Raw genomic sequence first — 443,883 nt, forward strand, 5'->3', positions numbered from 1 at the left:
GCGCCACATCCCCCAGGCGGCGCGCATCATCCCCACGGCCAGCCACGCCAGGTACCCGGCGCCGAGGAACTTCACCAGGGTGAACAGCAGCGGGCTGGCCTGGAGCAGCGCCCCGGCGCCCGCCGCGGTCAGCACCATGAGCACGGTGTCCCCGGTGAACACCCCGGAGGCGGCCTTGTAGCCCTCCTTCACCCCGCCGCGGGCGGCGACGGACAGCACGTAGAGCGAGTTCGGCCCCGGCAGCAGAACGATCAGCACCAGGCCGGCGAGATAAGTAGGAAGATCTGTCACACCCAGCATGGGCAGGAGTGTCCCACAAGGACACACCTGTCAGAACCTGGGTTTCACCACGTGGAATCCACCGGGGTGTACGTCCCCCACACCTCCCGCAGCGCCCCGCACACCTCCCCCACCGTGGCCCGCGCCCGCAGCGCCTCCTTCATCGGGTAGAGCACGTTCGCCCCCGTTCCCGCGGCCGCCTCCCGCAGCCGCGCCAGCGCGCCCGCCACCGCCTCCCCGTCCCGCTCCGCCCGCAGCCGGGCCAGCGCAGCGCACTGCCGCGCCTCGATCTCCGGGTCCACGCGCAGCGGCTCGTACGGCTCCTCCCGCTCCAGCGCGAAGCGGTTGACCCCGACCACCACCCGCTCCCCGCCGTCGGTCTCCCGCGCGATGCGGTAGGCGTTCCGCTCGATCTCCGCCTTCTGGAACCCGGCCTCGATCGCGGCCACCGCACCGCCCCTCGCCTCCACCTGCCCCATCAGGTCGAGCGCGGCCGCCTCCAGCTCGTCCGTCATCCGCTCCACCGCGTACGACCCGGCGAAGGGGTCCACGGTGTGCGGCACGTCCGTCTCGTACGCGAGGACCTGCTGGGTGCGCAGGGCGAGGCGGGCCGACTTCTCCGTGGGCAGCGCGATCGCCTCGTCGAAGGAGTTGGTGTGCAGCGACTGCGTGCCGCCCAGTACGGCGGCCAGTGCCTGCACGGCCACCCGTACGAGGTTCAGCTCCGGCTGCTGTGCCGTCAGCTGGACCCCAGCCGTCTGGGTGTGGAAGCGCAGCATCAGCGACTTCGGGTCCCGCGCACCGAACTCCTCGTGCATGACCCGGGCCCAGATCCGCCGGGCCGCGCGGAACTTCGCGACCTCCTCGAGCAGGGTGGTGCGGGCGACGAAGAAGAAGGAGAGCCGGGGCGCGAACTCGTCGACCGCCATCCCGGCCGCGAGGGCCGTACGGACGTACGCGATGCCGTCGGCGAGGGTGAAGGCCACCTCCTGCGCGGGCGAGGCCCCCGCTTCGGCCATGTGGTAGCCGGAGATGGAGATGGTGTTCCACTTGGGGATCTCGGCCCGGCAGTAGCGGAAGGTGTCAGCCGTGAGCCGGAGCGAGGGCCCGGGCGGAAAAATGTACGTTCCGCGCGCGATGTACTCCTTCAGAACATCGTTCTGAATCGTCCCCGTCAGCTGCTCGCCCGAGATGCCCTGTTCCTCCGCGACCAGTTGATAGAGCAGCAGGAGCAGCGCGGCGGGCGCGTTGATGGTCATGGAGGTGGAGACCCGGTCGAGGGGGATCCCGTCGAACAGCGTCCGCATGTCGTCGAGCGAGTCGACGGCCACCCCGACCTTGCCCACCTCGCCGTGCGCGAGGGGTGCGTCGGAGTCGTGGCCCATCTGGGTCGGCAGGTCGAAGGCTACGGACAGCCCGGTCCCGCCGCCCTCGATGAGCTGCCGGTAACGGGCGTTGGACTCGGCGGCCGTGCCGAAGCCGGCGTACTGCCGCATGGTCCACGGCCGACCGGTGTACATCGTCGGATAAATCCCTCTGGTGTAGGGAAAATCCCCCGGCTCCCCCAGCTCGACGCCGGGGTCCCACCCCGTCAGATCGCCGGGTCCGTAGACGGGTTCGATCGGGTTTCCGCTCTCGGTGCGTGCCATGTGACGAAAACCTCCATAGAGCAACCGGGCCCGGGGCTGGTAGAACCGTCCCGCTTCGTAAGGCTGTGGACGGCTCCTGGTCACAATGGCGCAACATCGCGGGACCGAGTGCAACTCTCCACGCGTGCGAGGCATCACCTAGATACACGACGTAGAAAACGGGGGACTGCAATGCACCGCCAGAGAGTCATATTCCGCACGCTCGGGGTGGCCACCGCCGTCGCGCTCGCCGCGACCGCCTGTGGGCCGCAGAAGTCGGAGTCCGCGGGCTCCCCTTCCCCGGTCTCCTCCTCGCCCACGGCGGGCGCCTCCCCCGAGTCCTCACCGTCCACCGACGACAAGCCGGCCTCGCCGTCCCCGTCGGCCTCCGCCTCGGCGTCCCCGTCCGCCTCTCCTTCGCCCACGGTGAAGCAGATCATGGCCAACGGCGACGACAGCGAGCAGGTGCGCGAGCTCCAGGCCCGCCTGAAGCAGCTCAAGCTGATGTCGGTCGCGCCGACCGGCTTCTACGGGACGAAGACCACCGCGGCCGTGAAGTCCTACCAGTCGAAGAACGGGCTGAACCCCACCGGTTCGGTCGACGAAGCCACCTGGAAGAAGATCCAGGGCGCCACGAAGAAGCCCACCGCAGACGAGCTGCGCCCGCCGGCGGTCAACGAGGCGGACGCCCCCGACCCGCGCTGCATGGAGGGCCGGGTCATGTGCATCAGCAAGGAGAGCCGCACCCTCGCCTGGATGATCGACGGCAAGATCATCTCCACCATGGACGTGCGCTTCGGCTCGGAGAACACCCCGACCCGCGAGGGCGTCTTCAAGGTGGACCGCAAGGAGAAGGAGTGGACGTCCACGCTCTACCACACGTCCATGCCGTACTCGATGTTCTTCAGCGGCGGCCAGGCGGTGCACTACTCGGCCGACTTCGCGGCCCGCGGCTACGCCGGCGCCTCGCACGGCTGTGTGAACGTCCGGGACAAGGGAAAGCTTTCGGCGCTCTTCGCCCAGGTCCAGGCCGGCGACAAGGTCGTCGTCTACTGGTGAGGCCCGGGGGGCTGCACGGGCTGCGCGGTCTGGAAGTTAGAGGCGCGGGCAGGGCCGGGGGAACGTGCCCCGCCCGCGCCGGTTGCGCAGAGCCCAGGGGTACGGGGGGAACCCCGGCTCATGCGCGGCCGATGACCAGTCGGCTCGCTATGTACTGCGCCACCGATTCGAAAAGTGTTACAGGCGGGACGGGACCGGGGCCGGACTCGAGGTCGGAGACCTGAAGATCCCGTCGTACGTACCGCCGCCCGCGGGCGTGCCCGGGCTGCTCATGCGCCCGCCGCCGTCGTTGACGACGCCGTCCAGCAGCGCCTCGCAGTAGTACGGAATCCGCGCCAGGCCCTTGGCCAGGCGGGACAGCCGCTCGCGCCGGTCGTCGTTGAGGTGCCCGGCCCGGTAGTCGTTGCACAGGTCCACGGCCCGGCGCTGGTTCTCCCGGTCCTGGTCGCGGTCCCGGCTGGTGCTCCCGTCGCCGGAGCCGTCCGGGGTTCCGTCCGTCCGGAACGTGCCGTCCTGGCCGTCCTTGTGGTCCTTGCCGCCCTGGGTGCTGCCCGTGCCTCCGGTGGTGGACGTGCCGGGCGAGGTCCCGCCGAAGGTGTCACCGCCGGGTGCCGTGTACCCGTCCGTGCCCGGCGGCTGGGAGGTGCCCGCGGAGGCCGCCGGATCCGTACCGTCCCGCAGGGGGGTGGGGCGCAGTTGCGGGCTGAGCGTCGCGGCCCCGCTGTCGTCGCCCGCGGTCGGGTCCCCGTCGGCGCTGACGGACATCGCGGGTCCCGGACCCGCGGTGTCGCGGCCGGAGGGGTCCAGCAGACCGGCGCCCGCCGCCGCGGCGAGTCCGCCGACCGCGACGCTCGCCAGGGCCGCCGCGAGACCGAACCGCACCGCCCGGGCGCGCCGGGGTACGGGCACGCGCAGGCCGGCGGCGCGGCCGAGGTCGACCAGGGGTTCACGGGAGCGGGCCGTCCCGGTCCGCACCGCGGAGGGTGCGGAGGAAGCGGACGCCGCGGTCGTGCCGTGCGCCGCGCGGAAGGCGGCCACCGCCGCGGCCTCGCCGGGCAGTTCCCCGGCGGCCGAAGCGGCCGGGGCGGTCTGCGCGAGGCTGTCGAGGGCGGCTCGCAGCCGGGCGGCTTCGCGCCGGGCCCGCGGATCGGCGGCCGGCCCCACAGGTTCCACCGGTTCACCGCGCAGCAGTTTGTCCGCCGCGGCTCTGTCCAGCCACCTGTCGCGCTCGTCGGCCATCACATGTCCTTCTGCGTCCGCCAACGTGAATGCGTCACACCGGTTTTTTCTACGAGGCCCCCGCCGCGGCCGCGCTGAGCGGGTACGGCGTCGAGATCCCTCCCGCCCCGGCCGCCCAGTGCCTGGCCACCGGCATTATGGCCGACGCGCGCGCCCGGATCCGAGTCGCGGTCCCCGTCGCGGTCCGAGTCCGGCTCGAAGCCGCCCTCCGCGGCCTCCGGGCCGAGCAGCTCGGCCAGCTTCTTCAGACCCCGGTGGGCGGCGGTCCGTACGGCGCCGGGCCGCTTGCCGAGGGTCTCGGCCGCGCTCTTGGCGTCCAGGCCGACCACGACCCGCAGGACGACGGCCTCCGCCTGGTCCTGCGGCAGCTGAGCGATGAGCGCCATGGCCGTTCCGGTGGAGAGGGACTCCATCGCGGCGCCCGCGGTGTCGCAGTCGGCGGCCCAGCCGGTGAGCTCGGTGTCGTCGCCGCCGATGGCGGGGCGGCGGCCGCGCATGCGGATGTGGTCGAGGGCCCGGTTGCGGGCGATCCGGGCGGCCCAGCCGCGGAAGCGGTCGGCGTCGCCGGTGAAGGAGTCGAGGTCGCGGGCGATCTGCAGCCAGGCCTCGGACGTCACGTCCTCCGCGTCGCCGTCACCGACGAGCGTGCGTACGTATCCGAGCAGGCGTGGGTGCACGGCGCGGTACACAGCACGGAACGCGTTCTCTTCGCCGTCCTGTGCCGCGAGCACCGCGGCGGTCAGCTCCGCGTCGTCCCCCAGCAAAGTCCCCAACCCGTTCACTGTCCTGTACGTCTGGCGCAAATCAGCACGTTACGGCTTTCAAGCACCTTCGTCCACGAGTTGTACAACGAGCAACCAATCCTGCGCGGAGCGAGGTGTGACACAAAACGCACTCAGGGCGCTGACAGGGATACGGGCTTGTCGCACGAGCCCGTGACGGATGGTGGCCGGGGCCTCTCCTGTGGGGGGTGGCGGCCTCGGCCGCCCTCCCCTCCCCGGGCCGTCCTCGCCTCCCGGCCCTCTTTCGGTTCGCGTCCATGGTGCCCCCGTCATCCTTTCGGCTCACTTCCGGGTGAATTCCCCGAATGCGTACGACACACCCTGCCCTGCGTCGATAGCGTGGCAGCACACCAGCGCCACGCCCCGAGGAGCCCCCCGCTGTCCAGCCACCTTCCGGCACAGGCCCGCGGTAGCTCCGACCCCTCTCACGACTCAGGGCTGGCGCGGTTCAACGCCCTGTCCCCCGAGACCGCCGAGGCGGTCCTGATGCAGTGCTGCGGCAGCCGGCGCTGGGCACACCGGGTCGCCACGCACCGCCCTTACCCCGATTCCGGGGCTCTGCTCGCCGCCGCGGACGAGGCTTCGTACGACCTGTCGCAGGCCGACCTGGCGGAGGCGCTGGCCGCCGAGTGCTCGGCGGAGCTGGAGCACGGGGCCCCGTACGCCGCCCTGCTGGCCCTCGACGCGGGCCACGCGGAGTACGAGCGCAAGTTCGGGCACGCCTTCGTGATCTGCCTCGACGGGCACCCGCCGGAGGAACAGGCGGACCAGCTGCTGACCGCGATCCGCCGCCGGATGGGACACGAGGTGGACGAGGAGCGATCGATCTCCGCCGACGAGCTGCGCCGCCTCGCGCAGGCCCGACTGTGCGACCTGACACATTGGCTGACGTCGGCCGATGGCCGGCCGGATCGTCTGGCCGATGGTCTGACTGGGGCGGAAATAGGGCTATTCGCCCCTGTCGGATAGTCCGTCCGAGCCTGTTTGATCACACCGATGGCCCCCGCGCGAAGGAACCGACAAAGCGTCGCTACGATGTCCGGGGCCGGAGGACCGTACCCGGCCGGGCCCGACCGACAAAGAAGCCGGCTGGCCCCCGCCCCGCTTCCGGAGGGTTTTCCGTGCCGGCTGGAACGTTGTACCGCGGCCGGGAAGGAATGTGGTCCTGGGTGGCTCATCGAGTCACCGGCGTCCTCATTTTCTTCTTCCTGTTCGTACACGTCCTCGACACCGCACTCGTCCGCGTCTCCCCCGAGGCGTACGACGATGTCGTGGCTACCTACAAGACACCGATCGTCGCGCTGCTGGAGTACGGCCTCGTCGCCGCAATCCTGTTCCACGCGCTCAACGGTCTCCGTGTGATCGCAGTGGACTTCTGGTCCAAGGGTCCGCGCCACCAGAAGACGATGCTCTGGTGGGTCGTGATCATCTGGGCCGTGCTGATGATCGGGGCCATCCTCCCCGTTCTCAGCCACGCCTACCTTGAACTGTTCGGGAAGTGACACGCATGTCTTCTGACACTTCTTCCGCCAAGGCCATCGGTGACGTCGAAGGCGTGAGCCTCTACGACGTCGAGAACCCGGCGCCGTACATCGAGGCGCCGCGCAAGCGCACGGGCAAGACCCCGCGCTCGACCCGCGGCAACTTCGAGATGGTCGCGTGGCTCTTCATGCGCCTCTCGGGCATCGTGCTCGTCGTCCTCGTCATCGGTCACCTGCTGATCCAGCTGGTGCTCGACGGCGGCGTCTCCAAGATCGGCTTCGCCTTCGTGGCGGGCCGGTGGGCTTCCCCGTTCTGGCAGGTCTGGGACCTGCTGATGCTGTGGCTGGCCATGCTGCACGGCGCCAACGGTCTGCGTACCGTCATCAACGACTACGCGGAGCGCGCCAACACGCGGCTGTGGCTGAAGGGCCTGCTCTACACCGCCACGGTGTTCACCATCCTTCTGGGCACGCTGGTGATCTTCACCTTCGACCCGAACATCCGCTAGCCAACGGGGCTGAGGCGAAACCAATGAAGATCCACAAGTACGACACCGTCATCGTCGGCGCAGGTGGCGCAGGCATGCGCGCCGCCATCGAGTCGACGAAGCGCAGCCGCACCGCCGTGCTGACGAAGCTCTACCCCACCCGCTCCCACACAGGCGCCGCGCAGGGCGGCATGGCCGCCGCGCTGGCCAACGTGGAAGAGGACAACTGGGAGTGGCACACCTTCGACACGGTCAAGGGCGGTGACTACCTGGTCGACCAGGACGCCGCCGAGATCCTGGCGAAGGAGGCCATCGACGCCGTCCTCGACCTGGAGAAGATGGGCCTGCCGTTCAACCGCACCCCGGACGGCACCATCGACCAGCGCCGCTTCGGCGGCCACTCGCGCAACCACGGCGAGGCCCCGGTCCGCCGGTCCTGCTACGCCGCGGACCGCACCGGCCACATGATCCTCCAGACGCTGTACCAGAACTGCGTCAAGGAGGGCGTGGAGTTCTTCAACGAGTTCTACGTCCTGGACCAGCTCCTGGTCGAGGAGGACGGCGTCAAGAAGTCGGCCGGTGTGGTCGCGTACGAGCTCGCCACCGGCGAGATCCACGTGTTCCAGGCCAAGGCCGTCATCTACGCCTCCGGCGGCACCGGCAAGTTCTTCAAGGTGACCTCCAACGCGCACACCCTCACGGGTGACGGCCAGGCGGCCTGCTACCGCCGCGGCCTGCCGCTGGAGGACATGGAGTTCTTCCAGTTCCACCCGACGGGCATCTGGCGCATGGGCATCCTGCTGACGGAGGGCGCCCGCGGTGAGGGCGGCATCCTCCGCAACAAGGACGGCGAGCGCTTCATGGAGAAGTACGCGCCGGTCATGAAGGACCTCGCGTCCCGTGACGTCGTCTCGCGCTCCATCTACACCGAGATCCGCGAGGGCCGCGGCTGCGGTCCGGCCGGTGACCACGTGTACCTGGACCTGACGCACCTGCCGCCGGAGCAGCTCGACGCGAAGCTCCCGGACATCACCGAGTTCGCGCGCACGTACCTGGGCATCGAGCCGTACACGGACCCGATCCCGATCCAGCCCACCGCGCACTACGCCATGGGCGGCATCCCGACGAACGTCGAGGGTGAGGTCCTCAGGGACAACACCACCGTCGTCCCGGGCCTGTACGCGGCCGGCGAGGTCGCGTGCGTGTCGGTGCACGGCGCGAACCGCCTGGGCACCAACTCGCTGCTGGACATCAACGTCTTCGGCAAGCGCTCCGGCATCGCCGCGGCGCGGTACTCGCAGGAGAACGACTACGTCGAGCTCCCGGAGAACCCGGCGCAGCAGGTCATCGACCTCGTCGAGCAGCTGCGCAACTCCACGGGCAAGGAGCGGGTCGCCGACCTGCGCCTGGAGCTCCAGGAGACGATGGACGCGTGCGTGATGGTGTTCCGTACGGAGCAGACCATCAAGACGGCGGTCGAGAAGATCGCCGAGCTGCGCGAGCGCTACAAGAACGTGTCCGTCCAGGACAAGGGCAAGCGCTTCAACACGGACCTGCTGGAGGCCATCGAGCTGGGCAACCTGCTCGACCTGGCCGAGGTCATGGCCGTGTCCGCGCTGGCGCGCAAGGAGTCCCGCGGCGGTCACTACCGCGAGGACTACCCGAACCGCGACGACGTCAACTTCATGCGCCACACCATGGCGTACCGCGAGGTCGGCGACGACGGCAAGGACTCCGTCCGGCTGGACTACAAGCCCGTCGTCGTCACCCGCTACCAGCCGATGGAGCGTAAGTACTGATGGCCACCCCCACCCTGTCCAAGACGGACGAGATGGAGGCCGCGGCCGCGGCCTCGCCGTACATCACGGTCACGTTCCGGATCCGCCGCTTCAACCCCGAGATCTCGGACGAGGCGCAGTGGCAGGACTTCCAGATCGAGATCGACCCGAAGGAGCGCGTGCTCGACGGTCTTCACAAGATCAAGTGGGACCTCGACGGCACGCTGACCTTCCGCCGCTCGTGCGCGCACGGCATCTGCGGCTCCGACGCGATGCGGATCAACGGCAAGAACAGGCTCGCCTGCAAGACGCTGATCAAGGACATCAACCCGGAGAAGCCGATCACCGTCGAGGCCATCAAGGGCCTCACGGTGATGAAGGACCTCATCGTCGACATGGAGCCCTTCTTCCAGGCGTACCGGGACGTCATGCCGTTCCTGGTCACCAAGGGCAACGAGCCGACGCGCGAGCGTCTGCAGTCCGCCGAGGACCGCGAGCGCTTCGACGACACCACCAAGTGCATCCTGTGCGCCGCGTGCACGTCCTCGTGCCCGGTGTTCTGGAACGACGGCCAGTACTTCGGCCCGGCGGCGATCGTCAACGCGCACCGCTTCATCTTCGACTCGCGTGACGAGGCCGGCGAGCAGCGGCTGGAGATCCTGAACGACAAGGACGGCGTGTGGCGTTGCCGCACGACGTTCAACTGCACCGACGCGTGCCCGCGCGGCATCGAGGTCACGAAGGCGATCCAGGAAGTCAAGCGTGCGCTGATCACGCGTCGCTTCTGATCCCCCTCGCCTGTGCCTGAGGCCCGCACCCCTTCTCGGGGTGCGGGCCTCAGTCATACTCGGGGACCTCCGGGACGGGCGGCGGCCGACGGATCGTCACCTACCCCTTCCTGCCGGGCGCATCGCGGGGATTCTCGAAGCAGCTCTCTGACCGGGGGTACGGGACAGCAGGCCGCTATGGAAGGATCGGCCGCATGAGCGAGCAGCAGCCGAATCCTTACGCGAGCGACCCCAGCCAGGGCGGCGACTACAGGTGGGGCCCGGGCGAGGCCAGTTACGGCTACCCGCAGCCCTACCCGGGAGCCCCGGCCTACCAGCCCACGATGGGCGCCGGCGTACCGGCCCCCGCCTACCCCGCCGCCGCCCCGGGCGGCGCCAGCTTCTCTGTCGGCGACATCAGCGTCGCCGGCGACCAGATCATCACCCCGTCGGGCTCGATGCCGCTCAGGGGTGCGATGTGGAACGCGACGGACTTCTCGCGCACCGAGGAGAAGATCCCGACCCACGCGATCATCCTGGCCGTCATCTTCTTCCTGTTCTGCCTGCTCGGCCTGCTGTTCCTCCTGATGAAGGAGAAGAAGACCACGGGCTACATCCAGATCACGGTCACCAGCGGCGGCCGCCACCACTCCACGATGCTCCCGGCCACGGACGCGATGTCGTACCAACGAGTGATGGGCCAGATCAACTACGCGCGGTCGCTGAGCATCTGAGGGGCGGGGGCGTAAGCGGGGGGAGCGGGGGCTTCGGGGGCGGGGTCTCAGCGGGGCGGGATCAGGGAGGGTTTGGGGGTTTCCCGTCAGTCCCACTGTCTCCCCGCTGAGACCCCGACCCCCGAAGCCCCCGCCCCGCCGCGCCCCACCGCACCCCCACCGCTCCGAAACACAGTGGCGGAAGGAGCAAGGCCCCGCGAAGATCCGGGAATGAGCGTTTACTTTGAGGTGTCCGGGCCCGCCGATGGGCCCGCCGTCGTCCTGCTGCACTCTTCCGTCTGTGACCGGCGTATGTGGGATCCCCAGTGGGGTCCGCTGGCCGAGGCCGGGTTCCGGGTGGTCCGGCTCGACTTTCGGACCTGTGGGGACTCCCCCGCCGCGCAAGCCACGTACAGCGACGACGGGGACGTCCTCGCGCTGATGGACCGGCTCGGGGTCGAGCGTGCCGCGGTCGTCGGATCCTCGTACGGCGGCCAGGTCGCCCTGCAGATCGCCGCCCTGCACCCGGAGCGGGTGACCCGGCTGGCCCTGCTCTGCGCGGGTCGCCCGGGGTATCGGCCCGACAGCCCGGAGGTGGAGGAGTTCCGCGCCGCCGAGGACGCGTTGACGGAGGCCGGTGATCTGGCCGGCGCGGCGGCGCTGAACGCCCGTACCTGGCTGGGCCCGGACGCCGACGAGGCCGCGCACGCCCTCGTACAAGCCATGCAGCTGGGGAACTTCCAGGGTGCCCTGGCCTCCACCGGGGACCACGAACTCCCCGCGCCGGAGGTCGATCTCGCCGCCATAACCGCCCCGGTCCTCGCCGTCGGAGGCGCCCACGACCTCCCCGACTACCGCCACATCGCCGCCGAACTCCCGGCCCTCGTCCCCGGCGCGCGGCACGTCGAACTCCCCTGGGCCGGCCACCTGCCCTCGATGGAGCGCCCCGCCGAGATCACAGACCTGCTGCTGGAGTTCCTCCACCCGATCCGGTGAAGAGAGTGCTTACGGGACGCGGGCACACGACCGTCCTACGATGATGCTCTCGACCCAGCCCACGGGAGGCCCGGAATGTCCACAGCACCCGTCGAGCACCCTGAGTACGCCGACGAGGAGAGGCCCCTGACTCTCCTCGAGGAGGCCGACCAGCTCATGGAGCGGAACCCCGGCTACCGCGTCGAGATCATCGGAGGCATCCTCACCGTGACCCCGCCCGCGGGCGCCCCTCACTCCAGGGTGCTGAACAAGATCATCCGCCCGTTCCTCGCGGCGGGCCTGGACGACGGCGAGACAGAGGTCCACCAGGGCGTCGGACTCTGGCTGCCCGACGGTTCAGAGGACTACGCGATCCCGGACCTCTGCGTCGTCGACGCTGACATCGATGACCACCTGGTCGAGTTCAACTGCTACGACCCGGTGGTATTCCGCCTGGTCCTGGAAGTGACCTCGTCGAACTACAACAACGACCTGCGCGCCAAGGCCGCCGCCTACGCCCAGGCCCGGATCCCCGTCTACGTCATCGTCAACCGCAAGCACCAGCGGCTGCACGTCCTGACCGAACCCGTCGGCGGGACGTACGAGAGCCACCGCGTCTACGCCGCAGGCGAGCTCGCCACCCTGCCCGACTCCCTCGGTGCCAAGGTCACGCTCGACGTGGACGAGCTCCTGGCGGCGGGGCGGCCGCAGCCCCGTAAGCAGGCCGTCCCGCCGGCGACGGACGAGACCTCCCAGGCCTAGGTCACTGCTTGCGTTCGGCCGCGCTGCGTTCCACGCAGAACTCGTTGCCCTCGGGGTCGGCCAGTGTCACCCAGCCCGTGCCGTCGGGGTTGCGGTGGTCGCCGACCACGGTGGCGCCCAGGGCGAGGATGCGTTCGACCTCCTCGTCGCGCGTACGGTCCTGCGGCTGCAGATCCACGTGCACCCGGTTCTTCACGGCCTTGGCGTCGGGCACCGTCACGAACAGCAGCGCCGAACCGGGCGCCGTGACCAGGGCTTCGGGGTCGCCCGGGAAGTCCTCGTCGGAGATCTTGCCGTCCAGGACGCCGGCCCAGAACTGCCCCAGGGCGTAGGCGTCGGAGCAGTCGAAGGTGAGGTGTCGTACGAGAGAAGTCATGGCCGGACTATCGGCCAGGCCCGCGCTCCCTGTCCACCGAGTTCGAGAGCCGGGCCGGGCGCTGTGATGGACTGGGCGCCATGACCGACTTCGAGACGATCACGGTTCCGGCCCACCTCTGCGGATATCCGGGAGTCGCCTTCGGCGGCTACGTGGCGGGCCTGCTCGCCGCCCGCGCCGCGGCGAAGACCGTACGGGTGGACTTCCGCCGGCCGGTGCCGACCGGGGCGCCGGTGCTGCTCACCGGGAGGGCCGACGGCGGCGCCGAACTCACCTCCGGTGAGCTGCTGTTGGCCGCCGCGACGCCCGCCGAGCTGCATGCCGGCATGACGGACATCCCCGACGCGCCCTCCTGGGCGGCGGCCTCGGCCGCGGCCGAGGCCTACCGGGCGGCCCCGCCGGACGGGTCGGCGGACTGCTTCGGCTGCGGCCTCGACCGCACGCCCGCCACCGGCCTGCGCCAGCACTGCGGACTGGTGCCGGGCACCGCCGGAATGGTTGCCACCGCGTGGACTCCCGCGCCCGAACTCGGCGGCCCGGACGGTCTGTTGCCGCCCGAGCTGGTGTGGGGCTCGCTGGACTGTCCGGGGAACGCGGCCGGGCGCCTGCTCGACGGCCGCCCGGCCGGCGCCGTCACGGCCGCGCTGACCGCGCGGCTGCTGCGGCCGGTTCCGGTCGGCGAGGGCCTCGTCACGTACTCCTGGCTCCTCGGCTCGGAGGGCCGCAAGTACACCGTCGGCACGGCCCTGGCCACGGCGGCGGGCGACCTCTGCGCCTTTGCCGAGGCCCTGTGGGTGCAGCCGCGCCAAACGGCCTGAGGGGTACCGCGCAGGCCCCCTTGGCCGGTTCGCAGCTGCCGTGCATATGATCGAAGCCTGTGAACGGGGAGGCGTGAACATGTCAGATCTCGGACAGGTGGGCATGCGGCTGAACGGGGTGCCGCCGGAACCAGGATCGTCGGCTCCGGGGCCGGTGGGTCCGGGCGGATCCGCGAACTTCGCATCGACGCCGGCGGAGAAGAAAGCTGCGGCGAACACGATCGAGACCGAGCTCGAGCCGAACACCAAGAAGGCCACCGAGCACGCGGACGACGCCACCAGCACCGCCCAGAAGGGCTTCGAAGGCTGGGACACGGCCGCCGGCCTGAAGAAGGTGGCGGACACCTGGGACCAGCAGGTGAAGACCCTGATGGGCCGCCTGGCCTCGGAAAAGTCCGCGCTGCGCGGCGCCTCGGGTCTTTTCGCACGCAACGACCTGAGCCTGAACAACCAGTTCGCGGCGCAGTCGAAGCTGAACGGTCTGTAGGGGGCTTCGGTGCTGACCTATCACGAAGTCATGACCACGGATCTGGGCCTCCTGACGACGGCCGCCGCCAAGTGGGACTCGATGGCGGGTGAGCTGAAGAAGGTCGAGACCCGCTACGGCGACACCGTCCAGAAGATCAGCATGGGCGACGGCTGGTCCGGCGTCAGCGCCGGAACCGCCCACACCAGGTTCGCCGCGACCCGCTACGAGTACGCCGCCGCGCAGAACCAGGCCAAGGCGATCGCGAGCCTCCTGCGGGACGCCCACGAGAAGTTCACCGACCTGAAGAAGAAGCTCGAAAGTGCCCGGGACGACGCGATAGCCGCCGGCATGACCGTCTCCGAAGCGGGACACGTCGCCTTCGACTACTCCAAGCTCACCCCCTCCGAGCGCAGCGCCTACCACCACGACCCCGACGGCCAGACGATCATCCGCGACGCGGTCGCCAAGTGGCAGCAGCACGTCGACGACCGGGTGAAGGCCTTCACCGAAGTCGACCAGAGCGTCAAGACCGCTCTCTCGGCCGCCGTCGTCGACAGCAACAAGGACGCCTTCGGCAAGGGCGCCGACGAGACCCTCACCGGCTTCAACAACTACGCCGAGGGCGATCTGGCGAAGGCCGGCAAGCCCAAGGAAGAGGACGTCCCCACGAAGACGGACGGGGACACCGGCAAGGTCACGGTCACCGGGCCCGATGCCGGCTTCACCGTCAGCGGCACCAAGTACGGCAAGGAGGGGTCGGTCAAGGCGTACGCCGACCTCTTCCACGCGAAGGCGGAAGGCTCGACCACCATGGGCGGCGTGAAGCTCTCCGGTGTCGAGGACTGGTACGGGGGCGCCCGCGCCACCGCGAACTACGGCTTCACCGACAAGGGCCTCGTCGGCAAGGCGGAGACCTCCGCGGGGATCCGGGCCTTGAACGAGGGCCGGATCGAATACGGGCACGTCGGCGGCTACGGGCGCGTCGAGGGATTCGCCGGCGGCGAGGCGGGCGTCAGTGCCGGAGTGGGCCCGGAGGGCCTCAACGCCGGTGCGAAGGCGTTCGCCGGGGCCAAGGGCTCCGTCGCCGGAGGCGGCGAGGTCGCCGGCATCGGCGCCGGCGGGACGGCCGAGGGATGGGCCGGAGTCGGCGCGGAGGCCAAGGTGACCTTCGGCAAGGGCGACGACGGCAAGTTCCACATCGGCGGCAAGGCGGGCGCGGCCCTCGGGTTCGGCGGCTCCGTGGGCGCGGAGTTCACCTTCGACCCGGACAAGTTCACCAATGCCGCGGGCGACGCGGCGGACGCGGTGGGCGATGCGGCGGACGCGGTCGGCGACGCGGCAGGCTCCGTCAAGGACGAAGTCACCAGCTGGTTCGACTGATGTACGTTGCCGAGGAAGGAAGGTCCTAGATGTCCACGACACTGCCCGTGCCGATCGAATTCCGCCTGCCGGAGGGCTGGCTCCCGGCGCCGCCGGACGCGGTCAACGCCCCGGGCGTGGCCTTCGTCGCACTGCATCCGCATCCGGATGCCGGGTTCACGGCCAACATCACCATCGAGGGCGAGTTCCTGTCGGAGGCGGCGACGCTGGAGGGCCTCGCCGACGCGTCGGTGCAGAACCTGCACGAGGTCGCCGAGTCCGTGGTCGTGGCCCACCGCCGGGAGATCGGCTCCGAGGACTCGCCGGGCCTGACGCAGAGGCTGACGTTCTCGGCGGTCGCCGGCGGCGCGCGCCGCGACCTCGTCCAGTCCCACGTCTACCTGGCCATGGTGGATGCCAAGGATCCCCACAAGCGTGCGGTGATCAAGATGGTCCTGACCGCCACCGAGGCCCAGCACGACAGCGTCCTGGGCGACTTCCAGGAATTCCTGCGCACCGTCCGCCCGGACACCGGGACGGAGGAAGGTTGATCCGATGGGCCTTTTCGACAAACTGACCGGCACCCGGCACCCCGGCACCGGAGTCGCACCCCGTTCCGCCGAGGAGGTCCGGGCCGCGCTGTTCGCGCTCAACGCTCCGGACGTGGCGTACGTCGTGCGCAACGCCGCCCCTGCGGAGAAGGCCGACCTGCTGGCGGAGTGGCGGATCCTGGAACCTGCCTGGAACACCTTCTTCCTCCGTACCCAGCTCTCCCGGACCCTCAAGATCCGGATGCGCCTGGTCCCGGAGAAGCACGAGGTGCGCTCCCTCGACGAGCAGTGGGACGTCACGTGGGCGGGGAACACGCCCCGGCTGGCGATCTCGGCGGAGCAGTCCCGCGGGCAGGTGAAGACGGTGTCCAAGCGCTGGTCGGTCGAGCGGGGGGAGGACGGCGAGCTGCACAAGACGGAGATCTTCCACTTCGACACCGCGCAGCTGAAGGACCCGCTGCGGGACGCCGTCCTCGCCGCCGGATGGACCTGGCGCGGAGCGGTGTTCAAGCTCTGATGGGCCGCTTGGTGGACAAGTACATGGGCACCCGGTACCCCGAGAAGGGCGTCGCACCGCTGCCCGCCTCGGAGCTCCGCGACGCGCTGCTCGCGCTCAACGACACGGGCATACGGTTCGTCATACGCCAGGGCACTCCGAAGGAAGGCTGCGACCTGGTGGCGGACTGCCGGGTCCGCGAGCTGCGCCTGACGCTCAAGATCCGCATGCGCCTGGTCGCGGCGACGCGCGAGGTGCGAGCCCTCGACGAGCGGTGGGAGCCGTCGCACGAGTCCTCGCGTGAGCAGTACGGCCGCGGCCCGGCGACCGCGGTGTACAAGCAGTGGGAGTTCAAGAAGGGACCGGACGGCCGCCGGCGCAAGGTCGAGACGCTCCGCTTCGACACCCGGGACGTGAAGAACCCGCTGCGGAACACGGTCCTCAAGGCGGGATGGACCTGGCGCGGCGTGCTGTTCAGACCGTGACGGAAGCGTGGGCCGTGAAGGCGGCCCACGCCGCGGGGGTGACCGTGAGGGCGGCGCGGGCGGTGTCCTTGGAGTCCCGGACGTGGACGGCGGAGGGGCAGGTGGCGACCTCGACGCAGTCCCCGCCATCGCCGCCGCTGTGGCTGCTCTTGTGCCAGGCCAGTTCCATGCTCATCGCTCCCCTAGCAGCCGCTCGATCCGCCGCGCCGACTCCTTAGGGCTCAGCGCCGCCCCTCGAATATTCGCATGACGTTGAACCATCTCGCTGACCGCTTTCCTGTCCGAGATCACCCAGCTCTGCCCCTGCCCTTCGATATAGCCGTCCATCCGATGCTCCGGCGTCTCAGCGACCGTCATCGGGCCCGTCGCGCCGAGGATCTCCTCACACTCCACAGGGATCAGCTGGATCCGTACGTGCGGCAAGCGCCCGCATTCCAGCAGGCGTTGGAGCTGCTCACGCCAGATCTCCTCGCTGCCGACCCGGCGATGGAGGGGCTGAGCCATCAGCCTTGCCCCATGAACGAGAAAATCCCCGACTGGGTCCCCGCCTCCGGCTTCGCGCTGCGGCTCGCCGGCGTCCACTTCGACGCCGTTCGCATCCAGGGGCAGTTGGGCGAGGAGAAGGCCAAGGGGCTCAGCCGGCTCACCGATTACGACCCCGGGCCGATCGTCTACGAGCTCAACGGCTTCCGGTGGATGTACTTCCTGCTCCCGCCCGGCACCGCGCGCGAGCGGAGCTGGCCCTCGTACGCGCAGCGGTACACCTCGCGCACCCGGCCCGCCCTCGCGTTCGTCGGCGTGCCCGCGCTGTACGGGACGACGTGGCCGCTCGCGTGGCGGTCGGTGCCGACGCCGACGGCGCCCTTCGTGGATCCGGGGTTGTTGGAGAAGACATTCGCTTGAACCTGTTCAAAAGAAGCCCTACAGTCATCCCTGTCAGCAGTATTGAACACGTTCAAGGGGGCTGAGGGCTATGGACCTCACCGTGGTCGCGTACGTCATCTACCTGCTCATCAGCATCGGGCTCACCGTCTGGGTCGCCCGTACGCTCAGCCGTAACGGCCGCGTCTTCATCGGCGACGTCCTCGCGGGGAACGAGAAGCTCGCGGACGCCGTCAACCAGCTCCTCGTGGTCGGCTTCTACCTCGTGAACATCGGCTTCGTGACCCTCTACCTCCGCTCGGGCGAGGAGATAGTCGAGGCCCGCCACCTCTTCGAGGCGCTCTCGGTCAAGATCGGTGTCGTCCTGCTGGTCCTCGGTGTCATGCACCTCGGCAACGTCTGGGTCCTCAACAAGATGCGCCGCCGCGGAATCATGGAGCGCCAGCAGACTCCGCCGGTCGCCCCGCAGGGGTGGACCGCTCCGGCCGGGGCCTGAGCCATGGGCGCCCCGGGCTCGGGGGCGGTCCGCAGGGTGACCGTCCTGTACGACGCGAACTGCCCGCTCTGCGTGCACATCCGGCACTGGCTGCTCGCGCAGCGCTGGCTCGTCCCGCTCGTCCTGATCCCCGCCGCGTCGTACGAGGCGCGGCGGCGGTACCCACAGCTCGACCACGAGTCGACGCTGAAGGAGATCACCGTCATCGGGGACTCCGGGCAGGTGTGGACCGGGACCGATGCCTTCATCGTCTGTCTGTGGGCGCTGGTCGAGCACCGGCCGAAGGCCAACTGGCTCGCCACGCCCGCCGGGCGGCCCTTCGCCCGGGCGGCCATGTACACGGCTTCCAAGTGGCGACAGGCCGTACGGACCGAGGGAGGTCCGCAGGGGGCGGACGAAGCGGCCTGTGACGACCAGTGCTCCGTCCCCCGATAGGCTCGTGCACCGTGACTGATCAGAAGGCTCCAAAGAGCGAGCAGACCCGCACGCTCATCCTCGAAACCGCGCTCCGTCTCTTCCAGGAGCGCGGCTTCGACAAGACGACGATGCGGGGTATCGCGAAGGAGGCCGGTGTCTCGGTCGGCAACGCCTATTACTACTTCGAATCGAAGGAACACCTCGTCCAGGGGTTCTACGACCGGATCGGCGCCGCCCACCAGGCGGCGGTCCGGCCCATCCTGGACAGCGAGACCGATCTGCAGAAGCGGCTCGCCGGCGTGCTGACGAGCTGGATGGACATCGCGGCCCCGTACCACGAGTTCGCCTCGCAGTTCTTCAAGAACGCGGCGGACCCTGAAAGTCCGCTCAGCCCCTTCTCGCCGGAGTCGGAGGACGCGCGCCAGGCGGCGATCGACATCCACCGCGAGGTGCTGGCGGGCGCGAAGACCAAGGTGCCGGCCGAGCTGGTCGACGTACTGCCGGAGTTGATGTGGCTCTCGCAGATGGGCCTGGTCCTGTACTGGGTCTTCGACCGGTCGCCGAACAGCGAGAAGACGCGGCGGCTCGCCGAGCGCGGCGCGCAGCTGACGACGCGGGGCATCGTGCTGGCCCGGTTCAAGGTGCTGCGGCCGCTGGTGCGCGAGGTGCACGAGCTGTTCGCGGACTTCCTGCCCGGTATGGCGCAGACGGCCACGGCGGGGGCCCGCAAGCGCGCCCCGGCCGCCGGTCAGGCCTGATATGAGGCGAGTTCTACGACCGTGATGTCGGACGGCGCGCCGACCCGGACCGGGGGTCCCCAGGCGCCGGCTCCGCGGGACACGTAGAGCTGGGTGTCGCCGTAGCGCTCCAGGCCGGCGACGGTGGGGTTGGCGAGCTCGGCGAGGTAGTTGCCGGGCCAGAGCTGACCGCCGTGGGTGTGGCCGGAGAGCTGGAGGTCGACGCCGTGCTTGACGGCGTCGTGGATGACGACGGGCTGGTGGGCGAGGAGTACGGCGGTACGGGCCCGGTCGCGGTCGCCGAGCGCCGCCCCGAAGTCGGGGCCGTGGCCCTCGTTCTCGCCCGCGATGTCGTTCACGCCGGCGAGGTCGAAGTACGGGAGCGGGCGGCGGGCGTTCTCCAGCGGGGTCAGGCCGAGCTCGCGGACGTGGTCGACCCACTGCTGTGCGCCGGAGAAGTACTCGTGGTTCCCGGTCACGAAGAACGCGCCGTGGCGGGCGGTGAGCCCGCGCAGCGGCTCGGCGGCCGGTCCGAGGTCGTGGACGTTGCCGTCGACGAGGTCGCCGACGATGGCGATGAGGTCGGGCTGGGTCCGGTTGACGGTGTCGACGATGCGCTGGGTGTGGGCGCGGCCGAGGATCGGGCCGAGGTGGACGTCGCTGACGACGGCGATCCGGAAGCCGTGCGCGGCGCGCGGCAGCTTGGCGAGGGGCACCTGGACGCGCCGGACGCCGGGCCCGCGCAGGACTCCGTGCGCGCCGTACGCCCCGTTCGCGACGGTCCCGACGGCCACGGCGGCGGCCGCGCCGCCGAGGGTGCGTGCGACGAAGCGACGGCGGGTCAGCTCGTCCGCGGACGGCGTGGCGGGCGTGACGGGCGCGGCGACGGTGGTGGTCGTGGTGGTGCCGTCCTGGCGCGCGCCGGAGGGCGGGTCCGCCACCTCGGAGGGGACCTGGTGGGCCAGTCGGCGGAGCAACAGCGCGCGGATCGGCTCCGCTACCAGCATCGTCAGGGTCAGGTAGAGGAGCACCGCGAGCCAGAGGAACCCCGGCCAGGCCACGGCCTGCTGGAGCGGGAACGGAGCGCCCGCGCGGCCTGCGGTCAGCGCGGCCACGGAGAGGAGGGGCAGGGCGATGGACAAGGTCGTGCCGATGCGGCGGGGCAGGCCGCCGGGAGCCGTGGTGTCGCGGACCAGCCGGATCCACAGCCAGCGGTGGACCAGCACCAGGAGGGCGACGACGGCGAGGGCGATCAGCGCGAAGACGACGATTCTCATGCGTTCTGTCCCTTACGTGATTCACGCCGCAGCGCCCGCACCCCGCGCAACCCGATCACACCGACGGCCGTCCCCAGGAGAAAGGACGTCACCGCAAGTGTCAGGTGCACCCAGAAGTAGGACGTCGGGTCGCCCGCCGCATCGAATGCAAGGCCGCTGCCGTTCTTCCACAGGTTCCGGACGAAAGACACCCAGATGAACCAGCTCCACACTCCGAAGGCGAGCAGGAACCAGGAGGCGGTACGGCTGAGTTTCATGGCCCCAGTATCGGATCGGTCCCCGGAACGGACGCGCCGGGGTGGGCTGTCCCGGCAGTGGTTGTACCGAATTGGCCGGTCAGCGCCGCCGTCCAGCCGATCGGGAGGTACTTTCACCTGCGTGTCTGTAAAGAAGACCGCGCTGACGGTCCTTTCCGCCGCGCTGCTGGTCCCCGCCATGCTCGTGGCCCCCGCGCACGCCTCGCCGACCCCGCCGGTCCCGCCGGCCGACGGGAAGGGGCAGCCGCCGAAGGCCCCGAACGCCAAGGCGGCTCCCGCGCCGCCGGCCTCGATGTCCACGGTCGGCGGAGGCCTGCTCGGCCAGCCGGGGACCCAGGTGAACCTGCTGCCGGGCGCGCCCGCCCTGCCCTCGAACCTGACGGGGCGGTCGTGGATCGTGGCGGACGCCGAGTCCGGCGAGGTGCTGGCCTCGCACAACGCGCACTGGCGGCTCCCCCCGGCCTCGACCATGAAGATGCTCTTCGCGGACACCGTGCTGCCGAGCCTGCCCAAGGAGCAGGTCCACAAGGTCACCGAGCAGGACATGGACGGTGTCGGGCCGGGCAGCAGCCTGGTCGGGGTCAAGGAGGACCACGAGTACAGCGTCCACGACCTGTGGCTCGGGGTGTTCCTGCGGTCGGGGAACGACGCCGTGCACGTGCTGTCGGCCATGAACGGCGGCATCGAGAAGACCGTCAAGGACATGCAGGCACACGCGGAGGAGCTCCAGGCGCTGGACACCCACGTGGTGTCGCCCGACGGGTACGACGCCCCGGAGCAGGTGTCGAGCGCGTACGACCTCACGCTGATCGCCCGTTCCGGGCTGCGGAAGCAGGACTTCCGGGAGTACTGCGGCACGGCCGAGGCCAAGTTCCCGGGCCTGCAGCTGCCCGGGAAGCCCCGGGACTACTTCGAGATCCAGAACACCAACCGGCTGATGACGGGCGCGGGCGGCATCTCCCCGTACAAGGGCATCGCCGGGGTGAAGAACGGCAACACGACGATGGCCGGCGCCACCTTCACCGGCGCGGCGCAGCAGGGCGCGCGGAAGCTGCTGGTCACGGTGATGAACCCGGGCGCGGGCGGCGCCAACTCGGTGTACGAGGAGACCGCCGCGCTCTTCGACTGGGGTTTCGCGGCGGCCGGGAAGGTCAAGCCGGTGGGTGAGCTGGTGCCGCCGAAGAGCGAGGACACCAGCTCGCACGGCTCGCCGGCCCAGTCCCACGAGAACAACCCGTCGGCGGCCGACGGGGGCTCGGGCGGCGTCGGTACCGCGCTCGGCGTCGCGGGCGGCGCGCTGGCCGTGCTGGCGGGCGGCGCCTTCGTGGTCAACCGCCGCTGGCCCCGCGGCCGCCGCAGCCGCGGCGAGGACCTCGTCTAGGGCGCGGCCGGGGCGGGGGCCGGGTTCTCGTCGCCGTTTTCGCCGCCGTTTTCGCCGCCGTTTTCGCCGCCTTCTTCGGCGTCGGCCTCGTCGTCGCGGGTCGCCGTCCAGGACGCGACGAACAGCAGCAGCTTCGCCGTGAAGTTGATCCAGAGCAGCAGGGCGATCGGCACGCCGAAGGCCCCGTACATGCTCTTCGCGGCGACCTCGCGCATGTAGCCGCTCAGCAGGAGCTTCAGCAGCTCGAAGCCCGCCGCGCCGATGAGGGCCGCCTGGATCAGGCGGCCTCGCGGCGGTTCGACGCCGGGGAGCAGGGTCAGGACGTACAGCAGCAGCAGGAACGCGGCCACGACGCCGACGGCGAAGGCGCCTGAGCGCAGCAGCGCCCCGCCCGCGCCCTCGCGCGGGATGCCGAGCCACTCGGCGGACTTCCCGACCGCGCTGGCGCCGAAGACCGAGGCGGCCGCCGAGGCCAGGCCGACCGCGCCGAGGCCGAGGAGCACGAGGGTGTCCTTGCCCTTGCGGGCGAAGGGGTTCCCCTCGTCCTCGTCGTCCTTCTCCCACACCGCGCGCAGGCAGTCCCGCATCGAGCCGATCCACCCGATGCCGGCGAAGAGCAGGATCACGCCGGCGATGAGGCCGACGGTGCCCGCGTTCGCGACGAGCGCGTCGAGGTCGAGCTGGTCGGAGATGCCGGGGACCTGTTCGGCGAGGTTCTTCTGCAGCGTTTTGAGCTGCTCCTCGCTGAGCAGCGCCGCACCCACGGCGGCGGCCACCGTGATCAGCGGGAAGAGGGCGAGGAAGCTGATGAAGGTGATCGCGGCGGCGAGCCGGGTCCAGTGCACGCGGTCAAGACGTTCGTACGAACGCCACGCGTGTGTGCGCATCAGACGGGCCGCCAGCGGACCGATCACCGGGAGTTTCGTCAGCCAGTCCATGAAGTCACCGTAATTGAGCTGCCGGAAATAGCCGGGATTGTCGGTTTCTGGGACTACGGTCGTCGACTGTGACTTTTTCCGAAGCGCGTCCGACGGGTCGCCCGTTCCACGCCCTGGTCCTGCGCAGGCTCAGGTTCCGCACGCACCAGGCCCTGCGGCCGCTCCGTCAGGAAGGTCGTGCGGTCGTCCCGGCCGCTTCGTCGGCAGGTGACCCCTGCTGCGTCGGAACGCCCGTCGGGCCGGTGCCGAACGGGTACTCGCGCAGCTTGCGCCAGACCCCGTCCGAGCCCTGCTCGTAGAGCGCGAAGCCCGCGCAGACCCATTCGGCCGCGTACTCGGCGAGGGTCGTGAACGCCAGGTCCATCGCCTCCTCGGAGATCCCGTGGGCGACCGTGACGTGGGGGTGGTACGGGAAGGCCAGCTCCCGGCTGAGCGGCCCGTCGGGGTCGCGGACCTCGCCCTGGAGGCGGGTGCAGCCCGCGGCGCCCTCGACGACCTGGACGAAGACGACCGGCGAGAGGGGACGGAAGGTTCCCGTCCCGCCCAGCCGCATCCGGAAGGCCCGGAACGCGGCGGCGACCTCGGCCAGGTGGGCGCGGATCTCGGTGAGCCGGTCCGCCTCCACCTCGGTCGGCGGGACGAGGGTGACATGCGTGGGGATGCCGTGCGCGGCAGCGTCCCCGAAGCCGGCGCGCAGCTGCTGGAGCTGGCTGCCGTGCGGCTCCGGGACCGCGATCGAAACGCCGAGCGTTACGGTCCCCACGTATCTCTCCTCCGTCGATTTGGATGGACTTCTGCCGCCAGTGTGAGGCCAGTACCCCCGGTCTCGCCAGGGCCTCTTTTCCTCAGTGCTTGGCGGGCAGGAATCCCAGGCGGTCGTACGTCTGCGCGAGGGTCTCGGCGGCGACCGCCCGGGCCTTCTCCGCGCCCTTGGCCAGGATGGAGTCCAGCGTCTCGGGGTCGTCCAGGTATTCCTGGGTGCGCTGCTTGAAGGGTGTGACGAAATCGACCATCACACCGGCCAGGTCGGTCTTCAGCGCGCCGTAGCCCTTGCCCTCGTACCTCGCCTCCAGGGCGGGGATCGTCTCGCCCGTGAGGGTGGAGTAGATCGTGAGCAGGTTGCTGACGCCGGGCTTCTTCTCGGCGTCGAAGCGGATCTCGGCTTCGGCGTCGGTGACCGCGCTCTTGATCTTCTTCTCGGTGACCTTGGGCTCGTCGAGGAGGTTGACCAGGCCCTTGGGGGACGACGCGGACTTCGACATCTTGATCGCCGGGTCCTGGAGGTCGTAGATCTTCGCGACCTCCTTGACGATGTGCGCGGCGGGCAGCGTGAAGGTCTGGCCGAAGCGCTGGTTGAAGCGCTCGGCCAGGTCGCGGGTCAGCTCGATGTGCTGGCGCTGGTCCTCGCCGACGGGGACCGAGTTCGCCTGGTAGAGCAGGATGTCGGCGACCTGGAGGATCGGGTACGTGAACAGGCCGACGGTGGCGTTGTTGACGCCGCCCTTGGCGGACTTGTCCTTGAACTGGGTCATCCGGCTGGCCTCGCCGAAGCCCGTGATGCAGTTCATGACCCAGCCGAGCTGTGCGTGCTCGGGCACGTGGCTCTGGATGAAGAGCGTGCAGCGCTCGGGGTCCAGGCCGGCGGCTAGCAGCTGCGCGGCGGAGAGGCGGGTGTTCGCGCGGAGATCCTTCGGATCCTGCGGCATGGTGATCGCGTGCAGGTCGACGACCATGTAGAACGCGTCGTGCGTCTCCTGGAGGGCGACGTACTGGCGGATGGCTCCGAGGTAGTTCCCGAGGTGGAACGAACCGGAGGTGGGCTGGATGCCGGAGAGCGCGCGAGGACGATCAGAAGCCATGGCTTCATTCTCTCAGGTGCGGGGGCGGGCTCGGGCCCGCCGCTGGCCGGATCCTTCCGGGTCGCACCGGGCCGCGCCGTGCCGCGCCGGGGTACCGGGCAGTAGCGGCCCGTCCGGATCCCACCCCGGCCGAGCGACCGATTTCCCCGCGCCTCGATCGCCGGGCGGGCTGATTGCCGCGCAGCGGCAAATCCAGCCCCGCCTGGGGGCCCCTCCCGGCGGTAGCTGGGGGAGTTTGAGGCGCGGGGGTCTGGGGGCGGAGCCCCCAGCGGCCGGGCCGCGGGTCAGGACAGGGGGAGGCCCGGGGCCGGGAAGGCCGACATCAGGGCCGTGACCTCGGCGCGGACCACGGCCAGCGCCGACTCGTCGGCCTTGGCGGCGGCGTCGACCGCCCGCGCGATCCAGTCCGCGACCTGCGGCATGTGCTCCGTCGACAGGCCGCGGGACGTCAGCGACGGCGTACCGATCCGGATCCCGGACGGATCGAACGGCTTGCGCGTGTCGAACGGCACCGTGTTGTAGTTCACCACGATCCCCGCCCGGTCCAGCGCCTTCGCCGCGACCTTGCCCGGCACGTCCTTGCCCGTCAGGTCGATCAGGATCAGGTGGTTGTCCGTACCGCCCGACACCAGGTCGAAGCCCCGCTCCAGCAGGGCCTGCGCCAGGGCCTTGGCGTTGGCCACGACCGCGTGCGCGTACGAGACGAACGCCGGCTGCGCCGCCTCGTGCAGCGCCACCGCGATTCCGGCCGTCGTCTGGTTGTGCGGACCGCCCTGGAGACCGGGGAAGACGGCCTTGTCGATGGCCTTCGCGTGCTCCTCGCGGCACATCAGCATCGCGCCGCGCGGCCCGCGCAGCGTCTTGTGCGTGGTCGTCGAGATCACGTCCACGTGACCCGCCGGGGACGGGTGCGCCCCGCCCGCGATCAGGCCCGCGATGTGGGCCACGTCCGCGACCAGGACCGAGCCCGCCTCCTCGGCGATCGAGGCGAAGGCCGCGAAGTCGATCGTGCGCGGCAGCGCCGTGCCACCACAGAAGATGATCTTCGGCCGCTCCGCCAGTGCCTGGTCGCGCACCGCGTCGTAGTCGATCAGGCCGGTGCCGGGCCGGACGCCGTACTGGACGCCCCGGAACCAGGAGCCCGTCGCCGAGACGCCCCAGCCGTGGGTCAGGTGCCCGCCCATCGGCAGCGCCATGCCCATCACCGTGTCGCCCGGCTTGGCGAAGGCCAGGTAGACGGCCAGGTTCGCGGGCGAGCCGGAGTACGGCTGGACGTTGGCGTGCTCCACCCCGAACAGGCCCTTCGCCCGCTCGACGGCGAGGGCCTCGACGCGGTCGATGTTCTGCTGGCCCTCGTAGTAGCGGCGGCCCGGGTAGCCCTCGCTGTACTTGTTCTGGAGCACCGTGCCGGAGGCCTCGAGGACGGCGGCGGACACGTAGTTCTCACTGGGGATCAGGCGCAGGGTCTCGGCCTGCAGGGTTTCCTCCGCCGCGACGAAGGACGCCAGCTCGGGGTCGGTCGCGGACAGGGCGGGATGGCGGCTCGCGGACATGGCGGGCTCCTCCGGGGTCGATGTGATCGGTACCCCGCGAGGCCCAGGCGAGCGGCCCTGTGTGCGGTCCAGCGCGCACGACTCCCCCGGAGTTCGTTCTCCGTACGCCAGTCGCCGTGCGTACCGACCACCTTAGCGGGCGCGCCACGAGAAAGGTTTCTCCGTCCTGTATACGAGCGAGGATGGACAGTGACGCCACCCTCGTCACAGGCCTGACGGACGATCGGAGACCCCGTGTCGAAAACTTCTGATGCAATCCGCTCCGCCGACGCGCACAGCGCGCACAACTATCACCCGCTGCCCGTCGTCGTCGCTTCCGCGGACGGCGCGTGGATGACCGACGTGGAGGGCCGCCGGTACCTGGACATGCTCGCCGGCTACTCGGCGCTCAACTTCGGCCACGGCAACCGCCGTCTGCTCGACGCCGCCCGCGCCCAGCTGGAGCGGGTCACGCTCACCTCGCGGGCCTTCTTCCACGACCGCTTCGCCGACTTCTGCACCGAACTCGCGTCGCTGTGCGGCAAGGAGATGGTGCTGCCCATGAACACGGGCGCGGAGGCCGTGGAGACGGCCGTGAAGACCGCCCGCAAGTGGGGTTACGAGGTCAAGGGCGTCCCGGACGGCCACGCCAAGATCGTGGTCGCCGCCGACAACTTCCACGGCCGGACGACGACCATCGTCTCCTTCTCCACGGACCACGAATCGCGCGACCACTTCGGTCCGTACACGCCGGGCTTCGAGATCGTCCCGTACGGGGACCTCACCGCGCTGGCCCACGCCGTCACCGAGAACACGGTCGCCGTCCTGCTGGAGCCGATCCAGGGCGAGGCGGGGGTGCTGGTGCCGCCCGCCGGGTACCTGAGCGGCGTACGGGAGCTCACGCGCGAGCGGAACGTCCTGTTCATGGCGGACGAGATCCAGTCGGGGCTGGGCCGGACCGGCAAGACCTTCGCGTGCGAGCACGAGGGGGTCGTCCCCGACGTGTACATCCTCGGCAAGGCCCTCGGCGGCGGGGTGGTGCCCGTATCGGCCGTGGTCGCCGACCGGGACGTGCTCGGGGTGTTCCGGCCGGGCGAGCACGGGTCCACCTTCGGCGGGAACCCGCTGGCCTGCGCCGTCGCCCTGGAGGTCATCGCGATGCTGAAGACCGGCGAGTACCAGCAGCGCGCCACCGAGCTCGGCGACCACCTGCACCGGGAGCTGAACCTGCTGGTCGGCGGGGGTGCGGTGACCGCCGTACGGGGGCGGGGGCTGTGGGCGGGCGTGGACATCGACCCGTCGCGCGGGACCGGACGGCAGATCTCCGAGAAGCTGATGGAACTGGGCGTGCTGGTGAAGGACACCCACGGGTCGACGATCCGCATCGCCCCGCCGCTGGTGATCAGCAAGGAGGACCTGGACTGGGGGCTGGACCAGCTCAGGTCTCTCCTGGCCGCCTGATCAGAGGATGCCGTTCCCTACAAGATGACGTGGGGCAGGAAGCGGGCGTACTCGTCCGTGACCGGCCCCGCCGATTCGCGGATGCCGAGCCCCGCCGCCTCGTCCTCGACGACCCACGCGCCGAGCACCACCCGGTTGCCGTCGAAGTCGGGCAGCGGGGCCAGGCCCTGGAAGCAGTACCGCTCGTCGTCCAGCGCCGCGAACGGCTCGCCGCCGGGTTCGTGAAGGGTGACCCCGGCGCCCTCGCGGCCCAGCAGCGGCTTGGCGACGTAACCGCCCTCGTCGGCCAGCTCGCGCGGGCCGTCGAGGTAGGCGGGCAGCAGGTTGGGGTGTTCCGGGAAGAGCTCCCACAGGATCGCGAGCAGCGCCTTGTTGGACAGCAGCATCTTCCACAGCGGCTCGATCCAGCAGGTGGTACCGGAGCCGCCGCCGTGGTCGTAGGTGCCGAGGACCTGGGGGCCGAACTGGTCCGTGGCCAGCCACTCCCAGGGGTAGAGCTTGAAGCAGCTGCGGATGAAGCGGAGCTTCTCGTCAACGAAGCGGCCGGACAGGCTGTCCCACCCGATCTGCTCGACGGAAAGGGCCTGGGTGTCCAGGCCCGCCTGCTCGGCGGTCTCCTGGAGGTAGGCGACCGTCATCAGGTCCTCGCCGAGCTCGTCCGTCTCGGAGTGCGCGAAGTGCAGCGGGCCGGGCGGCAGCAGCTCGGCCTGCCGGCGCCAGGCGTCGACGAGGCGTTCGTGGAGGGAGTTCCACTGGTCGGCGCCGGGGAAGCGCTCCTCCATCCAGAACCACTGCGGACTGGCCGCCTCCACCAGGGAGGTCGGGGTGTCGGCGTTGTACTCCAGCATCTTGGCCGGGCTGCCGGTGCCGTCGTAGCGCAGGTCGAAACGGCCGTAGAGGGAGGGCTGTTCGGCACGGCGGCGCCAGGACTCGGCGATCAGCGCGGCCAGTTTGGGGTCGGTGATGCCGAGGTCGGCGAAGCGGTCGTGCTCGACGATGTGCGCGGCAGCGGCCAGGCACATGGCGTGCAGTTCCTCGACCACGTTCTCCAGCGCCTCCACCTCGGGGAGGGAGAAGGAGTAGTACGCGCTCTCGTCCCAGTAGGGGCGCAGGGAGTCGTCGGGGTAGCGGGTGAGGGGGTAGATCAGCCCCTGTTCCTCGACGGTCTTCTGCCAGTCGGGGCGGGGCTCGATGGTGTGCCGCTTCATGTGCTTCTTGCCTGTTCCTCAGCCGCCGCTGGAGCCGGAGCTGGAGTGGCCGCCGATGCCGCCGCGGGTGACGGCGGACTTGTCGAAGCTGCCGCCGGTGACCTTGCCGGACCGGACGGAGCCGCCGTAGTAGTACGCGCCGGTGCCGCCGCTCTTGCACTCCTTGTTGTTCAGGTGTTCCAGCGTGGAGCGGGACGCGCAGCGCTTGTCCGGCTCGTTGCTGCTGCCGCAGGCCACGAGTGTGGCCGCGAGCAGGCCCATGCCGCCGAGCGCGACGGCGCCCGAGCGCATACGGCGCGTGTTGGTGCTGCTGCTGTCCATGTCTGCTGCTCCCCTAGGCCCTGGCGTGCTCCCGACAGACTAGAGCGGGGCCCCGGGCCGATGGAATCCGGCCGTCGTGAGATCCGTGACCTAGAGTCAGTTCGTGCTCATTGGGATGATTTGCGCGCTCGGTGCGGCGATCTGTTTCGGCACGGCATCCGTTCTGCAGGCGGTGGCGGCGCGGGCCGCGGAGCCGGGGACGGGGTCCGGGGTGGACCCGGCGCTGTTGATGCGGGCGCTGCGGCAATGGCGATATCTCGCCGGTCTGGGCCTGGACGCGGTGGGCTTCGTCCTCCAGATCATCGCGCTGCGCCACATCCCGATCTACGCGGTGGGGGCCGCGCTGGCCGCGAGTCTGGCCGTGACGGCCGTGGTCGCGTCCCGGCTGCTGAAGGTCCGGCTGTCGCGGACGGAGTGGGGCGCGGTGTGGGTGGTGTGCGCGGGGCTGCTGATGCTGGGGCTGGCCTCCGGCGAGGAGGGCTCGGGGACCGGGTCACTCGCGCTGGAGCTGGGGCTGCTGGTGGTGGCGGGGCTGGTGCTGCTGGTCGGGATGGTGGCGGGCCGGCTCCCGGACGGGCCGCGGGCGCTGGTCCTGGGCCTGGCCGCGGGGACGGGCTTCGGGGTGGTGGAGGTCTCGGTGCGGCTCATCGATTCCTTCTGGGACCTGCGGGACCCCGCCCTGTACGCACTGCTGCTGGGCGGCGGCGCGGCCTTCCTGCTGCTCACCTCGGCGCTCCAGCGCGGCTCGGTGACAGCGGCGACGGCCGGGCTGGTGCTGGGCGAGACGATCGGCCCGGCGGTGGTGGGCGTGGTCTGGCTCGGCGACCGCACCCGCGAGGGCCTGGCCTGGCTGGCGATCCTCGGCTTCGTCGTGGCGATCGCCGGATCCCTGGCCCTGGCCCGCTTCGGCGAGCCGCCGGAGGTCGCGGAACCGCTGCCGACGCCGTGACCACGCCTCCTACGGCAACGCCGCGGAGAGGGCCGCCAAGGTCGGCGCCCACGCGCTGTCCGACGGAGTCCCGTAGCCGACGACCAGGGCGTCGCGCGGCGGAAGGTCCGCCTCCGGGTGGCGGAACGCGGGCAGGCCCTCCAGGGACAGGTCCTGCCAGGCCGCCGACTGGAGCAACGAGCGCTCCGTCCCCGCCGGAAGGTCCAGCACCGCGTGCAGCCCCGCCGCGATCCCCGACACCCCGACCCGGTCGCCGACGGCCGCCACCAGCTCGTCCCGGCGGCGCCGGTAGCGCAGGCGCATGCCGCGCACGTGGCGGTCGTACGCCCCCGAGGTGATGAACTCCGCCAGCGTGAGCTGGTCCAGCGCGCTGGAGGTCCGGTCGCTCACGCCCTTGGCGGCCGCGACCTCGTCCAGCAGCCCCGGCGGGACCACCATCCAGCCCATCCGCAGCCCGGGCGCCAGCGACTTGCTGGCCGTGCCCAGGTACACCACCCGGTCCGGATCCAGTCCCTGCAGGGCTCCCACCGGCTGGCGGTCGTAGCGGAACTCCCCGTCGTAGTCGTCCTCCAGGATCAGCCCGCCGGTGGTCCGGGCCCAGTCGACCGCCGCCGCCCGGCGGGCCGGGGTCAGGGCGGAGCCCGTCGGGAACTGGTGCGCCGGGGTCAGCAGGACGGCGCCCGCCCCGGCGCCCAGCTCGTCCGTACGGGCCCCGTCCCCGTCCACCCCCAGCGGCCGGGTCCGCAGGCCCGCCCGCGTGAGCAGGTTCCGGTGGACGTCCAGGCCGTACCCCTCCACCGCCATCTCCCGCACCCGCCGCGCCCGCAGCACCCGGGCCAGCAGGGTCAGCGCGTGCGCGAAGCCGGCGCACAGCACGATCCGCTCCGGGTCCGCGTACACCCCGCGCGCCCGCGCCAGGTAGCCGGTCAGCGCCTCCCGCAGCTCGGGTCGGCCGCGGCCGTCGGCCCCGTACCCGAAGGCCTCGTTCGGCGCGTCGGTCAGTGCCCGCCGGGCCGCCGACAGCCAGGCCGCACGCGGGAAGCCGCTCAGGTCCGGGGAGCCGGGCATCAGGCTGTACGAGAGCCCGCGGCGCGCGGGATGCCGTACGCGGGCGGGCGCCGCGGCCCGGCGCGGCCTCGCCCGCTCCGCGACCCTGGTGCCGGAACCCTGGCGGGCCGTCAGCCAGCCCTCGGCGACGAGTTCGGCGTAGGCCTCCGCGACCGTGTTCCGGGCGATCCCCAGATCGGCGGCCAGCGAACGGGAGGACGGCAGCCGGGTCCCGGCCGCCAGCCGCCCGCTGCGGGCGGCCTCGCGCAGCGCCTCGGTGAGACCGGCCCGCAGCCCGCGGCCGGCCGAGAGGTCGAGATGCAGGTCGGCACCGAAAGTGGCCCACGATTCCGTCATGGATATGGACCATAGCGGCGGGCCGCCTGTCTTCTACGGTGGATCACATGACGACCGCACAGAACGCACAGAACACGCAGAACGCACCCGAGCACACCCCCCGCATGCACATGGCGAAGCTCGCCCCCGAGGTCTACAAGGCCGTCCTGGGCCTGGAGATCGCCGCCAAGAAGGGCCTGGACCCGGCCCTCGTCGAACTCGTCAAGATCCGGGCCTCGCAGGTCAACCACTGCGCGTTCTGCCTGGACATGCACACCAAGGACGCCATCGCGGCCGGTGAGAGCGTAGAGCGGATCGTCCAGCTGGGCGCCTGGGAGGAGTCGCGGCACTTCTACACCGAGAAGGAACTCGCCGCGATCGAACTCACCGAGGCGGTCACGGTCCTCACCGACGGGTTCGTGCCCGACGAGGTGTACGAGCGGGCGGCGAAGCACTTCGAGGAGCGCGAGCTGGCCCAGCTGATCGCCGTCATCGCGACGATCAACGTCTGGAACCGCATCGGCGTCACCACCCGCATGGTGCCGGGGCACTACACGCCGGGCATGTACAAGAGCTGACCCCGGCTCAGTCCGCCCGGAAGGATTCGACGGCCGCCTCAAGGTGCCTGCGCACGAGCGGGACGTCGGTCCTGGGGCCGTAGACCATGAGCACCCAGCGGGTGTCGCCGGCGGCGACGACGAGCCGCACGATGGCGTGGGCGGCCGGATCGGACGAGCCGGGGTCGTCGTACTCGTAGACCTGTTCGCAGCCGTCACCGGCCACGGGCTCGTTGGAGATCTCCCGGTAGCCGGAGCTCTTGCTCAGTTCCGCGGTGGACTCGCGCAGGACCTCGCAGGCGGCCTTGGTGTCCTCGGCGGCCCGGAAGACCTGGAGTCCCGCACTCCGGTCACCTCCCGCGGGGCGGTAGACGGTCCCGTACGCGGTCTCTCCCGGACTGGCCTGCCAGCCCGGGGGAATCGCGACCGAGAAACCGGCCGCCGTGTCGCGCACCTGCGTGTAGTCGGACCGCGCGGGGCCCGAGTCCGGGCCCGGGCCCTTGTGGCCCAGGTACAGCCACCCGGCCACGGCGGCGCCCAGCACGGCCACGCCGAGCGCCACCACCACCAGGGTCCGCCGGCGCCGCGCGGGGGGCGGCGCCGACGGCCCCTCCGGGAGGGGCGGGACGCCCGGCGGGTACGAGTACGGGGACGCGGCCGGGGGCGGAGTCGGGGGCGGGGCATCGGGCGCCGTGGCCGGAGCATCGGGCGCGGCCTGCGCCGGGCCCTGCTCCACCCGCTCCACCCGCTCCCACCGCTGCGACCGCGGATTCCAGCGGACGCCGCCCTCCCCCGGTGCCACGGTCAGCCGCCCAGCGAGGTCAGCAGGGCGGCCAGGGCGGTGGCCGCGCTCACGGAGTCCACCAGCGGCGCCCATCTCTCCAGCGCCGCGCGCAGCCGGGCCGGCAGACCCGCCCGCACCTCCCCGCCCGCCTCCAACTCGCCGGCGACCTCGTCCAGTTCGCCGTCGAGCGCTGCCCGTTCGGGGCTGCGGGGCAGCCGTACGAGGGCCGCGCGCAGCTCCCGTACGGCCTCCAGCAGTTCCTCGGCGCCCGGCGCGCGGTCCCCCGTACCGCCGTGGTGGACGGTGCTGTTGGTGTTGTGGGTGCCGCCGATGCTGAAGCTGCTGCCGTGGATGTCGCCGATCCGTACCGCGGGCCGCTCCGCGCCGCTACCACCGCTCGTTTCCGCCACTTCTCCCCCTGTCCTCGCCCTTGCCCGTGCCCGTGTCCCTGCCCGCCTCCGGGGCCCGGTGGCCGGTGCTGCTGCTGTTGTGACTCACTCCGCCGATGCCGAACGCGCTGTTGTTCACCGATTGGATGAAGACCGCGCCCTCCGCGACGTTGACGGCCCGCTCCGCGAACTCCTTGGTGTGCCAGCCCGCCTCGTGCAGGGCCAGGGCCACCCCGCCGACGATCCGCTCCTGGATCGTCTTCAGGTACCGGTCCAGGTCCGTCAGCTGGAACAGCGAGGCGTCGGTCTGCGAGGCGAGTTCGCGTACGGAGACGGACGGTCCGGCCGGCATCGCCACGCCGTGCCCCTCGGTGGCCAGCCGCCACGGGATGCGGATCGCACGCACCAGGGCGAGCAGCGCCGGCCCGAGCGCGCCCGCGCCGTTCGCGACCGCCCAGGTCACCTTGGCGAAGGCGGTGTTGCGCCGGTGCCGCTGGGCGATGTCGTCGGCCATCTGGAAGTGCGGCCGTACGGGCAGCAGCACGTGCGGCGCCACCTCCAGCATCAGCATCCCGCCCTGCGTGTGGACGCGGATGAAGACGGTGACGACGAGGTTCTCGTCCCAGGCCCCGATCCGCACGCGCAGGAAGTGCCGGCGGCGCTCGCCGCCCTCCTCCACGGCGGTGGCACGGTGCTCGGCGAACGCCCGCTCCGACAGGTCCGGGGAGTCGACGTCGGGCAGCCCGTCGGCCGGCAGGAACACGCACTCGTCGACGACCAGTTCCCGCAGCCGGTCCAGTACGGAGGCCTCCGCCTCCTCGGAGCCGTGCGGCGAGGGCACCCGCAGGGCCTCCAGCAGTGGCCGGATCCGTTCCACGATCTGCGCGTTGTCCAGCTCGTCCGGCTCGCGGTCGCCGCGCGGGCGCAGTTCGACGGACAGCTGCCACGGCAGGTGGGCCTGGCCCGCGCCGCAGAAAGGATTGGCCACGTCGTACATGACCAGGGGTCCGTGCTGGATCCGCTGGATCCGCGCGCGGGCCCGCCCGAAGCGCCGGCCCGTCACCAGCAGGTCGCCCGCCCCGGCGGCGTAGCCCTCGCGGTCGAGCGAGGAGTGCAGGACCCGGGCGAAGTGGCCCCGCTGGAGCCCGGCGACGGTCGTGAGCAGGAGGAAGACGAGGACGGCGACCCACGAGTAGGCCTCCCCGTAGAACCGCCCCATCAGCGGCCACTCCAGGAAGATGCCGAGCGGGTTCCGCATGATCACCTCGCCCAGGTACGGGAGGAACCAGCCGGATTCCGAGAAGCGAATCGGCTGCACGATGTCGTCGGCGAAACCGGCGACCACCCCCCACAGGACGTTGCCGAGCATCCAGACGGCGTATCCGCGCAGGAGGTACTCGACGATCCGGCTGCCGCGGCCGGTCCGGTCGCGGCGCCGCTTGATCTGGCCGGCCCCGCTGAGCAGGAGCGCCGGGACGATCAGGAAGACGATGAAGGTCTGGAGCAGCAGCAGCCCGAGGGCCCAGACCGCCACCACCGCCACCGCCCAGGCCATTTCGATGCGCCGGGCGCGCAGGGCGTGGGCGAGGACGCGGGAGGCGTCGAACCCGTAGGAGGGCGCGGTGAAGCGCTCCTCGTGGACATACAGCTCGTCGATCACCCGGTCCCGGTACGCGGTGTCGAGATAGACGCCGGCGCACAGCAGCCGTCCGGCTTCCGTGTGCGACGGGTGTACGGGTGTTCTGCCGTCCTGGGTGGTGCCGCTCACCGAGTCCCCCCTCAGGTGTGGGAGGAAACCGTACGGGGCGGGGCGGGTCCCGGACAGGGCCGATCACGCCAAAAGGCCCCGGCGCACTGGGCGCCGGGGCCTTTCTCTGGCGGTGGAGCCTCGATCAGATGAGACCGAGCGCGCGGACCGCGTCGCGCTCCTCGACGAGCTCCTGCACGGAGGCGTCGATGCGGGTGCGGGAGAACTCGTTGATGTCCAGGCCCTGGACGATCTCGTACTTGCCGTCCTTGGTGGTGACGGGGAAGGAGGAGATGATGCCCTCCGGGACGCCGTAGGAGCCGTCCGACGGGATGCCCATGGAGGTCCAGTCGCCAGCGGCGGTGCCGTTGACCCAGGTGTGCACGTGGTCGATGGCGGCGTTGGCGGCCGAGGCGGCCGAGGACGCGCCACGGGCCTCGATGATTGCCGCGCCGCGCTTGGCGACGGTCGGGATGAAGGTCTCGGCGAGCCACAGCTCGTCGCTGACGACCTCGGCGGCGTTCTTGCCGGCGATCTCCGCGTGGAAGATGTCCGGGTACTGGGTGGCCGAGTGGTTGCCCCAGATGGTCAGGCGCTTGATGTCGGTGACGTCGGCGCCGGTCTTCTGCGCGAGCTGCGAGATCGCGCGGTTGTGGTCCAGGCGGGTCATCGCGGTGAAGCGCTCGGCCGGTACGTCCGGGGCGGCGGCCTGCGCGATGAGCGCGTTGGTGTTGGCCGGGTTGCCGACGACCAGGACCTTGATGTCGTCCGCGGCGTGGTCGTTGATGGCCTTGCCCTGCGGCTTGAAGATGCCGCCGTTGGCGGAGAGCAGGTCGCCGCGCTCCATGCCCTTGGTGCGCGGGCGGGCGCCGACGAGCAGCGCGACGTTGGCACCCTCGAAGCCCGCGTTCGGGTCGTCGAAGATGTCGATGCCCTTGAGCAGCGGGAAGGCGCAGTCGTCGAGCTCCATGGCGGTGCCCTCAGCGGCCTTCATGCCCTGGGGGATCTCCAGAAGGCGGAGCTTGACCGGCACGTCAGCGCCGAGCAGGTGGCCGGAGGCGATGCGGAAGAGCAGCGCGTAGCCGATCTGGCCGGCGGCGCCGGTGACGGTGACATTCACGGGAGTGCGGGTCATGGCCTTCTCCGTTAGACAGCTGGCGGTGGGGCGTCCCTGCCCCATGTGCTGGAGGACGCCGCTCCCCAGTAAATCTTGACGTGAAGAGACATCCGCGGTCAGGCTATCGGACCCGGGCGCCGCCGGAGCCCCGGGGGGCCATTCGACTCCGGCAGCGCCGCGCGGCGCGGTCAGCGGACGGTGAAGCGGACCGCCGACTCCAGGAACGGGATGTGCAGCAACGGCTTGGGCTCCATCGCCAGCGCGAGCAGCGTGATCGCCACGCCCAGCAGCCCGTACGTGACCATGTCCGTGAAGCGGGAGCGCACCGCGAGCATCCCCACGGAGGGCAGTACGCGCCGCAGCACCGCGGCCGCCAACAGGGCCACGCCGATCACCAGGCAGCCGATCCGCGGATGCCCCATCGCCGTGGCCAGCAGCCCGGCCGCGGTCGCGGTGAGCACGCTGAGCATCGGCCACTGGCGGGCGGGCGTGGACACGGCCCCGGGCACCGCCCGGCCGCTGCCCTCGGGACGGGCCGTGTCCCGGGTGACGGACGGGAAGCGCCGGGACCGGGAAGCGTCGGCCGCGGACACCACGCGATCGTCGTCCCGCTCAGCCTGCACTGGTGCTCCGTTCCGCGGCCTCGACGACGTTGACGAGCAGCTGGGCCCGGGTCATCGGGCCGACGCCGCCCGGGTTCGGGGAGATCCAGGCCGCCACCTCGGCGACCCCGGGGTGCACGTCGCCGACGATCTTCCCGCTCTCGTCGCGGCTGACGCCCACGTCGAGCACGGCCGCGCCCGGCTTCACGTCCTCCGGCTTGACCAGGTGCGGGACGCCCGCCGCGGCGACGATGATGTCCGCCTGGCGCAGCAGCCCCGAGAGGTCGCGCGTACCGGTGTGGCACAGCGTCACGGTGGCGTTCTCGGACTTGCGGGTGAGAAGGAGACCGATCGAGCGGCCGACGGTGATGCCCCGGCCGAGGACGACGACGTGCGCGCCGTTGATGCCGACGCCGTGGTGGCGCAGCAGTTCGACGATCCCGTACGGGGTGCAGGGCAGCGGGCCCGGCTCGTTCAGCACCAGCCGGCCGAGCGACATGGGGTGCAGGCCGTCGGCGTCCTTGAGCGGGTCCATCAGCTCCAGGACCCGGTTGGTGTCGATGCCCTTGGGGAGCGGGAGTTGGACGATGTAGCCCGTGCACTCCGGATTGGCGTTGAGTTCCCGTACGACCGCCTCGATGTCCTCCTGGGAGGCCGTCGCGGGAAGTTCGCGCTGGATGGAGGCGATGCCGACCTCGGCGCAGTCCTTGTGCTTGCCGTTGACGTACCAGCGGCTGCCCGGATCGTCACCGACCAGCAGGGTGCCGAGGCCGGGGGTGATGCCCCGGGCCTTGAGGGCCGCCACACGGGCGGTCAGTTCGGACTTGATCGCGGCCGCGGTGGCCTTGCCATCGAGAATCTGGGCGGTCATGTACCCATCCTCCCGGATGGAGTGCCCCCGGTTCCAGTCAAGGCGCTCAAGCCCCGCGTCGGAGCGCGCGATCCACGGCTCGGTCCCCTTGCGAGGAAGCTCCCGGTCTCAACCGGGGGTGAAGACACATCCCGGGACTCGGAGCCGTTGGCATCGTTCCGTTGCGTGACGCTTTTGCCTGCGCTTGTGTACGGATCGTGACCGACCCTGACGTCCGGGTCGTGGGGATTCCTTCCGTGAAGCGGGCGTAAGACCTCATCGGGAGTCCTCCTCTCGGTCCGGGCGGTCCGTGGTGAAGCAGGAAACCCCACCCGTGAGATGGGACTCCCTTCTCCCGAAGGAGGGAACGAAGTCAATGCACTTGCACAACGATTCCCCGGCTCGGCGTGAACCAACTGGACAAGTCAAGGTCAGTCGGACGACGATGACCGGAAAGAGTGCCGCGGGCAGTGCCGGGGGGCGGACCGTAGAACACAGCTTTCCTCCGCGCGTGCCGTGCGTCCCCGCACTTCCACGGAGGAACACCCCAAGATGAGCTTCGGCGACCCGAACAACCCGTACGGCCAGCAGCCCCCGGCCCCGCAGGGCCAGCCCGGCTACGGCTACCCGCAGCAGGCCCCGCAGGGCGTTCCGCCGCAGGGCGGCTACGCCTACCCGCAGCAGCAGGCCCCCCAGGGCTACCCGGCCTACCCCGGTGGCCCCGGCGGCTACCCGGGCATGCCGATGGAGATGCCGGGTCTGGTGAAGACCGCGCGCGTCCTGCTCTTCGTCGTGGGCGGCCTGCAGATCATCGTCGGCCTCCTCGCGCTGCTCGGCGGCGCCGCACTGTCCAGCACGGACAGCGGCGCCACCGGTGACGTGGTCGGCGGCGTCGTGATCGCCGTCGGCCTCTTCGTCCTCGCCCTCGGGGTGCTGGCCATCGTCCTCGGCGCCAAGTTCGCCAAGGGCGGCAACGGCGTGCGCATCACGACGATCGTCTACGGCGCGCTGTCCATCCTGGGCGGCCTCGCCAACTTCACCAACAGCGCCTCCGAGGGCGGCGGTCCCGCGGCCGGCGTCATCAGCCTGGCCATCGGCGGCCTGATCCTCGCCGCGATGGTCACCGCCCCCGGCGCCGCCTGGTTCAAGCGCCCGCGCTTCTGATCCCCGCGCTACTGAAATCCGTAGCCGAACGGCGAAGGCCGCGACCCGCAGTGCGGGTCGCGGCCTTCGCCGTTCTGACGGTGCCGGACTCAGTGGAAGAAGTGCCGGGTCCCGGTGAAGTACATCGTCACGCCGGCCTTCTTCGCGGCCTCGATGACCTGCTCGTCACGGACCGAACCACCCGGCTGGACCACGGCCTTGATGCCGGCGGCCGTGAGGATCTCCAGCCCGTCCGGGAAGGGGAAGAAGGCGTCGGAGGCGGCGTACGAGCCCTGCGCGCGCTCGGCGCCCGCCCGCTCGACGGCGAGCTTCGCCGAGTCGACGCGGTTGACCTGGCCCATGCCGACGCCGACCGAGGCGCCGTCCTTGGCGAGCAGGATGGCGTTGGACTTGACGGCCCGGCAGGCCTTCCACGCGAAGGCGAGCTCGGCGAGCTCGTCGGCGGAGAGCGCGTCGCCGGTGGCGAGGGTCCAGTTGGCCGGGTCGTCGCCCTCGGCCTGGAAGAGGTCGCTCTGCTGGAGCAGCGCGCCGCCGCTGATGGGCTTGAGGTCGCCCGGCTGGTGCGGGGTGCCGTCCACCTTCAGGACGCGGATGTTCTTCTTCTTGGCGAGGATCTCGACGGCGCCGTCCTCGTAGCCGGGGGCCGCGATGACCTCGGTGAAGATCTCGGCGACCTGCTCGGCGAGCTCGACGGTCACCGGGCGGTTGACGGCGATGACACCGCCGAAGGCCGACAGCGGGTCGCAGGCGTGCGCCTTGCGGTGCGCGGCGGCGACGTCCGTGTCCACGGCGATGCCGCACGGGTTGGCGTGCTTGATGATCGCGACGCAGGGCTCTTCGTGGTCGTAGGCGGCCCGGCGGGCGGCCTCGGTGTCCACGTAGTTGTTGAAGGACATCTCCTTGCCGTGCAGCTGCTCGGCATTGGCGAGCCCGCCCGGCTGACCGTCCGTGTACAGCGCGGCGGCCTGGTGGGGGTTCTCGCCGTAGCGCAGGGTCGACTTGCGCTCCCAGGCGCCGGCCAGGAACTCCGGCAGCACCGCTTCCGGCTCCGGGGCGTACACATTCGTGAACCAGGAGGCCACGGCCACGTCGTAGGCGGCGGTGTGCTGGAAGGCCTCGGCCGCCAGGCGCTTGCGGGCGGTGAGGTCGAAGCCGCCGTTCTTCGCGGCGTCGAGGACGGCCGCGTAGCGCTCGGGGCTGGTCACGACCGCCACCGAGGGGTGGTTCTTGGCCGCGGCGCGGACCATGGAGGGGCCGCCGATGTCGATCTGCTCCACGCACTCGTCCGGGGTGGCACCCGACTGGACGGTCTCGAGGAAGGGGTAGAGGTTGACGACCACCAGGTCGAAGGGCTCTACGCCCAGCTCGGCGAGCTGCCGCTGGTGGTCCTCCAGGCGCAGGTCGGCGAGGATGCCGGCGTGCACGCGCGGGTGCAGGGTCTTGACGCGGCCGTCGAGGCACTCGGGGAAGCCGGTGAGCTCCTCGACCTTGGTGACGGGCACCCCGGCCGCGGCGATCTTCGAGGCCGTGGAGCCGGTGGAGACGAGCGCGACGCCCGCCTCGTGCAGCCCGCGGGCCAGCTCTTCCAGTCCCGTCTTGTCGTAGACACTGACGAGCGCACGCCGGATCGGCCGCTGGGTCGTGGTCGGGTCGTTGCTCTCTACGGCGGTCACTGGATTGTTACCTTTCGTCCCTCAATGCGGTAGCCGTGTCGGGCCAGGCGCCCCACGACATCGACGAGCAGCTGTCGCTCGACTTCCTTGATGCGCTCATGGAGAGCGGCTTCGTCGTCCTCGTCCCCGATCTCGACGACACCCTGGGCGATGATCGGACCGGTGTCCACGCCCGCGTCCACGAAGTGGACGGTGCAGCCGGTGACCTTCGCGCCGTAGGCGAGCGCGTCCCGTACGCCGTGGGCGCCCGGGAAGGCGGGGAGGAGGGCGGGGTGGGTGTTGATGAACCGGCCGCCGAAGCGGTCGATGAACGCCTTGCCCACGATCTTCATGAAACCGGCGGACACCACGAGGTCCGGGGCATGGGCGTCGGTCGCCTCGGTGAGGGCGGTGTCCCACTCCTCCCGGCTGCCGTACGCCTTGACGGGACACACGAAGGTGGGGATCCCGGCCTTCTCGGCACGGTCCAGACCGGCGATGTCCTCGCGGTCGGCTCCCACGGCGACGACTTCGGCGCCGAAGCCCTCGGATCCGCCGGGGTGGGCGTCGATGGCGTCGAGCAGGGCCTGGAGGTTGGTGCCGGAACCGGATACCAGCACGACCAGGCGGGAGGCGGCCATGGGAGGCCCTTTCTCACGGGAATGCGGTGTTCGTCTTTGTGTGGTCATACGAAACTTCGGGGTACCGATATACGGGGAACCATACGAAGCCACCGACCGCCTGCAACGATACCGGCACACGGGACGGCCCCCGAGGGACGGGGGGACGGCCGGGCGGTAGCGTCTGGCCTACAAGCCGCAAACAGGCCTCACCCACCTGGGCCTCCGCCGCGACGTCGCCCTGACGTCCATGACACAGGGGAAGAAACACACCCGATGCCGGACCGCCGTCAGCCCGACTCCCCCACCGACGACAACCCCTTCGCGGCTCCCCCGGAAGGCCGGCCCGACCAGCCGTGGCAGCCGCGCCGCGGCGGCAACGGCGAGGGCGGGGGCGGCGGGCAGGACCCCGAGGGCGGCCGGGGCGGCCCGGCGCGCTGGGACCCGACGGACCCGATCCAGCGCCGCGCCCGCTACGCGCTGCTGGCCGGCATGTGGGGCTTCTTCTTCGGGATCTTCGGGATTCCGTCGGTCGGTCTGCTGCTGGGGGCACTCGCCCTGTACTGGGGCATCAGCGCGCTCCGGGGCAGGCCGGCGACGGCGGAGGCCGGCCAGGGTGGCGCCCAGAGCACCCAGGGCGGACTCGCGGCGCTGGGCGAGGCGGCCCGCCCCCAGCGCACGGCGGCGGTGAGCGGCCTGGTCACGGCCTCGCTGGCGATCCTGCTGGCGATGAGCTCGTACGCCTTGCAGCTGGCCTACAAGGACTTCTACGTCTGCCGCGACGACGCCCTGACGAACGCGGCGGAACTCCAGTGCAACTCGCTCCTGCCGGACAACCTCGTGGGCGACATCCTGAAGGTCCGCCAGTAACGATCGCTCTCCGCCACCCGGCCCACCGGACGAAGCCACGGGGCGCCAACGCCCCGGCCCCCGCCTCCGCCGGGCGGGTCCGCCACGCGCGGCGCCGGCAATTGCAGCCCCGCCTGGGGGCACCTCCCAGCGGTAGCTGGGGGAGTTTGAGGCGCGGGGGGTCCCCACAGCGGTAGCTGGGGGAGGGTCCGGGGGCGGAGCCCCCGCAACGGCGCCGCGCGCGACCGGCTGGTCAGGGGGTTGGTTTGCGGCGGGGGAGCACTCGGGCTCCGACCACCGGCGGGGTCAGCGACTTCGGCGGGAGCAGGTCCAGGCGGAGCCTGGGCACGACGGTCACCTGCCGGGGCGGCCGCGGCGGGGCCGGGGCCGGGGGCTCAGCCGGGGTGATGTCCGGGACCAGCGTGCCCGCCGCACGGCGCAGGGCCGCCCACCGGATCTCCCGTACGCCGCTGTCGTGCCAGCCGTCGTCCATCGCCAGGGCCGGCCGGTTGCGCCACGCGTGCACCGCCACCGCCACCGGCACCGCCGGCAGCAGCGTCCAGACGAAGGCCGCCGCCCCCGTGGCCCACCACACCGGCCCGAACTCGGCCAGCGCCCGCGACCCGAGCGGCCCTGCCGAGGCCGCCGCGAGCCCGGTCATGACCAGCCCGCACACCAGCGCGCCCAGCGCCGCCGTGAGCGCGGTCTCCCCGTACGAGACCTCCCGCGCCCGGCGTACCGCGAACCAGCCCACCGCCAGCCCGGCCACCACCGGCAGCCCCGCGACCGCCCAGGTCAGCGGAGTCCCGGGCCCCTCGGGCGGGAGCGCCGCCAGCAGCGGGAACCGGGGCAGGGCGGCAGAGCCCGTGAACCCGAGCGGGGTGGCGGTCACCCCGGCGCCGAGGGCGAAGCCGGGCCCGAGGGCGTAGGACGCCCCCCAGACCATGGCGTTCGGGATCAGCGCGATCGCGAGCAGCAGCACCGCGAAGCGGCCGGACCACACCCCGGTCAGCGCCAGGAAGGACCCCTGGACCTCCGTACCGTGCCAGGCGAGCGAGCTGCCAACGAGCAGCGCGCCGCCGCCCAGCAGGACGAGGGCCCCGCCCGCACCGGCCCGGAGCGCCAGCGCGTAACGAGGGCGTGCGACTGCCCTCCGTACGCCCCCCGGCACCCAGGACGGCGGCGGCCCGAGCGGCCGGCCGCGTACCGCCCACACCCCGCTCGCGGCGGCGAGCACGGCGACCAGCGGAACGTGCCAGGCCGCGCTCAGCGGATCGGCGGGCATGGGGCCGCCCGCCGCGTACACCGTGGCCAGGGCCCCGACGGCCAGATAGCCGCAGAGCACGGCCGAGAAGACGGCGCCGGCCGGCAGCGTCTCCTCCCCCTCCTCCTCGGAGGCGCTCCCCAGCCGGGCGGCCCGCCGCATGAGCAGTACGGGCAGCGCGACGAGCAGCAGGGGGGTCAGGCCGACGGGCGCGGGCACGCCGGAGAGGGTCTCGTACCGCACCAGCTCCGTCCCGTGGGCGAGCAGCCAGAGCCCGGCGGCGAGATGCAGGGCCCCGCCGGGGCCGCTGTCGGGATAGGGGGAGCTGATCCACAGCACGATGACGAGCACGGCCAGGAAGCCGAGCCCGAGTCCGGCCGCCACGGCGCCGCCCACCACGCATGCGGCGGCCGCCGGGGAGCGGCGCCGTCGGACGGCTCGCGGGGCCACGGACAACGGGGTCCCGCGTTCGGTCACTTGGGTCACCCCGCCATGGTGCCAACGACACGCGCTATGAGCGGGTAACAGGCGAATGTCCGTGGTGTCGCTCAATATACGTTTATGTACTTTTTCGCCCAGGACTGTCGGGTCGCGGGGAGCGTGGCATGACTCAAAGCGTCGAGACGACCTCGGAGCTGAGCCTCCCCTCCCCGGAGGAACGCCGCAGACTGCGCGAAGCGGCGGACCTGACGCATGAGGAGGTCGCGGCCGCGGTGGGCGTCACGCCGGCCACGGTGCGCTCCTGGGAGACGGGCCGTACGGATCCCCGCGGGCGCAAGCGCGAGGCGTACGTGCAGTTCCTGGCCGGCCTCGGGGATCCGTCGGAGGGGGTCCCCGAGGCCGGGGCTGGGGCTGGGGCTGGGGCTGAGCTCGAGGCGGAGGCCGAGGCCGAGGCGGAAGGAGCGGCGGAGGCCGAACCGGAAGCCGGGGCCGAGGCCGCCGGCCCGGCCCCGGAGGCCGTCGAGGAGGCCGTCGAGCACGCCGTCGAGCAGGGCGTCGAGGAGGTACCGCCACTCGCCGCCGCCACAGAGGCGGGCGGGGCGGACGGGGCAGACGAGCCCTCTGTGCTCCCGGAACCCGCCCCCGACGATGCTCCCGTGGCGGCGGCGACTGGCGGAGCCGCAGCGGCGTTCGACGCCCTCTACGCCCTGGCCGCCCCCGCCCTCATCCACCAGACCTACCTGCTCACCGGCCGCCGGGCCCTCGCCCGGGAGGCCGTGGAGCGGGCGTTCCGCCAGGCCTGGCGGCAGTGGCCGGAAGTGGACACCGATCCGGACCCGGTGGGCTGGGTCCGCACGGCCGCGTACGACTGCGCCCTCTCCCCCTGGCACCAGCTGCGCCCGGCACACCGGCATACCGACAAGCCTCCCGCCGAGCCCGCCGACCGGATCCTCCTCGACGCCCTGCTCTCGCTGCCCACCGCCCACCGCCGTACGGTCCTGCTCTACGACGGCGTCGGCCTCGACCTCCCCGACACGGCCGCCGAGACCGAGGCCACCACGCCCACCGCGGGCAGCCGCCTGCTCCACGCGCACGAATACCTCGCCGACCGGGTACCCGAACTGGCCGACGTACCGCCCGGGGAACAGTCCGAGCTGCTGCACGACATGCTCGCGGCGCTGACTCCGGCGGTACGGCTCGAACCGCGCCCCGCGGCCCTCGTCCGCGGCCGCGCGGAGGGGCGTACCCGGCTGTGGACCCGCGCCGCCCTCGGCATGACCTCGGTCATCGCGGTCGCGACGGCGTACACGGCCGCGACCGCGCCCACCCAGTACCAGCCGCCGATCGCCCCCGGTGCGAACGTCTCGGGCGTGCCCCCGCTCAGCGGCCCCCAGCGGCTCACGGAGCAGAGCAGGCTGCTCCACGACAAGCTGCGGGCAGACCCGGACTCCGGGCCCGCCCGCCTCACGCCCGGGATCGAATGAGAAACGGGCGTGGCCCGCACCCGGGAAGGGTGCGGGCCACGCCCGTGCACGCGTACTGCTGTTACTGCGCGGCGTTCAGGATCTCGCGCGCCAGCTTGGCGGTCTCGGTCGGCGTCTTGCCGACCTTCACGCCGGCGGCCTCGAGGGCCTCCTTCTTGGCCTGCGCGGTACCGGAGGAACCGGAGACGATGGCGCCCGCGTGGCCCATGGTCTTGCCCTCGGGGGCGGTGAAGCCCGCGACGTAGCCGACGACCGGCTTGGTGACGTTCTTCGCGATGAAGTCCGCCGCACGCTCCTCGGCGTCGCCGCCGATCTCGCCGATCATGACGATCAGGTCGGTGTCGGGGTCGGCCTCGAACGCCTCGAGGGCGTCGATGTGCGTGGTGCCGATGACCGGGTCGCCACCGATGCCGACGGCCGAGGAGAAGCCGATGTCACGGAGCTCGTACATCATCTGGTAGGTCAGCGTGCCGGACTTGGACACGAGACCGATGCGGCCGGGCTTGGTGATGTCGCCCGGGATGATGCCGGCGTTGGACTGGCCGGGGGTGATCAGACCCGGGCAGTTCGGGCCGATGATCCGGGTCTTGTTGCCCTTGGCGATCGCGTACGCCCAGAAGGCGGCGGAGTCGTGCACCGCGATGCCCTCGGTGATGACGACGGCCAGCGGGATCTCGGCGTCGATCGCCTCGACCACGGCGGCCTTGGCGAAGGCCGGCGGGACGAAGAGGACGGAGACGTTGGCGCCCGTCTTCTCCATCGCCTCGGCGACGGAGCCGAAGACCGGGACCTCGGTGCCGTCGAAGTCGACGGTGGTGCCGGCCTTGCGCGGGTTCACGCCGCCGACGATGTTGGTGCCGTCAGCCAGCATCAGCTTGGTGTGCTTCATGCCCGTGGCACCGGTCATGCCCTGGACGATGACCTTGCTGTCCTTGTTGAGGAAGATAGCCATGTGAGTCTGTGACCTCTGCCCTTACTTCGCAGCCGCGAGCTCGGCGGCCTTGTCGGCCGCGCCGTCCATGGTGTCCACGCGCTGGACCAGCGGGTGGTTGGCGTCCGAGAGGATCTTGCGACCCAGCTCGGCGTTGTTGCCGTCGAGACGGACGACGAGCGGCTTGGTGACCGCCTCGCCCTTCTCCTCCAGCAGGGCCAGCGCCTGGACGATGCCGTTGGCGACCTCGTCGCACGCGGTGATGCCACCGAAGACGTTGACGAAGACGGACTTGACGTCCGGGTCGCCGAGGATGATCTCGAGACCGTTGGCCATGACGGCGGCGGAGGCGCCACCGCCGATGTCCAGGAAGTTGGCGGGCTTGACGCCGCCGTGGTTCTCGCCGGCGTAGGCGACGACGTCGAGGGTGCTCATGACGAGACCCGCGCCGTTGCCGATGATGCCGACCTCGCCCTCGAGCTTCACGTAGTTGAGGTTCTTCGCCTTGGCGGCGGCCTCGAGCGGGTTCGCGGCCGCGTGGTCCACGAACTCCTCGTGACCCGGCTGGCGGAACTCGGCGTTCTCGTCGAGCGAGACCTTGCCGTCGAGCGCGATGACGTCGCCGTTGGCGACCTTCGCGAGCGGGTTGACCTCGACGAGGAGCGCGTCCTCGGCGATGAAGGTCGCCCACAGGGTCACGAGGACCTCGGCGACCTTCTCGGCGACCTCGGCCGGGAACTGCGCCAGCGCGACGATCTCGCGGGCCTTCTCGATGGTCACGCCCTCGTTGGCGTTCACCGGGACCTTGGCGAGCTTCTCCGGGGTCTCCTCGGCGACCTGCTCGATGTCCATGCCGCCCGCGACCGACGCCATGGCGAGGAAGGTGCGGTTGGTGCGGTCGAGGAGGTACGAGACGTAGTACTCCTCGAGGATCTCGGGAGCCGTCTCGGCGATCATCACCTTGTGGACCGTGTGGCCCTTGATGTCCATGCCGAGGATGTCCGTCGCCCGGGCGACAGCCTCGTCCGGGGTGGCGGCCAGCTTCACGCCGCCGGCCTTGCCGCGGCCGCCGACCTTCACCTGCGCCTTGACGACCGACTTGCCGCCCAGCCGCTCGGTGGCCTCGCGAGCCGCCTCAGGCGTGTCGATGACTTCACCGGCCAGCACCGGTACACCGTGCTTGGCGAAGAGGTCCCTCGCCTGGTACTCGAACAGGTCCACGCGCGTCCGTCCCTTGTCTTTTTTAAAGATTCGCAGTGATTCGCGGTTGTCTGCTATCTGCGTGGGCGTGCCGCGGAGGGCAACGTGACGGCGCTGTCACAAGGAAGGCGCACACGGTGACCGTGGACGCGGCATGTCCGTCCCGCAGGTTATCCCCGTGGGCCGTAGGTCCCTAAATCGCAGATCACACCTGAGCGGTGATACCTGTCACAGATCGCCTCACGGTTGAACTGGAAGTTCGTGCGATCGGCCCATTCACAACGGTGAAGGTCACGGAACCGGCAGGGGTCGCTTCTCCAGCGCCGCGGCCATCACCTCCGGGAACAGGTCGGGGGTGCAGGCGAAGGCGGGCGCGCCGAGCGCCGCGAGGGCGGCGGCGTGCTCGCGGTCGTAGGCCGGGGCGCCCTCGTCGGACAGTGCGAGCAGGGTCACGAACTCCACCCCCGAGGCCTTCATCGCGGCGACCCGCTTGAGCATCTCGTTGCGTATGCCGCCCTCGTAGAGATCACTGATCAGGACCACGACGGTGTCGGCGGGCCGGGTGATCTTCGACTGGCAGTAGGCGAGCGCCCGGTTGATGTCGGTGCCGCCGCCGAGCTGGGTGCCGAAGAGGACGTCGACCGGATCGTCGAGCTGGTCCGTGAGGTCGACGACGGCGGTGTCGAAGACGACGAGGCGGGTGGCGATCGAGCGCATGGAGGCGAGGACGGCGCCGAAGACGGAGGCGTAGACGACGGAGGCCGCCATCGAACCCGACTGGTCGATGCAGAGGATCACCTCCTTCTTCACCGATTGCGCCGCCCGGCCGTACCCGATCAGCCGTTCGGGGACCACCGTGCGGTACTCGGGCAGGTAGTTCTTGAGGTTGGCCCGGATCGTGCGGTTCCAGTCGATGTCGTGGTGGCGGGGGCGGCTGATCCGGGCGGAGCGGTCCAGGGCGCCGGTGAGCGTGGCCCGGGTGCGCGTCGCGAGGCGCTTCTCCAGCTGCTCGACGACCTTGCGGACCACGGCCCGGGCCGTCTCCTTCGTGGTGTCGGGCATCGCCTTGTTCAGGGAGAGCAGGGTGCCGACCAGGTGCACGTCAGGCTCGACGGCCTCCAGCATCTCCGGCTCCAGCAGCAGGGCGGACAGGCCGAGCCGCTCGATGGCGTCGCGCTGCATGACCTGGACCACCGAGCTGGGGAAGTACGTACGGATGTCCCCGAGCCAGCGCGCCACATTCGGCGCGGATCCGCCGAGCCCGGCGGAGCGCGGGCCCGACCCCTTGCGCGGGCCGCCCGCGCCGCCCCCGCCGTAGAGGGCGCCGAGCGCGGCGTCCATGTCCGCGTCCCGCCCGGTCAGCGTGCGGCGCGTCCCGTCGGCCTCTCCGCCGCCGAGCACCATCCGCCACCGCCGCAGTCGCTCGTCCGCCGCGTCCATCAGCCCACCCCCGCAAGGTCGTGTCCGTCATGTCCGGCCGGTCCCGGGCCGGCGAGCAGCAGCCGGACCAGGTCCAGCACCGCGTCGGCGCGGGCCGGGTCCAGCTCCGGGCCGAAGCCCTCGGGGGCCGAGCCGGCGCGCGAGGGCGCGGCCGGGCCGCCCGGGCCGCGCCGGACCAGCTCGCCCAGGGTCCGCTTCACCCCCGGCTCGTACGCCCCGAACGTCCGCCGCAGCAGCGGCAGCACGTCGATGAAGGCACGCTCGGGCACTCCCGACAGCCAGGTGTCGATCAGGCCCAGCAGCCGGTCGTCGTGGACCAGCAGGGTCCCGCCGCCCGAACTGCCGCCCGCGAAGCCCTCGATCCAGCCCGCCGCGTCGGCCGGGGATGCCGCAGGGGACAGCGCGAGCCCCATCAGCCGCGCCGTTTCCGCGGCCGGAAGCCGCCCGTCGTCGAGCAGCAGCCGAGCCGCCCGGCCGCGGATCAGGCCCGGCACGGTCTCCCGGCCGGACAGCGCCCGCAGCACCGCGGACCAGCGCTCGCGCAGCCCTCGTCGGCGTCCGCCAGCAGCCCGACCGCCCCGTGCACCCCGTCCATGTGGCCGCGCAGCTCCGCCGCCGCGTCGGCGTCCAGGCCAGCGGCGCAGGCGGGTGGCAGCGCCACGCATATCCGCTCGGCGAGCCCGGCCGCCACCGTGCCGAGGGCCGCCGCGTCGGTGCCGCGGACGTCCCCGTACCGCAGCGAACGGGCCAGCGCGGGCAGCGCCTTGGCGAGCCGCGCCACATCGGTGTCCAGCGCGGCCCGGTCCGCGAGCGCCCGCAGGACGGCGGGCAGCGCCTCGGACAGCCCGGCCAGCAGGCACCGCTCGGCGAGCGCCGTGACCTCGCCCAGCTCCCCGGCCCCGGCCGCGTCCGCCTCCGCCTTGGCGGTGGCCGCCGCGAGCACGGTGGTGCCCCAGATACCGGCCTCCGCGACCCGCACCGACAGCTCCGGCTCCCAGCGCAACCGCCAGGTCTCCCGGAAGGTCCCGGTGCTGCCCCTCGACGCGGCCGGTATGCCCCAGTCGATGCCGAGCAGCCGCAGGCGGTGCAGCAGCAGCGACTTGGCCGCGTCGGTCTCCTTGCGCAGGTCGAGCTCCAGCTCGCGGTCCTGCGCCTCGGGCTTGAGACGCAGCGAGCGCTGCCGGCGGGTCAGGTCGCGCTGGAGCGGTACGACGGGCGCCGTGTCCGGGACCTCGCCGAGCACGTCCCCGACGACGAGCCGGTCCTCGATCAGCGCGAGCGGTACGTCGGATCCGTCGCACATCACCGCCCGGACCGCCTCCAGGGTCTCCGTCAGCCCGGGCAGCGGCCTTCCGCGCATCGCGGCCAGCGTCTCGGCCAGCCGGACCGCCTCGATGACGTGCGCCGAGGAGACCTGCCGGTCCTCCTCGCGGAGCAGCCCCGCGACCTTGGTCAGCCACCGCTCCACGGGCCGGTCCCGGGCCTCGAAGAGGTGCGCGTACCAGCCGGGCGAGGTGATGCCCGCGCCGTACCCGCCGGCCCGGGCCAGCCTGCGGTGGGTCCAGGGCACCCAAGTGGTCTCCACCTTGACCTTCGGCAGGCCGGTGAGCAGCGCCTTGTCGGCGGCCGCGGTGGTCCTGGCCCGCAGCGCCGGGACGTGCCAGGCCCCGCACACCACGGCGTACGCATCGCCGAACTCCCGGCGGGCGGCCCGCATCCGCTGCCGCATGTACGCCTCGCGCACGAGGTCGCGGGAGTGGCCGCCGTCGCCGTACGCCTCGCGCAGGGCGCCCATGGCCTCCCCGAGCGCCTCGAAGGCGGCCAGCGGGTCCCGCACGGCCCCGGTGCCCCGGTGTTCGACCACGTCCTCCCACCAGCGCTCGGGGTCGTCGTACCCGGCGGTCTCGGCCAGCACCGCGAGAGGGTCCACCCGCATGGAATCGGGCTCCCCGCCCCCTTCCTCCCCCTCCTCGCCCTCCTCGCCCTCCTCGCCCTCCTCACGGCGGGCCAGCGAGTGCGCGGCCGGGAGGTCCATGAACCGCACCGGTACGCCCGCCTCCTGCGCCCAGCGGATCGCGATCCACTCCGGGGAGAAGCCGGCCAGCGGCCAGAACGCGGCCCGGCCGGGGTCGTCCGCGGCGTGTGCGAGCAGCGCCACGGGCGGCCGCATCCCGGGATCGGCGGCCAGGGCGAGCAGCGCGTCCCCCTCGGGCGGCCCCTCGATCAGCACGGCCGCCGGCCGGGCCGCGTCGAGGGCGGCGCGCACCGCGCGGGCCGAGCCGGGCCCGTGGTGCCGTACGCCCAGCAGCAGTGGGCTCATACGGTCACCTCCCGGCAGGCGCGGTAGAAGTCCTTCCAGCCGTCCCGCTCGCGGACCACGGCCTCCAGGTACTCCTGCCAGACGACCTTGTCGGCGGCCGGGTCGCGGATGACGGCGCCGAGGATTCCGGCGGCCACGTCGGAGGGGCGCAGCACGCCGTCCCCGAAGTGGGCGGCCAGCGCCAGGCCGCCGGTGACGACGGAGATGGCCTCGGCGGTGGACAGGGTGCCGCTGGGCGACTTCACCTTCGTGCGGCCGTCGCCGGTGACTCCGTCGCGCAGCTCGCGGAAGACGGTGACGACGCGGCGGATCTCCTCCAGGCCCTCGGGCACGGCCGGCAGGTCGAGGGCGCGGCCCATCTGGTCGACGCGGCGGGCGACGATGTCGACCTCGGCGTCGGCGGTGGCGGGCAGCGGCAGGACGACGGTGTTGAAGCGCCGGCGCAGCGCGCTGGAGAGCTCGTTGACCCCGCGGTCGCGGTCGTTGGCGGTGGCGATGAGGTTGAAGCCGCCGACGGCCTGCACCTCTTCGCCGAGCTCCGGTATCGGGAGGGTCTTCTCGGACAGGACGGTGATGAGGGTGTCCTGGACGTCGGCGGGGATGCGGGTGAGCTCCTCGACGCGGGCGGTCATGCCGTCGGCCATGGCCCGCATGACCGGGCTGGGCACGAGGGCCTCGCGGCTGGGGCCGTGGGCGAGCAGCCGGGCGTAGTTCCATCCGTACCGGATGGCCTCCTCCGGGGTTCCGGCGGTGCCCTGGACGAGGAGGGTGGAGTCTCCGCTGACGGCGGCGGCGAGGTGTTCGGAGACCCAGGTCTTCGCGGTGCCGGGGACGCCGAGGAGGAGCAGTGCGCGGTCGGTGGCCAGCGTGGTGACGGCGACTTCGACGATGCGGCGCGGCCCGATGTACTTGGGCGTGATCACCGTGCCGTCGTCGAGGGTGCCGCCGAGCAGGTACGTGGCCACGGCCCACGGGGACAGCTTCCAGCGGGCCGGGCGGGGCCGGTCGTCGGTGGCCGCCAGGGCTTTCAGTTCGTGTGCGAAAGCGTCTTCGGCGTGCGGTCGCAGCGCCTGGGCGCCCTTGTTGTCCTCGGGCATGGTCATGGTCCCCCTCCAATGCTCGGCAGCCGCTCCCGACTGCTGGATCCAAGGTGCACCACGCCACTGACAACGAGGCTTGTTCGAGGCGTTGTTGCAGGTCAGAGCGATTGTCAGTGGCGGTCCGTACGGTGGTTCACATGACTGAGCAGGGGGTCCGCTGGACGGCGGAACAGGTACTGGCTCTGGCTCCTGACGATGCCTCACGCAAGGCGGGAAGCAGACTCGGCGGGGCGGGGCCGTGGTCGCAGATCGGAGGTTCCGCTTCCGGTTCTGTATGGGGGTTGTGCAAGGGCAGCGGCAGCAAGCCGTACCGCACGGTCGTGGACCTGGCGGGACCGGCGTACAAGTGCTCCTGCCCGAGCCGGAAGTTCCCGTGCAAGCACGCGCTGGGCCTGCTGCTGCTCTGGTCCGCGGAGGGGGCGGGCGAGCCGGGAGAGGCACCGGACTGGGCCGCGGAGTGGCTGGCGGAGCGTGCGGCGAAGGCGGCGCGACCGGCCGCCGCGACGGGCAGGCCGGTGGACGAGGAGGGGGCCCGGCGGCGGGCCGAGCGGCGGGCGGCGCGGATCGGCGCGGGCGTCACCGAGCTGGAGCAGCGGCTGGCCGACCTCCTGCGCGGCGGTCTCGCCGGGCAGGAACAGTCGGGTTACGCGGCGTGGGAGGAGACGGCCGCCCGGATGATCGACGCCCAGGCGCCCGGACTGGCCGGACGCGTAAGGGAGTTGGGCACGATACCCAGTTGCGGCCCCGGCTGGCCCGCCAGGATGCTGGAGGAGGCGGCGCTGCTGCACCTGCTGGACCGGGCCTGGCTGGGCGTGTCGGCACTGCCCGAAGAGCTGGCCGCGACCGTGCGCAGCCGGGTGGGACTGCCGGCCTCCGGGGAGGGGGAGGCCGTACGGGACCGCTGGCTGGTGCTGGCTCAGTACGACTCGGTGTCGCCGGACGGCCGGCTCACCACCCGCCGGATATGGCTGCGCGGGCTGGGGGGCGGGCGGCCGGCCCTGGTGCTGGACTTCGGACCGGCGGGGCGGCCGCCGGGGCTGGCACTGCCGGTGGGGCTGGTACTGGAGGCGGAAGTCCGCTTCCGGCCCGGTTCGGCGGGGCTGCGGGCGGATCTCGGGGAAAGGGTCGCCGCGGCCGTGCCGTGCGCGGAGGTTCCGGCCGGGGTGAGCACGGGGGCTGCCCTGGAGGCCTACGGGGCCGCGCTGCGGGAGGACCCGTGGCTGGAGTCCTGGCCGGTGGTGCTCGGCCGAGTGATCCCGATACCGGGAGAGCTCGGCTGGCAACTGGCGGACGCGGAGGGTGACTCCGCCCTGCCGGTGCCCGTCGCCGGGGCGGGCAGCCGCTCCCGCGGGGGCCTGTGGCAGCTGGCCGCGTTGTCGGGCGGGGGCCCGGTGACGGTGTTCGGGGAGTGCGGCCACCGCGGCTTCACACCGCTGACCGCCTGGCAGCCGGGCTCGCCCGAGCCGGTGCCGCTGGCCTGAACAGCGGCCGGATCCAAGGGGAAATCGCAGAGGAATCGGCAGGGGCCTGGGGATACGTGTGCCGTCACGAAGGGGCGCGGAGAGGGGAAGGACGCGGTGGCGCGGGGGCGCCGGCGTGAAGTGACGAGAAGCCGGGGGGCTTGCATGAACGACAACCACGCCAGTTGAGCGCAGTTGACACGGGGCATCGACGGCTCCGGTCCCGCGGAGGGGGCGGGACCGGAGCGCAGGACACGAAGAGGGAGGGGTCCGATGGGCAAGGGCGACGAGGACTACGGGGACTGGGAGGAGCTGGTCGGGGCGGCGCTGCTGGGCACCGACCGGCGCCGGGGCGGGGGCCCCGCCGGCTCGCCGGAGGCCCTGCTGGACGCGGCGGCCGTGCACACCGTGCGGCGCCGGGCCGGGCTGCGGCCGGCCGGGGCGGGCCCGCGCCCGGAGCCGGCGCCCCGGGACCCGCGCCCGGCACCACCGGCCGCGGCCCGGCAGCGGCTCGCGCAGCTGCTGGCCGGCCGGACCGGCGCGGGCAGCGGCGGGCGGCGCGGCGCCGCCCCGGATCTGACGGAGCTGCTGCCGCAGTGGCTGGCCGCCGCCGGCCGGCACGGCTACCGCTCACCGGCCGCGCTCGTGCCCGCGCTGCTGGACGCGGCCCGGGCCCGTACGGACCTGCGGCCGCAGGCACTGGCCCTGGCCGGGGCGCGAGGGCTGTGGCTGGCGCGACTGAATCCGGACTGGCGGTTCGCCCTGCGCGGCGGGGCCGGAGGAGCCGGGGAACTGCCGGACGTGACGGACCTGGCCGGGGTGGAGCGGCTCTGGCAGGAGGGGCTGTTCGCGGAGCGGGTGGCTCTGCTGGGCGCAGTACGGGCGCACGACGCGGCAGCCGCGACGAGGCTGCTGGCGACGACCTGGGCCACCGAGCGGGCCGAGGACCGGCTGATGTTCCTCGATTCGCTGCGGGTGGGGCTGTCGGAGGGGGACGAGCCGTTCCTGGAGGCGGCCCTGGGCGACCGCAGCCGAAATGTCCGCGCGACGGCCGCCGAACTGCTGTCGGCGCTGCCGGACTCGGCACTGGCGGGGCGGATGGCGGAGCGCGCCCTGGCCTGCGTGGGCCCGGAGGGCGTGAATCCGCCGGCCGAGTGCGATGCGGGGATGCTGCGGGACGGGGTGGTCAGGAATCCGCCCGCCGGGCGGGGGGAACGGGCTTGGTGGCTGGGCCAGTTGGTGGAGGCGGCTCCGCTGTCCTGCTGGCGGGAGCGGTTCGGGGGGCTCGGCCCGGCGGAGATCGTGGCCCTGCCGGTGGCCGAGGGCGAGGTCTGGCGGGAGGAACTGCACGCGGCGTGGTGCCGGGCGGCGGTGCGCCAGCGCGACGCGCGGTGGTCGCGGGCCCTGCTGGGCGCGGCGTCCGCGCCGCCCGCGGCGGGCCCGGGGACGGCTTCGCTCGCGGAGCGCGCCAAGCTCCTCGAGACCCTGCCGGACGGGGAACGGGCCGACTGGGTCGCGCAGTTCATACGGGCCCACGGGCTCTCGGAGGCGTTCCAGCTGCTCGGGGTGTGCGTGGTGCCGTGGGCGGGGGCGCTGGGCCGGGCGGTCGTGGACGCGCTGGACTGCGCCCGGGAGGCGGGCAGTTACCCGTGGAGCTTCAGCGGGGTGATGGGGTTGGCGGAGCGCTGCCTCGACCCTGCGGAGGCCGGCCGGCTGGAGATACTGACCGCCGCGGCGGAGGAGCCGGCGGACAGCGCGTCCGGCGCCGCCGCGTACTGGTCCGAGGCCTTCCAGCGGCTGGTGGCCACCCTCCGCCTCCGCGAGGCGATGCTCTCGGAGCTGACCCCGGCCTGACCAACCGGGCTCCGCCCGGGGGGACCCTCACGCCTCAAACGCCGGCGGGGCTGAAATTGCCGCGGCGCGGCAATCCAGCCGCGCCTGGCAGGCTGCACCAGCCAAAATCCAGCCCCGCCGGCGTTTGAGGCGCGGGGTCTGGGGCGGAGCCCCAGCAACGGCGCCGCAGGGGCTACTGGCGGACGTTCGCGCGGACCCAGTCGACGATGGAGGTCGTCGTCGCGCCCGGGGTGAAGATCTCGGCCACGCCCTTCTCCTTGAGAGGGGCGATGTCGTCTTCCGGGATGATGCCGCCGCCGAAGACCTTGATGTCCTCCGCCTCGCGCTCCTTGAGGAGTTCCAGGACGCGCGCGAAGAGCGTGTTGTGGGCGCCGGAGAGGATCGAGAGGCCGATCGCGTCGGCGTCCTCCTGGATGGCGGTGTCCACGATCTGCTCGGGGGTCTGGTGGAGGCCGGTGTAGATGACCTCCATGCCCGCGTCACGCAGCGCCCGCGCGATCACCTTCGCGCCGCGGTCGTGGCCGTCGAGACCCGGCTTGGCCACCACCACACGGATCGGACCGGTCACACCCATCGCACTGCCTCCCGAGTGAACGAACGTTAAGTACAGCATCGCGCACGCCGCCGTTTCACGGTCAACCAGGAGGGGGAAATCACACGTGGGACGGCATTACGCCACCGTGCCGACAGCCGCACGGCACGGTGGCGTAACGGCCGCAGTCCCGAGAGGCTCAGGGGAGGCCGTCAATGGGGCTGTGCATACCCGCGTCGATTCCCACGCTGTCGATACCCACGGTCGGCGCCGCACTGCGGGCCGGCGCGCTCGAGGTGGTCGTGCTCGGCGGACATCTTCTCCTGTATCCCACCGGAGTGTGCCAGGAGAAGGTCGCCGCCGGCCCGCCCGCGACACGCCCTGCCGTCCTCCTCCTCCACGGGTTCACCGACAACCGCTCCGTTTTCGTCCTGCTGCGCCGCGCCCTCGGGGCGGGCGGCCTGCGGCACGTGGAGGCGTACAACTACTCGCCCTTCACCCGCGACCTGCGCGTCACGGCCCGCCATCTCGCCCGGCGCGTCGAGGAGCTGTGCGCGCGCACCGGGCAGGAGCGGGTTGACCTGGTCGGGCACAGCCTGGGCGGACTGGTCGGCCGGTACTACGTCCAGCGCCTGGGCGGCGACGCCCGCATCCGGACCCTCGTCACGCTCGGCACCCCGCATTCCGGCACGCTGGTCGCCCCCTTCATGGACGCGCACCCGCTGGTGCGGCAGATGCGCCCCGACTCCGAGGTGCTGGCCGAGCTGGCCGCGCCCGCGCTCGGCTGCGCCACCCGATGCGTGGCGTTCTGGAGCGAGTTCGACACGCTGATGGTCCCGGTCTCGGCGGCCCGGATCGAGCATCCGGATCTACGCGTGGAGAACGTCCAGGTCACCGGCATCGGGCACCTCGCCCTGCCCGCGCACCCCACCGTGATCGCGGCGATCCGGCGCGTCCTCGACGGGATCGGATCGGCCTCCGCGGAGGCCTCGGAAGCCTCGTCCGTCGCATAGACGCCAACCGACGCGAAGTCGAACGGATTTCGAACTCAAGGCCAAGGCTGCGTCTTTATGCGACCGAAAGACGGCCGAATGCCCGGTTCCGGCGAGGTGGAAACCCTCCGAAGATTGTCGTTGCGAGTAACCGCCGGGTACAGTCACGCCACTGCTCTCCTCCGGTGAACCCCGAGTTCCCCGGCCACCCAGGCCCCCCAATGCCGAGGCGAAAGAGAAGTTGGTGAACGACCGCCCCTCGCCGGGCCAGTACCCGGATCCCGGGTATGACGGCCTTGCCACCACCACTTTCGCTGGTGACTCAACCTACGTTTCCTATGAAACGCAGGGCCAGGGGGTCAACTACGCGGCATACGGCTCTTATGAGACGGGCGCGTACGACACCACGGCATGGACCTCTCAGGACGCGTACCTGACCACGATCCCGTCCCAGGGCATGCCCGCGGACGCGACGGGTCTGGGGGCACCTCCCAGCGGTAGCTGGGGGACGGATGCGAGCGCCTGGAACACGCAGAACACGGACTACTCCGGCTACACCGAGTACCAGCAGCCGGCCTCCTTCGGGTACGACACCTCGGCCGAGCAGACCGGTCACTGGGCGATGCCGGGCTACGGCACCGAGACCGGCGCGTACGACGCCACCGCCTGGAACACCGTCACGGAGACCCAGGCCCAGACGCAGTACGAGTACCAACCCGCTCAGCAGCAGCAGGAGTACACGTACGAGGCGGCCGCGCCCGCTGCGGACTACGCCTACGAGGTCCACATCCCGGCCCAGGACGCCGTCGGCGAGAGCGACGCGTACGGAGACACCTACAGCGAGACCTCCGTCTTCGAGGTCCTCCCCGAGGAAGTCACCGACACGCCCGAGGTGCACGACCTCCCCACCCAGGCGATGCCCGTCACCTCCCCCTCCGTGCCGCGCGCCGCGCGCCGGACCGCGTCCAAGGGCAACGCCAAGGCGGGCGGCGGCAGCAGCCGTCGCCGCACCCCGGCGAAGCGTTCCGCCCTGCTGACCGTGGCCGTCCCCTCCGCCTGCGTGATGGGCGTCGCGGGTGTCGCGGCCGCCTCCGTCGGCGGACTCACCGGCACGGAGAAGCCCGCCGAGGACACCACCACGATGGCCGCGCCCGACCCGGCCTCGGTGAAGCCCGTCGCGGCGAACACCAAGCTCGACACCCAACTGGCGGCGCTCAGCGCCGACGCGGGCGACTTCGCGGACCGCGCGAGCCGCACGCAGGAGCGCATCGACCTGCGCCAGCGCCAGGAGGACGAAAAGAAGAAGAAGGCGGAGGAGGCCGCGGCCAAGGAGGCCGCCCGCCCCAAGTTCGCGATCCCCGTCGAACAGCACGGTCTCAGCGCCAGCTTCGGCCAGGCCGGCGGCATGTGGATGTCCGTGCACACCGGCATCGACTTCCCGGTGGCCTACGGGACCCCGGTCATGGCCGCCACCGACGGCACCGTGCGCACCCAGTACAACAGCGCCTACGGGAACATGGCCATAGTGACCGCGCCCGACGGCACCGAGACCTGGTACTGCCACCTCAGCAGCACCAAGATCCGGGGCGGCAAGGTCAAGGCCGGCGACGTCATCGCGTACTCCGGCAACTCCGGCAACTCCACCGGACCGCACCTCCACTTCGAGGTACGGCCCGGCGGCGGGTCCGCGATCGACCCCCTGCCGTGGCTCCGCAGCCACGGCCTGGACCCGAACTGACCCCCGACAGCCAGAACTACAGCTTCTGCACCGGCGCGTAGCGCAGGAGCAGCCGCTTCGGCTTGTCGTCCCCGAAGTCGATGGTGGCCTGCGCGTCCGCGCCCGCGCCCTTGACCTCCATGACGGTGCCGAGTCCGAACTGGTCGTGCGTCACCCGGTCCCCGACCACCAGGGCGATCACCGGCTTGTCGGCGGCCCGGCGCGTCGCGAACCCGGACGGGCCCGACTTCGTGCGCGAGGAGGACAGGAACGCCTCCGGCGAGGTGCCGAACGACGTCTTCCCGCCGCCCTGGCCCGAGCTCCGGATCGGACCCGCCGGCTTCTGGGCCGCACCCGTGCGCTTCCACTGCAGGTACTCCGCCGGGATCTCCTCGAGGAACCGCGACGGCGGGTTGTACGAGGGCGTCCCCCAGGCGCTGCGCATCGAGGACCGGGTCAGGTACAGCCGCTCGCGCGCACGCGTGATGCCGACGTACGCGAGGCGGCGCTCCTCCTCGAGCTCCTTGGTCTGGCCCAGCGACCGCATGTGCGGGAAGACCCCGTCCTCCATGCCGGTCAGGAAGACCACCGGGAACTCCAGGCCCTTGGCGGTGTGCAGGGTCATGAGCGTGATGACGCCCGTGCCCTCGGTGTCCTCGTCCGGGATCTGGTCGGAGTCGGCCACCAGCGCGACCTGCTCCAGGAACTCGGCCAGCGTGCCGGAACCGGGAGCAGGGGCCCCCGTCTCGGCGGCCTCGGCCGCCGCGGCTTCCCGCGCCTGCTCGAACTCCAGCGCCACCGCTGCCAGTTCCTGGAGGTTCTCGATCCGCGTCTCGTCCTGCGGGTCGGTCGACGCCTGGAGCTCGGCGAGGTAGCCCGTACGCTCCAGCACCGCCTCCAGCACCACCGCGGGGCCCGCGCCCGAGTCGACGATCGTGCGGAGCTCCTCCATCAGCACGTTGAACCGCTTCACCGCGTTCGTCGAGCGCGCGGCCATGCCGAAGGCCTCGTCCACCCGCCGCAGCGCCTGCGGGAAGGTGATCTTCTCGCGCATCGCGAGCGCGTCGATCATCGCCTCGGCGCGCTCGCCGATGCCGCGCTTGGGCACGTTCAGGATCCGGCGGAGCGGGACGTTGTCCTCTGGGTTCGCCAGCACGCGCAGGTACGCGAGGACGTCGCGGACCTCCTTGCGCTCGTAGAAACGGACGCCGCCGACGACCTTGTAGGGCAGCCCGACGCGGATGAAGATCTCCTCGAACACACGCGACTGCGCGTTGGTCCGGTAGAAGATCGCGACGTCCCCCGCCTTGGCGTCCCCGGCATCCGTCAGCCGGTCGATCTCGTCGGCGACGAACTGCGCCTCGTCGTGCTCGGTGTCCGCGACGTAGCCGGTGATAGCCGCGCCCGTACCGGCCTCGGTCCACAGGTTCTTGGCGCGGCGGTTCTCGTTGCGCTCGATGACCGCGTTGGCGGCGGAGAGGATCGTCTGCGTGGAGCGGTAGTTCTGCTCGAGCAGGATCGTCGTCGCGTCCTTGTAGTCCTCCTCGAACTGGAGGATGTTGCGGATCGTCGCACCGCGGAAGGCGTAGATCGACTGGTCTGCGTCACCCACGACGCACAGCTCGGCGGGCGGCAGGTCCGGGTAGCCGGTGCCGACCAGCTCGCGCACGAGCGTGTACTGGGCGTGGTTGGTGTCCTGGTACTCGTCCACCAGCACGTGCCGGAAGCGGCGCCGGTAGTGCTCGGCGACGTCCGGGAACGCCTGGAGCAGGTGGACCGTGGTCATGATGATGTCGTCGAAGTCGAGCGCGTTGGCCTCGCGCAGCCGCCCCTGGTACATCGCGTACGCCTGGGCCAGGGTCTTCTCGAACCCGTCCACCGCCGTGTCGGCGAAGGCTTCCTCGTCGATCAGCTCGTTCTTCAGGTTCGAGATCTTGGCGTTGAAGGCCTTGGGCGGAAACTTCTTCGGGTCCAGGTCCAGGTCGCGGCAGACGAGCGCCATCAGGCGCTTCGAGTCGGCCGCGTCGTAGATCGAGAACGAGGAGGTGAAGCCGAGCCGCTTCGACTCGCGGCGCAGGATGCGGACGCACGCGCTGTGGAAGGTGGAGACCCACATGGCGTTGGCGCGCGGGCCGACCAGGCTTTCGACGCGCTCCTTCATCTCTCCGGCGGCCTTGTTGGTGAAGGTGATCGCCAGGATCTGGCCGGGGTGCACGTTCCGCGCGGACAGCAGGTGTCCGATGCGGTGGGTCAGCACCCGGGTCTTTCCGGAGCCGGCGCCGGCGACGATGAGCAGCGGCGAACCCGCGTGCACCACCGCCGCGCGCTGCTGCTCGTTCAGCCCGTCCAGGAGCGCCGCCGGGTCGATGACGGGCCTGGGGGCACCGTCCCGGTAGTACGCGTCCCCGGACATGGGTACGTCGAACCGGCCCCCGAAGAGATCGTCCGCCTCCGGCTCCGGGGCGGCGTGGTCCTCGGGCGGCGGCGGGACCTCGTCGGAGGGGCTGAGGTCCGCCAGGAAACTGTCGTCAAAGAGGCTGCTCATCGCATTCCGAGTCTAGGGGGCGGGACCGACAGCCGGTCCCGGGCCCGGAAAATCGCCGACGGCCAGGGTCAGCAGTCCCGGGAAGCGCCGCTCCAGGTCCTCGCGGCGCAGGGTCAGGAAGAGTTTGCGGCCCTCGGGCCGCTGGCAGATCACCCCGGCCTCGCGCAGCGTGCGCAGGTGGTGGGTGACGGTGGAGCGCGGGAGCCCGGTGGCCACGGCGCCGCAGAAGACCTCCGTCCCGGAGCCGGCGAGGGTCCGGACGATCTCCAGCCGGACGGGATGGCCGAGGGCCGCCAGGACGTCGACCAGCTCGATCCGGGAGGCGTCGGGGTGGTGGAGCTCGTCGGCGGCCATGGAGCAACTGTACGCAAAACCCGAACGGACACCTCCAGCCCCCGGGGCACCGGCCCTCCGGGCCCCGGCACCCGCCCTCCAGGGCCCGGAAGCCCGCCCGTACGCTCGACGCCATGGACGTACTCATCAATGTCTTCGTCGGCCTGCACATCATCGGGATCGCCTCGCTCCTCGGCGGGTTCCTGACCCAGATGAAGGCGATGAGCGCGGGCACCGCCCGGTTCGTGCCCGCCATGCTGCACGGCGCGCTCACCATGCTCGTCACCGGCGTACTCCTCGTCGGCTTCAACGAGATGGACGGCTCGGCCGTCAACAACGTCAAGATAGGCGTGAAGCTGGCGCTCCTCTTCGTGATCCTCGCCCTCGTCTACGTCAAGCGTGACGAGGAGCGGGTGGAGAAGCCGCTGTTCGGCGTGGTGGGCGGTCTGACCGTGGTCAATATCTTCATCGCGGTCCTCTGGCACTGATCCGCATCGGTCCCCCGCGGCCAACCGCGGTCGCATCAGACCACTTACGATCATCCCGTCATCTGCCCGTTACCTCCGGGTCTAGCGTCCTCCTCCAAGCACCGAGAGAGGAAGGACGTGAGGCCCTCGTGGCCAGTCACCGAAAGCCCAGGCAGCGCCCGCTTTCCGGCGGCACCGTACGGACCGCCGCCACCACCCTCGCCCTCGCGGGCGCTGCCACCGCCACCGCCTTCGAAGGCACCTCCCAGGCCGACCCCCGCCCCACGCCCGCGCAGGTCGAGGCCGATGTGGACCGGCTCTACGAGGAGGCCGAGGCCGCGACCGAGCGGTACAACGGGGCGAAGCAGCAGGCCGACGAGGCCGAGCGGGCGCTGGTGGGCCTGCGCGACGAGACCGCCCGCAAGACCGACCAGCTCAACGCCGCCCGCGGCACGCTCGGTTCGCTCGCGGCCGGCCAGTACCGCAAGGGGTCCCTGGGCACCGCCGTCCAGCTCGCGATGGCGGCCGACCCGCAGGAGTACCTGTCCCAGGCCTCCTTCATCTCCCGCGCCGGGGACCGCAACGCCGCCGGGATCAGCACCGTACGCCGCCGGCTCGAAGAGGTCGGCAAGCTGAAGGAGCAGGCCGCCGGACACCTCGCCGACCTCCGTGCGCAGCGGGACGAACTCGCCGAGCACAAGGCCGAGATCGAGGGCAAGCTGACCACCGCCAAGCAGCTGCTGGCCAAGCTGACCGCCGAGCAGCGTGCCGCGTACGAGGCCCGTTCGGGCGGCGGCGATCCCGCCACCCCCGCCGCCCGCCCGCAGTCCGCGCCCCCGCCGCCGCCGTCGGACGGTTCCCGTGCGGCCCGCGCCGTGGCCTTCGCGCACGGGGCGATCGGGAAGCCGTACGTCTGGGGCGCGACGGGTCCGGGCTCCTTCGACTGCTCGGGCCTGACCCAGGCGGCCTGGCGCGCGGCCGGGGTCTCCCTCCCCCGCACCACCTACACCCAGATCAACGCGGGCCGGCGCGTCTCACGCGACCAGCTGGCCCCCGGCGACCTGGTGTTCTTCTACTCCGGGGTCACGCACGTCGGCATGTACATCGGCAACGGCCAGATGATCCACGCACCGCGTCCGGGGTCGACGGTCCGGGTGGCCCCGATCGACTCGATGCCCTGGGCGGGCGCCTCCCGCCCCGCGTAGCCCCGCGCAGCGCCGCAGCCCGCAGCGGCTACGGCGCCTTGACCGTCTTGCTCAGCCAGTCGAAGGTCTGGGGCAGCTGCTTCGACCACGAGTCGAGGTTGTGCCCGCCGGTCACCTTCTCGGAGTGCACCGCGGTCGGGCTCTTCGCGATGGCCTTGAGGTCCATGCCGGACAGGTAGCCGTCCTGCTCCGCCCCCGACAGCCACAGCGAGACCGCCGGCGGCGTGGGCGCGGTCTGGAGCACGTGCTTCAGGTTGTGGGTGCGGCGCAGCTCCGGATCCTGGGCCACCAGCGAGGAGGGCTCCTGGCCCGGGTCGTTGTAGCCGGACAGGGAGACGGCCGCGCTGTAGCGGTCGGGGTGGTTGATCGCCAGCTTGGCGGCGCAGTACGCCCCGGCCGAGTACCCGGCCACGCCCCAGGTGCGGGCCTCTTCCGAGACCCGGAAGTTGTCGGTGACCATCTTGCGGACGTCGACGCTGAACCAGCTGTCGGCGTTGACCTTGCCGGGGATGTTGGCGCAGCCGGTGTCGGCGTTGCCCAGCAGCATGGCGCGCGGCGAGACCAGGATGAACGGCTGCACCTTGCCGCTCTTCATCAGCGGCTCCAGCACCTCGTGCGCCTTGAGCCCCTGGAACCAGGACTTGCCCGTCCCCGGTATGCCCGGGATCAGCTCGACCACGGGGAACTTCTTGTCCTTGTAGGCCGGGTCGTCGTACTGGGGCGGCAGCCACACCATGACGTCGCCCTTGACCCCGGAGATCTTGCCGTCGAGCTCGGTCTTCTGGACCCGGCCGCCGAGGCCCTCGACGGGCTGGAAGGCCTGCTTCACCTTCGGCGCGGACTCGGCCTTCTTCCCGCCCAGCCCGTCCGGCCCGAGGTCGGGGGCGGCGGTGACGTACTTTCCGGTGCCGAACAGATCGCCCCAGGAGGCGTAGAAGGTCATGTCCCGGTTGACCCCGATGAACACCAGCGCAATGGCGGTGACCTGGGCGAACACCACCATCAGGCCGCGGGACGCGACACGTACGACGGCAGGGCCGCGCACCTTGCTCCACACGGCCAGCGGCAGGACGACGGCGATCACGGTCAGAGCGACCGCCGTCGCGAAGAGGGGGGTCCCCGTCAGGCTCATCACGGGAACGTAGAGGGCCGCACGGCCGTTCCCGGTTGCCCCTCCCCCCTGCGGCATGGATCACATCGGGATCGTCGGATCGTCCTGCGGCTACACCAGCCGGCGGGCCGTCGCCCAGCGGGTCAGCTCGTGCCGGTTGGAGAGCTGGAGCTTCCTGAGCACGGCCGAGACGTGCGACTCCACCGTCTTCACCGAGATGAAGAGCTGCTTGGCGATCTCCTTGTACGCGTACCCGCGCGCGATGAGCCGCAGCACCTCGCGCTCCCGCTGGGTCAGGCGGTCCAGGTCCTCGTCGACCGGCGGGGCGTCCGTGGAGGCGAAGGCGTCGAGCACGAAGCCCGCCAGCCGCGGCGAGAACACCGCGTCCCCGTCCTGCACCCGGAAGATCGAGTTCACCAGGTCGGAGCCGGTGATGGTCTTGGTGACGTAGCCGCGCGCGCCGCCCCGGATGACCCCGATGACGTCCTCCGCCGCGTCCGACACCGACAGGGCCAGGAACCGCACCTGGTTCTCGGACGCCGCCATCAGCGGGGCGCAGCGCCGCAGCACCTCGACCCCGCCGCCGCCGGGCAGGTGCACGTCCAGCAGGACGACCTCGGGCCGGGTGGCGGTGATGACGGTGACGGCCTGGTCCACATCGGCGGCCTCGCCGACGACCTCGACCCCGGTCCGCCCGGTCTCGCCGATCTCGGCCTGTACGCCGGTCCGGAACATCCGGTGGTCGTCTACGAGCACCACCCTGACGCGCCGGGTCTCCTGCACACCGCTGTCCTCGGTCATGCTGCGTTCGCCGCCCTCTCCATCTCCAGCTCGACTTCCGTGCCGCCGTCGGGCGCCGACCGCAGCCGTGCGGTCCCGCCGTTGCGCTGCATCCGGCCGATGATCGATTCTCGTACGCCCATCCGGTCGTCCGGTACCGCGTCGATGTCGAAGCCCGGTCCCCGGTCCCGTACGGACACGAACACCGTCTGCCCCTCCACCTCCGCGTACACCTGCACCGGCCCGCCCTCGCCACCGTACTTGGCGGCGTTGACCATCGCCTCGCGCGCGGCCTGGACCTGTGCGGCCAGCCGCTCGTCGAGCGGGCAGTCGCCGACGACCACGACCTCGATGGGGACGCCGTGGTGGTCCTCCACCTCGGCGGCGGTCTTCTTCACGGCCTCCGCGAGGGTGGCCGGCTCCTCGGCCTCGTCCTTGCCGGTGCCCTCGGGCTTGTACAGCCAGTTCCGCAACTCCCGCTCCTGAGCCCGCGCGAGCCGGCGCACCTCGCCGACGTCCTCCGCGTTGCGCTGGATCAGGGTGAGGGTGTGCAGCACCGAGTCGTGCACGTGGGCGGCGACCTCGGCGCGCTCCTGGGCGCGGATGCGCATCAGGCGCTCCTCGGAGAGGTCCTGGGTCATCCGGATCAGCCAGGGTCCGGCGAGCAGCGCGACGCCGACGAGGACGGCGAGGGTGGCGGTGAGGACGTTGCCGAGCTGGGCCGCGGAGCCGCGCACGACGATGAAGACGGTGAGGCCGACGCCGACCAGGGCGACTCCGGCGAGCGCCCGGGCCGCTTGCAGCAGCCGCCCGTGCCGTCCGGCGGCCTCGGTCCAGTGGGCCCGGCGGGCGTTGTCGGCCTGCCGCCATACGAGGACCACCCCGGCCCCGACCAGCAGCGTCGGCCACACGTACCGGCCGGAGGCGCCGCCGACCTGGACCTGCGAGATGAAGATGCCCGCGCCGATACACAGCGCGATCAGCGCGCTGATCTGCCCCTTGTCGGGTTTGCGCAGGCGGCGCGTGCCGTCGGGCAGGGTCTCGAAGTAGGAACGGTGCCCGCTGCGGCCGCCGACGCCCAGCGGTACGAACACCCAGAACGCGGCGTACAGCAGCACGCCGAGGCCGTCGCCCCACATGAACAGGCCGAGGAAGGCCAGCCGGACCCAGATCACCGGCAGCCCGAGGTGCCCGGCGAGACCCCGCGCGACACCGCCGAGCATCCGGCCGTCGGCGCTGCGGTAGAGCTTGCGCTGCGGCGCTTCGTCCATGTCGGGTGCGAGCGGGGTACGGGGAGCGGCGGCGGCTGCGGGCATGTCACCAAGGGTCACACGCGCGGAGGCGGCCGGGCATCAGGGCTGCCCCCCAATTCCACCCGGGGGATATCAGGGTTGTGCCAGGGTCGGGCCCGATGCCACGGGCCGCCGCGGCCCGTCACCATGGACCCATGACCGAAGTACACGATGCCCCGCCGGCAGGGCCCGGGGCGCCCCAGCCTCCCGACGCCCGGCCTCCCCTGCGCCGCAGCAAGCGCGACAAGGTCCTCGCGGGCGTGTGCGGCGGCCTGGGCCGGTACTTCGACCTGGACCCGGTGATCTTCCGGATCGTGCTGGGGGTCCTCGCGGTCACCGGCGGCGTCGGCCTGATCTTCTACGGCTTCGCGTGGCTGCTGCTCCCCCAGGAGGGCGAGGAGGACAGCGAGGCGAAGAAGATGCTGACCGGCCGGGTCGAGGGCGCCACGCTCGCGGCGGTGTTCGCCGCGCTGGTGGGCTGCGCGCTGTTCCTGTCGATGCTGGACAACGGCGTGCTCGCGGTCTTCTCGGTGCTGGTCATCCTGGCGCTGGGCGGAGCTTCGTACTGGTCGCAGCGGCGGCGGACCGCCAACCCGGTCGAGACCGAGGCCCCCGCCCCGCCGGAGACGAAGGCTCCGCCCACCCCGGGCGGCCCGTCCTGGTGGCGGGACCCGCTGGTCAAGGACGGCACCACCGGCCCGGTCGGCGCGACGGGGTACCTGTGGGGCCCCGCCGACTCCGCCCCGGCGGAGCCCGGTGCGACGCCGGCCGTCCCCGCGAAGGCGCCCGCCGCCCCGGCCCGCCCGCGCGGCGGCATCGGCGGCCGGGTCTTCGTCCTGGCGCTGATCGCCGGGATCATCGGAGCGAGCGTCGACTGGCACGGCCGGCCGCTGGGCGAGGCCCTGCAGACGGGACTGGCCGCCGCGCTGGTCGTCTTCGGGCTGGGCCTCGCGGTCAGCTCCCTGCTGGGGCGCACCGGATTCGGCACCGTCGTGCTGGCCGTGCTGACGGCCGGCCTGCTCGCGGGCGCCGCCGTACTGCCCCGGGACATCGGCACGGACTGGCAGGAGGTCGACTGGCGCCCGGCGGCGGTGGCCGACGTACGGCCCGTGTACGAGGCGGGGACCGGGCTCGCCACCTTGGACCTGAGCCGTCTGGACGTGCCGAAGGGCACCACGCTGGCCGTCGGGGCCTCCCTGGACGCGGGGCGGCTGAAGGTGATCGTGCCCCGGGAGGTGACGGCCGAGGCCGATGTCTCGATCCGGCTGGGCGACATCCAGATGCCCGGGGACACGAGCGACGACGTACGGGTCCGCGGCGGCGGCGAACACCGGCAGGCGACCCTGCCGCCCCCCGCCGGCACCGAGGCCGGCGGGACGATCAAGCTGCACCTGAACACGGGTGTGGGACAGGTGGAGGTGGCCCGTGCAGCGTCATGAGTTCCAGCCGGGACGGCTGATCGCCGGGATGGCGCTGCTGGTGGCGGGCGTGCTGTACCTGCTCGACAGCAGCGGCGAGGCCGACGTGCCCTGGTTCCTGGTCATCCCGCTCGCGGTGGGCGGCCTCTCGCTCGCCGCGCTGATCGGGATGGTGACCTACGCCGTACGGCGCGACCACCGCGATCGGATCAGCGAGTCCAGCGACAGGTAGGGCGCCCCGGCGAGGATCAGCGGGGTCCAGGCCATCAGGTAGATCAGGTCGTTGCCGTAGTAGTACGGGGTCACCGCCCACGACACGGTGAGCCACAGGCTGAGCGAGATCAGCGCGCCGCCGACGGCCGCGACACGGGTCAGCAGGCCGGCCAGCGTCCCGAGGCCGACGAGGAGCTCCCCGATGGCCAGGGCGACGGCGAAGCCGACGGGGGCCTCGAGCGCCATGTCCACCATGGCGGGGATCGCGGAGGTGTCGCGCACCCCCCGCATCAGCTCCCCGATGGAGCCGGCGCCGGAGGCGGAGAGGAACGCGGAGTCGGTGAGCTTGTCCAGGCCCGCGTAGACGAAGGTCACGCCGAGGAAGATCCGCAGGGGCAGCAGTGCGTGCCGGCCCGCTTGCTCCCTCAACGAGGGGGCGTTCAGCAGGGGGACACCAGAGACATCAGTTCGGGTCACGCGTCATGTGTACCCCGATCACTCGGCCACGTCGATGATGCATCGGTTGGATTCCACCCCGGCGGCGGTCACCACCTGGATGTCGATCCGCCCCGGTTCCACCTCGGCCGGCACCGGCACCGTCAGCACGGTGTCGGACGGGTTGGTGAACCCGCCCGGCACCGGGACCAGCGGCACGTGCACGTGCACAGCCCCGATCCGCACCACCAGCCGGGCCAGCATCTCCGGCGTCTGCGCCCCGGGCGGCACGAAGCCCACCCCCCGGATCTCGATGTCGTCCCCGGGGCGGACGGCCGCGTCCAGGTCCCCGGGCTCCCGTCTGCGCACCACCGCCAGCACCAGCGGGCGGGTGCCCTCCGCGTACTTGGCCGCCATGTACACCACGGCCGACAGGGCCACCAGCAGGGCCAGGGACCACGGCAGCTGCGGCAGCCGGTCCGGGAACCGCGCCAGCGACACCGCCGCGTAGGCCAGCACCACCGTGGAGACGAGCACGTACTGCGCGTCCGGGAAGCTCCCGCGCCCCGCGTCGTCCGTCAGCAGGTCCACCCCGCGCGGCCGGTCGGCCGGCAGCTTCTGCAGCCGCTGGCCCATGATCCGTACGGTGACCACCCGGCGCACCACGACGGCCACCACCGAGGTCAGCGAGACCACCGCCAGCAGCGGCAGCGCCCGGTCCAGGGCCAGCCCCGCGTACAGGGCCTGCCGCTCGGGGCCCGGCGCCGAGGCCGCGAGCCGCAGCGCTGGCAGCAGTGCGGCGAAGGCCGTCAGCACCACCCAGGCGCTCGGCACCGCCTTGGAGGTGGACAGCCGGTTGTCCTCGCCGACCAGCGGGGCCAGCAGCCCGCCGCGTACCGACTGGGCGCGGGCCGCGACGGTGAGCAGCCCGGCCAGTACGAGGGCCGCCAACAGCCCGGCGGTGCGGGCCGTGGACCAGCCGGTGCCGAGCGCGGTGCCGACCTGGACGAGGAGCAGCATCCCGGCGGCGATCCACACGGCGAGCACGGCCCGCCGCGAGAACAGGTACAGCCAGGAGTTCCCGGCCTCCCGGCCCCGGTCGGCGACGGTGCGGGCCGACAGGGTCAGCTCGTCGGAGACCCACTGCCGGGACGCTCCCAGGGAGTGGGCCACGGCGTCCGGCACCCCCTGTCCGGCAGCGAACTCGTCGCGCTTCTCGAGGAAGGCGACCATGGCGCGGCGGTGTCCTTCCCGTGCGCAGTCGTCGCAGGCGCAGGCTGCGGTGTGAGTACCACGGGACATCTCTTGGACAGCCACGCGCGTGCCGCCTCTCTGAACTACGGTGCAATGCAAGCGAATTGTGCACCACTGCGGCAGTGTTCCGGATTGCGCACGATGTCAGAGCAGGTGATTAACGGTTCATGATGTTGACGCCACCGGCGTGTCACCGTTTTGGCGCAGGGGTTGGTAGTTCACCCAGGCGGCCAGATCGGACCCGAACCGCTCCCGCGTGGCGACCGCGCTGTGGTGGTCGATGGGCACCGGTTTCCCGGCCGCCCGCGCGATCAGCTGCACCTGCGCGGCCCGCTCGGCGGCGATGAACCACCAGACCGCCGCGTCCACCGAGTCCCCGACCGTCAGCAGCCCCCGGTTGCGCAGGATCAGCGCCTTGTACGGGCCCAGCGCGCGCCCGATCCGGCTCGCGTCCTCGGCTCCGGCGAACTCGTCCAGCAGCGCGTGGTCCTCGTAGAAGGCACAGGCCTCCTGGGAGATCGGGGCCAGCAGCTCGCCGAGACTGGCGAGGGCGCGGCCGTACGGTGCCTGCGTGCGTACGACGGCCACCACCCCGGGGCGCTCCCGGTGCACGGCGGCGTGCACGGCGAAGGCCAGCTCGTTGACCCGGCGGTCCCCCTGGAGGACCCGCCCGTCCCCGTCCACCAGCAGCAGGTCGCGGGGGGTCAGCCCGGCGAAGGCCCGCCCGAAGGGGTTCACCCAGTAGCAGTCCTCGAACTCCGGGTCCCGCGCGCTGACGTGCCCGGACACCCCGTCCTCGTACCCGAGCCTCCCCAGCAGCCGCAGCGCCCCGGCCAGCCGCTCCTTGCGGTGGGCGCGCTCGTCGGCCGGATCCGCGTGCGCGGGCGGCATCTCGAAGCCCAGCCGTTCCACGGGTACGGGTACGGGTACGGGCTGATCCGGCATGGGACCTCCTCCGACGGCTCGGGTCGCGGCGCAAGGTACCGGCGGCTTCGCCAAGTGGCCATAGAAACGACGCAGCCGCCGCTCCTTGCGGAACGGCGGCTGCGTCTCGGGTCCGGGTGGGGACCACGCGGGGACTACGCGGGGACTACTCCCACTCGATGGTGCCCGGGGGCTTGCTCGTGCAGTCCAGGACCACGCGGTTCACGTCCGGCACCTCGTTGGTGATGCGGGTGGAGATCCGCGCGAGCACCTCGTACGGCATGCGCGTCCAGTCCGCGGTCATCGCGTCCTCGGAGGAGACGGGGCGCAGCACGATCGGGTGGCCGTAGGTGCGGCCGTCGCCCTGGACGCCGACGCTGCGGACGTCCGCGAGCAGGACGACCGGGCACTGCCAGATCTCGCGGTCCAGGCCGGCCGCGGTGAGCTCGTGGCGGGCGATGGCGTCGGCCTCGCGCAGCAGGTCCAGGCGCTCCTTGGTGACCTCGCCGACGATGCGGATGCCCAGGCCCGGGCCCGGGAAGGGCTGGCGCTGGACGATCTCGTCCGGCAGGCCCAGCTCCTGGCCGACCATCCGGACCTCGTCCTTGAACAGCTGGCGCAGCGGCTCGACGAGCTCGAACTCGATGTCGTCGGGGAGCCCGCCCACGTTGTGGTGGGACTTGATGTTCGCGGTGCCGGTGCCGCCGCCGGACTCCACGACGTCCGGGTACAGGGTGCCCTGGACGAGGAAGGCGACCGCGGGGCCGTCCTCCTGGAGGATCTCCAGCTGCGCCTGCTCGAACACGCGGATGAACTCGCGGCCGATGATCTTGCGCTTGGTCTCCGGGTCGGAGACGCCGGCCAGCGCGTTCAGGAAGCGCTCCTGCGCGTCGACGACCTTCAGCTGCACGCCGGTGGCTGCGACGAAGTCCTTCTCGACCTGCTCGGTCTCGCCCTTGCGCATCAGACCGTGGTCGACGTACACGCAGGTCAGCTGCGAGCCGATGGCCTTCTGCACGAGGGCCGCGGCCACGGCCGAGTCCACGCCGCCGGAGAGGCCGCAGATGGCGCGCTTGTCGCCGACCTGCTCGCGGATCGCCGCGATCTGCTCCTCGACGATGTTGCCGGTGGTCCAGGTCGGGGACAGGCCCGCGCCCCGGTAGAGGAAGTGCTCCAGCACCTGCTGGCCGTGCGTGGAGTGCATCACCTCGGGGTGGTACTGCACGCCGTACAGCTTCTTCTCGTCGTTCTCGAAGGCCGCGACCGGGACGACGTCGGTCGACGCGGTCACGGTGAAGCCCTCGGGGGCGGCGGAGCAGGCGTCACCGTGGGACATCCACACCGACTGGTTCTCGGGGGTGCCCTCGAAGAGGGTGGAGCCGGCCTTGGAGACGGCCAGCGGGGTGCGGCCGTACTCGCGGGCGCCGGTGTTGTCGACCTGGCCGCCGAGGGTGACCGCCATCAGCTGGAAGCCGTAGCACATGCCGAAGACGGGGACGCCTGCCTCGAACAGGGAGCGGTCGAGCTGCGGGGCACCCTCCTCGTACACGGAGGACGGGCCGCCGGAGAGGATGATCGCCTTGGGGTTCTTCGCCAGCATCTCGGCGACGGGCATCGAGCTCGGCACGATCTCGCTGTAGACCCGTGCCTCGCGGACGCGGCGGGCGATGAGCTGGGCGTACTGGGCGCCGAAGTCGACGACGAGAACCGTGTCCGGGGCGCTGTCGTGGGCGGCGGAGGGTGCTTCTGGCACGGGGCGGCCTTCCGGCGGAAGAGGTGGCTGTTTTGTCGATTCTAACGGGGGACCCGTACCCCTCTTCGTCTCACCATCCGAACCGGGTTGGCCCGGAGGGGGACGGAAGGTAATAATCCGTTCCATGCGCAAGCAGCTGAGCTTCCTCTTTACCTATGGCACCGGCCGGTCCGGTCGCCATGGGTCCTCGTGATGCTCGCTTGAGCCACTGAACTTCCCAGAGCGCCCCGGTCCGACAGGACCGGGGCGCTCTGGCGTTTCCGCTCCTGTCGCAACGAACCACAGGAGACGAAGACCATGACCACGATCGCCACCACCCCCGAGCAGCTCATCGCCGGTTCCCGCGAGCGCATCGACGCCCTCGACGACCGGATCATCGGGCTGATCCAGGAGCGGATGGCCGTCTCGACGGTCATCCAGGAGGCCCGGATCTCCTCCGGCGGCCGCCGGGTGCACCTGTCCCGCGAGATGGAGGTGCTCTCGCACTGGAGCGACGCCCTCGGAAAGCCCGGCACCACCCTCGCCATGACCCTGCTGGAGCTGTGCCGGGGCCGCGTCTGACGGGCGTTCGTCACCCGTCCGGACCGTGACCGGCCCCGGGGCCCTTCGTTGGTGAGGTTGACCGCGCCAGCCAGGCGCGGAACCGCACCACCACGCGTGGCTCCGCAGGAGCGATGAGGCGCACACCCCGTGGGGAGTGTGTCGTGGGACCTCGCTCCCTCGCGTGACCGGACGGCAGGGGACAGCAGCCCGGTCACCCCATGAGGACGGCCGGCCAGGGGGACGCCCCGGGCCGGCCGTTCTTCTGTGTTCCGTGCTTACGCCGCTACGCCCGCCCGGTGGCCCGGCGGCGGAACGCCAGGAACACCGCGCCGCCGGCGGCGACCAGTGCCGCGCCGGCGATCAGCAGCGGACCGGCGGTGACGCCGGTGTTCGCCAGGCCGCCCTGCGCCGTGGCGGCGGTGCTCGCGCTGGTGCTCGCGCCGGCGCTCGGCGTGGCCGACGGGGTCGCGGAGCCCGTCGGCGCCGGGGTACCGGTCGTGGTCGGGCCCGGGGTCGGCGTGGTCCCGCCGTCCTTGGCGTTGATCACGAAGGCGGCCTTGTTGTTGGCGTGGCTCGGGTCCCAGTCCTGCGGCTTGGTGCCATCCGCAGTCCACTGGCCGACCGAGATGGAGCCCGTGGCGTCCGCCACGACCTTCTCGATCTTCAGCTCGAACGGGTAGGAGACCTTCTCCGTCTCCCCCACGATGTGGGTGGTTCCGCAGAAGTAGCGCGGGGCGCCCAGCTTCTGCTCGCGGTAGCTGCCGTCGGCGTTGACCCCGGAGCACTGCTCCGGAGCCTTCGTCACCTTCGCGCCCTGCGGGATCACGATGTCCGTCCGGGCGACGTCCTCACCCGAGCGCAGGTAGGCGACCCACGCCGGGCCCTTGTTCTCGAAGCCGAAGTCGGCCTTCACCGTCTCGCCGGCCTTGCCCTTGAGGGACACGGCACGCGCCACGAAGTCGGCGGTGTTCTTCGTCTGGAAGTCGAACTCGTGCTGGTTGTCCGACGGGTCGATGTCCGCGGACAGCGGGCCGGCCTTGGCCTCCCGCTCGACGACGGTCAGCTTCTTGCCCGTGCTCGGCCGCTCCTGCTTCTGCGAGGTCTTCGGCTGGGCGCCGGCCGCGTGCACCGCGTAGGTCATCCCGTCGATGAAGGCGTGCGGCTCCGCCTTGAGGGTCAGCGCGCTCTTCACCTCGTAGACCGTGCCCGGCTTGTACTCGCCGTCGAGGACGCACACCGTGGTGCCCCAGCCCGCGTTCCAGGGCCGGCCCGGGGTGTCGTTCTTGCTGTAGGAGCAGTTGTCGTACTTCTCGACCAGCCCGATGCCGTGGGTGGTGTTCACCTCCAGCGCCACGCCGTTGACGGACTCCGTGCCCGCGTTGGTGAAGACGATCGGCAGCGGCTGCGTCTCGCCCGGGGTCAGCTTCGCCTTGAGGGCGGCCGGCCCCAGCACCAGGTCGGGGCCGCCGACCTTGACCTTGGTGGTGGCCGGCTTGAAGGTGGCGCCGTCCGCCGTGCCGGTCATCGTCAGGTCGGCGACCGTGCCGACCACGCTGTCCTTGGCGGCGGTGAGGTCCAGGGACACCACGTTGCTGCCGTGCGTCCAGATCGCCCAGTCCTTGCAGGTCACCTTCGCGGCGACGAGGGTGCAGTCGCCGCCCCGGTCCTTGGGGAGCGCGACGTCGGCGACGCCCTTGAGCGGGCTCAGGTCGATCGTGAAGGTGCTCAGCCGGTCGAAGACGCTGCCGGTCTCGTTCTCGATGCGGAACTCGGCCGAGGTCTTCTTCGGCTGACCGCTCTGCCCGGGGTGCGGGCGCAGGCCGACCTCCGCCGGGCTGGTGAGCGTGAAGACCGGATCCGCGGCGTTCGCGGGGGCGGCGGCCAGACCGACGGCCGCCAGGCCGGCTGCCGCCAGCAGGGAGATGCGCTTTCTCATGCACCCGTTGACCAGTGGCCCCGCGTCGCGGTTGCACACTTCGCTGTGTGATCGACACCACAGCCCGGGCCGCCGGATTCCGGTACAACCATCCGTGGCGACCGCCTGTCACTCATGTACCGCGGCGGGTACCGCGCTCGGAGGGGGAGCGCGGTACCCGCCCGGTCATCAGGCCTGGTCCACGACCTTCGGCGGGACCTCCGGGACCGCCAGGAACGGCAGCCGCAGCGCGCCGAAGGCCTCCTTCGGAACCGCCGGACGGACCGGTTCCACCGCCGCGACGCGTACGTAGTCCGCGCCCTGCTCCGGCCGCGGGTCCTGCTCGCCCTTGTTCGGCCAGTACGACATCGCCCGCTCGGCCTGCGCCGTGATCGTCAGCGACGGGTTGACGCCGAGGTTCGCGGAGACGGCCGAGCCGTCCACCACCGAGATCCCCGGGTGCCCGTAGAGCCGGTGGTACGGGTCCACCACGCCCTCCTCCGGCGAGGCGCCGATCGGGCAGCCGCCGAGGAAGTGCGCGGTCAGCGGGGTGCCCATCAGTTCGCCGACGTTGCTGCCGGGAAAGCCGTTGATCTCCTCGGCCAGCAGGGTCGCGGCCTGGGTGGCCTCCGCGATCTGGACCGGGTTGGGGGCGCCGTGGCCCTGGCGGGCGGTCAGCAGCCCCTTCCCGATGCCGCCGGGCTTGCGGTAGGTGGTCAGCGAGTTGTCCAGCGACTGCATGACCAGGCCGATGATGGTCCGCTCCGACCAGCGCCGGTTGGAGAGCGAGCGGGCCAGCTGCACGGGGTGCCGGGCGGTACGGGCGAACCAGGCGCGGACCCGGTGCTTGGCGTAGGGCACCTGCAGGACGGTCATGAACCCCATGGCGTTGGAGCCCTTGCCGTAGCGGACGGGCTCGATGTGGGTGTCGGCGTTGGGGTGCACCGAGGAGGTGATCGCCACGCCCCGGGTGAAGTCGGCCCGCTGCGCCTTGCCGGGTCCATCGCCGTGCGCCTTGCGGTAGCGGCGGTCGTCGGTCTGCGCGCCGACCAGGCCCTCGGAGTTGGTCCGGGTCAGGTCGCCGAGCCGCTCCGAGATCTTCGGCAGCTCGCCCCGGTCCTTCATGGTGTGCAGCAGGGTCTGCGTGCCGTACGTACCCGCCGCGACGACCACGTACCGGGCGCGCAGCACCTTCGCCTTGCCCTTGCGGCGCTGGTCGGTGGGAACAGTACGGACCCGGTAGCCGCCCTCGGGGTGTTCGGAGAGCGCGGTGACCGTGGTCATGGGGTGGATGACGGCCCCGGCGCGCTCGGCGAGGTGCAGGTAGTTCTCGCCCAGGGTGTTCTTCGCGCCGTGCCGGCAGCCGGTCATGCACTCGCCGCATTCGGTGCAGGCCTTGCGGGCGGGTCCGGCGCCGCCGAAGTACGGGTCGGCGACCTCGTCCCCGGGCCGGACCTTCGCGTGGCCCTCGGCGTCGGCGCCGTCTCCGAAGAAGACGCCGACCGGGGCCATGTGGAAGGAGTCCGCCACGCCCATCTTCGCGGCGGCCGCCTTGAGGTGGACGTCGGAAGGGGTCATGGTCGGGTTGAGGCGCACGCCGAGCATCCGCTTGGCCTGGTCGTAGTACGAGGCCAGTTCGCCCCGCCAGTCGGTGATGGACGCCCACTGCCGGTCCTCGAAGAAGGCGGTGGGCGGCACGTACAGGGTGTTGGCGTAGTTGAGCGAGCCGCCGCCCACGCCGGCGCCCGCGAGCACCATCACGTTGCCGAGCAGGTGGATCCGCTGGATCCCGTACAGCCCGAGGGCCGGGGCCCACAGGTAGTTCCGCAGGTCCCAGCTGTTCTTGGGCAGGCTCTCGCGGGTGAAGCGGCGTCCTGCCTCCAGGACGCCGACCCGGTAGCCCTTCTCGGTGAGGCGCAGTGCCGAGACCGACCCCCCGAAGCCCGATCCGATGACGATGACGTCGTAGTCGTACGACTCAGACACGGTGCTGCCCCTTAGCGGAGTCTCGTTTAGCGGAATCGGAGTGCCTTCATGGCCTTGAGGCTGCGGGTCATGAACGCCGCGTACTTCTCGTCGTCCATGCCCAGCGAGGGCGCCATCGGGAGCAGCCGCTGGTGGGCGACGGTCTGGGCCTCGGTGTACTTGAGGATGCCCTCGGAGCCGTGGCGGCGGCCGAGGCCGGAGTCCTTCATGCCGCCCATGGGCGCCTGGGCGCTGCCGTAGGCAGGGGCGTAGCCCTCGTTGATGTTGACGGTGCCGGTGCGCAGGCGGGCGGCGACGGCGTGGCCGCGGCGCGCGTCCTTGGTCCAGACGCTGGAGTTGAGGCCGTAGGCGGTGCCGTTGGCCTCGGCGATCGCCTCGTCCTCGTCGGTGAAGCGGTAGATGGAGACGACCGGGCCGAAGGTCTCCTCGCCGCACACCGCCATGGGCGACTCGACGCCGTCGAGGATGGTGGGCTCGTAGAAGAGCGGGCCGATGTCGGGGCGGGCGGCGCCGCCCGCGACGAGGGTGGCGCCCTTGGCGACGGCCTCGTCGACGTGCCGCTGTACGGTCTCCAGCTGGCGCGTCCCCACCAGGGAGCCCATGTCGGCGCCGTAGGCCAGCGAGCTGCCCAGGCGCATGGCCTTGGTGCGGGCGGCGAACCGCTCCACGAAGGCGTCGGCGATCGAGGAGTGGACGTAGAGCCGCTCGATGGAGATGCACAGCTGTCCGGCGGAGGAGAAGCAGGCGCGGACGGCGCCCGCGGCGGCCTTCTCGATGTCGGCGTCGTGCAGGACGAGCATGGCGTTCTTGCCGCCGAGTTCGAGGGAGACGCCGACGAGGCGGTCGGCCGCGCCCCGGGCGACCTCTCGGCCGGTGCGGGTGGAGCCGGTGAAGGAGACGTAGTCGGCGTGCCGGACCACCTCGGGGCCGACGACGGGACCCTCGCCGAGGACGATCTGGAAGACCTCGGCGGGCAGCCCGGCCTCGATGAGCAGGTCGCGGGCCCACAGGGCGGTCAGCGCGGTCTCGGTGTCGGGCTTCATGACGAGCGCGTTGCCGGAGACGAAGGCGGGCAGGGCGTCGCCGACGGAGAGTTCGAGCGGGTAGTTCCAGGGGGCGATCTGGCCGACGACCCCGCGCGGCTGGCGCAGTTCGGTGACCTTGGTGAGGGTGGGCATGGCGCCCGTGTGGCCCTTGGGGCGCAGGTACGAGGGGGCCTTGCGGCCGTAGTGGCGGGCGGCGACGGCTACCGCCTGGACCTCCTCGTGGGCGTGCAGGCGGGCCTTGCCGGTCTCGAGCTGGATGAGGTCGAGGACCTCGGCCTGCCGGGCGAGCACCAGGTCGTGGAAGCGCAGCAGGACCGCCGCGCGCTTGCGCACGGGGACGGCGGCCCAGGCGCTCTGGGCGGCGCGGGCCCGGGCGAACGCCTCGGCCACGTCCTCGGGGGTGGCCTCGGGGAGCTCCGCCAGCCGGTCCCCGGTGAAGGGGGTGTGGTTGGCGGTGCGGCCGGAGCCGATCACCCCGCGGGTGAGGCGGACGACCAGATCGGGGGTCACCACGTCGGCGGCGGTGCGGGCGCCGGCCGGGGCCGGGGCGACCGGGTTGGTGGGTGCCGGTGCGGTGCGGAGGGGGGCCGGGGCCTGCGAGTCCGTCATGCCGGTGAGCGTATTGCGCCGGACAGGCTTTGGGTACCCGCCGGTAACCGGATTTTGCCATTTCCGCCAGTGATCGCTGGCAGAATGCCGGAATCAGGGCTTCACGGGGGGCGGCTCCCAGCCGCTGAGCACGATGTCGAACTGCTGTTGGGTCGTGGCCCAGTCGGCGACCGGGCTCGACATGTAGACGGCGTACTCCGTCTCGTCCGGGGCGATGTACATCTGCTCCCTGGCCCGGCGCGGACCGGGGTGGTTCACCTTCTCCGTCCAGCTGAAGTCCCAGAGCGCGGCCCGGGTGCTGTCCCGGAAGGTGTTCTGGTTCAGCAGCTGCTTCTTGTAGTCGGTCCGCTTCTGCACCTGTCTCTCCAGGTCGAGCAGGTGCGCGTACGGGTCCTTGTAGTCCGGGGTGGAATCGGCGGCGATCCGGATGAGGTGCTTTCCGTTGTCCGGGGTGTAGTCGATCTGGTCGCCGTTCGTCTGGCGCGTCCAGCCCTCCGGGACGAACAGGGTGAATCCGCCGATGGGGTCGGTGACCTTGGTGTATCCGGCCGGCACCGCGTCGTCGGGGGCGCTGACGTTCTTGTCCGAGTCGCCGTCCTTCTCGGTGTCGCTCGTGTACTTGAGCGCCCCGAAGACACCGCCGCCGCCGAGCAGCGCCGCCACCAGGGCGATCACCGCGGCACGTTTGATCCAGCCGTTCGCCGGCGCCTCGGACGCGGCCGCGGGCCCGGGGGGCTCGGGCAGCTGCGCCGTCGGCGTGGCGTCCGGCCGCACGAGGGGCTCTTCGGGCCGGTCCTGCGCCGGGGCCAGTTCCTCCGAGGTCACCGCGCGCGTCGGCACGTACGCCTGGGCGGCCTTCGGCTCCCGGCCCTCCATCGCCTCCAGCAGCATCCGCTCGGTCTCCACGACCGTGGGGCGGTCCGCCGGATCCTTGCGCAGCAGGGCCGTGATGACCGGCCCCAGCGCGCCGGACTGCTTCAGGGCCGGCGGTTCCTCGTTGACCACGGCCTGGAGGCTGGAGATGGGCGAGGTGCGGCGGAACGGCGAACGGGCCTCCACGGCCGTGTACAGGGTGGCGCCCAGCGACCACAGGTCGGAGGCCGTGCCCGGGGTCCCGCCGGTGACGCGCTCGGGGGCCAGGTAGTCGATGGAGCCGACGATCTCGCCGGTGCGCGTGATGGAGGAGTCCCCCTCGATCGCCGCGATCCCGAAGTCCGTGAGCAGCACCCGGCCGTCCTTGGCCAGCAGCACGTTGCCCGGCTTCACGTCTCGGTGCAGTACGCCGACCGCGTGCGCGGCGCGCAGCGCGCCCAGCACGTGCAGCCCGATCCTGGCCGCCTCGCGGGGCTCGATGCGCCCGGCCGCCTTGGCCGCGTCCGCGAGGGAGGGGCCGTCGATGTACTCCATGACGATCCACGGCCGGTCGTCGTGCTCCAGCACGTCGTGGACGGTGACGACCGCCGGATGCTGGATCCGGGCCGCGGCCCGGGCCTCCTTCTGCGTCCGGGCGTGCATGACGTCCCGGTCCGCCTGGGCGACGTACAGACCCGCCGTCAGTTCCTTGACGGCGACGGTCCTGTGGAGCAGCTCGTCATGCGCGCGCCACACCTTGCCCATGCCGCCCCGGCCGATCGGCTCGATGAGCCGGTACCGGCCCGCCAGCACGGCGCCCCCACCTGTCTGCTGTTCCACGAAACCCCGCCGCTCTCTGCACTTCAGGCCAGATTACGGAGCCCACGGGCGCTGTCGGAACCGCCCGGCCGTGGAAAGCCCGCACTGTGACGCAATCGCCGTGTTGACTGCTCGTCAGGCACCGCTCAGCCGCCCGACTTGTAACTCGCCGTGGCCTTCTCGAAGACTTCGGTGACCTTGCCCTGTTCGTCCTCCGGCCCGGTCACCATGACGACGTGGTAGCTGCCGCCGAGCGCGACGACGAAGTTGCGGGCGAAGACGTTGCGGCCGGTGCCGTCGATCCACGTGTAGCGGCCCGTGGCACGCAGTTGCTGGCCGACCTTGGTGGTCTTGACGTCGCCGACGGTGGACCAGGTGGAGGTCCGGTACGGCGTCAGCTCCTGCTCCTTGTCCTTCTGGTACGCCGCCGGGTCCGGGTTGCCCTCGACCTTGTCCCGGCCGGGGACCACGGTCAGGGTGAACTGCCCGCCGGTGTAGCGCACCTGGCCGGCCTCGTTGATGCCGCGGCGCTCCCAGCCGTCGGGGACCACGATCTCGAAGTGCTCCGGGTCCTGCTGGGTGGTGTACCCGGCCGGGGCGGGCGGGGCCGACGCCGTCGGGGGCGGTGTCGTCGTCTGGGGTGCGGGCTTGGACTCGGGGGTACCGGTGGGGACCTGGGACGGGCTCTGCTTGGGCGGGGTCTGCGCGGTGTCGCCCTGGCCCGCCGGGGCGGCGGACCGCGGCATGAACAGCATCGCGTACGCCACGGCCCCGGCGAGCAGGACCAGGATGCCGACCAGCAGGGTCCGGCCCAGCGAGCGGGGCTTGCGGGGGGCCGAGGGATTGCGGTGCCGCCCGTGGAGGTCGCCGCGGCGGCGTACGACGGGCAGCCGCGCGGGATCGGGATCGGGCATCGGGAGCATGGCGAAGCCCGCGTCGGGCTCGGGGGCGGACCGTACGAGCGAGCGCAGCCAGCCCCGGAGCTCCTCGAAGTCCGGGCGCTCGGTCGGGTCCTGACGCAGCAGCGATTCCACGACCGGGCGGAGCGCGCCGCACTCCTCGGCGAAGGCCGGAGGCTCGGCGCAGACCATCTCGACGAGTTCTGCGACGCTCTCCTCGGGGTACGGGGCGTGCCCCTGGACGGACCGGTACAGCAGCGCGCCGAGCGCCCAGAGGTCGGTGGCGGGGCCGACGGGGGCCGCGATCTGCCAGGGCCCGGTCACGGGGCGAGCCTGCTCGGGGGCCCAGCGCTCGGTGACGGCTCCGACGACCGTCATCCGCGTCAGGCGCGCCCGCTCGGCGTCCAGGCCACTGCGCGGGCCTGCCCAGCCGGTGCCGGGGCCCGTGCCGGTTTGCGAGGCTGATCGGGTCGACGGGGCCGGCGCCTGTTCCGGGGCGTCGGCCTGGCGGTAGCCCTGGGGCAGCGCGAGCTGGGCGGGCAGTACGGGCGACTGCGGCGCCTGTGTCACCTGAGGTGCCTGTGCTGTTTGCGGTGTCTGCGGTGTCTGCGGATCGGGCTCCCGGTCGGGCTCCGGCTCGGGCTCCCCGTCGGGCTCCCGCTCGGGAGGCGCGAGGGCCGGGCGGCGGGGGGTCGCGCCGTGCCAGGGCGCGGTGGCGGCGGTCTCGGGGCCGCCGTACGGGTACGAGTACCCCTGCGGGAGGGCCGACCCCTGCGGCCTCGGCTCCGGCACGACGATGGGATCGGCCCGGCGCTGCTCGCCGACCTTGGCGGCGGCCGCCCGCGTCCCGGCCCGGTACGCGGCGATGGCCCCGGCCCGCGCGGCGGCCTTGAGCTCCGGCTGGTCCTCGGGGCGCCCTGGGGTGATGTGGTCGGTGTACCGCGGCCCCGTGTCGTACCCGGGAGCCACCAGCGGCGCGTACCCGGGATCGGGCCGGGGCCCGGGGTCCGGCGACGCGGGCTCCGGGCGCGGGGCGGGAGCCGCGGCCCAGCCCTCGTCGCCGCCCGAGGCCTCGGGGCCGCCCGGGACGGGGTCGTACCCGCACAGGGCCTCCTCGGCCGCGCCGGCAGCCAGGCCGGTCAGCACGACCCGCCCGTCATCGCAGACCAGTACCGTCCGTACGGTGATGTTGCGGTGGGTCCAGCCGTGCGCGTGCAGCACCCGCAGCGCGGTCAGCACGTCCGAGGCCACCTCCGCCGCCCGGTAGGGGCTCAGCGGCTCGTCGGCGATCAGCGCCGCCAGGGGCCTGGCCGGGACCAGTTCGCTCACTATCCACAGCGACCCGCCCTCGGCGAACACGTCGAAGACCTGGTCCAGCCGCGGGTGATCGGGAATGGCCGCGGCGGCCTGCGCCGCCTCGATCGCGCGCCGCACGGCCGGCAGATCGCCCGGGGCGCGGCCCCCGGCCACCGGGACGGCGCGGTGCCCGTCCAGCAGTTCGGCGTCCACGACCTCCGGCAACGGCACCTGCCGGACCAGGACTTCCTGCCCGCTGCGGGTGTCGAAGGCCCGGGTCTCCACCAGCTCGTACTCGTCCGTCGGCGGCAGCGGCAGACGGTAGCGGTGGGCCAGGATCCGGCCCGCGTAGTCCTCCACATCGCCTCCCCCGAGTGCTGGGGGCACCCCCGTGGCCCCGCTGACACGATACGTCTCCGGGGCCGCCCGCGTCCCGAGGTCAGCCGAGCGGCTGGAAGGTCTCGAAGGCGGTGGTGCGCATCTGCGTGCACTCGGGGCCGTCCCATTGGTCGGCCGGGCAGCTGATCATGATGGCGTAGCCGTGCGTCGCGTCCATCTTGAAGCCGCGGTTGAGGACGCGGACCCGGATGCCGTTCTGGTCGCGCTCGAACTCCCAGTCGGCGACGGTGGGGTAGTTCCGGTAGCTCGCCAGGTCGATCCTGAGCAGCTTGTAGTTCGTGCTGCTGGCCGCCGTACCGGGATTCGATTCGATCCAGGCCTTGCGCGCGTCGTCGCCCGGGGTGTCGTTGTAGTCGACCTGGATCCGGGGGAAGCCGCCGTCACGGCTGTATATCCCGCCCGATTTCCTGCCCGCTATGCCCGTCAGGTGGAAGCCCTCGGGCATCGCCATCGTGAAGTGGAATCCAGGGTCCGTCACCAGGGCGTATCCCGCCGGGAGTCCACTGCCGGCACCCCCGGGCTGTGCGCCCTGGCCTTGTCCCTGGCCCTGGCCCTGCCCCTGGTCGGCGCCCGGGCTCTGCTGCCCCTGGCCGCCGGGGGTGGCGTTGCCGCCCCCCGTCCCGGCGCCCGGCTCACCGGACTTGGCCGAGGGCTGGGGGCTCTGCGCGGCGCCGCCCGACGACGGGCCCGCGGACGCGGACGGGTTGGTGCTGCCGCCCTTGCCCTCGTTCTTGCGGCCGTCGTTGTCGTCGCCGCTGATGGCGTAGGCGATGAGCGAGCCGACCGCCGCGAGCACGACCACCACGGCGGCTATCGCGAGCGCGATGGTGCGGCGCGGCATGACGTCGGTGAGCGGGGCCATCACCGGGGCGGTCCTGGTGCTGGGCTTGGGCGCGGACTCGGGCTTGTCCGCCGGCGACTCCGCGGCCGTGGCGGCCGTCGTGGCCGACGCGACCGCCGCCGCCTTGCGGGCCGACTTCAGTGCGGCGCGGGCGCGTTCGCGCTGCTCCCGGTCCCGGCGCTCGCGTTCCTTCTTCGCCGCCTTCTCGGCCGCCTTCTCCGCGGCGGCCTTCTCGGCGGCCGCCTTGGCGTCCGCGAGCGATATCTGCCGGGTCTCCTCGGCGGGCGGGGCCGCCACCGGGACCGGCTCGGGCTCGGGCGCGTTGATGACGGCGTTGAGCATCGCCCGCGCCCGGACGTCGTCCAGGCGGTGGGCCGGGTCCTTGGCGAGCAGACCGTAGATGACGTCGGTCAGCGGGCCGGCGTTCTTGGGCGGGTCCACCGGCTCGGTCATCACCGCGGTGAGGGTGGCGAGGGCGGAGCCCTTGTCGTACGGGGGCACGCCCTCGACGGCGGCGTACAGCAGGCCGCCGAGCGACCACATGTCGGCGGGCGGGCCGGGCTTGTAGCCGCGGGCACGCTCGGGAGAGATGTAGGACGGGGCGCCGACGAGCATGCCGGTGGAGGTGACGGAGGGGTCGCCCTCGACCTGCGCGATGCCGAAGTCGGTGAGGACGACGCGGCCGCTGGCGGCGATGAGCACGTTGGACGGCTTGACGTCCCGGTGCAGGATGCCCTGCCCGTGCGCGGCGCGCAGCACATCGAGCACGGCAAGGCCGACCTCGGCGGCGCGGCGCGGGGTGAGGGCGCCGTTCTCCCGTATGAACTCGGCGAGCGAGGGGCCCTCGATGAGCTCCATGACGATCCACGGCCGGGCATCCTCGTCGACGACGTCGTAGACGGTGACCGCTCCGCCGCTGCGGATCCGGGCGATGGCCTTGGCCTCGCGGAGGGTACGGGTGATGAGGCGCCGCTTCTCGTCCTCGTCCACGCCGCTGCCGAACCGGAGTTCCTTGACGGCGACCGTCCGGCCCAGGGTCTCGTCCTCGGCCCGCCAGACGGTACCCATCCCGCCCTTGCCGAGCACGGCCCCCAGCCGGTACCGCCCGGCCAGCAGCCGCCCCTTGTCCTTCTCGGCGGCGGGCTTCGCGTCCTGGGACGCGGCCGCAGGCGCAGGCTCGGCCTTGGCCTTGACCGGCTTCGCGGCGGCGGGCTTGGCCTTGGTCAACCCCGGCTTCGCGGCCGCAGGCTCCGGCTTCGCGTCCTCGGGCTCGGCCGTCACCGCAGGCGCAGGCTCCGCCTTCGCGACAGGCTCCGGCTTCGCCGCAGGCACGGCCTCGGCGTTGGCCGGCTCGGGCTCCGATTCCGGCTCCACGACAGCGGGCTTCGCATCTTCCGGCTCAGCCGTAGGCGCCCCGGCAGGTGACTCGGTGTGCTCCGGCTTCGACATGCGTCCCCTCTGCGATCGTGCCGCTGCTCCGCCTGCCCCGACGGCCGGCCAACTCGGCGGCCGAGCGACCCGGCGGCCGGGGTCCGCGTAACCCACCCCGGCAGAACCTTCATTGTCCCTCACTCCGCAACGGACGGGCGCCCCGGGTCCGCGGTTCCCCCTTCCGCATCCCGGAGTTACAACGGAACGATGTCGGGCGCCCCCAGCCGCGCCGCGTCCGCCGTCTGGTCGTCAGGCTGGCGCTGCGATTCCCGCTCCGCCTGTACCCGCTTCTCGTAGTGCTCCACTTCTTTCTCGATCTGCTGCTTGTCCCACCCCAGCACCGGCGCCATCAACTCCGCACACTCCCGCGCCGACCGCGTCCCCCGGTCGAAGGTCTCGATCGAGATCCGCGTCCGCCGCGTCAGCACGTCGTCCAGGTGCCGCGCCCCCTCGTGCGAGGCGGCGTACACGATCTCGGCCCGCAGGTAGTCCTCCGCCCCGGTGACCGGCTCACCCAGCCCCGGATCGGCGGCGATCATGTCCAGCAGCTCCTCCGTCAGCGACCCGAACCGGTTCAACAGGTGCTCCACCCGCACCACGTGAAGACCCGTCCGGGCGGCCATCCTCGCCCGCGCGTTCCACAGCGCCCGGTACCCCTCCGCGCCCACCAGCGGCACGTCCTCCGTGACGCACTCCGCCACCCGCTGGTCCAGCCCGTGCACCGCCTCGTCGACCGCGTCCTTGGCCATGACCCGGTACGTCGTGTACTTGCCGCCCGCCACCACCACCAGCCCCGGCACCGGGTGCGCCACCGTGTGCTCGCGCGACAGCTTGCTAGTCGCGTCCGACTCCCCGGCCAGCAGGGGCCGCAGGCCCGCGTACACGCCCTGGACGTCGTCCCGCGTCAGCGGCACCGCCAGCACCGAGTTCACGTGCTCGAGCAGGTAGTCGATGTCCGCACTCGACGCCGCCGGATGCGCCTTGTCCAGGTCCCAGTCGGTGTCCGTGGTCCCCACGATCCAGTGCCGCCCCCACGGGATGACGAACAGCACCGACTTCTCGGTCCGCAGGATCAGCCCGGTGCTCGAATGGATCCGGTCCTTCGGTACGACCAGATGGATGCCCTTCGACGCCCGTACGTGGAACTGCCCGCGCTCCCCGATCAGCGCCTGGGTGTCGTCCGTCCACACTCCGGTCGCGTTCACGACCTGCTTCGCGCGGATCTCGTACTCCCCGCCGCCCTCCACGTCCCGCACCCGCGCGCCGACCACCCGTTCGCCCTCACGGAGGAAGCCGATCACTCTCGCCCGGTTGGCGCATTGCGCCCCGTACGCCGCGGCCGTCCGGACCAGGGTCGCCACGTACCGCGCGTCGTCCATCTGGGCGTCGTAGTACTGCAGGGCGCCCACCAGCGCGTCCTTGCGCAGCGCCGGGGCCACCCGCAGCGCGCGCTTGCGCGAGAGGTGCCGGTGCACCGGCAGCCCCCGGCCGTGCCCGCTGGAGATCGACATCGCGTCGTAGAGCGCCACGCCCGAGCCCGCGTACCACCGCTCCCAGCCCTTGTGCTGCAAGGGGTACAGGAACGGCACCGGCTTCACCAGGTGCGGTGCGAGGCGCTCCAGCAGCAGGCCGCGCTCCTTCAGCGCCTCCCGCACGAGGGCGAAGTCGAGCATCTCCAGATACCGCAGGCCGCCGTGGATGAGCTTGCTCGACCTGCTGGAGGTGCCCGACGCCCAGTCCCGCGCCTCCACCAGGCCGGTCGACAGGCCTCTGGTCGCCGCGTCGAGCGCGGTGCCGGCGCCGACCACGCCCGCGCCCACGACCAGTACGTCCAGCTCCCGCTCGGCCATCCGGGCGAGGGCCTCGGCGCGCTGCGCCGGTCCCAGTGTCGCTGTCCTCACGGCTGCCTCCCGTTGGTGCGGGTGCTCCCCGCGTCGCGCGGGTGATCCCGCTCACATCCCCGTTTCATGATTCTGACCGCCCGCACCCACATCAGCCACCGCCTGTGGACAACACAACGGCGACCACCACCCCAGAATGCGACATATCTGTCATATATACGCCTAGTCTGACATTGCGCCAGCTCCCTCCGGGCTTCCCCCGTCCACAGGACTTGCGCGCGCATCCCCCTCATGTCAGGGAAGGGACGGCACCCCCATGCCCGCAGACCTCGCCGTCATCGGACTCGGCCATCTCGGCCTCCCCCTCGCCCAGGCGGCCGTCGCCGCCCGGATCGAGACGGTCGGCTACGACAGCGGTCCGGTCACGGACTCCACCCTCACCGCCGCCGAGATCCGCCGCATGTCGGCGGCCGGCTTCCGGGTCACCACCAACCCCGCCGAGCTCGGCCGGGTCCGTACCGCCGTCATCTGCGCCCCCACCCAGCTCGGCGCCGACCGCGCACTGGACCTGTCCGCCGTCGGCGAGGCGGGCCAGGCGCTCGCCGCCCGGCTGCGCCCGCACACCACCGTGATCCTCGAATCCGCCGTCCACCCGGGCGTCACCGAGGAGTACCTGCGCCCGATCCTCGAAGCGGGCTCCGGGCTCCGGGCCGGCCGGGACTTCCACCTGGCCTACTCCCCCAGCCGCCACGACCCGGGCAACCGCACGCACGGCATCGCCAACACCCCCAAGGTGATCGGCGGCCTCACCCCCGCCTGCACGGAGAGCGCGCACGCCTTCTACGCCCGCCTCACCGAGAAGGTGGTCCGGGCCCGCGGCCTGCGCGAGGCCGAGACCGTACAGCTCCTGGAGACCAACTACCGGCACGTCAACATCGCCCTGATGAACGAGATGGCGGTGCTCTGCCACGACCTCGGCGTCGACCTGTGGGACGTCATCCGCTGCGCCGAGACCAAGCCGTACGGTTTCCAGGCGTTCCGCCCCGGCCCGGGGGTCGGCGGCCACGGGGTCCCCCTGGACCCGAACTACCTCCCCCACACCACCCGCACCCCCGGCCACCCCCTGCGCATGATCGGCCTGGCCCAGGAGATCAACAACCGGATGCCGCAGTACGTCATCCAGCGGTCCGCCACCCTGCTGAACGAGCACGGCAAATCCGCCCGCGGCGCCCGCGTCCTCCTCCTCGGCGTCACCTACAAGCCCGACCTCGCCGACCAGGAGGGCTCTCCGGCGCGCGAGATCGCCAGCCGCCTCCTCGACCTGGGGGCGCTCGTCAGCTACCACGACCCGTTCATCACGGGCTGGCGGGTCAGGGACCAGCCGGTCCCCCGGGCCGATTCCCTGTACGAGGCCGCCGCCAACGCGGACCTGACGATCCTGCTCCAGCACCACCGCACCTACGACCTGCAAGGCCTCGCGGTGAAGGCCCAGTTGCTCCTGGACACCCGCGGCGCCAGCCCGGCGGGCGCGGCCCACCGGCTCTGAGCCCGGAAATTCCCCCTCACGGATGTGGTTCCCGCCTGCTAGCCTGCGGCGTCACTTATCTCGCACTTACGCCCTCCGGGCGTTCGCATGCCCGAATCCCTGGGGGGGATTTCCCAATGAGCCAGAACTTCCAGCCGCCGGCGCCCGACTCCGTCACCGAGGCCCCGGCCGCCCCGGCCCCGGCCCGCACCGGCAACCTCGGTCTCGGCATCGTCGCCGCCGTCGTCGCGGCCCTGGTCGCGGCCGGCGCCTACGGCGGCATCATGAACGCCATCGACCGCGAGGTCGGCTACGCCGCGGCCGGTGTCGGCCTCCTCGTCGGCCTCGCCGCCGGCAAGGTCGGCGGCCGCAACCCGGTCCTGCCCGTCGTCGCCGCCGTCCTCTCGCTCGGCGCCGTCTACCTCGGCCAGCTCTTCTTCATCGCGCTCGTGCTGGCCGACTACGGCAGCGTCGGCGTGGGCGAGGTCATCAGCGAGGCGGGCATCGGCGGCCTGAACGACCTCTGGAAGGAGAGCATGGACGCGATGTCCTTCCTCTTCCTCGCGATCGGCGGCTTCGTCGCCTTCGGCTCGGCCAAGAAGGTCAGCGACTGACCCGGCGCCACCACGTACGCCGGAGGGCCGGCACCCCACTCGGGGTGCCGGCCCTCCGGCGTTGCCACGGGAACCGTCAGCGGCTGTGCTGCGAGTCCGCGACCGTGACCTCGACCCGCTGGAACTCCTTGAGCTCGCTGTAGCCGGTGGTGGCCATCGAGCGGCGCAGCGCGCCGAAGATGTTCATCGAGCCGTCCGGGGTGTGCGACGGACCGGTGAGGATCTCCTCGGTGGTGCCGACCGTGCCCAGGTCCACCTTCTTGCCGCGCGGCACGTCCTCGTGGACGGCCTCCATGCCCCAGTGGTTGCCCTTGCCGGGCGCGTCGGTGGCGCGGGCCAGCGGGGAGCCCATCATCACGGCGTCGGCGCCGCAGGCGACGGCCTTCGGGATGTCGCCCGACCAGCCCACGCCGCCGTCGGCGATGACGTGCACGTAGCGGCCGCCGGACTCGTCCATGTAGTCGCGGCGGGCCGCGGCCACGTCCGCGACGGCGGTCGCCATCGGGACCTGGATGCCGAGCACGTTGCGCGTGGTGTGCGCGGCGCCGCCGCCGAAGCCGACCAGGACGCCCGCGGCGCCGGTGCGCATCAGGTGCAGGGCCGCCGTGTAGGTGGCGCAGCCGCCCACGATGACCGGGACGTCGAGCTCGTAGATGAACTGCTTGAGGTTCAGCGGCTCGGCGGCGCCGGAGACGTGCTCCGCCGACACGGTGGTGCCGCGGATCACGAAGATGTCCACGCCCGCGTCCACGACGGCCTTGGAGAACTCGGCGGTGCGCTGCGGGGACAGTGCGGCGGCGGTAACGACGCCGGAGTCGCGCACCTCCTTGATCCGCTGCCGGATCAGGTCCGCCTGGATCGGGGCGGAGTAGATCTCCTGGAGACGGCGGGTGGCGGACTGCTCGTCCAGCTCCGTGATCTCGTCGAGCAGCGGCTGCGGGTCCTCGTACCGGGTCCACAGGCCTTCGAGGTTCAGCACGCCGAGGCCGCCGAGCTCGCCGATGCGGATCGCGGTCTGCGGGGAGACGACCGAGTCCATGGGGGCGGCCAGGAAGGGGAGCTCGAAGCGGTACGCGTCGATCTGCCAGGCGATCGAGACCTCCTTCGGGTCCCGGGTACGCCGGCTCGGGACGATGGCGATGTCGTCGAACGCGTACGCCCTGCGGCCGCGCTTGCCGCGCCCGATCTCGATCTCAGTCACGTGTGGTGGCCTTTCCTCTGGGTCTGCCCGTCCAGTATCCCCGAACCCCGGGGGCCCGCGTTCCGGTGACCGCTGTACGGACGACTGCGGCATTTCACGAGGGGCGGGCACGGCGAAGGGGCGGACCCGGACGGGCCCGCCCCTCACGCGGTCATTCTGTTCAGCCCTTGCGGCTGTAGTTCGGTGCTTCCACCGTCATCTGGATGTCGTGCGGGTGGCTCTCCTTGAGGCCCGCCGAGGTGATCCGGACGAAGCGGCCCCGGTCCTGCAGCTCGGGGACGGTGCGGCCGCCGACGTAGAACATCGACTGGCGCAGGCCGCCGACGAGCTGGTGCACGACCGCGGAGAGCGGGCCGCGGTAGGGCACCTGGCCCTCGATGCCCTCGGGGATGAGCTTGTCGTCGCCGCCCACGCCCTCCTGGAAGTAGCGGTCCTTGGAGAAGGAGCGCTGGTCGCCGCGGGACTGCATCGCGCCGAGCGAGCCCATGCCGCGGTACGACTTGAACTGCTTGCCGTTGATGAAGAGCAGCTCGCCCGGGGACTCCTCGCAGCCCGCGAGCAGCGAGCCGAGCATCACCGTGTCGGCGCCCGCGACCAGGGCCTTCGCGATGTCGCCGGAGTACTGCAGGCCGCCGTCGCCGATGACCGGGACGCCCGCGGCCTTGGCGGCCAGCGAGGCCTCGTAGATCGCGGTGACCTGCGGGACGCCGATGCCGGCGACGACGCGGGTGGTGCAGATGGAGCCGGGGCCGACGCCGACCTTGATGCCGTCGCAGCCGGCGTCGATCAGCGCCTGGGCGCCGTCGCGGGTGGCGACGTTGCCGCCGATGACGTCGACGGAGGAGTTCGACTTGATCTTGGCGACCATGTCGCCGACCAGGCGGGAGTGGCCGTGGGCGGTGTCGACGACGATGAAGTCGGCGCCCGCCTCGATCAGCGCCTGGGCGCGGTCGTACGCGTCACCGGCGACGCCGACGGCCGCGCCGACGAGCAGCCGGCCGCCCTTGTCCTTGGCGGCGTTCGGGTACTTCTCGGCCTTGACGAAGTCCTTGACCGTGATGAGGCCCTTGAGGATGCCCGCGTCGTCGACCAGCGGAAGCTTCTCGATCTTGTGGCGGCGCAGCAGCTCCATGGCGTCGACGCCGGAGATGCCGACCTTGCCCGTGACCAGCGGCATCGGGGTCATGACCTCGCGCACCTGGCGGGTGCGGTCCGACTCGAAGGCCATGTCGCGGTTGGTGACGATGCCGAGCAGCTTGCCCGCCGGGTCGGTGACCGGGACGCCGGAGATGCGGAACTTCGCGCACAGCTCGTCGGCCTCGCGCAGCGTCGCGTCCGGGTGCACGGTGATCGGGTCGGTGACCATGCCGGACTCGGAGCGCTTGACCAGGTCGACCTGGTTGGCCTGGTCGGCGATGGAGAGGTTGCGGTGCAGTACGCCGACGCCGCCCTGGCGGGCCATCGCGATGGCCATGCGGGCCTCGGTGACCTTGTCCATGGCGGCGGACAGCAGCGGAACGTTCACCCGGACGTTGCGCGAGATGAGGGAAGAGGTGTCGATCGCATCAGGCGACATGTCCGACGCGCCCGGCAGCAGCAGCACGTCGTCGTAGGTCAGTCCGAGCGTGGCGAATTTGTCGGGCACTCCGTCGGCAGTCATGACACCTTCCCAAATGGTCTTGCTCAGCGCGGATGTCCATGCTAACGGGATCCCGAAGCGTCTCATTCCACGAGCAAGGCCTATCGAAAGTTTCGTCGCTTCCTACGACGAGCCGTCCGGCCGTTCCTACTGCTCGGCCAGCGCGCGCAGCCTGCTGAGGGCACGGTGCTGGGCCACCCGCACCGCCCCGGGGGACATCCCGAGCATCTGCCCGGTCTCCTCCGCGGTCAGCCCGACGGCCACCCGCAGGACGAGGAGCTCGCGCTGGTTCTCCGGCAGATTGGCCAGGAGTTTCTTGGCCCAGGCCGCGTCGCTGCTCAGCAGCGCCCGCTCCTCAGGACCAAGCGAGTCGTCGGGCCGTTCCGGCATCTCGTCGGACGGGACGGCCGTGCTGCCCGGGTGCCTCATGGCGGCCCGCTGCAGGTCGGCGACCTTGTGCGCGGCGATGGCGAAGACGAAGGCCTCGAAGGGCCGCCCGGTGTCCCGGTAGCGCGGCAGGGCCATCAGGACGGCGACGCAGACTTCCTGCGCCAGGTCCTCCACGAAGTGGCGAGCATCACCCGGGAGCCGCGAGAGCCGGGTGCGGCAGTAGCGGATCGCGAGCGGGTGAACGAAGGCGAGCAAGTCGTGCGTGGCCTGCTCGTCGCCCTCCACCGCCCTGCGTACGAGCGCGCTGACGCCCCCGGCACTGCCGCCTTTGGCGGCGCCGGTCGGGCCTGTGGCCGCGGGTGACCCCAGGGCCTCGTCGTCGCGCATCAATCCATGGTGCCTTGACGCCGGAGGTTCCGTGGCACCACGGCCGGTTTCGTGCATCGAAGCGTTATGAGCGGGTGCCCCGGAACTCATGGTCTGCACCCTCCCCTCCCGCTCGGCCGAATGATCCCCAAGGACGGGGACCCCACATTTCCAAGAATGCGGCACACCCTCAAGGATGCGGCATCGCGCACGAAGCGACACGTCCCCCGGATTGTGCCCCGCCAATCCCCGGGTGCGCACCGGGTACGACGGGGCTCACGGTCGTCGGACCGGGCCGTGACCCGTGGGTCAGCGGACCAGGCCCCAGCGGAAGCCGAGCGCCACGGCGTGCGCCCGGTCCGAGGCACCGAGCTTCTTGAACAGCCTGCGGGCGTGCGTCTTGACCGTGTCCTCGGAGAGGAAGAGCTCGCGCCCGATCTCCGCGTTGGACCGGCCGTGGCTCATGCCCTCCAGCACCTGGATCTCGCGCGCGGTGAGCGTGGGCGCGGCGCCCATCTCGGCCGAGCGGAGCCGGCGCGGGGCCAGTCGCCAGGTCGGGTCGGCGAGGGCCTGGGTGACCGTGGCCCGCAGTTCGGCGCGCGAGGCGTCCTTGTGCAGGTAGCCCCGGGCGCCGGCGGCGACCGCGAGGGCCACGCCGTCCAGGTCCTCGGCGACCGTCAGCATGATGATGCGGGCGCCGGGGTCGGCCGAGAGCAGCCGGCGAACCGTCTCCACACCGCCGAGCCCGGGCATCCGTACATCCATCAGAATCAGGTCGGAGCGGTCGGCACCCCAGCGGCGGAGGACTTCCTCGCCGTTGGCAGCCGTCGTCACACGCTCGACGCCGGGCACGGTGGCAACCGCGCGACGGAGCGCCTCTCGGGCAAGCGGGGAGTCGTCGCAGACGAGGACGGATGTCATGACCGCCCTCCGCAGCTGCTGATGCGCGTCACCTTGAGCCTCCAGGCTGGTACGTATCGTCACCTGAGCGGTCGATGCTCCCGGACACCTGTCCGAGAACTTCTTGGTTCAACCGCCTTCGCACTCACAACGATGGTCACTCGAAAGAGTTACGGGTCGGACGGACACCTTCGGCACTCTACGTGAGGAAGCGAACACGACACGGGCGCCACAAGCCAACTGTCCTCCATCTGGAGCTATGCCCTATTTGGCGGCTTTCCTTCCGTTTGGCACGTGTCTGAGGCTAGATTCCCAATGAGTCATATTTACATCTACTACGACAGTAGGTGTGGAGACCCTTGGAGACATGGACCGTATCCGCCTCAGTACCGGCACCAAGAGGACTACCAATGGCAGATTTCTCCCGGCTCCCCGGACCGAACGCCGACCTCTGGGACTGGCAGCTGCTCGCTGCCTGCCGCGGGGTCGACAGCTCCCTCTTCTTCCACCCGGAAGGCGAGCGGGGCGCGGCCAGGAGTGCGCGCGAGGCCTCGGCTAAAGAGGTCTGCATGCGATGCCCGGTCCGCGCGGAATGTGCCGCGCACGCGCTCGCCGTCCGCGAGCCCTACGGAGTGTGGGGAGGTCTGACGGAGGACGAGCGCGAGGAACTGATGGGTCGCGCCCGCCACCGTCTGATCCCCGCGTCCAGTGCGATCGGACCGATCACGCCACACTGATCCGGAGCACAAACGTCCGAAGGAACGTTCCTGCGATATCTGGGAGTTCTCCGACCCGCCGCCACCGCCCGGGCGTGTCGCAGTCCGGAGCGAAACGTCACGCGTTCGGCCGTACGTCCCGCCAGGAAACGTACGGTCAGCGCGTGGCGGCCCGCTCCAGCTGGGCCAGGGTCGCGGCCACGGCCGGCACCCGGGCCAGGTCGGGCAGGGTCAGCGCCACGACCTCGCGCTCGACGGCCGGATCCACGGCCACCGTGCTGACGCCCTTGGCGCGTACGGACTCCACCGCGAGCTGCGGCAGGACCGCGACGCCCAGCCCCGCCCCCACCAGGCCGACGACCGCCGGGTAGTCGTCGGTCGCGAAGTCGATCCGCGGGGTGAAGCCCACGCCCTCGCACACCTCCACCAGATGGCGGCGGCAGCGCGGACAGCCCGCGATCCACGGCTCGTCGGCCAGCTCCGCCATGCCCACGCGCTCGGCCCCGGCCAGCCGGTGGCCTTCGGGGACCAGCCCGACGAGCCGGTCGGTCAGCAGCGGGCGCACCACCAAGTCCTCCCACTCCGCGGCGGATCCGGCCGCACCGCCGTAGCGGAAGGCCAGCGCCAGGTCGCACTCCCCCTCGCGCAGCATCTCCACCGAGCGCGGCGGTTCTGCCTCGACCAGGGAGATGCGGGTCCCCGGGTGCTCGGCGCGCATCGCCGCGAGCGCGGTCGGCACCAGGGTGGAGCTGCCGCTGGGGAAGGACACCAGCCGGACCCGGCCCGCACGCAGCCCGGCGATGGCCGCGACCTCCTCCTCGGCGGCGGTCAGCCCGGCCAGGATCCCCGCGGCGTGCCGGACCAGGGCCTCGCCCGCCTGGGTCAGCCGCATCTCGCGGCCGGTGCGGATGAGCAGCGGGGTGCCGGCCGACTGCTCCAGCGCCTTCATCTGCTGGGAGACGGCGGGCTGGGTGCAGCCGAGCTCGCGGGCGGCGGCGGAAAAGGACCCGGTCCCGGCGACAGCGCGCAGAACCCGGAGATGACGTGCCTCGATCACTCCTCGAGCATAAGCCCCGCTTTGACTGTCGCGCGAATACCCCCGTGACGCTTTGGGGTCGCTCCGCTAGTTTGTTTCCATGGGCCCCATGCATCTGATCTCCGTGAACCTCGGCCGCGCCACGGCAGTCGACTACACCGACGCGGAAGGCGGGGTGACCGGCCACGGCAAGCGCCCGGTCCCCGGACCGGTCCGCGTCTTCGCCCCCGGCCTCAAGGCCACCGGCCTGGGCAGCGGCCTCGAGGGCGACGCGGTCTGCGACCGCCGCCACCACGGCGGTGACCACCAGGCCGTCTACGCGTACGCGCGCGAGGACCTGGACCGGTGGGAGACCGAGCTCGGCCGAGAGCTGCCCGGCGGGATGTTCGGCGAGAACTTCACCACCTCCGGCATCGACCTGAACACCGCGCGCCTGGGCGACCGCTGGCGGGTCGGCGCGGACCTGGTCCTCGAAGTGGCCTCGGCCCGCATTCCGTGCCGGACCTTCCAGGGGGCCGTCGGCGAGAGCGCCTGGGTCAAGCGGTTCACCCAGGAGGCACGGCCGGGCGCGTACCTGCGGGTGATCGAGGAGGGCTCGGTCTCCCCGGGCGACACCATCGAGATCATCCACCGTCCGGACCACGACGTGACGGTGCAGCTGTGGTTCCGCGCCTTCACCACCGAGCGCGCCCTGCTGCCGCGCACCCTGGCGGCGGGCACGGCGATGGAGCCCGAGGCCCATGAGCGGGTGCGCCAGTACGTGGAGAAGTACGGGGCCGGGGCCGGGCCGAAGTAACGCGGTCAGCCCGGGCGGCTAGGTTGCGCCTATGACGATTGCGTTGATTACGGGATCCACGGCGGGCATCGGCGCCGCCTTCGCCCGGCGGCTCGCCGCCCAGGGCCACAACCTGGTGCTGGTGGCGCGTGACACCAAGCGGCTCGGCGAGCAGGCCACCGAGCTGCACGACCGGCACGGCATCGAGGCCGAGGTACTGGCCGCCGACCTCTCCACCGAGGAGGGCATCGCGGCGGTCGAGCGGCGCCTCGGCGACCGCACGCACCCGGTGGACCTGCTGGTCAACAACGCGGGTTTCGGCAACAAGGGCCGCTACCTCGAGGTCTCCATGGCCGACGAGCTCACCATGCTGAAGGTGCACATCGAGGCGGTGCTGCGGCTGACCTCGGCGGCCACGGAGTCGATGCGCTCGCGCGGGCGCGGCGGCGTGATCAACGTGGCCTCGGTGGCCGCTTTCGTACCGCGCGGCACCTACGGGGCGAGCAAGGCCTGGGTCGTGCAGTTCACCCAGGGCGCGGCGCGGGACCTGGCGGGGTCCGGGGTACGGCTGATGGCGCTGTGCCCCGGCTTCGTACGGACGGAGTTCCACGAGCGGGCCGGCATGGGCACGGACAACATCCCCGGCTGGATGTGGCTCGACGCGGACAAGCTGGTGGCCGCGGCCCTGGCGGACCTGGCGCGGGGCAAGACGGTGTCGATCCCGGATCCGCGGTACAAGGCGCTGATGGGCGTCGTGAAGCTGACGCCGCGCGGGCTGCTGGGCGGGGTGTCGTCCCGTACGGGCCGCAAGTACGGGCCGCAGTAACTCGCCGGTAAACCAGCTGAATGGGCGAAATCTACCTAAACTGGACGTGTCCAACCTCCAGCCCGGGAGACGCCATGACATTCGTACAGATAATCGATTACAAGACCAGTCGGCAGGACGACCTCAATCAGCTGCTGGACCGGTACGTCTCGCAGAGCCAGGGCAAGCGCACGGTCACCCACAGCATCATGGGCAAGGACCGCGAGAACGAGAACCACTACGTGGAACTGGTCGAATTCCCCTCGTACGAAGACGCCATGAAGAACTCTCATCTTCCGGAGACGGACAAGATGTTCCAGGAGATGGTGGCCCTCTGCGACGGGATGCCCAGCTTCACCAACCTGGACGTGGTCCGCGACGAGCACCTCAACAAGCTCATGGTGGACAAGATGTTCGACGAGATCGCCATGAAGGGGAATCTCGGCGTCATCGACGAGATCTTCGCGTCTGGCTACATCGACCACGACACGATGAAGGACGAGGAGAGCGTCACCGGCCGCGACGTCATCCGGCAGGACGTCACGATGTGGCGCAACGCGTTCGACTTCACCTTCGACACGAAGGCGCAGCTGGCCGAGGGCGACTACGTCACCACGGTGTGGACCTGGACGGGCACGCACAAGGGCGAGTTCATGGGCATCGCGCCGACCGGCAAGCGCTGCACCATGACCGGCACCACGACCTTCCGATGTCAGGACGGAATGATCGCGGAGGGCTGGTGGCACATGGACGCCATGGGCCTGATGCGCCAACTGGGCGCCCTGTAGCCCCCGCACACGAGCCCTCGCCCACGGGCCCTCACGGACAAGCCCTCACACACGGGAAGGCCCCGTTCCGCAGATGCGGAACGGGGCCTTCTCAGCGCGGTGCTCGATCAGTGGCTGTGGCCGTGACCGTGGCCGTGGCCCGCGTCGCCCTCTTCCTCGGCCGGCTTCTCGACGACCAGGGTCTCGGTCGTGAGCAGCAGGGAGGCGATGGAAGCGGCGTTCTCCAGCGCGGAGCGGGTGACCTTCACCGGGTCGATGACGCCGGCCTTGACCAGGTCGCCGTACTCGCCGGTGGCGGCGTTGAAGCCCTGGCCCTTGTCGAGCTCGGCGACCTTCGCGGTGATGACGTAACCCTCGAGGCCGGCGTTCTCGGCGATCCAGCGCAGCGGCTCGACGGCGGCGCGGCGCACGACCGCGACACCGGTGGCCTCGTCACCGGTCAGGCCGAGGTTGCCCTCGAGGACCTTGACGGCGTGGACGAGCGCGGAGCCACCGCCGGAGACGATGCCCTCCTCGACCGCGGCGCGGGTCGCCGAGATGGCGTCCTCGAGACGGTGCTTCTTCTCCTTGAGCTCCACCTCGGTGGCGGCGCCGACCTTGATGACGCAGACGCCGCCGGCGAGCTTCGCCAGGCGCTCCTGCAGCTTCTCGCGGTCCCAGTCCGAGTCGGTGGACTCGATCTCGGCCTTGATCTGGTTGACGCGGCCGACGACGTCCTCGTGGCTGCCGCCACCGTCGACGATGGTCGTGTCGTCCTTGGAGATCGTGACGCGGCGGGCGGAGCCCAGTACGTCCAGACCGGCCTGGTCGAGCTTGAGGCCGACCTCCTCGGCGATGACGGTGGCACCGGTGAGGGTGGCCATGTCCTGCAGCATCGCCTTGCGACGGTCGCCGAAGCCCGGGGCCTTGACGGCGACCGCGTTGAAGGTGCCGCGGATCTTGTTGACGACGAGGGTGGAGAGCGCCTCGCCCTCGACGTCCTCGGCGATGATCAGCAGCGGCTTCGAGGCGCCGGCCTGGATGACCTTCTCGAGCAGCGGCAGGAGGTCCTGGATGGAGGAGATCTTGCCCTGGTTGATCAGGATGTACGGGTCGTCGAGGACGGCCTCCATACGCTCCTGGTCGGAGACCATGTACGGGGAGAGGTAGCCCTTGTCGAAGGCCATGCCCTCGGTGAACTCCAGCTCCAGGCCGAAGGCGTTGGACTCCTCGACGGTGATGACACCGTCCTTGCCGACCTTGTCCATCGCCTCGGCGATGAGCTCGCCGACCTGCTGGTCCTGCGCGGAGAGCGCGGCCACGGCGGCGATGTCGGACTTGTCCTCGATCGGGCGGGCGGTCGCGAGGAGCTCCTCGGAGACGGCCTTGACCGCGGCGTCGATGCCCTTCTTCAGGGCGGCCGGGGACGCGCCCGCGGCGACGTTGCGCAGACCCTCGCGGACCAGCGCCTGGGCCAGCACGGTGGCGGTGGTGGTGCCGTCACCCGCGATGTCGTTGGTCTTGGTCGCCACCTCCTTCACGAGCTGCGCGCCCAGGTTCTCGTACGGGTCGTCCAGCTCGACCTCGCGGGCGATGGTGACACCGTCGTTGGTGATGGTGGGGGCGCCGAACTTCTTGTCGATGACGACGTTGCGGCCCTTGGGACCGATCGTCACCTTGACCGTGTCGGCAAGCTTGTTGACGCCGCGCTCGAGGGCGCGACGGGCGTCCTCGTCAAACTTAAGAATCTTCGGCATGGGAGCGGTTCAGCCCTCTCGTTGCGATCCCCGGCCGCTCACCGCGACCGCCTAGAACGAACTACGCCCCTCGCCGCCCGGCATCAGCAGGGGTGACCAGGGGCGTAGCTCAAAGCAAAACTGGAGAAGTGACTTACTTCTCGACGATCGCGAGCACGTCGCGGGCCGAGAGGACGAGGTATTCCTCGCCGTTGTACTTCACTTCGGTGCCGCCGTACTTGGAGTACAGGACGACGTCGCCGACGGTGACGTCCAGCGGGAGACGCTGACCGTCCTCGAAGCGGCCCGGGCCCACGGCAAGGACGACGCCCTCCTGGGGCTTCTCCTTCGCGGTGTCCGGGATGACCAGGCCAGAGGCCGTGGTCTGCTCGGCGTCGAGCGGCTGGACCACAATGCGGTCCTCAAGCGGCTTGATGGCAACCTTGGAGCTGGTGGTCGTCACGATCCGACCTCCCCCTTCGGAGATCCGGGGTTAACTGTCTGAGGTGGCGACCAGGTCGATCCGTCGTCGCGGGTGCCGGATCTGCCTGTCGCTGTGTTGGCACTCACCAGGGGCGAGTGCCAGATGCGACACTATTCCGGCGATTAGCACTCGGTCAAGCGGAGTGCCAATTCCCGCCGACGGGCGTTGCGCGGACCGACCCCCGAAACCCGTAAATCCCGGGCGTACGGGCGTTCGATCTCACTACTCTTCGCGTCATGACCAGGACGAACTCCGGTGTGCGGTGGCGGCACGGCATCCCGATCGCGGTCGGCCTCGCGGCCGGGATCTACATGCTGTCGGGCTCCGTGCCGCGGCTGGTGGCGCAGGTGGCCGGGGTGGAGGGCGCCTTCGTCGCCACGCGGTGCGCGGAGGAGCGGGACTCTGACGGGGACCGGCACTGGATGTGCGAGGGCTCCTTCGCCGCCGGCGACGGATCGTTCACCATCCCCCGGGTCGAGGTCGACACCGCTTTCGACACCCGTCCGGACGGACCGCAGACCGCATTCGTCCTCGGGCCGTCCGCCGGCACGGCCGTGCAGCCCGGCGTCTTCGTCTGGCTGGGGCCCGGGGCCGTGGGGGTGCTCTCCCTCGCCTTTCCCGCGTGGGCCGTCGCAGCGGCCTCCCGGGACGCCCTCGCCCGGCGCCGGAGCCGCGGCTCCTCCCTCGCCGGACAAGCCGGGCAGGCCGGGTAGCGCGGGTAGGTACGGGTACTCAGGCGGGGGCGCCGCCGCGTCGGCACACTGGCCGGCATGGCGACGACACGCGACCGCGAGCCCGTGTACTGGGCCGCCGACCTCATCCTGGCCGTCCTCACGCTCGCTGTCCTCGCCGTGGCCCTGTTCGTCGGATGGGTCTACGTCACCTTCGGCGCGTGGGGCGGGACCGAGGCCTTCCCCGACTCCGTCCCGACCGGCGCGCTGGTCTTCGTCGGCGTCCTGAGTTCGGTCGCCGCCGCCGCGTCCTTCGGCTTCTTCCGGCTGCGCGCCGGCATCGCCGGCACCCTGCACGGCGGAGCCTGCATCCTGCTCATCGGACTCCTCGTGGTCCTGGCGGGGGGACCCGGGGAACCGGTACCTGTCCCCACCCGCCAGGCCCCGAACTGCCACAGCGGCGGCGGCCACACCGACTGCCTGGGCGGCTGAACCGAGGCCGAAGGCAGGGCGCATTGCCTGATATGTGAGGCTTGGGCGGTGCGCATCCTCGTGGTCGAAGACGAAGAAGGCCTCGCCGAGTCCCTGCGGCGCGGCCTGTCCGCCGACGGGCACCTGGTCGAAGTCGCGCACGACGGCCACCGCGGCCTGGACCTCGCCCTCGCCGGCGGCCCGTACGACGTGGTCCTCCTCGACCTGATGCTCCCGGGCATGAGCGGCTACGAGATCTGCACCCGGATGCGCGCCCACGGCGACACCACCCCGGTGTTGATGCTCACCGCCCGGGACGGCGAGTACGACGAGGCCGAGGGCCTGGACTCCGGGGCCGACGACTACCTCACCAAGCCGTTCTCCTTCGTGGTCCTCGCCGCCCGCATCCGGGCGCTGGCCCGCCGCGCCGGCGCCCCCGACCGCACCACCCTCCAGGCCGGCGACCTCCTCCTCGACCCGCAGGGCCGCCGCTGCCGCCGCGGCGACCGCGACATCGAGCTCACCGCCCGCGAACTCGGCGTACTGGCCTGCCTGATGGAGCAGCCCGGACGGGCCGTCGCCAAGCAGGACATCCTCGACGAGGTCTGGGACACCCCGCACGGCATCGACCCGAACATCGTCGAGGTGTACGTCTCCTCGCTGCGCAGGAAGATCGACGCGCCGTTCGGCCGCCGCTCGATCCTCACCGTCCACGGGACCGGCTACCGGATGGCCCCCGACGGTGGCTAGTACGGTCCGCGCACGATCGGCGATGGCCGCCGCCCTCGCGATGGCCGCCGTCCTGGCCACCGGCGGGCTGTGGCTGTACACCCTGCTGCGGGCCAACCTGCTGGACAACACCACCGGCCGCACCGAGCTCGCCGCCCGCAAGGTCGCCGCCCAGGTCGACAGCCGGACCCTGCCGCCCGGCGGCCGGCTGCCCGCGCCCGAACGCGGCGTGGACCTGGTCCTCGTACGGGACGTCCAGGGGCGCACGGTGGCGACCAGCGGGGATCCGGCGGACACCCCGGACCTCGGCGAGCTGCGCCCGGGGCCGGGTGGCGGCTCGCGCGGCGGCGCGGGGGACGGATCGGGGGACAGGTCGGGGGACGGGTCGGGGGACGACTCCCGGTCGGCCGTACTGGCTCCCGAGCGCCCCGGCGCGGAGCGGCGCGTGGCGGTCGCGGTCGAGACGGCCGGTCCGCCGGGGGCGCACGCCCCCTACACCGTGTACGCCGTGACCGTGCTCGGCGACGTGGACGACGCGACCGGGGCGGTCGCGGCCGGACTGCTGGCGGGCGCGCCCCCGTTGATCGGCTTCGCCGCGGCCCTGGCCTGGTGGGTGACCGGGCACGCGCTGCGCCCGGTGACCGCCATCCGCAGCGAACTGGCCGCGGTCACCGCGAGCGAGCTGGACCGGCGGGTTCCGGACCCGGGCGGGGCGGACGAGATCGCGCAGCTGGCCCGGACCGTCAACGACACCCTGGACCGGCTGGAGCGCGCCGACGCCCGGCAGCGGCAGTTCACCGCGGACGCCTCGCACGAGCTGCGCAATCCGCTGGCCGCCGTCCGGTCCCGGCTGGAGGTGGCGCTGGCCATGGACCGCCCCGACCGGGAGTCGGTGGCCGCCGCGCTGGCCGACACCGAACGGCTCCAGCGGATCGCGGCGGACCTGCTCTTGCTGGCCCGCCTCGACGGCGGACCGGGGCCGCGGAGCGAGCCGGTGGACCTGGCGCTGCTCGCCGCGGAGGACGTGGCGCGCCGGGGCGGCCCCCGGGTGGCGCTGCGGCTGGACGCGCGGGCGCCCGTACCGGCCGCCGGAGACCCGGCGCGGCTGGAGCGCGCGCTGGCCAATCTGGTGGACAACGCCCTGCGTTACGCCCGCGCGGAGGTCGTGGTGCGGGCGGCGGCGGACACGGCGGCAGGACGGGGCTGGGCGGTGCTGGAGGTCGCGGACGACGGTCCGGGGATCCCGGAGGCGGACCGGGACCGGGTGTTCGAGCGGTTCGTACGCCTGGACGCGGACCGGGGGCGGGCCAGCGGCGGGACGGGGCTGGGCCTGGCCATCGCCCGGGAGATCGCGCGGGCGCACGGGGGCGACGTACGGGCGCTGCCGGCGCCCGGCGGGGGCGCGCGGCTGGTACTGCGCATCCCGCGCCGATAGGCCATCTCCTCAGGACACTGGCACTCAGGATTCCTTCAGCGCCCCTCCCCCACCATCGACAGGCATGAGCGCGCACCGGAGGAAGACGACTGTCCCAGGCCACCGGCTCTCCCGCCAGCGGCGGCTCGGCCGCACCCTGCTGATCACCGGCTGCGCGCTGGTGGTCATGGCGGGCGGCGGCGCCTGGTACCTGTACCAGGACCTGGCCGCCGGCATCGGCAGCTCCAAGGCCCTGGAAGGCGCCGAGAAGTCGGCGTCCGGCGATGTGAACGTCCTGCTCATGGGCCTGGACAGCCGAAAGGACCAGAACGGCCAGGACCTGCCGGACGACGTCCTCGACAAGCTGCACGCCGGCAGTTCGGACATCGGCGGCTACAACGCGAACACCCTGATCCTGCTCCACGTGCCCGGCGACGGCAGCCAGGCGAAGGCCTTCTCGGTACCGCGCGACGACTTCGTCGAGATAGCGGGCCACGGCAAGGACAAGATCAAGAAGGCGTACGGGCTGGCGAAGGAGAAGAGGCAGGAGCAGCTCGCCGCGCGGGGGGTCAACGACAGCCGGCAGCTGGAGCGCGAGGGCCGGGAGGCGGGGCGCAAGGCGCAGATCGAGACGGTGCGGAACTTCCTGGGGGTCCCGATCGATCACTTCGCCGAGCTGAACCTGGCCGGTTTCTACCACCTCGCCGACGCCCTGGGCGGTGTACCGGTGTGCCTGAACAAGGCGGTGAAGGACAAGTACTCCGGCGCCGACTTCCCGGCGGGCCCGCAGACCCTCGACGGACAGCAGTCGCTGGCCTTCGTACGCCAGCGGCACGGCCTGGACATGGGCGACCTGGACCGGACCAAGCGGCAGCAGGCCTTCCTCGCTGGCGCGACGAAGAAGCTGAATTCGGCCGGGACCTTCACCGACCCGGTGAAGCTGATGAGGCTGATCGACGCCGCGAAACAGGACGTGGTGACGGACGAGGGCTGGGATCTGCTGTCGTTCGTGAAGCAGGCGAAGAACCTGTCCGGCGGGAAGGTCCACTTCACGACGCTTCCCGTCGAGCGCTTCGGAAGGAACCATGGGGAGGACATCAACGTCGTAGATGATATGAAGATAAAGCGCCTCATTGCCGAGCAGATCGGGCCGAAGGCCCCTGCGAGCCCGAGCGCACCGGGCGCCGCGTCCTCCTCACCGTCACCGTCCCCCTCACCCGCCCCCACCCCCGCGTCCACATCCACGCCCACGGACGGCGGCGGCATCCCGTGCGTGGACTGAAACCCCTGACGACGGCGGGCTCGCGCCGCCGCACCGAGGCGATGCTCCTGGTCCTGGTCCTCGTGATCGCCGTCTTCGGCCACGCCGCGGCGGGGCTCGCCATGAACGACGAGCTGCCGCCCAACCTCACCGGCTTCACGATCAGCATGACGCTGCTCTCGCTGGTCGGACACCTGGGCATCCGCCGGTTCGCGGCGTACGCGGACCCGCTGGTCTTCCCGCTCGCCATGCTGCTGACCGGGCTGGGGCTGGTGCTGATCCACCGCCTCGACCAGGGCTACATCGAGCGGTACGGCTCGGACGCGAACGCCCCGGGCCAGCTGATGTGGACGGTGGTCGGCGTCGCCGCCTGCATCGCGGTGGTGGCGCTGCTGCGCGACCACCGGCTGCTGCAGCGGTTCATCTACATCACGATGGCCGTCGCGCTGGTTCTGCTGATCGCACCGGCGTTCTCACCCGCGGACACGTACGGCGCCAAGCGGTGGATCATCCTCTTCGGGTTCTCGCTACAGCCCGGCGAGTTCGTGAAGATCATGATTGCGATCTTCTTCGCCGGCTACCTGGTCATCCACCGCGACTCGCTGGCCCTGACGGGCCGGAAGTTCCTCGGCATGCGGCTGCCCCCGATGCGCCAGCTCGGCCCCATCGTCACGGTGTGGATCGTCTCGATGCTGGTGCTGGTCTTCGAGCGCGACCTGGGTACGTCGCTGATCTTCTTCGGCGTCTTCGTGGTGATGCTCTACGTGGCCACCGAGCGCACCAGCTGGATCGTGTGCGGCCTGTTCATGGCGGCGGCGGGCGCGTTCGTGGTGGGCTCGACGGAACCGCACGTCAAGGCACGTGTGGCGGCCTGGCTCGACCCGCTCTCCGTCTACTGGCCGACCCCGCCCCCGGGCATCACCTCGGACCAGTCGGCGCAGGCCCTGTTCAGCTTCGGCACGGGCGGCATCTCGGGGACCGGGCTCGGCATGGGCAACCCGGAGCTGATCAAGTTCGCGGGCCGCAGCGACTTCATCCTGACCACGGTGGGCGAGGAACTCGGCCTGGCCGGGGTCATGGCGGTCCTGATCCTGTACGCGCTCCTCGTACAGCGGGGGCTCCGGATGGCCCTCGCCGCCCGCGACCCCTTCGGCAAGCTCCTGGCGGTGGGCCTCGCCTCGGCGCTGGCCCTCCAGGTCTTCGTGGTCGCGGGCGGCGTCACGGGCCTGATCCCCCTGACGGGCAAGGCCCTCCCCTTCCTGGCCAAGGGCGGCTCGTCCCTCCTGGCCAACTGGATCATGGTCGCCCTGTTGCTCCGCATCAGCGACAGCGCGGAACGCCAACGCGAGGCGGACGCCCGCGGCCCGGTGGAAACGACGATCACCCCAACGGTGTCGGCGGCGTAGCGCGCGGGCTCCGGGGCGCTTCGCCGGGGCGGGGTCTCCGCCCCCCTCTCACCACACAGCGGGGCGGCGGTTGCCCACCCGCCCCCTCGGCGGCGAGACCGAGGCCGGGCATGTTGCCGATCTGCATCAGGGAGGGTTTGGGGGCCCGTCAGTCTGATCGGACGGCTGGGGGCGATGCCTTCAGGAATCAGCGTCCAGGACAGCGTGCGGTACGCCCACCGCAGGTCAGGCGTCGAAGTCGTACTCCAGCACGTAGGACGCGGAGTCGAGAGTCATCTCGTTCACCTCGACGGCCCGCCCTCCCTGGGCGAATGCGGTGCGGACGATCTGGATGACGGGGGTGCCCATCGAGAGCGAGAGTCGCTCGGCCTCGGCTGTCGAAGGCATGCGGGAGCGGACCTCCTCGCGGAAGTGGACCGGCTCGTGGCCCAGTTCGGCCAGGCGTGCGTACGTCCCGCCAGGGCCGGTGTCGACCTGAGTGATCGCGGATTCACCGACGACGTCCGCCGGCAGGTGGGACGTCGCGAACAGCACCGGCTTGCCATCGAGTACGAAGCGGCGGCCACGCGCCCAGACCGGAGTGCCGGGCGGAACGCCGAGGGCGTCGGCGACTCGGTCGCTCGCCCCTTCTTCACGCACATCGATCTGGTCGACGACGAGTTCGCGGTCTTCGGTATCGGCGGACCAGATGGACCGGCCCGAGCCCCACTGCTCCTGTGCCAACCGCTGGACGCCGCGCCGCCGCAAGGGCCTGAAGGCTCGCACGAAAACGCCGGCACCCTTCCGCGCCTCCGCAAGGCCTTCGTTCTGAAGTACGGCGAGGGCCTGGCGTGCGGTCATCCGGGCGACCTCGTAGGTGGCCATGAGGTCGTTCTCACCCGGCAGGCGGTCGCCCGGACCGTACTCGCCCGACTGGATAGCCGTCCTCAGCGCATCCGCGATCCGCTGGTACTTCGGCTGACGGGCACCGCCCTGGCTGGTCATGAACCGATCACTCCTTCGCCTCTCTAGACACCCTAGAGCCAGAGGTGTGCCCCCGCACGCACCAGCGTTGGGACCTATCCACCAGCGATCGGACAGACATCTCTAGAGATGCCTTGACGGATCGAGCCGGATCGGTTGTAGTGGATACATCTCTAGAGATGCTGCCGTGGAGTGGTCTCACGACTAAGGAGTGATCGCCATGCGTCAGATTCGCTGCACCCGCGAGGTGGTCGTCATCAACACCGAAGACACGCCCCCGGCGGGGCCGAACGTGGCGATAGAACCCACCCCTGATCTGCTCGACCGGGCGCTGGTCGGCTGGGAGCGATTCCTCGGCACGTTTGAGGCAGTGCCCGATGAGTGAGCGCTACGAGTACGTCCCGCATCGACTCCTGCGGCACCGCGTCCGCGACATCGCTTCCGGCACCGAGGGCGAGCTGATGGCCGTGATCAACGAGAACGTCTCGGACTCCGCCTTGCGCGAGCACTGGGTGGAGCTGGCCTACATCCGCGGCGCCTCCGGTCGCGAATTCACCACCGCGGTCGGCAACATCGAGCGTGCCGCCGTCCCGCCGGGTGCGCCTCCGGGCTAAGTCGCGTCAGCGTGTGGTTGCCCCGACCCCGAAGTGCCCTCCCGCCATTCGCGTCCGATTCCTCGGATCAGCGCCGGGTACACGCCCAGGTACCGGAAGGGCTTGATGGCCAGCATGTACGCGGCGCCGAGGAGTCCGTTCGGTTTCACCAGGACGGCCATCTGGCCGTGGTAGCCGCCGGAACCGTCCGGGACCCAGCCGATGTGCATCACCCCGTGCACGGTCCTGTTGCCCATCTCCGCCACCCACTCGTCGTGCGTCTGGTAGACGGAGGTGAACGGAACCGCGTTGAGGTCCGGCCCGCGGGGACCCTCGCGCAGGTCCGCCGGCAGGCGGTCCCGCAGCGTCGCCACCCGGCCGCCGACGCCGGCGCCGGCCTTGTCCAGGCCGAGCAGCGCGCCGAGCTTCCAGCGGAGCGCGAAGAGCATGCGCCCCACGGGGGAGGGGGCGGGATCCCCCTTGCCGGACGCGAACTGGTGCACGAGCCGCTCGAGGTCGTCGGGGCCGCCCGGCGTCGGGAGCGCCCAGACGTCCTCGAGCCGGAAGTCGCCGGCGATCTCGTGGATCCGCCAGGGGCGGGAGGTGTGCGCGGTCTTGGGGAGTCTCATGATCAAGCCCCTATCTATACGATGCCGTATAGAAGAAGGCTAGCACCCGTCTATACGGCACCGTATAGACGGGGGAAGACGTGAGCGGAGACACACCATGGGCACGACCCGCACGCCTCGCGGCAAGTGGATCGAGGAGGGGTTGCGGGCGCTCGCCTCCGGCGGCCCGGAGTCCGTCCGCATCGAGTCGCTGGCGCAGGCGCTCGGCGTCAGCAAAGGCGGCTTCTACGGGTACTTCGGCAACCGGGGCGCGCTCCTCACCGAGATGCTCGACACCTGGGAGCGGGAGGTCACCGAGGAGGTGATCGAGCAGGTCGAGAGCGGTGGCGGAGAGGCCAGGGCCAGGCTGGAGCGACTGTTCGCGATCGCCTCGTCCGGCTCCGGCGGGCCGATGACGGGCGTCGCGGCCGAGCTCGCGATCCGCGACTGGGCCCGGCGCGACGAGGACGTCGCCCAGCGCCTCCGGCGCGTCGACAACCGGCGCATGGACTACCTGCGCTCGCTGTTCGGCGAGATCTGCACCGACGCGGACGAGGTCGAGGTCCGCTGCATGGTCACCTTCTCCGTGCGGATCGGCGAGTACTTCATCGCCGCCGACCACGGCAGCCACAGCCGGGCGGACATGATGGAACTGACCAAGAACTGGCTGCTGCGGTAGCCGTAGGCCCGGTGTCCTGCAGCCAGTCCTACAGGTAGCCCTGCCAGGTAGTCCTACAGGTAGTCCTCGAGGCGCCCTATCCGGTAACCCTGTTCCTGGATGCGCTGCAGCATCCGCGTCGTCATCTGGATCTCCGTCGAGCCCTTGAGCTCCGCGGGGCCGCGGAAGTGGGCCAGGATGATGTCGCCCGGTTTGAGGGCGGAGCCCTCGGCGTACTGGAAGTTGTTGATCTGCATCGAGACCCGCCACAGCACCAGGGACGAGACTCCGCACTCCGAGGCGGCCCGGAGGGTGTCGTCGTTGTAGTTCCCGAAGGGCGGGCGGAAGAGCGGCGGTCGCTGACCGAAGCGCTTCTCCAGGCGTTCCTGCTGGCCGCATATCTCGTGCTTCTGCGCCGCGAAGGGCAGGGTCCGCAGGTTCGGGTGCGTCAGCGTGTGGTTGTTTATCGTGCTCGCCGAGCCGTTGTCGCGGAGCTTCTCGAAGTGCCCGTAGTCCGGCGAGGCCACACTGTCCGTCAGGAACATGCTGATCGGCAGCTTCAGATCAGCGGCCAGCTTCAGGAACTCGGGGTCCTTCTCCGCGCCGTCGTCGAAGGTCAGGAAGACGACCTTGTCCCCGGCCGGTACGGGTATTCGGTCGATCACGGGCACCTTGCCCGGGGCGGCCTTCGGTATCTCCGGCTTCCGGTCGGGCTTCGGCGCGTACTCCAGGGGGCCCGTCAGGCCCCACTTGCGGTACGCCTCGTCCGCGGCCCCGCCCGCCGGCGGCGCAGCGGACGGCGACGCAGCGGCCGACGGCGCGGACGGCGAGGCGGAAGGGCCCGATGTCCCTTGCGTCGCCTTCGCCTTGGGCCCCAGCCGCTCGCCGGTGTCCGCGCCGTCCCCGCACCCCGTCAGGGACAGCGCGAGCGCGCCGGCCGCCAGCGTCCCGGCCACCAACCGGCGCGCATGCATCACAGGTAATCCTCCAGGCGAGCCACGGCGTACCCCTTGTCCGTGACGGTCTTCATGACATGACGGATCATGTCAGGCATCGTGCCCTTCCAGTCCTCCTTGCCCCGGAAATGCGTGAGGATGATGTCACCGGGGTGCAGATCGCGGTCCCACTCGCGGTACTCCGTCCGGTTCGGGAAGGCCTCCGCGTTCCACAGCGGCACCGCCTTGATCCCGCAGGACTTCGCCGCGCGCAGCGTGTCCTGGTTGTAGTTGCCGTACGGCGGCCGGAAGAGGGTCGGACGCTTGCCGAACTGCTTCTGGATCGTGTCCTGCTGGCCGCAGATCTCCTCGCGCTGCTTCTCGTACGACAGGCCGGGCATGTAGCGGTGGTTGAGCGTGTGGTTGTTCAGGGTGACGCCGGCGGCCTGCATCTCCTTGAAGTACGGGTAGTTGTCCTTGACGATGTAGTCGCTGAGGAACGCCGTGTACGGGATCTTCAGCTCCTGCATCATCCGCAGGAACTCGGGGTCCTTCTCGGCGCCGTCGTCGACCGTCAGGAAGACGACCTTGTCCTGCGTGTCGATGGTGGTGAAGACCGGCGGGTACTCCTCCTGGTCCTCCACCTCGAAGCCGTCGCGCGTGGTGAGCTCGGGCTTCACCTTCGGCGCCGCCGGAGCGGCGAGCGGGGTCTTGGCCAGCCGCCACTTCTTCGCCGCCGCGATGCGCACCTGCTGGGCCGCCTTGGCCTTCTCGGCGGCGCTGAGCGCGCCCGCCGCGCCCGCCTCCGCGCCCTTGCCCGCCTTGCCCGCCTTGGCCTTCTCGGCCTTGTCCGGCGCTCCGGACCCCCCGGAACCGCACGCCGTGCCGAGGGCGGCTACCAGCAGGGCGGCCACGGCCACCCCGAACCGGCCGCGCGGACCCGCCGCGTACCGGTGACCCTGTTGCGTCTTATCTTCCTTTTGTCGGACTAGCTGCATAGCTGCGCATCCTGGCACCCGACACGCGGGCTCCCCGGAAGACACCGCGAGCGGAGTCCCACCTTCCACCGACTGGCCCACACCCCGCGCGCCCGTGCGTCGCCGACAATGGACCCGTGACCCCCGAAGACTTCGCCGCCCTCCTCACCCCCGAGGGGCGCGCCCTCCTCGACTCGCTCCGCGACTACGACCCCGGCCAGGAGCTGGCCGTCGCCACCCGGCTGCGCCGCGAGCACCCCGCCGCTCTGGTGTCCGCCGCGCTCGGGCAGGCCCGGCTGCGGCAGCGCGCGGTGGCGAAGTTCGGCGCCGAGGACGCCTTCCGGATGTACTTCACGCCCGGCGGCGGCGAGATGGCCACCCGCGCGTCCGTGGCCACGTACCGCGCCGAGCGCCTCGCCGCTCTCGGCGTACGCAGCCTCGCGGACCTGTGCTGCGGCATCGGCGGGGACGCCCTCGCCCTGGCGCGGCTCGGCATCCGGGTGCTCGCCGTCGACCACGACCCGCTGACCGTCGCCGTCGCCCGGGCCAACGCCGAGGCGCTGGGGCTGGCGGACCTGATCGAGGTCCGCGAGGCGGACGTGACGGACGTGGACGTGTCCGCGTACGACGCCGTCTTCATCGACCCGGCCCGGCGCGGGGGCCGCGGCCGGATCTTCGACCCGGAGTCCTACTCGCCGCCGCTGTCCTGGGCCGTCGAGACGGCCCGTACGGCGAAGTACGCCGCCATCAAGATCGCTCCCGGGATCCCGCACGAGGCGGTCCCGGCCGAGGCCGAGGCCGAGTGGATCTCCGACCAGGGGGACGTCAAGGAGGCCGTGCTCTGGTTCGGGACCTCGCCGGGGACCGTACGCGCCACCCTGCTGCCCGGGCCGCGCGCCCTGCACACCGCCGATCCGCTGCCCGACCCGGAGGCGGGGCCCGTCGGCCGCTGGCTCTACGAGCCCGACGGCGCCGTGATCCGCGCGCACCTCGTGGCCGAAGTCGCCGAACAGCTGGACGGCCGGCTGATCGACCCGACCATCGCGTACATCACCGCCGACGAGCTGCGCGCGACGCCGTACGCGACGGCGTACGAGATCACCGACGTGCTGCCCTTCGGGCTGAAGAAGCTGAAGGCCCTGCTGCGCGAGCGCGGGGTCGGCATCCTGACGGTGAAGAAGCGCGGCTCGGCCATCGAGCCCGAGGAGCTCCGCAGGAAGGTGAAGCCGCAGGGGCCGAACTCGGCGACGGTCTTCCTGACCCGGGTCGCGGGCGCCCCGTCGATGCTGATCGGCGCACCGGCGGCGAAGCCCGTACGGGACCAGGCGGCCCAGGCGGCCCAGGCGGACCCCGCGGATCAGTGAGCCTCGGGGCCACTGTCGGACCCGTGTCCTAGCCTCGGTCTCGAAGGACTCCCCCGACCCCTCGGACGGCAGGCACCATGACCCCGGCACCTCAGAAGATCACCACGTTCCTGATGTTCGAAGGCAGGGCCGAGGAGGCGCTGACCTTCTACACCTCGCTGTTCGAGGACGCCGAGGTCATCGACATCGCCCGCTACGACGCCGCCGGACCCGGCCCGGAGGGCTCGGTGAAGCTCGCCACGTTCACGCTCGCCGGGCAGCAGTTCAAGTGCATCGACAGCTACGTCAAGCACGGGTTCGGCTTCACCCCGTCGGTATCGCTCTTCGTGGAGTGCGAGAGCGCGGCCGAACTCGACCGCCTGTACGGGGCCCTCGCCAAGGGTGGCGGGGAGCTGATGCCGGTGGGCTCGTACGGCTTCAGCGAGAGGTTCGGCTGGGTGAACGACCGCTTCGGCGTCTCCTGGCAGCTGAACCTGGCGGCGCGTGACTAGCGGGAACGACTAGCCGCGGAAGACGCGCACCGCCCAGCGGTAGTGCGCGCCCGCCTTGCCCAGGCCGAGCAGTCCGGTGATCCAGAGGATCATGCCGAGGCCCATGTAGTACGCGAGCTCGCCGTACGCCTCGCGGCCCGGGCGGGCCGACAGGGCGACCCCGAAGGTCAGCCACAGCCCCGCCACGCCCAGCCCGAACGAGGTGAGCAGCCAGGTCAGGCTCCGCCCCGGAGCGCGTACCCGGGCGTCGGCGGCCGGATCCCGGCCCGCCTCCGCCCACGCGCACAGCAGCCCGCGCACCTGGCGGTCCAGGCGGGCCCCCCGGGCGAACCAGAACCCGGCCGGGACCAGCACGCCGACGCCGAGCACCACGAAGACGAAGCCGAGGATGAAGGAGATCGGGTCGCCCTCCTCGAAGGCCATCAGGGCCATGGCGACGAAGGTCCAGCCGAGGGCGAAGACGGCCGCGACGGCCCAGAGCAGCAGCAGCCGCCCGATGCCCAGGCTGCGCCGGCCCAACTCGTGCAGGATGCGCGCACGGTCGGCCCGTACGGCGTTCTCGTCCAGCCAGGCCCGCAGGTGCGCGGGAGGCGGCGGAGGCGGCAGGTCACGGCGAGGCATGCACATGACCATAGCCGCCGGGGCCGGCCCGGAACCCGTCAGCCCTAGCCGACCTCCACCGACTCGAACCGCCAGCGGTGCACCGCCCGCGTGATCAAGTCGGCTGCGGGCTCCGGGAGTTCGGGAAGGTCCACCGACACGCCCTCGGGCGCTTCCCACCAGGTGATGACGAGCACCCGGTCCTGCGGGGCCCGGAACACCTCGCGGCGCACCGGCTCTTGGGCCAGCACCTGCGAACGGGCCCACTCCAGCAGTTCGTTGCCCCGGCCGTCGGTGGCCCGGGCCTCCCACATCAGCGCGACGGTGCTCATGAGTACAGGTTGTCCTTGCTCAGCTCGTGCACGTGGTCATGGTCGTGCGAGTGCCCGTGGCCGTGGTCGTGCCCGTGGCCGTGGCCGTCCGACTGCCCGTGCGCGTGCTCGTGGGCCGTCCCCGGCACGTGCGGGTCCGTCACCGGCAGCGAGGAGTCCGCCGACAGGTCCCAGTCCGAGGGCGCACGGTTCCGCTTGACCATCTCCGCGCCCAGCGCCGCCACCATCGCGCCGTTGTCGGTGCACAGCTTCGGCCGCGGCACCCGCAGGATGATCCCCGCGTCGTCGCACCGCTCCTGCGCCAGCGAGCGCAGCCGCGAGTTGGCCGCCACACCGCCGCCGATCATGAGGTGGTCGACGCCCTCGTCCTTGCACGCCCGGATCGCCTTGCGCGTCAGCACGTCCACCACGGCCTCCTGGAAGGACGCCGCGACATCGCGCACCGGCACCTCCTCGCCCGCGTGCCGCTTCGCCTCGATCCAGCGGGCGACGGCCGTCTTCAGCCCGGAGAAGGAGAAGTCGTACGCCGCGTCGCGCGGCCCCGTCAGCCCGCGCGGGAAGTGGATCGCCTTCGGGTCGCCCTCGCGCGCGAGCCGGTCGATGACCGGACCGCCGGGGAAGCCCAGCTGGAGCACGCGCGCGATCTTGTCGAAGGCCTCGCCGGCCGCGTCGTCGATGGTCGCGCCGAGCGGCCGTACGTCGGAGGTGATGTCGGGGGCCAGCAGCAGCGAGGAGTGCCCGCCGGACACCAGCAGCGCCATGGTCGGCTCCGGCAGCGGCCCGTGTTCCAGCTGGTCCACGCAGATGTGCGAGGCCAGGTGGTTCACGCCGTAGAGCGGCTTGCCCAGCGCGTAGGCGTACGCCTTGGCCGCCGAGGTGCCCACCAGCAGCGCCCCCGCCAGGCCGGGACCCGCCGTGACCGCGATGCCGTCGAGGTCGCGGGCGCTGACCCCGGCCTCCTTCAGGGCGCGCTCGATGGTGGGGACCATCGCCTCCAGGTGGGCGCGCGAGGCCACCTCGGGCACGACCCCGCCGAAGCGGGCGTGCTCGTCGACGCTCGACGCGATCGCGTCCGCGAGCAGGGTGGTGCCGCGGACGATGCCGACGCCGGTCTCGTCGCAGGAGGTCTCGATGCCGAGGACGAGAGGTTCGTCAGCCATTGCTCTCACTGCTCTCAGTTCGTGCTTGTGCGGGGTCGGTCAGTCGCATGACGAGCGCGTCGACGTTGCCGGGCTGGTAGTAGCCCCGCCGGAAGCCGATGGGCTCGAAGCCGAAGCGCTCGTAGAGCTTCTGGGCGCGGGCGTTGTCCACCCGCACTTCCAGCAGCACCTCGGCGCACTCGAAGGCGGTGGCGGCGCGCAGCAGGTCGGTCAGGAGCCGGGCGCCGAGCCCGGTCCCCCACTGGTCGCGGGCGGCCGCGATGGTCTGTACGTCGGCCAGGTCGCCGGCGGCGGCCAGCCCGGCGTAGCCCACCAGCCGGCCCGATCCGTCCTCGGCGACGACGTATCTGCGCGTGGCCTGCGGGCCGCGGGCGTGGGCCAGCTCGGACCAGAACATCCCGGCGGACCAGGCGTCATCGGGGAACAGCTCGTGCTCCAGCTCCAGCACCGGCTCGATGTCCCACCAGCGCATCTCGCGGAGTACGACGTCAGGGGCGGCCGTCACTGCGGGGTGACCACCTTGTAGTTCTTGGGCACCTGCGCGTCGGGCCGGCGCAGGTAGAGCGGGGCCGGAGCCACACCGTCGGCGTTTTCGAACGGCTCCCCGGCGGCCAGGCGCTCCGCGGCCAGCGAGACCAGTGCGGCGGCCGACTGGTGCTCGGGCCCGCGCGCGTCGGGGAAGACCTCGGGGTACAGCAGCGCGCCCTGGCCCACCGCGGGCAGGCCCGCGACCTGCTCGGCGATGTCGGCCGGGCGGTCCACGGCGGGTCCGCCGACCCGCGTGCGGGGGTCCTCGTAGCGCGCCCAGTAGACCTCCTTGCGCCGTGCGTCGGTGGCGACGACGAAGGGGCCCTCGATCCCGGCGGTGCCGGCGGCGTGGGCGAGCCCGTCGAGGGTGCACACGCCGTACACGGGCACGCCCAGCACGGAGGCGAAGGTGGAGGCCGTGACGAGGCCGACGCGCAGCCCGGTGTAGGGGCCGGGGCCGACCCCGACGACGATGCCGGTGACGGCGTCGAGCTTCAGTCCGGCCTCGGCGAGCACCTTGTCCACGGAGGGCAGCAGCAGCTCCCCGTGGCGGCGGGCGTCGACCTGGTTCGACTCGGCGAGGACGGACTCGCCGTCGTGCAGGGCGACGGTGACGGCGGGCGTGGCGGTATCTACAGCGAGCAAGAGCACGCGAACAGCCTACGACTCCGGAACCCCCAGGCTTTGCGGCCGGTTGTGGAGCGGGCCTGCTGCTACCTTTCGATCAGGCATCGGACGAGGCAACAGGCAGTGCGGAGAGGTGGAGCAAGGTGGCACGCAGCAGCTCGGGAATCGTGGCCGGGCTCACCGCCGCGGCACTCGCCGCGATCGGCTTCCTCGGCTACCAGGCATCCGCGACGGCTCCCGAGCGTCCCCCGCAGGCCGCCCCGCAGGCGCCGGCCCCGGCCCCCAGCCCGGCCGCGGGCAAGCAGGACCCGGCGAAGCCGGTGCCGCTGCCGGAGGGTTCGGGCACCGGGGTGCGCGTCGTGTACTCCGTGGGCCACAAGCGCGTGTGGCTGGTGGGCGAGGCCGGTCAGGAGCCCAAGTCGTTCACGGTGATGCCGAGCACGGTGCACCCCAAGGCGGGCAGCTACCTGGTGGGCTCGCGCTCGGGCGCGGTCACCGGCTCGGACGGGGTGCCGATCGAGCACGTCGTACGGTTCGCCACCACGGATGGCGTGATCATCGGCTTCAGCGCCCGCGCGGACGGCGCGACGCCGGAGCCCGACCCGAACCGGAAGACCGGCGGCATCCGCATGACGAAGGCCGACGGCGACGCGATGTGGGCCTTCGCGACCATCAACTCGAAGGTCGTCGTCGTTCCCTGACGTCCCGGGGGCAGACCACCCGTACGTGCGACGAACCTAGGCCGCTTCGGATTCCGGAGCGGCCTGTTCGCGTACGCAGCCCTGCGGTTCCCCCTCGCCCGTGACGGGCGCGAGGGCGGGCGGCGTCGAGACGGCGCTGGCGGCCACGCCCGCGGCGAGCAGCGCTCCCATGGACACGGCGGACGGCCGGGGATCGCGCTGCGCTCCTGCTGGTGCCGACATGGCTGCCTCCTGGGACACCGGGACGCTGAACTTAGGCATACCTAAGAAACTCTCGGTACCATGTCATCACGCGTGCCACCGCCTGCGCAATATCTTGCCGACGAGTTGTCGGCACGTTCGCCGCTCCAGTCGTCGCTCCGGCCGTCGCTCCGGTCGCCGGCGCGTTACTCCGAGAGGGCCCCGGCCAGGGCGTCCAGTCCGGCCCCGTCGGCCCAGCGCGCCCCGATCCCGCGCACCGACACCTCCCGTACGTCGTCCAGGACCTCCTCGTGGCCGACGGCCCGGGCGATCACCACGTGCAGCCGGTCGTCGGAGAGCCCCTCCACCTTGCCGTCGCCCCACTCCACGACGACCACGGACTCGGGCAGCGAGACGTCGAGGTCCAGGTCCTCCATCTCGTCCAGCCCGCCCCCCAGCCGGTACGCGTCCACGTGCACCAGCGCGGGCCCGCCGCTCAGCGAGGGGTGTACGCGGGCGATCACGAAGGTCGGCGAGGTCACGGCCCCGCGCACGCCCAGTCCCTCGCCGAGCCCGCGGGTCAGCGTGGTCTTGCCCGCGCCGAGCTCGCCGGTCAGCAGGACGAGGTCGCCCGGGCGCAGCAGGCCGGCGAGCCTGCGGCCCAGATCCCGCATGGAGTCCGGGGAGTCGACGGTGATCCGGGTCTCGGCCGCGACACCGGCCTCAGGTGCCGGTGCCTGGCTGCGCTGTGCTTCCAGCGGTACTTCTTCCATGCCCGCCAACGTTAGTCGCTGCGAGGGCGGGGACCGCGCCGGTGCGCGCCAGCAGCTCGGTCAGCAGTCGCGTCACCGTCTCCGGGCGCTCCAGCATCATCAGGTGCCCGGTGGACTCCAGGATCACCAGCTCGGCGCTCGGCAGCGCCTCCTTCATGGCCACGCTGTGCCCGGGCGGGGTGATCATGTCGTTGTCCCCGGCGACGACGGTGACGGGGATGTCCGCGAACCGCTGGAGGGCCTCGGTCTTGTCGTGGGTCTGGAAGGCCGGGTAGAACTCGGCGACCACGTCGATCGGGGTGGCCTCGATGAGCCGCTCCGCGAAGCGCGCGACGCCCGGGTCCACGTCGCGGGAGCCGAACGAATACATCTTGATCATGCCCGCGAAGAGGTCGGCGGTGGCCCTGCGGCCCTTCTCGACCAGCTCCACCTGCGAGCCGAGCGCCTTGAGCACGCCCGGCAGGATGCGGCGTACGGCACCCAGCCCGACGGAGGGCAGCCCGTACGTCACCTCGTCGAGGCGGCCGCTGGAGGTGCCGACCAGGGTGACGCCGACGACGCGGTCGCGCACGAGGTCGGGGAACTGCTCCGCGAATCCCATGATGGTCATTCCGCCCATCGAGTGACCCACCAGGATCAGCGGGCCCTCGGGGGCGGCGGCGTCGATGACGGCCTTCAGGTCGCGGCCGAGCTGATCGATGGTGACCGGTTCGCCGTCCGCCTGGGCCAGTCCGCGGGCGCTGCGGCCGTGGCTGCGCTGGTCCCAGTAGACGGTGCGGACCACTCCGCGCAGCGCGGCGCGCTGGAAGTGCCAGGAGTCCTGGCCGAGGCAGTAGCCGTGGCAGAAGACGACGGTGGCGCCGGGCGCGGCCTTCCGGCGCAGCCGGGACCGCGGCCGCTTGGTGTCCTCGGGGAGCTCGTCGACCTCGTAGTAGAGCTCGGTGGCGTCCTCGGCCCGGCAGGTCCCCTGGGTCCCGCGCAGGGACCCGTAGTCACCGGCGGCGTCGAGGGCCAGGCGCGCCTTCATGCGCATGCCGCGCCCGACGGTGATCCGTTCGACGGCTACACCGGCCGCCGCACCCGCCGCTATCACGCCGATGGCAGCGCCGGCCCAGCCGGCCTTGCGCCAGTTCTCGCTCACGCCGCCGCCCTCACTCCGACTCAGGCGCCCAGGTACACCCGGGGCACACGCCCTCCGATACGGGTGACGATCTCATACGCGATCGTGTCTGACGCTTGAGCCCAGTCCTCGGCGGTGGGTTCACCGCGCTCCGCGTCCCCGAAGATGACCGCTTCGTCGCCCGCCGTGGCCGTGTCGCCGTCCAGGTCGACCACGAACTGGTCCATGGCCACGCGCCCGGCGACGTGGCGGATCTTGCCGCCGACGAGGACCGGGCCGCGCCCTGAGGCGTGCCGCGGGATGCCGTCGGCGTAACCGGCCGGGATCAGCGCGAGGGTGGTCTCGGCGTCGGTGACGTGGTGGTGCCCGTAGCTCACGCCGTGCCCGGCCGGGACGGTCTTGACCAGCGCGAGGGAGGCCTTGAGGGTCATGGCGGGCCGCAGGCCGAGCTGGGCCGGGGTGCCGAGTTCGGGTGCGGGCGAGACCCCGTAGACGGCCAGCCCGCAGCGCACCAGGTCGAAGTGGGACTCGGGCAGGGTGAGGGTGGCGGGCGAGTTGGCGATGTGCCTGACCTCGGGCTCCACGCCCTCCTTCTCGGCGTACGCGAGCATGTCGCGGAAGGCCGTGAGCTGGAGCTGGATGGACGGATGCCCGGGCTCGTCGGCGCAGGCGAAGTGCGACCAGAGGCCGGTGACCTGGACGGTGCCCTCGGCCTGGGCGGCGACGGCCGCCCCGACCAGTTCCGCCCAGTCGCCGGGCTGGCAGCCGTTGCGGCCGAGTCCGGTGTCGGCCTTGAGCTGGATCCTGGCCGGGCGGCCGGCGGCGCGGGCGGCCTCCCGTACCTCGTCCAGGGCCCACATTCCGCTGACGGAGACGTCGATGCCGGCCTCGACGGCCTCCCGCCAGGGCCCGCCGGGGGTCCACAGCCAGCACATGATCCGGCCTTCGACCCCGGCGGCGCGCAGCGCGAGCGCCTCGTCGGGCGTGGCGGTCCCGATCCAGGTGGCTCCGGCCTCCTGGGCGGCCTTGGCGCAGGCCAGGGCGCCGTGCCCGTAGGCGTTCGCCTTGACGACGGCCATCAGCTCGGCCCGGGGCGCCCGCCCGCGCAGCGCGCGCACGTTCGCCCGTACGGCATCGAGGTCGATCTCGGCGTACACGCGCGTCGGTGTCTCGTTCATCCCCCACAGTCTCTCAGAACCCCCACCTGGACCTGGTCCCCTGGGGCTCCGCGCCCGGTCACGGCCGGCGGACGTCCCGCCACGCCGCCGGGAGGGCCTCGGCCACCTGGTGGGCCAGCAGCGGGCCGCCCGTAAGCCTGGCCGCCAGGCCGTGGAGGTACGCCGCCACCGACCCGGCGTCCGCCCCGGACAGCCCGCCCGCCAGGAGCGAGCCGGCCAGCCCGGACAGCACGTCACCGCTCCCGGCGGTGGCCAGCCACGGCGTCCCCGTCGGATTCACCCGCACCACCCCGCCCGAGGCGACCAGCGTCGTCGAACCCTTCAGCAGCACCGCCGAGCCGTACCGCTCGGCCAGTTCCCGTACGGACTCCAGCCGGCCCGCCTCCACCGACTCCCGCGGAACCCCCAGCAGCGCCGCCGCCTCCCCCGCGTGCGGGGTCAGCAGGGTCGGGGCCGTCCGGGCCCGCAGCACACCGGCGTCCAGCCCCCGCAGCCCGTCCGCGTCGACCAGCACCGGAACGTCCTGCGCCAGCAGCTCCGCGACCTCGCCGCCGCGCCCCTCCCCCAGCCCCGGCCCGACCACCCAGGCCTGCACCCGGCCGCGCCCGATCAGCGTCTCGGGGTACCGCGCGAGCACGGCCTCCGCCGCCGGCCCCACGTACCGCACCGCGCCCGCACCGCCCCGCAGCGCCCCCGCCACGGCCAGTACGGCCGCGCCCGGGTACTGCGGGGACCCGGCCGCGATCCCGACCACGCCCCGCCGGTACTTGTCGCTCGACGCCGTCGGCACCGGCAGCAGGCCCGCCACGTCGGCGTGCTGCATGGCCTCCACGGCGGGGCGGCCGGACAGCTCCAGGCCGATGTCCACCAGGTGCACCACGCCCGCCCGCGAGGCCCCCGGATCGATCAGCAGGCCCGGCTTGTAGGCCCCGAAGGTCACCGTCACATCGGCCGTGACGGCCGGGCCCGCCACCTCCCCGGTGTCCGCGTCCACCCCGCTCGGCAGGTCCACGGCGACCACCGGGACCCCCGGCGGGATCCGCTCCACCAGCGCTGCCGCGGCCGGCCGCAGCCCGCCCCGGCCGCCGATCCCCAGCAGCCCGTCCACCACGAGGTCCGCGCGCTGCGGGACGGCTTCCTCGACGCGCCCTCCGGCGGCCCGCAGCGCGGCGAGCCCGCCCGCGTGCAGCCTCCCAGGGTCCATCGGCACCGCCGTCACCCCGGCCCCGCGCCGGGCGAGCCGCGCCCCGGCGTAGAGCGCGTCGCCCCCGTTGTCGCCGGGCCCGGCCAGCAGCACGATCCGGGACCCGTACACCCGTCCCAGCAGCCCCGCGCATACGGCGGCCAGCCCGGCCGCCGCCCGCTGCATCAGGGCACCCTCGGGCAGCCGGGCCATCAGCTCCCGCTCGGCGGCCCGTACGGTCTCCACGCTGTAAGCAGTACGCATGGCACCACCCTGCCCGACGGAGGCCGCTGCCCCTCGGCTATCTCTCGCCTATCCCTCGGCGATCACCACGGCGGAGGCGACGCCGGCGTCGTGGCTCAGTGAGATGTGCCAGGACTTCACGCCCAGCGCCCTTGCCCGGGCCTCGACCGTCCCGGACACCCGCAGCCGGGGCTGCCCGGTGTCCTCCACGTACACCTCGGCGTCGGTCCACAGCAGCCCGCCGGGCGCGCCGAGCGCCTTGGCCAGGGCCTCCTTGGCCGCGAACCGGGCGGCGAGCGAGGCGATCCCGCGCCGCTCACCGCTCGGCAGCGTCAACTCGGCGTCGAGGAACAGCCGCCCGGCCATGTTCGGCGTCCGCTCCAGCGCCGCGCCGAACCGCTCGATCTCCGCAACGTCAATTCCCACGCCGATAATCACAACGCCTGCCCCACTGCCCGCTACTCACTCCACAGTCACCACTGTGCCCGATTGCCGGCGACCTGCTTCCGTTCGCTTCGCTCACTCCACAGTCACCGACTTCGCGAGGTTACGCGGCTGGTCCACCTCGTTCCCGCGCGCCGTCGCCAGCTCGCACGCGAAGACCTGCAACGGCACCGTCGCCACCAGCGGCTGGAGCAGCGTCGGCGTGGCCGGGATCCGGATCAGGTGGTCGGCGTACGGCACGACCGCCTCGTCGCCCTCTTCCGCGATGACGATGGTCCGCGCCCCGCGTGCCCGGATCTCCTGGATGTTCGACACGATCTTGTCGTGGAGCACCGAACGCCCGCGCGGTGACGGGACGACGACCACCACCGGCAGGTCCTTCTCGATCAGCGCGATCGGCCCGTGCTTGAGCTCGCCCGCCGCGAAGCCCTCGGCGTGCATGTACGCCAGCTCCTTGAGCTTGAGCGCGCCCTCCAGCGCCACCGGGTACCCCACGTGCCGCCCCAGGAACAGCACGGTGTTCTTGTCGGCGAGGGACCGGGCGAGCTCCCGTACGGGCTCCATCGTCTCCAGTACGGTGTCCACCGCCGCGGCGATGTCCGACAGCTCCCGGATCACCGCCCTGATCTCGTCGCCCCACTTGGTGCCCCGTACCTGCCCCAGGTACAGCGCGACCAGGTAGCAGGCCACGAGCTGCGTCAGGAACGCCTTCGTGGAGGCGACCGCCACCTCCGGGCCCGCATGCGTGTAGAGCACCGCATCCGACTCCCGCGGAATGGTCGACCCGTTCGTATTGCAGATGGCCAGCACCCGGGCGCCCTGCTCGCGTGCGTGCCGCAGCGCCATCAGGGTGTCCATGGTCTCGCCGGACTGCGAGATCGCGACCACCAGCGTCCGCTGGTCCAGGATCGGGTCGCGGTAGCGGAACTCGCTCGCCAGCTCCGTCTCGCACGGGATGCGGGTCCAGTGCTCGATGGCCAGCTTCGCGATCATGCCCGCGTGGTACGCCGTACCGCACGCCACGATCACGACCTTGTCGACCTCCCTGAGCACCGAGGCGGGGATGCGCACCTCGTCCAGGGTCAGCGAGCCGCTCGCGTCGATCCTGCCCAGGAGGGTGTCGGCGACAGCCTTCGGCTGCTCCGCGATCTCCTTGAGCATGAAGTAGTCATAACCCCCCTTCTCGGCCGCCGAGGCGTCCCAGTCCACGTGGTACGCCCGCACGGTCGCGGCCGAACCGTCGAAGTTGGTCACCGACACCCCGTCGCGGCGGAGCTCGACGACCTGGTCCTGCCCCAGCTCGATCGCGGACCGGGTGTGGGCGATGAACGCGGCCACGTCCGAGGCGAGGAAGTTCTCTCCCTCTCCAACGCCCACCACCAGGGGCGAGTTCCGGCGCGCGCCGACGACCACGTCCGGCGCGTCGGCGTGCACGGCGACCAGCGTGAAGGCGCCCTCGAGCCGCAGGCACACCCGCCGCATCGCCGCCGCCAGGTCCCCGCCGGCCGCGTACTCCTCGGCGAGCAGGTGCGCCACCACCTCGGTGTCCGTCTCGGACTCCAGCCGGTGTCCGCGCTCGGCGAGTTCGGCGCGCAGCGCGGCGAAGTTCTCGATGATGCCGTTGTGCACGACCGCCACCCGCCCGGAGTTGTCCAGGTGTGGATGGGCGTTGGCGTCGGTCGGCCCGCCATGGGTGGCCCACCGGGTGTGCCCCAGCCCGGTGGACCCGGCCGGCAGCGGGTTGCCGACCAGTTCCTTCTCCAGGTTGACGAGTTTCCCGGCCTTCTTGACCGCGGCCAGTTCCCCCTCGGAGAGCACGGCGATCCCCGCCGAGTCGTAGCCGCGGTACTCCAGTCGCTTGAGTCCGGCGATGACCACATCGAGCGCCGACTGCGCTCCCACGTAACCCACAATTCCGCACATAGGCCGCAGCGTACGCCGAAGTTGAGCTCCTGCCCCGTACCTGAACAAGACGAAAACCCCGCCCCGGCGAATGTGCCGGAGCGGGGTTGACGCATCGCCGGGCAGGCGTCAGCCGAGCTTCTTGACCTGGGTGTCGATCAGCGTCTTCGGGGACTCCGCCGCGCCGAGCAGGCTGATCGAGCTGAAGGAGGCGACCGTGGAGCCCTTGCGCGCCACCACGAGCAGGAGGGTGCCCTTGTCACCGTCCTCCAGGTCCGCCGTGAGGGCGAGGCTCACGGCCTCGTCGCCGCCGGTGACGGCCGGGCCCGGCTTGACGCTCTCGTACTTGGTGGTCTCGCCCTCGGAGGTGGCGCTGAAGCCGCCCGCGCAGGCCGTGCCCGCCGCCTTGAAGGAAGCGACCAGTTCCTCGGCGCCCTTGCCGTCGAAGGAGGACAGGCCGGTCATCGTCGCGGTGGCGCCGAGCGCCTTCTGGATGGCCTCCAGCTTCTCCTCCGGCGAGGCGTTCGCGGCCGCTTCCTTCGGCTTGGCGCTCAGCGCCGTACGGGCGACACCGGTCGGCGTACCGATCTTCTGCAGGGCCTGGGTCTGGACCAGGACCTTGCACTCGGGCTTGTCGGTGGTGACCTGGGTCGAGTCGACCTTGCCGAGCTTGGCGGCCGCCTCGGCGTTGACCACGTAGTCGGGGACCTCGGCCTGGGTGACCAGCAGGGCCGTCAGCTCCGCGTCGGTCTTGCCCTTGGCGGCCGGGGCCGACGAGCTCGCCGGAGCGGACGGCTTGGCGTCCGTCTTGGTGTCGGCCTTGTCGGAGCCGCAGGCGGTGGCCAGCAGGGCCAGGGACACCGCGGACGCGGTCAGGACGGTACGACGGACAAGAGCGGTACGCACGAAGGATCTCCCCCAAAGACAACAACGAGAATCAGCTCAGCAGGAGCGCCACCCGGCATGACGGAGCACGCTCAGAACTGCTGCGTTCCCGCAATGTACTGGTAAGTACGATCACCCGGCCGGGCTTTTGGCCCCCCTCCGGCCGATCGTGATCGGCACGAGACCACAAGGGCCTCGAATCGGTACCGGCCCCGGCCCCGACCGCGTGACCGACCACGTGACCGACCACACCACCCATAACCGAGCCGGAGCGCCGACAATGGCGGTGTGATCACTTCGCCGCCACGAAGCAGCACGCCGGACAACGCAACGGAGCGCACCGGCCCGGACGGGCACCCCACCCGCCCCACCCACCGCCGGAGCCCCGACGCCTCTCCGTACGTCGACCTCACCCGCGCCGAGTGGAGCGCCCTGCGCGAGCGGACCCCGCTGCCGCTCACCGCGGACGAGGTCGAGCGGCTGCGCGGCCTGGGCGACGTCATCGACCTCGACGAGGTCCGCGACGTCTACCTGCCGCTCTCCCGCCTCCTGAACCTGTACGTGGGCGCCACCAGCAATCTCCGCGGCACCCTCAACACCTTCCTCGGCGACGCCGGCAACGGGCACGGCGCCCAGCAGGGCACCCCCTTCGTCATAGGGGTCGCCGGCTCGGTCGCCGTCGGCAAGTCCACCGTGGCCCGTCTGCTCCAGGCCCTGCTCGCGCGCTGGCCCGAGCACCCGCGCGTGGAGCTGGTCACGACCGACGGCTTCCTCTACCCGATGAAGGAGCTCCAGCGGCGCGGGCTCACCTCCCGCAAGGGCTTCCCGGAGTCCTACGACCGCCGCGCGCTCACCCGCTTCGTCGCCGACATCAAGGCCGGCAAGGACGAGGTCCGGGCCCCGGTCTACTCGCACCTGATCTACGACATCGTGCCCGGCGAGGAGCTCGTCGTACGCCGCCCGGACATCCTCATCGTCGAGGGCCTCAACGTGCTCCAGCCGGCCCTCCCCGGGACGGACGGCCGCACCCGCGTCGCCCTGGCCGATTACTTCGACTTCAGCGTCTACGTGGACGCGCGCCCCGAGGACATCGAGCGCTGGTACCTGGGCCGCTTCCGGAAGCTGCGCGAGACCGCCTTCCAGAATCCTTTCTCCTACTTCCGCAAGTACACCCAGGTCTCCGAGGAGGAGGCCATGGAGTACGCGCAGACGATGTGGCGGACCATCAACAAGCCCAACCTGCTGGAGAACGTGGCCCCCACCCGCGGCCGCGCCACCCTGGTCGTCCGCAAGGGACCGGACCACAAGGTGCAGAAGCTGAGCCTGCGCAAGCTCTAGTGGTTAGGGTGCGGGCATGCTGCATCTGCGGATGATCACCCCGCACCACCTCACGGAGCAGGTGGTGGAACTGATCGACCGGACGGTCGGTACCACTCATCTGGTCGTGCTGGACGGCGCCGCCCGCGATCCCCAGGGCGACCTGGTGCTGTGCGACGTCGCGCGCGAGGCGGCCGACGAACTGCTGCAGGAGATGCGCACGCTCGGCATCGGCGAGAGTGGTTCGATCGCCGTGGAGAACATCGACCTGTCGATCTCCAAGCGCGCCGACGACGCGGAGGAGGAGGCGCCGGGCGAGGCCGCCGACGCGGTGGTCTGGGAACAGCTCGCCGAGTCGACGCACGAGGAATCCACCCTCACGATCACCTACAGCGTCTTCATGATCGTGGCGACGATGATCGCGGCCTGCGGTGTGGTCCTGGACAACGCGATCCTGATCGTGGGCGCCATGGCGGTCGGCCCGGAGTTCGGCCCGCTCGCCGGCATCTGCACGGGCCTGGTGCAGCGCAGGCCGAGGCTCGCCGGGCGTTCGCTCTTCGCGCTGGTGGTCGGCTTCACGGCGGCGATCGCGGCCACGACGGTCTTCAGTCTGGCGATGGACGGGCTCGGCCTGTTCCACGAGGGAATGCTCGACAACCCACGGCCGAACACCAGCTTCATCTGGCAGCCCGACCCGTTCTCCTTCGTCGTGGCGCTGCTCGCCGGCGTGGCCGGCATGCTGTCGCTGACCTCGGCGAAAGCGGGTGCACTGGTCGGCGTGGCGATCTCCGTCACCACCGTCCCGGCGGGCGCCAACGCCGCCGTGGCACTCAGCTACGGGGACTTCGCCCAGATGTGGGGCTCGGGCGTCCAGCTGGCGCTCAACCTGGGCGGCATCATCCTCTCGGGCACGCTCACCCTCATCGCCTGGAAACTGCTGTGGCGCACCCAGCAGAGCCGGATGATCCGGAAGCCGGGTGCGCCACGCAGGCCGAGCGGGGCCGTCTAAGACCTGTCTAGCCGAGCGCCGACTTCACGGCGTCCGCGAGCCGGCCGGCGACCGAGCGCGCCTGCTCGATGTCGGCGGCCTCCACCATCACCCGTACGAGCGGCTCGGTACCGGACGGACGGAGCAGCACCCGCCCGGTGGCGCCCAGCTCGCGCTCGGCGTCGGTCACCGCCGCGGCCAGCTCGCCGGAGGTCGCGACACGGGACTTGTCCACGTCGGGAACGTTGATCAGTACCTGCGGCAGCCGCTGCATGACGCCGGCCAGCTCCGCCAGTGACTTGCCGGTGGCCGCGACCCGCGCCGCCAGCAGCAGCCCGGTCAGCGTGCCGTCGCCGGTCGTCGCGTGGTCGAGGATGATCACGTGGCCGGACTGCTCGCCGCCCAGCGCGTAGCCGTGCTCCTTCATCGACTCCAGCACGTACCGGTCGCCGACGCCGGTCTGCACGACGTGGATGCCCTCGCCCTCCATGGCCAGCTTGAAGCCCAGGTTGGACATCACGGTGCCGACCACGGTGTTCTCGCGCAGCTGCCCGGCCTCGCGCATGGCCAGCGCCAGCACCGCGAGGATCTGGTCGCCGTCGACCTCCGCGCCGGTGCCGTCCACGGCCAGGCAGCGGTCCGCGTCACCGTCGTGCGCGATGCCGAAGTCGGCGCCGTGCTCGATCACGGCGGCCTTGAGCAGGCCGAGGTGGGTGGAGCCGCAGCCGTCGTTGATGTTCAGGCCGTCCGGCTCGGCGCCGATCGTGACGATCTCCGCGCCGGCCCGGGCGAAGGCCTCGGGCGACACGTACGCGGCCGCGCCGTGCGCCTCGTCCAGGACGATCTTCAGGCCGTCGAGGCGGTTGGGGAGGACCCCGATCAGGTGGCCGACGTACTTCTCGAAGCCCTCGGTGTAGTCGGAGACGCGGCCGACGCCGGAGCCGGTGGGCCGGTCCCAGGGGGCGCCGGTGCGGTGCTCCTCGTAGACGGACTCGATGCGGTCCTCCAGCTCGTCGGCGAGCTTGTGGCCGCCGCGGGCGAAGAACTTGATGCCGTTGTCCGGCATGGCGTTGTGGCTGGCGGAGAGCATCACGCCGAGGTCGGCACCCAGCGCACCGGTGAGATACGCCACCGCCGGGGTGGGCAGCACACCGACGCGCAGGACGTCCACGCCCGCGCTCGCGAGGCCGGCCACGACCGCCGCCTCGAGGAATTCGCCGGAGGCCCGGGGATCCCGGCCGACCACGGCCGTCGCCCGGTGGCCCGCGAAGGTGCCCGCCTCGGCCAGTACGTGGGCAGCCGCCACGGAGAGGCCGAGCGCGAGCTCCGCCGTCAGATCCGCGTTGGCAACGCCGCGTACACCGTCCGTCCCGAAGAGTCGTCCCACCGTTGTCCTCCCGAGTTTCTGCATCGCTTTGTGACCGCTTGTGACAGGTATTTGCCGCTTGTGGCGGTAAACGAACCGCCCCGGCAGCACGGAGAGTGCTGCCGGGGCGGTCGTTGCAGAACAGCAGGCGCAGATTAACGCTTGCTGTACTGCGGAGCCTTACGGGCCTTCTTGAGACCGGCCTTCTTGCGCTCGACCGCACGGTCGTCGCGGGAGAGGAAGCCGGCCTTCTTCAGCGCCGGGCGGTTGTTGTCCACGTCCGCCTCGTTCAGCGCACGGGCCACACCGAGGCGCAGGGCGCCGGCCTGGCCGGAGACGCCGCCACCCGCGATGCGGGCGATGATGTCGTAGCGGTTGTCCAGCTCGAGGAGCTTGAACGGCTCGTTGACTTCCTGCTGGTGCACCTTGTTGGGGAAGTAGTCCTCAAGGGTGCGACCGTTGATCTTCCACTTGCCGGTGCCCGGAACGATCCGGACGCGGGCGATGGCGTTCTTGCGACGGCCCAGGCCGGCGGCCGGCTGGGGGTCGCCGAAGCGACCGGCAAGGGACTCGGAGGTGTAGTCGCCCTCGACGACGACCTCAGACTCGCTGGTGTACTCCTCGACGTTGCCCTCGAACTCGTCGACGGGGGTCGTCTCGGCGGTGGTCTCGGCCACGATGCTCCTCAGAATTTTCTACGTCTTAGGGGGTGGCCGGAACTACTGCGCGACCTGGGTGATCTCGAACGGCACCGGCTGCTGCGCAGCGTGGGGGTGCTGGTCGCCCGAGTAGACCTTCAGCTTCGAGAGCATCTGACGGCCCAGGGTGTTCTTGGGGAGCATGCCCTTGATGGCCTTCTCGACGGCCTTCTCCGGGTTGTTCGCCAGGAGGTCGTCGTAGCGCACCGAGCGGAGACCGCCCGGGTAGCCGGAGTGGCGGTACGCCATCTTCTGGGTCGCCTTGTTGCCGGACAGGTGAACCTTGTCGGCGTTGACGATGATGACGAAGTCGCCCATGTCCATGTGGGGGGCGTAAGTCGGCTTGTGCTTACCCCGCAGGAGGGCAGCGGCCTGGGTCGCCAGACGGCCGAGGACAACGTCCTGGGCGTCGATGACGAGCCACTGGCGCGAGATGTCGCCGGGCTTGGGGCTGAACGTACGCACGCGTATGCCTTCGCTTCTTCAGTGGTGGTATCCCAAAGGGCGCAAGCCCCACGGGAAGGTCCTGACAGGGTCACCACGGACGATCACGACAGCCCTCAATCACAACGGGGACGCAACCCGTGTGAACTGCTGGTCATCGGTCCGGTGGACCGGCGCAAGGCCCTTTCACGTGAGAATGAGAAAGCCAATACGCATAACAAACCAGCAGGATACCCAAGCAGACCCGAACGGGTCAAAACGCGGTCCGCGATGCCGATTCTGCTGGCGTCGCGGCGCACTCCGGTTTGGTCCTGGGTGGGGACCCCGCAGTTGTTACGGGTCCCAGAGTAACCCGCCCGGAGCGCAGCGCACGACGCGCCAGCAGAATCGCGAGCCCGCACAGGGTGGCGCAGTCCTTGAAGGCGCGCCGTTTGTGGGCCAGCTCCGACGGCCACGGGAGCAGGGCCACCTGGGGCGTCAGTGCCAGCCAGAACCAGGGCGAGCGGGGCATCGAGCCCGGCCGCACCCCCGAGGCCAGCAGCACCGGCAGCACCACCAGCAGGTAGTGGTCGAAGGACGGCCGCGAGACCAGGAATGCGGCGAGCATCACCATGCAGGCCGTCTCCACGAGCCGCAGCTCTCCCCCGTCCGGCTCGCCGTGTTCCCCGCCGCCTTCGGCGGACTCCGGCCGCCGCCACCGCGTCCAGGCCGCCCACAGCCCGGCGCCCGCCCCCGCGAAGGCCACCAGCACCGCCAGCGGCTCCGGCACGCCCAGCCGCGGCAGCACCGCTATCGGCGAGGCGTCCCACGGCAGTGCGTACGCGTCCTGCCCCTGGAGCAGGAACGGCAGGGTCTTGGTGAAGAACAGCGACGGGCTCGGCATCATCAGCGCGCCAGCCAGCGAGAGCCCCAGCGGCACCAGCACGGCCGCGGCCAGCCCGCGCCACCGCCGGGCGATCAGGAAGACCAGCCCGACGGGCACGAGCATCGGCTTGCAGGCGATCGCCAGCCCGACGACCAGGCCGGCCGCCCCCCAGTGGCGCCGGTGCGCGAGCAGCAGCGCGACCGGCAGCGCGGCCGCCGAGATGGCCGTCCAGTTGCCGATGAGCACGAGGTTCACGTACGGCTTGTAGGCCAGGGCCAGCACCGGGAACCCGACGACCGCGAACCGCGAGCGCAGCGGCACCGAGAACAGCCGCAGCGCGGCCAGCCAGCCGATGCCCAGCAGCCCGGACATCCCGACCGGCAGGCACCACCGCAGCGCCGTCTGCGGCAGCAGCGCCTCCGGGACGGCCATGAGCACGGCGCTGGGCAGGTACAGGAATCGCTTGTCCTCGTACGGGGAGCCGCCCGCCAGGAGCGTCTCCGCCGCCTTGACCACGAAGGCGTTGTCCGAGCCCCAGTTCTCCCGCAGGCTCGTGGAGACGCAGACCCCCAGGACCACCGCGAGGGAGACGAGCTGCCAGGGCCGGGACGCGGGCCGCAGCAGCCAGTCGATCAGCCGGTTTCCGGAGCGGTGGTTCTCCCACTTCATGAGCCAGATGCTAGGCCGCAGGCCCACTACGCCTCCCCCTCACTCCGACCGAGGGGGCGGTCTCCCCCTAGCGCTTCCGCTCGACTCTACGTTCGTCCCAGACGGGCTCCTGAGACCCCTCCCCACCGCCGCCCTCGCACCCCTCGGCCCCAGGGGGCCTCAGGGGCTTCGGACGGCTGCGCCGGACTCCGTCCGCCGAACGGGGGCCGACCGCACGTCTCAGCGGCGGCGCTCGACGCGTCGCTCGTCCCAGACGGGCTCCTGAGTCTCCCGCACAACACCGTCCGAACCGAAGACCAGGTAACGGTCAAAAGTGCGCGCGAACCAGCGGTCGTGTGTGACGCACAGCACAGTGCCGTCGTACGCCTCCAGGCCGTCCTGGAGGGCCTCCGCGGACTCCAGGTCCAGGTTGTCCGTCGGCTCGTCCAGCAGCAGCGCCGTGGTCCCCGCCAGCTCCAGCAGCAGGATCTGGAAGCGCGCCTGCTGGCCGCCCGAGAGCTTCTCGAACGGCTGGTCGCCCTGACGCTCCAGCTCGTAGCGGCGCAGTGCGCCCATCGCCTGGCCGAGCGGCTTGGCGGCCTCCGTCCACAGGATGTCGACGAGGGTGCGCCCGAAGAGCTCCGGGTGGGCGTGCGTCTGCGCGAAGTGGCCGGGTACCACGCGGGCGCCCAGCTTCCAGGTGCCGGTGTGCTTGACGTCCTCGCCGGCCATCAGCCGCAGGAAGTGCGATTTGCCGGAGCCGTTCGATCCGAGGACCGCGACCCGCTCCCCGTAGAAGACCTCCAGGGAGAACGGCTTCATCAGCCCGGTCAGTTCGAGGTTCTCGACGGTGAGCGCGCGCACGCCCGTACGCCCGCCCTTGAGCCGCATCTTGATGTCCTGCTCGCGCGGCGGCTCCGGGGGCGGGCCGGCCTCCTCGAACTTCTGGAAGCGGGTCTGCATCGCCCGGTAGCGCGAGGCCATGTCGGGGCTGGACGCGGCCTGGTTGCGCAGTCGCAGCACCAGCGCCCGCAGCCGGGCGTGCTCCTCGTCCCAGCGGCGCTTGAGCTCCTCGAAGCGCGCGAATCGCTCCTTGCGGGCGTCGTGGAAGGTGGCGAAGCCCTCGCCGTGCACCCACACGTCCGAACCGTTCGGGCTCGCCTCCAGGCTGATGATCTTCTCAGCGGCCTGGGTCAGCAGCTCCCGGTCGTGCGAGACGAAGAGCACCGTCTTGCGGGTGGCCGCCAGCTGCTCCTCCAGCCACCGCTTGCCCGGGACGTCCAGGTAGTTGTCGGGCTCGTCGAGCAGCAGCACCTCGTCCGGCCCGCGCAGCAGCGCCTCCAGAACCAGGCGCTTCTGCTCACCGCCGGAGAGCGTGCGCACCTCGCGGAACTGCGCGGTGTCGTACGGGATCGCCAGCGCGGCCATGGTGCAGACGTCCCAGAGCGTCTCGGCCTCGTAGCCCTGTACGTCGGCCCAGTCGCTGAGCGCCTGCGCGTACGCCATCTGGGCGGCCTCGTCGTCCACCGTCAGGATCAGCTGCTCGGCGCGGTCCACGGCCTTCGCGGCTTCCCGGATCCGCGGCTGGGCCACCGAGACCAGCAGGTCCCGTACGGTCGTCTCGTCCCGGACCGAGCCCACGAACTGCGACATCACGCCGAGCCCGCCGCTGACGGTCACGCCGCCGCCGTGCGGCTGCAGCTCGCCGGAGATCATCTTCAGCAGCGTGGTCTTGCCGGCACCGTTCGCCCCGACCAGGGCGACGACCGAACCCTCCCCCACCCGGAAGGAGACGTCGGGGAGCAGTACCCGCCCGTCGGGAAGGTAGTACTCCAGGTGGCTGGCTTCGAGATGTCCCATGCCGCGCATTGTCCAGGTCCGGCCGCGATCCGCCCAAACGAGTTAGCGGCCCGTCAGCAGCAGCCGGCGCCCGGGAGGGTCCGCACGTTCCGCGCTTCCTTGCTGCGGGCGGCCAGCAGCTCGTCGGCCGGGTAGCCGACCTCCTCCAGGGTGAGCCCGTGCGGCTTGACCACGTGCACCGAGGAGTCACGTACGGCCGCCTCCAGCACCTTGCCGGGCCAGTCGGTGGGCCGGTGCCCGTCGCCGACGTGCAGCAGGGCGCCGACCAGCGAGCGGACCATGTTGTGGCAGAAGGCGTCGGCGCGCACGGTCGCGGTGATGATCCCGTCCTCGGCGCGCTCCCAGCTGAGCTGCTGGAGCGTACGGATGGTCGTGGCACCCTCGCGCTTCTTGCAGTACGCGGCGAAGTCGTGCTCGCCGAGCAGCGGGGCGGCGGCCTCGTTCATGGCGTCGACGTCGAGGGGCCACTGGTGCCACAGGACGTGGCCGCGGCGCAGCGGGTCCACCCCGCCCTGGTGGTCGCCCACGCGGTAGGCGTAGCGGCGCCAGATGGCCGAGAAGCGCGCGTTGAAGCCCTGGGGGGCCTCCGCGGCCTTCCACACCCGGATGTCGTGCGGCAGCCGGCCGGCGAGGCGGCGCAGCAGCTTGTCGTGGTGCTCGGCCCACACCTCTTCGGCCAGGTCGAACTGCGCGACCTGGCCGCGGGCGTGCACGCCCGCGTCCGTACGTCCGGCCACGGTCAGCTCGACCGGATCGGACAGCCGCATCACGGTCTGCAGGGCCGATTCCAGCTCGCCCTGGACGGTCCGCAGCACGCGCTGCTTCGCCCAGCCGGAGAAGTCCTTGCCGTCGTAGCTCAGGTCCAGCCGCACCCGGACGTGCCCGGGCTCCACCTCGTCACTCACGTGACAGATCCTCTCAGAAGCTCAGAAATGCAGAACGGGCCCGCCCCCGGAAGGGGCGGGCCCGTTCAAAGCCGATCAAGCAAGCTCGATCCCGAAGCGGGATCAGGCCTCCTTGGTCTCCTCGGCGGGGGTCTCGGTGGCCTCGGCCTTGGCCTCCGCCTCCTTCACCGCGCGCTTGGTGGCGGCCTCGGCCTCACCAGTGGCCTGCTGGGCGACCGTCAGGGCCTCGACCAGCTCGATGACGGCCATCGGGGCGTTGTCGCCACGACGGTTGCCGATCTTGGTGATGCGCGTGTAACCACCGGGGCGGTTCTCGTAGCGCGGGGCGATCTCGGTGAACAGCGTGTGCACGATGCTCTTGTCCGTGATCGTCTGCAGCACCAGGCGACGGTTGTGGATGTCGCCCTTCTTGGCCTTGGTGACCAGACGCTCGGCGTAGGGACGCAGGCGACGGGCCTTGGCCTCGGTGGTGGTGATGCGGCCGTGCTCGAAGAGCGACTTCGCGAGGTTCGCGAGGAGGTGCTTCTCGTGCGCGGCGCTGCCGCCCAGACGGGCACCCTTTGCGGGACGCGGCATGGTGTTACTCCTTCATATCTGCACCGGCCGTGTCAGGTACCGGTGTCAGTTCCCCCGAGGCGGATGCCGCGGGAAAGTCTTCGTACTGCTTAGTACTGCTCGGTCTCGACGAAACCGGCGTCCGCGTCGTCGTCGGCGCCGAAGGCGTCGGCAGCGGCGGTCGGGTCGAATCCGGGCGGGCTGTCCTTGAGGGCCAGGCCCATGCCGGCCAGCTTCGCCTTGACCTCGTCGATCGACTTCGCACCGAAGTTGCGGATGTCGAGCAGGTCGGCCTCGGAGCGGGCGACGAGCTCACCCACGGAGTGGATGCCCTCGCGCTTGAGGCAGTTGTACGACCGAACGGTGAGCTCGAGCTCCTCGATCGGCAGCGCCAGATCGGCGGCCAGGGCGGCGTCCGTGGGGGACGGGCCCATGTCGATGCCCTCGGCGTCGATGTTGAGCTCGCGCGCCAGGCCGAACAGCTCGACCAGGGTCTTGCCGGCGGACGCCATGGCGTCGCGCGGGCGCATGGCCTGCTTGGTCTCGACGTCGACGATCAGCTTGTCGAAGTCGGTGCGCTGCTCGACTCGGGTCGCCTCGACCTTGTAGGTGACCTTGAGGACCGGGCTGTAGATGGAGTCGATCGGGATGCGACCGATCTCCTGGCCCAGCTGCTTGTTCTGGACGGCGGAGACGTAGCCGCGACCGCGCTCGACGGTCAGCTCCATCTCCAGCTTGCCCTTGCCGTTGAGCGTGGCGAGGACCAGGTCCGGGTTGTGCACCTCGACACCGGCCGGGGGCGCGATGTCGGCAGCGGTGACCAGGCCGGGACCCTGCTTGCGCAGGTACATCACGACCGGCTCGTCGTGCTCCGAGGAGACGACCAGCTGCTTGATGTTGAGGATGATGTCGGTGACGTCTTCCTTGACACCCGGCACGGTGGTGAACTCGTGCAGGACGCCGTCCACGCGGATGCTGGTGACAGCGGCACCCGGGATCGAGGACAGGAGCGTACGGCGCAGGGAGTTACCGAGGGTGTAGCCGAAGCCCGGCTCCAGCGGCTCGATCACGAACCGCGAGCGGTACTCGTCGACGACCTCTTCGGTCAGCGAAGGACGCTGAGCGATAAGCATGTCTGTGTTCCTTCATTCGTGGACGCCCACTATTTGACGCCCGACGGGACGCCGTACCGGAGTACGGCTACTGCAAGGGTACGGGCGGCACGGCCCCCGAAGGGGTCGTACCGCCCGGACACTCAAGAACGCACAGGTGCGTCCGCTGCGTCAGACGCGGCGGCGCTTCGGCGGGCGGCAGCCGTTGTGCGGGGTGGGGGTGACGTCCTGGATCGAGCCGACCTCGAGGCCAGTGGCCTGGAGGGAGCGGATCGCGGTCTCGCGGCCGGAGCCCGGACCCTTGACGAAGACGTCAACCTTGCGCATGCCGTGCTCCTGCGCGCGGCGGGCGGCCGACTCGGCGGCCATCTGCGCGGCGAAGGGGGTGGACTTGCGCGAGCCCTTGAAGCCGACGTGGCCGGCGGAGGCCCAGGAGATCACGTTGCCCGAGGGGTCGGTGATCGAAACGATGGTGTTGTTGAACGTGCTCTTGATGTGGGCGTGCCCGTGAGCGACGTTCTTCTTTTCCTTGCGGCGCACCTTCTTGGCAGCGCCCTGACGACCCTTGGGGGGCATCTAAATCTCCTACGGGAGGTGGTCGGTCCTACAGCGCAAGACCGCTGAACAGGACTACTTCTTGCCCGGCTTCTTCTTACCGGCGATCGCGCGACGCGGGCCCTTGCGGGTACGAGCGTTCGTGCTGGTGCGCTGACCGTGCACGGGCAGGCCACGACGGTGGCGAATACCCTGGTAGCACTGGATCTCGATCTTGCGGCGAATGTCGCCCTGGATCTCGCGGCGGAGGTCACCCTCGGTACGGAGGTTGGCGTCCACGTACTCGCGGATCTTGACGAGGTCCTCTTCGGCCAGGTCACGAACGCGGGTGTTCGGGTTCACGCCGGTGGAGGCGAGGATCTCCTTGGACCGGGTGCGCCCGATACCGAAGACGTAGGTGAGTGCGATCTCCACACGCTTTTCGCGCGGGATGTCAACACCGGAAACGCGTGCCATTCAATGGCTCCTGTGTGTTCGGGGGTCTTCCACAGAACCGACCCCGACCGCCGACCAACCCGAAGTGGGTGGTGGTACGCCCGGGTCCCCGGCCCCCGCCGGAGGTGCCGCCGGCCCCGTGAAGGGCTGGGCGGGTTCTGCGTATGTACGTTTTCTTACGTCGCGCGAAGAACTGCGGAAGGCAGGTCGGTCGGCGTGCGTCAGCCCTGGCGCTGCTTGTGGCGCAGGTTGTCGCAGATGACCATGACCCGACCGTGACGGCGGATCACCTTGCACTTGTCGCAGATCTTCTTGACGCTCGGCTTGACCTTCATGTTGGTGAGGTTCTCCGGGTCAGTGCCACCACCCGCGCCGGGACAAGACGCCCAGACGGGAGTGAAGACAAGATCTACTTGTATCGGTAGACGATCCGGCCACGCGTCAGGTCGTACGGAGACAGCTCCACGACAACCCGGTCATCAGGGAGGATGCGGATGTAGTGCATGCGCATCTTGCCGCTGATGTGCGCGAGGACCTTGTGACCGTTCTGGAGTTCCACCTTGAACATCGCGTTCGGGAGGGACTCGATCACGGTGCCCTCGATTTCGATGGCACCTTGCTTCTTGGCCACGCTTCGCCTTTCGAATCGGCTACCTTGATCGGCTTCGCGCTCCATGCAGGCATGGAAGTGCACGAGAGCCGACGAGTCAGTCTACGTCAGGGCACCCAGAAAGACGAATCCGGAAAGTTTGCCCCAGAGTGTAGATCATTACGCCAGAGGGTCCGGAGCCGTGGTGACTCCGTACTCCGCCAGCTTCGCCTTGCCGCAGTCCGGGCTGGTCAGGACGATGGGGCCGGCCTCTGTCAGCGCGATGGAGTGCTCCCAGTGCGAGGACCAGGTGCCGTCCGTGGTGATGACCGTCCAGTCGTCCGCCAGGACCTCGGTCTGGGCGGTGCCCAGGGAGACCATCGGCTCGATGGCCAGGCAGACGCCGGGGACCAGCTTGATCCCCTTGCCCCGCTTGCGCGAGACGTAGTTCAGCAGGTGGGGGTCCATGTGCATCTCGGATCCGATGCCGTGGCCGCCGTAGTCCTCGATGATCCCGAACTTGCCGAGGCTGTGCTCACCGGTGGAAGGGCGCGGCTGGCGCTTGATGTACGTCTCGATCGCCTTCGAGATGTCCACGAGCCGGTTGCCGAGCTTCATGGCGGCGATACCGGCCCACATGGACTCCTCGGTCACCCGGGAGAGCTCCACGAGCTCAGGGGCGTGCCCAGTGCCCACGAAGGCCGTGTACGCCGCGTCCCCGTGCCAGCCGTCGACGATCGCACCGGCGTCGATCGAGATGATGTCGCCGTCCTTGAGGACCGTCTTGTCGTCCGGGATGCCGTGGACGACGACCTCGTTCACCGAGGTGCAGATGGTCGCGGGGAAGCCGCCGTAGCCGAGGAAGTTCGACTTCGCGCCGGCGTCCGCGATGACCTTGCGGGCCACCATGTCCAGATCCCGCGTCGTGGCGCCCGGTACGGCCGCCTCACGGGTCGCCGCGTGGATCGCGGCGACGACCAGCCCTGCCTCGCGCATCTTCGCGATCTGCTCGGGGGTCTTGATCTGGACCATGTGGAACAGCCTTCCAGCTTCGAAACGAGTCTTCTCAACAGTACGGCCGCGATGCCCTGGGGACACCGCGGCCGTACCTGCACAACAGGGGGTGACTACTTCTTCAGCGCATCCATCGCGCGCTTCGTCACGTCCGCGACCTCACCGAGGGCGGGGATCGTCACGAGCAGGCCCTGGGCCTTGTAGTAGTCGATGATCGGCTCGGTCTGCGTGTGGTAGACCTCGAGCCGGTTGCGAACCGTGTCCTCGGAGTCGTCGCCCCGCTGGTACAGCTCGCCGCCGCAGTTGTCACAGACGCCCTCGGCCTTCGGCGGGGCGTACGTGACGTGGAAGACGTGCGCCGAGTCGTTGCGGCAGATCCGCCGACCGGCGATCCGCTTGACGACCTCGTCCTCCTCGACCTCCAGGTCGAGGACGGCGTCGAGCTTCATGCCGGCGGCCTGGAGCATCTCGTCGAGGGCCTCGGCCTGCGACACGTTGCGCGGGAACCCGTCGAGCAGGAAGCCGTTCGCGGCGTCCGCCTGCTCCATGCGGTCCTTGGCCATGGCGATGGTGACCTCGTCGGGCACCAGGTCGCCGGCGTCCATGAACGCCTTGGCCTGCTTGCCGAGCTCGGTGCCCTGGCTGATGTTTGCCCGGAACAGGTCGCCCGTGGAGATGTGCGGGATCGACAGGTTCTTGGCAAGGAACGCGGCCTGCGTTCCCTTGCCCGCACCGGGCGGTCCGACGAGGACGATTCGCATCAGCGGAGGAACCCTTCGTAATTACGCTGCTGGAGCTGGCTCTCGATCTGCTTCACGGTTTCCAGACCCACACCCACGATGATCAGGATGCTCGTCCCGCCGAACGGGAAGTTCTGGTTCGCTCCGAAGCCCGCCAACGCCATCGTCGGCACAAGAGCGATGAGACCCAGGTACAGCGACCCCGGCCAAGTGATCCGGTTGAGCACGTAGCTCAGGTACTCGGCGGTGGGTCGACCGGCACGAATACCCGGGATGAACCCACCATACTTCTTCATGTTGTCTGCAACTTCCTCGGGGTTGAACGAGATCGCCACGTAGAAGAACGCGAAGAAGACGATCAGGAGGAAGTAGGTCGCGATGTAGTACGGGTGGTCGCCCTTGACGAAGTGCTTCTGGATCCAGGTCGCCCAGCCCGCGGTGGAACCGCTGAACTGAACGATCAGCGCCGGGATGTACAGCAGCGACGAGGCGAAGATGACGGGGATCACACCCGCCTGGTTCACCTTGAGCGGGATGTAGGTCGAGGTGCCGCCGTACGCACGGCGGCCGATCATGCGCTTCGCGTACTGGACCGGGATCCGGCGCTGCGCCTGCTCGACGAAGACCACCAGGGCGACCATCGCGAGGCCGACCAGGATGACGACACCGAACTCGACCCAGCCGTCGGCGATCTTGCCCTGGAGCTTGATCTGCCACAGGGCGCCGATGAAGCCGGCGGCGATCGAGATGAACATGAGGATCGACATGCCGTTGCCGATGCCGCGGTCGGTCACGAGCTCACCGAGCCACATGACGACACAGGTACCGGCGGTCATGGTGACCACCATGACGATCGTGGTGAAGATCGACCGGTCCGGGACGATCTGGCTGGCGACCTGGCAACCCTGGAACAGGGCACCAGTGCGGGCAGTGGCCACGAGGCCCGTGCCCTGCAGGATCGCGAGTGCGACCGTCAGATAGCGCGTGTACTGAGTGATCTTCGCCGTGCCGGACTGTCCCTCTTTTTTGAGGTTCTCCAGCTTCGGGATGACCACGGTCAGCAGCTGCAGAATGATGCTCGCCGTGATGTACGGCATGATGCCGAGCGCAAAGATCGTGATCTGCAGCAGCGCACCGCCGCTGAACATGTTGACGAGACCGAACAGCCCGTTGCTGCTGCCTGCCTGGTCGACACAGATCTGAACGTTCTTGTAGCTCACGCCGGGGACCGGGATGTGGGACCCGAGCCTGAACAGCACGATGATGGCGAGCGTGAAGAGCAGCTTCTTGCGCAGGTCGGGCGTCTTGAACGCCCGGGCGAACGCGGTGAGCACGGTGCCTCCTGCGACCCCCGCGCTACTGCGTCAGAGGTGACGGTCTGAGGGATCGACGTATACGACAAAGCAAAGGTGCACGCCACCTTACCGGCGAGTGTGCCTCCCGTGGAACGACCAACCGGGGATGCCCCATATGTGAGGCATCCCCGGTCGGGTTTCGTGCTATTTAGCCACTGGATTCGTCTTAGACGAGCTCGGTGACAGTGCCGCCGGCAGCGGCAATCTTCTCCTTGGCGGAGGCGGAAACGGCGTCAACCGAAACCTGCAGCGCCACGGAGAGCTCGCCCTGGCCCAGGACCTTGACGAGGCTGTTCTTGCGAACCGCGCCCTTGGCGACCAGGTCGGCCACCGTGACTTCTCCACCCTCGGGGTAGAGAGCGCCGAGCTTGTCCAGGTTCACGACCTGGAACTCGGTGCGGAACGGGTTCTTGAAGCCCTTGAGCTTCGGCAGGCGCATGTGGAGGGGCATCTGCCCACCCTCGAAGCGCTGCGGGATCTGGTAACGGGCCTTCTGGCCCTTCGTACCACGACCGGCCGTCTTACCCTTCGACGCCTCACCACGACCGACACGGGTCTTCGCGGTCTTGGCACCGGGGGCGGGACGGAGGTTGTGGGCCTTCAGCGGGCTGTTCTCAGCCATGTTAGTCAACCTCCTCAACCGTCACGAGGTGGCGGACGGTCTGCACCATTCCGCGGAACTCGGGGCGGTCCTCCTTGACGACCACGTCGTTCAGGCGCTTGAGCCCGAGCGAACGCAGAGTGTCGCGGTGGTTCTGCTTGCTGCCGATGTACGACTTCGTCTGCGTGATCTTGAGGCGAGCCATTACGCACCCGCCCCAGCACGTGCACGAAGCAGGGCCGCGGGGGCGACGTCCTCGAGGGGCAGACCACGGCGAGCCGCGATCTCCTCGGGACGCTGCAGGCCCTTGAGGGCCGCCACGGTCGCGTGCACGATGTTGATCGCGTTGGAAGAGCCGAGCGACTTCGACAGGATGTCGTGAACGCCGGCGCACTCCAGAACGGCGCGCACCGGGCCACCGGCGATAACACCGGTACCGGGGGAAGCCGGCTTCAGGAGCACGACGCCCGCGGCACGCTCGCCCGTGATCGGGTGAGGGATGGTGCCCTGGATGCGGGGAACCTTGAAGAAGCTCTTCTTGGCTTCCTCGACACCCTTGGCGATGGCCGCGGGAACTTCCTTGGCCTTGCCGTATCCGACACCTACGGTGCCGTCACCGTCGCCCACCACGACCAGCGCGGTGAAGCTGAAGCGGCGACCACCCTTGACAACCTTGGCGACGCGGTTGATCGCGACAACGCGCTCAACGTAAGCGGTCTTCTCGGCGGCAGGGCCACCGTCGCGACCCTTCCGGTCCCGCCGCTCGCCGCCACCGGCACCGCTTCCGCGGCGCTGGGGTCCAGCCATTGGATTACCTCTCTCTGTTACGTCCGTGAGTCCCGGAACCGGGGCTTAGAACTTCAGCCCGGCTTCGCGGGCGGCGTCAGCCAGAGCGGCAATGCGCCCGGCGTATCGGTTGCCACCGCGGTCAAAGACAACGGTCTCGACGCCGGCAGCCTTCGCACGCTCGGCCACGAGCGCGCCGACGGCCTGGGCCTGGGCGCTCTTGTCGCCTTCGCCACCGCGGATCGAGGTGTCCAGGGTCGACGCGGACGCCAGGGTGTGACCCTGGAGGTCGTCGATGACCTGAGCAACGATGTTGCGGTTGGAACGCGTCACGACGAGGCGCGGACGCTCCGCCGTACCCGACACGTTCTTGCGAATGCGGATGTGGCGGCGAGCCTTGGCAGCGCGCTTGTACGCGTCGCCCTTGGCGATCTTCACACCGTATGCCATGGCTACTTACCAGCCTTTCCGACCTTGCGGCGGATGACTTCGCCGGCGTACTTGACACCCTTGGCCTTGTACGGGTCGGGCTTCCGCAGCTTGCGGATGTTGGCGGCGACCTCGCCGACCTTCTGCTTGTCGATGCCCTCGACCGAGAACTTGGTGGGCGACTCGACCTTGAAGGAGATGCCCTCGGGCGCCTCGATCAGGATCGGGTGGCTGTAGCCAAGCTGGAACTCCAGGTTGGAGCCCTTCGCGGCGACGCGGTAACCGACACCGCTGATCTCGAGAGCCTTGACGTAACCCGTGGTCACGCCGGTGATCATGTTCGCCACCAGCGTGCGGGACAGGCCGTGCAGGGCCTTGTTCTGACGCTCGTCGTTGGGGCGCGTGACGGTGAGGACACCGTCCTCGCCCTTAACGACACCGATGGGCGACGCGACGGTGTGCGAGAGGGAACCCTTGGGGCCCTTCACGGCGACCGTGCTGCCATCGATGGTGACGTCCACACCGGCGGGAACCTGGATGGGGAGCTTGCCGATTCGCGACATTGCTTTTCCTCCGTTCCCGACTACCAGACGTAGGCGAGGACTTCCCCACCTACGCCCTTCTTGCCTGCCTGCTGGCCGGTCAGGAGACCGTGGGACGTGGAGATGATCGCCACGCCCAGGCCGCCGAGGACCTTCGGCAGGTTGGTGGACTTCGCGTACACGCGCAGACCGGGCTTCGAGATCCGCTTGATGCCCGCAATGGAGCGCTCGCGGTTCGGCCCGAACTTCAGCTCGAGGACGAGGTTCTTGCCGACCTCGGCGTCCTCGACCTTCCAGCCGGTGATGAAACCCTCCTGCTTGAGGATCTCTGCGATGTGCGACTTGATCTTGCTGTGCGGCATCACGACGGTGTCGTGGTACGCCGAGTTAGCGTTACGCAGACGCGTGAGCATGTCTGCGATCGGGTCAGTCATGGTCATGAAGTGGCCTTCGGCCTCTCTCGCCGGGGTTTCCTGTATGCGCCATCCCTCTCCCCACTCAGTGGCGGGACGGGTGCGGTGCGGGGACCTACGGCGTAGTAAGTCGTTATGGGCGGCGGACGCCCAACCACACAAGCCTAAGGCATGCGCGGCCGGGCACCCACCGTCCAGATGCTTACCGAGAGTGCCTGGTACCCCCCAAGTCCTTGCGGACTAGGGTGATTTACCAGGAGCTCTTGGTCACGCCCGGCAGCTCGCCACGGTGAGCCATCTCACGAAGGCACACGCGGCACAGGCCGAACTTGCGGTACACGGAGTGGGGACGACCGCAGCGCTGGCAGCGGGTGTACGCACGCACACCGAACTTGGGCTTGCGGGCAGCCTTCGCGATGAGAGCCTTCTTCGCCATCTCGCTTACGCCTCCTTGAAGGGGAAGCCGAGGTGACGAAGGAGCGCGCGGCCCTCAGCGTCGTTGGTCGCCGTGGTGACCACGGTGATGTCCATACCCCGGGTACGGTCGATCTTGTCCTGGTCGATCTCGTGGAACATGACCTGCTCCGTGAGACCGAAGGTGTAGTTGCCACGGCCGTCGAACTGCTTCGGCGACAGACCACGGAAGTCACGGATACGCGGAAGCGCGAGCGACAGCGTACGGTCCAGGAACTCCCACATGCGGTCACCACGGAGGGTGACGTGGCAGCCGATCGGCTGACCCTCGCGCAGCTTGAACTGCGCGATGGACTTGCGGGCCTTCGTGACGGCCGGCTTCTGACCGGTGATCGTCGTCAGGTCGCGGATGGCGCCGTCGATCAGCTTGGAGTCGCGGGCGGCGTCGCCCACACCCATGTTGACCACGATCTTCACGAGGCCGGGGATCTGCATGACGTTCTCGTACGAGAACTCCTCACGCAGCTTGCCCGCGATGTCCTCGCGGTACTTCGTCTTGAGACGCGGAGTGGTAGCCATCAGATGTCCTCACCCGTCCGCTTGGCAACGCGGATCTTGTTGCCCTCGTCGTCGAAGCGGAAACCGACGCGGGTAACGACCTTCTGGCCGTCCTTCTCCACAACCAGCTGAACGTTGCTGACGTGGATCGGCGCCTCGGTGATCACGATGCCACCGGTCTGCGAGCCACCAGCGGTCTGGCCGGCCTTGGTGTGCTTCTTGACCCGGTTGACACCCTCGACGAGGACGCGGTTCTCAGCGGGGAAGGCGACGATGACCTTGCCCTGCTTGCCCTTGTCCTTACCGGTGATGACCTGAACCAGGTCGCCCTTCTTGATCTTCATGCTTACAGCACCTCCGGCGCGAGCGAGATGATCTTCATGAACTTCTTCTCGCGCAGCTCACGGCCCACCGGGCCGAAGATACGGGTGCCGCGAGGGTCGCCGTCGTTCTTCAGAATGACGGCGGCGTTCTCGTCAAAGCGGATGTACGAGCCGTCCTGGCGGCGACGCTCCTTGACGGTGCGAACGATGACCGCCTTGACGACGTCACCCTTCTTCACGTTGCCACCGGGGATCGCGTCCTTGACGGTGGCGACGATGACGTCACCGATGCCCGCGTAGCGGCGACCGGAACCACCGAGAACACGGATGCAAAGGATTTCCTTGGCACCAGTGTTGTCGGCGATACGCAGTCGCGACTCCTGCTGGATCACGTGTATCTCCTGTTTGTCTGCCGGTTCCCGGCGGGGGCTTCACTCCGAGGAGCTGGGCCCCCACCGAGCCTGGCGGAACGAATCCGGGGGAAACCCCCCGGACGAATTACTTGGCCTTCTCGAGGATCTCGACGATGCGCCAGCGCTTGCTCGCCGACAGCGGACGCGTCTCCATGATGAGGACGCGGTCGCCGACGCCGGCAGCGTTCTGCTCGTCGTGAGCCTTGAGCTTGTTCGTACGGCGGATGACCTTGCCGTACAGGGCGTGCTTCACGCGGTCCTCGACGGCGACGACGACGGTCTTGTCCATCTTGTCGCTGACGACCAGACCCTCACGGGTCTTGCGGAAACCGCGCTCGGTCTTCTCAGTCACGTTGTTCTCGCTCATCAGGCGCTCTCCACCGTCTCGATACCGAGCTCACGCTCGTGCATCAGGGTGTAGATGCGAGCGATGTCCTTACGGACGGACTTGAGCCGGCCGTTGTTCTCCAGCTGACCCGTGGCCGCCTGGAAGCGGAGCTTGAACAGCTCCTCCTTGGCCTCGCGCAGCTTGCCAACGAGCTCCTCGTTGCCGAGCTCACGCAGCTCGGACGCCTTGGTTCCCGTCGCCATCACGACTCACCTGCCTCGCGCCGAACAATCCGGCACTTCATCGGAAGCTTGTGAGCAGCGCGGGTGAGCGCCTCACGAGCAATCTTCTCGTTCGGGTAGGACAGCTCGAACATGACCCGGCCCGGGTGCACGTTGGCGATCCACCACTCGGGAGAACCCTTACCGGAACCCATGCGGGTCTCGGCAGGCTTCTTCGTCAGCGGGCGGTCCGGGTAGATGTTGATCCAGACCTTGCCGCCACGCTTGATGTGGCGGGTCATCGCAATACGAGCCGCCTCGATCTGGCGGTTCGTCACGTACGCCGGGGTCAGCGCCTGGATGCCGTACTCACCGAACGTGACCTCAGTACCGCCCTTCGCCATACCACTGCGCTTGGGGTGGTGCTGCTTGCGGTGCTTGACCCTACGAGGGATCAGCATGTCGGTCAGGCCTCCGTTCCGGTGCTCTCGGCCGGAGCGGCGGCGGGAGCGTCGGCCTTGGGGGCCTCGGCACCAGCAGCCTGCTGCGGCTTGCGGCCACCACGGCCGCCGCGCTCGCCACCACGGCCACCACGGCCGGCGGGACGGTCGCCAGCGCCCTGAGCACCACGGGCCGGGCGGTTACCCGCACGGGCCGCAGCGTTCTCGGCGCGAACCTCGGCGATGTTCTTGACGTCGCCCTTGTAGATCCAGACCTTCACACCGATACGGCCGAAGGTGGTCTTGGCCTCGAAGAAGCCGTAGTCCACGTTCGCGCGCAGCGTGTGCAGCGGCACACGACCCTCGCGGTAGAACTCGGAGCGGGACATCTCGGCGCCGCCGAGACGGCCGCCACACTGGATCTTGATGCCCTTGGCGCCGGCCTTCATCGTGCCCTGCATGCTCTTACGCATGGCGCGACGGAAGGAGACGCGGGAGGAGAGCTGCTCGGCAACGGCCTGGGCAACCAGCTGAGCGTCAAGCTCGGGGTTCTTGACCTCGAGGATGTTCAGCTGGACCTGCTTGCCCGTGAGCTTCTCGAGGTCGCCGCGGATGCGGTCGGCCTCGGCGCCACGGCGGCCGATGACGATGCCCGGACGAGCGGTGTGGATGTCCACACGCACGCGGTCACGGGTGCGCTCGATCTCAACCTTCGAGATGCCGGCGCGCTCCATGCCGGACGTCATCATCCTGCGGATGGCGACGTCTTCCTTGACGTAGTCCTTGTACAGCTTGTCGGCGTACCAACGCGACTTGAAGTCGGTGGTGATGCCGAGCCGGAACCCGTGCGGGTTTACCTTCTGGCCCATTACCGGGAACCTTCCTTGCTGCTGACGACCACGGTGATGTGGCTGGTCCGCTTGCGGATCCGGTAGGCACGGCCCTGCGCACGCGGACGGAACCGCTTCAGGGTCGGGCCCTCGTCCACGAACGCCTCGCTGATGACCAGCGTGGAGGCGTCCGGGTGGTTGTAGTTGTGTGCGGCATTGGCAATGGCGCTGTCAAGCACCTTGCCAACCGGCACGCTCGCGGCCTGCGGGGCGAAACGCAGGACCGCCTGAGCCTCCGTGGCATCCATGCCACGGATAAGGTCCACCACTCGGCGGGCCTTCATGGGCGTGACGCGGATGTACCGCGCCTGGGCCCTGGCTTCCATGGTTGTCCCTTCGGTGTAAGTCATAGTCGTAACCACCCCGCCTTTAGCGGCGCTTCGACTTCCGGTCGTCCTTGACGTGGCCGCGGAAGGTGCGAGTCGGCGAGAACTCGCCGAGCTTGTGGCCGACCATCGACTCGGTGACGAACACCGGGACGTGGGTCTTGCCGTTGTGCACCGCGATGGTGTGACCCAGCATGCTGGGGATGATCATCGAGCGACGGGACCAGGTCTTGATGACGTTCTTGGTGCCGGCTTCGTTCTGGACGTCCACCTTCTTTACGAGGTGGTCGTCGACGAAGGGCCCCTTCTTGAGACTGCGCGGCATCTAAACCCGCTCCTAGCGCTTCTTGTTCGTCTTGCGGCGGCGGACGATGTACTTGCTCGAAGCCTTCTTCGGCGAGCGAGTACGACCCTCCTTCTGACCCCACGGGGAGACCGGGTGGCGACCACCACTGGTCTTGCCCTCACCACCACCGTGCGGGTGGTCAACCGGGTTCATCGCGACACCGCGGACGGACGGGCGAACGCCCTTCCAGCGCATGCGGCCGGCCTTGCCCCAGTTGATGTTCGACTGCTCGGCGTTGCCGACCTCGCCGACCGTCGCGCGGCAGCGCGCGTCGACCAGGCGGATCTCACCGGAAGGCATACGAAGGTGGGCCATCGTGCCCTCCTTCGCCAGCAGCTGCACGGAGGCACCCGCGGAACGGGCGAACTTGGCGCCACCACCGGGACGGAGCTCGATCGCGTGGATCGTGGTACCGACCGGGATGTTGCGGAGGGCCAGGTTGTTGCCCGGCTTGATGTCGGCCGTGGGGCCGTTCTCAATCCGGTCGCCCTGCTTCAGAGCCTTCGGCGCGATGATGTAGCGCTTCTCGCCGTCCGCGTAGTGCAGGAGCGCGATGCGCGCGGTGCGGTTGGGGTCGTACTCGATGTGCGCGACCTTGGCCGGCACGCCGTCCTTGTCGTGACGACGGAAGTCGATCACGCGGTAGGCGCGCTTGTGTCCACCACCCTGGTGGCGAACAGTGATCCGACCGGTGTTGTTACGGCCGCCCTTGCTGTGCAGCGGGCGAACCAGCGACTTCTCCGGCGTGGACCGCGTGATCTCGACAAAGTCGGCGACGCTGGAGCCACGACGGCCCGGGGTCGTCGGCTTGTACTTGCGGATACCCATTTCTCAGTCCTCGTCCGATTCCGGACGACTAGACCTCCGTTAGGAGGCCTGGCCGCCGAAGATGTCGATTCGGTCGCCCTCAGCGAGGGTCACGATGGCGCGCTTGGTGTCAGCGCGCTTGCCGAAACCGGTCTTGGTGCGCTTGCGCTTACCCTGACGGTTGATCGTGTTGACCCCGGTGACCTTGACCCCGAAGACCGCTTCCACGGCCTGCTTGATCTGGGTCTTGTTGGAGCCAGGCGCGACGATGAACGTGTACTTGTTCTCGTCCAGCAGCGCGTAGCTCTTCTCCGAGACAACCGGCTTGATCAGCAGGTCGCGCGGGTCAGTGAAGGTCTTGCTGGTAACGGTCGCCTCAGACATCAGGCGTCGCTCCCTTCGGTCTCATCGGCCTTGGGGCCAGACACGAAGGACTCGAAAGCGGCCTGAGTGAAGACCACGTCGTCAGAGACGATCACGTCGTACGTGTTCAGCTGGCCCGGCTCCAGGATGTGAACCTGGGGCAGGTTGCGGGCGGACAGCCACGCGGCCTCGTCGGCGCGCTCGACGACCAGGAGCAGGTTCTTGCGCTCCGAGATCTTGCCGAACAGCGTCTTGGCGGCCTTCGTGGAGGCGGAACCCTCGACCACGCCGGTGACGACGTGGATGCGGGAGTGACGCGCACGGTCCGAGAGGGCACCGCGGAGGGCGGCGGCCTTCATCTTCTTCGGGGTCCGCTGGGAGTAGTCACGCGGCTGCGGGCCGTGGACAACGCCACCGCCGACGAACTGCGGAGCACGGGTCGAACCCTGGCGCGCGCGGCCGGTGCCCTTCTGGCGGTACGGCTTGCGGCCACCACCACGGACTTCGCCACGACGCTTGGTCTTGTGCGTGCCCTGACGGGCAGCAGCCAGCTGAGCGACAACGACCTGGTGGATCAGCGGAACGCTGGTCTTCGCGTCGAAGATCTCCGCGGGGAGCTCGACGGTACCGGCCTTGTCGCCTGCCGGCGAAAGGATGTCAATGGTGCTCATTACCTCAAGCCCCCTTGGCCGCGGTACGGACCAGGACGAGGCCGCCGTTCGGACCGGGGACCGCGCCCTTGATGAGGAGCAGACCCTTCTCCGCGTCAACCGCGTGGATGGTCAGGTTCTGGGTGGTGACACGCTCGTTGCCCATACGACCGGCCATGCGCATGCCCTTGAAGACACGCCCAGGGGTGGCGCAGCCACCGATCGAACCGGGGGAGCGGTGCTTGCGCTGCACACCGTGACCGGCGCCGAGGCCCCGGAAGTTGTGCCGCTTCATGACACCGGCGAAGCCCTTGCCCTTGCTGTTGCCCGTGACGTCAACCTTGACGCCGGACTCGAACACCTCAGCAGTGATCTCCTGGCCGAGCGTGTACTCGCTGGCGTCGGAGGTGCGGAGCTCCACCAGGTGGCGGCGGGGGGTCACGTCGGCCTTGGCGAAGTGGCCCTTGAGGGGCTTGTTCACCTTGCGCGGGTCGATCTCGCCGAAGGCGATCTGGACCGACTCGTAGCCGTCGATGTCGTTCGTACGGACCTGGGTAACGACGCAGGGTCCGGCCTTGACCACGGTCACCGGGACGACACGGTTGTTCTCGTCCCAGACCTGGGTCATGCCGAGCTTCTCGCCCAGGACGCCCTTGATCTGCTTTGCCATCTTCTCGACGCCTCTCAGAGCTTGATCTCGATGTCAACGCCGGCCGGAAGGTCCAGGCGCATCAGCGAGTCAACGGTCTTGGGGGTCGGGTCGAGGATGTCGATCAGGCGCTTGTGCGTGCGCATCTCGAAGTGCTCGCGCGAGTCCTTGTACTTGTGCGGCGACTTGATGACGCAGTACACGTTCTTCTCAGTGGGCAGCGGCACCGGGCCCGCGACCGACGCACCAGTGCGCGTCACCGTCTCGACGATCTTCTTCGCCGAGGAATCGATGACCTCGTGGTCGTAGGCCTTGAGCCGGATGCGGATCTTCTGTCCCGCCATGGCTACTCCGTAGTCCTGTCTGTATGTGGAAACGCTCTGGCTCTCGGTCGGCTGCGGGACGGATCCCGCGGCTTCCCTCCGACCCACGCGGTCGGGCGTGTCGCACTCCCTCTACAGAAAATTCCCATACGGAAATTCCCTCATCCAAGGGGGTGCGGTCCCTGTGACCGCGTTTCGGGGGAGAAACACCCACCGAGTGCCTGGTGGGCACCGTGCTGACACTTCCCAGAAGATTCCCGTACGTCCGCCCCCATTGCTGCCCCGGAAGGCAGATTAAGGACGACGAGTACTGTGGGACTCGCTTCCGGTCCTCCCGGCGGGAGGCGCGCAGCATCGGCACTCAGCCGAGCAACTTGAGTAGTCTGCCATACGAGGCACGTACCTGGCCAATCGGGCGGAAGAGAATACCCCGCCACGCTGAGTGGTCAAACAGCACCACGCAATCGCGTGACGGGGTGACTCCCCCGGTCAGGAGCGGGTGACCGTCCCGCACCCTTCGCCCTCGATGTCCCTGCTGCGGTCGTACGGATCCACGGCGGGCCCGGTGGGCGCCGACCCGGCCGGCGCCGCCCGCGGGAAGTCCGGGTGCAGGAAGCCGTCGGCCGTCTCGCATCCGACGTTCGACCACTCCGAGACGTACTTGCGCAGCTGGAGCCGGTCCCCGGTGGCCGCCCAGCGCGCCGGGTCGAGCAGGCTCAGGGTGATCTGCCGGCGCACGATGGTGCGCTGCACGCTCGTGCCCCCGTTCGTCATGGGGTGGACGAAGGTGTAGTCCGTCACCACGAGCAGTTCCCCGGGCTCCCCCTGCTCCGCGCGCATGCTGCCGCGCACCTTGACGACGTCACCGACCGGCTTGACCTTCGCCTGGTCGAAGCGGGTGAAGAGCAGCACCGGGGTGTTCTCCGCGGTGGGCTTCGTCAGGGACTGCTCCAGCCGCTGCGGGACCTCCGGCTGCCGGGGGTCCAGGATCGCCAGGGCGGCGGCCGGCCGCTCCCCGCGCAGGGTCGCCGGGTCGAGGTTGGCCGCGATCAGGAACTGCCTGGTCTTCTCCAGCGCGTCCGCGACCTGCTGCTTGGACATCCCGCCGACGGCCGTGGCCTCGGGGACCTCGATGCCGGCGGCCCCGTCGGCCCACTGGAGGGCCGGGGAACCGCGGAAAGGTTCCTGCAGAGTCGGCTGGTCCGGGTCCACGGCCGCCGGGGGCGCGGTCGGGCGTCCGGACTCCGCGGGCAGCGGAGCAGCGTTCTTCGCCTCCTGGCGGGCCTCCGTCTTGCCCGTGATCCGGTCGATCACCAGCTCGGGCCGTACGGCGATCAGCGCGAGCCCGGCGACGAGGACGATGGCCGCGAAGGCCTTGAGCCGCCGCTTGCGCCTGCCCCGGCCCCGCATCTCCTGCCACGCCGGGCCGGTGCGCCAGCCCGGGGGCTCCTGGCCCCGGCTGCGCTCCTCGCGCAGTCGCTCGGTCACCATCCGTGCCCGCGCGGACGGCTCCTTCGGAGCGTCCCCCGACCCCGCGGCGGCCTGCTCCAAGAACCGGGCCATCTCCTCGTCGGAGATACCCGCTCTGTCGTCCTCGTTCTTCCCCATGTCCCCTGTTTTCCGTTCCCTGCCCCGACATGCGCGAGGGGCCCCGCACCTTGTGGTGTGGAGCCCCTCACCTGCAAAAAGGCGTGTTCACGCCACTAGCTGAAGTACCCCGTGATGTCCGCGATGAGATCCACGGAACCCGAGTTGTTGTAGAAGCTGACCTTCCCGTCCACCACCGGGACGACCACCAGGTTGGGGATCGTGAGACCGGCCGTGAAGTTCAGGTTCGAGGCGCTCGTACGGGTCGTGCCGCTCGGGAAGACCGCCACGAAGCTCGCCTCGGTCGGGTTCGTCGCCGTCACGTTCAGCACCACGGCCTTCACACCGGTGGCCGGGATGCCGCCGACGCCCGCCACGGGCAGCGTGACCACGCTGCCCCCGGCGACCGGGCCCTGCCGGACGCCCAGGCCCGCACGGGTGTCCATCAGTCGCTTCGGACCGAAGTTCGCGTGCATGGCGCCCGCGTCGCTGTCCGAGAAGTAGCCCGTGATGTCCGCGATCAGGTCGACGGTGCCCTGGTTGTTGTAGAAGCTGACCTTCCCGTCCACCACCGGCACGACCACCAGGTTGGGGATCGTCTGGCCCGGGGTGAAGTTCAGGTTCGAGGCGCTGGAACGGGTCGTACCGCTCGGGTACACCGACACGAAGCTCGGCTGCGTCGGGTTCGTCGCCGTCACGTTCAGCACCACGGCCTTGACGCCGGTGGCCGGGATGCCGTCGACGCCCGCCACGGGCAGCGTGACCACGCCGCCCGAACCGACCGCGCCGGCCGGAACGCCCGTGCCCGTACGCGTGTCCATCAGACGCTTCGGGCCGAAGTTGGTCTGCGTGGCGCCGTCACCGGCCGAGGTGAAGTAGCCGGTGATGTCCGCGATCAGGTCGACGTTGCCCTGGTTGTTGTAGAAGCTGACGGTCCCGTTGATGACCGGCACGACCACCAGGTTCGGGATCGTCTTGCCCGGGGTGAAGTTCAGGTTCGACGCGCTGGAACGGGTCGTACCGCCCGGGTACACCGACACGAAGCTCGGCTCCGTCGGGTTCGTCGCCGTCACGTTCAGCACCACCGCGGTGGGCGTACCGCCGGTGGCGGCCGCCACCGGGAGGGTGACCACGGCGCCCGGACCGACCGGCCCGGCCGCAACGCCCAGGCCCGTACGGGTGTCCATCAGGCGCTTCGGGGCGAGGGGGACGAACTTGGCGCCCTTGACGTCCGCGTCGACGGTGACCGCGAGGCTCGTGGAGACCTTGCCGTTCGCGGCGGTCGCGCGGACCCGGACCTCGTGGCTGCCGTCGGTCAGCGCCGCCGTCGCCTTACGGGCGGAAGCGTCGGTGACCGCGACTGCCTCGCCGTCCACCAGCAGCTCGAACTTGCTCAGCTGGCCGCTCACCGTGCTGGTGGTCCAGTCGACCGTCAGGGCTGCGCCGCTGGGCAGGGTGGCGCCCGGCGTGGCCGCCGCGCCGTTCACCGAGGCGATCTTCAGCTGGGCCGCGGGGCCCGTCTTGCGGAGCGCGTCCAGCTGCGGGTAGAGCGAGTTGCCGGGGCACTGGGTGTTGAAGCCGTCGCGGTGACCCGAGAGCGTCTTGAACGTGTACGTCTGCCCGGCGGTGTAGCTGGTGCCGAAGAAGTTCTTCTGGGTGGCGCCGGCGGTCAGCGTCGTCGTGCCGTTCATGTCGCCGTCGTACTGGCCCAGCTTGTAGGCCGCGACCTTGGAGATGCTTTCGAGAGCGGCGGCCGAGGCACCCGCGTTCGTGTAGTCACCGAGGACGGAGACGCTCGTCGACTCGGAGTTCCAGCCGTAGGTGTGCGCGCCCTGGACGGGCTGGTCCACACCGCCCTGACGGCCTTCGAAGATCGTCCCGCACTTGTCGACGAGGAAGTTGTAGCCGAGGTCGCGCCACTTCTCGACCTCCACGTGGTACTTGTGGATGCTGCGGACGATGGCCGCGGACTCGGAGCACTCGTACGGCGCGGTGGCCGCGGTGTGGTGGACGAAGACCGCCTTGATCTTCGCACCAGGCAGGTAGATCGGGCCCTCGTTGTTCAGGGACTCGTCGGCGCCCCACTGCACGCGCGAGACCACGTCCGGCCGCGGGGCGGTCGACTCCGGTCCCGGCGTCGTCGGCGCGGGGTCCACCGCGGGGAGGGCGAAGGAGGCCGGCCCGAGGCTCAGGCTGCCCTTCTTCTTCGCCTTCGCGCCGGCGGCACCCGGGTCCACCAGGGCCAGCTCCATGCCGGCGGGCAGCTCGGCGTCGCCGCCGCCCACCCGTACCTCGGCTCCGTCGGACGGACCGACCCAGACGGGCTCGGTGGCGCCGCGCAGGCCCGGGCGCTTGCCGTCGAGGCCGGACTCGGCCTGCTCCAGCACCTTCCACTTCGACCACTTGCCGGTGTCGGCGTCCCGGGTGCGGGCCTCGATCTTCCCCTTCACCTCGGCCTCGGGGTCGTTCCAGGAGACGCCGAGGAGCCCGAAGGGCTCGGTGTCCTGCTGGGAGAGGACGGCCTCGCCCTTGCCCTTGGGCTTCAGGGCGTGCTTGTGCAGCTCCCCCTCGACCGGACCCTTCTCGCGGGCGCCGGCGCTGTACGGCGACACGTCGCCGTCCCCGGCGCCGATGCCGTTGGCGACGCCCTGGATGCCGAGAACCGTCACGACACCGAGCGCGGCGGCCAGAGCCGTCCCGCGCACACGACCTAGTTTCAAGTTGTCCCCAACCCCTGTTGTGACTACGCCAGAAGACATGGCTGACCGGCCGGATGCTACTGGCCCCGGGTATCGGCTCGAACAGGGGGGTGGGCATAGAGCATGAGTTCGAATATGCGAGGACCCCCGGTGATCCGCAGCGAACTGCGGGCCGGGGGCCCTCGGTTGGGACGGAGGCTACTCCTGCGCCTTCCTAGTACGGCGCTTTGCGCCCGCAGACGAACGGCCACTCCGACGGCTCGATGCCGGAGCACCAGAAGCCTTTGTCGGGGCGCTCCCGCCAGTCCTTCGTGACGATGTCCGCGCAGTTCTTCTTGTCCGGCGCGAAGCGCGGGCAGGTGCCGTCCGACTTCTTGATGGTGTGGGCCCGCCAGGCGTCGATGCCCATCGACATGGTGTCGGCCTGCGGCATGTACCGGTTGGCCGACCAGGACGCGCCCATCGTGGCGAACAGCGCGATCGCGCACACCATGCCGGCCGCGAGCTGCGCGACCACCCGCCGGGGAACGACCCGGGCGGCGGGTGCGGCGCCGCTCGGCCGCAGCGTGCGCTCGGCCCAGCCGGAGCCCCGGTCGACCACGGCCATCATGCCGAGGACGGCCAGGATCATCAGGCAGTACATGATGATCCAGGTGGTGCGCGGGTAGAGCTGCACGGCCTTGTCGTGCGCCATGTGCGAGGCGAACCAGAAGCGGGCCAGCCAGGCGCCGGCCAGCGTGGCGGCGGCGGTCAGGACCATGATGTTGCGCAGCGCCAGTCCGATGCCCAGGCCCACGGCGAACAGCAGCAGCAGGGCGAAGCCGCTCTGGCCCGCCATCTCGCCGGCCACCGGCCAGGTTTGGTACTCGAGCTTCCCGGACCGGTCGGACACCCAGCCCAGCACGTACGTCGGATCGACGTACGTGGCCAGGAAGGCGTAGCGGTCAGGGGTCTGGGAACCGAGCCGGGCCATCTGGTAGATCAGCGGGGCGCCGACGAAACCGGCCGTCAGCAGGGTGACGGAGATGAACGCGCCAGTCCGTTTGACCACCGTCTTTCCGCCGCGCCAGGGGAAGAGGCACAGCGCGAGCACGAACACCCCGGGCGCGGCCCAGACGTACCAGCCGGAGTACCAGAGGAAGACCAGGCCGAAAACGAGGCCGAGGACCGCGCCGCGCAGCAGGTTCTGGCGCAGCGGACGCTCGCCGGAGCGGCGCATCTCGCGCAAGCAGTAGCCGAGCAGCGGCAGCAGTACGAGCATGCTGCCGTGGCTGTACGGGCGGATCGGGTCCATGAACAGCAGGGCCGAGGGCACCGCGATGAGCAGCGCCCAGAACGGCCGGAGCAGCAGCCGCCAGGCCAGGTACGTCAGCGGGCCCGCGATGGCGGTGAAGAAGATCTGGAAGTCCTTGAGGGCGAACCCGGGTCCGCCGGGCACGTCGTAGCGGATCTTCGCCCAGACGGCCATCAGGCCGGGGAACAGGGGCGGGTAGATGCCCGACATGCTCTCGCCGTGCAGGAACGAGTTGGCCATCTCGATCAGGGCGCTCGGGTCGCCCTCCTGGCCGCCGAGCCCCCAGGGCGTACCGCGCAGGGCGACGACCACGCCGCCCGCCAGCACGCCGGTGGCGAGTCCGGCCAGCGCGGAGCACACCAGGCGCTTCGCGACCTGGTGGCGGTGGAGCGGGCCGCGGTAGGCGGTGTACAGCAGGACCGCGAGCAGCGGCAGGCCGAGGACGGCCGCGTACTGCTGGAGCTTGGCGAGACCGCTGACCTGGCCGATCCGGATGAGCGGGTTCACGCTGATGTGCGTGCTCAGCAGCGTGAACCCGAGGGCTGCCACGAGGCTGACGACGACCTCGGCCAGGGGGAGCACCCAGCGCCGGGAGAGCCACGCCCGGCTCCGTGAGGGGGACAGTCGGCTCTTTCCTTCCGCTGTCGCGGCGGGGCGGGGCGCCGGGGCGCCGGCCCCACCGGCCTCCTCGGGGGCCAGGTGTGTCATCTCAGTCCGTTTCGTGGTGTGCGGTGTCGGCTCAGTTCTGGCCGGAGGTGAAGGCGTGCTTCGCCAGGGTGCGGGCGCCCTCCCGGTGCCCGCGGCGCAGTGCGCCGGGGAGCATGGTGAGCGCGTGCAGGCGGGAGGCGCTGTGGAAGCGCGCCGCGCGGGCGGCCTTGGGCCAGCCCCGGGCGTCCATGCGCGCCGCGACCGCGGCGAAGTACCGCTCGGCCTCGGCGAAGCGGGTGCCTGAGAAGGCCTGCACCGAGGACTCGCTGACCGCGTGCCGGCGGTACTGGAAGACCGTGGTCGAGTTGTCGATCACCATCTCCTCACCGCCCTCCAGCAGGTCGACCACCAGCGCGAGGTCCTGGATCACCGAGTAGTCGTCGCGGAAGTTCACCTTGCGCAGCGCCTCGCCGCGCCAGGCGATGGAGGGGAAGTACAGCCAGTTCCCGCGCAGCACGCTGGCGGCCAGCTCCTCACCGGCCATCAGCCGGCGGCCCTTCACCTGCGGCGCGTACAGCCGCTTCTTGGTGTTGTCCGCCAGGCCCTGGGTGATCCGGCCCTCGCCGTCGATGACCTCGACGCCGGGCTGGACCATGCCGATGCCCGGGTGGGCGCCGATGATCCCGCGGACGGTCTCCAGGTAGTGCGGGTGCAGGAGGTCGTCGCAGCCCATGATGACCACGTAGTCGGCCTCGGAGAGCTCCACGCACTTCTGGAAGTTCTTGGTGATGCCGAGGTTCTGCTCGTTGCGGGTGTAGTGGACCCGCTCGTCGCCGAGCTGCTCGAACCAGCCGGGTACGTCCGGCTCCTTGCCGTCGTCGATGACGACGAGCCGGAAGTCCCGGTCGGTCTGCGCCAGGATGCTGCGCACAGCGTCCTGCATCAGCTGCACGTCCCCGTAGTAGGGGAGCATGAAGTCGAAGGTCGCCATGGAGCGTCAGGCCTTCACGGAGTCGGAGTCGGCGTCGGCCCGGGCGCCGGAGCTCGCGACGATGTCCTGCCCGAGGCGCTCGTCGTTGGCCCGGACGCCCTCGTTGATGGCCACGGTCCGCGCCAGGTCGGTGATCTTCTTCTCCAGCGACCGGAAGCGCAGGAAGGTGTTGAGCGTGAGGAAGCCCATCGCGAGCACCATCACGTAGAGCACCAGGTCGGTGCCTCGGCCGACGCCGAGCTGGTGGGCGAGCCAGGTGACGTCCGTCGGGCGGAGCACCGCGTAGACGTTGACGACCACGAACACCGAGAACGCTATGCGCTTCCAGGCCCGGTTCTTCGCCTGGCTCCAGGTCCGGATGAACATGAGTGCCATGGACACCGAGCCGAGGATCAGGACCAGCTGGATCCAGAAGTACTTCATCGACGCCCACGCTCCCGCAGCGAAATGTCAAAAAGGATGTTGACGCCGTTGATCAGGGACTGACCCTTGGCGCGTGAGTAATCGGTGTAGAGGATGTCCACCGGGACCTCGGTGACCCGCAGGCCGGAGCCGGCCAGGAAGCCGACGAGCTCGGACGCGTGCGCCATGCCGTTCATGGTGATGTTCAGCTGCTCGGCGGCCTCACGGCCCAGGACGCGCAGACCGTTGTGCGAGTCGGTGAGCTTGAGCTTGCGGGCGGTGGGGCTGACCGCGGCGGCCGTGCGCAGCACCACCTGCTTGATCCACGGCACCTGGCCGTTCTGCTCGATGAAGCGGGAGCCGAGTACGACGTCGGCCTCTCCGCTGCGCAGCACCGCCACCATCGTCTCGACGTCCTTGGTCTGGTGCTGACCGTCCGCGTCGAAGGTGGCGAAGTAGCGGGCGCCGGGCTGGGCGAGCGCGTAGGTGAGGCCGGTCTGCAGGGCCGCGCCCTGGCCGAGGTTGACCGGGTGGCGCACCAGGTGCGCGCCGGTGGTGGCGATGTGCCTGGCCGAGTCGTCGGTGCTTCCGTCGTCGACGACGACGATGTTGGGGAACGTCTTGCGGGCCCCCTCGACCACGTCGGCGATCACCTGGCCCTCGTTATAGGCCGGTATGACCAGCCAGACATCGTCGTAATCGGACACGGTAGCTCCAGCGGAACGGGGCACAAACGAGTGCTCGGTGATCGGTGTGACGTCGTGGGCGGGCGTGGTCATTTGCCGACCGCGCCCACGCCCAGGCTGCCTGTGTCGGCCACCTGCCCGGGCTCTTCGGTGGCTACAGCAGCCGCTCCGGGGAAGCTCAGCCTCAGCGCAGCCAGCATAGCGAGCACGGTGGCGAGCGAGCCGAGAGCGTAGGCAACGATCACGCGCACGGCCACATCGCCCGGAATCAGGGTGATGCCCACCAGGACCGCGGTACCGAGGGCCCAGCAGAGCAGTTGCAGGTTGTGTCGCTTGAATACCATGAGCGCCTGTCCGAGGACCATCGCGAACATGTACGCCACGGTGCCCGCGGACATCAGGAAGAAGTCGAAGCGGTCGAGCACCGGCTCCTTGGCGTTGAAGAGCACCTCGATCAGCCAGGGGCCGAGCACGGTGGCGGGTACGCCGCCGAGCAGGCCGAGCGCGCCGACGACCGCTGCGATCCGGCGCAGCATCGCCCAGAACGCGGCCCGGTCGCCGGCCGTGAAGGCGGCGGTGAGGCCGCTGAGCAGCGAGGCCTGGAGCGAGCCGAAGACGAAGAGCGGCACCCGGGCCAGGACCAGCGCGCTGAGCAGGGCGCCGATCAGGGCGCTGTCGGTGGGGGCCAGCAGCTTGGTGCTCATCACCGCGGCGTTGACGACCAGCTGGGACAGCAGGGTCGCGCAGATGAGCAGGCCCAGTCCGCTGTACAGCTCCCGCCAGGCGATCGGTTCACCGGGGCCGACGGCGCGCAGCAGCGTCGGCAGGGTGACCAGCGTGGCGATGACGGGTGCGACGGCCAGGACCAGGCTGAAGGCGAGAGCGGAGTGCAGCCCGAACACGGCGCAGCCGGCCGCGAGCACGATCCGCAGGCCGCCGTCGACGGCGAGCTGGGTGCCGTACGCGCCGAACCGGCCGAGGCCGGCCAGCACGCCGCGGGTGAGGTAGCAGACGGCCATGCCGGCGAAGGCACCACCGAGCGCGGCCACCAGGGCGCGGTCGCCCTCGAACAGCAGGTCGGCGATCGGGCCCGCGCCGAGGCCCAGTACGAGCAGGGTCGCGCCGAGGATCGCCCCGGTCAGCAGGGTGGCCCGGCGCAGGACGGGAGCGGCGCCGTGGCCCAGGACCACCCGCGCGGAGACGATCCGGGTGAGCTCCTGCTCGATGGGGAAGAAGACGCCGATGCCGATGGACATCACGATCGTCCACAGCACGGAGACGTTCGCCAAGGCGTCCTTGGACAGGCTGTGGCCGGCCACGCCCAGGTGGACGTAGGAGGCCGCGCCGAGCACGACGGTGCCGCCGGCCACCGCGACGGTGCCCGGCGGCAGCGCCGCGGTCAGCTTGTTCAGCAGGGTTTTCATCCCGTACGGCCGTCCCGGGCCCGGGCGGCCAGTGCGGAGAAGACCGGGGTGCGGAGGGCCTCGGCGAGCTGCTCCCGCCAGTCGGGCAGCGGGGCCAGGCCGGCCTCGTCCCAGTGGTCGTGCGCGAGCACGCTGAAGGCGGGGCGGACGGCGGGGCGCACGAACGCCTCGGAGGTGGTGGGCCGGATCCGCTCGGGGTCGAGCCCGCTCAGCCGGTAGGTCTCGCGGGCCAGTCCCATCCAGGTGGTCCGGCCGCTCGCGGTGCCGTGGTAGATCCCGCCCATGGCCCAGCCCTTCAGCGCGGCCTGGCCGAGCTCGACCAGGTGGCGGGCCAGCGCGTAGGACCAGGTGGGCTGGCCGTGCTGGTCGTCGACCACGTCGAGGGTGTCCCGCTGGGCGGCCAGCTTCAGCATGGTGGCGACGAAGTTCGGCCCGTGCTCGCCGTACAGCCAGGCGGTGCGGACCACGTAGCCGTCCTGCGGCAGCAGTTCGGCCACGGCCTGCTCGCCGACCAGCTTGGAGCGCCCGTAGGCGTTGACCGGGCCGGTCTCGGCGTCCTCCGGGTACGGCTGCGAGGCGTCGCCGGGCAGCACGTAGTCGGTGGAGACGTGCAGCAGGCGCACGTGGGCGGCGGCGCAGGCCTCGGCGAGGACGCGTACGCCGGTGCCGTTGACGGCGGTGGCGGCTTCCTCGGCGGTCTCGGCGCCGTCCACGTCGGTCCAGGCGGCGCAGTTGACGACCACGGCGGCGCCCTCGACGGCGGCCCGGACGGCTGCCGGGTCGGTGATGTCGAGGTCGCCGCGGCGCAGGCCCACCGCTTCGATCCCGGCGCGCTTCAGGACGGCCAGGACGTCCTGGCCGAGCATCCCGGCGGCACCGGTGACGAGCCAGCGCGTGGGCACGGGGTAGGCGGTCACTTCTGCAGGGCCGCCTTCACCTTGAGGGGCTCCCACCAGGCACGGTTCTCGCGGTACCACTCGATGGTGGCCTTGATGCCGTCCTCGAAGGTGACCTGCGGGGCGTAGCCGAGCTCGGCGCCGATCTTGCTGATGTCGATGGAGTAGCGGAGGTCGTGGCCCTTGCGGTCCTCGACCCGCTCGACCATCTCCCAGCCGAGGCCCGCGGCCTCCAGCAGGACGCCGGTGAGCTCCTTGTTGGTGAGCTCGGTGCCGCCGCCGATGTTGTAGACCTCGCCGGCGCGGCCCTTGCGCATGGCCAGGTCGATGCCGCGGCAGTGGTCGGAGACGTGCAGCCAGTCGCGGACGTTGCCGCCGTTGCCGTACAGCGGGACCTTCTTGCCGTCCATCAGGTTGGAGACGAACAGCGGGATGACCTTCTCCGGGAACTGGTAGTGCCCGTAGTTGTTGGAGCAGCGGGTGACCACCACGTCCATGCCGTGGGTGCGGTGGTAGGCCAGCGCCAGCAGGTCGGACGACGCCTTCGAGGCGGAGTACGGGGAGTTCGGCACCAGCGGCCACTCCTCCGTCCAGGAGCCCTCGCTGATCGAGCCGTAGACCTCGTCCGTGGAGATGTGGACGAAGCGGCCGACGCCGTGCTTGCGGGCGGCGTCCAGCAGGACCTGGGTGCCCACCACGTTGGTCATCACGAAGGGGCCGGCTCCGGCGATGGAGCGGTCCACGTGGGACTCGGCGGCGAAGTGCACGACCACGTCGTGGCCGGCCATCACCTGGTCGACGGCCTCCGCGTCGCAGATGTCGCCCTTGACGAAGGTGTATCCGGGGTGATCCGCGACCGGCGCCAGATTCTCTTCGACTCCGGAATAGGTCAGCTTGTCGAAGACCGTGATCCGGGCCGAGGCATCTGCACCGAGCTGCTGGCGGACGAATTCTGAACCGATGAAGCCGGCGCCGCCGGTCACGAGGATGCGCATAATACGAAGAGTCTAGCCGCCCGCCGAACGTCACATTCCCTGGGCTCGGCTCTCCCACGCCCTCTCGCATAGGGTTCACCCATGCGTGGAATCCTCTTGGCCGGTGGTACCGGATCCCGACTCTGGCCGCTGACACGGGCAGTCTCGAAGCAGTTGCTGCCCGTCTTCGACAAGCCGATGATCTACTACCCCCTTTCCACCCTGGTGATGGCGGGTATCAACGAGATCCTGATCATCACCACTCCGGAAGACCGCGACCAGTTCGAGCGGCTGCTCGGCGACGGTTCGCAGTTCGGCCTGCGGCTGGAGTACGCCGTCCAGGAGCGTCCGGAGGGCATCGCCCAGGCCTTCGTCCTCGGCGCCGACTTCATCGGTGACGAGTCCGTCGCGCTCATCCTCGGCGACAACATCTTCCACGGCAGCGGCCTCGGCACGCGCCTGGCCCAGCACACCGACGCCAAGGGCGGCCGGGTGTTCGCGTACCCGGTGGCGGACCCGACGGCGTACGGCGTGGTGGAGTTCGACGAGAAGGGCCAGGCCATCTCCATCGAGGAGAAGCCGGTCCAGCCCAAGTCCCGCTACGCGGTGCCGGGCCTGTACTTCTACGACAACCAGGTCGTCGAGATCGCCCGCGGCCTGAAGCCCAGCGCCCGCGGCGAACTGGAGATCACCGCCGTCAACGACGCGTACCTCCAGGCCGGTGAGCTGAACGTCACCATCCTCGACCGCGGTACCGCGTGGCTGGACACCGGCACCTTCGTCTCGATGGTGCAGGCCTCCGAGTTCGTCCGGGTGATCGAGGAGCGTCAGGGCTTCAAGATCGGCTGCATCGAGGAGGCGGCCTGGCGGGCCGGCCTGATCGATTCCGCGCAGCTGCGCGCGCTCGCGGAGCCCCTCACCAAGAGCGGTTACGGCACCTACCTGCTGGCCCTGCTCGACGAGGAGGCCGCCCGATGAAGTTCCGCGAACTCTCCATCGAGGGCGTCTTCGAGGTCACCCCGCAGCTGCACGGCGACCCGCGCGGCCTCTTCACCGAGTGGTACCGCTTCGACCGGCTGGCCGAGGTGGTCGGCCACCCGCTGAACCTGGCGCAGGCGAACCTCTCGGTCTCCTCCACGGGCGTGGTCCGCGGCATCCACTTCGCCGACGTACCGCGCGGCCAGGCCAAGTACGTGACCTGCGTGCGCGGCGCCGTGCTCGACGTCATCGTCGACCTCCGGGTCGGCTCCCCCACCTTCGGGAAGTGGGAAGGCGTCCGCCTGGACGACGTGGACCGCCGCGCGGTCTACATCCCCGAGGGCCTCGGCCACGGGTTCTGCGCGCTGAGCGACGACGCGACGCTCTCGTACCTCTGCTCGGAGACGTACAACCCGACCGGCGAGCACTCGGTTCACCCCCTCGACGCCGACCTCGGCATCGAGTGGCCGGCCGACGTCCCGCTGCTGTCCGCCCGCGACGAGGCCGCCCCGTCGCTGGCCGACGCGATCGCGTCCGGGCTGCTGCCCGACTACGCCGCCTGCAAGGAGTTCACCGAGTCGCTCCGCGTGAGCTGACCGGCCTCCGCCCGTACGGAAGAAGAGGGCCGCACCCCTGTCGGGGGTGCGGCCCTCTTCGCGTACCACCGGAGCTCGTACCACCGGAGCTCTTACGACCGGAGCTCGTACCGCCGGAGCGGAACGCCCAACGCCGAAGGGCCCCGCCCCACCGCCGAAGCGGTGGGCCGGGGCCCTTCAGTGCAACTTGGTGCTCGAAGAACGAGCTACCAGGTCAGAGCACGGAACTAGGCCGTGATCTTGGTGACCTGGCCGGCGCCCACGGTACGACCACCCTCACGGATGGCGAACTTCAGGCCCTCCTCCATGGCGACCGGCTGGATCAGCGCGACCGTCATCTCGGTGTTGTCGCCCGGCATGACCATCTCCGTGCCGGCCGGCAGGGTGACGACACCCGTGACGTCCGTGGTACGGAAGTAGAACTGCGGACGGTAGTTGTTGAAGAAGGGGGTGTGACGGCCACCCTCGTCCTTCGACAGGATGTACGCCTGGGCCTCGAACTCCTTGTGGGGAGTGACCGAACCCGGCTTGATGATGACCTGGCCGCGCTCGACGTCCTCGCGCTTGATGCCACGGAGGAGCAGACCGACGTTCTCGCCGGCCTGGCCCTCGTCGAGCAGCTTGCGGAACATCTCGATACCGGTGACCGTGGTGGTGGTCTTCTCTTCCTTGATACCGATGATGTCGACGGTCTCGTTGACCTTCAGGACACCACGCTCGATACGGCCGGTGACGACCGTACCGCGACCGGTGATCGTGAAGACGTCCTCGACGGGCATGAGGAACGGCTTCTCGGTGTCACGCGGCGGGGTCGGGATGGCCTCGTCGACGGCGGACATGAGGCCGAGAAGCTTCTCGCCCCACTCCTTGTCGCCCTCGAGGGCCTTCAGCGCGGAGACGCGGACGACCGGCAGGTCGTCGCCCGGGAAGTCGTACTCGGAGAGCAGCTCACGGACCTCGAGCTCGACGAGCTCCAGGATCTCCTCGTCGTCCACCATGTCGGCCTTGTTCAGGGCGACGACGATGTAGGGGACGCCGACCTGGCGGGCCAGGAGCACGTGCTCCTTGGTCTGCGGCATCGGGCCGTCGGTGGCGGCGACCACGAGGATCGCGCCGTCCATCTGCGCGGCACCGGTGATCATGTTCTTGATGTAGTCAGCGTGACCCGGGCAGTCGACGTGGGCGTAGTGACGCGCCTCGGTCTGGTACTCGACGTGCGCGATGGAGATGGTGATACCGCGCTGGCGCTCCTCAGGAGCCTTGTCGATCTGGTCGAAGGCCGAGGCCTCGTTCAGGTCCGGGTACGCGTCGTGCAGCACCTTGGTAATGGCGGCCGTGAGGGTCGTCTTACCGTGGTCAATGTGACCGATGGTGCCGATGTTGACGTGCGGCTTAGTCCGCTCGAACTTCGCCTTCGCCACGGGGTCCTCCTGGAGAGTGGTTCTGTACGCCTTACTCATCGGCGCCAGGTGATCTTTGCTGGAAAGCCGGTCCTCCGGGGCAAAGGAAGGTTATTCCTGTTGCCCCAGAGGCTCCGGTGACAAGCCTAAAGCGTGTACTCGGAAGAGTTACTCGCCCTTGGCCTTCGCGATGATCTCCTCAGCGACGTTCCGGGGAACCTCGGCGTAGGAGTCGAACTGCATCGAGTAGCTGGCGCGACCCGAGGTCTTGCTGCGGAGGTCTCCGACGTAGCCGAACATCTCCGAAAGCGGCACGAGGCCTTTCACGAGACGAGCGCCGTGACGCTCCTCCATGGCCTGGATCTGGCCACGGCGGGAGTTGATGTCGCCGATCACGTCACCCATGGACTCCTCGGGCGTGGTGACCTCAACGGACATCATCGGCTCGAGCAGTACGGGCGAAGCCTTGCGCGCGGCCTCCTTGAAGGCCTGCGAACCGGCGATCTTGAAGGCGAGCTCGGAGGAGTCGACCTCGTGGTAGCCACCGTCGAGAAGAATGACGCGGACGCCGGTCATCTCGTAGCCGGCCAGGATGCCGAACTGCATGGCTTCCTGCGCACCGGCGTCGACCGAGGGGATGTACTCCCTCGGGATGCGGCCACCGGTGACCTTGTTCACGAACTCGTACGCCGGGCCGTCCGACTCGGTGATCGGCTCGATCGCGATCTGCACCTTGGCGAACTGACCGGTACCACCGGTCTGCTTCTTGTGGGTGTAGTCGTGACGCTCGACGGTCTTGCGGATCGTCTCGCGGTACGCGACCTGCGGCTTGCCGACGTTGGCCTCGACCTTGAACTCGCGCTTCATACGGTCGACCAGCACCTCGAGGTGCAGCTCGCCCATACCGCCGAGGATGGTCTGGCCGGTCTCCTCGTCCGAGTGAACGTGGAAGGAGGGGTCCTCCTCCGCGAGACTCTGGATGGCGACACCCAGCTTCTCCTGGTCACCCTTGGACTTGGGCTCGATGGCGACCTGGATGACCGGAGCCGGGAAGTCCATGGACTCCAGGATCACGGGCTGCTTGTCGTCACACAGCGTCTCACCGGTGGTGGTCTGCTTCAGGCCCATGACGGCGACGATGTCACCGGCGCCCACCGCGGCGATCTCTTCACGCTTGTTGGCGTGCATGCGGTAGATCTTGCCGATGCGCTCCTTCTTGCCCTTGACGGAGTTCAGCACCGCAGTGCCGGCCTCCAGGCGGCCCGAGTAAACCCGGACGAAGGTGAGCTTCCCGAGGTGCGGGTCGCGCATGATCTTGAACGCCAGAGCCGCGAGGGGCTCCTCGTCGGAAGGCTTGCGCTTCACGACAACCTCGGCGTCGCGGACGTCGTGGCCCTCGATGGCCTCGATGTCCAGCGGCGACGGCAGGTAGCGGACGACGGCGTCGAGCAGGGGCTGAACGCCCTTGTTCTTGAACGCCGTGCCACAGAACACCGCGGTGATCGTGGGCTCGCCCTTGCCCTTGCCGGAGCCGAGGATGATGCGACGGACGGCGGCGTGCAGCTGCTCCACGGACGGCTCGTCGCCGTTCAGGAAGAGCTCCATGATCTCGTCGTCGTTCTCGGCGACGGTCTCGACCAGCTTGCCGCGCCACTCTTCAGCAGCCTCGGTGTGCGTGGCCGGGATGTCGACGATGTCGTACATCTCGCCCTTGGTCGCCTCGGCGGACCAGACGAGCGCCTTCATGGTGACCAGGTCGACAACGCCCTGGAAGTCCATCTCGGCACCGATGGGGAGCTGCATGACGATCGGAACCGCACCGAGGCGGTCCTTGATCATGTCGACGCAGCGGTGGAACTCGGCGCCGGTGCGGTCCAGCTTGTTGACGAAGCAGATACGCGGCACGCCGTAGCGGTCCGCCTGACGCCAAACGGTCTCGGACTGCGGCTCCACACCGGCGACACCGTCGAACACGGTGACGGCACCGTCGAGGACGCGGAGCGAACGCTCCACCTCGACGGTGAAGTCCACGTGACCCGGGGTGTCGATGATGTTGATGGTGTGGTCGACGTCCTCGAGCGGCCAGTGACAGGTCGTCGCGGCGGACGTGATCGTGATGCCGCGCTCCTGCTCCTGCTCCATCCAGTCCATCGTGGCAGCGCCGTCGTGGACTTCACCGATCTTGTAAGACACACCGGTGTAGAACAGGATGCGCTCGGTGGTGGTCGTCTTGCCCGCGTCGATGTGAGCCATGATGCCGATGTTGCGCACCTTGGCCAGGTCAAGCGAAGTGGTAGCCATCTCGGCTCAGTCTTCTCTCGGTCTCGATGTGGGTTGGGACTACCAGCGGTAGTGCGCGAAGGCCTTGTTGGACTCGGCCATCTTGTGCGTGTCCTCACGCTTCTTGACGGCAGCGCCAAGACCGTTCGAGGCGTCGAGCAGCTCGTTCATGAGGCGCTCGGTCATGGTCTTCTCGCGGCGGGCGCGGGAGTAACCCACGACCCAGCGCAGCGCGAGGGTGGAGGCGCGACCAGGCTTGACCTCGATCGGCACCTGGTAGGTGGCGCCACCGACACGGCGGGACTTGACCTCGAGCGACGGCTTGACGTTCTCCAGCGCGCGCTTCAGCGTGATGACCGGGTCAGCGCCGGTCTTCTCGCGGAGGCCTTCCATGGCGCCGTAAACGATGCGCTCGGCGGTGGAGCGCTTGCCGTTCAGGAGGAGCTTGTTGATGAGCGACGTCACCAGAGGAGATGCGTAGACCGGGTCGATGATGACCGGGCGCTTCGGGGCGGGGCCCTTACGAGGCATTCTTACTTCTCCTTCTTGGCGCCGTAGCGGCTGCGGGCCTGCTTGCGGTTCTTGACAGCCTGGGTGTCAAGCGCACCGCGGATGATCTTGTAACGAACACCCGGCAGGTCCTTCACACGGCCACCACGCACGAGCACGATCGAGTGCTCCTGCAGGTTGTGTCCCTCACCCGGAATGTAGGCGGTGACCTCGATGCCAGAGGTCAGACGCACACGCGCGACCTTACGCAGCGCCGAGTTCGGCTTCTTCGGGGTGGTCGTGAACACACGCGTGCAGACGCCGCGACGCTGGGGCGAAGCCTCAAGCGCGGGGGTCTTTGTCTTCTCGACCTTGTCCTGCCGGCCCTTACGGACCAGCTGCTGGATCGTAGGCACTACTTCTCCGGTTTCTGTGTGCCGTTAGTGAAGCTAACCTGGAACATTTGCCGACCCACGCGGTCGGGTGTGTCGGATCCGGCGGACCTCCGCGCAAGCACGGAAACGCATGGATCGCGGTGGCCGATACGGGCTCTCCTGCGGTTGATGGACACGCACGGGAGCCCAGGCACACCCCAGGCACAAGGTCTGAGCGTACCTACCGCATCCACTCCGGTCAAAACAAAAGCCCCGGCGCGGGCGCCCGTAGATCGTAACGACCCGTGCGCCGCATGGGCGACACCCCCGTGCGGCCCCACCGACTCGCGGATGTGGTCGGGGCGTGGTAGGGACGGCCAGGTCAGCGCCCGTGCGCCGGCCGGTCCGCCCACCGGTCCCCCACCGTACGAGCGTATGCGCGAGCCCCGGCCCGGGACCCGGCGGGCGGCCCGGCACCGGCCCGGCGAATAAACTGCCGAGCGATTCAGCCCAAACGGCACGACCATCAGGGAGCGGGACATTGGGGACGGTCACCTCGGAGCCGACGACGGCGGACACCCCGCCCCCCGACGGCGGCCACGACCTCTCCTCGCCCCGCCGCCGAGGCCGAGGCCGTCCGCGCCTCGCGCGTCTGTACGGGCCCCTGCTCGCCTTCCTCGTCACCTCGGGCGCCTTCTGCGCGGCCTGGGTGGCCCGCGGCACCTTCCCCTTCGGCAACACCGGCCGGGCCATCAACGACCAGGCCAACCAGTACGTGCCCTTCCACCGCGCGCTGTGGGACCTGGTGCACGGGCAGGCCGCCGGTGACCTGCTCTTCACCTGGCGCGGCGGCTTCGGACAGCAGTTCCTGTCCGACTACCACACGTACCTCGGCAACCCCTTCTCGTGGCTGGTCGTCCTGGTCCCGCGAGCTCACGTCGACCTCGCCGTCTTCGCGATCACCCCGATCACGATGGGCACCGCCGCCGCCCTGATGACGGTGTACCTCGGCAAGCTGCAGCCCGGCCCCTGGTGGCAGCGCGGCGTGCTCGGCGCCTGTTACGGCCTGTGCGGCTGGGCCCTCAGCGACGCCTCGTACATCCCCATGTGGCTGTGGGGCCTGGTCGCCCTCCCGATGCTCGGCATCGCCGTGGAGTGGTGCCTGGAGGGGCGCCGCTGGCCGGGCGCGGCCCTGCTCGTCGCGCTCGCCTGGTACGGGAACTTCTACACCGCGATGATGGCCACGATGGCGGCCTGCGTACTGCTCGCCATCCGCCTGATCACCCGCGACACGACGGACGGGGTCCGGGGGAAGCTGCGCGCGCTGTGGCGGGCCGCGACAGCCGCCGCGACCGGGATACTGCTCACCCTCCCCCTGCTCCTGCCGTCCTTCCTGTCGAGCGGCTCGGCGCAGCCCACCCAGGCCGCCGCCTTCGACCCGGTCCGGATCGAGATCTTCCTCGCGGGCATGCTCCCGGCCACCCACCTGTGGGGCGGCCGCCCGCGCCTCTACGTCGCCTCGCTCGGTCTGATCCTGGCCGGGACCTTCCTCTTCAACACCGCCATCGCGAAGAAGACCCGCCTGGTGTGGGCGGCCGCGACCCTGCTCGTCGTCGTCTCGTTCCAGTTCCCGCCCACGCAGTACGCGTGGCACGGGCTCGCGGTGCCGAACGGCAACCCGTACCGCGAGGCGTTCGTCTTCAGCGGGATGGTGGTCATCGTGGCCTGGCTGGCGCTGGCCCACCGGCCGCGCCCGCTGCACCTGGCCCTGGTCGCGGCGCTGCTGGTGGCGGCCACCTTCGCGCTCCGGCACACGGACGACTTCGGCGGCTGGACCTGGCCGGCCGTGCTCGGCGGCGGGGCCGTCTCCCTGCTGGCCCTGGTCCTGCTCGCGCTGGGCGAGAAGCGGCGCGCGCTCCTTCCCGTGGCGGCCGTCCTGATGGTCGGTGTCGTCTTCGCCGAGTCCACGGTGGCCGCGGCCGGCGCGGACGCCCGCCGGGCCCGCGAGCGCTGGGCGAAGCCGACGGCGACCACCAGCAAGTCGATCAACGAGCACTTCGACGCCGTCCGGGGCGTGGAGGGCTGGCCCGCGTACCGGACCGACTCCGGCGCGCCGCAGACCTCGTACAACGACGCTCTCGCGCTCCGGTCGGAGGGCCCGCAGTACTACAGCAGCTACCTCCCGGAGGCGACGTACCGGGCGCTGGAGCCCCTCGGGTACGGCTTCAAGAACGACGGCCGGACCTTCTTCGGCGCCGACAACCCGGCGCTCGACGCGATCTTCTCGATCGGCGCGCGGGTCCGCCCCGGGACCGCCCCGGGCACCTGGACGGGCTCAAAGTTCCCGGCGCCGCCGCTGGTCACCGTGCGCAGCGGCCCGTACACCTCGCCCAACCCGGCGGGCAGCGTCTACGCCCGCCAGGAGAACGTCCTGGGCGCCACCGTCTACGAGGTCCCGCCGGTCACGCGCGGGGGCGGCGCCGACGAGCAGACCTACGCCGCCACGTGCAGGCCCGGCTCCGAGGCCTACTGGTACTCCCCCGCCCTGTACGGAACCCTCCTGGCCGGGGGTACCGAGCGGCCGCTGGAGGACCAGATGACCGGGGTGGTCCCGCTGGGCCGGGTGCCCGCCTCGGGCCGGGTCGACGTCACCGTGAAGACCCGTACCGAGGGCGCGACCGCCGGGGAGCACCCGCTCGGCTGCCTGGACCGCGCCGCACTCGACCAGACGATCGCCCACCTGAAGGCCACCGGCGCCACCCGGGTCAAGGCCGGCGGCCACACCATCGAGGCCACCCTCCCCCAGGGCGCCACCGGCACCGCGGTCTTCGCGATGACGGACGTTCCCGGCTGGCAGTGCTCCGCCCCGGTGCGCGACTTCCACGGCCTGGTCTCGCTGCCGCTCTCCCCCGGCACGGACAAGGTCTCCTGCACCTTCACGCCCAAGGGGTTCACCCCGGGTCTGGCCGCCGCCACCCTGGCCCTGCTGGCCCTGGCCTCGGTCACGGTGACCGGCCTGCGCCGCCGCAGAGCGGGCTCGTAACGGCACTGTCCGTGACCGTCCGGCATCAATCCCGTGGTTCCGGATCTACGCGCGGCCCCCGGTCAGTACATTGACCGCCCTGATGGATCGGGGGGCCGCATGGCGGGGCAAGACCTCCCGGGCGACGGAGGGCTGGACGACCGCGTCCCCTTCCTGGCCCGGCTGGAGAACGAGGACGGCACGGCGTTACGGGCGCTCGGCCGTGAGCTGGCCTTCGCGCCGCGCGACCGGCTGATCCACCAGCACGAACCCTCGTCGCACATCCTGCTGATCCTGCACGGCTGGACCAAGGTGACGGCCGTCGCCCCCAACGGCTACCAGGCGCTGCTGGCCCTGCGCGGGCCCGGCGACATCCTCGGGGAGTCGGCCGCCCTGACCCGGCGCGTCCGGTCCGCCACGGTGACCGCGCTGGAGCCGGTCCGGGCCGTGGCCGTCGACCACGAGTCCTTCCGCGCGTTCCTCGCCGCCGTCCCCGCGGCCGCCCTCCAGCTGCTCGCCCTCACCTCCGACCGCACCCGGGCCGCCGACCAGCGCCGCCTGGAGTTCGCTTCGTTGAGCGTGCGCGAGCGCCTGGCCGTCCTGCTCCTGGACCTGTCCCGGACCCACGGCCGCCCCGGCCCCACCGGCGTGGAGCTGTCTGTTCCGCTCACCAAGGAAGAGCTCGCCGGAGCCGTCGGGGCCTCCCGCGAAATGGTCCAGCGGGAGCTCAAGGAGCTCCGCGAGCGCGGGGTCGTGATCACCGGCCGCCGCGCCCTGGTGATCGTCCGGCCGGACGTACTGCGGCGGATCGCCCAGGCACAGCCGCCCGTCCAGGGCTGAGCTCGTCCCCAGGGCCCGTCTTCAGTGCACGGCGTCACACTCCGGGTGCGTCATCCGCCCTCACGCCGACGCGCCCGCCTGCCCCACTCTCTTGTCACAGCAGGGATCCACCGGGATCCACCACGAGAGGCGATCATGAACGACCCACTCCCCCGCACGATCCTCCTGGTCGACACCGAGCGGTACAGCGACCGCGACGACGTCCAGCAGGCCTTCCTCCGCCGAATGCTGTACGACGTCGTCGACCGGACCCTGCTGGCCGCCGGCATCGACCAGACGTTACGACTGCGCGCCGACCGCGGCGACGCGATCATGGAGCTGATCGACCCGAACGCCCCGCTCACCACGCTGCTGCGCACCCTGCTGACCGAGGTCCCCGCCCAGCTCCGCGCCGTGAACCGGCTGGCGGCGGCCTCGGCGCAGATCCGGCTGCGGGCCGTCCTCGCGACCGGGTACGTCGCCGTCGACGAGTTCGACGGCTGGGTGGGCTCGGACCTCAACCACGCCTGCCGCCTGCTGGACGGCGAACCGTTGAAGCAGGCCCTGCGCGAGCGTACGGACGACTACGCGCTCTGCGTCTCGGAGCCGGTCTACGCGGGCATCGTGCGGCACCACCACACCGGCATCCCGGCCGAGGAATTCAGCCCGGTCACCATGCCCAGCAAGAACGGCCCGCTGGGCGCGTGGCTGTACGGACCACTGCCGACGGGGGGCCCGGCGCCGGAGCCTGAGGGGGACTCCGGCGCCGGGACCGGGGCCGCTGCGGCCACCCGGTCGGCGAACGTGATCAACGGCGGGCAGTTCGGCGGCGTCAACCACGGCATCGCCGGCGGCACCTTCCACGGCGACATCCGGCTGGGCGGCGGTGACCGCCGATGAGCACGCCGGCCGCGGAGGCACCGGCCGAGGGCGCGGACCAGCCGGAGCCGGCGACCGAGCCGCCGGCCGCGGAGGACGCGCAGCCCCAGAGCGCCTACGACGCGCGGCGGGACCTGTTCCGCGGCATCCCGGACGCCATGCGCGCCGGCGTCGGCGGCGGGGTCTTCGGCGGCGTCAACCACGGCATCAGCGGCGGCACCTTCCACGGCGGCGTCACCGTGAACCACGTGACGGTCGGCGGCGCCGGGCACACCTCCGGCGAGGTCCCGGGAGCCACCCTCCGCCGCCTCGACCAGGTGTTCGTCGAGGACGGCAGCAACTTCCGGGACCTGCTGGAACGACTCCGCAAGGAGCGCGTCCTGGTCCTCACCGGCCCCCGTTTCACGGGCCGGCGTACCGCCGCGTTCATGCTGCTGAGGCACCTGGGCGCCGCTTCGGTCCACCAGCTGGACCGGAGCACGTCACCCGAGAACCTGGCCGAGCGGCTCGGCACCGGGGAGGCGCGCGGGTACGTACTGTGCGACCCGATCACCGCGCGGGACCAGCCGCTGCGCGACACGCACCTGCTGGCCGCCCGGGACAAGCTCGACGACCAGAGCTTCCTGGTGATCACCGCCGGTCCGCACACACATCTGGAGGGCATCGCAGGCCGCCCCTGGCAGCCTCCCGGCACCGCTGCCGTCCTGCGCTCCTCGCTGCGCGCCCTGGTGGACGACGAGGCGGAGTTACGGAGGCTGCTGGCGCTGCCCCCCGTCACCGACTTCCTGAGCCGGCACCACCAGCTCCGCGAGGCCGCACGGTTCGCCGTCCTGCTGGAACGGCACTCCCTCCACGGAGCCGACGCCTCGGAGATCGAGACCTTCTCCCAGGGGGCCCTGGAACAGCAGATCCAGGAGTGGTTCGAGGACGCGGACGGGACCCTCCACCTGCGGGAGAAGGCCTTCCTCGTCGCCCTCGCCGCCTTCCACAAAGGGCCTTACGCCCTCACCGCCGAACTCAGCGACCTCCTGTTCGGCCTCCTCCAGCGCACCGAGGACCCGGCTCTGCCCGCGGCCGTCCCCGTCTTCGGCACCAACCCCGCCAAGCGCCTCCAGCTGGCCCGCGCCATCCGCTACCCGAAGGAGGAGCAGACCGAGTGGGGCCCGGTCACCCAGTCGATGGCCGCCTTCCAGGACGACCGCCTCGCGGCGGTCCTGCTCCGCGAGGTGTGGACCGGCCACCCGTCCGCCCGCCCCGCGCTGGTGGGCTGGCTGCGGCTGCTCGCCGCCGACGGGCGGTCCTTCGTGCGCACCCGGGCAGCGTCCACCGCCGCCGTGCTCGCCCTCCACGACCTGCCCTCCGCGATGGCCCTCGTCATCGAGGACTGGGCTCTGTCCGACCGCCCGTGGCTGCGGATCGGCGCCGTCAACGCCCTCGCCCTCGCGCACATCATCGGCACCCCGAACATCCCGCGGATCATCGACCGCTGGTGCGCCGACGACACCAGCCACCTGCGCCTGCGCTGGGCCGCGATCCGCGTCCACGGGCTGATCGGCCACGAGCGGCCGGCGGAAACCGTGGAAGCACTGCGCGCCGTCAGCCGCACGCTCGACAAGGACCCGGACTCGCAGGCCGAAGTCGCCCAGTCCGTCGAGTTGCTGCTCCTCTCCGACGCGCAGGACGAGGTCCTCGACGAACTGCTGCGCACGCGCGACGACGACCTGGTCGCCGTGCACGTCACGCTCGACGGCTTCCTGCGCGCCTGCCGGCACACCGAGGACGACGCGCCCCACGGCCGCCCGCTGATCCTCGACTGGTACGCCCGCGCCGCCGCGACCAGGCCCGAGTCCGCCCGCGGCATCGCCGCCCTGTGGCGGGGCGCCCTCGACCGCGCCGGCAACCAGGCCGCCCTCGACCTGCTGCACGGCTGGGTGGAGGCCGCCGACCGCGACCGCGACACCGAATGGGCGCTCGCCGCCCTGCTGCCCGCCCTCGTCACCCGCACCGACGAGCGCAACCGGCTGCTCCACCTGCTGACCTTCGGGAACCACGGGGTGCTACCCGCCGTCTCCCAGCGCCTGCTGACCGTACTGCCGACCCACTGAACCGAACCGAACCGAGGAGAAGCCGCGCGATGTCCGATCCCCGCCGCCATCCGGACTGGGAACAGCCCGCCGACCGGCACACCCAGCTGATCGACCCGGTGATCACCGTCCAGCAGCTCGGGCGGTTCGAGGTGTTCCGCAAGCTGCAGACCCGCATCGACCACGCCCTGGTCTTCTCGACCACCAAGGGCGGGTACGTCGCCTTCCTGCCGCCGCACCGGCCCGGCTCCACCCGCGGCTACACGGCGGTGTACGAGGTCGACATGGGAGTCCACCACGTCCGCGCGGACATCGAACTCCCCAGCGACAACGACGCCCACCAGTTCGTGGTGGTCGTGGAGCTCAGCTGGCGGGTGGCGGATCCCGCGCTGTTCGTGGCGAGCGGCCACCGCGACGTGCCCCGGCTGCTGCTCGGCGAGCTGGAACAGACCGCGCGTCCGGTCGCCCGGCGCTTCGCCATCGCCGAGAGCGCGCAGGCCGAGGGGGAACTGCTGCGGGCGCTGCCCGAGGCCGGCCCGCTCGGCCGGGACTGCGGGCTGCACACCTCCTGGACCGTCCGGCTGCGCCGCGACCAGGAGAACATCGACCACCAGCTGCGCATGCAGGCCATCCAGCACGGCACCGCCGAGCAGATCCTCACCGAGGAACTCGGCATGCGGTACGACGTCCAGCTCGACCAGCGGGCCCGCCGGCAGGACGAGCTCACGACGGGGCGGGCGCTGGCCTACGGCGGCCAGCAGCACCAGCTCGCCCTCCAGCAGCAGCAGTGGGAGCACCAGCAGCGCGTGGAGCTCAGCCGCCAGCAGGCGGAGCTCCAGCGCGTCGAGGCCGAGAAGATCGCCTTCTACCAGTGGCACCTGGAGCAGGGCGGGGTGCACGGGTGGGCCCTGCACCTGGCCCAGCACCCCGAGGACTCGGCCCTCGTCATGCGGACCATGCGCGAGGACCAGCTCCAGATGATCCGGGACCAGATGAGCCTGGTCAGCCAGGTACTCAGCGACGGCGGGGCCGAGCGGCACGAGTTGCAGGGACCCAAGCAGCTGGCGCTGCGGGCCATGAACGACATCCTGAACCAGCGCCTCCCGGGCGTCCCGCACGAACCGGCCCCGCCGGCCCCGCCGCAGTACCCGGGCCAGATCGCACCCCAGGGACCGCTGCCGGCGCCGCCCCAGGGACCGCCTCCCGGACCGCCGCCGGCGCAGCCGCCCGCAGCCCCGCCCGGGCAGTACGGACCGCCCCCGACCTTCTCCCAGTGGGAGCCCCCGCCCGGGTACGGGACCGCTCCCGTGCAGCCGCCCCCGGTCCCCGAGAAGCAGGCCGGGACCGGGACCGACGACGGGAGGCCGCAGCCGTGACCGCGCCCCCGACCCCGTCCGCGACCCCGACCCCGACCGGCGGCGAGGCCGCCACCCGGCTGCTCGCCGACCTGCGCGGCGAGATAGCCCGGGCCGACAGCAAGGCCTCGGTGCTGGTCGGCGCCCTCGGGATGACCGCCGGGGTGATCAGCGCCCTGCTCGCCGGGAAGGGCTGGCGGCCGGACTCCCTCTCCACCCCGGGCACGGCCGTCTGGTGGGCGGGGACCACCGCCCTGGCCCTGGCGCTGCCCGCCCTGCTGCTGGCGGTGCTGCCCCGGTACCGCGCGGCCGAGTGGCATCCGGGCACCCCGCTCTCGTACTTCGGTGACATCCACTCGGCGGTCCGCCAGGGCCGTCTCGCCGAGGCGCTCGCCGACACCGACCGTGATCCCCGGGCCTCGCTCATGGCCGCGCTCGCCGAGAACAGCCGGATCGCCGCCCGCAAACACCAGTGGATCAGGGCCGGCCTGTTGGCCTTCTGCACCGCCGCAGTACTGATCCCCGCCGCCCTGCTCATCGGCTGACGTCCCCGAAAACAACGAAGGATCACCGTGAACCAGCCACCCGAGTACCCACAGCCCCCGCAGCAGCAGCCGCCTTACCCCCAGGCCCCCCAGTACCCGCAGAGCCCACCGCCCCCGGCCTACCCGGCGGCGTACCCGCAGCCCCGGCAGCAGCCCCGGCCGCCCGCGTACCCCGCGTACCAGCCGGCTCCGCCCCCGGCCCCGTTACCCGCCCCGGCTCCCCTGGACGACCTGGAGTACCAGATCGCCCCGGGCACCCGCGTCCACATCAAGGCCCAGCAGCGCAGCGCCGACGCCACCGCCTTCGGCCAGCTCGCCCTGCACGTCCCCGGGTTCCTGATGAGCCTGATGGTGGTCCTGCTCGTCGCCACCCTCCTGGAAGTCCTGACCGGCCTGCCCTACTGGCTGCCCACCCTGCTCTGGGCCGCCAGCGGTGCCCTCGTCTTCCACCGGCCCAGCGAGGACTTCTTCGCCCGTCACCTGCTGCGTCTGCAGCGGCCGCTCCCCCACGAGCTCGCCGCCCTCACCCCCGTGTGGCGCGAGGTCACAGCCCGCGCCGGCGTCGACGGCGGCCGCTACGAGCTGTGGATCGAGGACAGCGACCACCTCAACGCCTACGCGGCCGCCGGACACATCGTCGGCGTCACCCGGTACGCCCTGGAGAACCTGCCGAAGTCCCAGCTCGCCGCCGTACTCGCCCACGAGCTCGGCCACCACACCGGCGGCCACGCCTGGTCCGGGCTGCTGGGCTGGTGGTACTCCCTGCCCGGGCGGATCGCCTGGCAGGTCATCCGGGCCGTGACCGTGTTCGTCATCCGGTTCACCAGCTTCTTCTCCTACCTGGCCACCGGATTCGTGATCATCTTCGTCGGCCTGTTCACCCTCGTGACGATCACCGCCACCTACGGGCTCCCGCTGCTGCTGCTCGTGATGCCCTACCTGACGGCCGCGGTGGGCCGGCGCGCCGAGCTGCGGGCCGACGAGCACGCCGCCGTACTCGGCTTCGCGCCGGTGCTCGCGCAGATGCTGCACGGGGTGATGGCCCAGGAGGAGCAGGAGAAGCACGCGGCCCTCGTCCGGACGGGGAAGCCGTTCACCGAGCCCGGCACCCTCGACCGGCTGCTCTCCACCCACCCCGACCACCGGACCCGGCTGCACCACCTCCAGCCGTACCTGACGCCGACCCGGTAGAAACGCCGCAGGGCGGCCACCCTCTCGGGTGACCGCCCTGCGGTTACTGCTCTGGTCCGACTCAGCCGTTGTACGGGCCGTAGTCGTAGTCCTCCAGCGGGACAGCCTGGCCGGAGCCGGTGCCGAAGGGCGAGTAGTCGATGTCGTCGTAGCCGACGGCCGAGTACATCGCGGCCTTGGCCTCCTCGGTGGGCTCCACCCGGATGTTGCGGTAGCGGGCGAGACCCGTACCGGCCGGGATGAGCTTACCGATGATGACGTTCTCCTTGAGGCCGATCAGGGAGTCGGACTTGGCGTTGATCGCCGCGTCCGTCAGAACCCTGGTCGTCTCCTGGAAGGACGCCGCCGACAGCCACGACTCGGTGGCGAGCGAGGCCTTGGTGATACCCATCAGCTGCGGACGGCCGGAGGCGGGGTGACCGCCCTCGGTGACCACACGACGGTTCTCGGTCTCGAACTTCGACCGCTCGACCAGCTCGCCCGGCAGGAGCTCCGCGTCGCCGGACTCGATGATCGTCACACGGCGCAGCATCTGCCGGATGATGATCTCGATGTGCTTGTCGTGGATCGACACGCCCTGCGAGTTGTAGACCTTCTGGACTTCGCCGACCAGGTGGACCTGGACGGCACGCTGGCCGAGGATGCGCAGCACGTCGTGCGGGTTGGTGGCACCCATGGTGAGCTTCTGGCCCACCTCGACGTGGTCACCCTCGGACACGATGACCTTGGCGCGCTTCGAGATCGGGAAGGCCGTCTCGTCGCTGCCGTCGTCCGGAACGATGACGATCTTCTTCGTCTTCTCGGTCTCCTCGATCCGCACGCGGCCGGCGGCCTCGGAGATCGGGGCGACACCCTTCGGGGTACGGGCCTCGAAGAGCTCGACGACACGCGGCAGACCCTGCGTGATGTCGTCACCGGCCACACCACCGGTGTGGAAGGTACGCATCGTCAGCTGGGTACCGGGCTCACCGATGGACTGGGCGGCGATGATGCCGACCGCCTCACCGATGTCGACCAGCTTGCCGGTGGCGAGCGAGCGTCCGTAGCAGAAGGCACAGGTGCCGACCGCGGACTCACAGGTCAGGACCGAGCGGGTCTTGACCTCCTCGACGCCGTTGGCGACCAGGGCGTCGATGAGCACGTCACCGAGGTCGACGTTGGCCGGCGCGATGACCTTGCCGTCGATGACGACGTCCTCGGCCAGCATGCGGGCGTAGATCGAGGTCTCGACGTCGTCGGCCTTGCGCAGCACGCCGTCCTCGCCGCGAACGGCGATCTTCAGCTTCAGGCCGCGCTCGGTGCCGCAGTCCTCCTCGCGGATGATCACGTCCTGCGAGACGTCCACCAGACGACGGGTCAGGTAACCCGAGTCGGCGGTACGCAGGGCGGTGTCCGCCAGACCCTTACGGGCACCGTGCGTGGAGATGAAGTACTCCAGAACGGTGAGGCCCTCACGGAAGGACGCCTTGATCGGACGCGGGATGGTCTCGTTCTTCGCGTTCGACACCAGACCACGCATACCGGCGATCTGTCGCATCTGCATCATGTTTCCTCGGGCACCCGAGTCAACCATCATGAAGATGGGGTTCGTCTTGGGGAAGTTCGCGTTCATCGCCTCGGCAACCTCGTTGGTCGCCTTGGTCCAGATCGCGATGAGCTCCTGCGTGCGCTCGTCCTTGGTGATCAGACCGCGCTCGTACTGCTTCTGGACCTTCTCGTCCAGCGCCTCGTAGCCCGCGACGATGGCCTTCTTGGCCTCGGGCACGACGACGTCGGAGATGGCCACGGTGACGCCCGAACGGGTCGCCCAGTGGAAGCCGGCCGCCTTCAGGTTGTCGAGCGTCGCCGCCACGATGACCTTGGGGTAGCGCTCCGCCAGGTCGTTGACGATCTCGGAGAGCTGCTTCTTGCCCACCGAGTAGTCGACGAACGGGTAGTCCTCGGGCAGCAGCTCGTTGAAGAGCGCGCGGCCCAGGGTGGTGCGCAGCCGGAAGCTGTCGCCCGGCTGGAACTCCTGCTCGCCTTCCTCGGCGACCGGCGGCACCCAGCCACGCGGCGGGATGGTGCCCACCGGGAAGCGGATGTCGACGGACGACTGGAGCGCGAGCTCGCTGTTGTCGAACGCCATGGTCGCCTCGGCGGTGGAGCCGAACGCGCGGCCCTCGCCCTTGACGTCACGGAGCTCACCGTCGGTGGTCAGGAAGAACAGACCGAGGACCATGTCCTGGGTCGGCATCGTGACCGGACGGCCGTCGGCCGGCTTGAGGATGTTGTTCGAGGACAGCATCAGGATGCGGGCCTCGGCCTGCGCCTCCGCGGAGAGCGGCAGGTGCACGGCCATCTGGTCACCGTCGAAGTCCGCGTTGAACGCGGTGCAGACGAGCGGGTGGATCTGGATGGCCTTGCCTTCGACCAGCTGGGGCTCGAAGGCCTGGATGCCGAGGCGGTGCAGCGTGGGCGCACGGTTCAGCAGAACCGGGTGCTCGGCGATGACCTCTTCGAGCACGTCGTAGACGACCGTGCGGCCGCGCTCGACCATGCGCTTCGCCGACTTGATGTTCTGCGCGTGGTTCAGGTCGACCAGGCGCTTCATCACGAACGGCTTGAAGAGCTCCAGCGCCATGGCCTTGGGCAGACCGCACTGGTGCAGCTTCAGCTGGGGACCGACGACGATCACGGAACGCGCGGAGTAGTCCACGCGCTTGCCGAGAAGGTTCTGACGGAATCGACCCTGCTTGCCCTTCAGCATGTCGCTGAGGGACTTCAGGGGACGGTTACCGGGACCGGTCACCGGACGACCACGACGACCGTTGTCGAAGAGGGCGTCCACGGCCTCCTGAAGCATGCGCTTCTCGTTGTTCACGATGATCTCGGGAGCACCGAGGTCCAGAAGACGCTTCAGACGGTTGTTGCGGTTGATCACGCGGCGGTACAGGTCGTTCAGGTCGGAGGTCGCGAAGCGGCCACCGTCCAGCTGCACCATCGGACGCAGGTCCGGCGGGATCACCGGCACGCAGTCCAGAACCATGCCCTTGGGCTTGTTGCTGGTCTGCAGGAACGCGGAGACGACCTTGAGGCGCTTGAGCGCACGGGTCTTCTTCTGGCCCTTGCCGGTACGGATGATCTCGCGGAGGCGCTCGGCCTCCTCCTCGAGGTCGAAGGACTCCAGGCGCTTCTGCAGCGCGGCGGCGCCCATGCAGCCGTCGAAGTACGTGCCGAAGCGGTCACGCAGCTCGCGGTAGAGCAGCTCGTCGCCCTCGAGGTCCTGGACCTTGAGGTTCTTGAAGCGGGCCCACACCTCGTCGAGGCGGTCGATCTCGCGCTGGGCGCGGTCACGGAGCTGCTTCATCTCGCGCTCGGCACCTTCGCGCACCTTGCGGCGTACGTCGGCCTTGGCGCCCTCGGCCTCGAGCTCGGCCAGGTCGGTCTCGAGCTTCTTGGCGCGGCCTTCGAGGTCCGAGTCGCGTCGGTTCTCGATCTGCTGGCGCTCGACGGAGACGTGCGCCTCCAGGGACGGGAGGTCGCGGGTGCGGCGCTCGTCGTCCACGAACGTGATCATGTACGCGGCGAAGTAGATGACCTTCTCGAGGTCCTTCGGCGCGAGGTCCAGCAGGTAGCCGAGGCGCGACGGGACGCCCTTGAAGTACCAGATGTGGGTGACGGGAGCGGCAAGCTCGATGTGGCCCATCCGCTCACGGCGCACCTTGGCGCGCGTGACCTCGACGCCACAACGCTCACAGATGATGCCCTTGAAGCGGACACGCTTGTACTTGCCGCAGTAGCACTCCCAGTCCCGGGTCGGACCGAAGATCTTCTCGCAGAAGAGTCCGTCCTTCTCGGGCTTGAGCGTGCGGTAGTTGATGGTCTCCGGCTTCTTGACCTCGCCGTGGGACCAGGTTCGGATGTCGTCCGCGGTGGCAAGGCCGATCCGCAGCTCGTCGAAGAAGTTGACGTCGAGCACTGTGCGTCAATCCCTCTTTCGGGGTCGAGTCTCAATCATGGTCTGAACGGTCCCGGGGATGACGGGGGGCTCTTGAGCGAGCCCCCCGTCAGGCCCGTCAGACCTCTTCGACGCTGCTCGGCTCGCGCCGGGACAGGTCGATACCGAGCTCCTCCGCCGCGCGGAAGACGTCCTCGTCGGTGTCGCGCATCTCGATGGACATGCCGTCCGAGGACAGCACCTCCACGTTGAGGCAGAGCGACTGCATTTCCTTGATGAGCACCTTGAAGGACTCGGGAATGCCCGGCTCGGGGATGTTCTCGCCCTTGACGATGGCCTCGTAGACCTTCACGCGGCCGGTGACGTCGTCGGACTTGATGGTCAGCAGCTCCTGGAGGGCGTAAGCGGCGCCATAAGCCTCGAGCGCCCACACCTCCATCTCACCGAAGCGCTGGCCACCGAACTGCGCCTTACCACCCAGCGGCTGCTGCGTGATCATCGAGTACGGACCGGTCGACCGAGCGTGGAGCTTGTCGTCGACCAGGTGGTGGAGCTTGAGGATGTACATGTACCCGATCGAAACCGGGTCCGGGAACGGCTCGCCGGAGCGGCCGTCGAACAGACGCGCCTTGCCGGACGGGAGGACCAGGCGGTCACCGTCGCGGTTCGGGATGGTGTGCTCGAACAGGCCCGCGAGCTCGTCCTCACGCGCACCGTCGAACACCGGGGTGGCGACGTTGGTACCCGGCGCGACCTTGTCGGCGCCGATGACCTTCAGCCGCTCGGCCCATTCCTCGCCGAGCCCGGAGACGTCCCAGCCGCGGCTGGCGAGCCAGCCGAGGTGGATCTCCAGGACCTGTCCCGGGTTCATTCGGGACGGGACACCCAGCGGGTTCAGGATGATGTCGACCGGCGTGCCGTCCTCAAGGAAGGGCATGTCCTCGATCGGAAGGATCTTGGAGATGACACCCTTGTTGCCGTGGCGGCCGGCGAGCTTGTCACCGTCGGTGATCTTGCGCTTCTGGGCGACGTAGACGCGGACCAGCTGGTTCACGCCCGGAGGAAGCTCGTCGCCCTCCTCGCGGTCGAAGACGCGGACACCGATGACCTTGCCGATCTCACCGTGAGGAACCTTGAGCGAGGTGTCACGCACCTCGCGGGCCTTCTCACCGAAGATCGCGCGGAGCAGACGCTCCTCCGGGGTCAGCTCGGTCTCACCCTTGGGCGTGACCTTGCCGACCAGGATGTCGCCGGCGACGACGTCCGCACCGATGCGGATGATGCCGCGCTCGTCGAGGTCGGCGAGGACCTCCTCGGAGACGTTCGGGATGTCCCGGGTGATCTCCTCGGGGCCCAGCTTGGTGTCACGGGCGTCGACCTCGTGCTCCTCGATGTGGATCGAGGAGAGGACGTCGTCCTGTACGAGGCGCTGCGACAGGATGATCGCGTCCTCGTAGTTGTGACCTTCCCACGGCATGAACGCGACGAGCAGGTTCTTGCCGAGGGCCATTTCGCCCTCTTCGGTGGCCGGGCCGTCGGCGAGGACCTGGTCCTCGACGATCCGGTCACCCTCGTTGACGATGACCTTCTGGTTGACCGAGGTGCCCTGGTTCGAGCGGGAGAACTTGGAGACGCGGTACGTGGTGTACGTGCCGTCGTCGTTGGCGACGGTGATGTAGTCGGCCGAGACCTCCTGGACGACACCGTCCTTCTCCGCACGGATCGAGTCACCGGCGTCGACCGCACAGCGGTACTCCATGCCGGTGCCGACGAGCGGGGCCTCCGCCTTGATGAGCGGAACGGCCTGGCGCATCATGTTCGCGCCCATGAGGGCACGGTTGGCGTCGTCGTGCTCGAGGAAGGGGATCATCGCGGTCGCGACGGACACCATCTGGCGCGGGGAGACGTCCATGTAGTCGACGTCGTCGCCGGCGATGTAGTCGATCTCGCCGCCACGACGGCGAACCAGGACGCGGTTCTCCGTGAAGCGCATCTCGTCGTTCAGGCGCGCGTTGGCCTGGGCGATGACGAAGCGGTCTTCCTCGTCGGCCGTGAGGTAGTCGACCTCGTCGGTGACGACACCCTCGATGACCTTGCGGTACGGGGTCTCGATGAAGCCGAACGGGTTGATCCGGCCGTAGGAGGCCAGCGAGCCGATCAGACCGATGTTCGGGCCTTCAGGGGTCTCGATGGGGCACATGCGGCCGTAGTGCGACGGGTGAACGTCACGGACCTCGAAGCCGGCCCGCTCACGGGACAGACCACCCGGGCCGAGGGCGTTGAGACGACGCTTGTGCGTCAGACCCGACAGCGGGTTGTTCTGGTCCATGAACTGCGACAGCTGGCTGGTGCCGAAGAACTCCTTGATGGAGGCGACGACCGGCCGGATGTTGATCAGGGTCTGCGGCGTGATCGCCTCGACGTCCTGGGTCGTCATGCGCTCGCGCACGACGCGCTCCATACGGGCGAGACCCGTACGGACCTGGTTCTGGATCAGCTCACCGACGTTACGGATACGACGGTTGCCGAAGTGGTCGATGTCGTCGGTCTCGACGACGATCTCCCGGCCCGACTCGCCGACCGTCTCGGTCTCGCCCGCGTGCAGCTTGACCAGGTACTTGATCGTCGCGATGACGTCGTCGGTGGTGAGCACACCGGCGTCGAGCGGCTCGTCGGCGCCGAGCTTCTTGTTCACCTTGTAGCGGCCGACCTTGGCGAGGTCGTAGCGCTTCGGGTTGAAGTAGAGGTTCTCGAGCAGCGTCTGAGCAGCCTCGCGGGTCGGCGGTTCGCCCGGACGCAGCTTGCGGTAGATGTCGAGCAGCGCGTCGTCCTGACCCTGGGTGTGGTCCTTCTCCAGGGTGGCGCGCATGGACTCGTACTGGCCGAACTCCTCGAGGATCTGCTCGGTGGTCCAGCCGAGAGCCTTCAGGAGGACGGTGACGGACTGCTTGCGCTTGCGGTCGATGCGGACACCGACCATGTCGCGCTTGTCGATCTCCATCTCCAGCCAGGCACCCCGGGACGGGATGATCTTGGCGGAGAAGATGTCCTTGTCGGACGTCTTGTCGATGGAGGAGTCGAAGTAGACACCAGGGGAGCGGACAAGCTGCGACACGACGACACGCTCGGTGCCGTTGATGACGAAGGTGCCCTTGTTGGTCATGAGCGGGAAGTCGCCCATGAAGACCGTCTGAGACTTGATCTCTCCGGTCTCGTTGTTCGTGAACTCGGCCGTGACGAACAGCGGAGCCGCGTACGTGAAGTCGCGCTCCTTGCACTCGTCGACAGAGTTCTTCGCCGGCTCGAAACGGTGGTCGCGGAAGGTCAGCGACATCGACCCGGAGAAGTCCTCGATCGGCGAGATCTCCTCGAAGATCTCTTCCAGACCGGACTTGGTGGGGACGTCCTGTCCACTCTCAAGCGCCGACTCGACGCGAGACTTCCAGGCGGCATTGCCGAGCAGCCAGTCAAAGCTCTCGGTCTGCAGCGCCAGGAGGTTCGGAACCTCGAGGGGCTCCTTGATCTTTGCAAAGGAGATGCGCAGCGGGGCGGTGCTGGCACCGTTGTTCGTATTGGTCGAGGCGTTGCGCGAGGCGGCCAAGAGGGGGTCCTTCCGAGGGCTCGGACTCACTACGCGCGTACCGGTCCCAGCCGACACAGAAGACGGACCCTCCCGATCTGATCCAAAAGACCAGGTCAGGGCGTATCAATCAAGTGTGCTCAAGCGTGGGCATGCCCCTGGCGACGGGCAGGGGGCAGCTAACAGGCAGCGCAAAGGGTCAGTGTAGCCACTTGGCTCACTGATGTCCAGACCAGGTTTCCGGAAACCGGCAACAGGCCTTCCCCACGTCTCTTCAAAACAACAACACTCGGTCCAACGTCGTCGCGTCCCTCGCACACAGAGCGCGTATCAGTACTGCCCTCTTCGTAGCCGATCCATGCCTCGGTTCTCGGATCGAGCTGGTCGAGCTGGTTCGAGCTGGCGACGGGACTGAGAATTGCGCGCCGAGTCCCGTTCGTCAAGGCCCCCTGCTCCGTGCGGATCATCTTCGGACCCAGCTGCGGGGCAACGAAGATCACCCTACTCCCCAACGAGACCAGGGCAAGTCAGGCACTGCGGGTACGCCAAAGGGCGACCACCCTTACGGGTGATCGCCCTTGGTTGGGGCCCTAGAGGGCCCCAGAGGTGTTACTTGACCTCGACGGCCGCACCGGCGCCCTTGAGGGACTCGGCAGCCTTCTCGGCGGCCTCCTTGGTGACCTTCTCGAGGACGGGCTTCGGGGCGCCGTCCACGAGGTCCTTGGCCTCCTTGAGGCCCAGGGAGGTCAGCTCGCGCACGACCTTGATGACCTGGATCTTCTTGTCGCCGGCACCGGTGAGGATGACGTCGAACTCGTCCTGCTCCTCAGCGGCCTCGGGGGCGGCAGCGCCACCGACCGGGGCAGCGGCGACGGCCGCGGCGGCGGTGACGTCGAACTTGTCCTCGAACGCCTTCACGAACTCAGAGAGCTCGATGAGGGTCATCTCCTCGAACTGGGCGAGGAGGTCGTCCTGAGAGAGCTTCGCCATGATGGGCGATCCTTCCACTAATTCGGCAGGTGCCGGATGTATATAGAGGCGGGCGTAACGGCCCGCTACGACCCACGCACTAGGCGGCGTGGATCAGTGCGCGAGCCGAATTACTCGGCACCGCCCTGCTCGGCGAGCTTGACGCGAAGCGCTTCCGCGGTGCGGACGAACTTCGACGGCAGCGCCTGGAAGAGCGAGGCAGCCTGAGACTGCTTGCCCTTGAACGCGCCGGCCAGCTTGCTGAGCAGAACCTCGCGGGACTCGAGGTCCGCAAGCTTCTTGATCTCATCGGCGGTGAGCGCCTTACCATCAAGGACACCCGCCTTGATGATGAGGTTGGGGTTCTCCTTGGCGAAGTCACGCAGGCTCTTCGCCGACTCCACCGGGTCACCGGTGATGAAGGCGACCGCGGTCGGACCAGCGAAGTGCTCGTCCAGCGCGGTGATCCCGGCCTGGTTGGCCGCAATCTTGGTCAGCGTGTTCTTCACCACGGCGTACTGGGCGTTCTCACCGAGCGAACGACGCAGCGTCTTGAGCTGCGCGACGGTGAGACCCCGGTACTCGGTCAGCACGGCGGCGTTCGAGCTCTGGAACTGGTCCGTGAGCTCGGCTACCGCGGCAGCCTTGTCGGGCCTTGCCATAGAGCGTCGGCCTCCTTCCGGGTGATGAGGACCGCTCAGAAGGGGCTGAACAAAACGAAACGCCCCGGCGCAAGCGCACGGGGCGTAAGCTCTACCGAATCACTCCGGGAGCTTCTCCACGAACACCTGCGCAGGACGTCCGCACTCAGCGGATCCTTCGGCCACCGAACCCTTGCGGGCACGGCAACGACCAGCGGTCTTTGGCTTCTCGGGAAGCGTACGTGAAGGGGTCCAGTCGAGGCAAATCGCCTCAGGAGCCACTGCCGCCGAGACCGCCCAGCCCGGCGTCCCTCAGCGTCTGGTCGGCCTCCTTCAGCTTCTGGTCGGTCTCCTTGAGCTTTTCGTCGACGCCCTTCATCACGTCGTCGAAGTCGACGACCTGGTCGGCGGGCGGTGCGGTGACCGGGGTGGCCGTGCCGAAGGCGGAGAACTTCGCCGTGGTCTTGGACGTGCCCTTACCGTCCGTGCTCACGGAGTCGACGCGTACGGGGTAGCCGTCCTTGCCGATCCAGAGGTCCACCTCGAAGGCCGTGATGTGCTTCACGGAATCGTGCAGGTACTGGCGGTTCTTCTCCTCCATGACCTTGGTGGACTCGTCCGCCGCCAGCAGGTCCGCGTTGGTGAGGCTGCCCTTGTAGTGCTGGGCGTCGACGCCGTCGGTCTGCTCGGCCCCGACGAGCGTGAGCTTGGTCTGGCCCAGCAGCATCGCGAGGTACTCGGCCGGGTCCTCGTTCAGCCGGATGCCCGGCTTCCCGTCCTTGGCCAGGTTCATCTTCATCCAGGTCTTGCCCTCGAGGGGCTTGTCCATCTGGGTGTAGACGATGTCGCCGATCATGACCGAGCGTGAGTCGGGCTCCTCGCCCTTCAGCGTCACGTCGTGGCTGGACGGGTACCAGCCCTTCGTGCCGGACTGGCCGCTCGTCTTGCCGTCGCTCCCGACGGTGGAGAGTTCGGCCTTGGCGAACTTGGCCGCCACCGTCTTCAGGTACGACGCCTTCACCGCGTCCACGGGCGTCTGCGCCTTGGCTTCCGCGGCCTTGCCCCCGTCCGCCTTGGCCTTGTCACCCGCGCCGGCCTTGTCGCCCCCGCAGGCCGTGAGACCGCCCACGAGCAGCGCGGCCCCCGCCATCGCGATGCCGGCCCGGGTCCGGACAGCCTTGTTCATCTGGTTCTCCCCCATGAATGATCTTTGTGTTGCCAAAACGGTTACTGCCGAATGCGCGCGGGACGGTCAGGCGCCGGCGCCGGCCTTGCCCAGTTCCTGGAGCATCGCGAAGAGGTCGAGGGTCTCGTTCTCCGGCGGGGTCTGCACGGTGGCCGCCGAGCCGTAGTCCGAGTAGTAGGCGTCCATGTTCATGGTCCCCTGGGGCATGCCCATGCCGACCTTCATGTGGACCGGGTAGCCGTCCTTGTTGACCCAGACGTCCATGTCGTAGCCCTTGATGCCGGCCGTCTTCATGGCGTCGACGAGCTTCTTGCGCTCGGCCTCGGTCAGCGCCTTGGAGGACTCGTTCGCCGCGAGCATCTCGTCGAAGCTCAGCGTGCCCTTGTAGTGCTCGGTGTCCGTGCCCTCGACCTTCTCGGCCCCGAGGTGCTTCACGTTCGGCGAGGTGAGCAGCAGCGCGAGCTGCTTGGCCGGGTCCTGGCTCTGCTCCACGCCGCCCATGCCGCCGAGCTTCTTCAGCGCCTCGGCGTCCCCCGAGGCCGCCGCCGCGGCATTGAGGTCGATCTTCATCCAGCGCTTGCCCTCCATGCCCGCGGACATGGCGGAGCCGCCCGGGATCTCCATGAACATGACGTTGTTCGTCATGATCATGCGTATGGAGTCGACGCTGCCACCCGGGGTGAGCGCGCCCTTCGTGGTGACGTCCATGACGGTCGGGTCCCAGCCCTGGATGCCCGTCATCTCCACGGTGCCGCCGGCGCCGAGCGACGCGGGCATCGTCATCGTCATGCGGAACTTGGCCGACTTCGCCGCCGAGGTCTTCTTGTAGGCCGCGGTGAGCGCCTCGGTGGCCGAACCGCCGGCCACCGGCGCGGCCGGCTCCGCGGAGGCACTGGCGGCGGCCTTGCCGGTGGATTCCTTGGTGCCGTTCTCGCAGGCGGTGGCGCCTCCCACGAGCAGTACGGCGGCCAGCGCGGCGCCGACGGTCTTCTTCCGGTACACGGACATGGAGGTCCCCACCCCTTGAGTGATCGCTGATTCAGGCCGACCTTACGTTCCGCCGCCGGGGTGTGGCGCGTCCTTATGGGGCGCATCGAGGGATATGTGACCCCAAACACGGAAAACGGGCCCCTCGCCACCCCGGTCAAGGGGGGCGAGGGGCCCGTTCAGCCACTCAGTGAGCCGTCAGGCTCAGACAGCAGCCGGGTCTTCCTCGACGAGGAGGTTCCGGGTGCGGTTCTGGTCCAGCAGGATGCCGGGACCCATCGTGGTGCTCAGGGCGGCCTTCTTGATGTAGCGGCCCTTCGCGGCGGACGGCTTCAGACGAAGGATCTCGTCCAGGGCCGCGCCGTAGTTCTCGACCAGCTGCTCATCGGAGAAGGAGACCTTGCCGATGATGAAGTGCAGGTTCGAGTGCTTGTCGACGCGGAACTCGATCTTGCCACCCTTGATCTCGGTGACAGCCTTGGCGACGTCCATCGTGACGGTGCCGGTCTTCGGGTTCGGCATGAGGCCACGGGGACCGAGCACGCGGCCGAGGCGGCCGACCTTGCCCATGAGGTCCGGGGTGGCCACAACGGCGTCGAACTCGTTCAGGCGGTTGCCCTTGGCGATCTCGTTGATCAGCTCGTCATCGCCGACGATGTCGGCGCCGGCGGCTTCCGCGGCCGCAGCACGGTCACCGGTCGCGAAGACCAGGACCCGGGCGGTCTTGCCGGTGCCGTGCGGGAGGTTCACGGTGCCACGGACCATCTGGTCGGCCTTGCGCGGGTCGACACCCAGGCGGAAGGCGACCTCGACGGTGCTGTCGAACTTGGTCGCGGAGGTCTCCTTGGCGAGACGGACGGCCTCGAGCGGGGCGTACAGCTTCTCCCGGTCGACCTTGGCGTCCGCAGCGCGGAGAGTCTTGCTGCGCTTCACTTCTGCTCCTGTATTTCGGCTTCAGGCATGGAGTCGTGGTGCGGACCAGCGCTTGGCCCTACCACTGGTGGTACTGGGGTGGCTGGATCAGCCTTCGACCGTGACGCCCATCGAGCGCGCGGTGCCAGCGATGATCTTCATCGCGGCATCGACGTCGTTGGCGTTCAGGTCGGGCATCTTCAGCTCGGCGATCTCGCGGACCTGGGCGCCGGTGAGCTTGGCGACCTTGGTCTTGTGCGGCTCGCCGGAGCCCTTCTCGATGCCCGCGGCCTTGAGGATCAGGCGCGCGGCCGGCGGAGTCTTGGTGATGAAGGTGAAGGAGCGGTCGTCGTAGACCGTGATCTCCACCGGCACGACCATGCCACGCTGCGACTCGGTCGCGGCGTTGTAGGCCTTGCAGAACTCCATGATGTTGACGCCGTGCTGACCGAGCGCGGGGCCGACCGGCGGAGCCGGGTTGGCCGCGCCGGCCTTGATCTGGAGCTTGATAAGCCCCGTGACCTTCTTCTTCTTGGGAGGCATTGCTCTCTCCGGGTCCTAGTGAGAGTTTTTCGCCGCCGATCCGGTCATCCGGATGGAGGCATACCGCACCACAATAACGGGTATCGGAGCGGGGCTAAAAACCGAGCAGGTCAGACCGCCCTTCACGGGGCGATCTGACCTGTCCGGAAGCTGTCGTTCAGAAGATCAGTTCTTCTGGATCTGGTCGAAGCTGAGCTCGACCGGGGTCTCGCGGCCGAAGATCTCGACGAGGCCCTTGACCTTCTTCGAGTCCGGGTTGATCTCGTTGATCGTCGCCTGGAGCGTGGCGAACGGACCGTCGGTGACGGTGACCGAGTCGCCGACCTCGAAGTCGAGCACCTCGATCGTGCGCTTGACGGCGGGCGCCGGCAGGCCGGCCTCTTCCGCGGCGGCCTTGGCGGCCTTCTCCTGCGCCTCCGGGGCGAGCATCTTGACGATCTCGTCCAGGGTCAGCGGGTACGGGTCGTACGCGTTGCCGACGAAGCCGGTGACGCCAGGCGTGTTGCGGACGACGCCCCAGGACTCGTTCGTCAGATCCATGCGGACGAGAACGTAACCGGGCAGCTTGTTCTGCCGGACGTTCTTGCGCTCGCCGTTCTTGATCTGGACGATCTCTTCCTCGGGCACCTCGGCCTGGTAGATGAACTCCTCGACGTTCAGCGAGACGGCGCGCTGCTCCAGGTTGGCCTTCACGCGCTTCTCGTAGCCGGCGTAGGTGTGGATCACGTACCACTCGCCGGGCAGGAGGCGCAGCTCGTCGCGCAGGGCCTGGACGGGGTCGACCGGCTCGGCGGGCTCGGCCTCGGCGGCCTCTTCGTCGGCGGTCTCGACCTCGGCCTCGGCGGCCTCAACGTCGTCGGCAGCCGCCTCGACCTCGGCGTCGTCCTCGATCTCGGCGTCACCAGCGCTCTCGTCCTCGACGTGCAGCGCGGCCTCTTCGGCGGCGACTCCCGCCTTGGCGTCGGCGTGCTCGGCCTCATCGGGGTCCACGGCGTCTGCAGCCTCGACGATGTCGAGCTGGTCCTCGACGGACTCGACGGAGTCGTGGCTCGCGTTCAGGTTCGGGTCAGACACGGTGGCTGCTTCTTCCTGGATACAAAAGGTGGTGGAACATGCGAAAACGGGCGGCACCCATCAAGGCGCCGCCCTCCGCGGGGATCAGCCGAAGACGAACTTGATGGCTTCCTGGAACCCATAGTCAATCACGGTCACCAGACCGATCATGATGACCACGAAGACAATCACCACGGTGGTGTACGTCGTGAGCTGGTTGCGAGTGGGCCATACAACCTTGCGGAGTTCCGCGACGATCTGACGGTAGAACAGCGCGAGCCGGCCCAGAGGACCCTTCTTGCCGCGCTTACCGCCCTTGCGGGCCTTCTTCTCGCGAGTCTCGTCCTCGGCGTCAGGCATGTCGATGGAGCCCAGGGCGTCCGTCACGTCTCTCACCTGAATCCGGGTCGTGGCCGTACCGCGCCCGGTTGCGCCGCACGGCGTTGCATCGAAGTACGTACCTGCGCACACACATCCGAGAAGGAGTGTGGAGCAGGGCCGGAGGGACTCGAACCCCCAACCGCTGGTTTTGGAGACCAGTGCTCTACCAATTGAGCTACGACCCTTTGCGTCCCCCAACCTACCGCATCCGGGCGAGTGCACGGAGTGCTCACGCTCTGGGGCGTTTGGCGAGGGCCAACGACAGGTGAGTGTACGTGAACCGCGCCCTGACGTCGAACAGAACCCGACGCGGCATCCCGTGGTCCGGTAACTGAAACGTTGTGCGGCAGCTCTTTGCCGTCTGGGACGATTGCTCGCATGACCTCTGCAACGCCTTCTTCCGAGCGCCGGGTGTCCGCCCGTATCGGCGCCATTTCCGAGTCCGCCACCCTCGCCGTGGACGCCAAGGCCAAGGCCCTCAAGGCCGCCGGGCGCCCGGTCATCGGTTTCGGCGCGGGCGAGCCCGACTTCCCGACCCCGGACTACATCGTCGAGGCCGCTGTCGAGGCCTGCCGCAACCCCAAGTACCACCGCTACACGCCGGCCGGCGGTCTGCCCGAGCTCAAGGCCGCGATCGCCGCGAAGACCCTGCGCGACTCCGGCTACGAGGTCGACCCGGCGCAGGTCCTGGTGACCAACGGCGGCAAGCAGGCGATCTACAACGCCTTCGCCGCGATCCTGGACCCGGGCGACGAGGTCATCGTCCCGGCTCCGTACTGGACCACCTACCCGGAGTCCATCCGTCTCGCCGGCGGTGTCCCGGTCGAGGTCGTCGCCGACGAGACCACCGGCTACCGGGTCTCCGTCGAGCAGCTGGAGGCCGCGCGCACCGAGCGCACCAAGGTCGTCCTCTTCGTCTCCCCGTCCAACCCGACGGGCGCCGTCTACAGCGAGGCCGACGCCGAGGCGATCGGCCGCTGGGCCGCCGAGAAGGGCCTGTGGGTCCTGACCGACGAGATCTACGAGCACCTGGTCTACGGCGACGCGAAGTTCGTCTCGCTCCCGGCGATCGTCCCCGAGCTCGCCGACAAGTGCATCGTCGTCAACGGCGTCGCGAAGACGTACGCGATGACCGGCTGGCGGGTGGGCTGGATCATCGGCCCCAAGGACGTGGTCAAGGCCGCGACCAACCTGCAGTCGCACGCCACCTCCAACGTCTCCAACGTGGCCCAGGTCGCGGCGCTGGCCGCCGTCTCCGGCAACCTGGACGCGGTCCACGAGATGCGCACCGCCTTCGACCGCCGCCGCCAGACGATCGTGCGGATGCTGAACGAGATCGACGGCGTCGTCTGCCCGACCCCCGAGGGCGCGTTCTACGTGTACCCCTCGGTCAAGGCGCTCCTCGGCAAGGAGATCCGCGGCAAGCGCCCGCAGACCTCCGTCGAGCTCGCCGCCCTGATCCTGGACGAGGTCGAGGTCGCGGTCGTCCCCGGCGAGGCCTTCGGCACCCCGGGCTACCTGCGACTGTCCTACGCCCTGGGCGACGAGGACCTGGTCGAGGGCGTCTCCCGCGTCCAGAAGCTGCTGGCCGAAGCCAAGGCCTGAGACGAACCGAGCGGCGCCACCCCGAGCCGGGGTGGCGCCGCTCGGGCGTTCGAGCAAGCCCCCGATCGGTAAAACCCCCTCCCGCCCGGCGCAGCGGTACGGCAGGATCACCCAATGGAGCACGTACGCGATCTCACGCTTCTGCCGAAAGCCCACCTCCACCTGCACTTCACCGGGTCGATGCGACCATCGACCCTCCTGGAGCTCGCCGACAAGTACGGCGTGCGCCTCCCGGACGCGCTCACGGCCGGGGAGCCACCCAAGCTGCGCGCCACCGACGAGCGCGGCTGGTTCCGCTTCCAGCGGCTCTACGACGCCGCCCGCTCCTGCCTGCGCGAGCCCGACGACATCCGCCGCCTGGTCCGCGAGGCCGCAGAGGAGGACGTGCGCGACGGCAGCGGCTGGCTGGAGATCCAGGTCGATCCCACCTCGTACGCGCCGCTGCTCGGCGGGATGATCCCGGCCGTCGAGATCATCCTCGACGCCGTGGACACCGCCTCCCGCGAGACCGGCCTCGGGATGCGCGTCCTGATCGCCGCCAACCGCATGAAGCACCCCCTCGACGCCCGGACCCTGGCCCGCCTCGCCGTCCGCTACGCCGACCGCGGCATCGTCGGCTTCGGCCTGTCCAACGACGAGCGCCGCGGCATGGCCCGCGACTTCGACCGGGCCTTCGCCATCGCCCGCGAGGGCGGCCTCCTCGCGGCCCCGCACGGCGGCGAGCTCACCGGCCCGTCCTCGGTCCGCGACTGCCTCGACGATCTGCACGCCTCCCGCATCGGGCACGGCGTACGGGCCGCCGAGGACCCCCGGCTGCTGAAGCGGCTCGCCGACCGGCAGATCACCTGCGAGGTCTGCCCGGCCTCCAACGTCGCCCTAGGGGTCTACGAGCGGCCCGAGGACGTCCCGCTGCGCACCCTCTTCGAGGCCGGGGTGCCGATGGCGCTCGGTGCGGACGACCCGCTGCTGTTCGGATCCCGGCTCGCCGCCCAGTACGAGATCGCCCGCCGCCACCACGGCTTCACCGACGCGGAGCTCGCCGAGCTGGCCCGCCAGTCGGTGCGCGGTTCGGCCGCGCCGGCCGAGGTACAGGAGAAGCTGCTCGCCGGGATCGGCCACTGGCTCACCGGGTGAGCCGCAGGTCCCCCTCGTAGCAGTCGGCCCGCACCCGGTGCCCGTTCTGGAAGCCGATCTCCAGGTGGGTGCGGCCCCGTTCGGGCAGGGCGAACTCGGCGACCGAGGCGACCGTCTCGCCGACGTGCCGCAGGAAGGGGTGGTCGCCGAGGTCCTCGCCGACCTCGATGCGGCCCCACTCCCCCATGTCGTACGGCTCGTGCGGCGCGGCGGACTCGACGATGAGGCACTGGTCGGACCCGGTGGTGATCCGGATGGAGTCGCCCACGCTGTCGATCAGCCAGACGTCGAGGGGAGCCTCGGAGCGCTCACCGTCGCTGATGTGCCAGGACGCGACGACTCTGCTGAGCGTGCGGCCCACGAGGCGGGTGGGGTCCGTACCGGCCCCGTGGAGGGGACAGAGCATGGGCGGCCGGGACTCCTCAGATGCTGACGCCGACCGTCACCGGTTCGTTGACCAGGGTGACGCCGAAGGCCGCGTGGACGCCCGCGACGACCTCGCGGGCCAGGGCGAGGAGGTCCTCGGTGGTCGCCTCGCCGCGGTTGGTGAGGGCCAGCGTGTGCTTGGTGGAGATGCGCGCGGGGCCGGTGCCGTAGCCCTTGGTGAAACCGGCCTTGTCGATCAGCCAGGCCGCGCTGGTCTTCGTACGGCCGTCGCCCGCGGGGTAGGCGGGCGGGGCGGTGTCGGGGCCGAGGCGGTCCTGGGCGCGGGCGAGGAAGGCGGCGTAGGCCTCGTCGGTCAGGATCGGGTTGTGGAAGAAGGAGCCGGCCGACCAGGTGTCGTGGTCGGCGGGGTCGAGGACCATGCCCTTGCCGGCGCGCAGGCGCAGCACGGTCTCGCGGGCGGTGGCGGCGGGGACCCGGTCGCCGGCCTCGACGCCGAGGGCGCGGGCGGTCTCGGGGTACTTGATCGGCGCGGACAGCCCGCCGGCGTCCTCCAGGGCGAAGCGCACGCGCAGGACGACGTACCGCTCGGGCTGGTGCTTGAAGAGGCTGTTGCGGTACGTGAACGCGCACTCGGCGGCGGTCAGCGTGACCGTCTCGCGGCGGGTGCGGTCGTAGGCGACGACCTCGGTGATGGTGTCGCAGACCTCCTGGCCGTACGCACCGACGTTCTGGATCGGGGTGGCGCCCGCGGAGCCGGGAATTCCGGCGAGGCACTCGATTCCGGCGAGGCCCGCCTCGACGGTGCGGGCGACGGCGTCGCTCCAGTTCTCGCCCGCGGCGAGCTCCAGGGTCGTGCCGGTCAGGGTGAAGCCGGTGGTCGCGATGCGCAGGGCAGTGCCGTCGAAACCCTGGTCACCGATGACCAGGTTGCTGCCGCCGCCGATGATCAGGAGCGGGGTTCCGCGCCCGTCCGCGGCACGGACGGCCGCGACCACCTCGGCGTCGGTGGTCGCGGTGACCAGACGGGCGGCGGGACCACCGAGACGGAAGGTGGTCAGCGGGGCGAGGGGGGCGTCGTGGAGTTCCTGCACGTGGACAAGAGTACGGTCCGTGCCCCTCGCGTCCCGGCGGGGCCACGGACCGTGACTCAGTAGGCGGTCCGCTGCTCGGCCAGACGGCGCTCCGCCTCGGCCCAGCCGATGGGGAGCTCGCAGGCCCGTACGGTCCAGAAGGTGAAGGCGGACTCCTTCATGAAGGCGGCGGCCGCCCGGGAGCTGGAGCGGTGCGGCTCGCTGCGGGCGAACCGGTAGAGCGCGTCGCGGTCCTCCCAGGCCGAGAGGGTGAGGAAGGTCCGGCTGAAGACGCGGGCCCGCAGGGCGACGCCGTGCGCGCCGGGGGCCTTGCGGATCTGGCCGATGATGCCGGGGGCCTTGAGGAAGAACCGGACGGCTCCGGCGAGGGTGGCGGTCTCGAAGCGGGAGGCCATGACGTAGACCTCGGCGTCGGGGGCTGCCTGGGTGGGGGTCGACCAGGGGATGTCGGGCATGGCGGGCACTCCTTGGCTCTTGAGGTGGGTGTGGGCGGGGTCAGCGGGCCGCGGGGACCTTCTGCGGCTCCCGTGTCATGACCTCGTCGGCGACGGGAACCCGGGAGGGCTTCGGCCGGCCCGGGAGCAGCAGGGCGAGCGCTGCGGCCAGGGCGACCGCGCCGGCGCCGATCCACAGGGCGGGGACGGTGCCGTCGGTGAAGGCCTGCGGGGACTCGTAGCCGCCCTGGGCGGAGAAGACCGAGGCCAGTACGGCGACACCGAGGGCGCCGCCGACCTCGCGCAGGGCGTTGTTGGTGCCGGAGGCCTTGCCCTGGTCGGCGGGGGCCACCGTGGACATCAGCACGTTGGCGGCGGGGGCGAAGTAGAGGGCCATGCCGATCCCGCTGAGGATCAGCGGCGGCAGCTGGGCCGCGTACGAGACGTCCGTGGTCAGGATCGCCGCGAACCAGCCGAGGCCGAGGGCCTGGAACGCCAGCCCGGCGGCGACGACGGGCCGGCCGCCGATGCGGTCGGAGAGGATGCCCGCGAGGGGGGCGATGAGCATGGGCATGCCGGTCCAGGGGAGCATGCGCAGGCCGGCCTCGGTGGGCGAGTAGCCGGCGACGCCCTGGAGGTACTGGCTGAGCAGGAAGATCGAGCCGAACATGCCCAGGAACATCAGCAGGCTGGCCAGGTTGATCCCCAGGAAGCCCCGGTCGCGGAAGAGCCGCATGGGGAGCATCGGGTTCGCGCTGCGGAAGCCGTGGCGGACGAAGCCGCCGACGAGCGCGGTTCCGGCGATCAGGCCGGTGAGCACGGGGGCGCTGGTCCAGCCCTCGGAGTTGGCGTTGACCAGGGCGTAGACGATGCCGAACAGGCCGCCGCTGATGAGCAGGGTGCCCGGGATGTCGAGGCGGGACCCGGGGGCGGTGGACTCGGCGAGCCGCAGCCGGGCGAGCGGGATCAGGGCCAGGCCTATCGGAACGTTCAGCCAGAAGATCCACTGCCAGGAGATGTGCTCGGTCAGGCTGCCGCCGATGAGGGGGCCGCTGGCGACGGCGAGGCCGGTGACGGCTCCGTAGATGCCGAGGGCCATGCCGCGGCGGGCGGCCGGGACCGCGGCGGTGAGGAGGGTCAGGGTGAGCGGCATCATGATCGCGGCGCCGACGCCCTGGACCGCACGGGCGGCGATGAGCGCGTCGATGCCGGGCGAGAGGGCGGCCGCGGCGGAGGCGCCGGTGAAGATCGCGAGGCCGGCGACGAACAGCCGGCGGCGCCCGAAGCGGTCCCCGAGGGCGGCGCCGAACATGAGGAGGACGGCGAAGGTGAGCGTGTACGCGTTCACCGTCCACTCCAGGTCCTCCAGCCGGCCGCCGAGGTCTTCGCGGATGGCGGGCAGCGCGGTGGTGACGACGAGGTTGTCCAGGGCGGCCATGAAGCTGGCGACGCCGGTCAGGACGAGGGCCCAGATGGCGGGCGCGCGGAGCTTGGTGTCCGCAACGTGGGTGTTCACGATTTCCCCCTGAGGGTTGTTAGTTATTGCTGACTAACTTTCGTGGGCATGAGTGACCCGCCGGACAGGCGGCGCGCCCTCACGCCTCCAGACGGCCCTTGGCGCGGGCCGAGGGGTACAGCCCCTCCCAGACGCGGTGCTCGGGCGGGAAGCCCATGGCGGCGAGGGTGTTGATCAGCATCCCGTACGCCATGAAGGTCGTGGTCTCGTTCACGTCCCCGCCGAACGGCACGTTGACCGTGTCCCAGAGCTCCATCCAGCCCTTGCGGACGAGCTCGCCGAGCTCGTGATCCCCGGCCGCCTCGGCGGCGGCGACGGTGACGTACATCTGGAGCTGCATCTGGAGCTTGTCGGGATCCTCGGCGATGAGCCGGGTATAGGCGTTCGCCATGGCGTGCGTGGCATCCTCACCCTGCAGCCCCTCGGCGGCGACGGCGAAGACCTCGCGGGTGTCCCGCAGACAGCGCTCGGCGGCGGCGAGGAAGATGGCGAGCTTGTTCGGGAAGAGCCGGAAGAGGTACGGCTGCGAGACACCCACCCGCTTGGCGATCGCCTCGGTGGAGGTCCCGTAGTAACCACCGCGGGCGAATTCATGCATCGCCGCCCGAATGACGCTCTCGCGCCGCTCTTCTGCACTCATCCTTGGCATGAGTCCTAAGTTAGTGCTCAATCACTAACTAGGCAAGGGGGCGGGGGCGGGATCAGGGACGGGGGGATGACGGGGATGGGGGATCAGGGCGGTGGGGCGGGGGCTTCGGGGGTCGGGGTGCCGGTTGCTCGGGATCAGGGAGGGTTTGGGGGCTTCCCGACAGTCCTGTCTTTCCGGGGCGGGACGGTCTGTCAAGGGTGGCCGAAGGCCATCGCGAAGCGACGCGACGACGAAGGAGGAGCGCCCTTTACAGGCCGGCCCGCCCCGGGGAGACAGTGGGACTGACGGGAAACCCCCAAACCCTCCCTGATGCCGGTCAGCCGAGACCCCGACCCCCGAAAGCCACCGGGTACACCCCTGATCCCGCCCGAGGCCCGAGCGGCTAGCGCCCCCCGAAGCCCCCCCAGCAGGGGCGCCCCCACCCCCTCAGGCCAGCTCCACCACCGCGCGGGACATGCCCAGCACCTTCTGGCCCGCGCTCATCGCCGTCAGGTCGACCCGGACGCGGTTGTTCTCCAGCTTGGCCGCGACCTTGGCCGTGACCTCGATCAGGCCGCCCTGGTCGTCGTTCGGGACCACCACCGGCTTGGTGAAGCGCACGCCGTACTCGACCACCGCGCCCGGGTCGCCGGCCCAGTCGGTGACCACGCGGATCGCCTCGGCCATGGTGAACATGCCGTGCGCGATCACGTCCGGCAGTCCGACCTCCTTGGCGAACTTCTCGTTCCAGTGGATCGGGTTGAAGTCGCCCGAGGCGCCGGCGTAACGGACCAGCGTGGCACGCGTCACGGGGAAGGACGCCGCCGGCAGCTCGGTGCCGACCTCGACGTCCGCGTACTGGATCTGCGCTGCCATGTCAGGCCTCCTCGGGGGCGCGGGAGACGAGCTTCGTCCACGCCGTCACCACGTGCTCGCCGGTCTCGTCGTGGACCTCGCCGCGGATGTCGATGATGTCGTTGCCCGCGAGGGACTTCACGGCCTCGATGGTCGAGGTCACGGAGAGCCGGTCACCGGCCCGCACGGGACGCGAGTACGCGAACTTCTGGTCGCCGTGCACGACGCGGCTGTAGTCCAGCCCCAGCTGCGGGTCCTCGACGACCTGGCCCGCCGCCGCGAAAGTGATCGCAAACACGAAAGTCGGCGGAGCGATCACATCGGGGTAGCCGTACCCCTTGGCGGCTTCGGGGTCGGTGTACACGGGATTGGTGTCACCCACGGCAACCGCGAATTCGCGGATCTTCTCCCGGCCGACCTCGTACGGATCGGTGGGGGGGTAACTCCGCCCCACGAAGGACTGGTCGAGAGCCATGACTCACTACCTCCTGATGAAGGGACACGAAAGACAGAAAGACAGGTGCGGCGAGAGGCGCCCGCCCGCGAACGCGCGCGGGGCGGAAACGACACAAGGCCGCCCCCCAAAGAAGGGGACGACCTCATGACGGTGCCTGTTATACGAGACTTCGCTGGGGTCAGCGGGTCTCGCGGTGCGCGGTGTGCGAGTTGCAACGCGGGCAGTGCTTCTTCATCTCAAGACGGTCCGGGTCGTTACGCCGGTTCTTCTTGGTGATGTAGTTCCGCTCCTTGCACTCCACGCAGGCCAGCGTGATCTTCGGGCGGACGTCGGTGGCAGCCACGTGAGTGCTCCTTGACGGACTATGGGACGGATGAACGCATAAAAGAGTAGCCGATCGGGAGACCGACCCCGCAATCGGCTACTGTGTGTAGCGGCGACCGGACTTGAACCGGTGACACAGCGATTATGAGCCGCTTGCTCTACCGACTGAGCTACGCCGCTTTGATGTGATCGACTCCCCACCCGAGGGCGGGGAACCTCTCTCACCAGAGCCCCAATGCGGAATCGAACCGCAGACCTTCTCCTTACCATGGAGACGCTCTACCGACTGAGCTATTGGGGCGAGCGATGAAGACATTACACGGTTGCCCGCCGATCGCCCAAATCCTTTGCGGGGACCGGGCTCCGAGGGGGTTGGGCCGCCTTTCTTGATCAGCTCACCGAGGGCTCACAAGCCACTTTGGGCACGCAATGTGTGCGGGCTCACACACCATCACGCTCGTACGGAGGCCGCTTGGGGCCGGTTGACCCCGACGGGGCGCGCGCCCGTGCGCTACGGCGCACGGGCACCACACCGGTACGACTATTGCGCTCTTCCCCGAAGCGGGGTGCGCCGCGCCCTAGGCTCTGAGCACGCTGCGTGATCTTGGGCCGCGGGCCGCGGCCACGGCCCAGGACCGCCCGAGCCACCGCAGGAGCGCGATGTCCGACAGCCAGCCGCAGGAGCCGTTCCACTCCCCGCGCAGCGGCCGCGGCGAGGGCGGAGGACACGGACCCGCACACGGCCCCGCCCAGAGCCCCTCCCGCAGCCGCGGCCACCTCCCCGATCACGATCCCGATCACGGCCACCCCCACGGCCAACACCACGACCAACAGCACGGCCATTCCCTCGCCCACGGCCACGCGGCCGACGCCGAGGCCACCACCCTGCTGCTCGCCGGCGCGCGCCTGACCGACGGCCGGACCGTCGACGTCCGCCTCAGCGGCGGCCGGATCCAGGCCGTCGGCACCGCCGGCAGCCTCCCGGCCCCCGCTCTGTCCCGGGTGGACCTCGGCGGGTACCTGCTGCTGCCCGCCCCCGCCGAGCCCCACGCCCACGGGGACACCGCCCTGACCGCCGACGGCGAGGGGCCCGTCTCGTACACCCCCGACGAGGTCCAGCGCCGGGCCACCGAGGCCGCCCTGCTCCAGCTCGGCCACGGTGCCACCGCCGTGCGCTCACACGTCCGGATCGGCGACGTGCACGGCCTCGGCCCCATGGAGGCCGTGCTCCAGGCCCGCCGTTCCCTGCGCGGGCTCACCGACCTGACCACCGTGGCCGTGCCCCGGCTGCTGACCGGGGTGGCCGGCGCGGACGGGCTCGCGATGCTGCGGGACGCGGTCAAGATGGGCGCGTCCGTGATCGGCGGCTGCCCCGACCTGGACCCCGACCCGACGGGGTTCCTCGAAGCCGTCCTGGAACTCGCCGACGAGCACGGCTGTCCGGTGGACCTGCACACGGACGGTGACGACCCCGGCCGCCTGGCCCGGCTCGCCGCGATGGCCGGCGGGCTTCGCCCCGGGGTGAGCATCGGCCCCTGCGGCGGCCTCTCCCGGCTCCCGCTGGACGTGGCGGCCCGCGCCGCCGACCAGCTGGCCGCGGCCGGGGTGCGCGTGACCTGCCTCCCGCAGGGCGACTGCGCGGCCCTGGAACGCCGCGGCCTGCGCACCGCCCCCGTACGGCTGCTGCGTGCCGCCGGGGTGCGGGTCACGGCCGGCAGCGGGGCCCTGCGGGACGCCGGGAACCCGGTCGGCCGCGGCGACCCCCTCGAGGCCGCGTACCTGCTGGCCTCCCAGGGCGGGCTGCGGCCGGGCGAGGCCTACGAGTCGATCAGCTCCGCCGCCCGGGAGTCCATGGGCCTGCCGGAGGTCCGGGTGGAGGCCGGTTTCCCGGCTGAGCTGCTCGCCGTACGCGGAGACCGGATCGCGAGCGTGCTGTCCCTCGCGTACAGCAGGATCGTGATCCACCGCGGGCGGGTGGTAGCCCGTACGAGTGCCGTACGGGAGTACTGCGACTCGGCCGTCGCCGTGGCCCTGGACCTGCCCCGGCAGGGCCGTACGGAGCCCGGACCCTGAAGGTTCGCCGGGCGTTCGCGGGCGTAGCCGCCCGGCTCGTCGTACGGTCGGGTCATGCGCATCGTCATCGCGGGTGGACACGGTCAGATCGCGCTGCGGCTGGAGCGACTGCTCGCCGCGCGCGGGTACGAGGTCGCGGGGATCATCCGCGACCCGGCACAGGGCGACGACCTCAGGGAGGCCGGCACCGAACCGGTGCTGTGCGATCTGGAGTCGGCCTCGGTGGAGCACGTGGCGGGCATCCTGCATGGCGCGGACGTGGCGGTGTTCGCCGCCGGCGCGGGTCCGGGCAGCGGGGTCGAGCGCAAGGACACCGTGGACCGGGGCGCGGCGGTGCTGTTCGCCGACGCGGCCGAACGGGCCCGTGTACGGCGTTTCCTGATGGTCTCTTCGATGGGCGCGGACGCACACCACGAGGGCGACGAGGTCTTCGACGCCTATCTCCGGGCGAAGGGCGAGGCCGACGAGCACGTCCAGACCCGCCTGGGCCTCGAGTGGACGATCCTGCGGCCCGGCTCGCTGGTCGACGACGCGGGGACGGGCCTGGTCCGCCTGGAGGTACGGACGGGCCGCGGGTCCGTCCCGCGCGACGATGTGGCGGCGGTGCTCGCCGAACTGGTCGAGACGCCGGCGACGGCGGGCCTGACCCTGGAGCTGGTCTCCGGTTCGACGCCGGTCGGGGTTGCGGTCAAGGACGTTGCGGGCAACTGACGCTGAGCGGGCGTCGGCCCGCCCGCGCCAGCCCGCCCGCCCGCCCGCTCAGAATTCGGCGGTCAGCTTGTCGTCGGACCGTCCGACCGAGTCCTGCTGGTACTGGTCCTCGTACGCCTGGCGAATCCGCTCGATGCGCCCGCTGCGCTCGCCGGCCTCCTTCTCCGGGTACAGCAGCACCACTTCGTACGAGGTCTCGCGGACGACCTTGCCGTCCTGGCCCCGCCACTGGCCGTACCCGTCGTGGACCGTCAGCCCCTCGGGGAAGGCGGGGGTGATCTCGCGGTCCAGGAACCGCATGAACTCCCGCTCCCCGACCGGGCTGCCGCCGTCGGAGCGGTCGGTGCCGAAGTACAGCCGGGTCTCCTGGTAGGGCTGCCCCACGTCCGTGTGGAGCGCTGCCCCGACCAGGGCCGGAATCCCGGCGCCGAGCAGGGCGATGAGCACCCCACCGCCTACTTTCCCCCGCATGTCAGTTGTCCATTTCACTCAAGGTGAACGAACAGGAGACCCCGACGATGCGGTCGATGACCGGCCTGGACGTCGAACGGGCGGCAGCCGAATCGGTATCGGCCCTCGGCCCGCACAGTGGCATGGACTGGGGGGTGCCGGCCGGTTCCCTCGATTGGTCCTGCTGGACGACGGCGGCCCACATCGCGCACGACCTGGCGGCGTACGCCGCACAGGTGGCCTCCCGCGCGCCGTCGGACTACCTGCCGCTGGACCTGCGGGTACGCCCGGGCACTCCCCCGGCCGAGGTGCTGACGGTGGTGTCGGCGAGCGCCCGCCTGCTCAGCGCGGCGATCACGGCGGCCGACCCGGCGGACCGGGCCTGGCACTGGGGGCCCTGCGATCCGGGGGGCTTCGCGGCGATGGGGGTGGCGGAGCTGCTGCTCCACACGTACGACATCGCCCAGGGGCTCGCCCTGCCGTGGCTGCCGCCGCCCGGCCTCGCCGCGCCGGTGCTGGCCCGCCTCTTCCCCGACTCCCCGCAGGGTCCGCCCACGGAGGCACTGCTCTGGTCCGCGGGCCGCCTGGCCCTCCCCGGCCGCCCCCGCCGCACCTCCTGGTCCTGGCAGGCGGCCCTCACGGAGACCCCACCCGCCGACGCCACCTAGGAAGTAGGGACCCGCAGGCGGCGCACGGCCTGGACGGTCAGCCACAAGGTGATCACACCCAACACTGCGGGCAGCAGGAACCACCAGGTGAAACCGGTCAGCACCAGGGTGGCCACGGCAGCTGCGGAAGCCAGGGTGAGGGTGCCGAAGGTCGCGACGTTCCATGAGGCCGCGTCGCGGGCGAGAGCGAGCCGCCGGTCCACGATGCGCGCGGCCTCGTCGTGCCAGTCGGCCCTTGCTTCCAGCATGTGTGCGAGGCGTCTGCTCTGGGCTGCGCGCTCGATCTCCTCCGGATCTTCCGAGGACGGGCGCACGGTGGAGCCCTCCGTCTGCTCCATGTGCTCCTGGCGTCCTCGCCGGAAGAAACGCAGCCGCCGGAACACTCCGAAACCGCTCATCAAGGACCGTCCAGCACGAGGGAAGCGGCCAGCACATGGCCCAGCGTAGCCATCAGATCCCGGTGCGGCCTGGTGAAGTCCTCGTACTCGGGTGCATCAACTGTCAGCACGCCGAAGAGCACGTCTCTGGACCGCACCGGAGCGACGATGACCGCCTTGTAGCCCGCCCCCGCCACATCGAGCTTGATGTCGTCACCATCCGCCTCGTTCTCGCGCCAGAACGGCCCGCCGGCCTGGAGTATCGCGAGCATCTTCGCGCCGCACGCGTCGCTCTGCCAGGGGATCTGAGACTTGATCTCCGTGGTCCGGTCGCCGTGTGCGATGCCCTGGCGGCGGAAGACGTTGGCCACCGGATCCCAGGTGTAGAAGGCGCTGCGCGCCCGTGGGAGGTTGGCCGGTGCGGGCGTGGAGGGCGCGGTGAGACTGACGGCGCCGTCCAGCACCACCTGCAGAATCACTGCCCGGTGCGCTGCCTGAGTACCCGACACCGGTGGCGAGGTCTGCTGATTGGCCTTGGCGTACTCGGCCGCGAGGCCCCCGAGTTCCCGGGTCACGGGAAGCAGCGCCTGGTTGTACGTGACCGCCAGATCGGCCACCGCCTTCACCGCCAGCTCGCGGGTCTTGCGCCGGGCGGACTCGGCGCGATGGTTCTCGTACGCGGCCACGGCCACCACGGCGCACGCCACGATCGTGCCGAGCGCCGTCCAGCGCACCTTGTGCACGCCCTCGGCATCGTCCGCGAGGATCGACAGGACGAACACGCCGCCACCGAGCAGCGCGGACAGCAGAAGCAGGCCGATCCGCTTCAACCGGTCGTTCCCGTCGGCCCCCACCCAGCGCCTCCCCCGAAGCCCTCCACAACCGGACCGAGCTTAGCCACGCGACCCGAGCCGGGACCGCCCTTTACCCAAGAACTGCGCCGCACGCACAAAGGACGAAGAAACCCCCCTGCCTGCGTTTCCGCAGATCAGAGGGGCTTCTTTCGCGTGGCGGCGCCAGGGTTCGAACCTGGGTAGGCTGAGCCGGCAGATTTACAGTCTGCTCCCTTTGGCCACTCGGGCACACCGCCAAGATTTGCTGCCATTTTTTCCACCTTACGGCGGCGCTCCCTGGCAACGACGTAAACGATACCTGATGACCGGGGGTGCTTCGCCACCGGATTGATCAGCCCCGCGGGTGGGTGCGGTGGCTAGGCTTTGCCGCGCGGACCGGGGATGTCCGGCCGTGCCCTCAGGGGCCATCACTCCCGACTTCAAGGAGCCACAGCACATGGCCGACTCCAGTTTCGACATCGTCTCGAAGGTCGAGCGGCAGGAGGTCGACAACGCCCTCAACCAGGCCGCCAAGGAACTCTCGCAGCGCTACGACTTCAAGGGCACCGGCGCCACGATCGCCTGGTCCGGCGAGAAGATCCTGATGGAGGCGAACTCCGAGGAGCGCGTCAAGGCCGTCCTCGACGTCTTCGAGACCAAGCTGGTCAAGCGCGGGATCTCGCTCAAGGCGCTGGACGCCGGCGAGCCGCAGCTGTCCGGCAAGGAGTACAAGATCTTCGCCACGATCGAGGAGGGCATCTCCCAGGAGAACGCCAAGAAGGTCGCGAAGATCATCCGGGACGAGGGTCCCAAGGGCGTCAAGGCCCAGGTCCAGGGTGAGGAGCTGCGCGTCAGCTCCAAGAGCCGCGACGACCTCCAGGAGGTCCAGGCGCTACTCAAGGGCAAGGACCTGGACTTCGCGATCCAGTTCGTGAACTACCGCTGAACCAGGTCCCAGACCTGCCCGCACGCCGGCCCGGCGGTCCTCACGGACCGCCGGGCCGCGGCGGTTGCGCGGAGGTGTGTGCGGGGCGTGAGCGGCGCATGCGCCACTGCGGACTCCTGTGGGCACTTGGGCGGCGATGAGTGCGCCCAGCACGCTGGGGCATCACATCACCGCGTGGCAGGGGGTTCTCGCATGCCTGGGGCCGGCACGTTTCGCGATGACTTCGGAGCGTCCGTCGTCGTCGCGCTGGTCGCGTTACCCCTGTGCGTGGGGGTGGCGGTCGCCTCCGGGGTGCCGGCCGAGCTGGGGATCGTCACCGGGGTGGTCGGCGGGCTGGTCACCGGGTGGTTCCGGGGGAGTTCCCTCCAGGTCAGCGGGCCCGCGGCCGGGCTGACCGTGCTGGTCTACGAGGCGGTGCAGGCGTACGGTCTGCCCGCGCTCGGGGTGCTGGTGCTGGCCGCCGGGGTGGTGCAGCTGGGCATGGGGGTGCTGCGGCTCGGGCGGTGGTTCCGGGCGATCTCCGTCGCCGTCGTGCACGGGATGCTGGCCGGGATCGGGCTCGTGCTGATCTCCGGGCAGCTCTACGCGCTGGGCGGGGTGGAGGCTCCGGGGCAGACCCTGGCCAAGCTGGGCGGGGTGCACGGACTCGGCGCCCAGGCCGACTGGGCCGCCGTGGCGCTCGGCGTCGGGACCATCGCCGTCCTGTCGTTCTGGCGCCGCGTGCCGGCGCGGCTGCGCCTGGTACCCGGGGCGCTGGTGGGGGTGGCGGCCGCCACCGCCGCGGCCGCCCTGCTGCGGCTGCCCGTGGAGAAGGTGCGGGTGACGGGGGTACTGGACGCCGTGTCCCCGCCCGCATGGGGCGGCTTCGACGTGCTGGCGTCCGTCGGGGCGGTCGGGACCGTGATCGCCCTGGCGCTGATCGCCTCCGCCGAGACGTTGTTCAGCGCCGCCGCCGTGGACCGGTTGCACGACGGGGCCCGGACCGATTACGACCAGGAACTCGTGGCCCAGGGTGTGGGGAACACCGTGTGCGGGCTGCTCGGGGCGCTGCCGATGACGGCTGTCATCGTGCGCAGCGCCGCGAATGTGGAGGCCGGGGCCCGTACCCGGGCGTCCCGGGTGCTGCACGGCGGCTGGCTGCTGCTCTTCGCCGTGGCCTTCCCCCAGGTGCTGGAGATCGTGCCGCTCGCCGCGCTGGCCGGGGTGCTGCTGCACGCCGGATGGAAGCTGCTCCCGGCCCGGGCGGTGGCCGTGCTGTGGCGGACGCATCGGGGTGAGGCGGTGGTGTTGCTGGTCACCGCCTCCGCGATCGTGGTCACCAATCTCTTCGAGGGAGTGCTGATCGGCCTGGGGCTCGCCATCGCCAAGGCGGCCTGGGAGACCTCACACGTGCACATCGAGGAGGTCTTGGAGGAGGGGGAACTGTGCCTCCGGGTCGTGGGGAACGCCAGCTTCCTGCGGCTGCCCAAGCTGCTCGACGCCCTGGACGCGCTGCCGCACGGGAAGCCGGTACGACTCGACCTCAGCGGGCTGCGCCATCTCGACCACGCCTGTCTGACCGCCCTGGAGGGGTGGGAGCGCCAGCGGACGCCGATGCCCGGCCGGGAAGGCGTCATCTAGCCCGGCTACCCTCCGCCCGTGGACAACGAATTGAAGCGCACGCTGGGGGTTTCCGACGCCGTCGTGGTCGGACTCGGCGCGATGGTCGGCGCCGGTATCTTCGCCGCCCTCGCCCCGGCGGCCCGCGCGGCGGGCGGGGCGCTCCTGGCTGCTCTGGGGCTGGCGGCCCTGGTGGCCTACTGCAACGCGCACTCGTCGGCGCGGCTCGCCGCCCGGTACCCGGCTTCCGGCGGCACGTATGTCTACGGGCGCGAGCGGCTCGGGCCCTTCTGGGGGTATCTGGCCGGCTGGGGGTTCGTGGTCGGCAAGACGGCCTCCTGCGCGGCGATGGCCCTGACGGTCGGCGCGTACGTCTGGCCGGGACAGCAGCGTGCCGTGGCCGTCGCGGCGGTGGTGGCGCTGACCGCCGCGAACTACGGAGGCGTGGAGAAGTCCGCCCGGATCGCCCGGCTGATCGTGGCGGCGGTGCTGGCGGTGCTGGCCGGGGTGGTCGTGGCGTGCCTGTCTTCGGATGTCGCCGACGCCGGGCGGCTCGGCACCGGGGACTGGGGTGCCGTCGGGCTGTTGCAGGGTGCCGGGCTGCTGTTCTTCGCCTTCGCGGGCTACGCCCGGATCACCACCCTGGGCGAGGAGGTGCGCGACCCGGAGCGGACGATCCCGCGGGCGGTGCCGCTCGCGCTCGGGATCGCGCTGCTGGTGTACGCCCTCGTGACGGTGGCGGCTCTGTCCGTGCTCGGCACCGACGGGCTGGCAGGGGCGGCGGCCCCGCTGGCCGACGCGGTCCGGGCGGCCGGCTGGCCCGAACTGACCCCGGTCGTCCGGGTGGGTGCGGCCCTGGCCGCGCTGGGCTCGCTGCTCGCCCTCGTACTCGGGGTCTCGCGGACCATGCTGGCGATGGCCCGGGACGGCCATCTCCCCCGTACGCTGGCCGCCGTGCATCCCCGGCGCAAGGTGCCGCACCATGCGGAGCTGGCCGTGGGTGCGGTGGTGGCGGTGCTCGCGGCCACCACCGATCTGCGGGGCGCGATCGGTTTCTCCTCCTTCGGGGTGCTGGCCTACTACGCGATCGCGAACGCCTCCGCGTGGACTCTCGATTCAGGTGTCAAGGGCCGGGCCGTGGCAGTGGTCGGGCTGTCCGGCTGTGTGGTGCTGGCCTGCGCGCTGCCCCTCGCGTCGGCGGTCGCGGGGGCGGCGGTGCTGGCGCTCGGCGCGCTGGTTTACGGGGTACGCGGGCAGTTCAGATCCGGGATCTGAACTCGTCCCAGGGCGCCAGTTCCAGGTCGGACTCCTCGCCCAGGGCGGACTCCTCGCAGAACCAGGCGGTGCCGTCCAGCCAGCCGCGGAGCCAGCCCGCCAGACTCGGGGTGTCGATGGACCAGGCGAGGTCCGGCTCCCCGGGATTCGGGTCGAACAGCGGGACCTGAGCGGTCTCGGAGCGGCAGTCCACGCAGACGTACATGCCGCAGCCGAAGTCGGCTATCGGCAGCACGCCCTCGGGCCAGCGCCACCCCGACCGGCGCTGCGCCTCGTACGTCCGGACGGTCTGACGCAGCGGCAGCAGGCCGCGTTCGGGGCCGAATCCGCCGTCGCCGATGCGGGTATAGAGCCCGGCGAGCAGCGGCGGCAGGGCGAAGCCGAGTATGCCCTCGGCCCGGGCGATCTCCCCGCTGCCCAGCGGCGCGGGCAGGACCCTTCCGTGCCCGCACGCGGAGTCGCGTACGCGGTCTGCGACTTGCTCCAGCAACTGCTCGGTCTCGTTCATGCGTTCATGGTGACGCACGCCACTGACAGCCCGCTCGGCCTGTGGATAACTCAGTCGAGGACGACGTCGACGCGCCGTTGGCGCAGGAAGGCGAGCAGTTCGGGGAAGGCCGAGGGCCGGGCGGCCAGTGGCTGCACGCCCAGGCAGCGGCGGGCGACCTCGTGGTCGCGCCAGACCAGGATGAAGGGCGCGGTTGTCCCGAAGCCGCCGCACAGGGCGTCCGAGACGCCGGCCAGCGAGCGCCCGAAGTACCCGCCGGGACCGTTGACCGCTTCGCCGAGGGCGCAGCCGAGGAGTTCGTATCTCCTGCGTACGGGGGCCGGCGGGCCGGCGAAGAGGTTCTCCGCCGTCTCGCACAGCGCCCACAGCTGCTCGTCGTCGTGGTTCTCGGCCTCGCCCCACAGGGCGAACGAGGTCAGCGGGAGGCGAACGGGGCGTCCGTCGGGACGATTTCGCGGCCCAGCGGGAGCAGGGAGAGCGGGACCATCTTGAAGTTGGCGATGCCGAACGGGATGCCGATGATCGTGATGCACAGCGCGATGCCGGTGACGATGTGGCCGAGGGCCAGCCACCAGCCCGCCAGGACCAGCCACAGGACGTTGCCCACGCAGGACGGGGCGCCGGCGTCGTGGCGCTCGACCGTGGTGTACCCGAAGGGCCACAGGGCGTAGACCGCGATGCGGAAGGCGGCGATGCCGAAGGGGATGCCGATGATGGTGATGCAGAGCAGGGCACCCGCGAGGACGTAGCCCAGGAACAGCCAGATGCCGCTGAGGATGAGCCAAATGATGTTCAGGATTGTCTTCATTGGCGGCGGCCTGCCATCTGTTCGAGCCGGGCGATGCGCTCGGCCATCGGAGGGTGTGTGGAGAACATCTTAGAAAGCCCTTCGCCCGGGCGGAACGGGTTCGCGATCATCATGTGGCTGGCGGTTTCCAGCCGCGGCTCCGGGGGCAGCGGGAGCTGCTTGGTGCCCGCGTCCAGCTTGCGCAGGGCGCTGGCCAGGGCGAGCGGGTCTCCGGTGAGCTGGGCGCCGGAGGCATCGGCCTCGTACTCGCGCGAGCGGCTGATGGCCAGTTGGATCACGGAGGCGGCCAGCGGGCCCAGGATCATGATCAGGAGCATGCCGAAGAGGCCAGGCCCCTCGTCGTCGCTCGATCGACCGACCGGTATCAGCCAGGCGAAGTTCACCAGGAACATGATCACCGAGGCGAGGGCGCCGGCGACCGACGAGATCAGGATGTCCCGGTTGTAGACGTGGCTGAGCTCGTGGCCGATGACCCCGCGCAGTTCGCGCTCGTCGAGGATGCGCAGGATGCCCTCGGTGCAGCAGACAGCGGCGTTGCGCGGGTTGCGGCCGGTGGCGAAGGCGTTGGGGGCCTCGGTGGGTGAGATGTAGAGGCGGGGCATGGGCTGGCGCGCTGAGGTGGAGAGCTCGCGCACCATGCGGTAGAGCTCGGGGGCTTCGAACTCGCTGACGGGGCGGGCGCGCATCGCGCGTAGAGCCAGCTTGTCGCTGTTCCAGTACGCGTAAGCGTTCGTCCCGAGGGCGATCACGACGGCGACGATCAGGCCGCCCCGGCCGAAGAAGCTTCCGATGACGATGATGAGTGCCGACAGACCTCCGAGGAGTACGGCGGTCTTCAGCCCGTTGTGCCGGCGGTGCACGGTACGCCCTCCTAGTGGTGCGGCAGGGGGACCCGAAGCGAGGGTCTACGGTCCAGTGGACCCTCCCTTCCTGGTCAACGCGAGGTGGGGGCGTCAGGTTCCCAGGGCACGCGGGGGCCGCCACCCCGGGGGCCGGGGCGGCGGGGCGGCGGCGGGCGTTGGTCCGTACGGGTTACGCGTACGGGCTCACTGCGGGAAGAGGCTGCCCGACGCGACGCGCAGGACGAGCTGCGGGGCGCCCGAGAGGACGACCGCTGTGACCGCGGTGACGGCGATGGCCGCCGTGACCGGCCAGGGGGCCTTCGTGCGACCCTCGGCGGCCTCGGTACCTTCGACAGCCTCCGGCGCGCGGAAGAGGAGCGCGGTCCACCGCAGGTAGTAGTAGAGGGCGATGACCACGTTGACGGCCATGATCACGGCCAGCCAGGCCAGGCCCGCGTCGACCGCGGACCGGAAGACGGTGACCTTGGCGAAGAGGCCGATGATGCCCGGCGGCAGACCGGCCAGGCAGAGCAGGAAGAAGGCCAGCGAGAGGGCGGCCGCCGGGCGCTCCGCATAGAGGCCCCGGTAGTCGCTGATCCGGTTGAGCGGCTTCGTACGGGCGACCAGCGCGGCCACGGCGAAGGCGCCCAGGTTCACGACGGCGTACATGAGGGCGTAGGCGACCGTGGCGCCGATCTGGTCGCGGTCGGCGTACGCGGCCGCGGCGATCGGGACCAGCAGGTAGCCGGCCTGGCCGACCGAGGACCAGGCGAGCAGCCGTACGGCGCTGTTCGGGCGGTCCGCGGACTGGCGCAGCGCGGCGGCGTTGCCGAGGGTCATGGTGAGCGCGGCCAGGACGGCCAGTGCCGGGCCCCAGATCTCGGAGTACGCCGGGAAGGCGATCACCGTGACGAGGATCAGGCCGGTGAAACCGACGGCCTTGCCGATCACCGAGAGGTACCCGGCGATCGGCAGGGGGGCGCCGACGTAGGTGTCGGGGACCCAGAAGTGGAAGGGGACGGCCGCGGTCTTGAACGCGAAGCCGACGAGGGTGAGCGCGACGCCGGCCACGGCGAGGGTGTCGAGCTGCCCGGGGACGTCTTCGAGGCGGTCGGCGACCTGGGTGAGGTGCAGGGAGCCGGTGGCCGCGTAGACGAAGCTGACGCCCATCAGCGACACGGCGGTGGCGGTGACGGAGGAGAGGAAGAACTTGAGGGCGGCCTCGGAGGAGAGCCGGTCGCCGCGGCGCATGCCGACGAGGGCGAAGGCGGGCAGCGAGGCCACTTCGAGGGCCACGATCAGCGTGGCGAGGTCGCGGGAGGCGGGCAGCAGGGCCGCGCCGGCGGCGGAGGAGAGCAGCAGGAACCAGTACTCGCCTGCGGGCATGCGCGCGTCGCGGACGGCGGTGACCGACAGCAGGGCGGTGACCAGGGCGCCGGCCAGTACCAGGAACTGGATGACGAGCGTGAAGTGGTCGGCGACGTAGCTGCAGGCGGCCGGGTCGGTGGTGAGGCAGAAGGTGCTGCGGTCACCGGCGCGCAGCGGCAGCAGGGTGGCGGTCGCGGCGGCGAGGCCGGCGACGGAGATCCAGCCGAGGGCGGGCTTGGCACGCTCCGGTACGAAGAGGTCGGCGACGAGGACGATCAGGCCGACGGCGGCGGTGATCACGACGGGCGCGATGGCGAGCCAGTCGACGGCCTGGACCAGGCTGGGGGTCTCGGCGGCGAGGACCGTGAGGGCCGTCATGCGTTGCCTCCTGCGAGGAGCTTCTGGACGGCCGGGTCGGTGAGGCCGAGGAGGAGCGCGGGCCACAGGCCGGCGAGGACGGTGAGGGCGGCGAGCGGGGTCCAGGCGGCGAACTCGTAGTGCTGGATGTCCGCGACGGCGAGCTCCGGGCCGGCCTTGGGGTCGCCCATGCAGACGCGTCGTACGACGATCAGCAGGTAGGCGGCGGTGAGCAGGGTGCCGAACGCGCCGATGGCCGTGTAGGTGAGGAAGGCGGGGCGGGACAGTCCCTCGGCGGGGTCGAACGCGCCGAAGAGGGCCAGCATCTCGCCCCAGAACCCGGCCAGGCCGGGGAGGCCGAGGGAGGCAACGGCGGCGAAGGCGAGGAGGGCGCCGAGGCGGGGGGCGCGGCCGTAGAGGGCGGCGCCGGTGGCCCCGGCGAGGGTGTCGAGGTCGGCGGTGCCGTAGCGGTCCTTGAGGGCGCCGACCAGGAAGAAGAGCAGGCCCGTGATCAGGCTGTGGGCGATGTTGGCGAAGAGCGCGCCGTTGACGCCGGTCGGGGTCATGGACGCGATGCCGAGGAGCACGAAGCCCATGTGGCCGACGGAGGAGTACGCGATGAGGCGCTTGAGGTCGCCCTTGCTCCCCTTGCGGGCCAGCGCGAGGCAGGCGAGGGATCCGTAGACGATGCCGACGGCGGCGAAGGCGCCCAGGTAGGGGGCGAAGGTGGCCATGCCGTCGGGGGTGACGGGGAGCAGGATGCGGACGAACCCGTAGGTGCCCATCTTGAGCAGGACTCCGGCCAGCAGGACGGAGCCGACGGTGGGGGCGGCTGTGTGGGCGTCCGGAAGCCAGCTGTGCAGCGGCCACATCGGGGTCTTCACGGCGAGGCCGAGGCCGATGGCGAGGACGGCCAGGAGCTGGGTGGTGTGGGACAGTTCGCGGCCGTTGTCAGTGGCGAGTGCCACCATGTCGAATGTGCCGCTCTTCACTCCGATCAGCAGCAGACCGAGCAGCATGACCACGGAGCCGAGGAGGGTGTAGAGGATGAACTTCCAGGCGGCTGCCTGCCGCTGAGCACCGCCCCAGCGGGCGATGAGGAAGTACATCGGGATGAGGACCATCTCGAAGGCGAGGAAGAAGAGCAGCAGGTCGAGGACGGCGAAGGTCGCGAGGGTGCCGGACTCGAGGACGAGAAGCAGTGCGACGAAGGCCTTCGGGGAGGGTCCTTCGGGGAACTTGAAGTAGCTGTAGAGCGCGCACAGGAAGAACAGCAGCGCGGTCATCAGGAGGAGGGGGAGCGAGATGCCGTCGACACCGAGGTGGATCCGGACGTCCAGCGCCGGGATCCAGCTGATGTCCGTCGTCGCCTGGAAGCGGGACGGGGCGTCGTGGTCGAAGCCCAGGGTGAGGGCGATCGCCGCGGCGAGGATCACGCCGGTCACGGTCACTCCGTGGCGGAGGACGGCCTGTTCGGGGCTGCGGCCCTTGAGTCCGGGCGGGGGCGGCAGGAGCGCCGCGGCCACGCCGAGGAGCGGTGCGGCCACGATGAACGCCAGAAGGAACTGCATCACGGACGGGCTGATATCAATCACGGCTGACTCACGGCTCACGATCCGGCGTTGACGTTGGCGAGGACGGCGGTGGCGATCGCCAGGACCACGGCGCCGGCGAGCAGGGCGCTCAGGTAGCTCTGCACGTTGCCGGTCTGGGCACGGCGTACGAGGCTGCCGAGCAGCCGGGTGCCGCTGCCGGCACCGCTGACGTACGTGTCCACGACCTCGCGGTCGAGGAAGCGGACCAGGCCGGCGGCCGCGCGGACGGGGCGGACGAACAGCCGGTCGTAGACGGCGTCGAGGTGGAAGCCGTCGGCCGCGTGGCGGTGCAGCGGGCCGAGGAACGCCTTGCCCGGGTCGGGGGCCGAGCCGACCGGGACGGCGGGGTGGTCGTGAGTGACCTCGGCGACCTCGGGGGTCTCGGCGGCGGATTCGGCAGCGGCGGCGGACGCGGACAGGCCGGCTCCGTAACCGGCTGCGACGGCCTTGACCGTGGCGCGCTGCCACAGGGCGTAGGTGAGCAGCGCTCCGACGACGGCGGCGCCGGTGCCGAGGAGCGAGGTGGTCAGGGTCGGGGTGAGTTCCCTGCCGTCGAACCAGTCGGCGAGGGGGCCCGCCGCGAGGCCGAAGCCGATCGTGGGGATCGCGAGCAGCCACAGCACGCCGGTCATGGCGACGGGCTCCTTGCCGTGGTCGGGGGCGGCGGCGCCCCGGCCGCGGAAGGCCATCAGCCACAGCCGGGTGGCGTAGGCGGCGGTGAGCAGGGCGGTCAGCAGGCCGGCGATCAGGACCAGCCAGCCGGCGGCGCTGGGGGCGAACTCCGAGTGGCCGGTGGCGGTGTGCTCGGCGGCGACGAGGACGGCTTCCTTGGAGAAGAAGCCGGCGAAGGGCGGGATCGCGGCGAGCGCGAGCAGCGCGAGCGTCATCGTCCAGAAGGCGTCGGGGATGCGCTTGGCCAGGCCGTCCATACGGGACATGGCGGCCAGGGAGTTCGTACCGGCGGCGTGGATGATCACGCCCGCGCCGAGGAACAGCAGTGCCTTGAAGAAGCCGTGGGACAGGAGGTGGAAGACGGCGGCGCCGCGGTCGCCGACGGCCAGGGCGCCGATCATGTAGCCGAGCTGGCCGACCGTGGAGTAGGCGAGCACCCGCTTGATGTCGTCCTGGGCGAGGGCGGCGAGGCCGGAGCCGATCATCGTGACGGCCGCCATGACGGCCATGACCACCAGCGCGGCGCGGGAGGCCGCGAAGACCGGGAGGAGGCGGGCGACGAAGTAGACACCGGCGGCGACCATCGTCGCGGCGTGGATCAGCGCGGAGACCGGGGTGGGGCCCGCCATGGCGTCGGGGAGCCAGGTGTGCAGCGGGAACTGCGCGGACTTTCCCGCGACTCCGGCGAGCAGGAGCAGCGCGATCAGCGTCGGGTGGTCGAGCCCGCCCGCGGCGACGGTGCCCAGGATCTTGGTGATCTGGAAGGAGCCGGCGTCGGTGGCGAGCGCGAACAGGCCGATCAGGAAGGGGACGTCACCGAGCTTGGTGACGAGGAAGGCCTTCAGGGAGGCGGAGCGGGCCGCCTCGGTCTCCCAGTAGTGGCCGACCAGGAAGTACGAGCAGATGCCCATGACCTCCCAGCCGACCAGCAGCACCATCAGGTCGCCGGAGTAGACGACGAGCAGCATGGCGGAGGTGAACAGTGAGACGAGAGCGGCATACGACGGGTAGCGCGGGTCCTCACGGAGGTACGCCGTCGAGTAGAGCTGTACGCAGGTGGCGACGACCCCGACCAGGATTGCGACGAGCGCGGCGAAGCCGTCGATGTAGAGCGAGAGGTCGATCGGTACCGAGCCGGTCGGGGTGAGCTCGGTCGCGGTGCTGATCGCCGTGCCGCCGCCCTGCCGGATCGCGACGAGCACGGCCAGTACGGCGGCGGCCAGCGTCGGCAGGATCGCGAGCGGCCGGACGAAGCCGGGGGCGGTGCGGCCGAAGAGCAGTCCCGCGACCGCGCCCAGGAAGGGCAGGAGGGGGACCAGGACGGCGAGGGTCGTGGTGCTCACGCGGTGACCTCGCTCTGGTTGTTCGGGGTGGGCTCGTGGCCCTCGGCGGTGTCGCGGAGCCGGTCGACGTCCGAGGTGCCCCGGTTGCGGTAGACCATCAGCACGATCGCGAGGCCGATGCCGATCTCGGCGGCGGCGATGGCGATGGTGAAGAGGGTGAGGGCCTGGCCGGCGTGCAGGGCGTCGCGCAGCCAGGCGTCGAAGGCCACCAGGTTGAGGTTGACGGCGTTGAGCATCAGCTCGACGGACATCAGGACCAGGATGGCGTTGCGGCGGGCGAGCACTCCGTACAGGCCCGTGCAGAAGAGCAGCGCCGCGAGCACGGCGGGGTAGGCGAGGTGCATCAGCGCTGCCCCTTGTCGGTGGAAGCGCCGTCTTCGGCGGAACTGTTCCTGCGTGACAGCACGATGGCGCCGATCAGGGCAGCGAGGAGGAGGACGGAGAGCGCTTCGAAGGGCAGCACCCAGTGCTGGAAGAGGATCTCGCCGGAGACCTTCGTGGAGCCCTGGACCGGGCCGTCGAGGTCGATCCAGGTCGTGCGGAAGGCGTCGACGACGACCCAGACGAGTGAGACGGCCGCGACGACGGCGACGGAGAGCGCAATCCAGCGGTTGCCGGAGTCGGCGTCCGGGGAGCGGCCGATGGGGGCCTTGGTGAGCATCAGGCCGAAGAGGAGGAGGACGACCACGGAGCCGAGGTAGATCAGGACCTGGACCCAGGCGATGAACTCGGCGGTCAGCAGCAGGTACTCGACGGCGATGCCGCCGAGCGCGACGACCAGCCAGAGGGCGGCGTGCACGAGCTGCTTGGTGGTGACCGTGACGAGGGCCGCGCCGAGGGTGGCGAGGCCGACGAGGACGAAGGCGATCTCGACGCCGCTCGGGGAGAGGAAGCCCTGGCCTCCGGCTGCGGCGAGAGTGACGGCGGGGGTCACGCGTCTCCCTCCGGGGTGGTCGGGGGCTGGGTGGCTTCGGCCTCGCCGGCGGCTTCGGCTTCGGCAGCGGCGGCTGCCGCGGCGGCGGCCTCGGCCTTCTCCACGGCCTTGCGGGCGGCGGCGATCTCCTTGGGCTCCTCGGCGGCCGGGTCCAGGGCGGGCGGAGCCGGGACCGTCCACATCCACTCGCGCAGCTTGTCGCGCTCGTGGGTCAGCTCGTGGATGTCGGTCTCCGCGTACTCGAACTCCGGCGACCAGAAGAGGGCGTCGAAGGGGCACACCTCGATGCAGATACCGCAGTACATGCAGAGGGAGAAGTCGATGGCGAAGCGGTCGAGGACGTTGCGGCTGCGCTCGCGGCCACCGGGGGCGGCGGCCGGGACCGTCTCCTTGTGGGAGTCGATGTAGATGCACCAGTCGGGGCACTCACGGGCGCAGAGCATGCAGACCGTGCAGTTCTCCTCGAACAGCCCGATGACCCCGCGGCTGCGCGGCGGGAGCTGGGGCTGGACCTCGGGGTACTGGGCGGTGTGCGACCGCTTCGTCATCGTCCGCAGCGTGACCGCGAGGCCCTTGGCCAGGCCGGATCCGGGGATGGGCATTACTGGATCGCCACCTTCACGATGCCGGTGAGCGCGATCTGGGCGAGCGCGAGCGGGATGAGTGCGGTCCAGGCGAGCTTCTGGAGCTGGTCCTCACGGAGCCGGGGGTAGCTCACGCGGAGCCAGATCACGACGAAGGCGAGGATCGCGGTCTTGAGCAGGGTCCAGACCCAGCCGAGGCCGTCGGCGCCGAAGGGCCCCTGCCAGCCGCCGAGGAAGAGGACGGTGGTGAGGGCGCAGAGGACGACGATGCCGGCGTACTCGGCGAGCAGGAACAGCGCGAAGCGCAGGCCGGTGTACTCGGTGTACGCGCCGAAGATGATCTCGGAGTCGGCGACGGGCATGTCGAAGGGGGGCCGCTGCAGTTCGGCGAGGCCGGCGGTGAAGAAGACGAGCGCGCCGACGATCTGCCAGGGCAGCCACCACCACTGGAAGCTCTCGACGATGCCGGGGAGGGAGACCGTTCCGGCCGCCATCGCCACGGAGGCGGCGGCCAGCAGCATGGGGAGCTCGTAGGCGAGCAGCTGGGCGGCGGTGCGCAGGCCGCCGAGCAGGGAGAACTTGTTCGCGGAGGCCCAGCCGGCCATGAGCGAGCCGAGGACTCCGACGCCCATGACGGCGAGTACGAAGAACAGGCCGGCGTCGATGACCTGGCCGACCGCGCCCTCGCCCGGGCCGATCGGGATCGCGAGGAGGACGAGGAGGTACGGGAGCAGGGCGACGGCGGGGGCGAGCTGGAAGATCCGCCGGTCGGCGTTGGCCGGGACGATGTCTTCCTTCTGCGCGAACTTCACGCCGTCGGCGACGAGCTGGGCCCAGCCGTGGAAGCCGCCGGCGTACATGGGGCCGAGGCGGCCCTGCATGTGCGCCATCACCTTGTGCTCGGTCTGCCCGACCACGAGCGGGAGCACGAGGAAGACGGCGAAGACGACGATGAGTCGCAGCGCGACGTCGAGGACGTCGTTCACGCGTCGCCTCCCTTTTCGTCTGGGGTGGGGTCGGATTCCGGATCCGGGTCCGGCTCCGGCTCCGGGGTCTCGGCCTGGTCCGGGGTGGCCGGCGTGGCCGGGGCGGCCGGTGCGGCCGGGGGCTGCGGTTCCTCGAAGGCCGGCTTCGGGTTGTGCCAGGGGGCGTCCGAGCCGGTTGCCGCCGGGCGGGTGGAGCCGGGTGCGGCTTCGGGCACGGGTGCCTCGGCCTCGGCCGGGGTCTGCGGCGCGGCCGGCGCGGCCTGGCTGGCCGAGCCCTCCGAGACCGAGCGCGTACGGCGGGGCGGGCGGGGCGGGGTCTCGGACGCGGGCCCGGCTGCCGGGGTCTCCGGCGCGGCCGGCGCGGCCTCCGCGGCCTGGGTGGCCGAGCCCTCGGTCACCGAGCGGGTGCGGCGGACCGGGGCGCCCTCGCGCGGGGTGCGCGCGGCGGCACCCGCCGCGCCTGCGGCGCCCGCGGCGCGCGGGGTGCGGGCCGGACGGGCCGGGGCCGGCGGGAGCTGGCCCTTCATCGGGCCCCAGTCGTTGGGGTCCGGGACGCCCGGCGGAAGCATCTGACGGCGCTTCGGTGCGTTCGGATCGTGGGCCTCTCCCGGCTCCTTGGCGCCGGGCCAGGCCTTGGCGACGCGCGCGGCCAGGACGAAGTCCTTGCGCAGCGGGTGCCCTTCGAAGTTCTCCGGAAGGAGGAGGTGGACGAGGTGGGGGTGGTCGGTGAAGACGATCCCGAACATCTCGTACGTCTCGCGCTCGTGCCATTCGGCCCCCGCGTAGACGGCGACGGCCGACGGCAGGGAGGGGGCGGAGTGCGGGACCGTCGTGCGCAGCAGGAGGCGGCGTACGCGGTGGTTCTCCAGCGAGACCACGTGCGCGCAGATGCGGAAGCCGGTGCCCGGCTCGTCCACCGCGCTCAGCCAGTCGAAGTAGGTGCAGCCCAGCTTGTCCCGGGCGATCTCCAGGGAGGAGATCCAGGAGCCGACCGGCACGTCGACCGTCAGGACGTCGTACGAGGACGAGCCCACGGCCTCCTCGCCGAAGACCGTCGCCGCCGCGTCGGGAAGGGAGTCGTAGAGGTTCACGCGCCGCTCCCGGGGGCCGGCGGGGGCGTGACCAGGCCGCTGGTGAGCTGACCCACGGACGGGCCGGCCGCATAGCGGTCCGCGAGGGACTCGCGAGCGATCTTCTCCTGGAGCTTGAGGATTCCCTGGAGCAGCGCCTCCGGGCGCGGCGGGCAGCCGGGTACGTAGACGTCGACCGGGATGATCTGGTCGACGCCCTTCGTCACCGAGTACGAGTCCCAGTACGGGCCGCCGCAGTTGGAGCAGGCGCCGAAGGAGATGACGTACTTCGGCTCCGGCATCTGCTCGTAGAGTCGCTTCACGGCCGGCGCCATCTTGTCCGTGACCGTGCCCGAGACGATCATCAGGTCGGCCTGGCGGGGGCCCGGCGCGAAGGGGATCACACCGAGCCGGATGAAGTCGTGGCGGGCCATCGACGCGGCGATGAACTCGATCGCGCAGCAGGCCAGGCCGAAGTTGAAGACCCACAGGCTGTACCGGCGGCCCCAGTTCAGGACCACCTTCATCGGTTCCGGGGCGAGCCGGGAGAGAACTCCCAGGCGCTTGGGCTCCGGCAGCATCACGGGCTCCGGTGTCACGTCCATTCGAGGACGCCCTTCTTGTACGCATAGAGCAGGCCGACGGCCAGGAAGCCCAGGAAGATGAACATCTCCACCAGCGTCGTGGCGCCGTAACCGGCGGCGGCGAACACCGTCGCCCACGGGAACAGGAAGATCGAGTCGACGGCGAAGATGACGTAGAGGAACGCGTAGACGTAGTAGCGGACCTGGGTGTGCGCCCAGCCCTCGCCGACCGGGTCCACTCCGCATTCGTACGTCAGCAGCTTCTCGGGGGTCGGGACCACGGGGCGCAACAGGCGTCCGGCGCCGAAGGCCACGGCCACGAAGAGCACACCGAGGAGGGCCAGCAGACCGACGACCGAATAACTCCGGAAGTAGTCCGCCGCGAGCACGGTTACGGTCGATACCGTTGGTTCAGGCACGTCCGTTCCTCGCTCCTCGGTCACTGTCGACGATCTGGTACAGGCGGGAGTCTAGGGCCTGCCTCACACAGGGTGGGGTTATCCCCCGTTCACAGCACCCCGGCCACCCCATGGCGTCGGCGGACGGCCCTTGGCAGGCTGTGCCGCATGACCACGACCCATGACCTCCCCGACAACGACCGGCCGCCCCCCGTCCGCGCCGTCTTCAGTGCCGTGACGTGGAAGGAGATCGCCTACCTGGTGAGCAACCTGCCGCTGGCGATGGTCGGATTCCTTTATGCGGTTGTCATGGTTGTGGGAACGGGCGGTCTGTCCGTGACCGCGATCGGACTTCCACTGCTCGCATGTGGTCTCTGGTTGTCTCGGCAGTTGGGACGGCTGGACCGGGCACGGGCCCGGTCGCTCCTGGGCGTACGGGTGGACGAGCCGACGCCGATACCCGGCCCGCGGCGGGCGGGCGGGTTCTTCCCCTGGCTGTGGACGAGCATCAAGGACCCGGTCGGCTGGCGGACGGTGCTGTACCAGCTGGTCCGGCTCCCGTGGGGAGTGCTCACCTTCACGGTAGCTCTGGCCGGGCTGTTCGTGCTGTGGCCGGTGCTGCCGTATCTGGTGCGCATGCTCGCGAACGCGGACCGGGCGATGGTGCGGGGTCTGTTGTCGCCCTCCGACGACCTGGAACGGCGGATCGCGGAGCTGGAGTCGGACCGGGGCGTGGTGGTCGACACCGCGGCGGCCGACCTGCGGCGCATCGAGCGGGATCTGCACGACGGGGCGCAGGCGCGGCTGGTGGCCCTGGCCATGGGGCTGGGCCTGGCGAAGGAGAAGCTGCTGGAGGACCCGGAGGGCGCGGCGGCGATGGTCGACGAGGCCCACGGGGAGGTGAAGCTGGCGCTCCAGGAGCTACGGGACCTCGCGCGCGGGATCCATCCGGCGGTGCTGACCGACCGGGGCCTGGACGCGGCGCTGTCCTCGGTGGCGGCGCGGTGCGTGGTGCCGGTGAAGGTGGCGGTGGATCTGCCGGCGCGGCCGGCGGAGGCGATCGAGGGGATCTCGTACTTCGTCGTGTCGGAGCTGCTGCAGAACGTGAGCAAGCACGCGCAGGCGCGGGGCGCGAGCGTGGAGGTGTGGCGGGCGGGGGAACGGCTGCTGATCCGGGTGTCGGACGACGGGCGCGGTGGCGCGCGGATGTCCGGGGGGACCGGGATGGCGGGGCTCGCGGAGCGGTTGGGGGCGGTGGACGGGGTCTTCGTCGTGGACTCTCCCGAGGGGGCGGGGACGGTGGTGACGGCGGAGCTGCCGTGGCGCGGCCGCGGGTAGTCCGGGGTCGGGGTTGGGATCGGGACTCCCGTCCGGGGTGGGACGGGGGTCCCGGTTGCGTTTCCGGGCGCGGCCCGGCTGCTGGGGCTCCGCCCCAGACCCCGCGCCTCAAACTCCCCCAGACTCCGTCCGGGGGGACCCCCAGGCGGGGCTGGATGGGGCGGCGTAGGGCTGAAGAGAGACCGGGGCTCCGCCCCGAACCCCGCGCCTCAAATGCCGGCCCGGCTGGATTTGGCCGGGGTGGGGTTAACCCCCCGGTGCAGAGGCCGACACGCCGCATGGTTCGGCGGGGTGGGGGGCGACAGGGTGGAGGGGTAGCGCGGAGACGGAAGGGCGGGTCGGGACATGGACGACGGCAAGGGCACGGGCAGTGACAGCGGCAGTGGCTTCGGGGCGGTGGTGCGGGCTCCCGTCGCACGGCGGACCTGGCGCGAGTTCGGGTACCTGCTGATCGGGCTGCCGCTGAGCATCCTGTACTTCTCGCTGGCCCTCGCCGGCCTGAGCTCCGGCGCCGGGCTGCTCGTCACCTTCCTCGGGGTTCCGGTCCTCGCCGGTGTGCTCGCCATGTGCCGCGGGTTCGGCCGTCTGGAGCGGACCCGGGTGCGCGTCCTGCTCGGGACCGACATCGCCGATCCGGCGCCGATCCGGGCCAGGAAGCGCGGGGCCCTTTCCGCGATGGGGGCGCTGCTCAAGAGCGGGAGCGCCTGGCGGCACGTGCTGTACTGCGTGATCCACTTCCCGTGGGCGGTCTTCGGCTTCTGCGTGGCGCTGGTGTTCTGGGCGTCCGGGTGGGCCTACCTGCTGTATCCGCTCTGGTTCTGGGTCTTCCCGGCCTACACCGACCAGCCCGGGCTTCAGCTCTTCCAGAACGGCGACTACTCCTTCTATCTCGACTCCCCCGCCGAGATCGCCCTCACCTGCCTGGTCGGGCTGGCCTTCACCCTCGCGACCCCGTGGGTGATCCGGGCGCTGACCACCGTCGACCGGGTGATGGTCGGCGGGCTCCTCGGGCCGTCCCGGCTGGCCACCCGGGTGACCGAGCTGGAGTCCGACCGCGGGGTGGTCGTGGACACCGCGGCCGCCGACCTGCGGCGCATCGAGCGGGATCTGCACGACGGGGCACAGGCCCGGCTGGTGGCCCTGGCGATGGACCTGGGGCTGGCGAAGGAGAAGGCGACCGAGGATCCGAAGGCCGCCGCCCGGATGGTGGACGAGGCCCACGGAGAGGTGAAGATCGCCCTCCAGGAGCTGCGCGACCTGGCCCGCGGGATCCACCCGGCGGTGCTGACCGACCGGGGCCTGGACGCGGCGCTGTCCTCGGTGGCCTCGCGGTGTGCCGTTCCGGTACGGGTGACCGTGGACCTCCCGGCCCGGCCGACGGCGGCGATCGAGGGGATCGCGTACTTCACGGTCTCGGAGCTGCTGCAGAACATCAGCAAGCACGCGCGGGCACAGGTCGCGAGCGTGGAGATGTGGAAGTCCGGGGAGCGGCTGCTGATCCAGGTCGCCGACGACGGCCGGGGCGGGGCGAGCGTCGGGGAGGGGACCGGGCTGGCGGGGCTGGCCGAGCGGCTGGACGCCGTGGACGGGGTCCTGGTCGTCGACTCCCCCGCCGGTGTGGGGACCACGGTGACCGCCGAGCTCCCCTGGCGGGCGTGAGCGGCTGACGGGCGACCGCGACCGCGACATAGCGGCGTCACGACGCCACGACGCCACGCCGAGGTCCGGGCCGAGCGGCCCGGACCCGTCCGTTTTTCACCGCGTGCGAAAACTCCCCCCGGGCGCCCACCCGTTGTCCCGGCTCTGCCTGGATCCGGCCTCGAGGCTGGGATGCTTGGCTGAGCCAGGGAGTGCGGGATGAGTGGACGCGGGAGCTGCTGAATCGTGGAAGACAGGGTGCGGGTGGTCATCGCCGAGGATTCGGTGCTGCTGCGGGAGGGCCTGACCCGGCTGCTGACCGATCGGGGGCATGACGTCGTGGCGGGCGTCGGGGACGCGGAAGCCCTGATCAAGACCGTGTCGGACCTGGCGGCTCAGGACGAGCTGCCGGATGTGGTGGTGGCCGACGTACGGATGCCGCCGACGCACACCGACGAGGGCGTACGGGCCGCCGTACGGCTGCGCCGCGAATATCCCGGGATCGGGGTGCTCGTGCTGTCGCAGTACGTGGAGGAGCAGTACGCCACCGAACTGCTGGCCGGTTCCACCACCGGGGTGGGGTACCTGCTCAAGGACCGGGTGGCCGAGGTACGAGAGTTCCTGGACGCGGTGGTCCGGGTGGCACGGGGCGGTACCGCCCTGGACCCCGAGGTCGTCGCCCAGCTGCTCGGCCGCAGCCGGAAGCAGGACGTGCTGGCGGGGCTGACGCCGCGCGAGCGCGAGGTACTGGGCCTGATGGCCGAAGGACGCACCAATTCCGCCGTGGCGAAGCAGCTTGTCGTGAGCGACGGAGCGGTGGAGAAGCACGTCAGCAACATCTTCATGAAGCTGGGCCTGTCGCCGAGTGACGGGGATCACCGGCGTGTACTGGCCGTTCTCACCTATCTCAAATCATGATCGACTGACACTCTGTCAGATAAGGCATACCGGTCGGGCTGTCTCGAAGGGCGGTCCAACGGTCCAGAATGTGGCCGCCCCCGGAGAGCTGACCGACGTAGGGTTGGTTCTGGGGGTGCCCACGCCTCGAAGGAGGTCCAGTTCAGTGACCAGCCAGGTCAGTAGCCCGGCCGAGCAGGCCGACGGGGCTGGGGGTGCCGTTGTCGCAGGACAGCGCACCTCTGCGAGTCCGGGCGGCAAGGAAGTCCGCCGGCTTGATCGTGTGATCATCCGGTTCGCGGGTGACTCGGGTGACGGTATGCAACTCACCGGTGACCGGTTCACCTCGGAGACGGCGTCGTTCGGCAACGACCTCTCGACGCTCCCGAACTTCCCCGCCGAGATCCGCGCCCCCGCCGGAACCCTGCCGGGCGTGTCGTCCTTCCAGCTCCACTTCGCGGACCACGACATCCTCACGCCCGGGGACGCCCCGAACGTGCTGGTCGCGATGAACCCGGCCGCCCTGAAGGCGAACATCGGGGACGTGCCGCGCGGCGCGGAGATCATCATCAACACGGATGAGTTCACCAAGCGCCCCATGGCCAAGGTCGGCTACGAGACCTCCCCCCTCGAGGACGGCTCGCTGGCGGCCTACAACCTCCACCCGGTCCCGCTGACCACCCTCACCGTCGAGGCGCTGAAGGACTTCGGGCTCTCCCGCAAGGAGGCCGAGCGCAGCAAGAACATGTTCGCGCTGGGGCTGCTGTCGTGGATGTACCACCGGCCGACGGAGGGTACGGAGAAGTTCCTGCGGCAGAAGTTCGCGAAGAAGCCGCAGATCGCCGAGGCGAACGTGGCCGCGTTCCGCGCGGGCTGGAACTTCGGGGAGACGACGGAGGACTTCGCGGTCTCCTACGAGGTCGCCCCGGCCACCCAGGCCTTCCCGACCGGTACCTACCGCAACATCTCGGGGAACCTGGCCCTGTCCTACGGTCTGATCGCCGCGAGCCGGCAGGCGGATCTGCCGCTCTACCTGGGCTCCTACCCGATCACCCCGGCCTCGGACATCCTGCACGAGCTGAGCAAGCACAAGAACTTCGGCGTGCGGACCTTCCAGGCCGAGGACGAAATCGCGGGCATCGGCGCGGCCCTGGGTGCCGCGTTCGGCGGGGCCCTGGGCGTGACGACCACCTCCGGACCCGGCGTGGCCCTGAAGTCCGAGACGATCGGCCTGGCGGTCTCCCTCGAGCTGCCGCTGCTGATCGTGGACATCCAGCGCGGCGGGCCCTCCACCGGCCTGCCGACGAAGACGGAGCAGGCCGACCTGCTCCAGGCCATGTACGGGCGCAACGGCGAGGCCCCGGTGCCGATCGTCGCCCCGCGCACCCCGGCGGACTGCTTCGACGCGGCGCTGGACGCGGCCCGGATCGCGCTCACCTACCGGACCCCGGTGTTCCTGCTCTCCGACGGCTACCTCGCCAACGGTTCCGAGCCCTGGCGGATCCCCGACATCGCCGACCTGCCCGACCTCAAGGTCCAGTTCGCCTCCGGCCCCAACCACGAGCTGGCGGACGGCACCGAGGTGTTCTGGCCCTACAAGCGCGACCCGGAGACCCTGGCCCGCCCGTGGGCGGTCCCCGGCACGCCCGGTCTCGAGCACCGCATCGGCGGCATCGAGAAGCAGGACGGCACCGGCAACATCTCGTACGACCCCGCCAACCACGACCACATGGTCCGCACCCGCCAGGCCAAGATCGACGGCATCCAGGTCCCCGACCTGGAGGTCGACGACCCCGACCAGGCCCGCACCCTCGTCCTGGGCTGGGGCTCCACCTACGGCCCGGTCACGGCCGCGGTCCGGCGTCTGCGCGCGGCCGGCCACCCGATCGCCCAGGCCCACCTGCGTCACCTCAACCCCTTCCCGAGGAATCTCGGCGAGGCTCTGAGGCGTTACGAGAAGGTAGTGGTGCCGGAGATGAACCTCGGGCAGCTCGCCACCCTGATCCGGGCGAAATACCTGGTGGACGCCCAGTCGTACAACCAGGTCAACGGAATGCCGTTCAAGGCGGAGCAGCTCGCGAAGGTTCTCGAGGAGGCCATCAATGACTGAGGTGACCGACGCCCCGAATCTGCTGTCGCTGGTCCCGAAGGCCGAGGCCGCGCAGTCGGCCAAGGACTTCAAGTCGGACCAGGAGGTCCGCTGGTGCCCCGGTTGCGGTGACTACGCCGTCCTCGCGGCCGTCCAGGGCTTCATGCCCGAGCTCGGCCTCGCGAAGGAGAACATCGCCTTCGTCTCCGGCATCGGCTGCTCCTCCCGCTTCCCGTACTACATGAACACCTACGGGATGCACTCGATCCACGGCCGTGCCCCGGCCATCGCCACGGGTCTGGCCACCTCCCGCCGCGACCTGTCCGTATGGGTCGTCACCGGCGACGGCGACGCGCTCTCCATCGGCGGGAACCACCTCATCCACGCCCTGCGGCGCAACGTCAACCTCAAGATCCTGCTGTTCAACAACCGGATCTACGGTCTGACCAAGGGGCAGTACTCCCCCACCTCCGAGGTCGGCAAGATCACCAAGTCCACCCCGATGGGCTCGCTGGACGCGCCGTTCAACCCGGTGTCCCTGGCCATCGGCGCGGAGGCCTCCTTCGTGGCGCGGACGGTGGACTCCGACCGCAAGCACCTCACCGAGGTGCTGCGCGCGGCCGCCGACCACCAGGGCACGGCGCTGGTGGAGATCTACCAGAACTGCAACATCTTCAACGACGGCGCCTTCGAGGTCCTGAAGGACAAGGACCAGGCGCAGGAAGCCGTGATCCGCCTCGAGCACGGGCAGCCGATCCGGTTCGGCACCGACGGCCACAAGGGCGTCGTCCGCGACCCGGCCACCGGCGACCTCCAGGTCGTCACGGTCACCCCCGGGAACGAGTCGCGGATCCTGGTCCACGACGCGTACGGCGCCAGCCCCACCAACGCCTTCGCGCTCTCCCGCCTGGCCGACCCCGACACCCTCCACCACACCCCCATCGGGGTGTTCCGGAGCGTCGAGCGGCCCGTCTACGACACTCTGATGGCCGAGCAGCTGGACACCGCCGTCGACCGCAGCGGCAAGGGCGACCTCGCCACCCTGCTGGCCGGCAACGACACCTGGACGGTCGTCGGCTGACCCGCACCCCGTAACCCGTACGACGCGTGAAACCGGAGCCCGGATCTCTCAGGAGATCCGGGCTCCGGTGCATGGCGACACTCTCGACCCTGAATGCTTTCTAAAAGTTAGCGCTTACCGTAGGGTGGTGTTATCGCCACCTCACGAGGAGAGCAATCATGAGCATCGTCGTCACCGCCGCCACCGGAGCCCTCGGCCGTCTCGTCGTCGACGAGCTCCTGGAACGGGTCCCGGCCGACCGCGTCGCCGTCGTCGTCCGCGACCGGGAGAAGGCCGCCGACCTGGCCGGACGCGGGGTCGAGGTACGCGTCGCCGACTACGACGACCCGGCCGCCCTGGCCGCCGCCTTCCGGGCCGGCGACCGCGTGCTGCTGATCTCCGGCAACGAGATCGGCCGCCGCGTCGCCCAGCACACCGCCGTACTGAAGGCCGCGCAGGCGGCGGGCGTGGCGCAGCTCGCCTACACCGGCATCCTCGGCGGCCCCGAGGCCGATTTCGACCTCGCGGCCGAGCACACGGCCACCGAGCAGGCCATCCTCGAGTCCGGGATCCCGTACACCTTCCTGCGCAACGGCTGGTACCACGAGAACTACACGCGCGAGCTGCCCACCGTCCTGGAGCACGGCGCCGTCGTCGCCAGCTCTGGCGAGGGCCGGATCGCCTCGGCGGCGCGGGCCGACTACGCGGCCGCCGCGGCCGCGGTGCTCACCGGGGAGGGCCACCTGAACCGGGTCTACGAGCTCTCCGGCGACACCGCCTGGAGCCTGACGGAGTACGCGGCCGAGCTGTCGGCGCAGACCGGCAAGGAGATCGCCTACTCCGGGGTCCCTGCGCACGAGCACCTGGCGATCCTGACCGGCGCCGGAGTGCCCGAGGGCTTCGCCGCGATCATCGTCGACGTGAACGCGGCGATCGCGCGCGGCCGGCTGGCCGGGACCAGCGGGGACCTGGCCCGGCTGATCGGGCGGCCGACGACCCCGGTGTCGGAGGCGATCGCCGCCGCCCTGGCCTGACCGCCGCCGCTGCCCTCCGGGGGTTTCACTCAGATGTCATGAGTATCTCGTGTTGACGGGCATGACATCTGGCCCGTACGGCGCTACCGTCGTGAGGTTGGCTGAAAGTCGTACAGGAGGCCCCGTGAAGGCAGAGACCGACCAGCGCGCGGGTTTGTTCTACGGATTCGGCGCGTATGGAATGTGGGGGCTGGTCCCCCTTTTCTGGCCGCTGCTCCAGCCCTCGGGCGCCATCGAGATCCTGGCCCACCGCATGGTGTGGTCCCTGGCCGTGGTCGGGCTGGCCCTGCTCGCGCTGCGCCGCTGGGGCTGGATACGGGAGCTGCTGCGCGAGCCCCGCAAGCTCGGGCTGACCACGCTCGCCGCCTCGGTGATCACCGTGAACTGGGGCCTGTACATCTGGTCCGTCAACAACGGCCACGTCGTCGAGGCGAGCCTCGGCTACTTCATCAATCCGCTGGTCAGCATCGCGATGGGCGTGCTGGTGCTCGGTGAGCGGCTGCGCCGCGCGCAGTGGGTGGCGGTCGGCATCAGCTTCGCCGCGGTGCTGGTGCTCGCCATCGGCTACGGGCGGCCGCCGTGGATCTCGCTGGTCCTGGCCTGCTCCTTCGCGACGTACGGGCTGATCAAGAAGAAGCTCAACATGGGCGGGCTGGAGTCGCTGACCGCCGAGACGGCCGTACTGTTCCTGCCCGCTCTCGGCTACCTGCTGTGGCTGGGTGCGCAGGGCCAGTCCACCTTCACCTCGCAGGGCACTGGACACTCGCTCCTGCTGGCCTCGACCGGACTCGTCACCGCGATCCCGCTGGTGCTCTTCGGGGCGGCGGCGATCCGGGTCCCGCTGTCCACCCTCGGACTGCTCCAGTACATGGCCCCGGTGTTCCAGTTCGGGCTCGGCGTCCTCTACTTCCACGAGGCGATGCCGCCCGAGCGCTGGGCCGGATTCTCCCTGGTGTGGGCCGCGCTCGCGCTCCTGACCTGGGACGCACTGCGCAGGGCGCGCCGCTCCCGGGCCGCGCTCGCCGTGGCGGCGGCCACCGTCGCGGTGCCGGCCCGCGAGCGCGCGCAGGAGCCCGCGCCGGGCCCGAGCAGGGCCTGAACAGAGCCCGCACCAGCGGGCACCCGACCCCCACGATCCCCGTTACGGAACCCCCGTAGCGGGGATCGTCCGTTTTCCGAACTGCCCTGACCGAATTGTGGTCTTGACGGACTGTCACACTCTCACTGACCATCGGGCTCGCACAGACGCACTATCGCTCACCTGCTCTATCCCCATCGTTCCGTCACATCCCCGCGGAATCCCGGAGCCCCCACATGAGCCTGTCCGTCTCCCGGCGCCTTGCTGCCGTGACCGCTTTCGCGGTCGCCGGCCTGTTCGCCGCCACCACTCCCGCCGCGCTGGCCGCACCGACGGCGGTCGCCGCGGCGCCGACGCCGCCCGACATTCCGCTGGCCAACGTCAAGGCCCACCTCTCGCAGCTCTCGACCATCGCCGCCAACAACGGCGGCAACCGCGCCCACGGCCGGGCCGGCTACAAGGCCTCGATCGACTACGTGAAGGCCAAGCTCGACGCGGCGGGGTTCACGACCACCCTGCAGACCTTCACCTCCAGCGGCGCCACCGGCTACAACCTGATCGCCGACTGGCCGGGCGGTGACCCGAACTCGGTCCTGATGTCCGGCTCGCACCTGGACTCGGTGACCGCGGGCGCCGGCATCAACGACAACGGCTCCGGCAGCGCGGCGGTCCTGGAGACCGCGCTCGCCGTCTCCCGCGCCGGTCTCCAGCCGACGAAGCACCTGCGCTTCGGCTGGTGGGGCGCGGAGGAGCTGGGCCTGATCGGCTCGAAGTACTACGTCAACAACCTGCCGGCCGCCGAGAAGGCGAAGATCTCCGGCTACCTGAACTTCGACATGATCGGCTCGCCGAACCCGGGCTACTTCGTCTACGACGACGACCCGACGATCGAGCAGACCTTCAAGAACTACTACGCCGGCCTCGGCATACCCACCGAGATCGAGACCGAGGGCGACGGCCGCTCCGACCACGCCCCCTTCAAGAGCGCGGGCATCCCGGTCGGCGGCCTGTTCTCCGGCGCCGACTACACCAAGACGGCGGCCCAGGCGCAGAAGTGGGGCGGCACCTCCGGTCAGGCCTTCGACCGCTGCTACCACTCCTCCTGCGACAGCACGGCGAACATCAACGACACCGCCCTGGACCGCAACGCCGACGCCATCGCCTACGCGGTCTGGAACCTCGGGGCGGCCACCCCGGTCCCGCCGGGCCCGTCCTTCGAGAACACGGCGGACGTGAACATCCCGGACTCCCCGGCAGCCGCCGTGAACTCTCCGATCACGGTCTCCGGGGTCACGGGCAACGCGCCGGCCACCACCAAGGTGGACGTGAACATCGTCCACACCTACCGCGGTGACCTGGTGGTCGACCTGGTCGCCCCCGACGGCACCGTCTACAACCTGCACAACCGCAGCGGTGGCAGCGCCGACAACCTCGTCCAGTCCTACACCGTCAACGCCTCCTCCGAGGTGGCCAACGGGATCTGGAAGCTCCAGGTCAAGGACGTGGCCGCGCAGGACGTCGGCTACATCAACAGCTGGAAGATCACCTTCTAGGGCTGCCGGTCCTAGCCGCGCGAGGCGGGCTGCGGGTCCTGTATGCGGGCCCGCAGCTCCTCGGCCACCGCCCCGATGTCCGCGAGGCCCAGCTTCGCCGCCTCGACCAGATCACCCAGGACCTCGGGCGAGGGCAGCTGCTTGGCCCCGGCCACGCGCAGATACGAGCGGGTCGCGGCGGCGGCGTAGAACTCGTTCATCGGGGATTCCAGCGCCGGGCACACCGCGAGGGTGTGCAGAAACGCGGCGGCCCGCCACGCGGTGTCCGGGGCGGGCTGTTCGGGCACCAGGACGAGGTCGTTCTGGTGCCGGGCGACCGCGGCGGCCACCCCGGAGGGGTCCCAGACGGCGGGATCGGACGGGAGATGGTGGGCCAGAGCGGTCCAGGCCCACTCCATGGTGATCTTCAATTGCCGAACCGCTCCTGGAAGTAGCTCCAGTGGTCGGCGAACTCCTCTATGCCGGACAGGAAGTTCTTCCGGTCCTCGTCGAGTTCGCGTTCCGTGACCTCGGTGATCAGCGCGGTGACCGTCGTCCCCAGCGCCGCCGCGCGCGCCTTCAGGCGTTCATGGAACTCTTCGTCCAGGCGGATGGTGACGTGTCTCGACATGCTCAACACCGTACAGCGGCCCTGCTGTACGCAGGACGGGAATGCCGGAAGGGTGGGCAGGGACACAGTCCCCGCCCACCCTTCGGACGTTCGAATTGCCTGGCGGACTACTTGGCGGAGTTCGCCGTCTTCACCAGCTGGTCCTTGGTGACCGCGCCGACGTAGACCTTGCCGTCATCCGTGATCAGGGCGTTGACCAGGCGGGTGGAGAAGAACCGGCCCTCGCCGAACTTCCCGGAGACCTTGTCCCCGAGGGAGCTCAGGAACTGCTTCGCCTCCTTCGGCGCGTTCTTGTCGTTCTCCAGATCCTTCAGGTTCTGGCCCGCCCCGGTGTTGATCTGCGCCACCGTGGCCCAGCCCTCGCCGAGGACCTTCACGTCGCCCTTGCCGTTCGCACCGCCGGTCAGGGCGTCCAGGCCCGGGAAGGACTCCAGCGCCTTGAACTCTTTGCCCTTCTCCCCCTTGTGGGCCCCGTCCGTACCCTCGGTCACCTTGGCGTTCTTGGGCGGGGTGAAGGCGAACGTGTCGGCGGCCGGCTTGGCGAAGTCCACCTTGGTGAAGCCCGCGTCCACGATCGGCTTGCCGCCCTGGGAGGACAGCAGCTGCACGCGCAGCGGCACGCCGTTCTTGGCGTCGACCGCGATCTGGACCGAGCCCACCGTGGAACCGGCCTGCTTGGGCTTGAGCACCAGCTGGTAGGCGTCCCGCCCGGCCACCTGCGCCGTGTCGCCCACACCGACCTCCGTGGTCGGACCAGCGGCCTTCAGGACCTCCTCGGCCAGCTGCTGGGGCGAGGCGCCGAGCCGGTCGGCCGTCTTCTTCTGGTCCCCGGCGCCGGCGTTCTTGTCGTGGAAGACCTCGTTCGACTTGGAGGCGTAGCCCCACACGTCGTTGCCGTTGTGGATGAGGCTGTACTCGTCCTTGCCGTCCAGGAAGGTCAGCCTCTGGCGGTCCGGGCCGTCGGCCGCGACCCGGAAGGTGTGCGTACCGTTCGCCAGCTGCGCGACCTTGTCCTCCGGAGCGGCGGAGCCGGTCGCGACGCCACTGCCGCCGAGCAGGCCGCCGGCGATCTTCGGCAGGCCCAGGTCGGTGCTGATCTTGGCGGTGCCCGACAGCTCCTGTACGTCCGACGCGGCGATCTTCTCGATGAGCTGCTGCGCCGTTACCTTCGGAAGGTCGGGTCCGCCGGCGTTGGCGAAGGCCGGGACCATCGCGACGGTCGCCGCGGCCACACCTGCCACCGCGACCGGTACGGCGTACCGGGCGACCTTGCGAGAAGTCTTCGTGTTCGCTGCCATGTCAGTGCCCTGCCCTCTGTGTCGACGGCGGCGACCCCCGTGTCGCCGCGCTCACCCGATCTGGTGGGGTTTGATGACTCCATCTGACCAAAACGGCCGCCGGGAAGCGTCAGTCCCCGGACGCAACTGCGCGTACGACCGTGGGATGACACGGAACGGGCCCTTCTGCCCCGACCCGTAGGGGTCGACGGGGCGGAAGGGCCCGTTCCGGTATTGCAGGCGCATCGAGGGCGTTAGCCCGCCCGGTGGACCACCGCGTCGCAGAGCTCCTCCAGCGCCGACTTCGCGAAGCACTCCGGCAGCGGCGCGAGCGTGGCCCGCGCGTCCTCCGCGTAGCGGATGGTGTCGCGGCGGGCCTGCTCCAGCGCGGGGTGCGCCCGCAGCCGGGTGAGCACCTCGGCGTGGCGGGCGTCGTCCGTCAGGTCCCCGTCCAGGAGCCGTACGAGTTCCAGGTCGTCCGGGTTGCCGTCGCGGGCGGCCATCTCGCGCAGCCGCAGCACGGGCAGGGTCGGGATGCCCTCGCGCAGGTCGGTGCCCGGGGTCTTGCCGGACTCGTGCGCGTCGGAGGCGATGTCCAGGACGTCGTCGGCGAGCTGGAAGGCGGTGCCGAGCCGCTCGCCGTACTGGGTCAGGATGTCGACGACCGACTCGTCGGCGCCGGACATCAGCGCGCCGAAGCGGCCGGAGACGGCGATCAGCGAGCCGGTCTTGCCCGCGATGACGTCGAGGTAGTGCGCGACCGGGTCACGGCCGTCGCGCGGGCCTGCCGTCTCCAGGATCTGACCCGTCACCAGCCGCTCGAAGGCCTCGGCCTGGATGCGTACGGCCTCCGGCCCGAGGTCGGCCAGGATGTGCGAGGCGCGGGCGAACAGGAAGTCACCCGTCAGGACGGCAACCGAGTTGCCCCAGCGGGTGTTGGCGCTCTCCACCCCACGGCGTACGTCGGCCTCGTCCATGACGTCGTCGTGGTAGAGGGTCGCCAGGTGCGTGAGCTCCACGACCACCGCGGACGGCACGATTCCGGGTGCGTAGGGATCGCCGAACCGGGACGCCAGCATCACGAGCAGCGGGCGGAAACGCTTGCCACCGGCCCGCACCAGATGCTGTGCGGCCTCGGTGATGAAGGGGACTTCGCTCTTGGTGGCTTCCAGCAGACCCGCCTCGACGGCGGCCAGTCCGGCCTGGACATCGGTCTCAAGAGCCTGGTCCCGCACGCTCAGTCCGAACGGCCCGACGACGGTCACGAGGGGTACTCCTGTCTGCTGACGATCACGTTGACGATCACCTGGATTGTCGATGTGTCGCTGCCATCACTCAACCCAGCGTATCGGGTCTGTTTTCGATCACCGAGAGCGCCTGTCCGGTCGCCACCCGCGCAGCGCCCGAAGCACACCGGTATGTTCGTGAGGAGCCGAATCAACCGGAGAATGCGTTTTGTCCAGAACTTCGACCGATATAGAGGAACCCGCGGACCCGGAGGCTGACCAGCCGCCACCCCGCGACGACCACGCCTTCCTCGGACACCCCCGGGGGCTGGCGACGCTGTCCGGACTGGAGGTCTGGGAGCGCTTCTCGTTCCTGGGCATGCAGGCCATCCTCGTCCTCTACTTCGCCGACACGGTGGCGAACGGCGGACTGGGGATGAACCCGGGCACCGCGGCCTCCGTCTCGGCTGCCTACGGGACCATGGTCTACCTCGTCTCCGTCGCCGGCGGATGGCTCGCCGACCGCATCCTCGGTTCGTACCGCGCCGTGCTCTGGGGCGGCATCCTCATCGCCTGCGGCCACTACGCCATGGCCGTGCCGACCGCAGGCATGACCTGGGCGGGCCTCGGCCTGATCAGCGCGGGCACCGGCCTGCTCAAGCCGAACGTGGCCACCATGGTCGGCAAGCTGTACCGGACGGACGACGACCGGCGCGACGCCGGCTTCGCCCTCTACTACATGGCCATCAACATCGGCGCCTTCGCCGGACCGCTGATCACCGGCTGGCTCGGCGAGCACAAGGGCTGGCACTGGGGCTTCTCCGCCGCCGCCATCGGTATGACCGCCGGCCTGATCCAGTACGTCCTGGGCCGCCGCCACCTGGCCGGACGCAAGCATTCCGCCGAATACGAGCTGGCGCCCGACGCGATGCGCTCGGCCGTGACGAAGATCATCTGCGGCTGTCTGGTATTCGCCGCGTGCGCCACCCTTCTGGCCGTCGCCGGATGGCTGACGATGGGCCGCTTCGTCGACCTGCTCACCCTCGTCTCGGTGATCGCCCCGGTCGTCTACTTCGCCGTCATGTTCCGCAGCCCCCGGGTGACGGCCGCGGAGCGCGGGCGGCTGCGCCCGTACGTGGTCCTCTTCCTGGCCTCGGTCGCCTTCAACTTCATCCTCTTCCAGGCCTACTCGACGATGATGCTGCTGGCCTCGACCAACGCCCGCACCACGATCCTCGGCTTCGAGTTCCCCGCGAGCTGGTACGCCTCCGCGCTCGGCGCCTTCGAGGTGGCCCTGGCGCCGGTCGTCGCCGCCCTGTGGGCCCGTATGGGCCACCGCCAGCCGCACGCCTCGAACAAGATCGCCATCGGTGTGATCCTGGGCGGCCTGTCCTTCCTGCTGATGGTCGTCCCGACCTCGGGACACAGCGGGGACACCTACCAGATGGCCGCCTGGTGGATCGTCGGCTCCTACCTGCTGCTCGGGCTCGGCGACGTCCTGCTGGAGACCTCGGGCATGTCGGCCACCAGCAAACTCGCCCCGAAGGCCTTCGGGAGCCAGACCATGGCGCTGTGGTTCCTCTCCCTGGCGCTCGCCAACGGCATCCAGGCACAGGTCGTGAAGCTCTACGGCGAGGTGTCCAACCCCGTGTACTTCGGCGTCAACGGCGGGATCGCGGTGGCCGCGGGCCTGGCCGTGCTGGCGCTCGCGCCCTGGCTGCGGCGCACGATGCACCCCGTCCACTGAGGCCATGTGGGGACTGAGACCTGATGATCATCCGCACCGATTTCCCGTACGAGACCACCCGCGAGGACGTCCGGATCCCGATGGCCGACGGGGTGGAGCTCTACGCCCGGATCTGGCGCCCGGTGACGAAGGAGCCCGTACCGGCGCTGCTGGAGTACCTCCCGTACCGGCTCACCGACTGGACGGCGCCCCGCGACTGGCAGCGCCACCCCTGGTACGCCGGGCACGGCTACGCCTCGGTCCGCGTGGACGTACGCGGCCACGGGTGCAGCGGGGGCCGTCCCGGCGACGAGTACGACGCGCGCGAGCTGGCCGACGGGGTCGCGGTGATCGAGTGGCTGGCGGAGCAGCCGTGGTGCACGGGGTCGGTGGGGATGTTCGGCATCTCCTGGGGCGGCTTCAACTCCCTCCAGATCGCCGCCCTGGCTCCCGAGCCGCTGAAGGCGATCGTCACCGTGTGCTCGTCGGACGACCGGTTCGACAACGACGTGCACTACATGGGCGGCTCCGTGCTGGCCGTGGACATGCACGCGTGGGCGGCCACCATGCTCGCCTTCGCCTCCCGCCCGCCGGACCCGGAGTTCGTCGGCGACGGCTGGCGGGAGCAGTGGCTCTCACGGCTGGAATCCGTGGAACCGCTGATCCACACCTGGCTCTCGCACCAGACCCGCGACGCCTACTGGCGCCACGGCAGCGTCTGCGAGGACTACTCCGCGATCGGCGCGGCGGTCCTCGCGGTGGGCGGCTGGCACGACCCGTACCGGGACACCGTGCTGCGGCTGGTCTCCGCGCTGCCGTCCTCGCGGGTGCGCGGCCTGATCGGCCCGTGGTCCCACCAGTATCCCGACCGCGGGCTGCCGCCGGGCCCGTCCATCGGCTTCCTCCAGGAGACCCTGCGCTGGTGGGACCACTGGCTGCGGGGCGAGGACAACGGCGTGCTGGACGAGCCGCTGCTGCGCTCCTGGATCAGCGGCTCCCATCCGCCCGCGACCTCGTACGGGGAACTCCCGGGCCGCTGGGTCGGGGAGAAGGCCTGGCCCTCGCCGTCGGTGGTCCCGGTCTCGTACGGGTTCCAGGGCGCGCCGGTGGCCGTCGCCTCCCCGCAGCACACCGGGCTGGACGCGGGCCGCTTCTTCCCGTTCGGCAACGACGCCGACCTGCCGCCGGACCAGCGGGAGGAGGACGCGAAGTCGGCGTGCTTCGAGTTCCCGGTGGCGGCCGGGGAGCCGGTGGAGATCCTGGGGCGGCCGTCGGTGACGCTGCGGCTCCGGCTGGACGTCCCGTACGGCCAGGTGGTGGCCCGGCTCTGCGACGTCGCCGCCGACGGCTCCTCGACGCTGGTCACGCGGGGCGCCCTGAACCTGTCCGCCCGTCAGGGCCGGGAGCGGGCCGTGCCGTGGCCGGTGGGCTCGTACGAGGACGTCACCTTCGAGCTGAACGGCATCGGCCACGCCTTCGCGCCGGGGCACCGCATCCGGCTCGCCGTCTCCTCCGCCTACTGGCCGTGGATCTGGCCGCGGGCCGGCTCCGAGGCGGGCTGGACCCTGGACCCGGCGGGCAGCGCGCTGACGCTGCCGGTGCGGGCCGGGTCCTCTGCCTCGTCTCCGGCCGGCTCGTCTCCGGCCGCCTCGGACGAGGGGATCCTCTTCGAGGCGCCGGAGCAGGCGGAGCCGCTGGGGGTCGTGTTTCCGGCCACGCTGGACGAGCCGCGTCCGGAACGGCTGGTCGTACGGGACGTCGCGCGGGGGACCTGGCGGCTGGAGGTGGATCCCCGGTACGGGGGCACGCGGGTGTACCCGGACGGCCTGGAGTTCAGCGAGGACGCGCTGGAGGTGTACGAGATCCAGGACGCGGACCCGCTGTCGGCCCGGACCCGCTCGGACTGGCGGATCCGGCTCCACCGGCCGGAACGGGGCTGGGACGCGCGGGTCGAGACCCGGTCGGAGATCTCGTGCGACGAGGGCGGGTTCCTGACGTCGAACGAGGTCGTGTGCCGGGAGGGTGACGAGGTGGTCTTCCACCGCACGTGGGAACGCCGGCTTCCGCGCGCGGCGGGTTGACCGCCCTGCCTGGCGCCAGGGCGGTTAGCCGAAGAGCCGTTCCAGGACCACCGCGATGCCGTCTGCCTCGTTCGAGAGGGTGATCTCGTCGGCGACGGCGACCAGTTCGCGGTGGGCGTTGGCCATGGCCACCCCGTGGGCCGACCACGCGAACATCGGGACGTCGTTCGGCATGTCACCGAACGCGATCGTCGCCGAGGCGGCCAGGCCGAGGACCTCCGCCGCCCGCGCGAGCCCACTGGCCTTGTCGACGCCCGGCGGCTGGAGCTCCACCGTGTGCTCCCCCGCCATGGTGACGTTGACCAGGTCGCCGACCACCGACCGCGCCACCTGGGTCAGCTCGTCGTCGTCCAGCCGGGGGTGCTGGAGCAGCACCTTGTTGATCGGGGCCGACCACAGGTCCGACCGCCGCGGCACCCGGACCGTCGGGAGGTGCGGATGCCACATCCGGTAGCCCGGCCCTATCAGCATCTCCGCGTCGACGCCCTCCTGGTTGACCGCCGCGTAGACCTCGCCGATCTCCGCCTCGATCTTGCCGAGGGCCACCTCGGCCAGCCCCCGGTCCATGGACACGGAGTGCAGCAGGCGCCCGCGCGCCGCGTCGTACACCTGCGCGCCCTGCCCGCACACCGCGAGCCCCTCGTAGCCGAGGCCGTCCAGGACGTGCCGGACCTGCGGGACGGGGCGGCCGGTGACGATGATGTGCTGGGCGCCCGCGGCGCGCGCCGTCGCGAGCGCCGCGTACGAGCGGGCGGAGACGAAGTCCCCGGCGCACAGCAGAGTCCCGTCCAGGTCAGTGGCGATCAAGGCATAGGGGAGGGCGGAAGTCACGGCGCCAAGGATACGGACCCCGTTGGACAAGTCCTACAAATAGCGCCCCAATCCGGTCTCCCGCAGGCCCCACCGGCCACGTAACGTGTCAACCCATCCCCCGGGACACCCCCGGACCGCGTCGAAAGCGAGGCAGTACCCCATGCCCCAGCAGAGCCCCCTCGATGTTCCCGAGGGCGACCCGTTCGGGCCGCACAACCTCCCCTACGGCGTCTTCTCGACCGCCTCGGAAGGCCGTCGCCGGATCGGTGTGCGGATCGGCGGACACGTGCTCGACGCGGGGGCGGCCGCGGCCGCGCTCGGCTCCCCGTACGCCGGGCTGCTCGGGCAGTCCTCGCTCAACCCGCTGCTGGCCGCCGGGCGCACCACCTGGCGCGACGTGCGCCGCGCGCTGACCGCCTGGGTCACCGACCCCGGCCACCGCCCCACCGTCGAGCCGCACCTCACGCCGCTCGACGCCGTGACGCTGCACCTCCCGTACGAGGTCGCCGACTACGTCGACTTCTACGCGAGCGAGCACCACGCCACCAACGTCGGGAAGATCTTCCGGCCCGACGGGGACGCTCTGACCCCCAACTGGAAGCACCTGCCCATCGGTTACCACGGCCGGTCGGGGACGATCGTCGTCTCGGGCACCGACGTCGTACGGCCCTCCGGGCAGCGCAAGGCCCCCACCGACCCGGCGCCCGTCTTCGGCCCGTCCGTCAAGCTCGACATCGAGGCCGAGGTCGGCTTCGTCGTCGGCACCCCCTCCGAGCTGGGCCGCCCCGTGGCGCTGGGCGAGTTCGAGGACCACGTCTTCGGGCTCTTCCTCCTCAACGACTGGTCGGCGCGGGACATCCAGGCCTGGGAGTACGTGCCGCTCGGCCCCTTCCTCGGCAAGTCCTTCGCCACCTCCGTCTCCGCCTGGGTGACCCCGCTGGAGGCCCTGGACGCGGCCCGTGTCACCCCGCCCGCCCGGGACTTCCCGCTACTGCCCTACCTGGACGACGCCGCCGGCGACCGCCCCGGCGGCTTCGACCTGCGCATCACCGTCTCCATCAACGGGCAGGAGGTGGCGCAGCCGCCGTTCGCGTCGATGTACTGGACCGCCGCCCAGCAGCTCGCGCACATGACCGTCAACGGCGCCTCGCTGCGCACCGGCGACGTGTACGGCTCCGGCACCGTCAGCGGCCCCGAGACCGGCCAGCGCGGCTCGCTGCTGGAGCTGACCTGGAACGGGCGCGACGCGATCGAACTCGCCGACGGCAAGCGCACCTTCCTGGAGGACGGGGACACCGTCACCCTCACCGCCTGGGCGCCCGGCGCCGACGGCACCCGGGTGGGCCTCGGCGAGGTCACCGGCCGCATCGTGGGATCGCGCTAGTCCGGTATTCGGTCGGCGGGGTGGCGGATCTTTCCGCCACCCCGCCGAAACCGCAGGTCACAGCCCCGTAAGTGCTCCGCCCGGTGGCGCAACACTGCGGCAACACCACGCCCGCCGGAGCGCCGGTACGTTCCCTGCCATGCCAGCCGAACGCACCGCCACGCACACCGTCCCGGTCGCCGCCGCGCGCCGCCGGCGCCTGCGCGCGGACCAGGCGCGCCAGCTCGCCGACCTGCTGCGCCACCAGATCCTGGCGGGCGGCTACCCCGGCGGGGTCCTCCCCCTGGAGGACGCCCTCGCCGCCGACTACGGCGCCGGCCGCAACACCGTCCGCCAGGCCCTCGACCTGCTGCGCGGCGAGCAGCTCGTGGAGCGCCGGCCGGGCGTCGGAACCGTCGTCGTGTGCGAGAAGTACCGGCACGGCCTGGACCGCCTCCAGGGCCTGGCCGAAACCCTGCACGAGCACGGCCGGGTGACCAACGAGGTCCGCACGGTCGGCGCCGTGCGCGCCCCCGCCCCCGTCGCCGGCCGCCTCCGCCTGCCCGAGCACGCCGACGTGCTCTACATCGAACGGCTGCGCCGCCTGAACGGGCTGCCGCTCTCCCTCGACCTCACCTACGTCCCGATGGACGTCGGCGCCGGACTGCTGGGCTGCGACCTGGAGAACACGGACGTCTTCCGGCTCCTGGAACAGCTCACCGGACAGCCGCTCGGCCACGCCGAGATCACCCTCGAGGCCGTCAACGCCGACGCGCACTCGGCCGCCGTCCTGCAGGCCCCGCGCGGGGCCGCCGTCCTGATGCTGGAGCGCCTCACCCACCTGGGCGACGGCCGGCCCGTGGACCTGGAGTTCATCCGCTTCCGCGGCGACCGGATCACCATGAGCGGCCTGCTGCGCCGCTCCCTCTGACCCCCTTGCGTACCCACCTTCCTGGAGACAGCCATGCCTCTGGTCCCCCAGCGCGGCGACGTGCCCGTGACCATCGACGAGTCCCTGTGCATCGAAGGCTGCACCCTCTGCGTCGACATGTGTCCGCTCGACTCGCTCGCGATCCGAACGGCCGACGCGCGGCACCTTCCACGCGGGCCGCGGCCACGACTACCGCACCCACGACATCGAGATGCACATCTCGGAGATCGGCCTGTGCGGGGGCCACTCCGCCTCGGGAGTCCGCGTCGACGACCACGCCCGGACCACCGTCCCTCGGCTGTACGCGGCCGGGGACCTGGCCTCGGTGCCGCACAACTACATGATCGGGGCCTTCGTCTTCGGCGACCTGGCGGGTGCGGACGCCTCCCGCCACACCGCCTACGAGGGCGTGTTGCCGGCCGACCAGCTGGCGGCGGCCCACGAGCTGGTCTACCGCCCCCTGCGCAACCCGGACGGGCCGCCGCAGCCTCAGGTGGAGTACAAGCTGCGGCGGTTCGTGAACGACTACGTGGCGCCGCCGAAGACGGGCGCGAAGCTCTCGCTCGCCGTCGAGGCCTTCGACCGGATGACGGGCGAGATCGCGGAGATGGGCGCGACCACGGCGCACGAGCTGATGCGGTGCGCGGAGGTGTCCTTCATCCGGGACTGCGCGGAGATGGCGGCCCGCTCCTCGCTGGCCCGTACGGAGTCCCGCTGGGGCCTCTACCACGAGCGCCTCGATCATCCGGAGCGGGATGACGCGGGCTGGCTGTACCACCTGGACCTGCGCAAATCGGCCACGGGAGCGATGGAGTTCACCGCCCGGCCGGTCGAGCCCTACCTGGTCCCGGTGGACGGGTTCGCCCCGGCCGGCGGTCCCTCGCGGCACCTGGGCGAGGTCGCGCTGACCCCGGTGGCGACGGCGGGCCCGCGCGAGGCGGCTCCGGCGGCCCGCACCCCGGCCCTGCCGGTCCCGGATCCGGCGCTCGCCCCCGGGAGCTCCCCGGGAGCCTCGCCGCGGATCGTGGAACTCCTCGCCCTGGCCGAGGAGTCACCGGACCTGGCCGCCCTGACGCCGTACCTGGCCGACCCCGATCCGTCGGTACGGGCCGCAGCGGTGGCCGCGCTCGGCGAGACCGTCCCCGAGGGGGCCGGGCCCGCGCTGGCCGCCCGCCTCGGCGACACGGCTCCCGCCGTACGGGCGGCCGCCGCGGCTGCGCTGCGCGAGCTGGTGGAGGTCCTGCCGGGCGAGCCGGAGCTGGGGGCCGGGCTGCGCGCCGCCCTCGCGGTGCCCGACCCCGCAGTGCGCTCGGCCGCGCTCGAAGCCCTGCGGGCGCTCCGGCTGGGCGATGCGGAGCTGTACGCCGCCTCGCTGGCCGATGCCGACCCGGAGGTCCGCATCCACGCGGTCCGGGGGCTGGTCGCGGTGGACGCGGTCCCGGCGCTGGCCACGGCCGCGGCGGACCCGGCGCGCGAGGTCCGGGTGGCCGTGGCCAGGGGCCTGGCCGCGGTGCACGCCCCGGCCCCGGCACCCCTGGACCCGCTGCTGGCCGACCCGGACCCGCTGGTGCGCGGCGCCGCCCTGGCCGCGCTGGCCTCGGTCGGCTGCCCTGACGGGTACGCCCGTACCGCGGTGGCGGCCCTGGCCGACGCGGCCTGGCAGGTCCGGGCGGGGGCGGCGGCCGGGCTGTCGGCGGCCGCCACGTCCGCGGCGGTGCCGGCTCTGGCCGAGGCCTTGGCCGACGCCAACGCGGACGTCCGCAAGGCAGCGGTGCTGTCCCTGCTGGCCCACCGGGACACCGCGGAGGCCCGGACCGCGCTCGCCACGGCGGTCACGGACCCGGACGCGGACGTCCGCGCGTACGCGGCCCGCGCCTGAGGGGCGCCGGGGGCCCCGTTCGGAGGCGCGCCGCGTGCGGCGGGCGGTACGGGCCGGGATGGTGGACGGACGAATGGAAGCGGGAACCCGTACCCCGTACCCCCACCGCGAGGAGCCCCCGCCATGTACGTACGCAGTCTGAAGACCGTCCTCGCCTGTGCGGCCGCCGTGTCGCTCGGTCTGGCCGCAGTGGCTCCGGCCCACGCGGTCGAGGGGCCCGCGCCCGACCCGCGCAACCCCAAGGCCATGAGGGACATGGCGACGGCCATCGCGGTGACGGCCAAGTACGTGGACGAGCGGGAGGCCCTCAAGGACGGGTACGTCCCGCACGGCGAAGCGTGCATGACCAACCCGTTCGGGGTGGGCTCCATGGGCTACCACTACGTCAAGCAGGCCAACTGGGGCTCGATGGACCCCGCCAGGCCGACCGCGCTCCTCTACAGCACCGAGAAGGACCGCAACGGCCGTCGCAAGCTGCAGACCGTGGAGTGGATGTACACCGACCGGGACCAGGACCTGAAAACGGCCGACGACCGTCCGAGCATGTTCGGGCTGCCCTTCGACGGGCCGATGCCGGGCCACTGGGCGGGCATGCCCAAGCACTACGACCTGCACATGTGGGCGTACAAGGACAACCCGGCCGGCCGCTTCCACAACTGGAACCCCGCGCTGACCTGCCCCAAGAAGAGCCCGGCCGCGGGGGGAGCCGGGCACGCGCACGGCCGCTAGCGGGTGCCCGCACGACGAAGGGCCCGGCTCCCCCGAAGGGGGCCGGGCCCTGTCCCGTACGACGAACCGGTCAGCGGACGAAGGTGCTCGCCTGGCCCGCCAGGTCCAGGAAGTACTGCGGGGCCACACCCAGGACCAGGGTCACCGCGACGCCCACCGCGATCGTCGTCATCGTCAGCGGCGAGGGGACGGCCACGGTCGGGCCGTCGGCCTTCGGCTCGCTGAAGAACATCAGGACGATCACCCGGATGTAGAAGAACGCGGCGATCGCGGACGAGATGACACCGACCACGACCAGCGCACCCGCACCGCCCTCCGCCGCCGCGCTGAACACGGCGAACTTGCCCGAGAAGCCCGACGTCAGCGGGATACCGGCGAAGGCCAGCAGGAACACCGCGAAGACCGCCGCGGTCAGCGGCGAGCGGCGGCCCAGACCCGCCCACTTGGACAGGTGCGTCGCCTCCCCGCCCGCGTCGCGCACCAGCGTGACCACCGCGAAGGCGCCGATCGTCACGAAGGAGTACGCGGCCAGGTAGAAGAGGACCGCCTGGATGCCCTCCGCCGAGGTGGCGATCACACCGGCCAGGATGAAGCCCGCGTGCGCGATCGAGGAGTACGCCAGCAGCCGCTTGACGTCCGTCTGGGTCACGGCGATCACCGCACCCGCCAGCATCGTGACGATCGCGACGCCCCACATCACCGGCCGCCAGTCCCACCGCAGGCCGGGCAGAACCACGTAGAGCAGACGCAGGAGGGCGCCGAACGCGGCCACCTTCGTCGCCGCCGCCATGAACCCGGTGATCGGGGTCGGAGCGCCCTGGTAGACGTCCGGGGTCCACATGTGGAACGGGACCGCGCCGACCTTGAAGAGCAGGCCCGTCAGGATCAGCGCCCCGCCGATCAGCAGCAGCGCGTCGTTGCCCATGGTGTCGGCCAGCGCCGGGTCGACCTTCACGACCGTGCCGTCCACGACGTCGGCGATCGTCGCGTACGAGACCGAGCCCGCGTACCCGTAGAGCAGCGCGATGCCGAAGAGGAGGAAGGCGGAGGAGAAGGCACCCAGCAGGAAGTACTTGACCGCGGCCTCCTGCGACATCAGCCGCTGGCGGCGGGCGACGGCGCAGAGCAGGTACAGCGGGAGGGAGAAGACCTCCAGCGCGATGAACAGCGTCAGCAGGTCGTTGGCCGCCGGGAAGATCAGCATTCCGGCGATCGCGAACAGTGCCAGCGGGAAGACCTCGGTGGTGGTGAACCCGGCCTTGACGGCGGCCTTCTCGCTCTCGCTGCCCGGTACGGACGCCGCCTGGGCGGCGAAGGAGTCCACCCGGTTGCCGTGCGCGGCCGGGTCGAGGCGCCGCTCGGCGAAGGTGAAGACCGCGACGATCGAGGCCAGCAGGATGGTGCCCTGCAGGAACAGCGCCGGGCCGTCCACGGCGATGGCGCCCATCGCCGCGATGTGCGCCTTGGTGCTCCCGTACCCGCCGGCCGCGAGGCCGACGACCGCCGCGAAGGCCGCGGCCAGCGCGGCGACGGCGAGGAACACCTGCACGTAGTAGCGGGACTTGCGCGGTACGAAGGCCTCGACGAGGATCCCGAGGACCGCCGCGCCCACCACGATCAGCGTGGGCGCGAGCTGCGCGTACTCGATGACCGGTGCCGGGATCCGGTCGACCGGGGCTTCGGCCGCGAGCGGCCACAGGCTGTGGGCGGAAGTCAGTGTGCTCACTTCGCCGCCTCCACTTCAGGTGCGGGGTCCGTCTGCTTCACGTCCGACATGGTGTGCTCCACCGCCGGGTTGACGATGTCGGTGAGCACCTTCGGGTACACGCCCAGCCCGATCAGCAGCGCGATCAGCGGGGCCACCACCAGCACCTCCCGCAGGCGCAGGTCCGGCATGGTTCGGACCTCCTCCTTCACGGGACCGGTCATCGTGCGCTGGTAGAGCACCAGCGTGTAGAGCGCGGCCAGCACGATGCCGATGGTGGCGATGATGCCGACGACCGGGTACCGGGCGAACGTGCCGACCAGGACCAGGAATTCGCTGACGAAGGGCGCGAGCCCTGGCAGCGAGAGGGTGGCGAGGCCGCCGATCAGGAAGGTGCCGGCGAGGACCGGGGCCACCTTCTGCACGCCGCCGTAGTCGGCGATGAGCCGCGAGCCGCGCCGCGAGATCAGGAAGCCGGCCACCAGCATCAGCGCCGCCGTCGACAGTCCGTGGTTGACCATGTAGAGGGTGGCGCCGGACTGGCCCTGGGAGGTCATCGCGAAGATGCCCAGGATGATGAACCCGAAGTGCGAGATCGAGGCGTAGGCGACCAGCCGCTTGATGTCGCGCTGGCCGACCGCGACCAGCGCGCCGTAGACGATGCTGATCAGGGCCAGGACCAGGATCACCGGCGTGGCCCACTTGCTGGCATCGGGGAAGAGGCCGAGGCAGAAGCGGAGCATCGCGAAGGTGCCGACCTTGTCGACGACCGCGGTGATGAGCACGGCGACCGGGGCGGTGGCCTCGCCCATCGCGTTCGGCAGCCAGGTGTGCAGCGGCCACAGCGGGGCCTTCACCGCGAAGGCGAAGAAGAAGCCGAGGAACAGCAGCCGCTCGGTGTTGGTCGCCATGTCGAGCGTGCCCGCGGCGCGGGCGGCGGCGATCTCCTGGAGCGAGAAGTTCCCGGCGACCACGTACAGCCCGATGACGGCGGCCAGCATGATCAGGCCGCCGACCAGGTTGTAGAGGAGGAACTTGACCGCCGCGTACGAGCGCTGCGCGGCCGCGTTCTCGTCCGAGCCTGAGTGCGCCCGGTCCCCGAAGCCGCCGATGAGGAAGTACATCGGGATGAGCATGGCTTCGAAGAAGATGTAGAAGAGGAAGACGTCGGTGGCCTCGAAGGAGATGATCACCATCGCCTCGACCAGCAGGATCAGGGCGAAGAAGCCCTGCGTCGGCCGCCAGCGGGAGCTCTTGGTCTCCAGCGGGTCGGCGTCGTGCCAGCCGGCCGCGATCACGAAGGGGATCAGGAGCGCGGTGAGCCCGATGAGCACCACCCCGATCCCGTCCACCCCCAGCTCGTAGCGGACGCCGAAGTCGGCGATCCAGGACCGGGATTCGGTGAGCTGGTAGCGGGCGCCACCGGGCTCGAAGCGGATCGCGACGAGCACGGCCAGGGCCAGGGTCGCCAGCGAGAAGAGCAGGGCGAGCCACTTGGCGGCGGTCCTGCGGGCGGCCGGGACGGCCGCCGTCAGGATCGCACCGACCGCGGGGACCGCGGCCGTCACCGTCAGAAGCGGGAAACTCATCTCACACCGCCCTCATCAGCAGGGTCGCGGCGATCAGGATCGCCGTGCCCCCGAACATCGAGACCGCGTAGCTGCGGGCGTAGCCGTTCTGCAGCTTGCGCAGCCGGCCCGACAGTCCGCCGACCGAGGCGGCCGTACCGTTGACCACCCCGTCGACCAGGCTGTGGTCGACGTACACGAGCGAGCGGGTCAGGTGCTCCCCGCCGCGCACCAGCACGACGTGGTTGAAGTCGTCCTGGAGGAGGTCCCGCCGGGCCGCCCGGGTGAGGAGCGAGCCGCGCGGGGCGATGACCGGGACGGGCCTGCGGCCGTACATCGACCAGGCGATGACGACGCCGACTACCAGGACCGCCATGGTGGCCAGGGTCACCGTCATGGCGCTGACCGGCGGGTGGCCGTGCGCGTAACCGGTCACCGGCTCCAGCCAGTTCAGGAAGCGGTCGCCGATCTCGAAGAAGGCGCCGGCGAAGACCGACCCGAAGGCCAGGATGACCATCGGGATGGTCATGGACTTCGGGGACTCGTGCGGGTGCGGCTCGTGTCCCTCGGCGTCGGTCTGCCAGCGCTTCTCGCCGAAGAAGGTGAGGAGCATGACGCGGGTCATGTAGAAGGCGGTGATGCCGGCGCCCAGCAGGGTGACCCCGCCGAGGATCCAGCCCTCGGTGCCGCCCTTCGCGAAGGCCGCCTCGATGATCAGGTCCTTGGAGAAGAAGCCGGACAGGCCTGGGAAGCCGATGATGGCCAGGTACCCGAGGCCGAAGGTGACGAAGGTGACGGGCATGAACTTCCGCAGCCCGCCGTACTTGCGCATGTCGACCTCGTCGTTCATCCCGTGCATCACGGAACCGGCGCCGAGGAAGAGGCCCGCCTTGAAGAAGCCGTGCGTCACCAGGTGCATGATCGCGAAGACGTAGCCGATCGGGCCGAGGCCCGCCGCCAGGATCATGTAGCCGATCTGGGACATCGTCGACCCGGCGAGGGCCTTCTTGATGTCGTCCTTCGCGCAACCGACGATCGCACCGAAGAGCAGCGTGACCGCACCCACCATGGTGACCACCAGCTGGGCGTCCGGCGCCGCGTTGAAGACGGCGGCCGAGCGGACGATCAGGTACACGCCCGCCGTCACCATCGTCGCCGCGTGGATCAGGGCCGAGACCGGGGTCGGGCCCTCCATCGCGTCACCGAGCCAGGACTGCAGCGGCACCTGGGCCGACTTGCCGCAGGCGGCCAGCAGCAGCATCAGGCCGATCGCCGTCAGCTTGCCTTCGGACGCCTCGCCCACCGCGCCGAACACCGGCCCGAAGGTGAAGGTCCCGAAGGTGGTGAACATCAGCATGATCGCGATCGACAGGCCCATGTCGCCGACGCGGTTGACCAGGAAGGCCTTCTTCGCGGCCGTGGCCGCGCTGGGCTTGTGCTGCCAGAAGCCGATCAGGAGGTACGAGGCGAGGCCCACGCCCTCCCAGCCGAAGTACAGCAGGAGGTAGTTGTCGGCGAGGACCAGCAGCAGCATGGCCGCGACGAACAGGTTGAGGTAGCCGAAGAAACGGCGGCGGCGCTCGTCGTGCTCCATGTACCCGATCGAGTACACGTGGATGAGCGTGCCCACCCCGGAGATCAGCAGGACGAAGGTCATCGACAGCTGGTCGAGCTGGAAGGCCATGTCCGCCTGGAAGCCCTCGACGGGGATCCAGGTGTACAGGTTCTGGTGCAGGGTCCGGTCATCGGCCCCGCGGCTCAGCATGTCGGCGAACAGTACGGCGCCGATCCCGAAGGAGACGGCCGCGAGCAGGGTGCCGATCCAGTGGCCGGTCTTGTCGAGGCGCCGGCCGCCGCACAGCAGCACCACCGCTCCGAGCAGGGGCGCCGCGATCAGCAGCGCAATCAGGTTCTCCACAGCGACCCCTTACAGCTTCATCAGGCTGGCGTCGTCGACCGAGGCCGAGTGGCGGGTACGGAACAGCGACACGATGATCGCCAGGCCGACCACGACCTCCGCGGCGGCGACGACCATCGTGAAGAACGCGATGATCTGGCCGTCGAGGTTGCCGTGCATCCGCGAGAAGGCGACGAAGGCGAGGTTGCAGGCGTTGAGCATCAGCTCGACGCACATGAACAGCACGATCGCGTTCTTGCGGATCAGCACTCCGGCCGCACCGATGGTGAACAGCAGGGCCGCCAGGTACAGGTAGTTGACCGGATTCACTTCGAGGCCTCCTCACGGCCGAGGCGCTCCGAGGACGCCTGCTCCAGTGCCTTGAGGTCGTCGAGCGCCTCGCTGGAGACGTCCCGGATCTGGCCGCGGGCGCGCAGCGTCTTGCTGACCGTCAGCTCGGACGGGGTGCCGTCCGGCAGCAGGCCCGCGACGTCCACCGCGTTGTGCCGGGCGTAGACGCCGGGCGCGGGCAGCGGCGGGAGCTGCACGCCCTCGCGGACGCGCTTCTCGGCGAGCTCGCGCTGCGTGGCGGCCCGCTCCGTGCGCTCGCGGTGGGTGAGCACCATCGCGCCGACGGCCGCGGTGATCAGCAGCGCGCCGGTGATCTCGAAGGCGAAGACGTACTTGGTGAAGATCAGCTGCGCCAGGCCCTCGACGTGTCCGGCCGAGTTGATCCGGCCGAGCCCGTTGAAGTGGGTGAGGTTGGCGTGGCCGATGCCGGCGATCAGCAGGGTGCCGAAGCCGAGCCCGCACAGGACGGCCAGCCAGCGCTGTCCCTTGATGGTCTCCTTCAGGGAGTCGGCTGCGGTGACGCCGACGAGCATGACCACGAAGAGGAAGAGCATCATGATCGCGCCGGTGTAGACGATGACCTGGACGACGCCCAGGAAGTACGCCCCGTTGGCGAGGTAGAAGACCGCCAGGATGATCATCGTCCCGGCCAGGCTGAGGGCGCTGTGCACGGCCTTCTTCATCAGGATCGTGGCCAGCGCGCCGATGACGGCGACCGTGCCGAGGACCCAGAACTGGACCGCCTCGCCCGTCGAGGTCAGGGTGGCGGCGGCGAGGGCGCTCATGCCTCCACCTCCTCGGCGGTTTCCGCGACTTCACCCTTGGAGACGGCCACCTGCCGGACCGTGCCGGGGGCGGCCCCCGTCACCAGTCCGCGGTAGTAGTCCGTGTCCTCCGTGCCGGGGAACATCGAGTGCGGCGCCTCGACCATGCCCTCGGTGAGCCCGGAGAGCAGCTGCTCCTTGGTGTAGATGAGCGATTCGCGGCTGGAGTCGGCCAGTTCGAACTCGTTCGTCATGGTCAGCGCCCTGGTCGGGCACGCCTCGACGCACAGCCCGCACAGGATGCAGCGGGCGTAGTTGATCTGGTAGACCGCGCCGTACCGCTCGCCCGGGGAGTAGCGCTCCTCCTCCGTGTTGTCCGCGCCCTCCACGTAGATGGCGTCGGCGGGACAGGCCCAGGCGCACAGCTCGCACCCGATGCACTTCTCCAGACCGTCCGGGTGCCGGTTCAGCTGATGCCGTCCGTGGAAGCGCGGGGCGGTGGTCTTCTGCGTCTCCGGGTACTGCTCGGTGAGCCGCTTCTTGAACATGGCCTTGAAGGTCACGCCGAAGCCGGCCACCGGGTTCTGCCACTTCTCGCTCTTGTCGGCGTCAGACATTCTCAGCACCCTCCTCTCGGTCACTGTCAGTATTCGCCCCGCCACTGACAATCAGCTCTCGCTCTGCGCGAGGCCGTCGGCGCGGTACGGGTGCCAGGTGCTGGCCCGGCTTGGGCGGTACGGGGAACCCGCCCGCGAGCGGGTCGAAGGGCTCGGCCGCGGCGGCCTTGCCGGCCTCCTCGGCGGCGGCCTTCTCGCGCTTGTCGCGGAAGAGGTCCGCGACGAAGGAGAGGAGCAGGATCGCCACGACGGCGCCGCCCACGTAGAGGACGATCTCGCTGAAGTCGTACTGCTCGTTGCGCAGCGCCCGGACGGTCGCGACCAGCATCAGCCAGACCACGGAGACCGGGATCAGGACCTTCCAGCCGAGCTTCATCAGCTGGTCGTAGCGCACGCGCGGCAGCGTGCCGCGCAGCCAGATGAAGAAGAACAGCAGCAGCTGGACCTTGATGACGAACCAGAGCATCGGCCACCAGCCGTGGTTCGCGCCCTCCCAGAAGGTGCTGATCGGGTACGGGGCCCGCCAGCCGCCCAGGAAGAGGGTGACCGAGACCGCCGAGACGGTGACCATGTTGACGTACTCGGCGAGCATGAACAGCGCGAACTTGATGGACGAGTACTCGGTGTTGAAGCCGCCGACCAGGTCGCCCTCGGACTCCGGCATGTCGAAGGGGGCGCGGTTCGTCTCGCCGACCATCGTGATGACGTAGATGATGAAGGACACCGGCAGCAGGACGATGTACCAGCGGTCCGCCTGGGCTTCCACGATCGCCGAGGTCGACATCGACCCGGAGTAGAGGAAGACCGAGGCGAAGGCCGCGCCCATCGCGATCTCGTAGGAGATCATCTGCGCGCAGGAGCGCAAGCCCCCGAGGAGCGGGTAGGTCGAGCCGGAGGACCAGCCCGCCAGCACGATGCCGTAGATGCCGACCGAGGCCACCGCGAGGATGTAGAGCATCGCGATGGGCAGGTCGGTCAGCTGCATCGTGGTGCGCTGGCCGAAGATGGAGATCTGGTCGTCCGCGGGCCCGAAGGGGATCACCGCGATGGCCATGAAGGCCGGGATCGCCGCGATGATCGGGGCCAGGACGTAGACCACCTTGTCGGCCCGCTTGACGATGAGGTCTTCCTTGAGCATCAGCTTCACGCCGTCGGCGAGCGACTGGAGCATGCCCCAGGGGCCGTGCCGGTTCGGGCCGATGCGCAGCTGCATCCAGGCGACGACCTTGCGCTCCCACACGATGGAGAACAGCACGGTCACCATCAGGAAGGCGAAGCAGAACACCGCCTTGATGAGGACGAGCCACCAGACGTCCTTGCCGAACAGGCTCAGGTCCTCGGCGGCAAGCTGTACCGCGTTCACGCGCCCACCTCCGCAGTGGTGTCGCCGGTGCCGGCCGGGGTCGCGGGGCCGATCCGGACCAGGGTGCCCGGGCGGGCGCCGGTGTCGGCGAGGACCCCGGAGCCGGTGGAGTTCAGCGGGAGCCAGACCACGCGGTCGGGCATCTCGGTGATCCGGAGCGGGAGTTCCACGGAGCCGGCCGGGCCGGTGACCGCGAGGACGTCCCCGTTCTTGACGCCCGTCTCGGCCGCCGTGGCCGCCGAGAGCCGGGCGCTCGCCTCGTGCCGGGTGCCGGCCAGGGCCTCGTCGCCCTCCTGGAGCCGGCCCTGGTCGAGGAGGAGCCGGTGGCCCGCGAGGACGGCCTCGCCGGTGCCCGGGCGGGGCAGCGGCGCGGTGTCCGCGGACTGCTCGGCGGCGCGCTCCCCGGCCCACGGGCCGAGCCCGTCGAGCTCGCGGCGTACGGCGTGTACGTCGGGCAGCGCGATCGGCCGGTCCGCGGCGTCCGCCAGCATGTGCAGCACGCGGGCGTCGGCCGGGGCGAGCCGGCGGGTCATCTGGTCGGGCTTGAGCGCCGCCTCGAACGGCCGGACCCTGCCCTCCCAGTTGATGAAGGCGCCGGCCTTCTCGACCACCGCGGCCACCGGGAAGACCACGTCCGCGTGCTCGGTGACCTCGCTGGGCCGCAGTTCCAGGGAGACCACGAAGGCCTCCTGGAGGGCGGTCCGCGCGCGGGCCGGGTCCGGCAGGTCCGCGACCTCGACGCCCGCCACCAGCAGGGCGGACAGTTCGCGCGTGGCCGCGGCCTCGACGATCTGGCCGGTGTCGCGGCCGTAGCGGTGCGGGAGTTCGTCCAGGCCCCAGGCCGTGGCCACCTCGTCACGGGCCCGCGGGTCGGTGGCCGGGCGGGCGCCGGGCAGCAACGACGGCAGCGCGCCCGCCTCGACGGCGGCCCGTTCACCGGCCCGGCGCGGGATCCACACCAGCGTGGCCCCGGTCGCGGCGGCGGCCCGTACGGCGGCGGTCAGCGCGCCGGGCACCCCGGCGAGGCGCTCCCCGACGACGATGACCGCACCGGTCTGGCGCAGCGCGTCGGCGGCGGCCGCGCCGCCCGCCTCCAGCCCGGACCGCGAGGCGAGTGCGTCCAGCCACTCGGGCTCGGTGCCGGGGGCGGCGGCCAGCAGGATGCCGCCCGCCTTCTCCAGGCCGCGGGTGGCGAAGGGGGCGAGGGCGAAGGTCCGCTGCTTGTGCTTGCGGTGGGCCTTGCGCAGCCGCAGGAAGACCCCGGGGGCCTCCTCCTCGGACTCGATGCCGACGAGCAGGACGGCGGGCGCGGCCTCCAGCGAGGTGTACGTGACCCCCGCACCGTCGAGGTCCTTGCCGGTGCCGGCCACGGTGGCGGCCAGGAAATCGGCCTCCTCCGCGCTGTGCACCCGGGCCCGGAAGTCGATGTCGTTCGTGTCGAGCACCACCCGCGCGAACTTGGCGTACGCGTAGGCGTCCTCGACGGTGAGCCGCCCGCCGGTCAGCACCCCGGCCCGGCCGCGCGCGGAGGCGAGACCGTTCGCCGCGGCCTCCAGCGCCTCGGGCCAGCTCGCCGGCTCCAGGACACCGGCGGCGCTGCGCACCAGCGGGGTGGTGAGCCGGTCCCGCTGCTGTGCGTAACGGAACCCGAAGCGGCCCTTGTCGCAGATCCACTCCTCGTTGACCTCGGGGTCATCCGCGGCCAGCCGGCGCAGCACCTTGCCGCGGCGGTGGTCGGTCCGGGTCGCGCAGCCGCCCGCGCAGTGCTCGCACACGCTCGGGGAGGAGACGAGGTCGAAGGGGCGGGAGCGGAACCGGTACGCGGCGGAGGTGAGGGCGCCGACGGGGCAGATCTGGATGGTGTTGCCGGAGAAGTACGACTCGAAGGGGTCGCCCTCGCCCGTGCCGACCTGCTGGAGCGCGCCGCGCTCGAGCAGCTCGATCATCGGATCGCCGGCGATCTCGTTGGAGAAGCGGGTGCAGCGCGCGCACAGCACGCACCGCTCGCGGTCCAGCAGCACCTGCGTGGAGATCGGGACCGGCTTCTCGTACGTCCGCTTCTTCCCCTCGAAACGGGACTCCGCGTTGCCGTGCGACATCGCCTGGTTCTGCAGCGGGCACTCGCCGCCCTTGTCGCAGACCGGGCAGTCCAGCGGGTGGTTGATGAGCAGCAGCTCCATCACCCCGCGCTGGGCCTTGTCCGCTACCTCGGAGGTGAGCTGCGTCTTGACGACCATGCCGTCGGTGCAGGTGATGGTGCAGGAGGCCATCGGCTTGCGCTGGCCCTCGACCTCGACGATGCACTGGCGGCAGGCGCCGGCCGGGGAGAGGAGCGGGTGGTCGCAGAACCGGGGGATCTCGACGCCGAGCTGCTCGGCGGCCCGGATGACCAGGGTCCCCTTGGGCACCGACAGTTCGACGCCGTCGATGGTCAGCGACACCAGATTCTCCGCTGGCACCGCAGGCTCCCCGCCACCGGCGGGAGCGTTCGTGGTGACGGTCATGCGTTCACCTCCGTGTCAGCCCAGAGGGTCGACTTCTTGGGGTCGAAGGGGCAGCCCTTGCCCGTGATGTGCTGCTCGTACTCCTCGCGGAAGTACTTGAGCGAGGAGAAGATGGGGCTGGCGGCGCCGTCGCCGAGCGCGCAGAAGGACTTGCCGTTGATGTTGTCGGCGATGTCGTTCAGCTTGTCGAGGTCGGACATGACGCCCTTGCCGGCCTCGATGTCGCGCAGCAACTGGACCAGCCAGTACGTGCCTTCGCGGCAGGGTGTGCACTTGCCGCAGGACTCGTGGGCGTAGAACTCGGTCCACCGGGTCACGGCCCGCACCACGCAGGTGGTCTCGTCGAAGCACTGGAGCGCCTTGGTGCCGAGCATCGAGCCGGCCGCGCCCACTCCCTCGTAGTCGAGCGGGACGTCGAGGTGCTCGTCCGTGAACATGGGGGTGGAGGAGCCGCCCGGGGTCCAGAACTTCAGCCGGTGCCCGGGCCGCATCCCGCCGCTCATGTCGAGCAGCTGGCGCAGGGTGATGCCGAGCGGGGCCTCGTACTGGCCGGGGCCCGCGACGTGCCCGGAGAGCGAATACAGCGTGAAGCCGGGGGACTTCTCGGTCCCCATCGACTTGAACCAGTCCTTGCCCTTGTTCAGGATCGCGGGAACCGAGGCGATGGACTCCACGTTGTTGACGACAGTGGGGCACGCGTAGAGCCCCTCCACGGCAGGGAAGGGAGGACGCAGCCGGGGCTGACCGCGCCGGCCTTCGAGGGAGTCGAGCAGAGCCGTCTCCTCGCCGCAGATGTACGCGCCCGCTCCCGCGTGCACCGTGATGTCGAGATCGAGCCCGCTCCCCAGAATGTCCTTCCCGAGGTATCCGGCCTCGTACGCCTCACGCACCGCCTCGTGCAGGCGCCGCAGGACCGGTACGACCTCGCCGCGCAGGTAGATGAAGGCGTGCTGCGAGCGGATCGCGTAGCAGGCGATGATCATTCCCTCGATGAGGGAGTGCGGGTTGGCGAAGAGGAGGGGGATGTCCTTGCAGGTTCCCGGCTCCGACTCGTCCGCGTTCACGACGAGGTAGTGCGGCTTTCCGTCGCCCTGCGGGATGAACTGCCACTTCATTCCGGTGGGGAAGCCCGCGCCGCCGCGTCCGCGCAGACCCGAGTCCTTCACGTAGGCGATGAGGTCGTCCGGAGTCATCGCGAGGGCCTTGCGCAGGCCCTCGTAGCCCTCGTGACGCCGGTAGGTCTCCAGCGTCCACGAAGCGGGCTCGTCCCAGAAGGCCGACAGGACGGGTGCGAGGAGCTTCTCCGGGCTGGTCCCTCCCCCGGCCTCCGGCCGGGAGGTACCCCCATGACTTTCCTTGGAAGACACGGACATCACTCCCCTCCCTCGGACTTGGTCTCGCCGCGCGTCTCGCCACGGGACTCGCCGCGCGGGTGCACGATCGAGGTGTGCGGGGACTCGCCGCGCGCGATGCGCAGGCCGATCAGGGAGGCGGGGCCGGCGCCGCCGCTCGCCTCGACCGCGCCCTCGCGCTCGTCCGGGAAGCCCGCCAGGATCCGGGCGGTCTCCTTGTACGTGCACAGCGGCGCGCCCCGGGTCGGCAGGACCTCGCGGCCGGCCAGCAGGTCGTCCACCAGGGCCTTGGCGGACTCGGGGGTCTGGTTGTCGAAGAACTCCCAGTTGACCATCACCACGGGGGCGAAATCGCAGGCCGCGTTGCACTCGATGTGCTCGAGGGTGACCTTGCCGTCGGGGGTGGTCTCGTTGTTGCCGACTCCGAGGTGCTGCTTGAGCTCGTCGAAGATGGCGTCGCCGCCCATGACCGCGCACAGGGTGTTCGTACAGACGCCGACCTGGTAGTCGCCGGAGGGCTTGCGCCGGTACATCGTGTAGAAGGTGGCCACGGCGGTGACCTCGGCGGTGGTCAGGCCCAGTACGTCGGCGCAGAAGCGGATGCCGGTGCGCGAGACGTGGCCCTCCTCCGACTGGCAGAGGTGGAGCAGGGGCAGCAGCGCGGAGCGGCTGTCGGGGTAGCGGGCGATGACTTCCTGCGCGTCCGCTTCGAGCCGGGCGCGTACCTCGGCCGGGAAGTCGGGGGCGGGAAGCTGGGGCATCCCCAACTGGATGTCGGTCATCGGTCGACGCCTCCCATCACGGGGTCGATGGAGGCGACGGCGACGATGACGTCGGCGACCTGGCCGCCCTCGCACATCGCTGCCATGGCCTGAAGGTTGGTGAAGGACGGGTCGCGGAAGTGGACCCGGTAGGGACGCGTGCCGCCGTCGGAGACGACGTGCACCCCGAGCTCGCCCTTGGGCGACTCGACGGCCGCGTACACCTGCCCGGCCGGTACCCGGAAGCCCTCGGTCACCAGCTTGAAGTGGTGGATGAGGGCCTCCATGGAGGTGCCCATGATGTTCTTGATGTGGTCGAGCGAGTTGCCGAGCCCGTCGGGGCCCATCGCCAGCTGCGCCGGCCAGGCGATCTTCTTGTCGGCGACCATCACCGGGCCCGGCGCCAGCCGGTCCAGGCACTGCTCGACGATCCGCAGCGACTGGCGCATCTCCTCCAGGCGGATCAGGAAGCGTCCGTAGGAGTCGCAGGTGTCGGTGGTCGGCACGTCGAACTCGTAGTTCTCGTAACCGCAGTACGGCTCCGACTTGCGCAGGTCGTGCGGCAGGCCGGCGGAGCGCAGGATCGGGCCGGTGGCGCCCAGCGCCATGGCGCCGGTGAGGTCGAGGTAGCCGACGTCCTGCATGCGGGCCTTGAAGATGGGGTTGCCGGTGGCGAGCTTGTCGTACTCCGGCAGGTTCTTCTTCATGGTCTTCACGAACTCGCGCAGCTGGTCGACGGCGCCCGGGGGCAGGTCCTGCGCCAGGCCGCCGGGGCGGACGAACGCGTGGTTCATGCGCAGTCCGGTGATCAGCTCGAAGACGTCGAGGATCAGCTCGCGGTCGCGGAAGCCGTAGATCATGATCGTGGTCGCGCCCAGCTCCATGCCGCCGGTGGCGATGCACACCAGGTGGGAGGAGAGCCGGTTGAGCTCCATCAGCAGGACGCGGATGACGGTGGCGCGGTCCGGGATCTGGTCGGTGATGCCGAGCAGCTTCTCGACGCCGAGGCAGTACGCCGTCTCGTTGAAGAACGGCGTCAGGTAGTCCATGCGCGTCACGAAGGTGGTGCCCTGCGTCCAGTTCCGGAATTCGAGGTTCTTCTCGATGCCGGTGTGCAGGTAGCCGATGCCGCAGCGGGCCTCGGTGACCGTCTCGCCGTCGATCTCCAGGATCAGGCGGAGCACGCCATGGGTGGACGGGTGCTGCGGGCCCATGTTGACGACGATCCGCTCGTCGTCCGCCTTGGCCGCCGACTGGACGATCTCGTCCCAGTCGCCGCCGGTCACGGTGTAAACGGTGCCTTCGGTCGTCTCGCGCGCGGAGGCGTGGTCGGCGGAGGCGTGATTCGAAGTGGACATCAGCTGTACGACCTCCGCTGGTCGGGAGCCGGGATCTGGGCGCCCTTGTACTCGATGGCGATGCCGCCGAGCGGGTAGTCCTTGCGCTGCGGGAAGCCCTGCCAGTCGTCCGGCATCATGATCCGGGTGAGGGCCGGGTGCCCGTCGAAGATCAGGCCGAAGAAGTCGTACGTCTCGCGCTCGTGCCAGTCGTTGGTCGGGTAGACCGCAACGAGCGAGGGGACGTGCGGGTCGCTGTCCGGGACGGACACCTCCAGCCGCAGGACGCGGCCGTGGGTGAGCGAGCGCAGGTGGTAGACGGCGTGCAGCTCGCGGCCCTTGTCTCCGGGGTAGTGCACGCCGGAAACGCCGGTGCAGAGCTCGAAGCGCAGGGCCGGGTCGTCGCGCAGGGTGCGCGCGACGCGCACGAGGTGCTCGCGGGCGATGTGGAAGGTGAGCTCGCCCCGGTCGACCACGGTCTTCTCGATGGCGTTCTCGGGGACCAGGTCCTGCTCCTCCAGAGCGCCTTCGAGTTCGTCGGCCACCTCGTCGAAGTAGGAGCCGTAGGGGCGGCTGGTCGCGCCGGGCAGGGCCACGGTGCGGACCAGGCCGCCGTAGCCGCTGGTGTCGCCGCCGTTCGCGGCCCCGAACATGCCCTTGCGGACGCCGATGACCTCGGGGCCGCTCGCGCGCGGGGCGGGGACGTTGTTGCCGTTCTCCGGCTCTCGGGTCTCGCTCACCGGAGCAGCCCCTTCATCTCGATGGTGGGGAGGGCCTTGAGGGCCGCCTCCTCCGCCTCACGGGCCGCCTCTTCCCGGTTCACGCCGAGCTTCGATCCCTGGATCTTCTGGTGGAGCTTGAGGATCGCGTCGATCAGCATCTCGGGGCGCGGCGGGCAGCCGGGCAGGTAGATGTCCACCGGGACGATGTGGTCGACGCCCTGGACGATCGCGTAGTTGTTGAACATTCCACCTGAAGATGCACAAACCCCCATGGAAATGACCCATTTGGGAGCCGGCATCTGGTCGTACACCTGTCGCAGCACCGGCGCCATCTTCTGGCTGACCCGGCCGGCCACGATCATCAGGTCGGCCTGGCGGGGGGAACCCCGGAAGACCTCCATGCCGAAGCGGGCCAGGTCGTACCGGCCCGCTCCGGTGGTCATCATCTCGATGGCGCAGCAGGCCAGGCCGAAGGTCGCAGGGAAGACGGATGACTTGCGCACCCAGCCCGCTGCCTGTTCGACGGTGGTCAGCAGAAAGCCGCTCGGCAGCTTCTCTTCCAGTCCCATGGGAAATTCAGCCCCTCAGTCCCATTCCAGGCCGCCGCGGCGCCACACGTAGGCGTAGGCGACGAAGACGGTGAGCACGAAGAGCAGCATCTCGACGAGCCCGAAGATCCCCAGGGAGTCGAAAGTGACGGCCCAGGGGTAGAGGAAGACAACCTCGATGTCGAAGACGATGAAGAGCATCGCCGTCAGGTAGTACTTGATGGGGAAGCGGCCGCCGCCGGCCGGCACCGGAGTCGGCTCGATGCCGCACTCGTATGCCTCAAGCTTTGCCCGGTTGTACCGTTTTGGGCCGATCAGCGTGGCCATGACCACGGAGAAGATCGCAAACCCTGCGCCGAGGGCGCCGAGCACGAGGATGGGCGCGTACGCATTCACGCTCCTCGCTCCTTCCAGTCGTCCTTGACCGTTGGACCGCCTCCGGCGCCGCGTGCCCCGCCTCGCCAAGATCGCGCTTTGATCGAACGCTTCCATGTGAGGCAGTTCACAAGCCGGACTCGTGCGCATCTTATGCCCGCTCCTCTGTGATCTGCGACACGGGTTGCAACACCGAGTTTGTGATCTCCACCACCTGACGAACGATCATGAAGTCCGATGAGTGGTGATCTTCATACGCGAAGCATCCACATGATCACCAAAGGTGACATCCGACCCCGTTACCGCAGGTAGAAGAGGCGTCGCCCTATCAAATGATGGCCATTGCAGGCAAATTGGCGACGCGGCCGCCGCAGTGATAAAGGGATCGGCGTCGCCCGGTCGGGGGAGCCCACGTGTACGGAGGTGGACGCGGGGCAGACGCGGGTCCTGGGGCACCACCACCGCGTGCATCCGTTCACGAACCCGACGGGGAGTTCACGGCAAGGTCACGGAAGGCCCACAGCGTCCGCACAGCGTGACGCTCCTGTGACCTGCACCACTCCCGTTTCGTGACGAGGAAAGAGGGCTTGGCCATCTGTGCGGAGGGATGGTAGGCCGAGGATCATTCCGGACTTATTGCGGAAACCCCATGATCACAGCCTTGTGAAAGCGTGTCCGTTCTGTCCGTTACGGCGTCAATAAGAAGCGCGGCGCGCCCGGTTAGCGCCTTTCGCGCACAACTGTGGCGCAAGCCACGTTTCTTGAAGGGACCCCGCGCGCCCTGATAGCGGTTGTCCTCATGTCCCACACCGCTCACATACCCAGCCACCGGAAGCCCCGCCGCAGCGCCTCGAAGCTCGCGGTCCGCGCCGGAGTTGCCGGTGGCGTCCTCAGCACCCTCGCCATGGCCGGCACCGCGAGCGCGTCCCCGTCCGAGCCCGTGGCCGAGACGACGCTCGAAATGCCGGTCCTCAACCTGGACCTGGCCGCCGAGGTTTCCTCCGCCGTGGCCACTGCCGCCGAGAACACCCGCGCGGCCGCCATCAAGGGCGAACTGACCGCCCAGGAGGAGAGCGCCCGTACCGGCGCCGCCGCCGAGGCGAAGCAGGCCAAGGAAGAGGCCCAGAAGAAGGCCGACGAGGCCAAGAAGGTCCAGGAGGAGGCCGACCGCAAGGCCGAGGCCGAGCGCGCCAACCGCAGCACGGCCCGCGCCTCCCTGTCGACCAAGTCCTCCGGCTCGACCTCCAGCGACGGCTCCGGCGCCTCCGTGGCCGCCCCGGCGACCGGCTCCGCCGCCGCCATCGTGAACTTCGCCCGCGCGCAGGTCGGCAAGGCGTACGTCATGGGCGGCACCGGCCCGTCCTCGTTCGACTGCTCCGGCCTCGTCCAGGCCGCCTACCGCCAGGCCGGCATCTCCCTGCCGCGGATGTCCCAGGCGCAGTCCTCGGCCGGCACCTCGGTGTCCCTGAGCGCCCTGCAGCCGGGCGACATCCTGTACTGGGGCTCCAAGGGCAACGCGTACCACGTCGCCATCTACGTCGGCGGCGGCAAGTTCGTCGGCGCGCAGAACCCCAGCACGGGCATCGTCGAGCGCAACCTGAGCTACGACAAGCCGACGGGCGCCGTCCGCGTCCTCTGACGCGTCTGAGGCATCCCTGAGGCCTCCGCGTCGCTCTGAGCGGTCCGAAGGGCCGGTACTCCCCCGCTCGGGGGTGGAGTACCGGCCCTTCGGGCTGCGCTGCTTGTGCAGCCCTTCTCGATCGCGGCCGCGCTCGCCCTGCGAAGATGGGGCACGACCATCAGACCGACACCTGGAGGTGGTGGGCGCGTGAACCTGCAGCCGTACGAGAAGCACGGCACCGGCGACCCCACCGCCGGACCGGCCGCGCTCGGGCTCGGCCTGCTCGCCGTCGGCGGCTGGCTGCTGACCACCGCCCGCCCCTGGCACAAGCCCGGGCACGCGCTCGCCCTGGGTCTCGGCTGGACCGCCTCGGGCGCGATGCTGCTGTGCGGGCTGGTCCTGCTGGCCAGGTGCGTGCGTACCGTGCACGCGGAAGCGGACCGGAACGGGGACACCCCGCCCGGCCCGCCGGACAGCGGCCTCAGGCCTTCGGGGCCACCTTCGAGAGGCCGTTGATGATGCGGTCCATCGCGTCGCCGCCCGTCGGGTCGGTGAGGTTGGCCAGCATCTTCAGCGTGAACCTCATCAGCACCGGGTGCGTCAGGCCGCGCTGCGCGGCGACCTTCATGACCTTCGGGTTGCCGATCAGCTTCACGAAGGCGCGGCCCAGCGTGTAGTAACCGCCGTACGTCTCCTTCAGCACCTTCGGGTAGTTGTGCAGGGCCAGTTCGCGCTGCGCCGGGGTGGCCCTGGCGTGCGCCTGCACGATGACGTCGGCCGCGATCTGGCCCGACTCCATGGCGTAGGCGATGCCCTCGCCGTTGAACGGGTTGACGAGACCGCCCGCGTCACCGACCAGCAGCAGCCCCTTGGTGTAGTGCGGCTGCCGGTTGAAGGCCATCGGCAGCGCCGCGCCGCGGATCGGCTGCGTCATGTTCTCCGGGGTGTAGCCCCAGTCCTCCGGCATGGACGCGCACCAGGCCTTGAGGACCTCGCGCCAGTCCAGCTCCTTGAAGGCTGAGGAGGAGTTGAGGATGCCGAGGCCGACGTTGGACGTGCCGTCGCCCATGCCGAAGATCCAGCCGTAGCCGGGCAGCAGCCGGTCCTGCGCACCGCGCCGGTCCCACAGCTCCAGCCAGGACTCCAGGTAGTCGTCGTCGTGCCGGGGCGAGGTGAAGTACGTACGCACCGCGACGCCCATCGGGCGGTCCTCGCGCCGGTGCAGGCCCATCGCCAGGGACAGCCGCGAGGAGTTGCCGTCGGCCGCGACCACCAGCGGGGCGCTGAAGGTGACCGGGGTCTTCTCCTCGCCCAGCTTCGCCTGCACACCGGTGATGTGGCCGGTGCGCGGGTCGCGGACGGGCTCGCCGACGTTGCAGCGCTCGTACAGCCGGGCGCCGGCCTTCTGCGCCTGACGGGCCAGGGTCTCGTCGAAGTCGTCGCGCTTGCGGACGAGCCCGTAGTCCGGGAAGGAGGCGAGTTCCGGCCAGTCCAGCTGGAGCCGCTGCCCGCCGCCGATGATCCGCAGGCCCTTGTTGCGGAGCCAGCCGGCCTCTTCGGAGATGTCGATGCCCATCGCCACCAGCTGCTTGGTGGCGCGCGGGGTCAGTCCGTCGCCGCAGACCTTCTCACGCGGGAACGCGGTCTTCTCCAGCAGCAGGACGTCAAGTCCGGCCTTGGCGAGGTAGTACGCGGTGGTGGAGCCGGCGGGCCCGGCCCCGACGACGATCACGTCCGCGGAGTGTTCGGAGAGGGGCTCGGTCACTGCGGGGTCTCCCGAAGGCTCGATAAAGGGTGCCCAACGGCACCGGACATGTGCAGTCTATGCAGCGAGAGAGATCGCGAACCGAAGGGCTGCCTCCTGTGACCACCTCGCCGACCCGGCCGCTCCCCGTCGTACAGCTGCGCGTGCCCACCCACGAGGACGCCCATGCCTGGCACGGGGTCTTCGACGACCCGGACGTCATGGAGTTCCTCGGCGGACCGGCCGAACTCTCCTCGTACGTGGAGTTCACCGCCCGCCAGCGCATGCACGACGCACAGCTCGGCTACTGCCTGTGGACCCTGCTGGACGGGGAGGGCACCGTGCTCGGCTTCACCGGCGCGCAGCCGTGGCCGGCGGAGAAGGAGTGGGGCCCGGTCGGGGAGATCGAGATCGGCTGGCGGCTGGGGCGTTCCGCGTGGGGTCAGGGGTACGCGTACGCCGCTGCGCTGGCCACGCTGGAGCGGGTCCGCGCGGCCGGTGTCCCCCACGTCGTGGCGATGATCAACGACGAGAACGTCCGCTCGATAGCCGTGGCCGAGCGGCTCGGCATGACCCTGGCGGAACGCTTCCTCCTGCCGAGCGGCACCCGCTACGGCCGCCGCTACGAGCTGGCGCTGCGGGCCGGTTGACCGGGCTGCGCCCGGCCCCGGGGCTCCGCCCCGGACCCCGCGCCTCAAACGCCGGCGAGGCTGAAATTGCGCTGCGCGCAATCCAGCAGCGCCGGTCAGCCGACGCCAGCCAAAATCCAGCGGACGCGCGCGTCAGAAGACGGACAGCCCTGTCAGGGTCGTGAAGCGGTCCAGGGCGGCCACACCCGCAACGGAGTTGCCCTGGGGGTCGAGGCCCGGGCTCCAGACCGCCAGCACGCACTGGCCCGGGACGACCGCCACGATGCCGCCGCCGACGCCGCTCTTGCCCGGCAGCCCGACGCGGTACGCGAACTCGCCCGCCGCGTCGTACGTCCCGCAGGTCAGCATCACCGCGTTGATCTGCTTGGCCTCGCTGCGCGTCAGCAGCCGCGAGCCGTCCGCGCGCAGCCCGTGCCGGGCCAGGAAGCGCCCGGCGCGGGCCAGGTCGGCGCAGCTCATCTCGATGGAGCACTGCCAGAAGTAGTGGTCCAGCAGCGCGGGCACGGGGTTGTCGATGTTCCCGTACGAGGCCATGAAGTGGGCGACGGCGGCGTTGCGGTCGCCGTGCGACTGCTCGGAGGCGGCCACCTCGGCGTCGAAGCCGATGTCCGGATTGCCGCTCTCCTCCCGCAGGAAGCCGAGCAGTTCGCTGCTCGCGTCGCCCGTCAGGGTCTGCAGCCGGTCGGTGACCACCAGGGCGCCCGCGTTGATGAACGGATTGCGCGGGATGCCGTTCTCGTACTCCAGCTGCACGAGCGAGTTGAACGGGTTGCCGGAGGGCTCCCGGCCGACCCGCTCCCACAGGGCGTCGCCGCCCTCCGCCAGGGCCAGCGCCAGCGCGAAGACCTTGGTGATGGACTGGGTGGAGAAGGGGACCTGCCAGTCCCCGACCCCGAAGACGTTGCCCTCGAGGTCGGCGACGGCCATGCCGAACTGCGCGGGCTCCACGGCGGCGAGCGCCGGGATGTACTCGGCGGGGGTGCCGCTGCCCACCGTCGGGGCGATGTCGGCCGCGATCTGCTCCAGCAGTTTCTGGTAGTCCACTGCTTCCTACGCCTTGAAGCCCCGGTGCAGCGCCACGATGCCGCCGCTCAGGTTGCGCCAGGCGACCTTGGACCAGCCGGCCTTCTGCAGCAGGGCGGCGAGCGCGGGCTGGTCGGGCCAGTCGCGGATGGACTCGGCGAGGTACACGTACGCGTCGGGGTTGGACGACACCGCGCGGGCCACCGGCGGCAGGGCGCGCATCAGGTACTCGGTGTACACCGTGCGGAAGGGGGCCCAGGTGGGCTGCGAGAACTCGCAGATGACGACCTGGCCGCCGGGCTTGGTGACCCGGTACAGCTCGCGCAGCGCGGCGTCGGTGTTCTGGACGTTGCGCAGGCCGAAGCTGATCGTCACGGTGTCGAAGACGTCGTCCTTGAACGGCAGCTTCGTCGCGTCGCCCGCGGTCAGCGGCAGCCACGGGTGCTTCTTCTTGCCCTCCCGCAGCATGCCCAGCGAGAAGTCGCAGGGCACGACGTACGCACCGGCCTCGGCGAACGGCAGCGAGGAGGTCGCGGTCCCCGCGGCCAGGTCGAGCACGTGGTGCCCCGGGCGCGCGCCGACCGCCTTGGCGACCTCCTTGCGCCAGAGCCGCGCCTGGCCGAGGGAGAGCACGTCGTTGGTGAGGTCGTAGTTCGCCGCGACGTCGTCGAACATGGAGGCGACTTCGTGCGGCTGCTTGTCCAGGGAAGCCCTTGTCACTGGTGTTCGCCCCTCGGTGTGCGCTGCGGATCGGCGGGTACCGCACCATCCTCTCAGGCCGGGCCCGATCGGCCGGACACGGCCCGGGTCCGGCGGAACCGGACAACTGGCCCGAAGGACAGTTCCGCCCGGGCCCCCGGGCGCGTTGACTGGGGGCCGGTGCGGCCCGGTGAAGGTCACCCAATGGATCATGGGCCCTGAGCAGCGGCCGGATCCGTGGCGGCCGCCACGAGCAAAGGGCTTCACGATGCCGGCAGGCCATTCCACCGGTCGCTCCCGTCTCAGCCCCCGCGCCAAGCGCCGGGCAGAGCGGCGCAAGCGGCTGCGGCGTACGATCATCATCGGTTCGGCGGCCCTCGTCGCGGTCTCGGCGACCGCGTACGCGATGGTCCCGGGCGAGGACGGTGGTACGGCGGACGGACGGCCCACGGCGGCCCGGCCCGACGGGCAGGACGGCGATCCCGCCGAGGGCTCGGACGCGGCCGCGCAGGGCGGCAGACGCTCCCCCAGCCCGGCATCCTCCTCCGGCGCCCCCTCGGCCCAGCCCCCGGCCTCGCCCGCCGCCACCTCCGCAGCGCCCTCCGCACCGGTCCCGGCCTCCGGATCGGGCGCGTTCAAGGCCTCCGCCGCCTCCGGCACGGCACAGGGCAAGGGCACCGTGCGCCGCTGGCGGATCGAGGTCGAGGAGGGCAGCGGGGTCGACCCCGACTCCGCCGCCCGCTCGGTCGAGGCGATCCTCGGGGACCCGCGCGGCTGGACCAAGGACCCGGCGTACGGCTTCCAGCTCGCCGGACCCGGCCAGCCGGTGGACTTCACCGTGAAGATCGCGACGCCGACGACCACCGACCGCCTGTGCGAGGTGGTCACGCCCGAGCTGATCGGCGAGACCAACTGCCGGGCCGGCCACACCGTCGTGGTGAACCTCAAGCGCTGGCAGGAGGGATCACCGCAGTTCAGCGGCCCGGTGGAGGAGTACCGGGCGCTGATCGTCAACCACGAGGTCGGGCACGAGCTCGGCCACGACCACGAGAGCTGCGCGGGCCCGGGCAAGCCCGCGCCCGCGATGATGCAACAGATCAAGGGACTGCTCGGCTGCAAGTCCAACGCCTGGCCGTACGACGCGAGCGGAACTTATCTGTCCGGTCCGCGCGTCCCTTAACGGGGAGAGCCGGCCACCGACTGGGCCGGCCCGGGGGCTAGAGGTGGAAACCGTGCGCGTCGTCAGCTTCAGCGTCCCCGAGTGGTTTCCCTCGTACGACGCGGACGGCTCGGACGGCGCGAACAGCTCGGACGTGCGGCCTCCGGCCCAGCTGACGGACCAGGAGTCCGCGGTGTTCCTGTGCCTGGCCACCGGCGCCTCCAACGCCGAGCTCGCCGCCGAGCTGCAACTGTCCGTCAGCACCGTCAAGTTCCACGTGGGCAACATACGGACGAAGCTGGGCGGGATCAGCCGCCTCCAGGCCTGTCTGCTCGCCGCCCTCGCCCGCGAGGGCAGCCGGCTCAGCGACGGCGGTGCAGCAGCCGGCCCCCGATGACCGTGGCCACACAGGTGGTCGCGCCCTGCGCCAGCAGCGCCTCCGGGTCCGGAACCGCGAAGACCGCGAAGCGGGCCGGGGCGCCCTGCTCCAGGACCCCGTGGAAGGCCTCCTCGGCCGCGTCCCGGCCGGCGAACGGGTCCAGGGCGGGCGTGCCTTCGTACGGGGCCGGCGGCAGGAGCGTGAGCCCCGAGCGGACCACCGCCGTGCGCACCGCCGGGATCGCGAGGCGGCCGGTGACCGCCACCACCCCGCGCGCGAGGAGCTTCTGGGTGCCGCGCCGGGCGCTGTTGCCCCACCGCGCCTCGGTCATCTTCAGCGCCTCGAGCGCGTCCTGCCCGCTGATCGGGTCGGCGCCGAGCTCGGTGGTCTCGTACGGATCGTCCGGGTAGTACGTCCGCTCCAGGAGGGTGTCCGCCCCGCGCACCAGCAGCCCCGGGGTGAGCACCCCGGGCCAACGCCGGGCCCGTGCGTGCGGATAGGCCGCGGCGAGGGCCTCGTACGGTCCCACGCGCGCGATCCGGTCGCCCTCGACGAGGACCGCGCCGCCGGACAGCGGCGCGGAACCGGCCGCGGGGACGAGGAGTTCGGCGGAGTGGAGCGTCAGCATCAGTTCGTGGAGATGAGCTTCAGCTCGGGGTGCGCGGTGCCGCCCTCGATGGCGGTGGAGGAGATGTGCGAGACGACGCGGTCGTCGACCGGGTCGTTCGCCGGGTCGTCGTGCACCAGGAGGTGCTCGTACGTGGTCGCGCGCTGCGCCGGGGTGCGGCCCGCCTTGCGGATCAGGTCGATGATCTCCTGGCGGTTGGAGCGGTGCTTGGCACCGGCCGAGGAGACGACGTTCTCCTCCAGCATGATCGAGCCGAGGTCGTCCGCGCCGTAGTGCAGCGAGAGCTGGCCCGCTTCCTTGCCGACGGTGAGCCAGGAGCCCTGGATGTGGGCGATGTTGTCGAGGAACAGCCGCGCGATCGCGATCATGCGCAGGTACTCGAAGATCGTCGCCTGGGTGCGGCCCTTGAGGTGGTTGTTCTCGGGCTGGTAGGTGTACGGGATGAAGGCGCGGAAGCCGCCCGTACGGTCCTGGGTGTCCCGGATCATCGCGATGTGCTCGATGCGCTCGGCGTTGGTCTCGCCGGTGCCCATCAGCATGGTGGAGGTGGACTCCACGCCCAGAGTGTGGGCGATCTCCATGATCTCCAGCCAGCGCTCGCCGGACTCCTTGAGCGGGGCGATCGCCTTGCGCGGGCGCTCCGGCAGCAGTTCGGCGCCGGCGCCCGCGAACGAGTCGAGACCGGCGGCGTGGATGCGCTTGATGGCCTCCTCCGCCGAGACGCCCGAGATGCGGGCCATGTGGTCGACCTCGGACGCGCCGAGGGAGTGGATGACCAGCTGCGGGAAGGCCTTCTTGATGGCGGAGAAGTGGTGCTCGTAGTACTCGACGCCGTAGTCCGGGTGGTGGCCGCCCTGGAACATGATCTGCGTGCCGCCGAGCTCGACGGTCTCCGCGCAGCGGCGCAGGATGTCGTCGAGGTCGCGGGACCAGCCCTTCTTCGTGTCCTTGGGGGCCGCGTAGAAGGCGCAGAACTTGCACGCCGTGACGCACACGTTCGTGTAGTTGATGTTCCGCTCGATGATGTACGTGGCGATGTGCTCGGTGCCCGCGTAGCGGCGGCGGCGCACCGCGTCGGCGGCCTGGCCGAGCGCGTGCAGCGGCGCGTCCCGGTAGAGGTCGAGCGCCTCTTCCTTGGTGATCCGGCCCCCTGCGGCGGCGCGGTCGAGGACAGACTGGAGAGCGGCCTGGTCGGTCACCGGTGCGTCACCTTTCGGCGGTGTGTCAAGGTCCGGACCGATCCAGCCTACGCCAGGCGTTCCCGCTCCCCTTCACGGGCTGCGAGTCAGGTCGCCCTCGGGGTTTCCGGCCGGGCCGTCGCCCGACTTGTAGTGGAGGGTGCCGTTGGCGTTGAGCGTGAACCGCTCGTCGGCGGAGCCGTTGGAGCAGATCCCGGGAGCCGGGTTGGGGCCGCCCGCGGTGTCCAGGACGAGCGAACGGTCGGTGGCGGAGGCGAGCTTCCAGTCGCCGCTGCAGTCGGTGCCCAGGATGGCCAGGACCGACTTGTCCCGGCCGACGACCTCGCCGACCTTGCCGGCCTTGATGGTGATCTCGAACTCGCTGGAGACGCCCATGCGGGCAGTGGTGATGGTGCCCTTCCAGGTGCCGGTGAACTCCTTGGGGACGTCCTGGCGGGTCCCCTTGGGGGCCTCCGTGGTCGTGCCGGTGGACGGGGTCCCGGCCACGACCGGGGCCGAAGCGGAAGCCGAGGGCGCTGCGGACGCGGAGGTTCGCGGGCCCTCGCCGGACGCCGTGTCCCGGCCCTTGTCGCCCTGTCCGGGCATCAGGCCCATCCCGTACAACCCGCCGGTGAGCCCGGCCAGTACGGCGGCCGCGGCGAGGACGAGCGTGCAGCTGAAGCGCCGCCCGGCCGCGGTCACGCTGACCCGGCGCCCGTCGGAGGTGGTCCGGGGGTGCGGCACGTTCCCTCCGGCACCCCCGACGCCACCCCGGACGCCACTGCCGGCGGCGCCGCCGCCGGCCGTCTCGGTGGGCGAGCCGTAGGGTCCGCCGCCGTTCGCGTACGAAGGGTCCGGCGCCCCGAATCCCGGTCCGCTCGGGTACGAGGGGGTCGTGAAGGGGACCGGGCCCGAGGGGCTCTCCGCCACCGCCGTGTCCAGGTCGAGCAGGGCGACGGCGGCCCGGCTGGCCTCCTCCACCAGGGGCGCGGGCAGCCAGCCCGGGGTCAGCAGGGCCCCGTCCAGGGCCGCCGCGATCGCTTCCGGCGTGGGCCGGTCGGCGGCCGTCTTGGCCAGGCAGGCCTCGATCAGCTCGCGCAGCCGTCCGGCCGGGACCGCGCCGAGCTCGGGCGGCTCGTGGACGACCTTGTAGAGGAGGGTCGCCGAGTTGTCGCCGGTGAAGGGCGGGCGCCCGGTCGCCGCGAAGGCCAGTACCGCGCCCAGCGAGAACACGTCGGCGGCTCCGGTGATCCCCTTGCCGAGGATCTGCTCGGGTGACATGTAGCCCGGCGAGCCGACGGAGACCCCGGTCGAGGTGAGCGAGGCGGTGCCGTCCGTGGCCCGGGCGATCCCGAAGTCGATCAGCCGGGGCCCGTCGAGGGTCAGCATCACGTTGGACGGCTTCACGTCCCGGTGTACGAGGCCCAGCCCGTGCACCGCCACCAGGGCGCGAGCCAGCCCGGCGCCGACGGCGCGTACCGAAGTCTCGGGCAGCGGACCGTGCGCGGCCAGCGCCCGGTCCAGGGAGGGGCCCGCCACGTACCCCGTGGCCACCCACGGCACCGGGGCGTCCGGATCCGCGTCGAGCACGGGCGCGGTCCACTCGCCGCCCACCCGCCGGGCGGCCTCGACCTCGCGGCGGAACCGGGCCCGGAACTCCTCGTCGGCGGCGAAGTGCGGGTGCACGATCTTGACGGCGACGGTCCGGCCGCCAGCGCTGCGCCCCAGGTAGACCCGGCCCATACCGCCCGCGCCAAGCCGGCCCAGCAGCCGGTACGCGCCGATGGTCCGCGGCTCACCGGCTTCGAGCGGCTGCATCGTGTCCCCCTCATCCCCGGGATCCGGGGCCCTCGTGTCGCCCGGCCAAGCAGCACATTAGGGGGTGCGCGGCCGGGACGGGCCGCCTTTCCATTCCCGGCGGGTGACGGGAATGGAAAGGGGAACCGAATTCACCGGAAACGGCATATCCGTCATTCCCGGACCTTAAACCCGATCGGTGTTCCGCTCGGTGTTCCGCTCAGTGTTCCGCGACGGCCGCCGTCAGGAGCTCCAGCGCCACATCCTCGGGATACCCCGTCGTCGGTCCCGTACGGCGTGCGAATTCCCTTACGCCGGCGATCTGTTCCGGTCCGAAGCGGAAGTCGAGCGTGGTGAAGTACCGCTCCAGCAGCTCCGCGTCGAAGGCCTCCCAGCGGGCCGCCTGCTCGGCGACCTTGGTGACCTCCTCCAGGGAGACGTCACGCGAGGCGAGGAAGGCCTCGTGGACCTTCTGTACGACGACGGGCTCGCGGGCGAGGTAGTCCTTGCGGGCGGCCCAGACGGCGAAGACGAACGGCAGCCCGGTCCACTCCTTCCACATCTGCCCCAGGTCGTGCACGGCCAGGCCGAGCCGGGGGGCGTCGTGGAGCGAGGCGCGCAGCGCGGCGTCGCCGATCAGCACGGCCGCGTCGGCCTCCTGCATCATCACCCCCAGGTCGGGCGGGCAGGTGAAGTAGTCGGGCCGGACCCCATACTGCTCGGAAAGCAGCAGCTGGGCGAGGCGTACGGACGTACGGGAGGTCGAGCCCAGAGCGACGCGGGCTCCGTCGAGCTGCTCCAGCGGGACCTGCGAAACGATCACGCAGGACATCACGGGACCGTCGCAGCCGACCGCGAGGTCGGGGAAGGCGACGAGCTGGTCGGCGTTGCGGAGGAACTCCACGAGGGTGATCGGGGCGATGTCGAGCTCGCCCGCGACGAGGCGCTCACTGAGCTTTTCGGGGGTGTCCTTGGTCAGCTCCAGGTCCAGCAGCGTGCCGGTTCTGGCCAGCCCCCAGTAGAGCGGCAGGCAGTTCAGGAACTGGATGTGGCCGACGCGGGGCCGGCTGCGATAGACGTCCACATCGCGAGACTAGCCCCCGGTTCCACGTCAGCCTTCCCACGGGTCTCAAACGTCCGGGTGACGTGATCTTTCCCTCTGGTCTCGGCCGCAGGGTGCGTGCTAGGCTCGTCGCAAGTTGCAGTTTGGTTTCCCTTGCAGTACGAGGCCTGCGGAGAATGTGACCCGCAGGCTTTTGTAGTTTTCAGACTTCTTAGCAGGTTCTGGAGCAGGGCGACCCTTTGGCCCATAGGAGGGCTCATGGCTACCGGAACCGTGAAGTGGTTCAACGCTGAAAAGGGCTTCGGCTTCATCGCCCAGGACGGCGGCGGCCCGGATGTCTTCGTCCACTACTCCGCGATCAACGCCTCTGGCTTCCGCTCCCTCGAGGAGAACCAGACGGTGAACTTCGACGTCACGCAGGGTCCGAAGGGCCCGCAGGCGGAGAACGTCACCCCGGCTTAATCGCCTGGGCCAACCAGTCGCGGTTGGATATGCAGTACCCAAGGAGCCCTGTCACCTCTGCGCGAGCAGAGCGGCAGGGCTCCTGCCTTTGCCCTCCGGAGGTGTCTCCGGGGTGGGCGCCCCGGCACCGTTTCCACGGTGCCGGGGCCGGCCGTCTTGGCGTTACTTGGCGGGGGTGGGGGCCGGAGTGACCGGAGCCGTGATCTTGATGTCCAGGATCAGGGTCACCTTCTGCGGGGTGGTCAGGCGCAACGAGTACGTCCCCGCGGGCAGGTCCGCGTCGGTGAACAGCTCCGGCAGGACGATCTTGCCGTCGGCGCCCGACTTCAGCAGCGGGAGCCTGAAGGTCTTCTTGCCGGCCTCGTCCTTGAAGTAAGGGCTCTTCGCGGTCGCCGGGTCCACCGGGACCCACACGCCGTCCGCGCCCTTCACCACCAGCTCGGCGAAGGTCTCCGTACCCTCCACGGCCTTGCCGGCGGCCGTGGCGAGGACCGTGATGTCCTTGATGCCGGTACCGGCGACGGCCTCCAGCGGCTGAGCGCCGTCCGGGCGGGCCAGCCGGTCGGCGACCGGCTTCGGCGTCACCTTGCCCTCGAAGGACGCCGTGAGCCGGCCCGTCGTGTCGGTGGCCGAGACCCGCAGGGTGAAGGTGCCGTCCTTGGGGCCCGCCGTGAGACCGGGCGCGGACGCGATGCCCTCGGCGTCGGCCACGGCCACCAGCGAGTCGGTCGGGGCCTTCGGGAAGGCGGTGCCGCCGGTGGTGTCGCCCTCGACCGCGAAGACGACCTTCTGGCCGGCGGCGGGCTTGCCGTCGCTGAGGACCACCTTGACCCGCGGGACCTCGGCGAACGCCGCCCCCACCTCGGCCGTGAGACCGGGGCCGCCGAGCACCGACAGCCCGTTCAGGTGCGGGGCCGTCGGCTTCGGCTTCTCCGGGGTCGGAGTCGGAGTCGGCGTGGGGGTCGGGGTGGGGGTCGGGGTGGGCGTCGGCGTCGGCTTCGGCGTGTTCTTGGCCGGCGGCTGATAGCCGGGCTGGGTGCCCGGCGTCTCGGTCGGGTAGTTCCCGGCGGGCGGGTTCGGGACCTCGCCGACGCCGCCGGTCTGGTACTGCCGCATGTAGCCGAGCACGGTGTTCACGTACTCGCGGGAGTTGTTGTAGCTGAGGACCGCCGCGTCGAGCTTGGCCGCGACCGAGAGGTCCCGGTCGCCCGCGCACAGGTAGAGGCCCGCGCCCAGGGCGGCGTCGTAGATGTTGTTCGGGTCCCGCTTGGCGTCGCCGTTGCCGTCGGCGCCCCACGTGGCCCAGGTGGACGGGATGAACTGCATCGGGCCGACGGCCCGGTCGTAGACGGCGTCCGCGTCGAACTCGCCCTTGTCGGTGTCGCGGACCTCCGCGAAGCCGTTGCCGTCGAGGCGGGGGCCGCGGATCGGCTTCTCGGTGTAGCCGTCGGCCTTGAGCCCGTAGCCCGAGGCGTGCACGGACTCGACCCGGCCGATGCCGGCGAGCAGCTGCCAGGGCAGCTTGCAGCCGGGGAGCGCCGCGGCCACGGACACCTCGGCGCGGTGGTAGGCGTCGAGGGCGGTCGCGGGTATCCCGCTGGCCCCCTCCGGCGCGGCCTGCCCGGCGGGCACCTGCGGATCGGCGACCTCCCCGGGCAGGTCCAGCCGGGCGTCACCGCGGTCGGTGGCCTGCGGGCTGTCGGGAGTCGGCTCGGACTCGCCCGCGTCGGCGGTCGACGGGTTGGTCACGACCGCGGCGGTGGTCAGGCTGGCCGCGAGGGCGGCGGTGCACAGGACCTTGCGCGAGGTGTTGACGAGGTGACGGTGAAGCGGCTTCACAGTGCGGCGATCCCCCCAGGAGCCGTCAAGGTATACGACCGGTCGGGCCGTGAATATCCACTGTCTATCAGGTATTCGCAGGAGACTCGCCGTCACCCCGGGAGATGTGACGGACCATTCGTCTCGGCTTCACCGGACTCTCATGACCGAACGAACAGAGGACCTAAGTCCCTGCCCGAATAACCCCAAAGACCCCCGGTTTCACCCTAGTCCGCTGCTTACGCTGGTATTTATGGCGACCAGTACCAAGAAGGACCAGCGCCGCGAGGCCCGCGAGCGGCTCCACGCGGAACGCGAGGCCGCGGCGCGTCGTGCGAAGCTGCGCGGCCGGCTCCTCATCGGCGGCGCGGTGGCCTCCGCACTCGCCCTCGCGACCGTCGTCGGCGTCCTCGCGGCGGACTCCTCCGGCGCGGGCGACGACGAGGCGGCGGGCAAGCCGTTCGTGCGGCCCGCCCAGACCACCGGCAAGGACGGGATCGTGGTCCCGTACGGCAAGCCGGACGCCCAGCACGTCCTGACGATCTGGGTGGACCCCCGCTGCCCGTTCTGCGCGGGAGCCGAACAGGGCCTGGGCCCCACCATCAAGGAACAGGCCGACGCCGGCGCCTACCGGGTCGAGTACCGCTTCGCGACCTTCCTGGACAAGTCCCTCGGCGGCGGCAAGGGCTCCAAGCGCGCCCTCAACGCCCTGGGCGCGGCGGTCAACGAGAGCCCCGAGAAGTTCATGGAGTACGTCCACGTCATCTTCGAGAACCACCCGGAGAACGAGACGGACGACAAGTTCGCCTCCACCGCCGCCCTCCTGGAACTCGCGGACCAGGTCCCGGGCCTGCGGACGCCCGCGTTCAACCAGGCCGTCAAGGAACTCACCTACATGCCCTGGGTGGAGAAGGTCGGCCAGGCCTTCCACGACGAGAGCATCAACGGCACCCCGGCGGTGTTCATCGACGGCAAGAGGATCATCCTCAACTCGGGCAAAGGCATCGAATCCATCACCCCGGACGCCTTCAAGCAGCTGATCACGGACAGCCGGAAGCCGTAACCCGCCGGTTAGGGCATTCAGCCGTCACGAAGAGCGACATTCATCTCACCATATGTAACTTCGCAGTGCCGGAATCCCCACGAGATAGGCACGCGATGAGGCACGTACGTCACACCCGGACCAGGCGCTGGCGGCGGCTCGCCCTCCTGGCCATGGCCCCGCTACTGGCCCTGTCGGCCACCGCCGCGACCGCGCAGGGGGTGTGGGTGACGACCCCGCCCAAGCCCACCGCCGCCTCCGGCGTGGGCGGGGCTGCCGCGGACTGCCCGGACGGGCTCCGCGGCACCTGTGTGTACGCCGTCGGCGGCACCGGCGACGGCAAGCTGGAGGCGTACAGCCCGGCCAGCGGCACCTGGGCCACCCTTCCGTCGCTGAAGAGCCCCCAACGCCTCCTTCCCGCGACCACCACCGCACCGTGCCCCAGCGGGATCAAGGGCGACTGCGTGTACGCCATCGGAGGGTTCTGGACCGGTATCCCCCAGGCCCCGGCAGAGGCCTACAGCACGGAGACGAACGCCTGGCTGACCCTTCCCGCCCCGCCGACCCTCCGGGGCGGGGCAGCAGCCACGGCACCGTGCCCGGACGGGCTGGGGCTGCGCGGTACGTGCGTGTACGTCATCGGCGGCAGCGACGGCGTCAACTCCCTCGCCACGGTGGAGGCCTACAGCCCGGCGACCAACACCTGGGCCACACTGACGCCCCTGCAGACGGCGCGCAGCGGCATCGGCGCCTCGGCCGCGCCCTGCCCCGGCGCTCTGGGCCTCAAGGGCACGTGCGTGTACGCCATCGGCGGCGCGGGCGCCACCGGGAACCTCACGTCGGTGGAGGTGTACAGCCCGGTCCTCAACGCCTGGCAGTTCGTGGCCCCCCTGCCGACCGCGCGCTTCACCCTCTCCGCGGCCACAGCACCCTGCCCCGAGGGCATGAGCGACGGCTGCGTGTACGCCCTGGGCGGGAGCGACAACGGGGTCACCCTGTCGACGGCCGAGGCCTACAGCCCGGTCACCAACGCCTGGGTGACGCTGCCGTCGATTCCCACACCCCGCAGGGAGTTCGGTGCGGCGGCGGCGCCCTGCCCCAAGAACACGAAGAGCGACTGCGTGTACGCCATCGGCGGCTTCATCGACGGCGCGACGTCAACGGCGACGACGGAGGCCTTCGCCATCGAACGCGAGCCGGCGAATCCCAAGCCGAAGCCGTCCACTCAGCCCAGGCCCCCGGCCGACGACCCCTTCCCGGACGAACCGCTCGACGCTCCGAAGGCGGCCCCCAGCCCCGCCTCCTGAGGTACCCGCACCACCCCCTTCGGTCCGGCGCCGTCCTGGCGCCGGACCGAAGACGTGTCCCCGACCTGCGCCCACACCGTCTTGCCGGGACCCCGCGCCACCACCCCCCACTCCCGCGCCACGGCCGCCACCACCATCAGCCCGCGCCCGTCCTCCGCCGACCACGGATCGACGGGTGCGGGCGCGTCCGGCGGTCCCTTGTCGCTCCGGGTGTCGCTGACCATCACGCGCACGTTCCCCCCTCCGTACTCCAGCCGCAGCTCGAAGTCCCGCCCGGCCACCCGCCCGTGCAGTACGGCATTGGCCGCGAGCTCCCCGACGACGAGCCCGACGTCGTCGGAGAGCTCGCAGCCGAACGGCACCCCCCAGAAGGCCAGCTGCGCCTGCGCGAGCCGCCGGGCGAGCCGGGCCCCTCGCGGCGTGGAACTGAACCGCTGTGCCATGTCACTCTTTTCAGTCGTCACCTCACCGAGCGTGGCGACCGCGCTCTACGCTTTCCAGTAGTCGCGGCGTGACGCACATGCGCTGTAGGTACGCCGAGGTCTGCGTGTACGGCTTGTACGGACGAGGGCGGTTCAGCCGATGAACGACATGTCAGACCACGAGGAGCGGCCGGAACGCCCGGTGGAGGCGGACGGCACGGCACACCTGTTCCGCGCCCTGGGCAAACAGATCAAGGCGCTACGGGAGGCGGCCGGCCTCCACCAGAAGGAACTGGCCGCGCTGTTGCATGTGGGCGAGGACCTGATCGGCGCGATCGAGCGGGGCGTACGGACCCCGCAGCCGGACCTGCTGGAACGGGCCGACGGGATCCTCGGGGCGCGGGGCGTCCTGCTGGTGGCGATCCCGGAGGTCGAGGAGGCGCAGAAGCGGGCGCGGACGCGGCATCCGGACTGGTTCCGGAGTTACGCGGCTGCGGAGGCCGCCTCGCAGGCCATCCACGACTACAGCCACCAGGGCGTGATGGGCCTGCTCCAGACCGAGCGCCACGCGCGGGCGGTCTTCGCCAAGCGTCGCCCTCTGCTCGACGAGGAGACCATCGAGAAGCGGGTCATGGACCGCATGGCCCGCCAGCAGCTCTTCCAGCGTTGGCCCTCCCCCACGATCAGCCTCGTCCTCGACCAGAACCTGCTGGAACGCCAGGTTGGCGGGCCTGAGGTTCATCGGGAGCAACTGCAACGCTTCTTGGAGATCGGGCGCTTGCGCACAGTAGAACTCCAGGTAGTGCCGTTCAGTCGGGGTGAACAGGCAGCAATGGACGGCTCGTTCACACTCATCCATCCGAAGGGTCGCCAGCAGGTCGCCTACGCGGAGACCTATGGGCGCCCCCACCTGATCACGGACCCCGAGCAGGTACGCGTCATGGCGGAGCGCTATGGGATCATCCGGGCAGACGCGCTCACGCCCGACGAGTCCCTCGACCTGATCGAGAAGATGCTGGGAGAACGATGAACACCACCGACCTGGCCTGGTTCAAGAGCAGCTACAGCAGCGGCGAGGGCGGCCAGTGCATCGAGGTCGCCTACGCCTGGCGCAAGTCGAGCTACAGCGACGGCGAGGGCGGCAACTGCGTCGAGGTGGCCACCTGCCCCACGACCATCCACGTCCGGGACTCCAAGGTGACCGCCGGTCCCGAGCTGACGGTCGCCCCCGCGACCTGGAGCGCGTTCCTGGGCGGGATCACCGCGCACCGCTGATCCCGCCCGCCGCGCGGCGGGGCCCCGTACCTGGCCATCATGGTGGGGTGAGGCGTACGCGTACGGTGCTGCTCTGCATCGCCGGGCTGGCTGCGGCAACGCTCCCCGCAGGGGCAGCGGCCGCCGCGGCGCGGCACTGCGTCAGGACCCCGGGGCCCGTGCAGGGCCAGGCCCGGGAGATGCTCGACATCGCCGAGCGGGCCAAGCGGGAGCTCGGTCTGAACTCCGTGATCCTGCGGGTCTCCTCCGAGGGCAAGGAGCTCGTCACCGCATCGCTCGGCGAATCCGTGACGGGCGTTCCCGCCGACCCGGCGATGCACTTCCGCTCGGGGTCCGTGGGGATCGCGTACATGACCACCGTCCTGCTCCAGCTGGTCGACGAGGGCAAGGCAGGCCTCGACGACCCGATCGCGCGCTGGCTGCCGGACGCCCCGCACGCCTCGGAGATCACCCTGCGCATGCTTGGCAGTTCCACCTCGGGACTGCACGATTACGTGACGGACCCGAAGTTCCTGGCGGAGCTGGAGGCCGCACCGTTCAAGCAGTGGCCCCCGGCGGAGGTCATAGGCATCGCGGCCGCCCATCCGCTCTGGTACGAGCCGGGCACCAACTTCAGTTACTCGCACGCCAACTTCCAGCTCCTCGGCGCCGCCCTGGAGAAGATCAGCGGTATCCCCCTGGAGCGGCTGTTGAGGGAGCGCGTGATGGACCCGCTGGGGCTCAGCGATACCTCGAGCAGCACCACGCCGGAGATCCCGGTCCCCGTTCAGCACTCCTTCACTTCGGACCGCGGCATCTACGAGGAATCGAGCTACTGGAACCCGTCCTGGACCACCGCTCCGGGGGCGGTCCTCACCAGCGACATCTGTGACCTGGAGCGCTCCGGCCGTGCCATGGGCACCGGGGAGCTGCTGTCCGCGCAGGCGTTCAAGACGCAGCTCGATCCGGGCACGGTGGGCCTGGGACGCCCGACGGCCGGCTGTCCGGCCACCGTCTGCCTGAAGAACACGGCGGCCGAGCACTTCGGGCTCGGGGTCATCGTCGTCAACGGCTGGATCCTGCAGAATCCGTCGTTCTCCGGTTACGCGGCCATGCAGGCCTACCTCCCGGCGGAGCGACTGTCCATCGCGGTCAGCGTGACGAAGGGCTCGGAGACCCCCGAGGGCAACCAGGCCCAGACCGTGGCCGAGCGCATCGCCGCCGCCCTCGCCCCCGACCACTCCCTGAAGCCGGAGCACCATCCTTAGAGGTGCTCACACTGGGACCGCCATTGACCGTGTACCCCCTGCGACTCCAGCACTTCCGGTCAGCGCTGAAAGGGCCGGCATCGACCGATCCCAGCGCCCTGTTCCTTCAGGTGACTCGTTTTCAGGCAGATGGCGAGTTGCCGGGAGGGGCTACCGGAGAGAACGTGGAGAGAGGCGCGAAGCCGGCGACCACCCCGGAGAACGTGATGACGAAAATCAAATTTACGAGTGTGTTCGCCCCGATCATGGCGAGCGACAGTGATCAATTGATCATCCTTCGCGTGGACAACGAGGAGGTATTCGAGGGGTTTATTCACCAAGGAGGAAGCATTGACGTCAACGTGACGATGCCCATCACGACCTTGTTTGTCGAGTTGGGGACGAGAACCTTCGACGCCCTGGGGCATCCCGGCGAATTCCTCAACTTCATGCACCTTGCTGCACATCCACCGCCCGAAGAGGAGCCGGTCTGGAAAGTCACCGTCTTTGACGACGGGGTTTCCTCGACCACTTTCCGGAGCAGAGTCCCGGGCCACGGAGGAAAATTCGAACTCAGCTACGCCTTGCCGAGCCCGTAATTCCGACCGTTGAGGGTCGACACCTCTTGAGGTCGCGACGCCCGACTGGAGAGGGCGTGATGCCAGTGCCTGAATGGTCACGACCGGGACACTCGCTACTTCAGATGCGATTGCCCTGCCTACAAGTCTCCTAGCTCTGGGCACTCATGCTTCTGCTCTCGTGCCACCTGTCGTCATCATTTCGTATCCCACGACATTATCTAATACGCAGGGCGGTGGAACGAGCCAGTCGAAGCCGCGCAGGTCCTCGCGGATCTCCTGGGCCTCGTCCCGCCCCCGGGCGCAGTGCAGCACCTCGAGCTCGATCGCACCGCACAGGGCCAGCAGGCCCGGCAAGGTGCGGGCAGGCGGCCCCGCAGGGCCTGGCTACGACGCCCCCGGCCCCGCCCACAGGCCGTCCTCGGTCAGCCCCAGGAGATCGATCGCGTTGCCGCGCACGATGCGGTCGATCACGTCCGGCGCCAGGTGGCCCATCTGGGCCTCGCCGACCTCGCGGGACTTCGGCCAGGTCGAGTCCGAATGCGGGTAGTCCGTCTCGTAGAGGACGTTGCCGACGCCGATCGAGTCCAGGTTCTTCAGGCCGAACGCGTCGTCGAAGAAGCAGCCGAAGACGTGCCCGGCGAAGAGTTCCGACGGCGGGCGCAGCACCTTGTCCGCGACCCCGCCCCAGCCGCGGTTCTCCTCCCAGACCACGTTCGCGCGCTCCAGGATGTACGGGATCCAGCCGATCTGGCCCTCCGCGTACATGATCCTCAGGTTCGGGAAGCGCTCGAACTTGCCGCTCATCAGCCAGTCGACCATCGAGAAGCAGCAGTTGGCGAAGGTGATGGTGGAGCCGACCGCCGGCGGGGCGTCCGCCGAGGTGGACGGCATCCGGCTCGAGGAGCCGATGTGCATGGCGATGACCGTGCCGGTCTCGTCGCAGGCCTGGAGGAACGGGTCCCAGTAGTCCGTGTGGATGGACGGGAGGCCCAGGTGCGGGGGTATCTCCGAGAACGCGACCGCGCGGACCCCGCGCGCCGCGTTGCGGCGGACCTCCGCGGCCGCCAGGTGCGCGTCCCACAGCGGGATGAGGGTCAGCGGGATGAGCCGGCCACGGGCGTCCGGGCCGCACCATTCCTCCACCATCCAGTCGTTGTACGCCCGTACGCCCAGCAGCCCCAGCTCGCGGTCGGTCGCCTCCGTGAAGGTCTGGCCGCAGAAGCGGGGGAAGGTCGGGAAGCAGAGCGCCGACTGGACGTGGTTGACGTCCATGTCCGCGAGACGCTCGGGAACCGAGAAGGACCCGGGGCGCATCTGCTCGTAGGTGATGACTTCCAGTTTGATCTCGTCGCGGTCGTATCCGACAGCCGTGTCGAGTCGGGTGAGCGGCCGGTGCAGGTCCTCGTACACCCACCAGTCGCCTATCGGGCCGTCGTCGCCCTTGGCCCCCATCACGGGGGCGAACTTGCCGCCGAGGAAGGTCATTTCCTTCAAGGGGGCGCGGACGACCCGGGGACCGGTGTCCTTGTACTTGGACGGGAGCCGGTCCCGCCAGACATGGGGGGGCTCCACCGTGTGGTCGTCCACCGAGATGATCTTCGGGAAGGTCTCCATACCCGATACGGTAGCGCCGATCTGACGAACCGTCAGCTAGTTGGGCACCGATCGGGCCCGGATCAGGCCTGGATCAGGACCGGATCGGGAATGGATCAGTCCGGGACGGGCTGACGTGTACGCGCAAGACAGGGCAGACTGACCCTTACACCGACGGAAGGCAGGGGGACGACAGATGGACGGCGTACCGGCCATCCCACGCCCGCGGAACCACCCCGACGCAGCCCGGGCCACACCCGAACCCCCCACCCCCCACAACTCCCGCTTCGCCGTCCTCGGACCCATCCGCGCCTGGCGCGGCCCCGAGGCACTGCCCTCCGGCACCCCCCAGCAGCGCGCCCTGCTCGCCACGCTCCTGCTGCGCGACGGCCGTACCGCCACCGCGCCCGAGCTGATCGACGCGATCTGGGGCGAGGACCCGCCGCAGCAGGCCCTCGCCACGATCCGTACGTACGCCTCCCGCCTGCGCAAGGTCCTCGACCCCGGGCTGCTCGTCTCCGAGTCCGGCGGCTACGCGATCCGGCTGCGCTCCACCTCCACCCTCGACCTCGGCGTCGCCCGGAGCCTCGTCGCCGACGCCGAGACGGCCCGCGAAGCCGGTGACCGGGCCCTCGCCCGTACGCTGCTGGCCCGCGCCCTGGAACTGTGGGACGGCGAACCCCTCGCCGGGGTCCCCGGCCCCGCGGCCGCCACCGAGCGCACCCGGCTGGAGGAATGGCGGCTCCAGCTGCTGGAGACCCGCCTCGACCTCGACCTGGAGGTCGGCCACCACGCCGAGGCCGTCTCCGAGCTCACCGCCCTCACCGCCGCCCACCCGCTGCGCGAACGCCTGCGCGAGCTGCTCATGCTCGCCCTCTACCGCAGCGGCCGGCAGGCCGAGGCCCTCGCCGTCTACGCCGACACCCGCCGGCTCCTCGCCGGCGAACTCGGCGTCGACCCGCGCCCCGAACTCTCCGCCCTCCAGCAGCGCATCCTGAACGCCGACGCCGACCTGGCCCGCGCCGAGGACCCGGCCCCGGCGGCCGCCGCCGTCCACGTACGGCCCGCCCAGCTGCCCGCGACCGTCCCCGACTTCACCGGCCGCAGCAGCTTCGTCGGCGAACTCGGCGCGATCCTCTCCGGCGGGGCCGAGGGCCAGGTCATGGCCGTCTCCGCGCTCGCCGGGATCGGCGGCGTCGGCAAGACCACCCTCGCCGTGCACGTCGCGCACGCCGCCCGCCCGCACTTCCCGGACGGCCAGCTCTACGTCGACCTCCAGGGCACCGAGGCCCGCCCCGCCGAACCCGAGGCCGTCCTCGGCTCCTTCCTGCGCGCGCTGGGCACCCCCGACACCGCCATCCCCGACTCCCCCGCCGACCGGGCCGCCCTCTACCGCTCCACCCTCGACGGCCGCCGCGTCCTGGTCCTGCTCGACAACGCCCGCGACGCCGCCCAGGTCCGCCCGCTGCTGCCGGGCACCGCGGGCTGCGCCGCCCTGGTCACCAGCCGGGTCCGCATGGCGGGCCTCGCCGGGGCCCATCTCGTCGACCTCGACGTGATGAGCCCCGAGGAGGCCCTCCAGCTCTTCACCCGGATCGTCGGCGAGGAGCGCGTACGCTCCGAACGCCAGGCCGCCCTGAACGTCGTCGGCGCCTGCGGGTTCCTGCCGCTCGCCATCCGCATCGCCGCCTCCCGGCTCGCCGCCCGCCGTACCTGGACCGTCTCCGTCCTCGCCGCCAAGCTGGCCGACGAGCGCCGCCGCCTCGACGAGCTCCAGGCCGGCGACCTCGCCGTCAAGGCCACCTTCGAGCTGGGCTACGGCCAGCTCGAGCCCGCCCAGCAGCGCGCGTTCCGCCTCCTCGGCCTCGCCGACGGCCCCGACATCTCCCTCTCGGCGGCAGCCGCCGTACTGGACCTGCCCGAGCACGACACCGAGGACCTCCTCGAAGCCTTAGTCGACTGCTCCCTCCTCGAATCCGCCGCACCGGGCCGCTACCGCTTCCACGACCTCGTACGCCTCTACGCGCGTGCCTGCGCCGAGCGCGACGAGCAGCCGCCGAGCGGGCGCGACGCCGCCCTGGACCGGCTGCTGGACTTCTACCTGGCCACCGCCTCCGGGGTCTACGCCCTGGAGCGCCCCGGCGACCGGCTGCCCGCGCACCTGTCCGACACCCACTACCCAGGGCTGGTCTTCGGGGAGCCGCGCGCCGCCCTGGACTGGCTGTACGCCGAGGCGGACCCGCTGCTGGCGTGCGTACGGCAGGCCTCCGTACGGGGCGGCGAGACGCTCGTCCTGCGCCGGGCCGTGGACCTGCTGTGGGCGGCGAAGGACCTGGCCGAGTCCGGGGCCAACTCCAAGCAGTACGAATCGGCCGCCGTCGCGCTGCGGGACGCCGCCCAGGCCGCCAAGGATCCGTACGCCGAGGGCCGGGCCCGCACCACGCTCACCAACGTGCACCTGGTCGCGGGCCGGTTCGCCGAGGCCGACGACGAGGCCCGCCAGGCCACGGCGCTGGCCCGCGAGGCCGGCGACCCGCTGCCCAGCTGCTGGGCGCCCAACGACCGCGGGATCATCGCCCTTTACCAGGGCCGGTACGCGGACGGCGAGCGCTACCTGCGGGAGGCCATCGAAAGCTTCCGGGCCGACGCCAACAATGTGGGCGAGGCGAGCGCGCTGTGCAACCTCTCCCGCATCCACGTGGAACTGGGCCGCCTCAGCAGCGCCATAGACCTCGCCCAGCAGGGCATCGCCATCTACGACCGGATGGGTCTGACCCTGCGCCTGGCCAACGGCCGCTACGCGCTGGGCATCGCCCTCACCCAGGCGGGCCGGCTCGGCGAGGCCCTGTCGCAGCTCACCGAGGCGCTGTCGCTGTTCCACGACAACCGCCAGCCGCTGTGGGAGGGCGTGACCCACTTCCGGCTCGCCGAGGCCCATCTGGCGGCGCGCCGGCCCACGTTGGCCGCCTCGCACGCCGAGCAGGCCATCGCGCTGCGCGGGATCGGCGGCGAGTGGCGGCGGGCGACCGTGCTGACGGTGCTGGGCAAGGCGCTGCGGCGGCTGGGGCAGACGGACCGGGCGCGGGCGTGCTGGCGGGACGCGGAGGCCGTGTTCGCGCAGCTCGGTTCGCCCGAACTGGCGGAGGTCCAGGCCCTGCTGGCGTCGGAGATCGCCGCCTGAGCCGGTGGTGGCCAGTGGCGACCTTTGGTGACCTGCGGTGACGTCCGATGAACGAGGCGTTCATCGTTCGTTTATCGCCCCGCGACACTATTGGTTCATCGACCCGGTGCGTCGGGGGGCAACCGGGTCGGTTGGAGGACCACCCGTTCGGCGGTCCGCGGGGGAATCGCCGAACGGGCCCTACCCATCCATCAGGAGATTCGATGACGACGAACGAGAACATCCTGCCGAACGACGGCGACATCAAGCCGCTCGACAACCACGCCTCGGGCGTCGAGATCGAGACTCTGGACAACCACGCTTCGGGAATCGAGATCAAGCCGCTCGACAACCACGCGTCGGGCGAGGAGATCCAGACGCTGGACAACCACGCGTCAGGTCCTCGGCCGTAGGAAAACAGCAAAACGTACGGGGGAATCGTACGGGGGAGCACGGGGGAGCACGGGGGGGACGGCGGTCGCGGTGGCCCGGAGGGGGAGCCACCGCGGCCGCCGCCGCATGCCCGCGTCCGGCCGCTTTCGGCTCAGGGGGTGTCTTGTCGATCAGCCCGGCCTGATCGACAAGACACCCCCTAGGCTGGGAGACGTGTTCACCAGCCATGGGCCGAGCGTCCGGGAACTCGCCGTGCAGGCCCTCTCCTCCGTCGAGCGCGGCTACGACCTGCTCGCGCCGAAGTTCGACCACACGCCCTTCCGCACCCCGGACCGGGTGCTCGACGCCGTCGAGGAGACCCTCGCCCAGCGGGAGGGATCCTTCCGCGCCGGGCTGGACGTCTGCTGCGGCACCGGCGCCGGGATCGGCATGCTGCGCCGGCTCTGCCGGGAGCGCGTGACCGGGGTGGATCTGAGCGCGGGCATGCTGGCCGAGGCCCGGCGGGCGCATCCGGACGAGCGCGTGGACTTCGTACGGGCCGACGCGCGGGCCCTGCCGTCCGCGCTCGGGGACTCCTACGACCTGGCCGTGAGCTTCGGCGCCTTCGGCCACTTCCTCCCGGCCGAGCGGCCCGCCCTCTTCTCAGGGATCCACGCGGCGCTGCGCGAGGGCGGGGTCTTCGCCTTCCCGATCGGCGCGCCGATCCCGCCGAGCCACCCGCTGTGGTGGGCGGTGGCGGGCTTCGACGCGGCGATGCGGGTGCGCAACGCGGTGTGGCGCCCGCCCTTCGTCATGTACTACCGGACCTTCCCGCTGGGCGGGGTCCGCGCCGATCTGCGGGCGGCCGGCTTCGCGGTGGAGACCGTGCCGCTGGAGCACTTCGGGCGTCAGACGGCGTCCGGTGCTCCGCGCTGGCGGCTGGTCCTGGCCCGCAAGACCGCCGCGCCGGCCGAGCCGGCTGCACCGCTCAGCGGGCCCGCAGTTCGCGCTTGAGGACCTTGCCGCTCGCGTTGCGCGGCAGTTCGGCGACGAACTCCACCGCGCGCGGCACCTTGTAGTTGGCCATCTCCCGCCGGGACCAGGCGATCAGGTCGTCGGCGGTGAGGGTGGAGCCGGGGCGCCGGACCGCGTACGCCTTGCCGACCTCGCCGAGCCGCGGGTCCGGGATGCCGACCACCGCGACGTCGGCGACGTCCGGGTGCAGGCCGAGGAGCTGTTCTATCTCGGCGGGGTAGGCGTTGAAGCCGCCGACGATGAACATGTCCTTGATCCGGTCGGTGATGCGCAGGTTGCCGTCCTCGTCCATGAACCCCACGTCGCCGGTGAGCAGCCAGCCGTCCGGGGTGATCGTCTTCGCCGTCTCGTCGGGGTCCTCGAAGTACCCCCGCATGACGTGGTGGCCGCGGACCGCGATCTCGCCCACCCGGCCGGCGGGCTGTGCCTGCCCGTCCGCGTCCCTGATCGTCACCTCCGTGTCCGGGATGGCCCGTCCGGAGGTCTCGGCGATGATCGGCGCCGGGTCGCCGCGGCGGCACATGGTGACGATGCCGCTCGCCTCGGAGAGTCCGTACGCGGTCAGGACGGTGGCGATGCGCAGTTCGCCGCGCAGCCGCTCGACCAGCTGGAGCGGGACGACGGCCGCGCCGGTGACGACCAGCCGCAGGGCGGAGAGGTCGTGGTGGTCGCGCTGGGGGTGGTCGAGGAGGGACTGGTGGAGGGTGGGCGGCCCGGGGAGTACGGATATCCGCTCGGCGGCGATGTTGGCGAGGACGGTGTCCACGTTGAAGACGGGCTGCGGGATCATCGTGGCCCCGCGCATCAGGCAGGCGATGATCCCGGCCTTGTAGCCGAAGGTGTGGAAGAAGGGGTTCACGATCAGGTAGCGGTCGCCCTCGCGCAGTCCGGCGAGCTCGCTCCACACGTCGTAGCAGCGCAGGGACTGGGCGTGGGTGATGACGGCGCCCTTGGGGCTGCCGGTGGTGCCGGAGGTGAAGATGATGTCGGAGGGGGCGTCGGCGGGGATCGCCCCGGCGCGCTCGCGGACGGCGTCGGCCGGTACGGAGTCCCCGCCCGTCAGGAAGTCCTTCCAGGTGCGGAAGGACTCGGGGGCGTCCTCGGCGAGGACGACGACCTGCTCCAGGTGCGGCAGCCCGGGCAGCGGCCCCTCGCCGGGGCCTTCGGCCGCGGCGCGGCGCAAGGAGGCGACGTAGGAGGTCCCGAGGAAGGTGCCGGTGACGAAGAGCAGCCGGGCCCGGCTGCGCCGGAGGACGTACGCGGCTTCCGTGCCCTTGAAACGGGTGTTGAGGGGGACGAGCACCGCGCCCGCGGAGACGGCGCCGAGCGCGGAGACGATCCACTCCAGGGTGTTGGGGGCCCAGACGGCTACCCGGTCGCCCGGTTCGACCCCGGCGGCGATGCAGGCGGCCGCGGCGCGTTCGACGCGTTCGCCGAGCTGCGCGTAGTCGACGCGGACGCGGCCGTCGACGACGGCCTCGCGGTCGGCGTACCGGGCCGCCGCGTCCCTGACCAGTCCCGCGATGCTGCCCCAGCGCAGATCGCCCCGGACGTCCTCGTGCCCGTGCTCGTGCCCGTCTTCGCGCCTGTCTTCGGCCATGGCGTGTCACTCTCCCCCGAACCCAGTAGCTGACTATCCGTCAGATTAGCTGTAGCCTTCGCGGCTGTCAGTACTGGTGCACCCCCGGAGGTGGCGATGGCGGCAACGCTCAAGGACGCGACGGCGATAGTCGGCATCGGCCAGACCGCCTTTGCCAAGCAACTGCCGCAGTCCGAGAAGGAGTTGGCCTGTCGGGCCATTCTGGCAGCCCTCGCCGACGCCGGCATAGAACCTTCCGAGGTCGACGCCTTCTCCTCCTACACCATGGAGGAGACCGACGAGGTCGAGGTCGCCAAGGCCATCGGCGCCGGCGACGTCACCTTCTTCTCCAAGATCGGCTACGGCGGCGGCGGTTCCTGCGCCACCGTCGGCCACCTGGCCTCCGCCGTCGCCACCGGCCAGGCCACCGTCGGCGTCGCCTGGCGCTCGCGCAAACGCGGCTCCGGCCCCCGCCCCTGGAAGAACACCGCCGTCCAGCTGCCCACCCCCGGCCAGTGGACCCGCCCCTTCGGCCTGCTGCGCCCGGCCGACGAGATCGGCATGCTGGCCCGCCGCTACATGCACGAGTACGGCGCAACCCGCGACCACCTCTTCAACGTGGCGATGGCCTGCCGCAACCGGGCCAACGAGAACCCGGCCGCGATGATGTACGAGCGCCCGCTGACCCGCGAGATGTACATGACCTCCCGCATGATCAGCGACCCCCTCTGCCTCTTCGACAACTGCCTGGAGACGGACGGGGCGCTGGCCTGCGTGATCGTCTCCGCCGAGCGGGCCCGGGACTGCCGCCAGAAGCCCGTCTACGTGCACTCCGTCGCCCAGGGCCTGCCCGCCCAGCACCACGGCATGGTCAACTACTGGAACGACGACCCCCTGTCGGGACCGGCCTGGACGGCCGCCCGGCACCTGTGGAAGCAGGCCGACTTCGGGCCGCAGGACGTGGACGTCGCCCAGATCTACGACGCCTTCACCCCGCTGATCCCGCTCTCCCTGGAGGGCTACGGCTTCTGCGGGCGCGGCGAGGGCGCCGCCTTCACCGAGGGCGGGGCGCTGGAGATGGGCGGCCGGCTCCCGATCAACACCGGGGGCGGCGGACTCAGCGAGGCCTACGTGCACGGCTTCAACCTGATCAACGAGGGCGTCAAGCAGCTGCGCGGCATCTCCACCGCCCAGGTGCCGGACGCAGCCACCTGCCTGGTGACGGCGGGCGAGGGTGTCCCGACGTCCGCGATCCTGCTGAGGAGCTGATCATGACCGCCGCCACTGAAGAATCGCTCCTGCTCCCGGTCCCCGACGAGGACGGCGCCCCCTTCTGGGAGTACGCCGCCCGGGGCGAACTCCGCGTCCAGGCCTGCACGGCGTGCGGCAGACTCCGCTTCCCGCCGCGCCCCTGCTGCCCGCACTGCCACTCCTTCGACTCCGAGTGGCGCCTGATGAGCGGCCGCGGCCGCATCTGGTCCTACGTCCAGCCGCATCCGCCGCTGCTGCCCGCGTACGCCGCGCAGGCCCCATACAACGTGATCCTCGTGGAGCTCGCCGACGCCCCGCACATCCGGCTCGCCGGAAACCTGGTGACCTCGGCCGACGCCCCGCTGAACTCGATGGACCCGGCCCGGCTGCGCATCGGGGCGCGGGTGCAGGTGGTGTTCACCGAGACGGGCGGGGTCGCGGTGCCGCGCTGGGTACTGGAGAAGTCATGACGCTGCGGGTGGAGCGGGACAAGGCGACCGGGGTCGCGGTCGTCACCCTGGACCGGGAGCGCAGGCACAACGCCATCGACCTGGAGACGGCGGCCGAACTGGCCGCCGTGTGGCGGGACTTCCGGTTCGAGGACGAGGTGCGGGCGGTGGTGCTGACGGGCGCCGGGACGGCCGCCTTCTGCACGGGCATCGACCGGGGGGTGGAGGTGCCGCAGCCGGGCTCCCCGTACTCGGCCGACGATCCGCTGGTCTCCATCGGCCCGAAGGCGAACGACCTGTGGAAGCCGGTGATCGCCGCCGTCAACGGCATGGCGTGCGGCGGGGCCTTCTACCTGCTGGGCGAGGCCGAGTTCATCGTCTCCTCGTCGACCGCCACCTACTTCGACCCGCACACCGCCTACGGGATGGTCAGCGCCTACGAGGCCGTCTACATGGCGCAGCGGATGCCGTTCGGGGAGGCCGCCCGGATGTCGCTGATGGGCACGGCGGAACGGCTCTCCGCGCGGCGGGCGTACGAGATCGGCCTGGTGTCCGAGCTGGCCGGGCCCGGGGAGCTGCTCGAGGCGGCCCTGCGCGCGGCCGGGACCCTGGCCGGCTTCCCGACGGAGGCCGTGCAGGGCACCGTACGGGCCCTGTGGTCCGCGAAGCAGGCCGCGCTCCAGCAGGCGCTGGCCCAGGCACCGGCGCTGATCGCGCTCGGCAACCTGGCCCCGGAGCGGCAGGCGGAGCTGTTCGCCGGCCGCCGAGAGCAGCCGGAGCCCAGGATCCGCTGACGCCCGTCCCGGCTCCTAGTCGATCCGGCCGACCACGCAGTTCTGCACCTCGGCGGCCTTGTCGACCTGCACCATCGACACCGTGACGGTCCGCGTCTCCTTGCCCTTGAGGGTGATCCGGACGGAGTTGCGGTCGACGGCGCCGTTCGCACCCTGGAAGGTCAGCGGCACGTCCACGGTGCGCTCCGCCGACACGTCGGAGGTGACCTTGAGGACGGCCTCCTTCTTGCCGGGGCCCGCGCAGGTGACGACGACGGCGTGCGCGGGCGGGGAGGTCTTGCTCGGCGACGGAGTGGCGCTGCTGCCGCTGTTGCCGCTGCTGTGGCTCTTCTTCTTGTTCTTGCTCTTGGAGCTGGAGCAGCCGCCTCCGCTGCTGCTCTTGCTCTTGCTCTTTCCGCTGCTGCTCCCGCTGCTCCCGCCACTGGACGAGAACCCGGTCAGTGCGAACACCACGGTCACCAGCACCGCGGTCAATCTGATGTGACGCCCAGCCACCATGACCCGACCCCTCCCCGTTGGACAGACGGCGGGTCACGCTACCAGGCACCGGTTCGGCACAGGCCTGAAACGGCGGCGGCCCCGGCCCCCGGGAGGGGGCGGGGCCGACCGGCCGTACAGGCGGGGTGGTGATCAGGCGGCGTCGACGACGCCCGAGGCCGCGATCTCGACCTTGGCCTTGGGGGCGCCGGACTGGGAGCCCAGGCCCTCGATCTGGTCGACCAGCTCCTTGCCCTCGACGACCTCGCCGAAGACGACGTGCTTGCCGTCGAGCCAGGAGGTGACGACGGTGGTGATGAAGAACTGCGAGCCGTTGGTGTTGCGGCCGGCGTTCGCCATCGACAGCAGGTACGGGCGGTCGTGCTTCAGCTCGAAGTTCTCGTCGGCGAACTTCTCGCCGTAGATGCTCTTGCCACCGGTGCCGTTGTGGTTGGTGAAGTCACCGCCCTGCAGCATGAACTGCGGGATGATGCGGTGGAAGCCGGAGCCCGCGTAGCCGTAGCCGTTCTGGCCGGTGGCCAGCTCGCGGAAGTTCTTCGCGGTGTTCGGGACGACCTTGTCGAACAGCTCGAAGACGATGCGGCCCGCGGGCTTGTCGTTGATGTTGATGTCGAAGTAGACGTTGCTCATGGGGTCCATCCTGTCACTCCCGGTGCGTTCCGCTAGCGGGAGGGGGCCGAGTCGCCTCAGCCACTCGTACGGGTGCCGGTGCCCTTCGCCGCGTCCAGGGCGTATACGCAGCGGTCCTTGCTGCACGCGTAGACCACGCCCGCCTCCGCCACCGGGGCGCCGGTGATCTCGCCGCCTGTAGCCAGCTTCCAGCGCAGCTGGCCGCCGGCCGCGTCCAGCGTGTACAGGCAGTGGTCGGCCGAGCCGAAGTGCACCCGGCCGTCGGCGACCGCCGGGAGGCCGGTGATCTCGCCGCCCGCCGCGAACCGCCACTTCGGGGTGCCGGTGACCGCGTCGAGCGTGTACAGCGCGCTGCCCGCGCCCAGGTGGACGTTGCCGTTCGCGACCAGCACCGGGTCCGCGGACGTGCGCCCCTCGGTCGCGATCCGCCAGCGGTCCTGGCCGGTGGCCGCGTCCAGGGCGTAGACGGTGCCCAGGTAGTCGGCGAGGTAGACCCCGCCGCCGGTGACCGCGGCGCCCGGCGCGAAGGCCGGGGGCGCCAGGAAGACCGCAGGGGCCTCGAAGTGCCAGCGGACCCGGCCCGAGGCCCGGTCCACGGACAGCACGCGGGTGCCGGCCGCGACGTAGACGTTGCCGTCGGGGGCCGGGGTGACCCGTACGGGGACGTTCCCGCAGGAGCCCGCGTCGCCGACCGGGTAGGACCAGGACTCTCGGCCGCTGCGGGCGTCGAGCGCGCGCAGCCGGGCGTCCTGCCACACGTACACCGTGCCGTCGTGGAGGACGGGGGCCGCCTCCGGGGTCTCGAAGTCGGTCTGCGCGCCGGTCAGCTCCCACAGCTTCTGGCCGTTGGACGCCTCCCAGCCCTGTACGCCGCCCCCGCGGGTGGCGGTGACGACCGTGCCGCGGTCCGCGCGCAGGGCATACACCCAGGCGTCGGCGGACACCCGCCACCGCTCGGAGCCGTCGGAGGCGTCGAGCGCGAAGAGGGAGGGGCCGTCGGAGGCGTGGATGCGGCCGTCCGCGACGGCCATGGACCAGGCGACGTCGCGGGTCTTGAACTGGCGGCGGCCACTGGCCACGTCCAGGGCGTGCACCTCGAAGGAGGTGACGTAGAGCAGGTCACCGGCGACGGTGGGGGTGCCCCAGACCTCGTTGGACATGCGGAAGCGCCACGGTCGCCAGCGGCCGCTGTCCGGGGCCGGGCCGGGGGCCGGTACGGACGCCACGGACGCGGGGGCGGCCGCCGAGCCGCCCGGCGGGCGGATCCAGCCGGTCGCCGAGTCGGCGGCGGCGTGCGCGGCGGGCGCCGAGGCGCTCGCGCGCGGGCCGGGCCCGATCGGCACCGGGGAGCCGGCCAGCAGGACGGGCTCGCCCGAGGGCGCCGGGGACATCGGCGGGTGGTGCGGGCGCTGCGGAACGGCCTGTCCGGTGCGCGGGTCCACCCACGACTCGGCGCCGCGCTGGCGGCGGTGCGTGGCGGGGCCGGAGATCGGCCCCTGGATCCGGCTCCGCCGTCCCGGCCGGGGCCGGGCGCGGGCACCGGCACGGCGGCGGGAGGCGTACGGTTGCCCGCCCGCCGGGCCTCGATCATCGCGACGGCCCGCCCGGGCAGCCACGCCGAGGCGGTCCCGCTCTCGTCGTCGCCCTCGAAGAGGTGCGGGGCGAGCTGCGCCTGGAGGTCGGCCGGGGTCGGCCGCAAGGTGGCGTCCATCTGCATGCAGGACTCGATGAGCGGCCGCAGCTCGGCGGGCAGGCCCTCCAGGTTGGGACCCTCGCGCAGCAGCATGAAGACCGTCTCCACGGGGTTGGCCCCGTGGTACGGCGGATGGCCGGTCGCGGCGAAGACGAGCGTGGAGCCGAGCGAGAAGACGTCGCTGGCGCCCTTGACGCTGCGCGAGTCCTTGGCCTGCTCGGGCGACATGTAGGCGGGGGTGCCGACGGCGACGTTCGTCATGGTCAGGCGGGTGTTGGAGACCCCGCTCGCGATGCCGAAGTCGATCACCCGCGGTCCGTCCTCGACGACGAGGACGTTGGAGGGCTTCAGGTCGCGGTGGACCAGGCCGGCGCCGTGGATGGACTGCAGCGCCTCGGCGATGCCGGCCGCGAGCCACCGTACGGCCTGGGCGGGCATGGGCCCGCACTCGTTGACGATCTCCTCCAGGGAGGGCGCCGGCACGTAGGCGGTGGCCAGCCACGGCACGGCGGCGCGCGGATCCGCGTCGACCACGGCCGCGGTGTAGAAGCCGGACACGGCACGCGCCGCCTCCACCTCGCGGGTGAAGCGGACCCGGAACAGCTGGTCCTCGGCGAGCTCGGTGCGCACCGTCTTGATCGCGACCCGCCGTCCGGACGCGGACCGCGCGAGATAGACCAGCCCCATGCCGCCGGCGCCGAGCCGTCCCAGCACCTCGAAGGGGCCGATCCGTCTCGGGTCGTGCTGCGTCAGCTGCTCCACCACTCGCCTCCACACCTCCCCGTACGGGCCCTCGCCGGGCCCGCTCCTACGAACAGCACGCCGGCTGCACGCGCGCGGGTACGGGGCCCTGGTCCTGCCCCGTGCCGTCCCGTGCAGCGTCTCACCCCCGGGCGCGGCCCGGGTCGTGCAACCCCGATTCTGTCAGGCCCGCGCCCGGTCCGGCCCCGGCACGGCGGAGGGCCGCGGCGGGGTCTTGGATCCGTCGTGGATCCTCAGGCCTCCGGCTTGGTCCGGGGCTCCGACAGCAGCCCGAAGACCGCCCCCTGATTGTCGGCGACGACCGCGATCCTTCCGTACGGGGTGTCGAAGGGATCCGCGGTGACCCGGCCGCCGAGCCGCTGCACCATGGCGACGGACTGGTCGCAGTCCGGCACGGCGAAGTAGGCGAGGAAGTGCGCGGGCATGATCTCCGGGAAGGCGTCGGTGATCAGACTGCGGCCCATGACGGCGGTGTCGGTGCCGGGCGCGCTGCCCGGCGGGGACCAGACGCGGTACTCGACGCCCGCGTCGTCCTGGTCCTGCGGGACGTAGCCGAAGACCTTGGCGTAGAAGACGTCCACGGCGTCGCGGGCCCGGGTGTAGACCTCGGTCCAGCAGTACGTGTAAGGCTCCATCTGGGCCTCGAAGCCGTGGTGGGTGCCGGGCTGCCAGAGGCCGAAGACGGCTCCGCCGGGGTCGGCGGCCATCGCGGCGGTCCCGTACGGGCCGACCGGCATCGGGTCCATGACCATCTGGCCGCCGGCGGCGCGGATGCGCTGGGCGCAGGCGTAGGCGTCGGTGGTGTAGAGGTAGATCCCCCATACGGTGGGCATCCGGCCGTCGGGCTTGGGGGCGAGGGCGGCGACGTTGCGGCCGCGGCTGTAGGCCTGGGTGTAGTGGCCGTACTCGGCGCCCGCACTGTCCGCGAAGGTCCACCCGAAGAGCTCACCGTAGAAGCGCTTGCCCGCCTCGACGTCCGGAAGCGAGGCGTCCACCCAGCAGGGTGCGCCTTCCGCGAATGCGGCCATGAGCCCGGTTCCTTCCGTTGTGCGGGGATGTGTACCGTCCCACCTCGCCCACGTCTCCCACCTCTCCCAGCCATGGTCCGCCCGAAAACTTGTCCACAGCCTGTTGATAAGACTATTCGGGGGAAACACTGAGGAAGCGGGCGGCACGCCCGGACGGCACATCCCGGTGGTTCCGGGGCCGGGATTCGGCCGGATTCCGCTCCCGCCGCGGAGCAGGACCCGCTTCCGCCCAGGCCAGGGACCCCGTAACCCCATTTGCAGGCGGCCGAATAGCGCGCCGATCACCCCTCGGTAAGCTGACGGCATGACAGGACAAGTACGCACCGTCGACGGGCGTGTCGCCGGCCGGCGCGGCCAGGCGACGCGGCAGAAGCTGCTCGACTGCCTCAGCGAGATGCTCAGCTCCTCGCCGTACCGCGACGTCAAGGTGATCGACGTCGCGCGCAAGGCCGGCACCTCCCCCGCGACCTTCTACCAGTACTTCCCGGACGTCGAAGGCGCCGTCCTGGAGATCGCCGAGGAAATGGCCACCGAGGGCGCGCAGTTGACGCAGCTCGTCGAGGGCCGCACCTGGGTCGGCAAGTCCGGCTGGACCGCCGCCGAGGAACTCGTCGAAGGCTTCCTGGACTTCTGGCGGCGCAACGACGCGATCCTGCGGGTCGTCGACCTCGGCGCGGCCGAGGGCGACAAGCGGTTCTACAAGATCCGCATGAAGATCCTGAACTCGGTCACCAACTCCCTCACGGAGTCGATGAAGGATCTCCAGGCCAAGGGCAAGGTCGACAAGGACGTCAGCCCCGCGGCGATGGCCGGTTCGCTGGTCGCGATGCTGGCCGCGGTCGCCTCGCACCAGAAGGGGTTCCAGACCTGGGGCGTCAAGCAGGCCGAGCTGAAGCCGAATCTGGCGCTGCTCGTCCACCTCGGCATCACGGGCAAGAAGCCGACCAAGTGACGGCGGGCCCTGGAGAGGGTCCGCCGCCCGGCACCGCCACCGCTACAGCTACAGCTACAGCTACAGCTACAGCTACAGCTACAGCTACAGCTACAGCTACCGAAACCGCTTCCACACGCCTGTGATCAGCGACGCTCCAGGCGGAACAGCCGGATCTCGCGCTCGATGCGCGCCTGGTACGCCGCGTACGGCGGCCAGAACCTCAGCACCGCCTGCCACGCCGCCGCACGCTCCTCCCCCGCCAGCAGCCGGGCCCGCACGGCGATGTCCTTGCCTTTCCAACTCACGGACGCGTCCGGGTGCTTGAGCAGGTTCCCGGTCCATGCCGGGTGCCCGGGCCGGCCGAAGTTGGAACCGATCAGCAGCCAGCTCGCCCCGCCGTCCTCCGGCATGCAGGCGAGCGGGGTGGTGCGCGGTTCGCCGGTCTTGGCGCCCTTGGCGGTGAGGATCACGCCCGGCAGCATCTGGGCGCTGAGCATGACCTTGCCGCGGGTCAGTTTGTGCACCGCCCTGTCCATGGCGGGGATGAAGTGCGGTGCGATCTTGGCGAACAGCATGGTCGAGGAGACCTTCTGCATCAGCTTGACGCCGGGGGCCACGCGAGCCATCAGACGGCCACCTTCTCGGGTGTGGCGGACGGGGTGAACAGGCCCGCGCGGTCCGCGGCGTACGCCCGCAGCCGGTGGACCGGGCCGAACAGCAGCTCGTCGGCCGCCGCCCGCTTGAAGTAGAGGTGCGCGTCGTGCTCCCAGGTGAAGCCGATGCCGCCGTGCAGCTGGATCGCCTCGCCCGCGGTCATCCGCAGGGCCTCCAGGGCCTGGGCGAGGGCGAGGGCGCCCTGCCGCGGGTCCCAGGCGGCGTAGTAGGCCGCCGAGCGGGCCGCCTCCACCTGTACGTACAGGTCGGCGAGGCGGTGCTTGACCGCCTGGAAGGAGCCGATCGCCCGGCCGAACTGCTCGCGCCCGCACACGTACTCCACGGTGCGGGCGAGCGCCTGCCCGGCCGCGCCGACCGCCTCGGCGGCGAGCACGGCGGATGCGGTGCGGCCGGTGGCGGCGAGGGCTTCGAGTACGCCAGGCTTTTCGCCGGCCTCGTCACCGCCCAGCAACTCCGCGGGCACGTCCCTTAGTTGGATCCGGGCCTGGGGCCGCGTCTCGTCCAGGGTGGTCTGCCGTGACCGTACGAGGCCGGGCGCGTCCTCCCTCACGAGGAAGAGGAGCGTACGGCTGCGGGCGAAGCCGCCGGTGTGCGCGGCGACCAGCAGCAGCGAGGCGCTGTGCCCGTCGAGCACCTGGGCGGCCTCCCCGTACAGCCGCCAGCCGCCCTCCGCTCCGGCGCGGGCCTGGACCCCGCCCGCGCGGCCGCCGCCGGACCACGGGCCGGCGGCGTTGTCGCCGGTCAGCGCGAGGGCGGTGGCCAGCGCCGGGCCGGGGACGGCGAGGGCGGCCGTCAGCCCGCCGGCGGCCAGCGGCGGGAGCAGCGCGGAGCGCTGGGCGGCGGTGCCGAGGGCGGTGATCAGCGGCACGCACAGCGCGGCGGTGGCGAGCAGCGGCGAGGGCAGCAGCGCCCGCCCGGTCTCCTCGCAGGCCAGCGCCAGGTCGGCGGAGGTGCAGCCGACGCCGCCGTACTCCTCGGCGACGGCGAGGCCGGGCAGCCCGATCCGCTGGGAGAGCTGCTGCCACAGCTCGCGGTCGTATCCGGCGGCGGTACGGACGGCGGCCTTGACCTCGTCGGGACCGCAGCGTTTGCCCAGGATCTCGCGCAGGGTACGGCGAATCTCGTCCTGCTCCGCGGTGAAGGCGGCATCCATCGTATGGCTCCTCCTGGGGGCACCTCCCAGCGGTGGCCGGGAGGATATCTGACGGGGCGTCATGTTAGGGCGGGCGGCGGCAGATGCACAGGGGGCGGGCGCGTGGGGCTAGAAACTGACGCAGCGTCAGTTGTACCGTCCTTCCATGCCTGGACTCACACCCGGACCCGTCTCCTCACACCCCCGCCGCAGGGTCGCGGTGGTCGGCGTCGCGCTCTCCGACTGCGGCCGGGTCGACGGCCCCACCCCGTACGCGCTGCACGCGCAAGCCGCCCGGCGCGCCCTGGCCGACTCGGGCCTCGACCGCTCCGTCATCGACGGCTTCGCCTCGGCCGGCCTCGGCACGCTCGCGCCGGTCGAGGTGGCCGAGTACCTGGGCCTGCGCCCCACCTGGGTCGACTCCACCTCGGTGGGCGGCTCGACCTGGGAGGTCATGGCGGCCCACGCGGCGGACGCGATCGCGGCCGGGCACGCCAACGCCGTGTTGCTGGTCTACGGATCCACGGCCCGCGCGGACATCAAGGCCCGGCGGCGCACCTCGAACCTGTCCTTCGGGGCGCGGGGGCCGCTGCAGTTCGAGGTCCCGTACGGGCACACGCTGATCTCCAAGTACGCGATGGCCGCCCGCCGCCACATGCACGAGTACGGGACGACCCTGGAGCAGCTCGCCGCGGTGGCCGTGCAGGCGCGGGCGAACGCGGCGACGAACCCGGACGCGATGTTCCGCGACCCGATCACGGTGGACGACGTCCTGTCGGGCGAGATGATCGCGGACCCCTTCACGAAGCTGCACTGCTGCATCCGCTCGGACGGCGGCTGCGCGGTGCTGCTGGCGGCGGAGGACTACGTGCCGGACACGGCGAAGGCCCCCGTCTGGATCCTGGGCACGGGCACCTCGGTGTCGCACACCACCATGTCGGAGTGGGAGGACTTCACGGTGTCCCCGGCGGCGGTCTCGGGCCGCCTCGCCTTCGAGCGGGCGGGCCTGACCCCGGCGGACGTGGACCTGGCCGAGATCTACGACGCCTTCACGTACATGACCCTGGTGACCCTGGAGGACCTCGGCTTCTGCGCGAAGGGCGAGGGCGGCGCCTTCGTGGAGAAGGGCCGGCTGCTGAGGGACGGCGAGCTGCCGGTCAACACGGACGGAGGCGGCCTCTCGGCCTGCCACCCGGGCATGCGGGGCCTGTTCCTCCTGGTCGAAGCGATCCGCCAGCTACGCGGGGAGGCGGGCGCGGGCCAGGTCACCAAACCCGGCGGCCGCCTGCCACAAGTGGCCCTGGCCTCGGGCACGGGCGGCTGGTTCTGCTCGTCGGGCACGGTGATCCTGGGACGGGGCTGAGGGGCGGGCGGGGCCGCTCACCACGCGAGCTCGAATACCCTGACCGGCAGAAGGCCCCCGCCGCTTCGATCGGCAGGGGCCTTCGCCATGCGGCGGACGTCAGTCGTCGGCGCCGGTGTCGTCCGGAACGACCGAGACGATGGCGGCGGCCGACGGCCGCGGCTCGGGCACGAACACGTACGTCACGGACAGCGCGGGCATCGGGCCGCGCTGCTCGATCCGAGTCGTCCAGACCTGGACGCCGCCCGGCCTGACCTGTACCAGGCGTCCCAGGCGCGGTGTCATCGAAAGCTCCGTCTGCAACTCCTCGACCGCAGTCGAGACGTCAGCCCCCAGCTCGGCGACACTCTTGGCGGCAGCGCGGGTGACTTCCACGACGACCGGCTCCCCCTGATTGCTCAACGGGCCTGTTCCTCCTTCAGGGACTGCACCAGCGCGATCCCTTCGGCGACGGCATCCTCGAACCCCGGGTCGCAGCGCGTCAGTACGTGACCCCGGTAGGCAGCGATGATCTCGGACACTTCGCTCAGGTCGGTGTAGTCGACGCGCTCCAGAGTCGCGGCGAGCTCGGCCTCCATGCCCGCCAGATCGCCGGGGAACCCGAGACCGGCCGCGAGGGCAGCGCGGACCTCTCCGAGCGTGCGCATGGGCGGTGGGGCGAGTGGGGCCGTGGGGGAGGCAGGGTGAGTCGTCATAGACGCGGTAGCCAATCGGTCCGGGGCAAGGACAAGGCCCTCACCAGGTGTGAAAACGACGCTACTCCTCGGCCCGGGGTGGTGGTGCGGCTCATGCGCATTTCGGCGGGCGGGCGCGTGGTGTTCCATGGGCGGCATGAGCCGTGAGATCAGCAGCGACGAGTTCCGCGAGGCCCTGCACTCCCTGCGGGTGTGGGACACCCCGCTGCCCGGATTCGATGCCGGGGAGGCGCCCGACGAGCCGTTGGCGCTGTTCCGGGAGTGGTTCGTGCACGCCGCCGAGGCGGGGCAGGTGGAGCCGCACACCATGAGTCTGGCGACCGTGGACGGCGAGGGGCGGCCCGACGTGCGGACGTTGATGCTGCACGACGCCGACGAGCGCGGCTGGCACTTCGCCTCGCACGCCACCAGCGCCAAGGGTGTGCAGCTGGCCGGGCAGGCGGCGGCCGCGCTCGGGTTCTACTGGCCCGCCGTGGGACGCCAGGTGCGCATCCGGGGCCGGGTCGGGGCCTGCGGGCCGCAGGAGAGCCGGGCGGACCTGGCGGTCCGCTCGCGCGGGGCGCTCGCCGCCGCGCTCACGGGCCGCCAGAGCGAGGTGCTCGGCTCCCGGGAGGAGCTCGTACGGGTGTCGGCTGCCGCCTGGGAGCGGGCCGGGGCCGAGCCGGACGCCCCGACCCCGACCTGGACGCGGTACGTGCTGGACCCGGACGAGGTCGAGTTCTTCCAGGGCGATGCCGCACGCAGGCACGTCCGGCTGCGTTACCGGCGCACCCCGGCCGGTGACTGGGTCCGCGAACTGCTCTGGCCCTAGGGCGGGGCGTCCGGAGAGGTGGCTCGCGGAGGCCGTTTGTGATCTCCCTACAAGGCACCGGCGTGATTTCCGGCGCAGGTGCCGCTCGTGAGCGGCTGCGCGTGCCGCTGAAAATGATCATGATCGGCGGTCAGGCCGGTCATGACATCGCTTACGGGGGAAGTACATGCACAGCGGATACTCCGTCTTCGCAGAAACGATGGCCGACCTTACATACCCGCAGGTGGAGGCGGCCGCGGCCGCCGGCGCATGCGTCCTGCTGCCCACCGGTGTCATCGAGCAGCACGGCCCCCATCTGCCGCTGGGCACAGACGCGTACGGCGCCTACCAGCTGTGCCGGATGGTGAAGGACGAGCTCGACCGGCACCAGGTACCGACGCTGATCGCCCCACCTGTTTTCTGGGGCGTGAATCAGGTTTCCGGTGCCTTCGCCGGGACGTTCCGCACACGCCCCGAGACCGCGGCCGCACTGCACTTCGACATCATGGAATCCCTCGCCACAGACGGGTTCCAGCACATCTTCGTGATCAACCACCAGGGCGACATCGCCCACAACCGGATGCTCCTCGACGTCGTGACCCGCCGACACGAGGAGGGCAGCACGGGAGTCGTCCTCATCGAGCCCGACTTCATCGCCGACCGCCTGGGCGAGGCGGCGAAGACACCCGCTCTGGCCACGTTCGCCATGCAGCCGCTGTTCGAGGGCCTGGAACTGACCGGTGAACTCGGCGTCCATGCCGAAGAGATCGAGAGCGCGCTGATGATGCGCTGGTTCCCCGAGCTCGTCGATTACGACGCCATGGCCCGCCTCCGGCCGACAGGCCTCGGGCCGGCGGACCTGGCCGAGTGGCGGAAGGGCGGCGAACACGCCCGCAGCGTGACGCCACAGGGCTACTTCGGCGCACCCAGCCCCGTCGACCCCTTCCTGTGGCGCTTCTACCAGCGCATGGCCCGTGCCATGGCCGATACCGTGACCAGCTCGCTCACCGCTCGACCGGAGGCCGTGCGGGGCGCCGCTCCGGGATCACCTCGCTGACCTCGGCTCGAAGACCGCCACGCTGATGCCGTCCGCCGCCTCGCGGAAGGTGACCGTCAGGGGCATTCCGATGCGGAGGTCCGGTGGGGCGCAGGCGACGATCTCCGTCATCATCCGCGGGCCCTCCGCCAGGTCGACCACCGCCGCCGTGTACGGCACGCGCGTGCCGAACGGCGGGAGGTCGTTGCGGTGGATCACCGACCAGGTGTAGAGGGTCGCGCGACCGCTCGCCGTCTCCCACGTCACCCGGTCCTCGCCGGCCCAGCAGAACGGGCAGAACTCCCGCGGGTAGTGGTGCGCCCGTCCGCAGTCCGCGCAGCGGCGCAGCAGGAGCCGGCCCTCGGCCGCCGCGTCCCAGTAGGGGCGGGTGAACTCGTCCGCCTCCGGGAGGTCGTACCGTACGCCGCTCACAGGAAGAGTCCGATCGCCGCGTCGAGGGACCAGGTCTGCCAGGACATGGCCAGGAGGGCGACCAGCGAGATGAGTGCCATCATCGCGTTCTGGCCCTGCTCGGCCCAGTCGTGGATCATCAGCACCAGGTAGAGCAGGTTCAGCAGCAGCCCGCCCACCAGGGCGATGGGGGTCAGGAAGCCGAGCACCAGGCCCAGTCCGAGGGCGAGTTCGGCGTAGACGACGAGGTACGCCATCACCTTGGGGCGCGGCTTCACGACCAGCTCGAAGCCGCCCTTGACGAAGGTCCAGCGGTGCTTGCCCGCGACGTCGGCGGCCCAGGCGATGCCGGTGCCGCGTTCGAACCAGCCCTTCTTGTCCTTGTGCCGCCAGCTCTCCAGCCACCACAGGCCGAGGCCTATCCGGAGCACGGCGAGCCATTCGGCCCCACTGAGCCAGATGGTCTGCATCGGCGGCCCCCACCCCTCTCGCGATCGACACGCACGATCTGACGAAACGTCAGTTCAGCGGATGCGGGGCGATCACGCAAGGCCGCCGCCGGCTACGGGTTCACGAACAGCCTGCCGTAGCGGGTGATGCCGGCCGTCGGGGCGCCGGCCGCGCGCAGGGCGGACCAGAGGAGGACCTGGTTGGCCGTGAGGACGGGTCGGTCGAGGGTGGTCTCCAGGGCTTCGATCGCGCCGACCGCGCGGAAGCCGTTGCCGCCGACCACGACCGCCTCGGCCTCGTCGGGCACCCGCGGGGCCACCCAGTCATGGAGCGCGTCCGGCCGGATGAGCGCCTGGCCGCTGGGCAGGCCGCACGGGGCGGCGTACGGGACCTCGAATCCGGCGTCCCGGTAGTAGGCGCGGCCCAGCCCGGTCAGGTCCGCGTCGAACCACGGCGGATCGACGAGGCAGAGCCGGGTGACCCCCAGCACGCGCAGCGCCTCCACCGTCGCCGCGCAGGTGGCGACCACAGGCAGACCGTGGGCGCGCTCCCCCAGACGGGCGAGCATCGCCTCCTCGCCGCGCGCGCCGATGACGTACGCCGAGCTGGTGAAGGCGAAGGCGATCACCGCCACCGGGGCCGCGGCCAGCAGCTCGACAGCGTCGTCCACGTACGGCGGCCCGGCGAAGGCCCGTACGGGGGCCAGTGGAATGGTGGGGTCCATCGCACCGCCGGCCGCCATGGCGCCGAACGGCACCCGGGCGGCGTGCAGGCCCACATCGGCCGGGGCCATGGCGCGCAGCTCCGACTCGGGTCCGACGTCGGCGTGCGGGGTGAGGACACCCAGGCGGACGCGTACGTCCCAGCCGTCGGGCTGCCACATCGGCTCCGGCTCCTCTCCCGGCCCCCCGGCGAGCGGTCCCCTTCCAGCCTGCCACCGTCGCGTTCCGTGCGCCCGTGATCGATCCGCAATCGATTCCCCGCTTGACCGAGACCCATCAACTCAGCGTGGCGATACGATCACACCTCATGCCAGGAGTCCCCGCAGTACCCGACATGACCACTCAGCCCCGCCCCGTGTACGTCATCGGCGGCGGTCCCGGCGGGCTCGCCGCCGCCGCAGCGCTGCGCGCCCGCGGGGTCCGCGCCGTGGTCGTCGAGAAGTCCGACGAGGTCGGCGCGTCCTGGCGGCGGCACTACGACCGCCTCCACCTGCACACCACGCGCCGGCTCTCGGCGCTCCCCGGCCTGGCCATGCCGCGCCGCTTCGGCCGGTGGGTCTCGCGCGACGACGTGGTGCGGTACCTGGAGAAGTACGCCGAGTTCCACGAGCTGGAGGTCGTCACCGGTGTCGAGGTGACGCACATCGAAAGCAACGGGAACGACGGGAACGACGGGAACGGCGGCAACGGCGGCTGGACGCTGCACGCCACCGGCGGCCGGGTGCTCACCGCCGCAGCCGTGGTGGTCGCCACCGGGTTCAACCACACGCCCAGGCTCCCCGACTGGCCCGGCCGCGACACGTACACCGGGCAGCTGTCGCACGCCGCCGACTACCGCAACCCCACGCCGTACGCCGGCCTGGACGTCCTGGTCGTCGGCGTCGGCAACACCGGCGCCGAGATAGCCGTCGATCTCGTCGAGGGCGGCGCCGCCCGGGTACGGCTCGCCGTGCGCACCGCCCCGCACATCGTGCGCCGCTCCACCGCCGGCTGGCCGGCCCAGCGCACGGGGATCCTCGTACGCCGGCTGCCCGTGCGCCTCGTGGACCGGCTGGGCGCGCTCGTCGCCCGGGTTTCGGTACCCGACCTGTCGGCGTACGGGCTCCCACGGCCCGGCACCGGCCTGTACAGCAGGGTCGAGGAGGGGGCGATCCCGGTCCAGGACGTCGGCCTGATCGACGCGGTCCGCGCCGGGCGGGTGGAGCCGGTGGCCGCCGTGGAGGCCTTCGACGGCGCGGAGGTGGTGCTCGCGGACGGCTCGCGGATCACCCCGGACGCGGTGGTCGCGGCGACCGGATACCGCCGGGCCCTGGAGGGGCTGGTGGGCGGGCTGGACGGAGTGCTCGACGAGCGCGGGCGGCCCCGTACGCACGGCGCCCACACCCCCGCGCACGCCCCCGGCCTGTACTTCACCGGCTTCTCCAACCCCATCAGCGGGATGTTCCGGGAGATGGCCCGGGACGCCGAGAAGATCGCCAAGGCTGTCGCCCGCCACCTGCGCACCCCGGCCTGAGTCCGGCCGGAACGGCACTCTGGACCGCCGCCGAGCGGATCTGACACCGTTCCACACACCACCTCCACCACCTTTCCTGCGCAGCCCTGTTCCTGACGGCACGTCAGTTCAGTAATCTGACTACACGTCAGTTATTGAGTTCCATCGAGGTTCATCGAGCAGGAGCGGGCGGAACGATGCTTGGATCTACTCACGGCACCCTCACCACCGACTTCCGCGCACGTGTCGAGGCCTGCGGGGAGTCCCCCAGAACGGCCGTCCACTCCTCGGCGGCGCCGTCCGCCGAGGACGCGGTCGCCATGGACGTCAGCGGACGGCCCCTGCACTCCGACGTCCCCGACCTGGACCGGTTCTTCCGGCCCGAGTCGGTCGCCGTCATCGGCGCCTCCGATGCCGAGGGCAGACCGAACGCCGGCATCACCCGCCAGCTCATGGCCTGGGCGCAGCGCGTCGGCGCACGCATCCATCCCGTGCACCCGACCCGCGAGAGCGTCTTCGGCCTGCCGTGCGCGCCCTCGGTCGCGGCGCTGCCCGAGCAGGTGGACCTCGCCGTCCTCCTCGTCGCCGATCCGCTCCCCGTCATCGAGGAACTGGCCGAGACCAAGGTGAAGTTCGCCGTCGCCTTCGCCTCCGGCTTCGCCGAGACCGGGGACGCGGGCGCCGCCGCCCAGGCCCGCCTCACGGCCGCCGTCGGCCGCTCGGGGCTGCGCCTGCTGGGCCCCAACACGAACCTCAACGCCTTCGAGAGGTTCCGCGGCGACCTCACCGGACCGGCCATCGCGCTGATCACCCAGTCCGGCCACCAGGGACGGCCCGTCTACACCCTCCAGGAGCTGGGCATCCGCCTCTCCCACTGGGCGCCGACCGGCAACGAGGCGGACCTGGAGACCTCCGACTTCATCTCCTACTTCGCCGAGCAGCCCGAGGTCGGGGCGATCGCCTGCTACGTGGAAGGGCTCAAGGACGGCCGGTCCTTCCTGCTCGCCGCCGACCGGGCCGCGCGCAACGGGGTCCCGGTCGTCGCCGTCAAGGTCGGCCGCACCGAGACCGGCGCCCGGATGGCCGCCTCCCACACCGGGAAGCTGACCGGCGCGGACACCGTCGTGGACGCCGCCATGCGCCAGTTCGGCGTCATCCGCGTCGACGGCCTGGACGAGCTCCAGGACACCGCCGCCCTGCTCGCCCGGGCCCGCAGGCCCCAAGCCGAGGGGGTCGTCGTCTACTCCATCTCCGGCGGCACCGGCGCCCACTTCTCCGACCTGGCGACGGAGGCCGGACTCAGCCTCCCGACCCTCTCCCGGGCCAAACAGGACGAGCTCCACCAGTGGATCCCGGAGTACCTGAACGTCGCCAACCCCGTCGACAACGGCGGCCACCCGGTCGGCGACTGGCGCGGCCGCAAGATCATCGACGCGATCCTCGCCGACCCCTCGGTGGGCGTGCTGATCTGCCCGATCACCGGGCCCTTCCCGCCCATGAGCGACAAGCTCGCCCAGGACCTGGTGGACGCGGCGGAGGCCTCGGACAAGCTGATCTGCGTGATCTGGGGCTCCCCGGTCGGCACCGAGGAGGCCTACCGCAGCACCCTGCTCGGCTCCTCCCGCGTGGCCACCTTCCGCACCTTCGGCAACTGCATCACCGCCGTCCGCGCCTACCTCGGCCACCACCGGTTCACCACCGGCTATCGCTCCCCCTTCGACGAGGCCCCCCGCACGCCCTCACCCTCGTACCGCAAGGCGCAGGCCCTGATGCGGCCCGGGCAGCAGCTCAGCGAGCACGCGGCGAAGCAGCTGCTGCGGGCGTACGGGATCCGGGTGCCGCGCGAGCAGCTCGTAACGAGCGCGGCGGCCGCCGTCCGCGCGGCCGGCCTGGTCGGCTACCCCGTGGTCATGAAGGCCTCGGGCCCCCAGCTGGGCCACAAGACGGAACTGGGCCTGGTCAAGATCGGCCTGACCTCCGCGAGCCAGATCCGCGACGCCTACCGCGAGCTCACCGACATAGCCCGCTACGAGAACGTCCCGCTGGACGGCATCCTGGTCTGCCAGATGGTCGAACGCGGTGTGGAAATGGTCGTCGGCGTCACCCAGGACGACCTCTTCGGGCCCACCGTCACGGTGGGGCTGGGCGGGGTCCTGGTGGAGGTCCTGCACGACGCGGCGGTCCGCGTGCCGCCCTTCGGGGAGAACCAGGCCCGCGCGATGCTCACCGAACTGCGCGGGCACGCGCTGCTGGAGGGCGTACGGGGAGCACCCCCGGCCGATGTCGACGCCCTGGTGGAGGTCATCCTGCGGATCCAGCGGATGGCGCTGGAGCTGGGTGACGAGCTCTCCGAGCTGGACATCAACCCGCTGATGGTCCTCCCCCGCGGCCAGGGGGCGGTCGCCCTGGACGCCCTCGCCATCTGCCGCTAGGGAGTGTCGTCAAAGTAGCGTCGGCCGCCCGAAGGGCGGGGCTGGCGGGGCCTGGTGCGTGCGATCGCAAGGCGGAGGAGGGAATCGACGCGGAGCGTCGGTGACCGACGACAACGCGGCGAGCGTGCGTGCCAGGCCCCGCCAGCCAGACGGGACTTTGACGACACGACCTAGGGGTCCCCACCATGAACGGGAGTTCACCCATGACCCGCACCCCCGAGGACGAAGTCCTCCACCGCATCGACAACGGCGTCTCCTGGATCACCCTCAACCGGCCCGAGGCCATGAACGCCGTCACCTGGGACCAGCGCGAACGCGTCATCGCGCTGCTCGCCGACGCCTCCGCCGACCCCGGCGTCCGGGCCGTCGTCGTCACCGCCACCGGCAAGGGCTTCTGCGCGGGCGCCGACCTGCGCGGCGCACCGGCCGGCGCCGAACGCGTCGCCGGTGACGTGGCCCGCATGATCCGCCTCGGCGCGCAGCGCCTGATCACCGCGGTCCTCGACTGCGAGAAACCGGTCATCGCCGCCGTCAACGGCACGGCCGCCGGCATCGGCGCCCACCTCGCCCTCGCCTGCGACCTGGTCATCGCCGCCGAAGAGGCCCGTTTCATCGAGGTGTTCGTCCGCCGCGGCCTGGTCCCCGACGGCGGGGGCGCGTACCTGCTCCCCCGCCTGATCGGCCCGCAGAAGGCCAAGGAGCTGATCTTCTTCGGCGACGCCGTCCCCGCGGCCGGGGCCGAGCGCCTCGGCCTGGTCAACAAGGTCGTCCCGGGCGGGGAGCTGGAGGCCGCCGCCCGGGAGTGGGCGGAGCGCCTCGCGCAGGGCCCCACCCGGGCCCTCGCCCTGGCGAAGCAGCTGGTCAACGCGTCCCTGGACAGCGACCGGGCGGCCGCGCTGGCCGCCGAGGCCACCGCACAGGAGATCAACATGGGCACGGCCGACGCGAACGAGGGCGTGGCGAGCTTCGTGGAGCGCCGCACGCCCAAGTACCTCGGCCGCTGAACGCTACATCCGGGGGTCGGGCTTCAGCAGGGCGAACACCGCGCCCGCCGGGTCGGAGGCCCACGCGATCCGGCCGACTCCCGGCACGTCCGCCGCCGGCATCATCACCGCACCGCCGTTGCCCTCGATCGTGGAGACGGTGGCGTCCACGTCGGCCACGTTGAAGTACGGCACCCAGCGCGGGATCATGGCCGACCCGCCGCCCGCTCCCTCGCCCTGGGGTGCGACCCCGCCGAACGAAGTGAGCTGCTTGTCGCCCTCGGCGAGGCTCAGCACCCGGTACGTCATGCCGGGCGCCTCCATCTCCTCGTGCCGCCACCCGAACAGCCCGTGGTAGAAGGAGATGGCCGCGACGGGGTCCGGGACGTGCAGTTCCACCCACACCAGGGTGTTCTCGGCGGAGGCCAGCCCCAGCCCGCCGGTCTTGCCCGGCTGCCAGCTCGCGAACTCAGCACCCTGCGGGTCGGTGAACTGGGCCAGCCAGCCCTCGCCCATGACGTCCATGGGCTCCATCCGCACCGTCCCGCCCCCGGCCTTGACGGCCTCGGCGGTGGCCCGGATGTCGGTGCTCTGGAAGTGGGTCATCCAGGCGGACGTCGCCCCCTCCTCGGTGAGCGGGCCCAGGGCGGCGACGGTCTTCCCGTTCACGTGGAAGAAGCCGTACCCGCCCGCCTCGGGCCCGGCGGAGACGAAGTTCCAGCCGAAGACGGCACCGTAGAAGGCGGCGGCCGCGTCGGTGTCGGGGCTTCCGAGGTCGAGCCAGTTGGGTGATCCGGTACGGAAGTCGGTGCCGAGCATGAAATGCCTCCTACGGGTCCGGCGGTACGAGTCCGCCGGCCACGATGCCGACCCCCCGAGTGCCGGCGGGCGTACGGTCCCCTGGCGGGCCGGGGTTTCACCCGTGCGGAGCAAAGGGGCCGACCGCGGCTTCAGATCCCCACGCGTTCCAGCGCCGGCAGGAACTGGTCGTAGAACCCCACCTTGATCTGGAGGGAGCGCCGCTCCACTTCCCTGAAGGAGCCGGCCGCCCCCTCGCCCCCGCTGCCGAGGAACGCCCACACCCGGGTGGCCAGGCGGTCGGAGTGGCTCGTGGCCAGGAGGTTCGCGGTCGCGAGCGAGGTCCCCTTGGCGTCGTGGGAGTGGTGCGGGTAGTAGAAACGCGACCCGTCCTGCGTGAGCACGGGTTCCATGCGCTCCCACAACCGCCCGTACTCCACGGAGACCAGGATCTCGCCCCAGAAGCGCAGGATCGTCAGCACGCGCAGGTCGGCGTCGTCGTGGGTACCGGCGTCGGCGATCAGGTCGAAGGTGGCGTCGATGGCCCGCTTGGTCGCCGGGGTCGGCCTGGTGTGGACGAGGGCCTCCCTGGAGACGCCGAGCCGGTACATGTCCGCCGTCATGTCCTCGCGGTGGGACCGCATCCCGTGGCTGTCCGGATACTCCTCGCGCAGGATGACCCGGGCGATCCGCAGCCCCTCCTCGTCGCGCAGGAGATCGATCGCCAGGTCGTAGGCCGGGGTGAACGCGAGCGAAAGGAAGCGCCGCTGGAGGAGGATCGCGGTGAAGTCCTCGTCCGAGAGCTGCGCGATGTTCGCCAGTACCGGGTGCTGCGCGTACCGCTCGATCAGTTCGTCCTCGAACCGGTCCAGTTCTTCCACGGCCGTTACCTCTAATTCATGGTGTCGATTGATCTTTGCCAGTCACGGAGATCGACGTCGCGGCCGATGCCCCACAACTTGTCCAGCTCACCCTGGACTTCCCGGCCCATCGCCGTCTCGCACCCGTCGATCTCGAGCTGGGTCGACTGGATGGCGAGCCGGCCGTGCAGGAACGAGCTGACCAGGTAGCGCTCGTCGGCCTTGTACACGGCGATCGACGGCAGGGAGTTGTACACCCGCACCTGGAGCATGTGCCGCAGCTGCGGCGGAACCTCGTCGTAGACGGATTTGAGGATCTGCAGGCTTCCCCTCACGTCCACCCCCCGGCCGGGCTCCCCGACCTGTAACGCCCGGTCGCGCAGGTCCGCCACCAGTGACGAAGGGTGCAGCAACAGGATGCGCACCTCTGTCCGCCGTTCGGCGACGGCCCTCGTCAACTCGCTCTTCAACTGCTCGAGGTTGGGTATCCAGGTCTGCAGGATGGACACCTCCCGCCGAGCGTTCTTCAGCAGCTCGAGGAAGGCCGCCTCGGGGAAGGTCGGGTGCACCCTCGCCACGCCGTCGTAGCGCTCGCGCCGGAGCTGGCCCTCGATGCCGTCGATGTCGAGTCTGGAGATCTGCGCGTTCATGGTGTCGAGCACCTTCAGGCGATCGAACTCCATGAGGAGGAAGAGCGTGACCGTGCTCAGGATGAGCAGCGTGATCTTCGGGAGCGTGCCCCCGGGGGCCATCTTGTCGAGCCACCCGAGGACGTCGGCGAGCAGGACCGCGATGCCCGCCACTGCCATCGCACCCAGTGCGATCCGCTCGGCCCGGTTGCGAAAACCGCTCCCCATGCCCACCCCAGCCCCCGACGTCGCTGTCGTTGGCGACGACTGTACACAGGCACTCCCGCGCGCACGCCGGAAGGCCATGTCTCGTTGATCACAGGGGAGTTGGGAACCGAACCGGGCTATGGAGAAGCAGCCCGGGGCGGACTGCTCCCGCACCACCCTTCCAATCTGACGAACCGTCAGCTTCAATCATGGGTGTGATGGGACACGCAGGGATGGCGGCCACCGTCGTCCGATACCTCAGGTCAGTCGGCTCCCCCGCCTCCGCCTCGCCGGAGCCGGGACCCGTCGACGCTCCCCCAGACTTCGTCCGGGGGTACCCCCAGCCGCGCCCAGATCTGCGTGCCGTCGGCGCGGACGAGCGCGCGCCGGTCTCCCCCGCCGAATTCCGGGCCGTGCTCGGGAACTTCGCCAGCGGGGTCACCGTCATCACCGCGCCGCCCGGCGAGGACGAGGAGGGCCCGGCCGGCTTCGCCTGCCAGTCCTTCGCCTCGCTGTCCCTCGACCCGCCCCTGGTCACCTTCATGGTGGCCCGTACGTCGACCACCTGGCCGCGGATCGCCCGCGCCGGGGTGTTCTGCGTCAACATCCTGGGCGCCGAACAGGGCGAGCTGTGCCGGTCCTTCGCCGTCAGCGGCGCGGACAAGTTCGCCGGGGTCACCCACACCCCGGCCCCCGTCACCGGGTCTCCGCAGCTCGACGCCGTGCCCGCCTGGATCGACTGCCGGATCCACGCCGTCCACACCGGCGGTGACCACCTCATCGTGGTCGGCAAGGTCGTGGCCATGGGCGCGGCGGGCGAGGGCGACCCGCTCCTCTTCCACAAGGGCCGCTTCGGACGCCTGGCCGGCTGACGACTCCGTCAGCCGGCCAGGCGGTCCCGGCACCACCCCGGCTAGAACGTGAGGACCCCGCGCGCCACCCGGCCGTGGTGGGCGTCGTCCGCGGCCTTGGCGAAGTCCTCGACCGGGTAGACCTCCGTCACCAGCTCGTCGAGCAGCAGCCGGCCCTGCCGGTAGAGCTCGGCGTACAGCGCGATGTCGCGCTGCGGGCGCGAGGACCCGTACCGGCAGCCCATGATCGTCTTGTCCAGGTACATGGACGAGACGAGGAACGAGGCCTCCTCCGTGAACCCGGGCACGCCGAGCAGGATCGCCTGCCCGTGCCGGTCGAGGAGGTCGATGGCCTGGCGGATCAGCTTCACGCTGCCCACGCACTCGAAGGCGTGGTCCGCGCCGGTGGGCAGGATCTCCTTCACCGCCGCCGAGGAGTCGGCGACCGCCGAGGCGTCGATGAAGTGAGTGGCCCCGAACTGCCGGGCCACCGCCTCCTTCGCCGGGTTCGCGTCGACCGCCACGATCGTCGTGGCCCCCGCGATCCTGGCCCCCTGGAGCACGTTCAGCCCGATCCCCCCGGTGCCGATCACGACCACCGACTCGCCGCGGTCGACCTTCGCCCGGTTCAGCACCGCGCCCACGCCCGTCAGCACCCCGCAGCCGATCAGGGCCGCCGAGGTCAGCGGGATGTCGTCCGGGATCTTCACCGCCTGCACGGCCTTGACAATCGTCCGCTCCGCGAAGGCCGAGTTGGAGGCGAACTGGAACAGCGGCTTCCCGCCCCGCGAGAACGGCTGCCCGGGCATCCCGATCGCCTTGCGGCACATCGTCGGCCGGCCCCGGTCGCAGTCCGCGCACGCCCCGCAGTTGGCGAGGGTGGACAGCGCCACGTGGTCCCCGGGCGCCACGTGCGTGACCCCCGAGCCGACCGCCTCGACCACCCCCGCGCCCTCGTGCCCGAGCACCACCGGCGGCGGGAACGGAATCGTCCCGTCGATCACCGACAGATCGCTGTGGCACAGCCCGGCCGCCGCTATCGCGACCAGCACCTCCCCCGGCCCCGGGTCGCGGATCTCCAGGTCGTCGACCACCTGGGCCTGCTTGCCGTCGAATACGACGCCTCTCACCGGAACTCCTTCAGGATGCGCCGACCCTCAGGCCGGAGAGAATTCGGGTAACGACACGCACACGCTGCGTGGTAATGTTGTTGATCGCGGAGCGAGAACCAAGCCCGCACAGCAACTCCTTCCACAACTTCATGCGTCCGGGCTGGTTTCAACCCGGCTGGTGTTGATCGCGTAAGACTCGATGGCTCGCTGGGCGACCGAGCAGCGTGAACCAGGAATCCCCCTCGTCTATGACGTGGGGGAGGATTCAACTGGACTCCTTAGGCAGGCCGAGCACGCGCTCGGCGATGATGTTGCGCTGGATCTCGTCCGAGCCGCCGTAGATCGTGTCGGCACGGGTGAACAGGAAGAGCCGCTGCTCCTCGTCGAGCCCGAGCTCGTACGGGAGCCCGGGCGCCCAGGCCTGCGGACCGGCCGAGGCCACCGCACCCCGGACCTCCACCGCCAGCTCGCCCAGCCGCCGGTGCCACCCGCCCCACAGCAGCTTGGCCACGCTCGGCGCGCCCGCGTCACCGGCGGCGCCGAGCGTCCGCAGCGCGTTCCACCGCATCGTGCGCAGCTCGGCCCACTGCCGTACGAGGCGCTCCCGCACGGCCGGATCCGGAGCGCCCGAAGCCGCGTACGCCGCCAGTACGCGCTCCAGCTCCGCCGCGAAGCCGATCTGCTGGACCAGGGTCGAGACCCCCCGCTCCAGGGCGAGGAGTCCCATGGCCACGGTCCAGCCGTCGCCCTCCGCGCCGACGACCTCGTCGGCCACCGCCCCGTCGAAGAACACCTCGTTGAACTCCGAGGTCCCCGACATCTGCCGGATCGGCCGCACGTCGATCCGGCCCGGCTGGTCCATCCGTACGAGCAGGAAGGACAGCCCGCGGTGGCGCCGGGACCCCGGCTCGGTGCGGGCCAGTACGAAGCACCAGTCGGCGTCCTGGGCGAGGGAGGTCCAGATCTTCTGGCCGGTGATCCGGTACGGCCCGGCCGCGCCCCGACCGGGTTCCCGTACCGCCGCCGTACGGATGCCCGCGAGGTCGGAGCCGGCGTCCGGCTCGCTGTACCCCTGGCACCACAGCTCCTCCCCGCGCGCGATGCCGGGCAGGAAGCGGTCCCGCTGCTCCCGGGTCCCGTAGGCGATGAGCGTGGGCGCGAGGAGGTTCTCCCCGATGTGGCCGACCCTGCCGGGCGCGCGCAGCGCCGCGTACTCCTCGGCCCACACCACCTGCCCCGTCAGCGAGAGCCGGCGGTTCCCGTACCCCTCGGCCTCCCAGCCCTGCCCGATCCAGCCGCCCCGGCCCAGCTGGCGCTCCCACGCCCGCCGGGCGCCGACCCCCTCGTGTTCGCTGCCCGGCCCGCCGAGGCCCCGTGCCCGCGCGTACGGGCCCACGAGGTGCTCCACCAGCCACGCGCGGGCGCGACCGCGCAGCTCCTCGTCCTCGGCCCCGAAGCTGAAGTCCATCCGGTCTCCCGCTCCTCTACGCGTTGGGGCGGTCCTTGGCGGCCGCCGCCTTGGCCATGGCCTCGAGCTGCGCGAGCATCGGCATCGGGTCGGTGCCCACCGTCCCGGGCAGGAAGTCGGCGATCTTCTCCGGGGTCCAGGAGCCCTCGGCGTACCCGGCGCGCAGTTCGCGCGGCTGTGCCCAGACGGCGATCTTCGGGCCGGCGATCGTGTAGACCTGCCCGGTGATGTCCTCCACCCTGGCCCGGTCGCTGAGGAGGTAGGTGACGAGTGCCGCGACGTCCTCGGGCTCGCCGATCTCCTTGAGCTCCATGGGGACGTTGGCGGACATGCGGGTGCGGGCGACCGGTGCGACGGCGTTGGCCGTGACCCCGTACTTGGCCAGGCCCAGCGCGGCGGACCGGACGAGGGAGATGATCCCGCCCTTGGCGGCGCTGTAGTTGGCCTGGGCGACGGAGCCCTGGTGGTTGCCGCTGGTGAAGCCGATGAGGGTGCCCGAGCCCTGCCGGCGCATGACGGCCGAGGCGGCGCGGAAGACGGTGAAGGTGCCCTTGAGGTGGGTGGCGACCACCGGGTCCCATTCCTCCTCGGACATGTTGAAGAGCATCCGCTCGCGCAGGATGCCCGCCACGCACACGACGCCGTCGATGCGCCCGTACCGCGCGAGCGCGGTGTCGACGATGCGCTGGCCGCCCGCCATGGTGGAGATGTCGTCGGCGACGGCGACGGCCTCGCCGCCGGCGGCCTGGATCTCCTTCACCACGCCGTCGGCGATCTCGCTCGTCGGCTCGCCGCCCCCGATGCCCACCCCGTAGTCGTTGACGACGACCTTGGCGCCCTCGGCGGCCGCGGCGAGTGCCACGGCCCGCCCGATGCCCCGGCCGGCGCCGGTGACGGCGACGACCTTGCCTGACAAGAAGTTCCCCACGTCCGGCCCCTTCCCGCGTTTTCTGACGGACCGTTAGATTCTATGGGGAGTCAGATGCACCTGCACAAGCCCTCGTTGCCGTTTCCACGCAAGGAGCTGTTGAGGCCCATGTCACTGCCCGCCGAGTTCCACGACATCGCCAAGCGCGTCAACAACTGGGGGCGCTGGGGCGCCGAGGACGAGATCGGCACCCTGAACCTCGTCACCGACCAGGTGGTCCGGGCCGCCGCGGCGGAGATCCGTACCGGCCGCCGAATCCCGCTGGCCCTCCCCCTCAAGGAGGACGGGGTGCAGGCCGGGTTGATCCCCGGCCGGATCAACCCGCTGCACACGATGGTGCAGATCAACCAGGAGCTCTTCGGTCCGGGCACGGTGGCGTGCAGCGACGACGCCGTGACCATGGGACTCCAGGCGGGCACCCACTGGGACGCCCTGACGCACGTCTCCCACTCCGGGAAGATCTACAACGGCCGCCCGGCCTCCTCGATCACCGCGCACGCGCGGTCGGAGTTCAGCGGCATCGACAAGGCCGGGCACATCGTCTCGCGGGGCGTGCTGCTGGACGTGGCGCGCACCAAGGGCCTGGACCGGCTGCCCGGGGGTCACGCGGTGACCCCGGAGGACCTGGCCGAGGCGGAGGAGTTCGGCGGGGTCACGGTCCGCCCGGGAGACATCGTCCTGGTCCGCACGGGCCAGATCCAGGTCTACCTGGCGGGTGACAAGCACGGCTACGGCTTCCCCTCCCCGGGGCTGTCCGTCCGCACCCCGGAGTGGTTCCACGCCCGGGACGTGGCGGCGGTCGCGAACGACACGCTCACGTTCGAGATCTTCCCGCCGGAGATAGAGAATCTCTGGTTGCCGGTGCACGCCCTCGACCTGGTCGAGATGGGCATGCACCAGGGCCAGAACTGGAATCTCGAAAAGTTGTCCACAGCCTGTGCAGAAGATAACCGGTACGCCTTCCTCCTCTCCGCCATGCCGGAACCGTTCGTCGGCGGCACGGGCACCCCGGTGGCTCCCGTGGCCATCCTCTGAGGTCAGGAGGCTGCGACGGCGCGTCGGGCGCCGACGACGATCCGTACGGTCGCCGCGGCGGTGAGCAGGAGGACCGCGCCGAAGGCCGTGAGGGTCGCGGTGTCCGGGTGGATCAGGGACTGGCCGCGGGCGGCCTGCCAGGTGACGACCGCGACCAGGCCGCCGTAGCCGAGCGCGATGCTGCCCACCAGGCGGGCGCGGGCCCGCTCGTCCCGCAGCCAGGCGTGCCGGGCGGAGAGGGCGGTCAGTGCGACGGTGAGCAGGAGCAGTACCTGGATGCCGTGCAGGGCGAAGAAGTGCGGGACCCGGAAGTCGCCCCCGGTCGCGCTCCAGTTGGTGAGGAACATGCCGTGCCCGTCGGGGTCGCCGATGCCGTGGCCCTGGTACATCGGGACGTCGGCGCCGTTGGCGTCGGTGACGGTACGGGGGTGCGTGACGGTCACCATCCAGTAGATCGGGATGAGCATGCCGGCGGTGGCGAGGCCGAGCCCGGCCCGGATCGCCCGGTTCAGGTCCGGTCCGCCCGTGCGCTGGACCAACACCGCTGTCGCGACGATCAGTTGCGCGATGGTGATGACCAGGACGCCGAAGGTGAGGACCGGTACGAGGGCCAGGGTGACCGGGTCGCTCCGGTCGGCGTTGAAGTGGCTGAAGGTGCCGCGTGCCGCCTGCAGGGTGATGGCGCCGACCTCGGCGGCCACGGCCAGCGCGAAGACGGTACCGACCCACCGGGCGAGGCGCCTTCCCTTGTTCAGCTTGGTCAGCAGCCAGGCCAGCGTGCCGGTGTAGAGGGCGAAGGCGAAGCCGAACTTCATCGGCTTGACCCATACCGACTCGCCCAGCAGGATCCGGCTGTCCACGGCCGTTCCGACGGCGCAGACGAGCATGAGGGCCGTCATGAGGACCGCGCAGATCAGCAGCGGGCGGTGCCACGTGCACCAGGCGGCGCGCCAGGCGGTCCCCCGGGGGGAGTTGGCGGGTTCGAGCAGCGATGTCATGGGAGTCCCCTTGCGACGGTCGGCACGGCCAGGGCGGTCGGCGCGGCCGGCGTGTGCGGTTGAGTGAGGCGGTCCGCGCCGGCCCGCTACAGCGGCGCCTCGTCCCCCGCCGGGAACGGCCCGCCGTGACCCGGGACGATCACGTCGGATGCCTCCAGGACACGAAGGCGCGAGGTGCGCAGGACGTCCCGGTCCGGAGCCACCGGGTCCTCGGCCGGACCGTCCGGGCGCCACCAGAGGTCGCCTGCGAAGGCGATCACGCCGTCGGCGGTGCCGGCGAGGAGGGTGATGTCCTCGGGGCTGTGGCCCGGGGTGCGGATCAGGCGCAGGGAGTCGGTGAGTTCATGGCCCTCGGCGTCCCGGTCGGTCCACTGGTCGTTGCGGTACTCCGCCTTGTGGTCGTGGACCCATGCCTGGGGGAACAGGCCCACGTTCATGGTGTTGTCGGGGTGGTGGTGGCTGAGCACGACGTCGGTGATGTCGTCCGGTCCCAGGCCCAGTTCCGCGAGCGGGCCGAGGATGCGGTCGCGGTGGGCCACCATGCCGGGGTCCACGATCACGTGCCGGTCGCCGTCGGTGACGTACGAGACGGTGGCCGCGACCCCGGGGCCGGTGGAGGTGGTGTAGCCGGTGGTCAGGACGGTGTACACGGCGCTGCGGCCGAGGGGCTGGTTCGTCATGGCTCAAGCCTCGCGCCCCGGCCGACTGTCCACGAGTGGCTCTTCTGCCCGTGATCGCGGGTTTCGTGCCACACCGCGTGCCGCGCGGTCATCGGGCGGCGGCGGGGCCGGTCGGCGGAGCGGGATTGTGAGCCGGTCGGCCGGGGCATGTCCCTCCCGTCGAGCGACGACGGGCATGGGGGGACATCATGCGGATACGCGTCTCAATGGCACAGGGCGAAGATTCCGACGAGATCAAGTCGCTGTACCGGTGGCTGTCCAAGGACCCGGACGTCACCGATGCGGCGGAGCTGTCGCTGGTGGGGGACACGGCGGAGCCGGGGTCCATGGGCTGGGACATGGACACCATCAACGTGGTGGTGTCGAACTCCCTGGCCGGGCTGAACGCCGTGATCGCCGCCATCACCCTGTGGCGGCACACCCGCACCACCGGCACCACCGGCACCACCGGGTCCCGCGCTGTCCGCGTCGGCACGGAGGACGCATCGGTCGTACTCGCCGACGACAGCGGGGAGAGCCCCGAAGAGCTCGCGGCGCGGCTCGATCCGACCGGCCGCGACAACTCCGGCGGAGACCCCCGGGGCCGTTGATGGCGGAGATCAGACTGGCCGACCCGTCCACCTCGCGTGCGGTGCTCGCCGGAATCTGGGACTACGAGCACATGGAGCCGCTCCCGGCGGTCGCCCGCAACGTGACCGGCCTGGCCGACGCCCTGGCAGACCCCCGCATCTGGGGTCTGCCTCGGCAGAACATCAGCATCGTCCAACCAGGAGACGTGCGGGACGGGTTCATCCGCACCATCACGAAGGCCGCCGAGGAGGCCACCGACACGCTCCTGGTGTACTTCGCCGGCCACGGGATCAACGACGACTTCTCCGACGAGCTGTACCTCGGCCTGCCCGGCACCCGTGAGAACGAACTGGACACCGCCCTGCGCTACGAGTTCATCAGCCGGCGGCTGCGACCCGGCGCCGCCAAGGCCAAGCACGTCGTCGTCATCCTCGACTGCTGTTTCAGCGGCCTGGCGGTGAAGGCCGGGATGTCGGCGGGGCAGCGTCTGGCCGATCTGGCCGCGATCTCCAGCAGGGCCGTGTTCACCGCGTCCGCCGAGACGAAGCGGGCCATGGCCCCCATCGGCGCCGCGTACACCGCGTTCACGGGTGTGCTCCTCGACCTCCTCGACCATGGCATTCCGGGGGAACCCGAGCTGCTCACCATGCAGACCCTGCATGTCCACGCACACACCCTCCTCAGGAACCAGCGACCCGAGCTGGGTTCCCGCGGCGGGGGCGGTCTCGTCTGCATCGCCAAGAACACGCAGCCCGCCACGACAGCACCGGCATCGCGCACCCCGGTCATCGTGATTCCGGCGCAGCCGCCGGAACTGCCCTCCCGGATGCCCGCGCTGATCAGGCAACTGCTGCTCGGCCGCCACGGGCGCATCAAAGGACTGACGGTGGTCGGGCCCGGTCTGGCGACCCCCGCCTGGCTCACCAAGGAGCGCCCCTGGTTCGGGCTGGCGAAGGACGAGGAACTGATCGGGGTCTGGCGGTGGCCCGCCAAGCCTCTGTTCTTCCCCCGGCGCGGCTGCCGCCTGCTGTTCACCAGCCGCGGGGTCCGCATCCAGCAGGACAGCTCCCGGATGATGTTCCCGTACACCAACTTCAAGGAGACCTGGTTCAGTTCCGCGTCCTCGGCCACCCCCACCCCCATCTGCTCGACGGAAATCAGCAGCCACGTCGTCTACTACGCACAGATGTCGATCCGCGACGCGAGCCAGTCGTGGCACTCACCCGATCTCGATGCCGCCAGTGCGGTCGTGCACGGCCTGGCCGCCGTCCTTGAGGAGATCAAGGCGATCGCCACCGGATCGGCCACCAGAACCACCACCGGCAACGGCTGAACGGGCGGCCGCGGGACGGCCCCGGCCGGGCCGCGCCCCACGGTCATTCGGGCCTCCGCACCGTGGAACCATGAGGTGTCCATGACGCGTCACCGTTCGCGCGTCACATCCCCGGACCCACCACCCTCACCACAGGAGGACCCATGGCCAACCCCTACGCGGTAGCGCCACCGCCGCCGCCCCAGCCCCCCAGGCGCCGGTCGAACGGAGGCATCGCCGGCTTCATTGCCGTCGCCCTGGTCATCGCCGGCATCTACGGCGCCTCCCATTGGCTCGGCAAGGACGACGGCAAGCCCAAGGGGTCCGCCTCCGCGACGACGTCCCCGTCCGCCAAGCCCTCGCCCAACCCCTCGGACTCCGGGAACCCCGAGTCCTCCTCCGACACGTCGAGTTCGTGGAAGGTCGGCGACTGCGGCGGCCCCGACCCGGACAACAAGCCCGACGGCTACCGGCCGCAGAAGTGCACCGCCACCGGTGCCTCCTTCAAGGCGATCGACATCAAGGACGCGAGCATCCTCCCCGGCTCGATCCAGTGCCCGCCCGGCACCGACCTCATGATCGAGGTGAGCATCTCCTACGGCAGCAGCAAGAAGGGCGGCATCCCCACCAACACCGTCTGCGGCCGGAACCTGTCCAACGACCACCCCGGCGACCCGGGCGCGGGCGGCGGCCAGCTGGTGAAGGGCGACTGCGTGACGGACCAGGCCCAGGAAGTCCCCTGCGCGGGCGGCGGTTCGGGCACGTACAAGGTGCTCGGCCTGGTCAAGACGAAGAGCGAGTGCCCGTCGGGCACCAGCGAGCCCATGGAACTGACCATGTCGGTAGGCCGCCCCTACGACGTGATCTGCGCCGACGCATAAAGGCTCCCCGAGGGTCAAAAATGGGGGCCGCTTGACGCGGCCCCCTTTGTTTTCTCCTCTCGGCTCAGCCGAGTAGTGCCCTGACGGCATTGATCACGGGAACTCCGGCTTCTCCGACCAGCGTCGCAATTCCGGAGAACGTTCCGAGCAGTCTCCTGAAACGGTCTTCGGGGGGATTCGAATTGAGCTCCTCGATTGCCGCGTCCACCTCCGCCCGGTCGCCTTCACCCAGGTGCTGCCGCATCGCCCGGACTTCCGCGAGAAGGGTCTCGATGGCCGATTCCCCGGCCTCCGGGCCGCCTACGCGCTTTCCGCCGGCCACGATGTCACCGGAGCCGGTGTGCTCCGCCTTGCCGATGCTCCCGGCCCCGTACTGCGTGTAGCTGTCGCCGCTCATCAGCGGGTCCCGATGTTGCCGGAGCCGCTGTGCTGGGCCTTGCCGATGCTCCCGGCCCCGTACTGCTCGATGTGGTCGCCCATGACGGCGTGCCGCACGTTGTAGACCACCTGGGCGGTGTCCGGGCGGCCGATCGCCTTGGTGATCTCCATGACGAGGGCCTGGATCTCGCTGTGCTCCGTGGACCACACGGCGTCGCGCTGTGTGCCGGAGGTGTTGAGGACCAGGCCGTACAGCGGCGGCTTGCCGATGAGCGCGACGAGCCGCCAGATCAGCAGACCCAGCACGGCGACCAGCAGGATCACCCCGACTTCACCGACCGCGGCCGCCACGATCCCACCGATGACGAGAGTGATGAGAGCGCGGGCGATGAACTTTCTCCAGGCCGCGCCCTTGTCGACTTCCAGCATGCGCTGCCCGACGTGGGAAATATTGCGCAATGGATAGGCCTCACCGTTGACCCACAGCACACCTTCCTGCACTCGGACTTCGACGGTCGATTGGCTAGGCGCCATGTCCCGCCCCCCTTGCCTGATTCCGGTGTTGTCGGCACGAAGTGTAGGGCGAGCTCGATCGACCAAGTAGGGATTGGACAACTTCGACTTAGTGATGATCGATTACTCATTCCGCTTGACACTCGCGCCGCTGAATTCGAGGGCGTGAGGACCTGCGGGTGGCGGCGGTGCGCATGCACGCCCCGAGCGCGGCACGGCAGCCGCCACCCCGCGACCCGCACTCGTCAAGGCCTGCCCTTGGCGTCCCCTCGCGTCGAATCGCTCCACACCAGGGTGATCAAGATGTGACGGATCGTCAACACCTCGTTAGAGGTACACGCGCGGTTCCCGCCCGGGAGTGTGAATTTCCGAGGGGCCGCCGGAGGCCGCGTCCGCGGACTTCTCCGCGCGGTCGATCTCGCACCAGATCCGCTTGCCCGCACCCTCGCGCTGCCAGCCCCAGCGGTCCGCCAGGCCGTCCACCAGCTCCAGGCCGCGCCCGCCCGTGTCGTCACCCGCCGCCTGCCGGCGGTCCGGCGCCCGGTCACTCGCGTCCGCGACCTCGACCCGCACCCCGGGCCCCCCGAACAGCATCCGCAGCACGGCCGGACAGCCCGTGTGCACGACCGCGTTCGTGACCAGCTCGGAGATCAGCAGGATCAGCGTCTCGGCGAGCGGTTCGTCATCCCCTATGCCCGACCCCGCCAGCCGCGACCGGGCCCACCGGCGCGCCCGGCCGACTTCGGCGGGGTCCGGTCCTACCTCCAGCTGAACCTGAAGCACCTGCACCGCTCACACCATCCGAACCGGCGGACACTTCGCCTCGCGACAGGATGGAATCACCCACTGTGATCCCCTTGCGGAGCAGCATGGTTGACATACAGTCACCACAACAAGCGCTTCGGGCATATTCCCGCGCGAAGGAGTGGGCGTGGTGCATACTGTGCGACGCCTGCGCCGCTCAACCGCTCGCATTCGTGGGAGCGTACCGGAGCGACCCCCCGACTCCGGTCCGTAACGAGGGGGGCGAAGGACACAAACCGATATCAACTCTCCGTAATCGGACATGAGTCCCGCGCCTTCCCTCCCGTAACAGACGGCTACGGCGCCGAACCCAGCAGTTCCGCCGCCAGCAGCTCCTCCGCCTCCGCCGCCGTACACCACTGCTGCGCCCGCACCCACGCCCGCTTGAGGTGCAGATGGACGTCCGCCTCCCACGTGAAGCCCATCCCGCCGTGCACCTGGAGGCAGTCCCGGGCATTGCCCACGGCGGCCTCGTCCGCGAGGAGCTTGGCCGCCGCGATCTCCGCGTCTCCCACGGCGCACTCCGCGGTCACCGCCGCCGGCACCGCAGCCGGCACCGCCGCCGTCACGGCCGCCGCGTAGACCGCCGTACGGGCCACCTCCGCCCGCACCAGCATCTGCGCGCACAGGTGCTTGACCGCCTGGAACGCCCCGATCGGCTGCCCGAACTGCTCGCGCTCGCCCGCGTACCGCACCGCCAGCTCCACCGTCCGCAGCGCGCTCCCGACCTGGAGCGCGGCCGTCAGCAGCGCCCCCTCCGAGCGGTACGCGGAGGAGTCCCCGTACGAGACCACCCGGTGCAGCGGGGTCAGCGGGTCCGCCGAGCGCACCGGTGAGCCTGCGGGCATCCCGGAAGCGCCCAGGACCGCCTCCGCCTCCCCCAGGTGCGCGACCAGGCCGTCCCCCAGGTCGAAGGCGGTGACCACCGTGGTCCCGGCCGCCGCCCCCGGGACCACCCCGGCCGCCAGGTGCGTGGCCACCAGCGGCCCCGGCACGAGCGCCCGCCCGGCCTCCTCGAAGACGAGCACCGCCTCCGGCAGCCCGAGCCCGACCCCGCCGTCGGCCTCGGGCAGCCGCAGCGCGAAGAAGCCCGCCTCGCCCAGCTCCCGCCACAGCCCGCGGTCCACGGCGGCACCCGTGTCCACCGACGCCCGCAGGGCCTCGCGCCCGTACCGGCCCGCCAGGAGGTCCCGTACGCCGGTCCGCAGGTCCCGCTGATCCTCGGTCGGCTGGAAGTCCACGCCCCTCACCGGCCCTTCGGGAGGCCGAGGATGCGCTCGGCGACGATGTTCCGCTGGATCTGCGAGGTGCCCGCCGCGATGGTGTAGGAGAGGGAGGAGAGCCGGTCCAGGGTCCATTCCTCCTCCAGGGAGAGGGACGAGGGCCCCAGCACCTCCGCCGCCGCCTCGTACAGCTCCTGGCGCGCGTGCGAGTAGGCGAGCTTGAAGACGGAGCCGCCGATGCCGGGGACCCCGCCGGAGCGCTCCGACTCGCTCACGTTCCACTGCGTGAGCCGCCACAGCGCGCCGAACTCCCCGTACAGCCGCCCCAGCCTGCGCCGCAGCACCGGGTCGTCCCAGCGCCCGTTCGCCTTCGCCGTACGGGCCAGTTCGCCCAGGGTCCGGCGGCAGGCGACGACCTCCCCGACGAAGGCGGTGCCCCGCTCGAAGGACAGGGTGACCATGGTGACCCGCCAGCCGTCGTTCTCCGCTCCGACCCGGTTGGCGACCGGAACCCGTACCTCGTCCAGGAACATCTCCGCGAACTCCGTCGACCCGGCGAGCGTGCGCAGCGGCCGGATCGTCACGCCCGGCGCGTCCATGGGCATGGCCAGCCAGGAGATCCCCCGGTGCTTCGGGGCCTGCGCGTCCGTCCGTACGAGCAGTTCGCACCAGTCGGCGACCTCCGCGTGCGAGGTCCAGATCTTCGATCCGGTGATCACGTACTCGTCGCCGTCGCGGACCGCGCGCGTGCGCAGGGAGGCCAGGTCGGAGCCGGCGTCCGGCTCGCTGAACCCCTGGCACCACACCTCGTCGCCGCGCAGTACGGGCGGCAGCCAGCGCGCCCGCTGCTCCGCCGTTCCCTCGGCGGCGATGGTCGGGCCCGCGTGCAGCAGCCCGACGAAATTGGCCCCGACGTACGGGGCCCCCGCGCGCTCGGTCTCCTCCAGGAAGATCAGGTGCTGGGTCGGGGTGGCCCCGCGGCCGCCCGCGTCGACCGGCCAGTGCAGGCCCGCGTACCCGGCCTCGTACAGCCTGCGCTGCCAGCCCAGGTCGTACGCCCGCCGCCCGGGCCAGTCGTCCGGCGAGGGCTTGGCTGGCAGCTCGGGCAGCGCCTTGCCGAGCCAGCCGCGCAGCCGGGCCCGGAACTCCTGCTCCTCTTCCGTGTAGGTCAGGTCCATCAGCGGCCCTTGACCCGGCCCAGGTCCCGGTCCAGGTCGAGGCCGAGCATGCGGATGGCGTTGCCGCGCATCAGCTTGTAGACCGTCTCGTCGTCCAGGCCCTTCACGTGGTCGAGGGCGACCTCCTTGGTGTGCGGGAAGGTCGAGTCCACGTGCGGGTAGTCGGTCTCGAAGGTGGCGTTGTCGCGGCCCACCACGTCGAGCGAGGCGATGCCGTGCTTGTCGCGGAAGAAGCAGCAGAACATCTGCCGGTAGTAGTACGTGGACGGCGGCTCGGGGATCAGGTCGCGGACCCCGCCCCAGGCGCGGTGCTCCTGCCAGACGTCGTCGGCGCGCTCCAGGGCGTACGGGATCCAGCCCATCTGCCCCTCGCTGTAGGCCAGCTTGAGCGTCGGGAACTTCACCAGCACCCCGCTGAACAGGAAGTCCATCATGGAGGCCATCGCGTTGTTGAAGCTGAGCGAGGCCTGGACGGCGGGCGGCGCGTCGGGGGAGGCGGCGGGCATCTGGGAGCTGGACCCGATGTGCATGTTGACCACCGTGCCGGTCTCCTGGCAGACGGCGAAGAAGGGGTCCCAGTACCCGGAGTGGATGGACGGCAGCCCCAGGTAGGTCGGGATCTCGGAGAAGGTCACCGCGCGCACCCCGCGGGCCGCGTTGCGCCGGATCTCGGCGACCGCTAGGTCGATGTCCCACAGCGGGATGATGCACAGCGGGATCAGTCGGCCGCCGCTGTCGCCGCACCACTCCTCGACCATCCAGTCGTTGTAGGCGCGCACGCAGGCGAGGGCCACCTCCTTGTCGTGGGCCTCGGCGAAGGTCTGCCCGCAGAACCGCGGGAAGGTCGGGAAGCACAGCGAGGCCTCGACGTGGTTGAGGTCCATGTCGGCGAGCCGCGCCCTGGGGTCCCAGCAGCCGCGGCGCATCTCCTCCCGGGTGATCCCCTCCAGCGTCATGTCGTCGCGGTCGAAGCCGACGGCGGCGATGTTGCGCTTGTACGGGAACTTCAGGTCCTCGTAGATCCACCAGTCGGTCGGCGGGCCGTCGGGGTCCATGGAGATCACGTACTTGCCGCCGGTGTACTCCAGCTCGCCGATGCCCGCGGTGAGGGCCTTGGGGCCGCGGTCCCGGTACTTGGCGGGAAGCCAGACGTCGAAGAGGTGCGCGGGCTCGATCACGTGGTCGTCGACGCTGATGATCCGAGGCAGTTCCAGTCCCATGCGGTCTCCCCAATCTGATGGATCGTCAGAAACAAGCTAGCCCCGCCACCCCTGGACCGACAAGCGTCAGCGCTCTACGCTCTCCGCTTGATCTGACTATCCGTCAGCTATGGGGAGGTCTGGGATGAGGGACACGACGACCGGCACCGCGACGGAACTGAGCCGGTCCGCGACCCTGTGGGAACTGATCGCCCGCCGGGCCGCCCTGACCCCGGACGACACCGTCCTCATCGAGGCGGCCGAAACCGCAGAAACCCCCGCCTCCCACAACCCCGCCGACGGCCGCCGCCTGACCTTCGGGGAGCTCCGCGACCGCTCCGAGCGAGCCGCCGCCGGCCTCTACGCCATGGGCGTGCGCCCGGGCACGGTCGTCGCCTGGCAGCTCCCCACCCGCATCGAGACCGTCCTGCTCTCGGCCGCCCTGGCCCGGATCGGCGCCGTCCAGTCCCCCGTCATCCCGTTCTACCGGGACCGGGAGGTCGGCTTCGCGCTCCGCGAGTCCAAGGCCGAGTTCTTCGCCGTCCCGGGCGTGTGGCGGGGCTTCGACTACCCGGCGATGGCCGCACGGCTCGGCGCGCGCGGCGTCTTCGAGGCGTACTCCGCCCTCCCGGACGGCGCCCCCTCCGTACTCCCCCCGCCGCCCGTCTCCGGCACCGACGTCCGGTGGATCTACTGGACTTCCGGCACCACCTCCGACCCCAAGGGCGTCCTGCACACCGACCGCTCCCTGATCGCGGGCGGCTCCTGCCTCGCGCACGCCCTGCGCCTGACCCCGGCCGACGTCGGCTCGATGGCCTTCCCGTACGCGCACATAGGCGGCCCGGACTACCTGGTGATGCTGCTCCTGTACGGCTTCCCCGCGGTGCTCTTCGAGAAGTTCGCGATGCCGGACGCCCTCGACGGTTACCGCCGCCACGGGGTCACCGTGGCCGGCGGCTCCACGGCCTTCTACTCCATGTTCCTCGCGGAACAGCGCAAGGACCCGGGCGTCCCGCTGATCCCCACGCTGCGCCTGCTGGCGGGCGGCGGCGCCCCCAAGCCGCCGGAGATCTACCACGCCGTCGTACGGGAGATGGGCTGCCAGCTGACCCACGGCTACGGCATGACCGAGGTCCCGATGATCACCATGGGCGCCCCCGACGACACGGCGGAACACCTGGCCACCACCGAGGGCCGGCCCCCGGCCGGGATGTCCATCCGCATCACGGACCCGGCGGGCGAGCCGCTCCCGGCGGGGGTCGACGGGGAGGTCCGGCTCCGGGGGGAGGCGGTCTGCCAGGGGTACCTGAACCGGGATCCGTCGGAGTCGGCGGAGGTCTTCGACGCGGACGGCTACCTGATCACCGGCGACCTGGGCCACCTCACGGCGGACGGATACCTGGTGCTGACCGGGCGCAGCAAGGACGTCATCATCCGCAAGGGCGAGAACATCTCGGCGAAGGAGATCGAGGACCTGCTGCACGAGTTGCCCGGGGTTGCCGACGTGGCGGTCATCGGGCTGCCGGATGCGGAGCGGGGGGAGCGTGTCTGTGCCGTGGTCGAGCAGCCGGCGGGGGCGGCGGCGCTGACGCTGGCGCAGGTGACGGCGTACCTGCGGGCCGCGGGCCTGGCCACGCACAAGCTCCCGGAGCAGCTGGAGCTCCTGGACGCGCTCCCGCGCAACGAGGCCCTGCGCAAGGTCCTGAAGTACCGCCTCCGCGAACGGTATTCCTAGCCCGGCGGCGCGGGGCCGCTGCGCGGAGCTGCTCCCCGCCCCGCCCCTTCCCGAAACCGGGCTCCGCCCGGACCCTCCCCCAGACTCCGTCCGGGGGGACCCCCACTCAAACGCCGGCGGGGCTGAAGATCAGCCCCGCCGGCGTTTGAGGCGCGGGGGGTCTGGGGGCTACATCCGGCTCAGGGACGCGGCGGCGAAGAGGACGTCGCGGATGGCCTCGCGGTCACCGTGCTGGCCCGCGGCCGCCTCCTCCGGGGAGATGTGCCCGGCAGCCAGCTGGCAGAACTCGACGCGGTCCAGCGCGATCTCCGCCACCGTCCGCTCGGCCGACGGCACCGCCCCCGGCGAGTCCAGCGCGATGTCCCACCCGCCACCACCCGCACCCTCGATCTCCAGGTGCAGCGTCCGCCCCGGCGCACCCGCCGCGACCAGCCCCTTCGCCGGCGCCGCCAGCCCCGCACGCCGACGCTGCGCGAGCGCGCCCGGCAGCAGCCGCGCCGCCAGGTCGATCATCCGGTGCAGATGCGGCCCGGCCGGCGGCTCGTACGGGTAGTCCACCGCCTCCGCGATGTCCCACGCGTGCACCCAGCACTCGAAGGCCCGCTCCAGGAACGCGTCCCCGAGCGGCAGCGAGAAGTCCCCGTACTCCACCGCCAGTTCCGCCACACCGCGCCCCGCGAAGGAGACCGTGCGCACCAGCGTGTGCCCCTGCTCCCGCCACGGCTCGCGGACCTGCCGCGTGGTCGGGTACGCCGACGCCTGCCAGAAGTGCTCCGTCCGCGCGGACGGGCCGACGCCGGCCGGCGCCTCCTTGCCGAGCGGATCGTCCAGCCCCAGCGCGGTGGCCACCAGGCCGTCCACCGCCAGCAGATGCCCGATCACCCCCGCCACCGTGGTCCGCTGCGTCTTGCGCCGCTCTTCCTCGAACCACTTCAGCCGGACCGGAGTGTGCCACTCCGAGTCCCCGAAGTCCTGGAGCAGCGCGTCGAGCCGCGCCGTCTCGGTGTCGTACGGGTTCGCCCACACCGGCACCGGGATCCGGGCCGGCCGCTTGCCCAGGCAGTCCTCCAGCACCCGCGAGCGCAGCAGCGGCTTGAGGTCGAGGTTCTCCTCCGGGTGCAGCAGGCCCACCGCGTCGCGCAGCCGCAGCGCCTCCTCCGCGCAGGGCGCGCACTCGGTGAGGTGGTCCTCCACCGCCTGCGTCTCCTCGGCGGAGCACGCGGCCAGCGCCCACGCGCCGAGCAGCGACTTCAGCACGGCGTGGGAAGGCGGGGCGGCCGGCAGCGGCTGCAACCGCGCCGCCTGCGGCGCCTGCCGCGGGTCGAGGTCGTCGGCGGCGCCGCGCGGGCCCGGTATCCGGGCCCGGCCGCCGGGGCGCTCGTATCCGTCCTCGGGCCACTCGGCAGGGCCGTTCATCGCGACGTTCCATATCCGGGCTGGGCGGTGTCCTCCAGCGGGAGGGCGTTGGCGGTCGACAGCAGTTGGAGCCCGAGCCGCAGCCGGCGCCGCGCCTCGTCCTCGCTGATCTGGAGGTCCGCGGCGGCCTGCCGGTAGTCGCGCCGTTTGAAGTACGCGAGTTCGAGCGCGGCACGCAGCGGCGCGGGCATGGAGGTGACGATGTAGTCCGCGCGGGCGGCGGCGTTGGCGCTGCGCACCTTCTGCTCGAGCTCCTCGCGCGAGCCGCGGCCCAGTTCGGCCTGGCGCAGCCGGGCCACCGCCTGGCCCTGGGTGATCCGGGCGACCCAGGAGCGCATGGAGCCCTGCTTGGGGTCGTAGGCGTCCGGGTTCTCCCAGATGTAGCCGAAGACCTCGCGGGTGATCCGGTCCGCGGCCTTCTCGTCGCCCAGTACGCGGTGCGCCAGGCTGTGCACGAGCGAGGCGAAGCGGTCGTACAGCTCTCCGAGCGCGGCGGCCTCGCCGCGGGCGAGGCGTTGCTGCATGCGGCGGTCCCAGCGCGGTGGTACGTCCTTAGGCATACTGCCCCCAGCCGTTTGTCGACGCATCGAATGTAATGGGCACCTGGCCGATCGCGCCCGTTTTGGGGAAAGGTCACCCTGGAAGTGAGCCCTGGGTGATAGGGGCGTGGCAGTGTGTGAACCGTGGTACGGGCAGCGACACATGGGTACAGGTGTACGCGCCCCACCGCGCTCCCCGTGCGCGGGTTCGATGCGTTCGCGCCCTTGACCCGTTCGCTTAACGCACAGGCCACCGAGGCCTTACGCTCCTGCCTTGTCTGGATCTGAACACACCGCACACGTGAAGGCGGAACGCCGAACATGGACAGCGCAGAGTACGAGCGCAAGATCGCCGCCCGATTCGCCACCTTCGACCAGGACGGGTCCGGTTATATCGACCGGGAGGACTTCAGCGCGGCCGCGAAGGCCGTCCTGGCCGAATTCGGCACCACAGCCCGGTCGGACAAGGGCCAGGCCGTCTTCGCCGGGGCCGAGGCGTTCTGGCAGGGCATGGCCGGGATCGCGGACGTCGACGGGGACCAGCGGGTGTCCCGCGAGGAGTTCATCACCGGGGCGGCGAAGCGGCTGCGCGACAGCCCGGACCGGTTCGCGGAGATCGCGCGGCCGTTCCTGCGGGCCGTGATCGCGGTGGCGGACGAGGACGGCGCGGGCGCGACCCCGCAGGCCGCCGCCCGGGTCCTGCGCGTCCTGGGCACGGCGCCCGACCTGGCCCCGCAGGTGGCGGCGGCCCTGGACGCGGACGGCGACGGCCGCATCTCGGAGGACGAGATCCTGTCGGCGTTCGCGTCCTACTGCGGCGTGGAGGCCCCCGACGCCTGACGGCCGGGACCGGCCTCATCCAGCCTCGCCTGGGAGTCCCCCCGGACGGAGTCCGGGGGGAGATTGAGGCGTGGGGGTCCCCCCGGACGGAGTCTGGGGGAGGGTCTGGGGCAGAGCCCCGGCAGCCGGCCCGCACGGGCCCTGCCGCGCCTCACCCGCAGACGGCCTAGGCGAAGACCACCGTGCGCGAGCCGTTCAGCAGCACGCGGTGTTCGCTGTGCCACTTCACCGCCCGCGCGAGCGCCTGGCACTCCACGTCCCGCCCGACCGCCACCAGCTGGTCCGGGGTCACCTCGTGGCCCACCCGCTCGACCTCCTGCTCGATGATCGGCCCCTCGTCGAGGTCCGCCGTCACGTAGTGCGCGGTCGCGCCGATCAGCTTCACGCCCCGCGCGTGCGCCTGGTGGTACGGCTTCGCGCCCTTGAAGCTCGGCAGGAACGAGTGGTGGATGTTGATGATCCGCCCGCTCAGCTCCTTGCACAGGGTGTCGGACAGCACCTGCATGTACCGGGCGAGCACGACCAGCTCGACGTTCTCGGAACGCACGAGCTCCAGCAGCTCCGCCTCCGCCGCGTCCTTGGTGGCCTTCGTCACCGGGATGTGCACGAACGGGATGTCGTACGAGCCCACCAGCTCGGCGAAGTCGGTGTGGTTGGAGACAACGGCCGCGATCTCGACCGGCAGTGCCCCGATCCGCGAGCGGAACAACAGGTCGTTCAGGCAGTGGCCGAACTTGGACACCATCAGGATGATCCGCATGCGCTCCTCGGAGCGGTGGATCTGCCAGTCCATCCTGAACGAGTCGCCGATCGCGGCGAAGCTGGCGCGCAGCTTCTCCACCGTCACCGGGGGGTCGGCCTCGAAGTGCACCCGCATGAAGAAGAGTCCGGTCTCCCGGTCTCCGAACTGCTGGCTGTCCACGATGTTGCAGCCGGTCATGAAGAGGTAACTCGACACGGCGTGCACGATGCCCTGCTTGTCGGGGCAGGACACGGTCAGGACGTACTGCGGGGGCTGGGGCTGTGCCTCGGGCTGCGGGTCGCTCATGACCGCATAGCCTTTCACACCGCGCGGGTGAGGATCCTCAACACATCCAGCGACGTGGGCCGGGCGTCCGGGTCGTCCCCGTCCGCCGTGGCCAGCCGTACGTGGGCCTCGCGCGCGGCACGGACCGCCTCGGGCCAGGCGTGGTGTTCCAGGTAGGCGGAGACGGCCGCGTCGGGACCGACCTGGTGCATGATGCGGAGCACCCGCAGCACCGCCAGGTCGACCAGGGCCGCCTCCTGTGAGTCGCGCAGGATCGTGCCGACGTACTTCTCGGCCGACCAGCTGTCGAGCCAGGTGTCCTCGACGAGCCGGTACACGGCATCGGTGACGTCCCCGTAGCCTTCGGCGCCGGCGAGCCAGGTGTCCTCGTGGAAGGCCGGATCGGAGAGCATGTGCAGCGCCGAGCGCACGTTGCTGCGCCAGCGCCACCACGGCATGTCGTTCAGGGGCATGCCGCCCATGGTGGAGGAGCGGCCACCTCGGCGGGAAGAGTTCTTCGAACCTTGGGCGAATGTCACGTCGTCGATCGTACGTTCCCGCCTTCCGCGATCTTCAGGCGCGTGTGAACAACCGGAGGCGAAGATTCCCCCCGGTAATTCACCTGCACGTCACCGGATGTTGTGAACCCCTCACTCTCCAGTTCCCCGTGGGGCGGAATGGTGCATGGACATGACCGATCGGCGACGCACAGCAACTCTCTCCCGCACCCTCCTGGCCACGGCGATGGGTGCGTGTCTCGTCGCCGGGTGCGGGCTGATCCCCGGGGGCTCGGGGGGCTCCGCGGGCACCCTCACCGTCATGACGTTCGCACCCGAGGACACCAAGGCGACCAACATGCCCGGAATGCCCGGCATGGCCAAGGCGTACGAGCGCTGGGTCAATTCCAAGGGCGGCATCAACGGCCACAAGCTGCGCGTACTGACCTGCAACGAGAAGAACACGCCCAGCGGCGCCGCCGACTGCGCCCGCAAGGCCATCAACGAGAAGGCCGTCGCCGTCGTCGGCTCCTACAGCCAGCACGGACGCGCCTTCATGGCCCCGCTGGAGGCCGAGGGCATCCCGTTCATCGGCGGGTACGGAGTCTCCTCCGAAGAATTCCAGTCGACCCTCTCCTACCCCGTCAACGGCGGCCAGCCCGTCCTCCTCGCCGGCGCCGGCCACCAGCTGGGCCGCGCCTGCGCCCAGGTCTCCCTGGTCCGCCCCGACACCCTCGCGGGCGACTCGATGCCGATCCTGCTGAACGCCGGGCTCAAGGCCAACAAGATCCCCGACGCCTCCGACATCCGGGCCGCCGAGGACTCCGCGGACTTCTCGGCGCAGGCCCGCGAGGCCCTCGCCGACACCGCCGCGATCACCGCCGCCGGCAGCAGCAAGGACAAGGAGAAGGAGAAGGAGAAGGCCAAGGGCTGTGTGACCGCCGTCCTCGGCGAGCGCACCGAGACCTTCTTCGACGCCTTCCGCCGCGCCGACTCCCAGAACAGGAAGCCGCAGATCTCCTCGGTCCTCGGCAGCGTCAGCCAGTCCCTGGTGGACCGCACCGGCGGCAAGGAGAGCCCCTTCGAGGGCGCGTACCTGACCAGCTGGTACCCGGTGGCCACCGACCCCCTCTGGGAGCCGATGCGCAAGGTCATCTCCGACTTCGCCTTCGGCGACGACGGCGTCGACCCCGACGACAGCGGAACGCAGACCACCTGGATCGCGTACACCGTGCTGAACGACGTCCTGAAGCGCTTCAAGCCGGACGAGGACATCACCGGCCGCAAGGTCACGCGGGCGCTCAACCAGGCGGAGTCCGTCAACACCGGCGGCCTCACCCCGGATCTGAGCTGGCGCTACCAGGACATGCGCGCCGTCGCCGGCTTCCCCCGCATCGTCAACGGCCGGGTCACCTTCCAGGTCGTCCAGGCGGGCCGGCTCATCGCCCAGGAGGGCGAACAGACGATGGACATGACCGCGACCCTGGAACAGGCCCCCCGGGCGGCCTGACGGCCGTCCGGCTCACAGCTGTGACTTGTCGCGCTTGGTGAGGCTGTACTTGGCCGCGATGTTGTTCCACAGGACCGCGGCCGACTCCTTGGCCTTCGTCGCCTCGCCGCTCGCCTTGTTGCCGGCGCTGGCGTTCTCGGAGTTCTTGGCCTTGCCGTCCTTGCACTTGTCGTCGTCCACGTCGTCCGCCCAGGCCGCGTAGCTGTTGTCGGCGGCCGCCGAGGACTGCCAGGCCTTGGTGAGCGCGGCGGTCAGCTTCGCGTGGTCGGGGAGCTGGTCCACCTTCAGCTCCTGGAGGCGGGTGACGAGCTCCTCGCGCTGGCGGGCCGCGTCGCGCAGGTCGGCGGCCGCCTGGTCGAGGTTGCTGCAGCTCTTGATGTCCTCCACGGCCTTGATCACCGCGGCCCGGCTGTCATTGCTGTCCGCGAGGAGCTTGTCCAGCTGGACGGCCTGCGGGCGGGCCGGGTCGACGGGGGCCTCGCCGCCGGGCGCCGCCGAGCCGCCGCTCGCGGTGGCCGCCGGGGGGACCGCGCCCGGGTCGTTGTTCTGCGGCTTGCCGTCGCCGAGCAGCGAGCCGACGCCGAGCCCGACCACGGCCAGGCCGATGACCACCGCGGCGATGATCGCGGGCGAGACCCGGCGGGGGGCCTCCGGCGGCGGGGGCGGCGCGAACTGCTGCTGCGGGTGCGGCTGGTGGTGCTGCGGCGGCTGGTGGTGCTGCGGCGGTACGGGGCCCTGCCCGCGCGGCGGATACGCGCGCGGCGGGACCGGCGGCAGGTGCTGGGTGTGCCCGGCGGAGTCGTCACCGCGGAACAGCCCGTCGAACGGCTCGAGCCCGCCGGCGGCGGGGACCGGCGGGATGTACTGGGTCGCGGCCTCCTCGTGCGCGGGAGCCGCGGGACCCGCCGGCACCGGCGGGATGTACTGCGTCGCCGCCTCCTCGTGCGCGGGAGCCGCGGGGCCCGCCGGCACGGGCGGGAGGTACTGGGTCGCCGCCTCCTCGTAAGCGGAGGCCGCGGGGGCAGCGGGGCCCGCCGGCACGGGCGGGATGTACTGCGTCGCCGCCTCGGGCAGCGGCGGGTAGCCGTAGCCGTGCGGCTGCCCCGGCCCCTCGTACCCGGGCCCCACCACGTGCCCGGGGGCCTCCTGCGGCTGCTGCTGCGGGTGCTGCGGGTAGCCGTACGCGGGCTCCGGACCCCACGGGGCACCCGGCTGGGGGGCGCTCCCCTGTCCGTTCTCCGTCACCGGGTCTCCTTCTCCGACTCGCCCGAACCTTACGGAACCGTCGGTCACGCTACCCGGTAACGCACCGCTACCGGGAGGCCACCCGGCAACCCGCCCGGCCCGCCGGGCCCCCTCGGGGCCCGTTCGGGGCCTGCCCGGGGCCCGCCCGACACGCCCTAGGCGACCCGCGCCTCCAGCCGCGCGCCGAACTCGCGGACCGCCGCCTCCTCCCCGTACGGCTCCAGGCGGGCCCGGAAGTCGTCCAGGTACTCCGCGCCCCGGTTCGAGCGCAGGCCCGACAGCAGGTCCGCCGCCTGCGTGGCCGTCTGGCAGGCCTGTTCCACCTCCCGCTGCTGGACCTGCGCCGCCGCGAGCAGCAGCAGCCCGATGGCCCGGCGGCGCGCCTTGCCCGCGGGGAGGCCCCGTAGCGCCTCCGCCGCCTGCTTGGCCGCCGCGTCCGCCTGGCCCAGGTCCCGGTGGCAGTGGGCCAGCTCGTCCGCGAGGTACGCCTGGTCGAAGTGCCGGATCCACACCGGGTCGTCGCCCGACTCCGGCTCCGCCCGCTCCAGCGCCGTGACGGCCCGGGACGACAGCACCGCCGTCGCCCGGTTGTCGCCGAGCAGCGCGTGCCCGCGCGCCTCGGCGGCGTAGAACATGGCCTCCACGCGCGGGGTGACCTGCCCCCGCGTCCCCTCCTGCGCGGCCCGGGCCAGCTGGGCGATCTCCCGCGGGTTGCCCAGCTCGGCGGCGAGGTGGCTCATCGACGCCGCGAGCACGTAGCCCCCGTACGCGCGGTCGCCGGCCGCCTGGGCGAGCCGCAGCGCCTGGATGTAGTAGCGCTGGGCCAGGCCGGGCTGGCCCGTGTCCACCGCCATGTAGCCCGCGAGCTCCGTCAGCCGGGCCACCGCCGCGAACAGCGCGCGCCCGACGGGCTCCCGGTACGAGCCGCCGATCAGCCCGGACACCACGGAGTTGAGGTAGTGCACGACCACCGGCCGCACGTGCCCGCTGCCGAAGCGGTGGTCGAGGTCCTTGAGCGCGTCGGTGGTGGCCCGTACCGCCTCCACGTCGGACATGCCGACGCGCGAGCCGCCACTGCGCGCCACTTGCGTGTCGGCGCCGGTGATCAGCCAGTCGCGGCTCGGCTCGACGAGCGCGGAGGCGGCCACGCTGGAGCCCGCCAGGAAGTCGCGGCGGCCCACGTCGCTGCGCCACAGCTCGCAGACCTGCTCGATGGCGCCGATGACGGTCGGGGAGAACTGCAGGCCGACGCCGGAGGCGAGGTTCTTGCCGTTGGCCATGCCGATCTCGTCGATGGTGACGGTCCGGCCGAGTTTGCGTCCGAGCGCCTCGGCGATGATTCCGGGAGCCCGGCCGCGCGGCTGCTGGCCGCGCAGCCAGCGGGCCACGGAGGTCTTGTCGTAGCGGAGATCGAGGCCGTGTTCCGCCCCGCACATGTTGACCCGCCGGGCGAGCCCGGCGTTGGAGCACCCGGCTTCCTGGATGAGCGCCTGCAGCCGTTCGTTCGGCTGGCGGGCAACGAGAGGCCTGGCTGCCATGAAAACCCCCTGAGGCCGCGGGTGATCGTTGGAATGATCACTTCCCGCCTGATGTGCGGAGAATCTTCCGCTCTGCGTCGTGTCGCTACCCAACTCCGGCGCCCCGGGCTCCTACGCGCCCCCGCCCGTGCATCAGTGCGCCCCGTATGCAGGATCGATGCTCCGCCCACCGGCTGGTTTACGCCCGTAACCCCAGGTGACCCGCGGAGTTGTGATGGGCGTGGAAGAGACCATGGCAGTCACGGAGACCGCACCCATCCCCAAGCAGCGCGGCGAGCAGCTGCTGGACCATGCCGTGCGGTACGCGGAAGAACGGCACTGGGATGTCTTCGCCGGCACCTGGCTGGAGGCGGGCGACGGACGGGAGCTGTGCTCCTGCGGGGCGGAGGACTGCGCGACCCCGGGCGCACACCCGGCGGTGAAGGACTGGGCTGCGCAGGCGACCGGCAGCGCGGTGCGGGTCCGGCAGATCTGGGGGAGGCACCCGGGGGCCTCGATCCTGATGCCCACGGGCCGGACGTTCGACGCGCTGGACGTGCCGGACGCCGCCGGGTTCCTGGCCCTGGCACGGCTGGAGCGCATGGAGCGCACGCTCGGGCCGGTCACCCTCACGCCCGACCACCGGATGCTGTTCTTCGTCCTGCCGGGCGCCGGGGCCAAGGTCGCGGACCTCGTCCGCAAGCTGGGCTGGACGCCGTCGGCGCTCGACCTGGTCGCCCGGGGCGAGGGCGAGTACGTGGCCGCCCCGCCCACCCGCTTCGGCGGCCGGGGCTCGGTCCAATGGGCGCGGCGGCCCACGCCGGCGAACCGGTGGCTGCCGGACACAGAGGAACTGATCGACGCGCTGGCGTACGCGTGCGGGAGCGAGGCCGCCGCCGACCGAAAGCGGCGCCAGGCCTGAGGCCCGGGCACCGGAGCCAGGTCCGCCCCCGCCGACCTGGGACATTACTGACCGGAAACTCATGACATAAGTAACTGCTCAAGCCTCTCCCCCTCCTCCTATGGTGAGCGAAGAACGACCAAACGGGGACGTGTGACGAGAGGCAGGCGCATGCCGGACCAGGGTGATGCGACGGGCGGGACGTACGGGACGGGTGGCGCGCGATCCGCGCCGTCCGCCGTGCGGGTGGAAGGTCTGTGGAAGCGCTTCGGCGAGCAGGTGGCCGTCTCCGGGATCGACCTGGAGCTGCCCGCGGGCAAATTCATCGGGCTGGTCGGCCCGAACGGCGCGGGAAAGACGACGACGCTGTCGATGGTGACCGGGCTGCTGCGCCCGGACATGGGACGGGTCTTCGTCGCCGGGCATGACGTGTGGGCGGACCCGGTCGAGGTGAAATCGCGGATCGGCGTGCTGCCGGAGGGGCTGCGGCTCTTCGAGCGGCTTTCGGGGCGCGAACTGCTCGGCTACATGGGCCGGTTGCGGGGGCTGCCGGGCGAGGAGACCGACAAGCGGGCGACGCAGCTGCTGGAGGTCCTGGACCTGGCGGGCTCGCAGCACAAGCTCGTCGTGGACTACTCGACGGGCATGCGCAAGAAGATCGGCCTGGCGGCCGCGCTGCTGCACAACCCCGAGGTGCTGTTCCTGGACGAGCCGTTCGAGGGCGTGGACCCGGTGTCGGCACAGACCATCCGCGGGGTGCTGGAACGTTACACCGCGTCCGGTGCCACGGTCGTCTTCTCCTCCCACGTGATGGAGCTCGTCGAGTCGCTGTGCGACTGGGTGGCCGTCATGGCCGCCGGGCAGATCCGCGCCGCGGGCCCGCTGGCCGACGTACGGGGCTCCGCGCCCTCCCTCCAGGCCGCCTTCCTCGAACTGGTCGGCGCCCACGGGCGCGACGCCGCCGGGGACTCCCTGGACTGGCTGGGCGGCGGCTCCGGGACGGCGGTCGCACGATGACCGCGGTCACCGCATCCACCGCTGCCACCGCTTCCGCTTCCGCTCCTGCCTCCGTGACGGCGGTTTTCGTACGGCTGAAGCTGTCGCTGATGCGCAACGGGCTGAAGGGCTCCTCCAAGCGCAAGGCCGCCTGGATCACCTCGCTGGTCTTCGCGCTGGTGGTCGGCTTCTTCGTCACGCTCGGCCTGGCCGTGCTGCACGGCAACGCCCACGCGGGCACGGTCGTCGTACTGCTGGCCGCGATCCTCGCGCTCGGCTGGGCCTTCATGCCGCTGTTCTTCCCCACCGGGGACGAGACCCTCGACCCGAGCCGGCTGGTCATGCTGCCGCTGCGCCCGCGTCCTCTCGTACGGGCCCTGCTGGCCTCCTCGCTGGTCGGCATCGGGCCGCTGTTCACGCTGTGCCTGGCGGTCGGCTCGGTGATAGCCGTCGCGCGCGGCGCCGCCGGGGTTGCGGCCTCGGTGGTGGCCGTCCCGCTGCTGCTCCTGGGCTGCGTGGCCCTCGCTCGGGCGGTGGCCACGGCCAACGTGCGGCTGCTGACCAGCCGCAAGGGGCGGGACCTGGCGCTGCTCAGCGGCCTGCTGATCGCGGTGGGCGCGCAGCTGGTCAACTTCGCCAGCCAGCGCCTGTTCCAGACGGGCGGACTGTCCCAGCTGGAGCCGGCCGAGGCGGTGGTGCGCTGGCTGCCGCCGGCGACCGCCGTCGGCATGGTGGACTCCGCGAGCAAGGGCTCCTACGGGGTGGCGGCGGCCCAACTGGCCCTCACGGTCGGCGCCCTGGCCCTGCTGCTCTGGTTCTGGGAGCGCAGCCTGACCAAGCTGATGGTCACCCCGGACGGCTCGACCATCGCGGCCGCCAAGCCGGAGAAGGACCGCAGCGGGGGCGGCTTCTGGTCGCTGCTGCCGGCGGGCCGGACGGGCGCGGCGATGCAGCGGACCCTGCGCTACGCGGTCCGCGACCCGAAGACGAAGTCGGCGTGGGTGACGGCGCTGGCGATCGGCCTGATCGTCCCGGTCTTCAACGCCCTCCAGGGCACCGGCTCGCTCTACCTCGCCTGCTTCGGCGCCGGGATGCTCGGCGTCCAGATGTACAACCAGTTCGGGCAGGACACCTCGGCGTTCTGGATGGTCGCGCAGACCATCTCCACCCCGCGCGACGCGTACGTGGAACTGCGCGCGCGGGCCTGTGCGCTGGCCCTGGTCACCGTCCCGTACACGGTCTTCGTGACGGTGGTGACGGCCGCCCTGGTCGGCAACTGGTCCGGCTTCCCGGCGGCGCTGGGGCTGGCCCTGGCCCTGCTGGGCGCGATGCTCTGCACGGGGGCGGTGGCCTCGGCCCGGTACCCGTACTCGATCCCGACGGACGGCGCGTTCAAGAACGTCGCCCCGGGACAGGGCGGCCTGGCCTGGATGGGCATCTTCGGCGGAATGCTCGCGTCGGCGCTGATCGCCGCCCCGGTGATCGCCCTGACGATCTGGCTCAACGTGGCGGACCTGCAGGACGTGTCCTGGCTGGTGCTCCCGCTGGGCGTGGCCTGGGGCACGCTGGCGACCTGGGCCGGCCTGCGCCTGGCGGCCCCGGTGGTGGCACGGAGGCTGCCGGAGATCCTGCTGGCGGTCAGCAAGGGGTGACGTGAGGGGCGGGGCTTCGGGGGCCCCGCCCCCTCAACGTGAAGCGTCTGCCCCGACACCCTCCAGGAAGGGCTCCAGGGCCGCGCGCAAGGCTGCCGGCTGGTCGTAGTGGAGGTAGTGGCCCGCGTCCGGGATTTCGGCGTAGCGGCCCGCCGGGAGGACGCGGACCATCTCCTGGGCTTCGGCGCGGCCCAGTTCGCCGTCCAGGCCGCGGACGACCAGCGTGGGGCAGCGGACCTGGGCCAGCTCCTCCCAGTGGGCGTCGTGGACCCAGGTCTCGCGGGCCGTCAGCATCTGGCGGCGGGAGAAGAGCGGGCGCCAGCCGTCCGGGGCCTCGTGCATGACCTCGGCGAAGAACGCGCCGCGGCCGGGGTCGGGCCGTTCCACCCGGGGGTCGTCCTCGCCGAACCAGCGGCGGGCGGCGTCCTGCGTCGGGAAGGGCACCGGCCAGCGGTGGAACCAGTCCTCCCACTCCTGCTGCGAGGCTTCGCCGAGGGCCGAGGCGCGCATGTCGCAGATGACCACGGCTTCGACCAGGTCCGGGCGGCGGGCCGCGAGCTGCCATGCGGTGAGGGCGCCCATGGAGTGGCCGATCAGGGTCACGGGGGCCAGGCCGAGCTGCTCGACGACGGCCTCCGCGTCGGCCACGAAGGCCTCGCGCCCCAGAGAGGTTCGGACGTCGTGGCCGGCCGGCGGGCGGTCGCTCTGGCCGTGGCCGCGCTGGTCCAGGGCGATGACGCGGCGGTGCTCGCCGAGCCAGCGGGCGGTGCCGGCCCAGTGGAAGGCGCGGCCCATGAGCCCGTGGAGTAAGAGCACCGCGGGGCGGGGGTCCGGCCCGGCCGGCTGCGCCCCGGCCGCAGGATCCGCTTCGCGGAACTCCCAGGCGGCCAGGCGTACGCCGTCGGCCCCTGTCACATCGATGCGCTGTACCACCGCAGATGCACCCCCTTCGCTCCCGGCCAGACTATCGAACCCGTATTCGAAAACAGGCGTCTCGCCGACAACACCGCTCTTTCGAGTGACCTTGCTCAAGGATTGGCCGCCGCTGCCGATGGAGATCCTTTCAACAGGGAGGCGGGCCGCTCGGGGAAGACGGTCCGAAGGGGATGACCTTGAGAGCTCGGGGCTCCAGGTCACAAGGGGAGGACCGGTCCCGGCGCCGCAAGGCGCCGGGACCGCCCACATCACGACCGTCTACGTCCACACCACGAACATCTACATCACTGACCGACCAGGACTACACCACCGACTGACCCGGACGGGTGGGTTCCTGCCGGGATTCAGGCCCAGGTGTCAGTGCTTCAGCTCTGCCTGCCGTGTCAGCGCTTCGCCACGAACACGTGCGAGGCGACCTCCGCGTCCAGCTCGGCGGCCTCGCCGCCGCTGCCGACCAGCACACCGCCCGGGGACTCGGTCACGCTCACCACCGAGCCGGGCTGCACGCCCGCCCGCCGCAGCGTGTACATCAGCTGGGCGTCCGTCTGGATCGGCTCCCCGATCCGGCGCACGACCACGGTCTTGCCGTCGGCGCCCGGGTCCAGCTCGGAGAGGCTGACCATGCCGTCCTCCAGGAACGGGTCCGCCTCGGCCTTCTCCCCCAGCTCCTCCAGACCCGGGATCGGGTTCCCGTACGGCGACTCGGTCGGGTGGCGCAGCAGCTCCAGTACGCGCCGCTCCACCGCCTCGCTCATCACGTGCTCCCAGCGGCAGGCCTCTGCGTGCACCTGCTCCCACTCCAGGCCGATGACGTCGACGAGCAGACACTCGGCGAGCCGGTGCTTGCGCATCACCCGCGTCGCCAGCCGCCGCCCCTCCTCCGTCAGCTCCAGGTGCCGGTCGCTGGCGACGGCCACCAGCCCGTCCCGCTCCATCCGCGCCACCGTCTGGCTCACCGTCGGGCCGCTCTGGTCGAGCCGCTCGGCGATACGGGCGCGCATGGGGACCACACCTTCCTCTTCCAGCTCAAGGATGGTGCGGAGATACATCTCCGTGGTGTCGATCAGTCCGGACATTCGTGCCCCTCGGATTGCGTGCGCTGGCCCTGCCCCCAATTCTGACGCATCGGGCCCACAACCGTCCCGTACCGAGCGTCAAGCCCTCTCCCGGACATCTCCGCGACATCTCGGCGGAGATGTCCCCCCTGGATTGACGTTCGTATTGACACGCCCTTGGTCCAGACCGCACGGTGAGCGGCGGACACGGACGCACCCCACCCCCGGAAGGCCATCGGCGTATGAGCGAGAGCAAGCTGGCCGGTCAGTTCTTCGACGCCGCCATCGGCCTTCTGGAGCGGGTGCGGGACGAGGAGGCCGCGCGGATCGCCGAGGCCGGCTCCCTCGTCGCCGACGCCGTGGCGGCCGGGAAGCGGCTCTTCGCCTTCGGCGCCGGGCACTCCTCGCTGCCCGCCCAGGACGTGGTCTACCGGGCCGGCGGACTGGCCCTGATGAACTTCCTCGCGGTCCCGGGCACCGCCGGCATCGACGTCATGCCCGCGACGCTGGGCAGCGCGCTGGAACGGGTCGACGGCCTCGCCGCCGCCGTCCTGGACAGCAGCCCGGCATCCGAAGGCGACGTCCTGGTGATCATCTCCCTCTCCGGGCGCAACGCGCTGCCGGTCGAGATGGCCATGAACGCCCGCGCCATCGGCCTCAAGGTGATCGGCGTGACCTCGCTGGCGTACGCGACCGAAACCAGGTCGCGGCACGCCTCCGGCACCTTCCTGAAGGACCACTGCGACGTCGTCCTCGACAGCAAGATCGCGGTCGGCGACGCCGAGCTGAGCATCGACGGCATCGACGCGCCCTTCGCCCCCGCCTCCACCGTCGTGACCAGCGCGATCATGCAGGCGGTCATGGCGGCGGCGGCCGGGGAGCTCGCCGCCCGCGGGATCGAGCCCCCGCTGCTGCGCTCGGGCAACGTCGACGGCGGCCACGAGTGGAACGGCCGCGTCATGAAGGAGTACGGCGACCGGATCTTCTTCCGCCACTAGGCACCTCCCGGACAGCCCTTAGGAACGCGTCCCCGCCGCCAGGTCCAGATCGGCGGCGATCCGGCCCGCGACCTCCTCCGCGTACGCCGCGTCCGGTCCCTCGAAGGCGGCCCGCGAGGGTCCGCGTACGAACGTCACGGCTCCCAGGGTCCGCCCCCGGCTGCGCAGCACCGTGCACAGCACGTGCGCCGCGCCCTCGGGCCAGTGGCGGGCCCGCGCCCACTCCGGGTCCACCGCCCCGCGCGGCGCGCTCGTCCGCACCGAGCCGATCCGGTCCAGGGCCTGCAGCGCCGGGTGTCCGGCCTCGTACCGCACGGGGATCGCCCCGGGCCCCGGCAGCGCGGGCGGCGAGACGGCGGAGCGTACGAGCCGCCGCCGCTCGGGACCGGCCGAGGGGTCCAGTACGTCCAGCAGCGCGTGCTCGGCGAAGCCCGCGAGGGCGAAGTCCAGGCGTACGGCCGCCGCCTCGGCCGGATCCTCGCACTCGGCGGCGGCCCGGCCCGCGCGGTGCAGCTGGTGGGAGCGGAACCGCAGCTGCGCGGTGTCCAGCTGGGCCTGCCGGGCCTCGGTGACGTCCTGGAACAGCCAGGCCACCCCGAGCGGCACCGGCTCCTCCGCGAGCGGCGAGGCCAGCCGGAGGAACCCGCATCGCAGGCACCGCCGGCGCGGCCCGTCCGGCGTCCGCACCGACACCCACAGCTCCACCGGGGCGGGCGGCGCGCCCTCGGCGAGCACGTGCTGGAGGGCGCCCTCGAGCTCCTCCACCCCCTGGACGAGCAGCTCCCCGAGGGGACGGCCCAGCAGAGCGGTGCGCCCGGCCCCCAGGGCCCGCGCGGCGTGCGTGTTGACCACGGCGGGCCGCAGGTCGACGTCGACGAGGACGACGCCCCACGCGGCGTCCTCCAGCAGGGCCTCGCTCAGCGCGATGGACCGCTCCAGGTCGATCTGCGCGTGCACCTCGGTGAACGCGCAGTACACCCCGGCCGGTTTCCCGTCCGCGCCCGGCACCCCGGCGGACTGGGTGCGTACGAGGACGCGCCCGCCGTCCTTGGTCAGCAGCGCGAACTCGTGCACCTGCCGGCCCGGCACGTCCTGGGCGGCCATGAGCCTGTCCTGCACGTCCTGTGCGTCGGCGGCCCGCACCGCCCATCCCTCGAAGCCCTTGCGCCCGACGGCCTCGGCGGCGGACCAGCCCAGGATCCGCTCGGCCTCGCGGTTCCAGTGGGTGATCACGCCATCGGAGTCGAACGCGCACAGCGCGGCGTCCATCCCGTCGAGCAGCGCTGCGAGCAGATCGTCGTCGGTGGTCTCGTCACGTCCGGAAGCAGTCACCTGGCACCCCCAGCAGGTGTTCGCGTGTGCGGCACGTCAGATCATTGAACTGGAACGTGACGCAGCCCACACCCCGTTCCTCCGAATACCCCGGAATGATCCGGTTCGGGCGGGGGTGGGGCCGGGATCGGCCGTCTCGAAGACGGGTCCCGAAATTCCCTTGAGCGGCGTCCGCAGGGGTGCCTACAGTGGCAGCACACTGAAAGGAGGTGATCCCGGAAATGTATGACATCCGGACGCGTGAGGTGACTGCGGGCTAAGCGCCCGTCGTCGCACGCACCCAGTGCGGTGCCCGGCGGGATCGCCGAGCGCCAATCCCAAGCAGTCACCCGACCCGCGGGCTCGCCGGCACGTCCGGCCGGCTTCTCTCACTGCAGGAGAGAAACCCGAGCCCGCGGGTCGTCTGCGTTCACGGGCAGAAGCGGTTCACGGCGGAGTCGGTCTACGGGCAGAGACGCTCGACGCGCCACTTCTCGGCATCGCGGACGTACCGCAGGCGGTCGTGGAGGCGGTTCTCGTGGCCCTGCCAGAACTCCACCTCGTCCGGCGTGACGCGCAGGCCGCCCCACTGCGGCGGGACCGGGACCTGTTCGCCCTCCGGGTAGCGGGCGGCGAGCTCCGCGTAGCGGCGGTCCAGTTCCGCGCGGGAGCCGATCACGCTGGACTGCTCGCTCGCCCAGGCGCCCAGCTGCGAGCCGTGCGGGCGGGAGCGGAAGTACGCCGCCGTCTCGTCGCGGCCGATGCGGGCCGCCGTACCGGTGACGACGACCTGGCGGGAGATGGGGTGCCAGGGGAAGAGCAGGGCGATGTGCGGGTTCTCGGCGAGCTCGCGGCCCTTGCGGGACTCGTAGTTGGTGAAGAAGACAAAGCCCCGCTCGTCGAACTGCTTGAGCAGCACCGTACGGGAGCTGGGGCGGCCGTCGGCGGTCGCCGTGGAGACGATCATGGCGTTGGGTTCGAAGATGTGCGAGGCGGCGGCCTGCTGGAACCACCGGTCGAACTGCCGCATCGGGTCCTCGGCGAGGCTGTCCTCCTCCACGATCTCCGAGCGGTACTGCTTGCGCATGATGGCGGGGTCAAGGTCCTGGTGGGTCACGCGGGCCATCCTGCCGCAGCAGGCCCTGTGGAGGTGTGCCGTATGTCACGCTTCCGCAGTCCATCCGGAACGGACAAAATCTTGGGGCCGGTCCGAGGGTCCCCGCGCGGGTGACCATCGGCCGTGCCGGGCATCAACGGGGATGACCGCGCCGGACCGCGAATCACGCCGGGAGCCGCGCGTGTTCGCACTATCTGAGGAGCCGCCTGATGTCCGACTTCGTACCCGGGCTCGAAGGGGTCGTCGCGTTCGAGACGGAGATCGCCGAACCCGATAAGGAAGGCGGTGCGCTCCGCTACCGCGGTGTCGACATCGAAGACCTGGTCGGGCACGTCTCCTTCGGGAACGTGTGGGGCCTGCTGGTCGACGGAGCGTTCAACCCCGGCCTGCCCGCCGCCGAGCCCTTCCCGATCCCCGTCCACTCCGGTGACATCCGTGTCGACGTGCAGTCCGCGCTTGCCATGCTCGCCCCCGTGTGGGGTCTGAAACCGCTCCTGGACATCGACGAGCAGACCGCGCGCGACGATCTCGCGCGCGCGGCCGTCATGGCGCTGTCGTACGTCGCCCAGTCCGCCCGCGGCCAGGGCCTGCCGATGGTCCCGCAGCGGGAGATCGACAAGGCCGAGTCCGTCGTCGAGCGGTTCATGATCCGCTGGCGGGGCGAGCCCGACCCCAAGCACGTCAAGGCCGTCGACGCGTACTGGACCTCGGCCGCCGAGCACGGGATGAACGCCTCCACCTTCACCGCGCGCGTCATCGCCTCCACCGGCGCGGACGTCGCGGCGGCGCTGTCCGGCGCCGTCGGCGCGATGTCCGGGCCGCTGCACGGCGGGGCGCCCTCGCGGGTGCTCGGCATGATCGAGGAGATCGAGCGCACCGGCGACGCCGTGGCGTACGTGAAGAAGGCCCTGGACAAGGGCGAGCGGCTGATGGGCTTCGGGCACCGCGTCTACCGCGCCGAGGACCCGCGCGCCCGTGTGCTGCGGCGTACGGCCAAGGAGCTGGACGCGCCGCGCTACGAGGTGGCCGCCGCGCTGGAGAAGGCCGCGCTGGAGGAGCTGCACGCGCGCCGCCCCGACCGGGTGCTGGCCACCAACGTGGAGTTCTGGGCCGCGATCATGCTGGACTTCGCGGAGGTCCCGGCGCACATGTTCACCTCGATGTTCAGCTGCGCCCGTACCGCCGGCTGGTCGGCGCACATCCTGGAGCAGAAGCGCACGGGCCGCCTGGTGCGTCCGTCGGCGCGCTACATCGGCCCCGGCCGGCGTGACCCGCGGGACATCGGGGGCTACGCCGACATCGCCGACACCGCCTGATCCCTCGCGCAGGCACCGGCGAAGGGCGCCGTACCCCCGTGGCGGGGTGCGGCGCCCTTCGCGTTCCCGCGCGTCAGCCCAGGGCCGCGTCCAGGACGCGGGCCCACTGGGTGACCACGCGATCGCGGCGGGCCGTGTCGTCGGTGAGCACGTTGGCCAGGCCGAGCCCGCGGGCCATGTCGAGCAGGCCCTGCACGGTCTCCCGTACGCCGGGGACGGACTCGTCCGCTCCCAGCAGTTCCACGGCGATGCGGTGGGTCTCCCGGCCGACGCGGGCCTCCAGTTCGGTGACCCGGGGGCGCAGCTGTTCCTCGTTGGAGGCGGCGACCCACAGCTGGAGCGCGGCCCGGAAGAGGGTGCCCGTGTACAGGTCCACGAGCGCCTCGACCACGGCGGGGCGGGCGGCCGGCCCGGCGTGGAAGAGCTCGCGCAGGGCTGTGGAGCGCTCCTCGGCGACGTACTCGACGGCAGCGGTGAACAGGTCCTCGCGCGTGCGGAAGTGGTGCTGGGCCGCGCCCCTGGAGACGCCGGCCCGTTCGGCGACGACGGAGACGGTGGAGCCCGCCCAGCCGTGTTCGGCCAGGCAGGAGACGGCTGCCTCGAGGAGGTGGCGGCGGGTGACGCGGCTGCGCGCCTGCTTGGGGCCGGGCGCGCCGGTCACAGCGACCATGACGGGTCCCGGCGCTCGAAGCGGGCGGTGATGCCCTCGCGGGCCTCGTCCGAGGCGAAGAGCGCGGCGGACAGCTCGGTCAGGCGGGCGCCGTCGCGGTCCAGGGCCTCGCGTACGGCGGCGGCGGTCAGTGCCTTGGTGGCGGCCAGGCCCTGCGGGGAGGCCTTGCGCAGGCCGGCGAGGACGGGCTCGAGGGCCTTGTCCACGTCTTCTTCCGCGTGCAGGGTCAGCAGGCCGATGCGGGCGGCTTCGGCGGCGCCGAAGGGCTCGGCGGTGAGGAAGTAGCGGGCGGCCGCGCGCGGTTCGAGGCGCGGGAGCAGCGGCATGGAGATCACGGCGGGGGCCAGGCCCAGGTGGGTCTCGGTGAAGGCGTACGAGGACTTCGGCCCGGCGGCGGTGATGTCGCAGGCGCCGAGCAGGCCGAGGCCGCCCGCGCGGACGTGGCCGGTGACGCGGGCGAGGACGGGCTTGGGCAGTTGGGCGATCTCGCGGAGCAGGGCCAGGAAGTCGGCCGGGTCGCAGGGGGACTTGAGGTCGGCCCCGGCGCAGAAGGTGGTGCCGGTGTGGGTGAGGAGGACGGCGCGGGCCGCCGGGTCCGCTCCCGCCGCGGCGAGGGCGGCGCGCAGCTCCCCGACGAGGTCCGCGGAGAGTGCGTTGCGGTTGGCCGGGGAGTCCAGGGTGAGGGTGGTGATGCCGGTCGCTTGCGCGGCATGCACGAGTGGAGCCATGTCTCCTCCGGAGCGGGTGTTCGGTCGGGCGGGATCCTCCCGGGGGAGGGTATGCGGGCACTGCGCGCGCCGCCGCTGCCGGGGGCCGGTCCGCGGACCCCCGGCCCCGGCGGTCAGTACGACTTGGGCAGGCCCAGGGTCTGGTGGGAGACGAAGTTGAGGATCATCTCGCGGCTGACCGGGGCGATGCGGGCCACGCGGGAGGCGGTGATGAGGGAGGCCAGGCCGTATTCGCGGGTGAGGCCGTTGCCGCCGAGGGTGTGGACGGACTGGTCCACCGCCCGGACGCAGGCCTCCGCGGCGGCGTACTTGGCCATGTTCGCGGCCTCGCCGGCGCCCATGTCGTCGCCGGCGTCGTAGAGGTGGGCGGCCTTCTGCATCATCAGGCGGGCAAGTTCCAGCTCGATGTGGGCCGCGGCGAGGGGGTGGGCCACGGCCTGGTGGGCGCCGATGGGGTCCTTCCACACTTGGCGGGTCTTGGCGTAGTCGACGGCCTTGGCGAGCGCGTAGCGGCCCATGCCGATGGCGAAGGCGGCGGTCATGATGCGTTCGGGGTTGAGGCCGGCGAAGAGCTGGAGCAGGCCCGCGTCCTCGTCGCCGACCAGCGCCTCGGCAGGCAGCCGGACCTCGTCCAGGGTCAGCTCGAACTGCTTCTCCGCGGCCTGCAGTTCCATGTCGATGACCGAGCGGGAGAAGCCGGGGGCCTCGCGCGGGACGATGAACAGGCAGGGCTTGAGGCGGCCGCTCTTCACGCCTTGATCAGACACGATCTCGGTGCGGCCGACGATGAGGGTGGCGTCGGCGATGTCCACGCCGGAGATGAAGACCTTGCGGCCGTTCAGCACCCACTCGTCGCCGTCGCGCCGGGCGGTGGTGGTGATGCGGTGGGAGTTGGATCCGGCATCGGGTTCGGTGATGCCGAAGGCCATGGTGCGGCTGCCGTCGGCGAGGGCGGGGAGCCAGGCCCGCTTCTGGGCCTCGGTGCCGAAGCGGGAGATGACCGTGCCGCAGATGGCGGGTGAGACGACCATCATCAGGAGGGGACAGCCCGCGGCGCCGAGCTCCTCGAGGACGATGGACAGTTCGGCGATGCCGCCGCCTCCGCCGCCGTACTCCTCGGGCAGGTTGACGCCGAGGTAGCCGAGCTTGGCGGCGTCGGCCCACAGTTCGTCGGGGTGACCGCCCTCGCGGGCGACGCGGGCGAGGTACTCACGGCCGTACTTCTGGCCGAGGGCGGCGACCGCCGTGCGCAGGGCCTTGTGCTCTTGGGTTTCGATGGTGGCGGAGCTCATGACGGCGTTTCCTCCTGGACTACGGCGAGCAGGGCGCCGAACTCGACCTGTTGGCCGGTGGCGGCGTGGAGCGCGGTGAGCGTGCCGGAGGCGGGCGCGAGGATGCGGTGTTCCATCTTCATCGCCTCCAGCCAGAGCAGGGGCTGCCCGGCGGTGACGGCGCTGCCGGGGGCGAGGCCCTCGGCGACGCGGACGACGGTGCCGGGCATGGGGGCGAGCAGGGAGCCCGGTTCGGTGCGGTCCTGGGGGTCCGCGAACCGGGGGACGGGGACGAGGGTGTGGGCGCCGAGCGCCGAATCGACGTAGATCTCCGGCTTGTTCGAATTTTGTTTCACGTGGAACAGCCGTCGGATTCCCTCGACTTCGAGGGTGACGAGGGCGGGTTCGGCGGCCAGGACCCGGACTCCGGGCAGGTCCACCGGGTGGTAGCTCACCGTGTATTCGGTGGCCTCGCTGCCGGCCGCGGTGTAGCGGCGGGTCTGGGGCTGCGAGCGGACGTTGCGCCAGCCGCCCAGGCGCGCGGCCAGGGGGGCGTCCGGGGCCGGGGCCGCTTCGGCGAGGGCCGCGGCCAGGGCGGCCAGGGTGGCGTCCGGGGCGTCCTCGGTGAGGGCGGGGAGGTGGCGCTCGTAGAAGCCGGTGTCGAGCTGTCCGGCGGCGAACTCCGGGTGGCGCAGGGACCGTACGAGGAGCTCGCGGTTGGTGGTGAGTCCGTGGATGCGGGCTCCGGCCAGGGCGTGGGCGAGGACGCGTACGGCCTCGGCGCGGGTCGGGGCGTGGGCGGCGACCTTGGCGAGCATGGGGTCGTAGTGGATGCCGACCGTGTCCCCGTCGGTGAAGCCGGTGTCGACGCGGACCTCCCCGGGCACGGCGAGGGTGTGCAGGACTCCGGTCTGCGGGCGCCAGTCCTGGGCGGGGTCCTCGGCGTAGAGGCGGGCCTCGACGGCGTGGCCGACGGGCGCCGGGGGCGTCAGGGGCAGGGCCGTGCCCTCGGCGACGCGCAGCTGGAGGGCGACGAGGTCGAGGCCGAAGACCGCTTCGGTGACGGGGTGTTCGACCTGGAGGCGGGTGTTCATCTCCAGGAAGTACGGGCGTCCGTCGGCGGTGACGAGGAACTCGACGGTGCCGGCGCCCTGGTAGGAGACGGCGCGGGCGGCGGCGACCGCGGCCTCGTGGAGGCTTTCGCGCAGGCTTTCCGGCAGGCCGGGGGCCGGGGCCTCCTCGATGACCTTCTGGTGGCGCCGCTGGAGGGAGCAGTCGCGGGTGCCCAGCGCCCAGACGGTGCCGTGGGAGTCGGCGAGGATCTGCACCTCGACGTGGCGGCCGCGCTCGACGTAGGGCTCGGCGAAGACCTCGCCGTCGCCGAAGGCCGAGCGGGCCTCGGCGGAGGCGGCCTCCAGCTCCTCCTTGAGCGCGTCGAGTTCGCGGACCACGCGCATCCCGCGGCCACCGCCCCCGGCGGCCGCCTTGAGGAGCAGGGGCAGGTCCGCGGCGGTGGCGGCAGCCGGGTCGACGGGTTCGAGGAGCGGCACCCCGGCGGCGCGCATCAGCTCCTTGGCCCGGGTCTTGGAGGCCATGGCCTCGATGGCCTCGGGGGGCGGGCCGATCCAGGTCAGCCCGGCGGCCCGGACCTCGCGGGCGAAGCCGGCGTTCTCGGAGAGGAAGCCGTAGCCGGGGTGGACGGCATCGGCGCCGGCGGCGAGGGCGGCCTTGATGATCAGGTCGCCGCGCAGGTAGGTGTCGGCGGGCGCCGCGCCGGGCAGCCGTACGGCCGCGTCGGCGTCACGTACGTGCAGGGCGTTCTCGTCGGGGTCGGAGTGGACGGCGACGGTGGCCAGGCCCAGGGCGCGGGCGGTGCGGAAGACGCGGACGGCGATCTCGCCGCGGTTGGCCACGAGGAGGGAGTTGATGGTCATGTGCGGGCTCACATCCGGAAGACGCCGAAGCCGCCGCGGGCGCCCTCGACGGGGGCGTTGTGGACGGCGGACAGGCACAGGCCGAGGACGGTTCGGGTGTCGCGGGGGTCGATGATCCCGTCGTCGTACAGCCGCCCGGACAGGAAGGCCGGCAGGGACTCGGACTCGATCTGTGCCTCCACGAAGGCGCGCATGCCGGCGTCGGCCTCTTCGTCGTACGGCTGTCCCTTGGCGGCGGCGGACTGCCGGGCCACGATCGAGAGCACCCCGGCGAGCTGCTGGGGGCCCATGACGGCGGATTTGGCGCTGGGCCAGGCGAAGAGGAACCGGGGCTCGAAGGCGCGGCCGCACATGCCGTAGTGGCCGGCGCCGTAGGAGGCGCCGATCAGGACGGAGAGGTGCGGGACGCGGGAGTTGGAGACCGCGTTGATCATCATCGAGCCGTGCTTGATGATGCCGCCCTGCTCGTACTCCTTGCCGACCATGTAGCCCGTGGTGTTGTGGAGGAAGAGCAGCGGGATGTCGCGCTGGTTGGCGAGCTGGATGAACTGGGCGGCCTTCTGCGACTCGGCGCTGAACAGCACGCCCTGGGCGTTGGCGAGGATGCCGACCGGGTAGCCGTGCAGGGTGGCCCAGCCGGTGACGAGGCTGGTGCCGTAGAGCGGCTTGAACTCGTCGAAGTCGGAGCCGTCGACGATGCGGGCGATGACCTCGCGGGGGTCGAAGGGGGTCTTCAGGTCCGCCGGGACGATCCCGAGGAGTTCTTCGGGGTCGTACGCCGGCTCCTCGGCCTTCGGGGGCTCCGCGTGCGCCGTGCGGTGGTTCAGGCGGGCGACGACGCGGCGGGCCTGGCGGATCGCGTCGTGCTCGTCGAGGGCGAAGTAGTCGGCGAGGCCGGAGGTGCGGGCGTGCATGTCCGCTCCGCCGAGGGACTCGTCGTCGCTCTCCTCGCCGGTGGCCATCTTGACCAGCGGCGGACCGCCGAGGAACACCTTGGAGCGGTCCTTGATCATGATGGTGTGATCGGACATGCCGGGGACGTACGCGCCTCCGGCGGTGGAGTTGCCGAAGACGACGGCGATGGTCGGGATGCCCTCGGCGGAGAGCCGGGTGAGGTCGCGGAAGATCGCGCCGCCCGGGATGAAGATCTCCTTCTGGGAGGGCAGGTCGGCGCCGCCGGACTCCACGAGGCTGATGCAGGGGAGCCGGTTCTGCCGGGCGATCTCGTTGGCCCGGAGGGCCTTCTTCAGGGTCCAGGGGTTGCTGGCGCCGCCGCGAACGGTGGGGTCGTTGGCGGTGACCAGGCACTGGACGCCCTCGACCGTGCCGATGCCGGTGACCATGGAGGCGCCGACGGGGTAGTCGCTGCCCCAGGCGGCGAGCGGGGACAGCTCCAGGAACGGGGTGTCCGGGTCGAGGAGCAGCTCAATGCGCTCGCGGGCCAGGAGCTTGCCGCGGGCCCGGTGGCGGGCGGTGTACTTCTCGCCGCCGCCGGCGAGCGCCTTGGCGTGCTCGGCGTCGAGCGCGGCCAGGCGTTCCAGGGCGGCGGTACGGGCCTGCGCGTGCTCGGGGGCGTGGGGGTCGACGGTGGTGCCGAGGCGGGTCATGAGCCGGTCCCCTCCGGGGCGGACAGTAGGTGGTTCGGGATGTCGAGGTGGCGGGCGCGGAGCCATTCGCCGAGGGCCTTGGCCTGGGGGTCGAAGCGGTGGCCTGAGGCGACGCCGTCGCCGAGGATGCCGGTGAGGGTGAAGTTCAGGGCCCGGAGGTTCGGGAGCGCGTGACGGGTGACGGGGAGGCCGGCGGTCTCGGGGAGCAGGTCCTGGAGGGTCTCCACCGTGAGGGTGCGGTGCAGCCAGTCCCATGCGGCGTCGGACTCGACCCACACGCCGATGTTGGCGTCGCCGCCCTTGTCTCCGCTGCGGGCCCCGGCCACCGCCCCCAAGGGGGCGCGGGTGGTGGGCCCTGCGGGGCTCTCCCCTACCCGCCCCTTCCCGAAACTGGGGCTCCGCCCCAGACCCCGCTCCTCAAGCTCCCCCAGACTCCGTCCGGGGGGACCCCCAGGAGGGGCTGGATCGTGCGGCGCAGCGGGCATCGGCAGGCGGGTGCCGTCCGGGAGGACCGCGGTGTGGGGGACCTCGTCCGCCGGGATCAGGGCCGAGGTGAAGACCCCGTACGGCTGGGCCTGGCCCGGTGGGGTCGTGACGTGGAAGCCCGGGTAGCTGGCCAGGGCGAGTTCGATCGCCGCCGAGGTCAGCTCGCGGCCCACCCGGTCCGGGGACGGGTCGCGGACCACCAGGCGCAGCAGGGCACTTGCCGTCTCCTCCGTCGGGGCGTCCTCGTGGTCGGTGCGGGCAAGGGTCCAGTCGACGTTGGCCACGCCCTCCAGGGCATCGGACAGCTGGGAGCGGACCAGCCGCGCCTTCGCCTCGATGTCCAGGCCGGTCAGGACGAAGACCACCTCGTTGCGCCAGCCGCCGATGCGGGTGACGCCCACCTTGAGGGAGGACGGCGGCGGTTCGCCGAGCACGCCCGAGACGCGGACGCGGTCGGGGCCGTCCCCGGACAGCCGGACCGTGTCCAGGCGGGCGGTCACGTCCGGGCCGAGGTAGCGGACGCCCTGGGTTTCGTAGAGGAGTTGGGCGGTGACGGTGCCGGCCGAGACCACTCCGCCCGTCCCCGGGTGCTTGGTGATCACCGAGGAGCCGTCCTCGGAGATCTCCGCGAGGGGGAAGCCGGCGCGGCGGACGTCGTGCGCGGTGAAGAAGGAGTAGTTCCCGCCTGTGGCCTGGGTGCCGCATTCCAGGACGTGGCCCGCGACCACCGCCCCCGCCAGCCTGTCGTGGTCGTCCGGCGCCCAGTCGAACCACCAAGCCGCCGGTCCGCTGACCAGCGCCGCGTCCGTGACCCGGCCGGTCACGACCACGTCCGCGCCCGCCCGCAGGCAGGCGGTGATCCCGGCGCCCCCGAGGTAGGCGTTGGCGGTCAGCGCACCCTCGGAGTACGGCATCAGGTCGTCGCCCTCGACGTGCGCGACGGTGACGGGAACACCCGCCTTGGCCGCCAGCGCCCGTACGGCGTCTGCCAGTCCGGCCGGGTTCAGGCCGCCCGCGTTCGCGACGATCCGTACGCCCCGCTCGTGCGCGAGCCCGAGCCCCTCCTCCAGCTGGCGCAGGAAGGTCTTCGCGTAGCCGAGGTCCGGGTTCTTCAGGCGGTCGCGGCCGAGGATGAGCATGGTCAGCTCGGCCAGGTAGTCCCCGGTCACCACGTCCAGCGGGCCGCCGGTCAGCATCTCGCGCAGGGCGTCGAAGCGGTCCCCGTAGAAACCCGAGGCATTGCCGATCAGCAGGGGGCGGCGCGTCATCGGGAGCCCTCCGGCGCGCGGCCGGGGCCCGCCGGGCCCGCGAAGGCCTGCGCGATGTCGAGCCAGCGGTCCGCGTCGGGGCCGGTCGCGGCCAGGGACAGGTCGGCGCGGTGGGCCCGCTGGGTCACCAGGAGGCAGAAGTCGAGCGCCGGGCCCGTGACCCGCTGCGGGGCGTCCGGGGGCCCGTACGTCCACACCCCGGCGCCGTCGGGGGCCGTCAGCTCCACCCGGAACTCCTCGGCGGGCGCGGGCAGTCCGCGTACGGCGTAGGCGTAGTCGCGGGCCCGTACTCCGATCCGGGCCACGTGCCGCAGCCGTGCGGTCGGGGTGCGGCGTACGCCGAGCGCGTCGGCGACGTCCTGGCCGTGCGCCCAGGTCTCCATCAGCCGTGCGCTCGCCATCGAGGCAGCCTTCATCGGGGGCCCGTACCAGGGGAAGCGGGTGTCGGGCGAGGCCGCGGCGAGGGCCGCGTCGAGGCCAGTGCGCCCGGACCGCCAGCGGGCGAGCAGCTCGGCGGGCGGCAGCGCCGCGCCTTCCTCCGCCCCCTCGTCGACGAAGGAGTCGGGGGCCTTGAGGGCCTCCTCGACCATGAGGCCGAAGCCGGCGGCGTCGGTGAGGGAGAGCAGCGCGGCCCGGTCGGTCCAGTGCAGGTGGGCGATCTGGTGGGCGATGCTCCAGCCGGGCGCGGGGGTGGACCGGGCCCAGTCGGGGCCGGACAACTCCCCGACCAGGGCGTCGAGTTCCCGCCCCTCCTCGCGCAGGTCAGCGAAGACGGCTCCGGTGGCATCGACGGCGGACGGATCGGGCACGGCGTGCTCCCCTCTCGGCGTGAGGGGAAGACTGGCAGCCGTCACGAAAACAATCAAGCACGCTTGCATGATTTGTTCGCAGGGTGGCGCGTTCCCGCCACCCACGCCAACCGCCCTCATACGACGGGAAGTTGCGGACCTCCCCTGACGGGCACCGGTCCCGCGGCGGCGCGGTCACCGGACGGGAGGGGGCGATTCAGGCCGTAAGCCGGAAACTCGCGATACGTCACCGGATGTCCCGTCGATACTGGACGTTCCGCTCCGGGCCCGGGCGAGCGCGCAGCACGTTCATGTCACTCGACGCAGACGACGACGAAGAGGATGAACTGACGTGACTCCAGCCGCCCGAACCCCGCAGCCTCCCCAGGGTCCCCAGACCCCCTTCTCCCTCTACCCCGAACTCGACGCGAACGCCCTGAACGCCTACGTCACCGCCCTCGAGAGCGGTGACGTCACCGGCCTCTCCCCCGCCCGCGCCGCCGAGGTCGCCGAGGTCCGGGCCGTCGTCGTCTTCACCCGCGGCAAGGTGACCGGCGCCGACGGGGACCTGCTCGACGCCGCTCTCTGGCGCCACACCGGCGGCCTGCCGCGCCCCCTGATCGTGATGCCCTCGCCGTGGACCAGCCTGGGCTGGCTCGTGTACGCCGTCCAGGCAGGCATCTTCGCGGCCCGCGGCTACAACGTCCTCGCCTACACCACCCGCGGCTTCCCGGGCTCCGAGGGCCAGGTGGAGGTGGCGGGCCCGCTCGACGTCGTCGACGGCAGCCGGGCCCTGGACCACCTCATCGAGCGCACCGCCGGCCCGGTGACGAGGATCGGCTTCCTCGGGGACTCGTACGGCTCGGGCATCAGCCAGCTGGTCGCCGCGCACGACACCCGCGTCGACGCCGTGGTCGCGCTCAGCAGCTGGGGTGACCTCGGGGAGGCGTTCTACGAGAACTCCACCCGCCACGTCGAAGCCGTACGGGCCCTGCTCAAGGCGGCCGAGAAGGCGAGGCTGAGCCCGCAGACGCAGAGCGTCTTCGACAACGTCCTCGCCAACCGCGACGTCCAGGGCACCCTGGCGTGGGCGGAGACGCGCTCGCCCTTCACGCACATCAAGGAGCTCAACCGCCGCCAGGTGCCGGTCCTCTACGCGCACGCCTGGCACGAGACGCTCTTCCCGGCCAACCAGACGCTGAAGATGTTCAACGAACTGACCGGCCCCAAGCGCATGGTCCTGTCCATCGGCGACCACTCCGGCCCCGAGTCCTCGGGCATGTTCGGGCTGCCGAACCGGATCTGGACGGAAGCCCACCGCTGGTTCGACCACCACCTCAAGGAGATCGAGAACGGCATCGGCGACGAGGGCCAGGTACTCAGCGAGGTCATGTGGAACCAGACCCTCGAACCCCGCCCGACCTGGCCCTCCCTCACCGAGCACATCCACCGGCTGCACCTGGCGGGCAGCGGGGAACTGGCCGAGGCGCCGGAGGCCGGCTGGACGGCGACCGTGCTGTGCGGGGTGGACACCCCGGCGACCGTCGCCGACGCGGTCGTCCTGTCCGGCTACGCGGAGATGGCCGGCCGGCCGAAGGTCTACCCGACGGGCGAGATCGACCGCTCCGTCGCCGCCGTGTGGGCGTCGGCCCCGGTGGAGGAGACCACCCGGCTGCGGGGCACGCCGAAACTGCGGGTCACCTACCGGGCGCCCAACCCCGGCTCCGCCTTCGTGGCGTACCTCCTCGACATGGCGCCCGACGGGACGGCGCACATCGTCACGCACGCCCCGTACACCGATCTCGACTCGCCGCCCGACAGCCTGATCAGCGCGGACATCGACCTCCAGGCCACGGCGTACGACGTCCCGCGCGGCAACCGGCTGATGCTGGTGATCGACGCCCGCGACCCCTTCTACGGCGACGCCAACCTGCCGCGCGCGACGCTGGCGTTCACCTCACCGGAGGCGACGCCCTCGTACCTGGACCTGCCGCTCGGCTGACCCGCACGGGAGGGGTCCGTCAGGGGTGGGGAGTCGTCGTCGGCGTCGCCTCCGCTGTGCGTGGTCCCCGTGAACTGGAAGGGTGGCTCGAACGGGCCCATGACCAGCAGCTGTTCCGTCTCGTCCTGGCTGTCGACCAGCCGCTGGTACGAGGCTGCGGGGCTCTTCACGACGGGCGGCGGTACCGTCTCGCGGTCGACGCCCACGAGCGTCACGCGGCCGGCGCTTTCGTCGTGAACGAGGCGGCGGAACTCCTCCAGCCAGTCCTGCCTGGGCCCGTTCCGTCCGAAGGCCTTGAGCATGGCGACAGTGGTCTGTGCCGGAGGGAGGTCCGACAGGTCCGGCTGGAGCATGCGGGCGAGATCCGCGGCCGCCTTGCGGTAGACCGCTTCATCCTCGGTTCTGGACATCGGCTCTCCTCTGTCGGCGTGGCCGCGGTGGCGGCCACGGCGTCCGGGGGGCCTCACTGTGGTGGCTGCGCCGACCTGCGGCGCAGCCACCACGCGGGGCCTCCGGGTCAGGTCAGGACAGGGCCCTGATGAGGGGCGGCAGGCAGTCGGCGGCCACGTTGAGCGCGGCCGAGAGCCAGCTCTTGCGCTCCGCCTCGGACAGGCCCGCAGGAAGCGGCAGGTCGATCTTCCCGCCGTCGTAGGCCGGGTAGTCCTTCTTGAAGTCCTTGCTGAACGCGTCGATGACCAGCGGCAGCCCGACGGACACCAGCGACGCGACGAGGCCGAAGAACTTGTCGTTGCCGCGGAACTCGGACGGGATCTTCTGCGCGATCTGCGCGTGGACGTCACCCTTCGCGGCGCCACCAGTGGGAGCGGCACTCTTGGTGAGCTCGTCGATCACCGCAGGGATGAGAACGCTGGCTGCGTCGAAGATCGCGCCCCAGAACTTCGGGTCGGCGAGGTTCTCCGGGTTCTCCAGCGGCGGGCGGAGCGCCTTGCCCTGTCCGGGAGGCGGCGCCGCCGCGGCGATGGCCGGGGCGAAGAGGGCACTGCACGTCTGCACGTCGGAGTACCAGCCGTCGCCGGAGACGAAGTCCTTGCCGGCGGTCTTGGTGCTCGCCTTCTTCAGTTCGTCGAGGAAGGTGTCGACGGCCTTGTCGACCTTGAGGGTGGTGGTCATCTCGGATGTTCCTTTCGTTGCGCTTCCTTCGGATCCGAAGGAAGCGGAGGGGGACTTCGCTGCTGTGTCCATCGCGAAGGATGCGGACTTGAGGAGGTCTTCGACCTTCCTGATCAGCTCCTTGCTCACCTCGGCCATGGAGATGAGCGTCCGGGCGAGCTGCTCCTCGCGGCCGGACGGGGCAAAGATGCACGGGGTCTGGCTCATGTTGAGCGATGCCAGCCGGTCCGCGGCCCGGGATACCAGGTCCGCGACCGGGATGGCCCCGTCCACTTCGCGCAGGAGGGCGTAGGTGAACGCCGAGAGCCAGTCGGTCGGCGCGCTGCCCGCGGCGGCGGTCTGGTCCGCGCGGCATGCCGTGATCAGGATGCCGTTCAGTTCACCGGTACCGGGCACGACCCCCTTGGGTACGAACGCCTTGCCCGGCGAGTTCGCGAAGTTGAAGAGCAGGGACGACTCGTCGCGCAGCGCCGGCCGGCCGAACGGCTTCACCGCACGACAGGCCGTCAGCGTGTTCGCCTTCGAGAGGGCCTTTTCCGGCGGCGCCGTGAACACCTTGGTCCGTACGAGGCGGGTGGCCTTGTCGAGGAAGAAGGTCTTCTCCATGCCCCCGGAGTGGCAGGCGTCGAGGATCACGGTGAGCACTCCGCGCGGCAACCCCGCTGTACGTCGGACCAGCTCCGTGTCCTCCAGGAACTCGTCGTAGCAGCAGAGGACTTCCGTCATCACGTCACCCTTGAGATAGCGGTATCCGTGGGACGACTGGAAGAAGACCCGGCGATCGCCCGGCTGCGCGCCTTGGCAGAGCCAGTCCAGCCCCTCCCTGGTTCGGTCCAGGGTGGCGTCGGCGTCGTGCAGGACGCGGATCTCCGAATCGGCGAATCCGAGCTTTCCCAGCAGGTCCTTGAAGGCCGCTGTGTCGGCGATACAGCTGTTCAGGCGATTCGCCGGATCCGGGTATTCGTCGATTCCGACGAGTAGTGCCCGATCTGTCATCACTGCCCCTTTCTTCGTCGTGCGGATTGTTTGTCACGGACCCGAAGGAAGAATCGTTTGCTCGTCCCGAGAGAAATGCGGAATCGATTCTCCCGTGCAACCGGACAGCATCTCCTCGCGTCGGTCGGAGACAAAGGCTCTCGATGAGCACAACTTCATGCTTCGACCTATCCGGTTGCCCGGCAACATGGAACGATCGACTACCGCTGACTTAAGAAAGCTGTTGACGGTTGGACAGTTCGAGGGAGGCGACCAGGTGCCACGGGCAGGGCAGTCCCGAAAAGCAGCGGATGACGCACTCACCGATCGCATCTCCGTAGGACTGATCATTCGCACGTTCCCGCCGGAATTGGTGGACGCCGTGGTCGCCTCGTGCGGGCGCACGGAACACCGCCAAAGACTGCTGCCGTCGCGGACCACCGTCTATTTCGTCCTGGCGATATGCCTCTTCACGCAGGAGAGTTACGCACGCGTCGCCGAGCTCCTCACCGACGGGCTGCTCTGGGCCGGAGTGGACCACGCGGCGCGCCGGCTGCCGACGACCGCCGCCATCTCACGCGCGCGGGCCCGCTTGGGACCGGAGCCGCTGGCCGGTCTGTTCGCCGAGGTGACCCGCCCGTCCGGCTCGCGTCCTGCACCCGGAGACCGGTACCGCCACTGGCGGGTGGTGACCGCCGACACCGCGGCCGTCCCGGTCCCGGAGAGCGAGGAGAACCGCTCCTGCTACGGAGGGCGGCCTGCTGCCGTACCCGCCCAGAGGCGGCTCCCGCACTCCCCCCGCGGGGACCTTCCCCGCGTTCATGTGCTCGCCCTGGGCGGGCACATCAGCCACACCATCCGCCACGCAGTCCTGGAACGACCACCCGACCACTCCATCGGGACGCTCGCCCGGGAACTGTGCGGCGCCCTCGGAACCGGCGACCTCCTGCTGGCCGATGACGAATTCGACGATCCGGTCACGCTGGCGGGCGCGCGGGCCACGGGTGCGGATCTGGTCTGGCGGACACGTCCCCGCGCCCCGCTGCAGACCACCGGCCTGCTCCCCGACGGCTCCCGCCTGTGCGAACTGGCCGGCCTCCCCGGCGCCGTCCGCGTGATCGGCGCGGCTCCGACCTCAGGCGCCCCTCTTGCGACCACCGTCCTGGACCACCAGGAGGCCCCCGCCCCGGAGCTGATCGCGCTCCATCGCCGCAGATGGCGCCTGCACGCTTCTCTCGCATCCCTCGGCACCCTGGCGCCCGGCAGGCCGCAAGTCCTGCGCTCCCGCTGGCCCGACGGCGTCGAACAGGAGGTATGGGGCCACCTCCTGGTTCACCACACCATCCGCAGCCTGATGCACCCGACGGAGCCGTGACCGTTCGGCCGTTAAGTCAGCGGTACACCCCGCCTCCCGCGAAGGACTTCGTTCGGGCAGGGACCTGCCCCTTCGTCAACTCCACTGCCCACAAGCGCGGAAGAGACAAAAGGGATAGATCGTGGCATGGTGGTGAGGTGAGGGTGAGGTAGCCCCTCGGTTGGGAGGTCTCCCCGATGGTCCCTTTGGATCTGGTCGGACTTACCTCGCTGATGAAGCTCACGAGCGGCGAGCGCGAGATCGCGATCGGGCTGCTCGACGGACCGGTCGCCATGGATCACCCCGCACTGACCGCCGAGAGCATCCGGCAGCTTCCCGGTGGCGGCCCCTGCTTCCTGCCCGGGAGTTCGGCATGCCGACACGGCACCTTCATCGCCGGCATCCTCGTGGCGCGCCGTGGCGGAGCGGCTCCGGCCATCTGCCCCGGTTGCACCGTGATCGCCCGTCCCGTCTTCGCCGAGACGACGTCTGACGGACAGCGGCTTCCGAGCGTGACGGCTCCGCGGCTGGCCGAGGCGATCTGCGCATGCGTCGATGCGGGTGCGCAGGTGCTGAACCTGAGTGCGGGGATGTCACAGCCCTCCACCAGGCAGGAGCGGGAACTGCACATGGCCCTGAACTACGCGGCCGGGCACGGCGCACTTGTGGTCGTGGCCGCGGGCAATCAGGGGACGCTGGGCAGCAGCGCGCTCACACGCCACCCCTGGGTGATCCCCGTCGTGGGGTACGGCATGGACGCGCAGCCCATGGCGCAGTCGAACCTCGGGAGCTCGATGGGCAAGCGAGGGCTGGGCGCACCGGGCGAGAACGTGACCAGCCTCAGCCCGAACGGAGGGCTGCAGACCCAGGACGGCACCAGCGTCGCGGCCGCGTTCGTGACCGGCGCCATCGCGTTGCTGTGGTCACGGTTCCCGAAGGCGAGCGTCTCGGAGATCAAGAGAGCCGTGACGGGCGGCCATGGGCCTCGGCGCACCAGCGTCGTCCCACCCCTGCTCGACGCCTGGAGGGCACATCAGACGTTGTCGGTCACACAGTCAGCGAGGGACACGCAATGAGCGAGCACGTGGAAACGCCTTCCGAAGAAGGACGCAGGAACCCGCACAAGGTGCGCCTTCCCGGATTCATCAACGACGAAGAGATCGGCCTCGGGGACGTCGTCCGAAGGGCGACGTCAGCCGTGGGGATCAAACCGTGCGGTGGTTGCACCGAGCGCGCCAGGCGGCTCAACGACTGGATGGTCTTCTCCCCCCAAGGTCCGGCCGATTCGTGAAGCAACGGTACGAGGAGGTTCGTCATGGCACAGGCACCAGAGCACGTGAGCACCCCTGACCAGCCCGCACCATCTCCCGCGGAGCCGCCCGCGAACCGATGTCCTTCGGCCGGGTCGGCCGCCGGCCCGCCGGCGCCGCCTTCGTACGTCTACGCGGTCGGCCAGGTGGAGCCACGGTTTCCGGGCCTTGCGGCGGAGAAGGAATTCGCGCAGGCGACGGGCCGGATCGAGACCGCGGGTCAGACCGACCGGCAGGCGCTTCGGTCCGTCCTGCAAGACCGGGGCGGCAGGTACCTCGCCCGCCAGATCTGCTGGGTGTTCACGGTCGAAGGGCTGGAGACCTACCTCCTGGCTCCTCGCGATCCCGCCGATTTCGATCTCCTGGTGGAGGCCGTGCGGCCTGAACCCGGCACACATGACGTGGACGTGGTCGTGGGCATGCGCGGCCCCAACGCCCCGCCGGACAAGTGCAACGGGCTGATGGTTCCCGTCGTGGCGTTCGACCAGCTGTACTCGTTCGATCGCGACGCCCTCATCCGTGAGATCCCACGACCGCAGGATCAACCGGAGGAGAAGTTCCACGCCACCGCTGCCGAGCTCTTCGACAGGATCGGTCAGGTGGCGGACAACGCGGGGGCGACCGACGGGCACCGGGCCCTCAACTACCTGGCGGTTCGCTATCACGCGATCTACACCAGGGCGGCCGAATCCCACGCCGCGGAATCATCTCTCAGTGGGGTGGAGGTCCGGCCCTCGCGCCTGAGTGGCGCACGGAACATAGTGGACGTCATCTTCTCCTACACGCATCGGCGCACCGATACGACCGAGAAGTACTTCGTCCGCGTGGACGTGACCGAGGAATTCCCCTTCCTGGTCACCAAACTCTCGCCGTTCTACGAGCGATGACGCAGGTCCGATCCTCACCTGCAGTGATGGAGGCAAAGATGACGAATCCAGGATTCTCTGCAGTAGCAACGCTCGACCGGAGATCGCCACTTCTCCGCAACCCTCGGCTCGAGGTTCGGTGGGCCGATGGAGAAGGCGGCATCGTTCCGCAGTCGTACCCGGCTCAATGCGCGAGCGCGGCGGGATACAGCAAGGCCGAATGCTATGGCGTGGTCAACGTGTGCGAGGACTGCTGCCAGCGATATGACTTCGGGTCGGGTTATCACGAAGTCTGCGGCACCCCGTACGTCTGCGGAGCGTGCTTCGGCCTCCCCTTCTAGACACCACCAAGGGCTACGCCCAGGAGTACGCCCGCCCCGCCAGTCCCCCGTGGCCGGCGGGGCGGGCGTACGGTCTCAGGGACGACGGGTGAAGTCCATCGTCCAGTTGTGGATCCAGCTGGTGCCCTCGTCCAGCGAGAAGAACTGCTCCCAGCGCGGCGACTCCCCCGCCGCCGTCCCCGACCACACGAACCGCACGCGGACCGTCTTCCCGTCGTGCGTGTCCTTCCCCTGGAAGACCCCGCGCCCGCCGTCGCCGTCGAACCGGCCGACGACGGGCGGGAACAGGACGCCGGTGCGGCGGCTCGACCAGTACAGCGACCACTCCTCGCGCTCACGGTCGAAGAGCCGCAGCGTCAGACCGCCGAACCCCTTCGTCGGGAAGTCGATCTCGTCGAAGCTGGCGCCGCCGTCGAAGTGGCGGGAGGCGTGGGACACGGCCGGGAACTCCTCCCACTCGCTGTCCGCGTCGAGGAAGTCGGCGCGCCAGCGGTTAAGACTCCGTACCTCGAGCAGATCGCCGACGCCGTGTGGCGGGGCCGGGTGAAACGGCTCCTCGCCCCCTGCGGCCTGGCCCTGAAGGCGGGCGGCCGCTGGTACCGGGTCGCGGGCCCGGACGGCGCCGGGACGTTCCGGGCGGGTAGACCAGATCCTGTCGTTGAATCCTCCCCCTCATGAATGAGGGGGATTCCTACCTCACGCTGCCCGACGGACCGACGGTCCGCCAGGTCTTCCACGATCAGCGGTAGCCGGGGTGAAACCAGCCCGGACGAGCATCACACGCGCGGAGTTCTTGTCTCTCGGGGAGACAGCTCCGCACGCGGTGCACGTGTACGTTCGTTCCGACAGCGGGAGTGCGTGCTTGGTTCTCGCTCCGCACCGTCCGCAGTCCATGGTGGTGTGCGCCGGATGCACGAGCCGCAGGTCACGACCGTGCTTGCGCGCCATGTTGATCAGTTCGTGCTTGGTGGTGGAGATCGCCGCGTCCGCCGCCTTGCGGGCCATCGTCGACTTGGCGAGAAACTTGGGGCGGAAGTCCTCCACCGCGAGCCGGTCGAAGTCCGTCACGACCTTCTTGGCCCACCTGCGGGCGGTGTCCTGGCGCTGGCGGGCGATCTTCTTGTGAGCCTTCGCGGCCTGCCGCTTCGCCTTCCGATAGCCCTGCGAAGCAGCCCGCCCACGCTTCGGCTTCCGCCGGGCCATCATCCGCTGGTACCCCGCCAGCTCCCCAGCCGCCTTCCTCCCGTGCCCGGGGTGCGGGAGGTCGTGTTCGTCGCTGGTGGTGGTCGCGGTCTCCCTCACACCCCAGTCGACACCGATCACCGCACCCGTCCCGGGGAGCGGCTGCGATGGACCCTGGACGACGAAGGAAGCGTGCCAGTGCCCAAGACTGTCCCGGTAGACACGCACGCTCGACGGATCGGCTGGCAACTCCCGCGACCACACCACCGACAGGACGATGCCCCCAGCCAGGTGCAGGCGGCCGTGTTTCAGCCGGAACCCACGCCGGGTGTAGTTCAGCGTCGGATCAGCGACAGCCTTCTTCTTGAACCGGGGCATCCCCGCCCGCCGCCGCACCGGCAACCGCGCCTCGACGTCCTTCAACGCCTTGCCACGGGACGTCGCGAAGTCCCGGATGACCTGCTGCTGCGGCACACTCCCACCCGCGCGCAGCCACTCATTCTGACCACGCCATCCGGTCAGCATCCTGTCGAGACCGGCAGGCCCGCACTTCTCCTTGGCCTTGTGCGCCGCCCGCGACGTGGCAACGCACTGGTTCCACACCCACCGGCACCGGTCCCACTCCAACAGCAGAGCCGAACGGGCCGTAGACGACAGACGCAGCCGGTAGGTGTACCGGGCGCGCCCGGCCTCCCCCGCCTCCGCCAATGCCGTCATGACGCCAACGTAGAACCGAAGCCCATTCCACTCACCAGAACGCCGACACGCCACCCGAACGAGCGACCGACCACCCCCGCACAGGCCGCCGACCCCCCAACCTCAGAAACCCTCAACCCGCCGCCACAGACTGCCCCCAACACGCCCGCGACGGACGCCGATCCGCTCGGAGACGCTCAGCTACCCCTACCCCTACCCCGCTACACGGGGAGCCGGATCCCTCCCCAGACTGAAGGCCGGCGCATCCTCCGGTTAACCGGTGACGGATACGACGCAGACCGCGGAACTCCCCCAGGGCTTCGACCTGGCGACGCACTGGCGCCAGACCCAGGCGGACTTCCACGCCCGGCTGTACCCGGAGGAGGCGGAGGTACGCCTCTCCGCGCACGCCGCGGCCCGGCTGACGGGAGCCCAGTCCCGCGCCCTGACCGCCACCGGCCACCCGGACCCGGAGATCCCCGGCTGGACCCGCGCAACCCTCCCGATCGAGTCCCACACCCAGGCGGAATCCCAGTTCCTGGCGCTGGGGACGGAAGCCGAAGTCCTCTCCCCACCGGCCCTGCGCACCCGCATCCAGACCACCCTGGCGTCGATGACGACCCGCTACGCCCCGGACGGCGACGCGCGTCTTGACCTCAGCCCTTGAGGACACCGACGTGGTGGGCCCGGTCCTGCAGGGCTCGTACGGCCCGGACCGTGCCATAGGAGCGGAGCCGTAGGTTCATGACCTCGAAGTGCTCATCACCCCGCGCAGACGAGAGCACCTCGTACTCGTCCAGGAACCGGCCCCACGAATCGCACGCGGCCTCCACGTACCCGATGGACAGTTGACGCTGGGCGAGAAGCCCGTACGCGTGCAGCCGGCCCTGCCGCTCGTTCGCGGGCTGGACCCGGATCGACTCCCGCAGGGTCCGCACCGAACCGGGCACGTCCTTGGTCTCGTTCTGCACGTGAGCGACATGGAACAGATAGGCGGTCCGGTCGTACCCACCGATCGACTCCCGGCGGTCGTCGGCGCGCGCGAGCGCATCCTCCGCTTCCCGGAGCCGGGTGAAGGCCTGCCTCTTGTCCCCCACCATCGCCGCGCCGTGCGCCTGCTGCCCCCGCAGGAAGGCCACGAGCCGCGGCCCGGCCACCGGAGCCGCCTCCGCCGCGGAGTCGGCGAGCTCCAGCGCGCGCCGGCCGTAGCCGAGGTTGGACGCTTGGAGAGACATACCTCGCAAGGTCCGGCAGTAGGTGACGTGCTCCTCCGCCTCCCCGGCCAGCTTCAGCGCGGACAGGTAGTAGTCCTGACCCAGCCGGTGCTGCCGCTCGTACATCGCCATCCACCCCGTGAGATACACGAGGTCGGAGGCCGCAGCCAGCATGCTGCGTCGTACCGGGGCAGCCGCCTCGGCCTTCAGCCAGGGCCCCACCGTGTTCACGAGAAAGGCCGCCGCCATGGGCCGGGCGTGCCCGGCCCCGAGCTCGTCGAGGATGTCCGCGATCCGGTCCGTCATCGCGTGCACCGTGGCAACCTGCGCCTGACCCACCCGCGTTGTCGCCTTCCCGGGCCTCACGGGCTCGGGCCCGTCGGCCCGGGCCAGGCCCGGGAACAGGGGAATGGCAAGCGCAGCGGAGAACACACCTGCGGCGATCACACGCCGCCTGGATGGATCCATGTCGGCCCTCCCGAGGTCTACGAGGTCCCGGACAGCGTCCGCCTCATCGTCACCGCCCGGCGGCGTGAGCCCCGCTTCGGCGTAGGTGACCGGCCGTGCCAGCTTCCGCTCGAACGCCTCGATGATCAGGGCTCTGACCTGCGGCCGAGGCTGGTGACCGGCGATCCACTGGGATACGGCGGGCTGACCGTACTTGAGGGCGAGCCCCGCCTCCGCGCCGACGCGATTGACGATCGACGCGAACTGGCTTCTGGACCATCCGGCCTGCTCAAGGAGCGTCGCCAGACCGGCGTTGGGTGTGCGTGAGCGTTGCGCCATGAGCAACTCCCGACAGGTGCATGGCTTGCATGCTTCTCCGACCCCCCAACGGTACCCGCGGAGAGGTTGCGCGCGGTTACCTCTTCACAACGAGCAGTGATCCACGGCACGTTACGTGCTCTCAGGGAGTGCCCATGTGCAACCGAATCATCCACAGCTGCGCCCACGGCGTGCACGGCATCGACCTCCCGGACACCCCCTGGCCCGAGCCCAGCCAGGAGCTCCTGGAACGCGCGCTCGTCGGCTGGGAGCGCTTCATCTGCACCATCCAGGAGCCGTCCGATGACTGAGCGGTACGAGTACCTGCCTCATCGGCTGCTGCGCCGGCGCGTGCGCGATGTCGCGTCCGGCGTCGAAGGGGAGCTGATGGCCGTGATCCACGAGGACGTCTCGGACTCCGTCCACCGGCACTGGATGGAGCTGGCCTACATCCGAACCGCGTCCGGCCGGGAGTTCGCCACTGCCGTCGGTAACGTCGTACCGGCCGGATGACAGCCGCTCGCCGTGGGCGAGGATGCCTGCATGGGCATGGAAACAGACGAGGTGGGCGAAGCGATCGCGGGCGAGTTGCGCCTGATGGACCCCAGCGTGCGCATGTCCCGGTCGCTGGCCCGGGAGCTCCTCGACCCGGACTTCGTGGAGGTCGGCGCCTCGGGCCGGCGCTGGACGTACGAGGAAATGCTCGCCGCACTGCCCGAGCTCGACGGGGCAGCGGAAGACGGCCCGCGCTATGAGCCTTCGGAGATGGCCGGTGTCCTGCTGGCGCCCGGGCTGGTGCATCTGACCTACGAGACCACCATCGCCGGACGCCGCGCACGACGCAGTTCGCTCTGGCGCAAGCAGAGCGCGGGCTCGACCTGGCAGATGTACTACCACCAGGCCACACCGGTCCCGCCTGGGGCCACGTAGCCGGTCAGCAGACCTTTCCCGGGGCCGCCGAGGCCGTTGCGCGGAGGAGGTCGCGGAGGAGGTCGAAGTCGACCTTGGCCGGGTTGCGGAAGCGGAGGCAGGCCTTGCCCATGTCGTGGGCCGCCAGGCGGTCCGCGAAGGCGTCGCGGACGTCCGTGCGCAGCAGGTAGAAGGAGATGTACTGCTTCTGGTTCGCCCAGGCGATCTCCCCGACCGGCTCGCCCGGCCGGACGTACGCCGGCATCCCGTACGCGATGACCTCCTCGAAGCCCGGCAGTTCCGCCAGGCACAGCTCCCGCAGGCGGGTGAGGGCCTCGCGGCGGGCTTCCGGGACGGCGGCCAGGTAGGTGACGGCGTCCATCAGGCGGCCTGCTTCCGGGTCTGGGAGCGGACCGCTCCGATGCTGGCCGCGATCACCAGCGCGATGGCCAGGGCGTCCATGGCGGACATGGCCTGGTTCAGGACGAGGAACCCGGCGGCGGCCGCGATGGCCGGTTCCAGGCTCATCAGGATCGCGAAGGTCGGGGCCGGGAGCCGCCGCAGGGCCAGCAGTTCCAGGGTGTAGGGCAGCACGGAGGACAGGACCGCCACGCCCAGGCCCAGCGCGAGGGTGCTCGGCTCCAGCAGCTCGGAGCCGGCTTCGACGATGCCCAGCGGCAGCGACAGGACCGCGGCCACCGCCATCGCCAGGGCCAGGCCGTCCGCCTGCGGGAAGCGGCGGCCCGTACGCGCGCTGAACACGATGTACGCCGCCCACATCACTCCGGCGCCGATCGCGTACGCCGCGCCCACCAGGTCGAGACCGCCGAAGCCGCCCCCGCCGTGGCTGGACAGCAGCACGACACCGGCCAGGGCGAGACCCGCCCAGAGCAGGTTCACCAGACGCCGGGAGACGATCACGGAGAGGGCCAGCGGGCCGAGCACCTCCAGGGTGACGGCCGGGCCGAGCGGGATGCGGTCGATGGCCTGGTAGAAGAGGCCGTTCATGCCCGCCATGGTCACGCCGAAGGCGACCACCGTGCCCCAGTCGGCACGGACGTAGCCGCGCACCTTGGGGCGGCACAGGAGCAGCAGCACGATCGCGGCGGCCGCGAGGCGCAGCGTGACCACGCCCGCCGCCCCCACCCGCGGCATGATCATGACCGCGAGGGCGGCACCGAACTGCACCGAGATACCGGCCGAGATCACCAGCGCGAGCGGCCCGAAGCGGGATCCCCCGGCGGGGACCCCGGCGGGGACCGCGGCGGCGGGGGGTGCGGTGGTGGCGCTGGTGGCCGTCGGGGGCGAGGAGGGTGCGGGCATCTGTCCAGATTAGTGGGTCGTAAGGAGTGTTGCCACGTCTCTCGCCTTACACACCGTCATACGCGCCGTTGTCCCGTCTCACCCGCCGTCCAGTCCCTCGGCCAGGAGTTCTGCCAGGTGGCGGGCCCGGACTCCGCCCAGCTGGGCGATCTGGGTGCGGCAGGAGAACCCGTCGGCCTGGACCACGGCGTCCCGCGGAGCCGCGCGCAGCGACGGGAGCAGCTGCTCCTGCGCGCACGCCACCGACACCTCGTGGTGGCCCGGCTCGAAGCCGAAGTTCCCGGCCAGGCCGCAGCAGCCGCCGCTGAGCTCGCCGGTGAGCCCGGCCCGCTCCCGCAGCCGCCGGTCGGCGGCGTCGCCGAGCACCGCGTGCTGATGGCAATGGGTCTGCCCGGTCACCGGCCGGTCGAGGCGGGGCGGCTGCCAGTGCGGCGCGTGCTCCTCCAGGGTCTCGGCGAAGGTGCGGACGGCTGCCGCCAGCTGCCGGGCCCGGGGGTCGCCGGGGAGCAGGGCGGGCAGGTCGGTGCGCAGGGCCGCGGCGCAGCTGGGTTCCAGGACCACGACGGGGCCGTGGACCTCGCCGATGGCGTCCAGGGTGCGGTGGAGGACCTTGCGGGCGCGGTCGAGGCGGCCGGTGGAGACGTAGGTCAGTGCGCAGCACACCTGGCCCGTGGGGACGGTGACGGTGAGGCCTGCGGCCTCCAGGACCCGGACGGCCGCGTGGCCGACTTCCGGGGTCAGGTACTCCGTGAACGTGTCCGGCCAAAGGGTGACGGTGGGCGGCGGGGTGGGGCCCTGCGGGCGGCCTTCCCCACCCCGCCCCTTCCCGAAACTGGAGGCTCCGCCCCCAGACCCCCGCGCCTCAATCTCCCCCAGACTCCGTCCGGGGGGACCCCCAGGCGAGGCTGGAGGGTGCCGGAGCGAGGCCGGAAGGACGCGCGTGAACGGCTCGCGTGCCAGTTCCGGCAAGGCCCGTTCCCTGGCCAGGCCCGGGACGCGGACCAACCGCGCCAGCACGTTCGCCACCCGCGCCCCGCGCAGGCGGGCGATCAGGCGGAGCCAGTCCGGCAGGCCTCCCAGGGCATAGTGCGCGAGCGGGCGGACGCGGCCCGCCCAGTGGTGGTGCAGGAACTCCGCCTTGTAAGAGGCCATGTCCACGCCCACCGGGCAGTCGCTGAGGCACCCCTTGCAGCCCAGGCACAGGTCCAGCGCCTCGGCGACCTCCGCCGAGCGCCAGCCGTCCCGTACGACCTCCCCCGCCAGCATCTCGTGCAGCAGCCGGGCCCGGCCCCGCGTGGAGTGCCGCTCCTCTCCCGTGGCCCGGTACGACGGGCACATCACCCCCGGCCCGCCGGCGTCCGCCGAACGGCACTTCGCGACGCCCACGCACCGGGCCACGTCCCCCGCGAAGGACGTCTGCGGCAGGACCGCGAAGCGGAGGTTCTCGTCGAGGCGCGCCGGCCGGACCAGCATCCCCGGGTTCATCCCGCCCGCCGGGTCCCACACGTCCTTGTACGCGCCGAACAGCCGCACCACCTCGTCCCCGTACATCCTCGGCAGCAGCTCCGCCCGCGCCTGCCCGTCCCCGTGCTCCCCGGACAGCGAGCCCCCGTGCGCCACCACCAGATCCGCCATGTCGGACGAGAAGGCCCGGAAGCGGGCGACGCCTTCCGCCGACACCAGGTCGAAGTCGATCCGTACGTGCACGCAGCCCTCGCCGAAGTGCCCGTACGGGGATCCGCGCAGCCCGTGCGCCGCCAGCAGGGCGCGGAACTCCCGCAGGTACGCCCCCAGCCGGGCCGGCGGCACCGCGCAGTCCTCCCACCCGGGCCAGGCCATGTCCCCTCCCGGCATCCGCGTCGCCGTGCCCGCCGCGTCCTCCCGGATCCGCCACAGCGCCCGCTGCCCCGCCGGGTCGGTGACCAGCACCGCGTCGAGCGCGTCGGCGCCCCGTACGAGCTCCCGCGCCGCGCCCTCGTCCCGCATCTCCACAAACAGCCAGGCCCCGCCCCTCGGCAGTCCCACGGCCCCGCGCACCAGGTCCTGCGCCATCCCCTCCACCGTGAGCGGCCGGTACGGCAGCAGCCCGGCGGCCGCGTCCGCCGCCGCGCTCTCGTCCCCGTACCCCAGGACCACCAGCACCGGCGCGGGCGGCAGTTCCACCAGGCGCACCACCGCCTCGGTGACCACCCCGAGCGTGCCCTCGCTCCCGCAGAACGCCCGCGCGAGCTGCACACCCCGCTCGGGCAGCAGCGCGTCCAGTCCCCCGTAACCGGAGATCCGCCGGGAGAAGCCGCCCGCCATCCCGGTGCGCAGCACCGCCAGGTTCCCCTCGACCAGCTCCCGCAGGCCCCGCGGCGCCCCCGGCCAGCCCGTCCCGATCCGGTGGACCGTGCCCCCGTACGCCGTCACCGCCAGCTCGGCCACGTTGTCCGCGGTGGTCCCCCAGGCCACCGAGTGGGCCCCGCACGCGTTGTTGCCGATCATGCCGCCGAGGGTGCAGCGGGAGTGCGTGGAGGGGTCCGGGCCGAAGGTCAGGCCGTACGGGCGCACCGCCTCCCGCAGCCGGTCCAGGACCAGCCCGGGCTGCACGACGGCGGTGCGCGCGGCCGGGTCCACGGAGACCAGGGCGTTCATGTGCCGGGTGAGGTCGAGCACCACGCCCACCCCCGTGGCCTGGCCGGCGATGGAGGTCCCGCCACCGCGCGGGACGACCGGGACCCCGGCCCCGGCGCACACGCGCAGCGCGGCCGCCACGTCGTCGGCGTCGCGCGGGCTGACCACGCCGACCGGCACGCGCCGGTAGTTCGAGGCGTCCATGGTCACCAGCGCCCGGGCCGCGGCACCGAAGTCCACCTCCCCGCGCAGCTCCGCCCGCAAGGTCCGTTCGAGTTCCCCGGGTGTCGTCACGGCGTCAACCCTGCCACCGTCCCGGTCTCACGGTGCGTCTCATCGGGTGGACGCGCTGCCGAAGCGCGGACCAGGACCGGATACGCTCCGCTCGTGGCTGAGATCCAGATTCCCGCTGACATCAAGCCCGCCGACGGACGCTTCGGCGCGGGCCCCTCCAAGGTGCGGACCGAGGCGCTGGACGCCCTCGCCGCCACCGGTACCTCCCTGCTCGGAACCTCACACCGCCAGGCCCCGGTCAAGAACCTGGTCGGCTCGGTCCGCCAGGGCATCCGGGACCTCTTCTCCCTCCCCGAGGGCTACGAGGTGATCCTGGGCAACGGCGGCTCCACCGCCTTCTGGGACATCGCGACCGCCGGTCTGATCGAGCGGAAGTCCCAGCACCTCACCTTCGGCGAGTTCTCCTCGAAGTTCGCCACGGCCGCGAAGCTCGCGCCGTGGCTGGACGCGCCGTCCGTGATCTCCTCCGAGCCGGGCACGCACCCCGAGCCGGTGGCCGAGGCGGGCGTGGACGTGTACGCGTACACCCACAACGAGACCTCGACGGGTGTCGCGGCGCCCATCAAGCGCGTCGCGGGCGCGGACGCCGGTTCGCTCGTCCTGGTGGACGCGACCTCGGGCGCCGGCGGTCTGCCGGTGGACATCACCGAGACCGACGTCTACTACTTCGCCCCGCAGAAGTCCTTCGCCTCGGACGGCGGCCTGTGGCTGGCCGCGTTCTCCCCCGCCGCCCTGGAGCGCGCCGCGCGCGTGCACGCCTCCGGCAGCCGGCACATCCCGGAGTTCTTCTCCCTGCCGACGGCGATCGACAACTCGCTGAAGAACCAGACGTACAACACCCCGGCGCTGTCCACCCTCTTCCTGCTGAACGAGCAGCTGGAGTGGATGAACAGCCAGGGCGGTCTGGAGTTCACGACCGGGCGTACGGCGGCCAGCGCGCGCAACCTGTACGGCTGGGCCAAGGCCTCGAAGTACGCGAACCCGTTCGTCGTGGACGCCGACAAGCGCTCCGCCGTCATCGGCACGATCGACTTCTCGGACGACATCGACGCTGCGGCCATCGCCAAGGTGCTGCGCGCCAACGGGATCGTGGACACCGAGCCGTACCGCAAGCTCGGCCGCAACCAGCTCCGCATCGCGATGTTCCCGGCGATCGACCCGGCGGACGTGCAGGCGCTGACCGCGTGCATCGACCACGTGATCGAGAAGCTCTAAGAATCGGCCGCGGAGCCCCCGGTGACCTCGTGTCACCGGGGGCTCCTGCGTACGCGGCGGCCCGGGGCGCGGAGGTCAACGGGATGCCGGGGAAACGCCGAGGTGGTGGTGTCCGCCCACCTCACGGGCGAGGAGCAGCCCCGTACGCGGTACCTTCAGGAGTTCTTTGAAGGCAGCACAGCGTGGAGGCAGCGGCGTGAGCGTGCGAGTGACGGCGGCCCAGAGCGGCGTGGACCCCTTCGGCACGGCCCGGCTGCGGCGCGGGGTGCTCGACGCCTGGGGCGCGGGCCCGGCCCGCTTCCGCGAGGACGCCAACGCCGAGGAGGACCTGGCACTCGGCGGCTACCGCGACCGGCTCGTCGTCGAGCTGGCCCAGAACGCCGCCGACGCAGCCGCCCGCGCCCGGGTGCCCGGCCGGCTGCGGCTCACCCTGCACGCGGGCGAGGGCGGGCACGCGGTCCTGGCCGTCGCCAACACCGGTGCCCCGCTCGACGCGACGGGCGTGGAGTCGCTGAGCACCCTGCGCGCCTCCGCCAAGCGCGAATCCGGGACCGGGGCGGGCTCCGGCTCCGGCGACACCGTCGGCCGGTTCGGCGTCGGCTTCGCGGCCGTCCTCGCCGTTTCCGACGAGCCCGCCGTCCTCGGCCGCCACGGGGGCGTCCGCTGGTCCCTCGCCGAGTCCCGCGAACTGGCCCGCGACGCCGCCGTCGGCAGCCCCGGCCTCGGCGACGAGCTGCGCCGCCGCGACGGCCACGTCCCGCTGCTGCGGCTCCCGCTGCCCGCCGAGGGCACCGCCCCCGACGGCTACGACACCGTCGTGGTCCTCCCGCTGCGCGACGCCGCCGCCGAGGGCCTCGTCGAGCGGCTCCTCACCGGCATCGACGACGCCCTGCTGCTCACCCTGCCCGGGCTGCGCGAGGTCGTGGTGGAGACCCCGGCCGGACCCGCCCGGACCCTGTACCGCCGCGACGAGGGCTCGTACACCGTCATCGAGGACTCCCGGTCGGGCACCAGCCGCTGGCGCACCGTCCGCCACGGCGGCCCCATCGAGAAGGCCCTGCTCGCCGACCGGCCCGTCGAGGAACGGCTGCGGCCCTTCTGGTCGGTGTCCTGGGCCGTACCCGTCGACACCGAGGGCGCGCCGCTGCGCCCGGGCACCGCGCCCGTCGTGCACGCGCCGACCCCCACCGACGAACCCCTCGGCATCCCCGCCCTGCTCATCGCGACCCTGCCGCTGGACACCACCCGCCGGCACCCCGCGCCCGGCCCGCTGACCGACTTCCTCGTGGAGCGCGCGGCCGACGCGTACGCCGAACTCCTCGGCGCCTGGGACCCGGTGACCACCGCGCTCGTGGACCTGGTCCCCGGCCCGCTCGGCAAGGGCGAGCTGGACGGGGCCCTGCGCGCCGCCGTGCTCCGGCGGCTGCCCCGTACGGCTTTCCTCGAGCCCGCCGCCCCGCCCGAGCACGCCGAGGAACGGGCCGCGCTGCGCCCCTTCGAGGCCGAGGTCGTGGAGGGCGCGGGCGCCGACACCGTACGGGTCCTCGCCGAGGTCCTGCCGACCCTGCTCCCGGCCGGTCTGGAGCGCCGCCCCGAACTGCGCACGCTGGGCGTGGGCCGGCTCCCGCTCGGGGACGCCATCGAGCGGATCGCCGGCATCGAGCGGACCCCCGACTGGTGGCACCGGCTCTACGACAGCCTCGCCGGGGTCGACCCGGACCGGCTGTCCGGGCTGCCCGTGCCGCTCGCCGACGGCCGCACGACGATCGGGCCGCGCCACGTCCTCCTCCCGTACGCGGACACCCCGGTGGACCTGGCCCGGCTGGGGCTGAAGGTGGCCCACCCGGATGCCGCGCACCCGCTGCTGGAGAAGCTCGGAGCCCTTCCGGCGACCCCGCGGGCCGTCCTGACGACCCCGCAGGTGCGGGCCGCCGTGGCGGGCTCGATGGACGCGGGCGAGATCTGGGACGAGGACGCGCTGGACCCGGAGGAGCTGGCCGACGTGGTCCTGGGCCTGGTCCGGGACGCCGACCTGGCACCGGGCGAGGAGCCCTGGCTGGGTGCGCTGGCCCTCCCGGACGAGGACGGGGAGCTCACCCCGGCCGGTGAACTGCTGCTGCCCGGATCGCCGCTCGCCTCGGTCATCCGCGAGGACGAAGTCCCGTACGTGGACGCCGAACTGGCCTCCCGGTGGGACGCGGACACCCTCACCGCCTGCGGGGTACTGGCCGTCTTCCAGCTGGTCCGCGCCACCGACGTGGTCCTGGACCCGGACGAACTGGAGCCGCGCGACGGGGACTTCGCCGAGCCCGACGACGCGGGCCTGCTCGACGCGGTGGACGTGTGGTGCGAGGACCTGCTGGACCAGCTGCCGGACACCCCGGTGCCGCCGGTGGCGACCGAGCTCGTCGCCGTACGGGACCTCGACCTGGTCGACGACGACTGCTGGCCCCAGGCCCTGGCGATGCTCGCGCAGCCCCCGCTGCGCGACGCGCTGACCCAGCCCGTACGGGTGCTGCTCCCGGACGGCACCACGCAGTCGGTGCGCTCGTACACCGCCTGGTGGCTGCGCGACCACCCGGTGCTCGACGGCCGCCGCCCGGCCGGCCTGCGCGCGGCGGGCGGCGACCCGCTGCTGGCGGGCCTCTACACCTCGGCGGACGCCACCGGGTTCGAGGACGAGCAGGTCCTGCGGGCCCTGGGCGTACGGACGACCGTGCCGGCCCTCCTGGACGAACCCGGCGGCGCGGCCGAGCTGCTGGCCCGTCTCGCGGACCCGGAGCGTGAGGTGACGGGCCGCCAGCTGCACGGCCTGTACTCGGCCCTGGCCGATCTGGACCCCGAGCAGGTCACCCTCCCGGACGAGCTGCGCGCGGTGGTGGACGGCGAGGTCCGGGTGGTGGACGCGGCGGACGCGGTCATCGCGGACGCCCCGGACCTGCTCCCGCTGACGGAGGGCCTGCCGCTGTTGCCGGTCGTCCCCTCCCGGGCGGCGGACCTGGCGGACCTCCTCCAGGTCCGGCGCGTCTCGGAGACGGTCCCGGCGGAGGTGACCACCCCGGGCGAGGAACACGAGGTCCCGGAGCCGGTCCGGGTCCTGCTGGGCCCCTCGACCCCGGCCACGTACGTCGAGCACGAGGAACTGATCGCGGGCGGCATCGAACTGGACTGGCGCCGCACCCCCGACGGCACCCTGCACGCCTCCACCCTGGAGGGCGTCGCCGCGGGCCTGGCCTGGTCGGCGGGCCAATGGCCCCGCCGCTTCGAGGTGGCAGCCCTCCTGGAGGACCCGTCCCGGACCGCCGAGCTGGCCCGGGACAGGTGGTTCGACTAGCCCTGTCCGGGCGGTTCCGTCGCCCGGTCGGTCTGAAGTGCGTGCACCGGTCCCCTGCTCTAGCGTCGGAAGGGCGAGGGTGACCGATGCGTCGAGCCGGTCGCCCCTCAGCGCCTGCTCAGCGCCGCCCCCGCCCGTGGTCCGGCACACACGCGGATCGCGTGACCGACCGAGAGAGCAGGTGCATCCGCATGCGTTCGTCGGCTCGAATCCCCAGCATCCTCGCCGGCCTGGCCCTCGCCGTCGGCGGCGTCGCCTTGGCCGCCCCGGCCGCCCACGCGGATATGAAGGCCTGCGAGCAATACGTCACGCAACACAACGCTCAGGTCACCGACGCGGTCCGGCAGGCGTGCTACCAGGGGCAGATCGGCAACCAGACCAGCTGCTCCGCCAGCCTCGACGCGGCCGGCATCTCCAAGGACGTCGCGGCCGGAGCCTGCCGGGCGGCTCCGCAGTAGTTCTCGTGCCATTCATCGCGATGGGCCATCGTCGACGAGCCGGTCAAGCCGGTCATGCCGGGAACTTTCGGTTCACCCAGTGGAACGTGAACTCGATCAGCGTCGCGGCGGCCGCGGCGACGGCCACCGCGATCCACGGCATGGTCACGCCCACCAGCTTGAGCTGGAAGAAGTCCTGGAGCCACGGCACGACCAGCACGATCAGGAAGGCGCCGCCCATCGCGCCGACCAGGCCGACCCGCCACCACGTGTACGGGCGGGCGATGATCGCCAGGACCCACATCGAGGTCAGGAACAGCGTGAGGGTCGCCGCGCTGGTCTCGGCCTTCAGGGCGTCCGGGCCGGTGTAGTAGTGGCGGGCGATCAGGTACGTCACGAAGGTGGCCGTCGCCGCGATCACGCCGCCCGGGATCGCGTACCGCATCACCCGTTTCACGAAGTGCGGCTTCGCGCGCTCCTTGTTCGGCGCGAGGGCCAGGAAGAAGGCCGGGATGCCGATGGTGAGGGTGGACAGCAGCGTCAGGTGGCGGGGCAGGAAGGGGTACTCGACCTGTGAGCAGACCACGAGGACGGCCAGCAGCACCGAGTAGACCGTCTTGGTGAGGAAGAGGGTCGCCACGCGGGTGATGTTGCCGATGACCCGGCGGCCCTCGGCGACCACCGAGGGGAGGGTCGCGAAGCTGTTGTTGAGGAGGACGATCTGGGCCACGGCCCGGGTGGCCTCCGAGCCGGAGCCCATCGAGACGCCGATGTCGGCGTCCTTGAGCGCGAGCACGTCGTTGACGCCGTCGCCGGTCATGGCGACCGTGTGGCCCTTGGACTGGAGGGCCCCGACCATGTCCCGCTTCTGCTGCGGGGTCACGCGCCCGAAGACGGAGTTGGCGTCGAGGACCTGCGCCATGCCGGCCTGCTCGGTGGGGAGCTTGCGGGCGTCGACGGTGTTCTCGGCGCCCGGCAGGCCCAGCTTGCCGGCGACCGCGCCCACGGAGATGGCGTTGTCGCCGGAGATGACCTTCGCCTTGACGTCCTGGTCCTCGAAGTAGCGCAGCGTGTCGGCGGCGTCGGGCCGCAGCCGCTGCTCGAGGACGACGAGGGCGGTCGGCCTGACCCCGGTGGCCACGGCGGCGTCGTCCAGTTCGCGGGCGGAGCGGGCCAGCAGGAGGACCCGCAGGCCCTGCTCGTTGAGGTCGTTGATCTCGTCGAGGGCGGGGTCCCCGGAGGGGAGCAGGATGTCGGGGGCGCCCAGCAGCCAGGTGTTGTTCTCGCCGTCGCCCTCGCTGAAGCTGGCGCCGCTGTACTTGCGGGCGGAGGAGAAGGGGAGGGACTCGGTGCAGCGCCACTCCGCGCTGTCGGGGTATGCGTCGATGATCGCCTGGAGGCTGGCGTTGGGGCGCGGGTCGGACTCGCCGAGGGCGCCGAGCACCTTCTTGACGTACGCCGGGTCCGCGCCGCCGAGCGGGCGGAGCTCGGTGACGTCCATGCCGCCCTCGGTGAGGGTGCCGGTCTTGTCGAGGCAGACCACGTCGACGCGTGCGAGGCCCTCGATGGCGGGCAGTTCCTGGACCAGGCACTGCTGGCGGCCGAGCCGGATGACGCCGATCGCGAAGGCCACGGAGGTGAGGAGGACGAGGCCCTCGGGGATCATCGGGACGATGCCGCCGACGGTCCGGGCGATGGCGTCGTTGAGGTTGTTCTCCTTGACGACGAGCTGGCTGATGATCAGGCCGATGGAGGTCGGGATCATCATCCAGGTGACGTACTTCAGGATGGTGGAGATGCCGGAGCGCAGCTCGGAGTGGACGAGGGTGAAGCGGGAGGCCTCTTCGGCCAGCTGGGCGGCGTAGGCCTCGCGGCCGACCTTGGTGGCGGTGAACGCGCCGCCGCCGGCCACGACGAAGGAGCCGGACATGACCAGGTCGCCGGGCTTCTTCAGGACGGGGTCGGCCTCGCCGGTGAGCAGGGACTCGTCGATCTCCAGGCCGTCGGCCTCGCCGACGGAGCCGTCGACGACGACCTTGTCGCCGGGGCCGAGTTCGATGACGTCGCCGAGGACGATCTCGGAGGTGGAGATCTCGCCGGTCCTGCCGTCGCGGCGCACGCTGGGTTTGGCCTCGCCGATGACGGCGAGCCCGTCGAGGGTCTTCTTGGCGCGCATTTCCTGGATGATGCCGATGCCCGTGTTCGCGATGATCACGAAGCCGAAGAGGCTGTCCTGGATCGGCGCGACGAACAGCATGATCACCCAGAGCACGCCGATGATCGCGTTGAACCGGGTGAAGACGTTGGCGCGGACGATGTCGACGGTGGAACGGCTGCTGCGGACGGGGACGTCGTTCACGTCCCCGCGCGCCACGCGTTCGGCGACCTCGGCGGTGGTCAGGCCGCCGGGCTTGAACCGGGGCGCGGGCGGCCGCATCGGGTGTACGGGGTCCAGCTCGGCCCCCGCGTCGATGGCGCCGCCGGCCCGCTCCGGCCCGTCCTGATCGATCTTCGCCCGCTGCGTCATGCTTTCGACGGTAAGGGCGGTTCGAACGCTTCACCCGCCGAGAAGTCGGAAGATCCGACTTCGGGATGACCCCAATCCTCCCTTGGTCCCCCCTTGCGCGCCCCGAAGGACACGCGGGGTCTAGGCCTGCGCGGAGGGGTCCGCCTCGGCGGACGACGCTTCCGCGGCGTGGCGCTTGAGGGCGGCGTCGCGGCCGCGGACGTACCAGATGCCGATCAGGCCGAGGAAGCCGCCGGCCGCGCAGGTCCATACCCACCACAGCAGGTCGCGGTCGGCGAACCACCCGTAGAAGGGGAGCTGGACGACGAAGAGGACGAACCAGATGATCGTGCCGCCGGTGATGGTGGCGACGACCGGGCCCTCCAGGGGCTCGGGTGCCTCGTGCTTGGGGGTCCATTTCGCCATGCGTCCAGTCTAGGTGCGCGAATTCAGGGTCTACGCGCGGAGATGGACGCCTCTTCGTTCATGTGTTCATACTGAAACGGTTTGGGCGTGGCCCATTTTCTTCGTATGAACCACCCAATGAGGACCGTATGAGCACCCCGGCCCCCGCCCCCACGGCCACCGCCCCGGAACCCGCCCCCCGTGCGACCTCGGGCCTGGACCGCCACTTCCGGATCTCCGAGCGCGGCTCGACCATCGGCCGCGAGGTCCGCGGCGGCTTCGCGACCTTCTTCGCGATGGCCTACATCATCGTGCTGAACCCGATCATCCTGGGCAGCGCGAAGGACATGTACGGGCACCAGCTCGACGGCGGCCAGCTCGTCACCGCCACCGTCCTGACGGCCGCCTTCACCACGCTCCTCATGGGTGTCATCGGCAACGTCCCGATCGCGCTCGCCGCCGGCCTCGGCGTCAACACCGTCGTCGCCCTCCAGCTCGCGCCCCGCATGAGCTGGGCCGATGCCATGGGCATGGTGGTCCTGGCCGGCTTCGTGGTGATGCTGCTGGTCGCCACCGGCCTGCGCGAGCGCGTCATGAACGCCGTCCCGGTGGGCCTGCGCAAGGGCATCGCCATCGGCATCGGCCTGTTCATCATGCTGATCGGCCTGGTCGACTCGGGCTTCGTCACCCGCATCCCCGACGCCGCGCACACCACCGTCCCGCTCCAGCTCGGCACGGGCGGCCACCTGCACGGCTGGCCCGTACTGATCTTCGTCATCGGCGTGCTGCTCACCCTCGCCCTGCTGATCCGCAAGACGCCGGGCGCGATCCTGATCTCCATCGTGGTGATGACCGTCGCCGCGGTCGCCGTCCAGCTCGTCGCCGGGCTGCCGAGCGAGGCCTGGGGCCTCACCGTCCCCGAGTGGCCGGGCAACCCGGTGGCCGCCCCCGACTTCGGGCTCGTCGGCCAGGTCAGCCTGTTCGGCGGCTTCGGCAAGGTCGGGATGCTGACCGGCGTCCTGTTCGTCTTCACCGTGCTGCTGTCCTGCTTCTTCGACGCCATGGGCACGATCCTGGGCGTCGGCGACGAGGCGAAGCTGATCGACAAGGACGGAAACTTCCCCGGCATCAACCGGGTCCTGCTGATCGACGGCCTGGCGGTCGCCTCGGGCGGAGCCACCTGCTCCTCGGCCACCACCTGCTTCGTGGAGTCCACGGCCGGGGTCGGCGAGGGCGCCCGTACCGGCCTGGCGAACGTCGTGACCGGCGGCCTCTTCACCGTGGCGCTGTTCCTCACCCCGCTCGCCACCATGGTCCCGTCCCAGGCGGCCACCCCCGCCCTGGTGGCGGTCGGCTTCCTGATCCTGGCGGGCTCGGTCAAGGACATCGACTGGAGCGACTTCACCATCGCCGTCCCGGCCTTCCTGGCCATGGTGACGATGCCCTTCACCTACTCGATCACCAACGGCATCGGCATCGGCTTCGTGAGCTTCTGCGCGCTGCGCGCCGCGACCGGCCGGGGCCGCGAGGTCCCGGTGGCCATGTACGTGGTGTCGGCGGTGTTCGTCTTCTACTACGCGATGCCGGCCCTCGGCCTCACGTAAGCCCGTAGAACTTCTCCGTCTCGTCGACAGCCGACTTGAAGCGCTCGTCGAAGTCATCGCGAATGAGCGTCCGGACCACATAGTCCTGGACGCTCATTCCGCGTTTGGCGGCATGAGTCCGGAGCCTGTCGAGGAGCTCCCCGTCTATGCGCATGCTCAGCACATGTGTCCCCATGCCGAAAGAGTCGGGGCAGAGGGTATGGACGCGTGTCACTTTCCGCCGCCGACTCACCCGTATGAGTGACGACCAATAATGGTGTTCCTTAGCTAGAGTAATGAGTTACTCTAAGGACATGCGTGACCTCTCCCATGGCGACGACGCAGCCGCCGTGAACGACCTCCGCTCCGCCGTCATGCGGCTGGGCCGGCGCCTGAAGCACCAGCGCGTCGACGAATCGCTGAGCCCGACCGAGATGTCGGTACTCGGCACCCTCGCCCGCTGCGGCCAGGCCACACCTGGCGAGCTGGCCCGGCGGGAACACGTCCAGCCGCCGTCGATGACACGCATCGTCGCGTTGCTGGAGGCCAAGGGGCTGGTCACGCTGGAACCGCACCCCGACGACCGCCGCCAGAAGGTGGTCCGCCAGACGGAAGAGGCCGAAGCGATGCTCGAAGAGAGCCGCCGCAAGCGCAACGCCTTCCTGGCCGGGCTCGCGGCCGAGCTGACCGAGGACGAATGGGCCAAGCTGCGCGAGGCCGCACCCGTCCTGGAGAAGCTCGCGCACCTGTAGGAACGACGCCAGGAGGCGAACGCTTTTGAGTACGGGAAACGGAGCAGACTCCGCACCCGGCCACATATCCACCCCCGACACAACCCCCGCGAGCAGGAACCCGGGGGCACCTCCCGGCGGTAGCCGGGGGACGTTCAGCTCGCTGAAGATCCGGAACTACCGGCTCTTCGCGACCGGTCAGGTCGTCTCGAACACCGGCACCTGGATGCAGCGGATCGCCCAGGACTGGCTGGTCCTCTCCCTGACCGGCTCGGCCTCCGCCGTCGGCATCACCATCGCCCTGCAGTTCCTGCCGATGCTGATGTTCGGCCTCTACGGAGGCGTACTCGCGGACCGGCTGCCCAAGCGGCCGCTGCTGCTGGCCACCCAGAGCGCGATGGGCCTCACAGGCATCGCACTGGCCGTGCTCACCCTGGCGGGACACGTCCAGGTCTGGCACGTCTACCTCGCCGCGTTCCTGCTCGGCCTGGTCACCGTCGTCGACAACCCGGCCCGGCAGACCTTCGTCCCCGAGATGGTCGGCAAGGACCAGGTCGCCAACGCCGTCAGTCTGAATTCGGCCAACTTCCAGTCCGCGCGGCTGGTCGGCCCGGCGATCGCCGGCGTGCTGATCACCGCAGTCGGCTCCGGCTGGGCCTTCCTGCTGAACGGACTGTCCTTCGCCGCGCCCATCGCCGGCCTGCTGATGATGCGGACGCACGAACTGCACCCGGTCGAGCCCCGGCCCCGCGCCAAGGGGCAGCTCCGCGAAGGCCTGCGCTACGTCGCCGGCCGCCCGGAGCTGATCTGGCCGATCGTCCTCGTCGGCTTCATCGGCACCTTCGGGTTCAACTTCCCGATCTGGCTGTCGGCCTACGTGAGCAACGTGTTCCACGGGGACGCGGGCACCTACGGGCTCTTCAACACCCTGATCGCGGCAGGCTCCCTCGCGGGCGCCCTGCTCGCCGCCCGGCGCGGGCACTCCCGGCTGCGGCTGCTGGTGGCGTCGGCCGTGCTGTTCTCGCTGCTGCTGCTCGTGACCGCCTTCGCGCCCGGCTTCTGGCTGTTCGCCGCGCTGCTCGTGCCGCTCGGGGTCTTCGGCCTGACGGTCAACGTGGTGGCCAACTCCAGCGTGCAGATGGCGACCGACCCCGAGATGCGGGGGCGGGTCATGGCCCTGTTCATGATGGTCTTCACCGGCGGCACCCCGCTGGGTGCGCCGCTGCTGGGCTGGATCACGGACACGTACGGCGCCCGGATCGGCATGGCTGCCGGTGGGCTGGTCTCGCTGCTCGCCTCCGTGGCGATCGCGGTGGTCCTGGCCCGGGTGGGCAACCTGCGGCTGCGGGTCGACCGGCATGGCGTGGCCTTCGTCCCGGCCGTGCGCAGCCGCGAGCTGGTGGCGGCCGCCTGACCCCTGCGGGTCCGCTGCTGGGGCTCCGCCCCAGACCCCGCGCCTCAAACGCCGGCGGGGCTGGTTTTGGCTGATCCCGCCAACGCCAGCCATATCCAGCCCCGCCGGCGTTTGAGGCGCGGGGGTTCGGGGGCAGCGCCCCCGACAACGGCGCCCAGCCCGGGCAGCCCCGCTAGGCTCGCGGCATGAGACTGTTCGCCGCCGTACTGCCGCCTGCGGAAGCCGTCGCCGAGCTGGCCGCGGCCGTGCACGGAGTGCGCGACGACCGGTTGACCTGGACCGCGGAAGCCGGCTGGCACTTCACGCTCGCCTTCATGGGCGAGGTACGGGACGAGGTGCTCCCCGACCTGCACGCCCGGCTCGCGCGCGCCGCCGCGCGGACCGCTCCGTTCGCGGTGCGGCTGCACGGCGTCGGCCACTTCGGCGAACGCGCGCTGTGGGTCGGCGCCGCCGGGGACCTCGAGACGATGCGGCTGCTCGCGGAACGGGCCGACGCCGCCGCCCGGCGGGCCGGGGTGCCCATGGAGCAGCACCGCCGCTACACCCCGCACCTCACCCTGGCCCGGTCCCGCGAAGGCGCCCGCCTGCGGCCCTACCTCGACGCCCTCGCGGACTTCGAGGGCGCCCCCTGGCAGACCGACACCCTGTGTCTGGTGCGCAGCAACCTGCCGGTCAGCGGGGTCCCCGGCGAGCAGCCCCGTTACGAGACCGTCGGGGCCTGGCCGCTGCACGGCTAGACACGCCCAGGGCCTGGTGTTCGGTCCGGGTTCAGCCGTAGGACCCTCGCTCGGAATGCTCCTGTGGAGGACCCGGGGCAACGTCACTCGGGCCACCCCTCGAAGGAGTCCCCGTGCAGATGACCGAGACCGTCACCGCTTCCACCCGCGTGGCCACCCGGCGCCGGCTGCTGATGTGCCGCCCGAGGCACTACGACGTCACGTACTCGATCAACCCGTGGATGAACCCGGAGAAGAGCACCGACACCGGCCTGGCCGTCCTCCAGTGGGAGCGGCTGCGCGACCTCTACCTGGAGCTCGGCCACCTCGTGGAGGAGATCGACCCGATCGACGGGCTCCCCGACATGGTGTTCGCGGCGAACGGCGCCACCGTGGTGGACGGCAAGGTCTACGGCGCCCGGTTCCGGCACGCGCAGCGCACCGCCGAGGGGCCCGCGTACCTCAAGTGGTTCGAGAGCCGGGGCTACCGCGAGCTGCTGTGGCCGGAGTACATCAACGAGGGCGAGGGCGACATCCTCACCGTCGGCCGCCGCCTGCTGGCCGGCACCGGCTTCCGCACCGACCCGCGCTCGCACGCCGAGGCGCAGGAGTTCTTCGGTCTGCCGGTGACCGGCCTGACCCTCGTCGACCCGGAGTTCTACCACCTGGACACGGCGCTCGCCGTGCTCTCGGACGACGAGGTCATGTACTACCCGGCCGCCTTCTCCGAGGGGAGCCGGGCCGTGCTGCGGACCCTGTTTCCCGATGCGATCCTCGCCACGGCCGAGGACGCCGCCGTCTTCGGGCTCAACGCCTTCTCCGACGGCCGCCACGTGCTGCTGCCCGAGGCGGCCACCGGCCTGAAGGCCCAGCTCAGCGCGCGGGGCTTCGAGCCGATCGGGGTCGATCTCTCCGAGCTCCTCAAGGCGGGCGGCAGCGTGAAGTGCTGCACCCTGGAGCTGCGCGGGCTCTGAGTGCGCGTACGCGCGTGCGGGGCAGGGCGACGGCCGCGTTAGGCTCGACGGGTGGATCCCAAGACCAGAAACCGTGTCATGGCCGGTGTGCTCGTGCTGATGTTCGTCGTAGTGGCCGTCGCGGCCGCCGTGGGGCAGTAGCGCCCGCTGCCCCTGGGCGGGCGTCGGGCCCTTGCCTCGAGTGGACTCGAAGCAGTTGGCTTGGGGCCCATGAAGTACACGCAGCTCGGACGCACCGGACTCAAGGTCAGCCGACTCGTTCTCGGCACGATGAACTTCGGTCCGCAGACAGACGAACCCACCAGTCACAGCATCCTGGACGGCGCCCTCGCCGCAGGTCTGAACTTCGTCGACACCGCCAACGTCTACGGGTGGGGTGAGAACAAGGGCCGCACCGAGGAGATCATCGGCACCTGGTTCGCCCAGGGCGGCGGCCGCCGGGACAAGACCGTCCTGGCCACCAAGGTCTACGGGAACATGGCCGGCGAGGGCGACCCGTGGCCCAACCACGACCGGCTGTCGGCACTGAACATCCGACGGGCCGTCGAGGCCAGCCTGAAGCGGCTCCAGACCGACTACATCGACCTCTACCAGTTCCACCACATCGACCGCCGGACCCCCTTCGAGGAGATCTGGCAGGCCGTCGACGTACTGATCCAGCAGGGCAAGATCCTTTACGCGGGCTCGTCGAACTTCCCCGGCTACAAGATCGCCCAGGCGAACGAGACCGCCGCCCGGCGCGGCACGGTCGGGCTGGTCAGCGAGCAGTGCCTCTACAACCTCGCCGAGCGGCGCGCCGAGATGGAGGTCATCCCGGCCGCGCAGGAGTACGGGCTCGGGGTCATCCCGTGGTCCCCGCTGCACGGCGGCCTGCTGGGCGGGGTCATCAAGAAGGAGGTCGAGGGCGGGCGCCGCGCCTCCGGACGGTCGGCGGACTCGCTGGCCAACACCTCGGTACGGGCCCAGGTGCAGGCGTACGAGGACCTGCTCGACAAGCACGGCCTGGAACCCGGCGAGACCGCGCTGGCCTGGCTGCTGACCCGGCCCGGGGTCACCGGCCCGATCGTCGGCCCGCGTACGGCCGGGCAGTTGGAGAGCGCGCTGCGCGCGCTGGAGCTGGAGCTGAGCGAGGAGGTGCTGGCCGCCCTGGACGAGATCTTCCCGGGACCCGGCGCGTCCCCGGAGGCCTTCGCCTGGTAGGTCCCGCTCACACGCCCCGGTAGGGACCGCCGATGCCCCAGGCCTGGTGGAGGACCGCCGCGAACTCGCCCGCCAGGCGGTGTTCGCCCGAGGCGTTGGGGTGGGTCCCGTCGTAGGTGTCGCGGTGGATGTCGTACGCGTACGGGCGCGCGCCCAGCAGGATCGGTGAGGCGGCGGTGGTCAGATCGGCCACCGCCTTCGCCAGGAGCTCGTTGAAGCGGGCCACCTCTGCCGCGAAGGGGGCGTCCTCCTCGGCGCGGATGTTCGGGATCACCGGCAGCAGCACCATCCGGATGCCGGGGCGGGCTTCCCGGGCGGCCGCGACGAAGCGGCGGACGTTGGCGGCGGTGTCCTCGGCGCCGGTGTAGAAGCCGAGGTCGATCAGGCCGAGGGAGACGAGCAGGACGTCGGCCCGGCCGGCCCGGGCGGCGGGGCCTATCAGGGGCGCCATGTGCTGCCAGCCCTCGCCCCAGCCGGCCAGGTGACGGCGGGCGTCCTGCGGGAAGTCCGGGTCGGCGTACGCGTGGCTGGCGGGCGCGTCGGCGGCGGTGTCGTACAGCTCGCTGCGCGGGCCGACGATCTCGTACGGCCCGCCGAGGGTGGAGCCCAGGTGCTGCCACATCCGGTAGCGCCAGGTGTAGTCGCCGGCGCGTCCGATGGTCATGGAGTCGCCGACGAACATGAAACGCATCCGGTCATCATCGCGGATCACCCGACAGGCGCCCCTGTGATGCCGGACACGCCGAGAGACAAGCCCAGCGGGCTGGCAGGCTGGGGGCATGCGCCTGTTGCCGTTGTCGTCCGCCTCCGCCGCCCTCGTGCTCGCCCTGCTGCCGTCGTCGGCCGCCCTCGCGGCCGAGGCTGCCGCGGGTCCCGGGGCGTCCTCCTTCACCATCGCCGATCCGCGGATCAAGGAGTCGAGCGGGCTGGCGGCGAGCCGGATCCACCCGGGCGTGTACTGGACGCACAACGACAGCAACGACGGCCCGTACGTCTACGCGGTGGACTCGGCGACCGGCAAGACGGTGGCCCGGGTCACGCTGACGGGCGTCGGGAAGCCGCGGGACGTCGAGGCGATCTCGCTCGGGCCGGACGGGCAGCTGTACGTCGGTGACATCGGGGACAACAAGAACGGCACCTGGGACCACGTGTGGATCTACCGGTTCCCGGAGCCGAAGCAGCTGGGCGATGTCACGGTCAAGGCCGCGCAGTTCACGGTGCGGTACGCGGACGGGCCGCGGAACGCGGAGGCGCTGATGGTGCATCCGGTGACGGGGCGGGTGTACATCGCGAGCAAGCACGAGAGCACGGGCGGGCTGTACGAGGGGCCGGAGCGGCTGTCCGAGGACGGGCCGAACGTGTTCCGGCGGGTCGCGGACGTGCCGTGGGTGACGGACGGGGCGTTCTCCCCCGACGGGAGCCGGCTGGCCCTGCGGGGGTACTTCACGGCCCGTACGTACCCGTGGAAGGACGGGCGGCCGGAGGGCGAGGGCGAGCGGGTGGACGCGCCGTGGCAGGGGCAGGCGGAGTCGGTGACGTACGCGGCGGACGGCTCGGCGCTGATGTTCGGCGCCGAGGGTGAGGGCAGCCGCGTCATCGCGGTCCCGCTGTCCGCCACGGCCCCGTCGGCGTCCCCGCAGCCGGGGTCGCCGCCGGACGCGGCCCCCGCGCCGGAGCCGGGCGGCTACGGCAAGGGAGCCCTTGTCCTGGCGGGGGCCCTGGCCGTGGTCTTCGCGGCGAAGCGCCTGTTCCGCCGCCGGGACACGAAATAACCTGCGGCGCCGCTGTCGGGGGCGCTGCCCCCGAACCCCCGCGCCTCAAACGCCGGCGGGGCTGGATTTTGGCTGAGCTGCGCTCACAAGTGCCGCCCGGCGCAAACCCAGCCCCGCCGGCGTTTGAGGCGCGGGGTCTGGGGCGGAGCCCCAGCAGCGGACCCGCAGGGGGCTAGTCCTCGCGGATCGGGATGCGCCCGTTCACTTTGGGCTCAGCGCCAGCGGCAGGGGCCATCGACGCCAGCAGCTGGCGGGCCACGCCCAGGCCCGTGCCGCCCATCGTCAGCGCCTTCGCGAACATCTCCGACATGCCCTCCGCCCCGTTCAGCAGGACCATGTGCTCCACGCTCCCGAAGGCACCCGCGCCCGCCTCCACGATCGCCGGCCAGTTCTCGGCCAGCTGCTGTGCGACCACCGCCTCCTGATTCTCCGCCAGGGCCGCCGCCCGCGCCTTGAGGGCTTCCGCCTCGGCGAGACCCCTGGCCTTCGCCGCCTCGGCCTCCGCCAGGCCCCGCGCCTGCGTGGCCGACGCCTCCGCCTCACCCGTGGCCCGCGTCGCCGCCGCCTCCGCGGCCGCCGCCAGCTCCGTCTCCTTCGCCTTGGCCTGCGCCGCCGAGATCCGCGCGTCGCGGTCCGCCTCCGCGCGCGTGCGCGTCTCGTACGCCGCGGCGTCCGCGGGCTTGCGTACGTCCGCCTGCAGCTGCTGCTCGCGCCGGTGTGCCTCCAGCTCCGCGACCCGGGTCTCCTGGACCACGACCTCCTGCCGCGCCGCCGCCTCCGACAGCGGGCCCGCCTGCCGGGCCGTCGCCGCCGCCTTGTCCCGCTCCGCCTGGTAGCCGGCCTGGAGGATCTCGCTGTCCCGGGTGGCCTCCGCCATCCGTGCGGAGGCGGCCTGTTCGGCCTCCGTCGCCAGCCGGTTCGCCTCGGCCTGCGCGATCCGCGCGTCCCGCTGGACGGCGGCCGCGTGCGGCATGGCCAGGTTCTTGATGTAGCCCGTCGGGTCCTCGATCTCGTGGATCTGGAGGGAGTCGACGATCAGGCCCAGCTTCTCCATCTCCGTACCGCAGGCCATCCGGGTCTGCCCGGTCAGCTTCTCGCGGTCCCGGATCATGTCCTCGACCGTCAGGCCGCCCACGATCGACCGCAGATGGCCCGCGAAGACGATGTGCACCCGCTCGGGCATCATCTTCTGCTGGTCCAGGAAGCGGCGCGCCGCGTTGGCGATGGAGATGAGGTCGTCGCCGACCTTGAAGATGACCACGCCCTTGACCCTCAGCGGGATGCCCTGGTGGGTGACGCAATCCACCGACAGCTGGGTCTCGTTGAGGTCCAGGGACAGTTTCCGCACCGCCTGCACGCCCGGCAGTACGAGCGTTCCGCGCCCGGTGACGATCCGGAACCCCATGCCCTCGCCGACACCCTCGGTCTTGTGCGTGGAACCGGAGATGACGAGTGCCTCATTGGGTTCGGCCACCCGCCACATGAGCTTGAACAGGCCGACCGCGGCCCCCAGTGCGGCGAGAACGATTCCCGCCACGACGCCGATAGCCATCGGCAACGCCCCCTTATCGCGGTGCCGTTCGACACCGACGAGGGCGAGTCTGCGCCTGCGCGGGCCCCCCGAGAAGTGGCGCGATCATTCTTGTCGCCATCTTGATACTCAGGAGCCGTAGGCCGCCATGACGTACACCGTGCGCGGCGGCTGGTGCTCGACCACCGTGACCACCGTCCCCACGGCCAGCCGGCCCGTCCCGTGCACCGGATGCGCGAGGAAGTGCTCGGCCCCGCCCCGGATCCGAACGATGACCTCGCCCACCAGGCCGGGCCCGACCGTCCCGGTCACCCGGCCGGTCATTCCCACCATGTCCACGTCGTCCCCCATGGGCCGAGCGTACGCGGCCACGCCCCGCCCGGGACCGGCCCCGGATCACCCGTCCGGGCGCGGCGACGCAGGGCTACGAGTGGCCGAGGTCCGCGGCCGGGAGGTCCGCGGTCGGGACCGAGCCGGTGTCGGGGGACGGCCGGAGGGGGAACTCGTCCGAGGCCATCGAGTCGAGCACCGGCGGAGCGGGCCGCAGCGGGGCCGGCATGACCGCGGCCTCCGAGTGGCCGCCGCACCCGTACGACAGGGAGACCAGCCGGCCGTCGGCCGGGCTGAACTCGTTCGCGCAGACACCGAACGCCTGGCCCAGCGAGCCCCCGATCGCGACCAGGAAGCCGCAGGAGACGCAGGACGCCGGCGCCGCCTGCGCCATTGGGGTCTTCGCGCCGAACGACTCGTCCCAGCGGTCGGCCGCGCCGTGCAGCCCGTAGCGGGAGAGGACGCGGGCCCGGCGCATGCCGAGTTCCTCGGCGACGGACGTGATGGAGCCGCGCACCGGTACCACCGCGCGGTCGGTGACGTCGGCGTCCTCCGCCTCCACCAGTTCGGCCATTTCGGTGGAGACCACCGAGTTCGGCGGCGGGGTGTCCTCGCCCGACCAGCCCGGCTCCAGCCGCAGGTCCTCGGCGTCGGTGGGCAGCAGGTCGCCCGGGCCCATGTCGCCGGGGCGCAGCCGCTCGCTCCACGGCACCCACTCGGGGGCGAGCAGCGCGTCGTCGCCGGGGAGCAGCACCGTTTCGTCGAGGGTGACGTTCTTCGCGCGGGAGGCGCGGGTCACGGTGACGGCCCAGCGCCAGCCGCGGTAGCCCGGCTCCTTGGACTCGAAGAAGTGGGTGACGACCCGGTCGCCCTCCGCCACGGCGGAAACGTGCTCGCCCACCACACCGGGGAAAGCGGCCTCCTCGGCCGCCGCACGGGCGAGCTCTACCGCCTCGACGCACAGGCGGTCGGGGGTACGCGGGGTACGGCTTCGCGTCGTCGCAGCACTCACTGGTCTCGTTCTCTCCTACGCCGTCTCACGAGTGCGCCGTCCGTACTGTCGTCCACAACGACCCGTCGGTCCTGTCCGTACGTGGAGCGGGCGGAGCGGACCAGAGGGCCGCGTCGACGTCCGCACCCGATCGGACTCCGGGCGCACCTTTATGCGATCCATTCTGCGGGATCGCGAAGAGGCGCGCGGCCAAGAGCAACCGCCGGTGGCGCGCTACGCACGCTACCTCCTCCGAAGCCTTGGGCCCACATGCAAGGTCCGATTCGCGGACAAGGCCGCGCGCGGAGAGCGCACGGAGAGCGTGCGCAGAGCGGCCGCGACGCGCCGGGAGGGGTCCGGGAGGGACCTGTGGGGCACTATGGCCAGGTGGCACCCGTACGGTCGTCCCGCGACGGCTCGGGACCGGCCAGGCGGGCCGGCCGGGCCCTGGGGCGTGCCCTGCACCTGCCCTTCACCGGTACGGCCCGCGGCATCCGGCGGGCCACGCACGCGCAGGGGGCCGGTGAATCGGGCCTCGGCAAGCTGATCGAGCTGCACGCCATCAACGGCGCCGGCGACATGATGATCACCGTGGCGCTGGCCTCGACGGTCTTCTTCTCGGTCCCCACGGACGAGGCACGCGGCCGGGTGGCCCTGTACCTGGCCATCACGATGGCCCCCTTCGCCGTGCTGGCCCCGGTGATCGGCCCGCTGCTGGACCGGCTGCCGCACGGCCGCCGGGCGTCGATGGCGGCCGCGATGCTGGCCCGGGCGCTGCTGGCGCTGATGATGTCGGCCGCGGTGGCCACGGGCGGGCTGGAGCTGTATCCGGCGGCGCTCGGTGTCCTGGTCGCGTCCAAGGCGTACGGGGTGGTCCGCAGCGCCGTGGTGCCACGGCTGCTGCCGCCGACGTTCTCACTCGTCAAGGCGAACTCGAGGGTCACGCTCGCCGGGCTGCTGGCCACGGGCGCGGCCGCGCCGGTGGGCGCCGGGCTGCACCAGATCGGGCCGGAGTGGCCGCTGTACGGGGCCTGTGTGATCTTCGCGTTCGGCACCTTCGCGGCGTTCACGCTGCCGCACAAGGTGGACGAGGCCAAGGGCGAGCGCCGGGCGCGGCTGTCCACGCACGAGGCGCACTCGAAGCGGCCGGGGCTGCGGACGGTCAGCCGCTCGGTCCTGTGCGGCCTGCTGGCGAACGCCGCGATGCGCGCACTGTCCGGGTTCCTGATCTTCTTCCTGGCGTTCCTGCTGCGCGAGCACCCGATGGCGGGGCAGAGCGCGGCGGTGTCGCTGGGCATCGTGGGCGTCTCGGCGGGCGTGGGCAACGCCTGCGGGACGGCGGCCGGCGCGTGGCTGCGGGCGCGGGCCCCGGAGGCCATCATCGCGGCGGTGCTGTCCCTGACGCTCGCGGTCGCGGTACTGGCGGCGGCCTTCTTCAGCGGACTGTTCATGGCCGTGCTGGGCGCGACGGCGGGCTTCTCCCAGGCGCTGGCGAAGCTCTCGCTGGACGCGATGATCCAGCGGGACGTCCCGGAAGCGGTCCGCACCTCCGCCTTCGCCCGTTCGGAGACGCTGCTCCAGATGGCGTGGGTACTGGGCGGCGCGATCGGCATCGCCCTGCCGCTGAACGGCGTACTGGGCATGTCCGTCGCGGCGGCCATCGTCGCCATGGGCACGACGATGGCCATCCGCGGCCTCCTCGCCGCCCCCCGCCACCAGCACCAGGGCACGTCCCGCCCCCGGGTGGCTTAGCCGAGGCCGCTCGCGCGGCTGCGCCGCACCCGACACCCCCCGTGCAGCGGCGCAGCCCAGGGGCCCGATAGCCTTCGGCTCATGACCGCACCGCTTTTCTCGGGTAGGGCCCGCCGCAGCGTCGCGGCCCTCGGAGCCGTGTCCGCCGGCCTCCTCCTCCTCTCCGCCTGCGACAAGCCGACGCCGCTGGCGACCGTGACGGTCGGCACCTCGTCGGTGTCCGCCGAAGCCGCCTGCCACGAAGGCACCGAGCCGCTGTCCATGGACAAGGTCCAGGACTGCCTCACCAACCTGAAGGACGCCAAGACCGTCGAGTACGCCCGCGGCGACACCCTGCGCCTGGGCGTCGAGCCGGACGTAGTCGAGGACGGCAAGAAGTGGCAGGCGGTCCTGGACGGGCAGCCCATCACCGAGCCCTCCTCGAACACCTACCGCAGCTTCCCGGGCGCCGACGTCTTCGCGACCGGCGGCCAGGGCGAGGCCCCGGCGTCGAAGAAGCTCGCCTTCGTCCAGGTCGCCGAGGACGGCAAGCCGCTCTCCGTCTGGACCTTCAACCTCAAGCTCAAGTAACCGGGCGGCACCGGTGCGCGCGCTCGTCGTGACCGCGGTGGCGGCGGAGGCAGACTCCGTCCTCACCGGGCTGACCCCTCATCCGGACGCCCCCGGTCCTGAGCCGCGCACCTTGCCCCTGGGGTATCCCCGGACGAAGTCTGGGGAGGGGTACCTCATCACCCGCCGGGACCTCCCGGGCGCCGCCTTCGACGTGCTCGTCGGGGGCGTCGGTCCGGCGGCGGCCGCCGCCGGCACCGCCACCGCCCTGGCCCTCGGCTCGTACACGCTCGTCGTCTCGGCCGGCATCGGCGGCGGGTTCCAGCCCGCCGCCCCGCCCGGCTCCCTCGTCGTCGCGGACGCGATCGTCGCCGCCGACCTGGGGGCCGAGACCCCCGACGGCTTCGTGGACGTACAGGCGCTCGGCTTCGGACACAGCGTGCACCTGCCGCCCGCCGAGCTGGCCGCCCGCGCCGCCGAGGCCACCGGGGCGCTGCTCGCGCCCGTACTGACCGTCTCCACCGTCACCGGGACCGCCGCCCGGGCCGCCGAGCTCGCCGCCCGGCACCCGATGGCCGGGGCCGAGGCCATGGAGGGCTTCGGGGTGGCGGAGGCAGCCGCCGCGCACGGGCTGTCCGTACTGGAGATCCGCGCCGTGTCCAACGCCGTGGGTCCGCGTGACCGTGCCGCCTGGCGGATCGGGGACGCGCTCGCCGCCCTCGCCGACGGCTTCCGCACGCTGGGGCCCGTACTCGCGAACTGGGGAGAACGCCATGACCGGTAAGGCCGGGAACGCCGTGCAGATCGCCTACTCGCCCTGCCCGAACGACACCTTCGTCTTCGACGCCTGGGCGCACGGCCGCGTCCCGGGCGCGCCCGGCCTCGAGGTCACCTTCGCGGACATCGACATCACCAACGGCATGGCCGAGCGCGGCGAGCTGGACGTGCTGAAGGTGTCGTACGCCGTGCTGCCCTGGGTGCTCGAGGAGTATGCGCTCCTGCCCTGCGGCGGGGCCCTGGGCCGCGGCTGCGGCCCACTCGTGCTCACGCGCGAGCCGGGCGTCGAGCTGGCCGGCAAGACGGTCGCCGTGCCGAGCGAACGCTCCACCGCCTACCTGCTGTTCCGGCTGTGGGCGGCGGACGTGCTCCCGGCCGGCGTCGGCAAGGTGGTCGTGCTGCCCTTCAACGAGATCATGCCCGCGGTGCGCGACGGCCGGGTGGACGCCGGACTGGTCATCCACGAGGCCCGGTTCACCTATCAGGACTACGGGCTGCACTGTCTGGCCGACATGGGCGAGCACTGGGAGTCCACGACCGGGCTGCCGATCCCGCTCGGCGCGATCATCGCCAAGCGCTCGCTGGGCGACGCGACCCTGAAGGCCCTGGCCGAGTCCGCCCGTACGTCGGTCCGGATGGCGTGGGACGACCCGGAGGCCTCCCGCCCGTACGTACGGGCCCACGCGCAGGAGCTGGACCCGGCCGTCGCCGACCAGCACATCGGGCTCTACGTCAACGAGTTCACCGCCGACCTCGGCGACGCCGGCTACGCGGCCGTGCGCGGGCTGCTGACCCGGGCGGCGGCCGAGGGGCTGGTACCGGCCATTGCGCCCGGGGCGCTGGCGTTCCCGTAGCCCTCGAAATCCTCGAAGTCCTCGTACGACGGTGCCCCGCCACTCGACAGAGTGGCGGGGCACCGTCGTCGTAGGTACTGCTCAGACGTCGAGCTGGTCGGCCACCGCGCGCAGCAGGCCGGCGATCTTCGTGCCGTGCACCTTGTCGGGGTAGCGGCCGCGCTCCAGCATCGGCGTGATGTTCTCCAGCAGGGTCGTGAGGTCCTGCACGATCGAGGCGAGCTCGTCGGGCTTGCGGCGCTGGGCCGCCGCGACGGACGGCGCCGGGTCCAGGACCGTCACCGAAAGCGCCTGGTCACCGCGCTGACCGGCGACGACACCGAACTCGACGCGCTGGCCGGGCTTGAGGGAGTCGACCCCGGCAGGGAGCACCGACGAGTGGACGAAGACGTCGCCGCCGTCGTCGCGGGAGAGAAAGCCGAAGCCCTTCTCACTGTTGAACCACTTGACCTTGCCGGTAGGCACGTCCGTCCTCTGTCCTTGTGCTCGTCGGGGTCCGAAGTGCCGCGGAACGGCTCCGGATAACAGCGCAGCGGGTCACTGTGACCCGCCACCTCAAGGCTAATGGCCGAGGGCCCGGTGACAAGACGTTCCCCGGTCCTTCGCCGTCGGCCACTCAGGCCATGCAACTACCCTGGTGGGGTGACTGTTACTCCTCATTCCGACGAAGCGCGGCCCGGCGACGCCCTGGTGAAGGCCGGCGGCATCGTGTTCATCGTGGGCGCCGTGGCGACGCTCGCGACGATGGCCCCGCTGTTCCTCGACGTCGACCCGTTCCCGTCGTACGCGTGGGCCGTGTGCATGCTGATGGGCGTCGGCTTCGCGATCTCCGCGGCGGGCGTGCTCCGCTCGGCCGCCGCCCAGCGACGCGCGGCCCGGGCCTCGCAGGCTTAGCCGCGGCTGTAACCGCTCAAAACCGGCCATGGCGGACCGGGCACATATTCGCCACGTCAACCCCCTGCGGGTGTGCGACGATCTCTCGTCGCACACCACCCTGGGGGGTTCATGCCAGTCACATCGGCGTCTGCAAGACGCCCGATTTCCACCGCATTGACGTGCCTGTTCGCCGTCCTCGCCGCACTCCTCCTGCCGGTGGGCGCCGCTCAGGCCGCGCCGGCCGCCGAGGACTGCGTCGCCGTCGCCGAGGGGCGCTACGCGGGTACGTTCGCCACCGCCGGGCAGACGCACTGCCTGGAGCTGCCGAGCCCGAAGGGCGCCCGGATCGCAGCGCTCACCTCGCTCGGCGGCGGCACGGGCCTCACCGTCCAGGTCGAGGTGGTCGACCAGAACGGCACCGCGCAGTGCACCGCCGTTGAACTCGCCCGGGGCGGCTGCGCCCTGACCGGCACGGCACCGTTCCGCGCGCTGGTGCACGCCGATGACTCCGCCGCAACCGGTCCGTACGGCGTCCACTTCGTCCGTACGGACGTGCTCCAGGCGGGCTGTCAGGTCCTGCCCGCGGGGAGCTTCGCCGACGACGCGGCGGCCGTGCGGCTGGAGACCGGCAACGGCGTCTTCTCGCACTGCCTGACCATCCCGGCCGACGCGCATTCCACCGCCGAGCTCCTGCGTATCCGCTACGGGCTCCCGGACGACAACGAGCTGTTCCCGCGCTACACGATCAGCGTGGTCGGCACCGACGGCAACGGGCCCTCCTGCTACGACCACCCCACCCCGGGCCAACAGCTCCGGACGGACGGCCTCACCAGCTGCTCCTTCACCGCCGGCAAGGCGTACACCGTCCTCCTGCAGGGCCAGGACGCCGCGCGCAGCCACGCCCTGGACCGCCGGGACGTCACCGCCACGGCCAAGGGCTGCGCCGCCTCCGCCGCGACGGCGGTCGGCGCCCCGGCCACAACCGGCACGTCCGGCCAGAACGGCACCCTGCGCTGCCACCGGATCACCACGGCCTCCGCCACGGACCGGCTGCTCGTCAACGCCCGGGACGTCCACGACAGCACGCACATGCTGATCATCGACGACACCGGCCGCATCGCCTGCTACCAGAAGACCTCGGTGTGCAGGCCCACCGGCTCCGCCGGTTACCAGGTCGTCACCCAGGTCCCGGAGGGCTGGTCCCTGCCCGCTTCCTACCGCCTCGACGCCTGGCGGATCGGCACCGCAGACGGCCCCGCGCCCGAGTGCACACGGGCGGAGTCGGTCGCGTACGGGTACGGTCCGCTGACCGGCACGCTCTCCGAGGAGCGCACCGGCGTGTGCGCCGTGCTGGAGAGCCACCCGAGTGACCAGTTCAGGGTCGACGTCACCGCCACGGACGGCGGGACGTTCACCCCGGAGCCCGCGCTCTACAACGATCTCTGGATCAACCGCTGCACGGGCAGTTCGTCGCCGTACAACTGTCAGAGCGACGGCCTCAGCACGTTCGTTCTCGCGCTGCCGGACAAGACGGACCGCACGGCGTACCGCGCCGAGCTCGTCTGCACCTACGCACCCTGCGGCTGGGAGAACGTGTCCGTCGGGACGGTCACGCCGAACACCGCGCAGAGCGGTACGGTCGCGACCCTCACCGTGACGGGCACGGCGCTGGGCATGAACACCACGGTCAAGCTGAGCGGCGGCCCGTCGCCGCTGACGGCCACGACCGTCTCGGTCTCCGACGACGCCCGGACGCTGAAGGCGACCGTGGACCTGCGCACGGCCCCCGCCGGCAACTGGAACATCAGCGTCAGCGCGCTCGGCTTCCAGTACCCGCGCGGCACGCTGACGGTGACGCCGCCCGCGGTCTCCGGCCTGGGTACGTACAAGCCGATCACGCCGACCCGGCTGATGGACACCCGAAGCGGACTGGGCGTGCCCCAGGCCAAGGTCGGCCAAGGCGAGACGGTCACCTTGCAGGTCACCGGCACGGCGGGCATTCCGGCGACCGGGGTCAGCGCCGTCGTCCTCAACGTCACGGCCACCGACCCCACCACCAGCAGCCACGTGTCGGTCTACCCCAACGGCACGACCCGCACCAGCGCCTCGAACCTCAACTTCACCGCAGGGCAGACGATCCCGAACCTCGTCGTCGTCCCCGTCGTGAACGGAAAGGTCAGCTTCTACAACAACGCAGGATCCGTCGACCTCATCGCCGACGTCGCCGGCTACTACACCACCGACGGAACGGGCTCCACCTACAAGCCGATCACGCCCACCCGGCTGATGGACACCCGAAGCGGACTGGGCGTGCCCCAGGCCAAGGTGGGACAGGGCGGGACCGTCACCCTGCAGGTCACCGGCACTGCGGGGATCCCCGCGAGCGGGGTCACGGCCGTGGTTCTGAACATCACGGCCACCGACCCCACCACGGGCAGCTACGTGTCCGTCTATCCCAACGGCACGACCCGCACCAGCGCCTCGAACCTCAACTTCACCGCAGGGCAGACGATCCCGAACCTCGTCGTCGTCCCCGTCGTGAACGGAAAGCTCAGCTTCTACAACAACGCAGGATCCGTCGACCTCATCGCCGACGTCGCCGGCTACTACACCACCGACAGAACGGGCTCCGCCTACAAGCCGATCACGCCCACGCGCCTCATGGACACCCGTGAGGGACTGGGCGTGCCGAAGGCGAAGGTGGGACAGGGCGGCACCGTCACCCTGCAGGTCACCGGCACTGCGGGGATCCCCGCGAGCGGGGTCACGGCCGTGGTTCTGAACGTCACGGCCACCGACCCCACCACGGGCAGCTACGTATCCGTCTATCCCAACGGCACGACCCGCACCAGCGCCTCGAACCTCAACTTCACCGCAGGACTGACGATCCCGAACCTCGTCGTCGTCCCCGTCGTGAACGGAAAGCTCAGCTTCTACAACAACGCAGGATCCGTCGACCTCATCGCCGACGTCGCCGGCTACTACACGATGTAACGCCGGAAGCTCCTTCCCTGCGCCCGGCCCTCCGGCCGGGCGCAGGGAAGGAGACAGACAGGCGCTCTAGGCCGGCTGGGCCGCGACGTATTCCGCGAGCCATTGCGGCAGTGCGGTGAGGTCCGCGAGGACCACGTCCGCGCCCGCGGCGCGCAGTTCGGGCTCCGGGCAGGGGCCGGTCGGCACCACCACGGACAGTGCGCCGGCCTTGCGGGCGCCTCGTACGTCGCCCACGTGGTCGCCGACGTAGACCTGCGCGCCGTACTCGCGCAGCGCCCCGGCCTTGGCCTCGGCCCACAGCCAGCCGATGACGGCGTCCGGCTCGATGCCCAGGTGCTTCAGGTGCAGGCGGGCGTTGGGCTCGTGCTTGGCGGTGACGACGATCGCGCGGCCGCCGAGTGCCTGGACGGCCTCGATCGCCTCACGGGCGCCGGGCATCGCGGGGGTCGGCTCGATGGCGTATGTGGGATAGATCTCCCGGTAGCGGTCCGCCACGGCCGGGATCTCGGCCTCCGGGAACCAGTACGCCAGCTCCTCCTCCAGCGGCGGACCGAGCCGCGTGATCGCCGCGTCGGCGTCGATGAACGTGCCCGTCTCGGCCGAGAGCGCCTGGTAGGCGGCCTTGATTCCCGGGCGCGAATCGATGAGGGTCATGTCGAGGTCGAAGCCGACGGTGAGGTTCATACCTGCCATTGTGCCGACGCGGGGCGGCACCCGGGCCGACAGCAGGCCGACAACGGGGGAACGTACACTTAGGCTCGCCTTACCAGATCATGAAATAGGTGACATGTCTGCCCCGCCCGCTCTTCGGCGCGCCCTGACGACCCGTCGTATCGGGTGGACCGCAGCCGCCTTCGCCGCGCTGATATGCGCGGTGGTCCTCTCCCTCTCCGTCGGGGCCCGGCCCGTTCCGCCCTCCGCGGTCTGGGACGCCCTGGTCCACGGGGCGGGCAGCCCCGACGCCGAAGTGGTGCGCAGCCTGCGCGTCCCCCGCACCCTGATCGCCCTGATGGTCGGCGCGGCCCTGGCCCTGGCCGGGACCGCGCTCCAGGGCATCACGCGCAACCCGATAGCCGACCCCGGCATCCTGGGCATCAGCCAGGGTGCCGGGGTCGCGGTCGTCTGCGCCATCGCCTTCGCGGGGGTGCACACGCTGAGCGGGTACGTGTGGTTCGCCTTCGCCGGGGCGGCGGTGGCCTCGGTCGCCGTCTACGCCGTCGCCTCCGGCGGGCGCGGGGGCGCGACCCCGGTGAAACTGGCGCTCGGCGGGGCCGCGATCAACGCGCTGCTGGTGTCGGTCACCACGGGGGTGCTGACGACGAAGGCCTCGGCGCTGGACGAGTTCCGTTTCTGGCAGGTCGGCTCGGTGGCCGGGCGGGACGTCCAGGTGGTCCACCAGATATGGCCGTTCCTGCTGGTGGGGGTGGTGCTGGTGGTGTCCGTGGCCCGGGGCCTGGACGCGCTGGCGCTCGGCGAGGACGTGGCCCGGGGGCTCGGGCAGAACGTGGCCGCCGTACGGATCGTCGGCGGCCTCGGCGCGACCGTGCTGACCGGCGCCGGGGTCGCGGCCGCCGGGCCGATCGCCTTCATCGGGCTCGCCGTCCCGCACATCGCGCGCGCCGTCGTGGGCGGCGACCACCGCTGGGTGCTGCCGATGGCCGCGCTGATCGGCCCGGTGATGCTGCTCGTCGCGGACGTGGTCGGACGGGTCGTGGTGCCGCCGGGCGAGGTCCCGGCCGGGGTGATGACGGCCCTCATCGGGGTGCCGTTCCTGGTCACGCTGGTCCGCCGCAAGGCGGTGGCCGCGTGACCGGATACACCCTGGTGCGTGCCGGGCGCGGGTCCTTCCTGCTGCACCGCCGGGCGGCGGTCGTGGCGCTGGGCCTTGGCGCCCTGCTGGCGGCGGTCTGCGTCGTGTACCTCTCGGTCGGCGAATCCTTCGTCTCCCCCGGCGAGGTGGTGAAGGTGCTGCTCGGCCGGCCGTCCCCGGAGGAGCTGGTCGTCGGCACGCTGCGGCTGCCCCGGATGACGGCCGGGCTGCTCGTCGGCCTGGCCTTCGGGGTCGCCGGTGCGCTGATCCAGACCGTGGCCCGCAATCCGCTGGCCTCCCCCGACATCATCGGCATCAGCCAGGGCGCGAGCGCCGTCACCGTGGCGGCGCTGACCTTCGGCGTGACCTCGTACGCCGTACTGCCGTACCTGTCGGTGCTCGGCGGTGTCGTCGCCGCCGTCCTCGTGTACGCCTTCGCGTGGCGGGGCGGGCTGCACGCGACGCGGTTCGTGCTGATCGGCATCGGCTTCGCCGTCGCACTGCGGTCGGTGACGACGCTGCTGATGACCAAGGGCGACTACCTCGTCGCCCAGCAGGCGCAGATCTGGATGACCGGCTCGCTCAACGGGCGCGGCTGGGACGTCGCCACGCCGCTCGCGTGGGTGCTGCTGGCGCTGCTGCCGGGCGTGCTGTGGGCGGCGCGGGCGCAGCGCACCGTCTCGCTCGACGACGACACCGCCACGGCGCTCGGGGTGCGCCTGGGCCGGGTCCGGCTCGGGCTGATCGCGCTGGGCGTGGTCCTGGCCTCGGTGGCGACGGGCGCGGCCGGGCCGGTGGACTTCGTGGCGCTGCTCGCGCCGCAGATCGCCCGGCGGATGACCAGGACCGCGCAGATCCCGCTGTTGTGCTCGGCGCTGACGGGTGCGGTGATCGTCGTGTCCGGCGATCTCCTCGCCCGCCGGCTGCTGTCCCCGACCGAGCTCCCGGTGGGCGTGCTGACCGCCGCCGTGGGGGCCCCGTACCTGATCTGGCTGATCGTCCGCAGCCGTACTGGAGGCAAGTAGATGAGCCGTCTCTCCGCTGCCGGGCTGACGCTCGCGTACGAGGACCGCGTGGTGGTCGAGGACCTGGACCTCGCCGTCCCCGACGGCAAGGTGACGGTGATCGTCGGCCCGAACGCGTGCGGCAAGTCGACGACCCTGCGGGCGCTCGGGCCGGCTGCTGAAGCCGCGCTCGGGTGCGGTGCTGCTGGACGGGGCCGCGCTGTCGTCGCTGCCCACGCGGCAGATAGCGCAGACCATCGGGCTGCTCCCGCAGCCCCCGGTGGCCCCGGAGGCGATCACGGTCGCCGACCTCGTGGCGCGGGGGCGGCAGCCGCACCAGCACTGGTGGCAGCAGTGGTCGGAGGCGGACGAGCGGGCCGTCGTGGACGCGATGGCCCGTACGTCGGTCTCCGACCTGGCGGACCGTTCGGTGGACGCCCTGTCGGGCGGGCAGCGGCAGCGCGTCTGGATCGCGATGGCGCTGGCGCAGGACACCGATCTGCTGTTGCTGGACGAGCCGACGACGTTCCTGGACATCGCCCACCAGGTGGAGGTCCTCGACCTGGTACGGCGTCTGAACCGGGACCGGGGCCGGACGGTGGTGGCCGTCCTGCACGACCTGAACCAGGCGGCGCGCTACGCGGACCATCTGGTGGCGATGAAGGCGGGCCGCGTCGTGGCCGAGGGCCCGCCGTCGGCGGTGGTCACCGCCGAGCTGGTCCGCGAGGTCTTCGGCCTCGACTCGATCGTCATCCCGGACCCGGTGACGGGCTCCCCGCTGGTGGTCCCGGGCGCGCCCTGGTCCGCTTCCTGACCGTCCCCGGGGACGGTCCACGATCCGTGTTCAACCTTTTCCGTGCGGCCGCACTCAGGACAGGACAGGGGTGAGAGACACGATTTGACTGCTCCCTCGGCTGAAGCCGAGTGATTCCGGCTTCTGTCGGTGGGATTTCTGACTCAAGCTGCCTTCCGGACCGGCGGTCCGTGAGGTCTTCCGCTCTCGGCGTCAGCAGGGCTCAGACCCGCCCTCTTGAGCATGACGTGGGCGGAGTTCTTGTCCCGGGGAGACGAGGTTCCGCACGCAGTACAGGTGTAGGTGCGCATGCCCAGCGGCAGTGCGTGCTTGGCTCTCGCTCCGCAATGCGCGCAGTCCATCGTGGTGTGCGCGGGGTGGACCAGGTGCACGGTGCGGCCGTGCTTGCGGCCCATCTCGATCAATGCCTGCTTGGTTGCGCCGATGGCGGCGTCAGCAGCCTTCTTGGCCATGGTGGACTTCGCGAGGAACTTCGGGCGAAAGTCCTCCACCGCCATGTGGTCGTGGTCGCGGGCGACCTTCTTGGCCCACTTACGGGCCGTGTCCTGCCGCTGCCGGGCGACCTTCTTGTGCAGCTTCGCTGCCTGCCGCTGCGCCCTGCGGTAGCCCTTGGACTGCGACTTGTTCTTCGGGCGTTCGCGGCGTGCCATCTGCCGTTGGTAGTGGGCCAGCCTGGCAGCGGCCTTCCTGCCGTGCTCCGGATGGGGAAGGTCGTGTTCGTCGCTGGTGGTGGTCGCGGTTTCCCTCACGCCCCAGTCGATCCCGATCACCTGGCCGGTGGCAGACAGCGGCTCACCCGCAGTGGGCACGACAAAGGAGGCGTACCAGTGCCCGAGACCGTCCCGATACACACGAACCGACGACGGGTCGGCGGGAAGCTCGCGCGACCACACGATCGTCACAACGATGCCGCCCGCCAGATGCAGCCGGCCGTTCTTGATCCGGAAACCGTGCCGCGTGTAGTTCAGAGTGGGGTCGGCCTTGCGCTTTTTCTTTGGCCGGGGCATCCCCGCCCGTTGCCGCATCGGGAGACGGACCTTGATGTCCTTGAGTGCCTTCGCGCGGGACTTGGCAAAATCCCGGATAATCTGCTGCTGAGGAACACTGCTGCCCACGCGCAGCCATTCCGTCACAGACCTGGCTCCGGTCAGCATCTTGTCGAGCTGCGCCGGGCCGCACGTCAGCCTCTCCGTGCTCTCCGAGCGGTTCCCGTTGGCGGTGTGGACCTGCTTGGACTTGGCCACGCACTCGTTCCACACCCACCGGCACCGGTCCCACTCAGCCAACAAGGCAGCACGAGCGGTAGACGACACCCGCAGCCGGAAGGTGTACCGGGCGCGCCCGCCCTCCCCACACCCCGCCGTTGCCGTCATGACGCCAACCTAGAGCCCAAGCCTGCCTCGCCCCCCGGAACCCCGACACCCCACCCGAACGGGTGACCGATCCCGCACACCGACCGCCATCCCCCCAACACTGGACTGCGCGGTCAGCGGCGGCGGGCCCGCCACACCAGGTAGACGACCGAGGCCAGGGCCGCGGCCCGGAGCAGCCACGGCCACATGCCGTGCAGGGCGCCGCTCAGCTGGTCCTCCGCCAGGGTCTCGCCCCACTTGCCCTTCATCCGGCCCCACAGCCAGACCATCGCCCCCGCCAGGACCACGCCGGGCGGGCCGAAGACGGCCCACTTGCGCTCGGTCGGCCGCAGTACGCGCGAGGCGTACGGCAGCAGCCAGCCCACGACGAGCAGCAGCCAGTACCCGGTGACCATGCCGACGACGAGGACGGCCGCGGCCAGCAGCAGGAAGGCGTTCGGCCGGGGCCGCGCGGCGGCGGCCGCCGCTTCCGGCTCCGCCTCCGCCGCCTCCTTCTTCGCGTCCTTCTTCGCCCGCCGCCGCTCGCGCAGGAACCGTACGAGGCCCCGTACGCGCGACTCCGGCGGCCCGGCCGGGGGCTCCGGCTCCTGCGCCGCCTCCTCCTCCTTGGCCAGGTGGTCCGGGAACTCGATGCCGCCCGCGAAACCCTCGACCTGCGGCCCCGCCCCGAACCCGCCCGGGCTCACCCGCCACCAGTCGGGCTCGGCCCCGCCCGAGGGGCCGAGTTCGTCGAGACCGGCCAGGTGCGGCGGCACGTTCCGCGGCTCCGCCGCCGGCTTCGGGCCGCGCGGTCCCCGCTGGGCGGGCACCGCCGGGGCGGGCGTCACGGGCGCGGACCCCGCACCGGTGACGCCGTGGCCGGCCAGCACCTCCTCCGGCGTGCCGAGCCGCTGGAGGATGCCGCGTACGGCGGCCGGGGTCTCCGGCTCGTACCGGGCGCGCCGACGGTCGATCTCGTCCCGCAGCCCCGACACCAGCCGCATCCGGTCCCCGGAGGACAGCTGCCGCTGCTGCGCCAAGTCCCCGACGCGGCTCAGATATTCGTAGACCAGTTGGTCGCTTTCGATCCCCACGCCCCGGCTCCTCCCGTACCGCCTGTCCCGAAGGTAGCGCGTGCGCCCGTGGAGCGGCCGCGTGCTCAGCGGATACCGTTGGCCGGATGGGGACCGGCCGACTGACCGGCCGACGCGACCAGGAGGCGACGACCGTGCCTGAGGCAAGCACCGCAGGGGGCACCGCGGGAGGTGCCCCGCGCTCCCTCGCCGAGGCGCTGCGCGCCCGCGACGACGCGGCGCTCGCCGCACTGCTGCACGCCCGTCCGGACCTGCTCAGCCCGGTGCCCGGCGACGTGACCCAGCTGGCCACCCGGGCCGGGACCCGCGCCTCGGTGGTGCGGGCGCTGGAGCGGCTGGACCGGTTCGCGCTGCAGACCGCCGAGGCCCTGGCGGTGGCCCCCGACCCCTGCACGTACCCGGTGCTGGAGTCGCTGCTGACCGGCGAGGAGGGCACCACCGGCCAGGACAACGGGGCGCGCGCCGAGCTCCCCCGGGCGCTGGCCACCCTGCGCGACCAGGCCCTGGTGTGGGGTGACGACGACCGGCTGCGCCTGGTGCGCACCGCCCGCGAGCTGCTCGCGCCCTCCGCCCAGCGGCCCTCCCCGACCGGCCTCGGCCCGACCGTCGCCGAGGCCACGTCCGGGATGTCGCCGACCCGGGTCCAGGAGATCGTGTCGGCCGCCGGACTGCCCGGCACCCACGACCCGGTGTCCGCGGTCTCGGCGCTGACCGGGCTGTTCACCGACCCCGAGCGGATGTCGGCGCTGCTGGACGAGGCCCCGGCGGAGGCGCACCAGGTGCTCGGACGGCTCGTGTGGGGGCCTCCGTACGGGGAGGTGACCCCGAACCCGACGGCGCCGGTGCGCTGGCTGCGCGACCGCGGACTGCTGCTGCCCGCCTCCGCGCGGACCGTGGTGCTGCCCCGCGAGGTGGCGCTCCACCTGCGCGGCGGCCTCGCGCACCGGGACACCGCGCCCGTGGCCCCGCCGGTGCCCGCGCACCGCGAGCACCGTCCACAGCTTGTGGACGCGAACGCCGCCGGGCAGGCGCTGGCCGCGCTGTCCACCGTCGAGGAGCTGGTGAAGTCCTGGGAGCACGCCGGTCCGCTGGTGCTGCGCGCGGGCGGGCTCGCCGTACGGGACCTGAAACGGGCCGCGGCCACCCTGGACACCACCGAACCGGCGGCGGCGTTCTGGATCGAACTCGCCTACGCGGCAGGTCTGCTGGCCAGTGACGGGGAGGCGGACGAGCGGTACGCGCCCACCCCCGCCTTCGACGACTGGTGCGAACTGCCGCCCCCCGAAAGGTGGTCGGTCATCGCGGCGGCCTGGCTGCCGGCCACCCGGACGGCCGGGCTGGTCGGCGAGCAGGACGGCAAGGGCCGCACCCTCTCCGCGCTCGGCCCCGAACTCGACCGCTCTGCCGCCCCCGAGGTGCGCCGGCGCGTCCTGGAGCTGCTCGCCGCCCTGCCCGAGGGGGCCTCCCCCGATCCCGACGCCCTGCTGGACCGTCTCGCGTGGGAGCGTCCCGTACGCGGTGCGAGCGATCTGCGCACCCGCCTCGCGCACTGGACGCTGACCGAGGCGGAGGTCCTGGGCGTCACCGGCCGGGGCGCGCTGTCCGGGCCCGGCCGCGCCCTGCTGGAGCATCGCGACCCGGCGCCGCTGCTGGCACCGCTCCTTCCCGAGCCGGTGGACCACGTACTGCTCCAGGCCGACCTGACGGCGGTGGCCCCCGGGCCGCTGCGCCGCCCGCTCGGCGACACCCTGGCGGTGCTCGCGGACGTGGAGTCCAAGGGCGGGGCGACGGTGTACCGCTTCACGCCCGGGTCGGTGCGCCGGGCCCTGGACGCCGGGCACGCCGCCGCCGACCTGCACGCCTTCCTCAAGGAACACAGCCGCACGCCGGTGCCGCAGCCGCTGGCCTACCTGATCGACGACGTCGCCCGGCGGCACGGGCACCTGCGGGTCGGCGCGGCGTCCTCGTACGTGCGCTGCGACGACGACGCGATGCTCGGCGAGATCCTGGCCGACAAGCGTTCGGAGGGGCTGTCGCTGCGCCGCCTCGCGCCGACGGTGCTGGCCGCGCAGGCCGAACCCGCCGCGCTGCTGGAGGGGTTGCGGGCGATGGGGTACGCGCCGGCCGCGGAGTCCCTGACCGGTGACGTGCTGGTGGCCCGGGCCGACGCCCGCCGCACCCCGGCGCGCTCGGCGCCCGTACCCGTGCCGGACGGCCCGCCGGTGCCGGACGACACCCTGCTGGGGGCGGCCGTACGGGCGATCCGCGCGGGCGACCTGGCGGCGACGGCGGTGCGCAAGGAGCCCGCGTCGCCCTCGGTGGTCCCCGGCGAACTGCCGCGCACGAGCGCGGCGGAGACCCTGGCGACGGTGCAGGCGGCCGCGCTGACCGGGTCGGCGGTGTGGATCGGGTACGTGAACGCGGACGGGGCGGCGAGCCAGCGGGTGATCGCCCCGGTCCGCGTGGAGGGCGGCTTCGTCACCGGCTACGACCACACGGCGGACGAGGTGCGGACGTACGCACTGCACCGGATCACGGGGGTCGCGGAACTGGCGGAGGACCAGGTCTAGGAGCGCTGACTGATCCAGCCCCGCCTGGGGGCCCCTCCCAGCGGTAGCTGGGGGAGTTTGAGGCGCGGGGTCTGGGGCAGCGCCCCAGCAACGGCGCCGCACCCCGCCGGGAAATCCGCTGGCGGGCGGGTGCGGCGCCCCGGCAGGCTGGGGCCATGCCCAACCCACCGCCGCGAGCGATCCGCGCGGCCCACACCGACAGCACGATCACCGTCTACCAGGCGTACTCCCCCGCCCTCGGAGGCCCGGCGGCCCGCGACGGCCGGTTCCCGCCCGCCTGGAAGCGGGAGCGGATGACGTGGATCAAGCCGTCGTTCCTGTGGATGATGTACCGCTGCGGCTGGGCCTCGAAGGCCGGCCAGGAGACGGTGCTGGCCATCGACATCACCCGGTCCGGCTTCGACGAGGCGCTCCGCGGGGCCTGCCTGTCCCACTGGAAGCGCGGGGTGCACGCGGACCGCGAGGCCTGGCAGCAGTCGCTGCGCGCGACGTCGGCCCGCGTCCAGTGGGACCCGGAGCGCGACCTCCACCTGAACCCGCTGCCGTACCGCTCGCTCCAGCTGGGCCTGTCCGGGCCCGCCTCACGTGCCTACGCCGAGGAGTGGACGGTCGCCATCCGCGACGTCACCCCGCTGGTCCGGGAGATCCGCTCCCTGCTCCGGACCGGCGACGAGGCGGCGGCGCGCGCCCTGCTGCCCGCGGAAACCCCGTACCCGGCGGGCCCGTTGCCTCACCTGGGCGCGTAGTCGATCAGCCCGGCGTCGAACGGCCAGACCTCACGCATCCAGCGGCTCACGGCCTCGTACAGCGGGACGTCGAGGTGCGCCCGGTCGGCCCGCACCCACGAGCTGACCTGGACCCGCTCGGGCTGCTCCCTGCCGGGGTAGACGTACAGGCACCCGATGACCTCCCCCTCCCCGTCCCCTTCGAGCACGCTGTACGTGAACCCGCGCCGCTCGGCGAAGTCCCGCGCGTGCCCCTCCAGATCGGCCAGGTTGGCATCGGCGGACATGCCCTCCAGCGGCGGCCAGTTCCTGCCGAACCCTGGTGTGGCCCGGATGTGCTCGATGCTCCCGCCCCAGGCGGCGAGGTCCCGCTCGTTGTGCTGCCCGCCCAGGGGCTCCAGCCGGAAGCCCTCGCCGACGAGGCTCGTGGGCGCCTCGAAGCCGGCGGGCACGAAATTCTGCTGATCATCACTCATGCCGGGACCGTATGTGCCTGCGCCGCCGGCGTCAGCAGCTTTTCGACCTGCTCCCGCGCGGCCCGGGGCGCCGGGCCAGAGCGCCTTGTTTCCAGCCCCGGCGCGGTACGGCAGACTGGAGGTTTGACCTGACTGAAACGGGGCGCCGCGCGTGAATGGTCCACTCATCGTCCAGAGCGACAAGACACTCCTTCTCGAGGTCGACCACGAGCTCGCCGGAGCCGCGCGGCGTGCCATCGCTCCCTTTGCCGAGCTGGAGCGGGCTCCCGAGCACATTCACACCTACCGGATCACCCCGCTCGGGCTGTGGAACGCCCGGGCCGCCGGGCATGACGCCGAGCAGGTCGTCGATGCGCTCGTCGAGTTCTCCCGCTACCCCGTCCCGCACGCGCTGCTCGTCGACGTCGCCGAGACCATGGCCCGCTACGGCCGCCTCACCCTCTCCAAGCACCCCGTGCACGGGCTGGTCCTGACCAGCACCGACCGGCCCGTGCTGGAGGAGATCCTGCGCTCCAAGCGGATCGCCCCGCTGGTCGGGGCGCGGCTCGACGCCGACACCGTGGCCGTGCACCCCTCCGAGCGCGGGCAGATCAAGCAGACGCTGCTCAAGCTGGGCTGGCCGGCCGAGGACCTCGCCGGGTACGTGGACGGCGAGGCCCACCAGATCGACCTCGTCGAGGACGGCTGGGCGCTGCGCCCGTACCAGCAGCAGGCCGTCGAGGGGTTCTGGCACGGCGGTTCCGGTGTGGTCGTGCTGCCCTGTGGCGCGGGCAAGACGCTGGTCGGCGCCGGGGCCATGGCGATGGCCAAAGCGACGACGCTGATCCTGGTCACGAACACCGTCTCGGCCCGCCAGTGGAAGCACGAGCTGGTCAAGCGGACCTCGCTGACGGAGGAGGAGATCGGCGAGTACTCCGGCACCCGCAAGGAGATCAGGCCCGTCACGATCGCCACGTACCAGGTCCTCACGACCAAGCGGAAGGGCGTCTACCCGCACCTGGAGCTCTTCGACTCCCGCGACTGGGGCCTGATCCTCTACGACGAGGTGCACCTGCTGCCCGCGCCGGTGTTCAAGTTCACCGCCGATCTCCAGGCCCGTCGGCGCCTCGGCCTGACGGCCACGCTCGTACGGGAGGACGGCCGCGAGTCGGACGTCTTCTCGCTCATCGGGCCGAAGCGGTTCGACGCGCCGTGGAAGGAGATCGAGGCGCAGGGCTACATCGCGCCCGCCGACTGCGTCGAGGTCCGGGTCAACCTGACGGAAACGGAGCGCCTCGCGTACGCGACCGCCGAGACCGAGGAGAAGTACCGCTTCTGCGCGACGACGGCGACGAAGCGGAAGGTCACCGAGGCGCTGGTGCGCAAGCACCAGGGCGAGCAGACCCTGGTCATCGGCCAGTACATCGACCAGCTCGACGAACTGGGCGAGCACCTGGACGCGCCCGTCATCAAGGGCGAGACCTCCAACGCGCAGCGCGAGAAGCTCTTCGACGCCTTCCGGCAGGGCGAGATCAGCGTGCTGGTCGTGTCGAAGGTCGCGAACTTCTCGATCGACCTGCCCGAGGCCACGGTCGCCATCCAGGTGTCGGGTACGTTCGGCTCCCGCCAGGAGGAGGCCCAGCGCCTGGGCCGCGTACTGCGGCCGAAGGCGGACGGCCACGAGGCGCGGTTCTACTCGGTGGTCGCGCGCGACACCATCGACCAGGACTTCGCGGCGCACCGCCAGCGCTTCCTCGCCGAACAGGGCTACGCCTACCGGATCATGGACGCCGACGAGCTGCTGGCGAGCGACTGACGCAGCGCGGCCAGCAGGGCGGCGAGCGGCGGGACCAGCCAGATCCACAGGGCCGGCCAGTCCCGCAGCAGGGCCCGGCCGGTGGCGGGCAGGTGCCGGATCCAGAATTCGGCGGAGGCCTCGGGGAAGGCCACCAGGCCAAGCAGGGCGGTACCGGCCAAGGCGGCCAGTGCCGTCAGTCCGGCCCGGACGCGGCCGGTGAGCAGCAGGTACGGGACGAACGCCGCCGGGGTCAGGTTGATCCCGGCGGCGGTGCCCAGCGCGAAGCCCTTGCCGAGCGAGCCCGCGGGCCGGCCGAGGTCCCACAGGACCAGGCAGGCCAGGGCCAGGTTGACCAGGCCGGGCAGCGGGGCCTGCACCAGCGGCTCCAGCCACAGCCCGGCGATGGTGGCGGCGAGCACGGGCCCGGGTCTGGCCCGCAGCCCCGCGAGGCGGCAGGACAGCAGGATCAGCAGGGCGAGCAGGCCGGCGCTGCCGAGGACGAGGACGGCCTTCAGGAGGCCGGCCGGGAGCCAGGCGGCGGGTGTGAACAGGATCGCCGCGAAGGGCGGGTACGCGGCGGGCGGCTGCCATTCGGTGAGCGAGATGCCCTGGACGAGGGCGTCGGCCATCGGAACGCGCAGGGCGACGCAGAGCACGCCGAGTACGAGGAGCGAGCCTGCCACCAGGGGGCCGGCCAGGGGCGACGCCGAACGGCTGGGGGCGGCGAGGGCGGGACTCCGGGTCACGCGCGTGACCCTAGTGGATCAGTGCCCGGTGACCGCCGTATCCGGCCGGGGCGCTGCGCGACGCCGGATCAGCGGCGGACGGCAACGCCGGGTCAGCGGCGGACGACGCCCGCGTCCTCGGCGTATTCGCCCAGGACGACGACGCTGACGGCGGCCGCCGCGAAGACCTTGGCGGCGCGCAGTACGCCGCCGAGGCCGTAGCGCGGACGCGAATCGGAGAGGGAAGCGGCGCCTCCCCCAGACTTCGTCCGGGAGGTGCCCCCAGGGCGGCCGCCCTGGATCGGGGTGAAGGTTGCGGTGCTCATGTGTCCATGGTGGGTTTTCGCGCCCGCCGGCACATCGCTCTGGGGGCGGAACCCCCGGGCGTCCCGCGTACTACTCACGGCCCATGGCATCCCCTAGTGGTCGCATGAGTGGTCACATGAGTGGTCACATGCCACCCGTACGGAGTCGCTCGAGGGCCCCGGATAATCCGTTCGCGCCGCGCGGGCCCGATGGCTAGAATCTCCGCTCTTGCCGCCTCCCGCCGCACCACCGGGGAGAGCCGCCCACCGGTTGGAACCGGCGGGCCATCTGTTCCGTACCAGCAGCTGGAGGCAGTCCCGTGCCCGCGCACGCCCCCGAGTCCGACCTGGCCGTCAATCCCCTGACCCGCGAACGGGCCCACCTCAGCTCCTCCCGCGCCGCGCTCCGCGCCATGCGCGAGGACGTGGAGGCCCTCGACATCCGCGACGTCACCGCGAACTGGGTCAACGCGATCGTCCTCCAGGCCCAGATCGACGACCGGATCAAGGCCCTCGCCGACCTCGCCCACACCCCCCTCTTCTTCGGCCGCCTGAACTACCTGCACGCGCCGGGCGCGGAGCTCGCCGAGGGCGCGGAGGGCGAGCAGTTCTACATCGGCCGCCGTCACGTCCACGACGCCGACGGCGATCCGATGGTCATCGACTGGCGCGCGCCCGTCTCCCAGCCGTTCTACCGGGCCTCCAAGACCGACCCGCAGGACATCGCGCTGCGCCGCCGCTTCGGCTACACCGGCGGCGAGCTCACGGCGTACGAGGACGAGCACCTCTCCGACCCCGCCGAGGCGGCCGCCGTCAGCAAGCTGCTCCAGCAGGAGATCGAGCGCCCGCGCGTCGGTCCCATGCGGGACATCGTCGCGACGATCCAGCCCGAGCAGGACGAGATCGTCCGCTCCGGCCTGTCCGGCTCCGTGTGCGTGCAGGGCGGCCCGGGCACCGGGAAGACGGCGGTCGGCCTGCACCGGGTGGCGTACCTGCTGTACGCGCACCGCGACCGGCTCGCCCGTACGGGCACCCTCGTCATCGGGCCGAACCGTTCCTTCCTGCACTACATCGAGCAGGTCCTGCCCGCCCTGGGCGAGTTGGAGGTCAAGCAGGCCACCGTCGACGACCTGGTGGCGCGCGGCGGTCTGGAGGTACGCGGCACGGACCCCGCCGAAACCGCCGTGGTCAAGGGCGACGCCCGGATGGCGCAGGTGCTGCGCCGCGCGCTCGCCTCACACGTCGCGCAGCCCACCGAGCCGCTGATGGTGGTGCGCGGTTCGCGCCGCTGGCGGGTGCCCGCGTACGAGATCGCCGAGATGGTCGAGGAGCTGCAGAACCGCGACATCCGCTACGGCGCCGCCCGCGAAGCGCTGCCGCAGCGGATCGCGCACGCGGTGCTCGTACGGATGGAGCAGGCGGGCGAGGCGCCGGACGACCGCGTGCAGGACGCGGTGGCGCGCAACGCCGCCGTGAAGGCGGCGGTCAAGGAGATCTGGCCGCCGGTCGAGCCGGCGAAGCTGGTGCTGCGGCTGCTGTCGGACCCCGAGTTCCTCGCGCTGCACGCGGCGGACGTCCTGACGGCGGACGAGCAGAAGCTGCTGCTGTGGCCGAAGCCGTTCCGGAGCGTGAAGTCGGCGAAGTGGTCGGGAGCGGACCTGGTCCTGATCGACGAGGCCGCCGACCTGGTGGAGCGGACGCATTCGCTGGGCCATGTCGTACTCGACGAGGCGCAGGACCTGTCGCCGATGCAGTACCGGGCGGTGGGGCGGCGCTGCACGACGGGTTCGGCGACGGTGCTCGGCGACCTGGCGCAGGGCACCACCCCGTGGGCCACGCGCAGCTGGGACGAGGCGCTGGCGCACCTCGGGAAGCCGCAGGCGGTGGTGGAGGAGCTGACGGCGGGCTTCCGCGTGCCGCGCGAGGTGATCGCGTACGCCTCGCGGCTGCTGCCGTCCATCTCCCCGGGGCTGGCCCCGGTCTCCTCGGTGCGCGAGACGCCGGGGTCGCTGCGGATCGCGGAGACGGCGGACCTGACACCTGCGGTGATCGAGGCCTGCCGCGCCTCCCTCGCCCACGAGGGGTCGATCGGGCTGATCGCGGCGGACGCGCGGATCCCGGTCCTGGCGGAGGCCCTGGGGGCGGCGGGGCTGGCGTACCTCGCGCCGGGCGAGGAGACGACGGCGGAGTCCCGTCTGACCCTCGTCCCGGCCTCGCTGGCCAAGGGTCTGGAGTACGACTACGTGGTACTGGACGAGCCCGCCGCGATCGTCGACGGCGAGCCGGACGAGCGGACGGGCCTGCGCCGGCTGTACGTCTGCCTCACCCGAGCCGTCTCAGGCCTGACGGCCCTCCACTCGGCCCCACTGCCTCCTGAGCTGTCCTGACCTGCGGGTCCGCTGCTGGGGCTCCGCCCCAGACCCCGCGCCTCAAACGCCGGCGGGGCTGATTTTGGCTGATGTCGTCCGCACGAAAGTGCGCGCAGCGCAATCCTTAGCCCCGAGGGCTGGGTTGCCGCGCAGCGGCAATTCCAGCCCCGCCGGCGTTTGAGGCGCGGGGGTTCGGGGGCAGCGCCCCCGACAACGGCGCCGCGCCGGTCAGCCCAGTTCGGCCCGCCAGTGGGCGACGGCCGCGGCCGAGACCGGGCGGCCCCAGCCGTCGGGACGGGCCGCGCCGCCGATGTGGAAGGCGTCGATGCCGGCCGACCGCAGCACCGGCAGGTGCGACAGGGCCAGGCCCCCGCCGACCAGGATCCGCGCCCCGTACCCCGGCTCCCCCCGCCGCGCGGCCTCGGCCAGCAGCACCGGCATGCCCTCGTCGACCCCGGCCGCCGAGCCCGCCGTCAGGTAGGTGTCCAGACCGGGAAGGTCGGCCAGCGCCTTGCGCAGGCCGTCCCGGTCCGCCGCGCGGTCGATCGCCCGGTGGAAGGTCCAGCGGCAGCCGCCCAGCTCCGCCACCACGGCCTCGACCGCCGCCAGGTCGGGGGTGCCGTCCGGGTTCAGGAACCCGAGTACGAACTCCTCCGCGCCCTCCGCCCGCAGCTCCCGCGCCGCCGCCACCAGACCGGAGACCTCGCCCGCCGCGAAGCCGTCGGACTTGCGGAGCATCACCCGCAGCGGGATCTCGACCGCCGCCCTGATCGCCGCGAAGGTCTCGCGCGGCGGGGTGAGCCCGTCGGCGGCCATGTCGGTGACCAGCTCGAGTCGGTCCGCCCCACCGGCCTGGGCCGCGATCGCGTCCTCCGCGTCGAGGGCGATCACCTCCAGGAGCGCACGGTTGCTCATTCGATCCCATCCTTCGAGAAGCTGCACAAAATAGGTCTAGTCCAATATCCAGGGTACGGGCCTCCGCCCACGCTCCACCAGCAGAATCACGCCACCCCCACAATGTGCGCATGGACACAGGCACCCCGCACACCGACACCACGGCCCTCCGCGCCCGTTGGCAGGCGACCGCCATCGCCGCCGGCGTCCCCGCCGACCGGGATCCCGCCCCCTACGCCGACCGCCTGCTCGCCGCCTGGGCGGAGCCGCAGCGCCGGTACCACACCACCGCGCACCTGGCCGACGTACTGGCGCGGATCGACGTACTGGCGGACCACGCCGCCGACCTCGCGGCCGTCGAGCTGGCCGCCTGGTTCCACGACGCCGTCTACCGCCCCGACCGCTCCGAGAACGAGGAACGCAGCGCCGTCCTGGCCGAGCGCGCCCTCCCCGAGCTCGGCATAGCGCCCGCGCGCACCGCCGAGGTGGCCCGGCTGGTCCGGCTCACCGTCACCCACGACCCCGCCCCCGGCGACACCAACGGCGAGGCGCTCTGCGACGCGGACCTGGCCGTCCTGGCCGGAACGCCCGAGGCGTACGCCGCCTACGCCGCCGCCGTGCGCGCCGAGTACGGGTTCGTGCCGGACGACGCCTTCACCGCGGGCCGCGCCGAGGTGCTCCGGCAGCTGCTCGCCCTGCCGCGGCTCTTCCGCACCCCGTACGGAGCCGCCCACTGGGAGGCCCCGGCGCGCGCCAACCTGGCGGCTGAGCTGGCACGGCTCGCCCCGCGGGGAATTTGATCGCGTTCGCCACGGTTGGTGAGAGTCATGCCCGCTGATGCCGCACGCCGCCCCCGCATGCCCGTAGCCGTCTACGTCCTCGGCCTGTCCGTGTTCGCACTCGGCACCAGCGAGTTCATGCTCTCCGGGCTGCTGCCGCCCATCGCGGAGGACATGGGCGTCACCATTCCGCGGGCGGGCCTGCTCATCTCCGCTTTCGCGATCGGCATGGTCGTCGGGGCGCCGCTGCTGGCCGTGGCCACGCTACGCCTCCCTCGCCGCACCACCCTCGTCTCCCTCATCAGCCTCTTCGGCCTCGGGCAGGTCGCGGGCGCGCTGGCCCCCTCGTACGAGCTCCTCTTCGCCTCACGCGTGGTCTCCGCCCTCGCCTGCGCCGGCTTCTGGGCCGTGGGCGCTGCCGTGGCCATCGCCATGGTCGACAAGGACCAGCGAGCCCGCGCGATGGCCGTCATGATCGGCGGCTTGTCCATCGCGAACGTCCTCGGCGTGCCCGCCGGGGCCTTCCTCGGGGAGCACCTGGGCTGGCGCTCCGCGTTCTGGTCGGTCGGCGCGGCCTCCGCCGTCGCCCTCGCCGGCATCCTGGCGCTGATCCCGAAGATCCCGCTGCCCGCCGAGAAGCCCTCCCTCGGGCGGGAGCTGCGCATCTACCGCGACCGCCAGGTGTGGCTCTCCATCGGCATCACGGCCCTGGCCGCGGGCGGCGTGTTCTGCGCCTTCAGCTACCTGTCGCCGCTGCTCACGGACGTGGCGGGGCTGGACTCCGGCTGGGTTCCGTGGATCCTCGGCCTCTTCGGGGTGGGCGCGCTGGTCGGCACCACCATCGGCGGGCGGGTCGCGGACGCGCACCTGTTCGGCGTGATGATCTGGGGCATCACCGCCTCGACCGTCTTCCTGGCCGCGCTCGCCCTGCTGGCCTCGGCCGCCGCCGCGGCGATCGCCCTGTCGTTCCTGCTCGGCGTCTCGGCCTTCTTCACCGCCCCGGCGCTCAACGCCCGCATGTTCAACGTGGCCGGCGCCGCCCCGACCCTGGCCGGAGCCACCACCACCGCGGCCTTCAACCTCGGCAACACCGGCGGCCCCTGGCTCGGCGGCACCGTCATCGACGCGAACCTCGGCTTCGCCGCCACCGCCTGGGCCGGCGCCGCCATGACCGTCACGGCGATCGCCCTGACCGCACTGGCCCTCCGGCTGCACCGCCGGACCCCGCCCCCGGCCACCCGCCTGGTCGCCTCGGGCGGCACCGCCACCCCGGCCACCGGCCGGCCGCAGGCCGCGGCCCGCGGCTGACCTGCGCGGCACCTACACCGGTCGGCCCTTCGGCCGGCGCAGGCCCGCCGCCGTCAGGCGGCGGACGAGTTCCTTGCTGCCGATCTCCACCGCGCCCGCACCGACCGCGTCCGCGTAACGGTAGGAGGGCACGTCGTAGTGGTCCCGTTCGAAGGCGCGGGGCGGACAGCCGATGGCCGCCGCGAACGCGTGCAGCTCCTCGTACGAGACGTCGCTGACCAGGTGCGACCACATGCGGCCGTGACCCGGCCAGGTCGGCGGGTCGATGTAGACGGTCACGGGTGGAAGACGGGGCCGAGGGCGCCCACCGCCGCCACTCTCACGCCCGCCTCTGAGCACACCCAGTGCGGGTCGGGTCCGAGTTCCGGCTCCACGTCCAGTGCGTGCGGCTCGCCGTGCGCGCAGACCGGGCACAGCGGCCAGCGCCCGTACTTCTCCAGCAGCGCGTCCTGCACGTCCTGGGCCACGAGTCCGGGAAGGTAGCCGACCCCCTCCGGCCACTGCTCCACCCACCACCGGCGGTGCGTGACCGAGTCCTCGACGAGGGATACGACATCGGCGTCGGCGACCTCGCCGGCGGCGAGATCGGCGAGAACAAGTGCACGGGCGACGTGCAGCGCCTGTTCCAGGGGGGTTGCGTGGTCCATCTGCTCATTGTGACCCCGTACGGGCTAAGTGGCGAAGGTCCTTTCCCGGGCATGACCCATGGCTCCTTGACGCCCGGCACCGCCGAAAATAGCTTTCACGCGTGAGCAAGAGAGCGAAAGAAACTTTCAGTGGCGCAAACGGCGGCAACGGAGACGTGGAAAAGCCCGTAGCCCCGGCGCCCGCCGCGCTGCGGGCCCGCGTGCGCGCTCTCGGGCCCTCCATGACCCGCTCCATGCAGACCGTCGCCGAGGCCGTCGCCGCCGACCCCGCCGGCTGCGCCCGGCTCACCGTCTCCGCCCTCGCCGCGCGCACCGGCACCAGCGAGGCCACCGTCGTCCGCACCGCCCGCCTCCTCGGCTACCCCGGCTACCGCGACCTGCGCCTGGCGCTGGCCGCCCTCGCCGCCCAGCAGGAGTCCGGCGCCGCCCCCGCCGTCACCGTCGACATAGCCGTCGACGACCCGCTCGCCGACGTCGTCGCCAAACTCGCCCACGAGGAGGCGCAGACCCTCGCCGACACCGCCGCCGGACTCGACCTGACCCAGCTGGCCGCCGCCGTCACCGCCCTCGCGACCGCCCGCCGGATCGACGTCTACGGCATCGGCGCCTCCGCGCTCGTCGGCCAGGACCTCGCGCAGAAGCTGCTGCGCATCGGGCTCGTCGCGCACGCCCACAGCGACCCCCACCTCGCCGTCACCAACGCCGTCCAGCTGCGCCCCGGCGACGTGGCCGTCGCGATCACCCACTCCGGCTCCACCGGCGACGTGATCGAGCCCCTCCGTACGGCCTTCGAACGCGGCGCCACCACCGTCGCCCTCACCGGCCGCCCGAACGCCCCCGTCGCCCACTACGCCGATCTGGTCCTGGCCACCTCCGCCGCCCGCGAGACCCAGCTGCGCCCGGCCGCCATGTCCAGCCGCACCAGCCAGCTCCTCGTCGTCGACTGCCTCTTCGTCGGCGTGGCGCAGCAGACGTACGAGACCGCCGCCCCCGCCCTCGCCGCCTCGTACGAGGCCCTCGCCCACCGCCACACCGCCCGCTGAACCGCCCGGGAGCCCGGAGCCCGGAGTCAGGAGCCCCGACCATGACCGCGTACGCCGAACTCCGCGCCCAGCTGGAGACGCTGACCACCGAGGCCTTCCGTCCCGAACTGGCAGAGATCGACCGGCTGTCCACCCTCGACATCGCCCGCACGATGAACGCCGAGGACGCCACCGTCCCGGCCGCCGTCGCCGCGCAGCTACCGCCGATCGCCGCCGCGATCGACGCGATCGCCGCCCGCATGGCCCGCGGCGGCCGCCTGGTCTACGCGGGCGCCGGGACGGCCGGCCGGATGGGCGTCCTGGACGCCAGCGAGTGCCCGCCCACCTTCAACACCGCCCCGGCCGATGTCGTCGGCCTCATCGCGGGCGGCCCCTCCGCCGTGGTCAAGTCGGTCGAAGGCGCCGAGGACTCCAAGGAGCTGGCGGCGGAAGACCTCACCGCACTGCGCCTCACCCCCGATGACACGGTGATCGGCGTCTCGGCCTCCGGCCGCACCCCGTACGCGATCGGCGCCGTCGAGTTCGCCCGTACGCGCGGCGCGCTCACCGTCGGTCTGTCCTGCAACGCGGGCTCCGCGCTCGCGGCGGCCGCCGAGCACGGCATCGAGGTCGTCGTCGGCCCCGAACTGCTCACCGGGTCGACCCGCTTGAAGGCCGGCACGGCGCAGAAGCTCGTCCTCAACCTCATCTCGACGATCACGATGATCCGCCTGGGCAAGACCTACGGGAACCTCATGGTCGACATGCGCTCCTCGAACGAGAAGCTGCGCGCCCGGGCCCGGCGCATCGTGGCGCTGGCCACCGGCGCGCCCGACGCGGAGATCGAGGCGGCGCTGACCGCCACCGGCGGCGAGGTCAAGAACGCCATCCTCGTCGTCCTCGGCGGCGTCGACGGCCCGCAGGCCGCCGCCCTGCTGGCCTCCTCCCAGGGCCACCTCCGCGAAGCCCTGGCCGAAGCCCACACCCAGACCCGCTGACGAAGGCGACCCCCACATGTCCACTGACAAGAACCGCGCCACAGCCGCCGCGATCCTTCCTCTGGTCGGCGGCCCGGACAACATCGCTTCCATCGCGCACTGCATGACCCGGCTGCGCATCGGACTGCTGGACCGTTCGCTGGTCGACGACGAGGCCCTGCGGGCCCTGCCCGCGGTCATGGGCGTGGTCGACGACGACACCTACCAGATCGTGCTGGGGCCGGGTACGGTCGCCCGCGTCACCCCGGAGTTCGAGGCGCTGGTCGAGGAGGGCCGGCGCCCGGCCGCTGCCGCCACCGCCCCGCAGCCGGTCACGGCGGACGACCTGGCCGCCCAGGGCGCGGCGCTGAAGGAAGCTCAGAAGACCCGCAACTCGACTCCCCTCAAGCTGTTCCTGCGCCGCATCGCGAACATCTTCGTCCCGCTGATCCCGGCCCTCATCGGCTGCGGCATCATCGCCGGGCTCAACGGCGTACTGACGAACGCGGGCTGGCTGCCCGGCGTCGTCCCGGCCCTGGCCGCCATCGCCTCCGGGTTCATGTCGCTGATCGCCGTCTTCGTCGGCTACAACACGGCCAAGGAGTTCGGCGGTACGCCGATCCTCGGCGGCGCGGTCGCCGCGATCATCGTCTTCCCGGGCATCGCCAAGATCGATGCCTTCGGCCAGCACCTCTCCCCCGGCCAGGGCGGCGTCCTCGGCGCGCTCGCCGCGGCGGTGCTCGCGGTCCACGTCGAGAAGTGGTGCCGCCGGTGGGTCCCCGAGGCCCTGGACGTGCTGGTCACCCCGACCCTCACCGTCCTGATCTCGGGCCTGGTCACCATCTACGGCCTCATGTTCCTCGCCGGCGAGGCCTCCGCCGCCATCGGCACGTTCGCCGACTGGCTGCTCGCCACCGGCGGCGCCTTCGCGGGCCTGGTCCTGGGCGGCCTCTTCCTCCCCCTCGTCATGCTGGGCCTGCACCAGGCCCTGATCCCCATCCACACCACCCTCATCGAACAGTCCGGCTACACGGTCCTGCTGCCGATCCTGGCCATGGCGGGCGCGGGCCAGGTCGGCGCGGCCATCGCGGTCTACTGCCGGCTCCCGCGCAACCGTTCGCTCCGTACGACCATCAAGTCCGCGCTCCCGGCCGGTTTCCTGGGCGTGGGCGAACCCCTGATCTACGGGGTCTCCCTCCCCCTCGGCCGCCCGTTCGTCACCGCCTGCATCGGCGGCGCGGCGGGCGGGGCCTTCGTGGGCCTCTTCAACCAGCTCGGTGTTGCCTTCGGCTCCACCGCCATCGGCCCCTCGGGCTGGGCCCTGTTCCCCCTCCTCAACGGAACCTCGGGCCTGGGCGCCACCCTCGCCATCTACGCGGGCGGCCTGGTGGTGGGCTACCTGGTGGGCTTCCTCGCCACGTACTTCTTCGGCTTCACCCGCCGGATGCTGACCGACCTCAACACCGACGCGCAGCCGGACACTTCGACCACCCCCACCGACCCGGCCAAGCAACCGGCCCTGGCCTGACCCACGAGAGCCCGGCAGAGATACGGCCGGTGCTTCCGCTCAGCGGGCCCGGCGTAGGCTGCCCGGCATGGAGATACCCGCAGTTGTACCGGCCGGACGGATGAGCGCGCTGCCCCAGCCCGTCCTCAGCCTCCCCGGCGGGTGGCTGCTGCGGCCCTGGGAGCCGTACGACGCCCCCGCGTTGGTCGCTTCGGGTGGGGACCCGGACATCCAGCACTGGAACCGCACGGGCCGGTTCACCGAGGCTCGGGCCGGGGAGCGCATCGCCCGCTACCGCGCCAACTGGGAGGCCGAGAAGGCCGCGATCTGGGCCGTCGCCCCCTCCGCCGGCGGCCCGGCCGTCGGGCTGATCGGCCTGGCCGACCTCGATCTCGCGGGCGGCAGCGGCGAGATCCTGTACTGGCTGCTGCCCGCCGGGCGCGGCAGCGGGGTCATGGTGAAGGCCACGGACCGCGTCAGGCGCTGGGCCTTCGAGGACCTGGGCCTGCACCGCCTGCGGATCACCCACTCAGTGGCCAACCCGGCCTCCTGCGCGATAGCCCTGAAGGCCGGATTCCCCCTGGAGGGCACCATGCGCGGCGCCCTCCTCCACGCGGACGGCTGGCACGACGAACACCTCCACGCCCGCCTGCGCACCGACGCCCCGGTGTAGACCGGGTCACGTGGCCGGGCTCGGGACCGGGGTCGGTGTCGGGCTCTCGCCCTTCTGGGTCGAGCCGGCCTTTTCCAGGAGCTCTCGGTAGGGCATCTGCGCCGTGGAGCCGCGCACCTGCGTGAGTCCGTACCGCTCGCTGGCCTCTTCGTTCGCGATGGGGTTTTTGCCGTCGTACGTCATTCGTGCACCCGGTGGCGACACATCCACAACGACGTGCGGCTCCTTGCCTCCCACCCTCCACACTGTTACGCGCTGCGGGCCGCGGGTCACGTTCAGAATTTCACTACTGTTCGAAATGCCGGTCCGGTATCTGTATACCGCATTGAGTGGATCTCCCGGCTGGCAATCATCCTTGAGCTTCTTCCCCTCCACCAAGGAGCGCTCGTAGTCCGCGGTCATCTTCATTCTGTCTTTCCTGATCACGTACACCTCGGTCCGAGCCCTGATCGCTTCATACTTGTGAGGGTCGGCGCCCTTTATTTCAATGACCGCATCCTGGGCGACCTCTTCCCCTGGATTCAGCACGCGGCCGACCGGCGTGACGAACTCGCCATCGTAGATCAGTTCGGTTCTGGCAGGCTTGTCATCAGAAGGCTTGTCATCAGGCCTGCTGATCGCGGGCCCGCCATGGATCCAGTAGATGCTGCCGAGAATGTAGACGGGCACCTGGCCGGCGTTCTTCACGTACAGATGGACCGTCACATACACCTGCTTCGCCCCCTTGTCCATGTTCGGCTCCTTGAACTCGGCCCCACTCTGGATCAGCGGCGTCGTCACATAGGGAACATAGATCTGCGAATACGCAAGGTTGGCGGCGGCGAGAAGGGTGGAAATAATTACCCCGATCGCAATTTTCCTGGGAACATGGAGCCCCTTCCACGCCCCGCATTTGAAAAGCCCGAACAGGGCCACCGAGGACCAGACACCGAGGACTATCCCGACCACGGTGTAGCCCGTGAACCGCTCGCCGACCTGTAGCAGGAGCAGGGTGGCACTACAGAGAAGGGAAATCACGACTCCGATCACGACGACCACTCCGGAGTAACGCCACCGACGCTTGGTCCAGTAGTCGATGGCGGCCAGGGCTGCCAACGCCTCCACCAGGGCCACAGCGAGGATGGTGAGTCCCGCGATCCGTCCGCCGTACGTGAGGGCATCGCCGCTGTCCGACATTCCGATCCGGAAGAGCGGCCATGCCGTCGCGAGGAGGCCGACGGCCATGAGGAAGCAAATGGTTCGCCGCACCCACACCTGGGCCTGGTCCGGCCAGACAGTGTGGTCACCGCCGATCCACTGCCACTGCATCTCGTGCCCCGGTTCCACACCGGCACGATCCAGGATTCTTCGGAGTTCCTTGAGGGACTGAGCCCTGCCCACGCGCTTGCCGTCGACCAAAACCTGCCGCAAGCCGAGGTCTTCAGGCGCCCCCACGGTTACCTGGGGCGTGTTCTCCATGACACCAGCCTGCCGCTCGATCGCGGGCGGCGCCTCTCGTGCGCCCCCTTGTGCGCCCCCACCAGGGTGCGCCCGACGCGCTGCAGAGGGAGGCTGGTGTTGACGCGTTGGTATCGCTCGCCCCCGGAGGAGTTTCCATGCGTACCCGAATTCTCGCGTTCACCGCCGCCCTTGTACTGGCCGCCCTCGGCGCCGCCGTCCCCGTTGCGCAGGCAGCCGTACCGGCTGTCCCCGGACCGACGTGCGAGTCCAAACAGGGAACGGTGGAGTACGACTCCGCCACCGGCCAGTGGAACTGCGTGGGCGGCGAGCACGACGGCGAACGCATCACCAGCTGAATACGGCTCAGCCGGCCGCGGTACGCAGGACCCGCACCAGGTCATCGACGTCGTAGCCGAGCTTCGGCCCGCGCTCCGCGGCCATCAGCAGCAGCTGGCCCACGATCTCCGCGCCCCAGCCGTCCGTACCGTCCGCCGACCACTCCCACAGCTTCTCGATGCCGAGTCCGGTCATGAGCAGCCCGTGCCCGGTACGGATCTCGGCGCACAGGTCCGCGACCGCGTCCAGCAGCCGCACACCCGGCCGCTCGCACCGCAGCCCCAGGCACCCGCCGAAGTCCTCGACCACGCACCCCTGCGGCGGGCTCGCCCTGAGCCGCTCGTAGCCCGGATCGTCGAACCCCGGGTACCCGTCCACCGGACAGTGGACCAGCGTGAACCGCTGCCACCCCGGCGGCGGAGGCGGCTGCGGGCACCCCGCCGCCGAACCGAAGGACACGCGCGGCGCCAGCGCGGTCTCCAGGCCGCGCAGCTTCCAGCCGAGTTCGAAGGCGAACTCCGCCGCGTCGACGGACTCGCTCACGCGCGTGCCCTCTCGTGCAGTACGGCGGCCAGCCGGAGCGCGGTGTCCAGGTTGCAGCGGCCGAGGTCGACCAGGGGCATCCCGTACGTACCGGCCGCGGAGACCCGCTCCACGCCCAGCGACGGGAAGACCACCCCCACCCCGTCCAGCGCGCCCTTCAGCTGCCGCACGGTCTCCTCGGCCGCGAGCATCCGCTCCTTCGCCGTCATCACCATGACATGTCACCTTTCTACTCTGCGTGTTCACGTTCCGCACACAGCGTGGCGACGGGCTGGCTAGCCTTTCAAGGAAGCACCGAGAACAACCCCACCTGTTGGCCCGGGAGTCGCCATGGCAGGTAAGAACCTCGATCCCTCCTCCTCACCCCGCGCCCTGCTCGGCGCCGAGCTGCGCGTGGCGCGCGAGCGCGCCGGACTGAGCCAGGCCGAACTCGGCGAACCGCTCTTCGTCAGCGGCTCGTTCATCGGCCAGCTCGAAGCGGGCACGCGCCGGATGCACATCGAATTCGCGCGACAGATAGACGACATCCTCGACACGAACGGCTTCTTCGCCCGCAACTGCGGCGCGGCGGCCAAGTCCAAGTACCCGGACCACTTCGCGGCGGCGGCCGAGGCGGAGGCCCTGGCGACATCGATCCGGGAGTACGCGCCCCAGCTGATCCCCGGCTTGCTCCAGACGGAGGCGTACGCGCGGGAGGTCTTCCGCGCCTACCAGCCGACGGCGACGGAAGAGACCATCGACGAGCTGGTCGCGAACCGGCTGGCTCGCGCCGCGCTACTCGGGGATCCAACAACCCCACTGTTTTGGTGCGTGCTTGACGAGGGAGTTCTGCGCCGGTCCGGAGACAATCCGGCGATCATGGCCGAGGCGCTGCGACACATTGCGAGCCTGATCCGATCGCACCGGATCATCGTGCAGGTACTCCCGTTCAGTGCGGGCCCGCACGCAGCCATGGAGGGCTCCCTCAAGCTGATGTCCTTTGAGGACGCTCCCCCACTGGCCTACGTACAAGGCATGAGCACAGGCCAGCTGTTCGACGATCCGGCCACCGTTACCCATCACGCCCTGGCCTACGATCTGCTCACGGCCAACGCGCTGTCACCGCGCAAGTCCCTGGCCCTGATCGAGTCGGTGGCGGAGGATTACGAGCATGATCAGCACGCCTGAGTACGACCTGTCGGCGGCCATCTGGCACAAGTCCAGCTACAGCGGCGGAAGCGGCGGCGACTGCCTGGAGATGGCCACCTGGCGGAAGTCCACCCACAGCGACGCCAGCGGCGGCAACTGCCTCGAAGTCGCCGACGGCCACCCCACCCTCGTCCCCGTCCGGGACTCCAAGCAGCCCGAAGGCCCGCACGTGGTGTTCCACGCACGGGCCTGGGCCGAGTTCGTCAGAACCCTCTGACGGTCAGAGACCGCCGGAGTTCAGCAGTACGTTCGGGCTGGTCTTGCTGACGCTCTTCAGGACGTCCTTGGTGGCCTCACTGTCCAGGAACTCGTTGAGCTCCGCCGGGTCCGCGTTCGGGTGTGCCTGCTTGTAGAGGGCGGCCACACCCGCGACGTGCGGGGCGGCCATCGACGTGCCGTCGAGGGCCACGCTGCCGCCGCCGAGCTTCGCGGAGACAATGGCCTGGCCGGGGGCGTAGAGGGAGACGCACGTGCCGTAGTTGGAGAAGTCCGTCTCCTCGTCCCACTCGTTGGATGCGGCGACCGTGATCACGCGGGCGGCGGACGCGGGCGAGACGTTGCACGCGTCCTTCGCGGAGTTGCCCGCCGCGATGACCGGCAGCACGCCCGCGTCGGACAGGGCGGTCGCGGCGTTGTTGACCGCCTCCGACCTGTCCCCGCCCAGGGAGCCGTTCATCACCGCCGGCTGCTTGGCGTTCTTGGCGATCCAGTCCATGCCCGCGATGATCCCCGACCACGTGCCCTTGCCGTCGCAGCCGAGGACGCGGACGCTGACCAGGTTCGCCTTGCGCGCCACGCCGTACGTCCTGCCCGCCACCGTGCCCGCGACGTGCGTGCCGTGGCCCTGGCAGTCCTGGCCGTTGCGGCCGTCACCGATCGCGTCGTAGCCGAAGGTGGCCCGGTCGCCGAACTCGGTGTGCTTGTAGTCGATGCCGGTGTCGAGGATGTACGCGGTCACCCCGGCGCCGTTGCCTTCGGTGGTGAAGCTGTTGTCGAGGGGCAGTTCCTTCTGGTCGATCCGGTCCTGGCCCCAGGAGTTCGACGGGGCCCGCGTGCCCGCCGGCGAGGTCGGCATCGGCAGGGACTGGACCGAGGCGTCCTCCTCCACCTTCTCCACGCCCAGGCTGTTGCGGACGAGCGTCAGCTCGAGCGAGGTCAGCGGTACCGCGAAGCCGCTCATCGCCGTCGTGTAGACGAACGACGGCTTCAGGCCCAGCTTCTTGGCGACCTTCGCCGCGTCCTGACCCTTCTGCAGGGTCACGATGTACTTGCCGGGCACCGGGTTCTCGGCCTTGAGCAGCGGGGCCGGGGTCGGCTCCGGGGCGGCGGCGGAGGCGGAGCCGGCCGCGATCGGAGGCACGGTGAGGAGGGCAGCGGTGGCCAGGCGTGCGAGCAGGCGCATGAAAGGAACTCCCTGACGGAGTGGAACGGTCGGCATGGGTGAGCCGCCCCCGCGGCAACAAGTGCTCTGCGGGTGCGGCCCTCCCTTCCATCGGTGCCACCTCCAACCGGCTTGAACCGCCGCCCCCGCCTGGCCCATCACCCGCCAGTTCCGTCAACACGGCGCGTCCGACAAACTGCAGAAAGGGTGAACCCCTTCTGCCGTCAAGGCCGCGCCCCGGCGCGTACGGTCCCGGCGGCCCCGGCGGCCCCGGCAAGATCACCCGTACGGCTCGCCCCCACACCGGGGAGCGCACGGCCGGTGCGCCGCCCTGTGCCCCCGCCTCACCCCCGGACCTCGTTGACCTGCACCGCAGCGCGTGATGGCCTCCACCCATGCGCAACCGTCTGAGCCGAGCCCTGCCCGTGGCCGTCGCCGTACTGGCCGCCGTCACCGTCGCCCTGCCCGTGTCCGCAGCCGCCGCCACAGCCACCGCCGCCGTACCCGTGTCCCTCACGGCCCCCGCCGACCACGCCACGTACATCGTCACCGTGCACCCGGGCCTCGACCCGGCCGCCGTCGCGGACGCCTACGGGATCACCCCGCTGCACGTCTACCGCGACACCCTGAACGGCTTCGCCGCCCGCCTCTCCCCCGAGCAGGTCGATGCCCTGCGGACGACCGCGGTCGTGAAATCGGTCGAGGAGGACGGCGGCGCGTCCTCGTTCGGCCCCGCAGTCTGACCGTCTGACCGTCCGACCTCGGTTCCCCTGCCCTGCCCGACGCCTCGTTAGGGTGAGGCGGATCAACTCATCGGTTGATCGGGGGAATCGGGGGGAGACCGATGAACAGCGCGACCGAGGTGTTCCAGCCGCTGCGGGCGGACGATCCGCAGACCGTGCCCGGCTACCGCCTCGCGGCCCGGCTCGGCGCGGGCGGCATGGGCCGGGTCTACCTGTCCCACACCCAGGGCGGCCGCCCGGTGGCCATCAAGGTGGTACGGCCGGAACTGGCCGAAGACCCGGCGTTCCGGCGGCGGTTCCGCCGGGAGGTGGAGGCGGCCAGGCGGGTCCGGGGCGCGTACACCGCCGAGCTGATCGACGCCGAGGCGGACGGAACCCCGCCCTGGCTGGCCACCCTGTACGTGCCGGGGCCCTCGCTGTCGGAGGCCGTCGCCCGGCGCGGACCGCTGCCGGTGCCCGCGGTGCTGTGGCTGGTGGCGGGGGTGGCCGAAGCCCTCCAGGCCATCCACGGTGCGGGCATCGTGCACCGGGACCTGAAGCCGTCGAACGTGCTCCTGGCCGCCGACGGGCCCCGTGTCATCGACTTCGGCATCTCGCTGGCCTCCGACACCACTGCGGGCACCGCCACGGGCAGCGCCATCGGCACGCCCCAGTACATGTCCCCCGAGCAGGCGTCGGCGGGCGAGGTCACGGCGGCCAGCGACGTCTTCGCGCTGGGCCAGACCGCCGCGTTCGCCGCGCTGGGCGAGCCGTTGTACGGAGACGGCCCCTCCGTGAGCGTGCTGTTCCGGATCGTGCACTCGGAGCCCGACCTGACCCGGCTGCCGGAGTCACTGCGCCCGCTGATCGCCCGCTGCCTGGCAGCCGATCCGGCGGAACGGGCCACCCCGGCGGAAATCGTGACGTGGTGCAGGCAGCGGCTGGGCAAGGACGCCGACGCGGGCGGCGGACCGGCCGTCTGGCGGGAGGTGACCGGGCCGGAGGTGCTGGTCCCGGCTCCGGTCCCGCATCCCACCGCGGTGCACACGCGGCCGCTGGTCGGGCAGCATCTGCAGCCGCCGGCGCCGATGGTCTGGCAGCCGCCGCCGACGGCTCCGCTCACGCCGGAGGAACGGCGCAAGCGCAGGCGGCGTACCGCTCTGATCGCCACCACGGTGGTGACGGCGTCGGCACTGCTGCTGACCGGCCTGGCCTGGACGGTCATGGACGCGGCGGACCGGGTGCGCGAACGGGAGGCGGCCGCGGCCAAGTCGTCCGGCCCGGCGAGCGGCGGCAAGGCATCCGGGCCGGGAACCTCCGGATCCGCGTCGGGCACGCCGGAGGCGTCGCCCAAGGCGTCCAAGCCGCCCGCGGCCGTCCCCTTCGCCTCCGTCTTCCTGGACGAGAAGAGCTCGATCGGCATCAAGGACCCCGTCAAGCGCCAGGACCGCGCGGGGGACATCCGTCTGGAGTGCGATGACCAGTGCGATCTGGTGAGCGACACGAGCGTGTTCACCCTGTTGTACGCCGACCCCGGCACCGGCAGCTACGACACGTGCCGCCTGCTCACGAAGGCCAGTACGCAGCACACGCTCCCGCTGGCCGCGACGGCGGGCGGCAGCGAGATCTGCGTCAGGCACCCGTCGGGGGACATCGCGCTGCTCGTGCTCCAGACCAAGTCGGTCGCACGGCCGAAGGCCGTGCCGCCCCTGATCACCGCGGACATGACGGTCTGGCGCGCGGGCTAGCGCGGCCGGCCTAGCGCCGGTACACCGCCAACCGCGAGACCTCGTACGCCATTTCCGTCACCCCCGGGCCGGGCGCCGGGTGGTAGCGGCCGGCCGATACGGAGAGGTTCACGATGAGGTACGCCCGCCAGGAGCGGCCCACGCCCTTGTGATCGGCGTACACGCGGGCGCCGTTGACCCACCAGACGACCGAGCTCCTGCCGAACTCGACCTTGAGGTCGACCCAGGCCCCGGGCCGGACCGACGGGTCGCGGTAGTAGCAGTGGGCCTCGCGGACGTGGTTCGAGAGCTCGAGCAGATCCGGGTTGTCGGGGTGGTACTCGAAGACGTCGATCTCCTGGCCGCCGTCCCGCCAGGTCCAGATCGCGGGCCAAGCCCCCACCTCCACGGGGAGTTTCACCCGCGCCTCCAGCACGTCGCCGGTGCGCACCGCGAACTCCTCGTCGCTGCCCTCGGTGGTGAGCAGTCCGGTGTCCCAGTTGCCGTCGGGGCGCGGTGTCGCCCGGAAGACGCCGCCGCGGCTGTAGGCGGGGTCGGCGACGAGGTGGTCGAGCTTGTTGTCCCCGGGGTTGGTCGGGCCGCCGTCGGGATAGGCCCAGGAGCGGCCCGCCACCCACTGGGTGGCGGAGGCGAAGTCGGCGGTGAAGACGGGGGTGCGGCGGGGCGAGGGCAGCATCGGCCCGCGGCCGCCCTCACCGCCCGGAGCGAGGCGGCGCGTCAGGCGCCGCAGCCATGCGAGCGTGTCCGTGACCATGGGGTTTCTCTGCCCCGGGGAGAGCGGGCCACGCCAGAGTTCTCGCAGGGAGTAATCACACAAACACGTTCAGCGAGTGGCGGCCGGGCCGCGTGCCGCCTCGATGAAGGCGCGGATCAGCTCAGGGGACTTCACGCCGCGCGCCCGCTCCACCCCGCTGGACACGTCCACGCCCCAGGCGCCGGTGGCCTCGACGGCCTCCCGGACGGTGGCGGGGGTGAGCCCGCCCGCGAGCAGCCACTGCCCCTCGGGCGGGGTGAACTCGGCGGAGCCCCAGTTCCACGGCTTGCCGGAGCCGGGGTCCGGGGCGTCGAGCAGCAGCAGGTCCTCGCCGTACTCACCGCAGCGCTCCACGTGCTCGGCGGTGGCCCGGATGAGCCTGCGCCCCGGCGCGCGCAGTTCCTCGTAGTACTCCGGGCCCTCGTCCCCGTGGAGCTGTACGGCGCGCACCCCGCTCTCCTCGGTGAGCCGGCGCACCTCCTCGACCGGCTGCCCGCGGAACACCCCGACGGTGAGCACCGAGTCCGGCACCCGCCCGGCCAGCTCCCGCGCGGTGGCGGCATCGACCGTACGCGGACTGCCGGGGGCGAAGACGAACCCGACGGCGTCCGCCCCGGCGCCGACGGCCACGTCGACGTCATGGGCGGTCCGCAGCCCGCAGATCTTGATGAACGGTTCCGTCATACGTCGTAGTCAACCCCAGAACGGCCGGATGGACGACAACGGGGTGGAGATCACCGCAGGCGGTCCGAATGCCGGACTCGACCCGCGCCGCCTGGCACACGCCCTCGACGCCTCGCTGAACATCGCCCTGGGCGACGACCACGAGCAGGTCGTCTTCGTCGCGCGCACAGCCGCCTGAACGCCCGAGGGCGGCACCCCCCGTGGGGAGTGCCGCCCTCGTTCGAGAACAGCCGATCAACCTTCAGGCCGGAGCCAGGGGTCGATCAGAAGTCCATGTCACCGCCCGGCATGCCGCCCGGGGCGCCGGCGCCGGCCTTCTCGGGCTTGTCGGCGATGACGGCCTCGGTGGTGAGGAAGAGGGCCGCGATGGACGCCGCGTTCTGCAGGGCAGAGCGGGTGACCTTCGCCGGGTCGATGATGCCCTCGGCGATCATGTCGACGTACTCGCCGGTCGCGGCGTTCAGGCCCCAGCCAACCGTCAGATTGCGGACCTTCTCCACGACGACGCCACCCTCGAGACCACCGTTGACGGCGATCTGCTTGAGCGGGGCCTCGAGCGCGAGCTTCACGGCGTTGGCGCCGGTCGCCTCGTCACCCGACAGGTCGAGCTTCTCGAAGACCGAGGAGGCCTGGAGCAGGGCCACGCCGCCACCGGCGACGATGCCCTCCTCGACGGCAGCCTTCGCGTTGCGAACGGCGTCCTCGATGCGGTGCTTGCGCTCCTTGAGCTCGACCTCGGTCGCGGCTCCGGCCTTGATGACCGCAACACCGCCGGCGAGCTTCGCCAGGCGCTCCTGCAGCTTCTCGCGGTCGTAGTCCGAGTCGGAGTTCTCGATCTCGGCGCGGATCTGGTTCACGCGACCGGCGACCTGGTCGCTGTCACCCGAACCGTCGACGATGGTGGTCTCGTCCTTGGTGATGACGACCTTGCGGGCGCGGCCGAGCAGGTCGAGACCGGCGTTCTCGAGCTTGAGGCCGACCTCCTCGGAGATGACCGTGCCGCCCGTGAGGATGGCGATGTCGCCGAGCATGGCCTTGCGGCGGTCGCCGAAGCCCGGGGCCTTGACGGCGACGGACTTGAAGGTGCCGCGGATCTTGTTGACGACCAGGGTCGACAGGGCCTCGCCCTCGACGTCCTCGGCGATGATCAGCAGCGGCTTGCCGGACTGCATGACCTTCTCCAGGAGCGGCAGCAGGTCCTTGACCGAGCCGATCTTGGAGTTGACGATCAGGATGTACGGGTCGTCGAGCGACGCCTCCATACGCTCCATGTCGGTGGCGAAGTACGCCGAGATGTAGCCCTTGTCGAAGCGCATGCCCTCGGTGAGCTCGAGCTCCAGACCGAAGGTCTGCGACTCCTCGACGGTGATGACGCCTTCCTTGCCGACCTTGTCCATCGCCTCGGCGATGAGCTCGCCGATCTGGGTGTCAGCGGCGGAGATGGAGGCCGTCGAAGCGATCTGCTCCTTGGTCTCGACATCCTTCGCCTGCTCGAGCAGGGCGCCCGAGACGGCCTCGACGGCCTTCTCGATGCCACGCTTGAGGGCCATCGGGTTGGCGCCGGCGGCCACGTTGCGCAGGCCCTCGCGGACCAGCGCCTGGGCGAGCACGGTGGCCGTGGTCGTACCGTCGCCGGCGACGTCGTCCGTCTTCTTGGCGACTTCCTTGACCAGCTCGGCGCCGATCTTCTCGTACGGGTCCTCGAGCTCGATCTCCTTGGCGATGGAGACACCATCGTTGGTGATCGTGGGGGCGCCCCACTTCTTCTCAAGGACGACGTTGCGACCCTTGGGGCCAAGGGTGACCTTGACGGCGTCGGCGAGCTGGTTCATCCCACGCTCGAGACCGCGCCGGGCCTCCTCGTCGAACGCAATGATCTTGGCCATCTGAAGTGGTCCTCCAGGACTGGGGTTCCCCCTGGGCCGCCAGGCCTGAGGGGACGGTGGATTGCTCCGGACCGCGCCCGCGCCCGCGACGGACGGCCTGCATGCCCGGCGGTTCCTTCCCGCCGGACCCTGCTGGGCCTCACCGACCCGGTCCTCGATTTGGTAGCACTCTCACCTGGAGAGTGCTAACGCCAATGATTAGCACTCGACCCCCACGAGTGCAAGCGGCTTGGGTGAACACCCCCGGGAACGCGCGAGGGGCCCACATCCCGTGTCCAGGATGTGGGCCCCTCACAAGTACGCGTGGGCGGTCGATCGCGCCGGGACTAGCCGAGTGCGAGCTTGACCATGTCCGCCTGCGGACCCTTCTGGCCCTGCGAGATCTCGAACTCGACCCGCTGACCCTCTTCAAGGGTGCGGTACCCGTCCATCTGGATGGCGCTGTAGTGGACGAACACATCCGCACCACCGTCGACCGCGATGAAGCCGTAGCCCTTCTCCGCGTTGAACCACTTGACGGTGCCCTGAGCCATGCCTAACTCCCCTATTACTGGCCCTTGCGCAGGAACGCACTTCGCGGTCCCGGGTCATCACTTGCGTCGGAACGCGTCGACCGAGGCTGAATGTATCCGCGCCGGTGCTGTCTGCAACAGGTCAATCCGACGAGAATTCTGGACACCGCGAAACATTGAAATAGAGTGAAAAGTTGGCATGTTCCAGGGCAACTCGGGCCCCGCATATCTCGCCAAAGCCCCATACCGCACTTGCACATTGACCCGATGTCGACCCTCACGCGACCCGTTCATATGCGGCGGGCAAGAACAGCGGAGGGGACTTCCCCAACTCTACCGCGCCCAATCAAACAGAATTACCCCCTCCGCTTATTAGCGGAGGGGGTAATTACGGTTATGCGTGTCAGTCAGTCAGACGAGCACAGCATCAGCCGCCGGCCACCGCGGGGATGATCGAGACGCCGGCGCCGTCCGGCGTCACCGCCTCGAGCCCGCCTTCGAAGCGCACGTCGTCGTCGTTGACGTAGACGTTCACGAAGCGGCGCAGCTTGCCCTGGTCGTCCAGGACGCGGGCGGCGATGCCCGGGTGGTTCTGCTCCAGCGACGCGATGACCTCGGACAGGGTCGCGCCCTCGGCGGCGACCTCGGCCTGGCCGCCGGTGTAGGTGCGCAGGATGGTGGGGATGCGGACGTTGACGCTCATGGCGCTACTGCCTTTCCGGTAGAGCAGGTGGAGGTGGTCAGGCCAGGCCGGCGGCGCGGAACGCGTCCAGGCTCGGGCGGATGGTGGCGGTCTGGCCGCTGTCCGCGGCCACCGCCTCCAGGGTCTTGAGGCCGTCGCCGGTGTTCAGGACGACGGTGGTCAGCGTCGGGTCGAGCTGCCCGTTCTCGATGAGCTTCTTCGTGACGCCGACGGTCACGCCGCCCGCGGTCTCGGCGAAGATGCCCTCGGTCTGCGCGAGGATCTTGATGGCCTCGACGACCTGCTCGTCGTTGACGTCCTCGACGAAACCGCCGGTGCGCCGCGCGATGTCCAGGACGTACGGGCCGTCCGCCGGGTTGCCGATCGCGAGGGACTTGGCGATGGTGTTCGGCTTCTGCGGGCGGACCACGTCGTGCCCGGCCTTGAAGGCCGTCGACACCGGGGAGCAGCCCTCGGCCTGGGCGCCGAAGATCTTGTACGGCTTGTCCTCGACGAGGCCGAGCTTGATCAGCTCCTGCAGACCCTTGTCGATCTTCGTCAGCTGGGAGCCGGACGCGATCGGGATGACGATCTGGTCGGGCAGCTGCCAGCCGAGCTGCTCGCAGATCTCGTACGCCAGGGTCTTGGAGCCCTCGCCGTAGTACGGGCGCAGGTTGACGTTGACGAAGCCCCAGCCCTCGCCCAGCGGGTCGCCGATGAGCTCGGAGCAGAAGCGGTTCACGTCGTCGTAGTTGCCCTCGATGCCGACGAGGTCGCCACCGTAGACACCGGCCATGACGACCTTGCCCTGCTCCAGGTCGTGCGGGATGAACACGCAGGAGCGGAAACCGGCCCGGGCGGCTGCGGCGCCGACGGCGCCGGCCAGGTTGCCGGTGGAGGAGCAGGACAGGGTGGTGAAGCCGAAGGCGCGGGCGGCCTCGACGGCGATGGCCACGACGCGGTCCTTGAAGGAGTGCGTCGGGTTGCCGGAGTCGTCCTTGACGTAGAGCTTGCCGGTGATGCCGAGCTCCTTGGCCAGGTTGGCCGCGTCCACGAGCTTGGTGAAGCCCGGGTTCAGGCTCGGCTTGGAGGCCACGTCCGCGGGGACCGGCAGCAGCGGCGCGTAACGCCAGATGTTGTTCGGGCCGGCCTCGATCGCGGCGCGCAGCGCCGCGGGGTCACCGGTGGGGAGGTCGTAGGCGACTTCCAGAGGTCCGAAGCACTCGGCGCACGCGAAGATGGGGCCGAGTTCGAATCGGGTACCGCACTCGCGACAGGAAAGGCCGGTGGCGGGTCCGAGATCAACAGAGGTGGGAGCAGTCTGTGCAGCCATGATGGCGAGGCCCTTTCTCCTCATCTTCCCCATGGCGCACTTCGCCATGAGACGGAATTGGCACCTTCCCTAGCCGGGGCCCCGCGGGATGCTTGTCGCATCGCGAGAACCGACTGGAGGGTTGCCGGGGCTTCAACGGGCCGTGTCCCTCTGCCCCTCTGGATGAGCGGTATGGCACCGGCACACGCGCTCTATGGCGCGCCGGTGCGTTTGTACGCGAGGCCCCCCGGCATGCGGCGGTCCTGCGCGTTGTTCAAGACTGTAACCGAAGGGTCGTGCGGTTGAGACAGCCGTCCGAACCGCGAGATGGATCACTTTTCGGTCAATCCGACCAAGCAGCAAGGAGTGCTGAGAGTGCTGGAAGAGGTGGAGCGCTGGCTGGCCGACCGCTCCTGGTCCGCCGCCGACCGACCGCTCGACCAGTTGCTGGACCGGAAACGGGCAGCTGGGACCACGGTCAGCGTGGTGCTGCCGGCGCTCGACGAGGAGGCCACGGTCGGCGCGATCGTCGAGGTGATCCGGCGTGAGCTGATGGAGGGACTGCCGGTCCCCCTGGTGGACGAGCTGATCGTGATCGACTCGGGCTCCAGCGACGCTACGGCGGAAGTGGCGGCGAAGGCCGGTGCCCACGTGGTGCACCGCGACGACATCCTGCCGAGGATCCCGGCACTGCCCGGCAAGGGCGAGGTGCTGTGGCGCTCCCTGCTGGCCGCCACCGGGGACGTCGTCTGCTTCGTCGACGCCGACCTGCGGGACTTCTCGTCGACCTTCGTCTCCGGGATCGTGGGACCGCTCCTGACCGAGCCGGACGTGCAGTTCGTGAAGGCGATGTACGACCGCCCGCTGGGTGACGCCCCGGGCCAGGGCGGCCGGGTCACGGAGCTGGTGGCGCGCCCGCTGCTCAATCTGCACTGGCCGCGGCTGGCCGGCTTCGTCCAGCCGCTCGGCGGCGAGTACGCCGTACGCCGCTCCCTGCTGGAACGTCTGCCCTTCCCCGTCGGGTACGGCGTCGAGCTGGGCCTGCTGGTCGACGCGCTGCACACGGTCGGGCTGGACGCGCTGGCCCAGGTGGACGTGGGCGTACGGCTCCACCGCCATCAGGACGGGCAGGCGCTGGGCCGGATGGCCGCGGCGATCTACCGCACCGCGCAGCTGCGGCTCTCGCGCGGCCACCTCGTACGGCCGGAGCTGACGCAGTTCGAGCGGGGGCCGGACGGGTTCGTACCGCACACGTACCCGGTGGACACCGAAGAGCGACCGCCGATGCTCGGCATCAAGGAGTACGCCCTGCGCCGCGCGGCCTGACGGCTTCGGAAGTTTGCGCGAGGCCGGGCCGGGCTAGGTTCGCGACATGGCTGCATCTCAGGTACTCGTCGCCGCCAACCGCGGCCCGCTCTCGTACTCCCTCGACACCGACGGGACGCTCAGCGCCCGGCGCGGCGGGGGCGGTCTCGTCTCCGGCCTCTCCGCGGCGCTGGCGCAGCAGCCCGACGCGGTGTGGATCTGCGCGGCCCTGTCGGACGCGGACCGGGAGGCGGTCCGCCGGGGCGTCGCCGAACCCGGCGTCCGAATGCTGGACATCGATCCCACGGTGTACGACGGCGCGTACAACGGCATCGCCAACTCGGTGCTGTGGTTCACCCACCACCACCTGTACGACATCCCGCGCGAGCCGGTCTTCGACGCGGCGTTCCGGCGGCACTGGGCCTCGTACACCGCCTACAACCAGGCCTTCGCGGACGCCCTGGCCGAGGAGGCGGCGGAGGGGGCCTGCGTGCTGGTGCAGGACTACCACCTGGCGCTGGTGCCGGGGCAGTTGCGGGAGCTCAGGCCGGATCTGCGGATCGCGCACTTCACGCACACGCCGTGGGCGTCGAAGGAGTTCCTGCACATGCTCCCGGACGACGTCCGGGAGCAGCTGGTCCACGGGATGCTCGGGGCGGACGTGGTGGGCTTCCACACCCGGGCCTGGGCGGACAGCTTCCTGGACGGCGCGGGCCGGGGGAACGTGGCCGTGTTTCCGCTGGGCGTGGACGCGGACGAGCTGCGGGCGCTCGCCCACCGGCCGCAGGTCGACGACAAGCTGGCGCAGCTGCGGGCGGAGGTCGGGGACCTGAAGACGATCGTCCGCGTGGACCGGACGGAGCTGTCGAAGAACATCCTGCGGGGCCTGCTGGCGTACCGGGAGCTGCTGACGGTCCACCCCGAGTGGCGGGGCCGGGTGGTGCACCTGGCCTCCGCCTACCCGTCGCGGCAGGACCTGAAGGTGTACCGGGACTACACGGAGTCGGTGCGGGAGCTGGCGGCGGCCGTGAACGCGGAGTTCGGGACGGCGGACTGGCAGCCGGTGCACGTGTCCGTGAAGGACGACTTCGCGCGCTCGCTGGCGGCGTACCGGATGGCGGACGTGGCGCTGGTCAACCCGGTGCGGGACGGGATGAACCTGGTGGCGAAGGAGATCCCGGTGGTGTCGGAGGCGGGGTGCGTGCTGGTGCTGTCCACCGGGGCGGGGGCGTACGAGGAGCTCCGCCGGGACGCGCTGACCGTGAACCCGTACGACGTCACGGAGACGGCCTCGGCGTTGCACGCGGCGCTGTCCATGCCGGGGGGCGAGCGTGCGGAGCGCACCAAACGCCTGTCGGCGGCCGCCACCGCCCTTCCCCCGGCGGCCTGGTTCACGGCCCAGCTGGCCGCCCTGCGCTCCTGACCTGCGGCCCGGCCTCCTGGGGCTCCGCCCGAGACCCCGCGCCTCAAACGCCGGCGGGGCTGGATTTTGGCCGATGCCGCCTGCCAGGCGCGGCTGGATTGCCCGCAGGGCAATTCCAGCCCGCCCGGCGTTTGAGGGCGTTGCCGCGCAGCGGCAAATCCAGCCCCGCCGGCGTTTGAGGCGCGGGGGTTCGGGGGCAGCGCCCCGACAACGGCGCCGCAGGTCAGGCGCGCAAGGCCTTGGCCAGGTCGGCCAGGAGGGCGACGACCTCGGCCGGGCCGTGGACGACGAGGTCGGCGCGGGCGGCGAGTTCTGGGACCTCGGCCGAGCCGCTGCACACCAGCAGCCCCGGCAGACCGTCGGCCCGCCGCTTCTCGACGGCGGAGTACGCGGCGAGGTCGCCCAGGTCATCGCCCGCGTAGAGCACCGCCTCCGCGTCCCGCTCCGCCAGGAACTCGGTGAGGGCGACGCCCTTGTCCATGCCCGGGGGGCGGAGCTCCAGGACCGCCCGGCCCGGCTCGACCATCAGGCCGTGCCGCGCCGCCAGCTCGGCCAGCGGTTCCCGCAGCGCCGCGAAGGCCGCCTCCGGATCCTCGGCGCGCCTCGTGTGGACGGCCAGCGCCCGGCCCTTCTCCTCGATCCACGTGCCCCGCCAGGCCCCGATCGAGTCGAGGAACCCCGGCAGTTCCGCCCGGACCGCCGCCACCCCCGGATGCTCGGCGGGGGCGTGGACTATCCCGCTGACGGCGTCCCAGCGTTCGGCCCCGTAGTGGCCGAGGACGACCATGTGTTCCAGTCCGGGGACCCCGGCGAAGCCCCCGTAGCGGACGGCGACGCCCGCCGGCCGGCCGGTGATCACGGCGACGGAGGCCACCTCGGGGGCCAGCGCGGCCAGGGCGGGTACGGCGTCGGGGTGGGCCCGCGCCTGGTCCGGGTCCGGGACGATCTCGGCGAGGGTGCCGTCGAAGTCCAGTGCGACCACGGATCGGCGGGGTGCGCGGAGCAGGGCATCGAGTCCCTCGCGTCCGGCTGCGGTGACGGGCATCGGCAGGTCGTGCGGATGGCTCCCCATACGGATGACCCTAACGGCCCAGCCGGGTGACGGCTACGGCTATCGCCGGGCCCGCTGGGCCTCGCGGATGCGGCGCAGGCGGTTCACCGTGCCCGGTGCGTGGGCGAGCGCCCGGGGATCGTCGATCAGGGCGTTGAGCAGCTGGTAGTAGCGGACCGGGGTCATCCCCAGCCCTTCCCGTATCGCCCGCTCCTTGGCCCCGGGCCCGGACCAGGTGCGTCCCTCGTACGCGAGCACCGCGGCCTCCGTGGCCGTCAGCCGCCCGTCGTCCGTCATACCGCCAGATTAACGCCGCCCACCGACACCGGCCCGGCCCGGGTCGGCGCCGGCCAGGGGTCGGCGCCGGCCGGCCCGGGTCAGCGCGGCTCGGCCGCCCGCGCCGACGTCGCGATGTCCTCCAGCACCTTGGCCGGCTGTCCGCCCGGCTGGACCGCCTTGCCGATGTTCTGCTTGATGTCCTCGCTGACGCCCGCCCAGGACTTCTTGCCCACCGGGTAGAGCCGCGAGGACGGCAGTGCCTCCAGGAAGGTCTTGAGCTGCGGCGCGGAGCCGCCCGTACCGGACTGCACGGCCCGGTAGCCGGTGGTGGTGACCGGGAGCAGGTCGTACATGGTGGTGAAGGCGGTCACGTTCTTCGCCTCGTAGAGGTGGTCCAGGAACTTCCCGGACTCCTTGCGGTGGCCGTTCTTGAAGGCCATCACCCAGTCGGCGACGCCCATCGCCGAGTGCTCGGTGCCGTCGATGGTGGGCATGGTCACCATGCCGAATTTGACGCCCTTTCCGGCCGCCTGCTTGAGCAGCGTCGGGTGGCCGTTGAGCATGCCGACCTCGCCCCGCGTGAAGGCGTCGAAGGCGGCCTGCCGGTCCACCTTGCCCGGTTCGACGGATCCGGTCAGGCCCTGGCCGACCATCTTGTCCCGGAGGAACTCCAGCGCCTTGACGTTCTCGGCGGAGTCGATGGAGTACTGCTCTTCGTTGTCGGTGTAGCCGCCGCCGCCCGACAGCATCCACATCATCGTCTCGGCCTGCGCCTCCTCGCGGCCCAGCGGCAGCGCGAAGGGGGTGGGGACGCCGGCGCCCTTGAGCTTCTTCGCGGCCGCTTCCAGCTCCGCCCAGCTCTTGGGCTGCCAGCCGTTCTTGGCGTCCTTCGCGATGACCCCGGCGTCGGTCAGCAGCTTCTCGTTGTAGAAGAGCAGCCGGGTGCTGGCCACGAAGGGCAGCCCGTACTGGATCCGCTTGACCTTGCCCGCGTCGGCGAGCGGCCCGAGGAAGTCGGCCTCGGTCTTGACGGAGAGCAGCTCGTCCGCCGTGTAGAGCTTGCCCGCCTCCGCGTAGTCGGCGTAGGCGCCGATCTGCGCGATGTCGGGGGCCTTGCCCGCCTTGACCATCTCGGCGACCTTGGCGTCGACCTCGGACCAGGAGTAGACGCTGACCTCGACGTTGATGCCGGGGTTGTCCTTCTCGAAGCCCTCGGCGAGCGTCTTCCAGTAGGTGGCCGACGAGTTCTGCGGATTGTCCCCGTACTCGGCCGCCACGACCCGCAGGGTCACCTCGTTGTCCCCGGTGAGCCCGCCGACGGCTCCGCAGCCCGTCAGTGCCACGGCAGTCAGACACAGTGCGGCGCCGGACGCGGCCAGGCGCAGGTATCGGCGGTTCACAGTTCTCTTTCCACCCCTTGTTGTACGTACGATCCACGTAAGGTCTACACCACTTTGGCCGCTGGTCCACATCCTTGGTCCCGAATTTGTATGGCCACTCAACAATCCCCCTCAATGGACTAGACCTTTCCCCGTGAAGCACGCGAGACTGTCCCCTGTGAAACCCGTGAAACACGTCATCGCCCTCGATGTGGGCGGCACCGGGATGAAGGCTGCCCTGGTCGCCGCCGACGGCACCCTGCTCCACGAGGCGCGCCGCGCCACCGGCCGCGAGCGGGGCGCCGACGCCGTCGTCGAGACGATCCAGGACTTCGCCGCCGAACTGCTCGACATCGGCCGGGAGCGCTGCGGACGGGCCGCCTCGGCCGCCGGAGTCGCCGTCCCCGGCATCGTCGACGCCGAGAACGGGATCGCCGTCTACGCGGCGAACCTGGGCTGGCGCGACGTACCGATGCGGGCACTGCTCAGCAGCCGGCTCGGCGGCATCCCGGTGGCCCTCGGCCACGACGTGCGCACGGGCGGCCTCGCCGAAGGCCGCATCGGCGCGGGCCGCGGCGCCGACCGCTTCCTGTTCGTGCCGCTGGGCACCGGCATCGCCGGAGCCATCGGCATCGCCGGCCGCATCGAGGCCGGAGCCCACGGCTACGCGGGCGAGATCGGTCACATCGTGGTCCGCCCCGGCGGCCCCGCCTGCGGCTGCGGCCAGTACGGCTGCCTGGAGACCCTCGCCTCCGCCTCCGCCGTCTCCCGCGCCTGGGCCGCCGCCTGCGGCGAACCCGAGGCCGATGCGGCCGACTGCGCCAAGGCCGTCGAATCCGGCGACGAACGCGCCAGCGAGGTGTGGCTGGCCGCGATCGGCGCCCTCGCGGACGGCCTGGTCACCGCGATCACCCTGCTGGACCCGCGCACGCTGATCATCGGTGGCGGGCTCGCCGAGGCGGGGGAAACCTTGTTCACACCACTGCGGGCGGCCGTCGAGGAGCGCGTGACGTTCCAGCGGCTGCCGCACATCGTTCCGGCGGCCCTCGGGGACACCGCCGGATGCCTGGGCGCAGGGCTGCTCGCCTGGGACCTACTCGCCACGGAGGTACCTGCCTGATGTCCGGAAGCGCGCACAGCACTGTTCTCTCCGGCGCCAGGGTGGTGCTGCCCACCGGAACCGTGGCCAACGGCCGTGTCATCGTCGACGGCGACCGCATCGCCGGCAGCGCCCGCGAGGGCGCGCGGGTCGTGGACCTGGCCGGGCACTGGATCGTCCCCGGCTTCGTCGACATGCACAACCACGGCGGCGGCGGCGCCTCGTTCACCTCCGGCACCGCCGAGGAGGTCCTCAAGGGCGTCCGCACCCACCGCGAGCACGGCACCACCACCCTGGTCGCCTCCACCGTCACCGGGGACCTGGACGAACTGGCCCGCCGCGCCGGGCTGCTCGCCGAACTGACCCAGCAGGGCGAGATCGCGGGCATCCACTTCGAGGGCCCGTTCATCAACGCCTGCCGCAAGGGCGCGCACAAGGAGGACCTGCTCCGCGACCCCGACCCGGCCGAGGTCCGCAAACTCATCGACGCCGCGCACGGCGCCGCCCGCATGTTCACCCTCGCCACCGAACTGCCGGGCGGCCTGGACTCCGTACGGCTGCTGGCCGAGCACGGGGTCATCGCCGCGATCGGGCACACGGACGCCACGTACGAGCAGACGCGCGCCGCCATCGACGCGGGCGCGACCGTGGCCACCCACCTCTTCAACGCGATGCCGGGCCTCGCGCACCGCGAACCCGGCCCGATCGCCGCGCTGCTGGAGGACGAGCGGATCACCGTCGAGCTGATCAACGACGGCACCCACCTGCACCCGGCGGCGCTGGAACTGGCCTTCCACCACGCGGGCGCGCACCGCGTGGCCCTGATCACCGACGCGATGGACGCGGCCGGGTTCGGCGACGGGACCTACCACCTCGGCCCGCTGGAGGTCGAGGTCAAGGAGGGCGTGGCCCGGCTGGTGGAGGGCGGCTCCATCGCCGGTTCGACGCTGACCCTGGACACCGCCTTCAAGCGCTCGGTGACCGTCGACAAGCTGCCCGTGGAGTCGGTGGTCCAGGCGATCTCCGCCAACCCGGCCAAGCTGATCGGCCTGTACGACGAGATCGGCTCGCTGGAGCCGGGCAAGTACGCCGACCTGGTCGTCCTGGACGCCGAGTTCGGTCTCAAGGGCGTCATGCGGCGCGGCGAATGGATCGTCAGCCCGGCCGCGTAGGAGGGCGCCTGACGGCCAACCGGCTGTACACGGCAAGCGGTCGTCCCGGAAGACTGGGCCGACCGCTTTCTCTTTGGCATGATCCCGGCAGCAACAGACCCGGGGGAGCCCAATGATCCTGACCGTCACGCTCAACACCGCGCTCGACGTCACGTACCGCGTGCCGCGGCTGCTGCCGCACGCCTCGCACCGGGTCGCCGCGGTCAGCGAGCGCCCCGGCGGCAAGGGGATCAACGTGGCCCGCGTACTGGCCGCCCTCGGCCACGAGGTGACGGCCACCGGCTTCACGGGCGGCCCGGTCGGCGCCGTCGTACGGGACCTGCTCGCGCAGTCCCCGGGCGTGGTGGACGCCCTGGTGCCCTGCGCCGGCACCACGCGCCGCACGCTGGCCGTGGTCGACGTGGCCTCCGGCGACACCACGCAGTTCAACGAACCGGGCCCGCTGATCTCGGCAGCGGAGTGGTCCGGCTTCCTGGACCGGTACGAGGACCTGCTGGCGGCCGGGGCCCGCGCCGTGGCCCTGTGCGGCAGCCTGCCGCCCGGCGTGCCGGTGGGCGCGTACGCGGTGCTCGTACGGGCCGCCCGCGCGGCCGGGGTCCCGGTCCTGCTGGACACCAGCGGCGAGGCCCTGCGCCGCGGGGTCGCCGCCCGCCCCGAGATCATCAAGCCGAACGCCGCCGAGCTCGCCGAGCTGACCGGATCCCGCGAACCGCTCCCCGCCACCCGCGACGCCCGCCGCCGGGGCGCCCACGCCGTGGTCACCTCGCTCGGCCCGGACGGCCTGCTGGCAGCCACCCCCGAGGGCGCCTGGCGGGCGGCCCCGCCGCGCACCCTGACCGGCAACCCCACCGGCGCCGGCGACTCCGCCGTCGCCGGGCTGCTGTCGGCCCTGACGGAGGGCCTGGACTGGCCGGAGCGGCTGGCCCGCGCGGTCGCCCTCTCGGCGGCCACGGTGCACGCCCCGACGGCGGGAGAGTTCGACCCCCGCACCTACGAGGAGGTACGGGGGTCGGTGAAGGTCACGCAGGCCGACTAGGGCCGCGGCCTCACTCCTTTTCGAGCCACAGCTGGTCGAGGAGGACGTCGCACTGGTTGCCGGCCTCACACGAGATCTTGATCGCGTTCGAGCCCTGCTTGAGCTGCACGATCGAGTACGTGTTGGTCCAGCCCTTCGCCCAGTCGCCCTCGGCGGCCTTGGAGAAGTTCTTCATGTTGATCGGCCGGGACTGGGCCTCACCGTTGATGGTCAGCGTGGTGTTGGCGTCCTTGCCCGGCACCCCGTAGGTCATCTTCAGCTTGTAACCGCCCGCCTTGGGCACGTCGAG

436 protein-coding genes, 4 tRNA genes, 4 pseudogenes and 2 riboswitches (2 of these 446 only partly in view) are annotated in these 443,883 nt (G+C 71.2%); of the genes and pseudogenes, 174 read left to right on the forward strand and 270 right to left on the reverse strand.

From position 1 onward, the window contains the following. Both leuE and OHA89_RS15260 read right to left on the reverse strand, forming a co-directional pair. Positions 1-300, reverse strand: the beginning of a protein-coding gene (gene leuE / locus OHA89_RS15255; protein WP_257554591.1) for a leucine efflux protein LeuE. 351 nt of this gene lie to the left of the window's left edge; only the first 300 of its 651 coding nucleotides appear in the window; it begins with the start codon at positions 298-300; its stop codon lies off the left edge, out of view. A gap of 44 nt (positions 301-344) precedes the next feature. Then, positions 345-1,928: a methylmalonyl-CoA mutase gene (locus tag OHA89_RS15260; protein ID WP_406366377.1), complete on the reverse strand. Its 1,584-nt coding sequence runs from the start codon at positions 1,926-1,928 to the stop codon at positions 345-347. A gap of 171 nt (positions 1,929-2,099) precedes the next feature. Between OHA89_RS15260 and OHA89_RS15265 the strand changes: the two genes are divergently transcribed. After that, entirely contained in the window at positions 2,100-2,966 is an 867-nt protein-coding gene (locus OHA89_RS15265; RefSeq protein WP_257554594.1) for a L,D-transpeptidase family protein, read from the forward strand. Between the two features lie 177 nt (positions 2,967-3,143). On the opposite strand, the gene OHA89_RS15270 is transcribed toward OHA89_RS15265, so the two are convergent. Both OHA89_RS15270 and OHA89_RS15275 read right to left on the reverse strand, forming a co-directional pair. Further along, on the reverse strand, positions 3,144-4,205 hold the full coding sequence (locus tag OHA89_RS15270) for a hypothetical protein (protein ID WP_266607992.1): 1,062 nt from the start codon (positions 4,203-4,205) through the stop codon (positions 3,144-3,146). Next, the gene (locus OHA89_RS15275) at positions 4,205-4,969 is read right to left on the reverse strand and encodes an RNA polymerase sigma factor (protein WP_257559348.1); all 765 of its coding nucleotides are present in this window, start codon (positions 4,967-4,969) and stop codon (positions 4,205-4,207) included. The genes OHA89_RS15270 and OHA89_RS15275 overlap by 1 nt, the downstream gene beginning before the upstream one ends. 357 nt (positions 4,970-5,326) lie before the next feature. Between OHA89_RS15275 and OHA89_RS15280 the strand changes: the two genes are divergently transcribed. The 8 genes from OHA89_RS15280 to OHA89_RS15315 all read left to right on the forward strand — a co-directional run bounded on the left by OHA89_RS15280 (position 5,327) and on the right by OHA89_RS15315 (position 11,951). After that, positions 5,327-5,956 (forward strand): 2-oxo-4-hydroxy-4-carboxy-5-ureidoimidazoline decarboxylase, encoded by a 630-nt coding sequence (locus tag OHA89_RS15280; RefSeq protein WP_406366378.1) that lies wholly within the window; start codon positions 5,327-5,329, stop codon positions 5,954-5,956. 152 nt (positions 5,957-6,108) lie between these two features. After that, on the forward strand, positions 6,109-6,489 hold the full coding sequence (gene sdhC, locus OHA89_RS15285) for a succinate dehydrogenase, cytochrome b556 subunit (protein ID WP_257554598.1): 381 nt from the start codon (positions 6,109-6,111) through the stop codon (positions 6,487-6,489). Positions 6,490-6,494: 5 nt separating this feature from the next. Further along, the gene (locus OHA89_RS15290; RefSeq protein ID WP_215147664.1) at positions 6,495-6,977 is read left to right on the forward strand and encodes a succinate dehydrogenase hydrophobic membrane anchor subunit; all 483 of its coding nucleotides are present in this window, start codon (positions 6,495-6,497) and stop codon (positions 6,975-6,977) included. 23 nt (positions 6,978-7,000) lie between these two features. Beyond that, the gene (gene sdhA / locus OHA89_RS15295) at positions 7,001-8,755 is read left to right on the forward strand and encodes a succinate dehydrogenase flavoprotein subunit (protein ID WP_266607997.1); all 1,755 of its coding nucleotides are present in this window, start codon (positions 7,001-7,003) and stop codon (positions 8,753-8,755) included. Continuing rightward, the gene (locus tag OHA89_RS15300; RefSeq protein ID WP_215147672.1) at positions 8,755-9,522 is read left to right on the forward strand and encodes a succinate dehydrogenase iron-sulfur subunit; all 768 of its coding nucleotides are present in this window, start codon (positions 8,755-8,757) and stop codon (positions 9,520-9,522) included. The genes sdhA and OHA89_RS15300 overlap by 1 nt, the downstream gene beginning before the upstream one ends. Before the next feature lie 194 nt (positions 9,523-9,716). After that, complete coding sequence (locus OHA89_RS15305; protein WP_215147680.1) at positions 9,717-10,235, forward strand: hypothetical protein; 519 nt, start codon at positions 9,717-9,719, stop codon at positions 10,233-10,235. A 210-nt stretch (positions 10,236-10,445) separates the two neighbouring features. Next, positions 10,446-11,210 carry an alpha/beta fold hydrolase gene (locus OHA89_RS15310; RefSeq protein WP_406366380.1) on the forward strand — a complete coding sequence of 255 codons (765 nt, stop codon included), beginning with the start codon at positions 10,446-10,448 and terminating at the stop codon, positions 11,208-11,210. A gap of 75 nt (positions 11,211-11,285) precedes the next feature. After that, on the forward strand, positions 11,286-11,951 hold the full coding sequence (locus OHA89_RS15315; RefSeq protein ID WP_266608005.1) for a Uma2 family endonuclease: 666 nt from the start codon (positions 11,286-11,288) through the stop codon (positions 11,949-11,951). A gap of 1 nt (position 11,952) precedes the next feature. Here the strand turns inward: OHA89_RS15315 and OHA89_RS15320 are convergent, their stop codons facing one another. After that, complete coding sequence (locus tag OHA89_RS15320) at positions 11,953-12,327, reverse strand: VOC family protein (RefSeq protein WP_406366382.1); 375 nt, start codon at positions 12,325-12,327, stop codon at positions 11,953-11,955. 80 nt (positions 12,328-12,407) lie between these two features. Between OHA89_RS15320 and OHA89_RS15325 the strand changes: the two genes are divergently transcribed. From OHA89_RS15325 to OHA89_RS15350, 6 genes are all read left to right on the forward strand, one after another. After that, positions 12,408-13,145: a hotdog fold domain-containing protein gene (locus OHA89_RS15325; RefSeq protein WP_266608008.1), complete on the forward strand. Its 738-nt coding sequence runs from the start codon at positions 12,408-12,410 to the stop codon at positions 13,143-13,145. A gap of 79 nt (positions 13,146-13,224) precedes the next feature. Next, a complete protein-coding gene (locus tag OHA89_RS15330) occupies positions 13,225-13,632 on the forward strand; it encodes a hypothetical protein (protein WP_406366384.1) in 408 nt (135 codons plus the stop codon). 30 nt (positions 13,633-13,662) lie between these two features. After that, positions 13,663-14,994 (forward strand): hypothetical protein, encoded by a 1,332-nt coding sequence (locus OHA89_RS15335; protein ID WP_266608010.1) that lies wholly within the window; start codon positions 13,663-13,665, stop codon positions 14,992-14,994. Between the two features lie 29 nt (positions 14,995-15,023). After that, the gene (locus OHA89_RS15340) at positions 15,024-15,524 is read left to right on the forward strand and encodes a hypothetical protein (protein WP_406366386.1); all 501 of its coding nucleotides are present in this window, start codon (positions 15,024-15,026) and stop codon (positions 15,522-15,524) included. Positions 15,525-15,528: 4 nt separating this feature from the next. Continuing rightward, positions 15,529-16,041 carry a hypothetical protein gene (locus OHA89_RS15345; protein WP_266608013.1) on the forward strand — a complete coding sequence of 171 codons (513 nt, stop codon included), beginning with the start codon at positions 15,529-15,531 and terminating at the stop codon, positions 16,039-16,041. After that, the gene (locus OHA89_RS15350) at positions 16,041-16,505 is read left to right on the forward strand and encodes a hypothetical protein (RefSeq protein WP_266608014.1); all 465 of its coding nucleotides are present in this window, start codon (positions 16,041-16,043) and stop codon (positions 16,503-16,505) included. The genes OHA89_RS15345 and OHA89_RS15350 overlap by 1 nt, the downstream gene beginning before the upstream one ends. Here OHA89_RS15350 and OHA89_RS15355 read toward each other — a convergent pair. Together OHA89_RS15355 and OHA89_RS15360 are read right to left on the reverse strand one after the other, a co-directional pair. Beyond that, positions 16,495-16,680 (reverse strand): DUF397 domain-containing protein, encoded by a 186-nt coding sequence (locus OHA89_RS15355; RefSeq protein ID WP_406366387.1) that lies wholly within the window; start codon positions 16,678-16,680, stop codon positions 16,495-16,497. The genes OHA89_RS15350 and OHA89_RS15355 overlap by 11 nt on opposite strands. Continuing rightward, complete coding sequence (locus tag OHA89_RS15360) at positions 16,677-17,009, reverse strand: Scr1 family TA system antitoxin-like transcriptional regulator (protein ID WP_406366388.1); 333 nt, start codon at positions 17,007-17,009, stop codon at positions 16,677-16,679. The genes OHA89_RS15355 and OHA89_RS15360 overlap by 4 nt, the downstream gene beginning before the upstream one ends. Positions 17,010-17,021: 12 nt before the next feature. Between OHA89_RS15360 and OHA89_RS15365 the strand changes: the two genes are divergently transcribed. From OHA89_RS15365 to OHA89_RS15380, 4 genes are all read left to right on the forward strand, one after another. Continuing rightward, complete coding sequence (locus OHA89_RS15365) at positions 17,022-17,408, forward strand: hypothetical protein (protein ID WP_406366390.1); 387 nt, start codon at positions 17,022-17,024, stop codon at positions 17,406-17,408. A gap of 70 nt (positions 17,409-17,478) precedes the next feature. Continuing rightward, complete coding sequence (locus OHA89_RS15370) at positions 17,479-17,883, forward strand: hypothetical protein (protein ID WP_266608018.1); 405 nt, start codon at positions 17,479-17,481, stop codon at positions 17,881-17,883. A 3-nt stretch (positions 17,884-17,886) separates the two neighbouring features. Then, positions 17,887-18,318 carry a thiol-disulfide oxidoreductase DCC family protein gene (locus OHA89_RS15375; RefSeq protein WP_266608020.1) on the forward strand — a complete coding sequence of 144 codons (432 nt, stop codon included), beginning with the start codon at positions 17,887-17,889 and terminating at the stop codon, positions 18,316-18,318. An 11-nt stretch (positions 18,319-18,329) separates the two neighbouring features. After that, positions 18,330-19,058 (forward strand): TetR/AcrR family transcriptional regulator, encoded by a 729-nt coding sequence (locus OHA89_RS15380; protein ID WP_266608022.1) that lies wholly within the window; start codon positions 18,330-18,332, stop codon positions 19,056-19,058. On the opposite strand, the gene OHA89_RS15385 is transcribed toward OHA89_RS15380, so the two are convergent. Both OHA89_RS15385 and OHA89_RS15390 read right to left on the reverse strand, forming a co-directional pair. After that, positions 19,049-20,314 (reverse strand): metallophosphoesterase, encoded by a 1,266-nt coding sequence (locus OHA89_RS15385; RefSeq protein WP_266608024.1) that lies wholly within the window; start codon positions 20,312-20,314, stop codon positions 19,049-19,051. The genes OHA89_RS15380 and OHA89_RS15385 overlap by 10 nt on opposite strands. Beyond that, entirely contained in the window at positions 20,311-20,571 is a 261-nt protein-coding gene (locus OHA89_RS15390) for an SCO4848 family membrane protein (RefSeq protein ID WP_215147725.1), read from the reverse strand. The genes OHA89_RS15385 and OHA89_RS15390 overlap by 4 nt, the downstream gene beginning before the upstream one ends. Here OHA89_RS15390 and OHA89_RS15395 point away from each other — a divergent pair. After that, complete coding sequence (locus tag OHA89_RS15395; protein WP_406366393.1) at positions 20,510-21,952, forward strand: D-alanyl-D-alanine carboxypeptidase; 1,443 nt, start codon at positions 20,510-20,512, stop codon at positions 21,950-21,952. The genes OHA89_RS15390 and OHA89_RS15395 overlap by 62 nt on opposite strands. Here OHA89_RS15395 and OHA89_RS15400 read toward each other — a convergent pair. The 4 genes from OHA89_RS15400 to glyA all read right to left on the reverse strand — a co-directional run bounded on the left by OHA89_RS15400 (position 21,949) and on the right by glyA (position 26,302). Then, positions 21,949-22,890, reverse strand: coding sequence for a YihY/virulence factor BrkB family protein (locus tag OHA89_RS15400; RefSeq protein WP_266608030.1), 942 nt, complete (start codon positions 22,888-22,890; stop codon positions 21,949-21,951). The two genes, OHA89_RS15395 and OHA89_RS15400, sit on opposite strands and share 4 nt — an antisense overlap. Before the next feature lie 166 nt (positions 22,891-23,056). After that, positions 23,057-23,653 carry a 2'-5' RNA ligase family protein gene (locus OHA89_RS15405; RefSeq protein ID WP_406366395.1) on the reverse strand — a complete coding sequence of 199 codons (597 nt, stop codon included), beginning with the start codon at positions 23,651-23,653 and terminating at the stop codon, positions 23,057-23,059. 82 nt (positions 23,654-23,735) lie between these two features. Then, positions 23,736-24,749 (reverse strand): tryptophan--tRNA ligase, encoded by a 1,014-nt coding sequence (gene trpS, locus OHA89_RS15410; protein WP_257554658.1) that lies wholly within the window; start codon positions 24,747-24,749, stop codon positions 23,736-23,738. Between the two features lie 284 nt (positions 24,750-25,033). Next, a complete protein-coding gene (gene glyA, locus OHA89_RS15415) occupies positions 25,034-26,302 on the reverse strand; it encodes a serine hydroxymethyltransferase (RefSeq protein ID WP_406366397.1) in 1,269 nt (422 codons plus the stop codon). A gap of 34 nt (positions 26,303-26,336) precedes the next feature. Further along, positions 26,337-26,427: riboswitch (ZMP/ZTP riboswitch) on the reverse strand. Between the two features lie 109 nt (positions 26,428-26,536). On the opposite strand from glyA, the gene rocD reads away from it, so the two are divergent. Further along, positions 26,537-27,742 (forward strand): ornithine--oxo-acid transaminase, encoded by a 1,206-nt coding sequence (gene rocD / locus OHA89_RS15420; RefSeq protein WP_215147737.1) that lies wholly within the window; start codon positions 26,537-26,539, stop codon positions 27,740-27,742. A 17-nt stretch (positions 27,743-27,759) separates the two neighbouring features. Here the strand turns inward: rocD and OHA89_RS15425 are convergent, their stop codons facing one another. Together OHA89_RS15425 and OHA89_RS15430 are read right to left on the reverse strand one after the other, a co-directional pair. Beyond that, entirely contained in the window at positions 27,760-28,950 is a 1,191-nt protein-coding gene (locus OHA89_RS15425; protein WP_266608039.1) for a glutathionylspermidine synthase family protein, read from the reverse strand. A gap of 18 nt (positions 28,951-28,968) precedes the next feature. Then, on the reverse strand, positions 28,969-29,271 hold the full coding sequence (locus OHA89_RS15430) for a hypothetical protein (RefSeq protein ID WP_215147741.1): 303 nt from the start codon (positions 29,269-29,271) through the stop codon (positions 28,969-28,971). Positions 29,272-29,386: 115 nt separating this feature from the next. On the opposite strand from OHA89_RS15430, the gene OHA89_RS15435 reads away from it, so the two are divergent. Next, positions 29,387-30,220, forward strand: coding sequence for a hypothetical protein (locus OHA89_RS15435; protein WP_266612271.1), 834 nt, complete (start codon positions 29,387-29,389; stop codon positions 30,218-30,220). Between the two features lie 9 nt (positions 30,221-30,229). Here OHA89_RS15435 and OHA89_RS15440 read toward each other — a convergent pair whose 3' ends face one another. Next, positions 30,230-31,624 (reverse strand): PLP-dependent aminotransferase family protein, encoded by a 1,395-nt coding sequence (locus tag OHA89_RS15440; protein ID WP_406366399.1) that lies wholly within the window; start codon positions 31,622-31,624, stop codon positions 30,230-30,232. Positions 31,625-31,671: 47 nt separating this feature from the next. On the opposite strand from OHA89_RS15440, the gene OHA89_RS15445 reads away from it, so the two are divergent. Continuing rightward, a complete protein-coding gene (locus OHA89_RS15445) occupies positions 31,672-32,181 on the forward strand; it encodes a carboxymuconolactone decarboxylase family protein (RefSeq protein WP_266608043.1) in 510 nt (169 codons plus the stop codon). 7 nt (positions 32,182-32,188) lie between these two features. Here OHA89_RS15445 and OHA89_RS15450 read toward each other — a convergent pair whose 3' ends face one another. From OHA89_RS15450 to OHA89_RS15475, 6 genes are all read right to left on the reverse strand, one after another. Then, complete coding sequence (locus tag OHA89_RS15450; protein ID WP_406366401.1) at positions 32,189-32,962, reverse strand: hypothetical protein; 774 nt, start codon at positions 32,960-32,962, stop codon at positions 32,189-32,191. A 2-nt stretch (positions 32,963-32,964) separates the two neighbouring features. After that, positions 32,965-33,354: a hypothetical protein gene (locus tag OHA89_RS15455; RefSeq protein ID WP_257554679.1), complete on the reverse strand. Its 390-nt coding sequence runs from the start codon at positions 33,352-33,354 to the stop codon at positions 32,965-32,967. Beyond that, on the reverse strand, positions 33,332-35,101 hold the full coding sequence (locus tag OHA89_RS15460) for a hypothetical protein (protein ID WP_406366402.1): 1,770 nt from the start codon (positions 35,099-35,101) through the stop codon (positions 33,332-33,334). Before OHA89_RS15460 ends, OHA89_RS15455 begins: the two co-directional genes overlap by 23 nt. 124 nt (positions 35,102-35,225) lie before the next feature. Further along, on the reverse strand, positions 35,226-36,215 hold the full coding sequence (locus tag OHA89_RS15465) for a malate dehydrogenase (RefSeq protein ID WP_215147753.1): 990 nt from the start codon (positions 36,213-36,215) through the stop codon (positions 35,226-35,228). A 170-nt stretch (positions 36,216-36,385) separates the two neighbouring features. Further along, a complete protein-coding gene (locus OHA89_RS15470; protein ID WP_257554682.1) occupies positions 36,386-36,790 on the reverse strand; it encodes a DUF3017 domain-containing protein in 405 nt (134 codons plus the stop codon). A gap of 19 nt (positions 36,791-36,809) precedes the next feature. Further along, complete coding sequence (locus OHA89_RS15475) at positions 36,810-37,670, reverse strand: bifunctional methylenetetrahydrofolate dehydrogenase/methenyltetrahydrofolate cyclohydrolase (protein ID WP_215147757.1); 861 nt, start codon at positions 37,668-37,670, stop codon at positions 36,810-36,812. Positions 37,671-38,201: 531 nt separating this feature from the next. Between OHA89_RS15475 and OHA89_RS15480 the strand changes: the two genes are divergently transcribed. Continuing rightward, entirely contained in the window at positions 38,202-38,813 is a 612-nt protein-coding gene (locus OHA89_RS15480) for a hypothetical protein (protein ID WP_215147759.1), read from the forward strand. 89 nt (positions 38,814-38,902) lie between these two features. Here OHA89_RS15480 and purH read toward each other — a convergent pair whose 3' ends face one another. Continuing rightward, the gene (gene purH / locus OHA89_RS15485; RefSeq protein WP_215147761.1) at positions 38,903-40,486 is read right to left on the reverse strand and encodes a bifunctional phosphoribosylaminoimidazolecarboxamide formyltransferase/IMP cyclohydrolase; all 1,584 of its coding nucleotides are present in this window, start codon (positions 40,484-40,486) and stop codon (positions 38,903-38,905) included. Continuing rightward, a complete protein-coding gene (gene purN / locus OHA89_RS15490; RefSeq protein WP_215147763.1) occupies positions 40,483-41,106 on the reverse strand; it encodes a phosphoribosylglycinamide formyltransferase in 624 nt (207 codons plus the stop codon). The genes purH and purN overlap by 4 nt, the downstream gene beginning before the upstream one ends. Positions 41,107-41,361: 255 nt before the next feature. On the opposite strand from purN, the gene OHA89_RS15495 reads away from it, so the two are divergent. Next, entirely contained in the window at positions 41,362-41,955 is a 594-nt protein-coding gene (locus OHA89_RS15495; protein ID WP_257554687.1) for a hypothetical protein, read from the forward strand. 232 nt (positions 41,956-42,187) lie between these two features. Here OHA89_RS15495 and OHA89_RS15500 read toward each other — a convergent pair whose 3' ends face one another. Next, positions 42,188-43,684: a DUF6350 family protein gene (locus OHA89_RS15500; RefSeq protein WP_266608052.1), complete on the reverse strand. Its 1,497-nt coding sequence runs from the start codon at positions 43,682-43,684 to the stop codon at positions 42,188-42,190. Positions 43,685-43,803: 119 nt separating this feature from the next. Here OHA89_RS15500 and OHA89_RS15505 point away from each other — a divergent pair, with 119 nt between their 5' ends. Continuing rightward, positions 43,804-45,123, forward strand: coding sequence for a helix-turn-helix domain-containing protein (locus OHA89_RS15505; protein ID WP_406366406.1), 1,320 nt, complete (start codon positions 43,804-43,806; stop codon positions 45,121-45,123). 61 nt (positions 45,124-45,184) lie between these two features. Here the strand turns inward: OHA89_RS15505 and sucD are convergent, their stop codons facing one another. From sucD to OHA89_RS15530, 5 genes and pseudogenes are all read right to left on the reverse strand, one after another. Next, positions 45,185-46,075, reverse strand: coding sequence for a succinate--CoA ligase subunit alpha (gene sucD, locus OHA89_RS15510; protein ID WP_215147771.1), 891 nt, complete (start codon positions 46,073-46,075; stop codon positions 45,185-45,187). A 21-nt stretch (positions 46,076-46,096) separates the two neighbouring features. Next, the gene (sucC, locus tag OHA89_RS15515; RefSeq protein ID WP_215147773.1) at positions 46,097-47,275 is read right to left on the reverse strand and encodes an ADP-forming succinate--CoA ligase subunit beta; all 1,179 of its coding nucleotides are present in this window, start codon (positions 47,273-47,275) and stop codon (positions 46,097-46,099) included. A 270-nt stretch (positions 47,276-47,545) separates the two neighbouring features. Then, positions 47,546-48,694, reverse strand: coding sequence for a VWA domain-containing protein (locus tag OHA89_RS15520; RefSeq protein WP_406366408.1), 1,149 nt, complete (start codon positions 48,692-48,694; stop codon positions 47,546-47,548). After that, positions 48,694-51,014, reverse strand: a pseudogene (locus OHA89_RS15525) (DUF5682 family protein). Before OHA89_RS15525 ends, OHA89_RS15520 begins: the two are co-directional and overlap by 1 nt. Beyond that, complete coding sequence (locus OHA89_RS15530) at positions 51,011-52,117, reverse strand: AAA family ATPase (RefSeq protein WP_215147780.1); 1,107 nt, start codon at positions 52,115-52,117, stop codon at positions 51,011-51,013. Before OHA89_RS15530 ends, OHA89_RS15525 begins: the two are co-directional and overlap by 4 nt. Positions 52,118-52,251: 134 nt before the next feature. Between OHA89_RS15530 and OHA89_RS15535 the strand changes: the two genes are divergently transcribed. Next, positions 52,252-53,595 (forward strand): SWIM zinc finger family protein, encoded by a 1,344-nt coding sequence (locus OHA89_RS15535; RefSeq protein ID WP_266608063.1) that lies wholly within the window; start codon positions 52,252-52,254, stop codon positions 53,593-53,595. Between the two features lie 252 nt (positions 53,596-53,847). Then, positions 53,848-55,428, forward strand: coding sequence for a DUF5691 domain-containing protein (locus OHA89_RS15540; protein WP_266608065.1), 1,581 nt, complete (start codon positions 53,848-53,850; stop codon positions 55,426-55,428). Positions 55,429-55,600: 172 nt separating this feature from the next. Here the strand turns inward: OHA89_RS15540 and OHA89_RS15545 are convergent, their stop codons facing one another. Continuing rightward, positions 55,601-56,002 (reverse strand): cobalamin B12-binding domain-containing protein, encoded by a 402-nt coding sequence (locus tag OHA89_RS15545; protein ID WP_215143866.1) that lies wholly within the window; start codon positions 56,000-56,002, stop codon positions 55,601-55,603. Positions 56,003-56,175: 173 nt separating this feature from the next. On the opposite strand from OHA89_RS15545, the gene OHA89_RS15550 reads away from it, so the two are divergent. Together OHA89_RS15550 and OHA89_RS15555 are read left to right on the forward strand one after the other, a co-directional pair. Continuing rightward, complete coding sequence (locus tag OHA89_RS15550; protein ID WP_406366411.1) at positions 56,176-56,973, forward strand: esterase/lipase family protein; 798 nt, start codon at positions 56,176-56,178, stop codon at positions 56,971-56,973. Between the two features lie 223 nt (positions 56,974-57,196). After that, positions 57,197-58,690 (forward strand): M23 family metallopeptidase, encoded by a 1,494-nt coding sequence (locus OHA89_RS15555; RefSeq protein ID WP_266608074.1) that lies wholly within the window; start codon positions 57,197-57,199, stop codon positions 58,688-58,690. Positions 58,691-58,706: 16 nt separating this feature from the next. Here OHA89_RS15555 and pcrA read toward each other — a convergent pair whose 3' ends face one another. Together pcrA and OHA89_RS15565 are read right to left on the reverse strand one after the other, a co-directional pair. Continuing rightward, entirely contained in the window at positions 58,707-61,214 is a 2,508-nt protein-coding gene (gene pcrA, locus OHA89_RS15560; RefSeq protein ID WP_266608076.1) for a DNA helicase PcrA, read from the reverse strand. A 12-nt stretch (positions 61,215-61,226) separates the two neighbouring features. Then, the gene (locus OHA89_RS15565; RefSeq protein WP_215143871.1) at positions 61,227-61,568 is read right to left on the reverse strand and encodes a helix-turn-helix transcriptional regulator; all 342 of its coding nucleotides are present in this window, start codon (positions 61,566-61,568) and stop codon (positions 61,227-61,229) included. A 113-nt stretch (positions 61,569-61,681) separates the two neighbouring features. Here OHA89_RS15565 and OHA89_RS15570 point away from each other — a divergent pair, with 113 nt between their 5' ends. Both OHA89_RS15570 and OHA89_RS15575 read left to right on the forward strand, forming a co-directional pair. Further along, complete coding sequence (locus tag OHA89_RS15570; RefSeq protein WP_266608079.1) at positions 61,682-62,035, forward strand: hypothetical protein; 354 nt, start codon at positions 61,682-61,684, stop codon at positions 62,033-62,035. Positions 62,036-62,163: 128 nt separating this feature from the next. Beyond that, positions 62,164-63,219 carry a C40 family peptidase gene (locus tag OHA89_RS15575; protein WP_266608081.1) on the forward strand — a complete coding sequence of 352 codons (1,056 nt, stop codon included), beginning with the start codon at positions 62,164-62,166 and terminating at the stop codon, positions 63,217-63,219. Positions 63,220-63,247: 28 nt separating this feature from the next. Here the strand turns inward: OHA89_RS15575 and OHA89_RS15580 are convergent, their stop codons facing one another. The 3 genes from OHA89_RS15580 to OHA89_RS15590 form a co-directional block, all read right to left on the reverse strand. Beyond that, positions 63,248-64,351: an esterase family protein gene (locus OHA89_RS15580; protein ID WP_266608083.1), complete on the reverse strand. Its 1,104-nt coding sequence runs from the start codon at positions 64,349-64,351 to the stop codon at positions 63,248-63,250. Between the two features lie 90 nt (positions 64,352-64,441). Continuing rightward, the gene (locus OHA89_RS15585; protein ID WP_215143877.1) at positions 64,442-65,131 is read right to left on the reverse strand and encodes a response regulator transcription factor; all 690 of its coding nucleotides are present in this window, start codon (positions 65,129-65,131) and stop codon (positions 64,442-64,444) included. Further along, the gene (locus OHA89_RS15590; protein WP_266608085.1) at positions 65,128-66,426 is read right to left on the reverse strand and encodes an ATP-binding protein; all 1,299 of its coding nucleotides are present in this window, start codon (positions 66,424-66,426) and stop codon (positions 65,128-65,130) included. The genes OHA89_RS15585 and OHA89_RS15590 overlap by 4 nt, the downstream gene beginning before the upstream one ends. Before the next feature lie 131 nt (positions 66,427-66,557). Here OHA89_RS15590 and OHA89_RS15595 point away from each other — a divergent pair, with 131 nt between their 5' ends. Then, positions 66,558-67,841 carry a PspC domain-containing protein gene (locus OHA89_RS15595; protein ID WP_266608087.1) on the forward strand — a complete coding sequence of 428 codons (1,284 nt, stop codon included), beginning with the start codon at positions 66,558-66,560 and terminating at the stop codon, positions 67,839-67,841. After that, the gene (locus OHA89_RS15600; protein WP_406366416.1) at positions 67,828-68,052 is read left to right on the forward strand and encodes a hypothetical protein; all 225 of its coding nucleotides are present in this window, start codon (positions 67,828-67,830) and stop codon (positions 68,050-68,052) included. Before OHA89_RS15595 ends, OHA89_RS15600 begins: the two co-directional genes overlap by 14 nt. Here the strand turns inward: OHA89_RS15600 and OHA89_RS15605 are convergent. From OHA89_RS15605 to guaA, 4 genes are all read right to left on the reverse strand, one after another. Next, positions 67,998-68,510, reverse strand: a complete 513-nt coding sequence (locus OHA89_RS15605) for a TQO small subunit DoxD (RefSeq protein ID WP_215143882.1) — start codon at positions 68,508-68,510, stop codon at positions 67,998-68,000. The two genes, OHA89_RS15600 and OHA89_RS15605, sit on opposite strands and share 55 nt — an antisense overlap. A gap of 18 nt (positions 68,511-68,528) precedes the next feature. Further along, a complete protein-coding gene (locus OHA89_RS15610; protein WP_266608091.1) occupies positions 68,529-69,785 on the reverse strand; it encodes a hypothetical protein in 1,257 nt (418 codons plus the stop codon). A gap of 102 nt (positions 69,786-69,887) precedes the next feature. Continuing rightward, positions 69,888-70,667, reverse strand: a complete 780-nt coding sequence (locus tag OHA89_RS15615; RefSeq protein ID WP_406366419.1) for a class II aldolase/adducin family protein — start codon at positions 70,665-70,667, stop codon at positions 69,888-69,890. Positions 70,668-70,812: 145 nt separating this feature from the next. Beyond that, positions 70,813-72,399 carry a glutamine-hydrolyzing GMP synthase gene (gene guaA / locus OHA89_RS15620; RefSeq protein WP_215143889.1) on the reverse strand — a complete coding sequence of 529 codons (1,587 nt, stop codon included), beginning with the start codon at positions 72,397-72,399 and terminating at the stop codon, positions 70,813-70,815. 297 nt (positions 72,400-72,696) lie between these two features. Here guaA and OHA89_RS15625 point away from each other — a divergent pair, with 297 nt between their 5' ends. Next, positions 72,697-72,960, forward strand: coding sequence for a chorismate mutase (locus OHA89_RS15625; protein WP_215143890.1), 264 nt, complete (start codon positions 72,697-72,699; stop codon positions 72,958-72,960). Positions 72,961-73,225: 265 nt separating this feature from the next. On the opposite strand, the gene OHA89_RS15630 is transcribed toward OHA89_RS15625, so the two are convergent. The 7 genes from OHA89_RS15630 to OHA89_RS15660 all read right to left on the reverse strand — a co-directional run bounded on the left by OHA89_RS15630 (position 73,226) and on the right by OHA89_RS15660 (position 86,936). After that, entirely contained in the window at positions 73,226-74,878 is a 1,653-nt protein-coding gene (locus OHA89_RS15630) for a peptidase (RefSeq protein WP_406366422.1), read from the reverse strand. Positions 74,879-75,046: 168 nt separating this feature from the next. Continuing rightward, positions 75,047-76,843 (reverse strand): GMC oxidoreductase, encoded by a 1,797-nt coding sequence (locus OHA89_RS15635; RefSeq protein WP_406366424.1) that lies wholly within the window; start codon positions 76,841-76,843, stop codon positions 75,047-75,049. Between the two features lie 26 nt (positions 76,844-76,869). Then, on the reverse strand, positions 76,870-78,498 hold the full coding sequence (locus tag OHA89_RS15640; RefSeq protein WP_266608096.1) for a succinic semialdehyde dehydrogenase: 1,629 nt from the start codon (positions 78,496-78,498) through the stop codon (positions 76,870-76,872). A gap of 93 nt (positions 78,499-78,591) precedes the next feature. Then, positions 78,592-80,190 (reverse strand): serine/threonine-protein kinase, encoded by a 1,599-nt coding sequence (locus OHA89_RS15645; protein ID WP_266608098.1) that lies wholly within the window; start codon positions 80,188-80,190, stop codon positions 78,592-78,594. 125 nt (positions 80,191-80,315) lie between these two features. After that, a complete protein-coding gene (locus tag OHA89_RS15650; RefSeq protein WP_406366426.1) occupies positions 80,316-82,724 on the reverse strand; it encodes a protein kinase in 2,409 nt (802 codons plus the stop codon). 79 nt (positions 82,725-82,803) lie between these two features. Then, the gene (locus OHA89_RS15655; RefSeq protein WP_406366428.1) at positions 82,804-84,978 is read right to left on the reverse strand and encodes a protein kinase domain-containing protein; all 2,175 of its coding nucleotides are present in this window, start codon (positions 84,976-84,978) and stop codon (positions 82,804-82,806) included. Between the two features lie 251 nt (positions 84,979-85,229). After that, positions 85,230-86,936 carry a glycerol-3-phosphate dehydrogenase/oxidase gene (locus OHA89_RS15660; RefSeq protein ID WP_215143903.1) on the reverse strand — a complete coding sequence of 569 codons (1,707 nt, stop codon included), beginning with the start codon at positions 86,934-86,936 and terminating at the stop codon, positions 85,230-85,232. 256 nt (positions 86,937-87,192) lie between these two features. On the opposite strand from OHA89_RS15660, the gene OHA89_RS15665 reads away from it, so the two are divergent. Both OHA89_RS15665 and OHA89_RS15670 read left to right on the forward strand, forming a co-directional pair. Then, a complete protein-coding gene (locus OHA89_RS15665) occupies positions 87,193-88,422 on the forward strand; it encodes a nucleotide sugar dehydrogenase (protein WP_215143905.1) in 1,230 nt (409 codons plus the stop codon). A 116-nt stretch (positions 88,423-88,538) separates the two neighbouring features. Further along, a complete protein-coding gene (locus OHA89_RS15670; RefSeq protein WP_215143907.1) occupies positions 88,539-89,015 on the forward strand; it encodes a hypothetical protein in 477 nt (158 codons plus the stop codon). Between the two features lie 76 nt (positions 89,016-89,091). Here the strand turns inward: OHA89_RS15670 and OHA89_RS15675 are convergent, their stop codons facing one another. The 4 genes from OHA89_RS15675 to OHA89_RS15690 form a co-directional block, all read right to left on the reverse strand. Then, entirely contained in the window at positions 89,092-90,216 is a 1,125-nt protein-coding gene (locus OHA89_RS15675) for a GuaB3 family IMP dehydrogenase-related protein (protein ID WP_215143909.1), read from the reverse strand. A gap of 160 nt (positions 90,217-90,376) precedes the next feature. Beyond that, positions 90,377-91,876: an IMP dehydrogenase gene (gene guaB / locus OHA89_RS15680; protein ID WP_266608106.1), complete on the reverse strand. Its 1,500-nt coding sequence runs from the start codon at positions 91,874-91,876 to the stop codon at positions 90,377-90,379. A 126-nt stretch (positions 91,877-92,002) separates the two neighbouring features. After that, positions 92,003-92,632, reverse strand: a complete 630-nt coding sequence (locus OHA89_RS15685; RefSeq protein ID WP_030389108.1) for a sigma-70 family RNA polymerase sigma factor — start codon at positions 92,630-92,632, stop codon at positions 92,003-92,005. A gap of 288 nt (positions 92,633-92,920) precedes the next feature. Further along, the gene (locus OHA89_RS15690) at positions 92,921-93,532 is read right to left on the reverse strand and encodes a response regulator transcription factor (protein ID WP_003948568.1); all 612 of its coding nucleotides are present in this window, start codon (positions 93,530-93,532) and stop codon (positions 92,921-92,923) included. 389 nt (positions 93,533-93,921) lie between these two features. Between OHA89_RS15690 and OHA89_RS15695 the strand changes: the two genes are divergently transcribed. Further along, entirely contained in the window at positions 93,922-94,248 is a 327-nt protein-coding gene (locus OHA89_RS15695) for a WhiB family transcriptional regulator (RefSeq protein ID WP_069921560.1), read from the forward strand. Between the two features lie 136 nt (positions 94,249-94,384). Here the strand turns inward: OHA89_RS15695 and OHA89_RS15700 are convergent, their stop codons facing one another. Continuing rightward, the gene (locus tag OHA89_RS15700) at positions 94,385-95,284 is read right to left on the reverse strand and encodes a LysR family transcriptional regulator (RefSeq protein WP_406366432.1); all 900 of its coding nucleotides are present in this window, start codon (positions 95,282-95,284) and stop codon (positions 94,385-94,387) included. Between the two features lie 88 nt (positions 95,285-95,372). Between OHA89_RS15700 and OHA89_RS15705 the strand changes: the two genes are divergently transcribed. From OHA89_RS15705 to OHA89_RS15715, 3 genes are all read left to right on the forward strand, one after another. Further along, positions 95,373-96,059, forward strand: a complete 687-nt coding sequence (locus tag OHA89_RS15705; protein WP_266612273.1) for an MOSC domain-containing protein — start codon at positions 95,373-95,375, stop codon at positions 96,057-96,059. A 31-nt stretch (positions 96,060-96,090) separates the two neighbouring features. Beyond that, entirely contained in the window at positions 96,091-96,864 is a 774-nt protein-coding gene (locus tag OHA89_RS15710) for an SDR family oxidoreductase (protein WP_266608113.1), read from the forward strand. 74 nt (positions 96,865-96,938) lie between these two features. Continuing rightward, positions 96,939-97,631: an ester cyclase gene (locus OHA89_RS15715; RefSeq protein WP_266608115.1), complete on the forward strand. Its 693-nt coding sequence runs from the start codon at positions 96,939-96,941 to the stop codon at positions 97,629-97,631. Positions 97,632-97,738: 107 nt separating this feature from the next. Here OHA89_RS15715 and groL (OHA89_RS15720) read toward each other — a convergent pair whose 3' ends face one another. Further along, a complete protein-coding gene (groL, locus tag OHA89_RS15720; protein ID WP_215143922.1) occupies positions 97,739-99,367 on the reverse strand; it encodes a chaperonin GroEL in 1,629 nt (542 codons plus the stop codon). Between the two features lie 133 nt (positions 99,368-99,500). Continuing rightward, a complete protein-coding gene (gene groES / locus OHA89_RS15725; RefSeq protein ID WP_008739621.1) occupies positions 99,501-99,809 on the reverse strand; it encodes a co-chaperone GroES in 309 nt (102 codons plus the stop codon). A 257-nt stretch (positions 99,810-100,066) separates the two neighbouring features. Here groES and OHA89_RS15730 point away from each other — a divergent pair, with 257 nt between their 5' ends. From OHA89_RS15730 to OHA89_RS15755, 6 genes are all read left to right on the forward strand, one after another. Continuing rightward, positions 100,067-100,543 carry a hypothetical protein gene (locus OHA89_RS15730; RefSeq protein ID WP_266608118.1) on the forward strand — a complete coding sequence of 159 codons (477 nt, stop codon included), beginning with the start codon at positions 100,067-100,069 and terminating at the stop codon, positions 100,541-100,543. A 57-nt stretch (positions 100,544-100,600) separates the two neighbouring features. Continuing rightward, the gene (locus tag OHA89_RS15735; RefSeq protein ID WP_406366434.1) at positions 100,601-100,993 is read left to right on the forward strand and encodes a hypothetical protein; all 393 of its coding nucleotides are present in this window, start codon (positions 100,601-100,603) and stop codon (positions 100,991-100,993) included. Positions 100,994-101,041: 48 nt separating this feature from the next. Then, the gene (locus OHA89_RS15740) at positions 101,042-101,722 is read left to right on the forward strand and encodes a response regulator transcription factor (RefSeq protein ID WP_266608122.1); all 681 of its coding nucleotides are present in this window, start codon (positions 101,042-101,044) and stop codon (positions 101,720-101,722) included. 22 nt (positions 101,723-101,744) lie between these two features. Continuing rightward, positions 101,745-103,136, forward strand: coding sequence for a cell wall metabolism sensor histidine kinase WalK (locus OHA89_RS15745; RefSeq protein ID WP_266608124.1), 1,392 nt, complete (start codon positions 101,745-101,747; stop codon positions 103,134-103,136). A gap of 64 nt (positions 103,137-103,200) precedes the next feature. Continuing rightward, the gene (locus OHA89_RS15750) at positions 103,201-104,397 is read left to right on the forward strand and encodes an LCP family protein (protein ID WP_406366435.1); all 1,197 of its coding nucleotides are present in this window, start codon (positions 103,201-103,203) and stop codon (positions 104,395-104,397) included. Next, positions 104,385-105,782, forward strand: a complete 1,398-nt coding sequence (locus OHA89_RS15755) for an FtsW/RodA/SpoVE family cell cycle protein (protein WP_266608128.1) — start codon at positions 104,385-104,387, stop codon at positions 105,780-105,782. The genes OHA89_RS15750 and OHA89_RS15755 overlap by 13 nt, the downstream gene beginning before the upstream one ends. A gap of 225 nt (positions 105,783-106,007) precedes the next feature. Here the strand turns inward: OHA89_RS15755 and OHA89_RS15760 are convergent, their stop codons facing one another. Beyond that, positions 106,008-106,766: a GntR family transcriptional regulator gene (locus OHA89_RS15760; RefSeq protein ID WP_406366436.1), complete on the reverse strand. Its 759-nt coding sequence runs from the start codon at positions 106,764-106,766 to the stop codon at positions 106,008-106,010. 199 nt (positions 106,767-106,965) lie between these two features. On the opposite strand from OHA89_RS15760, the gene OHA89_RS15765 reads away from it, so the two are divergent. Further along, a complete protein-coding gene (locus tag OHA89_RS15765; RefSeq protein WP_406366437.1) occupies positions 106,966-107,130 on the forward strand; it encodes a hypothetical protein in 165 nt (54 codons plus the stop codon). Further along, positions 107,123-107,359: a hypothetical protein gene (locus OHA89_RS15770; protein WP_406366438.1), complete on the forward strand. Its 237-nt coding sequence runs from the start codon at positions 107,123-107,125 to the stop codon at positions 107,357-107,359. Before OHA89_RS15765 ends, OHA89_RS15770 begins: the two co-directional genes overlap by 8 nt. Here OHA89_RS15770 and OHA89_RS15775 read toward each other — a convergent pair. Further along, a complete protein-coding gene (locus OHA89_RS15775) occupies positions 107,356-107,967 on the reverse strand; it encodes a DUF2867 domain-containing protein (RefSeq protein WP_406366439.1) in 612 nt (203 codons plus the stop codon). The genes OHA89_RS15770 and OHA89_RS15775 overlap by 4 nt on opposite strands. Before the next feature lie 97 nt (positions 107,968-108,064). Here OHA89_RS15775 and OHA89_RS15780 point away from each other — a divergent pair, with 97 nt between their 5' ends. Beyond that, positions 108,065-108,625 carry a TetR/AcrR family transcriptional regulator gene (locus OHA89_RS15780; protein WP_266608136.1) on the forward strand — a complete coding sequence of 187 codons (561 nt, stop codon included), beginning with the start codon at positions 108,065-108,067 and terminating at the stop codon, positions 108,623-108,625. A 53-nt stretch (positions 108,626-108,678) separates the two neighbouring features. On the opposite strand, the gene OHA89_RS15785 is transcribed toward OHA89_RS15780, so the two are convergent. Further along, positions 108,679-109,578 (reverse strand): polysaccharide deacetylase family protein, encoded by a 900-nt coding sequence (locus tag OHA89_RS15785; RefSeq protein WP_251064599.1) that lies wholly within the window; start codon positions 109,576-109,578, stop codon positions 108,679-108,681. After that, positions 109,578-110,537 carry a polysaccharide deacetylase family protein gene (locus OHA89_RS15790; RefSeq protein ID WP_406366440.1) on the reverse strand — a complete coding sequence of 320 codons (960 nt, stop codon included), beginning with the start codon at positions 110,535-110,537 and terminating at the stop codon, positions 109,578-109,580. The genes OHA89_RS15785 and OHA89_RS15790 overlap by 1 nt, the downstream gene beginning before the upstream one ends. 116 nt (positions 110,538-110,653) lie before the next feature. Between OHA89_RS15790 and OHA89_RS15795 the strand changes: the two genes are divergently transcribed. Continuing rightward, complete coding sequence (locus OHA89_RS15795; RefSeq protein WP_266608139.1) at positions 110,654-111,880, forward strand: THUMP-like domain-containing protein; 1,227 nt, start codon at positions 110,654-110,656, stop codon at positions 111,878-111,880. A gap of 77 nt (positions 111,881-111,957) precedes the next feature. Then, positions 111,958-112,371, forward strand: a complete 414-nt coding sequence (locus tag OHA89_RS15800) for a VOC family protein (protein ID WP_406366441.1) — start codon at positions 111,958-111,960, stop codon at positions 112,369-112,371. A gap of 9 nt (positions 112,372-112,380) precedes the next feature. Here the strand turns inward: OHA89_RS15800 and OHA89_RS15805 are convergent, their stop codons facing one another. From OHA89_RS15805 to tsaB, 5 genes are read right to left on the reverse strand one after another with little or no spacing between them, the layout of a single operon-like run. Next, positions 112,381-112,992, reverse strand: a complete 612-nt coding sequence (locus tag OHA89_RS15805; protein ID WP_257554774.1) for a hypothetical protein — start codon at positions 112,990-112,992, stop codon at positions 112,381-112,383. Positions 112,993-113,036: 44 nt separating this feature from the next. Further along, the gene (locus OHA89_RS15810) at positions 113,037-113,303 is read right to left on the reverse strand and encodes a hypothetical protein (protein WP_406366442.1); all 267 of its coding nucleotides are present in this window, start codon (positions 113,301-113,303) and stop codon (positions 113,037-113,039) included. Then, on the reverse strand, positions 113,300-114,463 hold the full coding sequence (gene tsaD, locus OHA89_RS15815) for a tRNA (adenosine(37)-N6)-threonylcarbamoyltransferase complex transferase subunit TsaD (protein ID WP_266608145.1): 1,164 nt from the start codon (positions 114,461-114,463) through the stop codon (positions 113,300-113,302). Before tsaD ends, OHA89_RS15810 begins: the two co-directional genes overlap by 4 nt. Continuing rightward, positions 114,456-114,935 (reverse strand): ribosomal protein S18-alanine N-acetyltransferase, encoded by a 480-nt coding sequence (rimI, locus tag OHA89_RS15820; protein ID WP_215144085.1) that lies wholly within the window; start codon positions 114,933-114,935, stop codon positions 114,456-114,458. The genes tsaD and rimI overlap by 8 nt, the downstream gene beginning before the upstream one ends. A 29-nt stretch (positions 114,936-114,964) precedes the next feature. Then, positions 114,965-115,642 (reverse strand): tRNA (adenosine(37)-N6)-threonylcarbamoyltransferase complex dimerization subunit type 1 TsaB, encoded by a 678-nt coding sequence (gene tsaB, locus OHA89_RS15825; protein ID WP_266608147.1) that lies wholly within the window; start codon positions 115,640-115,642, stop codon positions 114,965-114,967. A 119-nt stretch (positions 115,643-115,761) separates the two neighbouring features. Here tsaB and OHA89_RS15830 point away from each other — a divergent pair, with 119 nt between their 5' ends. Continuing rightward, a complete protein-coding gene (locus OHA89_RS15830; protein WP_266608149.1) occupies positions 115,762-116,319 on the forward strand; it encodes a hypothetical protein in 558 nt (185 codons plus the stop codon). Positions 116,320-116,355: 36 nt separating this feature from the next. Here the strand turns inward: OHA89_RS15830 and OHA89_RS15835 are convergent, their stop codons facing one another. The 8 genes from OHA89_RS15835 to OHA89_RS15870 all read right to left on the reverse strand — a co-directional run bounded on the left by OHA89_RS15835 (position 116,356) and on the right by OHA89_RS15870 (position 124,248). After that, a complete protein-coding gene (locus OHA89_RS15835; RefSeq protein ID WP_257554793.1) occupies positions 116,356-116,541 on the reverse strand; it encodes a hypothetical protein in 186 nt (61 codons plus the stop codon). 164 nt (positions 116,542-116,705) lie between these two features. Then, entirely contained in the window at positions 116,706-117,272 is a 567-nt protein-coding gene (gene tsaE / locus OHA89_RS15840; RefSeq protein WP_323185991.1) for a tRNA (adenosine(37)-N6)-threonylcarbamoyltransferase complex ATPase subunit type 1 TsaE, read from the reverse strand. Continuing rightward, positions 117,223-118,413, reverse strand: coding sequence for an alpha/beta fold hydrolase (locus OHA89_RS15845; protein ID WP_406366443.1), 1,191 nt, complete (start codon positions 118,411-118,413; stop codon positions 117,223-117,225). Before OHA89_RS15845 ends, tsaE begins: the two co-directional genes overlap by 50 nt. 20 nt (positions 118,414-118,433) lie before the next feature. After that, positions 118,434-119,570: an alanine racemase gene (gene alr, locus OHA89_RS15850; protein WP_257554794.1), complete on the reverse strand. Its 1,137-nt coding sequence runs from the start codon at positions 119,568-119,570 to the stop codon at positions 118,434-118,436. A 58-nt stretch (positions 119,571-119,628) separates the two neighbouring features. Beyond that, the gene (locus OHA89_RS15855) at positions 119,629-121,017 is read right to left on the reverse strand and encodes an NAD(P)H-hydrate dehydratase (protein WP_266608154.1); all 1,389 of its coding nucleotides are present in this window, start codon (positions 121,015-121,017) and stop codon (positions 119,629-119,631) included. A gap of 48 nt (positions 121,018-121,065) precedes the next feature. Then, complete coding sequence (locus OHA89_RS15860) at positions 121,066-121,434, reverse strand: holo-ACP synthase (RefSeq protein ID WP_215143958.1); 369 nt, start codon at positions 121,432-121,434, stop codon at positions 121,066-121,068. A gap of 81 nt (positions 121,435-121,515) precedes the next feature. Then, complete coding sequence (gene glmS / locus OHA89_RS15865; protein ID WP_215143960.1) at positions 121,516-123,363, reverse strand: glutamine--fructose-6-phosphate transaminase (isomerizing); 1,848 nt, start codon at positions 123,361-123,363, stop codon at positions 121,516-121,518. A gap of 108 nt (positions 123,364-123,471) precedes the next feature. After that, complete coding sequence (locus tag OHA89_RS15870; protein ID WP_266608157.1) at positions 123,472-124,248, reverse strand: hypothetical protein; 777 nt, start codon at positions 124,246-124,248, stop codon at positions 123,472-123,474. A gap of 267 nt (positions 124,249-124,515) precedes the next feature. Between OHA89_RS15870 and coaA the strand changes: the two genes are divergently transcribed. Together coaA and OHA89_RS15880 are read left to right on the forward strand one after the other, a co-directional pair. Beyond that, positions 124,516-125,565: a type I pantothenate kinase gene (coaA, locus tag OHA89_RS15875; protein ID WP_215143964.1), complete on the forward strand. Its 1,050-nt coding sequence runs from the start codon at positions 124,516-124,518 to the stop codon at positions 125,563-125,565. Between the two features lie 16 nt (positions 125,566-125,581). Continuing rightward, a complete protein-coding gene (locus tag OHA89_RS15880) occupies positions 125,582-126,553 on the forward strand; it encodes a DUF389 domain-containing protein (protein ID WP_215143966.1) in 972 nt (323 codons plus the stop codon). Between the two features lie 7 nt (positions 126,554-126,560). Here the strand turns inward: OHA89_RS15880 and glmM are convergent, their stop codons facing one another. The 45 genes from glmM to rfbB form a co-directional block, all read right to left on the reverse strand. Continuing rightward, positions 126,561-127,919 (reverse strand): phosphoglucosamine mutase, encoded by a 1,359-nt coding sequence (gene glmM / locus OHA89_RS15885; RefSeq protein ID WP_257554797.1) that lies wholly within the window; start codon positions 127,917-127,919, stop codon positions 126,561-126,563. A 134-nt stretch (positions 127,920-128,053) separates the two neighbouring features. Beyond that, positions 128,054-128,575: a 30S ribosomal protein S9 gene (gene rpsI, locus OHA89_RS15890; RefSeq protein ID WP_215143970.1), complete on the reverse strand. Its 522-nt coding sequence runs from the start codon at positions 128,573-128,575 to the stop codon at positions 128,054-128,056. A gap of 42 nt (positions 128,576-128,617) precedes the next feature. Further along, positions 128,618-129,061 carry a 50S ribosomal protein L13 gene (gene rplM / locus OHA89_RS15895; protein WP_073912858.1) on the reverse strand — a complete coding sequence of 148 codons (444 nt, stop codon included), beginning with the start codon at positions 129,059-129,061 and terminating at the stop codon, positions 128,618-128,620. 232 nt (positions 129,062-129,293) lie between these two features. Then, complete coding sequence (locus tag OHA89_RS15900) at positions 129,294-130,574, reverse strand: glycosyltransferase family 87 protein (RefSeq protein ID WP_406366446.1); 1,281 nt, start codon at positions 130,572-130,574, stop codon at positions 129,294-129,296. Positions 130,575-130,793: 219 nt separating this feature from the next. Then, a complete protein-coding gene (locus OHA89_RS15905; protein WP_257554799.1) occupies positions 130,794-132,422 on the reverse strand; it encodes an ATP-binding cassette domain-containing protein in 1,629 nt (542 codons plus the stop codon). A gap of 44 nt (positions 132,423-132,466) precedes the next feature. Then, a complete protein-coding gene (truA, locus tag OHA89_RS15910) occupies positions 132,467-133,318 on the reverse strand; it encodes a tRNA pseudouridine(38-40) synthase TruA (protein ID WP_215143977.1) in 852 nt (283 codons plus the stop codon). A gap of 102 nt (positions 133,319-133,420) precedes the next feature. Further along, positions 133,421-133,894: a 50S ribosomal protein L17 gene (gene rplQ / locus OHA89_RS15915; RefSeq protein ID WP_215143979.1), complete on the reverse strand. Its 474-nt coding sequence runs from the start codon at positions 133,892-133,894 to the stop codon at positions 133,421-133,423. Between the two features lie 89 nt (positions 133,895-133,983). Beyond that, complete coding sequence (locus tag OHA89_RS15920; protein WP_008739666.1) at positions 133,984-135,006, reverse strand: DNA-directed RNA polymerase subunit alpha; 1,023 nt, start codon at positions 135,004-135,006, stop codon at positions 133,984-133,986. A gap of 150 nt (positions 135,007-135,156) precedes the next feature. Then, positions 135,157-135,561, reverse strand: coding sequence for a 30S ribosomal protein S11 (gene rpsK / locus OHA89_RS15925; RefSeq protein WP_003956432.1), 405 nt, complete (start codon positions 135,559-135,561; stop codon positions 135,157-135,159). 54 nt (positions 135,562-135,615) lie between these two features. Then, entirely contained in the window at positions 135,616-135,996 is a 381-nt protein-coding gene (gene rpsM / locus OHA89_RS15930; RefSeq protein WP_007265919.1) for a 30S ribosomal protein S13, read from the reverse strand. Positions 135,997-136,196: 200 nt separating this feature from the next. Further along, complete coding sequence (gene rpmJ, locus OHA89_RS15935) at positions 136,197-136,310, reverse strand: 50S ribosomal protein L36 (protein WP_003956441.1); 114 nt, start codon at positions 136,308-136,310, stop codon at positions 136,197-136,199. 74 nt (positions 136,311-136,384) lie between these two features. Beyond that, a complete protein-coding gene (gene infA / locus OHA89_RS15940) occupies positions 136,385-136,606 on the reverse strand; it encodes a translation initiation factor IF-1 (protein WP_003956442.1) in 222 nt (73 codons plus the stop codon). Positions 136,607-136,744: 138 nt separating this feature from the next. Then, positions 136,745-137,596 carry a type I methionyl aminopeptidase gene (map, locus tag OHA89_RS15945; protein WP_257554802.1) on the reverse strand — a complete coding sequence of 284 codons (852 nt, stop codon included), beginning with the start codon at positions 137,594-137,596 and terminating at the stop codon, positions 136,745-136,747. A 95-nt stretch (positions 137,597-137,691) separates the two neighbouring features. Then, positions 137,692-138,339 (reverse strand): adenylate kinase, encoded by a 648-nt coding sequence (locus OHA89_RS15950; protein WP_215143983.1) that lies wholly within the window; start codon positions 138,337-138,339, stop codon positions 137,692-137,694. Then, a complete protein-coding gene (gene secY / locus OHA89_RS15955; RefSeq protein WP_215143985.1) occupies positions 138,339-139,652 on the reverse strand; it encodes a preprotein translocase subunit SecY in 1,314 nt (437 codons plus the stop codon). Before secY ends, OHA89_RS15950 begins: the two co-directional genes overlap by 1 nt. Before the next feature lie 187 nt (positions 139,653-139,839). Continuing rightward, positions 139,840-140,295 carry a 50S ribosomal protein L15 gene (gene rplO, locus OHA89_RS15960; RefSeq protein WP_008739693.1) on the reverse strand — a complete coding sequence of 152 codons (456 nt, stop codon included), beginning with the start codon at positions 140,293-140,295 and terminating at the stop codon, positions 139,840-139,842. 1 nt (position 140,296) lies between these two features. After that, positions 140,297-140,479, reverse strand: coding sequence for a 50S ribosomal protein L30 (gene rpmD / locus OHA89_RS15965; RefSeq protein WP_053682614.1), 183 nt, complete (start codon positions 140,477-140,479; stop codon positions 140,297-140,299). Then, positions 140,479-141,081, reverse strand: a complete 603-nt coding sequence (rpsE, locus tag OHA89_RS15970) for a 30S ribosomal protein S5 (protein ID WP_073912880.1) — start codon at positions 141,079-141,081, stop codon at positions 140,479-140,481. The genes rpmD and rpsE overlap by 1 nt, the downstream gene beginning before the upstream one ends. Before the next feature lie 45 nt (positions 141,082-141,126). Further along, complete coding sequence (rplR, locus tag OHA89_RS15975; protein WP_008739696.1) at positions 141,127-141,510, reverse strand: 50S ribosomal protein L18; 384 nt, start codon at positions 141,508-141,510, stop codon at positions 141,127-141,129. A gap of 2 nt (positions 141,511-141,512) precedes the next feature. Next, complete coding sequence (rplF, locus tag OHA89_RS15980; RefSeq protein WP_215143987.1) at positions 141,513-142,052, reverse strand: 50S ribosomal protein L6; 540 nt, start codon at positions 142,050-142,052, stop codon at positions 141,513-141,515. Positions 142,053-142,072: 20 nt separating this feature from the next. Beyond that, positions 142,073-142,471, reverse strand: coding sequence for a 30S ribosomal protein S8 (gene rpsH, locus OHA89_RS15985; protein ID WP_007265911.1), 399 nt, complete (start codon positions 142,469-142,471; stop codon positions 142,073-142,075). Between the two features lie 223 nt (positions 142,472-142,694). Next, positions 142,695-142,880, reverse strand: a complete 186-nt coding sequence (locus OHA89_RS15990; RefSeq protein ID WP_003956452.1) for a type Z 30S ribosomal protein S14 — start codon at positions 142,878-142,880, stop codon at positions 142,695-142,697. 5 nt (positions 142,881-142,885) lie between these two features. Continuing rightward, positions 142,886-143,437, reverse strand: coding sequence for a 50S ribosomal protein L5 (gene rplE / locus OHA89_RS15995; protein WP_030154702.1), 552 nt, complete (start codon positions 143,435-143,437; stop codon positions 142,886-142,888). Further along, positions 143,437-143,760 (reverse strand): 50S ribosomal protein L24, encoded by a 324-nt coding sequence (gene rplX / locus OHA89_RS16000; protein WP_073912889.1) that lies wholly within the window; start codon positions 143,758-143,760, stop codon positions 143,437-143,439. Before rplX ends, rplE begins: the two co-directional genes overlap by 1 nt. Positions 143,761-143,762: 2 nt before the next feature. Beyond that, positions 143,763-144,131, reverse strand: coding sequence for a 50S ribosomal protein L14 (rplN, locus tag OHA89_RS16005; RefSeq protein WP_008739701.1), 369 nt, complete (start codon positions 144,129-144,131; stop codon positions 143,763-143,765). 106 nt (positions 144,132-144,237) lie between these two features. Then, the gene (gene rpsQ, locus OHA89_RS16010) at positions 144,238-144,519 is read right to left on the reverse strand and encodes a 30S ribosomal protein S17 (RefSeq protein WP_030008467.1); all 282 of its coding nucleotides are present in this window, start codon (positions 144,517-144,519) and stop codon (positions 144,238-144,240) included. After that, positions 144,519-144,743 carry a 50S ribosomal protein L29 gene (gene rpmC / locus OHA89_RS16015; protein WP_008739703.1) on the reverse strand — a complete coding sequence of 75 codons (225 nt, stop codon included), beginning with the start codon at positions 144,741-144,743 and terminating at the stop codon, positions 144,519-144,521. Before rpmC ends, rpsQ begins: the two co-directional genes overlap by 1 nt. Further along, entirely contained in the window at positions 144,743-145,162 is a 420-nt protein-coding gene (gene rplP / locus OHA89_RS16020; RefSeq protein ID WP_008739704.1) for a 50S ribosomal protein L16, read from the reverse strand. Before rplP ends, rpmC begins: the two co-directional genes overlap by 1 nt. A gap of 5 nt (positions 145,163-145,167) precedes the next feature. Continuing rightward, complete coding sequence (gene rpsC, locus OHA89_RS16025; RefSeq protein ID WP_008739710.1) at positions 145,168-146,010, reverse strand: 30S ribosomal protein S3; 843 nt, start codon at positions 146,008-146,010, stop codon at positions 145,168-145,170. Continuing rightward, positions 146,010-146,357 (reverse strand): 50S ribosomal protein L22, encoded by a 348-nt coding sequence (gene rplV / locus OHA89_RS16030; RefSeq protein ID WP_037792011.1) that lies wholly within the window; start codon positions 146,355-146,357, stop codon positions 146,010-146,012. The genes rpsC and rplV overlap by 1 nt, the downstream gene beginning before the upstream one ends. A gap of 43 nt (positions 146,358-146,400) precedes the next feature. Then, positions 146,401-146,682 (reverse strand): 30S ribosomal protein S19, encoded by a 282-nt coding sequence (gene rpsS, locus OHA89_RS16035; RefSeq protein ID WP_008739713.1) that lies wholly within the window; start codon positions 146,680-146,682, stop codon positions 146,401-146,403. A gap of 12 nt (positions 146,683-146,694) precedes the next feature. Next, entirely contained in the window at positions 146,695-147,531 is an 837-nt protein-coding gene (gene rplB / locus OHA89_RS16040; protein ID WP_008739715.1) for a 50S ribosomal protein L2, read from the reverse strand. A 39-nt stretch (positions 147,532-147,570) separates the two neighbouring features. Next, positions 147,571-147,894 carry a 50S ribosomal protein L23 gene (gene rplW, locus OHA89_RS16045; RefSeq protein WP_030154694.1) on the reverse strand — a complete coding sequence of 108 codons (324 nt, stop codon included), beginning with the start codon at positions 147,892-147,894 and terminating at the stop codon, positions 147,571-147,573. Further along, positions 147,894-148,544 (reverse strand): 50S ribosomal protein L4, encoded by a 651-nt coding sequence (gene rplD, locus OHA89_RS16050; RefSeq protein ID WP_030710344.1) that lies wholly within the window; start codon positions 148,542-148,544, stop codon positions 147,894-147,896. Before rplD ends, rplW begins: the two co-directional genes overlap by 1 nt. Before the next feature lie 4 nt (positions 148,545-148,548). Next, a complete protein-coding gene (gene rplC / locus OHA89_RS16055; protein ID WP_007265899.1) occupies positions 148,549-149,193 on the reverse strand; it encodes a 50S ribosomal protein L3 in 645 nt (214 codons plus the stop codon). Positions 149,194-149,207: 14 nt separating this feature from the next. After that, entirely contained in the window at positions 149,208-149,516 is a 309-nt protein-coding gene (gene rpsJ, locus OHA89_RS16060; RefSeq protein WP_003948644.1) for a 30S ribosomal protein S10, read from the reverse strand. Positions 149,517-149,984: 468 nt separating this feature from the next. Continuing rightward, positions 149,985-151,103 carry a hypothetical protein gene (locus tag OHA89_RS16065; RefSeq protein WP_266608181.1) on the reverse strand — a complete coding sequence of 373 codons (1,119 nt, stop codon included), beginning with the start codon at positions 151,101-151,103 and terminating at the stop codon, positions 149,985-149,987. 95 nt (positions 151,104-151,198) lie between these two features. Next, on the reverse strand, positions 151,199-153,787 hold the full coding sequence (locus OHA89_RS16070; RefSeq protein ID WP_266608183.1) for a peptidoglycan recognition protein: 2,589 nt from the start codon (positions 153,785-153,787) through the stop codon (positions 151,199-151,201). Positions 153,788-153,995: 208 nt separating this feature from the next. Beyond that, positions 153,996-155,783 carry a hypothetical protein gene (locus OHA89_RS16075; protein WP_406366451.1) on the reverse strand — a complete coding sequence of 596 codons (1,788 nt, stop codon included), beginning with the start codon at positions 155,781-155,783 and terminating at the stop codon, positions 153,996-153,998. Between the two features lie 31 nt (positions 155,784-155,814). Beyond that, positions 155,815-156,714, reverse strand: a complete 900-nt coding sequence (locus OHA89_RS16080; protein WP_215143995.1) for a glycosyltransferase — start codon at positions 156,712-156,714, stop codon at positions 155,815-155,817. A gap of 6 nt (positions 156,715-156,720) precedes the next feature. Continuing rightward, positions 156,721-157,137, reverse strand: a complete 417-nt coding sequence (locus OHA89_RS16085) for a DUF2304 domain-containing protein (RefSeq protein WP_215143998.1) — start codon at positions 157,135-157,137, stop codon at positions 156,721-156,723. Continuing rightward, the gene (locus OHA89_RS16090) at positions 157,134-157,823 is read right to left on the reverse strand and encodes a glycosyltransferase family 2 protein (protein ID WP_266608189.1); all 690 of its coding nucleotides are present in this window, start codon (positions 157,821-157,823) and stop codon (positions 157,134-157,136) included. Before OHA89_RS16090 ends, OHA89_RS16085 begins: the two co-directional genes overlap by 4 nt. Before the next feature lie 68 nt (positions 157,824-157,891). Beyond that, positions 157,892-159,226 (reverse strand): lipopolysaccharide biosynthesis protein, encoded by a 1,335-nt coding sequence (locus OHA89_RS16095; RefSeq protein ID WP_266608191.1) that lies wholly within the window; start codon positions 159,224-159,226, stop codon positions 157,892-157,894. After that, the gene (gene rfbD, locus OHA89_RS16100) at positions 159,223-160,092 is read right to left on the reverse strand and encodes a dTDP-4-dehydrorhamnose reductase (RefSeq protein ID WP_406368509.1); all 870 of its coding nucleotides are present in this window, start codon (positions 160,090-160,092) and stop codon (positions 159,223-159,225) included. The genes OHA89_RS16095 and rfbD overlap by 4 nt, the downstream gene beginning before the upstream one ends. Positions 160,093-160,139: 47 nt before the next feature. After that, positions 160,140-161,117, reverse strand: a complete 978-nt coding sequence (gene rfbB, locus OHA89_RS16105) for a dTDP-glucose 4,6-dehydratase (protein WP_257554812.1) — start codon at positions 161,115-161,117, stop codon at positions 160,140-160,142. Between the two features lie 81 nt (positions 161,118-161,198). On the opposite strand from rfbB, the gene rfbA reads away from it, so the two are divergent. Together rfbA and rfbC are read left to right on the forward strand one after the other, a co-directional pair. Continuing rightward, a complete protein-coding gene (gene rfbA / locus OHA89_RS16110) occupies positions 161,199-162,074 on the forward strand; it encodes a glucose-1-phosphate thymidylyltransferase RfbA (RefSeq protein WP_215144007.1) in 876 nt (291 codons plus the stop codon). Further along, positions 162,071-162,670, forward strand: coding sequence for a dTDP-4-dehydrorhamnose 3,5-epimerase (gene rfbC / locus OHA89_RS16115; RefSeq protein ID WP_215144009.1), 600 nt, complete (start codon positions 162,071-162,073; stop codon positions 162,668-162,670). The genes rfbA and rfbC overlap by 4 nt, the downstream gene beginning before the upstream one ends. A 227-nt stretch (positions 162,671-162,897) precedes the next feature. Here the strand turns inward: rfbC and tuf are convergent, their stop codons facing one another. The 4 genes from tuf to rpsL all read right to left on the reverse strand — a co-directional run bounded on the left by tuf (position 162,898) and on the right by rpsL (position 167,255). Further along, complete coding sequence (gene tuf / locus OHA89_RS16120; protein WP_215144011.1) at positions 162,898-164,091, reverse strand: elongation factor Tu; 1,194 nt, start codon at positions 164,089-164,091, stop codon at positions 162,898-162,900. Between the two features lie 147 nt (positions 164,092-164,238). Continuing rightward, positions 164,239-166,371 carry an elongation factor G gene (gene fusA, locus OHA89_RS16125; RefSeq protein ID WP_266608196.1) on the reverse strand — a complete coding sequence of 711 codons (2,133 nt, stop codon included), beginning with the start codon at positions 166,369-166,371 and terminating at the stop codon, positions 164,239-164,241. Between the two features lie 39 nt (positions 166,372-166,410). After that, positions 166,411-166,881 carry a 30S ribosomal protein S7 gene (gene rpsG / locus OHA89_RS16130; protein ID WP_215144016.1) on the reverse strand — a complete coding sequence of 157 codons (471 nt, stop codon included), beginning with the start codon at positions 166,879-166,881 and terminating at the stop codon, positions 166,411-166,413. Between the two features lie 2 nt (positions 166,882-166,883). Then, positions 166,884-167,255, reverse strand: a complete 372-nt coding sequence (rpsL, locus tag OHA89_RS16135) for a 30S ribosomal protein S12 (protein ID WP_007265893.1) — start codon at positions 167,253-167,255, stop codon at positions 166,884-166,886. A gap of 499 nt (positions 167,256-167,754) precedes the next feature. Here rpsL and OHA89_RS16140 point away from each other — a divergent pair, with 499 nt between their 5' ends. From OHA89_RS16140 to OHA89_RS16170, 7 genes are all read left to right on the forward strand, one after another. Beyond that, positions 167,755-170,256 carry a YfhO family protein gene (locus tag OHA89_RS16140; protein ID WP_406366452.1) on the forward strand — a complete coding sequence of 834 codons (2,502 nt, stop codon included), beginning with the start codon at positions 167,755-167,757 and terminating at the stop codon, positions 170,254-170,256. Between the two features lie 99 nt (positions 170,257-170,355). Further along, positions 170,356-171,075, forward strand: coding sequence for a Crp/Fnr family transcriptional regulator (locus OHA89_RS16145; protein ID WP_266608200.1), 720 nt, complete (start codon positions 170,356-170,358; stop codon positions 171,073-171,075). Positions 171,076-171,210: 135 nt separating this feature from the next. Beyond that, positions 171,211-171,954: a hypothetical protein gene (locus OHA89_RS16150; RefSeq protein WP_266608201.1), complete on the forward strand. Its 744-nt coding sequence runs from the start codon at positions 171,211-171,213 to the stop codon at positions 171,952-171,954. Beyond that, positions 171,951-174,038 carry a hypothetical protein gene (locus OHA89_RS16155; protein WP_406366453.1) on the forward strand — a complete coding sequence of 696 codons (2,088 nt, stop codon included), beginning with the start codon at positions 171,951-171,953 and terminating at the stop codon, positions 174,036-174,038. The genes OHA89_RS16150 and OHA89_RS16155 overlap by 4 nt, the downstream gene beginning before the upstream one ends. 29 nt (positions 174,039-174,067) lie before the next feature. Further along, positions 174,068-175,393 (forward strand): hypothetical protein, encoded by a 1,326-nt coding sequence (locus OHA89_RS16160; protein ID WP_406366454.1) that lies wholly within the window; start codon positions 174,068-174,070, stop codon positions 175,391-175,393. Continuing rightward, positions 175,390-175,917 (forward strand): Pycsar system effector family protein, encoded by a 528-nt coding sequence (locus OHA89_RS16165; protein WP_406366455.1) that lies wholly within the window; start codon positions 175,390-175,392, stop codon positions 175,915-175,917. Before OHA89_RS16160 ends, OHA89_RS16165 begins: the two co-directional genes overlap by 4 nt. Positions 175,918-175,944: 27 nt before the next feature. Next, on the forward strand, positions 175,945-177,108 hold the full coding sequence (locus OHA89_RS16170; protein ID WP_406366456.1) for a M48 family metalloprotease: 1,164 nt from the start codon (positions 175,945-175,947) through the stop codon (positions 177,106-177,108). 61 nt (positions 177,109-177,169) lie between these two features. On the opposite strand, the gene OHA89_RS16175 is transcribed toward OHA89_RS16170, so the two are convergent. From OHA89_RS16175 to OHA89_RS16225, 11 genes are all read right to left on the reverse strand, one after another. Further along, entirely contained in the window at positions 177,170-181,069 is a 3,900-nt protein-coding gene (locus OHA89_RS16175) for a DNA-directed RNA polymerase subunit beta' (protein ID WP_215144026.1), read from the reverse strand. A 97-nt stretch (positions 181,070-181,166) separates the two neighbouring features. After that, on the reverse strand, positions 181,167-184,649 hold the full coding sequence (rpoB, locus tag OHA89_RS16180) for a DNA-directed RNA polymerase subunit beta (RefSeq protein ID WP_257554823.1): 3,483 nt from the start codon (positions 184,647-184,649) through the stop codon (positions 181,167-181,169). A 588-nt stretch (positions 184,650-185,237) separates the two neighbouring features. Further along, positions 185,238-185,618, reverse strand: coding sequence for a 50S ribosomal protein L7/L12 (gene rplL / locus OHA89_RS16185; RefSeq protein ID WP_215144028.1), 381 nt, complete (start codon positions 185,616-185,618; stop codon positions 185,238-185,240). A 110-nt stretch (positions 185,619-185,728) separates the two neighbouring features. Then, entirely contained in the window at positions 185,729-186,259 is a 531-nt protein-coding gene (gene rplJ / locus OHA89_RS16190) for a 50S ribosomal protein L10 (RefSeq protein WP_215144029.1), read from the reverse strand. 250 nt (positions 186,260-186,509) lie between these two features. Continuing rightward, complete coding sequence (locus OHA89_RS16195; protein ID WP_266608210.1) at positions 186,510-187,424, reverse strand: hypothetical protein; 915 nt, start codon at positions 187,422-187,424, stop codon at positions 186,510-186,512. A gap of 66 nt (positions 187,425-187,490) precedes the next feature. Then, complete coding sequence (locus OHA89_RS16200; protein ID WP_406366458.1) at positions 187,491-188,432, reverse strand: hypothetical protein; 942 nt, start codon at positions 188,430-188,432, stop codon at positions 187,491-187,493. A gap of 183 nt (positions 188,433-188,615) precedes the next feature. After that, complete coding sequence (rplA, locus tag OHA89_RS16205) at positions 188,616-189,344, reverse strand: 50S ribosomal protein L1 (RefSeq protein ID WP_215144035.1); 729 nt, start codon at positions 189,342-189,344, stop codon at positions 188,616-188,618. A gap of 87 nt (positions 189,345-189,431) precedes the next feature. After that, positions 189,432-189,866: a 50S ribosomal protein L11 gene (rplK, locus tag OHA89_RS16210; RefSeq protein WP_008739735.1), complete on the reverse strand. Its 435-nt coding sequence runs from the start codon at positions 189,864-189,866 to the stop codon at positions 189,432-189,434. A gap of 165 nt (positions 189,867-190,031) precedes the next feature. Next, complete coding sequence (nusG, locus tag OHA89_RS16215; RefSeq protein ID WP_266608215.1) at positions 190,032-190,940, reverse strand: transcription termination/antitermination protein NusG; 909 nt, start codon at positions 190,938-190,940, stop codon at positions 190,032-190,034. Positions 190,941-191,024: 84 nt separating this feature from the next. Beyond that, the gene (gene secE / locus OHA89_RS16220) at positions 191,025-191,306 is read right to left on the reverse strand and encodes a preprotein translocase subunit SecE (RefSeq protein ID WP_030825982.1); all 282 of its coding nucleotides are present in this window, start codon (positions 191,304-191,306) and stop codon (positions 191,025-191,027) included. A gap of 106 nt (positions 191,307-191,412) precedes the next feature. Further along, positions 191,413-191,485: transfer RNA gene (locus OHA89_RS16225), tRNA-Trp, on the reverse strand. 193 nt (positions 191,486-191,678) lie between these two features. Here OHA89_RS16225 and OHA89_RS16230 point away from each other — a divergent pair. Together OHA89_RS16230 and OHA89_RS16235 are read left to right on the forward strand one after the other, a co-directional pair. Next, complete coding sequence (locus OHA89_RS16230) at positions 191,679-192,905, forward strand: pyridoxal phosphate-dependent aminotransferase (RefSeq protein ID WP_215144039.1); 1,227 nt, start codon at positions 191,679-191,681, stop codon at positions 192,903-192,905. 114 nt (positions 192,906-193,019) lie between these two features. Then, a complete protein-coding gene (locus OHA89_RS16235; protein ID WP_266608220.1) occupies positions 193,020-194,039 on the forward strand; it encodes an adenosine deaminase in 1,020 nt (339 codons plus the stop codon). On the opposite strand, the gene OHA89_RS16240 is transcribed toward OHA89_RS16235, so the two are convergent. The 10 genes from OHA89_RS16240 to OHA89_RS16285 form a co-directional block, all read right to left on the reverse strand. After that, positions 194,029-194,445: a hypothetical protein gene (locus OHA89_RS16240; RefSeq protein WP_266608222.1), complete on the reverse strand. Its 417-nt coding sequence runs from the start codon at positions 194,443-194,445 to the stop codon at positions 194,029-194,031. The two genes, OHA89_RS16235 and OHA89_RS16240, sit on opposite strands and share 11 nt — an antisense overlap. Positions 194,446-194,461: 16 nt before the next feature. Beyond that, positions 194,462-195,577 carry a UDP-N-acetylmuramate dehydrogenase gene (locus OHA89_RS16245; protein WP_406368511.1) on the reverse strand — a complete coding sequence of 372 codons (1,116 nt, stop codon included), beginning with the start codon at positions 195,575-195,577 and terminating at the stop codon, positions 194,462-194,464. Next, positions 195,574-195,972: a DUF3291 domain-containing protein gene (locus OHA89_RS16250; RefSeq protein ID WP_215144047.1), complete on the reverse strand. Its 399-nt coding sequence runs from the start codon at positions 195,970-195,972 to the stop codon at positions 195,574-195,576. The genes OHA89_RS16245 and OHA89_RS16250 overlap by 4 nt, the downstream gene beginning before the upstream one ends. Before the next feature lie 40 nt (positions 195,973-196,012). After that, entirely contained in the window at positions 196,013-197,467 is a 1,455-nt protein-coding gene (locus tag OHA89_RS16255; RefSeq protein WP_266608224.1) for an MFS transporter, read from the reverse strand. Positions 197,468-197,546: 79 nt separating this feature from the next. Continuing rightward, positions 197,547-198,116, reverse strand: coding sequence for a TetR/AcrR family transcriptional regulator (locus OHA89_RS16260; RefSeq protein ID WP_257554831.1), 570 nt, complete (start codon positions 198,114-198,116; stop codon positions 197,547-197,549). A 426-nt stretch (positions 198,117-198,542) separates the two neighbouring features. Then, positions 198,543-198,971, reverse strand: a complete 429-nt coding sequence (locus OHA89_RS16265) for a MaoC family dehydratase (RefSeq protein ID WP_215144053.1) — start codon at positions 198,969-198,971, stop codon at positions 198,543-198,545. A 1-nt stretch (position 198,972) separates the two neighbouring features. Beyond that, positions 198,973-199,425, reverse strand: a complete 453-nt coding sequence (locus OHA89_RS16270; protein WP_266608229.1) for a MaoC family dehydratase N-terminal domain-containing protein — start codon at positions 199,423-199,425, stop codon at positions 198,973-198,975. A 160-nt stretch (positions 199,426-199,585) separates the two neighbouring features. After that, positions 199,586-199,750: a 50S ribosomal protein L33 gene (gene rpmG / locus OHA89_RS16275; protein WP_006604855.1), complete on the reverse strand. Its 165-nt coding sequence runs from the start codon at positions 199,748-199,750 to the stop codon at positions 199,586-199,588. Positions 199,751-199,838: 88 nt separating this feature from the next. After that, a tRNA-Met gene (locus OHA89_RS16280) sits at positions 199,839-199,911 on the reverse strand. Positions 199,912-199,959: 48 nt separating this feature from the next. After that, positions 199,960-200,032: transfer RNA gene (locus OHA89_RS16285), tRNA-Thr, on the reverse strand. A 359-nt stretch (positions 200,033-200,391) separates the two neighbouring features. Between OHA89_RS16285 and OHA89_RS16290 the strand changes: the two genes are divergently transcribed. Both OHA89_RS16290 and OHA89_RS16295 read left to right on the forward strand, forming a co-directional pair. Continuing rightward, positions 200,392-201,804: an amidohydrolase family protein gene (locus OHA89_RS16290; RefSeq protein ID WP_266608231.1), complete on the forward strand. Its 1,413-nt coding sequence runs from the start codon at positions 200,392-200,394 to the stop codon at positions 201,802-201,804. Positions 201,805-201,858: 54 nt separating this feature from the next. After that, a complete protein-coding gene (locus OHA89_RS16295) occupies positions 201,859-202,515 on the forward strand; it encodes an SDR family oxidoreductase (protein WP_266608233.1) in 657 nt (218 codons plus the stop codon). A gap of 48 nt (positions 202,516-202,563) precedes the next feature. Here OHA89_RS16295 and OHA89_RS16300 read toward each other — a convergent pair whose 3' ends face one another. Continuing rightward, entirely contained in the window at positions 202,564-202,986 is a 423-nt protein-coding gene (locus OHA89_RS16300) for a DUF3574 domain-containing protein (protein WP_215144058.1), read from the reverse strand. A gap of 23 nt (positions 202,987-203,009) precedes the next feature. Between OHA89_RS16300 and OHA89_RS16305 the strand changes: the two genes are divergently transcribed. Next, positions 203,010-203,633, forward strand: a complete 624-nt coding sequence (locus OHA89_RS16305; RefSeq protein ID WP_406366461.1) for a maleylpyruvate isomerase N-terminal domain-containing protein — start codon at positions 203,010-203,012, stop codon at positions 203,631-203,633. Here OHA89_RS16305 and OHA89_RS16310 read toward each other — a convergent pair. From OHA89_RS16310 to OHA89_RS16320, 3 genes are all read right to left on the reverse strand, one after another. Then, positions 203,630-203,971: a hypothetical protein gene (locus tag OHA89_RS16310; RefSeq protein WP_266608236.1), complete on the reverse strand. Its 342-nt coding sequence runs from the start codon at positions 203,969-203,971 to the stop codon at positions 203,630-203,632. The genes OHA89_RS16305 and OHA89_RS16310 overlap by 4 nt on opposite strands. Before the next feature lie 59 nt (positions 203,972-204,030). Continuing rightward, positions 204,031-204,840, reverse strand: coding sequence for a GAF domain-containing protein (locus tag OHA89_RS16315; RefSeq protein ID WP_406366462.1), 810 nt, complete (start codon positions 204,838-204,840; stop codon positions 204,031-204,033). Between the two features lie 178 nt (positions 204,841-205,018). Next, positions 205,019-205,100, reverse strand: a tRNA-Tyr gene (locus OHA89_RS16320). A gap of 200 nt (positions 205,101-205,300) precedes the next feature. Between OHA89_RS16320 and OHA89_RS16325 the strand changes: the two genes are divergently transcribed. The 3 genes from OHA89_RS16325 (at position 205,301) to OHA89_RS16335 (ending at position 208,663) form a co-directional block, all read left to right on the forward strand. After that, positions 205,301-205,789, forward strand: a complete 489-nt coding sequence (locus OHA89_RS16325; RefSeq protein ID WP_030009008.1) for a YajQ family cyclic di-GMP-binding protein — start codon at positions 205,301-205,303, stop codon at positions 205,787-205,789. A gap of 192 nt (positions 205,790-205,981) precedes the next feature. Next, positions 205,982-207,409, forward strand: a complete 1,428-nt coding sequence (locus OHA89_RS16330) for a SulP family inorganic anion transporter (protein ID WP_406366464.1) — start codon at positions 205,982-205,984, stop codon at positions 207,407-207,409. A gap of 18 nt (positions 207,410-207,427) precedes the next feature. Continuing rightward, on the forward strand, positions 207,428-208,663 hold the full coding sequence (locus OHA89_RS16335) for an APC family permease (protein WP_406366467.1): 1,236 nt from the start codon (positions 207,428-207,430) through the stop codon (positions 208,661-208,663). Here the strand turns inward: OHA89_RS16335 and OHA89_RS16340 are convergent. The 14 genes from OHA89_RS16340 to OHA89_RS16405 form a co-directional block, all read right to left on the reverse strand. Next, positions 208,647-209,171: an SMI1/KNR4 family protein gene (locus tag OHA89_RS16340; RefSeq protein WP_406366468.1), complete on the reverse strand. Its 525-nt coding sequence runs from the start codon at positions 209,169-209,171 to the stop codon at positions 208,647-208,649. The genes OHA89_RS16335 and OHA89_RS16340 overlap by 17 nt on opposite strands. Positions 209,172-209,221: 50 nt before the next feature. Beyond that, on the reverse strand, positions 209,222-209,704 hold the full coding sequence (locus tag OHA89_RS16345; protein WP_266608245.1) for a hypothetical protein: 483 nt from the start codon (positions 209,702-209,704) through the stop codon (positions 209,222-209,224). Next, complete coding sequence (locus OHA89_RS16350; protein ID WP_257554838.1) at positions 209,587-209,979, reverse strand: YccF domain-containing protein; 393 nt, start codon at positions 209,977-209,979, stop codon at positions 209,587-209,589. The genes OHA89_RS16345 and OHA89_RS16350 overlap by 118 nt, the downstream gene beginning before the upstream one ends. Continuing rightward, the gene (htpX, locus tag OHA89_RS16355) at positions 209,976-210,839 is read right to left on the reverse strand and encodes a zinc metalloprotease HtpX (RefSeq protein WP_215144067.1); all 864 of its coding nucleotides are present in this window, start codon (positions 210,837-210,839) and stop codon (positions 209,976-209,978) included. The genes OHA89_RS16350 and htpX overlap by 4 nt, the downstream gene beginning before the upstream one ends. A gap of 186 nt (positions 210,840-211,025) precedes the next feature. After that, positions 211,026-212,567, reverse strand: a complete 1,542-nt coding sequence (locus tag OHA89_RS16360) for an NADH-quinone oxidoreductase subunit N (protein WP_266608249.1) — start codon at positions 212,565-212,567, stop codon at positions 211,026-211,028. Next, positions 212,564-214,117 (reverse strand): NuoM family protein, encoded by a 1,554-nt coding sequence (locus OHA89_RS16365; RefSeq protein ID WP_406368513.1) that lies wholly within the window; start codon positions 214,115-214,117, stop codon positions 212,564-212,566. The genes OHA89_RS16360 and OHA89_RS16365 overlap by 4 nt, the downstream gene beginning before the upstream one ends. Before the next feature lie 38 nt (positions 214,118-214,155). Continuing rightward, positions 214,156-216,156 carry an NADH-quinone oxidoreductase subunit L gene (locus OHA89_RS16370; protein ID WP_406366469.1) on the reverse strand — a complete coding sequence of 667 codons (2,001 nt, stop codon included), beginning with the start codon at positions 216,154-216,156 and terminating at the stop codon, positions 214,156-214,158. Beyond that, positions 216,153-216,500 (reverse strand): NADH-quinone oxidoreductase subunit NuoK, encoded by a 348-nt coding sequence (gene nuoK / locus OHA89_RS16375; protein WP_406366471.1) that lies wholly within the window; start codon positions 216,498-216,500, stop codon positions 216,153-216,155. Before nuoK (OHA89_RS16375) ends, OHA89_RS16370 begins: the two co-directional genes overlap by 4 nt. Further along, a complete protein-coding gene (locus OHA89_RS16380) occupies positions 216,500-217,090 on the reverse strand; it encodes an NADH-quinone oxidoreductase subunit J (RefSeq protein WP_406366472.1) in 591 nt (196 codons plus the stop codon). The genes nuoK (OHA89_RS16375) and OHA89_RS16380 overlap by 1 nt, the downstream gene beginning before the upstream one ends. Beyond that, positions 217,087-217,692 (reverse strand): NADH-quinone oxidoreductase subunit I, encoded by a 606-nt coding sequence (locus OHA89_RS16385; RefSeq protein WP_215144076.1) that lies wholly within the window; start codon positions 217,690-217,692, stop codon positions 217,087-217,089. Before OHA89_RS16385 ends, OHA89_RS16380 begins: the two co-directional genes overlap by 4 nt. Further along, positions 217,692-218,660 carry a complex I subunit 1 family protein gene (locus OHA89_RS16390; RefSeq protein ID WP_215144077.1) on the reverse strand — a complete coding sequence of 323 codons (969 nt, stop codon included), beginning with the start codon at positions 218,658-218,660 and terminating at the stop codon, positions 217,692-217,694. The genes OHA89_RS16385 and OHA89_RS16390 overlap by 1 nt, the downstream gene beginning before the upstream one ends. Then, positions 218,657-219,751, reverse strand: coding sequence for an NADH-quinone oxidoreductase subunit C (locus OHA89_RS16395; protein ID WP_406366475.1), 1,095 nt, complete (start codon positions 219,749-219,751; stop codon positions 218,657-218,659). Before OHA89_RS16395 ends, OHA89_RS16390 begins: the two co-directional genes overlap by 4 nt. Continuing rightward, the gene (locus OHA89_RS16400; protein ID WP_215145627.1) at positions 219,748-220,335 is read right to left on the reverse strand and encodes an NADH-quinone oxidoreductase subunit B; all 588 of its coding nucleotides are present in this window, start codon (positions 220,333-220,335) and stop codon (positions 219,748-219,750) included. Before OHA89_RS16400 ends, OHA89_RS16395 begins: the two co-directional genes overlap by 4 nt. After that, entirely contained in the window at positions 220,326-220,733 is a 408-nt protein-coding gene (locus tag OHA89_RS16405; RefSeq protein ID WP_069921479.1) for an NADH-quinone oxidoreductase subunit A, read from the reverse strand. The genes OHA89_RS16400 and OHA89_RS16405 overlap by 10 nt, the downstream gene beginning before the upstream one ends. Positions 220,734-220,880: 147 nt before the next feature. Between OHA89_RS16405 and OHA89_RS16410 the strand changes: the two genes are divergently transcribed. The 8 genes from OHA89_RS16410 (at position 220,881) to OHA89_RS16445 (ending at position 231,399) form a co-directional block, all read left to right on the forward strand. Then, the gene (locus OHA89_RS16410) at positions 220,881-222,050 is read left to right on the forward strand and encodes a sensor histidine kinase (RefSeq protein WP_266608262.1); all 1,170 of its coding nucleotides are present in this window, start codon (positions 220,881-220,883) and stop codon (positions 222,048-222,050) included. Between the two features lie 345 nt (positions 222,051-222,395). After that, a complete protein-coding gene (locus OHA89_RS16415; RefSeq protein WP_406366477.1) occupies positions 222,396-223,709 on the forward strand; it encodes a sensor histidine kinase in 1,314 nt (437 codons plus the stop codon). 237 nt (positions 223,710-223,946) lie between these two features. Further along, on the forward strand, positions 223,947-224,606 hold the full coding sequence (locus OHA89_RS16420) for a response regulator transcription factor (RefSeq protein WP_308296728.1): 660 nt from the start codon (positions 223,947-223,949) through the stop codon (positions 224,604-224,606). A gap of 145 nt (positions 224,607-224,751) precedes the next feature. Beyond that, the gene (locus tag OHA89_RS16425) at positions 224,752-226,695 is read left to right on the forward strand and encodes a 2-oxoacid:acceptor oxidoreductase subunit alpha (protein WP_406366479.1); all 1,944 of its coding nucleotides are present in this window, start codon (positions 224,752-224,754) and stop codon (positions 226,693-226,695) included. Next, positions 226,688-227,755 carry a 2-oxoacid:ferredoxin oxidoreductase subunit beta gene (locus tag OHA89_RS16430; RefSeq protein ID WP_406366481.1) on the forward strand — a complete coding sequence of 356 codons (1,068 nt, stop codon included), beginning with the start codon at positions 226,688-226,690 and terminating at the stop codon, positions 227,753-227,755. Before OHA89_RS16425 ends, OHA89_RS16430 begins: the two co-directional genes overlap by 8 nt. Positions 227,756-227,913: 158 nt before the next feature. Further along, on the forward strand, positions 227,914-228,768 hold the full coding sequence (locus OHA89_RS16435) for an SDR family oxidoreductase (RefSeq protein WP_266943554.1): 855 nt from the start codon (positions 227,914-227,916) through the stop codon (positions 228,766-228,768). A 124-nt stretch (positions 228,769-228,892) separates the two neighbouring features. Then, positions 228,893-229,867: an EamA family transporter RarD gene (gene rarD, locus OHA89_RS16440; protein ID WP_266608273.1), complete on the forward strand. Its 975-nt coding sequence runs from the start codon at positions 228,893-228,895 to the stop codon at positions 229,865-229,867. A 215-nt stretch (positions 229,868-230,082) separates the two neighbouring features. Then, entirely contained in the window at positions 230,083-231,399 is a 1,317-nt protein-coding gene (locus OHA89_RS16445; RefSeq protein ID WP_266608275.1) for a M28 family metallopeptidase, read from the forward strand. A gap of 11 nt (positions 231,400-231,410) precedes the next feature. Here OHA89_RS16445 and OHA89_RS16450 read toward each other — a convergent pair whose 3' ends face one another. The 4 genes from OHA89_RS16450 to OHA89_RS16465 all read right to left on the reverse strand — a co-directional run bounded on the left by OHA89_RS16450 (position 231,411) and on the right by OHA89_RS16465 (position 234,551). Further along, positions 231,411-231,809 (reverse strand): hypothetical protein, encoded by a 399-nt coding sequence (locus tag OHA89_RS16450; protein ID WP_251064845.1) that lies wholly within the window; start codon positions 231,807-231,809, stop codon positions 231,411-231,413. Then, the gene (locus OHA89_RS16455; RefSeq protein ID WP_229337077.1) at positions 231,806-232,009 is read right to left on the reverse strand and encodes a ribbon-helix-helix domain-containing protein; all 204 of its coding nucleotides are present in this window, start codon (positions 232,007-232,009) and stop codon (positions 231,806-231,808) included. Before OHA89_RS16455 ends, OHA89_RS16450 begins: the two co-directional genes overlap by 4 nt. A 107-nt stretch (positions 232,010-232,116) precedes the next feature. Continuing rightward, the gene (locus OHA89_RS16460; RefSeq protein ID WP_266608283.1) at positions 232,117-233,307 is read right to left on the reverse strand and encodes a sigma-E factor regulatory protein RseB domain-containing protein; all 1,191 of its coding nucleotides are present in this window, start codon (positions 233,305-233,307) and stop codon (positions 232,117-232,119) included. A gap of 233 nt (positions 233,308-233,540) precedes the next feature. Further along, positions 233,541-234,551, reverse strand: a complete 1,011-nt coding sequence (locus tag OHA89_RS16465; protein ID WP_215145641.1) for a polyprenyl synthetase family protein — start codon at positions 234,549-234,551, stop codon at positions 233,541-233,543. Between the two features lie 190 nt (positions 234,552-234,741). On the opposite strand from OHA89_RS16465, the gene OHA89_RS16470 reads away from it, so the two are divergent. Together OHA89_RS16470 and OHA89_RS16475 are read left to right on the forward strand one after the other, a co-directional pair. Continuing rightward, on the forward strand, positions 234,742-236,259 hold the full coding sequence (locus OHA89_RS16470) for a peptide MFS transporter (RefSeq protein ID WP_406366483.1): 1,518 nt from the start codon (positions 234,742-234,744) through the stop codon (positions 236,257-236,259). 23 nt (positions 236,260-236,282) lie between these two features. Continuing rightward, positions 236,283-238,319, forward strand: coding sequence for a CocE/NonD family hydrolase (locus tag OHA89_RS16475; RefSeq protein WP_406366485.1), 2,037 nt, complete (start codon positions 236,283-236,285; stop codon positions 238,317-238,319). A gap of 24 nt (positions 238,320-238,343) precedes the next feature. On the opposite strand, the gene OHA89_RS16480 is transcribed toward OHA89_RS16475, so the two are convergent. Continuing rightward, entirely contained in the window at positions 238,344-239,150 is an 807-nt protein-coding gene (locus tag OHA89_RS16480) for an HAD family hydrolase (RefSeq protein WP_215145647.1), read from the reverse strand. 142 nt (positions 239,151-239,292) lie between these two features. On the opposite strand from OHA89_RS16480, the gene fahA reads away from it, so the two are divergent. The 5 genes and pseudogenes from fahA to OHA89_RS16505 all read left to right on the forward strand — a co-directional run bounded on the left by fahA (position 239,293) and on the right by OHA89_RS16505 (position 244,034). Then, on the forward strand, positions 239,293-240,516 hold the full coding sequence (gene fahA, locus OHA89_RS16485; protein WP_266608290.1) for a fumarylacetoacetase: 1,224 nt from the start codon (positions 239,293-239,295) through the stop codon (positions 240,514-240,516). Between the two features lie 139 nt (positions 240,517-240,655). Beyond that, entirely contained in the window at positions 240,656-241,426 is a 771-nt protein-coding gene (locus OHA89_RS16490; RefSeq protein WP_406366488.1) for a GntR family transcriptional regulator, read from the forward strand. Between the two features lie 33 nt (positions 241,427-241,459). Continuing rightward, a pseudogene (locus OHA89_RS16495) lies at positions 241,460-241,570 on the forward strand (4Fe-4S ferredoxin); the annotation flags it as partial. 67 nt (positions 241,571-241,637) lie between these two features. After that, positions 241,638-243,305, forward strand: coding sequence for a HEAT repeat domain-containing protein (locus OHA89_RS16500; protein ID WP_266608294.1), 1,668 nt, complete (start codon positions 241,638-241,640; stop codon positions 243,303-243,305). A gap of 123 nt (positions 243,306-243,428) precedes the next feature. Next, positions 243,429-244,034 (forward strand): hypothetical protein, encoded by a 606-nt coding sequence (locus OHA89_RS16505; protein ID WP_257554864.1) that lies wholly within the window; start codon positions 243,429-243,431, stop codon positions 244,032-244,034. 70 nt (positions 244,035-244,104) lie between these two features. Here OHA89_RS16505 and nuoN read toward each other — a convergent pair whose 3' ends face one another. From nuoN to OHA89_RS16575, 14 genes are read right to left on the reverse strand one after another with little or no spacing between them, the layout of a single operon-like run. Further along, positions 244,105-245,751, reverse strand: coding sequence for an NADH-quinone oxidoreductase subunit NuoN (nuoN, locus tag OHA89_RS16510; protein ID WP_406368515.1), 1,647 nt, complete (start codon positions 245,749-245,751; stop codon positions 244,105-244,107). A gap of 5 nt (positions 245,752-245,756) precedes the next feature. Next, entirely contained in the window at positions 245,757-247,328 is a 1,572-nt protein-coding gene (locus tag OHA89_RS16515; RefSeq protein ID WP_266608299.1) for an NADH-quinone oxidoreductase subunit M, read from the reverse strand. A 1-nt stretch (position 247,329) separates the two neighbouring features. Continuing rightward, complete coding sequence (nuoL, locus tag OHA89_RS16520; RefSeq protein WP_266608301.1) at positions 247,330-249,225, reverse strand: NADH-quinone oxidoreductase subunit L; 1,896 nt, start codon at positions 249,223-249,225, stop codon at positions 247,330-247,332. Between the two features lie 9 nt (positions 249,226-249,234). Then, positions 249,235-249,534: an NADH-quinone oxidoreductase subunit NuoK gene (gene nuoK, locus OHA89_RS16525; protein WP_030864698.1), complete on the reverse strand. Its 300-nt coding sequence runs from the start codon at positions 249,532-249,534 to the stop codon at positions 249,235-249,237. Next, positions 249,531-250,340 carry an NADH-quinone oxidoreductase subunit J gene (locus OHA89_RS16530; protein ID WP_215143076.1) on the reverse strand — a complete coding sequence of 270 codons (810 nt, stop codon included), beginning with the start codon at positions 250,338-250,340 and terminating at the stop codon, positions 249,531-249,533. The genes nuoK (OHA89_RS16525) and OHA89_RS16530 overlap by 4 nt, the downstream gene beginning before the upstream one ends. Further along, the gene (nuoI, locus tag OHA89_RS16535) at positions 250,337-250,936 is read right to left on the reverse strand and encodes an NADH-quinone oxidoreductase subunit NuoI (RefSeq protein ID WP_257554870.1); all 600 of its coding nucleotides are present in this window, start codon (positions 250,934-250,936) and stop codon (positions 250,337-250,339) included. Before nuoI ends, OHA89_RS16530 begins: the two co-directional genes overlap by 4 nt. Then, complete coding sequence (gene nuoH / locus OHA89_RS16540) at positions 250,929-252,299, reverse strand: NADH-quinone oxidoreductase subunit NuoH (protein ID WP_257554872.1); 1,371 nt, start codon at positions 252,297-252,299, stop codon at positions 250,929-250,931. The genes nuoI and nuoH overlap by 8 nt, the downstream gene beginning before the upstream one ends. Beyond that, complete coding sequence (locus tag OHA89_RS16545; protein ID WP_266608308.1) at positions 252,296-254,803, reverse strand: NADH-quinone oxidoreductase subunit G; 2,508 nt, start codon at positions 254,801-254,803, stop codon at positions 252,296-252,298. The genes nuoH and OHA89_RS16545 overlap by 4 nt, the downstream gene beginning before the upstream one ends. Beyond that, positions 254,800-256,176, reverse strand: coding sequence for an NADH-quinone oxidoreductase subunit NuoF (gene nuoF, locus OHA89_RS16550; protein ID WP_215143089.1), 1,377 nt, complete (start codon positions 256,174-256,176; stop codon positions 254,800-254,802). Before nuoF ends, OHA89_RS16545 begins: the two co-directional genes overlap by 4 nt. After that, positions 256,176-256,937, reverse strand: coding sequence for an NADH-quinone oxidoreductase subunit NuoE (nuoE, locus tag OHA89_RS16555; protein ID WP_215143091.1), 762 nt, complete (start codon positions 256,935-256,937; stop codon positions 256,176-256,178). Before nuoE ends, nuoF begins: the two co-directional genes overlap by 1 nt. Continuing rightward, positions 256,934-258,274: an NADH-quinone oxidoreductase subunit D gene (locus OHA89_RS16560; protein WP_215143093.1), complete on the reverse strand. Its 1,341-nt coding sequence runs from the start codon at positions 258,272-258,274 to the stop codon at positions 256,934-256,936. The genes nuoE and OHA89_RS16560 overlap by 4 nt, the downstream gene beginning before the upstream one ends. Further along, entirely contained in the window at positions 258,274-258,993 is a 720-nt protein-coding gene (locus tag OHA89_RS16565) for an NADH-quinone oxidoreductase subunit C (RefSeq protein WP_266608314.1), read from the reverse strand. Before OHA89_RS16565 ends, OHA89_RS16560 begins: the two co-directional genes overlap by 1 nt. After that, a complete protein-coding gene (locus tag OHA89_RS16570; protein ID WP_215143098.1) occupies positions 258,990-259,544 on the reverse strand; it encodes an NADH-quinone oxidoreductase subunit B family protein in 555 nt (184 codons plus the stop codon). The genes OHA89_RS16565 and OHA89_RS16570 overlap by 4 nt, the downstream gene beginning before the upstream one ends. 15 nt (positions 259,545-259,559) lie before the next feature. Further along, positions 259,560-259,919 (reverse strand): NADH-quinone oxidoreductase subunit A, encoded by a 360-nt coding sequence (locus OHA89_RS16575; protein ID WP_008738438.1) that lies wholly within the window; start codon positions 259,917-259,919, stop codon positions 259,560-259,562. Positions 259,920-260,697: 778 nt separating this feature from the next. Here OHA89_RS16575 and OHA89_RS16580 point away from each other — a divergent pair. Together OHA89_RS16580 and OHA89_RS16585 are read left to right on the forward strand one after the other, a co-directional pair. Then, positions 260,698-261,537: a C40 family peptidase gene (locus OHA89_RS16580; RefSeq protein ID WP_215143100.1), complete on the forward strand. Its 840-nt coding sequence runs from the start codon at positions 260,698-260,700 to the stop codon at positions 261,535-261,537. A 189-nt stretch (positions 261,538-261,726) separates the two neighbouring features. Then, positions 261,727-262,035, forward strand: coding sequence for a hypothetical protein (locus tag OHA89_RS16585; RefSeq protein ID WP_215143103.1), 309 nt, complete (start codon positions 261,727-261,729; stop codon positions 262,033-262,035). Here the strand turns inward: OHA89_RS16585 and OHA89_RS16590 are convergent. Then, positions 262,001-263,284, reverse strand: coding sequence for a geranylgeranyl reductase family protein (locus tag OHA89_RS16590; RefSeq protein WP_215143105.1), 1,284 nt, complete (start codon positions 263,282-263,284; stop codon positions 262,001-262,003). The two genes, OHA89_RS16585 and OHA89_RS16590, sit on opposite strands and share 35 nt — an antisense overlap. 98 nt (positions 263,285-263,382) lie before the next feature. On the opposite strand from OHA89_RS16590, the gene OHA89_RS16595 reads away from it, so the two are divergent. After that, positions 263,383-263,913 (forward strand): GNAT family N-acetyltransferase, encoded by a 531-nt coding sequence (locus tag OHA89_RS16595; protein WP_257554876.1) that lies wholly within the window; start codon positions 263,383-263,385, stop codon positions 263,911-263,913. A 132-nt stretch (positions 263,914-264,045) separates the two neighbouring features. Here OHA89_RS16595 and OHA89_RS16600 read toward each other — a convergent pair whose 3' ends face one another. Together OHA89_RS16600 and OHA89_RS16605 are read right to left on the reverse strand one after the other, a co-directional pair. After that, positions 264,046-264,957 carry a glutaminase gene (locus OHA89_RS16600; protein WP_215143109.1) on the reverse strand — a complete coding sequence of 304 codons (912 nt, stop codon included), beginning with the start codon at positions 264,955-264,957 and terminating at the stop codon, positions 264,046-264,048. Between the two features lie 6 nt (positions 264,958-264,963). Beyond that, positions 264,964-265,656 carry a demethylmenaquinone methyltransferase gene (locus OHA89_RS16605; RefSeq protein WP_215143112.1) on the reverse strand — a complete coding sequence of 231 codons (693 nt, stop codon included), beginning with the start codon at positions 265,654-265,656 and terminating at the stop codon, positions 264,964-264,966. Positions 265,657-265,903: 247 nt separating this feature from the next. Between OHA89_RS16605 and OHA89_RS16610 the strand changes: the two genes are divergently transcribed. Both OHA89_RS16610 and OHA89_RS16615 read left to right on the forward strand, forming a co-directional pair. Continuing rightward, complete coding sequence (locus tag OHA89_RS16610) at positions 265,904-266,815, forward strand: DUF3152 domain-containing protein (protein WP_266608324.1); 912 nt, start codon at positions 265,904-265,906, stop codon at positions 266,813-266,815. 52 nt (positions 266,816-266,867) lie between these two features. Beyond that, positions 266,868-267,191, forward strand: coding sequence for a helix-turn-helix transcriptional regulator (locus OHA89_RS16615; RefSeq protein WP_257554878.1), 324 nt, complete (start codon positions 266,868-266,870; stop codon positions 267,189-267,191). Here the strand turns inward: OHA89_RS16615 and OHA89_RS16620 are convergent. From OHA89_RS16620 to OHA89_RS16635, 4 genes are all read right to left on the reverse strand, one after another. Beyond that, positions 267,157-267,801 carry an imidazolonepropionase-like domain-containing protein gene (locus OHA89_RS16620; RefSeq protein WP_266608326.1) on the reverse strand — a complete coding sequence of 215 codons (645 nt, stop codon included), beginning with the start codon at positions 267,799-267,801 and terminating at the stop codon, positions 267,157-267,159. The genes OHA89_RS16615 and OHA89_RS16620 overlap by 35 nt on opposite strands. Then, the gene (mqnC, locus tag OHA89_RS16625; RefSeq protein ID WP_257554879.1) at positions 267,801-269,000 is read right to left on the reverse strand and encodes a cyclic dehypoxanthinyl futalosine synthase; all 1,200 of its coding nucleotides are present in this window, start codon (positions 268,998-269,000) and stop codon (positions 267,801-267,803) included. The genes OHA89_RS16620 and mqnC overlap by 1 nt, the downstream gene beginning before the upstream one ends. 72 nt (positions 269,001-269,072) lie before the next feature. Beyond that, positions 269,073-270,797, reverse strand: a complete 1,725-nt coding sequence (locus OHA89_RS16630) for a serine/threonine-protein kinase (protein WP_406366496.1) — start codon at positions 270,795-270,797, stop codon at positions 269,073-269,075. A 199-nt stretch (positions 270,798-270,996) separates the two neighbouring features. Then, positions 270,997-271,860 carry a menaquinone biosynthetic enzyme MqnA/MqnD family protein gene (locus OHA89_RS16635; RefSeq protein WP_215143124.1) on the reverse strand — a complete coding sequence of 288 codons (864 nt, stop codon included), beginning with the start codon at positions 271,858-271,860 and terminating at the stop codon, positions 270,997-270,999. A gap of 237 nt (positions 271,861-272,097) precedes the next feature. Here OHA89_RS16635 and OHA89_RS16640 point away from each other — a divergent pair, with 237 nt between their 5' ends. Further along, entirely contained in the window at positions 272,098-272,301 is a 204-nt protein-coding gene (locus OHA89_RS16640; RefSeq protein ID WP_030012116.1) for a cold-shock protein, read from the forward strand. A 162-nt stretch (positions 272,302-272,463) separates the two neighbouring features. Here OHA89_RS16640 and OHA89_RS16645 read toward each other — a convergent pair whose 3' ends face one another. Further along, entirely contained in the window at positions 272,464-274,140 is a 1,677-nt protein-coding gene (locus tag OHA89_RS16645; RefSeq protein WP_406366499.1) for a hypothetical protein, read from the reverse strand. Between the two features lie 232 nt (positions 274,141-274,372). Here OHA89_RS16645 and OHA89_RS16650 point away from each other — a divergent pair, with 232 nt between their 5' ends. Continuing rightward, the gene (locus OHA89_RS16650) at positions 274,373-275,182 is read left to right on the forward strand and encodes a thioredoxin domain-containing protein (protein ID WP_406366501.1); all 810 of its coding nucleotides are present in this window, start codon (positions 274,373-274,375) and stop codon (positions 275,180-275,182) included. A gap of 95 nt (positions 275,183-275,277) precedes the next feature. Beyond that, positions 275,278-276,468 carry a kelch repeat-containing protein gene (locus tag OHA89_RS16655; RefSeq protein ID WP_266608336.1) on the forward strand — a complete coding sequence of 397 codons (1,191 nt, stop codon included), beginning with the start codon at positions 275,278-275,280 and terminating at the stop codon, positions 276,466-276,468. Here the strand turns inward: OHA89_RS16655 and OHA89_RS16660 are convergent. Continuing rightward, positions 276,387-276,932 carry an ATP-binding protein gene (locus OHA89_RS16660; protein ID WP_323185996.1) on the reverse strand — a complete coding sequence of 182 codons (546 nt, stop codon included), beginning with the start codon at positions 276,930-276,932 and terminating at the stop codon, positions 276,387-276,389. The two genes, OHA89_RS16655 and OHA89_RS16660, sit on opposite strands and share 82 nt — an antisense overlap. Positions 276,933-277,050: 118 nt before the next feature. On the opposite strand from OHA89_RS16660, the gene OHA89_RS16665 reads away from it, so the two are divergent. Genes OHA89_RS16665 through OHA89_RS16680 form a run of 4 tightly spaced genes read left to right on the forward strand, consistent with a single transcriptional unit; the run spans position 277,051 to position 279,990 of the window. Then, positions 277,051-277,920, forward strand: a complete 870-nt coding sequence (locus OHA89_RS16665) for a Scr1 family TA system antitoxin-like transcriptional regulator (RefSeq protein ID WP_406366503.1) — start codon at positions 277,051-277,053, stop codon at positions 277,918-277,920. Further along, positions 277,917-278,165, forward strand: coding sequence for a DUF397 domain-containing protein (locus OHA89_RS16670; protein WP_406366504.1), 249 nt, complete (start codon positions 277,917-277,919; stop codon positions 278,163-278,165). The genes OHA89_RS16665 and OHA89_RS16670 overlap by 4 nt, the downstream gene beginning before the upstream one ends. 47 nt (positions 278,166-278,212) lie before the next feature. Next, entirely contained in the window at positions 278,213-279,412 is a 1,200-nt protein-coding gene (locus tag OHA89_RS16675; protein WP_406366506.1) for a serine hydrolase domain-containing protein, read from the forward strand. 2 nt (positions 279,413-279,414) lie between these two features. Continuing rightward, positions 279,415-279,990: a hypothetical protein gene (locus tag OHA89_RS16680; RefSeq protein WP_406366508.1), complete on the forward strand. Its 576-nt coding sequence runs from the start codon at positions 279,415-279,417 to the stop codon at positions 279,988-279,990. A 366-nt stretch (positions 279,991-280,356) separates the two neighbouring features. On the opposite strand, the gene OHA89_RS16685 is transcribed toward OHA89_RS16680, so the two are convergent. Beyond that, positions 280,357-281,586 (reverse strand): amidohydrolase family protein, encoded by a 1,230-nt coding sequence (locus OHA89_RS16685; RefSeq protein WP_215143137.1) that lies wholly within the window; start codon positions 281,584-281,586, stop codon positions 280,357-280,359. 175 nt (positions 281,587-281,761) lie between these two features. Here OHA89_RS16685 and OHA89_RS16690 point away from each other — a divergent pair, with 175 nt between their 5' ends. From OHA89_RS16690 to OHA89_RS16700, 3 genes are all read left to right on the forward strand, one after another. Next, positions 281,762-284,746 (forward strand): BTAD domain-containing putative transcriptional regulator, encoded by a 2,985-nt coding sequence (locus tag OHA89_RS16690; protein WP_266608346.1) that lies wholly within the window; start codon positions 281,762-281,764, stop codon positions 284,744-284,746. Between the two features lie 203 nt (positions 284,747-284,949). Beyond that, positions 284,950-285,138, forward strand: coding sequence for a hypothetical protein (locus OHA89_RS16695; protein ID WP_215143141.1), 189 nt, complete (start codon positions 284,950-284,952; stop codon positions 285,136-285,138). Between the two features lie 193 nt (positions 285,139-285,331). Further along, complete coding sequence (locus tag OHA89_RS16700; RefSeq protein ID WP_266608350.1) at positions 285,332-286,111, forward strand: class I SAM-dependent methyltransferase; 780 nt, start codon at positions 285,332-285,334, stop codon at positions 286,109-286,111. Here OHA89_RS16700 and OHA89_RS16705 read toward each other — a convergent pair. Further along, entirely contained in the window at positions 286,086-287,732 is a 1,647-nt protein-coding gene (locus OHA89_RS16705) for a FadD3 family acyl-CoA ligase (protein WP_266608352.1), read from the reverse strand. The genes OHA89_RS16700 and OHA89_RS16705 overlap by 26 nt on opposite strands. Positions 287,733-287,828: 96 nt before the next feature. Here OHA89_RS16705 and OHA89_RS16710 point away from each other — a divergent pair, with 96 nt between their 5' ends. The 3 genes from OHA89_RS16710 to OHA89_RS16720 are packed head-to-tail and all read left to right on the forward strand — an operon-like array spanning position 287,829 to position 290,205. Continuing rightward, positions 287,829-288,980 carry a lipid-transfer protein gene (locus tag OHA89_RS16710; protein WP_257554895.1) on the forward strand — a complete coding sequence of 384 codons (1,152 nt, stop codon included), beginning with the start codon at positions 287,829-287,831 and terminating at the stop codon, positions 288,978-288,980. Between the two features lie 2 nt (positions 288,981-288,982). Further along, positions 288,983-289,432 (forward strand): Zn-ribbon domain-containing OB-fold protein, encoded by a 450-nt coding sequence (locus tag OHA89_RS16715; protein ID WP_257554897.1) that lies wholly within the window; start codon positions 288,983-288,985, stop codon positions 289,430-289,432. Then, positions 289,429-290,205, forward strand: coding sequence for an enoyl-CoA hydratase/isomerase family protein (locus tag OHA89_RS16720; protein ID WP_257554898.1), 777 nt, complete (start codon positions 289,429-289,431; stop codon positions 290,203-290,205). The genes OHA89_RS16715 and OHA89_RS16720 overlap by 4 nt, the downstream gene beginning before the upstream one ends. A gap of 15 nt (positions 290,206-290,220) precedes the next feature. Here the strand turns inward: OHA89_RS16720 and OHA89_RS16725 are convergent, their stop codons facing one another. The 4 genes and pseudogenes from OHA89_RS16725 to OHA89_RS16740 form a co-directional block, all read right to left on the reverse strand. Then, the gene (locus OHA89_RS16725; protein ID WP_266608354.1) at positions 290,221-290,703 is read right to left on the reverse strand and encodes a hypothetical protein; all 483 of its coding nucleotides are present in this window, start codon (positions 290,701-290,703) and stop codon (positions 290,221-290,223) included. A 132-nt stretch (positions 290,704-290,835) separates the two neighbouring features. Further along, positions 290,836-291,333, reverse strand: coding sequence for a peptidylprolyl isomerase (locus OHA89_RS16730; RefSeq protein WP_215143169.1), 498 nt, complete (start codon positions 291,331-291,333; stop codon positions 290,836-290,838). 56 nt (positions 291,334-291,389) lie between these two features. Next, positions 291,390-293,791: pseudogene (locus tag OHA89_RS16735) on the reverse strand (serine/threonine-protein kinase). A gap of 230 nt (positions 293,792-294,021) precedes the next feature. Continuing rightward, entirely contained in the window at positions 294,022-294,816 is a 795-nt protein-coding gene (locus OHA89_RS16740) for a VOC family protein (protein ID WP_257554904.1), read from the reverse strand. A 304-nt stretch (positions 294,817-295,120) separates the two neighbouring features. On the opposite strand from OHA89_RS16740, the gene OHA89_RS16745 reads away from it, so the two are divergent. Then, a complete protein-coding gene (locus OHA89_RS16745) occupies positions 295,121-295,768 on the forward strand; it encodes a TetR family transcriptional regulator (protein WP_266608359.1) in 648 nt (215 codons plus the stop codon). Between the two features lie 125 nt (positions 295,769-295,893). On the opposite strand, the gene OHA89_RS16750 is transcribed toward OHA89_RS16745, so the two are convergent. Both OHA89_RS16750 and OHA89_RS16755 read right to left on the reverse strand, forming a co-directional pair. After that, positions 295,894-296,376 (reverse strand): nitroreductase family deazaflavin-dependent oxidoreductase, encoded by a 483-nt coding sequence (locus OHA89_RS16750; protein ID WP_266608361.1) that lies wholly within the window; start codon positions 296,374-296,376, stop codon positions 295,894-295,896. Further along, the gene (locus OHA89_RS16755; protein WP_406366514.1) at positions 296,376-297,578 is read right to left on the reverse strand and encodes an acyl-CoA dehydrogenase family protein; all 1,203 of its coding nucleotides are present in this window, start codon (positions 297,576-297,578) and stop codon (positions 296,376-296,378) included. The genes OHA89_RS16750 and OHA89_RS16755 overlap by 1 nt, the downstream gene beginning before the upstream one ends. A 145-nt stretch (positions 297,579-297,723) precedes the next feature. On the opposite strand from OHA89_RS16755, the gene OHA89_RS16760 reads away from it, so the two are divergent. After that, positions 297,724-298,920, forward strand: a complete 1,197-nt coding sequence (locus OHA89_RS16760; RefSeq protein ID WP_406366515.1) for a thiolase C-terminal domain-containing protein — start codon at positions 297,724-297,726, stop codon at positions 298,918-298,920. Positions 298,921-299,019: 99 nt separating this feature from the next. Here OHA89_RS16760 and OHA89_RS16765 read toward each other — a convergent pair whose 3' ends face one another. Both OHA89_RS16765 and OHA89_RS16770 read right to left on the reverse strand, forming a co-directional pair. After that, a complete protein-coding gene (locus OHA89_RS16765; protein WP_266608367.1) occupies positions 299,020-299,322 on the reverse strand; it encodes a hypothetical protein in 303 nt (100 codons plus the stop codon). Then, positions 299,319-299,567 carry a hypothetical protein gene (locus OHA89_RS16770; RefSeq protein ID WP_266608369.1) on the reverse strand — a complete coding sequence of 83 codons (249 nt, stop codon included), beginning with the start codon at positions 299,565-299,567 and terminating at the stop codon, positions 299,319-299,321. Before OHA89_RS16770 ends, OHA89_RS16765 begins: the two co-directional genes overlap by 4 nt. Before the next feature lie 184 nt (positions 299,568-299,751). On the opposite strand from OHA89_RS16770, the gene OHA89_RS16775 reads away from it, so the two are divergent. After that, positions 299,752-300,426: a pyridoxal 5'-phosphate synthase gene (locus tag OHA89_RS16775; RefSeq protein WP_266608371.1), complete on the forward strand. Its 675-nt coding sequence runs from the start codon at positions 299,752-299,754 to the stop codon at positions 300,424-300,426. A 199-nt stretch (positions 300,427-300,625) separates the two neighbouring features. Continuing rightward, a complete protein-coding gene (locus OHA89_RS16780) occupies positions 300,626-301,462 on the forward strand; it encodes a creatininase family protein (RefSeq protein ID WP_257554913.1) in 837 nt (278 codons plus the stop codon). Here the strand turns inward: OHA89_RS16780 and OHA89_RS16785 are convergent. The 3 genes from OHA89_RS16785 to OHA89_RS16795 form a co-directional block, all read right to left on the reverse strand. Continuing rightward, complete coding sequence (locus tag OHA89_RS16785; RefSeq protein WP_257554914.1) at positions 301,451-301,873, reverse strand: Zn-ribbon domain-containing OB-fold protein; 423 nt, start codon at positions 301,871-301,873, stop codon at positions 301,451-301,453. The genes OHA89_RS16780 and OHA89_RS16785 overlap by 12 nt on opposite strands. Beyond that, positions 301,870-302,322, reverse strand: coding sequence for a DoxX family membrane protein (locus OHA89_RS16790; RefSeq protein ID WP_215139481.1), 453 nt, complete (start codon positions 302,320-302,322; stop codon positions 301,870-301,872). The genes OHA89_RS16785 and OHA89_RS16790 overlap by 4 nt, the downstream gene beginning before the upstream one ends. A 92-nt stretch (positions 302,323-302,414) precedes the next feature. Continuing rightward, positions 302,415-303,185, reverse strand: a complete 771-nt coding sequence (locus OHA89_RS16795; RefSeq protein ID WP_406366518.1) for a maleate cis-trans isomerase — start codon at positions 303,183-303,185, stop codon at positions 302,415-302,417. Between the two features lie 173 nt (positions 303,186-303,358). Between OHA89_RS16795 and OHA89_RS16800 the strand changes: the two genes are divergently transcribed. The 3 genes from OHA89_RS16800 (at position 303,359) to OHA89_RS16810 (ending at position 307,952) form a co-directional block, all read left to right on the forward strand. Beyond that, complete coding sequence (locus OHA89_RS16800) at positions 303,359-304,537, forward strand: NAD(P)/FAD-dependent oxidoreductase (RefSeq protein WP_266608382.1); 1,179 nt, start codon at positions 303,359-303,361, stop codon at positions 304,535-304,537. A gap of 176 nt (positions 304,538-304,713) precedes the next feature. Next, positions 304,714-306,948, forward strand: coding sequence for an acetate--CoA ligase family protein (locus tag OHA89_RS16805; protein WP_406366519.1), 2,235 nt, complete (start codon positions 304,714-304,716; stop codon positions 306,946-306,948). 203 nt (positions 306,949-307,151) lie between these two features. Next, the gene (locus OHA89_RS16810; RefSeq protein ID WP_266608386.1) at positions 307,152-307,952 is read left to right on the forward strand and encodes an enoyl-CoA hydratase/isomerase family protein; all 801 of its coding nucleotides are present in this window, start codon (positions 307,152-307,154) and stop codon (positions 307,950-307,952) included. A 3-nt stretch (positions 307,953-307,955) separates the two neighbouring features. Here OHA89_RS16810 and OHA89_RS16815 read toward each other — a convergent pair whose 3' ends face one another. The 3 genes from OHA89_RS16815 to OHA89_RS16825 all read right to left on the reverse strand — a co-directional run bounded on the left by OHA89_RS16815 (position 307,956) and on the right by OHA89_RS16825 (position 310,446). Then, complete coding sequence (locus tag OHA89_RS16815; RefSeq protein WP_266608388.1) at positions 307,956-308,750, reverse strand: VOC family protein; 795 nt, start codon at positions 308,748-308,750, stop codon at positions 307,956-307,958. Positions 308,751-308,881: 131 nt separating this feature from the next. Continuing rightward, positions 308,882-309,610 carry a hypothetical protein gene (locus OHA89_RS16820; protein ID WP_266608390.1) on the reverse strand — a complete coding sequence of 243 codons (729 nt, stop codon included), beginning with the start codon at positions 309,608-309,610 and terminating at the stop codon, positions 308,882-308,884. Between the two features lie 11 nt (positions 309,611-309,621). Next, positions 309,622-310,446: a hypothetical protein gene (locus OHA89_RS16825; protein ID WP_257554924.1), complete on the reverse strand. Its 825-nt coding sequence runs from the start codon at positions 310,444-310,446 to the stop codon at positions 309,622-309,624. Between the two features lie 212 nt (positions 310,447-310,658). On the opposite strand from OHA89_RS16825, the gene OHA89_RS16830 reads away from it, so the two are divergent. Further along, entirely contained in the window at positions 310,659-311,297 is a 639-nt protein-coding gene (locus OHA89_RS16830; protein ID WP_266612283.1) for a flavin reductase family protein, read from the forward strand. Positions 311,298-311,338: 41 nt separating this feature from the next. On the opposite strand, the gene OHA89_RS16835 is transcribed toward OHA89_RS16830, so the two are convergent. The 3 genes from OHA89_RS16835 to OHA89_RS16845 all read right to left on the reverse strand — a co-directional run bounded on the left by OHA89_RS16835 (position 311,339) and on the right by OHA89_RS16845 (position 314,784). Next, positions 311,339-312,406: a Zn-dependent alcohol dehydrogenase gene (locus OHA89_RS16835; RefSeq protein ID WP_215139489.1), complete on the reverse strand. Its 1,068-nt coding sequence runs from the start codon at positions 312,404-312,406 to the stop codon at positions 311,339-311,341. 247 nt (positions 312,407-312,653) lie between these two features. After that, a complete protein-coding gene (locus OHA89_RS16840; RefSeq protein ID WP_266608395.1) occupies positions 312,654-313,856 on the reverse strand; it encodes an acyl-CoA dehydrogenase family protein in 1,203 nt (400 codons plus the stop codon). Between the two features lie 16 nt (positions 313,857-313,872). Beyond that, a complete protein-coding gene (locus OHA89_RS16845) occupies positions 313,873-314,784 on the reverse strand; it encodes an SDR family oxidoreductase (RefSeq protein ID WP_406366521.1) in 912 nt (303 codons plus the stop codon). 108 nt (positions 314,785-314,892) lie between these two features. Here OHA89_RS16845 and OHA89_RS16850 point away from each other — a divergent pair, with 108 nt between their 5' ends. Next, positions 314,893-315,819, forward strand: a complete 927-nt coding sequence (locus OHA89_RS16850; RefSeq protein ID WP_406366523.1) for a cyclase family protein — start codon at positions 314,893-314,895, stop codon at positions 315,817-315,819. Positions 315,820-315,821: 2 nt separating this feature from the next. On the opposite strand, the gene OHA89_RS16855 is transcribed toward OHA89_RS16850, so the two are convergent. Both OHA89_RS16855 and OHA89_RS16860 read right to left on the reverse strand, forming a co-directional pair. Then, positions 315,822-316,817 carry a hypothetical protein gene (locus tag OHA89_RS16855; RefSeq protein ID WP_406366525.1) on the reverse strand — a complete coding sequence of 332 codons (996 nt, stop codon included), beginning with the start codon at positions 316,815-316,817 and terminating at the stop codon, positions 315,822-315,824. 86 nt (positions 316,818-316,903) lie between these two features. Continuing rightward, positions 316,904-317,497: an MBL fold metallo-hydrolase gene (locus tag OHA89_RS16860; protein WP_215139494.1), complete on the reverse strand. Its 594-nt coding sequence runs from the start codon at positions 317,495-317,497 to the stop codon at positions 316,904-316,906. A gap of 206 nt (positions 317,498-317,703) precedes the next feature. Here OHA89_RS16860 and OHA89_RS16865 point away from each other — a divergent pair, with 206 nt between their 5' ends. The 3 genes from OHA89_RS16865 to OHA89_RS16875 all read left to right on the forward strand — a co-directional run bounded on the left by OHA89_RS16865 (position 317,704) and on the right by OHA89_RS16875 (position 320,260). Then, positions 317,704-318,087, forward strand: a complete 384-nt coding sequence (locus OHA89_RS16865) for a hypothetical protein (protein WP_406366526.1) — start codon at positions 317,704-317,706, stop codon at positions 318,085-318,087. Continuing rightward, positions 318,087-319,400 carry a caspase, EACC1-associated type gene (locus OHA89_RS16870; RefSeq protein WP_266608401.1) on the forward strand — a complete coding sequence of 438 codons (1,314 nt, stop codon included), beginning with the start codon at positions 318,087-318,089 and terminating at the stop codon, positions 319,398-319,400. Before OHA89_RS16865 ends, OHA89_RS16870 begins: the two co-directional genes overlap by 1 nt. A 143-nt stretch (positions 319,401-319,543) precedes the next feature. Then, entirely contained in the window at positions 319,544-320,260 is a 717-nt protein-coding gene (locus OHA89_RS16875; protein ID WP_215139497.1) for a hypothetical protein, read from the forward strand. Positions 320,261-320,324: 64 nt separating this feature from the next. Here the strand turns inward: OHA89_RS16875 and OHA89_RS16880 are convergent, their stop codons facing one another. From OHA89_RS16880 to OHA89_RS16905, 6 genes are all read right to left on the reverse strand, one after another. Next, on the reverse strand, positions 320,325-320,657 hold the full coding sequence (locus OHA89_RS16880; protein WP_406366528.1) for a hypothetical protein: 333 nt from the start codon (positions 320,655-320,657) through the stop codon (positions 320,325-320,327). After that, the gene (locus tag OHA89_RS16885) at positions 320,657-321,172 is read right to left on the reverse strand and encodes a DUF6232 family protein (protein WP_257554938.1); all 516 of its coding nucleotides are present in this window, start codon (positions 321,170-321,172) and stop codon (positions 320,657-320,659) included. Before OHA89_RS16885 ends, OHA89_RS16880 begins: the two co-directional genes overlap by 1 nt. A gap of 306 nt (positions 321,173-321,478) precedes the next feature. Continuing rightward, a complete protein-coding gene (locus OHA89_RS16890; RefSeq protein ID WP_215139500.1) occupies positions 321,479-321,940 on the reverse strand; it encodes an ATP-binding protein in 462 nt (153 codons plus the stop codon). A 311-nt stretch (positions 321,941-322,251) separates the two neighbouring features. Next, positions 322,252-323,196, reverse strand: a complete 945-nt coding sequence (locus OHA89_RS16895; protein ID WP_266608406.1) for an acyl-CoA dehydrogenase family protein — start codon at positions 323,194-323,196, stop codon at positions 322,252-322,254. Positions 323,197-323,201: 5 nt separating this feature from the next. Beyond that, the gene (locus OHA89_RS16900; RefSeq protein WP_266608408.1) at positions 323,202-324,356 is read right to left on the reverse strand and encodes an acyl-CoA dehydrogenase; all 1,155 of its coding nucleotides are present in this window, start codon (positions 324,354-324,356) and stop codon (positions 323,202-323,204) included. Then, a complete protein-coding gene (locus tag OHA89_RS16905) occupies positions 324,356-325,576 on the reverse strand; it encodes an amidohydrolase family protein (protein ID WP_406366531.1) in 1,221 nt (406 codons plus the stop codon). Before OHA89_RS16905 ends, OHA89_RS16900 begins: the two co-directional genes overlap by 1 nt. A gap of 124 nt (positions 325,577-325,700) precedes the next feature. Between OHA89_RS16905 and OHA89_RS16910 the strand changes: the two genes are divergently transcribed. Then, positions 325,701-327,290: a class I adenylate-forming enzyme family protein gene (locus tag OHA89_RS16910; protein ID WP_406366533.1), complete on the forward strand. Its 1,590-nt coding sequence runs from the start codon at positions 325,701-325,703 to the stop codon at positions 327,288-327,290. A gap of 168 nt (positions 327,291-327,458) precedes the next feature. On the opposite strand, the gene OHA89_RS16915 is transcribed toward OHA89_RS16910, so the two are convergent. Further along, complete coding sequence (locus OHA89_RS16915; protein ID WP_266608413.1) at positions 327,459-328,706, reverse strand: maleylpyruvate isomerase N-terminal domain-containing protein; 1,248 nt, start codon at positions 328,704-328,706, stop codon at positions 327,459-327,461. Next, positions 328,703-329,266, reverse strand: coding sequence for a sigma-70 family RNA polymerase sigma factor (locus OHA89_RS16920; RefSeq protein WP_215139506.1), 564 nt, complete (start codon positions 329,264-329,266; stop codon positions 328,703-328,705). The genes OHA89_RS16915 and OHA89_RS16920 overlap by 4 nt, the downstream gene beginning before the upstream one ends. 300 nt (positions 329,267-329,566) lie before the next feature. Here OHA89_RS16920 and OHA89_RS16925 point away from each other — a divergent pair, with 300 nt between their 5' ends. After that, complete coding sequence (locus OHA89_RS16925; RefSeq protein ID WP_257554946.1) at positions 329,567-330,085, forward strand: EF-hand domain-containing protein; 519 nt, start codon at positions 329,567-329,569, stop codon at positions 330,083-330,085. 166 nt (positions 330,086-330,251) lie between these two features. Here OHA89_RS16925 and purU read toward each other — a convergent pair whose 3' ends face one another. Together purU and OHA89_RS16935 are read right to left on the reverse strand one after the other, a co-directional pair. Beyond that, on the reverse strand, positions 330,252-331,133 hold the full coding sequence (gene purU / locus OHA89_RS16930) for a formyltetrahydrofolate deformylase (RefSeq protein WP_215139508.1): 882 nt from the start codon (positions 331,131-331,133) through the stop codon (positions 330,252-330,254). Between the two features lie 14 nt (positions 331,134-331,147). Then, complete coding sequence (locus OHA89_RS16935) at positions 331,148-331,594, reverse strand: SCO4402 family protein (protein WP_215139682.1); 447 nt, start codon at positions 331,592-331,594, stop codon at positions 331,148-331,150. 208 nt (positions 331,595-331,802) lie between these two features. On the opposite strand from OHA89_RS16935, the gene OHA89_RS16940 reads away from it, so the two are divergent. Next, positions 331,803-333,119, forward strand: coding sequence for an ABC transporter substrate-binding protein (locus tag OHA89_RS16940; RefSeq protein ID WP_406366535.1), 1,317 nt, complete (start codon positions 331,803-331,805; stop codon positions 333,117-333,119). Positions 333,120-333,131: 12 nt separating this feature from the next. Here the strand turns inward: OHA89_RS16940 and OHA89_RS16945 are convergent, their stop codons facing one another. Next, positions 333,132-334,364, reverse strand: a complete 1,233-nt coding sequence (locus tag OHA89_RS16945) for a hypothetical protein (RefSeq protein ID WP_406366536.1) — start codon at positions 334,362-334,364, stop codon at positions 333,132-333,134. 155 nt (positions 334,365-334,519) lie between these two features. Next, positions 334,520-335,902 (reverse strand): transcriptional regulator, encoded by a 1,383-nt coding sequence (locus OHA89_RS16950; RefSeq protein ID WP_215139511.1) that lies wholly within the window; start codon positions 335,900-335,902, stop codon positions 334,520-334,522. A gap of 232 nt (positions 335,903-336,134) precedes the next feature. Between OHA89_RS16950 and OHA89_RS16955 the strand changes: the two genes are divergently transcribed. The 3 genes from OHA89_RS16955 to OHA89_RS16965 all read left to right on the forward strand — a co-directional run bounded on the left by OHA89_RS16955 (position 336,135) and on the right by OHA89_RS16965 (position 339,430). Further along, entirely contained in the window at positions 336,135-336,803 is a 669-nt protein-coding gene (locus OHA89_RS16955) for a bifunctional DNA primase/polymerase (protein WP_406366538.1), read from the forward strand. Between the two features lie 150 nt (positions 336,804-336,953). After that, positions 336,954-337,799 (forward strand): ABC transporter ATP-binding protein, encoded by an 846-nt coding sequence (locus OHA89_RS16960; RefSeq protein ID WP_215139513.1) that lies wholly within the window; start codon positions 336,954-336,956, stop codon positions 337,797-337,799. Continuing rightward, on the forward strand, positions 337,796-339,430 hold the full coding sequence (locus tag OHA89_RS16965; protein WP_266608421.1) for a transporter: 1,635 nt from the start codon (positions 337,796-337,798) through the stop codon (positions 339,428-339,430). The genes OHA89_RS16960 and OHA89_RS16965 overlap by 4 nt, the downstream gene beginning before the upstream one ends. Positions 339,431-339,463: 33 nt before the next feature. On the opposite strand, the gene OHA89_RS16970 is transcribed toward OHA89_RS16965, so the two are convergent. Together OHA89_RS16970 and OHA89_RS16975 are read right to left on the reverse strand one after the other, a co-directional pair. After that, positions 339,464-340,363 (reverse strand): alpha/beta hydrolase, encoded by a 900-nt coding sequence (locus tag OHA89_RS16970; RefSeq protein ID WP_266608422.1) that lies wholly within the window; start codon positions 340,361-340,363, stop codon positions 339,464-339,466. 386 nt (positions 340,364-340,749) lie between these two features. Then, positions 340,750-341,442, reverse strand: a complete 693-nt coding sequence (locus tag OHA89_RS16975; protein ID WP_215139516.1) for a metal-dependent transcriptional regulator — start codon at positions 341,440-341,442, stop codon at positions 340,750-340,752. A gap of 221 nt (positions 341,443-341,663) precedes the next feature. Here OHA89_RS16975 and OHA89_RS16980 point away from each other — a divergent pair, with 221 nt between their 5' ends. After that, complete coding sequence (locus OHA89_RS16980) at positions 341,664-342,419, forward strand: SIS domain-containing protein (protein WP_266608423.1); 756 nt, start codon at positions 341,664-341,666, stop codon at positions 342,417-342,419. Between the two features lie 18 nt (positions 342,420-342,437). Here OHA89_RS16980 and OHA89_RS16985 read toward each other — a convergent pair whose 3' ends face one another. Both OHA89_RS16985 and pdxH read right to left on the reverse strand, forming a co-directional pair. Then, complete coding sequence (locus OHA89_RS16985) at positions 342,438-343,751, reverse strand: PAS domain-containing protein (RefSeq protein ID WP_215139518.1); 1,314 nt, start codon at positions 343,749-343,751, stop codon at positions 342,438-342,440. 442 nt (positions 343,752-344,193) lie between these two features. Continuing rightward, on the reverse strand, positions 344,194-344,856 hold the full coding sequence (gene pdxH / locus OHA89_RS16990) for a pyridoxamine 5'-phosphate oxidase (protein ID WP_215139519.1): 663 nt from the start codon (positions 344,854-344,856) through the stop codon (positions 344,194-344,196). Positions 344,857-345,056: 200 nt separating this feature from the next. Between pdxH and OHA89_RS16995 the strand changes: the two genes are divergently transcribed. Further along, positions 345,057-346,163 carry a citrate synthase 2 gene (locus OHA89_RS16995; RefSeq protein WP_215139520.1) on the forward strand — a complete coding sequence of 369 codons (1,107 nt, stop codon included), beginning with the start codon at positions 345,057-345,059 and terminating at the stop codon, positions 346,161-346,163. A 73-nt stretch (positions 346,164-346,236) separates the two neighbouring features. On the opposite strand, the gene OHA89_RS17000 is transcribed toward OHA89_RS16995, so the two are convergent. From OHA89_RS17000 to OHA89_RS17030, 7 genes are all read right to left on the reverse strand, one after another. Then, positions 346,237-346,833 (reverse strand): TetR/AcrR family transcriptional regulator, encoded by a 597-nt coding sequence (locus OHA89_RS17000; protein ID WP_266608427.1) that lies wholly within the window; start codon positions 346,831-346,833, stop codon positions 346,237-346,239. Further along, positions 346,821-347,561 carry an enoyl-CoA hydratase family protein gene (locus OHA89_RS17005; protein ID WP_266608429.1) on the reverse strand — a complete coding sequence of 247 codons (741 nt, stop codon included), beginning with the start codon at positions 347,559-347,561 and terminating at the stop codon, positions 346,821-346,823. The genes OHA89_RS17000 and OHA89_RS17005 overlap by 13 nt, the downstream gene beginning before the upstream one ends. A 113-nt stretch (positions 347,562-347,674) precedes the next feature. Next, positions 347,675-348,853, reverse strand: coding sequence for an acyl-CoA dehydrogenase family protein (locus OHA89_RS17010; RefSeq protein WP_266608431.1), 1,179 nt, complete (start codon positions 348,851-348,853; stop codon positions 347,675-347,677). Then, entirely contained in the window at positions 348,850-350,766 is a 1,917-nt protein-coding gene (locus OHA89_RS17015) for a biotin carboxylase N-terminal domain-containing protein (RefSeq protein ID WP_323185997.1), read from the reverse strand. Before OHA89_RS17015 ends, OHA89_RS17010 begins: the two co-directional genes overlap by 4 nt. Before the next feature lie 8 nt (positions 350,767-350,774). Further along, positions 350,775-352,373 (reverse strand): acyl-CoA carboxylase subunit beta, encoded by a 1,599-nt coding sequence (locus OHA89_RS17020; RefSeq protein ID WP_266608435.1) that lies wholly within the window; start codon positions 352,371-352,373, stop codon positions 350,775-350,777. Further along, positions 352,370-354,127: an acyclic terpene utilization AtuA family protein gene (locus OHA89_RS17025; protein WP_406366543.1), complete on the reverse strand. Its 1,758-nt coding sequence runs from the start codon at positions 354,125-354,127 to the stop codon at positions 352,370-352,372. The genes OHA89_RS17020 and OHA89_RS17025 overlap by 4 nt, the downstream gene beginning before the upstream one ends. Continuing rightward, positions 354,124-354,936, reverse strand: a complete 813-nt coding sequence (locus tag OHA89_RS17030) for a TIGR03084 family metal-binding protein (protein ID WP_406366545.1) — start codon at positions 354,934-354,936, stop codon at positions 354,124-354,126. The genes OHA89_RS17025 and OHA89_RS17030 overlap by 4 nt, the downstream gene beginning before the upstream one ends. A 331-nt stretch (positions 354,937-355,267) precedes the next feature. Between OHA89_RS17030 and OHA89_RS17035 the strand changes: the two genes are divergently transcribed. Further along, positions 355,268-356,917, forward strand: a complete 1,650-nt coding sequence (locus tag OHA89_RS17035) for a CocE/NonD family hydrolase (RefSeq protein WP_406366547.1) — start codon at positions 355,268-355,270, stop codon at positions 356,915-356,917. Here the strand turns inward: OHA89_RS17035 and OHA89_RS17040 are convergent. Continuing rightward, entirely contained in the window at positions 356,830-357,327 is a 498-nt protein-coding gene (locus OHA89_RS17040; RefSeq protein ID WP_266608443.1) for a hypothetical protein, read from the reverse strand. The genes OHA89_RS17035 and OHA89_RS17040 overlap by 88 nt on opposite strands. A gap of 112 nt (positions 357,328-357,439) precedes the next feature. Further along, the gene (locus tag OHA89_RS17045; protein ID WP_266608445.1) at positions 357,440-359,044 is read right to left on the reverse strand and encodes a caspase family protein; all 1,605 of its coding nucleotides are present in this window, start codon (positions 359,042-359,044) and stop codon (positions 357,440-357,442) included. Positions 359,045-359,231: 187 nt separating this feature from the next. Between OHA89_RS17045 and OHA89_RS17050 the strand changes: the two genes are divergently transcribed. The 4 genes from OHA89_RS17050 to OHA89_RS17065 all read left to right on the forward strand — a co-directional run bounded on the left by OHA89_RS17050 (position 359,232) and on the right by OHA89_RS17065 (position 362,574). After that, the gene (locus OHA89_RS17050; protein ID WP_266612287.1) at positions 359,232-360,398 is read left to right on the forward strand and encodes a transposase domain-containing protein; all 1,167 of its coding nucleotides are present in this window, start codon (positions 359,232-359,234) and stop codon (positions 360,396-360,398) included. Positions 360,399-360,583: 185 nt separating this feature from the next. After that, entirely contained in the window at positions 360,584-361,453 is an 870-nt protein-coding gene (locus OHA89_RS17055) for a S8 family serine peptidase (RefSeq protein WP_257554983.1), read from the forward strand. Further along, positions 361,450-361,668, forward strand: coding sequence for a hypothetical protein (locus OHA89_RS17060; protein WP_406366550.1), 219 nt, complete (start codon positions 361,450-361,452; stop codon positions 361,666-361,668). The genes OHA89_RS17055 and OHA89_RS17060 overlap by 4 nt, the downstream gene beginning before the upstream one ends. A gap of 24 nt (positions 361,669-361,692) precedes the next feature. Continuing rightward, the gene (locus OHA89_RS17065; protein ID WP_266608450.1) at positions 361,693-362,574 is read left to right on the forward strand and encodes a hypothetical protein; all 882 of its coding nucleotides are present in this window, start codon (positions 361,693-361,695) and stop codon (positions 362,572-362,574) included. Between the two features lie 395 nt (positions 362,575-362,969). Here the strand turns inward: OHA89_RS17065 and OHA89_RS17070 are convergent, their stop codons facing one another. Both OHA89_RS17070 and OHA89_RS17075 read right to left on the reverse strand, forming a co-directional pair. Then, positions 362,970-363,332, reverse strand: a complete 363-nt coding sequence (locus tag OHA89_RS17070; RefSeq protein ID WP_406366552.1) for a hypothetical protein — start codon at positions 363,330-363,332, stop codon at positions 362,970-362,972. A gap of 258 nt (positions 363,333-363,590) precedes the next feature. Beyond that, positions 363,591-364,793, reverse strand: coding sequence for an RNA-guided endonuclease InsQ/TnpB family protein (locus OHA89_RS17075; RefSeq protein ID WP_406366553.1), 1,203 nt, complete (start codon positions 364,791-364,793; stop codon positions 363,591-363,593). A 259-nt stretch (positions 364,794-365,052) separates the two neighbouring features. On the opposite strand from OHA89_RS17075, the gene OHA89_RS17080 reads away from it, so the two are divergent. After that, positions 365,053-365,439 (forward strand): YafY family protein, encoded by a 387-nt coding sequence (locus OHA89_RS17080; RefSeq protein WP_266608452.1) that lies wholly within the window; start codon positions 365,053-365,055, stop codon positions 365,437-365,439. Here the strand turns inward: OHA89_RS17080 and OHA89_RS17085 are convergent. Next, the gene (locus tag OHA89_RS17085; protein ID WP_406366556.1) at positions 365,429-366,772 is read right to left on the reverse strand and encodes a hypothetical protein; all 1,344 of its coding nucleotides are present in this window, start codon (positions 366,770-366,772) and stop codon (positions 365,429-365,431) included. The two genes, OHA89_RS17080 and OHA89_RS17085, sit on opposite strands and share 11 nt — an antisense overlap. 134 nt (positions 366,773-366,906) lie before the next feature. Between OHA89_RS17085 and OHA89_RS17090 the strand changes: the two genes are divergently transcribed. The 3 genes from OHA89_RS17090 to OHA89_RS17100 are packed head-to-tail and all read left to right on the forward strand — an operon-like array spanning position 366,907 to position 367,681. After that, entirely contained in the window at positions 366,907-367,062 is a 156-nt protein-coding gene (locus OHA89_RS17090) for a hypothetical protein (RefSeq protein WP_266608456.1), read from the forward strand. Beyond that, on the forward strand, positions 367,055-367,264 hold the full coding sequence (locus tag OHA89_RS17095; protein WP_266608458.1) for a hypothetical protein: 210 nt from the start codon (positions 367,055-367,057) through the stop codon (positions 367,262-367,264). Before OHA89_RS17090 ends, OHA89_RS17095 begins: the two co-directional genes overlap by 8 nt. Before the next feature lie 30 nt (positions 367,265-367,294). Further along, the gene (locus OHA89_RS17100; RefSeq protein WP_266608460.1) at positions 367,295-367,681 is read left to right on the forward strand and encodes a nuclear transport factor 2 family protein; all 387 of its coding nucleotides are present in this window, start codon (positions 367,295-367,297) and stop codon (positions 367,679-367,681) included. A 4-nt stretch (positions 367,682-367,685) separates the two neighbouring features. On the opposite strand, the gene OHA89_RS17105 is transcribed toward OHA89_RS17100, so the two are convergent. The 3 genes from OHA89_RS17105 to OHA89_RS17115 all read right to left on the reverse strand — a co-directional run bounded on the left by OHA89_RS17105 (position 367,686) and on the right by OHA89_RS17115 (position 371,893). Then, positions 367,686-368,042: a DUF1801 domain-containing protein gene (locus tag OHA89_RS17105; protein WP_266608462.1), complete on the reverse strand. Its 357-nt coding sequence runs from the start codon at positions 368,040-368,042 to the stop codon at positions 367,686-367,688. Further along, on the reverse strand, positions 368,042-368,983 hold the full coding sequence (locus OHA89_RS17110; RefSeq protein WP_266608464.1) for a DMT family transporter: 942 nt from the start codon (positions 368,981-368,983) through the stop codon (positions 368,042-368,044). The genes OHA89_RS17105 and OHA89_RS17110 overlap by 1 nt, the downstream gene beginning before the upstream one ends. Positions 368,984-369,061: 78 nt before the next feature. After that, positions 369,062-371,893: an FAD-binding and (Fe-S)-binding domain-containing protein gene (locus OHA89_RS17115; RefSeq protein WP_406366557.1), complete on the reverse strand. Its 2,832-nt coding sequence runs from the start codon at positions 371,891-371,893 to the stop codon at positions 369,062-369,064. A 93-nt stretch (positions 371,894-371,986) separates the two neighbouring features. Here OHA89_RS17115 and serC point away from each other — a divergent pair, with 93 nt between their 5' ends. The 3 genes from serC to OHA89_RS17130 all read left to right on the forward strand — a co-directional run bounded on the left by serC (position 371,987) and on the right by OHA89_RS17130 (position 376,900). Further along, complete coding sequence (gene serC, locus OHA89_RS17120) at positions 371,987-373,108, forward strand: phosphoserine transaminase (RefSeq protein ID WP_406366558.1); 1,122 nt, start codon at positions 371,987-371,989, stop codon at positions 373,106-373,108. A 196-nt stretch (positions 373,109-373,304) separates the two neighbouring features. Then, complete coding sequence (locus OHA89_RS17125) at positions 373,305-376,442, forward strand: sacsin N-terminal ATP-binding-like domain-containing protein (protein WP_406366559.1); 3,138 nt, start codon at positions 373,305-373,307, stop codon at positions 376,440-376,442. A 191-nt stretch (positions 376,443-376,633) separates the two neighbouring features. Beyond that, positions 376,634-376,900, forward strand: a complete 267-nt coding sequence (locus OHA89_RS17130) for a hypothetical protein (protein WP_257555001.1) — start codon at positions 376,634-376,636, stop codon at positions 376,898-376,900. A gap of 52 nt (positions 376,901-376,952) precedes the next feature. On the opposite strand, the gene OHA89_RS17135 is transcribed toward OHA89_RS17130, so the two are convergent. Next, positions 376,953-379,406, reverse strand: a complete 2,454-nt coding sequence (locus tag OHA89_RS17135) for a cation-translocating P-type ATPase (RefSeq protein ID WP_215139544.1) — start codon at positions 379,404-379,406, stop codon at positions 376,953-376,955. A gap of 120 nt (positions 379,407-379,526) precedes the next feature. After that, entirely contained in the window at positions 379,527-379,811 is a 285-nt protein-coding gene (locus OHA89_RS17140; protein WP_266608469.1) for a DUF2530 domain-containing protein, read from the reverse strand. Positions 379,812-379,939: 128 nt separating this feature from the next. On the opposite strand from OHA89_RS17140, the gene OHA89_RS17145 reads away from it, so the two are divergent. Then, positions 379,940-381,394, forward strand: coding sequence for an NCS2 family permease (locus OHA89_RS17145; RefSeq protein WP_406366562.1), 1,455 nt, complete (start codon positions 379,940-379,942; stop codon positions 381,392-381,394). Here the strand turns inward: OHA89_RS17145 and OHA89_RS17150 are convergent. Continuing rightward, entirely contained in the window at positions 381,387-381,569 is a 183-nt protein-coding gene (locus OHA89_RS17150) for a BrnA antitoxin family protein (RefSeq protein ID WP_215139547.1), read from the reverse strand. The genes OHA89_RS17145 and OHA89_RS17150 overlap by 8 nt on opposite strands. Before the next feature lie 118 nt (positions 381,570-381,687). Here OHA89_RS17150 and OHA89_RS17155 point away from each other — a divergent pair, with 118 nt between their 5' ends. From OHA89_RS17155 to OHA89_RS17175, 5 genes are all read left to right on the forward strand, one after another. After that, entirely contained in the window at positions 381,688-382,125 is a 438-nt protein-coding gene (locus OHA89_RS17155) for a MarR family winged helix-turn-helix transcriptional regulator (RefSeq protein WP_257555006.1), read from the forward strand. Positions 382,126-382,150: 25 nt separating this feature from the next. Then, a complete protein-coding gene (locus OHA89_RS17160; RefSeq protein ID WP_266608474.1) occupies positions 382,151-383,518 on the forward strand; it encodes an MFS transporter in 1,368 nt (455 codons plus the stop codon). 185 nt (positions 383,519-383,703) lie between these two features. Next, positions 383,704-384,255: an RNA 2',3'-cyclic phosphodiesterase gene (gene thpR, locus OHA89_RS17165; protein WP_257555008.1), complete on the forward strand. Its 552-nt coding sequence runs from the start codon at positions 383,704-383,706 to the stop codon at positions 384,253-384,255. A gap of 119 nt (positions 384,256-384,374) precedes the next feature. Continuing rightward, positions 384,375-385,208, forward strand: a complete 834-nt coding sequence (gene ddaH, locus OHA89_RS17170) for a dimethylargininase (RefSeq protein ID WP_215139551.1) — start codon at positions 384,375-384,377, stop codon at positions 385,206-385,208. A gap of 210 nt (positions 385,209-385,418) precedes the next feature. Then, a complete protein-coding gene (locus OHA89_RS17175; RefSeq protein WP_257555010.1) occupies positions 385,419-386,408 on the forward strand; it encodes an aldo/keto reductase in 990 nt (329 codons plus the stop codon). 7 nt (positions 386,409-386,415) lie between these two features. Here OHA89_RS17175 and OHA89_RS17180 read toward each other — a convergent pair whose 3' ends face one another. After that, entirely contained in the window at positions 386,416-387,099 is a 684-nt protein-coding gene (locus OHA89_RS17180; protein ID WP_266608478.1) for a GDSL-type esterase/lipase family protein, read from the reverse strand. An 88-nt stretch (positions 387,100-387,187) separates the two neighbouring features. Here OHA89_RS17180 and OHA89_RS17185 point away from each other — a divergent pair, with 88 nt between their 5' ends. Further along, entirely contained in the window at positions 387,188-388,180 is a 993-nt protein-coding gene (locus OHA89_RS17185) for a WD40 repeat domain-containing protein (RefSeq protein ID WP_266608480.1), read from the forward strand. A 172-nt stretch (positions 388,181-388,352) separates the two neighbouring features. On the opposite strand, the gene OHA89_RS17190 is transcribed toward OHA89_RS17185, so the two are convergent. From OHA89_RS17190 to OHA89_RS17200, 3 genes are all read right to left on the reverse strand, one after another. Further along, a complete protein-coding gene (locus OHA89_RS17190; protein ID WP_266608482.1) occupies positions 388,353-389,732 on the reverse strand; it encodes a flotillin family protein in 1,380 nt (459 codons plus the stop codon). 108 nt (positions 389,733-389,840) lie between these two features. Then, positions 389,841-390,062, reverse strand: coding sequence for a hypothetical protein (locus OHA89_RS17195; protein ID WP_215139556.1), 222 nt, complete (start codon positions 390,060-390,062; stop codon positions 389,841-389,843). A 73-nt stretch (positions 390,063-390,135) separates the two neighbouring features. Next, positions 390,136-391,053 carry a DUF3027 domain-containing protein gene (locus OHA89_RS17200; protein WP_257555016.1) on the reverse strand — a complete coding sequence of 306 codons (918 nt, stop codon included), beginning with the start codon at positions 391,051-391,053 and terminating at the stop codon, positions 390,136-390,138. A 348-nt stretch (positions 391,054-391,401) separates the two neighbouring features. Between OHA89_RS17200 and OHA89_RS17205 the strand changes: the two genes are divergently transcribed. The 4 genes from OHA89_RS17205 (at position 391,402) to OHA89_RS17220 (ending at position 394,964) form a co-directional block, all read left to right on the forward strand. After that, the gene (locus OHA89_RS17205; RefSeq protein ID WP_406366563.1) at positions 391,402-392,784 is read left to right on the forward strand and encodes an MFS transporter; all 1,383 of its coding nucleotides are present in this window, start codon (positions 391,402-391,404) and stop codon (positions 392,782-392,784) included. Between the two features lie 81 nt (positions 392,785-392,865). Next, positions 392,866-393,354, forward strand: coding sequence for a DUF2771 domain-containing protein (locus OHA89_RS17210; RefSeq protein WP_215139559.1), 489 nt, complete (start codon positions 392,866-392,868; stop codon positions 393,352-393,354). 13 nt (positions 393,355-393,367) lie between these two features. Then, the gene (locus tag OHA89_RS17215; RefSeq protein WP_406366564.1) at positions 393,368-394,117 is read left to right on the forward strand and encodes a futalosine hydrolase; all 750 of its coding nucleotides are present in this window, start codon (positions 393,368-393,370) and stop codon (positions 394,115-394,117) included. Beyond that, positions 394,107-394,964, forward strand: coding sequence for a 1,4-dihydroxy-6-naphthoate synthase (locus OHA89_RS17220; RefSeq protein ID WP_257555019.1), 858 nt, complete (start codon positions 394,107-394,109; stop codon positions 394,962-394,964). The genes OHA89_RS17215 and OHA89_RS17220 overlap by 11 nt, the downstream gene beginning before the upstream one ends. An 81-nt stretch (positions 394,965-395,045) precedes the next feature. On the opposite strand, the gene OHA89_RS17225 is transcribed toward OHA89_RS17220, so the two are convergent. Next, positions 395,046-395,429: a cold-shock protein gene (locus tag OHA89_RS17225; RefSeq protein WP_322975534.1), complete on the reverse strand. Its 384-nt coding sequence runs from the start codon at positions 395,427-395,429 to the stop codon at positions 395,046-395,048. A 177-nt stretch (positions 395,430-395,606) separates the two neighbouring features. On the opposite strand from OHA89_RS17225, the gene OHA89_RS17230 reads away from it, so the two are divergent. Both OHA89_RS17230 and OHA89_RS17235 read left to right on the forward strand, forming a co-directional pair. Then, positions 395,607-395,858 carry a hypothetical protein gene (locus OHA89_RS17230; RefSeq protein ID WP_215139563.1) on the forward strand — a complete coding sequence of 84 codons (252 nt, stop codon included), beginning with the start codon at positions 395,607-395,609 and terminating at the stop codon, positions 395,856-395,858. 156 nt (positions 395,859-396,014) lie between these two features. Beyond that, positions 396,015-398,834 (forward strand): hypothetical protein, encoded by a 2,820-nt coding sequence (locus OHA89_RS17235; protein ID WP_406366565.1) that lies wholly within the window; start codon positions 396,015-396,017, stop codon positions 398,832-398,834. 66 nt (positions 398,835-398,900) lie between these two features. On the opposite strand, the gene OHA89_RS17240 is transcribed toward OHA89_RS17235, so the two are convergent. Beyond that, positions 398,901-399,527, reverse strand: coding sequence for an HAD family hydrolase (locus OHA89_RS17240; RefSeq protein WP_406366566.1), 627 nt, complete (start codon positions 399,525-399,527; stop codon positions 398,901-398,903). A gap of 94 nt (positions 399,528-399,621) precedes the next feature. On the opposite strand from OHA89_RS17240, the gene OHA89_RS17245 reads away from it, so the two are divergent. The 3 genes and pseudogenes from OHA89_RS17245 to OHA89_RS17255 all read left to right on the forward strand — a co-directional run bounded on the left by OHA89_RS17245 (position 399,622) and on the right by OHA89_RS17255 (position 402,462). Continuing rightward, positions 399,622-400,644, forward strand: a complete 1,023-nt coding sequence (locus tag OHA89_RS17245; protein WP_266608492.1) for an iron ABC transporter permease — start codon at positions 399,622-399,624, stop codon at positions 400,642-400,644. Continuing rightward, positions 400,641-401,669 (forward strand): FecCD family ABC transporter permease, encoded by a 1,029-nt coding sequence (locus tag OHA89_RS17250; RefSeq protein ID WP_406366567.1) that lies wholly within the window; start codon positions 400,641-400,643, stop codon positions 401,667-401,669. Before OHA89_RS17245 ends, OHA89_RS17250 begins: the two co-directional genes overlap by 4 nt. Next, positions 401,670-402,462 (forward strand): annotated as a pseudogene (locus tag OHA89_RS17255) (ABC transporter ATP-binding protein). It abuts the gene before it with no gap. Positions 402,463-402,605: 143 nt separating this feature from the next. Here the strand turns inward: OHA89_RS17255 and OHA89_RS17260 are convergent. Both OHA89_RS17260 and OHA89_RS17265 read right to left on the reverse strand, forming a co-directional pair. Then, the gene (locus OHA89_RS17260) at positions 402,606-403,835 is read right to left on the reverse strand and encodes a transposase (protein ID WP_266608497.1); all 1,230 of its coding nucleotides are present in this window, start codon (positions 403,833-403,835) and stop codon (positions 402,606-402,608) included. Positions 403,836-403,948: 113 nt separating this feature from the next. Then, on the reverse strand, positions 403,949-404,908 hold the full coding sequence (locus OHA89_RS17265) for a hypothetical protein (RefSeq protein ID WP_266608499.1): 960 nt from the start codon (positions 404,906-404,908) through the stop codon (positions 403,949-403,951). Between the two features lie 86 nt (positions 404,909-404,994). Here OHA89_RS17265 and OHA89_RS17270 point away from each other — a divergent pair, with 86 nt between their 5' ends. Both OHA89_RS17270 and OHA89_RS17275 read left to right on the forward strand, forming a co-directional pair. After that, positions 404,995-407,478, forward strand: a complete 2,484-nt coding sequence (locus OHA89_RS17270; RefSeq protein WP_406366568.1) for a helicase-associated domain-containing protein — start codon at positions 404,995-404,997, stop codon at positions 407,476-407,478. A 155-nt stretch (positions 407,479-407,633) separates the two neighbouring features. Then, complete coding sequence (locus OHA89_RS17275) at positions 407,634-408,224, forward strand: DUF4291 domain-containing protein (protein ID WP_266608503.1); 591 nt, start codon at positions 407,634-407,636, stop codon at positions 408,222-408,224. Here OHA89_RS17275 and OHA89_RS17280 read toward each other — a convergent pair. Further along, entirely contained in the window at positions 408,209-408,679 is a 471-nt protein-coding gene (locus OHA89_RS17280) for an N-acetyltransferase (RefSeq protein ID WP_266608505.1), read from the reverse strand. The genes OHA89_RS17275 and OHA89_RS17280 overlap by 16 nt on opposite strands. A gap of 151 nt (positions 408,680-408,830) precedes the next feature. Between OHA89_RS17280 and OHA89_RS17285 the strand changes: the two genes are divergently transcribed. Further along, a complete protein-coding gene (locus OHA89_RS17285) occupies positions 408,831-410,474 on the forward strand; it encodes a DNA repair helicase XPB (protein WP_257555032.1) in 1,644 nt (547 codons plus the stop codon). Here OHA89_RS17285 and OHA89_RS17290 read toward each other — a convergent pair. Beyond that, on the reverse strand, positions 410,432-411,202 hold the full coding sequence (locus tag OHA89_RS17290) for a glycosyltransferase family 87 protein (protein ID WP_266608507.1): 771 nt from the start codon (positions 411,200-411,202) through the stop codon (positions 410,432-410,434). The genes OHA89_RS17285 and OHA89_RS17290 overlap by 43 nt on opposite strands. A 92-nt stretch (positions 411,203-411,294) precedes the next feature. Next, the gene (locus OHA89_RS17295; protein WP_266608509.1) at positions 411,295-411,507 is read right to left on the reverse strand and encodes a hypothetical protein; all 213 of its coding nucleotides are present in this window, start codon (positions 411,505-411,507) and stop codon (positions 411,295-411,297) included. Positions 411,508-411,806: 299 nt separating this feature from the next. Here OHA89_RS17295 and OHA89_RS17300 point away from each other — a divergent pair, with 299 nt between their 5' ends. Beyond that, positions 411,807-413,873, forward strand: coding sequence for a HelD family protein (locus tag OHA89_RS17300; protein ID WP_406366571.1), 2,067 nt, complete (start codon positions 411,807-411,809; stop codon positions 413,871-413,873). Between the two features lie 210 nt (positions 413,874-414,083). On the opposite strand, the gene OHA89_RS17305 is transcribed toward OHA89_RS17300, so the two are convergent. Continuing rightward, entirely contained in the window at positions 414,084-414,770 is a 687-nt protein-coding gene (locus OHA89_RS17305) for a copper homeostasis protein CutC (protein WP_257555035.1), read from the reverse strand. A 110-nt stretch (positions 414,771-414,880) separates the two neighbouring features. Here OHA89_RS17305 and OHA89_RS17310 point away from each other — a divergent pair, with 110 nt between their 5' ends. Together OHA89_RS17310 and OHA89_RS17315 are read left to right on the forward strand one after the other, a co-directional pair. After that, positions 414,881-415,549 carry a hypothetical protein gene (locus tag OHA89_RS17310; RefSeq protein ID WP_266608513.1) on the forward strand — a complete coding sequence of 223 codons (669 nt, stop codon included), beginning with the start codon at positions 414,881-414,883 and terminating at the stop codon, positions 415,547-415,549. Between the two features lie 57 nt (positions 415,550-415,606). Further along, on the forward strand, positions 415,607-416,836 hold the full coding sequence (locus tag OHA89_RS17315) for a Cmx/CmrA family chloramphenicol efflux MFS transporter (RefSeq protein WP_406368518.1): 1,230 nt from the start codon (positions 415,607-415,609) through the stop codon (positions 416,834-416,836). Between the two features lie 12 nt (positions 416,837-416,848). Here the strand turns inward: OHA89_RS17315 and OHA89_RS17320 are convergent, their stop codons facing one another. Both OHA89_RS17320 and OHA89_RS17325 read right to left on the reverse strand, forming a co-directional pair. Beyond that, the gene (locus OHA89_RS17320) at positions 416,849-417,115 is read right to left on the reverse strand and encodes a DUF4031 domain-containing protein (RefSeq protein WP_215139577.1); all 267 of its coding nucleotides are present in this window, start codon (positions 417,113-417,115) and stop codon (positions 416,849-416,851) included. After that, positions 417,112-417,483: a hypothetical protein gene (locus OHA89_RS17325; RefSeq protein WP_257555041.1), complete on the reverse strand. Its 372-nt coding sequence runs from the start codon at positions 417,481-417,483 to the stop codon at positions 417,112-417,114. The genes OHA89_RS17320 and OHA89_RS17325 overlap by 4 nt, the downstream gene beginning before the upstream one ends. Before the next feature lie 155 nt (positions 417,484-417,638). Between OHA89_RS17325 and OHA89_RS17330 the strand changes: the two genes are divergently transcribed. From OHA89_RS17330 to OHA89_RS17345, 4 genes are all read left to right on the forward strand, one after another. Next, positions 417,639-418,526 (forward strand): MurR/RpiR family transcriptional regulator, encoded by an 888-nt coding sequence (locus OHA89_RS17330; protein WP_406366572.1) that lies wholly within the window; start codon positions 417,639-417,641, stop codon positions 418,524-418,526. 41 nt (positions 418,527-418,567) lie between these two features. Beyond that, positions 418,568-419,503 carry an N-acetylmuramic acid 6-phosphate etherase gene (gene murQ, locus OHA89_RS17335; RefSeq protein ID WP_406366573.1) on the forward strand — a complete coding sequence of 312 codons (936 nt, stop codon included), beginning with the start codon at positions 418,568-418,570 and terminating at the stop codon, positions 419,501-419,503. A gap of 16 nt (positions 419,504-419,519) precedes the next feature. After that, positions 419,520-421,010 carry a PTS transporter subunit EIIC gene (locus OHA89_RS17340; protein WP_266608521.1) on the forward strand — a complete coding sequence of 497 codons (1,491 nt, stop codon included), beginning with the start codon at positions 419,520-419,522 and terminating at the stop codon, positions 421,008-421,010. A 67-nt stretch (positions 421,011-421,077) separates the two neighbouring features. Beyond that, on the forward strand, positions 421,078-421,662 hold the full coding sequence (locus tag OHA89_RS17345; RefSeq protein WP_406366574.1) for a GNAT family N-acetyltransferase: 585 nt from the start codon (positions 421,078-421,080) through the stop codon (positions 421,660-421,662). A gap of 6 nt (positions 421,663-421,668) precedes the next feature. On the opposite strand, the gene OHA89_RS17350 is transcribed toward OHA89_RS17345, so the two are convergent. Next, on the reverse strand, positions 421,669-423,120 hold the full coding sequence (locus tag OHA89_RS17350) for a hypothetical protein (protein ID WP_406366575.1): 1,452 nt from the start codon (positions 423,118-423,120) through the stop codon (positions 421,669-421,671). Positions 423,121-423,257: 137 nt separating this feature from the next. On the opposite strand from OHA89_RS17350, the gene OHA89_RS17355 reads away from it, so the two are divergent. Beyond that, positions 423,258-423,458, forward strand: coding sequence for a hypothetical protein (locus OHA89_RS17355; RefSeq protein WP_266608527.1), 201 nt, complete (start codon positions 423,258-423,260; stop codon positions 423,456-423,458). A gap of 7 nt (positions 423,459-423,465) precedes the next feature. On the opposite strand, the gene OHA89_RS17360 is transcribed toward OHA89_RS17355, so the two are convergent. Both OHA89_RS17360 and OHA89_RS17365 read right to left on the reverse strand, forming a co-directional pair. Continuing rightward, positions 423,466-423,981 carry an amidase gene (locus tag OHA89_RS17360; protein WP_406366576.1) on the reverse strand — a complete coding sequence of 172 codons (516 nt, stop codon included), beginning with the start codon at positions 423,979-423,981 and terminating at the stop codon, positions 423,466-423,468. After that, positions 423,978-424,196 carry a hypothetical protein gene (locus tag OHA89_RS17365; protein WP_215139585.1) on the reverse strand — a complete coding sequence of 73 codons (219 nt, stop codon included), beginning with the start codon at positions 424,194-424,196 and terminating at the stop codon, positions 423,978-423,980. Before OHA89_RS17365 ends, OHA89_RS17360 begins: the two co-directional genes overlap by 4 nt. A 115-nt stretch (positions 424,197-424,311) precedes the next feature. Here OHA89_RS17365 and OHA89_RS17370 point away from each other — a divergent pair, with 115 nt between their 5' ends. Then, a complete protein-coding gene (locus OHA89_RS17370; protein WP_266608531.1) occupies positions 424,312-425,148 on the forward strand; it encodes a helix-turn-helix transcriptional regulator in 837 nt (278 codons plus the stop codon). Then, positions 425,132-425,386 (forward strand): DUF397 domain-containing protein, encoded by a 255-nt coding sequence (locus OHA89_RS17375; RefSeq protein WP_406366577.1) that lies wholly within the window; start codon positions 425,132-425,134, stop codon positions 425,384-425,386. Before OHA89_RS17370 ends, OHA89_RS17375 begins: the two co-directional genes overlap by 17 nt. A gap of 3 nt (positions 425,387-425,389) precedes the next feature. Here the strand turns inward: OHA89_RS17375 and OHA89_RS17380 are convergent, their stop codons facing one another. Beyond that, entirely contained in the window at positions 425,390-426,571 is a 1,182-nt protein-coding gene (locus tag OHA89_RS17380; RefSeq protein WP_266608535.1) for a S8 family peptidase, read from the reverse strand. A 374-nt stretch (positions 426,572-426,945) separates the two neighbouring features. Between OHA89_RS17380 and OHA89_RS17385 the strand changes: the two genes are divergently transcribed. Next, a complete protein-coding gene (locus tag OHA89_RS17385) occupies positions 426,946-427,293 on the forward strand; it encodes a protease inhibitor I9 family protein (protein ID WP_266608537.1) in 348 nt (115 codons plus the stop codon). Between the two features lie 101 nt (positions 427,294-427,394). Next, complete coding sequence (locus OHA89_RS17390) at positions 427,395-429,020, forward strand: serine/threonine-protein kinase (protein WP_266608539.1); 1,626 nt, start codon at positions 427,395-427,397, stop codon at positions 429,018-429,020. Positions 429,021-429,030: 10 nt separating this feature from the next. Here OHA89_RS17390 and OHA89_RS17395 read toward each other — a convergent pair whose 3' ends face one another. Continuing rightward, positions 429,031-429,696 carry a beta-glucanase gene (locus tag OHA89_RS17395; RefSeq protein ID WP_266612297.1) on the reverse strand — a complete coding sequence of 222 codons (666 nt, stop codon included), beginning with the start codon at positions 429,694-429,696 and terminating at the stop codon, positions 429,031-429,033. A 147-nt stretch (positions 429,697-429,843) separates the two neighbouring features. Further along, positions 429,844-430,458, reverse strand: a complete 615-nt coding sequence (locus tag OHA89_RS17400) for a phosphoribosylanthranilate isomerase (protein WP_266608541.1) — start codon at positions 430,456-430,458, stop codon at positions 429,844-429,846. A 28-nt stretch (positions 430,459-430,486) separates the two neighbouring features. Between OHA89_RS17400 and OHA89_RS17405 the strand changes: the two genes are divergently transcribed. After that, a complete protein-coding gene (locus OHA89_RS17405; RefSeq protein ID WP_266608543.1) occupies positions 430,487-430,636 on the forward strand; it encodes a hypothetical protein in 150 nt (49 codons plus the stop codon). Between the two features lie 85 nt (positions 430,637-430,721). On the opposite strand, the gene groL (OHA89_RS17410) is transcribed toward OHA89_RS17405, so the two are convergent. The 4 genes from groL (OHA89_RS17410) to thrC form a co-directional block, all read right to left on the reverse strand. Beyond that, positions 430,722-432,344 carry a chaperonin GroEL gene (groL, locus tag OHA89_RS17410; protein WP_257555060.1) on the reverse strand — a complete coding sequence of 541 codons (1,623 nt, stop codon included), beginning with the start codon at positions 432,342-432,344 and terminating at the stop codon, positions 430,722-430,724. 326 nt (positions 432,345-432,670) lie between these two features. Further along, positions 432,671-432,877, reverse strand: coding sequence for a cold-shock protein (locus tag OHA89_RS17415; RefSeq protein WP_030009783.1), 207 nt, complete (start codon positions 432,875-432,877; stop codon positions 432,671-432,673). 406 nt (positions 432,878-433,283) lie between these two features. Beyond that, complete coding sequence (locus tag OHA89_RS17420; protein ID WP_257555069.1) at positions 433,284-433,559, reverse strand: MoaD/ThiS family protein; 276 nt, start codon at positions 433,557-433,559, stop codon at positions 433,284-433,286. 37 nt (positions 433,560-433,596) lie between these two features. Next, positions 433,597-434,895, reverse strand: coding sequence for a threonine synthase (thrC, locus tag OHA89_RS17425; protein ID WP_266608546.1), 1,299 nt, complete (start codon positions 434,893-434,895; stop codon positions 433,597-433,599). After that, positions 434,889-435,040, reverse strand: a riboswitch (SAM riboswitch). It overlaps the preceding gene by 7 nt. Before the next feature lie 185 nt (positions 435,041-435,225). Here thrC and OHA89_RS17430 point away from each other — a divergent pair. Beyond that, a complete protein-coding gene (locus OHA89_RS17430) occupies positions 435,226-436,176 on the forward strand; it encodes a glucosyl-3-phosphoglycerate synthase (protein WP_406366578.1) in 951 nt (316 codons plus the stop codon). A 46-nt stretch (positions 436,177-436,222) separates the two neighbouring features. Continuing rightward, complete coding sequence (locus OHA89_RS17435; protein WP_266608550.1) at positions 436,223-437,578, forward strand: trehalose-6-phosphate synthase; 1,356 nt, start codon at positions 436,223-436,225, stop codon at positions 437,576-437,578. Positions 437,579-437,801: 223 nt separating this feature from the next. On the opposite strand, the gene otsB is transcribed toward OHA89_RS17435, so the two are convergent. From otsB to OHA89_RS17450, 3 genes are all read right to left on the reverse strand, one after another. Then, positions 437,802-438,650, reverse strand: coding sequence for a trehalose-phosphatase (gene otsB, locus OHA89_RS17440; protein ID WP_266608552.1), 849 nt, complete (start codon positions 438,648-438,650; stop codon positions 437,802-437,804). A gap of 39 nt (positions 438,651-438,689) precedes the next feature. After that, positions 438,690-438,926, reverse strand: a complete 237-nt coding sequence (locus OHA89_RS17445) for a DUF3263 domain-containing protein (protein ID WP_406366579.1) — start codon at positions 438,924-438,926, stop codon at positions 438,690-438,692. Between the two features lie 80 nt (positions 438,927-439,006). Continuing rightward, positions 439,007-440,308: an extracellular solute-binding protein gene (locus OHA89_RS17450; protein WP_257555076.1), complete on the reverse strand. Its 1,302-nt coding sequence runs from the start codon at positions 440,306-440,308 to the stop codon at positions 439,007-439,009. Between the two features lie 166 nt (positions 440,309-440,474). Between OHA89_RS17450 and OHA89_RS17455 the strand changes: the two genes are divergently transcribed. From OHA89_RS17455 to OHA89_RS17465, 3 genes are all read left to right on the forward strand, one after another. Further along, complete coding sequence (locus OHA89_RS17455) at positions 440,475-441,407, forward strand: ROK family protein (RefSeq protein ID WP_406368521.1); 933 nt, start codon at positions 440,475-440,477, stop codon at positions 441,405-441,407. After that, on the forward strand, positions 441,407-442,558 hold the full coding sequence (nagA, locus tag OHA89_RS17460; RefSeq protein ID WP_257555078.1) for an N-acetylglucosamine-6-phosphate deacetylase: 1,152 nt from the start codon (positions 441,407-441,409) through the stop codon (positions 442,556-442,558). Before OHA89_RS17455 ends, nagA begins: the two co-directional genes overlap by 1 nt. Positions 442,559-442,670: 112 nt before the next feature. Beyond that, on the forward strand, positions 442,671-443,594 hold the full coding sequence (locus tag OHA89_RS17465; RefSeq protein WP_257555079.1) for a 1-phosphofructokinase family hexose kinase: 924 nt from the start codon (positions 442,671-442,673) through the stop codon (positions 443,592-443,594). Positions 443,595-443,604: 10 nt separating this feature from the next. Here OHA89_RS17465 and OHA89_RS17470 read toward each other — a convergent pair whose 3' ends face one another. Continuing rightward, on the reverse strand, positions 443,605-443,883 hold the final stretch of the coding sequence (locus OHA89_RS17470) for a CBM35 domain-containing protein (protein WP_266608557.1). 753 nt of this gene lie beyond the right edge of the window; 279 of the gene's 1,032 nt are visible here — the last part of the coding sequence; the start codon falls outside the window, past its right edge; the stop codon is at positions 443,605-443,607.

The organism is Streptomyces sp. NBC_01546, assembly GCF_045208355.1.
GTDB lineage: Bacteria > Actinomycetota > Actinomycetes > Streptomycetales > Streptomycetaceae > Streptomyces.

Excerpts from the sequence above, each read along its gene's own strand:
- OHA89_RS16775 (WP_266608371.1), top strand. The coding sequence starts at position 299,752 with ATGAGCCGTGAGATCAGCAGCGACGAGTTCCGCGAGGCCCTGCACTCC.
- OHA89_RS15440 (WP_406366399.1), bottom strand. The coding sequence starts at position 31,624 with ATGACGGAATCGTGGGCCACTTTCGGTGCCGACCTGCATCTCGACCTC.
- purN (WP_215147763.1), bottom strand. The coding sequence starts at position 41,106 with ATGGCCGCCTCCCGCCTGGTCGTGCTGGTATCCGGTTCCGGCACCAAC.
- rplL (WP_215144028.1), bottom strand. The coding sequence starts at position 185,618 with ATGGCGAAGCTCTCTCAGGACGACCTCCTCGCCCAGTTCGAGGAGATG.
- rplK (WP_008739735.1), bottom strand. The coding sequence starts at position 189,866 with ATGCCTCCCAAGAAGAAGAAGGTCACGGGGCTTATCAAGCTCCAGATC.
- OHA89_RS17010 (WP_266608431.1), bottom strand. The coding sequence starts at position 348,853 with ATGAGCTCCGCCACCATCGAAACCCAAGAGCACAAGGCCCTGCGCACG.
- OHA89_RS16340 (WP_406366468.1), bottom strand. The coding sequence starts at position 209,171 with ATGAACGAGACCGAGCAGTTGCTGGAGCAAGTCGCAGACCGCGTACGC.
- OHA89_RS16730 (WP_215143169.1), bottom strand. The coding sequence starts at position 291,333 with ATGAGCAACGTCTACTTCGACATCAACATCAACGACAAGCCCGCGGGC.
- pcrA (WP_266608076.1), bottom strand. The coding sequence starts at position 61,214 with ATGAGCAGCCTCTTTGACGACAGTTTCCTGGCGGACCTCAGCCCCTCC.
- OHA89_RS16155 (WP_406366453.1), top strand. The coding sequence starts at position 171,951 with ATGAGCACGCCGGCCGCGGAGGCACCGGCCGAGGGCGCGGACCAGCCG.
- OHA89_RS15370 (WP_266608018.1), top strand. The coding sequence starts at position 17,479 with ATGGACCTCACCGTGGTCGCGTACGTCATCTACCTGCTCATCAGCATC.
- OHA89_RS17110 (WP_266608464.1), bottom strand. The coding sequence starts at position 368,983 with ATGCCCGCACCCTCCTCGCCCCCGACGGCCACCAGCGCCACCACCGCA.
- OHA89_RS17260 (WP_266608497.1), bottom strand. The coding sequence starts at position 403,835 with ATGACGGCAACGGCGGGGTGTGGGGAGGGCGGGCGCGCCCGGTACACC.
- pdxH (WP_215139519.1), bottom strand. The coding sequence starts at position 344,856 with ATGGCCCGCGTGACCCACCAGGACCTTGACCCCGCCATCATGCGCAAG.
- OHA89_RS15615 (WP_406366419.1), bottom strand. The coding sequence starts at position 70,667 with ATGCCGGATCAGCCCGTACCCGTACCCGTACCCGTGGAACGGCTGGGC.
- OHA89_RS16665 (WP_406366503.1), top strand. The coding sequence starts at position 277,051 with ATGAACGACATGTCAGACCACGAGGAGCGGCCGGAACGCCCGGTGGAG.
- OHA89_RS17395 (WP_266612297.1), bottom strand. The coding sequence starts at position 429,696 with ATGCTGCCCTCGCCCCGCCGCACCCCCGTCTTCACCGCCGACTTCGCC.
- OHA89_RS16300 (WP_215144058.1), bottom strand. The coding sequence starts at position 202,986 with ATGCGGGGGAAAGTAGGCGGTGGGGTGCTCATCGCCCTGCTCGGCGCC.
- OHA89_RS16900 (WP_266608408.1), bottom strand. The coding sequence starts at position 324,356 with ATGGACCTGACCTACACGGAAGAGGAGCAGGAGTTCCGGGCCCGGCTG.
- OHA89_RS17105 (WP_266608462.1), bottom strand. The coding sequence starts at position 368,042 with ATGGACGCCGTCACCTACCTGGCCGCCGTCCCGGAAGCCCGCCGCGAG.
- OHA89_RS17175 (WP_257555010.1), top strand. The coding sequence starts at position 385,419 with ATGAAGTACACGCAGCTCGGACGCACCGGACTCAAGGTCAGCCGACTC.
- OHA89_RS15360 (WP_406366388.1), bottom strand. The coding sequence starts at position 17,009 with ATGGCTCAGCCCCTCCATCGCCGGGTCGGCAGCGAGGAGATCTGGCGT.
- OHA89_RS17050 (WP_266612287.1), top strand. The coding sequence starts at position 359,232 with ATGGAACGATCGACTACCGCTGACTTAAGAAAGCTGTTGACGGTTGGA.
- OHA89_RS17220 (WP_257555019.1), top strand. The coding sequence starts at position 394,107 with ATGACCGGTAAGGCCGGGAACGCCGTGCAGATCGCCTACTCGCCCTGC.
- rpsE (WP_073912880.1), bottom strand. The coding sequence starts at position 141,081 with ATGGCTGGACCCCAGCGCCGCGGAAGCGGTGCCGGTGGCGGCGAGCGG.
- trpS (WP_257554658.1), bottom strand. The coding sequence starts at position 24,749 with ATGGCTTCTGATCGTCCTCGCGCGCTCTCCGGCATCCAGCCCACCTCC.
- rplE (WP_030154702.1), bottom strand. The coding sequence starts at position 143,437 with ATGGCTACCACTCCGCGTCTCAAGACGAAGTACCGCGAGGACATCGCG.
- OHA89_RS17240 (WP_406366566.1), bottom strand. The coding sequence starts at position 399,527 with ATGGCAGGTATGAACCTCACCGTCGGCTTCGACCTCGACATGACCCTC.
- OHA89_RS16960 (WP_215139513.1), top strand. The coding sequence starts at position 336,954 with ATGCCGGACCAGGGTGATGCGACGGGCGGGACGTACGGGACGGGTGGC.
- OHA89_RS16365 (WP_406368513.1), bottom strand. The coding sequence starts at position 214,117 with ATGCAGTTCCTTCTGGCGTTCATCGTGGCCGCACCGCTCCTCGGCGTG.
- OHA89_RS16690 (WP_266608346.1), top strand. The coding sequence starts at position 281,762 with ATGGACGGCGTACCGGCCATCCCACGCCCGCGGAACCACCCCGACGCA.
- OHA89_RS16705 (WP_266608352.1), bottom strand. The coding sequence starts at position 287,732 with ATGGCCGAAGACAGGCGCGAAGACGGGCACGAGCACGGGCACGAGGAC.
- OHA89_RS15425 (WP_266608039.1), bottom strand. The coding sequence starts at position 28,950 with ATGAAGCGGCACACCATCGAGCCCCGCCCCGACTGGCAGAAGACCGTC.
- OHA89_RS15760 (WP_406366436.1), bottom strand. The coding sequence starts at position 106,766 with ATGACCAGCCAGGGCGGTGCCCGTCAGCCGAAGTACCAGCGGATCGCG.
- OHA89_RS16865 (WP_406366526.1), top strand. The coding sequence starts at position 317,704 with ATGGCACAGGGCGAAGATTCCGACGAGATCAAGTCGCTGTACCGGTGG.
- OHA89_RS16650 (WP_406366501.1), top strand. The coding sequence starts at position 274,373 with ATGGCGACCAGTACCAAGAAGGACCAGCGCCGCGAGGCCCGCGAGCGG.
- OHA89_RS16695 (WP_215143141.1), top strand. The coding sequence starts at position 284,950 with ATGACGACGAACGAGAACATCCTGCCGAACGACGGCGACATCAAGCCG.
- rplC (WP_007265899.1), bottom strand. The coding sequence starts at position 149,193 with ATGGCAAAGCAGATCAAGGGCGTCCTGGGCGAGAAGCTCGGCATGACC.
- OHA89_RS16490 (WP_406366488.1), top strand. The coding sequence starts at position 240,656 with ATGCCAGCCGAACGCACCGCCACGCACACCGTCCCGGTCGCCGCCGCG.
- OHA89_RS16870 (WP_266608401.1), top strand. The coding sequence starts at position 318,087 with ATGGCGGAGATCAGACTGGCCGACCCGTCCACCTCGCGTGCGGTGCTC.
- OHA89_RS15785 (WP_251064599.1), bottom strand. The coding sequence starts at position 109,578 with ATGCATGCGCGCCGGTTGGTGGCCGGGACGCTGGCGGCCGGCGCGCTC.
- OHA89_RS16270 (WP_266608229.1), bottom strand. The coding sequence starts at position 199,425 with ATGGCTCTCGACCAGTCCTTCGTGGGGCGGAGTTACCCCCCCACCGAT.
- OHA89_RS15730 (WP_266608118.1), top strand. The coding sequence starts at position 100,067 with ATGACCAGGACGAACTCCGGTGTGCGGTGGCGGCACGGCATCCCGATC.
- OHA89_RS17130 (WP_257555001.1), top strand. The coding sequence starts at position 376,634 with ATGCGTTCGTCGGCTCGAATCCCCAGCATCCTCGCCGGCCTGGCCCTC.
- OHA89_RS16780 (WP_257554913.1), top strand. The coding sequence starts at position 300,626 with ATGGCCGACCTTACATACCCGCAGGTGGAGGCGGCCGCGGCCGCCGGC.
- groL (WP_257555060.1), bottom strand. The coding sequence starts at position 432,344 with ATGGCCAAGATCATTGCGTTCGACGAGGAGGCCCGGCGCGGTCTCGAG.
- rplB (WP_008739715.1), bottom strand. The coding sequence starts at position 147,531 with ATGGGTATCCGCAAGTACAAGCCGACGACCCCGGGCCGTCGTGGCTCC.
- OHA89_RS15880 (WP_215143966.1), top strand. The coding sequence starts at position 125,582 with ATGCTGCATCTGCGGATGATCACCCCGCACCACCTCACGGAGCAGGTG.
- OHA89_RS15765 (WP_406366437.1), top strand. The coding sequence starts at position 106,966 with ATGCGTCAGATTCGCTGCACCCGCGAGGTGGTCGTCATCAACACCGAA.
- OHA89_RS16940 (WP_406366535.1), top strand. The coding sequence starts at position 331,803 with ATGACCGATCGGCGACGCACAGCAACTCTCTCCCGCACCCTCCTGGCC.
- tsaD (WP_266608145.1), bottom strand. The coding sequence starts at position 114,463 with ATGGCTGACGAACCTCTCGTCCTCGGCATCGAGACCTCCTGCGACGAG.
- OHA89_RS15855 (WP_266608154.1), bottom strand. The coding sequence starts at position 121,017 with ATGCGTACTGCTTACAGCGTGGAGACCGTACGGGCCGCCGAGCGGGAG.
- OHA89_RS17295 (WP_266608509.1), bottom strand. The coding sequence starts at position 411,507 with ATGAGCACCGCAACCTTCACCCCGATCCAGGGCGGCCGCCCTGGGGGC.
- OHA89_RS16805 (WP_406366519.1), top strand. The coding sequence starts at position 304,714 with ATGCTTGGATCTACTCACGGCACCCTCACCACCGACTTCCGCGCACGT.
- OHA89_RS16620 (WP_266608326.1), bottom strand. The coding sequence starts at position 267,801 with ATGCTGACGCTCCACTCCGCCGAACTCCTCGTCCCCGCGGCCGGTTCC.
- OHA89_RS15905 (WP_257554799.1), bottom strand. The coding sequence starts at position 132,422 with ATGCGCGGCATGGGACATCTCGAAGCCAGCCACCTGGAGTACTACCTT.
- OHA89_RS15780 (WP_266608136.1), top strand. The coding sequence starts at position 108,065 with ATGGGCACGACCCGCACGCCTCGCGGCAAGTGGATCGAGGAGGGGTTG.
- OHA89_RS17145 (WP_406366562.1), top strand. The coding sequence starts at position 379,940 with ATGAGCACCCCGGCCCCCGCCCCCACGGCCACCGCCCCGGAACCCGCC.
- OHA89_RS15310 (WP_406366380.1), top strand. The coding sequence starts at position 10,446 with ATGAGCGTTTACTTTGAGGTGTCCGGGCCCGCCGATGGGCCCGCCGTC.
- OHA89_RS17090 (WP_266608456.1), top strand. The coding sequence starts at position 366,907 with ATGTGCAACCGAATCATCCACAGCTGCGCCCACGGCGTGCACGGCATC.
- OHA89_RS16840 (WP_266608395.1), bottom strand. The coding sequence starts at position 313,856 with ATGGACTTCAGCTTCGGGGCCGAGGACGAGGAGCTGCGCGGTCGCGCC.
- rplF (WP_215143987.1), bottom strand. The coding sequence starts at position 142,052 with ATGTCGCGAATCGGCAAGCTCCCCATCCAGGTTCCCGCCGGTGTGGAC.
- OHA89_RS17270 (WP_406366568.1), top strand. The coding sequence starts at position 404,995 with ATGGGGACCGGCCGACTGACCGGCCGACGCGACCAGGAGGCGACGACC.
- OHA89_RS16630 (WP_406366496.1), bottom strand. The coding sequence starts at position 270,797 with ATGCAGCCGCTCGAAGCCGGTGAGCCGCGGACCATCGGCGCGTACCGG.
- OHA89_RS16240 (WP_266608222.1), bottom strand. The coding sequence starts at position 194,445 with ATGCTCTGTCCCCTCCACGGGGCCGGTACGGACCCCACCCGCCTCGTG.
- OHA89_RS15265 (WP_257554594.1), top strand. The coding sequence starts at position 2,100 with ATGCACCGCCAGAGAGTCATATTCCGCACGCTCGGGGTGGCCACCGCC.
- groL (WP_215143922.1), bottom strand. The coding sequence starts at position 99,367 with ATGCCGAAGATTCTTAAGTTTGACGAGGACGCCCGTCGCGCCCTCGAG.
- rpsM (WP_007265919.1), bottom strand. The coding sequence starts at position 135,996 with ATGGCACGCGTTTCCGGTGTTGACATCCCGCGCGAAAAGCGTGTGGAG.
- OHA89_RS16250 (WP_215144047.1), bottom strand. The coding sequence starts at position 195,972 with ATGCCCGACATCCCCTGGTCGACCCCCACCCAGGCAGCCCCCGACGCC.
- OHA89_RS17075 (WP_406366553.1), bottom strand. The coding sequence starts at position 364,793 with ATGACGGCATTGGCGGAGGCGGGGGAGGCCGGGCGCGCCCGGTACACC.
- otsB (WP_266608552.1), bottom strand. The coding sequence starts at position 438,650 with ATGGGGAGCCATCCGCACGACCTGCCGATGCCCGTCACCGCAGCCGGA.
- OHA89_RS15465 (WP_215147753.1), bottom strand. The coding sequence starts at position 36,215 with ATGACCCGCACTCCCGTGAATGTCACCGTCACCGGCGCCGCCGGCCAG.
- OHA89_RS17420 (WP_257555069.1), bottom strand. The coding sequence starts at position 433,559 with ATGAGCGTCAACGTCCGCATCCCCACCATCCTGCGCACCTACACCGGC.
- OHA89_RS17400 (WP_266608541.1), bottom strand. The coding sequence starts at position 430,458 with ATGACGGAACCGTTCATCAAGATCTGCGGGCTGCGGACCGCCCATGAC.
- OHA89_RS16760 (WP_406366515.1), top strand. The coding sequence starts at position 297,724 with ATGCCTGGACTCACACCCGGACCCGTCTCCTCACACCCCCGCCGCAGG.
- OHA89_RS16075 (WP_406366451.1), bottom strand. The coding sequence starts at position 155,783 with ATGACACACCTGGCCCCCGAGGAGGCCGGTGGGGCCGGCGCCCCGGCG.
- purU (WP_215139508.1), bottom strand. The coding sequence starts at position 331,133 with ATGAGCGACCCGCAGCCCGAGGCACAGCCCCAGCCCCCGCAGTACGTC.
- OHA89_RS16825 (WP_257554924.1), bottom strand. The coding sequence starts at position 310,446 with ATGGGGAGCGGTTTTCGCAACCGGGCCGAGCGGATCGCACTGGGTGCG.
- OHA89_RS17085 (WP_406366556.1), bottom strand. The coding sequence starts at position 366,772 with ATGGCGCAACGCTCACGCACACCCAACGCCGGTCTGGCGACGCTCCTT.
- rimI (WP_215144085.1), bottom strand. The coding sequence starts at position 114,935 with ATGCGCTGGTGGGACATCGAGCCGGTGCTGGAGCTGGAGCACGAGCTG.
- OHA89_RS16435 (WP_266943554.1), top strand. The coding sequence starts at position 227,914 with ATGAGCATCGTCGTCACCGCCGCCACCGGAGCCCTCGGCCGTCTCGTC.
- OHA89_RS17345 (WP_406366574.1), top strand. The coding sequence starts at position 421,078 with ATGGAGATACCCGCAGTTGTACCGGCCGGACGGATGAGCGCGCTGCCC.
- OHA89_RS15260 (WP_406366377.1), bottom strand. The coding sequence starts at position 1,928 with ATGGCACGCACCGAGAGCGGAAACCCGATCGAACCCGTCTACGGACCC.
- OHA89_RS17415 (WP_030009783.1), bottom strand. The coding sequence starts at position 432,877 with ATGGCTCAGGGCACCGTCAAGTGGTTCAACGCGGAGAAGGGCTACGGC.
- OHA89_RS15685 (WP_030389108.1), bottom strand. The coding sequence starts at position 92,632 with ATGCGCGACGACGAGGCCCTGGGGTCACCCGCGGCCACAGGCCCGACC.
- OHA89_RS16815 (WP_266608388.1), bottom strand. The coding sequence starts at position 308,750 with ATGCTCGGCACCGACTTCCGTACCGGATCACCCAACTGGCTCGACCTC.
- OHA89_RS15530 (WP_215147780.1), bottom strand. The coding sequence starts at position 52,117 with ATGACCATGCCCGAGGACAACAAGGGCGCCCAGGCGCTGCGACCGCAC.
- OHA89_RS15625 (WP_215143890.1), top strand. The coding sequence starts at position 72,697 with ATGACCACGATCGCCACCACCCCCGAGCAGCTCATCGCCGGTTCCCGC.
- OHA89_RS17325 (WP_257555041.1), bottom strand. The coding sequence starts at position 417,483 with ATGGACCACGCAACCCCCCTGGAACAGGCGCTGCACGTCGCCCGTGCA.
- OHA89_RS16430 (WP_406366481.1), top strand. The coding sequence starts at position 226,688 with ATGACTGAGGTGACCGACGCCCCGAATCTGCTGTCGCTGGTCCCGAAG.
- OHA89_RS17045 (WP_266608445.1), bottom strand. The coding sequence starts at position 359,044 with ATGACAGATCGGGCACTACTCGTCGGAATCGACGAATACCCGGATCCG.
- OHA89_RS15920 (WP_008739666.1), bottom strand. The coding sequence starts at position 135,006 with ATGCTTATCGCTCAGCGTCCTTCGCTGACCGAAGAGGTCGTCGACGAG.
- OHA89_RS15480 (WP_215147759.1), top strand. The coding sequence starts at position 38,202 with ATGAGCTTCGGCGACCCGAACAACCCGTACGGCCAGCAGCCCCCGGCC.
- thrC (WP_266608546.1), bottom strand. The coding sequence starts at position 434,895 with ATGAGGAGAAAGGGCCTCGCCATCATGGCTGCACAGACTGCTCCCACC.
- rpsK (WP_003956432.1), bottom strand. The coding sequence starts at position 135,561 with ATGCCCCCCAAGGGTCGTCAGGGCGCTGCCAAGAAGGTGCGCCGCAAG.
- OHA89_RS16965 (WP_266608421.1), top strand. The coding sequence starts at position 337,796 with ATGACCGCGGTCACCGCATCCACCGCTGCCACCGCTTCCGCTTCCGCT.
- ddaH (WP_215139551.1), top strand. The coding sequence starts at position 384,375 with ATGACCGAGACCGTCACCGCTTCCACCCGCGTGGCCACCCGGCGCCGG.
- OHA89_RS16710 (WP_257554895.1), top strand. The coding sequence starts at position 287,829 with ATGGCGGCAACGCTCAAGGACGCGACGGCGATAGTCGGCATCGGCCAG.
- OHA89_RS15520 (WP_406366408.1), bottom strand. The coding sequence starts at position 48,694 with ATGGACGCGGCGGACGAGCGACTGCGGCGGTGGCGGATGGTGCTCGGC.
- OHA89_RS16610 (WP_266608324.1), top strand. The coding sequence starts at position 265,904 with ATGCCGGCAGGCCATTCCACCGGTCGCTCCCGTCTCAGCCCCCGCGCC.
- nagA (WP_257555078.1), top strand. The coding sequence starts at position 441,407 with ATGTCCGGAAGCGCGCACAGCACTGTTCTCTCCGGCGCCAGGGTGGTG.
- OHA89_RS15400 (WP_266608030.1), bottom strand. The coding sequence starts at position 22,890 with ATGGACTGGCTGACGAAACTCCCGGTGATCGGTCCGCTGGCGGCCCGT.
- OHA89_RS15990 (WP_003956452.1), bottom strand. The coding sequence starts at position 142,880 with ATGGCGAAGAAGGCTCTCATCGCGAAGGCTGCCCGCAAGCCCAAGTTC.
- OHA89_RS16400 (WP_215145627.1), bottom strand. The coding sequence starts at position 220,335 with ATGGACGTGACACCGGAGCCCGTGATGCTGCCGGAGCCCAAGCGCCTG.
- OHA89_RS16570 (WP_215143098.1), bottom strand. The coding sequence starts at position 259,544 with ATGGGACTGGAAGAGAAGCTGCCGAGCGGCTTTCTGCTGACCACCGTC.
- OHA89_RS17385 (WP_266608537.1), top strand. The coding sequence starts at position 426,946 with ATGCGCAACCGTCTGAGCCGAGCCCTGCCCGTGGCCGTCGCCGTACTG.
- OHA89_RS15545 (WP_215143866.1), bottom strand. The coding sequence starts at position 56,002 with ATGGGTGTGACCGGTCCGATCCGTGTGGTGGTGGCCAAGCCGGGTCTC.
- OHA89_RS17310 (WP_266608513.1), top strand. The coding sequence starts at position 414,881 with ATGGACACAGGCACCCCGCACACCGACACCACGGCCCTCCGCGCCCGT.
- OHA89_RS16080 (WP_215143995.1), bottom strand. The coding sequence starts at position 156,714 with ATGGCGACCTTCGACTTCATGCTCCCCTACTACGGGGACGTGCAGCTG.
- OHA89_RS17380 (WP_266608535.1), bottom strand. The coding sequence starts at position 426,571 with ATGCGCCTGCTCGCACGCCTGGCCACCGCTGCCCTCCTCACCGTGCCT.
- nuoF (WP_215143089.1), bottom strand. The coding sequence starts at position 256,176 with ATGTCCGTGTCTTCCAAGGAAAGTCATGGGGGTACCTCCCGGCCGGAG.
- OHA89_RS16455 (WP_229337077.1), bottom strand. The coding sequence starts at position 232,009 with ATGTCGAGACACGTCACCATCCGCCTGGACGAAGAGTTCCATGAACGC.
- OHA89_RS15715 (WP_266608115.1), top strand. The coding sequence starts at position 96,939 with ATGACATTCGTACAGATAATCGATTACAAGACCAGTCGGCAGGACGAC.
- rpmJ (WP_003956441.1), bottom strand. The coding sequence starts at position 136,310 with ATGAAGGTCAAGCCGAGCGTCAAGAAGATCTGCGACAAGTGCAAGGTG.
- glyA (WP_406366397.1), bottom strand. The coding sequence starts at position 26,302 with ATGTCCGCGAGCCGCCATCCCGCCCTGTCCGCGACCGACCCCGAGCTG.
- OHA89_RS16200 (WP_406366458.1), bottom strand. The coding sequence starts at position 188,432 with ATGTCCGTGTACCGGAAGAAGACCGTCGGCGCCGCGCTGGCCGCCGTA.
- OHA89_RS16580 (WP_215143100.1), top strand. The coding sequence starts at position 260,698 with ATGTCCCACACCGCTCACATACCCAGCCACCGGAAGCCCCGCCGCAGC.
- OHA89_RS16235 (WP_266608220.1), top strand. The coding sequence starts at position 193,020 with ATGGAGCACGTACGCGATCTCACGCTTCTGCCGAAAGCCCACCTCCAC.
- murQ (WP_406366573.1), top strand. The coding sequence starts at position 418,568 with ATGACCGCGTACGCCGAACTCCGCGCCCAGCTGGAGACGCTGACCACC.
- OHA89_RS15345 (WP_266608013.1), top strand. The coding sequence starts at position 15,529 with ATGGGCCTTTTCGACAAACTGACCGGCACCCGGCACCCCGGCACCGGA.
- OHA89_RS15550 (WP_406366411.1), top strand. The coding sequence starts at position 56,176 with ATGGGGCTGTGCATACCCGCGTCGATTCCCACGCTGTCGATACCCACG.
- OHA89_RS16670 (WP_406366504.1), top strand. The coding sequence starts at position 277,917 with ATGAACACCACCGACCTGGCCTGGTTCAAGAGCAGCTACAGCAGCGGC.
- OHA89_RS16160 (WP_406366454.1), top strand. The coding sequence starts at position 174,068 with ATGTCCGATCCCCGCCGCCATCCGGACTGGGAACAGCCCGCCGACCGG.
- rplP (WP_008739704.1), bottom strand. The coding sequence starts at position 145,162 with ATGCTGATCCCTCGTAGGGTCAAGCACCGCAAGCAGCACCACCCCAAG.
- OHA89_RS17375 (WP_406366577.1), top strand. The coding sequence starts at position 425,132 with ATGATCAGCACGCCTGAGTACGACCTGTCGGCGGCCATCTGGCACAAG.
- OHA89_RS15690 (WP_003948568.1), bottom strand. The coding sequence starts at position 93,532 with ATGACATCCGTCCTCGTCTGCGACGACTCCCCGCTTGCCCGAGAGGCG.
- OHA89_RS16745 (WP_266608359.1), top strand. The coding sequence starts at position 295,121 with ATGACAGGACAAGTACGCACCGTCGACGGGCGTGTCGCCGGCCGGCGC.
- rplJ (WP_215144029.1), bottom strand. The coding sequence starts at position 186,259 with ATGGCAAGGCCCGACAAGGCTGCCGCGGTAGCCGAGCTCACGGACCAG.
- OHA89_RS17355 (WP_266608527.1), top strand. The coding sequence starts at position 423,258 with ATGCGTACCCGAATTCTCGCGTTCACCGCCGCCCTTGTACTGGCCGCC.
- rpsC (WP_008739710.1), bottom strand. The coding sequence starts at position 146,010 with ATGGGCCAGAAGGTAAACCCGCACGGGTTCCGGCTCGGCATCACCACC.
- OHA89_RS17445 (WP_406366579.1), bottom strand. The coding sequence starts at position 438,926 with ATGACGGACGACGGGCGGCTGACGGCCACGGAGGCCGCGGTGCTCGCG.
- OHA89_RS17370 (WP_266608531.1), top strand. The coding sequence starts at position 424,312 with ATGGCAGGTAAGAACCTCGATCCCTCCTCCTCACCCCGCGCCCTGCTC.
- OHA89_RS16885 (WP_257554938.1), bottom strand. The coding sequence starts at position 321,172 with ATGGCGCCTAGCCAATCGACCGTCGAAGTCCGAGTGCAGGAAGGTGTG.
- OHA89_RS15630 (WP_406366422.1), bottom strand. The coding sequence starts at position 74,878 with ATGAGAAAGCGCATCTCCCTGCTGGCGGCAGCCGGCCTGGCGGCCGTC.
- OHA89_RS16445 (WP_266608275.1), top strand. The coding sequence starts at position 230,083 with ATGAGCCTGTCCGTCTCCCGGCGCCTTGCTGCCGTGACCGCTTTCGCG.
- OHA89_RS15805 (WP_257554774.1), bottom strand. The coding sequence starts at position 112,992 with ATGCCTCGCCGTGACCTGCCGCCTCCGCCGCCTCCCGCGCACCTGCGG.
- rplD (WP_030710344.1), bottom strand. The coding sequence starts at position 148,544 with ATGAGCACCATTGACATCCTTTCGCCGGCAGGCGACAAGGCCGGTACC.
- OHA89_RS16545 (WP_266608308.1), bottom strand. The coding sequence starts at position 254,803 with ATGACCGTCACCACGAACGCTCCCGCCGGTGGCGGGGAGCCTGCGGTG.
- OHA89_RS16860 (WP_215139494.1), bottom strand. The coding sequence starts at position 317,497 with ATGACGAACCAGCCCCTCGGCCGCAGCGCCGTGTACACCGTCCTGACC.
- OHA89_RS15340 (WP_406366386.1), top strand. The coding sequence starts at position 15,024 with ATGTCCACGACACTGCCCGTGCCGATCGAATTCCGCCTGCCGGAGGGC.
- OHA89_RS15350 (WP_266608014.1), top strand. The coding sequence starts at position 16,041 with ATGGGCCGCTTGGTGGACAAGTACATGGGCACCCGGTACCCCGAGAAG.
- OHA89_RS17155 (WP_257555006.1), top strand. The coding sequence starts at position 381,688 with ATGCGTGACCTCTCCCATGGCGACGACGCAGCCGCCGTGAACGACCTC.
- OHA89_RS16310 (WP_266608236.1), bottom strand. The coding sequence starts at position 203,971 with ATGGAGCAGACGGAGGGCTCCACCGTGCGCCCGTCCTCGGAAGATCCG.
- OHA89_RS15290 (WP_215147664.1), top strand. The coding sequence starts at position 6,495 with ATGTCTTCTGACACTTCTTCCGCCAAGGCCATCGGTGACGTCGAAGGC.
- OHA89_RS15475 (WP_215147757.1), bottom strand. The coding sequence starts at position 37,670 with ATGACCGCCCAGATTCTCGATGGCAAGGCCACCGCGGCCGCGATCAAG.
- OHA89_RS15705 (WP_266612273.1), top strand. The coding sequence starts at position 95,373 with ATGCATCTGATCTCCGTGAACCTCGGCCGCGCCACGGCAGTCGACTAC.
- OHA89_RS15385 (WP_266608024.1), bottom strand. The coding sequence starts at position 20,314 with ATGAGAATCGTCGTCTTCGCGCTGATCGCCCTCGCCGTCGTCGCCCTC.
- OHA89_RS17140 (WP_266608469.1), bottom strand. The coding sequence starts at position 379,811 with ATGGCGAAATGGACCCCCAAGCACGAGGCACCCGAGCCCCTGGAGGGC.
- rfbC (WP_215144009.1), top strand. The coding sequence starts at position 162,071 with ATGAAGTTCCGCGAACTCTCCATCGAGGGCGTCTTCGAGGTCACCCCG.
- guaB (WP_266608106.1), bottom strand. The coding sequence starts at position 91,876 with ATGACTGCCGACGGAGTGCCCGACAAATTCGCCACGCTCGGACTGACC.
- OHA89_RS16385 (WP_215144076.1), bottom strand. The coding sequence starts at position 217,692 with ATGCCCATCCCCGGATCCGGCCTGGCCAAGGGCCTCGCGGTCACGCTG.
- OHA89_RS15395 (WP_406366393.1), top strand. The coding sequence starts at position 20,510 with ATGAACCAGCTCCACACTCCGAAGGCGAGCAGGAACCAGGAGGCGGTA.
- OHA89_RS16350 (WP_257554838.1), bottom strand. The coding sequence starts at position 209,979 with ATGAAGACAATCCTGAACATCATTTGGCTCATCCTCAGCGGCATCTGG.
- OHA89_RS15570 (WP_266608079.1), top strand. The coding sequence starts at position 61,682 with ATGGACGTACTCATCAATGTCTTCGTCGGCCTGCACATCATCGGGATC.
- rfbB (WP_257554812.1), bottom strand. The coding sequence starts at position 161,117 with ATGCGCATCCTCGTGACCGGCGGCGCCGGCTTCATCGGTTCAGAATTC.
- OHA89_RS15305 (WP_215147680.1), top strand. The coding sequence starts at position 9,717 with ATGAGCGAGCAGCAGCCGAATCCTTACGCGAGCGACCCCAGCCAGGGC.
- OHA89_RS15435 (WP_266612271.1), top strand. The coding sequence starts at position 29,387 with ATGATTTGCGCGCTCGGTGCGGCGATCTGTTTCGGCACGGCATCCGTT.
- rfbA (WP_215144007.1), top strand. The coding sequence starts at position 161,199 with ATGCGTGGAATCCTCTTGGCCGGTGGTACCGGATCCCGACTCTGGCCG.
- OHA89_RS16290 (WP_266608231.1), top strand. The coding sequence starts at position 200,392 with ATGTCCGACAGCCAGCCGCAGGAGCCGTTCCACTCCCCGCGCAGCGGC.
- OHA89_RS15835 (WP_257554793.1), bottom strand. The coding sequence starts at position 116,541 with ATGTCGGCACCAGCAGGAGCGCAGCGCGATCCCCGGCCGTCCGCCGTG.
- OHA89_RS17315 (WP_406368518.1), top strand. The coding sequence starts at position 415,607 with ATGCCCGTAGCCGTCTACGTCCTCGGCCTGTCCGTGTTCGCACTCGGC.
- OHA89_RS17190 (WP_266608482.1), bottom strand. The coding sequence starts at position 389,732 with ATGGCTATCGGCGTCGTGGCGGGAATCGTTCTCGCCGCACTGGGGGCC.
- OHA89_RS17390 (WP_266608539.1), top strand. The coding sequence starts at position 427,395 with ATGAACAGCGCGACCGAGGTGTTCCAGCCGCTGCGGGCGGACGATCCG.
- OHA89_RS17245 (WP_266608492.1), top strand. The coding sequence starts at position 399,622 with ATGTCTGCCCCGCCCGCTCTTCGGCGCGCCCTGACGACCCGTCGTATC.
- OHA89_RS15710 (WP_266608113.1), top strand. The coding sequence starts at position 96,091 with ATGACGATTGCGTTGATTACGGGATCCACGGCGGGCATCGGCGCCGCC.
- OHA89_RS17405 (WP_266608543.1), top strand. The coding sequence starts at position 430,487 with ATGGACGACAACGGGGTGGAGATCACCGCAGGCGGTCCGAATGCCGGA.
- OHA89_RS16325 (WP_030009008.1), top strand. The coding sequence starts at position 205,301 with ATGGCCGACTCCAGTTTCGACATCGTCTCGAAGGTCGAGCGGCAGGAG.
- OHA89_RS17065 (WP_266608450.1), top strand. The coding sequence starts at position 361,693 with ATGGCACAGGCACCAGAGCACGTGAGCACCCCTGACCAGCCCGCACCA.
- OHA89_RS15770 (WP_406366438.1), top strand. The coding sequence starts at position 107,123 with ATGAGTGAGCGCTACGAGTACGTCCCGCATCGACTCCTGCGGCACCGC.
- rplX (WP_073912889.1), bottom strand. The coding sequence starts at position 143,760 with ATGAAGATCAAGAAGGGCGACCTGGTTCAGGTCATCACCGGTAAGGAC.
- glmS (WP_215143960.1), bottom strand. The coding sequence starts at position 123,363 with ATGTGCGGAATTGTGGGTTACGTGGGAGCGCAGTCGGCGCTCGATGTG.
- OHA89_RS16875 (WP_215139497.1), top strand. The coding sequence starts at position 319,544 with ATGGCCAACCCCTACGCGGTAGCGCCACCGCCGCCGCCCCAGCCCCCC.
- OHA89_RS15800 (WP_406366441.1), top strand. The coding sequence starts at position 111,958 with ATGACCCCGGCACCTCAGAAGATCACCACGTTCCTGATGTTCGAAGGC.
- OHA89_RS17040 (WP_266608443.1), bottom strand. The coding sequence starts at position 357,327 with ATGTCCAGAACCGAGGATGAAGCGGTCTACCGCAAGGCGGCCGCGGAT.
- rpsS (WP_008739713.1), bottom strand. The coding sequence starts at position 146,682 with ATGCCGCGCAGTCTCAAGAAGGGGCCCTTCGTCGACGACCACCTCGTA.
- OHA89_RS16905 (WP_406366531.1), bottom strand. The coding sequence starts at position 325,576 with ATGGGACTGGAACTGCCTCGGATCATCAGCGTCGACGACCACGTGATC.
- OHA89_RS15325 (WP_266608008.1), top strand. The coding sequence starts at position 12,408 with ATGACCGACTTCGAGACGATCACGGTTCCGGCCCACCTCTGCGGATAT.
- OHA89_RS16410 (WP_266608262.1), top strand. The coding sequence starts at position 220,881 with ATGACCACGACCCATGACCTCCCCGACAACGACCGGCCGCCCCCCGTC.
- OHA89_RS16145 (WP_266608200.1), top strand. The coding sequence starts at position 170,356 with ATGGCGGGGCAAGACCTCCCGGGCGACGGAGGGCTGGACGACCGCGTC.
- OHA89_RS15505 (WP_406366406.1), top strand. The coding sequence starts at position 43,804 with ATGACTCAAAGCGTCGAGACGACCTCGGAGCTGAGCCTCCCCTCCCCG.
- OHA89_RS15355 (WP_406366387.1), bottom strand. The coding sequence starts at position 16,680 with ATGAGCATGGAACTGGCCTGGCACAAGAGCAGCCACAGCGGCGGCGAT.
- OHA89_RS16810 (WP_266608386.1), top strand. The coding sequence starts at position 307,152 with ATGACCCGCACCCCCGAGGACGAAGTCCTCCACCGCATCGACAACGGC.
- rplW (WP_030154694.1), bottom strand. The coding sequence starts at position 147,894 with ATGTCTGAGGCGACCGTTACCAGCAAGACCTTCACTGACCCGCGCGAC.
- OHA89_RS16720 (WP_257554898.1), top strand. The coding sequence starts at position 289,429 with ATGACGCTGCGGGTGGAGCGGGACAAGGCGACCGGGGTCGCGGTCGTC.
- OHA89_RS17020 (WP_266608435.1), bottom strand. The coding sequence starts at position 352,373 with ATGACCCGCCTCGGCACCACCGTCGACCCCCACGCCCCCGAGCACGCG.
- OHA89_RS16475 (WP_406366485.1), top strand. The coding sequence starts at position 236,283 with ATGATCATCCGCACCGATTTCCCGTACGAGACCACCCGCGAGGACGTC.
- OHA89_RS17365 (WP_215139585.1), bottom strand. The coding sequence starts at position 424,196 with ATGGTGATGACGGCGAAGGAGCGGATGCTCGCGGCCGAGGAGACCGTG.
- OHA89_RS16855 (WP_406366525.1), bottom strand. The coding sequence starts at position 316,817 with ATGACATCGCTGCTCGAACCCGCCAACTCCCCCCGGGGGACCGCCTGG.
- rfbD (WP_406368509.1), bottom strand. The coding sequence starts at position 160,092 with ATGCTCGGCCAGGACGTCCTGGCCGTCCTGAAGCGCGCCGGGATCGAA.
- OHA89_RS17340 (WP_266608521.1), top strand. The coding sequence starts at position 419,520 with ATGTCCACTGACAAGAACCGCGCCACAGCCGCCGCGATCCTTCCTCTG.
- OHA89_RS15430 (WP_215147741.1), bottom strand. The coding sequence starts at position 29,271 with ATGGACAGCAGCAGCACCAACACGCGCCGTATGCGCTCGGGCGCCGTC.
- OHA89_RS16725 (WP_266608354.1), bottom strand. The coding sequence starts at position 290,703 with ATGGTGGCTGGGCGTCACATCAGATTGACCGCGGTGCTGGTGACCGTG.
- OHA89_RS15670 (WP_215143907.1), top strand. The coding sequence starts at position 88,539 with ATGAGCCAGAACTTCCAGCCGCCGGCGCCCGACTCCGTCACCGAGGCC.
- OHA89_RS16750 (WP_266608361.1), bottom strand. The coding sequence starts at position 296,376 with ATGGCTCGCGTGGCCCCCGGCGTCAAGCTGATGCAGAAGGTCTCCTCG.
- OHA89_RS17005 (WP_266608429.1), bottom strand. The coding sequence starts at position 347,561 with ATGGCTCCACTCGTGCATGCCGCGCAAGCGACCGGCATCACCACCCTC.
- OHA89_RS16530 (WP_215143076.1), bottom strand. The coding sequence starts at position 250,340 with ATGAGCGCCCTCGCCGCCGCCACCCTGACCTCGACGGGCGAGGCGGTC.
- OHA89_RS15790 (WP_406366440.1), bottom strand. The coding sequence starts at position 110,537 with ATGCAGCTAGTCCGACAAAAGGAAGATAAGACGCAACAGGGTCACCGG.
- OHA89_RS17275 (WP_266608503.1), top strand. The coding sequence starts at position 407,634 with ATGCCCAACCCACCGCCGCGAGCGATCCGCGCGGCCCACACCGACAGC.
- rpsJ (WP_003948644.1), bottom strand. The coding sequence starts at position 149,516 with ATGGCGGGACAGAAGATCCGCATCCGGCTCAAGGCCTACGACCACGAG.
- OHA89_RS16260 (WP_257554831.1), bottom strand. The coding sequence starts at position 198,116 with ATGCCAAGGATGAGTGCAGAAGAGCGGCGCGAGAGCGTCATTCGGGCG.
- OHA89_RS17305 (WP_257555035.1), bottom strand. The coding sequence starts at position 414,770 with ATGAGCAACCGTGCGCTCCTGGAGGTGATCGCCCTCGACGCGGAGGAC.
- OHA89_RS16065 (WP_266608181.1), bottom strand. The coding sequence starts at position 151,103 with ATGGGGAAGAACGAGGACGACAGAGCGGGTATCTCCGACGAGGAGATG.
- OHA89_RS16955 (WP_406366538.1), top strand. The coding sequence starts at position 336,135 with ATGGCAGTCACGGAGACCGCACCCATCCCCAAGCAGCGCGGCGAGCAG.
- OHA89_RS16195 (WP_266608210.1), bottom strand. The coding sequence starts at position 187,424 with ATGAACAAGGCTGTCCGGACCCGGGCCGGCATCGCGATGGCGGGGGCC.
- OHA89_RS16830 (WP_266612283.1), top strand. The coding sequence starts at position 310,659 with ATGGCGGCCACCGTCGTCCGATACCTCAGGTCAGTCGGCTCCCCCGCC.
- OHA89_RS15585 (WP_215143877.1), bottom strand. The coding sequence starts at position 65,131 with ATGACCGAGGACAGCGGTGTGCAGGAGACCCGGCGCGTCAGGGTGGTG.
- rplR (WP_008739696.1), bottom strand. The coding sequence starts at position 141,510 with ATGGCATACGGTGTGAAGATCGCCAAGGGCGACGCGTACAAGCGCGCT.
- OHA89_RS16950 (WP_215139511.1), bottom strand. The coding sequence starts at position 335,902 with ATGGCAGCCAGGCCTCTCGTTGCCCGCCAGCCGAACGAACGGCTGCAG.
- OHA89_RS16655 (WP_266608336.1), top strand. The coding sequence starts at position 275,278 with ATGAGGCACGTACGTCACACCCGGACCAGGCGCTGGCGGCGGCTCGCC.
- OHA89_RS15565 (WP_215143871.1), bottom strand. The coding sequence starts at position 61,568 with ATGGCCGCCGACGAGCTCCACCACCCCGACGCCTCCCGGATCGAGCTG.
- OHA89_RS17185 (WP_266608480.1), top strand. The coding sequence starts at position 387,188 with ATGCGCCTGTTGCCGTTGTCGTCCGCCTCCGCCGCCCTCGTGCTCGCC.
- fahA (WP_266608290.1), top strand. The coding sequence starts at position 239,293 with ATGCCCCAGCAGAGCCCCCTCGATGTTCCCGAGGGCGACCCGTTCGGG.
- OHA89_RS15640 (WP_266608096.1), bottom strand. The coding sequence starts at position 78,498 with ATGACGGACTCGCAGGCCCCGGCCCCCCTCCGCACCGCACCGGCACCC.
- OHA89_RS16915 (WP_266608413.1), bottom strand. The coding sequence starts at position 328,706 with ATGAACGGCCCTGCCGAGTGGCCCGAGGACGGATACGAGCGCCCCGGC.
- nuoE (WP_215143091.1), bottom strand. The coding sequence starts at position 256,937 with ATGACCGACATCCAGTTGGGGATGCCCCAGCTTCCCGCCCCCGACTTC.
- OHA89_RS17135 (WP_215139544.1), bottom strand. The coding sequence starts at position 379,406 with ATGACGCAGCGGGCGAAGATCGATCAGGACGGGCCGGAGCGGGCCGGC.
- OHA89_RS15775 (WP_406366439.1), bottom strand. The coding sequence starts at position 107,967 with ATGAGACTCCCCAAGACCGCGCACACCTCCCGCCCCTGGCGGATCCAC.
- OHA89_RS16330 (WP_406366464.1), top strand. The coding sequence starts at position 205,982 with ATGCCTGGGGCCGGCACGTTTCGCGATGACTTCGGAGCGTCCGTCGTC.
- OHA89_RS16085 (WP_215143998.1), bottom strand. The coding sequence starts at position 157,137 with ATGAAGTACTTCTGGATCCAGCTGGTCCTGATCCTCGGCTCGGTGTCC.
- OHA89_RS17000 (WP_266608427.1), bottom strand. The coding sequence starts at position 346,833 with ATGGTCGCTGTGACCGGCGCGCCCGGCCCCAAGCAGGCGCGCAGCCGC.
- OHA89_RS15445 (WP_266608043.1), top strand. The coding sequence starts at position 31,672 with ATGACGACCGCACAGAACGCACAGAACACGCAGAACGCACCCGAGCAC.
- OHA89_RS15335 (WP_266608010.1), top strand. The coding sequence starts at position 13,663 with ATGACCACGGATCTGGGCCTCCTGACGACGGCCGCCGCCAAGTGGGAC.
- OHA89_RS15665 (WP_215143905.1), top strand. The coding sequence starts at position 87,193 with ATGCCCGCAGACCTCGCCGTCATCGGACTCGGCCATCTCGGCCTCCCC.
- sdhA (WP_266607997.1), top strand. The coding sequence starts at position 7,001 with ATGAAGATCCACAAGTACGACACCGTCATCGTCGGCGCAGGTGGCGCA.
- OHA89_RS16920 (WP_215139506.1), bottom strand. The coding sequence starts at position 329,266 with ATGCCTAAGGACGTACCACCGCGCTGGGACCGCCGCATGCAGCAACGC.
- OHA89_RS15745 (WP_266608124.1), top strand. The coding sequence starts at position 101,745 with ATGGCCGCCGCCCTCGCGATGGCCGCCGTCCTGGCCACCGGCGGGCTG.
- OHA89_RS16715 (WP_257554897.1), top strand. The coding sequence starts at position 288,983 with ATGACCGCCGCCACTGAAGAATCGCTCCTGCTCCCGGTCCCCGACGAG.
- OHA89_RS15750 (WP_406366435.1), top strand. The coding sequence starts at position 103,201 with ATGAGCGCGCACCGGAGGAAGACGACTGTCCCAGGCCACCGGCTCTCC.
- rpmD (WP_053682614.1), bottom strand. The coding sequence starts at position 140,479 with ATGGCTCGCCTCAAGATCACGCAGACGAAGTCGTACATCGGCAGCAAG.
- OHA89_RS17280 (WP_266608505.1), bottom strand. The coding sequence starts at position 408,679 with ATGAGTGATGATCAGCAGAATTTCGTGCCCGCCGGCTTCGAGGCGCCC.
- OHA89_RS16790 (WP_215139481.1), bottom strand. The coding sequence starts at position 302,322 with ATGCAGACCATCTGGCTCAGTGGGGCCGAATGGCTCGCCGTGCTCCGG.
- OHA89_RS15330 (WP_406366384.1), top strand. The coding sequence starts at position 13,225 with ATGTCAGATCTCGGACAGGTGGGCATGCGGCTGAACGGGGTGCCGCCG.
- OHA89_RS16995 (WP_215139520.1), top strand. The coding sequence starts at position 345,057 with ATGTCCGACTTCGTACCCGGGCTCGAAGGGGTCGTCGCGTTCGAGACG.
- OHA89_RS17350 (WP_406366575.1), bottom strand. The coding sequence starts at position 423,120 with ATGGAGAACACGCCCCAGGTAACCGTGGGGGCGCCTGAAGACCTCGGC.
- OHA89_RS16095 (WP_266608191.1), bottom strand. The coding sequence starts at position 159,226 with ATGAAAACCCTGCTGAACAAGCTGACCGCGGCGCTGCCGCCGGGCACC.
- OHA89_RS16415 (WP_406366477.1), top strand. The coding sequence starts at position 222,396 with ATGGACGACGGCAAGGGCACGGGCAGTGACAGCGGCAGTGGCTTCGGG.
- OHA89_RS16640 (WP_030012116.1), top strand. The coding sequence starts at position 272,098 with ATGGCTACCGGAACCGTGAAGTGGTTCAACGCTGAAAAGGGCTTCGGC.
- OHA89_RS17195 (WP_215139556.1), bottom strand. The coding sequence starts at position 390,062 with ATGGGGGACGACGTGGACATGGTGGGAATGACCGGCCGGGTGACCGGG.
- OHA89_RS16685 (WP_215143137.1), bottom strand. The coding sequence starts at position 281,586 with ATGGAGACCTTCCCGAAGATCATCTCGGTGGACGACCACACGGTGGAG.
- OHA89_RS16740 (WP_257554904.1), bottom strand. The coding sequence starts at position 294,816 with ATGGCCGCATTCGCGGAAGGCGCACCCTGCTGGGTGGACGCCTCGCTT.
- OHA89_RS17150 (WP_215139547.1), bottom strand. The coding sequence starts at position 381,569 with ATGGGGACACATGTGCTGAGCATGCGCATAGACGGGGAGCTCCTCGAC.
- OHA89_RS17015 (WP_323185997.1), bottom strand. The coding sequence starts at position 350,766 with ATGACCATCAACTCCCTCCTCGTGGCCAACCGCGGCGAGATCGCCGTC.
- OHA89_RS15535 (WP_266608063.1), top strand. The coding sequence starts at position 52,252 with ATGACTGAGCAGGGGGTCCGCTGGACGGCGGAACAGGTACTGGCTCTG.
- OHA89_RS15365 (WP_406366390.1), top strand. The coding sequence starts at position 17,022 with ATGAACGAGAAAATCCCCGACTGGGTCCCCGCCTCCGGCTTCGCGCTG.
- OHA89_RS15390 (WP_215147725.1), bottom strand. The coding sequence starts at position 20,571 with ATGAAACTCAGCCGTACCGCCTCCTGGTTCCTGCTCGCCTTCGGAGTG.
- OHA89_RS16935 (WP_215139682.1), bottom strand. The coding sequence starts at position 331,594 with ATGGGCGGCATGCCCCTGAACGACATGCCGTGGTGGCGCTGGCGCAGC.
- OHA89_RS16505 (WP_257554864.1), top strand. The coding sequence starts at position 243,429 with ATGTACGTACGCAGTCTGAAGACCGTCCTCGCCTGTGCGGCCGCCGTG.
- fusA (WP_266608196.1), bottom strand. The coding sequence starts at position 166,371 with ATGGCTACCACTTCGCTTGACCTGGCCAAGGTGCGCAACATCGGCATC.
- OHA89_RS15320 (WP_406366382.1), bottom strand. The coding sequence starts at position 12,327 with ATGACTTCTCTCGTACGACACCTCACCTTCGACTGCTCCGACGCCTAC.
- nuoI (WP_257554870.1), bottom strand. The coding sequence starts at position 250,936 with ATGTCTGACGCCGACAAGAGCGAGAAGTGGCAGAACCCGGTGGCCGGC.
- OHA89_RS17465 (WP_257555079.1), top strand. The coding sequence starts at position 442,671 with ATGATCCTGACCGTCACGCTCAACACCGCGCTCGACGTCACGTACCGC.
- OHA89_RS16230 (WP_215144039.1), top strand. The coding sequence starts at position 191,679 with ATGACCTCTGCAACGCCTTCTTCCGAGCGCCGGGTGTCCGCCCGTATC.
- OHA89_RS17100 (WP_266608460.1), top strand. The coding sequence starts at position 367,295 with ATGGGCATGGAAACAGACGAGGTGGGCGAAGCGATCGCGGGCGAGTTG.
- thpR (WP_257555008.1), top strand. The coding sequence starts at position 383,704 with ATGAGACTGTTCGCCGCCGTACTGCCGCCTGCGGAAGCCGTCGCCGAG.
- OHA89_RS15315 (WP_266608005.1), top strand. The coding sequence starts at position 11,286 with ATGTCCACAGCACCCGTCGAGCACCCTGAGTACGCCGACGAGGAGAGG.
- rpmC (WP_008739703.1), bottom strand. The coding sequence starts at position 144,743 with ATGGCGACGGGAACCAAGGCGTCCGAGCTGCGTGAGCTCGGCAACGAG.
- OHA89_RS15590 (WP_266608085.1), bottom strand. The coding sequence starts at position 66,426 with ATGCCCGCAGCCGCCGCCGCTCCCCGTACCCCGCTCGCACCCGACATG.
- OHA89_RS16295 (WP_266608233.1), top strand. The coding sequence starts at position 201,859 with ATGCGCATCGTCATCGCGGGTGGACACGGTCAGATCGCGCTGCGGCTG.
- OHA89_RS16850 (WP_406366523.1), top strand. The coding sequence starts at position 314,893 with ATGTCACTGCCCGCCGAGTTCCACGACATCGCCAAGCGCGTCAACAAC.
- OHA89_RS16980 (WP_266608423.1), top strand. The coding sequence starts at position 341,664 with ATGAGCGAGAGCAAGCTGGCCGGTCAGTTCTTCGACGCCGCCATCGGC.
- nuoK (WP_406366471.1), bottom strand. The coding sequence starts at position 216,500 with ATGCACCTCGCCTACCCCGCCGTGCTCGCGGCGCTGCTCTTCTGCACG.
- rplQ (WP_215143979.1), bottom strand. The coding sequence starts at position 133,894 with ATGCCGCGTCCCGCAAAGGGTGCCCGTCTGGGCGGCAGCGCCGCGCAC.
- OHA89_RS16795 (WP_406366518.1), bottom strand. The coding sequence starts at position 303,185 with ATGTGGCAGCCCGACGGCTGGGACGTACGCGTCCGCCTGGGTGTCCTC.
- OHA89_RS16265 (WP_215144053.1), bottom strand. The coding sequence starts at position 198,971 with ATGGCAGCGCAGATCCAGTACGCGGACGTCGAGGTCGGCACCGAGCTG.
- OHA89_RS15540 (WP_266608065.1), top strand. The coding sequence starts at position 53,848 with ATGGGCAAGGGCGACGAGGACTACGGGGACTGGGAGGAGCTGGTCGGG.
- OHA89_RS15695 (WP_069921560.1), top strand. The coding sequence starts at position 93,922 with ATGGCAGATTTCTCCCGGCTCCCCGGACCGAACGCCGACCTCTGGGAC.
- OHA89_RS17210 (WP_215139559.1), top strand. The coding sequence starts at position 392,866 with ATGACCGCACCGCTTTTCTCGGGTAGGGCCCGCCGCAGCGTCGCGGCC.
- OHA89_RS16925 (WP_257554946.1), top strand. The coding sequence starts at position 329,567 with ATGGACAGCGCAGAGTACGAGCGCAAGATCGCCGCCCGATTCGCCACC.
- OHA89_RS16560 (WP_215143093.1), bottom strand. The coding sequence starts at position 258,274 with ATGTCCACTTCGAATCACGCCTCCGCCGACCACGCCTCCGCGCGCGAG.
- rplO (WP_008739693.1), bottom strand. The coding sequence starts at position 140,295 with ATGGCTGAGAACAGCCCGCTGAAGGCCCACAACCTCCGTCCCGCCCCC.
- OHA89_RS15900 (WP_406366446.1), bottom strand. The coding sequence starts at position 130,574 with ATGAAGTGGGAGAACCACCGCTCCGGAAACCGGCTGATCGACTGGCTG.
- OHA89_RS16755 (WP_406366514.1), bottom strand. The coding sequence starts at position 297,578 with ATGGATGCCGCCTTCACCGCGGAGCAGGACGAGATTCGCCGTACCCTG.
- OHA89_RS17060 (WP_406366550.1), top strand. The coding sequence starts at position 361,450 with ATGAGCGAGCACGTGGAAACGCCTTCCGAAGAAGGACGCAGGAACCCG.
- OHA89_RS16770 (WP_266608369.1), bottom strand. The coding sequence starts at position 299,567 with ATGCGCACGCTCGGAGAGGTCCGCGCTGCCCTCGCGGCCGGTCTCGGG.
- OHA89_RS16800 (WP_266608382.1), top strand. The coding sequence starts at position 303,359 with ATGACCACTCAGCCCCGCCCCGTGTACGTCATCGGCGGCGGTCCCGGC.
- rpsQ (WP_030008467.1), bottom strand. The coding sequence starts at position 144,519 with ATGAGCGAGAACAACGTGACTGAGAAGACCGAGCGCGGTTTCCGCAAG.
- OHA89_RS16975 (WP_215139516.1), bottom strand. The coding sequence starts at position 341,442 with ATGTCCGGACTGATCGACACCACGGAGATGTATCTCCGCACCATCCTT.
- OHA89_RS16360 (WP_266608249.1), bottom strand. The coding sequence starts at position 212,567 with ATGACGGCCCTCACGGTCCTCGCCGCCGAGACCCCCAGCCTGGTCCAG.
- OHA89_RS16515 (WP_266608299.1), bottom strand. The coding sequence starts at position 247,328 with ATGAGTTTCCCGCTTCTGACGGTGACGGCCGCGGTCCCCGCGGTCGGT.
- alr (WP_257554794.1), bottom strand. The coding sequence starts at position 119,570 with ATGAACGAGACACCGACGCGCGTGTACGCCGAGATCGACCTCGATGCC.
- OHA89_RS17095 (WP_266608458.1), top strand. The coding sequence starts at position 367,055 with ATGACTGAGCGGTACGAGTACCTGCCTCATCGGCTGCTGCGCCGGCGC.
- OHA89_RS15270 (WP_266607992.1), bottom strand. The coding sequence starts at position 4,205 with ATGGCCGACGAGCGCGACAGGTGGCTGGACAGAGCCGCGGCGGACAAA.
- rpsH (WP_007265911.1), bottom strand. The coding sequence starts at position 142,471 with ATGACCATGACTGACCCGATCGCAGACATGCTCACGCGTCTGCGTAAC.
- OHA89_RS16880 (WP_406366528.1), bottom strand. The coding sequence starts at position 320,657 with ATGAGCGGCGACAGCTACACGCAGTACGGGGCCGGGAGCATCGGCAAG.
- sucD (WP_215147771.1), bottom strand. The coding sequence starts at position 46,075 with ATGGCTATCTTCCTCAACAAGGACAGCAAGGTCATCGTCCAGGGCATG.
- map (WP_257554802.1), bottom strand. The coding sequence starts at position 137,596 with ATGGTCCAGATCAAGACCCCCGAGCAGATCGCGAAGATGCGCGAGGCA.
- OHA89_RS15735 (WP_406366434.1), top strand. The coding sequence starts at position 100,601 with ATGGCGACGACACGCGACCGCGAGCCCGTGTACTGGGCCGCCGACCTC.
- OHA89_RS15580 (WP_266608083.1), bottom strand. The coding sequence starts at position 64,351 with ATGAGCCTGACGGGGACCCCCCTCTTCGCGACGGCGGTCGCTCTGACC.
- rpsG (WP_215144016.1), bottom strand. The coding sequence starts at position 166,881 with ATGCCTCGTAAGGGCCCCGCCCCGAAGCGCCCGGTCATCATCGACCCG.
- tsaE (WP_323185991.1), bottom strand. The coding sequence starts at position 117,272 with ATGGAAGAAGTACCGCTGGAAGCACAGCGCAGCCAGGCACCGGCACCT.
- OHA89_RS16910 (WP_406366533.1), top strand. The coding sequence starts at position 325,701 with ATGAGGGACACGACGACCGGCACCGCGACGGAACTGAGCCGGTCCGCG.
- OHA89_RS15300 (WP_215147672.1), top strand. The coding sequence starts at position 8,755 with ATGGCCACCCCCACCCTGTCCAAGACGGACGAGATGGAGGCCGCGGCC.
- rplV (WP_037792011.1), bottom strand. The coding sequence starts at position 146,357 with ATGGAAGCCAGGGCCCAGGCGCGGTACATCCGCGTCACGCCCATGAAG.
- OHA89_RS16150 (WP_266608201.1), top strand. The coding sequence starts at position 171,211 with ATGAACGACCCACTCCCCCGCACGATCCTCCTGGTCGACACCGAGCGG.
- OHA89_RS15810 (WP_406366442.1), bottom strand. The coding sequence starts at position 113,303 with ATGAGCACCGTCGCGCTGATGTGGGAGGCCCGGGCCACCGACGGCCGG.
- OHA89_RS17025 (WP_406366543.1), bottom strand. The coding sequence starts at position 354,127 with ATGACGCGCCGCCCCCTGCTGATCGGCAATGCCTCGGGTTTCTACGGG.
- OHA89_RS15375 (WP_266608020.1), top strand. The coding sequence starts at position 17,887 with ATGGGCGCCCCGGGCTCGGGGGCGGTCCGCAGGGTGACCGTCCTGTAC.
- OHA89_RS16460 (WP_266608283.1), bottom strand. The coding sequence starts at position 233,307 with ATGGCAGCGAACACGAAGACTTCTCGCAAGGTCGCCCGGTACGCCGTA.
- OHA89_RS17180 (WP_266608478.1), bottom strand. The coding sequence starts at position 387,099 with ATGCGTTTCATGTTCGTCGGCGACTCCATGACCATCGGACGCGCCGGC.
- OHA89_RS17435 (WP_266608550.1), top strand. The coding sequence starts at position 436,223 with ATGGCTGCATCTCAGGTACTCGTCGCCGCCAACCGCGGCCCGCTCTCG.
- OHA89_RS15495 (WP_257554687.1), top strand. The coding sequence starts at position 41,362 with ATGCCGGACCGCCGTCAGCCCGACTCCCCCACCGACGACAACCCCTTC.
- OHA89_RS16500 (WP_266608294.1), top strand. The coding sequence starts at position 241,638 with ATGCACATCTCGGAGATCGGCCTGTGCGGGGGCCACTCCGCCTCGGGA.
- OHA89_RS15950 (WP_215143983.1), bottom strand. The coding sequence starts at position 138,339 with ATGCGAATCGTCCTCGTCGGACCGCCCGGTGCGGGCAAGGGAACGCAG.
- OHA89_RS15595 (WP_266608087.1), top strand. The coding sequence starts at position 66,558 with ATGACCGAAGTACACGATGCCCCGCCGGCAGGGCCCGGGGCGCCCCAG.